At 61.3% G+C, this 461,373-nt stretch carries 366 protein-coding genes, 41 pseudogenes and 2 riboswitches (1 of these 409 only partly in view); of the genes and pseudogenes, 143 read left to right on the forward strand and 264 right to left on the reverse strand.

What is annotated here, in order from left to right; genetic code table 11:
• The 7 genes and pseudogenes from ACRHIG_RS19610 to ACRHIG_RS19640 form a co-directional block, all read right to left on the reverse strand.
• Positions 1-1,727, reverse strand: partial view of a type IV pili methyl-accepting chemotaxis transducer N-terminal domain-containing protein gene (locus ACRHIG_RS19610; RefSeq protein ID WP_489627576.1) — the 5' portion only. Its footprint begins 160 nt before the window's first position; the window shows 1,727 of its 1,887 coding nt (coding positions 1-1,727); it begins with the start codon at positions 1,725-1,727; its stop codon lies beyond the left edge, outside the window.
• A 175-nt stretch (positions 1,728-1,902) separates the two neighbouring features.
• Complete coding sequence (gene moaA / locus ACRHIG_RS19615) at positions 1,903-2,889, reverse strand: GTP 3',8-cyclase MoaA (protein WP_489627577.1); 987 nt, start codon at positions 2,887-2,889, stop codon at positions 1,903-1,905.
• A gap of 102 nt (positions 2,890-2,991) precedes the next feature.
• Positions 2,992-3,736, reverse strand: a pseudogene (locus tag ACRHIG_RS19620) (peptidylprolyl isomerase).
• 15 nt (positions 3,737-3,751) lie between these two features.
• Positions 3,752-4,437: pseudogene (gene narI / locus ACRHIG_RS19625) on the reverse strand (respiratory nitrate reductase subunit gamma).
• A 34-nt stretch (positions 4,438-4,471) separates the two neighbouring features.
• Positions 4,472-5,140: a nitrate reductase molybdenum cofactor assembly chaperone gene (gene narJ / locus ACRHIG_RS19630; RefSeq protein WP_489630835.1), complete on the reverse strand. Its 669-nt coding sequence runs from the start codon at positions 5,138-5,140 to the stop codon at positions 4,472-4,474.
• Between the two features lie 21 nt (positions 5,141-5,161).
• Positions 5,162-6,711: pseudogene (gene narH / locus ACRHIG_RS19635) on the reverse strand (nitrate reductase subunit beta).
• Positions 6,708-10,415: a nitrate reductase subunit alpha gene (locus tag ACRHIG_RS19640; protein WP_489627578.1), complete on the reverse strand. Its 3,708-nt coding sequence runs from the start codon at positions 10,413-10,415 to the stop codon at positions 6,708-6,710. The pseudogene narH and the gene ACRHIG_RS19640 overlap by 4 nt, the downstream one beginning before the upstream one ends.
• A 243-nt stretch (positions 10,416-10,658) precedes the next feature.
• On the opposite strand from ACRHIG_RS19640, the gene ACRHIG_RS19645 reads away from it, so the two are divergent.
• Positions 10,659-11,030, forward strand: a complete 372-nt coding sequence (locus ACRHIG_RS19645; RefSeq protein ID WP_489627579.1) for a ribonucleotide reductase subunit alpha — start codon at positions 10,659-10,661, stop codon at positions 11,028-11,030.
• Between the two features lie 115 nt (positions 11,031-11,145).
• Here the strand turns inward: ACRHIG_RS19645 and ACRHIG_RS19650 are convergent, their stop codons facing one another.
• From ACRHIG_RS19650 to ACRHIG_RS19660, 3 genes are read right to left on the reverse strand one after another with little or no spacing between them, the layout of a single operon-like run.
• Positions 11,146-11,838, reverse strand: a complete 693-nt coding sequence (locus tag ACRHIG_RS19650) for a carbonic anhydrase (protein WP_489627580.1) — start codon at positions 11,836-11,838, stop codon at positions 11,146-11,148.
• Between the two features lie 56 nt (positions 11,839-11,894).
• A complete protein-coding gene (locus ACRHIG_RS19655) occupies positions 11,895-13,280 on the reverse strand; it encodes a NarK family nitrate/nitrite MFS transporter (protein ID WP_489627581.1) in 1,386 nt (461 codons plus the stop codon).
• Positions 13,277-14,521: an MFS transporter gene (locus ACRHIG_RS19660; RefSeq protein WP_489630836.1), complete on the reverse strand. Its 1,245-nt coding sequence runs from the start codon at positions 14,519-14,521 to the stop codon at positions 13,277-13,279. Before ACRHIG_RS19660 ends, ACRHIG_RS19655 begins: the two co-directional genes overlap by 4 nt.
• 282 nt (positions 14,522-14,803) lie before the next feature.
• Between ACRHIG_RS19660 and ACRHIG_RS19665 the strand changes: the two genes are divergently transcribed.
• Positions 14,804-15,250, forward strand: a complete 447-nt coding sequence (locus ACRHIG_RS19665; RefSeq protein WP_489627582.1) for a GNAT family N-acetyltransferase — start codon at positions 14,804-14,806, stop codon at positions 15,248-15,250.
• Between the two features lie 85 nt (positions 15,251-15,335).
• Entirely contained in the window at positions 15,336-15,713 is a 378-nt protein-coding gene (locus ACRHIG_RS19670) for a SirB2 family protein (protein ID WP_475414850.1), read from the forward strand.
• 15 nt (positions 15,714-15,728) lie between these two features.
• Here ACRHIG_RS19670 and ACRHIG_RS19675 read toward each other — a convergent pair whose 3' ends face one another.
• The 3 genes from ACRHIG_RS19675 to ACRHIG_RS19685 all read right to left on the reverse strand — a co-directional run bounded on the left by ACRHIG_RS19675 (position 15,729) and on the right by ACRHIG_RS19685 (position 19,762).
• A complete protein-coding gene (locus tag ACRHIG_RS19675) occupies positions 15,729-18,191 on the reverse strand; it encodes a TonB-dependent siderophore receptor (RefSeq protein ID WP_489627583.1) in 2,463 nt (820 codons plus the stop codon).
• A gap of 84 nt (positions 18,192-18,275) precedes the next feature.
• Entirely contained in the window at positions 18,276-19,250 is a 975-nt protein-coding gene (locus ACRHIG_RS19680) for a FecR domain-containing protein (RefSeq protein ID WP_489630837.1), read from the reverse strand.
• Complete coding sequence (locus ACRHIG_RS19685; RefSeq protein ID WP_489627584.1) at positions 19,250-19,762, reverse strand: sigma-70 family RNA polymerase sigma factor; 513 nt, start codon at positions 19,760-19,762, stop codon at positions 19,250-19,252. The genes ACRHIG_RS19680 and ACRHIG_RS19685 overlap by 1 nt, the downstream gene beginning before the upstream one ends.
• 248 nt (positions 19,763-20,010) lie before the next feature.
• Between ACRHIG_RS19685 and ACRHIG_RS19690 the strand changes: the two genes are divergently transcribed.
• Positions 20,011-20,523 carry a hypothetical protein gene (locus tag ACRHIG_RS19690; RefSeq protein WP_489627585.1) on the forward strand — a complete coding sequence of 171 codons (513 nt, stop codon included), beginning with the start codon at positions 20,011-20,013 and terminating at the stop codon, positions 20,521-20,523.
• Positions 20,524-20,533: 10 nt separating this feature from the next.
• Here ACRHIG_RS19690 and ACRHIG_RS19695 read toward each other — a convergent pair whose 3' ends face one another.
• The 6 genes from ACRHIG_RS19695 to ACRHIG_RS19720 all read right to left on the reverse strand — a co-directional run bounded on the left by ACRHIG_RS19695 (position 20,534) and on the right by ACRHIG_RS19720 (position 33,610).
• On the reverse strand, positions 20,534-21,841 hold the full coding sequence (locus ACRHIG_RS19695) for a DUF3472 domain-containing protein (RefSeq protein ID WP_489627586.1): 1,308 nt from the start codon (positions 21,839-21,841) through the stop codon (positions 20,534-20,536).
• A 129-nt stretch (positions 21,842-21,970) separates the two neighbouring features.
• On the reverse strand, positions 21,971-23,362 hold the full coding sequence (locus tag ACRHIG_RS19700; RefSeq protein WP_489627587.1) for a Gfo/Idh/MocA family protein: 1,392 nt from the start codon (positions 23,360-23,362) through the stop codon (positions 21,971-21,973).
• Between the two features lie 66 nt (positions 23,363-23,428).
• Positions 23,429-26,470, reverse strand: coding sequence for a TonB-dependent receptor (locus tag ACRHIG_RS19705; protein ID WP_489627588.1), 3,042 nt, complete (start codon positions 26,468-26,470; stop codon positions 23,429-23,431).
• A gap of 488 nt (positions 26,471-26,958) precedes the next feature.
• Entirely contained in the window at positions 26,959-29,919 is a 2,961-nt protein-coding gene (locus tag ACRHIG_RS19710) for a TonB-dependent receptor plug domain-containing protein (RefSeq protein ID WP_489627589.1), read from the reverse strand.
• 98 nt (positions 29,920-30,017) lie between these two features.
• Positions 30,018-33,368 (reverse strand): TIM-barrel domain-containing protein, encoded by a 3,351-nt coding sequence (locus ACRHIG_RS19715; protein WP_489627590.1) that lies wholly within the window; start codon positions 33,366-33,368, stop codon positions 30,018-30,020.
• Between the two features lie 35 nt (positions 33,369-33,403).
• Entirely contained in the window at positions 33,404-33,610 is a 207-nt protein-coding gene (locus ACRHIG_RS19720) for a hypothetical protein (protein WP_489627591.1), read from the reverse strand.
• Positions 33,611-33,724: 114 nt separating this feature from the next.
• Between ACRHIG_RS19720 and ACRHIG_RS19725 the strand changes: the two genes are divergently transcribed.
• The 8 genes and pseudogenes from ACRHIG_RS19725 to ACRHIG_RS19760 all read left to right on the forward strand — a co-directional run bounded on the left by ACRHIG_RS19725 (position 33,725) and on the right by ACRHIG_RS19760 (position 43,832).
• The gene (locus ACRHIG_RS19725) at positions 33,725-34,873 is read left to right on the forward strand and encodes an AgaS family sugar isomerase (protein WP_489627592.1); all 1,149 of its coding nucleotides are present in this window, start codon (positions 33,725-33,727) and stop codon (positions 34,871-34,873) included.
• A complete protein-coding gene (locus ACRHIG_RS19730; RefSeq protein ID WP_489627593.1) occupies positions 34,860-35,813 on the forward strand; it encodes an ROK family protein in 954 nt (317 codons plus the stop codon). The genes ACRHIG_RS19725 and ACRHIG_RS19730 overlap by 14 nt, the downstream gene beginning before the upstream one ends.
• A pseudogene (locus ACRHIG_RS19735) lies at positions 35,813-37,155 on the forward strand (D-tagatose-bisphosphate aldolase, class II, non-catalytic subunit). The gene ACRHIG_RS19730 and the pseudogene ACRHIG_RS19735 overlap by 1 nt, the downstream one beginning before the upstream one ends.
• Before the next feature lie 35 nt (positions 37,156-37,190).
• Complete coding sequence (locus ACRHIG_RS19740) at positions 37,191-37,958, forward strand: DeoR family transcriptional regulator (protein ID WP_070223655.1); 768 nt, start codon at positions 37,191-37,193, stop codon at positions 37,956-37,958.
• A gap of 3 nt (positions 37,959-37,961) precedes the next feature.
• Complete coding sequence (nagA, locus tag ACRHIG_RS19745; RefSeq protein WP_489627594.1) at positions 37,962-39,056, forward strand: N-acetylglucosamine-6-phosphate deacetylase; 1,095 nt, start codon at positions 37,962-37,964, stop codon at positions 39,054-39,056.
• A gap of 38 nt (positions 39,057-39,094) precedes the next feature.
• Positions 39,095-40,888: an MFS transporter gene (locus ACRHIG_RS19750; RefSeq protein ID WP_489627595.1), complete on the forward strand. Its 1,794-nt coding sequence runs from the start codon at positions 39,095-39,097 to the stop codon at positions 40,886-40,888.
• 201 nt (positions 40,889-41,089) lie between these two features.
• The gene (gene bcaP / locus ACRHIG_RS19755) at positions 41,090-42,487 is read left to right on the forward strand and encodes a branched-chain amino acid transporter BcaP (RefSeq protein ID WP_475414836.1); all 1,398 of its coding nucleotides are present in this window, start codon (positions 41,090-41,092) and stop codon (positions 42,485-42,487) included.
• Between the two features lie 133 nt (positions 42,488-42,620).
• The gene (locus ACRHIG_RS19760) at positions 42,621-43,832 is read left to right on the forward strand and encodes a DUF445 domain-containing protein (protein ID WP_489627596.1); all 1,212 of its coding nucleotides are present in this window, start codon (positions 42,621-42,623) and stop codon (positions 43,830-43,832) included.
• 10 nt (positions 43,833-43,842) lie between these two features.
• On the opposite strand, the gene ACRHIG_RS19765 is transcribed toward ACRHIG_RS19760, so the two are convergent.
• Positions 43,843-44,088: a hypothetical protein gene (locus tag ACRHIG_RS19765; protein WP_475414834.1), complete on the reverse strand. Its 246-nt coding sequence runs from the start codon at positions 44,086-44,088 to the stop codon at positions 43,843-43,845.
• A 356-nt stretch (positions 44,089-44,444) separates the two neighbouring features.
• Here ACRHIG_RS19765 and ACRHIG_RS19770 point away from each other — a divergent pair, with 356 nt between their 5' ends.
• From ACRHIG_RS19770 to ACRHIG_RS19820, 11 genes and pseudogenes are all read left to right on the forward strand, one after another.
• Positions 44,445-45,347: a GGDEF domain-containing protein gene (locus ACRHIG_RS19770; RefSeq protein WP_489627597.1), complete on the forward strand. Its 903-nt coding sequence runs from the start codon at positions 44,445-44,447 to the stop codon at positions 45,345-45,347.
• Between the two features lie 60 nt (positions 45,348-45,407).
• Positions 45,408-45,911 (forward strand): chemotaxis protein CheW, encoded by a 504-nt coding sequence (locus ACRHIG_RS19775; RefSeq protein ID WP_475414832.1) that lies wholly within the window; start codon positions 45,408-45,410, stop codon positions 45,909-45,911.
• 51 nt (positions 45,912-45,962) lie between these two features.
• Positions 45,963-47,021 carry an HD domain-containing phosphohydrolase gene (locus ACRHIG_RS19780; protein WP_475414831.1) on the forward strand — a complete coding sequence of 353 codons (1,059 nt, stop codon included), beginning with the start codon at positions 45,963-45,965 and terminating at the stop codon, positions 47,019-47,021.
• A 14-nt stretch (positions 47,022-47,035) separates the two neighbouring features.
• Entirely contained in the window at positions 47,036-48,178 is a 1,143-nt protein-coding gene (locus ACRHIG_RS19785) for an FIST signal transduction protein (RefSeq protein WP_475414830.1), read from the forward strand.
• A gap of 449 nt (positions 48,179-48,627) precedes the next feature.
• Positions 48,628-48,699 (forward strand): annotated as a pseudogene (locus ACRHIG_RS19790) (hypothetical protein); the annotation flags it as partial.
• Between the two features lie 82 nt (positions 48,700-48,781).
• Positions 48,782-48,931, forward strand: a pseudogene (locus ACRHIG_RS19795) (PAS domain-containing protein); the annotation flags it as partial.
• A 24-nt stretch (positions 48,932-48,955) separates the two neighbouring features.
• Positions 48,956-51,691, forward strand: a complete 2,736-nt coding sequence (locus ACRHIG_RS19800) for a hybrid sensor histidine kinase/response regulator (RefSeq protein WP_489630838.1) — start codon at positions 48,956-48,958, stop codon at positions 51,689-51,691.
• Between the two features lie 62 nt (positions 51,692-51,753).
• Positions 51,754-53,559 carry a PHA/PHB synthase family protein gene (locus ACRHIG_RS19805; protein ID WP_489627598.1) on the forward strand — a complete coding sequence of 602 codons (1,806 nt, stop codon included), beginning with the start codon at positions 51,754-51,756 and terminating at the stop codon, positions 53,557-53,559.
• A 31-nt stretch (positions 53,560-53,590) separates the two neighbouring features.
• Positions 53,591-54,436: a universal stress protein gene (locus ACRHIG_RS19810; protein ID WP_475414827.1), complete on the forward strand. Its 846-nt coding sequence runs from the start codon at positions 53,591-53,593 to the stop codon at positions 54,434-54,436.
• A gap of 101 nt (positions 54,437-54,537) precedes the next feature.
• Positions 54,538-55,608 (forward strand): alpha/beta hydrolase, encoded by a 1,071-nt coding sequence (locus tag ACRHIG_RS19815; protein ID WP_489627599.1) that lies wholly within the window; start codon positions 54,538-54,540, stop codon positions 55,606-55,608.
• A gap of 92 nt (positions 55,609-55,700) precedes the next feature.
• Positions 55,701-56,398: pseudogene (locus ACRHIG_RS19820) on the forward strand (alpha/beta hydrolase).
• 225 nt (positions 56,399-56,623) lie between these two features.
• On the opposite strand, the gene corA reads toward ACRHIG_RS19820, so the two are convergent.
• The gene (gene corA, locus ACRHIG_RS19825) at positions 56,624-57,610 is read right to left on the reverse strand and encodes a magnesium/cobalt transporter CorA (RefSeq protein WP_489627600.1); all 987 of its coding nucleotides are present in this window, start codon (positions 57,608-57,610) and stop codon (positions 56,624-56,626) included.
• Between the two features lie 184 nt (positions 57,611-57,794).
• Here corA and ACRHIG_RS19830 point away from each other — a divergent pair, with 184 nt between their 5' ends.
• The 3 genes from ACRHIG_RS19830 to ACRHIG_RS19840 all read left to right on the forward strand — a co-directional run bounded on the left by ACRHIG_RS19830 (position 57,795) and on the right by ACRHIG_RS19840 (position 61,745).
• The gene (locus tag ACRHIG_RS19830) at positions 57,795-58,307 is read left to right on the forward strand and encodes a sigma-70 family RNA polymerase sigma factor (protein ID WP_475414823.1); all 513 of its coding nucleotides are present in this window, start codon (positions 57,795-57,797) and stop codon (positions 58,305-58,307) included.
• Position 58,308: 1 nt separating this feature from the next.
• The gene (locus ACRHIG_RS19835) at positions 58,309-59,265 is read left to right on the forward strand and encodes a FecR domain-containing protein (RefSeq protein WP_489627601.1); all 957 of its coding nucleotides are present in this window, start codon (positions 58,309-58,311) and stop codon (positions 59,263-59,265) included.
• Positions 59,266-59,327: 62 nt separating this feature from the next.
• Complete coding sequence (locus ACRHIG_RS19840; protein WP_489627602.1) at positions 59,328-61,745, forward strand: TonB-dependent siderophore receptor; 2,418 nt, start codon at positions 59,328-59,330, stop codon at positions 61,743-61,745.
• 73 nt (positions 61,746-61,818) lie between these two features.
• On the opposite strand, the gene ACRHIG_RS19845 is transcribed toward ACRHIG_RS19840, so the two are convergent.
• From ACRHIG_RS19845 to ACRHIG_RS19920, 16 genes are all read right to left on the reverse strand, one after another.
• Positions 61,819-62,364 (reverse strand): OmpA family protein, encoded by a 546-nt coding sequence (locus ACRHIG_RS19845; RefSeq protein ID WP_489627603.1) that lies wholly within the window; start codon positions 62,362-62,364, stop codon positions 61,819-61,821.
• Between the two features lie 364 nt (positions 62,365-62,728).
• A complete protein-coding gene (locus tag ACRHIG_RS19850) occupies positions 62,729-63,103 on the reverse strand; it encodes a hypothetical protein (RefSeq protein ID WP_489627604.1) in 375 nt (124 codons plus the stop codon).
• Between the two features lie 288 nt (positions 63,104-63,391).
• Positions 63,392-64,729, reverse strand: coding sequence for an ATP-binding protein (locus ACRHIG_RS19855; RefSeq protein ID WP_489627605.1), 1,338 nt, complete (start codon positions 64,727-64,729; stop codon positions 63,392-63,394).
• On the reverse strand, positions 64,624-65,907 hold the full coding sequence (locus ACRHIG_RS19860) for a HAMP domain-containing protein (protein WP_489627606.1): 1,284 nt from the start codon (positions 65,905-65,907) through the stop codon (positions 64,624-64,626). Before ACRHIG_RS19860 ends, ACRHIG_RS19855 begins: the two co-directional genes overlap by 106 nt.
• Before the next feature lie 10 nt (positions 65,908-65,917).
• On the reverse strand, positions 65,918-66,946 hold the full coding sequence (locus tag ACRHIG_RS19865) for an ABC transporter substrate-binding protein (protein ID WP_489627607.1): 1,029 nt from the start codon (positions 66,944-66,946) through the stop codon (positions 65,918-65,920).
• On the reverse strand, positions 66,943-68,580 hold the full coding sequence (locus ACRHIG_RS19870) for a response regulator (RefSeq protein ID WP_489627608.1): 1,638 nt from the start codon (positions 68,578-68,580) through the stop codon (positions 66,943-66,945). Before ACRHIG_RS19870 ends, ACRHIG_RS19865 begins: the two co-directional genes overlap by 4 nt.
• A 125-nt stretch (positions 68,581-68,705) precedes the next feature.
• Entirely contained in the window at positions 68,706-70,904 is a 2,199-nt protein-coding gene (gene paoC, locus ACRHIG_RS19875) for an aldehyde oxidoreductase molybdenum-binding subunit PaoC (protein ID WP_489627609.1), read from the reverse strand.
• 4 nt (positions 70,905-70,908) lie between these two features.
• Positions 70,909-71,868 carry an FAD binding domain-containing protein gene (locus ACRHIG_RS19880; protein ID WP_489627610.1) on the reverse strand — a complete coding sequence of 320 codons (960 nt, stop codon included), beginning with the start codon at positions 71,866-71,868 and terminating at the stop codon, positions 70,909-70,911.
• Positions 71,865-72,521 (reverse strand): aldehyde dehydrogenase iron-sulfur subunit PaoA, encoded by a 657-nt coding sequence (gene paoA, locus ACRHIG_RS19885; RefSeq protein WP_489627611.1) that lies wholly within the window; start codon positions 72,519-72,521, stop codon positions 71,865-71,867. The genes ACRHIG_RS19880 and paoA overlap by 4 nt, the downstream gene beginning before the upstream one ends.
• Positions 72,522-72,597: 76 nt before the next feature.
• Positions 72,598-73,320 (reverse strand): RNA polymerase sigma factor, encoded by a 723-nt coding sequence (locus ACRHIG_RS19890; RefSeq protein WP_489627612.1) that lies wholly within the window; start codon positions 73,318-73,320, stop codon positions 72,598-72,600.
• The gene (locus ACRHIG_RS19895; RefSeq protein WP_489627613.1) at positions 73,317-76,304 is read right to left on the reverse strand and encodes a filamentous hemagglutinin family protein; all 2,988 of its coding nucleotides are present in this window, start codon (positions 76,302-76,304) and stop codon (positions 73,317-73,319) included. The genes ACRHIG_RS19890 and ACRHIG_RS19895 overlap by 4 nt, the downstream gene beginning before the upstream one ends.
• 2 nt (positions 76,305-76,306) lie before the next feature.
• On the reverse strand, positions 76,307-85,954 hold the full coding sequence (locus ACRHIG_RS19900) for a two-partner secretion domain-containing protein (RefSeq protein ID WP_489627614.1): 9,648 nt from the start codon (positions 85,952-85,954) through the stop codon (positions 76,307-76,309).
• A 153-nt stretch (positions 85,955-86,107) separates the two neighbouring features.
• A complete protein-coding gene (locus ACRHIG_RS19905; protein WP_489627615.1) occupies positions 86,108-86,941 on the reverse strand; it encodes a FecR family protein in 834 nt (277 codons plus the stop codon).
• Entirely contained in the window at positions 86,866-87,087 is a 222-nt protein-coding gene (locus ACRHIG_RS19910) for a DUF4880 domain-containing protein (protein WP_489627616.1), read from the reverse strand. Before ACRHIG_RS19910 ends, ACRHIG_RS19905 begins: the two co-directional genes overlap by 76 nt.
• Positions 87,087-87,662 carry an RNA polymerase sigma factor gene (locus tag ACRHIG_RS19915; protein ID WP_230521842.1) on the reverse strand — a complete coding sequence of 192 codons (576 nt, stop codon included), beginning with the start codon at positions 87,660-87,662 and terminating at the stop codon, positions 87,087-87,089. Before ACRHIG_RS19915 ends, ACRHIG_RS19910 begins: the two co-directional genes overlap by 1 nt.
• On the reverse strand, positions 87,659-88,399 hold the full coding sequence (locus ACRHIG_RS19920; protein WP_489627617.1) for a hypothetical protein: 741 nt from the start codon (positions 88,397-88,399) through the stop codon (positions 87,659-87,661). Before ACRHIG_RS19920 ends, ACRHIG_RS19915 begins: the two co-directional genes overlap by 4 nt.
• A gap of 209 nt (positions 88,400-88,608) precedes the next feature.
• Here ACRHIG_RS19920 and ACRHIG_RS19925 point away from each other — a divergent pair.
• From ACRHIG_RS19925 to ACRHIG_RS19965, 9 genes and pseudogenes are all read left to right on the forward strand, one after another.
• Positions 88,609-89,624: pseudogene (locus tag ACRHIG_RS19925) on the forward strand (M14 family zinc carboxypeptidase).
• Positions 89,621-90,412, forward strand: coding sequence for an alpha/beta fold hydrolase (locus ACRHIG_RS19930; RefSeq protein ID WP_489627618.1), 792 nt, complete (start codon positions 89,621-89,623; stop codon positions 90,410-90,412). The pseudogene ACRHIG_RS19925 and the gene ACRHIG_RS19930 overlap by 4 nt, the downstream one beginning before the upstream one ends.
• Before the next feature lie 41 nt (positions 90,413-90,453).
• Positions 90,454-91,455 (forward strand): annotated as a pseudogene (locus tag ACRHIG_RS19935) (serine hydrolase domain-containing protein); the annotation flags it as partial.
• A 424-nt stretch (positions 91,456-91,879) separates the two neighbouring features.
• Complete coding sequence (locus tag ACRHIG_RS19940) at positions 91,880-92,191, forward strand: hypothetical protein (RefSeq protein ID WP_489627619.1); 312 nt, start codon at positions 91,880-91,882, stop codon at positions 92,189-92,191.
• Positions 92,134-93,303 carry a TonB-dependent receptor plug domain-containing protein gene (locus tag ACRHIG_RS19945; protein ID WP_489627620.1) on the forward strand — a complete coding sequence of 390 codons (1,170 nt, stop codon included), beginning with the start codon at positions 92,134-92,136 and terminating at the stop codon, positions 93,301-93,303. Before ACRHIG_RS19940 ends, ACRHIG_RS19945 begins: the two co-directional genes overlap by 58 nt.
• Before the next feature lie 41 nt (positions 93,304-93,344).
• Positions 93,345-94,475 carry a TonB-dependent receptor domain-containing protein gene (locus tag ACRHIG_RS19950; RefSeq protein ID WP_489630839.1) on the forward strand — a complete coding sequence of 377 codons (1,131 nt, stop codon included), beginning with the start codon at positions 93,345-93,347 and terminating at the stop codon, positions 94,473-94,475.
• Between the two features lie 240 nt (positions 94,476-94,715).
• Positions 94,716-96,707: a S9 family peptidase gene (locus tag ACRHIG_RS19955; RefSeq protein ID WP_489627621.1), complete on the forward strand. Its 1,992-nt coding sequence runs from the start codon at positions 94,716-94,718 to the stop codon at positions 96,705-96,707.
• 142 nt (positions 96,708-96,849) lie between these two features.
• On the forward strand, positions 96,850-97,779 hold the full coding sequence (locus ACRHIG_RS19960; RefSeq protein ID WP_489627622.1) for an EAL domain-containing protein: 930 nt from the start codon (positions 96,850-96,852) through the stop codon (positions 97,777-97,779).
• Positions 97,772-98,059 carry a hypothetical protein gene (locus tag ACRHIG_RS19965; RefSeq protein ID WP_489627623.1) on the forward strand — a complete coding sequence of 96 codons (288 nt, stop codon included), beginning with the start codon at positions 97,772-97,774 and terminating at the stop codon, positions 98,057-98,059. Before ACRHIG_RS19960 ends, ACRHIG_RS19965 begins: the two co-directional genes overlap by 8 nt.
• A gap of 238 nt (positions 98,060-98,297) precedes the next feature.
• Here ACRHIG_RS19965 and ACRHIG_RS19970 read toward each other — a convergent pair.
• The 12 genes and pseudogenes from ACRHIG_RS19970 to ACRHIG_RS20025 all read right to left on the reverse strand — a co-directional run.
• A pseudogene (locus ACRHIG_RS19970) lies at positions 98,298-98,858 on the reverse strand (IS1595 family transposase); the annotation flags it as partial.
• 213 nt (positions 98,859-99,071) lie between these two features.
• Positions 99,072-99,200, reverse strand: coding sequence for a hypothetical protein (locus tag ACRHIG_RS19975; RefSeq protein WP_489627624.1), 129 nt, complete (start codon positions 99,198-99,200; stop codon positions 99,072-99,074).
• The gene (locus ACRHIG_RS19980; protein WP_489627625.1) at positions 99,197-102,154 is read right to left on the reverse strand and encodes a fimbria/pilus outer membrane usher protein; all 2,958 of its coding nucleotides are present in this window, start codon (positions 102,152-102,154) and stop codon (positions 99,197-99,199) included. Before ACRHIG_RS19980 ends, ACRHIG_RS19975 begins: the two co-directional genes overlap by 4 nt.
• Before the next feature lie 121 nt (positions 102,155-102,275).
• On the reverse strand, positions 102,276-102,926 hold the full coding sequence (locus ACRHIG_RS19985) for a fimbrial biogenesis chaperone (RefSeq protein ID WP_489627626.1): 651 nt from the start codon (positions 102,924-102,926) through the stop codon (positions 102,276-102,278).
• A 73-nt stretch (positions 102,927-102,999) separates the two neighbouring features.
• A complete protein-coding gene (locus ACRHIG_RS19990; protein ID WP_489627627.1) occupies positions 103,000-103,581 on the reverse strand; it encodes a fimbrial protein in 582 nt (193 codons plus the stop codon).
• Between the two features lie 267 nt (positions 103,582-103,848).
• Positions 103,849-105,093, reverse strand: coding sequence for an MFS transporter (locus tag ACRHIG_RS19995; RefSeq protein ID WP_489627628.1), 1,245 nt, complete (start codon positions 105,091-105,093; stop codon positions 103,849-103,851).
• 20 nt (positions 105,094-105,113) lie between these two features.
• Positions 105,114-107,486, reverse strand: coding sequence for an ATP-binding protein (locus tag ACRHIG_RS20000; RefSeq protein ID WP_489627629.1), 2,373 nt, complete (start codon positions 107,484-107,486; stop codon positions 105,114-105,116).
• Complete coding sequence (locus ACRHIG_RS20005) at positions 107,483-108,151, reverse strand: response regulator transcription factor (protein ID WP_489627630.1); 669 nt, start codon at positions 108,149-108,151, stop codon at positions 107,483-107,485. The genes ACRHIG_RS20000 and ACRHIG_RS20005 overlap by 4 nt, the downstream gene beginning before the upstream one ends.
• A 191-nt stretch (positions 108,152-108,342) precedes the next feature.
• The gene (locus tag ACRHIG_RS20010; protein ID WP_489627631.1) at positions 108,343-109,635 is read right to left on the reverse strand and encodes an EAL domain-containing protein; all 1,293 of its coding nucleotides are present in this window, start codon (positions 109,633-109,635) and stop codon (positions 108,343-108,345) included.
• Between the two features lie 98 nt (positions 109,636-109,733).
• The gene (locus tag ACRHIG_RS20015; RefSeq protein ID WP_489627632.1) at positions 109,734-109,958 is read right to left on the reverse strand and encodes a hypothetical protein; all 225 of its coding nucleotides are present in this window, start codon (positions 109,956-109,958) and stop codon (positions 109,734-109,736) included.
• A gap of 303 nt (positions 109,959-110,261) precedes the next feature.
• On the reverse strand, positions 110,262-111,389 hold the full coding sequence (locus ACRHIG_RS20020) for a YbfB/YjiJ family MFS transporter (RefSeq protein WP_489627633.1): 1,128 nt from the start codon (positions 111,387-111,389) through the stop codon (positions 110,262-110,264).
• Complete coding sequence (locus ACRHIG_RS20025; RefSeq protein WP_489627634.1) at positions 111,386-112,261, reverse strand: LysR family transcriptional regulator; 876 nt, start codon at positions 112,259-112,261, stop codon at positions 111,386-111,388. The genes ACRHIG_RS20020 and ACRHIG_RS20025 overlap by 4 nt, the downstream gene beginning before the upstream one ends.
• Positions 112,262-112,348: 87 nt before the next feature.
• Here ACRHIG_RS20025 and ACRHIG_RS20030 point away from each other — a divergent pair.
• Positions 112,349-113,415, forward strand: a pseudogene (locus ACRHIG_RS20030) (NAD(P)H-dependent flavin oxidoreductase).
• A gap of 19 nt (positions 113,416-113,434) precedes the next feature.
• On the opposite strand, the gene ACRHIG_RS20035 reads toward ACRHIG_RS20030, so the two are convergent.
• From ACRHIG_RS20035 to ACRHIG_RS20055, 5 genes are all read right to left on the reverse strand, one after another.
• Entirely contained in the window at positions 113,435-113,854 is a 420-nt protein-coding gene (locus ACRHIG_RS20035; protein ID WP_489627635.1) for a hypothetical protein, read from the reverse strand.
• Positions 113,855-113,906: 52 nt separating this feature from the next.
• Positions 113,907-114,323 carry a hypothetical protein gene (locus ACRHIG_RS20040; RefSeq protein ID WP_489627636.1) on the reverse strand — a complete coding sequence of 139 codons (417 nt, stop codon included), beginning with the start codon at positions 114,321-114,323 and terminating at the stop codon, positions 113,907-113,909.
• A gap of 105 nt (positions 114,324-114,428) precedes the next feature.
• On the reverse strand, positions 114,429-115,229 hold the full coding sequence (locus ACRHIG_RS20045; protein WP_489627637.1) for a TOTE conflict system archaeo-eukaryotic primase domain-containing protein: 801 nt from the start codon (positions 115,227-115,229) through the stop codon (positions 114,429-114,431).
• A gap of 47 nt (positions 115,230-115,276) precedes the next feature.
• Positions 115,277-116,788 (reverse strand): MFS transporter, encoded by a 1,512-nt coding sequence (locus tag ACRHIG_RS20050; RefSeq protein WP_489627638.1) that lies wholly within the window; start codon positions 116,786-116,788, stop codon positions 115,277-115,279.
• 109 nt (positions 116,789-116,897) lie between these two features.
• A complete protein-coding gene (locus ACRHIG_RS20055) occupies positions 116,898-117,062 on the reverse strand; it encodes a hypothetical protein (RefSeq protein ID WP_489630912.1) in 165 nt (54 codons plus the stop codon).
• Here ACRHIG_RS20055 and ACRHIG_RS20060 point away from each other — a divergent pair.
• Positions 117,009-117,302, forward strand: a complete 294-nt coding sequence (locus ACRHIG_RS20060) for a helix-turn-helix domain-containing protein (RefSeq protein WP_489630840.1) — start codon at positions 117,009-117,011, stop codon at positions 117,300-117,302. The two genes, ACRHIG_RS20055 and ACRHIG_RS20060, sit on opposite strands and share 54 nt — an antisense overlap.
• On the forward strand, positions 117,233-117,790 hold the full coding sequence (locus ACRHIG_RS20065; RefSeq protein ID WP_489627639.1) for a LysR substrate-binding domain-containing protein: 558 nt from the start codon (positions 117,233-117,235) through the stop codon (positions 117,788-117,790). Before ACRHIG_RS20060 ends, ACRHIG_RS20065 begins: the two co-directional genes overlap by 70 nt.
• A gap of 103 nt (positions 117,791-117,893) precedes the next feature.
• On the opposite strand, the gene ACRHIG_RS20070 is transcribed toward ACRHIG_RS20065, so the two are convergent.
• Positions 117,894-119,018 (reverse strand): fimbrial protein, encoded by a 1,125-nt coding sequence (locus tag ACRHIG_RS20070; RefSeq protein ID WP_489627640.1) that lies wholly within the window; start codon positions 119,016-119,018, stop codon positions 117,894-117,896.
• 277 nt (positions 119,019-119,295) lie between these two features.
• Positions 119,296-120,684: an MFS transporter gene (locus tag ACRHIG_RS20075; protein WP_489627641.1), complete on the reverse strand. Its 1,389-nt coding sequence runs from the start codon at positions 120,682-120,684 to the stop codon at positions 119,296-119,298.
• Between the two features lie 89 nt (positions 120,685-120,773).
• Here ACRHIG_RS20075 and ACRHIG_RS20080 point away from each other — a divergent pair, with 89 nt between their 5' ends.
• Positions 120,774-121,676 (forward strand): LysR family transcriptional regulator, encoded by a 903-nt coding sequence (locus ACRHIG_RS20080; protein ID WP_489627642.1) that lies wholly within the window; start codon positions 120,774-120,776, stop codon positions 121,674-121,676.
• Positions 121,677-121,785: 109 nt separating this feature from the next.
• Positions 121,786-122,400, forward strand: a complete 615-nt coding sequence (gstA, locus tag ACRHIG_RS20085) for a glutathione transferase GstA (RefSeq protein ID WP_489627643.1) — start codon at positions 121,786-121,788, stop codon at positions 122,398-122,400.
• Here gstA and panB read toward each other — a convergent pair.
• From panB to ACRHIG_RS20100, 3 genes are read right to left on the reverse strand one after another with little or no spacing between them, the layout of a single operon-like run.
• Positions 122,397-123,233 (reverse strand): 3-methyl-2-oxobutanoate hydroxymethyltransferase, encoded by an 837-nt coding sequence (panB, locus tag ACRHIG_RS20090; RefSeq protein ID WP_489627644.1) that lies wholly within the window; start codon positions 123,231-123,233, stop codon positions 122,397-122,399. The genes gstA and panB overlap by 4 nt on opposite strands.
• A gap of 9 nt (positions 123,234-123,242) precedes the next feature.
• Positions 123,243-123,689, reverse strand: coding sequence for a PaaI family thioesterase (locus ACRHIG_RS20095; protein WP_489627645.1), 447 nt, complete (start codon positions 123,687-123,689; stop codon positions 123,243-123,245).
• 36 nt (positions 123,690-123,725) lie between these two features.
• Positions 123,726-123,851, reverse strand: a complete 126-nt coding sequence (locus tag ACRHIG_RS20100; RefSeq protein ID WP_489627646.1) for a hypothetical protein — start codon at positions 123,849-123,851, stop codon at positions 123,726-123,728.
• Positions 123,852-123,934: 83 nt separating this feature from the next.
• On the opposite strand from ACRHIG_RS20100, the gene ACRHIG_RS20105 reads away from it, so the two are divergent.
• Together ACRHIG_RS20105 and ACRHIG_RS20110 are read left to right on the forward strand one after the other, a co-directional pair.
• The gene (locus ACRHIG_RS20105) at positions 123,935-124,726 is read left to right on the forward strand and encodes an AraC family transcriptional regulator (protein WP_489627647.1); all 792 of its coding nucleotides are present in this window, start codon (positions 123,935-123,937) and stop codon (positions 124,724-124,726) included.
• A gap of 74 nt (positions 124,727-124,800) precedes the next feature.
• Complete coding sequence (locus ACRHIG_RS20110) at positions 124,801-125,907, forward strand: acyl-CoA dehydrogenase family protein (RefSeq protein WP_489627648.1); 1,107 nt, start codon at positions 124,801-124,803, stop codon at positions 125,905-125,907.
• A gap of 35 nt (positions 125,908-125,942) precedes the next feature.
• Here ACRHIG_RS20110 and ACRHIG_RS20115 read toward each other — a convergent pair whose 3' ends face one another.
• Positions 125,943-126,407, reverse strand: a complete 465-nt coding sequence (locus ACRHIG_RS20115; protein WP_489627649.1) for a (R)-mandelonitrile lyase — start codon at positions 126,405-126,407, stop codon at positions 125,943-125,945.
• Positions 126,408-126,666: 259 nt separating this feature from the next.
• Between ACRHIG_RS20115 and ACRHIG_RS20120 the strand changes: the two genes are divergently transcribed.
• From ACRHIG_RS20120 to ACRHIG_RS20130, 3 genes are all read left to right on the forward strand, one after another.
• Complete coding sequence (locus ACRHIG_RS20120) at positions 126,667-127,500, forward strand: HDOD domain-containing protein (RefSeq protein ID WP_489627650.1); 834 nt, start codon at positions 126,667-126,669, stop codon at positions 127,498-127,500.
• Between the two features lie 92 nt (positions 127,501-127,592).
• The gene (locus ACRHIG_RS20125; protein WP_489630841.1) at positions 127,593-128,024 is read left to right on the forward strand and encodes a hypothetical protein; all 432 of its coding nucleotides are present in this window, start codon (positions 127,593-127,595) and stop codon (positions 128,022-128,024) included.
• Positions 128,024-128,947, forward strand: a complete 924-nt coding sequence (locus ACRHIG_RS20130; protein ID WP_489630842.1) for a DUF2145 domain-containing protein — start codon at positions 128,024-128,026, stop codon at positions 128,945-128,947. The genes ACRHIG_RS20125 and ACRHIG_RS20130 overlap by 1 nt, the downstream gene beginning before the upstream one ends.
• Here ACRHIG_RS20130 and ACRHIG_RS20135 read toward each other — a convergent pair whose 3' ends face one another.
• From ACRHIG_RS20135 to ACRHIG_RS20160, 6 genes and pseudogenes are all read right to left on the reverse strand, one after another.
• Positions 128,948-129,553, reverse strand: a complete 606-nt coding sequence (locus ACRHIG_RS20135) for a flavin reductase family protein (RefSeq protein WP_475417614.1) — start codon at positions 129,551-129,553, stop codon at positions 128,948-128,950.
• A gap of 3 nt (positions 129,554-129,556) precedes the next feature.
• A pseudogene (locus ACRHIG_RS20140) lies at positions 129,557-129,862 on the reverse strand (GNAT family N-acetyltransferase); the annotation flags it as partial.
• 164 nt (positions 129,863-130,026) lie between these two features.
• Entirely contained in the window at positions 130,027-130,656 is a 630-nt protein-coding gene (locus tag ACRHIG_RS20145; protein WP_489627651.1) for a Rossmann-fold NAD(P)-binding domain-containing protein, read from the reverse strand.
• A gap of 45 nt (positions 130,657-130,701) precedes the next feature.
• Positions 130,702-131,982, reverse strand: coding sequence for an arsenic transporter (locus ACRHIG_RS20150; protein WP_489627652.1), 1,281 nt, complete (start codon positions 131,980-131,982; stop codon positions 130,702-130,704).
• A gap of 121 nt (positions 131,983-132,103) precedes the next feature.
• Entirely contained in the window at positions 132,104-133,510 is a 1,407-nt protein-coding gene (locus ACRHIG_RS20155; RefSeq protein ID WP_489627653.1) for a DUF4394 domain-containing protein, read from the reverse strand.
• The gene (locus ACRHIG_RS20160) at positions 133,438-133,758 is read right to left on the reverse strand and encodes a hypothetical protein (RefSeq protein WP_489627654.1); all 321 of its coding nucleotides are present in this window, start codon (positions 133,756-133,758) and stop codon (positions 133,438-133,440) included. Before ACRHIG_RS20160 ends, ACRHIG_RS20155 begins: the two co-directional genes overlap by 73 nt.
• Before the next feature lie 196 nt (positions 133,759-133,954).
• Here ACRHIG_RS20160 and ACRHIG_RS20165 point away from each other — a divergent pair, with 196 nt between their 5' ends.
• Positions 133,955-134,848: a 7(1) septoil knot domain-containing protein gene (locus ACRHIG_RS20165; protein ID WP_489627655.1), complete on the forward strand. Its 894-nt coding sequence runs from the start codon at positions 133,955-133,957 to the stop codon at positions 134,846-134,848.
• On the opposite strand, the gene ACRHIG_RS20170 is transcribed toward ACRHIG_RS20165, so the two are convergent.
• Complete coding sequence (locus ACRHIG_RS20170) at positions 134,838-135,596, reverse strand: IclR family transcriptional regulator (protein WP_489627656.1); 759 nt, start codon at positions 135,594-135,596, stop codon at positions 134,838-134,840. The two genes, ACRHIG_RS20165 and ACRHIG_RS20170, sit on opposite strands and share 11 nt — an antisense overlap.
• Before the next feature lie 145 nt (positions 135,597-135,741).
• Between ACRHIG_RS20170 and ACRHIG_RS20175 the strand changes: the two genes are divergently transcribed.
• Both ACRHIG_RS20175 and ACRHIG_RS20180 read left to right on the forward strand, forming a co-directional pair.
• Entirely contained in the window at positions 135,742-136,914 is a 1,173-nt protein-coding gene (locus tag ACRHIG_RS20175) for an MFS transporter (protein ID WP_489627657.1), read from the forward strand.
• Positions 136,915-136,918: 4 nt separating this feature from the next.
• Entirely contained in the window at positions 136,919-137,605 is a 687-nt protein-coding gene (locus ACRHIG_RS20180; protein ID WP_489627658.1) for a DAPG hydrolase family protein, read from the forward strand.
• Here ACRHIG_RS20180 and ACRHIG_RS20185 read toward each other — a convergent pair.
• From ACRHIG_RS20185 to ACRHIG_RS20195, 3 genes and pseudogenes are all read right to left on the reverse strand, one after another.
• Positions 137,526-138,961: pseudogene (locus tag ACRHIG_RS20185) on the reverse strand (efflux transporter outer membrane subunit). The gene ACRHIG_RS20180 and the pseudogene ACRHIG_RS20185 sit on opposite strands and share 80 nt — an antisense overlap.
• Before the next feature lie 22 nt (positions 138,962-138,983).
• Positions 138,984-142,130 (reverse strand): multidrug efflux RND transporter permease subunit, encoded by a 3,147-nt coding sequence (locus ACRHIG_RS20190; RefSeq protein ID WP_489627659.1) that lies wholly within the window; start codon positions 142,128-142,130, stop codon positions 138,984-138,986.
• A gap of 33 nt (positions 142,131-142,163) precedes the next feature.
• Entirely contained in the window at positions 142,164-143,330 is a 1,167-nt protein-coding gene (locus ACRHIG_RS20195) for an efflux RND transporter periplasmic adaptor subunit (protein ID WP_489627660.1), read from the reverse strand.
• Between the two features lie 133 nt (positions 143,331-143,463).
• On the opposite strand from ACRHIG_RS20195, the gene ACRHIG_RS20200 reads away from it, so the two are divergent.
• Positions 143,464-144,219 carry a response regulator gene (locus ACRHIG_RS20200; protein ID WP_489627661.1) on the forward strand — a complete coding sequence of 252 codons (756 nt, stop codon included), beginning with the start codon at positions 143,464-143,466 and terminating at the stop codon, positions 144,217-144,219.
• Positions 144,219-145,300, forward strand: a pseudogene (locus ACRHIG_RS20205) (ATP-binding protein). The gene ACRHIG_RS20200 and the pseudogene ACRHIG_RS20205 overlap by 1 nt, the downstream one beginning before the upstream one ends.
• On the opposite strand, the gene ACRHIG_RS20210 reads toward ACRHIG_RS20205, so the two are convergent.
• Both ACRHIG_RS20210 and ACRHIG_RS20215 read right to left on the reverse strand, forming a co-directional pair.
• Positions 145,297-145,527 (reverse strand): LysR substrate-binding domain-containing protein, encoded by a 231-nt coding sequence (locus ACRHIG_RS20210; RefSeq protein WP_489627662.1) that lies wholly within the window; start codon positions 145,525-145,527, stop codon positions 145,297-145,299. The pseudogene ACRHIG_RS20205 and the gene ACRHIG_RS20210 overlap by 4 nt on opposite strands.
• Positions 145,506-146,186: a LysR family transcriptional regulator gene (locus tag ACRHIG_RS20215; protein WP_489627663.1), complete on the reverse strand. Its 681-nt coding sequence runs from the start codon at positions 146,184-146,186 to the stop codon at positions 145,506-145,508. Before ACRHIG_RS20215 ends, ACRHIG_RS20210 begins: the two co-directional genes overlap by 22 nt.
• A gap of 112 nt (positions 146,187-146,298) precedes the next feature.
• On the opposite strand from ACRHIG_RS20215, the gene ACRHIG_RS20220 reads away from it, so the two are divergent.
• A complete protein-coding gene (locus ACRHIG_RS20220; protein ID WP_489627664.1) occupies positions 146,299-147,297 on the forward strand; it encodes an aldo/keto reductase in 999 nt (332 codons plus the stop codon).
• A gap of 121 nt (positions 147,298-147,418) precedes the next feature.
• Positions 147,419-148,056 (forward strand): annotated as a pseudogene (locus tag ACRHIG_RS20225) (NAD(P)H-dependent oxidoreductase).
• Positions 148,057-148,111: 55 nt separating this feature from the next.
• On the opposite strand, the gene ACRHIG_RS20230 reads toward ACRHIG_RS20225, so the two are convergent.
• Complete coding sequence (locus ACRHIG_RS20230) at positions 148,112-149,422, reverse strand: ATP-binding protein (RefSeq protein ID WP_489627665.1); 1,311 nt, start codon at positions 149,420-149,422, stop codon at positions 148,112-148,114.
• A complete protein-coding gene (locus ACRHIG_RS20235) occupies positions 149,416-150,081 on the reverse strand; it encodes a response regulator transcription factor (protein WP_070288051.1) in 666 nt (221 codons plus the stop codon). Before ACRHIG_RS20235 ends, ACRHIG_RS20230 begins: the two co-directional genes overlap by 7 nt.
• A 189-nt stretch (positions 150,082-150,270) precedes the next feature.
• Between ACRHIG_RS20235 and ACRHIG_RS20240 the strand changes: the two genes are divergently transcribed.
• The gene (locus ACRHIG_RS20240) at positions 150,271-152,136 is read left to right on the forward strand and encodes a LodA/GoxA family CTQ-dependent oxidase (RefSeq protein WP_489627666.1); all 1,866 of its coding nucleotides are present in this window, start codon (positions 150,271-150,273) and stop codon (positions 152,134-152,136) included.
• Positions 152,133-153,239, forward strand: coding sequence for a tryptophan 7-halogenase (locus ACRHIG_RS20245; protein ID WP_489627667.1), 1,107 nt, complete (start codon positions 152,133-152,135; stop codon positions 153,237-153,239). The genes ACRHIG_RS20240 and ACRHIG_RS20245 overlap by 4 nt, the downstream gene beginning before the upstream one ends.
• On the opposite strand, the gene ACRHIG_RS20250 is transcribed toward ACRHIG_RS20245, so the two are convergent.
• The 4 genes from ACRHIG_RS20250 to ACRHIG_RS20265 all read right to left on the reverse strand — a co-directional run bounded on the left by ACRHIG_RS20250 (position 153,226) and on the right by ACRHIG_RS20265 (position 155,695).
• Positions 153,226-153,858, reverse strand: a complete 633-nt coding sequence (locus ACRHIG_RS20250) for a hypothetical protein (protein WP_489627668.1) — start codon at positions 153,856-153,858, stop codon at positions 153,226-153,228. The genes ACRHIG_RS20245 and ACRHIG_RS20250 overlap by 14 nt on opposite strands.
• Positions 153,859-153,984: 126 nt before the next feature.
• Positions 153,985-154,647, reverse strand: a complete 663-nt coding sequence (locus ACRHIG_RS20255; RefSeq protein WP_489627669.1) for a DUF799 domain-containing protein — start codon at positions 154,645-154,647, stop codon at positions 153,985-153,987.
• Complete coding sequence (locus ACRHIG_RS20260) at positions 154,644-155,012, reverse strand: DUF4810 domain-containing protein (RefSeq protein WP_489627670.1); 369 nt, start codon at positions 155,010-155,012, stop codon at positions 154,644-154,646. Before ACRHIG_RS20260 ends, ACRHIG_RS20255 begins: the two co-directional genes overlap by 4 nt.
• Before the next feature lie 8 nt (positions 155,013-155,020).
• Positions 155,021-155,695 carry a CsgG/HfaB family protein gene (locus tag ACRHIG_RS20265; protein WP_071077629.1) on the reverse strand — a complete coding sequence of 225 codons (675 nt, stop codon included), beginning with the start codon at positions 155,693-155,695 and terminating at the stop codon, positions 155,021-155,023.
• Positions 155,696-155,995: 300 nt separating this feature from the next.
• Here ACRHIG_RS20265 and ACRHIG_RS20270 point away from each other — a divergent pair, with 300 nt between their 5' ends.
• A complete protein-coding gene (locus tag ACRHIG_RS20270; RefSeq protein ID WP_489627671.1) occupies positions 155,996-157,195 on the forward strand; it encodes a YbfB/YjiJ family MFS transporter in 1,200 nt (399 codons plus the stop codon).
• Between the two features lie 39 nt (positions 157,196-157,234).
• Positions 157,235-157,768, forward strand: coding sequence for an ankyrin repeat domain-containing protein (locus ACRHIG_RS20275; protein ID WP_489627672.1), 534 nt, complete (start codon positions 157,235-157,237; stop codon positions 157,766-157,768).
• Positions 157,769-158,271: 503 nt separating this feature from the next.
• On the opposite strand, the gene ACRHIG_RS20280 is transcribed toward ACRHIG_RS20275, so the two are convergent.
• The 11 genes and pseudogenes from ACRHIG_RS20280 to ACRHIG_RS20330 form a co-directional block, all read right to left on the reverse strand.
• Positions 158,272-158,985 carry a hypothetical protein gene (locus tag ACRHIG_RS20280; RefSeq protein ID WP_489627673.1) on the reverse strand — a complete coding sequence of 238 codons (714 nt, stop codon included), beginning with the start codon at positions 158,983-158,985 and terminating at the stop codon, positions 158,272-158,274.
• Positions 158,986-159,207: 222 nt separating this feature from the next.
• The gene (locus ACRHIG_RS20285) at positions 159,208-159,828 is read right to left on the reverse strand and encodes a hypothetical protein (protein ID WP_489627674.1); all 621 of its coding nucleotides are present in this window, start codon (positions 159,826-159,828) and stop codon (positions 159,208-159,210) included.
• Positions 159,829-160,014: 186 nt separating this feature from the next.
• On the reverse strand, positions 160,015-162,918 hold the full coding sequence (locus ACRHIG_RS20290) for a T6SS effector BTH_I2691 family protein (RefSeq protein ID WP_489627675.1): 2,904 nt from the start codon (positions 162,916-162,918) through the stop codon (positions 160,015-160,017).
• Positions 162,919-162,963: 45 nt separating this feature from the next.
• The gene (locus ACRHIG_RS20295) at positions 162,964-163,902 is read right to left on the reverse strand and encodes a DUF4123 domain-containing protein (RefSeq protein WP_489627676.1); all 939 of its coding nucleotides are present in this window, start codon (positions 163,900-163,902) and stop codon (positions 162,964-162,966) included.
• Entirely contained in the window at positions 163,889-165,646 is a 1,758-nt protein-coding gene (locus ACRHIG_RS20300; RefSeq protein WP_489630843.1) for a DUF2345 domain-containing protein, read from the reverse strand. Before ACRHIG_RS20300 ends, ACRHIG_RS20295 begins: the two co-directional genes overlap by 14 nt.
• Before the next feature lie 48 nt (positions 165,647-165,694).
• A pseudogene (locus ACRHIG_RS20305) lies at positions 165,695-166,703 on the reverse strand (type VI secretion system Vgr family protein); the annotation flags it as partial.
• Between the two features lie 123 nt (positions 166,704-166,826).
• On the reverse strand, positions 166,827-168,101 hold the full coding sequence (locus ACRHIG_RS20310) for a T6SS immunity protein Tli4 family protein (protein ID WP_489627677.1): 1,275 nt from the start codon (positions 168,099-168,101) through the stop codon (positions 166,827-166,829).
• A gap of 109 nt (positions 168,102-168,210) precedes the next feature.
• Positions 168,211-171,264 carry a phospholipase D-like domain-containing protein gene (locus ACRHIG_RS20315; protein WP_489627678.1) on the reverse strand — a complete coding sequence of 1,018 codons (3,054 nt, stop codon included), beginning with the start codon at positions 171,262-171,264 and terminating at the stop codon, positions 168,211-168,213.
• 55 nt (positions 171,265-171,319) lie between these two features.
• Positions 171,320-171,505, reverse strand: coding sequence for a hypothetical protein (locus ACRHIG_RS20320; RefSeq protein WP_489627679.1), 186 nt, complete (start codon positions 171,503-171,505; stop codon positions 171,320-171,322).
• A gap of 2 nt (positions 171,506-171,507) precedes the next feature.
• On the reverse strand, positions 171,508-174,615 hold the full coding sequence (locus tag ACRHIG_RS20325) for a type VI secretion system Vgr family protein (protein ID WP_489627680.1): 3,108 nt from the start codon (positions 174,613-174,615) through the stop codon (positions 171,508-171,510).
• On the reverse strand, positions 174,612-175,376 hold the full coding sequence (locus ACRHIG_RS20330; protein WP_475417722.1) for a hypothetical protein: 765 nt from the start codon (positions 175,374-175,376) through the stop codon (positions 174,612-174,614). The genes ACRHIG_RS20325 and ACRHIG_RS20330 overlap by 4 nt, the downstream gene beginning before the upstream one ends.
• Positions 175,377-175,591: 215 nt before the next feature.
• Here ACRHIG_RS20330 and ACRHIG_RS20335 point away from each other — a divergent pair, with 215 nt between their 5' ends.
• The 5 genes and pseudogenes from ACRHIG_RS20335 to tagF all read left to right on the forward strand — a co-directional run bounded on the left by ACRHIG_RS20335 (position 175,592) and on the right by tagF (position 183,117).
• Positions 175,592-176,437 carry a M15 family metallopeptidase gene (locus tag ACRHIG_RS20335; protein WP_489627681.1) on the forward strand — a complete coding sequence of 282 codons (846 nt, stop codon included), beginning with the start codon at positions 175,592-175,594 and terminating at the stop codon, positions 176,435-176,437.
• A 15-nt stretch (positions 176,438-176,452) separates the two neighbouring features.
• The gene (locus ACRHIG_RS20340) at positions 176,453-176,722 is read left to right on the forward strand and encodes a PAAR domain-containing protein (RefSeq protein ID WP_086148295.1); all 270 of its coding nucleotides are present in this window, start codon (positions 176,453-176,455) and stop codon (positions 176,720-176,722) included.
• 30 nt (positions 176,723-176,752) lie between these two features.
• Positions 176,753-178,189 (forward strand): hypothetical protein, encoded by a 1,437-nt coding sequence (locus ACRHIG_RS20345; RefSeq protein WP_489627682.1) that lies wholly within the window; start codon positions 176,753-176,755, stop codon positions 178,187-178,189.
• 46 nt (positions 178,190-178,235) lie between these two features.
• On the forward strand, positions 178,236-182,141 hold the full coding sequence (tssM, locus tag ACRHIG_RS20350) for a type VI secretion system membrane subunit TssM (RefSeq protein ID WP_489630844.1): 3,906 nt from the start codon (positions 178,236-178,238) through the stop codon (positions 182,139-182,141).
• Positions 182,138-183,117, forward strand: a pseudogene (gene tagF, locus ACRHIG_RS20355) (type VI secretion system-associated protein TagF). The gene tssM and the pseudogene tagF overlap by 4 nt, the downstream one beginning before the upstream one ends.
• A gap of 57 nt (positions 183,118-183,174) precedes the next feature.
• On the opposite strand, the gene ACRHIG_RS20360 reads toward tagF, so the two are convergent.
• On the reverse strand, positions 183,175-183,318 hold the full coding sequence (locus ACRHIG_RS20360; RefSeq protein ID WP_489630913.1) for a hypothetical protein: 144 nt from the start codon (positions 183,316-183,318) through the stop codon (positions 183,175-183,177).
• Here ACRHIG_RS20360 and ACRHIG_RS20365 point away from each other — a divergent pair.
• Both ACRHIG_RS20365 and tssA read left to right on the forward strand, forming a co-directional pair.
• The gene (locus ACRHIG_RS20365; RefSeq protein ID WP_489630845.1) at positions 183,248-183,964 is read left to right on the forward strand and encodes an OmpA family protein; all 717 of its coding nucleotides are present in this window, start codon (positions 183,248-183,250) and stop codon (positions 183,962-183,964) included. The two genes, ACRHIG_RS20360 and ACRHIG_RS20365, sit on opposite strands and share 71 nt — an antisense overlap.
• A 19-nt stretch (positions 183,965-183,983) precedes the next feature.
• Positions 183,984-185,030, forward strand: coding sequence for a type VI secretion system protein TssA (tssA, locus tag ACRHIG_RS20370; protein ID WP_489627683.1), 1,047 nt, complete (start codon positions 183,984-183,986; stop codon positions 185,028-185,030).
• A gap of 69 nt (positions 185,031-185,099) precedes the next feature.
• Here tssA and ACRHIG_RS20375 read toward each other — a convergent pair whose 3' ends face one another.
• From ACRHIG_RS20375 to ACRHIG_RS20440, 14 genes and pseudogenes are all read right to left on the reverse strand, one after another.
• Positions 185,100-187,247 carry a T6SS phospholipase effector Tle1-like catalytic domain-containing protein gene (locus ACRHIG_RS20375; protein WP_489627684.1) on the reverse strand — a complete coding sequence of 716 codons (2,148 nt, stop codon included), beginning with the start codon at positions 187,245-187,247 and terminating at the stop codon, positions 185,100-185,102.
• A gap of 34 nt (positions 187,248-187,281) precedes the next feature.
• Positions 187,282-187,776 (reverse strand): DUF3304 domain-containing protein, encoded by a 495-nt coding sequence (locus ACRHIG_RS20380; RefSeq protein WP_489627685.1) that lies wholly within the window; start codon positions 187,774-187,776, stop codon positions 187,282-187,284.
• A 56-nt stretch (positions 187,777-187,832) separates the two neighbouring features.
• Positions 187,833-188,243, reverse strand: coding sequence for a DUF3304 domain-containing protein (locus ACRHIG_RS20385; RefSeq protein WP_489627686.1), 411 nt, complete (start codon positions 188,241-188,243; stop codon positions 187,833-187,835).
• A gap of 208 nt (positions 188,244-188,451) precedes the next feature.
• The gene (locus ACRHIG_RS20390) at positions 188,452-188,985 is read right to left on the reverse strand and encodes a hypothetical protein (RefSeq protein ID WP_489627687.1); all 534 of its coding nucleotides are present in this window, start codon (positions 188,983-188,985) and stop codon (positions 188,452-188,454) included.
• Entirely contained in the window at positions 188,909-189,832 is a 924-nt protein-coding gene (locus tag ACRHIG_RS20395) for a DUF4123 domain-containing protein (RefSeq protein WP_489627688.1), read from the reverse strand. The genes ACRHIG_RS20390 and ACRHIG_RS20395 overlap by 77 nt, the downstream gene beginning before the upstream one ends.
• Positions 189,829-192,630, reverse strand: coding sequence for a type VI secretion system Vgr family protein (locus tag ACRHIG_RS20400; protein WP_489627689.1), 2,802 nt, complete (start codon positions 192,628-192,630; stop codon positions 189,829-189,831). The genes ACRHIG_RS20395 and ACRHIG_RS20400 overlap by 4 nt, the downstream gene beginning before the upstream one ends.
• Positions 192,631-192,795: 165 nt before the next feature.
• Positions 192,796-195,465, reverse strand: a pseudogene (gene tssH, locus ACRHIG_RS20405) (type VI secretion system ATPase TssH).
• 46 nt (positions 195,466-195,511) lie between these two features.
• Positions 195,512-196,605 (reverse strand): annotated as a pseudogene (gene tssG / locus ACRHIG_RS20410) (type VI secretion system baseplate subunit TssG).
• On the reverse strand, positions 196,569-198,413 hold the full coding sequence (gene tssF, locus ACRHIG_RS20415) for a type VI secretion system baseplate subunit TssF (protein WP_489627690.1): 1,845 nt from the start codon (positions 198,411-198,413) through the stop codon (positions 196,569-196,571). The pseudogene tssG and the gene tssF overlap by 37 nt, the downstream one beginning before the upstream one ends.
• A gap of 2 nt (positions 198,414-198,415) precedes the next feature.
• On the reverse strand, positions 198,416-198,904 hold the full coding sequence (gene tssE / locus ACRHIG_RS20420) for a type VI secretion system baseplate subunit TssE (RefSeq protein WP_489627691.1): 489 nt from the start codon (positions 198,902-198,904) through the stop codon (positions 198,416-198,418).
• Positions 198,905-199,049: 145 nt separating this feature from the next.
• Complete coding sequence (locus tag ACRHIG_RS20425) at positions 199,050-199,541, reverse strand: Hcp family type VI secretion system effector (RefSeq protein ID WP_230506832.1); 492 nt, start codon at positions 199,539-199,541, stop codon at positions 199,050-199,052.
• A gap of 29 nt (positions 199,542-199,570) precedes the next feature.
• Entirely contained in the window at positions 199,571-201,055 is a 1,485-nt protein-coding gene (gene tssC, locus ACRHIG_RS20430; RefSeq protein WP_475417285.1) for a type VI secretion system contractile sheath large subunit, read from the reverse strand.
• A gap of 4 nt (positions 201,056-201,059) precedes the next feature.
• Positions 201,060-201,539 carry a type VI secretion system contractile sheath small subunit gene (tssB, locus tag ACRHIG_RS20435; RefSeq protein WP_489630846.1) on the reverse strand — a complete coding sequence of 160 codons (480 nt, stop codon included), beginning with the start codon at positions 201,537-201,539 and terminating at the stop codon, positions 201,060-201,062.
• Positions 201,540-201,636: 97 nt separating this feature from the next.
• The gene (locus ACRHIG_RS20440) at positions 201,637-202,212 is read right to left on the reverse strand and encodes a tetratricopeptide repeat protein (protein WP_475417286.1); all 576 of its coding nucleotides are present in this window, start codon (positions 202,210-202,212) and stop codon (positions 201,637-201,639) included.
• Between the two features lie 355 nt (positions 202,213-202,567).
• On the opposite strand from ACRHIG_RS20440, the pseudogene tssK reads away from it, so the two are divergent.
• The 4 genes and pseudogenes from tssK to ACRHIG_RS20460 all read left to right on the forward strand — a co-directional run bounded on the left by tssK (position 202,568) and on the right by ACRHIG_RS20460 (position 208,986).
• Positions 202,568-203,913, forward strand: a pseudogene (tssK, locus tag ACRHIG_RS20445) (type VI secretion system baseplate subunit TssK).
• A gap of 9 nt (positions 203,914-203,922) precedes the next feature.
• Positions 203,923-204,702, forward strand: a complete 780-nt coding sequence (icmH, locus tag ACRHIG_RS20450) for a type IVB secretion system protein IcmH/DotU (protein ID WP_475417288.1) — start codon at positions 203,923-203,925, stop codon at positions 204,700-204,702.
• Positions 204,702-207,452 (forward strand): type VI secretion system Vgr family protein, encoded by a 2,751-nt coding sequence (locus ACRHIG_RS20455; RefSeq protein WP_489627692.1) that lies wholly within the window; start codon positions 204,702-204,704, stop codon positions 207,450-207,452. The genes icmH and ACRHIG_RS20455 overlap by 1 nt, the downstream gene beginning before the upstream one ends.
• Positions 207,453-208,548: 1,096 nt before the next feature.
• Positions 208,549-208,986 (forward strand): hypothetical protein, encoded by a 438-nt coding sequence (locus ACRHIG_RS20460; protein ID WP_475417290.1) that lies wholly within the window; start codon positions 208,549-208,551, stop codon positions 208,984-208,986.
• Positions 208,987-209,522: 536 nt separating this feature from the next.
• On the opposite strand, the gene ACRHIG_RS20465 is transcribed toward ACRHIG_RS20460, so the two are convergent.
• On the reverse strand, positions 209,523-209,909 hold the full coding sequence (locus tag ACRHIG_RS20465; RefSeq protein WP_489627693.1) for a hypothetical protein: 387 nt from the start codon (positions 209,907-209,909) through the stop codon (positions 209,523-209,525).
• A gap of 113 nt (positions 209,910-210,022) precedes the next feature.
• Between ACRHIG_RS20465 and ACRHIG_RS20470 the strand changes: the two genes are divergently transcribed.
• On the forward strand, positions 210,023-210,274 hold the full coding sequence (locus tag ACRHIG_RS20470) for a transposase (protein WP_489627694.1): 252 nt from the start codon (positions 210,023-210,025) through the stop codon (positions 210,272-210,274).
• A 370-nt stretch (positions 210,275-210,644) separates the two neighbouring features.
• Here ACRHIG_RS20470 and ACRHIG_RS20475 read toward each other — a convergent pair whose 3' ends face one another.
• From ACRHIG_RS20475 to ACRHIG_RS20635, 33 genes and pseudogenes are all read right to left on the reverse strand, one after another.
• Positions 210,645-211,388: an FHIPEP family type III secretion protein gene (locus ACRHIG_RS20475; protein ID WP_489630847.1), complete on the reverse strand. Its 744-nt coding sequence runs from the start codon at positions 211,386-211,388 to the stop codon at positions 210,645-210,647.
• Positions 211,307-212,608: an FHIPEP family type III secretion protein gene (locus ACRHIG_RS20480; protein ID WP_489627695.1), complete on the reverse strand. Its 1,302-nt coding sequence runs from the start codon at positions 212,606-212,608 to the stop codon at positions 211,307-211,309. The genes ACRHIG_RS20475 and ACRHIG_RS20480 overlap by 82 nt, the downstream gene beginning before the upstream one ends.
• Positions 212,608-213,693 carry an EscU/YscU/HrcU family type III secretion system export apparatus switch protein gene (locus ACRHIG_RS20485; RefSeq protein WP_489627696.1) on the reverse strand — a complete coding sequence of 362 codons (1,086 nt, stop codon included), beginning with the start codon at positions 213,691-213,693 and terminating at the stop codon, positions 212,608-212,610. Before ACRHIG_RS20485 ends, ACRHIG_RS20480 begins: the two co-directional genes overlap by 1 nt.
• The gene (locus ACRHIG_RS20490) at positions 213,694-214,458 is read right to left on the reverse strand and encodes a flagellar biosynthetic protein FliR (protein ID WP_489627697.1); all 765 of its coding nucleotides are present in this window, start codon (positions 214,456-214,458) and stop codon (positions 213,694-213,696) included.
• Between the two features lie 18 nt (positions 214,459-214,476).
• Positions 214,477-214,731 (reverse strand): flagellar biosynthetic protein FliQ, encoded by a 255-nt coding sequence (locus tag ACRHIG_RS20495; RefSeq protein ID WP_230492350.1) that lies wholly within the window; start codon positions 214,729-214,731, stop codon positions 214,477-214,479.
• An 8-nt stretch (positions 214,732-214,739) separates the two neighbouring features.
• Positions 214,740-215,687 carry a tetratricopeptide repeat protein gene (locus ACRHIG_RS20500; RefSeq protein ID WP_489627698.1) on the reverse strand — a complete coding sequence of 316 codons (948 nt, stop codon included), beginning with the start codon at positions 215,685-215,687 and terminating at the stop codon, positions 214,740-214,742.
• Positions 215,687-215,905, reverse strand: coding sequence for a hypothetical protein (locus ACRHIG_RS20505; protein ID WP_489627699.1), 219 nt, complete (start codon positions 215,903-215,905; stop codon positions 215,687-215,689). Before ACRHIG_RS20505 ends, ACRHIG_RS20500 begins: the two co-directional genes overlap by 1 nt.
• A 77-nt stretch (positions 215,906-215,982) precedes the next feature.
• Positions 215,983-216,357 carry a hypothetical protein gene (locus ACRHIG_RS20510; protein WP_489627700.1) on the reverse strand — a complete coding sequence of 125 codons (375 nt, stop codon included), beginning with the start codon at positions 216,355-216,357 and terminating at the stop codon, positions 215,983-215,985.
• Positions 216,358-216,396: 39 nt separating this feature from the next.
• Positions 216,397-216,963, reverse strand: a complete 567-nt coding sequence (locus ACRHIG_RS20515; RefSeq protein ID WP_489627701.1) for a tetratricopeptide repeat protein — start codon at positions 216,961-216,963, stop codon at positions 216,397-216,399.
• Positions 216,964-217,041: 78 nt separating this feature from the next.
• Entirely contained in the window at positions 217,042-217,797 is a 756-nt protein-coding gene (locus ACRHIG_RS20520) for a sigma-70 family RNA polymerase sigma factor (protein WP_489627702.1), read from the reverse strand.
• An 8-nt stretch (positions 217,798-217,805) separates the two neighbouring features.
• Positions 217,806-218,366 carry a flagellar type III secretion system pore protein FliP gene (gene fliP / locus ACRHIG_RS20525; protein WP_489627703.1) on the reverse strand — a complete coding sequence of 187 codons (561 nt, stop codon included), beginning with the start codon at positions 218,364-218,366 and terminating at the stop codon, positions 217,806-217,808.
• A gap of 210 nt (positions 218,367-218,576) precedes the next feature.
• A complete protein-coding gene (locus ACRHIG_RS20530; protein WP_489627704.1) occupies positions 218,577-218,921 on the reverse strand; it encodes a flagellar biosynthetic protein FliO in 345 nt (114 codons plus the stop codon).
• A gap of 36 nt (positions 218,922-218,957) precedes the next feature.
• Positions 218,958-219,254: a FliM/FliN family flagellar motor switch protein gene (locus tag ACRHIG_RS20535; RefSeq protein ID WP_489627705.1), complete on the reverse strand. Its 297-nt coding sequence runs from the start codon at positions 219,252-219,254 to the stop codon at positions 218,958-218,960.
• Between the two features lie 82 nt (positions 219,255-219,336).
• Positions 219,337-220,110: a FliM/FliN family flagellar motor switch protein gene (locus ACRHIG_RS20540; RefSeq protein ID WP_489630848.1), complete on the reverse strand. Its 774-nt coding sequence runs from the start codon at positions 220,108-220,110 to the stop codon at positions 219,337-219,339.
• Complete coding sequence (locus tag ACRHIG_RS20545; protein WP_489627706.1) at positions 220,110-221,300, reverse strand: flagellar hook protein FlgE; 1,191 nt, start codon at positions 221,298-221,300, stop codon at positions 220,110-220,112. The genes ACRHIG_RS20540 and ACRHIG_RS20545 overlap by 1 nt, the downstream gene beginning before the upstream one ends.
• Before the next feature lie 11 nt (positions 221,301-221,311).
• Positions 221,312-221,716, reverse strand: a complete 405-nt coding sequence (locus ACRHIG_RS20550) for a flagellar hook assembly protein FlgD (RefSeq protein WP_489627707.1) — start codon at positions 221,714-221,716, stop codon at positions 221,312-221,314.
• Positions 221,716-222,546, reverse strand: a complete 831-nt coding sequence (locus ACRHIG_RS20555; RefSeq protein WP_489627708.1) for a hypothetical protein — start codon at positions 222,544-222,546, stop codon at positions 221,716-221,718. Before ACRHIG_RS20555 ends, ACRHIG_RS20550 begins: the two co-directional genes overlap by 1 nt.
• Positions 222,530-223,006, reverse strand: coding sequence for a hypothetical protein (locus tag ACRHIG_RS20560; protein WP_489627709.1), 477 nt, complete (start codon positions 223,004-223,006; stop codon positions 222,530-222,532). Before ACRHIG_RS20560 ends, ACRHIG_RS20555 begins: the two co-directional genes overlap by 17 nt.
• Entirely contained in the window at positions 223,006-224,325 is a 1,320-nt protein-coding gene (locus tag ACRHIG_RS20565; RefSeq protein ID WP_489627710.1) for a FliI/YscN family ATPase, read from the reverse strand. Before ACRHIG_RS20565 ends, ACRHIG_RS20560 begins: the two co-directional genes overlap by 1 nt.
• Positions 224,322-225,083, reverse strand: coding sequence for a FliH/SctL family protein (locus ACRHIG_RS20570; RefSeq protein WP_489627711.1), 762 nt, complete (start codon positions 225,081-225,083; stop codon positions 224,322-224,324). Before ACRHIG_RS20570 ends, ACRHIG_RS20565 begins: the two co-directional genes overlap by 4 nt.
• Complete coding sequence (locus tag ACRHIG_RS20575; protein WP_489627712.1) at positions 225,071-225,589, reverse strand: hypothetical protein; 519 nt, start codon at positions 225,587-225,589, stop codon at positions 225,071-225,073. Before ACRHIG_RS20575 ends, ACRHIG_RS20570 begins: the two co-directional genes overlap by 13 nt.
• On the reverse strand, positions 225,586-226,314 hold the full coding sequence (locus ACRHIG_RS20580; RefSeq protein ID WP_489627713.1) for a flagellar M-ring protein FliF C-terminal domain-containing protein: 729 nt from the start codon (positions 226,312-226,314) through the stop codon (positions 225,586-225,588). The genes ACRHIG_RS20575 and ACRHIG_RS20580 overlap by 4 nt, the downstream gene beginning before the upstream one ends.
• Positions 226,311-227,033, reverse strand: coding sequence for a flagellar basal-body MS-ring/collar protein FliF (gene fliF, locus ACRHIG_RS20585; RefSeq protein ID WP_489627714.1), 723 nt, complete (start codon positions 227,031-227,033; stop codon positions 226,311-226,313). Before fliF ends, ACRHIG_RS20580 begins: the two co-directional genes overlap by 4 nt.
• Before the next feature lie 10 nt (positions 227,034-227,043).
• Positions 227,044-227,145 carry a flagellar hook-basal body complex protein FliE gene (gene fliE / locus ACRHIG_RS20590; protein ID WP_489630849.1) on the reverse strand — a complete coding sequence of 34 codons (102 nt, stop codon included), beginning with the start codon at positions 227,143-227,145 and terminating at the stop codon, positions 227,044-227,046.
• A complete protein-coding gene (locus ACRHIG_RS20595) occupies positions 227,145-227,336 on the reverse strand; it encodes a hypothetical protein (RefSeq protein WP_489627715.1) in 192 nt (63 codons plus the stop codon). The genes fliE and ACRHIG_RS20595 overlap by 1 nt, the downstream gene beginning before the upstream one ends.
• On the reverse strand, positions 227,336-227,554 hold the full coding sequence (locus ACRHIG_RS20600; RefSeq protein WP_489627716.1) for a flagellar basal body rod protein FlgC: 219 nt from the start codon (positions 227,552-227,554) through the stop codon (positions 227,336-227,338). The genes ACRHIG_RS20595 and ACRHIG_RS20600 overlap by 1 nt, the downstream gene beginning before the upstream one ends.
• Before the next feature lie 131 nt (positions 227,555-227,685).
• Positions 227,686-227,769 (reverse strand): annotated as a pseudogene (locus ACRHIG_RS20605) (hypothetical protein); the annotation flags it as partial.
• Positions 227,769-228,143, reverse strand: coding sequence for a flagellar basal body rod protein FlgB (locus ACRHIG_RS20610; RefSeq protein WP_489627717.1), 375 nt, complete (start codon positions 228,141-228,143; stop codon positions 227,769-227,771). The pseudogene ACRHIG_RS20605 and the gene ACRHIG_RS20610, both read right to left, overlap by 1 nt.
• A gap of 69 nt (positions 228,144-228,212) precedes the next feature.
• Positions 228,213-229,331: a flagellar basal body P-ring protein FlgI gene (locus tag ACRHIG_RS20615; RefSeq protein ID WP_489627718.1), complete on the reverse strand. Its 1,119-nt coding sequence runs from the start codon at positions 229,329-229,331 to the stop codon at positions 228,213-228,215.
• 2 nt (positions 229,332-229,333) lie between these two features.
• On the reverse strand, positions 229,334-229,906 hold the full coding sequence (locus tag ACRHIG_RS20620; protein ID WP_489627719.1) for a flagellar basal body L-ring protein FlgH: 573 nt from the start codon (positions 229,904-229,906) through the stop codon (positions 229,334-229,336).
• Between the two features lie 3 nt (positions 229,907-229,909).
• Positions 229,910-230,851: a flagellar basal body P-ring formation chaperone FlgA gene (flgA, locus tag ACRHIG_RS20625; protein ID WP_489627720.1), complete on the reverse strand. Its 942-nt coding sequence runs from the start codon at positions 230,849-230,851 to the stop codon at positions 229,910-229,912.
• A 42-nt stretch (positions 230,852-230,893) separates the two neighbouring features.
• Positions 230,894-231,673: a flagellar basal-body rod protein FlgG gene (gene flgG / locus ACRHIG_RS20630; RefSeq protein ID WP_489627721.1), complete on the reverse strand. Its 780-nt coding sequence runs from the start codon at positions 231,671-231,673 to the stop codon at positions 230,894-230,896.
• Positions 231,674-231,679: 6 nt separating this feature from the next.
• A complete protein-coding gene (locus ACRHIG_RS20635; protein WP_489627722.1) occupies positions 231,680-232,393 on the reverse strand; it encodes a flagellar hook-basal body protein in 714 nt (237 codons plus the stop codon).
• A gap of 642 nt (positions 232,394-233,035) precedes the next feature.
• Here ACRHIG_RS20635 and ACRHIG_RS20640 point away from each other — a divergent pair.
• Both ACRHIG_RS20640 and ACRHIG_RS20645 read left to right on the forward strand, forming a co-directional pair.
• Positions 233,036-234,002: pseudogene (locus ACRHIG_RS20640) on the forward strand (IS5 family transposase).
• A 102-nt stretch (positions 234,003-234,104) separates the two neighbouring features.
• The gene (locus ACRHIG_RS20645) at positions 234,105-234,257 is read left to right on the forward strand and encodes a winged helix-turn-helix transcriptional regulator (RefSeq protein WP_489627723.1); all 153 of its coding nucleotides are present in this window, start codon (positions 234,105-234,107) and stop codon (positions 234,255-234,257) included.
• A gap of 151 nt (positions 234,258-234,408) precedes the next feature.
• Here ACRHIG_RS20645 and ACRHIG_RS20650 read toward each other — a convergent pair whose 3' ends face one another.
• From ACRHIG_RS20650 to ACRHIG_RS20670, 5 genes are all read right to left on the reverse strand, one after another.
• Positions 234,409-234,861, reverse strand: a complete 453-nt coding sequence (locus ACRHIG_RS20650) for a hypothetical protein (RefSeq protein WP_489627724.1) — start codon at positions 234,859-234,861, stop codon at positions 234,409-234,411.
• Entirely contained in the window at positions 234,858-236,501 is a 1,644-nt protein-coding gene (locus tag ACRHIG_RS20655) for a hypothetical protein (protein ID WP_489627725.1), read from the reverse strand. Before ACRHIG_RS20655 ends, ACRHIG_RS20650 begins: the two co-directional genes overlap by 4 nt.
• Before the next feature lie 2 nt (positions 236,502-236,503).
• Positions 236,504-245,218 (reverse strand): LysM peptidoglycan-binding domain-containing protein, encoded by an 8,715-nt coding sequence (locus ACRHIG_RS20660; protein WP_489630850.1) that lies wholly within the window; start codon positions 245,216-245,218, stop codon positions 236,504-236,506.
• The gene (locus ACRHIG_RS20665; RefSeq protein ID WP_489627726.1) at positions 245,215-259,434 is read right to left on the reverse strand and encodes a hypothetical protein; all 14,220 of its coding nucleotides are present in this window, start codon (positions 259,432-259,434) and stop codon (positions 245,215-245,217) included. The genes ACRHIG_RS20660 and ACRHIG_RS20665 overlap by 4 nt, the downstream gene beginning before the upstream one ends.
• A gap of 340 nt (positions 259,435-259,774) precedes the next feature.
• Positions 259,775-260,131, reverse strand: coding sequence for a hypothetical protein (locus ACRHIG_RS20670; RefSeq protein WP_489627727.1), 357 nt, complete (start codon positions 260,129-260,131; stop codon positions 259,775-259,777).
• 221 nt (positions 260,132-260,352) lie between these two features.
• Between ACRHIG_RS20670 and ACRHIG_RS20675 the strand changes: the two genes are divergently transcribed.
• The 9 genes from ACRHIG_RS20675 (at position 260,353) to ACRHIG_RS20715 (ending at position 271,035) form a co-directional block, all read left to right on the forward strand.
• A complete protein-coding gene (locus ACRHIG_RS20675) occupies positions 260,353-261,255 on the forward strand; it encodes a hypothetical protein (RefSeq protein WP_489627728.1) in 903 nt (300 codons plus the stop codon).
• Positions 261,256-261,398: 143 nt separating this feature from the next.
• Positions 261,399-262,802 carry a recombination directionality factor gene (locus ACRHIG_RS20680; protein WP_489627729.1) on the forward strand — a complete coding sequence of 468 codons (1,404 nt, stop codon included), beginning with the start codon at positions 261,399-261,401 and terminating at the stop codon, positions 262,800-262,802.
• A 2-nt stretch (positions 262,803-262,804) separates the two neighbouring features.
• Positions 262,805-264,088 (forward strand): metallophosphoesterase family protein, encoded by a 1,284-nt coding sequence (locus tag ACRHIG_RS20685; RefSeq protein ID WP_489627730.1) that lies wholly within the window; start codon positions 262,805-262,807, stop codon positions 264,086-264,088.
• Positions 264,089-264,148: 60 nt separating this feature from the next.
• Positions 264,149-264,685, forward strand: coding sequence for a P-loop NTPase family protein (locus ACRHIG_RS20690; RefSeq protein WP_489627731.1), 537 nt, complete (start codon positions 264,149-264,151; stop codon positions 264,683-264,685).
• 23 nt (positions 264,686-264,708) lie between these two features.
• Positions 264,709-266,565: an SMC family protein gene (locus ACRHIG_RS20695; protein WP_489627732.1), complete on the forward strand. Its 1,857-nt coding sequence runs from the start codon at positions 264,709-264,711 to the stop codon at positions 266,563-266,565.
• 327 nt (positions 266,566-266,892) lie between these two features.
• The gene (locus ACRHIG_RS20700; protein WP_489627733.1) at positions 266,893-267,867 is read left to right on the forward strand and encodes a hypothetical protein; all 975 of its coding nucleotides are present in this window, start codon (positions 266,893-266,895) and stop codon (positions 267,865-267,867) included.
• A gap of 25 nt (positions 267,868-267,892) precedes the next feature.
• Positions 267,893-269,356 carry an esterase/lipase family protein gene (locus ACRHIG_RS20705; protein WP_489627734.1) on the forward strand — a complete coding sequence of 488 codons (1,464 nt, stop codon included), beginning with the start codon at positions 267,893-267,895 and terminating at the stop codon, positions 269,354-269,356.
• 12 nt (positions 269,357-269,368) lie between these two features.
• A complete protein-coding gene (locus ACRHIG_RS20710) occupies positions 269,369-270,829 on the forward strand; it encodes a choice-of-anchor X domain-containing protein (protein WP_489627735.1) in 1,461 nt (486 codons plus the stop codon).
• Between the two features lie 32 nt (positions 270,830-270,861).
• A complete protein-coding gene (locus tag ACRHIG_RS20715) occupies positions 270,862-271,035 on the forward strand; it encodes a dockerin type I domain-containing protein (RefSeq protein WP_489627736.1) in 174 nt (57 codons plus the stop codon).
• A gap of 161 nt (positions 271,036-271,196) precedes the next feature.
• On the opposite strand, the gene ACRHIG_RS20720 is transcribed toward ACRHIG_RS20715, so the two are convergent.
• Together ACRHIG_RS20720 and ACRHIG_RS20725 are read right to left on the reverse strand one after the other, a co-directional pair.
• A complete protein-coding gene (locus ACRHIG_RS20720; RefSeq protein WP_489627737.1) occupies positions 271,197-271,628 on the reverse strand; it encodes a hypothetical protein in 432 nt (143 codons plus the stop codon).
• On the reverse strand, positions 271,576-271,908 hold the full coding sequence (locus tag ACRHIG_RS20725) for a hypothetical protein (protein WP_489627738.1): 333 nt from the start codon (positions 271,906-271,908) through the stop codon (positions 271,576-271,578). Before ACRHIG_RS20725 ends, ACRHIG_RS20720 begins: the two co-directional genes overlap by 53 nt.
• Before the next feature lie 316 nt (positions 271,909-272,224).
• Between ACRHIG_RS20725 and ACRHIG_RS20730 the strand changes: the two genes are divergently transcribed.
• Positions 272,225-272,611 carry a hypothetical protein gene (locus ACRHIG_RS20730; protein ID WP_489627739.1) on the forward strand — a complete coding sequence of 129 codons (387 nt, stop codon included), beginning with the start codon at positions 272,225-272,227 and terminating at the stop codon, positions 272,609-272,611.
• 66 nt (positions 272,612-272,677) lie between these two features.
• On the opposite strand, the gene ACRHIG_RS20735 is transcribed toward ACRHIG_RS20730, so the two are convergent.
• The 4 genes from ACRHIG_RS20735 to ACRHIG_RS20750 all read right to left on the reverse strand — a co-directional run bounded on the left by ACRHIG_RS20735 (position 272,678) and on the right by ACRHIG_RS20750 (position 276,692).
• On the reverse strand, positions 272,678-273,265 hold the full coding sequence (locus ACRHIG_RS20735; RefSeq protein WP_489627740.1) for a hypothetical protein: 588 nt from the start codon (positions 273,263-273,265) through the stop codon (positions 272,678-272,680).
• Positions 273,266-274,579: 1,314 nt separating this feature from the next.
• A complete protein-coding gene (locus ACRHIG_RS20740) occupies positions 274,580-274,918 on the reverse strand; it encodes a hypothetical protein (protein ID WP_489627741.1) in 339 nt (112 codons plus the stop codon).
• The gene (locus ACRHIG_RS20745; protein WP_489627742.1) at positions 274,909-275,616 is read right to left on the reverse strand and encodes a restriction endonuclease; all 708 of its coding nucleotides are present in this window, start codon (positions 275,614-275,616) and stop codon (positions 274,909-274,911) included. The genes ACRHIG_RS20740 and ACRHIG_RS20745 overlap by 10 nt, the downstream gene beginning before the upstream one ends.
• The gene (locus ACRHIG_RS20750; RefSeq protein WP_489627743.1) at positions 275,613-276,692 is read right to left on the reverse strand and encodes an integrase domain-containing protein; all 1,080 of its coding nucleotides are present in this window, start codon (positions 276,690-276,692) and stop codon (positions 275,613-275,615) included. Before ACRHIG_RS20750 ends, ACRHIG_RS20745 begins: the two co-directional genes overlap by 4 nt.
• A 1,204-nt stretch (positions 276,693-277,896) precedes the next feature.
• On the opposite strand from ACRHIG_RS20750, the gene ACRHIG_RS20755 reads away from it, so the two are divergent.
• The 4 genes from ACRHIG_RS20755 (at position 277,897) to ACRHIG_RS20770 (ending at position 280,902) form a co-directional block, all read left to right on the forward strand.
• A complete protein-coding gene (locus tag ACRHIG_RS20755) occupies positions 277,897-278,949 on the forward strand; it encodes a PRTRC system protein D (RefSeq protein ID WP_489627744.1) in 1,053 nt (350 codons plus the stop codon).
• 3 nt (positions 278,950-278,952) lie between these two features.
• The gene (locus ACRHIG_RS20760; RefSeq protein WP_489627745.1) at positions 278,953-279,234 is read left to right on the forward strand and encodes a hypothetical protein; all 282 of its coding nucleotides are present in this window, start codon (positions 278,953-278,955) and stop codon (positions 279,232-279,234) included.
• Positions 279,235-279,817: 583 nt separating this feature from the next.
• A complete protein-coding gene (locus ACRHIG_RS20765) occupies positions 279,818-280,249 on the forward strand; it encodes a PD-(D/E)XK nuclease family protein (protein ID WP_489627746.1) in 432 nt (143 codons plus the stop codon).
• A 221-nt stretch (positions 280,250-280,470) separates the two neighbouring features.
• The gene (locus tag ACRHIG_RS20770) at positions 280,471-280,902 is read left to right on the forward strand and encodes a tetratricopeptide repeat protein (protein WP_489627747.1); all 432 of its coding nucleotides are present in this window, start codon (positions 280,471-280,473) and stop codon (positions 280,900-280,902) included.
• Between the two features lie 63 nt (positions 280,903-280,965).
• Here ACRHIG_RS20770 and ACRHIG_RS20775 read toward each other — a convergent pair whose 3' ends face one another.
• On the reverse strand, positions 280,966-281,124 hold the full coding sequence (locus tag ACRHIG_RS20775) for a hypothetical protein (protein WP_489630914.1): 159 nt from the start codon (positions 281,122-281,124) through the stop codon (positions 280,966-280,968).
• A gap of 18 nt (positions 281,125-281,142) precedes the next feature.
• On the opposite strand from ACRHIG_RS20775, the pseudogene ACRHIG_RS20780 reads away from it, so the two are divergent.
• Positions 281,143-281,244: pseudogene (locus ACRHIG_RS20780) on the forward strand (hypothetical protein); the annotation flags it as partial.
• An 80-nt stretch (positions 281,245-281,324) separates the two neighbouring features.
• On the opposite strand, the gene ACRHIG_RS20785 reads toward ACRHIG_RS20780, so the two are convergent.
• The 4 genes from ACRHIG_RS20785 to ACRHIG_RS20800 all read right to left on the reverse strand — a co-directional run bounded on the left by ACRHIG_RS20785 (position 281,325) and on the right by ACRHIG_RS20800 (position 284,008).
• Complete coding sequence (locus ACRHIG_RS20785) at positions 281,325-281,948, reverse strand: hypothetical protein (RefSeq protein ID WP_489630915.1); 624 nt, start codon at positions 281,946-281,948, stop codon at positions 281,325-281,327.
• Positions 281,949-282,008: 60 nt separating this feature from the next.
• A complete protein-coding gene (locus tag ACRHIG_RS20790) occupies positions 282,009-282,251 on the reverse strand; it encodes a hypothetical protein (RefSeq protein ID WP_489627748.1) in 243 nt (80 codons plus the stop codon).
• Between the two features lie 10 nt (positions 282,252-282,261).
• On the reverse strand, positions 282,262-283,185 hold the full coding sequence (locus tag ACRHIG_RS20795) for a hypothetical protein (protein WP_489627749.1): 924 nt from the start codon (positions 283,183-283,185) through the stop codon (positions 282,262-282,264).
• 112 nt (positions 283,186-283,297) lie between these two features.
• Positions 283,298-284,008, reverse strand: a complete 711-nt coding sequence (locus tag ACRHIG_RS20800; protein WP_489627750.1) for a PspA/IM30 family protein — start codon at positions 284,006-284,008, stop codon at positions 283,298-283,300.
• An 824-nt stretch (positions 284,009-284,832) separates the two neighbouring features.
• Here ACRHIG_RS20800 and imuA point away from each other — a divergent pair.
• From imuA to ACRHIG_RS20815, 3 genes and pseudogenes are all read left to right on the forward strand, one after another.
• Positions 284,833-285,576 (forward strand): translesion DNA synthesis-associated protein ImuA, encoded by a 744-nt coding sequence (gene imuA, locus ACRHIG_RS20805; protein WP_489627751.1) that lies wholly within the window; start codon positions 284,833-284,835, stop codon positions 285,574-285,576.
• A 16-nt stretch (positions 285,577-285,592) separates the two neighbouring features.
• A complete protein-coding gene (locus tag ACRHIG_RS20810) occupies positions 285,593-286,978 on the forward strand; it encodes a Y-family DNA polymerase (RefSeq protein WP_489627752.1) in 1,386 nt (461 codons plus the stop codon).
• A 2-nt stretch (positions 286,979-286,980) separates the two neighbouring features.
• A pseudogene (locus ACRHIG_RS20815) lies at positions 286,981-290,127 on the forward strand (error-prone DNA polymerase).
• Between the two features lie 217 nt (positions 290,128-290,344).
• On the opposite strand, the gene ACRHIG_RS20820 reads toward ACRHIG_RS20815, so the two are convergent.
• Positions 290,345-290,542, reverse strand: coding sequence for a DUF8462 domain-containing protein (locus tag ACRHIG_RS20820; protein WP_489630851.1), 198 nt, complete (start codon positions 290,540-290,542; stop codon positions 290,345-290,347).
• A 29-nt stretch (positions 290,543-290,571) separates the two neighbouring features.
• Complete coding sequence (locus tag ACRHIG_RS20825; RefSeq protein ID WP_489627753.1) at positions 290,572-291,519, reverse strand: ATP-binding protein; 948 nt, start codon at positions 291,517-291,519, stop codon at positions 290,572-290,574.
• A 477-nt stretch (positions 291,520-291,996) separates the two neighbouring features.
• On the opposite strand from ACRHIG_RS20825, the gene ACRHIG_RS20830 reads away from it, so the two are divergent.
• The 5 genes and pseudogenes from ACRHIG_RS20830 (at position 291,997) to ACRHIG_RS20850 (ending at position 296,728) form a co-directional block, all read left to right on the forward strand.
• On the forward strand, positions 291,997-293,655 hold the full coding sequence (locus ACRHIG_RS20830) for a glycoside hydrolase family 13 protein (RefSeq protein WP_489627754.1): 1,659 nt from the start codon (positions 291,997-291,999) through the stop codon (positions 293,653-293,655).
• Between the two features lie 19 nt (positions 293,656-293,674).
• Positions 293,675-293,851: pseudogene (locus ACRHIG_RS20835) on the forward strand (transposase); the annotation flags it as partial.
• 134 nt (positions 293,852-293,985) lie between these two features.
• The gene (locus ACRHIG_RS20840) at positions 293,986-294,333 is read left to right on the forward strand and encodes a hypothetical protein (RefSeq protein ID WP_139176070.1); all 348 of its coding nucleotides are present in this window, start codon (positions 293,986-293,988) and stop codon (positions 294,331-294,333) included.
• Positions 294,334-294,534: 201 nt separating this feature from the next.
• Positions 294,535-295,697 (forward strand): IS3 family transposase gene (locus ACRHIG_RS20845; RefSeq protein WP_489627755.1). Its coding sequence is split into 2 segments (ribosomal slippage): positions 294,535-294,790 and positions 294,790-295,697, totalling 1,164 coding nucleotides; the frame shifts between segments, so codons are not numbered across the junction.
• Positions 295,698-295,926: 229 nt separating this feature from the next.
• Positions 295,927-296,728: pseudogene (locus tag ACRHIG_RS20850) on the forward strand (IS5 family transposase).
• Positions 296,729-296,810: 82 nt separating this feature from the next.
• On the opposite strand, the gene ACRHIG_RS20855 reads toward ACRHIG_RS20850, so the two are convergent.
• From ACRHIG_RS20855 to ACRHIG_RS20875, 5 genes are all read right to left on the reverse strand, one after another.
• The gene (locus ACRHIG_RS20855; protein ID WP_489627756.1) at positions 296,811-297,527 is read right to left on the reverse strand and encodes an immunity 52 family protein; all 717 of its coding nucleotides are present in this window, start codon (positions 297,525-297,527) and stop codon (positions 296,811-296,813) included.
• A 19-nt stretch (positions 297,528-297,546) separates the two neighbouring features.
• A complete protein-coding gene (locus tag ACRHIG_RS20860) occupies positions 297,547-297,912 on the reverse strand; it encodes a Tox-REase-5 domain-containing protein (RefSeq protein ID WP_369123279.1) in 366 nt (121 codons plus the stop codon).
• 226 nt (positions 297,913-298,138) lie between these two features.
• Positions 298,139-298,480, reverse strand: coding sequence for a hypothetical protein (locus ACRHIG_RS20865; protein ID WP_489627757.1), 342 nt, complete (start codon positions 298,478-298,480; stop codon positions 298,139-298,141).
• A complete protein-coding gene (locus ACRHIG_RS20870; protein WP_489627758.1) occupies positions 298,467-298,970 on the reverse strand; it encodes a DUF4123 domain-containing protein in 504 nt (167 codons plus the stop codon). The genes ACRHIG_RS20865 and ACRHIG_RS20870 overlap by 14 nt, the downstream gene beginning before the upstream one ends.
• A gap of 2 nt (positions 298,971-298,972) precedes the next feature.
• On the reverse strand, positions 298,973-299,389 hold the full coding sequence (locus tag ACRHIG_RS20875) for a PAAR domain-containing protein (RefSeq protein WP_489627759.1): 417 nt from the start codon (positions 299,387-299,389) through the stop codon (positions 298,973-298,975).
• Between the two features lie 628 nt (positions 299,390-300,017).
• On the opposite strand from ACRHIG_RS20875, the gene ACRHIG_RS20880 reads away from it, so the two are divergent.
• From ACRHIG_RS20880 to ACRHIG_RS20900, 5 genes are all read left to right on the forward strand, one after another.
• Positions 300,018-300,368: a DUF2185 domain-containing protein gene (locus ACRHIG_RS20880; RefSeq protein ID WP_489627760.1), complete on the forward strand. Its 351-nt coding sequence runs from the start codon at positions 300,018-300,020 to the stop codon at positions 300,366-300,368.
• A 141-nt stretch (positions 300,369-300,509) separates the two neighbouring features.
• Positions 300,510-300,932 carry a hypothetical protein gene (locus tag ACRHIG_RS20885; RefSeq protein ID WP_489627761.1) on the forward strand — a complete coding sequence of 141 codons (423 nt, stop codon included), beginning with the start codon at positions 300,510-300,512 and terminating at the stop codon, positions 300,930-300,932.
• 99 nt (positions 300,933-301,031) lie between these two features.
• Positions 301,032-301,568, forward strand: a complete 537-nt coding sequence (locus ACRHIG_RS20890) for a hypothetical protein (RefSeq protein WP_489627762.1) — start codon at positions 301,032-301,034, stop codon at positions 301,566-301,568.
• A gap of 302 nt (positions 301,569-301,870) precedes the next feature.
• Positions 301,871-302,176 (forward strand): cyclic-phosphate processing receiver domain-containing protein, encoded by a 306-nt coding sequence (locus ACRHIG_RS20895; protein ID WP_489627763.1) that lies wholly within the window; start codon positions 301,871-301,873, stop codon positions 302,174-302,176.
• 58 nt (positions 302,177-302,234) lie between these two features.
• The gene (locus ACRHIG_RS20900) at positions 302,235-302,480 is read left to right on the forward strand and encodes a hypothetical protein (RefSeq protein WP_489627764.1); all 246 of its coding nucleotides are present in this window, start codon (positions 302,235-302,237) and stop codon (positions 302,478-302,480) included.
• A gap of 104 nt (positions 302,481-302,584) precedes the next feature.
• Here ACRHIG_RS20900 and ACRHIG_RS20905 read toward each other — a convergent pair.
• Positions 302,585-303,312: pseudogene (locus ACRHIG_RS20905) on the reverse strand (IS5 family transposase); the annotation flags it as partial.
• Between the two features lie 238 nt (positions 303,313-303,550).
• On the opposite strand from ACRHIG_RS20905, the gene ACRHIG_RS20910 reads away from it, so the two are divergent.
• From ACRHIG_RS20910 to ACRHIG_RS20930, 5 genes are all read left to right on the forward strand, one after another.
• Positions 303,551-303,910, forward strand: coding sequence for a helix-turn-helix domain-containing protein (locus ACRHIG_RS20910; RefSeq protein ID WP_489627765.1), 360 nt, complete (start codon positions 303,551-303,553; stop codon positions 303,908-303,910).
• 47 nt (positions 303,911-303,957) lie between these two features.
• Positions 303,958-304,287 (forward strand): hypothetical protein, encoded by a 330-nt coding sequence (locus ACRHIG_RS20915; RefSeq protein ID WP_489627766.1) that lies wholly within the window; start codon positions 303,958-303,960, stop codon positions 304,285-304,287.
• 222 nt (positions 304,288-304,509) lie between these two features.
• Entirely contained in the window at positions 304,510-305,289 is a 780-nt protein-coding gene (locus tag ACRHIG_RS20920; protein WP_489627767.1) for a HamA C-terminal domain-containing protein, read from the forward strand.
• Entirely contained in the window at positions 305,276-308,776 is a 3,501-nt protein-coding gene (locus ACRHIG_RS20925; protein WP_489627768.1) for a DEAD/DEAH box helicase, read from the forward strand. The genes ACRHIG_RS20920 and ACRHIG_RS20925 overlap by 14 nt, the downstream gene beginning before the upstream one ends.
• Before the next feature lie 191 nt (positions 308,777-308,967).
• Positions 308,968-309,201 (forward strand): competence protein CoiA family protein, encoded by a 234-nt coding sequence (locus ACRHIG_RS20930; protein WP_489627769.1) that lies wholly within the window; start codon positions 308,968-308,970, stop codon positions 309,199-309,201.
• Between the two features lie 220 nt (positions 309,202-309,421).
• Here ACRHIG_RS20930 and ACRHIG_RS20935 read toward each other — a convergent pair.
• A pseudogene (locus ACRHIG_RS20935) lies at positions 309,422-309,523 on the reverse strand (DUF2274 domain-containing protein); the annotation flags it as partial.
• 416 nt (positions 309,524-309,939) lie between these two features.
• Here ACRHIG_RS20935 and ACRHIG_RS20940 point away from each other — a divergent pair.
• The 3 genes from ACRHIG_RS20940 to ACRHIG_RS20950 all read left to right on the forward strand — a co-directional run bounded on the left by ACRHIG_RS20940 (position 309,940) and on the right by ACRHIG_RS20950 (position 310,935).
• Positions 309,940-310,239, forward strand: a complete 300-nt coding sequence (locus tag ACRHIG_RS20940) for a hypothetical protein (protein WP_139335855.1) — start codon at positions 309,940-309,942, stop codon at positions 310,237-310,239.
• Between the two features lie 79 nt (positions 310,240-310,318).
• Complete coding sequence (locus ACRHIG_RS20945; RefSeq protein ID WP_489627770.1) at positions 310,319-310,567, forward strand: hypothetical protein; 249 nt, start codon at positions 310,319-310,321, stop codon at positions 310,565-310,567.
• Positions 310,549-310,935, forward strand: a complete 387-nt coding sequence (locus ACRHIG_RS20950; RefSeq protein WP_489627771.1) for a hypothetical protein — start codon at positions 310,549-310,551, stop codon at positions 310,933-310,935. The genes ACRHIG_RS20945 and ACRHIG_RS20950 overlap by 19 nt, the downstream gene beginning before the upstream one ends.
• An 880-nt stretch (positions 310,936-311,815) precedes the next feature.
• Here the strand turns inward: ACRHIG_RS20950 and ACRHIG_RS20955 are convergent.
• From ACRHIG_RS20955 to ACRHIG_RS21000, 10 genes are all read right to left on the reverse strand, one after another.
• Positions 311,816-312,295: a hypothetical protein gene (locus tag ACRHIG_RS20955; RefSeq protein ID WP_489627772.1), complete on the reverse strand. Its 480-nt coding sequence runs from the start codon at positions 312,293-312,295 to the stop codon at positions 311,816-311,818.
• 238 nt (positions 312,296-312,533) lie between these two features.
• Positions 312,534-313,847 carry a trypsin-like serine protease gene (locus ACRHIG_RS20960; protein WP_489627773.1) on the reverse strand — a complete coding sequence of 438 codons (1,314 nt, stop codon included), beginning with the start codon at positions 313,845-313,847 and terminating at the stop codon, positions 312,534-312,536.
• A 71-nt stretch (positions 313,848-313,918) separates the two neighbouring features.
• Positions 313,919-315,478, reverse strand: a complete 1,560-nt coding sequence (locus tag ACRHIG_RS20965; RefSeq protein WP_489627774.1) for a hypothetical protein — start codon at positions 315,476-315,478, stop codon at positions 313,919-313,921.
• 265 nt (positions 315,479-315,743) lie between these two features.
• Positions 315,744-316,223, reverse strand: a complete 480-nt coding sequence (locus ACRHIG_RS20970; protein WP_489627775.1) for a hypothetical protein — start codon at positions 316,221-316,223, stop codon at positions 315,744-315,746.
• 255 nt (positions 316,224-316,478) lie between these two features.
• Positions 316,479-317,246 (reverse strand): hypothetical protein, encoded by a 768-nt coding sequence (locus ACRHIG_RS20975; protein WP_489627776.1) that lies wholly within the window; start codon positions 317,244-317,246, stop codon positions 316,479-316,481.
• 202 nt (positions 317,247-317,448) lie between these two features.
• Positions 317,449-319,218 (reverse strand): hypothetical protein, encoded by a 1,770-nt coding sequence (locus tag ACRHIG_RS20980; RefSeq protein ID WP_489627777.1) that lies wholly within the window; start codon positions 319,216-319,218, stop codon positions 317,449-317,451.
• A 238-nt stretch (positions 319,219-319,456) separates the two neighbouring features.
• On the reverse strand, positions 319,457-321,202 hold the full coding sequence (locus ACRHIG_RS20985) for a hypothetical protein (RefSeq protein ID WP_489627778.1): 1,746 nt from the start codon (positions 321,200-321,202) through the stop codon (positions 319,457-319,459).
• Between the two features lie 471 nt (positions 321,203-321,673).
• Positions 321,674-322,456: a hypothetical protein gene (locus ACRHIG_RS20990; RefSeq protein WP_139144080.1), complete on the reverse strand. Its 783-nt coding sequence runs from the start codon at positions 322,454-322,456 to the stop codon at positions 321,674-321,676.
• On the reverse strand, positions 322,453-322,698 hold the full coding sequence (locus ACRHIG_RS20995) for a hypothetical protein (protein WP_139335834.1): 246 nt from the start codon (positions 322,696-322,698) through the stop codon (positions 322,453-322,455). Before ACRHIG_RS20995 ends, ACRHIG_RS20990 begins: the two co-directional genes overlap by 4 nt.
• 611 nt (positions 322,699-323,309) lie before the next feature.
• The gene (locus ACRHIG_RS21000) at positions 323,310-324,266 is read right to left on the reverse strand and encodes a LysR family transcriptional regulator (protein WP_489627779.1); all 957 of its coding nucleotides are present in this window, start codon (positions 324,264-324,266) and stop codon (positions 323,310-323,312) included.
• A 42-nt stretch (positions 324,267-324,308) separates the two neighbouring features.
• Between ACRHIG_RS21000 and ACRHIG_RS21005 the strand changes: the two genes are divergently transcribed.
• The 6 genes from ACRHIG_RS21005 to ACRHIG_RS21030 all read left to right on the forward strand — a co-directional run bounded on the left by ACRHIG_RS21005 (position 324,309) and on the right by ACRHIG_RS21030 (position 328,417).
• Positions 324,309-325,157 carry an NAD(P)H-dependent oxidoreductase gene (locus ACRHIG_RS21005; protein ID WP_489627780.1) on the forward strand — a complete coding sequence of 283 codons (849 nt, stop codon included), beginning with the start codon at positions 324,309-324,311 and terminating at the stop codon, positions 325,155-325,157.
• Between the two features lie 385 nt (positions 325,158-325,542).
• A complete protein-coding gene (locus tag ACRHIG_RS21010) occupies positions 325,543-325,692 on the forward strand; it encodes a hypothetical protein (RefSeq protein WP_489627781.1) in 150 nt (49 codons plus the stop codon).
• 19 nt (positions 325,693-325,711) lie between these two features.
• Positions 325,712-325,888 carry a hypothetical protein gene (locus ACRHIG_RS21015; protein ID WP_489630852.1) on the forward strand — a complete coding sequence of 59 codons (177 nt, stop codon included), beginning with the start codon at positions 325,712-325,714 and terminating at the stop codon, positions 325,886-325,888.
• A 202-nt stretch (positions 325,889-326,090) separates the two neighbouring features.
• Positions 326,091-326,735 carry a DUF4238 domain-containing protein gene (locus ACRHIG_RS21020; protein ID WP_489627782.1) on the forward strand — a complete coding sequence of 215 codons (645 nt, stop codon included), beginning with the start codon at positions 326,091-326,093 and terminating at the stop codon, positions 326,733-326,735.
• A 663-nt stretch (positions 326,736-327,398) separates the two neighbouring features.
• Positions 327,399-328,175: a hypothetical protein gene (locus ACRHIG_RS21025; protein WP_489627783.1), complete on the forward strand. Its 777-nt coding sequence runs from the start codon at positions 327,399-327,401 to the stop codon at positions 328,173-328,175.
• Positions 328,172-328,417: a hypothetical protein gene (locus ACRHIG_RS21030; protein ID WP_070258283.1), complete on the forward strand. Its 246-nt coding sequence runs from the start codon at positions 328,172-328,174 to the stop codon at positions 328,415-328,417. Before ACRHIG_RS21025 ends, ACRHIG_RS21030 begins: the two co-directional genes overlap by 4 nt.
• A 707-nt stretch (positions 328,418-329,124) precedes the next feature.
• Here the strand turns inward: ACRHIG_RS21030 and ACRHIG_RS21035 are convergent.
• The 3 genes and pseudogenes from ACRHIG_RS21035 to ACRHIG_RS21045 all read right to left on the reverse strand — a co-directional run.
• Positions 329,125-329,439 carry a hypothetical protein gene (locus ACRHIG_RS21035; RefSeq protein WP_489627784.1) on the reverse strand — a complete coding sequence of 105 codons (315 nt, stop codon included), beginning with the start codon at positions 329,437-329,439 and terminating at the stop codon, positions 329,125-329,127.
• A gap of 472 nt (positions 329,440-329,911) precedes the next feature.
• Positions 329,912-330,184, reverse strand: coding sequence for a hypothetical protein (locus tag ACRHIG_RS21040; protein ID WP_489627785.1), 273 nt, complete (start codon positions 330,182-330,184; stop codon positions 329,912-329,914).
• Positions 330,177-331,724: pseudogene (locus ACRHIG_RS21045) on the reverse strand (AAA family ATPase); the annotation flags it as partial. The gene ACRHIG_RS21040 and the pseudogene ACRHIG_RS21045, both read right to left, overlap by 8 nt.
• An 847-nt stretch (positions 331,725-332,571) precedes the next feature.
• Between ACRHIG_RS21045 and ACRHIG_RS21050 the strand changes: the two are divergent.
• Complete coding sequence (locus ACRHIG_RS21050) at positions 332,572-332,793, forward strand: hypothetical protein (protein ID WP_489627786.1); 222 nt, start codon at positions 332,572-332,574, stop codon at positions 332,791-332,793.
• Here the strand turns inward: ACRHIG_RS21050 and ACRHIG_RS21055 are convergent.
• Positions 332,790-334,481 (reverse strand): hypothetical protein, encoded by a 1,692-nt coding sequence (locus ACRHIG_RS21055; RefSeq protein ID WP_489627787.1) that lies wholly within the window; start codon positions 334,479-334,481, stop codon positions 332,790-332,792. The genes ACRHIG_RS21050 and ACRHIG_RS21055 overlap by 4 nt on opposite strands.
• A 92-nt stretch (positions 334,482-334,573) precedes the next feature.
• Between ACRHIG_RS21055 and mblB the strand changes: the two genes are divergently transcribed.
• The 4 genes from mblB (at position 334,574) to ACRHIG_RS21075 (ending at position 339,340) form a co-directional block, all read left to right on the forward strand.
• A complete protein-coding gene (gene mblB, locus ACRHIG_RS21060; protein WP_489627788.1) occupies positions 334,574-335,830 on the forward strand; it encodes an anti-phage 6A-MBL system MBL-fold protein in 1,257 nt (418 codons plus the stop codon).
• Between the two features lie 81 nt (positions 335,831-335,911).
• Positions 335,912-338,143 carry an anti-phage 6A-MBL system cap2_3 protein gene (gene cap2-3 / locus ACRHIG_RS21065; RefSeq protein ID WP_489627789.1) on the forward strand — a complete coding sequence of 744 codons (2,232 nt, stop codon included), beginning with the start codon at positions 335,912-335,914 and terminating at the stop codon, positions 338,141-338,143.
• On the forward strand, positions 338,136-338,708 hold the full coding sequence (locus tag ACRHIG_RS21070; protein WP_489627790.1) for a patatin-like phospholipase family protein: 573 nt from the start codon (positions 338,136-338,138) through the stop codon (positions 338,706-338,708). Before cap2-3 ends, ACRHIG_RS21070 begins: the two co-directional genes overlap by 8 nt.
• On the forward strand, positions 338,705-339,340 hold the full coding sequence (locus ACRHIG_RS21075) for a hypothetical protein (RefSeq protein ID WP_489627791.1): 636 nt from the start codon (positions 338,705-338,707) through the stop codon (positions 339,338-339,340). The genes ACRHIG_RS21070 and ACRHIG_RS21075 overlap by 4 nt, the downstream gene beginning before the upstream one ends.
• A gap of 109 nt (positions 339,341-339,449) precedes the next feature.
• Here the strand turns inward: ACRHIG_RS21075 and ACRHIG_RS21080 are convergent, their stop codons facing one another.
• From ACRHIG_RS21080 to ACRHIG_RS21265, 38 genes and pseudogenes are all read right to left on the reverse strand, one after another.
• Positions 339,450-340,547: a hypothetical protein gene (locus ACRHIG_RS21080; protein ID WP_092715432.1), complete on the reverse strand. Its 1,098-nt coding sequence runs from the start codon at positions 340,545-340,547 to the stop codon at positions 339,450-339,452.
• Positions 340,547-342,415 carry a hypothetical protein gene (locus ACRHIG_RS21085; protein ID WP_489627792.1) on the reverse strand — a complete coding sequence of 623 codons (1,869 nt, stop codon included), beginning with the start codon at positions 342,413-342,415 and terminating at the stop codon, positions 340,547-340,549. The genes ACRHIG_RS21080 and ACRHIG_RS21085 overlap by 1 nt, the downstream gene beginning before the upstream one ends.
• Entirely contained in the window at positions 342,391-346,629 is a 4,239-nt protein-coding gene (locus ACRHIG_RS21090; RefSeq protein ID WP_489627793.1) for a hypothetical protein, read from the reverse strand. The genes ACRHIG_RS21085 and ACRHIG_RS21090 overlap by 25 nt, the downstream gene beginning before the upstream one ends.
• 409 nt (positions 346,630-347,038) lie before the next feature.
• A pseudogene (locus ACRHIG_RS21095) lies at positions 347,039-347,272 on the reverse strand (RNA-guided endonuclease InsQ/TnpB family protein); the annotation flags it as partial.
• Positions 347,273-347,289: 17 nt separating this feature from the next.
• Positions 347,290-348,530: pseudogene (locus tag ACRHIG_RS21100) on the reverse strand (RNA-guided endonuclease InsQ/TnpB family protein).
• 122 nt (positions 348,531-348,652) lie between these two features.
• Positions 348,653-349,651, reverse strand: a complete 999-nt coding sequence (locus ACRHIG_RS21105; RefSeq protein WP_489627794.1) for a S49 family peptidase — start codon at positions 349,649-349,651, stop codon at positions 348,653-348,655.
• A gap of 82 nt (positions 349,652-349,733) precedes the next feature.
• Entirely contained in the window at positions 349,734-350,258 is a 525-nt protein-coding gene (locus ACRHIG_RS21110; RefSeq protein WP_489627795.1) for a hypothetical protein, read from the reverse strand.
• Between the two features lie 449 nt (positions 350,259-350,707).
• Positions 350,708-353,572 carry a conjugal transfer protein TraG N-terminal domain-containing protein gene (locus ACRHIG_RS21115; protein WP_489627796.1) on the reverse strand — a complete coding sequence of 955 codons (2,865 nt, stop codon included), beginning with the start codon at positions 353,570-353,572 and terminating at the stop codon, positions 350,708-350,710.
• A gap of 37 nt (positions 353,573-353,609) precedes the next feature.
• Complete coding sequence (locus tag ACRHIG_RS21120) at positions 353,610-355,031, reverse strand: conjugal transfer protein TraH (RefSeq protein WP_489627797.1); 1,422 nt, start codon at positions 355,029-355,031, stop codon at positions 353,610-353,612.
• Positions 355,032-355,041: 10 nt separating this feature from the next.
• Positions 355,042-355,431 carry a conjugal transfer protein TraF gene (gene traF / locus ACRHIG_RS21125; protein WP_489630853.1) on the reverse strand — a complete coding sequence of 130 codons (390 nt, stop codon included), beginning with the start codon at positions 355,429-355,431 and terminating at the stop codon, positions 355,042-355,044.
• A gap of 10 nt (positions 355,432-355,441) precedes the next feature.
• A complete protein-coding gene (gene traF / locus ACRHIG_RS21130; protein WP_489627798.1) occupies positions 355,442-355,750 on the reverse strand; it encodes a conjugal transfer protein TraF in 309 nt (102 codons plus the stop codon).
• 143 nt (positions 355,751-355,893) lie between these two features.
• Complete coding sequence (locus tag ACRHIG_RS21135; RefSeq protein ID WP_489627799.1) at positions 355,894-356,307, reverse strand: hypothetical protein; 414 nt, start codon at positions 356,305-356,307, stop codon at positions 355,894-355,896.
• Positions 356,308-356,407: 100 nt separating this feature from the next.
• The gene (gene traN, locus ACRHIG_RS21140) at positions 356,408-357,613 is read right to left on the reverse strand and encodes a conjugal transfer protein TraN (protein ID WP_489627800.1); all 1,206 of its coding nucleotides are present in this window, start codon (positions 357,611-357,613) and stop codon (positions 356,408-356,410) included.
• Positions 357,614-357,615: 2 nt separating this feature from the next.
• The gene (gene trbC / locus ACRHIG_RS21145) at positions 357,616-358,329 is read right to left on the reverse strand and encodes a type-F conjugative transfer system pilin assembly protein TrbC (RefSeq protein WP_489627801.1); all 714 of its coding nucleotides are present in this window, start codon (positions 358,327-358,329) and stop codon (positions 357,616-357,618) included.
• A gap of 49 nt (positions 358,330-358,378) precedes the next feature.
• Positions 358,379-359,386, reverse strand: a complete 1,008-nt coding sequence (locus ACRHIG_RS21150; RefSeq protein WP_489627802.1) for a TraU family protein — start codon at positions 359,384-359,386, stop codon at positions 358,379-358,381.
• On the reverse strand, positions 359,383-360,075 hold the full coding sequence (traW, locus tag ACRHIG_RS21155; RefSeq protein WP_489627803.1) for a type-F conjugative transfer system protein TraW: 693 nt from the start codon (positions 360,073-360,075) through the stop codon (positions 359,383-359,385). The genes ACRHIG_RS21150 and traW overlap by 4 nt, the downstream gene beginning before the upstream one ends.
• A 14-nt stretch (positions 360,076-360,089) precedes the next feature.
• On the reverse strand, positions 360,090-360,614 hold the full coding sequence (traF, locus tag ACRHIG_RS21160; protein ID WP_489627804.1) for a conjugative transfer signal peptidase TraF: 525 nt from the start codon (positions 360,612-360,614) through the stop codon (positions 360,090-360,092).
• Positions 360,615-360,618: 4 nt separating this feature from the next.
• On the reverse strand, positions 360,619-360,954 hold the full coding sequence (locus ACRHIG_RS21165) for a hypothetical protein (RefSeq protein ID WP_489627805.1): 336 nt from the start codon (positions 360,952-360,954) through the stop codon (positions 360,619-360,621).
• A gap of 5 nt (positions 360,955-360,959) precedes the next feature.
• Positions 360,960-363,527, reverse strand: coding sequence for a type IV secretion system protein TraC (gene traC / locus ACRHIG_RS21170; RefSeq protein ID WP_489627806.1), 2,568 nt, complete (start codon positions 363,525-363,527; stop codon positions 360,960-360,962).
• Positions 363,528-363,553: 26 nt separating this feature from the next.
• The gene (locus tag ACRHIG_RS21175; protein ID WP_489627807.1) at positions 363,554-364,216 is read right to left on the reverse strand and encodes a TraV family lipoprotein; all 663 of its coding nucleotides are present in this window, start codon (positions 364,214-364,216) and stop codon (positions 363,554-363,556) included.
• 2 nt (positions 364,217-364,218) lie between these two features.
• Positions 364,219-364,779 carry a DsbC family protein gene (locus ACRHIG_RS21180; protein ID WP_489627808.1) on the reverse strand — a complete coding sequence of 187 codons (561 nt, stop codon included), beginning with the start codon at positions 364,777-364,779 and terminating at the stop codon, positions 364,219-364,221.
• A gap of 198 nt (positions 364,780-364,977) precedes the next feature.
• On the reverse strand, positions 364,978-366,360 hold the full coding sequence (locus ACRHIG_RS21185) for a TraB/VirB10 family protein (protein WP_489627809.1): 1,383 nt from the start codon (positions 366,358-366,360) through the stop codon (positions 364,978-364,980).
• Between the two features lie 6 nt (positions 366,361-366,366).
• Complete coding sequence (locus ACRHIG_RS21190) at positions 366,367-367,173, reverse strand: type-F conjugative transfer system secretin TraK (protein ID WP_489627810.1); 807 nt, start codon at positions 367,171-367,173, stop codon at positions 366,367-366,369.
• Entirely contained in the window at positions 367,124-367,726 is a 603-nt protein-coding gene (gene traE / locus ACRHIG_RS21195; protein ID WP_076572811.1) for a type IV conjugative transfer system protein TraE, read from the reverse strand. The genes ACRHIG_RS21190 and traE overlap by 50 nt, the downstream gene beginning before the upstream one ends.
• Positions 367,727-367,742: 16 nt before the next feature.
• Complete coding sequence (gene traL, locus ACRHIG_RS21200; protein WP_489630854.1) at positions 367,743-367,832, reverse strand: type IV conjugative transfer system protein TraL; 90 nt, start codon at positions 367,830-367,832, stop codon at positions 367,743-367,745.
• A pseudogene (traL, locus tag ACRHIG_RS21205) lies at positions 367,809-368,041 on the reverse strand (type IV conjugative transfer system protein TraL); the annotation flags it as partial. The pseudogene traL (ACRHIG_RS21205) and the gene traL (ACRHIG_RS21200), both read right to left, overlap by 24 nt.
• A 44-nt stretch (positions 368,042-368,085) precedes the next feature.
• Positions 368,086-368,466 (reverse strand): hypothetical protein, encoded by a 381-nt coding sequence (locus tag ACRHIG_RS21210; protein WP_489627811.1) that lies wholly within the window; start codon positions 368,464-368,466, stop codon positions 368,086-368,088.
• 171 nt (positions 368,467-368,637) lie between these two features.
• Entirely contained in the window at positions 368,638-369,285 is a 648-nt protein-coding gene (locus ACRHIG_RS21215) for an OmpA family protein (RefSeq protein ID WP_489630855.1), read from the reverse strand.
• A gap of 59 nt (positions 369,286-369,344) precedes the next feature.
• Complete coding sequence (locus tag ACRHIG_RS21220; RefSeq protein ID WP_489627812.1) at positions 369,345-369,905, reverse strand: transglycosylase SLT domain-containing protein; 561 nt, start codon at positions 369,903-369,905, stop codon at positions 369,345-369,347.
• A 153-nt stretch (positions 369,906-370,058) separates the two neighbouring features.
• Positions 370,059-370,565 (reverse strand): hypothetical protein, encoded by a 507-nt coding sequence (locus ACRHIG_RS21225; RefSeq protein WP_489627813.1) that lies wholly within the window; start codon positions 370,563-370,565, stop codon positions 370,059-370,061.
• A gap of 154 nt (positions 370,566-370,719) precedes the next feature.
• Positions 370,720-371,334, reverse strand: coding sequence for an IncC plasmid conjugative DNA transfer DtrJ family protein (locus tag ACRHIG_RS21230; protein WP_489627814.1), 615 nt, complete (start codon positions 371,332-371,334; stop codon positions 370,720-370,722).
• A complete protein-coding gene (gene traD, locus ACRHIG_RS21235) occupies positions 371,328-373,241 on the reverse strand; it encodes a conjugative transfer system coupling protein TraD (protein ID WP_489627815.1) in 1,914 nt (637 codons plus the stop codon). The genes ACRHIG_RS21230 and traD overlap by 7 nt, the downstream gene beginning before the upstream one ends.
• A 2-nt stretch (positions 373,242-373,243) precedes the next feature.
• Complete coding sequence (locus ACRHIG_RS21240) at positions 373,244-374,431, reverse strand: TraI domain-containing protein (protein ID WP_489627816.1); 1,188 nt, start codon at positions 374,429-374,431, stop codon at positions 373,244-373,246.
• Positions 374,428-375,057: a TraI domain-containing protein gene (locus ACRHIG_RS21245; protein ID WP_489627817.1), complete on the reverse strand. Its 630-nt coding sequence runs from the start codon at positions 375,055-375,057 to the stop codon at positions 374,428-374,430. Before ACRHIG_RS21245 ends, ACRHIG_RS21240 begins: the two co-directional genes overlap by 4 nt.
• Before the next feature lie 1,028 nt (positions 375,058-376,085).
• Positions 376,086-376,421, reverse strand: a complete 336-nt coding sequence (locus ACRHIG_RS21250; protein ID WP_422726847.1) for a hypothetical protein — start codon at positions 376,419-376,421, stop codon at positions 376,086-376,088.
• An 841-nt stretch (positions 376,422-377,262) separates the two neighbouring features.
• Entirely contained in the window at positions 377,263-377,580 is a 318-nt protein-coding gene (locus ACRHIG_RS21255; RefSeq protein WP_489627818.1) for a hypothetical protein, read from the reverse strand.
• Positions 377,581-377,796: 216 nt separating this feature from the next.
• The gene (locus tag ACRHIG_RS21260; protein WP_489627819.1) at positions 377,797-378,378 is read right to left on the reverse strand and encodes a FlhC family transcriptional regulator; all 582 of its coding nucleotides are present in this window, start codon (positions 378,376-378,378) and stop codon (positions 377,797-377,799) included.
• Between the two features lie 7 nt (positions 378,379-378,385).
• Positions 378,386-378,733 carry a flagellar transcriptional regulator FlhD gene (locus ACRHIG_RS21265; RefSeq protein ID WP_489627820.1) on the reverse strand — a complete coding sequence of 116 codons (348 nt, stop codon included), beginning with the start codon at positions 378,731-378,733 and terminating at the stop codon, positions 378,386-378,388.
• A gap of 388 nt (positions 378,734-379,121) precedes the next feature.
• Between ACRHIG_RS21265 and ACRHIG_RS21270 the strand changes: the two genes are divergently transcribed.
• Entirely contained in the window at positions 379,122-379,559 is a 438-nt protein-coding gene (locus ACRHIG_RS21270) for a hypothetical protein (protein ID WP_489627821.1), read from the forward strand.
• A complete protein-coding gene (locus tag ACRHIG_RS21275) occupies positions 379,537-379,776 on the forward strand; it encodes a hypothetical protein (RefSeq protein ID WP_489627822.1) in 240 nt (79 codons plus the stop codon). The genes ACRHIG_RS21270 and ACRHIG_RS21275 overlap by 23 nt, the downstream gene beginning before the upstream one ends.
• Positions 379,777-379,873: 97 nt before the next feature.
• On the opposite strand, the gene ACRHIG_RS21280 is transcribed toward ACRHIG_RS21275, so the two are convergent.
• The 4 genes from ACRHIG_RS21280 to ACRHIG_RS21295 all read right to left on the reverse strand — a co-directional run bounded on the left by ACRHIG_RS21280 (position 379,874) and on the right by ACRHIG_RS21295 (position 383,004).
• Positions 379,874-381,025, reverse strand: a complete 1,152-nt coding sequence (locus ACRHIG_RS21280) for a DUF932 domain-containing protein (RefSeq protein ID WP_489627823.1) — start codon at positions 381,023-381,025, stop codon at positions 379,874-379,876.
• 75 nt (positions 381,026-381,100) lie between these two features.
• On the reverse strand, positions 381,101-382,120 hold the full coding sequence (locus tag ACRHIG_RS21285; RefSeq protein ID WP_489627824.1) for a DUF7146 domain-containing protein: 1,020 nt from the start codon (positions 382,118-382,120) through the stop codon (positions 381,101-381,103).
• On the reverse strand, positions 382,098-382,472 hold the full coding sequence (locus tag ACRHIG_RS21290) for a hypothetical protein (protein WP_489627825.1): 375 nt from the start codon (positions 382,470-382,472) through the stop codon (positions 382,098-382,100). The genes ACRHIG_RS21285 and ACRHIG_RS21290 overlap by 23 nt, the downstream gene beginning before the upstream one ends.
• Positions 382,465-383,004, reverse strand: coding sequence for a hypothetical protein (locus ACRHIG_RS21295; protein ID WP_489627826.1), 540 nt, complete (start codon positions 383,002-383,004; stop codon positions 382,465-382,467). Before ACRHIG_RS21295 ends, ACRHIG_RS21290 begins: the two co-directional genes overlap by 8 nt.
• 664 nt (positions 383,005-383,668) lie before the next feature.
• Between ACRHIG_RS21295 and ACRHIG_RS21300 the strand changes: the two genes are divergently transcribed.
• The gene (locus ACRHIG_RS21300; protein ID WP_489627827.1) at positions 383,669-384,454 is read left to right on the forward strand and encodes a DUF1845 domain-containing protein; all 786 of its coding nucleotides are present in this window, start codon (positions 383,669-383,671) and stop codon (positions 384,452-384,454) included.
• Between the two features lie 808 nt (positions 384,455-385,262).
• On the forward strand, positions 385,263-385,664 hold the full coding sequence (locus ACRHIG_RS21305) for a helix-turn-helix transcriptional regulator (protein WP_489627828.1): 402 nt from the start codon (positions 385,263-385,265) through the stop codon (positions 385,662-385,664).
• 4 nt (positions 385,665-385,668) lie between these two features.
• On the opposite strand, the gene ACRHIG_RS21310 is transcribed toward ACRHIG_RS21305, so the two are convergent.
• From ACRHIG_RS21310 to ACRHIG_RS21330, 5 genes are all read right to left on the reverse strand, one after another.
• Positions 385,669-386,865 carry a tyrosine-type recombinase/integrase gene (locus tag ACRHIG_RS21310; protein ID WP_489627829.1) on the reverse strand — a complete coding sequence of 399 codons (1,197 nt, stop codon included), beginning with the start codon at positions 386,863-386,865 and terminating at the stop codon, positions 385,669-385,671.
• Between the two features lie 398 nt (positions 386,866-387,263).
• Positions 387,264-388,874: a glutamine-hydrolyzing GMP synthase gene (gene guaA, locus ACRHIG_RS21315; RefSeq protein ID WP_489627830.1), complete on the reverse strand. Its 1,611-nt coding sequence runs from the start codon at positions 388,872-388,874 to the stop codon at positions 387,264-387,266.
• A 175-nt stretch (positions 388,875-389,049) separates the two neighbouring features.
• On the reverse strand, positions 389,050-390,510 hold the full coding sequence (gene guaB / locus ACRHIG_RS21320; protein WP_475414226.1) for an IMP dehydrogenase: 1,461 nt from the start codon (positions 390,508-390,510) through the stop codon (positions 389,050-389,052).
• 129 nt (positions 390,511-390,639) lie between these two features.
• On the reverse strand, positions 390,640-390,936 hold the full coding sequence (locus ACRHIG_RS21325; protein WP_475414227.1) for an RnfH family protein: 297 nt from the start codon (positions 390,934-390,936) through the stop codon (positions 390,640-390,642).
• Positions 390,929-391,360: a type II toxin-antitoxin system RatA family toxin gene (locus tag ACRHIG_RS21330; RefSeq protein WP_035818194.1), complete on the reverse strand. Its 432-nt coding sequence runs from the start codon at positions 391,358-391,360 to the stop codon at positions 390,929-390,931. The genes ACRHIG_RS21325 and ACRHIG_RS21330 overlap by 8 nt, the downstream gene beginning before the upstream one ends.
• Positions 391,361-391,453: 93 nt before the next feature.
• On the opposite strand from ACRHIG_RS21330, the gene smpB reads away from it, so the two are divergent.
• A complete protein-coding gene (gene smpB / locus ACRHIG_RS21335; RefSeq protein ID WP_034784131.1) occupies positions 391,454-391,903 on the forward strand; it encodes an SsrA-binding protein SmpB in 450 nt (149 codons plus the stop codon).
• A 311-nt stretch (positions 391,904-392,214) separates the two neighbouring features.
• Here smpB and ACRHIG_RS21340 read toward each other — a convergent pair whose 3' ends face one another.
• The 6 genes and pseudogenes from ACRHIG_RS21340 to ppsA form a co-directional block, all read right to left on the reverse strand.
• Entirely contained in the window at positions 392,215-392,523 is a 309-nt protein-coding gene (locus ACRHIG_RS21340; protein WP_010397665.1) for an H-NS histone family protein, read from the reverse strand.
• Between the two features lie 329 nt (positions 392,524-392,852).
• Positions 392,853-393,035, reverse strand: coding sequence for a hypothetical protein (locus tag ACRHIG_RS21345; RefSeq protein WP_475414228.1), 183 nt, complete (start codon positions 393,033-393,035; stop codon positions 392,853-392,855).
• Between the two features lie 132 nt (positions 393,036-393,167).
• Positions 393,168-394,112, reverse strand: a complete 945-nt coding sequence (locus tag ACRHIG_RS21350; RefSeq protein WP_326458630.1) for an SPFH domain-containing protein — start codon at positions 394,110-394,112, stop codon at positions 393,168-393,170.
• 15 nt (positions 394,113-394,127) lie between these two features.
• A complete protein-coding gene (locus tag ACRHIG_RS21355; RefSeq protein WP_489627831.1) occupies positions 394,128-394,544 on the reverse strand; it encodes an NfeD family protein in 417 nt (138 codons plus the stop codon).
• A gap of 177 nt (positions 394,545-394,721) precedes the next feature.
• Positions 394,722-395,219 carry a Dps family protein gene (locus tag ACRHIG_RS21360; protein ID WP_070304020.1) on the reverse strand — a complete coding sequence of 166 codons (498 nt, stop codon included), beginning with the start codon at positions 395,217-395,219 and terminating at the stop codon, positions 394,722-394,724.
• A 147-nt stretch (positions 395,220-395,366) separates the two neighbouring features.
• Positions 395,367-397,798: pseudogene (ppsA, locus tag ACRHIG_RS21365) on the reverse strand (phosphoenolpyruvate synthase).
• Positions 397,799-397,950: 152 nt separating this feature from the next.
• Between ppsA and ppsR the strand changes: the two are divergent.
• A complete protein-coding gene (ppsR, locus tag ACRHIG_RS21370; protein ID WP_475414230.1) occupies positions 397,951-398,799 on the forward strand; it encodes a posphoenolpyruvate synthetase regulatory kinase/phosphorylase PpsR in 849 nt (282 codons plus the stop codon).
• A 112-nt stretch (positions 398,800-398,911) separates the two neighbouring features.
• Here the strand turns inward: ppsR and ACRHIG_RS21375 are convergent, their stop codons facing one another.
• From ACRHIG_RS21375 to rpsB, 18 genes and pseudogenes are all read right to left on the reverse strand, one after another.
• Complete coding sequence (locus ACRHIG_RS21375; protein WP_489627832.1) at positions 398,912-399,979, reverse strand: aminotransferase class V-fold PLP-dependent enzyme; 1,068 nt, start codon at positions 399,977-399,979, stop codon at positions 398,912-398,914.
• Positions 399,931-400,125 carry a hypothetical protein gene (locus tag ACRHIG_RS21380; RefSeq protein WP_489627833.1) on the reverse strand — a complete coding sequence of 65 codons (195 nt, stop codon included), beginning with the start codon at positions 400,123-400,125 and terminating at the stop codon, positions 399,931-399,933. Before ACRHIG_RS21380 ends, ACRHIG_RS21375 begins: the two co-directional genes overlap by 49 nt.
• A 22-nt stretch (positions 400,126-400,147) precedes the next feature.
• Positions 400,148-400,933, reverse strand: a complete 786-nt coding sequence (locus tag ACRHIG_RS21385; protein ID WP_475414232.1) for a TrmH family RNA methyltransferase — start codon at positions 400,931-400,933, stop codon at positions 400,148-400,150.
• Positions 400,930-401,568, reverse strand: coding sequence for a ribonuclease HII (gene rnhB / locus ACRHIG_RS21390; RefSeq protein ID WP_489627834.1), 639 nt, complete (start codon positions 401,566-401,568; stop codon positions 400,930-400,932). The genes ACRHIG_RS21385 and rnhB overlap by 4 nt, the downstream gene beginning before the upstream one ends.
• A gap of 44 nt (positions 401,569-401,612) precedes the next feature.
• A pseudogene (gene lpxB / locus ACRHIG_RS21395) lies at positions 401,613-402,796 on the reverse strand (lipid-A-disaccharide synthase).
• Positions 402,780-403,571: an acyl-ACP--UDP-N-acetylglucosamine O-acyltransferase gene (gene lpxA, locus ACRHIG_RS21400; protein WP_475414235.1), complete on the reverse strand. Its 792-nt coding sequence runs from the start codon at positions 403,569-403,571 to the stop codon at positions 402,780-402,782. The pseudogene lpxB and the gene lpxA overlap by 17 nt, the downstream one beginning before the upstream one ends.
• Positions 403,571-404,038: a 3-hydroxyacyl-ACP dehydratase FabZ gene (fabZ, locus tag ACRHIG_RS21405; RefSeq protein ID WP_489630856.1), complete on the reverse strand. Its 468-nt coding sequence runs from the start codon at positions 404,036-404,038 to the stop codon at positions 403,571-403,573. The genes lpxA and fabZ overlap by 1 nt, the downstream gene beginning before the upstream one ends.
• Positions 404,039-404,060: 22 nt before the next feature.
• Entirely contained in the window at positions 404,061-405,116 is a 1,056-nt protein-coding gene (lpxD, locus tag ACRHIG_RS21410) for a UDP-3-O-(3-hydroxymyristoyl)glucosamine N-acyltransferase (RefSeq protein WP_475414237.1), read from the reverse strand.
• 21 nt (positions 405,117-405,137) lie between these two features.
• Positions 405,138-405,656, reverse strand: coding sequence for an OmpH/Skp family outer membrane protein (locus ACRHIG_RS21415; RefSeq protein WP_046684967.1), 519 nt, complete (start codon positions 405,654-405,656; stop codon positions 405,138-405,140).
• A gap of 51 nt (positions 405,657-405,707) precedes the next feature.
• Positions 405,708-408,043: pseudogene (gene bamA / locus ACRHIG_RS21420) on the reverse strand (outer membrane protein assembly factor BamA).
• Between the two features lie 83 nt (positions 408,044-408,126).
• Positions 408,127-409,488, reverse strand: coding sequence for an RIP metalloprotease RseP (gene rseP / locus ACRHIG_RS21425; protein ID WP_489627835.1), 1,362 nt, complete (start codon positions 409,486-409,488; stop codon positions 408,127-408,129).
• A pseudogene (gene ispC / locus ACRHIG_RS21430) lies at positions 409,485-410,668 on the reverse strand (1-deoxy-D-xylulose-5-phosphate reductoisomerase). The gene rseP and the pseudogene ispC overlap by 4 nt, the downstream one beginning before the upstream one ends.
• A gap of 8 nt (positions 410,669-410,676) precedes the next feature.
• Complete coding sequence (locus tag ACRHIG_RS21435; RefSeq protein ID WP_475414241.1) at positions 410,677-411,510, reverse strand: phosphatidate cytidylyltransferase; 834 nt, start codon at positions 411,508-411,510, stop codon at positions 410,677-410,679.
• Positions 411,510-412,277, reverse strand: a complete 768-nt coding sequence (gene uppS, locus ACRHIG_RS21440) for a polyprenyl diphosphate synthase (RefSeq protein ID WP_475414242.1) — start codon at positions 412,275-412,277, stop codon at positions 411,510-411,512. Before uppS ends, ACRHIG_RS21435 begins: the two co-directional genes overlap by 1 nt.
• A gap of 99 nt (positions 412,278-412,376) precedes the next feature.
• Complete coding sequence (frr, locus tag ACRHIG_RS21445; RefSeq protein ID WP_092715571.1) at positions 412,377-412,937, reverse strand: ribosome recycling factor; 561 nt, start codon at positions 412,935-412,937, stop codon at positions 412,377-412,379.
• Between the two features lie 185 nt (positions 412,938-413,122).
• Positions 413,123-413,839 (reverse strand): UMP kinase, encoded by a 717-nt coding sequence (gene pyrH / locus ACRHIG_RS21450; RefSeq protein ID WP_034752258.1) that lies wholly within the window; start codon positions 413,837-413,839, stop codon positions 413,123-413,125.
• A gap of 147 nt (positions 413,840-413,986) precedes the next feature.
• Positions 413,987-414,898, reverse strand: a complete 912-nt coding sequence (gene tsf / locus ACRHIG_RS21455) for a translation elongation factor Ts (RefSeq protein ID WP_086137734.1) — start codon at positions 414,896-414,898, stop codon at positions 413,987-413,989.
• 156 nt (positions 414,899-415,054) lie between these two features.
• A complete protein-coding gene (gene rpsB / locus ACRHIG_RS21460) occupies positions 415,055-415,807 on the reverse strand; it encodes a 30S ribosomal protein S2 (RefSeq protein WP_086137733.1) in 753 nt (250 codons plus the stop codon).
• A 400-nt stretch (positions 415,808-416,207) separates the two neighbouring features.
• Between rpsB and map the strand changes: the two genes are divergently transcribed.
• The 4 genes and pseudogenes from map (at position 416,208) to ACRHIG_RS21480 (ending at position 421,323) form a co-directional block, all read left to right on the forward strand.
• Complete coding sequence (map, locus tag ACRHIG_RS21465) at positions 416,208-417,020, forward strand: type I methionyl aminopeptidase (RefSeq protein ID WP_326459945.1); 813 nt, start codon at positions 416,208-416,210, stop codon at positions 417,018-417,020.
• A gap of 36 nt (positions 417,021-417,056) precedes the next feature.
• A pseudogene (locus ACRHIG_RS21470) lies at positions 417,057-419,623 on the forward strand ([protein-PII] uridylyltransferase).
• Between the two features lie 41 nt (positions 419,624-419,664).
• Positions 419,665-420,414, forward strand: a complete 750-nt coding sequence (locus tag ACRHIG_RS21475; protein WP_289915539.1) for a pseudouridine synthase — start codon at positions 419,665-419,667, stop codon at positions 420,412-420,414.
• Positions 420,415-420,558: 144 nt separating this feature from the next.
• On the forward strand, positions 420,559-421,323 hold the full coding sequence (locus tag ACRHIG_RS21480; protein ID WP_475414244.1) for a flagellar brake protein: 765 nt from the start codon (positions 420,559-420,561) through the stop codon (positions 421,321-421,323).
• A 97-nt stretch (positions 421,324-421,420) separates the two neighbouring features.
• Here ACRHIG_RS21480 and def read toward each other — a convergent pair whose 3' ends face one another.
• From def to ACRHIG_RS21515, 7 genes are all read right to left on the reverse strand, one after another.
• Positions 421,421-421,957: a peptide deformylase gene (def, locus tag ACRHIG_RS21485; RefSeq protein ID WP_475414245.1), complete on the reverse strand. Its 537-nt coding sequence runs from the start codon at positions 421,955-421,957 to the stop codon at positions 421,421-421,423.
• Entirely contained in the window at positions 421,954-422,847 is an 894-nt protein-coding gene (gene galU / locus ACRHIG_RS21490; RefSeq protein ID WP_475414246.1) for a UTP--glucose-1-phosphate uridylyltransferase GalU, read from the reverse strand. The genes def and galU overlap by 4 nt, the downstream gene beginning before the upstream one ends.
• A gap of 25 nt (positions 422,848-422,872) precedes the next feature.
• Positions 422,873-425,224, reverse strand: a complete 2,352-nt coding sequence (gene ligA, locus ACRHIG_RS21495) for an NAD-dependent DNA ligase LigA (RefSeq protein ID WP_489627836.1) — start codon at positions 425,222-425,224, stop codon at positions 422,873-422,875.
• Between the two features lie 14 nt (positions 425,225-425,238).
• Positions 425,239-426,405 carry a cell division protein ZipA C-terminal FtsZ-binding domain-containing protein gene (locus tag ACRHIG_RS21500; RefSeq protein WP_489627837.1) on the reverse strand — a complete coding sequence of 389 codons (1,167 nt, stop codon included), beginning with the start codon at positions 426,403-426,405 and terminating at the stop codon, positions 425,239-425,241.
• Entirely contained in the window at positions 426,402-429,929 is a 3,528-nt protein-coding gene (gene smc / locus ACRHIG_RS21505; RefSeq protein ID WP_489627838.1) for a chromosome segregation protein SMC, read from the reverse strand. Before smc ends, ACRHIG_RS21500 begins: the two co-directional genes overlap by 4 nt.
• Positions 429,930-430,048: 119 nt before the next feature.
• Positions 430,049-430,747, reverse strand: a complete 699-nt coding sequence (locus tag ACRHIG_RS21510) for a phosphatase PAP2 family protein (RefSeq protein WP_489627839.1) — start codon at positions 430,745-430,747, stop codon at positions 430,049-430,051.
• Positions 430,748-430,909: 162 nt separating this feature from the next.
• Positions 430,910-431,482 carry an ATP-dependent Clp protease proteolytic subunit gene (locus tag ACRHIG_RS21515; RefSeq protein WP_489627840.1) on the reverse strand — a complete coding sequence of 191 codons (573 nt, stop codon included), beginning with the start codon at positions 431,480-431,482 and terminating at the stop codon, positions 430,910-430,912.
• A gap of 169 nt (positions 431,483-431,651) precedes the next feature.
• Positions 431,652-431,738: riboswitch (glycine riboswitch) on the forward strand.
• 28 nt (positions 431,739-431,766) lie between these two features.
• Positions 431,767-431,872, forward strand: a riboswitch (glycine riboswitch).
• Between the two features lie 74 nt (positions 431,873-431,946).
• Here ACRHIG_RS21515 and gcvT point away from each other — a divergent pair.
• The 3 genes from gcvT (at position 431,947) to gcvP (ending at position 436,537) form a co-directional block, all read left to right on the forward strand.
• Positions 431,947-433,068 carry a glycine cleavage system aminomethyltransferase GcvT gene (gene gcvT, locus ACRHIG_RS21520; protein ID WP_489627841.1) on the forward strand — a complete coding sequence of 374 codons (1,122 nt, stop codon included), beginning with the start codon at positions 431,947-431,949 and terminating at the stop codon, positions 433,066-433,068.
• Between the two features lie 69 nt (positions 433,069-433,137).
• Positions 433,138-433,518: a glycine cleavage system protein GcvH gene (gcvH, locus tag ACRHIG_RS21525; RefSeq protein WP_131378684.1), complete on the forward strand. Its 381-nt coding sequence runs from the start codon at positions 433,138-433,140 to the stop codon at positions 433,516-433,518.
• Positions 433,519-433,636: 118 nt separating this feature from the next.
• Complete coding sequence (gene gcvP / locus ACRHIG_RS21530; protein ID WP_489627842.1) at positions 433,637-436,537, forward strand: aminomethyl-transferring glycine dehydrogenase; 2,901 nt, start codon at positions 433,637-433,639, stop codon at positions 436,535-436,537.
• A gap of 218 nt (positions 436,538-436,755) precedes the next feature.
• Here gcvP and ACRHIG_RS21535 read toward each other — a convergent pair whose 3' ends face one another.
• Positions 436,756-436,914, reverse strand: coding sequence for a hypothetical protein (locus ACRHIG_RS21535; protein ID WP_489627843.1), 159 nt, complete (start codon positions 436,912-436,914; stop codon positions 436,756-436,758).
• Between the two features lie 145 nt (positions 436,915-437,059).
• On the opposite strand from ACRHIG_RS21535, the gene ACRHIG_RS21540 reads away from it, so the two are divergent.
• The 5 genes and pseudogenes from ACRHIG_RS21540 to ACRHIG_RS21560 all read left to right on the forward strand — a co-directional run bounded on the left by ACRHIG_RS21540 (position 437,060) and on the right by ACRHIG_RS21560 (position 442,865).
• Entirely contained in the window at positions 437,060-438,277 is a 1,218-nt protein-coding gene (locus ACRHIG_RS21540) for a Bcr/CflA family efflux MFS transporter (protein WP_489627844.1), read from the forward strand.
• A 25-nt stretch (positions 438,278-438,302) separates the two neighbouring features.
• On the forward strand, positions 438,303-438,818 hold the full coding sequence (locus ACRHIG_RS21545; RefSeq protein WP_489627845.1) for a TetR/AcrR family transcriptional regulator: 516 nt from the start codon (positions 438,303-438,305) through the stop codon (positions 438,816-438,818).
• Positions 438,819-439,285: 467 nt separating this feature from the next.
• A pseudogene (mgtA, locus tag ACRHIG_RS21550) lies at positions 439,286-441,969 on the forward strand (magnesium-translocating P-type ATPase).
• A gap of 36 nt (positions 441,970-442,005) precedes the next feature.
• On the forward strand, positions 442,006-442,347 hold the full coding sequence (locus ACRHIG_RS21555) for a hypothetical protein (RefSeq protein WP_489627846.1): 342 nt from the start codon (positions 442,006-442,008) through the stop codon (positions 442,345-442,347).
• Positions 442,344-442,865, forward strand: a complete 522-nt coding sequence (locus ACRHIG_RS21560; RefSeq protein WP_489627847.1) for a ribonuclease HI family protein — start codon at positions 442,344-442,346, stop codon at positions 442,863-442,865. The genes ACRHIG_RS21555 and ACRHIG_RS21560 overlap by 4 nt, the downstream gene beginning before the upstream one ends.
• Here the strand turns inward: ACRHIG_RS21560 and ACRHIG_RS21565 are convergent.
• From ACRHIG_RS21565 to ACRHIG_RS21575, 3 genes are all read right to left on the reverse strand, one after another.
• Positions 442,862-444,499, reverse strand: a complete 1,638-nt coding sequence (locus ACRHIG_RS21565; protein WP_489627848.1) for a methyl-accepting chemotaxis protein — start codon at positions 444,497-444,499, stop codon at positions 442,862-442,864. The two genes, ACRHIG_RS21560 and ACRHIG_RS21565, sit on opposite strands and share 4 nt — an antisense overlap.
• Before the next feature lie 81 nt (positions 444,500-444,580).
• Positions 444,581-446,209 (reverse strand): methyl-accepting chemotaxis protein, encoded by a 1,629-nt coding sequence (locus tag ACRHIG_RS21570; protein ID WP_475414262.1) that lies wholly within the window; start codon positions 446,207-446,209, stop codon positions 444,581-444,583.
• A 242-nt stretch (positions 446,210-446,451) separates the two neighbouring features.
• Positions 446,452-446,943 (reverse strand): chemotaxis protein CheW, encoded by a 492-nt coding sequence (locus tag ACRHIG_RS21575; protein WP_034752308.1) that lies wholly within the window; start codon positions 446,941-446,943, stop codon positions 446,452-446,454.
• A 328-nt stretch (positions 446,944-447,271) separates the two neighbouring features.
• Here ACRHIG_RS21575 and ACRHIG_RS21580 point away from each other — a divergent pair, with 328 nt between their 5' ends.
• From ACRHIG_RS21580 to ACRHIG_RS21595, 4 genes are all read left to right on the forward strand, one after another.
• On the forward strand, positions 447,272-447,922 hold the full coding sequence (locus tag ACRHIG_RS21580) for an HD domain-containing protein (protein ID WP_489627849.1): 651 nt from the start codon (positions 447,272-447,274) through the stop codon (positions 447,920-447,922).
• A 117-nt stretch (positions 447,923-448,039) separates the two neighbouring features.
• Positions 448,040-449,320, forward strand: a complete 1,281-nt coding sequence (locus tag ACRHIG_RS21585) for a TCR/Tet family MFS transporter (protein ID WP_489627850.1) — start codon at positions 448,040-448,042, stop codon at positions 449,318-449,320.
• A gap of 100 nt (positions 449,321-449,420) precedes the next feature.
• The gene (locus ACRHIG_RS21590) at positions 449,421-450,242 is read left to right on the forward strand and encodes a substrate-binding periplasmic protein (RefSeq protein WP_489627851.1); all 822 of its coding nucleotides are present in this window, start codon (positions 449,421-449,423) and stop codon (positions 450,240-450,242) included.
• A 7-nt stretch (positions 450,243-450,249) separates the two neighbouring features.
• Positions 450,250-451,107: an EamA family transporter gene (locus tag ACRHIG_RS21595; RefSeq protein WP_489627852.1), complete on the forward strand. Its 858-nt coding sequence runs from the start codon at positions 450,250-450,252 to the stop codon at positions 451,105-451,107.
• Here the strand turns inward: ACRHIG_RS21595 and ACRHIG_RS21600 are convergent.
• Positions 451,104-453,047, reverse strand: coding sequence for a CocE/NonD family hydrolase (locus ACRHIG_RS21600; RefSeq protein ID WP_489627853.1), 1,944 nt, complete (start codon positions 453,045-453,047; stop codon positions 451,104-451,106). The genes ACRHIG_RS21595 and ACRHIG_RS21600 overlap by 4 nt on opposite strands.
• Positions 453,048-453,363: 316 nt before the next feature.
• On the opposite strand from ACRHIG_RS21600, the pseudogene trpS reads away from it, so the two are divergent.
• From trpS to ACRHIG_RS21620, 4 genes and pseudogenes are all read left to right on the forward strand, one after another.
• Positions 453,364-454,439: pseudogene (gene trpS, locus ACRHIG_RS21605) on the forward strand (tryptophan--tRNA ligase).
• A 120-nt stretch (positions 454,440-454,559) separates the two neighbouring features.
• Positions 454,560-456,149 (forward strand): pyridoxal-dependent decarboxylase, encoded by a 1,590-nt coding sequence (locus tag ACRHIG_RS21610; RefSeq protein WP_489627854.1) that lies wholly within the window; start codon positions 454,560-454,562, stop codon positions 456,147-456,149.
• A 35-nt stretch (positions 456,150-456,184) separates the two neighbouring features.
• A pseudogene (locus ACRHIG_RS21615) lies at positions 456,185-457,425 on the forward strand (voltage-gated chloride channel family protein).
• Entirely contained in the window at positions 457,422-458,153 is a 732-nt protein-coding gene (locus ACRHIG_RS21620) for a class I SAM-dependent methyltransferase (protein WP_489627855.1), read from the forward strand. The pseudogene ACRHIG_RS21615 and the gene ACRHIG_RS21620 overlap by 4 nt, the downstream one beginning before the upstream one ends.
• Here ACRHIG_RS21620 and ACRHIG_RS21625 read toward each other — a convergent pair.
• The 4 genes and pseudogenes from ACRHIG_RS21625 to ACRHIG_RS21640 all read right to left on the reverse strand — a co-directional run bounded on the left by ACRHIG_RS21625 (position 458,150) and on the right by ACRHIG_RS21640 (position 461,265).
• On the reverse strand, positions 458,150-458,644 hold the full coding sequence (locus tag ACRHIG_RS21625) for an ADP-ribosylglycohydrolase family protein (RefSeq protein ID WP_489627856.1): 495 nt from the start codon (positions 458,642-458,644) through the stop codon (positions 458,150-458,152). The genes ACRHIG_RS21620 and ACRHIG_RS21625 overlap by 4 nt on opposite strands.
• A 56-nt stretch (positions 458,645-458,700) precedes the next feature.
• A pseudogene (locus tag ACRHIG_RS21630) lies at positions 458,701-459,649 on the reverse strand (cupin-like domain-containing protein).
• Between the two features lie 53 nt (positions 459,650-459,702).
• Positions 459,703-460,290 (reverse strand): chemotaxis protein CheB, encoded by a 588-nt coding sequence (locus ACRHIG_RS21635; RefSeq protein ID WP_489627857.1) that lies wholly within the window; start codon positions 460,288-460,290, stop codon positions 459,703-459,705.
• A 231-nt stretch (positions 460,291-460,521) separates the two neighbouring features.
• Entirely contained in the window at positions 460,522-461,265 is a 744-nt protein-coding gene (locus tag ACRHIG_RS21640) for a DNA-binding protein (protein WP_489627858.1), read from the reverse strand.
• Positions 461,266-461,373: the final 108 nt, after the last annotated feature.

A 461,373-nucleotide genomic window follows, 5' to 3' on the forward strand; every position in this document is an offset into this window, starting at 1 on the left:
TCGAAGCCGACGCCATTGTCGCTGATCGTCAGCGTAAAATCCTGGTGGTCAGCGAGGCGCACCTCGACGTGGCTGGCCTGCGCGTGCTTGCGGATGTTCGACAGCGCTTCCTGCACGATGAATAATAACTGCAATTGCTGCTCGCGGGGGAATGGCGCGCCGTCGACGTCGGCCAGCAGCTCGGCATCGATGCCCGTCTGGCGGCGGAATTTGTCGAGCGCCGCGCGCAGGGAGCCGATCAGGTCATCTTCCATCAGGCGGCTGCGGAAATTGGCCAGCAGTTCGCGCACGTCCTCGTAGCTTTCCTTCACGCCCGCGTGCAGGGCCGGCACGATGCCCGCCACCTCGTCGAAGCGCGCGTTGCGCACGGAGTCGTCGAGCATCTGCACCTGCAGGTTGAGGAAGTTGAGGCTTTGCGCGATGCTGTCGTGCAGGCCCTGCGCCACCAGGTTGCGCTCTTCGGAAATAGCCATTTCGCGCTCGCGCGCGGCCAGGCGCAGGTTTTCCAGCGCGATGCCCAGCAGCTGGCCCAGGGTTTCCAGCAAGGCCAGCTCGCGCGCGGAAAACACGCGCGCATGGCGGAAATGCAGGTTGAAAAAGCCCAGGTGCTGTTCGTGCGCATGGATGTGGAAGACGGAAACGGTGGCAAAACCCTCGCGGTGGCAGCGCAGCTCGTGCGCCTTGTCGATGCGGCGCATGTCGTGCACCTTCGCCACCTTCATCTCGACGGCCGTGCCGCACAGGCAGTCGCCCACCTTCAGGCAATGCTCGGACGCCACCAGTTCTTCGGACAGGCCCGTATGCACCACCATGTGCAGGTTGCCCCGCTCGGCGTCGAGCACGCGCACGGTGGAGCCGTCGGCCTCGAAATAATCGACGATGCGCTGCATGAAGCCGCCGCAGATGTCTTCCAGCGGTTGCGGGCGCTGCAAAAAGGCCGCGCTTTCGTACAGCAGCGCCAGCTCGCGGTTGCGGTATTCCAGCGTGGCCGTCTTGCTGCGCACGCCCTCTTCCAGGTTGCCGTACAGCGCCTGCAGACGGTCGGCCATCTGGTTGAAGCCGCTGGCCAGCTGGCCGAATTCGTCATTGCTTTCGACGGCCAGGCGCACGCTGAAATCGCGCTCCTTCATGCGCTGCATGCCCAGGCGCAGCCGCGTCACCGGCTCGATGATGAGCATGAACATCAGGTAAATCATGCTGACCGTGCCGATGACGGCCATGCCGACGAGGATCAGCTGCGAGGCGCGCAGCCAGAAAGTGCGCTGCTCGCTATCGTGCTCGATCAGGCGCACCAATTGATCGACCTGGCCGACGAAGGTATCGGCGTCATGCTCGAACTGGCGCGCGCGCGCGGCGGAATCGGCGGCCAGCGCGGCCGGGCGCAAGGCGCCGCGCCAGGCGGTGCCGATGCGCTCGAATTCGGATTTGATGGCCGTGCTGGGGGGCAGGAACAAGGGGCGCTGCGGGTCGCCGTGGCCAATCTTGGCCAGGGTCTCGTCGATCAGCAGCACCTGCTGGCGCGCCTGTTCGCGGGCGTCGCTGGCCAGCAGCAGGGTCAGGCGGTAAGTCTGCATGCGCAGCCGGCCCGTCTCGTTGATGGCGGCCGAACTGCCTTCGAGCTGCCACGACAGGAACAGGGTGCAGCCGATGGCGCTCAGGGCCAGCACCAGCATGAGCAGCAGCGCGCCGACGATCTTGGTCGACAGCTTCTGCCAGGAAGAAAACATCGCCTTCAATTTCATACTACCCCTAATAAATACCTGTTTGTGGCCCCTATGCAGTCAAGTCAGCGACATCACTCCACCCACAGGCAAAGATCCGGGGTCAGTCCCTGCGGATCGAAATACGGCCCACTGGGACGTATTTCCCCGGCGGGTCTGACCCCAGCAGTGACACATCCACTCAGCCGCCCGTCTGCGCCATGAACCGGATAATCTTGTCCGGCTGCGTATTGAAATCATGCTGCTGCGGCTTCAGTTCGATGGCGGCGCGGATCGCCGCTTCGATCTGCGCATCCGTGGCCCCGCCGCGCAACATGGGGCCAAACGCGAATTTTTCTTCCTGGCCCAGGCACAGGTACAGGGTACCATCGACGGACAGGCGCACGCGGTTGCAGGTGGCGCAAAAATGCTGCGACATGGGCGTGATGAAGCCGATGCTCGAGCGTCCGTCGGGGGTCGCCATATAGCGCGCCGGCCCGCCACCCAGTTCCATCGCCTGCGGCACCAGGCCGAAGCGGGCCGCCAGGCGTTCGCGCACGGGGCCCAGCGGCATGTAGCTGGCATTGCGGCCCGTGCTGCCCATCGGCATGGCTTCGATCAGGCGCAGGATGAACTGCTGCTCGATGCAAAACGCCGCCATGGCCTCGATCTGGCCGTCATTGACGCCCCGCATGGCCACCATATTGATCTTGATCGGATCGAAACCGGCCGCCTTGCCCGCCACCAGGCCATCGAGAATCGGCTGCAGGCTGTCGCGCCCCGTGATCTGCTGCATGCAGGCGCGGTCGAGCGAATCGAGGCTGACGTTGATGCGGTCCACGCCCGCCGCGCGCAAGGCCGCGGCATGCTTGCCCAGCTGGGTGGCGTTGGTCGACAGCGACAGGTCGTCCAGACCGGGCAGCGCGGACAGCCTTTGCGCCAGCTGCGGCAGGTTGCGCCGCAACAGGGGCTCGCCGCCCGTCAGGCGCACGCGGCGCGTGCCGAGACGCACAAAAATTCCCAGCAGGCGCTCGATCTCGTCGAACGTCAGCCAGTCCTTCGGCTCCTCGAAGCCGCGAAAACCCTTGGGCATGCAATAACCGCAGCGCAAATCGCAGCGGTCGGTGACGGACAGCCGCACATAATCGATCGAACGTCCAAAACGGTCCTGCAACTTGACGCTACCCATGACGCTACTCCTGATTCTTCCGTGATTGTAAAGGCTGGGGCACGATCTGGCTGTGCCCCAGAAGGCCTAGCGGCCTACGCCTTTTTAGCTACGCATTTCTACTTACTGAACCAGCGGACTGGCTGTGCCTTCCAGCTCGATGCCGGCGATGTCCGCGCGCCCCACCAGCAAGTGCAGGTACTGGTGCACGGCGCGCTGCCACGCCGCCCGCGCCAGCCGGTCGGCGATCTGCGCCTGCACGGCTTCGTAGGCGATGGCCTGGCCTTCGACCCGGCGCTGCACCTGCACGATGTGGTAGCCGAAGCGCGTTTCCAGCAAGTGGCCGGCCAGCGCGCCCTCTTCCAGGCGGAACACGAGGGCGTCGAATTCCGGCACGCTCTGGCCCGGCGACAGCTGGCCCAGGCTCCCACCCAGGGCGCCGGACGGGCAGTTCGAGTACTGCGCCGCCAGTTCGGCGAAGCGCTCGGGCGCCAGTTTCAGGGCGTCGAGCACGGCTTGCGCCGTCGTGCGCAGCAGCTCCAGGGCGCTTCCGGCGTCACCTGAAACAGGATGTGGCGCGCCTCGACCAGCGCGCCGCTGCGAAACAACTGCGGGCGCTGTGCATAAAGGTGCGGCAAGCCGCATCGTCGGCGGGCGGCACGCGCACTTCCTGCGCGAACAGCGCCTCGATGCGGTCGTCATCGCTGCCGCCCTGCACGCCGAGGCGTCCGGCCTCGTCCAGCAGCAGCCGGCGCAGCACCAGTTCATGCACGGCCTGTTTCAGCGGATTGCCGGCACCGTCGTGATGCGGCAATTCCTGCGCGATGTCGGCATCATCGATGTCGATGCCATTGACGGAGATTCCCATGATGTGACTCCTTTCTTAACGGCGGCGCACCAGTTGATAGGCGCGGCCAAGGTAAGCAACAGCGCCAAAGCCGCTCCACACATGCACCAGGCGGGTGAACGGGAAGATGACGAACAGCGACATGCCCATGAACAGGTGCAGCTTGAACACCAGCGGCGCATCGACGATGAAGCTGGCGGCGTCGCCGCGGAAGGTGACGATGTGCTGCGCCCAGTTCATCAGCAAGACCATCATGTGGCCATCCATATGCGAAGCCGACACAAAGATAGACGACAGGCCCAGCAGCAAGGTCAGCAGGATCCACAGCATCACCAGCTTGTCGCCGGCCGTGGTGACGGCGCGCAGTCGTGCATTGCCGAAGCGGCGCGTCAGCAGGATCAGGATGCCGGCCAGGCACAGGCCGCCCATCACGCCGCCGGCCGCCATGGCCACGCCCTGCTTCAGGCTATGCGACACGCCCAAGGTATCCCACACCCAGACCGGGGTGAGCAAGCCGGCCGCATGGCCGAACAGCAGGCCGATGATGCCGATGTGGAACAGGATATTGCCCAGGCGCAGGCTGCCGCGGTGCAGCAGCTGGCTGGAATCGGACTTCCACGTGTATTGCTCGCGGTCGAAACGGATCAGGCTGCCGAGAAAAAGATGGCCAGCGCGATGTATGGATAGATGCCATACACAAATTGATGCAAATAATTACTCATGATGTACTCTCCTCATGCGGGCGCAGTGGGCCAGTTAGGCGGCGCGCCGCGGCTGCGGGTGAAAATGCACGGGATGGACGCCGCCCGGGACCTGGCCCAGACCTTGGCCCGGACCTTGGCGCAGCAGCGGCTCGACGCCGTCCGCACCGGGACCGAAGGTTTCCAGCGCTTCGTCCATGTCGCGCACCGGCGGTTCGGCCAGCATTTCTGCCGCCACGGGGCTCAGGCGTTCGAGCACGGTGAAGACGGGCGCATACGGGCTGCCGTTGGCCGCCAGCTTGCGGCCGATGTGCGCCAGCACGTGGACGGCGTCGCCCAGCAGCGGCGCCGAGACTGCCTCGTCGAGCTGCGCCAAAAACTCCAGGAACAACGGCACGAAGTCGGGCAAGTCGTCGCCCACCATCTGCAGGCCGTGGCGCTTGTATTCCTCCATCAGGTCGACCATGGCCTGGCCCCGGTCGCGCGATTCGCCGTGAATATGCTCGAACAGGTGCAGCGAGTGCGAGGGATTGCGGTCGAAGGTGGCCACGTACTGCTGCTGCAGGTCGATCAGGCTGCTGCTTTCCAGGTGCGCCAGCAAGGGCCGCAACAGCGCGTGCTGCTGCGGCACGGCCGCCAGCGCGGCCTCCAGTTGCGGCAGGTGCGCGATCAGCTCGGGCTCCGGGTACAGCAGCAGGCGCGACAGGACTTGATAGTGATGCATAGCGTGTGTCATATCGTCTCCTTAGGCGCCAGGCGCCGTTTTGCGCGACTTCGGCATCTGCATGAAGATGGCCGAACCGTGTTTTTCTTGCCGAACAAGGTCGGCTCGCTGCTGCCGTCCGAGCAGCCGTTGCCGAAGCTGAAGCCGCACGAACCCTTCTCGTTGAAGCTGTCCTCGGCCATTTCCTTGTGGCTGCTGGGGATGACGAAGCGGTCTTCGTAATTGGCGATGGCCATGATGTGGTACATGTCCTCCACCTGCGCCTGGGTCAATCCCACCTGTTTCAGCACCGTGAGGTTCTCCACCTTCTCGACCGTCTTGCTGCGCATGTAGGCACGCATGGCCAGCATGCGGTCCAGCGCAGTGACGATGGGAGGCTGGTCGCCGGCCGTCAGCAGATTGGCCAGGTACTGCACGGGAATGCGCAGGCTTTGGGTGTCCGGCAGCATGCCGTTCACGCCCAGCTTGCCCGATTCGGCGGCCGCCTGGATCGGCGACAGGGGCGGCACGTACCACACCATCGGCAAGGTGCGGTATTCGGGATGCAGCGGGAACGCCACCTTCCACTCGACGGCCATCTTGTAGACGGGCGACTTGACGGCCGCATCGAGCCAAAGGTCCGGGATGCCCTGGCGGCGCGCCTCGGCGATGATGGCCGGGTCGTGCGGATCGAGGAACAGGTCCAATTGCGCCTGGTACAGGTCCTGCTCCTGCGGCACGGAGGCGGCAGCCTCGATCTTGTCGGCGTCGTACAGCAGCACGCCCAGGTAGCGGATGCGGCCCACGCACGTTTCCGAGCACACGGTAGGCTGGCCCGCCTCGATGCGGGGGAAGCAGAACGTGCACTTCTCCGCCTTGCCGGACGACCAATTGTAGTAAATCTTCTTGTACGGGCAACCGGAGATGCACATGCGCCAGCCGCGGCACTTGTCCTGGTCGATCAGCACGATGCCGTCGTCTTCGCGCTTGTACACGGAGCCGGACGGGCAAGACGCCACGCACGTCGGGTTGAGGCAATGCTCGCACAGGCGCGGCAAGTACATCATGAAGGTGTTTTCGAAGGTGCCGTACATCTCCTTCTGCATGTTGTCGAACAGCTTATCCTTGCTGCGCTGGGCAAACTCGCCGCCCAGGTCATCTTCCCAGTTCGGGCCCCACTCGATTTTCTCCATCTTTTTCCCCGTCAGCACGGAGATCGGACGGGCCGTCGGCGGCGTCTGCGACAGCGGCGCGCTTTGCAGGTGCTCGTAGTCGTAGGTGAACGGCTCGTAGTACTCGTCGATGGCGGGCAGGTTCGGGTTGGCGAAGATATTGGCCAGGATCTTCAAGCGGCTGCCCTGGCGCGGCTCGATCTTGCCAGCGTCCGTGCGGCGCCAGCCGCCATTCCACTTGTCCTGGTTTTCCCACTGCTTCGGATAGCCGATGCCGGGCTTGGTTTCCACGTTATTGAACCATGCGTACTCGACGCCGTCGCGGCTGGTCCACACGTTCTTGCAGGTGACGGAACAGGTGTGGCAGCCGATGCACTTGTCCAGGTTCAGCACCATGCCGATTTGCGCTCTGATTTTCATACCATGCTCCCGTCTTCTGTTTCCAATGGCCCTTCGAGCCAGTCGACCTTGTTCATCTTGCGCACCAATACGAATTCATCGCGGTTGGAGCCCACCGTGCCGTAGTAATTGAAGCCGTAGGCCAGCTGGGCGTAGCCGCCGATCATGTGCGTCGGCTTGGGCACGGCGCGCGTCACCGAGTTATGGATGCCGCCCCGCTTGCCCGTCATCTCCGCGCCGGGCACGTTGATGATCTTTTCCTGGGCGTGGTACATCATCGTCATGCCGGCCGGGATGCGCTGGCTGACGATGGCGCGCGCCGTCAGGCTGCCGTTCACGTTGAAGACCTCGATCCAGTCGTTGTCGACGATGCCGGCAGCTTGCGCGTCGGTCTCCGACAGCCACACGTGCGGTCCGCCGCGCGACAGGGTCAGCATGCGCAGGTTGTCCGAATACGTGGAGTGGATGCCCCATTTCTGGTGCGGCGTCAAAAAGTTCAGCGCCAGTTCCTTGTTGCCGTTCGGCTTGGTGCCCAGCAACGCTTCCGTCGTCTTCGTGTTGATGGCCGGCTTGTACACGCACAGTCCCTCGCCGAAGTCGCGCATCCACAGGTGATCCTGGTAGAACTGCTGGCGGCCCGTCAGGGTGCGCCATGGGATCAGTTCATGCACGTTGGTATAGCCGGCCGTGTAGCTGACTTCCTCGCTTTCCAGGCCCGACCAGGTGGGCGAGGAAATGATCTTGCGCGGCTGCGCCTGCACGTCGCGGAAACGGATGCTGTCATGCTCGCGCGGCAGCGCCAGATGCGTGTGCTCGCGTCCCGTGATGGCGGACAGCGCGGCCCAGGCCTTGACGGCCACGTGGCCATTCGTTTCCGGCGCCAGCGACAGGATCATCTCGGCCGCATCGATGGCCGTATCGAGGCGCGGCTGGCCCTTCGACACGCCTTCATCGAGCACCGTGCGGTTGATGCCGCGCAGGACCTCGACTTCATGGCCCGTCTTCCAGGAAATGCCCTTGCCGCCATTGCCGATGGTTTCCAGCAGCGGTCCGACCGAGGTGAACTTCTTGTAGACGTCGCGGTAATTGCGCTCGACCACCGTCATGTTCGGCATGGTCTTGCCGGGAATCGCATCGCATTCGCCGGCGCGCCAATCCTTGGGATCGAAGGGCTGGCCCAGTTCGCCCGGCGTGTCGTGCATCAGCGGCGTGAGGATGATGTCTTGCTGGGTGCCCAGCAGTTCGCCGCCGATTTCCGAGAATTTCTCGGCCAGCCCCTTGTAGATTTCCCAGTCCGACTTCGATTGCCACAGAGGCTGCACGGCTTCGGACAGCGGATGGATGAACGGATGCATGTCCGACGTATTCAGATCGTCCTTTTCGTACCAGGTGGCCGTCGGCAGCACCACGTCGCCGTACAGGCAGGTGGTCGACATGCGGAAGTCCAGCACCACCAGCAGATCGAGCTTGCCTTCGGCGGCCGGGCGCACTTTCACCTGCTTCGGCGTGATGCAGTCGTCTTCGTCGCTGAGCAAGCCGTTCTGCGTGCCCAGCAGGTATTTCAGGAAGTATTCGTGACCCTTGCCCGAGCTGCCCAGGATGTTCGAGCGCCAGACAAACATATTGCGCGGGAAGTTGGCCGGGTTGTCCGGATCGTCGCACGAAAACTGCAGCTGGCCCGCCTTGATCTGGTCGAGCGCATACGCGGCCGGCGCCTGCCCTGCCGCCTTGGCGGCCTTGGCCACTTCCAGCGGATTGGTCTGCAGCTGCGGCGCCGATGGCAGCCAGCCCATGCGCTCGGCCTTGGCGTTGTAATCGAGCAGGGTCAGGTCGCCCGTGCCGCCGGCCGCCGATGGCGAGGCGATGTCGCCCGTCTCCAGCTTCTCGTGGCGCCACTGGCTCGTGTGGGCATAGAAGAACGAGGTGCCGTTCATCTGGCGCATCGGGCGCACCCAGTCCTGGGCGAAGGCCAGAGGCGTCCAGCCCGTTTGCGGACGCAGTTTTTCCTGGCCCACGTAATGGGCCCAGCCGCCGCCGGACTGGCCGATACAGCCGCACATCATCAGCATGTTGATGATGCCGCGGTAGGTCATGTCCATGTGGTACCAGTGATTCAGGCCGGCGCCCACGATGACCATGCTCTTGCCGCGCGTCTGGTCCGCGTTTTCCGCGAACTGGCGCGCCACGGTGATGACGTCGGCGCGTTTCACGCCCGTGTGCTTTTCCTGCCACGCGGGGGTGTACGGCACGTCGTCGTCATAGCTTTCCGCCACGTTTTCGCCGCCCAGGCCACGGTCGATGCCGTAGTTGGCCAGGGTCAGGTCGAACACCGTGGTGACGAGGCCCGTCGTGCCGTCGGCCAGGCGGATGGTTTTCACCGGCACCTTGCGCAGCAGCATGTCGGACGCGTCCTTGCCGCCGAAGTAGGCAAAACCCACTTCCGTGACGGCGTCGCTGTCGTTGATCATGGAGAGCATCGGCACGATGGGCGCGCCGCTGCCGCCCGCCTTCTGTTCCAGGTTCCACTTGCCCGACTCGCCCCAGCGGAAGCCGATGGAGCCGGCCGGCGCCGTGATCGCACCCGTGGTTTCGTCGATGACGAGGGTTTTCCATTCCGGATTGTTGGTTTCGTCGAGGTTGTTGTCCAGGTGCGAAGCGCGCAGGAAGTAATCGGGCACCAGAGTGCCGTTATGCTCCTTGAGCAGCACCAGCATGGGGAAGTCCGTGTACTGGCGCGCATAGTCGCGGAAGTAGGCGCTCTGCCCTTCCGAGTGGAATTCCTTGAGGATGACGTGGCCCATGGCCAGCGCCAGCGCGGCGTCCGTGCCCTGTTTCGGCGCCAGCCAGATGTCGCCGAACTTCACCATTTCGCCGTAATCGGGCGAGATGGCCACGGTTTTCGTGCCCTTGTAGCGCACTTCCGTGTAGAAGTGGGCGTCGGGTGTGCGCGTCATCGGCACGTTCGAGCCCCACACCATCAGATAGGTCGAGTTGTACCAGTCGGCCGATTCCGGCACGTCCGTCTGCTCGCCCCACACTTGCGGGCTGGCCGGCGGCAAGTCGCAGTACCAGTCGTAGAAGCTCAGGGCCACGCCGCCGATCAGCGACAGGTAGCGCGTGCCGGAAGCATAGCTGACCATGGACATGGCGGGAATCGGCGAGAAGCCGACGATGCGGTCCGGGCCGTATTTCTTGATCGTCAGCGCGTTCGCGGCGGCGATGATTTCATTCGATTCTTCCCACGTGGCGCGCACGAAGCCGCCCAGGCCGCGGATGGATTTGTATTGCTGCGAGCGCACGGGGTCCTGGCTGATCCAGTCCCAGGCCGTGACGGGGTCCATGGTCTTGCGCGCTTCGCGCCACATTTCCATCAGGCGGCCCCGCACCATCGGGTATTTCACGCGCTGGGCCGAATACACGTACCAGGAATAGCTGGCGCCGCGCGGGCAGCCGCGCGGTTCGTGGTTGGGCAGGTCGGGGCGCGTGCGCGGGTAATCGGTTTGCTGGGTTTCCCAGGTGATCAGGCCATTCTTGACGTACACCTTCCAGCTGCACGAGCCGGTACAGTTCACGCCATGCGTGGAACGCACGATCTTGTCGTGCTGCCAGCGCTGGCGGTAGGCGTTTTCCCAGGTGCGGTCTTCATCGACCACGGTGCCATGGCCGTTCGAGAACGGCTCGGCGGGCTTGCTAAAAAATTTAAGACGGTCCAGAAAGTGACTCATGCTACCTCCACATTGCGCCGCCGGAGCGGCGCCAGGTCATAAAAACGCTGCAAGCCGGATGGCCCACGCGTCGATACAAACAGTCTATCGACGCGCCGTGCCCGGCGGTATTGGCAAGAAGTCGGTTTCCGGCACCAGGAATGCATAGGCGCGTAGTCACCCGGATAGTCACTCTTGCCTATGGGCGGCAAGGCGGCGCTGCGGTATACCTGTCGTCATCGTTCAACACAGAGAAAGAGCACCATGTCGATTACCGATTACGCCAGCCTGCTGCACAGCGCCCGCAACCAGGAGCAGCCGCAACGCCTGCTGTTCACCTTTACCCAGGCGCAGGCCCAGCCTGGCGGCCAGGGCAAGTCCCTCACGCCCGTGATGTGCGCCGACAAGCTGCCCGAGGAACTGGACAGCTTCGAAACATTGAAGGAGGAGTCGAAACAGATGCAGACGCACTGGGACGTGGTCTTCGTGGCGGGACTGGCGGGTCGCGAGGGCCAGCCGCCAGCCGCGCAGGAATGCGAAGCGCCCCTGCGCGCCATGGTGACGGCCATCGAGCAAGGCCGCATCGACAGCCTGCTGGCGTTTGACCGCAGCGGGGATTTATTGCGTTTTAGCTGAGGGAACTTGTCGGATTACGCCCTGCGGCCTCGGCGGCCCCGCCTAATCCGACCTGCCAGATGTAGGTCGGATTAGCGTAGCGTAATCCGACACATTGTTGGCGCCACGTTTCGGATTACCTGACCGCATCCGGCCAAGGGCGCTCATGCAGATGACGCGCCCGCTCGATCGGACAGACGAGCGGCAAAAACTGCTGCTGGCGCGCCGAATACGCCATCAGGGCCCCGCTGTCGATGTCGAAATACCAGCCATGCAGTTTCAACACCCCCTGCTCCACCCGGCGTTTCAGCCACGGATAGGTCAGCAGGTTGTCCAGCGACTGCAGGATGCTGGCCAGCTCGCACGCATGGTGCTGTTCGTCCGACGAGCGGTGCGCCAGCTCGCGCCGCACGCGCTGCGCCACCGGTTCGGCGATGCGCATCCACTGTCCCACGAAGTCCGTTTCCTGGCCTTCCGCGCGCGGCTGCGGTTCCAGCAGCGCGCGGATGCCGCCGCAGCGCGCATGGCCCAGCACGATGACCCTGGCCACTTCCAGCTTGCAGACGGCGAACTCGATGGCCGAACTGACGCCGGGCGGCGCGTCGGGCGTGCACGGCGGCACCAGGTTGGCGATATTGCGCACGACGAACATGTCGCCCGGGTCGCTGCCCGTCAGCAGCATGGGATCGACGCGAGAATCGCAGCAGCCGATCAGCAAGGTCGAGGGCCGCTGCCCGTCGCGCAGGCTGTCGTACAAGGTTTGCGGCTCGCTGAAATACTGCTGCTGAAACAGGCTGAAGCCGTTGACGAATTTTTCCAGTTCTTCCATGACATACTCTCATTTCCTCAACGTCTGGCAAGAACGACTTGCCAGACATTCCAACTTTAGCAAGGCATCGGCGCATTCTTGCGCGCATAGCACCACCAGGTGATCGCGATGCAGCTGACATAAAAGCCGATGAAGCACCACAGGGCCGCGTCGGGGCTGCCCGTCAGCGCGATCGAGGTGCCATAGCTTTTCGGGATGAAGAAGGCGCCGTAGGCCGCCACGGCCGACGTGAAGCCCAGCACGGCCGCGCCTTCCTTGTTGGCGTCGACGATGGCCTGCTCCTGCGCCGACTTGCCCTTGCCGGCGGCCGCGCGCTGGTGCTCCGTCAGGAAGATCACGGGAATCATGCGGAAGGTCGACGCATTGCCGATGCCCGTGCCGGCGAAAAGCAGCATGAACATCCAGAAGAAGCCACTAAAACTACCACCCACGCCGGCTTGCGGCATGAAGTACAGCACACCCAGCACGGCGCCTATCATCAAGAGGAACGACCACAGGGTGACGCGGGCGCCGCCCAGTTTATCGGAAATCACGCCGCCGGCGACACGCGCCAGGGCGCCGACCAACGGTCCCAGGAAGGCGTAATCGAGCGGGTTGACGTCGGGGAACTGGATCTTGATCAGCAGCGGAAACGCGGCCGAGTAACCGATGAAGGAGCCGAAGGTGCCCGTATACAGCCAGCACATGAGCCAGTTGTGCTTGCGCTTGAAGATCACGGCCTGTTCGGAAAACGAGGCCTTGGCCGATGCCAGGTCATTCATGCCGAACCAGGCCAGCAAGGTGGACAGCGCGATGAACGGCACCCAGATGAAGCCCGCGTTTTGCAGCCACATCTCCTTGCTCACGCCATTCTTGACCCAGGTGAGCGAATCGCCGCCCCAGGCGCCGAAGACGGCGAAGGTGATCACCAGCGGCACGACGAACTGCACCACCGATACGCCCAGGTTGCCCAGGCCCGCATTCATGCCCAGCGCGAAGCCCTTGCTGGCCTTCGGATAGAAAAAGCTGATGTTGGCCATCGACGAGGCGAAATTGCCGCCGCCGAAGCCGCACAGCAGCGCCAGGATCAGCATGGTCGGATAACCGGTGTTCACGTCCTGCACGGCCAGGCCGATGCCGATGGCGGGAATCAGCAGCGAACCCGTGGAAATGGCCGTCCAGCGGCGGCCGCCGAAGATCGGCACCATGAACGAGTAAAAGATGCGCAAGGTGGCGCCGGACAGGCCCGGCAAGGCCGTCAGCCAGAACAGCTGGTTGTTACTGTAGGTAAAACCGATGTTGGGCAGGTTGACCACCACCACGCTCCACACCATCCACACGGCGAACGCCAGCAGCAGCGCGGGGATCGAGATCCACAGATTGCGCGCGGCCGTGGCCTTGCCCGTGTTTTGCCAGAAACTGGGAATCTCAGGCTCCCAGGTATTGATCATATAGCGGCTCATGCTTTAACTCCTGCAGGTTGAGTAGTTGGTGCCGCGCGCAGCGGCTTGAACGAGAAATGCATCCAGACGAGGGAAACGCAGACGGTGCCGTACAGGAGCATGAAGGAGCTCGAACGCACGCCCGTGAAGTCCACCAGGGCGCCGAACATCACGGGCAGGATGAAGCCGCCCAGGCCGCCGGCCAGACCCACCACGCCCGAGACGGCGCCAATGTTGTCGGAAAAATCATCGCCGATGAACTTGAAGACGGATGCCTTGCCGACAGCCATGGCGATGCCGACGATGAACAGCAGCACGGTGAACCACAGCGGCGACAGACCGATATGGAAGGCCAGCGGCCCCGTGACGGTCTCGATCACCATCTGCGTTTGCGGATACGACAGCAGGAAGAAGCACACCCAGCACACCCACATCACGGCCCAGGTGACTTTCGCCGCACCGTATTTGTCGGAGATCCAGCCGCCCACCGCGCGCAGCACGCCGCCCGGCAGCGAGAAGCAGGCGGCCAGCAGCGCCGCGTGCTTCAAGTCAAAGCCATATTCGGCCACGTAGTACTTCGTCATCCACAGGGCCAGCGCCACGTAGCCGCCGAACACCACAGAGTAGTACTGGCAGTAGCGCCACACGCGCGGATCCTTCAGCACCTTCATCTGCGCCGAAAAACTTTCGCCCGATGGCGCCAGGTGCGATTTGTCCGTGTACGAAAACAGCCAGAAGATGATGGCCGTGGCCAGCATGGCCACCGCATACACCTTGGGCAGCATCTGCCAGCCGAAGGCGGCGACGATGCCGGGCGCGACGAACTTGGTCAGCGCGGAACCGGAGTTACCGGCGCCGAAGATGCCCATCGCCAGGCCGCGGCGCTCCTTCTCGTACCAGCGCGCCACGTACGGCGTGCCGACGGAAAACGAGCCGCCCGCCAGGCCCACGAACATGCCCAGCACGAGGAAATGCCAGTAGGCGGTGGCGTAGGAGATCAGGTAGATCGGCACCACGCTGGCCAGCATCAGCCAGAAGAAGACGCGGCGTCCGCCGTATTTGTCCGTCCAGATGCCCAATGGCACCCGCACGAGGGAGCCCGTCAGCACGGGCATGGCGGCCAGCAGGCCGAATTGCGTTTCAGTCAAACCCAGGCTGGTCTTGATGGGGATGCCCAGTACGGCAAACATCATCCAGACTGCAAAGCAGATGGTAAATGCAAAGGTACTGCTGATCAATACGGACGCCTGCTTGCGCCGCATGCCCGGTTCGACTGCCTTGTTACTACTGTTGTTCTTAGTGCCATCTAGGGTAGCCACGATGTTTCTCCATGAATGCACTGGCCGTCTGGCCAGCCGTCCCGACCAGCTTACGTGGCAGCGGCGAAAGGCACTATCGGCCACAGGGTGATTCCGGGAAGGCAATCTGGATAGCCGCATCGGCAAAAGTGACTAGATGGCGGGGTGCGCGCCTAGCCTGGATGGCGGGTGTTTTACAAACCGGCGCATTTTTGGCACACTCGGCGCCTGGAGAAAAGGAACGGCATGCAGAACAGGCACGAAACAGACGAGATCATCACCCGCGCGGCCCAGGCTGGCGATGTGGCAGCCATGCTGGCTTGCGACGCCTATGCCCAGGCGCACCCGGAGCGCGGCGAGGCAGTACGCGCCGCTGTCGGCCAGGGCCGCTGCCAGGTGACCATCCGGGCCGGTCAGGTGGCCGGCTATGTCCTCACGCACGGCGACTTCTTCGGCCACGATTTTGTCTCGCTGGTGGTGGTCGCGCCCGCGCACCAGCGCTGCGGCGTGGGACGGCGCCTGCTGGCGGCCGCCGCGGAAGCGTGCCAGACAGGGAAGCTATTCACCTCGACGAACCAGTCCAACGCCGCCGCGCAAGGGCTGTTCGCCGGCGCGGGTTTCGTGCGCAGCGGCCGGATCGACCATCTCGACGAGGGCGATCCGGAACTCGTCTACGTCAAATTCCTGCCTTAGGCCCGTCTCATCCCGACGGCGTATGGCGCAGGATGCCAAAGGCGGCTATGCTGGCGCCACCGTCAATCACCGTACAACATCACGCATGGATTATCTGAGCCTCAAGCATTTCCACATGGGCTGCGCCGCCGCCAGCGGCGCGCTGTTCCTCTTGCGCGGCGCCTGGATGCTGCGCGCCTCGCCCGCCTTGCAGCAGCGCTGGGTGAAAATCCTGCCGCACCTGATCGACACGGCCCTGCTGGCCAGCGCCATCGCCCTCGCCGTGTGGAGCGGACAGTCGCCGGGCAGCCAGCCCTGGCTGGCCGCCAAGCTGTGCGCGCTGGTGGCCTACATCGTGCTGGGCACCATCGCCCTGAAGCGGGGCAAGACGCCGGCCGTGCGCGGCGCCGCCTTCGCGCTCGCCGTGCTGGTCTTCGCCTACATCGTCGCCGTGGCCGTCACCAAGCAGGCCTGGCCGCTGTAGCACCAGGCAAGCGCATCAGAAGAGGTAGCGCAGGGTAACGCTGGCGTTGCGCGGCGCGCCCCAGTACCCCTGGTTGTACATGCCGAGCTGGCTGTAGTAATGTTTGTCGAACAGGTTGTTGACGTTCGCCTGCAAGGACAGCTGGCGCGACAGCGCGTATTTCGCCATCAGGCTGGCCACGGCATAGCCGCCCTGCTCCACGCGCTCGACACCGTTCGGTCCCGTGGCATCGCGGTAGGCGCCGCTCTGCCAGTTCACGCCGCCGCCCACGGACAAGGCGCGCCAGCCGCCTGGCAGCTGGTACGTGGAAGACACGCGCGCCAGGGTCTGCGGCACATAGCTGTTCAGACGCGCGCCCGTGTTGTCCTCGGCCGCCGCGTGCGACACGCTGGCCGAGACGTTCCAGCCCTGCGCCAGCTCGCCCGACACGTCCAGTTCCACGCCCTTGCTGGTGATGCCCGCTGCCGCGTAGTACGCCTGCGTCAGGGAGTTGCCGACAAAATGGCCCGTGTCTTCCTGCGCCAGCCCATCTTGCGCGATACGGAACACGGCCAGCGCCGCATTGAGCTTGCCGCCGAAATACTCGCCCTTCACGCCCGCTTCCACATTCCTGCCCTGCACGGGGTCGAGATAGCGGCCAAACCGGTCCTGATAGCCCTGCGGCTTGAAGATCTTGCTATAGCTGGTGTACAGCGCATGCTGCTGGTCGATATCCCATACCAGCCCCGCATACGGCGTGACGGCATGCTTGGCATACGCGTAGCCGCCGCCCCAGTCGTCGACGTGGTCAGCCTTGTAGCGGCTGTAGCGTGCGCCGACGATCAGCTTCAAGGGATCGGCCAGCGAAAAGCGTGCCGTGCCGTAGATGCCGCGCTGCTGCACCGTGTCGAGCAGCTTCCAGCGCGAGAAATTCGGGTCGTTCCAGTCCGGCTCCGGCGTCACGCCCTGCCACTGATGGAAATTGCCGTAGTCGACGCTGCCGCCGGCAATGCCGGGGTTGCTGGCGAACTGGTTGCTGCCCGAGACGCCGAACGCCAGGTCGTGCGTGCGGCCCAGCAGCTGCAGCGGCCCCTGTACATAGGCGTCGACGCTGTCCTGGCGACGCGTGCCCGAGTAAAAGCCGGCGTAGCCCGTCACGCCCTGGCCCGTGGCCTTGTCCGGCCAGGTATTGGCGAAGAGCTCGGCCGCCGAGTAATTGCCCCAGCCATGATTCAGCATGGCCGTCAGGTTCCAGCCCTTGCCCAGTTCCTGCTCCAGGCGCAGGAAGGCAGTCTGGCTGGTGCTGAACCAGCGGCTCCAGGTGGTGGCCGTGGTGGCGGAGCGGGACAAGGTGGCGCGCTCGCCATCCGCATACCACAGCGGCAGGCCGCCATACATGCCGCCGCGCGGGCGGTTGTCCTGGTATTCATAGCCGGCGATCAGCACGCTGCCGGGCGCCAGATCCGCCTCCACGGTGGCGTAGGCCATGGCCTTCTTGCCATGATACAGATTCACATACGATTCGCTGTCCTGGTAGCTGGCCACGACGCGGCCGCGCACCTTGCCATCGGCACTCAGGGGTGTGGACAGGTCCGCGCTGGCGCGCGCATTCCGCCAGGAACCCAGGCTCAGGGCCGCCGCGCCGGCCAGCTGCGTCGACGACGCGCGCTTGCGCACCAGGTTGATGGTAGCCGACGGTTCGCCCGCGCCCGTCAGCAGGCCCGTGGCGCCGCGCACGATCTCGACCCGGTCGTAGGCCGTCATGTCCAGCGTGCTGTCGCCCACATTGAACGCATTGTCGACCGTGGTGGGAATGCCGTCGTACTGGTAGCTGGCGATGGAAAAGCCGCGCGCGAAGAACGAAGTGCGGTCGCTGTCGTAGCGGTTGATGGCGATGCCAGCCGCGTTTTGCAGCACCTCTTCCACCGTTTGCAGGTTCTGGTCATCCATCTGCTGGCGCGTCACCACGCTGACGGCTTGCGGCGTTTCGCGCACGGACAAGCCCAGGCGCGTGGCCGAGCGCATGCTCTGCGTCGTATAGGCGCCGCTGCCTTCCGTCGCGCCGTTCACATCGGCGCGGGCGGTGACCTTCATCTCGGGCATGGTCTGGCCGCCCTCGGCCGCTGCCGCGTCGAGCACATAACCGCCATTTGCCTGCGGCACGGCGCGCAAGCCCGAGCCGGCGACGATGGCGCCCAGCGCTTCGGCCACGCTGTAGCTGCCCGCCAGGCCTGCGCTGCGCTTGCCCGCCAAGGCGGCGGCCTGGTAGGAAATCATGGTGCCCGTCTCCTGGCCGAAGCGCACCAGCACCTGTTCCAGGGAGCCGGCAGGTATCGCCAGCGCGATGCGCGCCGCATTCGCGGCCTGCGCGGCAGGAGCCAAGATGGAAGCGCCGCTGGCGGCGAGCAGCCACAGGGCCTGACTGACGGCCAGCGCCGCCACGCTGCGGCGGCAGGTACGGGAAGCGGAAGAAGCGTGAATAAAGGTTGTGCTGGGCATGCGGACTGTTTTCCTGAAAGTGAATGAAGGGTTCACTGGCTATGTCACGCGAAAATCGCAAACCCCTCACTTTTCAGAAAATATTCATGGATTCTTCCGGTGCGGCACCACGCTCACCCAGAAACGCGTGGTCTGGCGCACGTCGACGGGCAAGGTGCGCGTCAGCATGTCCAGCACTTGCGTGGTGTCGGCCAGCGGATAGATGCCCGAGACGCGCAAGTGGGCGATGGCCGGATCGCAAGCCAGACGCCCAGGGCGGTAGCGGGCCAGTTCGCCGATAAACTCCGCCAGCGGCATGTCGTGCGCCACCAGCATGCCGGCCGTCCAGGCATCCGCGCCGGCCGGCAAAGCTTGCACGGCGCCGATCTGCGCCGCCGTAAAGCTGGTTTGCTGGCCCGCCTGCAGCCTGCGCGCCGCATCGGGCGCCTGTTCCAGTTGAATGTCGACGGCACCGGCGAACACCCCCAGCTGCGTGCGGCCGCCTTCCACGCGCACGGCAAAGCGCGTGCCCACCGGTTGCAAGCGGCCTTGCGCCGTTTGCACGAAAAACGGCCGGCCGGCCGGATCGCGCGCCGTGCTGACCATGATCTCGCCTTTGACTACCGTCACCAGGCGCTGATCCGCGTCATAGCGCACATCGATGCTGGATGCCGTATTGAGCGCGATGCGCGTGCCGTCGTCCAGCACGACGTGGCGTAATTCTCCCGTGCCCGTGCGGTAGTCGGCGAGCCAGAAGCGCGCCTGTTCATCGCCGCCCGCCAGCCAGGCGCCGCCGCCCACGGCCAGCAGCGCGAGGAATTTCAACGACTGGCGGCGCGCCGCATTCGCCTGCGCATGGACCGGCTTGCGCGCCAGCGTACCGTGCGCCAGCGGCGCGGGCAAGGCACGCATGCGCGCCATGCAGCCTTCCACATGCTGCCAGGCTTGCTCGTGTTCCGGGTCGCTTTCGCGCCAGGCGCGCCAGGCCTGCTCCACTTCCGGCGTGGCGTCGCCGGCCTGCAGGCGCACCAGCCATTCCACCGCTTGCAGGCTGGCCGCTTCCGGCGTCAAGGCGCCCATCACGATGCCGGATGGGCAAAGAAACACTGGTGCATGGCTTTGACCAGGTAGCGCTGCACGGTGGCCAGCGAGACATTCAGTTCCAGCGCGATGGCCGCCTGCGGCATGCCATCGAGCTGCGACAGCAGGAACGCGCGGCGCACGGCAGGCGCCAGGCCGTCCAGGCGGCGGTCGATGTCGAACAGGGCTTCGAGCAGGATCGCCTGCGCCTCGGGATCGGGCGCGTGCTGCGCCGGCAGGCTGGCCAGCGTTTCCAGGTAGGCCGCCTCCAGGTCGCGGCGGCGGTACAGATTGCCCAGCACGCCCTTGGCTACCGTCGTCAAAAAGGCGCGAGGCTCGCGCGCGGCGATGGCCTCATCGCGATTGAGCAGGCGCATGAAGGTGTCGTGCGCCACGTCGGCCGCGTCAAAGGCGTTGCCCAGCTTGTGCCGCAGCCAGCCTTGCAGCCACCGGTGGTGTTCGTGATACAGGCTGCCCACCTCCTGGTGAGCGCCGGGTTGGGCAACCGACACGTCGCAACCTCCCTGATTCGTAAATAATAATGATTCGCATTCTATCTCCATGCCGTACCGCGGCGCAAGCGCCCTGCAAAGGCTTGTTTATCGCGCTTCTTTCCAAATTTCCTTGTCGATCGTATCCGGTGGCGTAGCCCGCATTGCAAATTCTGCAGAACGCGCCCGGCTAGGCGGCAATGATAGTATCGGCAACATCATCAACAAGCCGGCCACCCTGGCCATGCATCCCCCATTGAAAGGCGAACATGCTGCTATCCGAACTGCTGACCAAACTGAGCTGCGGTGACCTGGAAGGCGAGGAACTCGACGAGGCCGTCGTCGCCATCACCGCCGCGCCCTCCGCGCCACGCGACGAGTGGATCGACAGCGATGCGCAAGCCTACGCGGTCGCGATCCTCTCGCACCTGGGCGGCTATATGGCGTCGAGCGACAAGCTCGATGAGCTGCACGAACAGATACAGGACATGTTCGACGATTTCCCCGACTTCCCTTGCGCACTGCTCCAGGCAGGGCGCGGCAGCGCGCTGCCCTATTTCGAGTGGCTCGATACGGAACTGGCGCAGCGCGCCGTGGACGAAGGCGGCTATGAGCTGATCCAGATCGACGGCAACGGCAGCGACGAAATGGATGCGCTGGTGGTGTACCGGCGCGATACAGACGACATCATCCAGGCGGCTGCATTGATGGGCGTGACGATAGGCCGTCCGCTCACCTACTATCGCGGCATCGACGCGATGGCGGGCAAGCGGCCGGGCTAAGCAGCAAGGCCTATTGCATCGGCAAGGTGCTTACGTCGACGGCGGGCGCCTGGCCTGTCGCCGGACGCGTGAAGTTCTGGCTGGTCTTCACGACATCGGCAAAAAAGCCGCCGTTATGCAGGTAGAATTTGCCGTTTTCCAGCCCGCCCGCGTAATCCATGCGCTGCGCATTGGTGGCCGTGGCGTCGCCGGTGAACCTCCCCGCCGTCACTTCCGACCAGGTGCCGGCAACGTTCCTCGCCCACTGATTGCCGAACTGGACGCGGCGTTCCGTGTAGCCCAGGGTATCGATGAAATTCTCGAGGAAGGAATGCACGCCCGTCAAATACGTGGAAATCGCCGGCCGCTTCCAGGTGGCGATGTAGCGCCACTTGCCCGTCTCGGGCGCAAAGAACCAGGCCGAGTAATCGCTGCCGCCATTGCCGTCGGGCCGCGCGCGCGTGATGAAGCGGTACGTCGTGCCGGCCGCCCAGTTGTACGACAGATAGGTCTGGCCGCCCGTGCCCTCGCCGCCGAACGCATTATCGACCACGCCGGCGCCCTTGCTGACCAGGGTGGTTTTCGCGCCATTGTCGGCATCCCACACGGAGAACAGGATCCAGCGCTCGCTCGGCGATTTCACCTGGATGCCCATGTAGCCCTGGCCAAAGCCGTTGGCCATGAAGTAGGAGCCGATGGCGTCCTGCCCCTGGGGAATCGTCATCTCGTTATAGAAATACTCGGTATTGGCGGGCACCGTGTAGCCCATGTGCACGGACGGGCCGCGCCGCGACCAGTAGTAATTGGCGGGGTCGTTGGCGTAGGTGAGCGCGGCGCTGGCCGTCACCTTCAGCGCGGAGACGTCGCCGAACGTGTCCTTCACGCGCGACAGTCCCTGCAAGTCCACCTTCACATAGCCGGCCGCCGCCACGTTCACCGTGCCCACGGCATAGGTCTTGCGCGCCTTGCCGGCCAGCTTGACGTCGAACGGCGCGCCGTTGATCTTCACGCGGATGGTGCTGTTGCCGCCATCGGCCAGGCTGGCGTCGAGCGCCACCTGCACCGGGCCCGCCCCGGCCACGCGGAAGTAGGTGCTGGCGACGGCATCGGGATTGCTCCAGCCGGACAGGCCACGCTCGTTGATGACGGCGCCTTTGTCGCCGCTGGTGATGAAGGCGTTGCCGGCCAGTTCCACGATGGCGGACGTGGCCGGCGCGGTCACGCTGGCGGCCAGCAAGGCGGTGCCGCCCGTGCCGGTGGCGGTGGCGCCGCCGCAGGCCGCCAGCAGCATCGGCATGGCGGGAAGGAATGCAAAGAGCAATGAACTTCTGTGTTTCATCAACGTCTCCTGGTGTGGTACGGCTTGCGGCGGACGAGCAAGGGCCTGCGCGCCTGCGCCGCGGTTGAAAAACGGATGGGGAAAGAAAAACCCGCTACGGCGGCAGGCGCGGTAGCGGGCGGATGGTGCTTAGTACTTGCCGTCAAGGGCGAAGATCGGCTTGCGCGACTTCCACTGCCCGCCCGTGAAGTCCGGGAAGTCCAGGGTCTGGAAGTTGGCGGCGATCGACTGCTCGGACAGCGGCGTGATGGCGCTCCAGGTGACGGCATCGTAGATATCGATCGGCATCGGTGCGTTGGCCTTCAATGCTTCGACAAAGGCGTGGATGACGAAGAAGTCCATGCCGCCGTGGCCCGCGCCCTCGGCTTGCGCCGCGTACTTGCGCCAGACGGGATGCTCATACTTGTCCTGGTAAGCCTTGAAGTCGTCCCACTGGTGCGGCTTGCTGACGCCCTCGATATGGATGGCATTGTTCAGGTCCATCCACAGACCATCCGTGCCTTGCACGCGGAAGCCCAGCGAATACGGGCGCGGCAGGCTCGTATCGTGCTGCAGGATGATGGTTTCGCCGTTCTCGCACGCCAGGGTGGTGGTGACCACGTCGCCCAGCTTGAATTTCACTTTGGCGTTCGCATGCTGCGCGCCGCCCGGCTGCTTGACGATATAGTCGTGCAAGCCGCGCGCCTTGGTGGCGAAGGCGTTGATGCGCGTAAAACGGTTGCCGCGGTTGATGTTGGTGTACATGGCGCAGGGGCCGATGCCGTGGCTCGGATACAGTTCGCCGTTGCGCTCGACCGAGTGCTGCGTGCGCCAATGGGCTTCCGACCAGCCCTTCTCTCCGAATTCCACGCCGCCGCCATACGGCTTGGCCGGATTGCCGCTGTTGAATTTGACGGCGCGCAAATCATGCTGGTAGCCGCCCTGCAGATGCAGCAGTTCGCCGAACAGGCCCGCGCGCACCATCTGCAGCGCCGCCATCACGTCGCGGCGGTAGCACACGTTTTCCAGCAACATGTACGGCGTGCCCGTTTTCAGCTGGGTATTCAAGACGTCCCAGTGGTCTTGCAGGGTGATGCCGGCCACCACTTCGCAGCCGACGGCGATCTTCGCCTGCATGGCGGCGATCGCCATGGGCGCATGGAATTCCCATGGCGTGGCGATGATCACGCCATCGAGGCCGCCCGCGTCCAGCATGCGCTTGTAGGCTTTCTGGTCGCGGTCTTCGCCATAGGTGCGCGGCCGCAGCTTGCCGGCTTTGGCCACCTGACCCAGCGCGTGCTTCAGCATGATCGGTTCGATATCGCACAGGGCCACCACCTCCACGTCGTCGCGGCGCACCAGTTCGGCCAGCAGCACCTGGCCGCGCATGCCCGTGCCGATCAGGCCCAGGCGGACCTTGTCGCGGCCGGCGGCAGGTGCGGCATTGGCCTCGCCAGGCAGCAAGGCGCTGCCGGCCATGGCGCCACCGGCCAGCGCGGCGCTGGCGGACAGGAAATTGCGTCGATTGAATTGTGTCGTCATTGGTCTCTTCTCGCTTCCATTGGTAATGATCGTCGCTGGCCCGCCGCACGGCGGGCCGGCTGCAATTTAATAGGTGTATTCCGCCGTGAAGCGCACGGAACGCGGCGCCGTGCGGCCCGCCACCTGCAGATAGCTGCGGGCGATGGCGCCATGGTCTTCGCGCGTTTCGTTATAGCGGGTCACGGTCTGGCTGTTGAACACATTGAACACGTCCACTTTCAGGCTCAGGCCCTTGACGGCGCTGGGAGTATAGGCCAGATTCATGTCCAGCTGGGCTTGCCACGGCAGGCGGCCCTGGCTGCCGCGCGGCGCCGGCTTGCCATTGCAATAGAAGTAGGAATCGCCGTAGTCGTTCTCGAACTTCAGGTTGTCCGGCAGCGCGCCGATGCAGTTGCGCGGCGCGCCCGAGGTCAGCGACAGGTTGGCGCCGACCGTCACATCCGGGATCACCTGCATGAAGCCGTAGGCCTTGAACGCATGGCGGTGGTCGCCCGGCAGGTAGCCATAGGCGTTGTACATCAGTTCCTTGTGGTCGTCGCTGACCGTCAGACCAACGTCGCCGCCGCCGATGCTGTCCGTCTGGCCTTCCATATTGCCCTTCAGCGCAGACAGGGTGTAGGTCAGCTTGCCGTACCAGCCGTTCGTGTACGGGTGCTCGACGAACAGGTTCAGGGCGCGGTAGGTGCGCGATGGCAGCGGGTTGCCCCACTCGGCCGCCGAAATGTCCACGCGGCGCAAGCCCTTGCCGTCGTCGAAGTCCACCATCAGGCTGTTGTCGCGGCCCGGGTTGATGATGGCGCACTGGAAGCCGCCCCAGTTGCTCGTGTCGACGCTGTTGCGCGTGGCCCAGGCTTGCAGCGGACGCGCGTCGCACACGTCGTCGTTGGTGTCGTTCAGCTTGCGGTACAGGACGCTGGCGCCCACCACCAGCTTCTTGCTCAGGGCGCGTTCGAAACCGAGCGAGAATTCATCCTGGGACAGCGGCTTCAATCCGATGGCCGTCACTTCGCGCGCATCGCGGCTCTGGCCATACGCATTGTTGGCCGAATACGGCTTGCTGATCGCGTGCAGGCCCGTCGGCGCGCCCGTGACGGGATCGACGCCCGTGTAGGTGTACATCTCGCTGGTGGCCAGGAAGGGGCTGGCCATGTTGCTCGACAAATTCGATGGCACCGGCAGGTGGTAGCGGCCGCCGTTGGCGAAGAATTTCAGGGTGCCGTCGCCCAGGTAATCCCAGGTGGCGCCCACGCGCGGGGCGATCATGTTGCGCTGCGAGATGAAGGCCACGCCGTCGGTGCTGTAGTTGGTGAACTGTTCGCGGCGCAGGCCCAGGTCCAGCAACACCCGCTCCGTGACCTGGTAGTGATCCTGGATGTATTGCGCCGATTGCACGCTGGTGGGGCGCGCCAGGTTGGCGTTCAAGTCCTTGCTGACGTAGTAGCCCTGCGCGCCGTAGCCGCCGCCCTGGGCCGGCGTCTCAAACGCGCCGTTGATCGGGCGGTTCGGATCGGTCGCGCGCTGGTAGCTCCAGCGGTAGCCGCCGGCCAGGCTCAGGCCCACCTTCGATTCCACGTCGATGCGGTCGATGCCGCCGCGCAGCGAATGCTTGCCCAGCTTGTACTCCAGGTCCAGGCGCTTGGCTTTCTGGCGGTCTTCCGACGACGGGTCGACCAGGGTGCCCGTCACCGTCTGCGGATTGGCGTACGTCAGGCCCGGCACCTGGGTCGATGCGTTCGACGACGTCTGCGCCAGCAGCGGATTGTAGCCATTCGGCGTGCGCGTGTGCGAGGTGCGCGATTCGCCCATCATGGCCGTCACGGTCAGGTTGTCTGTCAGGTAGCCCGTGTACTTGAAGATGTCGATGTTGGCGCCCGGCGCGGCCGACGAGCCGCAGCAGTTGACCGTCGTCTCGCCCTTGCCTGCCTGTACGCCGTTGCTCGCATGCGTGGCGTAGCTGTAGCCATACGCCTGGCTGTCCGTCTTCGTGCGGTCATACAGCTTGGTATATTCGAAGTGATGGTCGTCCGTCAGGTTGAAATCGAGCTTGGCCGTCATGCGGTCCACCTTGCTCTGGCTGGTGCTCCAGCCGCGCGCCAGGGCCGTGCCCGAGTCGGCGGTGGCGGCGACGGCCTGGCTGTCGGTGCGCGTCTGTTCCAGCGCCACGAAGGCGAACAGCTTGTTCTTGATCAGCGGACCGCTGCCGTACAGGCCCACCACCTTGCTGGTGCTGCCGTTGTCGCGGTTCCAGTACAGCAGATTGCCGTCCGTCTTGGGATTGGCGCCCGTGTTCGGGTAATACGTGTTTTCCGGCTCGCCTTTCAGCGAACGGGGAATGATGGAGACCTTGCCGCCGAATTCGACCTTGTTGCCGCCGCTCTTGGTGGTGATGTTGATCACACCGCCCGTGGAACGGCCAAACTCGGAACCGTAGCCGCCCGACAGCACCTGCAGGTTCGAGATCGCGCCAAACGGCAGTTCCGACGCGCCCACCTGGGTCAGGATGTTGGTGATGGGGAAACCGTTGACGTAGAACGCGTTTTCCGACTGGCCCGAGCCGCCGATCGACGGCGCATTGCCGTACACGCTGTTGGTGCCGCGCGACACGCCCGGCGTCAGCTGCACGATGGAGGCCACGTCATTGCCGACCGGCAGCGCTTTGAGTTCCTTGGCGGTGAAGATCACGCCATTGTTCGTGTTCGACACGTCGATCGGATTGCGCGACGCCTTCACGACGACGGTCTGCTCCTGGCCCACGGGGCCGGCCGCGCTGGCCGGGCCGAAGTTCGCTTCGGCGCCTGCGCCGATCAGGGCTTCGACTTCCTGCGACGCTTCCACCGAACCGGCACGCAGCACGCGCACCGCATAGCGGCCCGGCGGCATGGAGTTGGCCACATAGCGGCCCGACGTATCGGGCGTCAGGCTGCGCTGCACGCCCGTCGCCAGGTTTTCCAGCACCACGGTGGCGCCGGCGGGCGCGCTTACTTCGCCGAAGATGGTGCTGGTGGCGTTCGACTGTGCCCAGGCCTGGCCTGGCACGCCTGCCGCCAGGGCGATCACGATCGCGGCGGCGCGGCTGATGTCGCGCAATTTGAGTCGGGTGGTATGCATGTGTCTCTCCGTCTATATCGAGGGTTATACGCGCCCTCCCCGCTCCAGGGCGAAGCCGGGGGATGCAATTCTTATGGTGAGCGTCGGAAGGGAGAGCCAGGCAGCCGTCCCTTCCGGGAAACCAGTCCGTTCGGCTGATTTTCGTTTTCTTGGGATTACTTTAAAAAGAAAAATAAGTATCGTCAACAAAAAGAAAGTTATAACGCAAATTTATTGCTAAACCAAGCAAATAAAGGCGTTTTTTCTTTCGATTCAATCAGCCGCGAGGCAGATAACTTTCGTTATCGTGGTGTGACAGATACACGCGCATGCAGACAGGTGACAGACAGCGGAGAATCCGTCCGATAATCCGGGAGAACAAGGCGAAAGAAGACAGGGCAATCATCTTTCGCTTACGTTTATCTTTCGTATTACGCATTTCGGAATATTGTTTTTTTCTTTTTATGACCATACCCCGGTCCGCTGGCAGACCGGGGCGGCATCAGCTGTTAAAAGAACTTGTAGCTGGCCGACAGGGCAAACTGGCGGCCGAACAGGTCCTGGCTATGGTTGTAGCCTTCCCAGCCGTTCGGGTCGTAGTACGGCTGCTTGTTGAACGCGTTCTTCACGTTCAGGCCGATGTCCAGGTGCTTGATCGGCTTCCAGCTGAAGGCCAGGTTGACCGTCGTGTACGACGGCGCGCCCTTGCACTGGCCGGCCGGCAGCGCCACCGAGGCGGCGGTGCAGTTTTCCGGCGTGTTGTCCTTGTCCCATGGACCATACGCCCAGCGCGTCTTGCCCGAATAGTTGATGAAGACGCTGCTGACGAAGTCGCGGTAGCTCCAGTCGGCGTTGACGGTGGCGCGGTAGCGCGGCGAATCGTAGTAGCCGACGGTATTGCCCTTGATGTCGCTGCCGTCCTCGCTGTCGTGGGTGTCGCGCTTGCGGATGGTGGCGGCGATGCCCGTGCTCAGCTTGCCCCAGTCGCCGAGCCCAAAGCGCGTGCGCGCATCGATGTCCACGCCATCCATCAGGGTGCGGCCGCGGTTCGAATACGAGTTGATCAAGCCGCCCAGGTTGCCCACGGAATACTTCGGCACGCCGCCCGCGCATACGCCCGCGTTGGCGGGATTGGCGCACATGGCCGCCACCGCCGCCATATTGCCCCGGTCCGTGTCCGTCAGGTCGTTGCGGATGGCGTTAGGCGCGCCGGCCAGGGTCGGGCCGTATTTGTCCACCAGTTCCGTAAACAGCTCGTTGAAGTCCTGGCGCACGATTTCGTCGCGGCGGTTGATGAACCAGTAATCGATGGAGATGCTCACGTCCTTGGCCGGTTGCAGCACCAGGCCCACGGTGGAAATCTTGGCCTTTTCCGGACGCAGGTTCTGGTTCGGCGGCGTCAGGCCGCCCACCGTCGTCGAGCAGTTCGAATTGAGCAGGCTCTTGCCCAGGTCCGCATCCGTCGCCACCCTGGACTTCATCAGGGCGCGCGCCATGGCATTCGTTTCATCGCAGCGCACCGTGTCGCGGATGCCGCCCACCTGGGCAAAGACGCCGCCCGAGCCCGATTCAGCCAGATTGGGCGCGCGGAAGCCTTCCGAATACGTCCCGCGCAGCATCAGGTCGGGCCGCGCGCGCCAGATCACGCCCAGCTTGGGCGCCAGGTTGGCGGAGAAATGCGGATATTTGTCCAGGCGCGCGGCCGCGTTGACTTCCAGGGTGTCGCTGAGCGGCACCACCACTTCGCCAAACACGGCCGCGATGGTGCGCTTGCCATCGAACCAGGAACCGCCCTGCTGCGTGATCAGGCCATTGGCCGCATCCGCGTTGCCGGGCGTAAGAAAACTCTCGCGCATGACGTTGGTGCCCACGGCGGCGCGCACTTCGCGCTCGCCCAGCTTGAATAAAGTGCCTTCCAGCTTCGCGTCCCACGTCATCAATTTGGTCCAGGATTCGATGGCGAAGGTCGGATAGGCGGCGCGCAGCAGCGCCGCGTTGGCTTCGCTGATTTCGCCGAACTTGTAGGCGGGATTGTCCGAGATATACGTGCGGCCGCTGACGGGATCTTTCGTGAACGGGCCGAACGCCTGCTTGAAGCCATTGATGTTCAGGTTGGCCGTCTGGAACAGGGTGGAATGGCTGCCCGCCACGCTGAGCGCCGTTTCGAAATCCCAGCCGCCGCCGATGCCGCCGCGCAGGCCGACGAGCGCGCGGTAGTTTTCATCGACGTTTTTCTGGCCGAAGTGGCCCTGCGCATCCTGCAGCAGGTAGTTCAAGCCGGCGGCGCCGCCCATCTTGGCCAGCATATCGGCATCGAGCTTGCCCTTCAGGTAGACGTTGTTCGGACTCAGGAAAGGCGTGGCGAAGGTGTTCAGGGTATTGCCCGTGTTGCGCGCGAACCAGTTGTTCGTGCTGCCGCTGTTGAAGCTGGACGGGCCATTCTCGCCGCGCATCTTGATGTGGGTGAAGGCTCCTTCCGCGAACGCTTCCATGTCGTTGCCCAGTTTCAGCCGGCCGCTCAGGTAGGCCGTGGCGCGCTCCGAGGTGGGGCCCGTGTCAAGCTGGTTGGGCAGCGCATTCCACACGCAGCGCGTGCCCGACGCTTCGGTGATGCTGGTGCTGCAGCCGGGCGCGGCGCGCTGCGTGCGGGCATTGTTGTTGGCCTTGTCGAAGACAAAGAAGGTCCCCGGATTCATCACGCCCGGTTCGCTGCCCACGCCCACGCGCATGTTCGGGATGAAATTGGGATTGTTCACATAGAAATACGAGGGACGCTTCTGCCAGGTGTCGGCCAGCGCGATGCGGTCGCGCTGGTAGACGTTGACGGAACCGTAGACGTTGTAGCCGTCGCTGGCCAGGTCGCCCACGCCATACAGCACGCTGGCCTGGCGTTCGCCGTACGCTTTCACGCTGGGCGAAAATTCGCCATTGGCGCGCGCTTCCAGGCCCTGATACGACTTCTTGGTGATCACGTTGATGACGCCGGCGACGGCATCGGAGCCATACACGGCCGACGCGCCATCCGTCAAAATCTCCATGCGCTCGATGGCGGCGGCGGGAATGGCGTCGATATTGACGAACATGGTCTGGAAGCCGGCCGGGGCGCCGTAGAACGACAGGCGGCGGCCATTGAGCAGCACCAGCGTGCCCTGCGCGCCCATGCCGCGCAAGTTCGCCTGCGAGCCGCCGTCGGAGCCGGTGAACATCGAACGGAAATCCTGCTGCGCAGGACGGGCGGCAGGCAGGTTGTCCAGCACCTGCAGCAAGGTGAGCGCGCCCATGTTTTCGATCTGCTTGGCGTTGATCACCTGCACGGGCGACGCCGTTTCCGCGTTGATGCGCTTCAGGCTGGAACCCGTCACTTCGACGCGCGCCAGTTTTTCCTCCTCCGCTGCCAGCGCCGTCGACGCCAGCGCAGTTGAGCCCAATCCTACCGCCACCATGGCGGCCATCAGTTTTTTCAAGTGCATTCCCATCTCCCTTTTATAAGTGATTTGTTTTCGTCAGGCTGCAAGAGCCCCTCCCCGGTCCGAAGAGGGGCTCGTTGTTAGTGAAATGATTGAAGTAGTTAGCGCGGCTTGACGGTCGCGCCTTCCGTGCCGGTCAGTACGGCGTTGGCCCAGTTGCCGCAGACCTGGGCCGGGTGGGCGCCGCGCGCGCCCAGGGTGCGCAAACTGAGCTGGCTCAGGCCGCGCACGTCGATTTCGGGCTTGACCACCCCGGGAGCCGTGACCAGGCCGCTGTCGTACAGCAGCCGCTCACCGCTCCAGACCTGGAATTGCAAGCCGCCCGCGCTGCGGCAGCTATCGTCCACGCCCAGGTCGGCGCGCAGCAGATTCCAGTTGCCCGTCAGCTGCAAGTCGATGCGGCTGGCAGGTCCCACGCCGAGGCCCTTGCGGAACCACAGCCCGTTCATGCGCATCTCGGCGGCCTTGCCGGCCGGCCGGTCTTTCGCGACAGTCTTCGGCAGCGCCAGGTCCGACAGATAGCGCTGCACCTCTTCTCCTTCGGCCACGCGGTGTTCGAGCACGCGGAATTCGGACAAGGTCACGGGCGCCACGTCGGTCGCCAGCGCCGCGTCGAACGCGCGTGCCACCGGCCCGGCCTGCGCCGCCGTCACCATCGGGTCGGTGGACGCCGCGCCGTCGCCTTCCGGATTTTGCGTGCTCATGACGCGGAAGCGCAGCAAACGCCCTGCCGTGGCGGGGAAATTGATCGTCTGCACGCCCTGTTCCAGCTTGAGGGTGCCCCGCTGCAGCGCCGCGCCCCAGTCGCCGTTGTTGTCGCCGACGTAGATTTCATAATCCCGCACCTGGCCATGCTTCCAGTGCTGGTCGTTGCGCGGCGCCAGTTCGATACCATCGACCAGGCGCCGTTCCGTAAAGCCGATCACCCATTCATGGGGACCGCTTTTCACGGACGGGCTGCGCACGGTGCGGAACCACGTCTCGGGCTTGCCGTCGAAGGCGTTTTCCAGCGGATAGCCGCTTTCTTCCGCCGGACGCGCCACCACCTGCATGGCGTCGGCCGGCAAGGCGCGGCCCGGCACGGGAGCGGCGGGGAAATCGGCATCGCTTCTCGCCACGGCCTGCGCACCGGCCACCTGCAAGGCCAGGGACTGGCGGATATCCTGCGCCGCCACTTTCACGTGCAAGGTGCCTTGCCTGTCTGCCGCGTCGAAATACCAGCCTTCGACCGCCTTGTCGTAGGCGGCACGATCGGCGGACGCCGCGAGCAGGCGTTCGCCCGCCCTGACGGCTGCCGGTCGCTGGCCCGCCAGCATGCGCAGCGCATAGCCGCGGCGCGCTTCCTGGCCCTGGTACTTGCCCTCAACGGCACCGATGTCGACCTGCACGTCGGCGCCCGTCTGGCGCATGCGGATGATTTGCTGGCTGAAGGCGCCGCCCTGGTACTGGCGCGTGTTGCCATCGTCTTCATACAAGGTGTACTGGGAATCGCCGTGCGGGTAGATATCGAGCGTCAGCTGGTCCTTCGGCTTCTGGCCGTCGTACAGCATTTCCGGATACATGGGCAGGATGGCGCCGGCGCGCACGAACACGGGCAGCTTGTCCAGGGTGACCTGGAGATCGAGGTCGCGCCCTTTCGCGTCCGCCGTGGCCTGGCGGCCATCCCAGTAGTCATACCACGTACCCTGCGGCAGATGGATGCCCTTGCGCCAGCCGCCGCTGACGGCCTGGCTGCGGTAGACGGGCGCCACCAGCACGTCGCGGCCCAGCAGGAATTGATACTTATACGCTTCCGTGTAGGCGGCCGGGTCTTGCGGATAATCCCACATCAGGCCCCGCACCAGCGGCGCGCCCGATTGCTCCGCTTCGCGCACCAGCGTGTACATGTACGGCGTCAAACGCATCTTGAGCTTCAGATAGCGGCGGTTGATGTCGCGGTACGGCTGCTCGAACCACCACGGATGCTTGCGCTCGGCCGCGGCCCAGCCGGACATGCCCATCAGGACGGGCGTAAAGCTTTTCCACTGCAAATCGCGCAGATAGGTTTCCGGGCTGCCGCCGAAGATGGCGTCGACGTCGCCCGAGGCATACGCCTGGCCGGAAAGACCTGAGCCGATCAGGGTCGGAATGTGCCAGCGGATGTAGTCCCAGCTGGCGCTCTGGTCGCCCGTCCACGCCACGGCGTAGCGCTGGATGCCGGCCCAGCCCATCACCGTCCATAAAAACGGGCGGCTGTCGGAGTTGTTCAGGATGCCGTCATAGGCGGACTTGTTCGCATCCATGGCAAATTGATATCCCTTGCCCGTCCACGCCACGTCCAGCTTTTGCACGCGGCTGCCCGCCTGCCCCACTTCCCAGGCGATCTTGTCGACGCCGTTTTCCGTCCACAGGCCCGTGCGGAAGCCATAGCCGGCCAGGCCCTTCACCGTTTCCGGCAAGTTCGTGTAGCCGCAGCCATAGCCGTCGTTGGGCAAAATCCAGCCGCCCGGCATGTCGTGGTCTCGGTACTGGCGCGCCACGTTTTCCACCACGTCCGGCGTCTTGCCCGTGGGGCCGTCGCTCCAGCCTTTCGGCACGGAGCCGGGCTTTTTCACGTTGTCGCCATCGTTGTAGCAATCGGCATCGCCGTATTCGAGCGCCCAGCGGGGCAGCATGCGCGCGCGGCCCGTCAAGTCCGTGTAGCGGGCGACGACGTCGCGCAAGTCCTTGCCGACGAAGAAATACGCATCGAAGCGCCCTTCCGCGTGCTGCAGCGAGATCTGTTCCTTGTCGCGCAAATCGTAATTGCCGTCGGACCAGGTATTGCGCAGCATGCCCCAGCCCCGTGAACTCATCAAAAATGGCGCGGGATTCGGCCGGTCGCCCTCTTCCCAGCCGCCCGAATACGACACGGGCACCTGCTTACCCTTGAATTCGAAGCGGCCATTCTGCTGGCCGCCGCCGAAGTAACGCTCGCCCGGCAAGCTCGACAGCACCTGCACGCCCTGCTTGTCGTCGAGCGACAGCGGCTGCACTTCGCGCCACAGCGGCACGGCGTCGCCCTTGCGGTACAAGGTAAAACGCAAGGGTTTGCGGTCGATGCGCAGACTCAGGGCTTCGGTGCGGATCACGATATGCTCCGGCTGTTCATCGATCTCATACGCCACCTGCGCGGCAGGCTGGCCCACGACGATGGGCGCGGCCTTGTCGCCGGGTCCCGTCAAGCCGCCCTTGCCGCCCGCCTGGATGCGCAGCACGTCCGCCTGCGGCAGGCTGATACGCAGCTGCATGCCCGTGTCGCTGCGCACATCCCAGCCCAGCGCCTCGCCCTTGGCCACGTCGGCAGCACGCACCGCACTCAAGCTTGTCAGATTGCCGATAGGCGCGGCCTGCAGGCCGGGGGCAGCCAGGGTGGCGAGGGCGGCGAGGACGCAGGCGGCAAGGGCGCGACGGGGAAGCGGGAGAGGTTTCATCTGCTGGCTTTCAGAATTGATTCAATGAAATTACTTTAAGAAGAAAAATAAATATCGTCAACAAAAAGAAAGTTAAAGCGGCAATTTATTAATAAAATGCCCAGGATTGGCGCGTTTTTCTTACGTTTCACCAAAATGTCACAAAACATACTTTCGTTATCGTCGCATTTCAGCGACAGGCGGCGGAAGGACTGGGTTTCATGCGGCACCGCAACACGAATGCGGTCCAGAAAAACACCCATACGACGCCATTATTTCGCAAGCCGCACAACAATTTACTTTCGTTTTACTTTCGTATTTGACTTTTCGAAATTTAGTATTTATGCTTTCTCCAACAAACACTTTACTGACCTCTCATGACTACCCTTCTTCAGCGTGACATTCAAACCTGGCGCGACATCGGCGGCCTGCACACGGCCGAGGAGATCGCCCACCAGCCGGCCATCTGGCGCGCGCTGGCCGGCATTTTGCGCAAGGAGCAAGCCGGCCTGGCCGCCTTCCTGGGCGATGCGCTGTCCAATCCCCTGCAGCGCGTGATCCTGACGGGCGCCGGCAGCTCGGCCTATGCGGGCGAAATCGTCGTCGACACCCTGAACGCCGCCTGGCCCGCGCAGATCCGCGCCATCGCCACCACCACCCTGCTGACGCACCATGAGCTGTACCTGGAAGCGGATGCACCCACCTTGCTCGTGTCGTTTGCCCGCAGCGGCGACAGCCCGGAAAGCCTGGCGGCCGTGGAACTGCTGCGCCAGGTCGTGCCCGGCGCGCGCTTCCTGAACATCACCTGCAACGCGGACGGCAAGCTGGCGCGCCAGGGCGCCAACGACGACCATACCTATAACCTGCTGATGCCGGAAGGCAGCTGCGACCGCGGCTTCGCCATGACCAGCAGCTTTAGCAGCATGCTGCTGGCGGCCCTGTCGGTGCTGGGCAAGGACGTCGACGTGGCGCGCCTCGAGACCCTGGCGCAGCTGGGCGAAGACGCCCTGCGCGACTGGTCGGCCCCCGTGGCGGAGCTGGGCTCGCAGCCGGTGCAGCGCGTGGTCTACCTGGGCAGCGGCCCGCTGGAAGCGCTGGCCAAGGAAGCGGCATTGAAAATCCTGGAGTTGACGGGCGGCCGCGTGATGGCGATGGCAAATACACCGCTCGGTTTCCGCCACGGCCCGAAATCGGCCGTCACCACGGAGTCCTTGGTGGTCCTGCTGCGCAGCAGCAAGCCCCTGGCGCGCCAGTATGAAGACGATCTACTGAAAGAACTGCAGCGCGACAGCGTGGCGCAGCGCTGCCTGACGGTGGGCATCGGCGGCGACTTATCTGCCAACTTGGCGGCCGACGCGCCGGCCTGGCCCGACGCCTGGCTGGCACCGCTGTGGCTGCTGATGGCGCAGCAATATGCGCTGCACCAGTCCGCGCTGCTGCAACTGCGCCCCGACAATCCATTCGCCGGCGGCATCGTCAACCGTGTCGTGCAGGGCGTCACCATCTATGGCCATGACCAATTCTAATTCCATCCAGGGCTTTCACGGCATCGACATCGGCGGCAGCAAGATGGAGCTGGTCGCCTTTGCCGACCGCGACGGCGCGCTGACCGAAACGTTCCGCGAGCGCGTGGCCACGCCGGGCGACGATTTCAGCGCCTTCGTGCAAGCGATCGTCGGCCTGGTGGCGCGCGGCGACGCGGCCCTGGGCACGACGGCGCCCGTCGGCATCGGCTTGCCCGGCGTGATCGACAGCGCCAGCGGGCGCCAGCTCAGCTCCAACGTGCCGGCCCTGAACGGCCGCCTGGTGGCGCAAACCCTGCAGCAAGCCTTGCAGCGCCCTGTCGCCATCGGCAACGATTGCCAGTGTTTCGCCCTGTCCGAGGCGCAGGGCGGCGCGGCCGACCATGCCGCCAGCATGTTCGGCGCCATCCTCGGCACGGGCGCCGGCGGCGGCTATTGCGTGGGCGGCCAGCTGCTGCGCGGCTTTAACGGCGTGGCCGGCGAATGGGGCCACTGGAGCCTGCCCGCCACCCTGCTGGCGCAGCATGGCCTGATCGATTACGCCTGCCCCTGCGGCAAGGCGGGCTGCCTGGAGCGCTACGTTTCCGGCCCCGCCATGCGCAAGCTCCACGCGCACTTTGGCGGCGACGGCGCCGAACCGCTGGCCATCGTGGCCCGCGCCAACATGGGCGACGCCGTGGCCGAACGCACGGTGGCCGTGCACCTCGACTTGCTGGGCCACGCCCTGGCCGGCCTGGTGCTGGCCTACGACCCGCACGTCATCGTGCTCGGCGGCGGCCTGTCCAAATTGCCGCACCTGTACGACAAGCTGCCGGCCGCCGTGAAGCGCCACCTGTTCCCCGGCGTGCACGTGCCGCCCATCCTGCCGCCCCGCTTTGGCGACGCCGGCGGCGCGCGCGGCGCGGCCCTTTTGATACGACAACATATAAAGGCGTCAACATGATGAAGCAAGCGGAAAACCCGAGTTTTACCCTGTCGCCCATCCAGCAAGTGATCAAGGCGCACCGCCGCGGCGAGCGCGTGGGCCTGTACGCCGTCTGCTGCAGCCACCCGAGCGTGCTGCGCGCCGCCATGCGCGTGGCCAGCGAGTACGACACCGTGCTGCTGGTCGAAGCGACATCGAACCAGGTCGACCAGTTCGGCGGCTACACGGGCATGACACCAAACGTTTTCCGCGACACCATGCTGGCAATGGCCCGGGAACAGGGTTTCCCCGCCAGCCGCCTGGTGCTGGGCGGCGACCACCTGGGTCCGAACGCCTGGCAGCACCTCGATGCGGCCACCGCCATGGACCACGCCGAAACGCTGATCGCCGCGTATGCGTCGGCCGGCTTCCATAAAATCCACCTCGATTGCAGCATGCGCTGTGCCGACGACCCCTTGCTGCTCGACGATGAAACCGTGGCCGCCCGTTCGGCGCGCCTGTGCATCGTCGCCGAAGCGGCGGCCGCCGCGGCCGGCTTCGCGCCCCCGTCTACGTGATCGGCACGGAAGTGCCGGTTCCCGGCGGCGAAGCATCGCTGGCGCAGGCCGGCGCCGTCACCAGCCCGCAAGCCGCGCGCCGCACGCTCGACGTGCACCGCCGCGCCTTCATGGAGAACGAGCTGCATGGCGCGTGGCGCCGCGTGATCGCCATGGTGGTGCAGCCGGGCGTCGATTTCGACCAGAGCAGCATCCAGCACTACGATGCGGATGCCGCCGCCGAACTGTCGGCCTTCGTGGCCGAGCAGCCCGGCCTCGTGTTCGAAGCCCACTCGACCGACTACCAGCGCGAATCCGCCCTGCACGCCATGGTGCGCGACCATTTCGCCATCCTGAAAGTGGGCCCAGCCGCCACCTTCGCCCTGCGCGAAGCGCTGTTCGCGCTGTGCCAGATCGAGGAAGAACTGTTGCCGGCGCACGCCACCTCGCAGCTGATGCAGGTGCTCGACGATGTGATGGTGTCCAAGCCGAAGAACTGGATCAAGCATTACCTGGGCACGCCGGAAGAACAGCGGCTGATGCGCCGCTACGGCTTGAGCGACCGTTGCCGCTATTACTGGGGCGAGCCGGAAGTGGCGGCCGCCGTCGGCAAGCTGCTGGCCAACCTCGATGCCGTGGCGATTCCGCTGCCGCTGCTGAGCCAGCATTTGCCGGAACAGTATCTGGCGGTGGTGCAGGGCAGCCTGCCAGCGCAGGCGCCGGCCCTGATCGAGCACAAGATCGGCAGCTTGCTGGCGCAATATGCGCGCGCCTGCAACCGCAATGCGGCAGTGGCCGTCATTGCCGAAGCGGCAATCTGTTAAGCTCGGTATTTTCATTTTTTACTGAGCCCGCCACCATGCGAAATACCAGCCAACGCCGTGAATCCATCCTCCAAATGCTTGCCCAGCAGGGCTCGGTGCAAGTGACCGATCTGGTGGAAAAGCTCGGCGTGTCCGCGGTCACCATCCGCAGCGACTTGAATGCGCTGGAAGCGCAAGGCATGGCCACGCGCAGCCACGGCGGCGCGACCCTGACGCGCACGCCGCCGCCCGAGCACACGATACGCCAGAAGGACGCCATCAACCACGAGCAGAAGGAGCGCATCGGCGCGTATGCGGCGCGGCTGGTGGAACCGGGCGACAACATCATCATCGACTCGGGCACCACCACCATCTCGCTGGCGCGCCATCTGCGCGATGCGACGGGCGTGACGGTGGCGACGAATGGCCTGAACATCGCCTGGGAACTGGCCGACGCGCCCGGCGTGGACCTGATCCTCACGGGAGGCCTGCTGCGCAAGCAGTCGCTGTCGATCCAGGGCAGCCAGGCCGAGACCTGTCTGCAAGCCTACAGCTTCGACAAGCTGTTCCTGGGCGTGGACGGCTTCGACCTGCAGTTCGGCGTCACCACCCACCACGAAGCGGAAGCAAGCCTGAACCACAAGATGGTGGAACGGGCCAAGAAAATCATCGTCCTCACGGACGCCTCCAAGTTCGGCCGCGTCAGCCTGCACCGCATCGTGCAGCTGGACCGCGTCGATACCGTCATCACCGATGCCAGCATCAGCCAGGAATACCGCGAAGGGCTGCACAAGCTGGGCATCGAACTTTTTATAGCGGAATAACACATGCTGAGCGGCAGAATCCTTACCCCATCTGGCTGGATCACGGGCACCATCACTTTTGACCAGCGTATCGTCCAGATACAGGAAGACCCTGCCGCCGACAGCGCGCTGACCATCCTGCCCGGCTTTATCGACCTGCACGTGCACGGCGCGGCCGGCGTCGACATCATGGAAGGCGCAAACGCGGGCGCCACCGTGGCGCAGGTGCATGCGCGCCACGGCACCACCGCCCTGCTGGGCACCACCCTGACGGCGAAAGAGCCATCGATCGTGCGCGCCCTGCAAGGCCTGGCCGGCGTCATCGCCGAGCGCCCCGCCAACGGCGCGCGCATGCTGGGCGTGCACCTGGAAGGACCGTTTTTGAACCTGCACCGCCTGGGCGCGCAGCCGCCCGACGTGGTGCAGGCGAGCCTGGCGCTGGTGCAGCGCTTTCACGCCATCGCCCCCATCAAGGTCTTGACCATGGCGCCGGAAATCCCCGGCCACCTGGAACTGATCCCGCAACTGGCGGCGATGGGCATCCGCGTGCAGATCGGCCACAGCGCCGGCACGTATGACGAAGGCGTGGCCGCGCTGCAAGCCGGCGTCTCCGGCTTCACCCACCTGTACAACGGCATGACGGGCATGACGCATTACGACCCCGGCATGGTGGGCGCGGCGCTGGCGCACGCGGAATACGCGGAAATCATCCCCGACCTGCAGCACGTGGCCAAGGGCGCCCTGCGCGCGGCCCTGCGCGCCATCCCGCGCCTGTACGGCGTGACGGACGCCACCTCGGCCACCGGCATGCCCGATGGCGAGTACGGCCTGGGCACGCAGCGCGTCTACAAATGCCTGGGCTGCGTGCGCCTGGCCACGGGCTCGCTGGCCGGCAGCGTGCTGACCATGGACCAGGCCCTGCGCAATTTCGTCGACCTGGGCCTGGACCTGGCCGACGCCTCGAACCGCCTGTCGCTGTACCCGGCCGACTACCTGGGCGTGTCCGACCGGGGCCGATTGGCGCCGGGCGCCTGGGCCGACATCGTCGTCCTCGATTCCACGCTACAGCCAGTGTCCGTCTTCGTCGAAGGCGCGGCCATCGATCTTTCCACCCGCTAGACCACTTCACCCACTTCAACCCCAGCCCCGGAGTTACCATGCACGACACGTCACACAAGGCCCCCGTGTGGGCCATGCGCTACCTGCTATTTATTGCCGGCATGGGGGGATTGCTGTACGGCATAGACATCGGCATCATCGCCGGCGCCCTGCCCTACCTGGAATCGACGGCCTCCGTGGCCTGGAAACTGACGGCCCAGCAGCTGAGCTTTATCGTCGCCGCCGTGCTCCTGGGTTCGGTCCTCTCGTCGCTGTTCGCCGGCGCCCTGGCCGATATCCTGGGCCGGCGCTGGGTGATGTTCCTGGCCGGCGCCCTATTCAGCGCCAGCATCCCGCTGATCGCCCTGGCCGACGGCTACACGCCGTTGCTGCTGGGCCGCCTGCTGCAAGGCATCAGCGGCGGCTTGATCGGCGTCGTCGTGCCCCTGTACCTGGCCGAATGCCTGCCCGCGCAGCAGCGTGGACGCGGCGCCGCCCTGTTCCAGCTGCTGCTGACCATCGGCCTGGTGGCGGCCGCCCTGATCGGCCTGCTGCAGGCGCAGACGGTGGAAACGGCCACGCAAGCGGCGCAAGCGTTGCCGGAAGCGGGCCGCATCGCCGCCATCTTCACGGCCAAGGACCACGCCTGGCGCAGCATCTTCTGGGTCTGCCTGACGCCGGGCCTCGTGTTTACCGTCGGCGCCCTGCTGCTGGCCGAATCGCCGCGCTGGCTGGCGCGCCGCGGCCGCGTCGAACAGGCGCGCCAGTCGCTGCTGCGCACGCGCCTGCCCGCCGCCGCCGACCTGGAACTGCGCGACATGCTCGATACGCCCGAGAACGCGGCCAAGGCCAGCGGCAACGCCAGGGCAAAAGACCCGCTCTTGAGCCGCCGCTACGTGCTGCCCTTCCTGCTCGCTTGCCTGATCCTCGCCTGCACGCAGGCGACGGGCATCAATTCCATCCTCGCCTATGTCGTCAATATCCTGAACCAGGCGGGCCTGTCGGGCGCCTCGGCCAACATGGCGGACGTGTTGCTGAAGGTGCTGAACGCCGTGATGACGGTGGTGGCCGTGCTGCTGGTGGACCGCAAGGGCCGCAAGTTCCTGCTGATGCTGGGCACGGGCGGCATCGTCGTCTCGCTGCTGGCGGCCGGCCTGCTGTTCCGCGGCGCCGAAGCGCACCTGGCCGACGTACGCCCCGCCATCGCCGCCCAGGTGCAGAACGACGGCCTGGCCGTGCGCCTCGATGCGGCCACCCTGACGGCCTTGGGCGCGGCCGCCGACGGCACGCCGCAGCAGCTGACCATCGCCTATGCCTACGGCCCGTTCACCAATGTGAAAAGCCTGCGCAGCGACGATCCCGTGCTGCGCCAGGTGACGATCGCCCGCGAAGACGCCGTGCAGGCCGACAGCGTGATCGGCGTGTTCTTCCGCAAGCTGCACCTCAATCCGTTCGCCGACCCGGCGGCCGGGCGCGAGGCGCCGCTGCGCATCGAGAAGGCCAGCCTGGGCCCCGTGCCCTCGTCCACGCACGGCTGGCTGGTGGCCGTCGCCATCTGCGTGTTCGTCTCCAGCTTTGCCGTGGGACCGGGCGTGTGCGTGTGGCTGGCCCTGTCCGAGCTGATGCCGACGCGCATCCGTTCGAACGGCATGAGCATCGCCCTGCTGGTGAACCAGTTTGTCTCGACGGTGATCGCCGCCATCTTCCTGCCCACCGTGGGCTTGCACGGTTATTCGACCCTGTTCTTCTTCGGCGCCGGCTGCACCGTGCTGTACTTCCTGGCGGCCGCGTTCTTGCTGCCGGAGACCAAAGGCAAGACCCTGGAAGAGATCGAGGCGCACTTTTCCAAGTAACCAACTGTAGCAGTCTCCTTTCCAGCCCCGGCCCACCATCCGGGGCTGTTTTTTTGCCTGTTTCGCAAGTTGACAAGACCGGCGCGCACTGCACCGTACGGTTTTCCTTCTGGAATCACGGGCGCGTGGGCTAGAATCTGGCTGCGTCGTGCTACTCACGAGGCGGCAATGGCGCCATGACAAAAACCACCAGGAGACACAGTGAGCTTATTTAGAACCAAGAATTTGGATGACATGATCGCCCACAGCAAGAAGCCGGGAGGACTGGCCAAGGTGCTGGGCCCCTTCGACCTTGTGCTCATGGGCATCGGCGCCATCGTCGGCACGGGCATTTTCGTGCTCACCGGCACGGGCGCGCTGACGGCCGGCCCCGCCCTGTCGCTGTCGTTTGTCGTGGCGGCCGTCGCCTGCTGCTTCGCCGCCCTGTGCTATGCGGAATTCGCCTCCACCGTGCCGGTGGCCGGCTCCATCTACACCTACAGCTATGCGACTTTGGGCGAGCTGGCCGCCTGGATGATAGGCTGGGACTTGCTGCTCGAATACGGCCTGGCCGCGGCGGCCGTCTCCGTCGGCTGGTCCGGCTACTTCCAGTCGCTGCTGTCGGGCTTTGGCATCACCCTGCCCGTGGCCCTGACGGCCGCGCCGGGCGCCCTGCCCGGCGTGACGACCTTCATCAACCTGCCCGCCCTCGTCATCATGCTGCTGCTGACGGCCATGCTGGGCTGGGGCGTGCGCGAATCGGCGCGCCTGAACAACATCATGGTGGCCATCAAGGTGGGCGTGGTGCTGCTGTTCATCATCTTCGGCGCGCGCCACGTGCAGCCGGCCAACTGGCAGCCCTACATGCCGTTCGGCTACCACGGCATGCTGAGCGCCGCCGCCCTCGTCTTCTTCGCCTTCATCGGCTTCGACGCCGTCACCTCGGCCGCCGAGGAAGTCAAGAAGCCGTCGCGCGACCTGCCTATCGGCATCATCGGCTCGCTGGCCGTGTGCGCCGTGTTGTACGTGGTGGTGTCGGCCATCATGACGGGCATCGTGCCGTATCAAAAATTCCTCGGCGTCGACCATCCCGTCTCGCTGGCCCTGCAGTATGCGGGCGAAAACTGGATCGCCGGCTTCGTCGACCTGGGTGCCATCCTCGGCATGACCACCGTGATCCTGGTGATGGCCTTCGGCCAGACGCGCATCATCTTCGCCATGTCGCGCGACGGCCTGCTGCCCAAGCGCTTGTCGACCGTGCACCCGCGCTTCCACACGCCGTTCTTCGCCACCTGGCTGGTGGGCATCGTCTTCGGCCTGATCGCCGCCGTGATCCCGCTCAACATCCTCGCCGAGCTGATCAACATTGGCACCCTGGCCGCTTTCACCATGGTCTCCGTCGCCGTGGTGGTGCTGCGCAAGAAGCGCCCGGACCTGCATCGCGCCTTCCGCTGCCCCGGCGTGCCCTTCGTGCCGGCGCTGGCCGTGATCCTGTGCGTGGGCCTGATGACTTTCCTCAGCTGGGTTACCTGGGTGGCCTTTTCCATCTGGCTGGTGATCGGCCTGGTCATCTATTTCGGCTACGCGCGCCGCCGTTCGCTGCTGCATCCGCAACAGTAATCGCGTCACTGCGCCATCGCAGTAAGATGGCGGTCTCGCAACCCCGCAGGCCGCCATCCATGCAACCTTCCCCGACCTCATCGCCCAGCTGGACCAGAGCACGGACCAGCTCAAGCGCGCGCGCCTGCGCGGCATGCAGTGGCTGGCCGCCGGCTTGCTGCTGCTCGCCGCGCTGGTGTTTGCCGTGGCCCGCTCGCAGCGGGGCGGCCACCCCGCCTGGGGCTATGTGGAGGCATTCGCCGAAGCATCGATGGTGGGCGCGATCGCCGACTGGTTCGCCGTCGTCGCCCTGTTCCGCCACCCGCTGGGCATCCCCCTGTGGCATACGGCCATCATCCCGAACAGCAAGGCCGACATCGGCCGCAGCCTGGGCGCCTTCGTGGAAAACCATTTCATCACCGAGCAAGGCATCGCCGAGCGCATCGCGCAAGCCGATCCCGCCGCGCGCCTGGGGGCCTGGCTGATGGACGAGGCCCACGCGCGGCAGCTGGGCATGGCCGGCGCCGGCGTGGCGAAACAGCTGCTGGCGATGGCCGACCACGACACGCTGGGCCGCCTGCTGCGCCAGCAGGCCAGCGGCTACCTGGCGCAATTGAACCTGTCGGACGTGGCGGCCGACTGCATCGATGCGCTGATCGCCGACGGCAAGCCGCAGCAGCTGCTGGACTTCATGCTCGACCGCAGCGCCGCCTACCTGGACGACGAACGCCACCACGCGGCCATCGGCGACTTCGTGCTGGGCGCCTTCCAGATCGAGAACGCGCTGGTGAAAAAGGCCGTGAAGGCGTATGAGCCGCGCATGATCGCCTCGCTGCAAAAATTCGCCCTCGCCGTGCGCATCGACCCCGGTCACCCGTTGCGCCAGCGCATCGCCGGCTGGATCGCCGACAGCGCGCTGCACCTGAAGGCCGACCCGCAGTGGCAAGCCACGGTGCGCCGCTACCAGTTGCAGCTGATCGCCAGCGACACGCTGCAAGCGATGCTCGGTGACGTCTGGAAGCATATCAGCGCGCGCCTGCTGGCCGACCTGCATGCGGATCAGCCCGTGCTGGCGCAAGTGGTCGCCGGCGTGGCGCGCAACACGGGCCTGGTACTGGGCAGGGACGAGCATGCGCGGGCATGGCTGAACGGCGCCATCGTCGCCGGCAGCGGTTCGCTGGTGCGCCGCTACCGGGGCGAGGTGGGCGCCTTCATCGCCGGCCGGCTGGATTTGTGGAGCAAGGAAGAAATGAGCGAACGCATCGAACTGGCCATCGGGCGCGACCTGCAATTCATCCGCATCAACGGCACCATCGTGGGCGGCCTGGCCGGCTTGCTGATCTACGCCGTGAGCCAGGCGCTGTAAGCGCCATCCATCAGCCGGGCACCCTGCCAGGCAGGCCCGCGCACGACACCACGCCGCACGCGGTGCTGAACAGTGCCGGCACGCCGGCGCGCCCCGCGCCGATGCAGGCCGCGGCCGGCACCACGGCAAACAGCAGCAGCAGGTAGCCGATCGCCTTCAGGCGCGGCACGGATGAACGGCGGACACCCGCGCCCGGCCCGTGCGGGTGGCCCTTGCCTGCCTCTTTGCTGCTCCTTGCCGACATCGTCGTATGCATGTCCATCTCCCGTATCGAGCCTAACTGGTCCGTCTTCACTGCATTTTGCTACATAAATTTACCAAATACAATAAATAAATGCACGGAAAAATGATTTTTTCTGTCCCAGGACAAGCCGCGCGATAGAAGAAGAACGGCCGCGCCGCAGGGAGACCGTGGCGAACTTCGGCTTCAGCGCCTTTCCTGCGTAGTGCTTGCGCGTGCAGAAAATCGACACAAATCATGAAAATCATAATATTCGTTGAAATCATTTTTATTTGGTGTATGATGAGCTCAAAGGAGAACGCAAGGCGATGCGGCAAGCCTGATTGCCGCGACCGCCCGGTATCTCCGCCTTCTTTGTAGGGGACAAGCACATGAACAAAACCCTGGCCTTGCGCCTGCTCGACGCCGCCGACGACGCCGCCGTCATCATCGATACGGGCTCGCGCATCCGCTATGCGAACGACGCCATGTATGCGCTGAGCGGCTATGCCGCAGGCAGCCTGCCGGGCCAGCAGATCGAGGCGCTGCTGCCCGACGCCGTGCGCGAGCAGCATGGCGCACGGATCGGCGCATACCTGGCCGGCCACAAGCAGTCCAGGGTGCTGGGCCACAAGCGCCATTTCGCCATTCGCCACCGCGATGGCACGATGCTGCCCATCGTGCTCAAGGCCATGGACCTGGGTACCCTGGACGACGAAAACTTCATGGGCGCCTTCTTCATCGACCAGCGCCGCGAACTCGCCCTGGAACAGCAGAATGCGGCCCGCTGGCAGCAATTGCAGCGCATCGCCCTCAGCGATCCCCTGACCCAGCTGTCGAACCGCCGCGCCTTCGAGACCGACGCCGTGCGCGCGGCCGCGCGCTCCAGGCGCTCGGGCCATCCGATGACCATCGGCATCGCCGACATCGATTTCTTCAAGCGGGTCAACGACCAGCATGGCCACGCGGCCGGCGACGCCGTGCTGCAAGTCGTGGCAGCGACGATCCAGTCCCAGGCGCGGGCATCCGACGTCGTCGCCCGCGTGGGCGGCGAGGAATTCGGCTTGCTGTTCCCCCATACGGACATGGCCACGGCGCGCCAGGTGGCCGAACGCATCCGCCTCGCCGTGGCCGACACATGCGTCGACTTCGAGCACGCGCCCATCACGGCGACGATCAGCATCGGCCTGGCGCCGCTGCCCCACGACGGCGACTGGAAAGCCGGCTTCATGCAAGCCGACGCCGCCCTGTACCAGGCCAAGAAGAATGGCCGCAACCGCGTCGAGCAGGCTTGAGCGCCGCCCGGCATCCCCCGCAGTTTCATGCATCACGCAACACCTGACAGGAGCAAGCACATGGAAACCATCACCACACATGCCGCGGCAGCGGGGCAACCGGCGCAAGCGGGCGCCCGGGAATTGCTGGTCTTTGGACTCGGCAAGGAGGAATATGCGATCGACATCGGCCTGGTGCAGGAAATCCGCGGCTACGGCGCCGTCACCCGCATCGCCAACGCGCCCGCCTTCCTGAAGGGTTTCATCCACCTGCGCGGCAGCATCGTGCCGCTGGTCGACCTGCGCATCGCGCTGGGCCAGGCAGAACCCGCCTACGACGCTTCGACCGTGGTCATCATCCTGATCTTCGCGCATGGCGCCACCGGCATCGTGGTCGACCGCGTGGCCGACGTGGTGCCGCTGGCGCCGGCGCAGATCAAGCCGCCGCCGCAGCTGCACGGCTCGGCCATGGCCGGCCATGTGACGGCCATCGGCGCCCTCGACGAACGCATGCTCATCGTGCTGGACATCGACAGCCTGCTGGCCGGCCTGGGCATGCACGCCACGGGCAGGCTGGCCGCCTGAGCCGGCCATCGCCGCCCCGCCCGCCACTGACCGCCATCCGCCGGAGATACCATGAGCATCCTGATCGTCGATGACAACGACACCAACCTGAGCCTGCTGTCGACCCTGGCGCGCAAGGCCAGCGCCATCGAGTCCGTCTGCATGAACGATCCCATCGATGCGCTGACCTGGTGCGAATCGAACGTGCCGGACCTGGTCTTGCTCGATTACCGGATGCCCAGCCTGTCGGGCAACGAATTCCTCAGCATTTTCCGCAAGATGGAGGGCATGGCCGACATCCCCATCGTCATGGTCACCACCGAAAACGACCGCGCCGTGCGCAAGCAGGCTTTTTCGCTGGGCGTGACGGAGTTTCTCACCAAGCCCGTCGACACCATCGAGTTCAGCCTGCGCGTGCGCAACCTGCTGGCCCTGCGCACGGCGCAGACCATGCTGGCCGACCGCGCCAAGCTGCTGGAACACGAGGTGGCCCAGGCCATCGCCAACGTCACGGCCAGGGAGATGGAGCTGGTCGCGCGCCTGGCGCGGGCGGCCGAATTCCGCGACCCCGAAACGGGCGCCCACATCATGCGCATGGCGCGCTACTCGGCGCTGATCGCCAGGGAGCTGGGCCTCGACGCGCAATGGCAGGACCTGCTGCTCAAGGCGGCGCCCATGCACGACGTGGGCAAGCTGGCCACGCCCGACCATATCCTGCTCAAGCCGGGACGGCTGGACCCCGATGAAATGGCCATCATGCGCCAGCATGCGAAGATCGGCGGCTATATCCTTGCCGGCAGCGACTCACCGCTGATCCGCCTGGCCGAGGAGATCGCCTGCGGCCACCACGAAAAATACGACGGCAGCGGCTATCCGGATGGCCTGGCGGGCGAACAGATACCGCTGCCGGCGCGCATCGTCGCCGTGGCCGACGTCTTCGACGCGCTCAGCTCCGAACGCCCGTACAAGCCGGCCTGGCCTTTGGCCCAGGCGCGCCAGTACCTGGAGCAAAACAGGGGCAGCCATTTCTGCCCGCTGTGCCTCGACGCCTTCCTGGGGGCCTGGGACGAGGTGCTCGCCATCCGCAACAGCCTGCCCGACCCTGTCCATCACGACGCCCACCCACTATAAGCGAGGAGCCTGCCATGCGCGTGCAACAACTGATCCTGAACAGCCATGCGGACTTCGATGCCGCCCTGGCGCCCCTGGCCGCCATGGCGCCCGACCTGGTGCTGGTCTTCGGCGCCTGCCCCTACTTTGCCACGCCCGGCCTGACGGCGGCGCTGCAGCGCCAGTTGCCGGGCGCCGTCGTCGCCGGCTGCTCCACGGCCGGCGAGATCGCCGGCAAGCGCGTCTACGACGACAGCTGCGTCATCACCGCCATTTGCTTTGCCCGCACCACGGTGGCGATTGCCGACGCCATCATCTGCGACATGGCGGACTCGCGCGATGCGGGCGAGCGCCTGGCGCAGGCCTTGCCGCAGGACGGCCTGGCGGCCGTCTTCATGCTGGGCACGGGCGTGGCCATCAACGGCAGCGCCCTGATCGCCGGGCTGCAGGCGAACCTGCCGCCCGGCGTGACGGTGTCGGGCGGGCTGGCGGCGGACGGCGGCGCCTTCCGCCAGACCTGGACCCTGGGCCCGCGCGGCGCGGCCGACAATACCATCGTCGCCGTCGGCCTGTACGGCGAACATATCCGCCTCGGCTACGGCAGCCATGCGGGCTGGGAAGCGTTCGGCCCCGCGCGCAAGGTGACGCGCTGCGTCGACAACGTGCTGTATGGCCTGGACGGCGCGCGGGCGCTGGACATCTACAAGCTGTACCTGGGCGACCATGCGCGCGGCCTGCCCGGCTCGGGGCTGCTGTTCCCGTTTGAAATGCTCTCGGCCGCGCATGAAAAAAGCAATGTCTTCCGCACCATCCTCGCCGTCGACGAGGAACAGGGTTCGCTGACCCTGGCCGGCGACATCCTCGCCGACGGCTACCTGAAATTGATGCATTCCAGTACCAACCGGCTGATCGACGGGGCCGAGACGGCCGCGCGCGGCGTCGTGCCCCATGCCGATGCGCAGGGCGACCAGCTGACCCTGCTGGTCAGCTGCGTGGGACGCAAGCTGGTGATGGGCGACCGGGTCGAGGAAGAGGTCGAAGCGGTGGCCGACCAGCTGGGCGGCGCAGCCTGCATCGCCGGTTTTTACTCGAACGGCGAAATCGGCATCGCCCAGCCGCACGGCGCGTGCCAGTTGCACAACCAGACGATGACCGTCACCGTCCTGAGCGAAGCATGAACCGCACCCTGGCACGCCAATTGAACCGCGTCTGCGGCATCGACTCGGAAAGCGCCTGCGCCGCCTTGCTGGAACAGGCGCAGGCACTGAGCGGGCAAGCGGGCACGCCGCCCGAACTGGCCGGTTTCCTGGCCGGCTTGCCGGCCCTGCTGCAGCGCATCGACGGCGCCTACGAACAGTCCGAACGCGACCTGGACTTGCGCTCGCGCAGCCTGGAACTGAGTTCGAATGAGCTGAGCCTGACGAATGACTTGCTGCGCACGGAACTGGCCAGCCGCAACCGCGTGATCCAGTCGCTGCGCGTGGCGGCCGTGCGCTTGCTCGACAACGACGATTCCGGCCTGCGCCTGCCGCAGGAAAGCGATATCGAGGGCCTGTCGGTGCTGCTGGCCGAGCTGGTGTCGCAGCAGGAACTGCGCCGCATCGAATTGCAGAACCAGCGCTTCGCGATGGACCAGCACGCCATTGTCAGCATCACCGACACGGCCGGCGTCATCATCTACGTCAACGACAAGTTCTGCGCCATCAGCGGCTTCGCGCGCGAAGAGCTGATCGGCCAGACGCACCGCCTGATCACTTCGCACACATGCGGACGCCTTCTTTGCGCAGATGTGGCAAACCATTACCGCCGGCCAGGTCTGGCACGGCGAAATCTGCAACCACGCCAAGGATGGCGGCCAATACTGGGTGGACGCCACCATCGTGCCCTTCCTCGATGCGGCCGGCAAGCCCTATCAGTACATCGCCATCCGCACGGAAATCAGCGACAGCAAGCGCATGGCCGAGACCATCGCGAAAAGCGAGCGCGAATACCGCAACGTCGTCAACAGCCTCAACGAGGTGGTCTTCCGCACGGATCTGCAGGGCGCCTGGACCTTCCTCAATCCCGCCTGGCACACCATCACGGGGTTTTCCATCGCCGGCAGCCTGGGCAAGAACGTGCTGCAATTCGTCGATGCGCGCGACCGCGAGCGCGCCGCCGACGGCCTGTCCCAGCTGCTGGGCGGCCAGGTGGACAGCATGCGCCATGAGGCGCGCTATGTCACCAGCGACGGCGACGTGCGCTGGATCGACGTGTGCGCGCGCGCCGAACGCGATGGCCAGGGGCGGCTGGCGGGCGTCACCGGCAGCCTGACCGACATCACGGAGCGGCGCCAGGCGGCGCGCGAGCTGCGGCACAACCTCAACTTCGTCGACGCGCTGATCGAGACCATCCCCATCCCGCTGTACCTGAAGGACGTGCAGGGCCGCTACCTGCGCGCCAACCGCGCCTTTTGCGCCTTCTTCCAGCTCGACCAGGCGCGCATCGCGGGCCTGACGGTGGCCGACATCCTGCCGCGGCAGGAGGCGCAGCAAGTGCTGCGGCACGACCTGGCGCTGCTGCAGGACCGGGGCAACCAGACGTACGAAGACCGGCTGACCGTCGGCACGCGCCAGGTCGATGTCCTGTTCAGCAAGGCGGCCCTGCTGAAGTCCGACGGCAGCCTGCACGGCCTGGTCGGCACCATCGTCGACATTTCCAGTCAAAAGGCGGCCGAGCGCGCCCTGCTGCTGGCCAAGGAAGTGGCCGAATCGGCCAGCCGCTCGAAGAGCGAATTCCTGGCCAACATGAGCCACGAAATCCGCACGCCGATGAACGGCATCCTGGGCATGACGGACCTGGTGCTCGATTCCGACCTCGATGGCCACCAGCGCAAGTACCTGGAAATCGTCAAGGCCTCGGCCGACGCCCTGCTGTGCATCATCAACGACATCCTCGATTTCTCGAAGATCGAGGCGGGCATGCTGACCCTGGAAAGCGTCCCCTTCGACCTGCGCCAGCTGCTGCAGGAAACCCTGCGCGCGCACGCCATGCGGGCGCAGGCCAGCGGCCTGGAACTGGTGCTCGACGTCGATCCCGCGCTGCCGCACACGCTGCTCGGCGACCCGGGCCGCCTGCGCCAGGTGCTGACCAACCTGGCCGGTAATGCCATCAAGTTCACGCCGCAAGGCGAGGTGGTCGTCAGCGCCCGGCTGCGCGCCAGCGGCGCCGGCATGGCCAGCCTGCGCCTGTGCGTGCGCGACACCGGCATCGGCATCGCCGCCGACATGCGGGAGGCCGTCTTCGACGCCTTCCAGCAGGAGGATGGTTCAACCACGCGGCGCTTCGGCGGCACGGGACTGGGCCTGTCGATCACGCGCCGCCTGGTGACGATGATGAAGGGCAGCATCGGCCTGTCGAGCGCACTGGGCAAGGGCAGCTGCTTCAGCGTGGACTTGGACCTGCCCATCGGCGAGCAGCAGCCCTTGCCGCCGCCCGGCGCCACGCTGGCGGGACGCGCCATCCTGCTGGTCGACGACAACCCCAGCAGCCTGACCATCCTGCGCCGGATCTTCGGGCACAGCGGCGCCATGGTCACCGCCTGCGAGTCCGGCGAGGCGGCGCTGGAGCACTGCCGCGGCGCCTTGCCGGCCGACTGCATCATCATGGACTACGCCATGCCCGGCATGAATGGCTTCGACACGGCAGCGGCGCTGGCCGCCCTGCCCCACTGGAGCCAGGTGCCCATCGTCATGCTGTCGTCCTGCGGCAGCCTGGGCGACGCGGCGCGCTGCCGTGAACTGGGCATCGGCGGCTACCTGCTCAAGCCCGCCAGCCCCGAGGAACTGCTGGCCACCACCACGAGCATGCTGGGCACGTGCCGCGGCATGCCCGGCGCGGCACCCGCCGCCATGCGCCACGCCGCGCGCGAAGGCATGCCCGGCCTGGACATCCTGCTGGTCGAGGACAATGCCATGAACCGCGAACTGGCCACCGTGCTGCTGTCGAATGCGGGCCACCGGGTCACGCATGCGGCGAACGGCCGCATCGCCCTCGATTGCCAGGCGGCCCGCCATTTCGACCTGATCCTGATGGACCTGCAGATGCCGGAAATGGGCGGTTTCGACGCCACCGCGCAGATACGCGCGCGCGAAGCGCAGGGCATGCCGAGAAGCGTCATCATCGCCATGACGGCCAGCGCCTTCGAGGGCGACCGCGAACGCTGCATCGCCGGCGGCATGGACGACTACCTGTCCAAGCCATTCCGCACGGCCGCCTTCCAGAGCCTCATCGAGCGGCATGTGCTGCAAATAGGCCAGCGGATGCCTGCGGCGGACAGCCTGCCCGGCTCCCGCTTCGACTACGCAGCAGCGCTGGCCCAGGCCGACGCCGACGTGATCGGCATCATCGGCGCATCGTTCCTGGCCGGCTTGCCGGCGCAGCTGGAGGCGCTGCGCGCGGCCCTGCAATCGGGCGACCGGCCCACCGTGAGCCGGCAGGCGCATACCCTGGCCGGCTTGCTGGCCAACTTCCGCGCCGCACCGGCCGTCGCCATCGCCGCCGCCATCGAGCGCGAAGCGGTCGAGGCGCCGCAGGACGCGTTGCTGGCGCGGCTCGATGCGCTGGACGAGCAATTGCGGCTGTTTGTGCAGGAAACGGGCGCGGCCATCCAGGCGGCAAGCCACATGCTGCACGCATCCGGGCAAACTTGATATAGATCATAATTTTTTGAACAAGCTCTTGCTATCCTGTAAAAAAATAACGGGAGCCCTGGATGAGCAAGACGCAGCCGAGCGAGACGCAGCACAAAGTGGAACATGAGCGCCTGGGCAGCGCCTGGCAAGGCGTGCCGGCGCACGACTATCCGGAAAGCGCGCCGGAAGGCGCCACCCTGGACCTGCTGCTGAACGCCTGGCTGGGCAAGTTCACGGGCGGCATTTCACCGGCTGCGCTGGGCAACGCCTATGCCGACTGGCTCAGCCATCTGGCGCTGGCGCCATCGAAGCAGCAAGCCTTGCTGCAGGAAGCGTGGAAAAAGATCGGCCGCTGGCAGCAGTACGCCGTGCAGGCTGCGCTGCCGGGTGCGCCCTCCGGGCCGCCGTGCATCGCGCCGCTGCCGCAGGACCGGCGCTTCGAGGACGCGGCCTGGCAGCGCTGGCCTTACAACCTGGTCTATCAGGGCTTCCTGTTGCAGCAGCAATGGTGGCACCGCGCCACCACGGGCGTGCGCGGCGTCGCGCCGCACCACGAGGATGTCGTCACATTCACCGTGCGCCAGTGGCTCGACATGCTGGCGCCGTCGAACTTCCTGCTGACCAATCCCGTGGTGCAGCAGGCCACCCTGGAAAGCGGCGGCGCCAACCTGGCGCGCGGCATGGCCCACGCGGCCGAGGACTGGCAGCGCGCCGCCATGGGCGCGCATGCGCCCGACCAGCGCACCTATCAGGTGGGCGTGAACGTGGCCGTCACGCCGGGCAAGGTGGTCTACCGCAACGACTTGATCGAATTGATCCAGTACGCCCCCGCGACCGCCAGGGTGCATGCCACGCCGCTGCTGTTCGTGCCTGCCTGGATCATGAAGTTCTATATTCTCGACCTGTCGCCGCACAATTCGCTGGTGCGCTACCTGGTGGAGCAAGGGCATACGGTGTTCATGATTTCCTGGAAAAACCCGCAGGAAGAAGACCGCGAGCTGTCGCTGGAAGACTACCGCCAGCTGGGCGTGATGGAGGCGCTCGACGCCATTGCCCGCCTCACGGGCGCGCCGCAGGTGCACGCGGCCGGCTACTGCCTGGGCGGCACCCTGCTGGCGATCGCCGCCGCCAGCATGGCGCGCGACGGCGATATGCGCCTGGCCAGCCTGACCATGCTCGCGTCGCAAGTGGACTTCAAGGAGCCGGGCGAACTGTCGCTGTTCATCGACGAGAGCCAGGTGAGTTTCCTGGAAGCGGCCATGTGGAAGCAGGGTTATCTCGATACCAAGCAGATGGCGGGCGCTTTCCAGCTGCTGCGCTCGAACGACCTGATCTGGTCGCGCCGCCTGCGCCACTACCTGCTGGGACTCGACGAGCAGGACAGCGACCTGATGGCCTGGAATGCGGACGCCACGCGCATGCCCTGCCGCATGCACTCGGAATACCTGCGCCGTCTGTTCCTGCACAACGACCTGGCCGAAGGGCGCTACCGCACGGCTGGCCGCCACATCGCCCTGCCCGACATCAAGGCGCCCATCTTCGCCGTCGGCACCCTGACGGACCACGTGGCGCCGTGGCGCTCCGTGTACAAGCTGCAGCTGCTGACCGACACGGACGTCACCTTCCTGCTCACCTCGGGCGGCCACAACGCGGGCGTGGTCTCGCCGCCGGGCCAGCCGCGCCGCAGCTACCAGCTGGCCACGCACCGCCACGACGCGCCCTACGTCGATGCGGACAGCTGGCAGCGCGACGTGCCGCACCACGATGGTTCGTGGTGGCCCGCCTGGCAAGCCTGGCTGGCCCGGCGCCCGGGCGAGCCGGTGGCGCCGCCGGCCATGGGACCCGCCCTGGGCGACGCGCCGGGCAGCTACGTGCTGCAGACCTGAGAACCGACAACCGACAACCGAGGAAAACACCATGCCCTACACTACCCTGCTGGTCCACGTCGACAATTCCCGCCACTGCGCCCAGCGCATCCGCCTGGCCGTGCGCCTGGCCGTCGCCGAGGGCGCGCACCTGATCGGTTCGGCCATGAGCGGCATTTCGCGCTATGCGTATGGCGGCGGCGTCAACGCGCTGCAGTTTGCGCCGGCGCAGATGCAGGCGCTGCGCACCCAGGCCAGCGAAGCCTTGCACGATTTCGAGCGCATCGCCCGCGAAGAAGGCCTGGGCACCTACGAAACGCGCTTCGTCGACGACGACGCGCAAGGCGCACTGCTGCTGCAGGCGCGCTATTGCGACTTGCTGATCCTGGGCCAGACGGATGCGCAGGACACGCCGTCGCGCGTCATCGCCGGCACGGCCGAATACCTGATGCTCCATTGCGGCCGGCCCGTGCTGATGGTGCCGCACGCGCCTTGCGCCGCGCCAGCGGCCATCGCGCAGCATCCGCTGCTGGCCTGGAACGGCAGCGCCGAAGCGCTGCGCGCCATCACCGATGCGCTGCCGCTGCTGCAAAGGGCGCGGCAGGTGACCCTGGCCGTCGTCAATTCGCACGCCCAGCCGGCCGCGCACGGCGAGCAGCCGGGCGCCGACCTGGCCCTGTACCTGGCGCGCCATGGCGTCAACGTCGAGGTGCTGCAGCACGACACGCCGCCGGGCCAGGACGTGGGCGCGGCCCTGCTGGCCATGGCGGCCCAGCGGCAGTGCGACCTGGTCGTGATGGGCTGCTACGGCCACATGCGCCTGCGCGAAGCGCTGCTGGGCGGCGTCACGCGCACGGTGCTGCAGGACATGACCTTGCCGGTGCTGGTGTCGCACTAGCGCCGCCGGGCGGGCCTTCAGCCTTCCTTCAGCGGCTCCTCATCCGCGCTTCATGCGCGGCGCCGATACTGCTCATGCCCCCAACCACACAGGAGTACAGCATGAGCAACACCCCCGACGCCGGCACGCATTGCCACGCCCGCCGCCGGCTGCTGCTGGGCACAGCCGCGTTGGCCGCCCTGGCCGCCTGCGGCGGCGGCAGCGTGCCGCACGGCGCCCGCGCGACGGACCGGCAGATCGCCGTCGCCCCCGGCGTCAGCCTGCATGTGCGCGACTGGCCACCGGCGCAAGGCGGTGCCGATGCCGATGCCGACGTGATCGTGCTGCTGGCCGGTCTGGGCGGCAACGCCTACGCGTTCGACAGCCTGGCGCCCGCGCTGGCGCGCCGCCACCGCGTGCTCGCCATCACCCGGCGCGGCTACGGTTCCTCCGGCAAGCCGCTGCCGGTGAATGACGCCAACGATATGACGTATGCGCCCGCCACCCTGGTGGCCGACCTGCTGGCCGTGCTCGACGCCCTGCACGTCGGGCGCATCATCCTGGCCGGCCATTCCGTCGCCGGCAACGAGGTGACGCTGTTCGCCGGCAGCCACCCGCAGCGCGTGCGGGGACTCGTCTATCTGGACACGACCTTCGATTATCTGGCCAGCGGCGGCTATGAGGAGCCTGAAGCCACGCCCTACGACGAACCGCCGCCTGGTCCGGACGACCTGGCATCGCTTGCCGCCTCGATCGCGTATGCCAGGCGGATCAACAAGCAATGGTGGCCGGCCCTGGAAGCGAACTGGCGCGACGCCCTGGAAGTGCTGCCCGGCGGCGCCGTGCGGCCGAATACCCCACCCGCCGTCGCCAGGGCCATGGACATGGCCGCGCACAATTTTTCGCCCGACTACCGCCGCGTGCGCGCGCCGGCCCTCGTCATCACCGTCGATCCCGGCACCTTGCGCAACCTGTTCCCATGGCTGTTGCAGGCCGACCCCGCCACCCAGGCCCGCGCGCAAGCGGTGCTGGACGATTTCCGCACGCTGCGCCTGGCCGACGGCGACCACCTGGCCGCCGCCCTGCCCGGCAGCAGCCACCTGCTCATCCACAACGGCTTCCACAGCGATTTCTTCATCGAATACGAAACGGCCGTGGCAGGCGCCATCGAAGCCATGCGCTGGGACAGATGACGCACCGCTGGCAAGGCAGGCGGGCGGGCGGAGAAGGTCTACAATGGATGTGCATCCCCCCACCATGTCCCTTTGCCACAAGGAGTATCCGCATGAGCCAGCCAGCCACCATCGTCCTCGTCCACGGTTTCTGGGGCGGCGCCGCCCACTGGAGCCGCGTCATCCTCGAATTGCGCCGCCAGGGCCACACGGCCATCCGCGCCGTCGAACTGCCGTTGACGTCGCTGGCCGACGACGCCGAGCGCACGCGCAAGATGGTGGCGCAGGTGAATGGCCCGGTATTGCTGGTGGGACACTCCTATGGCGGCGCCGTCATCAGCGTGGCCGGCAATGCGCCGAATGTGGCGGGCCTCGTGTACATCGCCGCCTTCGCCCCCGACGCCGGCGAAAGTCCGGGCAGCATCACGCAGGAACACCCGCCCCTGGGCGCGGCCAATCTGGAAGGCGACAGCGACGGCTATCTGTGGGTCAAGCCCGAGCAATACCATGACAGTTTTTGCCAGGACCTCGACGCGGAAGAAGGCGCCGTGCTGGGCGTGGTGCAGAAGGCGCCGCTGGCCGGCACCTTCGGCGACACCGTCAGCGACCCGGCCTGGAAGCATAAGCCCAGCTGGTACCAGATTTCCAGCGCCGACCGCATGATTTCCCCGTCAATCAGGAGCGCATGGCGGCGCGCCTGCAAGCGCGGAAGGTCATCACGCTCAACGCCAGCCATGCGTCGCTGGCCTCGCGTCCCGTGGAGGTGGCGGCGCTGATCCTGGAGGCGGCCAGCGCGCTGGCGCAGGCATAGGCGGCGCGGGCAAAAAAAGGCTCCTGAAAACCAGGAGCCTTGTGGCGTCGGACAGGCAAGGTGGTCCGCACCGGCGGCTCTGGGGTGCAGCGCCGGCCGGACCGCTGTCCACGCCAAGGAGGTTCAGCCACCTGCCGTCAAGCGCATTCACCGGGACAGTTTCATCGTAGCAGCTGATTGCGCGGCAAAACTCTCCAATATTTGCATGCCGGCCATCCGCCGCCGCTACAGCCAGCCTTCGCGCTTCAGGCGCCGGTGCAGCCAGCAGCAGCCGGCGATGATGACGACGATCACGGCCGGATAGCTGCCGCGCCACTTCAGCTCCGGCATGAATTCGAAGTTCATGCCGTACAGGCTGAAGACCATGGTGGGCACGGCCAGGATGGCGGCCCAGGCGGCCAGGCGCTTGACGACCTCGTTCTGGCGGATCGAAATTTGCCCCAGCGCCACCTGCATGGCTGAATTGACCAGCTCGCGCATCTGCCCCGCCGTGTGCGTGACCCGTTTGACGTGGTCGAGAATGTCGCGGTAATAGATACGGTTTTCCTTCGGCACGATATCGCCATGGAAACGGATCAGCTGCGTGCAGATGTCGTGCAGGGGGTTGACGGCCGCATCGAGTTTCAGCAGCTCCGTCTTGAGCTGGTAGAAATCCTGCAGCTTGTCTTCGTTCAGGCTGGGCTTGAACAGCTGCAGCTCATAGTGCTGGAAGCGGGCCTGCAAATGGTCGATGCAGGGCTGGTACTGGTCGACGATGAAGTCGATGATGGAATACAGCACGTAGCCGGGACCGCTGGCCAGTTTCTCGGGCACGCTTTCCTTGCGCTCGCGCAACTTCGCATAGCCGGCCGAGGGGCCGTGACGCACCGTGATGATGAAGCGGGGGCCGAGAAAGACGTGGGTTTCGCCGTAGGCGATGGCGTCGCCGTCCAGGGTGGCCGTGTGCACCACCATGAACAGGGTGTCGCCGTACTCTTCCAGCTTGGGCCGCTCGTGCGCGCCCTGCGCATCCTCGACGGCCAGTTCGTGCAGGCCGAAGGCCGCTTGCAGGGCCTGCATGGCCGTGGCGTCGGGGCTGGCCAGGCCGATCCAGACGAAACAATCGGCGTCGCCGAGAAAGTCGCCCACCTTGTCGATATGGAAATGGGCGATCTTCCTGCCGTCGCGATATGCTTCGCAATTGACGACGGCGGCGTGGGTACTGAGGTCCATGGTGATTTTCGGCTGATGGCGGCAATATCGGGCCGCCAGTATAGCGGAAATGACCTGACAGCCATGCCAACTGAGCCAGCGCATTGACATTCAGGCACGTCAATGTAAAATGAGAACCATTCGCATTTAAGAAGAGCCTGCATGCGCCAGCGGCACGGGACTTCCGCGCCAACTGGAGTGTGCCGTGACGTATGCCGTATCCCCTGCCGCCGATCCCTTAGCTCAGATATATGGCCAGCACCATCCCTGGCTGCTGCGCTGGCTGCGCGGCAAATTGTCCTGCACCGATCATGCGGCCGACCTGGCGCAGGATACCTTCGTCAAGCTGCTGGCCACGCCCGGCGAACGCGCCGCCACCCTGCGCGAACCGCGCGCCTACCTGACCACCGTGGCACGCCGCCTGCTGATCGACCACTACCGCCGCCAGTCGCTGGAACAGGCATGGCTGGCCACCCTGGCGCAGCTGCCCGCGCCCGCCGCGCCATCGGCGGAAGAACGCTTGCTGATCCTGGAAACCCTGCACCAGATCGATGCCATGCTCGACGGCCTGGGCGCGAAGGTGCGCACGGCCTTTTTGCTGTCGCAGCTCGAAGGCATGGCATATGCGGACATCGCCGCGCGCCTGCACGTGAGCGAGCGCACCGTCAAGCGCTACATGGTGCAGGCGTTCGAACAATGTATTTTGTTGCTGGCCTGACATGGGCACGGCTCTCGATGCGCGCGCCGCGCGCGAGGCGGCGCACTGGATGATGCGCCTGCAAGGCGGTGAACTCGACGCTGCGGCGCAGCAGGGCCTGGCCCGCTGGCGCGCCGCCCACCCCGACCATGAAACGGCCTGGCAGCGGGCCGAGCAAGTCTGCCGCACCTTCGGCATGCTGCCCCCGCCCCTGGCCATGCCCGTGCTCGACCGTCCATCCGGCGCGCCGCGCCGCGCCGCCCTGAAAACCCTGGCCCTGCTGATCGCCGCCGGGCCGGCGGGCTGGTCCATGCTGAAAGTGCCGCCGTGGCAGGCATGGACGGCGGACCTGCGCACGGCAACGGGCGAAATCCGCCATCTCGCCTTGCCCGATGGCAGCGCGCTGAGCCTGAACACGGCCAGCGCCGCCGACATCGCTTTCAGCGACGCGCTGCGCCTGCTCCAGCTGCGCGCCGGCGAACTGCACGTGGCGACCCGCCCCGATCCCCGCGGGCGTGCGTTCATCGTACGCACCAGCAACGGCAGCATCCGCGCCATCGGCACGCGTTTCACGGTGCGCCAGGAAGACAGCCTGTTCGGCGCGCGCAGCCACGTGGCCGTCTCGCAGGGCGCCGTCGAAGTGCGGCCCGCCGAAGGCCGCCCCCTCATCGTGCGGGCGGGCTGGCAAGCCAGCTTCGACGAGGCGGCCGCCAGCGCGCCACAGCCGCTGGCGCCGCATGCGTCCGCGTGGACCAGAGGATTGCTGTACGCGGACGATACGCCGCTGGCCGACGTGCTGGAGCAGCTGAGCCGCTACCGCCACGGCGTGGTGCGCTGCGACCCTGCCGTGGCGCGGCTGCGCGTGTCGGGCGTGTACCAATTACATGATACGGATCAACTATTATCACTATTGCAAGCATCACTGCCCATTCGCGTGCAGCGCCACAGCCGCTGGTGGATTTCCGTCGAACCCGCATAACTATTTTAAAAAATAATGTCCCTTTCGCGCATGTGCCCCGTCAATCCACACAGGACCAACACATGAACGAAGGGAAACAAGCAATGAAGCATTACCGCAACACCAGCATGACCCTGGCCCTGTTGGGCAGCCTGGCCTTGACGCCGCCCGCATTCGCCCAGCAGCATCAGCAGGCGCCCGCGCGCCACTACCAGGTGGCGCCCGGTCCCCTGGGCACCGCCCTGTCCGCGTTTGCGGCCGAGGCGGGCGTCAGCATTTCCGGCGCCGCCAGCCTGTACGCGGGCTTGCACAGCCGGGGCTTGAGCGGCAATTACCAGGTGGCCGACGGCTTCGCCCGCCTGCTCGATGGCAGCGGCCTCATTGCCGTCGACCAGGGCGGCGGCAACTACGCCGTGCGCAGGCTGCCGTCCGCCAGCGATGCAACCACCCTGCCCGGCATCGCCGTGCGCGCCACGGCCGAGCGCAGCACCAGCACGGAAGGGACGAATTCGTACACGACGCCGGCCACGGCCAGCGCCACCGGATTGGTGCTGTCCTTGCGCGAGACGCCGCAATCGGTCAGCGTCATCACGCGCCAGCGCATGGATGACCAGGACTTGCTGACGGTGCGCGACGTGCTGCGCAACACGCCCGGCATCGCCGTCAACCAGTTCGACACGGAACGCAGCACCTTTTCCGCGCGCGGTTTCGACGTCGACAATTTCCAGTACGACGGCGTGCCCACCACGTATAAGGTGCAGTATTCGGGCGGCGAATCGGAAATGGATTCGCTGATCTACGACCGCGTGGAAGTGACCCGGGGCGCCACGGGCTTGCTGACGGGCGCCGGCTACCCGTCCGCCTCGATCAATCTGGTGCGCAAGCGGGCCAGCGCCCGGCAGTTCGAGGGGCAATGGTCGCTGGCAGCAGGTTCCTGGAGCGATTACCGTGGCACCGTCGACTTGGCCGCGCCGCTGAACGCGGACGGCTCCGTGCGCGGCAGGATCGCCGGCGCCTGGCAGGACCGCAAGTCGTTTACGAATGGTTATTCCAACCAGCGCCAGCTCGTCTACGCCACCGCCGAGGCGGACCTGGCGCCCGGCACCGTGGCCACGCTGGGCGCCAGCTACCAGAAGAACGACCCGAAAGGCAGCAACTGGGGCGGTTTTCCCCTGTGGTACAGCGACGGCACGCGCACCGATTTCGACCGTTCCGTCACCACGGCGCCCCGCTGGGCCGCCTGGGCCACGGAGCAGACGAACGTGCACGCCACCTTGGAACACGCGCTGGGCCAGGGCTGGAAGGCGCAGGCGCAAGCCATGTACAGCAAGCACACGGAAGACACGCCGCTGCTGTTCCTGGCCGAGCGGCCCGACCGCATCACGGGCCTGGGCATGCTCGGCTACCCGAACCGCTACATCGGCGCGCGCGAGCAGAGCAGCGCCGACCTGAAGCTGTCGGGCCCGTTCTCCCTGGGCGGACGCGAACATGAAGTCATCGTGGGCGCCAATTACACGCTGCAGCACGCCGAGTTCAGCGTCAAGGAAGCGCTCGATCCCGAACCGATCGGCAATTTCCTCGCCTGGGATGGCAACTACCCGCAACCGGCCTGGGGCGAGCCCGTGCTGTCGGAAAAATACACGACCAAACAATATGGTGCCTACGGCGCGGCGCGCCTGAACCTGGCCGACAGCACCAAACTGATCCTCGGCGGGCGCCTGAGCCGCTGGGACAAGGATCGCATCGGCTTTGACGGCAGCGCCCGCTTTTCCTTTGCCAAGAGCAAATTCGTGCCCTACGCGGGCCTGGTGGTGGACCTGAACGACACGTATTCGGCGTATGCCAGCTACACGGACATCTTCCGCCCGCAGGAAAACCAGGACCGCGCGGGCGCCTGGCTGGACCCGCTGACGGGCCAGAGCATGGAAGTGGGCGTGAAGGGGGAACTGGCCGGCGGCCAGGCCAACGGCTCCATCGGCCTCTTCGAAATCAAACAGGACAAGCTGGCCCAGCCCGACGGCGCGCACCGGGTCCCCGGCACCACCACGCAAGCGTATTACGCGGCGCGCGGCGCCACCAGCCGCGGCATCGAGGGGGAATTGTCGGGCCGTCTGGCGCCGGGCTGGAACGTGACGGCGAGCGCCAGCCACTTCCGCGCCAAGGACCGCGACGGGCAAGACATCAACACCCTGTCGCCCCGCTCGACGGCGCGATTGTTCACCACCTGGAAGGTAAGACCCGACCTCACCGTGGGCGGCGGCGTCAACTGGCAAAGCAAGTTCTACTTTGACGACGACGGCCCGAACGGCAAGGAAAGAGTGACGCAGCAAGCCTACAGCACGGTGAGCCTGATGGCCACCTACCAGCTGTCGCGCCAGCTGACGGCACAGCTGAACGTGGAAAATGTACTCGACAAGAAGTACATCAACATCAACACCTATGCGCAAGGCACGTATGGCGCGCCGCGCAGCGTACGGGGAACCTTGACGTACCGGTTCTGATACAAGCTGTACCGATATAAAACGCCAGGCGAGCGGTGGCAACGGCTGAAAAATGCCGTTGCCGCAACTCGTCTTACTGCGTTCTTGCGTACATCACGCGCACCTCCACCCTGCGGTTCAAGGCATTGCACTGTTCCGTTTCATAGGAGGTGGTACTTGCCTCGACAGGGCATTTCACGCGCGGTTCCCGCGCACCCGCCCCTTCCGAGGCAAATGTCAGGTTCTTTCCCTCCAGCGTAGTTCTGAGCACATTGACAATCGCCTCTGCGCGCAACTCCGAAAGACGCTGGTTATCCACGCCTTTTCCTGCCAGGTTCCGGGCGAAAGGACGGGCATCGCTGTGACCGCGTACCAGAATGTCACGCGGCGTACCCGACGCCAGAATGGCTGAGGCAAGAGCCCGCAGACGCGGCTGTGCCGTTGGCAACAATTGATCGCTGCCAGTCTTGAACAGCAAGTCGTTGGAAAGGTCGAAACAGGGATTCAGCGCAGGCCGGCTCTTGATGATGCGCATCGTGGCCGCGTCCAGGCGCAGGGTGGCAACCCTGAGGATGGTCGGTTCGGGGCTGAAAATGCCGGCCTCCGGCTTCGTGCGTACACTGAACGTGACAAGCGACACGCCGCCAACGCCAGTCCACAAGACATCGGCATGATGTACCAGCAATCGCCCCCGGCGCCCCTGCGGCAGTCAAGGATGGGGCGGCCGACGACTTCCGTGACGCGCTCGATTTCACCGAGCTCGCTATCGGGTACTTCGATGCTCACGTCGGGAATACGCACACCCAATAGCTGGAAAGCCATATGCACCATATTCATGAACGGCCCGAAGAACAGCACGAGTACCAGCGGTGCCACGAACACTGCGGCAAGCTGCGCCAATCTGCGCTGCGGCTTCGGCCGCGCGCCTGTGACCGTGATGCCGCCTTGCGTGCCAGCCGTAACTAGCATCAGGGCGAGAAAACCGGCACAAAAAAAGATCGTGATCAATAACAGCAGTGAAGGTTGTACAAGGGCAAAGGCATAAAACAGGGACAGCAAAAAAAGAGAAGCGATAACAGGAAATAGCCAAGGCCGTGCAGCCCGGCAGGAACGACAAACAGGGTCGCCTGCGCATGGGCGGCGCGCCGCCTGGAAACCCGCACTTCCAGCAAAGAAAGTAGTTTGAGCAGCCACAGTGCAGACATGGCCCCGAACAACAAAAAGATGCAGTACAGAAAACCGAACATCAGTGCCACAAAGATAAAGAACACCACTTCGCCTGGCGTCAGGCCACTGGGGAAAAACTGAATGTCAAACAGATAGGTCAGCGTGACGATGGCGCCCGCCGCAACGGCCAGTTTATATGTCAAGGTCGTCACGAGATCGAGGATCGCTATTTTCTTGCTCAGCGAATCGCTGCTGTACGTCGGGACAGGTGCCGCTCCTGGCGGGGGTCTCGGTATGATCACAGTATCGCCCTAATTTAACGACAAGTCGTTTGACGCGCTTGGACAGACAACAGACATTCTCATCACGCCTTTGGCAAAGGCTGGAATGACGGGTCCATCCATGCAAGTCTAGTGAGTCGTCGCGCGGCTGTGCGGACATCGCAGTGAAGCTTGATACGGATTAAACAAGGATGATCGGGGTTGAACGACTCGGCGGCGCTACCCCGTCGAAATGACCTTGTTCAGGGCGCGCCGCAATTCCTTCAGCCGGGGCGGCTTGCCCAGCACGCAATTGACGTCTTCCGGATAATCGCTGTCGGCCGCCAGGCGCTGGCCCCAGCCCGTGAGCATGATGATGGGCGTGGCCGGCGAACGCTGGCGCACCGCGCTGGCCACCTTGCGCCCGTCCACGTGGGGCATGCCCAGGTCCGTGATGACCACGGCGAAATGTTCGCGCCGCTCGTATGCGGCCTGGAAGCAGTCGATGCCGGCCTGGCCGCCGTCGGCCGACACCACCTCGTGGCCATCGATTTCCAGGATGTCGCGCAGGGACTTGAGCACCATCGGGTCGTCGTCCACCACGAGGATGCGCAGGCGCGGCGGCACAAGGTAGGCCGTGTCGGGCGCTTCATTTTCCTCGTGCGCCGCGCAGGCGGGAAAATCCAGGCGTACCGCCGTGCCCTGCCCCGGCGCCGTGACGATGTCGATGCTGGCCCCGTGGCGCTCCATCATGCCGTACACCATGGCCAGGCCCAGGCCCGTGCCGCGCTCGCCCTTGGTGGTGAAAAACGGCTCCAGGCAGCGGCGGCGCGTATTCTCGTCCATGCCGATGCCCGTGTCGGCTACTTCTATCCGCACCTGCCGCGCCGCCTCGCCCGCCGCGCCGGCGCAGCTGGTGCGCACGCTCAGGGTGCCGCCTTCCGGCATGGCATCGACGGCGTTGAAGACCAGGTTCGTCAGCGCTTCGCGGATTTCGCCCGCACTGCCCGGCAGCATGGGCAAGCCGTCCGCCAGCTCCGTGCGCAGGGCGATGACGATGCCGCGCTGCTGCGGCATGTCGCTCCAGCGCGCGCGCGTCAGGTCCAGCACCTGCCGCACCACCAGGTTGGCGTCGATGGGTGCCAGGGCCACTTGCGGTTCGCGCTGGCGGTAGAATTCGCGCATGCGCGCCACAGTGGCGGCCACGTCGTCGATGGCGCGCTCGATTACTTCCAGGCAATGCCGGCCCTGCGCACTGAGATTGGTTTCCGTCTCCAGCAGCGATTCCGTGTACAGGGCCACGGGAGAAATGGCGTTATTGATATCGTGCGCGATGCCGCTGGCCATCTGCCCCAGCGCGCGCAGGCGCTCCTGCTGCATCACAGACTGCTGCGTCTGGCGTAAATCGTCGTACGCGCGCTGCAGCGCGCCGTAGAGCTGCGCCTGGTTGGCGGCCAGCGCCACATGTTCGCTCAGCTGGCTGAGGAATTCGCATTCGCCGCTGGTAAAGCTGTGCGCGGCGCGGCGCGCCACGATGAGGATGCCGAAGACCGTGCTTTCGGCCAGCAGGGGCGCCATGACGAGGGCCCGCAGCCCCCTTGCGCCAGCCGCTGCGGAAACGGAAACGCCACCCCGGCGATGTCGGCTTCATATACGAGTTTGCCGCGCACGCAGCTCGACAGGCCATTCTCGTCGATAGGGATGTGCGCCTGCTCGCCCATCATGAACGACAGCGCCAGCGCCTCGCTGCGCACGCCCACGCACGTCACCTGCAGCGCGTGTTCGGACGGCCGGTACAGGCAGATGCAGCTGAAATCGATGGGCAGCTGCTCTTCCAGGCTGCGCACCACCACCTGGAAGATGCTGCGCAAATCCTGCCGTTCGCCGATCGAGCGCGTGATCTGCTGCAACAGGTTCAGACGTTCGAGCTGTTCCTGCACCTTGCGCTCGGCCAGCTGGCGCTCGGCGATCTGCGTTTCCAGGGCGGCATTCGCGTGCGCCAGCGCGTCGCGCGAGACGGTGGTGCGGCGCAGCTTGTCCGTCATGCCGTCGAAGGCGCGCGCCAGGTCGCCGATTTCATTCCTGGTATGCACGCCGAGCGCAAAATCGAGCTTGCCGGCGCCGACGATGAGGGTGCCCTGACGCAGCTTTTCCAGCGGTCCCGTGACGCTGGTCATGGTGAAATAGATCAAGCCGGCCACCAGCGCGATGATCATGCCGCCAAACAGTATCACGGCCACGTTGGCCCGCCGCTGCGCATCCAGCACACCCTGCCGGCTCAATGCGGACAGCCGCATCGCATCGGCGATCATGCCCTGCACCTTGCCCATGATCTGGCCGGACAGGCGCGACTCCAGCTCACTCAGCACCTCGCGCCGCCGCGGGTCCTGCCCCAGCTCGCGGTGATTCGCGACAAACAGCTGGAACAAAGCGCCCACGCGGGCCAGGTCGCCCCGCAATTCGTGCAGCAACGTGCGCTCTTCGGCCGTGCCGAAGGCGGGCGTGGCCAGCAGGCCGGTGGACAGCGACTCGCTGCGCAGCTGCCACTGGGCCCGCGTGCGCGCGCCATGGTGCAGCGCATATTCGATCGACAGGTAGCGCAGCGACGTGACGGCTTGCAGGATATCGGCCGCCGCCTTGTTCTTCGCCAGTTCGCGCTGCATCGCCATGCTGGTGGAAAACAGCACGGCGACGATGATGGCCACGAGCGCCACGCAAAACAGCTCTGCCAGCTTGAAGCGCGTGACGATTTTCATGGTGGCCGTCTCAATGGATGACCGTTACGGCCGATGGCGCCACCGCTTCCAGGCCTTCCAGGTAGACGGCATCAAGGAAGTTCGGCATCTCGCCGTTCCCGGCCAGGCGGTTCCTGATGGCCCAGCGCGCCTCGTCTTCCAGCGCCAGCAGCAAGCCCTGGTCGAGCACGACGCCGAAGCGGTAACCGTGCCAGGCCGCCTGCAGGCGCGCCGCCTCGCTGGCCGACGCCCTGGCAAACAAGGCGCGCGCGGCATCGGGCTCGTCCCGGCAGAAGCGCGCGCCGGCGAGCAGCGCGCGCAGCACCTTGCGCACCGTCGCCGGGTGGCTGCGCACGTAATCGCCCGTGCCGGCCACGTTGAACAGACCCGCATACACATCCTCGCCGTAGAAGATGGCCGCCTTGCCCTCGAGGCCATGCGTCATGCCCGTCAGGAAAGGTTCCCAGCCGGCCGCCGCGTCCACCTCGCCCCGCGCCAGCGCACCCGCCAGCTGCTGCGGCGCGTAGTTGCGCACGGTGACTTCGCCGGGCAACAGCTTCTGGCGGTTCAAAAAGGCGTCCAGCGCGAATTGGCCCGACGTGCCCAGGGTCACGCCGATGCGCTTGCCCTTCAGGCTGGCGGGCGTGGACACGCCGCGGTCCAGGCGCCCCACGATGCCGTGGTCGCGCTCTGCCTCGAAGATGCTGGCGATGATGACGACGGACTGTTTCTGCAGGCTGGCCAGCACCACGGGGATGTCGGACACCGTGCCCAGGTCGGCCTTGCCCTGCAGCACGGCTTCCAGCGACGCCTTGCCCGACGAGTACGGCTGCAGCAGCGCATCGATGCCTTCGCGCGCAAAATGGCCCTGCGCGTGCGCGGCCAGCACGGGACAACTGCCCACGTATTCCCCATTCACGGCCAGGCGCAGCTTTTCCACCGGGCCGGGCGGCGGCGTGGGACGGGCGGCGAGCCGCCACACGGCGATGCCGGCCAGCGCCACCAGCAGCAGCGCGGCCGCCAGCCAGACCACCCGCCGCGCCGGCGCAGCGCCGCTCATGCGCTGCACGGCGCCGTGGCCGGCTCCAGCGCGCTGTTGATGGCCTCGGAAAACGCCACCACGTCGATCGGCTTGGTCAGATAGCGGTAGAAGCCCGCCGCCAGTCCCTGGCGCACGTCGCCCGGTCCCGCCACGGCCGTCAGGGCGATGACGGGAATATGCGCGGTGCGGGCATCGGCACGCAGCAGCTGCATGACTTGCGTGCCGCTGATGTCGGGCAGGTCGCTATCCATCAGTATCAGCTGCGGCAGGTGGCGGCGCGCCATGTCCAGGCCCGTCTGCCCGTCACCGGCCGACAGCAGGTCGAGATCGGGGCGATAATGGATCAGGCCCGCCACCAGCGTCACGTTCAGGGGATTGTCTTCCACGTACAGCAGCGTCTTGCGCTCCGGCAGGGGCATCGTTTCAGCGGGCCGGGCAATGGCGGACAGGCGCGGGCTCTCCTGCGGCGGTTGGCGTGCCGGACAACTGGCGATGTCGAGCCAGAAGGTGCTGCCGCGCCCGGGCGTGCTGGCCACGCCTATGGTCGCCTGCATGGCTTCGGCCAGGCGCTTGCTGACCGCCAGCCCCAGGCCCGTGCCCTCCTCGTCGCGCGCATCGCGTCCCAGGCGGTTGAAGGGCTGGAACAGCACCTCCAGCTGCGCGGCGCTCAGCCCGCCGCCCGTGTCGCGCACGGACAGGCGCAGCTGCCGTGCATCGACGGGCTGGCAATCGACGTGGATCTCGCCCTGTTCCCGGTTGTACTTGACGGCGTTCGACAGCAGATTGATCAGCACCTGCTTGAGGCGCGTGCGGTCGGCCAGTACGTGCATGCTGCCCGCCTCGACGAACGTCAAGGTGATGCCGCGCTTGCGCGCCAGCGGTTCCATCATTTGCCAGCATTCATGGTAGATGCCGGCCAGGCCCACGGACTCCATCGACAGCGACAGATTGCCCGACTCGATTTTGGCGATGTCGAGGATATCGTTGATCAAAGTCAGCAAATGCCGGCCCGCGCCGAAGATGTGCGAGGCAAAGGTTTTCTTTTCCTGCGCCGTCGAGGGGATGGAATCGGACGTCAGCATCTGCGAAAAACCCAGGATGGCGTTGAGCGGCGTGCGCAGTTCGTGGCTCATGCTGGCCAGGAAATTGGTCTTTTCCTGGTTCGCCCGCTCCGCCACCTCGCGGGCCAGCCGCAAATCCCGGTTCATGGCGTCAAGTTCGGCCGTGTGCTGGCGCAGCAGAAGTTCCAGGCGTGCATTGGCGATGCGCAGCTGGCGCGTTTCCAGCGCCCGCGCCAGTATCAGCAGGATGCCCGAGACCTTGAACGGCTTGACGACGTAATCGAGCGCGCCCGCCTGCATGGCTTGCACGGCCGAGGCGATCGTGCCTTCGCCCGTCATGACGATGCAGGCCAGGTCAGGATCGATCTGCCGCGCCGCTTCCACCACGGCGATGCCGTTCATGCCCGGCATCATCAGGTCGACCAGCAGCAGGTCGAACGATTCGACGGCCAGCAGGGCCAGCGCCGCTTCGCCCGAAGCAAGTCCCGTCGTGTCATACGTCTGGCCGCGCAAGGTGTCGCACAGCGCATGCATGTGCGCCTGCTCGTCATCGACGATCAGTATCCGCGGCGGCATTGATGAGCTGTTCATGCATTCTCCTGGCGGCATGGGCTTGCGGCGAGGAAACTTTCTCCGCAACATGCGTTCCGAGCATAGCACTTGAAAATTACCAAAAATACACGCTTTGTCACGCGCGCGGCCGCGCCAGGCCGAAGCTAGCTCATGGCGGGCAGCCCCCGCAGCAGCTTGTCCAGGGTGAGCGGATACTCGCGCACCCGCACCCCCGTCGCGTTGTAGACGGCGTTGGCGATGGCGGCCGCCACGCCGCAGATGCCCAGCTCGCCCACGCCCTTGGCCTTCATGGGCGAGGACATGGGGTCCGTTTCGTCGAGAAAAATGACGTCCTGGTGCGGGATGTCGGCGTGCACGGGCACTTCGTAGCCCGCCAGGTCGTGGTTGACGAAGAAGCCGCGCCGCCGGTCAACGACGAGTTCTTCCATCAGGGCCGCGCCCACGCCCATGGTCATGGCGCCGATCACCTGGCTGCGCGCCGCTTTCGGGTTCAGGATGCGGCCGGCCGCGCACACGGCTAGCATGCGGCGCACGCGCACTTCGCCCGTGTCGCCGTCCACGCCCACTTCCACGAAATGCGCGCCGAACGTCGATTGCTGGAATTTCTTGTCGAGGTCGCCGTATTCCATGCGGTCTTCGGCGACGACGTCGCCATGAAAGGCGGCGGCGGCGAGCGGCACGCTGCGCTCGCCCTGGCTCACCTGGCCGTCGGAAAAGCGCACCTCCTTTTCATCGAAGCCCAGCTTGCCGGCGATGGCCTGGCGCAGGCGCACGCAGGCCGCGTACACGCCGGCCGTGGCACTGTTGCCGCCCCACTGCCCGCCCGAACCGGCTGAAACGGGGAAATCCGAGTCGCCCAGGCGCACGACGACCCGGTTCAAGGTCACGCCCAGCATTTCCGCCGCCGTTTGCGCGATGATGGTATAGCTGCCCGTGCCGATATCCGTCATGTCCGTTTCCACGGTCACGATGCCCTTGCCGTCCAGGCGCACGCGGGCGGCGGACTGCATGACGAGGTTGTTGCGGAAGGCGGCCGCCACGCCCATGCCCACCAGCCAGCGGCCGTCGCGCCGCATGCCCGGCTGCGTTGCTCTCTCCTTCCAGCCGAATTCCACGGCGCCCGTGCGCAGGCAATCGATCAGGCGGCGCTGGGAAAACGGCCGCCCCGGCTTTTCCGGGTCTACCTTGGTGTCGTTCAGGATGCGCAAGACGATGGGGTCCATTTTCAATTTCTCCGCCAGCTCGTCCATGGCAATTTCCAGTGCCATCAGCCCCGGCGCCTCGCCCGGCGCGCGCATGGCGTTGCCTTCCGGCAAGTCGAGCACAGCCAGGCGCATGGCCGTCATGCGGTTGGCGCCCGCATACAGCAGCCGCGTCTGCATCACGGCCGTTTCCGGCTGGCCGCCCTTCAGGTCGCCGGACCACGATTCATGGCCGATGGCCGTGATCTTGCCGTCGCGCGTGGCGCCGAGGCGCAGGCGCTGGATGGTGGCGGGCCGGTGCGTCGTATTGTTGAACATCAGGGGCCGCGTCAGGGCCACCTTCACGGGACGCAGCGCCGCGCGCGCGCCCAGCGCCGCCAGCAAGGCTTCGGCGCGCACGAACAGCTTGCCGCCGAAACCGCCGCCGATATACGGCGAGACGATGCGCAGCTTGTCTTTCGGTATGCCTAAAGTGCGGGCCAGGTCGCCCCGGCTCCAGTCCACCATCTGGTTTGCCGTCCAGACCGTCAATTGATCTCCCTCCCAGGCGGCGATCGAGGCGTGCGGCTCCAGCATGGCGTGCGACTGGTCAGGCGTCGTGTAGGTCGCGTCCAGCCGCACGGGAGCATGGGCATAGGCGCCGGCGAAGTTGCCCGTCTTGCTGTCGGGCTTGCCATCCTTCGGCTTGGCGGCGCTGCCTTTGGCCTTGGCCAGGTCGAAGGCGCCCGGCTGCCCGACATACTTGACGTCGAGCAACTGCGCGGCCGAGCGCGCTTGCTCGAACGTTTCCGCCACCACCAGCGCGATGGCCTGGTGGTAATGCTCGATGTCCGGCCCGCCCAGCAGCTTCGCCGTGTTCATCTTGCCTTTGCCCAGCTTGCCCGCCGACTCCGCCGTCACCACGGCCAGCACGCCGGGCGCGCGGCGCGCGGCGCTGGTGTCGATGGACACGATGCGCCCCCTGGCGATGGCCGCGCCGACGACGTGGCCGTAGGCCGCGTGCGGCGCGGCCTTGTTCTGTTCATACGCGTACGGCGCCGTGCCCGTGGTTTTCAGGGGGCCGTCGATGCGGTCCGTGGGGCGGCCCACGACTTTCAGCTGGTCGATGGGATTGGTGGTCGCAGGTGTCGTGAATTTCATGGCCCTAGCCTTTCTTCGCTGGTGCTTGCGCCAGGACGGACGCCACGGTGCGCTGCGCCAGGATCAGCTTGAAGCCGTTATCGGCCGTGGGATGGGCGCCGGCCAGCAGGCGTTCGCTGACGGCGGTGGCGCCAGCGGGCATGGCCTGCTCGGCGGCGGCAAGCCGCCACGGTTGCGGCGCGACGCCGCCCATGGCCAGCCTGCCGGTGCCATCGGGCAAGATGATCGCCGCCACGGACACCAGCGCGAACGCATACGAGGCGCGGTCGCGCACCTTGCGGTAGACGTGCGTGCCGCCCACGGGCCGGGGCAAGGTGACGCTGGTGATCAATTCGCCCGGCTGCAGCACCGTTTCCAGCTGCGGCGTGCTGCCCGGCAAGCGGTAAAAATCGGCGATGGGGATGCTGCGCGTGCTGCCGTCGGCCCGCACGGTGTCGATGCCGGCGTCGAGCACGCGCATGGCCACGGCCATGTCGCTCGGGTGCGTGGCGATGCACGCCTCGCTGCCGCCCAGAATCGCCAGCGGCCGGCTGAAGCCGGCTATGGCCGAGCAGCCGCTGCCCGGCACGCGCTTGTTGCAGGCCTGGTTCATGTCATAGAAATACGGGCAGCGCGTGCGCTGCAGCAGGTTGCCGGCCGTCGTCGCCTTGTTGCGCAATTGCGCCGAGGCGCCGGCCAGCAGGGCGCGCGACAGCACGGCGTAGTCGCGCCGGACCGTGGCGTGCGCGGCCAGCGCCGTGTTGCGCACGAGGGCGCCGATGCGCAAGCCGCCATCCTTCGTCGTCTCCACCTTGTCCAGCGCGAGGCCATTGACGTCGATCAAATGCGCGGGCGTCTCGATCTCCAGCTTCATCAGATCGAGCAGATTCGTGCCGCCCGCGATGAAACGGGCGCCGGGCGTAGTCAAGGCGGCTGCCGCCGCTTCGGCCGGCGTGGCGGCCTTCTGGTAGCTGAACACTCTCATGCCGGCCTCCCCGCCACCTCGGTGATGGCTTCGATGATGTTGGAGTAGGCGCCGCAACGGCAGAGATTGCCGCTCATGCGTTCGCGCAATTCTTCCGGCGTCACCGAGGGGGCCGCGTTCAAGTCCGCGCTGACGTGGCTGGGGATGCCCTGGCGGATCTCGCCCAGCGCGGCGACGGCCGAACAGATCTGCCCCGGGGTGCAGTAGCCGCATTGATAACCGTCATGCGCGATGAAGGTGGCCTGCATCGGATGCAGTTTCTCCGGCGTGCCCAGCCCCTCGATGGTGGTGACTTTCGCGCCGTCATGCATCACGGCCAGGGTCAGACAGGCATTGATGCGCTGGCCGTCGAGCATGACGGTGCAGGCGCCGCACTGGCCGTGGTCGCAGCCCTTTTTGGTTCCCGTCAGGTGCAAATGTTCGCGCAAGGCGTCGAGCAAGGTGGTGCGCGTGTCGAGTTCCAGACTGTGGCGCCGGCCGTTGACGTCGAGGCTGACTTTCATCAGGACGGGCGGCGCCTGTCCGGATTGGGCCGCGCTATGGGCCGCTTCGGCTGCCCCCGTCACGCCGGGCACGGCCACTGCCGTGGCCGACAGCGCGCCGGCGATCAGCAAACCGCGCCTGCCGGCATTGATGTGATTACAATCTGTCATCTCGCGCTTCCTCCTGGCTGTGGACTGGCTGGGCGGGCGCATGCAGGCCCGAAGCAGCAGTCTGGCGGCCGGATGCCTAAGCGTCTGTACGCGAACGAACGTTCAGCCTCAAGCTGCGCCGGGTCGTGCCGACGCCGCCCTGCGCCGCGTAGCCCGTGTGGCGGGCGCAGTGGTCGAGCGCCTGGCGCAAGGCCGTATCGACGTTGCGCAAGGACATGTCGTGCCGCTCGGCCACTTCCTGGCGGGTCAGCTCGTCCACGCGCAGCGCTTCGAGCACTTGCCGGTGGCGCCGCGGCAGCAGCTCGACGGCTTGCGCCAGGCGGCGCACGTCGTCCTGCAGCTCGGCCAGGCGCTCCGGCCCGGCCGCCGTATCGGCGAGGAAATCGACCAGGCCGCCAGCGCCGTCGCCACCGCCCTCGTCCGCAAACAGCCAGGCACGGTTGCGCCGCAGGCCGTCAATGGCCGCATTGCACGCCACGCGAAACACATAGGCGACGGGGCTGTGCGCCAGCGCCGCGCCGTCACCGGCCGCCAGCGCGCCCAGGCGCAGCCAGGCGTCGTGCAGGCTGTCGCTGGCCAACTCGGCGCAACCGAGGTGGCGCGCCAGGCGCCGGTGCAGGGCCGCGTAATGGCCCTCCAGCACCGCCTGCAGCCGGGCGCCCTGCCCCGGCACCGGCGTCGGCACGGGCGCCACGTCGTTGGCCGCCTGCAGGCGGGGCCGGATGGCGGGCCGGTAAGGGGCCATCCCCGCCATGCGCAAGGGCAAGGCGTTGGCCATGCCAAGCATGCCGGCCATCATGGCGACAACCTGCTGCGTTCCTGCGCCGTCAGCTGGCGCGTGGCCGATTCCGGCAGCGGGCCCAGGCCCAGCACGCGCACGGCGCTGCGCGGGTTGTAGTCGGCCGCCTCGGTGCGCGCGCCCTCCTGCGGCGCCGCTTGCGCGCTGTCCGGCGGGGCGTCGTTGCCAAAACCCAGCACGCGCACCGTAAACACGGACGGCTGCGCGGCGCGCGTGGCGGCGCGCTCGCGCCGCACCACGTCCTGCGCGGCGGCCGTGGCCTGCGTGGCGGCCGCGCTGGCGTTCGTCATGGCGGCCACGTTGACGGACGCCACCGTCGGCATGCCCTTCGCTTCGCCCTTGACCTGGATGTTCGCCGCGTTCACCACCGTCAGCGCGGCCAGGTTGACGCTGCCCGAGACGCGGATGCCCGCCTCGCCCGCGTCGATGGTGCCCAGCGGCGCCAGCAGGTCGACGTCGCCGGCCGGCACTTCCGCGATCGGCGCCAGCGTGGCGATGCCGGCGCCCGTGCTCGGCACGTCGGACGACAGGGTCACGTTGCCCCAGTTGTCATACACGCGCTTGGGCGGCGTGTAGATGATGGTCGACTTCGAACCGCGGCCCGCGTTGATGTCGCCCTGCGACGACCAGCCGAGGATATCGCCGCCGAACGTCGTCATGACGCGGCTCTGGCCCAGCAGGATGCTGCCGTGCGAGAACAGCTCGATATTGCCGCCGCCCTTGGTGATGACGCCCGAGGTCGACGGCGGCGCCTCGCCCTCGATGCCGAACACCTGCTTGCCGCCCGGCGTCAGCAGCTGGATGCCGCCGCCGAAGTTGGTGTGCACGTAACCGCTGCGGGGGAAATAGTCCCAGCGCTGCTCGCCATCATTGCGCACCGCGTACAGGCCGCGATACATGACGATGTCGCCCGCATAATCGATGGCCTTGCCGCTGGCGTCCTTGGCCGGCGCCAGGGCCGCGATGGCGTTGCGGCTGCGCAGGAAGCTGCCGTAGCGGGCGCTGTCCGCATCGTTGAACTCGCGCCCGCCCGCCTTCAGCTCCGCGAAATACACGTCGCGGGCAAAGACGCGCTGCTGCGGCTCGGGCAAGGCCAGATAAAAGGCCTGCGCCTCGGCGGCCGTGCCCTTGAAAGCATAACGCTCGGCCAGCCAGGTGGCCAGTTCGCCCTCGTACGATTTCACCACCTTGCCGGCCTGGCCAGCCAGCGGCACGCCCGTCTGGGCCACGTTGGCCGGGTCCAGATACGGCTTGACGAAGCGCAGGTAGTCGAGACCGGCCGCGCCCACGCCCGCCTGCATGGCGATGCCGGCGCCCGGGCGTTTGTCTCCGGCGACGACGGGACCGAGGCTGACGACGCTGCCCTTGTCCTGCATCAATATGTTGCGTCCGGCGCTGATGTCGAGCGTGCCGGGGCCGGCCACGTTGAAGGAGCTGTTCAGGATATCGCGCCCGGCCGAAACCACGGAGACGTCAAACGCATTGTTGTGCACGAACAGGTTGCTGATATTCCTGAAGCTCATGTCGCTGTTGCTGGCGCTGCCGTTACTGGCTTCCAGCTGCGCCGTGCCGCTGCCGACGATATCGCGGCCCGCCTTCATCCACACGGGTTGGCCACCCTCATACCAGGTGATGCCCGCATGCCTGGCGTCATGAAACGCGAGGATACGCCCGCTGTTTACGCCCACCAGGTCGCCCGTGACGGCATAGATGCGGGCCGTCTGCGTGCCGCTGTTGGCGGGGCCGGCCGAGGAATCGGGACCGAAGGCAAACAGCGGGAAGTTCCATTTCGCCGCTGGCGTCCCCGTGCTCGAGACATTCGTGGCCAGGGGATTGGTCTCATTCGGCCGGATATCCCAGCCCGTGAAGCCTGGCTTGAACGGCGTCGCCATGCTGTCGGCGGCGGCGCCGGACTGGCTGACGGCAAAACCGCCCGCGTAGATGGAATCGCTGGCCAGCCATTGCAGCTGGGCATTGGGAGACGGCGCCAGCAGCAGCGGCGGGCCATACGCGGATGCAGCACCCCAATCCGTGATGGTCTTGCCGTAGTACAAGCTGCCATTTGCGGCCGCGGCCCGCACGATGGACGGATAGACGGTGGCCAGATCGGTATCCGTGCCGACGGACGCCGACAGCGGCGTCATGTTGCCGCCGGCGGAGTAGAGGTCGAGCGCCGTGCGCGGCGTCCACAGGCTGAACCAGCTGTAGCCGTAGCCCTGCTCACCGGCCGCGCCGGTGAACGGCGTGGCATTGAACGCGGTCACGCGGCCGGGATCGGCCACATCCTGCAGCACCAGGTCGCCCAGCGTCGCCACGCTGAACGTGGCGTCGCCTGGCACCAGGGTCATGCCGCCCCGGGCCGTGGCGCGCGTGGCGCGGAAGGCATCGTAGGCGCGCGTTTCCAGCGGCACGTGATCGGTGGAGCGCGTGCCGTATTCCAGTTCCACGCTGCCCAGCTGCGCGGCCGACGTTTCCGCATGGCCACGCAAGTCGACCAGCGCGCCGTTCAGGTGGTTGCCACCGGCCTTGCCGGCGGGATTCAGGGCGCCGCCCACGCGCAGCTCCAGGTCGCCGCCGCCCGTCTGCAGCAGGCTACCATCGGCCAGCACGCGTCCCGTGCCGCCCACGGCCAGCAGCAAACCCTGCGAACGCGGGTTGATGCTGCCGTTATACGAACTGCCCGTCAGCGGGGCCAGCGCGCCCGCGTCGCCCGCCACCTCGGCGCGCACATTGCCGCCGCCCAAGGTGCCGAAGCCTGTAAAGCCCAGCACGGTATCGGCCAGCGTACCGCGGCCCACATAGCTGCCGAAATTGATCCACCACGCTGTCGGCTGAGGCGCGCCGCCCATGGCCACGCCGCCGCTGCCCTGGCGCCACAGCCAATTGCCCACTGCCACCGAATCGGCCATACCATCCACGGGAACGGGACGCAGGTTGATGGAACTGGCCGCGTCGATCAGCGAGCCGCTCAGGTCGCCCGCCACCTTCAGCAGCAGATTGCCCCCTGCTCCGGATACCAGGCGCGGTAGATGCTGTCGGCGCCGCCGTCGACCAGGCGTTCATGCGCGCCGTCGGAGTTGCCCAGCACCTTGCCGTCGGCATTGCGCGCGCGCGGCAGGTTGTACGGGTCGCCGGCCGCCGTCGGCGCGGACGACATGCCGGCCGTGTACACGCCATACAGGCTGTCCATGCGCAGGCTGCCGCCGCTGACCAGGTCCAGGTCGCCCGTGCCCGTGCGCAGCACGCTGTAGCGCAGGCTGCTCGCCTTGTAGTCAAACGTGGGGTTCGACGTGCCGCACCAGGTGGGGTTTTCCTCGCAAATGGTCGGCCACTGCAGCGCCACAGGGTCGAGCAGGTCGCCCGCCTTGACGCTCGGGTCGGCGAACTCTTCCGCGCCTGCCTTGGTCCACACATAGGCCACCTTCAACACGCACATGCTCGGGTCGCCGGCGCAAAATTCCGCCACAGTCTGACCGAACTGGCTGATGAATTCCTCGGTGATGGGTTCGCCCGCCACGATGCCGACGATGCCTTCCCGCTCGCCCAGCTCCTGCGCTTCCTTGGTCCAGTACTGCACGCCCTTCGGCGGGATCAGGATGCCGTACATGCCGTAGTGGCTGTCGGCCAGGCGCAGGGTGCCGTGGCTTGGGTGCGCCTGCACGCCGCGCGTGTCGGCCCCGTCCAGGTCGGCGCCGGCCACCAGGCGCATGCCCCACGCTTGCGAGCCTTCGGCCAGCATGGGCGCGACGGCCCACAGCTTGCCCTGGCTGCCCGCCACGTCCGGACGCAGCTGGATTGAATCCACATTGGGCATCAGCTTGACGTCGGTGCCGGACGGGATCAGCGACCCCACGGCCAGCGCCAGGTTGCCATTCAGTGCAAACACCGAGCGTTCGCCCGCCACGCCAGGCAGTGGCACGCCCTTGGGCCAGGTCATGGCGCGCACCATCACCGATTGCTTCAGTACGCTGCCCGCATCGAGGCGCATGCCGGCTGTCAAGGTCTGCGCCGTGGCCAGCACGGTGCCGGCCGCGTGGACGATATTGCCGGCGCCGTCGCGCACGGCGGCCGCCAGCACCGTGCCGGCCGGCACGGTGACGGCCTGGTCCAGCGTCGCGGCCACGGGCAGGCGCGTGTCGGCGAGCAGATTGAAACCCTTGACGGGCAAGTCGTAGTTAAGCGCGATGCCTCCCGGGAACAAGGTGCCATCGGCCACGGTCACGCCCTTGCCCGGCACGATGACGTCGCTGCCGTTGATGTCGCGCCCCGGCAGCAAGATCCAGCCCTTGTCATCCTGGGTGGCGGGCGGCGGCGCGAAGCCGTCGTTGATGCTGCCATAGATGCTCAAATCGCCGCCGGCGCGCAGCAGCAGGCTGCCCACCTCGCCCGAACCGCGCACATTTGTTGCGTGAAAGCGCGGGTTCAGGCTGGCGTAGCGCATGCCCGACAGATCCAGGTCGCCCCGCACCACCAGGTCGCCGTCTGGCGTCTTGCTGACGATATCGACGCCGGGACGCAAATGCAACGCGTCGGCATACGCGGCCGTGGCCAGACCCGCCAGCTTGATGTTGCGCAAGTTCGTGTTGGCCAGCGCCGCATCGATGAAAGCCGTGCTGTCCGCATGCTTGCCGTCAAGATATGCCTGGTTGATCACTTGGTAGGGGCGACCGCTGGCCGACAGGTCCGTGGCGTAGGCCGCGTCGTCATAGCGCTGCATGGCGTTGACGGCGATCGATTTCGCGCCGCGTATCGTCAAACCGCCGCCGGCCGCAATGGCGACGTCGCCGAAGGTGGCCGCATCAAGATCCGTGCGAACGCCGCCGCTGCCCAGGCGCGGCGCGCTCAATTCCACGGTGCCGCGCGCGGCGCCGTCGTGTTCGCCCTTGCCCTTGCCGGCCACGGCCGTCGTGCCGTGGCGCACGTCGATCTGCGCACCGCCAGCCAGGTCGAGTACGCCTTCGCCCGCGTTCAGTTCCACCGTGGCCCGGTTCGGGCTGTCGATGATCTTGCCATAGCTGTCGACGCGCAAGACCGTGCCATGCGCATCGAGCACGGCATTGCCGGCCAAAGTCAATCCATGCTTGCCGGCCAGGCGGATGCTGCCCACGCGCTCGCCGCTGGCATCGACGGCGCCGGCAACGGACAGCTTGCCGTTGTCGAGGGCCACCTGTACCTCGCCCGCCTTGAGTTCATTGCCGATGGTCAAGTCGCCCTGCTTCAGCTGGAAACTGCGTCCGCCCGTCACGCCGCCTTCATTCAAACGCCCGTTCAGCAACGCAAACTGGCTGTCCGGCGTGCCGCCCGCGCCCAGCGTCTGCGCGCGCACGTCCACGCTGCCCTTCTTGTACGGGACCATGGTGCCGCCCGCGTCGTAGCTGCCGCTGGCGCCGCCCAGTAACTTGCCTTGCAAATCGACCATGCCGGCCGCGCCATCGAGGGCCACGGCCTTCAGGCTGCCGGCGCGGTTGTTCACGGCCGACACGTCGATCACGGCACCGCTAGCTGCGCGGATATCGCCGGCGCGGCTGTCCAGCGTCACGTCGCCGCCCCAGCTGTATTTGTCCACGTCGAAGAAGGTGGACTTGCGGCCCGCCATGTCGATGCGCGCGCCGTCGGCCACGGTGATGTCGCGCTGGGCGCTGATCGTCAACTTGCCGCTAGGCAACACCACGGCCGTCGCCACGCTCACGCTGTCGCCGTTCAAGGCCAGCTGGGCGCCCAGTCCATCGGTATTCTTGACGGGCGCGGCTGGCGCCGTACCGGCCGGGGCCGCTACCGTCAGCGCGCCGCCCGCCGTGTAGCTGTGGGCGGAACCGGCGTCGCCCGTCAGCAGCGGCGTGCTGATGTTGAGGTTGCCGCCGCTGTACTGGAAACCCTTGCCCGTTTCATACGCGCCCTGCGCCTGGTAGACGGACAGGCTGCCCTTGTGGTTGGCCGTCACCTGGCCCGACGCCTTCAGGTTGACGTTGCCAAAACCCAGCGCCAGGCGGTCGAACGAGGCGACGCCGGCCGGCTGCGTGAACGGGCCGAAGCCGAAATCGATGCGCTGCGCTTCCAGGTTCAGGGTGCCGCTGCCCGTGCCGGCGCCATGCGTGATGACATTGCCGACCGGCGACAGGGCGCCGCCCCAGATCAGGTTGGCCGTGCGGATGGTCGCCACGGTATCGGCGCCGCCCTGGCCATACATGGCCGGCGTGGTCAGCACCAGACGCTCCAGCGTGGATTTCCCCGTGCTCTTGTCATAGGTATCGAGCACCACGTCGCCATAGAAATTGACGCTGTCGGCCGCGCTCAGCATCAGCGCCTGCAGGGCCGGCGCGCCCGTGCCGGTATCGCCGCGCAGCAGGCGTTCCAGCACGCCCTGGTTCATGGTCAGGCCGCTGGAACGCGTGCCGTTGGCCTGGGCCGCCGCCAGCGCCTCGCCGCTGCCCATGTTGATGGCGCCCACGGCCAGGCTCAGGTTGCGCGTGCCGTAGCGGGCCGTGTCGTCCAGCGCGAAACTGCCGTTCGTCGACAGCAGCAAGGTGCCTTCCGAGTACAGGCTCGCTGTTCCTTGGTCGGTGCAGGCGTCGTCGCACACGCCGATGCGGATGCCGCCGCGCGCCGTGCCGCTGGCCGGCGCCACGTTGAGCAAGCCGTTCGAGGCCGCCAGCATGTGCACGTCCGCGCGGCCCTTCTTGTAGATGAAGCCGTCGTTGGCGTCATACGCGGCCTTGCCCTTGCCCAGGGTGCTGATGCCGGCACCGGCGGCGATATCGATCAAGCCATCGCCCAGCAGATAACTACTGGGGTCCTGGGCGACGAGGAACACCTCGGGCGCCGACAGGACGGCCCCCGCGCGCAGGTAGATGGCGCGGGCCGAGTTGGCGCCGAAGTTCACGTAGTTGCCAGCCTGGCCATATTCCACCGATGGTGCATTGCCCAGCATCATGCGGGCAGCGCCTATATTGTTCAGGCTGGAGGCGCGCACGCTGACCAGCCCGGCGCCGCTGGTGGCGGGCGCGCCGTCGGCGAGAATTTCAATATCGCCGTTGGCGGTATTGCTCGACATCAGTATCACGGTGCCGCCATAGCCGCCCTCGGCGGCGCCAAATTTACCGGTGCCCTTGAACTGGAAGGTGTCCAGGCCGCCGTCCTGGAGCAGGGTCAGCTTGAGCGTTTTCGCATCGGACGGCAGCAGCGCGCGGGGGATGCCCCGCGTTTGCGCATCGGCCAGCGCGAATGCGGCATAGCCGGTCTCGTTGTACTGGGAATAGCTGCGCAGGACTTTGGCCGGCGTGAGTATCAGCTGGCTGGCCAGCGGCGCGCGGATGTCCGTGCCGGCGATCGACAGGGTGCCCGGCGCGGTCCAGGAACCGTTGCGCAGCGGCTGCGCCAGCGTGCCGGCACCGCCCTGGCCCGCCAGGCCGTTCAGTTCCACGCGGAAAGCACCCGGCAGCAAGGCATAGGTCGACGGCATCAGGGTGTAGGTGCCGGCGGCCAGGCCAGGCACGCCGCTGCCCAGCGTCACCTGCCGGCCGATGGCCGGATCGGACGCCGCCTTTTCTCCGCCGGCGGGCGCCTGCCGCGCCTGCACGCCCGGCACGATGGCGTACACGGGATTCGTTGCCAGGCCCGGCAGGACAAAGCCGCCGTTCGTTCCCACCTGCGCCAGCGGATGGTAGCGCGCGTCGGTCGAGCCGCCGCGCCCGGCGATGAAGCCGGCGCCCGTCAGTTCGCCGCCGCCGGACAGGTCGAGCAGCGCGCCCGGCCGCACGTCCACGGCCGCGCCCGCCAATTCCACGCCGTTGCGCAGGCCGCCCTGCGCATTGATGCCGCCCACGCCCATCAAGGCGGCCGGCTTGCCGTTGACGTTCCAGGTCTGGCCATCGACGGTACCGCCATACGGCATGACGAGGCCGGCGCCGCTGACGGAGGTGATACTACTTGGCAACAAGTTAACGGTCAGGCTCCTGTCGTTGTCATAGCCGGCCGCGCCAACCGCCAGGCGCCCCAGCGGCGCGCGCACGACGCCGCCCTGCTCGATATGCGCGGCCGCCAGTTCCAGCGAGCCGAAGGCGGAATACGGCATGGCCGGCACATCAGCCGTGCTGCGAGTAATGTTCAGGCTGCGCGTAGGGTCATAGCCAAGCTTGCCGTCGACGATGCCATAGCCGGCGCGCACGGCGGCGCCGGCGCCCGTTTCCGGGTACAGCTGGGCCGCAGCGAGGGTCATGTCGCCCGGCGTGGACAGCACCGTCGTCGCCTGGTTGCCATCCCAGCCCAGCGGCGACAGCAGGAAGCGCAGGTCGCCGCGGCTCGTCAGGCGCACGTCGTCCGACCGAATGTCGACCAGGCCGCGCACGTCGATCAGGTCGCCAGCTATGCTGACCTGGCCGGCCATCGGCGACTGGCCCGCCGTGCCCGGCGTGACATAGTAGTCGCGTCCTGCCGGCTTGACGCTGGCCAGGCGCACGTACGGCGCCGCGATGCCGACCTTCGCGCCGGGCTTGCTGCCTGGCGCCAGCACGGGCGCGCCATACAGCTGGAAGCTTTGCTGCAGCGTCAGCGACACGTCGCCATCGAAGGAGGCGGCGCCCAGCAGGGCCAGGTTGCCGAAGCCGCCCGCCTCCACTTGCTCCACCGAGTAGCGGCCATGGCCGTACTGCAGCGCCTGCGGCCCGTCCTGCGCCGCATCCCGCGCATGCACGCCGTCGGCCAGGTCGCTGGCAACTTTGTGCTGCGTCAACGCCAACTGGCGCCCCTGCAGCACCTTGTCCGTCGCCAGCGTTTTCAGGTAGACGGGCGTGCCCGTGGCCACGGACAGGCTGCCGCCCGCCGCGCCCGCGCCGCCCGCCCGGGCCAGCAGCTGGCCATCGAGGTACAAACCGTTGTTCGACGCCAGCGCGATGCTGCCGCCCGCGCTGGCCACGTCGACGGCCGCGCCGTTCACGTCCAGCACCGCGTGCGCACCGGAAGCATCCAATACGGCGCCATCGCGCACGACGACGAACAGGCTGGCCGCCGACGTGCTGCCCTGCGCATGGTCGATCTCGCCGCCGACGACGATGCTGCCGCCATCGATCACCTTGCCATAGCGCCGGCCCTGCGCGTCCGTGGCAGTGACGGCGCGCGACGCGACGTCGAGCACGGCGTTTTCGCCTATCCAGATGGAACGGCCATGGCCGGCCGCCTCCACCGCTTCGGACACGTTCACGTCGACGCCCACGCCGCCGAGGCTGATCTTGCCGCCCCACGCGTTCAGGCGCCCGTCCACCGTCAGCTGGCCCACGCTGGCCAGCTTGATGGACTGGCCCGCATCGACGCTCACCACTGCGCCCTTGCCTATCAGCAATTCGGCGCCGGCCATGTCGGCCGCGCCGGACTGGATATCGCCCACCTGCAGGGCCAGGCTGGCGCCCTTGCGCTGGGTCAAGGTGCCCTTGAGCGCGTTTTCCGTGACCTGCTCCGGCGTCCACAGGGCCAGTTTTTCATTGTCCACTACGCGCAGCACGGGCATGCGCACGTCCACCTGCGTGCCGTCTGCGACCGTCAAGCCTTGCTTGCCGACCAGGCTGTAGCTGGAAAAACCCTGCTCAAAAAAGGCGCCGCCCAAGTGCAGGGCGCCGGCCCCGGGTTTTTCAATATCGCCAATGACGATCTTGTTCGCCTGCAATTCCAGCTTGCCGCCGCCTTGCACGCCATGGCCGCGCAGTTGCGCGCCCTCGCCCAGCACCAGGTCCGATTTCGTTCCATAGCTGGCCAGAGTCACGTTGCCGCCCTTGCCGCCCTGCTGTTTCGCCTGCGACAGAACGGCCGCGCCCGAGCCGGCGTCGATCAGGCTGCCGCTGCCGATGCGCACGTCGCCGTTCGCCCGCAGCGACACACTGCCGCCATTGATATACGGCAGACCGGCGGCGGCCAGCGGATCACGCAGCACGTTGCTGAGCAGACCACTGGTATCGAGCGTGACGCCATCGGCCAGCACCAGCTTGCCCACGGCCCCGCCCGGGTTGACGAACGTATCGTTCATGCCCAGCGCGCCGACCTGGTTCAGCACATTGCCGGCCATGATGCTGCCGCCATGGCTGCGCAGGCTGGCATTGATGGCCAGGTCCTTGCCGAACAGGGTGATGTTGCCGCCGTCGGCCACCTGCAGCGCGCTGTCGACGGTGATCGCGCCTTTCGCGGCGAGGCGGATGGCGCCCAGCCCTTGCTGATTCAGCAAGCCCGTGTCGAGCAGCAGCTGGCCCTGGCGCTCTGAAGCCAGCACGCCTGTCACGTCGAGGCCGGCGGCGATGCCGTCCTGCACGCGCGTCAGGCGCACCTCGTCCATGACGGCCGACAGCGCATGCTGCAGCACGCCCGTGCGCTTGTCGAACATGGGCTGGTACTGGCCGACGATCAGCTGCCCCCGCTGCGCCGCGGCCAGCTGCGACTGCTGGTAGCCGTCGAGCAGGGCCTGCGGCGCCTGGGTCTGGCGCTCGCCCTGGAAGACGTCGCCCGCGATGCCCCCTTCCAGCACGGCCGAACCGGTGGCGACCACCAGCTTGCCCGCGTCGCGGCCCACCGTGTAGCCGTTTTCCAGGCGCTGTTGCGCCGCGATCAATGGATTGGCGTAGAACGCGCTGGCATCCTTGCCCCAGCGCGCATGCTCTTCCTCGTAGCCCTTGTACACGCCCGCGTACGGCAAGTCGGCCGGCGCGCTGCCCGCCTCATGCAGCTTGCCGTCCGCGCCTTTCAGCCAGGTCTGGCGCAGCGCGCCCGTCTGCACGTCCAGGGTGCCGCCCGACAGGTTGATGCTGGACCCTGCCTGCGTGACGACGTCCTTGCCGCCGAAGGTCACCGTGCCGCCCTGCGCCATCCATTCGCTGACGGAATGGCCCTGCGTGCCCAGGTAGCCGGCCACTTCCAGCAAGCCGCCGGCCGTGTACCAGCGGTCGCTGTCGTAGCCGTTCGTGCCCTTCGGTACGAACACCAGCTTGCGGCGGTCGACCCAGATACTGCTGTTGAGCAAAGCCTTGCCGTCGCGGTTGACGGGCGCGTCGCGCTGCTCGTTGCCCTGCACGTTGATCTCGACATTGTTCGCCTCCATGGCCACCTTGACGCCCACGGCGCCGGAGACGTCGAGCTGGGCGCCGTCGCGCAGCAGGCTGCGGCTGGCGGCGTTGACGGCGATCTGGCCGCCCGTGGCCAGAGTCAGCGAGTCGCCCATGAATTCCACCGTGCCGGCGCTGCCGATCTCGATGCGCGACTGGTCGCGGCGGTCGTTGACGGCAACGATATTTTCCGTCGCCGTCACGGCCGGGCCGCGCATGGCGTCGCGCTGGCTGTCGAGCGCCGTCGTCTTGCCGTCGTCCTCGATGACGATGGCCGTGGTGGCGCCCCGTCCCACGGTGACGGCCGCGTCGCTGCCCAGGGCGTTCAGGTGGATGGTGCCGCGCGTGGCTGTCGTCGTCGTGGCCAGCACGACGCCTTCCTGGCGCACGTCGCGCCCGGCCAGGGTGACGTCGCCTTCGCGCGCCTGGATCAGGCCCGTGTTGACGACCTTGCCCGCCGTGCTGCCGGCCGCGAACTGCGGCGTGACTTCGCTGCCGCGCGTGGTCGACAGCGGATTGCCATCCGTGCCCACGCCTTTCTTAATGGTAAAACTGTCGCCGGCGGCCAGCAGGGCCTGACCCTTGGGCGTGGCGATCTCGCCTGCCTGGTGCACCTCCTTGCCCAGCAGCATCACGTAACCGCCGCCTTCCGTGCTGCCCTTGGGCGCATTGCTGGCAAGGCGCGCGCCCGCCTGCACCTGCACCTTGCCGCCCGCGTCCGTAAAAGTCGTGGCGCCGGCCGTGCCGGGGCTGTAGATGCCGTTTTTCTGGAATTGCGCGTCGCTGATGCGGGCCGCGGCCGCCACCAGGCTGCGCGTGTCGACCTGGCTCGTGCCGCTAAACACGATGCCGTTACGGTTGACCAGCAGCAGCGTGCCGTCGGCCTTGATCTGGCCCTGGATCTGGCTGGGACGCGATTGCGGATCGTTGACCCGGTTCAGCACGGCCCAGTCCTTCTGCTGCTGGAACGTCAATGTCGTATCCTTACCCACATTGAATGTTTCCCAGTTCAGGATGGCCTTGTCCGCCGTCTGCTGCACCACCACGGCCGTCTTGCCGTTCGCCACCGTCTGCACGGGCGATTGGGCATTGAGCCAGCCGGCGGTCAGGCTGTTGGTGTCGACCTGCAAGCCGCCCTGCGCCAGGCCGTTCGGCGCGCTGGCGCCGCCGGCGGCACTCTGGCGCGCCTGCGCCTGGGCCGCTTGCTGCGCGGCGATGGCGCGCGCGGCCAGGTTCAGGTTGTTGAGCGAACGCTGCAACTGCTGATTGGCCTGCTGTTGCTGGCCCTCGGGGCGGCTGCCCAGCGGCAGCGGCTGGCCATTCGGCAGGCGGCCCGAGCTGGCCGCCGTATTCTGGTTCGCCCCCTTGGCCGCGAACCAGCCGCCGCTGAACGCCTGCTGCGCCCGCGCCGGCGTGGTAAATGCGCCCGCCATCAGCATGGTGGTCAGTGCGTAAGCGAGCGGCGTGAGCCGCAAGCGGCTGCCCAGCGTGGAGGACCGCTGCGCGCCCGTGTCGACGGTCGGGACTGGGCGCTGGGCAGTGTGAAGCTTGGTCATGGCAATGGTTTCCTGGCTAGAGAGTAGGGAACGGAGCCTGGCGGTAGCGCAGGCGTCCATGCCTCCATGACGTAGCTGGGCGGCGGAAGGGATAATGTTTTTGAAAAAATATTTGGATTCGCCTGCCGCCGGGGCATCCGGCATCCGCTGAAATCAGCTCAGCAAGACGATGCCGCCTGGCAGGCTGGTCATTTGCGCGCCCGTCAAGTCGCGTATCATCGCCAGCGCGCCATCCATCTGGCGGATGGAAAAGCGCATGCGCACGAGGCGGCGGCCCAGTTCGGCATTGCGCAGCAGCACGCGGCCGGGCCGGTAGCGGTTGATTTCATCGACCACTTGGGACAGCGGCTTGCCGGCGAATGACAGCGCGCCCGTGCGCCAGGCGCTGGCCTCCTCGGCCGGCGCGGCCGTGGCCGCCTGCACGTCCCGCTCGTCGTAGACCAGCTGCTGCCCCGCATCGAGAGTCAGGCGCCGCTGTTGCCAGACCACCTCCACGGCGCCCGCCAGGCAGGTGACGCAGACGGCGTCGTCCGTGTGGCGCACATTGAAGCGGGCCGACTGCGCCAATAAACGCCCCGCGCCCGCCAGCACCGACACGGGCTGGCGCGCGCCGCTGGCGAGGATTTCCGCTTCGCCGCCCAGCAGTTCGATCGCTTCCGGCGCCCGCACATCGATGCGCGTCTGCGTATTCATCTGCACCGTCATCTGCCGCGACAGGGCCAGTTGCCGCTGTTCGCCCGTGCCCGTGCGGTAGTCGGCATTCAATTCCTGCAAGGATGGCCAGGCGCCCAGCGGCGGACGCAGGGCCAGCACGGCCACGCCGGCCGCCAGCGCGCCGCCGAGGAAGGCGCGCCGCCCGGGACGGAGGGGAAACGCCAGCACGTTCGCCTGCGGCGGCGCGGCGGCGCGGGTCAAGGCGGGGTCGAGCGCCTGCCACACCTGCCTGAGTTCGCGCCAGGCGCGCGCATGCGCGGGCTGCGCGCGCACCAGGCGCGCAAGGCGTCGGCGTCGGCCTGCGTGAAATCGTCGGCACGCAGGCGTGCCCACCAGGCGGCGGCTTCCCGGCCGATGGCAGTGTCGTCATGTTCAACTAGGTCGCGTGGATCGCGGTCGGGAGCGGTCATGGGATTCATCAATATTTACGGCGGCCCGACACATCGCTGCGCTGGGCCGCATCGGCGTCGGCCATGCACGTTTTACAGTGTTGCATGGCGGCCTGCAATTCTTTCTTCACCATCGCCACGGAAATGCCGAAGCGCTCGGCGATCTCCGCATTGAGCATGCCGTCGATGCGCGCCGCCGTCAGGATGGCGCGGCGGCGCGGCGACAGACCCGCCAAGGCCGCGTCGAGCGCCTGCACGTCGAGCCGCGCCGAGACGATGCGGGCCGGGTCGCTGATGTCGTCGCCGGCCTCGTCGGCCATGTGCATCAGCTCTTCGCGTTCGCGCTCGGTGACGATGATGCGGTCGCGGCGGTAGGCGTCGGTGGCGATATTGGCCGCCATGCGCAGCAAATAGGCGTCGGGATTGTGGACGGGCGCGGCGGCGGGACCCGGCGCCACCATCGCTTCGAGGCGCAGCCAGGTTTCCTGCAGCGCATCGGCCGCATGGTGCTTGCAGCCGACCACGCGCTCGAGGCGCCAGCGCAGCACGGCGTAGCGCGAACTGAGGTGGCGTTTGAGCTTGGTGCGCAGGTCGGGCATGCTCATGGCGCGGAAATTCCCTGCGCGCCGGCGGCGCAATCGGCTTCGCTGCCCGGCCCTTGCGGCAGCAGCAGGATGGAGACGGGCTGCGGCATCGACGGCAGCGGCGCCGCGCCCACGCGCATGCCCAGCACCACGCGCGCGATCGCCGTGTCGCGCGCGCGCAAGCCCGTGCTGTCGAGCAGGTGCACGCGGTCCACCACGCCGGCGCGGTTCAGATACAGCTGCAGCGCCAGGCGGTAGCCGCCGGGGCGCGTCTGCGCGGCGCGGCACAGCAATCCCAGCAGCACGTGCTGCAGGCGGCTGACATAGGCCAGATGATCGCCGCCGCCCTGCACGGCGCCCGGGATGTCGACGGCGGCCACGACGGCGGCAGGCGGCAGGTCCGCGGCGGCGGCTGAAGCCGCGGTCGGGGCATACACGATGACGGCTTGCGCGTCGGACAGGCGCGATTGCAGCCCCGTTCCTTCCAGCAAGACTTGCAGGGCCGCTCCGGCCGCATAGGGGCCGCGCACGGCGGCCGACTGGCGCCGCGCGTAGCGCTGGTCCATCAGCACGGCGATGCCCGTGCGGCGGCTGTACAGGTCGAGCGCATCGCCGAGGTGTTGCGCGGCGATATCGAACTGCAGCACGGCGCCGTCGGCCGGCTGCGCCCGCGCGGGCCCCACCGTGGCCAGGAAGCCCAGCAGCACCAGGCATCCGGCCAGCGCAAGCACATGGACGGATGCCGGGCTGCCTGTCATATCGCTCTCTTGTCGCTATCGTGTGAGGAGGGAAACAGGACGCAGGACGGTGTTTCAAATGAAGCATCCTTGCGTCAACTGCAACAGACTACACAGCAAACATGACGGCTTCGTGACATGCTTGTCACCAATAAATTTCGTCATGCGGGACGCCGGGAACAGGCTGGATTTCGGCTACACTGGCTGTCACTTTCCCTTTCAGACGCCTGATGATCGAAAAGAATCTGCCCGAGCTGGTCATGCTGAAGCGCCTCATCGACGAAGGCGGCAGCCACCTGGAAGTGGCCGCGCCCTGCAGCATCGCCATGGATGGGCGCGAATTTCCCGTGTATTCGATCGCCATGGGCAATCCCAGCCCCGACGTACCCGTGCTGGGCTTTTTCGGCGGCATCCACGGCCTCGAACGCATCGGCACGCAGGTACTGCTCTCTTTCCTGGAAAGCCTGGTCGCGCGCCTGCGCTGGGACGCCACCCTGCACCAGCAACTGGAAAGCATGCGCCTCGTCTTCATGCCGCTGGTCAATCCGGGCGGCATGTGGCAGGCGACGCGCTGCAATCCGCAGGGAGTGGACCTGATGCGCAACGCGCCGCTGAGCGCGCGCGAAAAAGTGCCCTTCATGCTGGGCGGCCAGCGCTACAGCCCCCGCCTGCCCTGGTACCGGGGCGCGGCGGACGGCCCGATGGAGCGGGAAAGCCAGGCCGTGTGCGATCTCGTCGAGCGCGAACTGCTGTCGCGCCAGTTCAGCATCGCCCTCGATTGCCATTCCGGCTTCGGCTTGCGCGACCGCATCTGGTTTCCGCACGCCCATACCAAGGTGCCGATCGAACACCTGGCCGAGATCGGCGCGCTGGAAGAACTGTTCAGCCAGAGCTACCCGAACCACAACTATGTGTTCGAGCCGCAAAGCCTGCAATACCGCACGCATGGCGACCTGTGGGACTATCTGTACCTGAACGGCACCAGCTACACGGGCCGCGTGTTCCTGCCGCTGACGCTGGAAATGGGCTCGTGGCTGTGGGTCAAGAAAACCCGCGCCAGCTGTTCAACCGGGTCAGCATCTTCAACCCCACGGCCGCGCACCGCCTGCAGCGGGTGCTGCGCCGGCACCTGGTGTGGTTCGATTTCCTCATGCGCGCCGCCAGCAGCCATGGCCGCTGGATGCCGGAGGGCTTGCTGCGCAAGGCGCAGCGCCGGCGCGCCCTGGCGCAATGGTACGAAGCATGACGCCGCCCACCTGGGTTTTATTGCGCGGGCTGATGCGCGAACAACGCCACTGGGGTACCTTTCCCGCCACGCTGGCGCGCACCCTGCCCGGCGCCCGCATCGTCACGCCCGACCTGCCCGGCAATGGCACGCGCCACGCGCAGGACAGCGCCACCCGCGTGGCCGCCATGGTGGAAAGCTGCCGCCAGGAACTGCTGGCGCGCGGCATCCCCGCGCCCTACCACTTGCTGGCCCTGTCCCTGGGCGGCATGGTGGCTGTCGAATGGGGTCACCGCTATCCGCAGGAAATCGCCCGCTGCGTGCTCATCAACACCAGCATGCGGCCGTTCAGTCCGTTTTACCGGCGCCTGCGCTGGCAAAACTATGGCACCCTGCTGCGCCAGCTGCTGGCCGGCGACCAGCGCAGCCAGGAAAGTCTGATCCTGCGCCTGACGAGCCGCCGGCATGCGGGCGGCAACCCCGCGCTGCTGGCCGACTGGCTCAGTTACCAGCAGGAATACCCGGTCAGCCGGCGCAATGCGCTGCGCCAACTGCTGTCGGCCGCCCGCTACCGCGCCCCGGCCAGCCGTCCGGCCATGCCCGTGCTGGTGATGGCCGGCGCGCAAGATCAATTGGTCGACCACCGCTGCTCGCAGCGCCTGGCGCGCGCCTGGCAAGCCGATTGCCTGATCCATGGCGAGGCCGGGCACGACTTGCCGCTCGACGAAGGCGAATGGGTGGCGCAGTCGGTGGCGCGCTGGCTCGGGGAAGAATTGACGGAGCAGGGCAGAACGGCACAATTATCATGAAGATAATAAGCAGGCATACAGAGCAACTAGCAGCGCTGGCGGAGGCCGGCGTGCAGGAGCGGATTTTCCCGGGCGCGGCCTGGGCCGTGGGCACCGTCGATCACGGCGTGGCGGGCGCGGCCGGGCGGCTCACGCCCGAGCCAGCCAGCGCCGCGATGCAGCTCGACACCCTGTTCGACATCGCGTCGCTGACCAAGATCGTCAGCGTCTGGGCGCTGACGGGCCGGCTGGTGAAGCAGGAACGCCTGGCCCTGGACAGCCGGCTGGCCGACCTGCTGCCCGGCACGCACGGCCATGCGCTGGCGCCCGTCACCATTTTCCAGCTGCTCACGCATACGGCCGGCTTGCCGCTGCGCGCCCGCCTGCGCGCCAGCTACGGCGAGGTGTACGACGACATCGTGCGCGGCGTGCTGCGCGAGCCGCTGGAAGGCATACCAGGCCAGGCTGTCGACTACACGGACCGCGCGGCCCTGATCCTCGGCCTGGTCATCGAACGGCTGCTGGGCATGCCGCTGGACCGTGCCCTGGAACAGCATGTGCTGCGGCCGCTGGGCATGGCCGCCACGGGCTACGGCCCGCTGGCGCCACGCTCCGGCCAGCTGGTCGCGCCGACCGAGTATTGCGAACAGGCGGGCGCCCACCTTGCCGGCGTGACGCATGATTTTTCGACGCGGCTGCTGGGCGGCGTATGCGGCATTTCCGGGCTGTTTTCCAACGTGCCCGACCTGCGGCGCTTCCTGCAGGCGATGCTGGCGCAGGAGCGGCATGGCGAGGTGTTCGATGCCGGCTGGGTGCGTGATTCGCTGACGGTGCAAACGGGTTCCCTGAACCCGTCACGCGGCCTGTTCTGGCACCCGGCGGCAGGCACGGAGCCGCACGATGACGTCTGGTGCCACCAGGGTTTCACCGGCACGGCCCTGTGGATCAGCCGCCGGCGCGGCCGCTATGCGGTGCTGCTGACGAACAAGTTGTACTACACGCGCGATTCCGCCCGGATCAACGCGCTGCGGCACGCTTTCATGCGCTGCGCCTTCGGGCTCTGAACCCGCGGCTGGCGCACGCGCAGGCGTCCGGCCGGATCGCCGGCCGAAATCCGCAGCAGTGCCTGAGCTCGCCCAACGGCACGCCCCTCCACCTTTCCTGACATCCCCTCATCCAGCGGTTTACTACCTTATCCGGCGCTCCAGCGGAGCCATGTTGTATTAAGAATTTAGCGATGTGCTTTAAGACCAGTCCTATTTTTCCGCCCTTTCCCGCTCGGTATATTTGAAGTCGCCCATTGGGAAAAATACAATATTTCCATGGGTACTCGCCGCCAACGTATCAAGCCATCCTGGTGCCATACCAGGCACCGGAATGGCCAGGCGGCGAGTCACGTTATTGGCTACCACAACAACGACTACCTATAACCAAAGAGGGTGCAATGTTACTCAACGAAAAAAACTCGTCGTACTGGTTCGACTGGCAATGGCGACAGCCGCCGGTTTCAGCATCGCGGGGCAGGTACAGGCGCAGCAAGCAGGTGCGGACGCTCCCGCCATCCAGGCGGACGCGACGGACGCGGCGGACAAAGCCCCCACGCAAAAAGTCTACGTCACAGGCTCGAACGTGCGGCGCATCGAACTCGAATCGGCCTCTCCCGTGCAGATCATCACGCGCGAGGAACTGACGCGCGGCGGCGCCACTTCCTCAACGAGGTGCTGCGCACGATTTCAGCAAATATGGGGGGCGTCAATGAAAACAAGACCAACGGTTTCACGGCCGGCGCCGCCGGCATGAACCTGCGCGGCATCGGCAGCCAGGCGACCTTGATGCTGATCAACGGACGTCGGCTGGCGGCGTATGCGCAACCGGAATTCCAGACCACCTTCGTCGACCTCAATTCCATCCCGGTCGGTGCCGTCGAGCGCATTGAAATCCTGAAGGATGGCGCCTCGGCGATCTATGGTTCCGAAGCGATGGCCGGTGTGATCAACATCATCCTGCGCAGCAGTTACGAAGGCCTGGAACTGAGCGGTTCGCTGGGTCAGTCCAGCCGCGGCGATGGCGAACAACAGCGCGCCACCATCAGCGTCGGCAAAGGCAGCCTGGTCAAGGACCACTTCAACGCCTATGCCACGCTTGACGTGCGTTCGCGCAAGGAAATGTATCTGCACAAGCGCGATGCCTATCTGGGCACGGATGATTTGCGCGCCTGGGGCTACAAGGACAACCGCACGCTGTACACCTACCCCGGCAACCTTTTCTGGACCGACAAGGCCACCGACCGCTATGTGATGCGCACCCTGGACAATCAATGTCCGGCGGACCGCCTGGTGCCGGCGTCGGGGATTCTGGAAAAGAATGCGTTGGGGCAAGCCTGCGTCTTCGACAATGCAAAGGATAGCACCGTCAACGCGGGCGGCAAGACGGACCGCATCGGCCTGACCAGCAGGGTTACCTGGCAGGCAAACGCCAGCACCACCGTATTCGGCGAATTCATGTTGAACCGGAACACCGCGACGGTCACTGGCATCCCGCACTGGTTCGCCGGGCAAAATGGCCAGCCGACCCTTAGCCTGCCCATTACCCACCCACAATACCCGAAAGAACTGATCGGCCCTGACGGCAAGACCCTGGCCGGCGGCAATGGCACGGTGCGCGTGCGTGCCTCGCTGCGCGATTTCCCTTCCCAGGGCATGAAGAATACGACCGATTTCAGCCGCTACCTGGCAGGCGTCAAAGGCGACTACAAGAACTGGGATTGGGAGACAGCCGTCCTTTTCACCGGCAGCAAAGTCCAATCACACAATAGCAGCGCCATTCTGACCGCCCCCTGGCCAAGGCCTATCACGAAGGCCGCTTTATCTTTGGCGGCGGCAGTGCCAACGAGGCGCTGTACCGCACAATAATAAGCAGCACCGACAGTACATTCAAGTCGTCCCTGGCACAAATCGACGCCAAGATTTCCGGTGAATTGTTCACGCTGCCCGCGGGCGCCGTGGGTGTGGCGCTGGGAACGGAATTCCGGCGCGAATCGCTGACCACCTCGCCCGATCCCCGCTCCATTGCCGGCGAACTCTTGCATCAAGCGCAGTCGCCTCCTGGCCTCTCGAACAGCCGCCATATCGCCTCCGTGTTTGCCGAAGCCACCATTCCTCTGGTGAAGAATCTGGAAGCGAGCCTGGCGGCAAGACACGACCGCTATTCCGACTATGGCAGCTCGACGACGCCAAAGCTGGGCTTGAAATGGTCGGTCACGCCCGCATTCATGCTGCGCGGTACGTATGCGGAAGGCTTCCGCGCGCCCACGCTGGTAGAAAATTCGACCGACATACGCAATGCCTATCTCACGTACAAGGATCCAGCCCGCTGCAATACCAATTTCAAGCTGGGCTGCAACAGCAACTTTGCGTATCGCAGCGGGGCCAACAAGGATCTCAAGCCGGAAACGGCGAAAAGCGTCACCCTCGGCATGGCCTGGGAACCCAGCAGCGCATTCCTGAGCACGCTCGATGTGTGGCAGATTAAACGCGATAGCGAAATTTCCACCTTGAGCCTGTCGAAAGTGCTGGATAACCCAGCGGGCTACGCCAACAATCCTGCCGTGGCCGTCGTGCGCGCGCCGCTCTCGTCAGCCGATCAATTGGCAGGCGCGACTGCGGGCGAAATCACCGCCGTTACCATGCTGCTGACCAATTTGGCAGTGACACAGGTCCGCGGCCTGGACTTGAAGATGGTGGGCAGGCTCAACCTCGGCGAATACGGCACCCTGCATCCGCAGCTGAACCTGAGCCATACCCATTCATACCAATATGCCGCATCGGTGAACGACAAGCCTAGTCAGCAGGCTGGTCTCGCAGGGCTTCCCACCGTGCAGGGCAATCTGGGCGTAGCCTGGAAAAAGCCGCCTACCAGCTATCGGCAGATGTGGATTTTACCGGCAAGATGTCGTCTTTTACAGACCGAAGCCAACCATGCAAACTGGCAACAGAAGGTTATCCCGCCTTATGCAAAGGCATTGCCTCGTTCACCGTCTTCAATCTGGGCGGCAGCTACTCCGGTTTCAAGAAAACCAAGCTGAGTCTTGCGGTGCGCAACGCCTTTGACCGGAAATCGCCATTCTATCCAAATGGTGGCTCTAACTTCATTTCCGGCTTGCATAGCGCAATGGGACGCTACGTCCAATTGACGGCCGATTACACCTTCAAGTAACGCAAGGGATCAAGGCGCGCCAGTTCTGGCGCGCCTTGTCTGCTGCAGGCGGCCTGGCTGGCCAGGCCGCCATACCCGATGTCACTGCACATTCTGACTGGAAAAATAAGTGAAATACACTCCCACTCTCACGCTACTCACCTTGCTGCTTGCCTGTGGCGGCATGCATACGAACTTCGCGCACGCCGACGAGACGATTCCCATTGCGGATTTTTTCAAGAAAAGCGAATTTAGCGGCAGCCCCCTTCTATCGCCCGACGGGCTGAATCTTGCCGTGCTCACGCCCCGCAACGGACGCTTCGTGCTGGCCATTATCAACCTCGAGACGCGCGCTTCCACTGTCGTGGCCTCCGATCCGGACTGGGATGTCACCAGTCCGCTGTGGGTGAACAACCAGCGCCTGGTGTTCAGTATCAGCAAGGGCAGCAGCGAAGTGATGGAAAAACAGACGGGCGGCGGCTTGTTCGCCGTCAACCGCGACGGCAGCGCTTTCCGCATTCTGGTAGCCAGCGTCAAGGACGCCATGAGCAGCGGCAAGCCCTACAAACCGGTACAGGTATTGAAGCGGGTTGGCGACGGCAGCAACGATCTGATTGTCTCCAATAACGAGCGCGGCCGCGGGGCCGACCTGGGCGCCAGCGACGTTTTTCGCATGGACACGACCACTGGCCGCAAGACCTTGTTGACATTTGATAATCCCGGCGCCGTCAGCGACTGGCTGCTCGATCATGACAACGTGATCCGGGTAGCCTCGGCCATGAGCGTGGAAGATGGCAGCAAGCGCATCAAGCAGACCGTGTATTACCGCGAAGACGACAAGGCGCCGTGGAAACCCATCTACCAAGCCTATGCCGCTGAAGGCAAAACCATGAATCCGCTGGGCTTCGACTTCGACAACAAGACCTTGTTTGTCGCTGGCCGCTTCAACGGCCGCGACAAGGCCGGCATCCATATCTGGGATTTCTCCGGTAATAAGGCCGGGGATTTGATTGCCGAGGATGCACTAGTCGATGTCAATGGCGGCTTGCTGTTCGACTTTGCGCGCAAGAAAATCATCGGCGTGCAGGTGGATGGCATGAAGCCGACGAAGCACTACTTCGATCCGGAATATGCACGCCTGCAGGCGTCGCTGAACGCCAGCTTGCCCAACGAAGAGGTCAAGTTCCAATGGCGTGGCGACCACGCGGTCGTCACCGCCACGGGTGTCAATAATACCGGCAAGGTGTATCTGTTCGACACCCGCAAGAAGACGCTGGAATCGCTGTACAGCATGCAGCCCATATTGGACGGCAAGAAACTCTCCGAGCAAAAGGTCATCTCCTACCAGGCACGCGACGGACTAAACATTCCCGCCTACCTCACCCTACCGCAGGGACGTCCTGCCAAGGCGTTGCCGCTGGTCGCCTACATCCATGGCGGACCGCATGCGCGCGACCATTTTCACTACGATCCCTTGACCCAAATGCTGGCCTCGCGCGGCTATGCCGTGCTGCAGCCGCAATTTCGCATGTCGACCGGTTTTGGCTGGAAACACCACACGGCGGGCTGGAAGCAATGGGGGCTGGCCATGCAGGACGATATCACGGATGGCATCGAGGAGCTGGTCAGGCAAGGCATCGTCGACCGCAAGCGCGTGTGCATCATCGGCGCCAGCTATGGCGGTTACGCCACCATGTACGGCCTGGTGAAAAACCCCGACCTGTACCAATGCGGCATCAACTGGGTCGGCGTCACCGACGTCAAGATGCTGTTTACCGTCAACTGGTCCGATATGTCCACCCCCTACATGGACGATCTTGGCGCCAAGATGCACGGCGATCCGAAGACCGACGACGCGTATTTCCAGAAGGCCTCCGCCATCGGCAATGCCGCCCGCATCAAGGCCCCCGTGCTGATGGCCTACGGCAGCGAAGACGTGCGCGTGCCGCTGATTCACGGCGAGAAAATGCGCGACCAGTTGCGCAAGCAGGGTAATACCGTCGAGTGGATGGTGATGACGGGCGAGGGCCATGGCTGGGTCAAGGAAAGCAACCGGATTCTCTGGGGCGAGACCGTATTCCGCTTCATCGACCGTTATATTGGCCCGGGAACGGCACGCTAGCCGGGCAAACTGGCCGGTCAGTCATGACGGCCAGCCTCGGCGGGGCGGCGCTGGCGCGGCGCCGCTTTTCAGAACAGTCCGATTCCCCGCTGAAATCGCCATCCCTATACTTCCTCCATCTTAATCCGCCGGAAAAACCGCCATGAGCGCCACCGTGTATGCCATTCCTTCCATCACGGTGCGTCAGCGCCTGCCCTTGTGCCTCAGCATGCCCGGCGCCGTGCAGCAGAAATGCCAACAGCATCCGCAAGCGCTCAAGCAATGTCCCCCGGCACGGCCCGGCGACGCCGACGTTGTCCATGCGATATGCTCCGGCGAGGGCCTGCGCGTGCTCTACCAGCCCCAGTATGACCTGCACAGCCGGCGCATCGTCAGCGCGGAAGCACTGCTGCGCTGGCAGCACCCACGGTACGGCGATGTACCGCCGGCGGTGCTGATTCCCATGGTCAACCGGCTCGGCCTGCATATGCAGCTATTCGACCGGGTCGTCAAGGAGGTCATCGATGTGCTGCGGCACCTGCGCCGTCAAGGTGCCGACGTGCCAGTTGCCGTCAACGCCTCGATCGATACCGTGTGCGCGCCCGGCATGGCAGATATGCTTGCCACAAGAATGTGGGATGCCTGCCTGCCGCCGCGGCTGCTGAAAGTCGAAGTCACCGAAGACCTGCCGGTACTCGATGAACTATGCCTGTCGGGCTGCCTCAACACGCTGCGGGCGAAGGGATTTCCCCTGTCGCTCGACGATTTCGGCGCCGGCTCCGCCACTTTCAACGTCCTGTTCAAGATGCCTTTCGACGAAGTCAAGATCGACGGCGCCTTTATTCGCGACATGGAAACCAATAGCCATTCGCATGCCATCGTCGCCACCCTCGTTTCCCTGGCACAGAAGCTCAATCTGAAACTGGTGGCCGAAGGCATCGAAAACGAATCCGTGCTGACGGCATTGCTGGGCATCGGCTGCCGCATCGGCCAGGGCTATGCGCTGGCGCGCCCGATGGAGCGCGAGGATTTTATTCAACATCAGCTTGCAAGACTGCCTGCAATGGCGATGAAGGCAACGCGACATGACTGATATGACCGGATTATTACCGCATGCCTTGGCCGCCGAGACCAGGGGCGGCGAGGCAGCCGTCCACACGAATGATGGCGCGGCGCTGGTCGAGCGGCTGCTCACGTACATGGGACTGCGCAACGACGCCTGCCTGGCGCGCGAGCTGGGCGTTCCGCCCTTCTCGATCAGCAAGCTGAGAAAAGGAAGCACTGCAGTCGATACCGACATGCTGATACGCATGCACGAGGCATCCGGCCTGGCCATCGGCGAACTGCGGGAACTTGCGAGGACCCGGCGCTGAGCCGTGGCCGGTCGCACTTTCACGCAAAAACGGCGCGCTCTCACTGGCGCGCCGTTTTTGTTTGAACCTGCCTGCATGGCGGTGTTGGCAATCCCCGCCCACCGGACGGCAGCACTACTGATCAATCAGTGCATACGTCGCCACCGCATTGGCGCGGCCAACTGCCACTTGCCCCCCGGTCGTTTTCCGATAGCGCGCTGCCTAGCTTGACTCCGTCGACAGTCGCGAAAAAAGATGGCTATGTCACCGTCAAATGTGGGAACTCGCCCAGTGTTGCCTTCAATAATGTTTCTGGGGAGCGGATGCGCCCGGCGTCCAGTATCCAGCGCCACCCCAGGTAATTCGGCAGATAACGGCTGGCCACGCCATGGAAGATGCGCAGCCAGCCGCGCAAGCGGCTGTGATACGCGTTGACGTTCTGCACGTGGGCGGCGCCCTGCACGCAGATGCCGGCACGCAAGTTGACGGCCTGGTGACTGATGCCCGCTTCACGCGCGAAGGCGCGATAGGCAGCGTGGCCGTCGGTCATCAGCAAGACGTCCTTGTCGATCACGGGTGGCAGGCAAGCATGCAGCTGCGCCTTGGTCAGCGCCCCTTTTCCCGCGACGAAATCGAGGGTTTGTCCCGTGCGGTCGCGCGGGGTGCACCCGCACGGCACGCAACGGTAGCGCTGCAGTCCGTGCGCATGACCGTGCCGGTGCGCATGGCTGCTGTTGCAGGCGGGACAGTGTAACCGCTGCCGGGCCACGCTTTCGATATGTACAGTCAGACAGCCGGGGCTGGGGAAGATTCCTTGAATTCCCCTATTTGTCGGGGACAGAGCCAAAAAGATAGGCTGCCCAATTCGCTCGCGCGCATGATCACGGCCCCCACAGACCCCGTCTTTACCAGCATAGGAGGCGATTTCCACATCGCATTGCAGCTGCAAGCCCTTGGCAGCCTGGTCAAAGTACTGGAAGTACAGCATTGAACCGTTTGGCAAGTCACGCGGCACCGCCAGGGTGCTGATCTGCTACGCCATCGTCCCCGTCAACCCCAGGTTTCCATTGATGGGCTTGCAGTTCGGCTCAGCTTGCGCCAGTTGCCGCGCCGCGCACAGCAGCAACCCTTCCATCAGGCCAGCTATTGTGTAGGGTTTCATGGTTTTCTCTTTTGCGCGACGTTCACGGCGGTGTCTTCCTGCCGGATGGCCACGGCGGCCAGTTGCAGGCCCTGCCGTGGCGCCCGCGCCGCCAGCGCTGCCGCCGGCACCTGCAGGTCGAGGCGCTGGACGGCAACCTCATGGCGCCAGCTGACGCCGGGTATCGACGCCAGCACCTGCTGGCAAGGCAGCAGCAACTGCTCCTTGAACAGGCGCACGCCATAGTGCTGCAAATCGACCGTACTCATGCAGGGCGACGGGCGTTGTTCTCCTGCCACCGGCATGAACGCGACCTCGCGCCGCTCCATCCGCTCGCCATTGAGGAAAATATCGACCGGGTAGGTGCCGCCAAGCAGTTCGGCGCCGCGTTCGTCGGCCGGTGCCGCCTTGGCATTGATAAGTTCAGGCACGCAGACGGCATCGGCTTGCCGCAGCTTGCCGCCCTCGCCTTGCAGCAGCGAGGCGGCAATGGGCATGCTGCAGCGTTCATGCGCCTTGCCGCCCCAGGAGATCGACAATTGGCGGCTGTTTTCCTGCAGGCGCGCGTACAGCTGGCCATCCTGGCCCACCATACCCACTGACTGGCCTTGCTCATCCTTGACGGTGGCGCCAAACGGCAGCACGTCGCCACCCGCCAGGCGCACATGGAACAGGATCGCGCGGCCGGTACTGGTGCCATACTTGAGGAACACCACGGCGCCGTCGCGCGGCGCCACCTGCTGGCTCGTTTCGCGCATCTCCACGTCCATCGACGAACCCGCGGGATCGATCGCCACTTCGTTCAATTCATACGGACGCAAATACGGCACCACCGCATTGCCGCTGGCGTCGAGCCTGAGTCCGGGATAACCGGCCACCTTGGCGCCGGCGGCGCCAGGCGCATGCACCACGGCCACGGTTTCTCCGCGGTGCGGCGACAGGGTCACGCCGCCAGGATGGGCCACCACGCTGCCGCTCATGTTGAACGAGGCGCTGGTATAGTCCTGGCCGCGCCCCAGCGAACCGCCGACAAACGCCCGCGCTCCCGTATACTGGCCGTTCACGGTGCCGCTGCTGGTGCCGCTGGCGCCATCGCGGCTGACCGAGGCGCCATAGCCATACTGGCGTTCTTCGCCGGCCGTGCCGCTGACGGTGGCCAGCTGGCTGTAGCGGCCATCGGCATTGCGCGACAGCTGGGCCGACATTTGCGGCACGTCCACGCTGGCGCTGCTGCCCAGCGGCATGCTCATGGAAAACAGCAAGCGGTTTTCCATGCCGCCGTACGACATCCTGCCGCGGTTGGCGCTGATGCCATAGCTGATGCGCCCCACCCGCTTGTTATAACTGAGCTGGTATTGCAAATCCTGCCCGGTCCGGTTCCAATAGTTTTGCGTATAACCACTGATGCTGAGGTTGCCCCATTCGCCCAGACTCTGGTCGGCCGTCAGCGACAGCCGGTTGCGAGGACGGTCCAGCATGCTGGAGGCATAGCCCTTTTTCTCGGCGTCGAGCACCTGCATGGCGTTGGCGAAATCCAGGTAGCCCCTGGTGGAAAAACGGTAGGCGGCCATCGAAAAATTACTGCCGGTGCTCAGGATATTCTTGTTGTACGACAGGCGCATGCTCTGGCCCTTGGCCTTGCTGGCGGCCAGGTCCGTCTGCGCATGGCTCACATCGACCGACATGGCGCCGATCGGCGTGGCAAACGCCATGCCGCCCAGCAGCGCCAGGTAGTCCGCGCCGGCTTGCGCGCCGCCGTAAGCGGTCATGCTGTTGTTCAAACCGTACTGCACAGTACCCTGCAGGAAACCTGCCTGCTCGCTCAAAAAATGATTGCGCGTCACGCCAGCCGTTGCGCCGAAACGCACCGTCCCCGGGCGCAGCAACTGCGTCACGGCCGCATATGGCACCACGAAGCGCTGCTCGCTGCCATCGGCTTCGGACACGGTCACGTTCAGGTCGCCGCCATAACCGGTAGCGTACAGGTCATCGATGACGAAGGCGCCCGGCGCCACCGTCGTTTCCAGCAAAATATTGCCCGCCTGGCGTATCGTCACGCGGGCACTGGTGCGGGCGATGCCGCGCACGACAGGCGCGTAGCCGCGCAGCGAGTTCGGCAACATGCGGTCATCGCTGGCCAATTGCACGCCGCGGAAGGACTGGGTATCGAAAATTTCGCCGCTGGTATTGGAATCGCCCAAGGTCAGCTGGCTTTTCAGCGAGGTAATATCGCGCCGCACATAGGTATCGAGCACCTGATAGCGGCTGCCGCCCGCTTGCTGCCAGCTCAGCGCCCCTTTGTGCCGCAGGCGCCAGGCGCCCAGATTGAAGCCACCGTCGAGGCCCAGGTAGGCCGAATTGAAAGCGGCATCGCCGCTCCTGCTGTGATTGCTGTTGAAATTGTAGCCCAGCATGCCAGACGTGACGCCGCTGTCCCACAGTTCCGGGCTGACATAGCCGCGCGCATCGCGCCGCAGCGAAATCTGCGGAATGCTGATGTCGACCTGCTGACTCTCGGGCACGAACCTGGCCGTCGCATTCTCGATCAGCTTGCCCAGCTCGGCACAGTTGCCCGCGTCCAGCAAAGTTATCGCTTCCGGCGACAGGCGCGCCATGTCGACGCCAAGCAATTCCAGCAGCTTGCGCGACACGCACACGACGGGATTGCTGCCGTCGTCATTGGCGTGAATCTGGATATCCTGGCGGTTTTTCAACTGGCCATTGAGGGCGATATCGGCACGGTAAGTACCAGGCAACACCGGATTGCCCTTTTGATACACGGCCAGATCCAGGCTGCGTGAGCCTTCGGGCAAAAACGCGCCATTGAAATCGACTTCATCGGCGCGGGCGGGCGGCATGGCCAGCACGCAAGAACCCACTGCCAGTGCCTTGACCACCGTGTGCGCAAGGGTATGGACGGCCAGGCGATTGCTGCGTTGCGGACGATAGCGGATCTGAAAGCGGGTATGGCTCATACCGTACCTCAAGGCGCGAGCCGTGCGGCCGGCGCCGACAGGACGCGCCGGGTCGGTACCTGGGTACCGTAATCATTGATCGCATTAAATTCCACTTGCGCGCCGGCGGCCGGCAAGGTCTTCAAGGTTGGCAGGGAAAACTGCTTTTTTCGCCCGGCGCGACCATCCCGTCTTCGCTGTCGTTGCGCTCGGCGCCCGCCACCAGGGTCAGGGCCACCAGGGAAACGTGGAAAGCGGATGGGTTGTAAGCTTCCAGGGCGTAACCTTGCCCATTAGCGGCGGAAACAACCCGCCATTGCACCTGTTCGATAGCCTCGTCAGGAGAGCCGGCCAGTCCCTCGTGGCGATAAAACACCTTGATGCGCGAACGGAACGCCATCTGCAGGGTATTCTCACCGGACTCCTTTACCTTGGGCGGAATTTCCAGCACGTTCAGCCAGAACACGGATTCCTTATTCGATGGCAAGGCAGCGCCGGTAAACATCAGGCGCAGGCTCTGGCCTTTGCCCGGATCGATGCGCGCCAGCGGCGGCGTCAGCACGAAGGGTGCTTTGGCGGTCGCCGGTGTCGAGGCGACATCGCCGCTGTCGAGCCACGCCTGCACCAGCGCCGGCTGGCCGCCGTCGTTAATGAGCTTGACGGTAATCTCTTTCTGCTTGGCCGGATATACCTGGCGCGTGCCGGTAATCACCACGCTGGCCATGGACGAAGAACAAAACAGCAAGGCCAGGCTCAACAAGAACGGACGTTGCAGTGAATAATGACGAGACATGCGCAGATTCCCCAATGAATGCCGCAAGCTCGCCCCGCCCTTCGGACGGTGACACGCTTGCGTGGTGGTGTGATTACTGATAATTGATCGAATACGTCACGGTGCCGATCACGGTGCCGGCGGTGGCTTCACCAGTGGCAATGTATTGCACGACATACGGCAAAACCGTGGAGCCAACGGCATTTTTCTGGATGTGGCTGGTGGTTTTTTCCTGGCTGTAATCGCCAGCCTTGATCTCCTTGTTGTTAGTGGCATCGATCAATTGCAGTTCAACATTCTTGGCGCCGCCTTTGCTGAACAGGTTGTTGGTCAGCGGATTGACGCCCGGGCCCGCTTCAAAATACGCGGCGGCCGTCGTCGAGCTGCCGGTACACGCACTCAACTGGATATTGAAACCGGTCTGGCCTGCAGTTTGCTTCACCGTTTTCAGCACGGCGGCCGAAACCTTCGGCAAGGTGACGACGGTGGCAGCCGAAGAAGCAAACTGTCCATTGACGGTGACGACGCAAGTCGAGTCAACCAGTTCGCCGGTGAAATTGATCGTGCCGTCGGAAGCGAAAGCGGATTGGGTTGCAGCGGCGGCCAGCAGAACGGCGAAGATACGGGCTTGGGATTTCATTGAAACTACTCCTGAAAGATAAAGGTAAATGCGCACCAGTTAATGTAGGAACGCGGCTGTTGATGCAGATTCGTACTGTACAGAGCCGCGATACTTGTCGATATGAGAATGGTCTTAAAAATCCGCGCCGCCGGATGCAGCGCGCTTTTGTGCGGATGCGCAACAACACGCGCCCATGCCAAGCTGGCCGGCGATCAGGCGTTGCGGCGCGACTGGAGCGAATGGAGAGGCGGTGCGGGGATGAAAGCTGTGGAGAGCGCCTGCAAGACGGCGCTTGCAGGCGAGGTGAAAGCTGCTGGCCGGTCAGCCGGGGCGCACCGCCAGATCGTCGGGCGTCAAGCATCTCTGCGCCAGCCAGACCAGAATAGCGGCCAGTATCAAAGGACAGACCAGCTGCAATAGAACCAACGCCGTCCAGCCGAATATCCCTTTCAAATGGGTGAAAAGAACATCCGTGACAGGAATGCCCAGGTTGAACGCGGCATAGAACAAGCCCACCGCCCGCATGGTCTGCATGGGCGCCACCGACTGGATCAGGGCCGTCAGGATATTGACATAGAACACCGCAGTCAGGCCCAGGCCCATCAGAAACACCAGAAGCATGAGGACACCCAAGGGCGTACGCCATCCCAAAAATATCAGGCCGCCGACAGCCGCCGTGGCAGGCAGCGTCAGCAACAGCGTTTTCATGGCGCCATAACGGTCCCCCAGCCACCCGCCCAGCGGCGACAGCAAGGTTGAAATCACGGCAATGCCCATCGCCATCTGTGCCGTCTTGATGGGCAATCCCAGTATCTCGCGCAGGTAGGCGCTGTAAAGGTAGTCAAAGTTGCTCGTACTCAATGGCAGGCAGATGGCGGCCAAAAACAGCAGCAGCGGGCCGCGGGACCAGACCGACCCCACCGGACTTCTGGCTTCAGGACGGATGAACCGGCGTCCGCCGGCGGTACTGACTTGCTGAAAGAGGTGCCATGTCAGGATATACAGAAGGATCAGGATGAGCATGCCGGCCAGGGCCGGCAACAGAGGCAGTTTCCCCTGCTCATTGAAGGCCTGGTGAATGGCGACGAGTTTGGTAGCGACTATATGACTGGCCACGGCAAGGCAGTTCATGAACCCCACCACCATCGCGCAATGGCGCGGAAAATGAGCGACCCCGATACTGACCCAGGCACATATATTCATGGTACATCCGATGCCGCCCAGCAAGCTCCAGCAGCACTGTTCAAAGGGCGAACGGGAAAACAGGCCCATTAACGCAGCCAACGCCAGCAGCAGGAATCCGGACAGCAAGGTTTTCTTGCGCGACAGGGTTGCCGGCAGAAGTGCCAGCACCAGCCCCGTCAAACCCATGCTGATGTAAAGGATCGCGGCGGCGATCGGCAAATTGCCGAGCGTTGCGGGCAGGCCGAATGGCAAGGGCTGGGATGCCAACGGCAGCGTCGTCGGATCCATGCCGGACAGCACCAGAAACAGCAAGGTGGTGGGCAACATCAACGCCAACATTCCCATTGCCTCTTTTTTATTCTTGTTGATACCTCGCGACATGATGCTCCTTTCGATTGAAATCAATGCTGGCCGCAGGTCCGCCATGCCGCCACGACATCCTGCAGCAGTCCGCCGCAACGCGCATCGGTCAGCGCTGCGGCGTCGCGCAACAGGCTCTCCAGTTTCCCTGCCGGCTGCGCCAGCTCTGCCCATTGCATGGCCAGCGCCGCGCCATGCAGGCGGTGCGCGGCGCGCAAGGCGGCATCCCGTTCCTGCATGACCATGGCCTGCAGCAGCTCGCCCATATCATTGGCGAACGCTGCGCGCACTTGCGGCATGCCAAATACCGCGACCGTCTCCAGCGGCGGCGCACGCAGCGCCAGCGTCACGTCGCACCAGAGTTCGACGATATCCTGCAGTTTCGCCAATCGGATCGGCTTGCTCAATATGCCATCCATGCCTGCCTCGAAGCAGCGTTCGGCATGCTCCTCGCCCGTCGAGGCGGAAATCGCGATGACGGGGCAGCGGGCCTGCTCCAGGTCCGCCTCGCGCCTGCGCCATTCGGCCGCCAGGCGGTAGCCGTCGATGTCAGGCAAGTCGCAGTCCATCAGTACCAGGTCATATTCGCGCAGGCTGAAGCACGCCAGTGCCCGGGCGCCATTCTCGGCAATGTCCGCATCGCAGCCGAGGCTGGCGAGCTGGGCCCGCAACACGGCCTGGTTGGCCGGCACATCCTCGACCACCAGAATGGACAGGCGCTGCGCCGCCATGCCGCCCACCGGGGCGTGCCGGGCAGCGACCGCCTCAACTGCCGGAGCAAGCCCGGACGCCAACTCCGCAGGCAAGGAAATCACCATGCGCGTGCCCCTGCCCATCTCGCTATCGATGGTGATCGTGCCCTGCATCAGATTCACCAGTTCGCGGCAAATGACCAGGCCCAGGCCGGTACCGCCCGAGCGCTTGTAGGTGCCCTCGACTTGCACGTACGGCCGGAACAGGGTCGCTTGCACAGCGGCCGCTATGCCGATGCCCGTGTCGGCAACGGCAATTTCCAGCCGCCTCTGCCCCTGCCCGTCTGCCGGCATGGCGATCTGAATCTCGACGCCGCCTGTCGCCGTAAATTTGATGGCGTTCGAGACCAGATTGTGCAGCACCTGCAGCAGCCTGGCCTCGTCCAGCATCAGCCGCGGCACGGCCTGGTGCGCCGTCACATCGAGCGTAATGCCCTTCTCGCGCGCCCGCAGCTGCTGCAGGGCCGCCACGTCGCTGGCCAGGGCCACGACATCGACGGCATCGAGGCTGAGCGCAAGCTGCCCCGCCTCCAGCCGCGAGACGTCGAGCACGTCGTCAAGCAAACGCAGCAGGATATTCCCGCCGTTGCTGGCCAGGTCGACAAAGTGGCGCTGTTCCGCATTGATGGGCGTATAGCGCAGCAATTCCACTGCCGCCAGCACGGCATTCATGGGCGAGCGGATTTCATGGCTCATCACGGCCAGGAACATGGCCGCCCGGCGTTCGTTGCGCAAGGCCCGCCGGTGCGCGCTGTAGGCCTGATACGCCAGACCCGCCAGGATCAGCAGCAAGGCGACAGCCAGGCCCACGTGTTCGCCGAAGTGATCCCAGGCGAACAGCGCGCCCGAGTGATTGTCCGCCGGCGCATCCAGCCAGTCCTGGCGCACCAGCCGGATCTGGGCCGGCGTCATCGCGGCCAGCGACTTGTTCACGATCGATTCCAGCAGGGGGTCGCTGTCGCGCAGCGCCATGCGCACGTCGGACGTCATTTCCACGGGAAGGTCCGTGAACTGCAGGTTGGCGCCTCCCTCGCGCACCAGGCCCGGCAATAACTGGGCCTTGCTGCCGATGGCGACGTCGGCGCCTCCCTTCGACAGCAGCGCCAGCGCCTGCCGCATGGTGGGGCTGATGACGATGCGCATGCCGTCGTGGCGCTGACGCAGGAAGGGGCCGAACAACTCCGCTTCCGCGGCCGGCAGCACCACTGTCTTGCCATCGAATGCGATGCCATCGGCAGCGGGTTCGTCCAATGCCCGCGTTGCGGCGATGGCCTGGGTCGAGAAGTAAGGCAGGCTGTAGCGAATGCCGGGCAGGGGCGGCGGCGTGCCGATGCTGCGCACCATGGCGACGATATCGGCGCGCCCCTCGCGCAGCGACGCCAGCGCGCTCTGCGTATCGGCCTGCGTCACGATCTCGAAGGCCAGGTCACTGTGCCGCCCGATGGCCTTCATGTATTCCGGACAGATGCCTGCCCCGACCCTGCCGCGCTGGATGGATTCGAACGGCGGCCGGTTCTGCGCCATGCCCAGCTTCAGCACAGGATGCGCGCGCACCCAGGCTTGCTCCGCGGCGCTGAGCGGATAGCTCCCCTCCTGTCCCTGCGCCGCCATGCAGCAGATGGCCAGCAGGAATGCAGCGATGCCGGCACGCCAGCGCCTCATGCTTCTCCTATGGTATGCCGGATCTTGAACAGTTCATTGTTCGAGGTGACGCCCAGCTTGCGGAAAGCAGTGGTCTTTTGCGAGCTGATGGTCTTGATGCTGCGCTTGAATTTTTCCGCGATTTCCGTCACCGTCATCCCCGCCAGATAACAACGGATCACTTCGCGCTCGCGCACCGACAGCGCCGCGCCCAGCAGCAGCGCGTCCGCGCCATCGTCGCCCTCGCGCGCATCGAAAGTGGTGGTGGCTTCCGCCACCCGGTAAGACATCTCGGCACTCAGGTACACGGCGCCCGCCGCCACCTTGTACAGCGCCTTCACCAGCTCCGCCATCTCCTCGCCCTTGCCGACGAAACCGCGGGCGCCCACGCGCAAGGCCAGCGCCACCGTGGCCGGTTCATGATGCGTGGACAACACGAGTATCGGGCAATCGGGGAATTTGGCGCGCAATGCGCGGATCAGCGACACGCCATCGAGTTCGTCCGGCCCCAGCGCGTAGTCGAGCAACAGGACGTCGGCCGGGGCCTGGAGCAGGCCCGCCATCAGTTCGCGGCTGGTGCTGTAAGCGCCCACGACGTCAATATCGGGTTCAGCCGTAAGGTGGGCGACGAGACCATGCCGTACTACCGCGTGATCATCGAGCAAGGCAATACGTAAGTGTTTCATAGGCAGAGGCTAAGAGCAGGCACTGCATGGGAAGGATTTCCTTTGATGAGATTACTCCTATTTGCGCCATTGACGCTATCCGAGATGCTATTTATCAACATAAGTGCCCTTGTGCAACAAAAATACCCCGATTCGCCATGCTACAGATACGTGCCCGAGAAAATTATCTTTATATTATCTTTACGGCGCTGTCACTCCTTGTTGCTGACGCTGTCGAAAAAGTCGCGCAGTTCCATGGGACGCGCCAATGCATAGCCTTGCCCCGTAGGACAGCCAAGGCAGGCCAGTGCCTCGATACATGACGCCTCTTCGATCCCTTCCGCCACGACTTTCAGATTCATCAGCCGCGCCAGGTGCACCGTCGCGGTAATCACGGCCTGGGCGGAAGCGCTCGTTTTCATGTCGCGCACAAACGCCCCGTCGATCTTGACCTCATCGAAAGACATTTTTGCCAAGAGATTCAGGGTCGATGCACCTTGTCCAAAATCATCGAGCGAAACGGGAAAGCCTTTCGCCCGCAGCGTATTGAGCGATGCAGACAGAAGCAATTCATCGGCGACCGGCAGATCGCCGGTCAGTTCAATTTTCAGCAAGTGCGGCGGCAGGCCCGCGCGCTGCATTTTCTCGGCCAGCCGCTGCGCCAGACCGGGCGTACACACGGTTTCGGCCGAGGCATTCAAGGCGATGGGCAGCGCCGCCTGGCGACTCTTGAGCACAAGCAATACGTCGATGATGCGCGTTTCGATAAAGCTGAACAGCAGCAGATGCAAGCCAAGGCGGTTGACCATCGGAATCAGTACGGACGGCGGCACTTCGCCCACGCCGGGATGACGCCAGCGCAGCAGCGCCTCTGCACCGATGATGCGCCGCGTGCGCAAATCAAATTGCGGCTGCAGCATCACGCGCAGGTTCTTTCCTGTCATCAACGCCTCGATCACATCTGCTTCGGTGGGAGCATCGGCGGGCGCAGAGCAGGATGCATGCCGGTTGTTCGACGGCGCCAGCAGCAAATCGCGCAAGGCCTCGGTGAATGCGGCCTTGCCGCCACCATACACCATCCCGACATTGATGCCGGCCCGGTGCGCCAGGCGTGCATGCGCCAGCAAGGCCGTCACCGGCAGGCCGCCAACGCGGCGGACTGCCGGTGACGGCCGTGGCGCAGGCAGCAGATTGACGGGCGACGGCTGGCCTACCCATAAAATACGTGGAAAACGCGGCATCGGAGCGGCCGCATCGAGCGTCTTCAGCAAACTGGGAAGCATCAGTCCACCGTGTACGACATCGGCGACGATCACGTCGATATCTCCTTCGCGCAGGAGCGCGGGCGCCATGTTCAAGGCTCGGACATTTTTCACATTGGCAATATCGATGGCATTCAGCATCGAATCCAGCCAGCGTGCGCCCTCCTTCTCCGAATCAGGCGTCAAGGTCAGCACGCGCAGGGAATGAAATTCGCTACGCATGAGGGAACTGATGGTTTTCACGGCATTTTTCCTAGGGTTAATTCATATGGAGAGACAAGGCTTGGGTCTGCTACCAGAGGAGCCGCCGCGCGCCAGGAGAATGGCGGGCGGCAAGCTTCCTATTTTCTTTCGCCCTCGTCGAGCATGCCGAAATTGGCGCGATGATCACCCATGCATGCCCGCAGTTCATGAATACTCAGCCCGCTCACCTCGTGCATGCGTATGAGTATGGCGGCGCTGACGGGCAATGCCCCATGCCGGATTTTGGAAAGGATGGGAGCCGACACCCGCAGCTCGCGCCCCAGGGCCGCATCATTCTTCAATCCCAGGAAATCGATGAGCACGTCGAGCAGGTCGGCGCTGCGAAAGCTGTGCGCTCCACTCCGGGGAGGTGATTGCGCAAGCCCGTCATGCGTGCCGAATGCTGCTGCGGATGCTGTTGTATTTGCTTTGTCATTACCGCTACTTTCAAATAAGGGAGATCAGGGACCGGGCTTGCCACGCGCATATTGGCTGGCGGGTCCGGTGGCTTATTGAAGTCTAGCAACGGAGTTTCTTGAGCGAAATCAGAACAGTCCTAAAATGATTCGAGAATATCAGGCCGGGGGACGCTGCTGAGATGCGTCAGCGAGCGGATTGAAAAAGATTTACAGGCGCAAGCTCGCGGCAATGGCCAGCAGCAGCGCGCCGGCGGCCGCCAGCAGCGAACTGTTGAAACTGTGCGACTGCGCATACAGGCTGCCAGCCAGCACCGGGCCGATGATCTGGCCCACGCCATACACCAGCGTCATGATGGCCGTCATGTTGGTCCCCGCCTTGACGGCGGCCCGCTGCGCGGCCGGCATGGCGATGGTCACCGTGCCGACGAACGTGCCGCCGACGAGGATGGCGCTGAGCAGGTAGCCGGCGGCCGAGGGCGCCAGCACGGGCAAGGCCACGCCCAGCGCCTGAAACAGCAAATTGAGCCGCAGCGCCTGGCGCGTGCCCAGGCGCCCGTGCAGCCGGTGCCACAGGAAGCACGAAGGCGCCGCACCGAGGCCGAACACGGCCCACACGTGGGCGGAATTGAGCCCGGGCAAGGCCGCGCCCACCAGCACGGGCAAATACGTGGCCGTAACGATGTAGCCGAGCCCTGCCAATCCGTAGATCAGCACCAGCGGCCACGGCGCCACGGGTGCCAGCGCCGGCGCGGCGGCTGGCGGCGCATCCGGGGTCGACTGGCCGCCGGCGGCAATCGCGGGCGCGGCCGCCAGCCCCGCCAGCACGGTGACGCCGGCCAGCAGCAACCACATGCCGGCGCTGCGCCAGCCCAGGTGCGAGGCCAGCACCAGCAATTCGGCCGACACGGCGATGCCGGCGCCCACGCCCGCGTACAGCAGCGGCGCGCCACGGCCATGCCCGCGCTGCACCAGCAGCCACAGCGAGGCGGCCACCATGGCCAGGGCACTGAAGACGCCCGCCGCGCCCCGCACCGCCACGAAGAGCCAGACGGGCATCGGCAAGGCCAGCACGCCCAGACACAGCGCCGTGCCGGCCACCGACCACAGGCACAGCCGGTGCGCGCCAGGCGCCCGCGCGCGCATGGCCAGGATGGCGCCCAGCAAATAGCCGGCATAGTTGGCCGAGGCGGCCAGACTGCCGTCGCGCAAGCTCAGAACGCCTTCCTCGACCATGTGCGGGTAGATGGCCGTGAAGGCGAAGCGACCAAAGCCCATGCCGATGGCGAGGATGGCCGACGCGGCGATGGCGGCGCGCAGCCTGGCCGCCCCGCTCACGGCGCCGCCTCGCCGAGCTGCGCCAGCAAGTGCTGAAAGGCGGGCACGTCAAATCCGACTCTCCACACGAGCACCGTGTCGGCTTGCCCAACCGACAGTGTTTTCAGCGTGGCCGGCGCATCCGCCAGCGCCAGCACGCTGGCCGGCAGCACGGTCACGCAGGCGCCGGCCGCCACGCAGGCGATCATGGTGTGATACGAACTCAGCTCCTGCACCCGCCACTGCGTGCTGCCGGCCACGCCCAGCACTTCTTCGGCGATGCCACGGTAGGTGCAGCCTTGCGGGAACGCCGCCAGCGAGCGCGTGCGCACATCCACGGCGCGGCGCGCCTGCGCTTCGCTGGCCGGCAACAGCAGACACAATTCCTCGCGCCACACGGCCGTCGACGCCAGGCCCAGCTCGGCCAAGGCGACGCCGCCGCCGAACGCTGGCGGCAAGGCGACAAAGGCGCAGTCGAGCAAGCCCGTGCGCACCTGCTCGATCAGGGGACGCGACGGCCCCGTGCTCAGCGCCAGGCGCGTGTCCGGATGGCGGGCGTGATACGCGGCCAGCAGCGCCGGCAAACGGCTGGCCGCCGTGCTTTCCATGCTGCCGACGCGCAAGGTGCCGCCCTCGCGCCCGCCCGTGACGACGTGCCTGGCCTCTTCTTCCAGCGCCAGCAAACGCTGCGCATACTCGAGAAAGCGTTCGCCCGCCGCCGTCAGGGCCATGCGTTTATTGGTGCGCACGAACAGTTCCGCGCCGATATCGGCTTCCAGCTGCTGGATGCGCGTGGTGACGCTGGACGGCGCGCGGCCCAGCCGCGCTGCGGCCTGGGTGACGCTCAGTTCACTCGCCACGGCACAGAAAATCGTCAGGGATTCCATGTCCATCATGTTCTCACTTTAAGAATTATCATGCTATTATATTCTCAAAATAAGAATTGAATGCGGCATCCTCAACTTGATGAAGGAAACATCATGACTTCAATCCAGCGCTTCCTCGACCGTCTCGGCTTGCAGCACCCCATCATCCAGGCGCCGATGGCGGGCGTCTCCACGCCGCGCATGGCGGCCGCCGTCTCAGGTGCGGGCGGCCTCGGTTCGCTGGCCATCGGCGCCGGCAGCGTGGCGCAGGCGCGCCAGATGATCGAGGAAACCCGCGCGCTGACGGACCGCCCCTTCAACGTGAATGTGTTCTGCCATGCGCCGGCGGTGCGCGATGCGCGGCGCGAAGCGGCCTGGCTGGCCCATCTGGCGCCCCTGTTCGCGGAGCTGGGCGCGGCCGTGCCTACGGAACTCGACGAGATCTACCAAACATTTCTCGGCAACGAGGCAGCGTTCGCCCTGTTGCTGGAACAGCGTCCCGCCGTCGTCAGCTTCCATTTCGGCTTGCCGGCGCAACAGCAGATCGCCGCCCTGCGCCAGGCCGGCGTCTACACGATGGCGACAGCTACCAATCTGCGCGAGGCGGCGCTGATCGAACAGGCCGGTATCGACGCCATCGTGGCGCAAGGCGTGGAAGCGGGCGGCCACCGGGGCGTGTTCGACCCGCAAGCGCCCGACGAGCGCCACAGCACCAGCGTGCTGCTGCGCCTGCTGGCGGGCCGCACTGCTCTCCCCTGATCGCCGCCGGCGGCATCATGGATGGACAAGGCATCCGCGCCGCGCTGGACCTGGGCGCCGCGGCGGCCCAGCTGGGCACGGCGTTCGTGCTGTGCCCGGAATCGTCGGCCAACGCGGGCTACCGCGCCAACCTGCAAGGCGCACGGGCCGCAAGCACGCGCCTGACCAGCGTCCTCTCGGGCCGCCTGGCGCGCGGCATGGTGAACCGCCTGATCGAATACGGCGAAGCGCCGGGCAGCCCGCCGCCGGCCGATTATCCCGTCGCCTACGATGCCGCCAAGCAATTGAACGCGGCGGCCAGCCGGCACGGCAACAGCGACTTCGCCGCGCAATGGGCTGGCCAAGGGGCGCCGCTGGCGCGGGAAATGGGGGCAGCGCAACTGATGGCCATGCTGGCGCGGGAGATGACAGCCACACCGTAAGCCGCACACCAGCTGCGTGTCATAGTTTGTATCGTCGCCAAAATACATAGAAAACCAGGCCACAGAGAAAGCCATGTGCTCCGAACCATAGGGCGGCTGCAGCGTACTCCATCCACGCTGACGCCATCACATGACTATGGTCAGACAACATAGGAAGAAGCTCGTGCCATTGCGTATTCGTCGTATCGCCGTGCACGGTTCGGGGACGCGCGATGAGCAGATAGGGAAGCATCGCGAGGACGGTAGCACAGCCGCTTAAACTGAAAAAATTGAGTTTTTCCGTCTTGTGTAGCGCATCAAAGCAGGGAATGCCGAACAAGAGTATTGCCAATCCAGAAACAAGCAGAACAGCTGCCGAGTAAAAGACAAAAAGTTCAAAGGCCGGCAATTCGCCTGCAGAGATCAAACAGAACGCAAGCAAGCCAGACAATGGTGGCAAGAACAATATGCAGCGTCTTCATCAATTAAGTATTTCAGTGGCTGGAATTGGCCTAATCAAAGACAAGTCGCTGGCCCAGCTCAAATGCATTGTCATGGCAATAAAATATTATAAGGGGCGTGTCGTGCGAATACACCATCGCATCGTCGCGCGAAGGGACAAAAATATCCGACCAATTTTCTATACAGAACACGCTGCTGCATGAGAAGCACGCGTCTTCTCCAAACACCACGACAAGCTGCTGCGCACCCGGCACGCGCGCGCGTAGCCATCGGGTCGCACTGGCCGCATCCGCTCCGAAGTCGAAGCGTTCGAGCGAACCCACGGTGCTGCCGTTCAAGCCGGGATGCGTCTTCGAGTCATAAAGGCCGACCAAATCATATGCACGGCGCGCACCATCGGCATCAAGCCAGACGATCTCCGCCGAATGATGTTTCAACTCCTCAAGCCGCCAATGCGTTGCGTTCAATATCTCTCGAAAACTACAATATTCATGGCCGTGCGTTCGGCGAGTGAAGGAAGCAGCCTGCAATGACGCCTGTCGCCAACGCAGGAACGCCAGCAGTGCGCCCCGCTACGGCAACCTGTGCCGGAACGTCGGCTCGATGTTGCGCGCATGCAGCCAGCGCACGATGTCTTCCAGGGTGGCGTCCTGCAGCAGCAAGCCTGGCGCGGTGGCGGAAAATGCAACAGGCGATGCGGCCACGGGAACGGTTGCGGGCGCAGCAGGCTCCGCCAGCCCCGCATGCCCCTGCAGCTTCGCCAGCGCCTGCGCGAACTGGGCCGGATTGATGCTGCGCAAGCTTTCCAGGAAACCCAGCTGGGCGGCGGGCGGCGGCGGCATGTCCAGGCCAGGCTCGTCGACGAAGGCGGCGCCCATGCTGGGGTGGATGAAGGCGGCCCACTTGCCGGACGGCTGCAGGCATGGCGGCAGCGCCGCCTGTTCCACGTAGGCGGGCGGCGCGGCGGCGAGGATATCCGTCGAGGCGGGCAAGAAGGTGGACCGCAGCAGCTGCGCGAACTGACGCGCCTGGGCGGCGGGCACGGGCGTGGCCAGTGACAGCCATAACTGAAACGCGGTGCCCGAGATGCTGACGGCGGGCGCCGGCAAGTCCAGCTCGTGCTGCAGCGCATTGGCGATCGTGCACAGCGCGCTCCAGTGCGCCTCGCCGCCGCCCTTGCCGCCAAATTCCAGCACCAGCGCGCGCGCCAGACCGTGCCCGCTCACCAGCCGCACGGCCACCGTCTGTTCGCCCGACAGGTGGCGCGCCAGCACGGCCGGCATCAAAGGCTGCATGCCGCCCTGCGCATCGACGTAGTGCTGCTGTTCCTCGAACAGGTACAGGCGGGTGAGTTCGGAAATCAGTTTATGCATGGGCGGCCTCGTAATGACGTTGGACAACACTTGCCAACGTGCCCAGATTATAGCCTCCCCGCACTTGACGCACCCTCCCGCCCGGCGCGAAACACCAGCCGGCTGGCCGCGGCGAACAGGCAGGCGGCGACGCCGCCGTACAGCATCACGGCGCCAAAGCCTTGTGCCAGCGCAAGCTGGGCCACGCCGGCCGGCAGCGCGCCGGCGCCCTTGCCTGCCGACAAATCCTCCGCCATGGCGCGCAAGGCGGCCGCGTCCAGTCCGCCAGGCAGATGGGGCCGCAAGGCGGACTGGATGGCGCCGACGAGGATAAAACCCATCAGCGCGATATTGATGGACAGGCTGACCATGCGCGCACTGATGTCGATGCTGGACGCCATGCCGGCCCGTTCGCCCGGCACGGCGCCCGTCGTCGTGTTGGTGACGGGCGTATTCGTCAGGCCCAGCCCCGTGCCGGCCAGCAGGCAGCCGGGCAGGATCGTCAGCCAGCTGGCGGCGTCCGCATGACTGCCCCACAGCATCAGCAGGAAACCTGCGCCGATGGCCAGCATGCCGGCAGGGATCACCAGGTCGGCGCGGTAGCGCAGCGCCAGCCGCTCGGCCAGCGGCGGCATGAGCAAGGTGGGCACCGTGTAGGCCAGCAGGGTCAGGCCCGTGCCCAGGCTGCTGTAGCCGAGGCCATGCTGCACGTACAGGGGCAGATAGATCATGAACGGCCAGAAACTGCAGTTCATGCCCGCCGAACCGAGCAAGGCGCCCGAGAAGCGGCGGATGCGGAAGACGGCAAAATCGACCATCGGTTCGGGCTGGCGCCGTTCGATGGCGGCAAACAGCACCAGGCTGACGAGCGCCACGGCCAGGCTGCCCACGGTGCGCGGGTCCGTGACACCCAGCGCCGGCCCCTGCGTGATGCACCAGGCCAGGCTGAACACGCCCAGCGACAGGGTCGCGATGCCCGCCACGTCCAGCTTGCACCGCTGCGGGTCACGCGATTCCGTCACGCCCAGGCCCGCCAGCAGCAGCGCGACGACGGCCAGCGGCCCGTGCGCGAGGAATACCCATTGCCAGCCAGATAGCGCGACGATGGCCGCGCCGATGATGGGGCCGAAGCCCAGGCCCAGGCCAAAGACGATGCCCCAGGCGCCAAACGCCCGGCCCCGCGCCGCGCCGGCCGGGAACTGCCGCGACAGCACGGCCACCTGGCAAATCAGCATGGCGCCGCCGGCCGCGCCCTGCATCGCGCGCGCGGCGATCAGCACGCCCGTGCTGCCGGCCCAGCCGCATGCGAGGGAACTGAGGCCGAACAGCGCCAGGCTGGCCAGCAGCAAGCGCTTGCGGCCATAGCGGTCGGCCAGGGTGCCCGTGGCCATCAGCACCGTGGTGCAAGCCAGGGTGTAAGCGTTCATGATCCATTGCAAGTCCTTGAAATCACCATGCAGCACCGTTTCCAGCGTGGGCAGGATGACGGGCACGCTGGAAATTTCCAGGCCAAACATGAGCGAGGCCAGGCAGACGGCGGCCAGGGTCAGTGCATTTTGTTGCGAAGTAGTCGGTAGCATTAGAGCCTTGATATCGGTAGTCATGGAGGGGCGCGTGCTGCCGGAGCACGGCAAGCGACCATTCTAGAAAGCCTCGACTCATGAGGGAAATGATAAAATTTTGTACAATTCATTCATTTCCATCATGAATCACGGGAGCCCCATCGACTTCGATACGGCCCTGCTGCGCGACTTTGTGGCGGTACAGGACACAGGCGGCTTTACGCGCGCCGCCGAACGGCTGCACCTGAGCCAGTCCGCCGTCAGCCACCAGATCCGCCGGCTGGAAGAGCAAGCGGGCACCGCATTGCTGGTACGCACGACGCGCCGCCTGCGCCTGACGGAAGACGGCGAGGATTTTTGCGCCACGCGCGGCAGATCCTGGCGGCCCAGGATGCCCTGTCGCGCCGCTTCCAGCGTTCCTCGATCGCCGGCGCCGTGCGCTTCGGCGTGCCGGAAAATTTCATGGGCGCGCGCCTGCCGGCCCTGTTGGCGCAGTTCGCGCACCTGTTTCCCGCCGTGCGCCTGGACGTGACGGTGGGCACTTATCTTGATTTGCAGAAACTGGTCGCGGCCGATGCGCTGGACCTGGCCGTCATCATGGCCCCGGCCGATAGCGGCGACGAGGCGGCCGTGCTGCGCCGCACGCGCTTCGTCTGGGCCGCGGCGCACGATTTCCGCCACGACGGCGCGCTGCCCCTGCCGCTGGCGTTTTCACCGGCGCCGTGCATGCACCGGCAAGTGGGCGTCGATGCCCTCGAGAGCGCAGGCCTCGACTGGCGCGTGGCGTTCACCTCGCCCAGCCAGCAGGGCTTGCGCGCCGCCGTGCTGGCGGGCTTGGCGATCACGGCCCTGCCGCAAGGCGACCTGGAAGCGGGCATGGTGGTCATCGATAAGCAGTTTGGCTTGCCCGCCCTGCCCGCTGCTCAGTTCCAGTTGCTCTGGCGTGCCGCCAGCAAGACGGCGGCGGCCGAAGCGTTCGGCCAGATGCTGCGCGAATGGTCGGCCGCGGCGCTGGCTTGACGCTGTGCGCCGTCCTGTTCTACCGGACGACGCCGGGGCGGCGCCAGCGTCATCTGCGCCGGCACGCCGTCAGCCGGCCCAGCCCCGGGCTTCCCGAACAACATTACTCATAGCTGATCGTGAACGTCGCCGACGCATTCGCCGGACCCGGCGTCACATTGGCCCCGGTCTGCAGGTAGCGCGCGCGCAGGGGGATGGTATAACTGCGGTCGCTGGCGCTCAGGGTCAGCCCGCTGCTTCGTTTGATAGCCAACGGCAGCGGCGTGCCGGCCGTGGTCGCCACCTGCACGCCTATGCCGCTGGCGGCGGGAGGACGGCCCGCAGGGCTGGGATCGAGGCCCAGCACGCCATTGGCCGGGCTGATCGCGGCGCCGGCTGGATCGATGCGGTACTGCAGGCTGTTATTGTCGCTGGTTCCGCTGCTACCCGTGCCTCTCGGCGAGTTGCCGCTTTGCGAGACCCAGCTGGCAGGAGTCTTGTTCACTGTGCCATGGAAGGCCGGGCAATTGTTCAAGGAAATGGAAAAATCCGTCCACCCAGTGGCGCTGTTGACCCCGGTCAATGCCTTGGGCCTGTGCGTGCCCATGGCCACCGCCACATCCGGCGTGCGGCAGGTGCGCGAGACAATCTGCAGACTGCCGGAGACGCCCATCTTGAAGCCCAGCACTCTCGCATCGCCGAAATTGCCGAACAGGCTGACGGTCGGCAGTGAGTCGCCCCGCAGCACGCCCGGTGCCACGTCGCCCAGCTTGATCAATATCAATTCAAAATTGGCAGGCCCATCAAAAGGAACAATGCAGCGATAGCCCGCTTCACAAGTGGTCGATACCTTGCCTGTCTGTCTGGGCAGCAGACCGCCCGTACTGTTGAAGGCAACCCCCAGTCCCGCAATGCTGGTTTGGTAGACTTTACCGGCATACATCCCGCTGGTCCAGTTGGCCTGGCCGGAACCTGCCTCAACCGTAAACTCGGTAAATTGTTGATACGGGGGATACAGGCACTCCGCTCTCACCGCCTGGCCGCCGGCCATGTTGAATGTCTGCCGATACACTTCGGTGCCCACCGGCACATCGCGCCCGACAGTGATCGCCGAGACCTGCAGCGGCATGGCGCCCACCGCCGGCTGGATTCCGTTCATGTAGGTGCAGGTGACCGCGAAGGCCGGGCTGGTCGCCGCCCACAGTAGCGCGGCGGCCAAGCCTGATTTGACCAAAGAGCCAATATTCATAACGGTACCTTTACGATGTTGATTGGTGCAACTTATTGAGAATGCATGAGGTACATCATGGAGTTGATGAGGGCGCCCGGAACTCTAGCAGCCATGGCAGCACGCCCGCAGGCGACCTGGCCGGTTTTCGCTTCCCGTCCGTTCCTGGAAGGCCCTTCCGTCGCCGCGCTCCTGTGTCATTGCGGGATGAAGTGTAAAACCTCCGCGGCACAAGCACTATAGGAGCACTCCGAAAAATGCGGCGGCCAAAGGGCCCGGACGGTTGCTGCTTGAACGGTCAGCCGCGCCCGCGGCATGACAGCACCAGCAGCAAGGCCAGCGCCAGCATGGCACTCGCGCTGCCCAGGGCAAGCGTCACGCGGTGCGCCAGCAGCGGCACGCCTGCCAGCTGGTGCGCGCCAACAGCCGAGATCGCCACAAGGACAGCCAGCCCCAGCGAACTGCCCAGCTGGTGCGCCACGTTGACGATGCCAGATGCCGCGCCCGCATCCCGCGCCGGCACGCCGGCCACGCCGGCCGCCGTCAGCGGACTGAGGGCCATGCCCTGCCCCGCGCCGATCAGCACCATCGGCAAGGCCACGCCCAGCCAATAGGCCGTGCCAAGGTCGACGCGGCTCAGCCATGCCATGCCCAGCAGGGTCAAGCCCAGGCCCATGGCCAGCAGGCGCGCATTGCCGAAGCGCCGCGTCAAGCGCGGCACGCACAGGGCCACGCCGAAGTTGACCAGGGTCATGGGCAGGAAGGCCAGGCCCGTCAACGATGGCGGATAGCCGAGCACCACTTGCAGGAATTGCGTGGTGAAAAAGAAGAAACCGATCATGGCGCCCAGGAACAGCACCCTGGCCCCGTACGCGGCATTGCGTTGCCTATCGGCAAAAAGACGCAGCGGCAGGATCGGTTGCGCGGCGCGCCGCTCGATGAATATGAAAGCAGCCAGCAGCAACATGCCCGCCGCCAGCGTACCTTGCGTCAGGAAGTCGCCCCAGCCGGCGCCGGCCGAGCGGATCAGGCCATACACGAGCGCCGTCATGCCGATGGTCGAGCTGGCGGCGCCGGCCACGTCGAACGAGCCCCGGCTGCGGTCGCTTTCCGAGATGTAACGGCGCGCAGCCGCCAGCATGGCCGCGCCAATGGGCAGGTTGAGGAAGAAACCGACTCGCCACGACAGCCATTCGGCCAACACGCCGCCCAGCACCAGGCCCACGCTGGCGGCGATGCCGGCCACGGCGCTGTACAGGGCGATGGCCCGTGTGCGTTCGCGCCCTTCCGCAAACGTGGTTTGCAGCAAGGCCAGGGTGGACGGCGCCAGGATGGCCGCGCCCACGCCCTGGATGGCGCGCGCGGCGATCAGCATGGCCGGCGACCGCGCCAGGCCGATGGCCAGCGACGCCACGGTGAACAGCGCCAGGCCCAGCTGCAGCATCCTGCGCCGGCCGAAAACGTCGCCGGCGCGCGCGGCCAGCAGCAGCAAGCCGCCAAACGTCAGGGTGTAGGCGCTTTGCACCCAGGCCAGGCCCGTGTCCGTAAAGCCCAGTTCCTGATGGATTTTCGGCAAGCCCGTCAACACGATGGACGTGTCGAGCACGATCATCACATAGCTGACGAGGATGATGGCGAGGATGGCCGCCTTGTGCGGCGCGGCGGGGATAGCGGGGAGATTTTTCATACCGCCACTGTATGCCTTCCCCATTACGATGAATAGATGCTAAAGTCCGCATGAACTTATTAGCCTCACTAATAAATGGAAAATCATACATGGCACAAACCAACTTCAACGATATCCTCGCCTTCGTGGCCGTGGCCCGCGCCGGCAGCTTTACCCGGGCGGCGGCCAAGCTGGGCGTGTCGCAGTCGGCGCTGAGCCAGACCGTGCGCGCGCTGGAAGAACGGCTCGGTCTGCGCCTGCTGGTGCGCACCACGCGCAGCGTCTCGCCCACGGATGCGGGTGAACAGCTGCTGCGCACGGTGGCGCCCCGCTTCGACGAAATCGAGGCGGAGCTGGCCCTGCTCAGCGAACGGCGCGACAAGCCTGCCGGCAACATCCGCATCAGCGCGGGAGAACATGCGGCGCTGACCATCCTGCAACCGGCCATCGCCCGCTTGCTGCCCGAATATCCCGACATCAATATCGAAGTCGTCGTCGACAATGGCATGACCGACATCGTCGCCGCGCGCTGCGACGCGGGCGTGCGCCTGGGCGAGCAAGTGGCCAGGGACATGATCGCCATGCCGATCGGCCCGGATTTCCGCATGGCCATCGTTGCCTCGCCCGCGTATTTCAGCCGCCATGCGCCGCCCGTCACGCCGCAGGACTTGATGGCGCACAACTGCATCAACATGCGCCTGCCCACCCTGGGCGGCCTGTTTGCCTGGGAATTTGCCAAGGATGGGCAGGAGCTGAAAGTACGCGTGGAAGGACAGATGATTGTCAACAACATGGCCATGCGGCTGCATTCGGCGCTCGATGGCCTGGGCCTGGCCTGCATGGCCGAAGATATCGTCCTGCCCTGCCTGGCCGATGGCCGCCTGGTCCGCGTGCTCGACGACTGGTGCCCCACGTATGCGGGCTACAAGCTGTATTACCCGAGCCGGCGCCACCCGTCGCCCGCGTTTACCCTGCTGCTCGACACCTTGCGCTATCCATCTCCGACCGTTTGAGCCAGCGCAAGCCGTGAGCGGACGCGGACGGCAAAGTGAACGAACACGCATTTACCGTGCGGCGGCGCAGGACTATAGTGGCTGCTTTCCCACCTGTTCAAGGATCGCCATGAAACTCTTTTATTCGCCGGGCGCCTGCTCGCAGGCACCGCACATCATCCTGCGCGAAACGGGGGCGGCCTTCACCCTCGTGAAGGTCGACCTGGGCCGGCACCGCACGCAGGAAGGCGGCAATTACTACGACCTCAACCCGAAAGGCCAGGTCCCGCTGCTGGCGCTCGACGATGGCACGACCTTGAGCGAAGGCCCCGTCATCGCCCAGTATCTGGCCGAGCGGGCCGGCAGGCAGGATTTATTGCCGCCCGTGGGCAACTTTGCCCGCTACAAGGTGCTGGAATGGCAGAACTACATCACGTCCGAACTGCACAAATCGTTCAGTCCCCTGTTCGATCCCCGCTTCGACGCCGCCACCAAGACCTTATTCATTGAGCAACTTGGCAAAAAATTCAAGTGGGTGGACAGCCGCCTGGAAGGCCGGCCCTATCTGACGGGCGACACCTTCACCGTGGCCGACGCCTATCTGTTCGTCGTCACGGGCTGGGCGCCGAACGTGGGTGTGGATTTGTCCGCGCTGGCGCATCTGCAAGCCTTCCTCGCAAGAGTGGCCCAGCGCGACAGCGTCAAGGCTGCTTGGGAAGCGGAAGGATTAGCCAAGGCGGCTTAAAAGCAGTGTTGCTGAGCAGGGAAAGACCGCTCCTTGACGGCGCTGACATAGGCCGTGAAGGCGCCGCCAATGCTGGCCTGCCCCGTCATGAAGTCGCGCACGAAGCGCGCCTTCTTGCCTGGAAACACGTTGAGCATATCGTGCATGACGAGTATCTGGCCTGAACAATCGGGACCGGCGCCGATGCCGATGGTGGGAATGGCCAGCAGCGCCGACACTTCCCGGCCCAGCGCGGCCGGTATGGCTTCGAGCAGCAATAGCGCGGCGCCAGCCGCCTGCAGGGCCAGCGCGTCGGCTTTCAAGACTGCCGCGCTTTCCGCCGTCTTGCCCTGCACCTTGAAACCGCCCAGCTGATGCACGGACTGCGGCGTCAAGCCCAGGTGGGCGAACACGGGGATGCCCCGCTCGGTGAGAAAGCGCACGGTATCGCACAGCCAGCCGCCGCCCTCCAGCTTGACCATGTGTGCACCCGCCTGCATCAACTGGACGGCGTTGGCATACGCCGCCTGCGGCGTGGCATAGCTGCCGAACGGCATGTCGGCCGCCAACACGGCCGTACGGTTGCCGCGCGCCACGCTCGCCGTGTGATAGGCGATGTCGGCCACGCTGACGGGCAAGGTCGTGCCCTGCCCCTGCACCACATTCCCCAGCGAATCGCCGACCAGCAGCAGCTCCACGCCGCAAGCATTCATCAGGGTGGCAAAACTGGCGTCATAACTAGTCAGTGCGGCAATTTTTTGCCCTGCATCGCGCATGGCTTGCAAGGCTGGCACCGTCAACGGCTTACTATGCGGCAAGTGTTCACTCTGGTCTGGGGCGGGCATAGTTTTCATTTCGTTAAGTTAAGTTTTCTCGGACTTGCCGTGCATCACCATGATGGTTTGCTGCATCAGCGCGCACAGGGTTTCCTGGCCATCCTTGACGGCAAACACTTCGGCTTGCGTAACGATCAGGGTGCGGCCGGGCCGCACCACCTTGCCGCGCGCAATCAGTTTCTCGCCATCGGCGGGCGCCAGCAAATTCATCTTGTATTCCACCGTCAGCACGGACGCGCCTTCCGGCACCATGGTCATGGCCGCGTAGCCGGCGGCCGAGTCCGCGATCATGCCCACCACCCCGCCATGCACGAAGCCGTGCTGCTGCTCGATACCGCTCCAGTGCGGCACGTGGATTTCCGTGCTGCCATGCGCCACCACGGGCAGGCTGGCCCGGATCAGGGTCATGGCGTTCTGCAAATCGAAACTGGCGCGGACTCGGTCGGCGAATTGCGGGTCAGGAAGTCGTGTCATGGTGAAATACTTTCTCAAGTGAACAGAAAAAAGAACTTATGGCACCACTCTACCCTGCTTCTTGCGCGCCGCGAACAACACGGTCAGGGTGCCGCAGGCACTGACCAGCACGATGCCGGCCAGCAGCACGCCGGACAGCGGCGTCAGGATTCCTTGTTGCATATCGGAGTCCTCATTATCAACGGTGCGGCTTTTCTTGATATAGTGAGAATCCGACACTCCCTCCTTCAATACAGCCAACCACAATGCCCGTGCCCACCACAAGACATCTGCTGCTGGCGCCCTACAGCGGCGCCCTGCCAGCCGCCATCTGCTTTCGCAGCGCCGCCATGCCGGCCGCAGGGATTTATCCCAGCCACAGCCACTCCTGGGGCGAGTTCGTGTATGCGCTCAGCGGCGTGGTGGAAGTGCTGGTGGCCGGAAAACACTACCTGGTGCCGCCCCAGTACGGCATCTGGCTGCCGCCCCGCGTGGCGCATACGGGGCAGAACCGCCATCCCGCCTTCCACAGTTCGCTGTATGTGAGCGAAGCACTGTGCCGGGAGCTGCCCGCCGCGCCGTGCGCGCTGGCCGTCACGCCCTTCGTGCGCGCCATGCACGAGCACTTGCGCAGCCATCCGCCCGGCTTGCCGCAGACGATTCATGAAGAGCGCCTCTTGTACGTATTGCTGGACCAGCTGGCGCGCGCCACGCCCGTGGGCAGCTATCTCCCCAGCTCGGATGACCCCATGCTGGGCAATGTGCTGGCCATGCTCGACAGCAACCCCGGCGACGACCGCCCGCTGGCCGCGCTGGCGCAGGCCGTCAACACCACGGAGCGTACGCTGATGCGCCGCTGCCAGCGCGACCTCGGCATGAGTTTTGCCCAATGGCGCGCGCGGTTGCGCGTGATCAAGGCCATGGCCATGCTGGAAACGGGCCAGACGGTGGAAAGCATCGCCTTCGACCTGGCATATGCCAGCTCCTCGGCCTTCATCACCATGTTCCGCAAGGTGACGGGCGAGACGCCGGACGAGTACCGGCGGCGCAGTACCTAGCCGAACGCGCCAGGCGCCCGCAATGACCCGCGCTGTGCGAAAATGCCCGCCTTCGCCATTGCCGGATTTTACTCATGCCGCACGCTGCCCTCGCTACCCTTGCCACCCTTTCCGGGCGCGACGCCCGGCGCATCGGGCGCCACGCCCAGGCGGCCGACGCCGCCCGCTTTCTGCATCCGGTGCAGCAGGCCTTGCTGCACCGGCGCGGCTGGCTGACGATGCTGGCGCCGCGCAGCGCGGGCGGCGCCGAGCTGCCCTTGCCGCAGGTGGTGCGCCTGGAAGAAGCCGTGGCCGCCGTCGACGGCAGCATGGGCTGGGTGCTGACCCTGTGCGCGGGCGCCGGCTGGTTCGCCGGCTTTCTGGCGCCAGGCATGGCGCGCGCCATCATCGGCACGCCGCGCGCCTGCCTGGGCGGCAGCGGCGCGGCCACCGGTTATGCGGAGGAGGAAGGCGACGGCTACCGCATCACGGGCAGCTGGGACTACGCCAGCGGCGCGCCGATGGCGACCCACTTCACCCTGAACGCCCGGCTGCAGCGCGCTGGCCAGCCCCTGCTCGACGAACAAGGCAAGCCGCGCATCCGCGCCTTCCTCGTGCCCGCCGCCCTGGTGCAGCTGGTACCCTCGTGGAACAGCATCGGCATGCGCGCCAGCGCCTCGCACAGCTACCGCATCGACGGCGCATGGGTCGGCAAGGAACACGGTTTTACCATCAGTCCGGAAGCCGCGACGGCCGACGGCCCCCTGTACCGCTACCCGTTCTATTCACTGGCGTATGTCACCCTGGCCGCCAACGTGGCCGGCATGGCCGCGCATTTCATGCGGCTGGCCGAAGAATGCATGCGCCACCGCCGCCATGCGCGCGCCGGCCTGCCGCTGCTGGAGGTGCCGGAGGTAATATCCATGCTGCAAGGAAAGAAAGACGCATTGATCGCCGCCCGCGCCCGCTTCTACGCCGTGCTGGACGACAGCTGGGCGCAGGTGGCCGCCGGCGCGACGCTGGGCGCGGACGCCATGCAGGCCGTGCAGGCCGGTTCGCTGGCTTTGGTGGCCGTGTGCCGCGCGGCCGTCGACGGTCTGTATCCGTATTGCGGCCTGTACGCGGCGCGCGAAGACAGCGCCATCAACCGCGTCTGGCGCGATTTCCATACGGCCAGCCAGCATGCGTTGCTGCTGCCGTAGCGTAAACGCGCCGCGCGGCAACGCCAGCCAGCGTCTTAGCGCGGATAACTGTCGTCCGTCACCTGCTCCAGCCAGCTGACCGCCGATCCGTCTTGCGCCTCGGCAATGGCGACATGCTGCATGGCAGACGTGGCCGTCGCACCATGCCAGTGCTTGACGCCGGGCGGTATCCACGCCACGTCGCCCGCGGCCAGCGCCTGCAGCGGGCCCTGCCAGTGCTGTACCCAGCCGTGGCCTTGCGTGACGATCAAGGTCTGGCCCAAGGGATGCGTATGCCAGGCCGTGCGGGCGCCGGGCGCGAAGGTGACGATGCCGCCGCCCACGCGAGCCGGAGACGGCCGCTGGAACATGGCGTCGACCTCGACCGTGCCCGTGAAGTAGCGGGCGTCGCCCGTGATGGTGGGCATGACGGCGGCGCGCGTGACGGTGACGGCGGCTGGCGCAGAAATGGCCCCGGCGGGCAGGCAAAGCGGCAAGAGTGCCGCGGCGTATCGATGCATGTCTGGTTTCCTTTCTTACCTGTATGATTTACCCCACGGGCAGCCGGGCAGCCGGCTGCGCCTGTCCTGGCAAGTCCAGCTTAACAGCGCTGGCCCGCGCTGATTAGCGGCGCAAAGCCACTAGCGCCTATAAGCTGGGCTGATGAATGGACCGATGCGCGGCCGATGCGCAACTTGTTTCGCAGGAAAGGCAGGCGGACGCCATGCCAGCCGCATTGCCTGATAATATGGAGACATCGCTACTTCCCTGCCCCCATCCATGCACGTCAACACGCTCAGCAGCCTGGCGCAACTTTTGGCCAGCGCCGAAACGGAAACCCTGGCCTTTCCCACCAGCATCAATACGGCCCTGCTCTTGCAAAAGGAACTGGCCAACCCGGATTGCCACTCAGCCGACATCAGCCGACTGCTGCTGTGCGAACCCACCTTGTCGGCGCGCGCCGTGGCGCTGGCCAATTCGGCCCTGTTCGCGCCCGGTCAGGCGCCCGCCATCACCAGCGTGCGCGCCGCCGTCGAACGGCTGGGCCACCGCAACCTGTATGCGCTGGCGACGGCGGCCGTCATCCGCCAGCTGAACGCGGGCATCCGCGACGAAGCCTTGCGCGCCCATGCCATCCAGCTGTGGGCGCACACCGTGCACGTGGCGGTGCTGGCGCATGCGCTGGCGGGCGCCGTCACGCACACGGATGCCGACACGGCGCTGTTCGCCGGCATCGTGCATGAAGTGGCAGGCTTCTATTTGCTGGCCCAGGCCGACAAGACCCCGGGCCTGTACGCCCAGCTGGAAACGCAGATGGCGTCCACGCTGGAAGTGATCGGCCGGGGACTGATGCGCCAGCTGGGCGTGCCGCAGCAGGTGGCCGACGCCGTCAACGCCTTGCCCGGCTCGACCATCATGCTGCCGCCCGAAGGCTTGCGCGACACCCTGCTGCTGGCCAAGGCGCTGGCGCCCGTGCCTTCGCCGCTGCCGCAGGCCGGCATCACCGTCAGCGCGCCGCTGCAAGCCTACCTGGAGCACGATCCCGTGCTGCAGGCGCTGCGCACGCAGCCGTCGGCCGAAGCGAAGGGCCTGATCGAGGTGCTCCTCAGCTGATGGCCGATCTGCTATGATGGCGCAGGCCGGGATGGACCCGGTCCGCTTTCATTGATGTCCACTGGAAAACTGCCTTGACTACCTCCTTACGCATGCTCGGCCTGGCCGCAGCTCTGACCATGGCGTGCAACGCCAACGCCGACAGCTTCGTTTCCTCGGCCTCCAGCGCCGGCTCCCAGTCGAGCGGCAGCATTTCCGATTCGCTCAACGGTTCGAGCAACAGCTCCTCGCGCGACAACAAGGTGGCCAATGGCCCCTACCGCATCATCGACGTGGCCGCCATGCCGGGCCGCGACGGCATGACGCGTTTGACCATGCAGGCCGACGCCACGGCGACGCCGCTGGTGTTGGACTTGCCGCAGGCGGCGCTCGACAAGCAGCAACTGGCGCAGGGCGACGTGGTGCATGCGCAAAACCGCGCCTACGGCATCGAATTCTCGCGCAACGACACGCGCGCCGCCTTCTTCCTCGTGCTGGCCGACGACTGGTACGGCGAAATGGCCACGCGTCCCGTCAGCCTTTGATCCGTTTTCGCCTGCACCGCCCGGCACTGCTGCTGGGCGTCTGCATCATCTTCAGCGCTGGCGCCGCGCAGGCAGGCACCTCGCTCGCCTCGTCGCGCTTTTGCGACCGCGCACAAGAACTCACGGCAACGGAACAGGATCGCCTGCTGCGCTTTGCCGCCGTCGTGCGCGAGGAACTGGCCGCCAGCGAAGGCAGCGTAGCCCTGATCAGCCGCTCCGGCCTGGACCTGGCCCGCTTCGGCATCCGCTATTCGCACGCGGCGCTGGCCTGGCGCCACGACAATGACAGCGGCTGGTCCGCGCGCCAGCTGTACTACGCCTGCGACGAAGGCCGCCCGCGCATCTTCGACCAGGGCACGGCCGGTTTCGCCATGGGCACGGCCAATCCTGCGCTCGGCTACATCTCGCTCGTGAAACTGCCGGCGGAAACCGTGCCGCCCCTGCGCCGCACCCTGCTCGACCCCGTGCGCGTGCAGGAGCTGCTGGCGGGCCGCTACAGCGCCAACGCCTACGCCTTCAATTTGAAATACCAGAACTGCAATCAGTGGGTGGTGGAAATGCTGGCCGCCGCCTGGGGCGAACTGGCCGCGGGCGGCGACTTGCGCGCGCGCGCCCAGGACTGGCTGCGCGCCGCGCCTTACAACCCCGCTCCTGTGGACGTGGGCGCCCGCTGGCTGATGCTGGGCTCGATCTTCGTGCCCCTGGTGCACATGGACGACCATCCGCCCGAAGCCATCGGCACCATGCGGCTGGCAGTCAGCCTGCCGGCCAGCCTGGAAGCGTTCGCGCGCCAGCGCCTGCCCGCCAGCGAGCGCGTGGAAATCTGCCACGACGGCAGGCAGGTGGTGGTGCACCGGGGCTGGGAACCGGTCGCCGACGGCTGCGTGCCCGGCCCGGACGACCGGGTCATCGCGCTCGACTGATTACATCTGCGCGTCGAGCGCCTCGCCGATCGCATAAAAACGCCCGCCGGCGATGTAGTGCAGGCTGCGCCACGATGCATCGGCCTCCTCGAAATGCCAGTGCCCGTCGCGGAACACGCGCGTGTCGGCCCAGGCCCCTACCACTTCGCCGATGAACAGGTCATACGCAGCCTGGTTGTGCGGCTCGGGCAGCAGGCGGCAGGCCAGCCAGGCGGAGCATCCGGCCACGAACGGCAAATCGCAACCATCCATATGAAACAGCTGCACGCCGGCGCGCGCCAGCTTGTCGGGCTGCGCATCGAGACTGTGCGTGCCCACCGCATGCGTCAGCCGCAGCTGCGCCGCCGTCGGCACCTGGATGACGAAGCTGCCGCTGCCCTCGACCAGCGCGCGCGTGCGCGTGGCCTTGTCCAGCACCACGGTGAGTTTCGGCGGCGCGAAATCGAGGGCGCAGGCCCAGGCGGCGGCCATCACGTTGTCCACGCCAGCATGGCGGGCCGAGACGAGGATGGACGGGCCATGGTTGAGCAGGCGGTAGGCTTTTTCCAGCGGCACGGGGGCGATATGGCGATGTTCAGGCCCCCTGCTTTTCAGGGACAGGAGCATGTCCCACTGGTCGATGCCGGGCCCGAAGCCATCCGGCGTCACCTTCACGGGCTCAAAGCCGAAGCGCGCATAAAACTGCTGCGTATGCTGGCTGGTATTCATGCTCACCTTGGCCACGCCAGGCATGGCGCGTATCGCGTCCAGGCGCGCCTGCGTCAGCGCGCGACCCAGTCCCTGGCCGTGCAGATCCTGCGCCACCATGCCCCAGCACAGGCTGGCAACAGTGCCGCCCGCCTCGATGGCATGGCCGCCGCAGGCGACGATGCGGCCGTCGCGCAGAATCACCAGATACGGATGCGTCGAGGTATCGAGCCAGGCGGCAAAGTCCGCGCGCTAGGACGGGTCGAAAAAGCGCGGCGTGTTGCCGTCGAACAGGGCCAGGCAGGCGTCGCGGTCGCCGGCCCGGTAAGGACGTACTGTTTGCATTTTCCGTACTCAAAAGAAGATGAACGCCGATTATACGGGGTGCGCGTTCAGGCCAGTTGCTCCGAGCTGACGACATGCACGCCCGGCGCGGCGGCCAGCGCCGCTTCCAGCAGCGCTTGCGCGATGCGCGGCGCGGGATTGATGCGCCAGCGCGCCGGCAGCATGGGCCCCAGCACGCGCAGCAGGCGCAAGGCGGCGCCCTCGCCCGCGCGCGCCTGCTCGCGCTCGCCGCCGATCAACCCGGGCCGCACGCAGGTGAGCGATCTAAAACCCAGCTGCTCCAAGTCGCGTTCCAGCTCGCCCTTGACGCGGTTATAGAAGATGCGCGAGGCGGCGTTGGCGCCGGCGGCGGAATTGAGCGCATACGCAGGCGTGCCGGCCGCCAGCGCCAGGCGCGCCACGGCCAGCGGATAGTCGTGGTCCACGCGCCGGAACGCCTGCCGCGTGCCCGCCAGCTTCATGGTCGTGCCCAGGGTGCAGATGACGGCGTCTGCCTGCCACCACGGCGCATCGGGCGGCAAGCGGTCGAAATCGACGACGGGCGCCTCGAGCTGGGGATGCGCCGGCAAGGGCTGGCGCACGGGCGCGACGACCTGGCTGACGCGCGCGTCACTCAGCGCCAGGCGCAGCACTTCACGGCCTACGAGGCCGGTGGCGCCGACGAGCAGTAGTTTCATGGCTTTCCCGTTCAAGTTGCTGTCAGCCACCACCATACACGGAACTCAGGACAGGCGCAGCGCCAGCGCCGCCAAGGTCACCAGCAGCACGGGCACGGTCAGCACGATGCCGACGCGGAAATAGTATCCCCACGAGATGTGGATATTCTTACTGTCGAGCACGTGCAGCCACAGCAAGGTGGCCAGGCTGCCGATGGGCGTGATCTTCGGGCCCAGGTCGCTGCCGATCACATTGGCGTAAATCATCGCCTCGCGCACGGCGCCCTGCGCCGTCGTCGGGTCGATGGCCAGCGCGCCCACCAGCACCGTCGGCAGGTTGTTCATCACGGACGACAGCAAGGCCGTCAGCACGCCCGTGCCCATGGCCGCGCCCCACACGCCGTACTGGGCACAGTGATTGAGGATGCCCGTCAGATAAGCCGTCAGGCCCGCGTTGCGCAAGCCGTACACGACCAGATACATGCCCAGCGAAAAGACGACGATTTGCCATGGCGCATGGCGCAGCACGTGGCGCGTGGAAATCACGTGGCCCTTGCCCGCCACGCCCAGCAGCAGCGCGGCGCCCACGGCGGCGATCAGGCTGATGGGCACGCCCAGGGCTTCTTGCGAGAAAAACCCTACCAGCAGCAGCGCCAGCACCAGCCAGCCGGCGCGGAAGGTCCCCATGTCGCGGATGGCGGCGCCCGGGCGCTTGAGTTGCGCCACGTCATAGTCGAGCGGAATATCCTGGCGGAAAAAGAGCAGCAAGGCCGCCAGGGTGGCAAGCACGGCGACGACGTTGACGGGCACCATCACGGACGCGTACTCGGCAAAGCCGATCTTGAAATAGTCGGCCGAGACGATATTCACCAGGTTCGACACCACCAGCGGCAGGCTGGCCGTGTCGGCAATGAAACCGGCCGCCATCACGTAGGCCAGGGTGGCTTTGGCGGAAAACTTCAGGGCCCGCAGCATGGCGATGACGATGGGCGTCAGGATCAGCGCAGCGCCGTCGTTGGCAAACACGGCGGACACCAGCGCGCCCAGCAAGACCAGCAGCACGAACAGTTTTGTCCCGCTGCCGCCGCCCCAGCGCGCCACGTGCAAGGCGGCCCACTCGAAGAAGCCGGCCGCGTCGAGCAGCAGGCTGATGATGATGACGGCAACAAAGGTGCCGGTGGCGTTCCACACGATATGCCAGACGACGGGGATGTCGCCCCAGTGGATCACGCCGGCCAGCAAGGCGACACCAGCGCCGATGACGGCGCTCCAGCCGATGCCCAGGCCGCGCGGCTGCCAGATGACGAGGATGAGTGTGGCGAGAAAGATGAGGAAAGCGGTCAGCATGCGGCGAGGGTCCCGTGCGGTGCGGCGTCGCGGGCACCATGCGCCGCAGCCTGTGAACGTCAACAATAATTCCATAATACTGGAATTATTGAATGAATGCAAAGGCCGCGGCGGGACTGCCTTATTTCAGCGCGATGGCGATATCGGTCAAGCCCACCGTCCCATTGCCGATGGCGGAGGCGGCCGGCGTGGCCGCGCCGCCGCTTGGCACCGCCGCGCCCGTCGCCAGGTCGATGCGGTACAGTGCGCTGGGGCCGCCGGCCGCCGTGCGCAGGGCCGCCAGAACCAGCCCGTTGGCGCCGCCCGCGATATCGAAGCCCACGTCGCCCGCCACGGCAACGCCGAGCGCGCTCGCCCCCACAGCGGCCAGGGTGCCGTCATTCGGCGGATTCTGCAGGGCGAGACTGGCACTGGCCGTGTCGATATCGAACAGCATGGTCGCCGCCGCGCCCGCGAAGCTGTTGGTATAGGCGGCGGCCGTCACGGCCGGCGCCGCGCCCGCCCGGTTGATGGCGCCATCGGTGGTGGTGGCGCCCGTGTCGGTATTGATGCGCAGGCTTTGCCCCGTGTTGCCGATCACGCGCAGGCGGTCGGCCACGGGGTTGAAATCGACGCCAAAGGCCGTGCCGGCGATGGCCGTGTACGGCGCGCTGGTATCGAGCGCGTCGGCCGCCAGCGTCGCCTTGACGGCGACGGCGCCCGTGGCCGGATCGATGGTGACGATGCGGGCCGCGGAGGAAATGCCGTACAGCAAGCCATCCTTGGGACGGATGTCAAAGCCCAGCAGGCGCTCGCCCGCCGCCAGGCCCGTGACGGCCACGTTGACGTCGAGCGTGTTCGGCGTGGCCGTCTTGAAGGTGACGATGCGGCCATCGTCCGTCAAGCCGTAGGCGACGGGCGCCGCCGGCGGCGTCAAGGCGATGCCGCGCAGCTCTTCCGTCACGCCGATGGCCGCCACCAGCGTCGCCGGTGCCGTGGCCGCCGCCAGGTTCACGGTGTAGAGATTGCGCGCGCCGGCCACCGTCATGACGGCGTAGCCCGTATTCGTGCGCGCATCGATGTCGAAGCCGGCCACGCTGGTGGCCGCCACGCCGAGCGGCACGGCGCCGGCCAGGGTGCCGTTGTTGGGCGGATTTTGCGTGTAAAGGGTGGCATTGGCCCCATCGATCACAAACAAAGTGGTGCCGGCCGTGCCCGCGAAACTGTTGGTATAGGCGGCGGCCGTGATGGCCGTATTGCCTGCGCCGCCGTTGATGTTGCCATCCGTGGTGGTGGCGCCCGTATCGGCATTGATGCGCAGGCTTTGCCCCGTGTTGCTGACGATGCGCAGGCGGTCGGCGACGGGATTGAAATCGACGCCAAAGGCCGTCCCGGCCAGCGCCGTATAGGGTGCCGTGGTGTCGGCCGCATCGGCCGCCAGGCTGGCTTTCACGGTGGCCACGCCCGTGCCGCCATTCAAGGTGTAGAGCCGGCCCGTGCTGCCGACGCCGTAGAGCTGGCCATCGGCGGGCCGGAAATCGATGCCCAACAGGTTTTCCCCGCCTGCAAGCCCGTCACGGCGACCGTGCTGCGGATGGTGGCCGGCGCGGCGCGGTCGAACGACAGCAGTTGATTGCCGGCCGTGAGCACAAACACATCGCCCGTGACGACGGGAGGCGGCGCTGGCGTGACGACGGCCTCATCGTGGTGGCCGCCGCCCCCGCAGGCGGACAAGGCGATGGCGACGGCGGAAGCGAGCAGCAGCCTGGAAAATGGCAAGGATGGCAGCGTGGACATGAGCGTGACTCCGGTAAGTGAGTGAAGGGACGTGCTGCCCAAGCCGCTGTGGCAGCGAGCGCACCCCGGTACTACCCGCCATGCGCGCATTTGGATGCAGCGGCGCAAAAAAGTGTTCACGCCGCCATTTTTACTTATCTTTAGGCAACTTAACCGGTGTATAGTCGCAGGCACGATGAGAACTGGGGTCAGGAAAGTGGCGCGCATCTATCAGACCAACAATATGGGCGAAGCCGACGTGCGGGTAGCCATCGTGCAGCGCGGCAATGCCGACCTGCTCGTGCACCGCGCGGCCAGCTGGGGCCTCGCGCATGGCGACGCGCAGTGGTTCATCACGCGCGAGCGCCAGGATGCCACGGCCAGCGTGTACTTCACCTCGCAAGGCTTTGCGCAGCTGACCATCTGTTTTGTCGACCAGGCCGGCGAGCAGGCTGGACCAGGCCACATCGACTCAAGGGCTGCCTCGCGCACGGAGGCGGCTGACACTCAAGCGGAGGAATGCGTCATGGATTTGATTTTGCTCGAACCCGGCAACGGGGAACTCGTGTTCGGCAAGATGCCGGTCGGCGGCATCGACAGCAGCGGCGGCAGCCTGATCGACAGCGCCTGGCGCGATAGCGGCGCGCTGCAGGACATGGGCCGCTGCATCGAACTCGTGTCATTACATCAGGGCATGAAGCAGCAGGTGACGACGGACGTCAGCAATGCGGCGCGCACGTCGGGGCGGCCCGTGATCACGGAATTTACCTGTGTCAAATATGTCGATGCGATCTCGGTGAAACTGTACGAACTGTGCCTGAGCGCCCAGCCGCTGGGCAGCGGCGCGGCCCAGCCGACCAAACTCTACATCGCCCGCAACTCGGGCGACAAGACGGTCAACATCATCACCATCGCGCTGCGCGACGCCCTGATCAGCGAAATCCAGCTGCAATCCCATCCCAACGACATGCCGACCGAACAGTTCAAGCTGAACTTTACGGAAATCCTCTGGAGCTACAGCGTGCAGCAGGCGGACGGCCAGCCAGCAGCCCAGCACACGACGGGCTGGAGCCTGGCGCGCAACCGCCCGATCGGCGCGTTTACGGCTTGACGCCGAGCACGGCTTCGACTTCCGCCTTGCACTGCAATAGCGCCGACAGCAGCAGTTCCCGCTGGGCGTGGAAACGCAGGGCCGGCACGCCCAGCGACAGCGCGTAGCGCTCGCTCGTGCCCGTGTCCAGGGCCACGCCGATGCCGCACACGCCCGGCGCATGCTCTTCCATATCGACGGCGTAGCCTTGCGCGCGCACCTGCGCCAGGTGCGGCAACAGTTGCGCAAGCGCCGCGATGGTCTGACCCGTGCGCGCTTCCAGGCGTTCGCCGAACAGCCGGCCCAACGCCTCGTCTGACAGACCCGCCAGCAGCGCCTTGCCATGCGCGGTGCAGTGGATCGGGTAGGCCGTTCCCACGGCCGAGACGACGCGCAGTTCATGGTCGGAACAATACTGGTCCACCGACACCGCATGCAGGCCGCGGTACACGCACACGTCCACCGTTTCGCGCGTGCGCCGGCCCAGCGCTTCCGCATGCGGCCGCAGGACCGCCACCACATCCGTATGCGCCGACGCCGCCAGGCGCGCGATGGCCGGCCCCAGCTTCACCCCGCCGGCGCCGGAACTGACCAGTTGCTGGGCTTCCAGCGCGGCGACGATGCGGTGCACCGTCGTGCGCGGCAAGTCCGCACCCTTGGCGATCTGCGCCAGGCTCAGGCCGCCCGCCTGGTTTTCCAGCGCGCGCAGCACCGCCGCCGCGCGCGCGATGACTTGCTTGCCGCTATTGCCTTCGTTTTCTTCACTCATCTCTTTACCCAATTGTGCATGACGATAGCTGCCGTGACGGCATTGACCGGCATTGACCGGCATTGTACATGGCCCTATAATTGTTCCATCATTCGGAACACTGTTCCGTTAAACGGTTTACCCAACCCAAACACCAGGGAGGCGCATGTCCAGCCGCAGTATATCGAAGACAGCAACGTGCACGCTCCTTTCCGTTGCCAGCCTGACCATCATGGTGGGATGCGTGCTGGTTCCGGGATTGCCGTCCATCGCCGCGCGCCTCGGGGTGGCCGACGCCGCCAGCTGGCTCGTCACGCTGCCCTCGCTGGGCGTGGTGCTGTCCGGCCCCTTCGCCGCCATGCTCATGCAGCGCCTGGGACTGCACCGCACCCTGCTGACGGGACTGTTCCTGTACGGCTTGCTGGGCATCTCGGGCATGTTCTTGCATGGCCACCTGGCCGTGTTCGCCAACCGTTTCCTGCTGGGCGTGCCGACGGCGCTGGTGATGGCCTCGGGCACGGGACTGATCTCGGCCCTGTTCAGCGGCCAGGCGCGGCTGCGCATGATCGCCAGGCAAGGCATGACGATCGAACTGGGCGGCGTGCTGTTCCTCGCACTGGGCGGCCTGCTGGCCACGGCGGGCTGGCGCTATCCCTTCCTGCTGTATCTGGCCTCGTGGGTGCTGCTGGCCTTCGCCTGGCGCTGCGTGCCGGCACCCGGGCCGGCCGGGGATGCCGGCATGGATGGCGCGCCGCCGGCGCCCGGCCCGTCACGCGCCCTGCTCCTCGTCCATGCGCTGGCGGCGCTCTCCATGACGGTGTTCTTTGCCGCCATCATCGTTTTACCGCTGCGCCTGCAGCAGCTGGGCTGGAGCGAGGACCGGGCTGGGTATCTGCTTTCCTTCGTGTCGCTGGTGGCCGTAGCGGCCGCCTGGCTGATGCCCCGGGCGGTCCGGCGCCTGCATGAACACGGCACCCTGGGCGCTGCCTTCGCCTGCTATGCGCTGGCGCACCTGCTGTTTGCGGGGGCCGCCGCGCTGCCCGCGCTGCTGGCCGGCGCCATGGCGCTGGGGATGGGCTTCGGCCTGTCCGTACCCCTGTGCACGCACATGACGGTCGAGCACAGCCACTTGCCCAGCCGCAACCGCAACCTCGCCTATCTCTCGATGGCCATCTTCGGCGGGCAATTTCTCTCTTCCTTCATGACGTATCTGCCCGGCAGCCACGCCACGATGTTTGCCGCCACGGCCGCACTGGCCCTGCTGGGCGCGGCCGTGGCGGCCGCCCTGCTGCTGCGCCGCCGCGCCGCGACTGTCTCCACCACCCGCACTGAAAGGTAAGACCATGGATCTCAACGACGTCCACGCCCTGCTGCACCCCGCTCCCCTGGCACTGGAAACGGGCTTCGAACGGCTGCCCAGCGGCGTGCTGCACGTGGCGTGCCGCACCGACTTGGCAAATTGCACTGGCGAGATGTTTGAATGGTGGTTCCGCTCGCGGCCCGACACGGAGCGCTACCTGATGTGGCACCCGGTCGACCACCTGGCCAGCGGCTGGGCCGAAGGCAGCGCCGGGACGCACATCGGCTCCATCCATCTGGCGGAAGAATTTTTCAGCGGCATGCCGGCCGAACAGCTGGCCATCCAGTTCCGCGATCCCCGTGAATTCTTCGAGGGACGACAATATGAGGTGGCGCGGACCGAGGGCCGCATTTCAGCCGCCGTGTGCGCCAGGGTGGGCATGAGCTATGCGCCGCCCCGCACGGCGGACGGCGCCGTCATCGGCGGGCGCCTGCTGCACATGGGCCGCGACACGGCCTGGGGCATGACCTTGCGCAGCCATTTCTACATGGGCCAGGACTTGCCGGACGCCGGCCACAGCCCGCAAGAGATCGCCGCCCTCTTCCCCGATGCATTCGCCCGCGCCCTGCTCATGCATTGCTACAACGAATTCACCTTCCTGGCGCAATTCCTGCGTTCCCACTACCAGGCGAAGCACCGCGACAGCGTGCCCGTGGCGCTGCCCTGGTAGACGGAGGTTCACTCCTCGAGGCCGCCCCCAGCGCCTTGTACAGCGCCACGGCCGACTTGAACTGGTCGCGCCGCGCGTCGAGCAGGGCTTGCTGGGCCGCATACGACTGGCGCTGCGCGTCGAGCAATTCCAGGCGGCTGTCCTGGCCCGCGTCGTAGCGCAGCTGCGACAGGCGCTGGCGCTGCCGCGACGCCGCCACCACGCGCTCCTGCGCGGCGATCTGCTGCGCAAACGTGGCGCTGCCGGCCAGGCCGTCGCGCACCTCGCGGAACGCCGCCTGGATCGCCTGTTCGTACTGCAGCACGGCCACGTCCTTGCGCAACCGCGACAGCTGCAATTCCGCGCGCAGCTGGCCGCCCTGGAACAGCGGCTGCGTCACTTGCGGCGCGAACGACCAGCTGCGCGCGCTGCCGCGGAACAGGTCGCCCAGTTCCGGGCTGGCAAAGCCCAGCGACGCCGTCAGCGACAAGCGGGGAAGAAGGCGGCGCGGGCGGCGCCGATTTCCGCATTCGCCGCCGCCAGCGCGTATTCAGCCTGCAAAATGTCGGGACGGCGCGCCAGCAAGTCCGACGGCAGGCCGGGCGGCAGCTGCGTCAGCACGGGCTGGCCGTCGAGCGGCCGGCCGGCGGGCAAGTCCGTTGGCAATGGCGCACCGAGCAGCAATTCCAGGTTGTTGCGCGAAAGTAGACTGGCTCGCTCCCGCGCCTGCACGTCCGCCTCCGCCGTGGCGGCCTGCCCTTCGGCTTGCGCCACGTCCAGGCCGCTGCCCTGCCGCGCGCCGTGCAGGCGCTGCGTCAGGAGCAGCGCCTGGCGCCAGTCAAGCAGCGTTTGCCGGGCCAGCGCCAGCTGTTCCTCGGCCAGGCGCTGCTCCAGGTAGGCGTCGGCCACGGCGCCGATCAGGGCCATATGCGCGGCGCGCTGGCCCTGCTGCGTCGCCAGATAGCGGGCAAACGCCGCGTCCGACAAGGAACGCAAGCGGCCGAACAGGTCGATCTCGAACGCGCTCATGGCGATGCCGGCCGTGAACTGATTCTGCGTCACCGCATCGGCGCCGCGCTGGCGCACGCCGCCCGCATTCGCGCCGATGGCCGGAGTGCGGCCCGCATCCTGGATCTGATACTGGGCCCGCACGGCTTCCACGTTGAGCGAGGCCACGCGCAAGTCGCGGTTGTTTTCCAGCGCGATATCGACCAGGCGCTGCAGGCGCGCATCGAGCAGCATCTGGCGCCAGCCCAGGTCGGCCGCGGTGTCGGCCGCGGCTGGCGCGGCAGATTCTGCATAGCTGGCCGGTATCGGCGCCGCCGGCTTGACCAGCGGCGGCGTCAGGGAACACGCCGACAAGGCCAGCGCGGCCAGGGGCGTGAGAAAAAGAAACGCATTACAACTCTCCTTCCACCGCCTTGACGGCGATGCGATCACTGCGTTTGTTGAAGTACGTGCCCATCTTGTCGACGGCGCCCAGCACCACGACAAAGAACACGGGCACGAAAAACACGGCCAGCACGGTGGCGGTAATCATGCCGCCGAACACGCCCGTGCCGATCGCGTGCTGCGTCTCGGCGCTGGCGCCCGTGGCCAGCATCAGCGGCACCACGCCCAGCGCGAACGCCAATGACGTCATCAAAATCGGGCGCAAGCGCAAGCGGGCCGCTTCCACCGTCGCCTCGACCAGCCCCTTGCCCTGCGCCTGCAGCTGGCGCGCATATTCGACGATCAGAATGGCGTTCTTTGCCGACAGGCCGATGATGGTGATCATGCCCACCTTGAAGAACACGTCGTTCGGCATGCCGCGCAACATCACGGCCAGCACGGCGCCCAATAAACCCAGCGGCACCACCAGCATCACGGAGACGGGAATCGACCAGCTTTCATACAGGGCCGCCAGCACGAGGAAGACCACCAGCATCGACAGCGCCATCAGCATGGGCGCCTGCGACGCCGATTCCTTCTCCTGCAGCGACTGGCCCGTCCACGCCAGCGCGAAGCCCGGCGGCAATTGCTTCACGAGGCGCTCCATTTCCAGCATGGCGTCGCCGCTGGACACTCCCGGCGCCGCGCTGCCGGAAATGCGCGCCGACGGGTAGCCCTGGTAACGCACCAGCTGCAGCGGCGATTCGCTCCACACGGGTCGCACGAGCTCGCCCAGGGCCACCATGCCGCCCGCGTTATTGCGGATGCGCAAGGCCAGCACGTCGTTCAACTGCATGCGCGACGGCGCATCGGCCTGGATGATCACCTGCTGCATGCGGCCCGCGTTCGGAAAATCGTTGACATAGGTCGAACCCATGGCCGCCGTCAGCATGTCGGCAATCGCAGTAAACGGCACGCCCAATGCTTCGGCCTTGGTGCGGTCGATATCGAGACGCACGCTGGCGCCCGGCGGCAAGCCGTCCGGATACACGCCCGCCACCTTGGCGCTTTGCGCGGCCAGGCCCAGCAGCTGGTTTTGCGCCGCCTGCAAGGCCGCGATGCCCTGGCTGGCGCGGTCTTGCAGGCGCAGCGAAAAGCCGGACGAGTTGCCCAGTTCATCGATGGCGGGCGGCATCAGGCTCATGATCACGCCTTCCTTCGCCTGCGACATGGCCTCCTGCGCCAGCGCCACTTCTTCCTGCGCCGTGGCGCCGTTGCGCTGTTTCCAGTCCTTCAGCATGGTGAACGCCAGGCCCGCGTTCGGACCCGCGCCGGAGAAGCTGAAGCCGAGGATCGACTGGTTCACCTCGATGCCAGGCCGCGAGGCCACGTGCTGTTCGTACAATTTGACGACATCGAGCGTGCGCTCCATGGTGGCGTCCGACGGCAGCTGGATCGAGGTAATGAAATAGCCCTGGTCTTCCTCGGGCAGGAAGGCCGACGGCAGCTGCATGAAGGCCACGCCCAGCGCCGCGACGATGGCGCAGTACAGCACCATCGAGCGGCCCGCGCGCTTGAGCATCGCCACCACGCCTTTTTCATAGCGCGCCGTCATGCGCTCAAAACAGCGGTCGAACCACAGGAAAAAGCCCTTTTTATCGTGGTCGTGCGGGCCGATCGGTTTCAACATCGTGGCGCACAGGGCCGGCGTCAGGCTCAAGGCCAGAAACGCCGAGAACAAAATCGACACGGCCATCGCCAGGGTGAACTGGCGGTAGATGGCGCCCACGGAACCGCTGGCCAGCGCCATCGGAATGAACACGGCCGTCAGCACCAGAGTGATGCCGACCACGGCACCCGTGATTTCGCGCATGGCTTTCGAGGTCGCTTCCTTCGGCGACAGGCCTTCCGTAGCCATCAGGCGCTCCACCGCTTCCACCACGACGATGGCGTCATCGACGATGATGCCGATGGCCAGCACCATGCCGAACATGGTCAGCACGTTGACGGAATAGCCGGCCAGCAGCATCACGGTAAACGTTCCCATCAGGGCGATCGGCGCGACGATGGCGGGAATCAGGGTGTAGCGTATCTTTTGCAGGAACAGATACATGACGAGGAACACCAGCACCATCGCTTCCAGCAGGGTGACGACGACCTTCTCGATCGAGATCTTCACGAACGGCGCCGTATCGAACGGCACCGAGTACTTGATCCCGGCCGGCATGGTGTGCGCCAGTTCGGCCATGCGCGCGCGCACGGCGGCCGCCGTCTGCACGGCGTTGGCACCGGGCGACAGCATGATGGCGGCACCCGACGCGGCTTGCCCGTTTTCGCGGATGCTGAAATTGAAGCTTTGCGCCCCCAGCGACACCTTCGCCACGTCGCCGATGGTCACTTTCGAGCCGTCCGCGTTCGCGCGCAGCACGATGGCGGCAAATTCGGCCGGGGTTTGCAACTGGCCCTGCACCGTCAGCGGAATCGTCACGCGCTGGCCGTGCACGGCGGGCGAATCGCCGAGGCGGCCCGGCGCGATCTGCGCACTCTGCTGCGCGATGGCGGCCGTCAGTTCGCCCATGGCGATGTTGTACGACACCAGCTTGGCGGGATCGACCCAGATGCGCATGGCCCGCTCGGAGCCGAACAGCTGCACCTTGCCCACGCCGGGAATGCGGCGCAGTTCTTCCGTCACGTTGCGCGCCAGGTAGTCGCCCAGCGCCACTTCATCGTGCTGGCCATTCTCGGAAATCAGGCTGACGATCATCAAAAAGCCCGACGACGCCGATTCCACCGTCAAGCCGTTCTGCCGCACGGCTTGCGGCAGGCGCGGCTCGATGGCCTTCAGGCGGTTCTGCACGTCCACCTGGGCCATTTCCGGGTCCGTGCCCGGCTGGAAGGTGACGGTGATCGAGGCCGACCCCGAGGTATCGGTGGACGACTCGAAATACAGCAGGTGCTTGACGCCCGACAGTTCGCGTTCAATCAGGCCCACCACGGAATCATTCATGGTTTGCGGCGTGGCGCCGGGGTAATTGGCGCTGATGCTGACGCTGGGCGGCGCCACGGAAGGAAAACGCGCAATCGGCAATTGCGGTATGGCGATCAGTCCGAAGAGGACGATGAAGACCGCCACCACCCACGCAAAGACGGGGCGGTTGATGAAAAATTGAGGCATGTCGTTAGGCTTTCATTGTATTCAAAGTGTGCATCAACGCGCCTTGGCGGCAGCCGCCGTGGCCACGACGGCCGGCTTCCACGGTTGCGGTGTGGCGGTGGCGCCCGGCTGCAGGCGTTCCTGGCCTTCGATGACGACGGTGTCGCCCGCCTTCAAGCCGCCGCTGACCACGTACTGGTGCTCGACCACGTCGCCCACGGCGATCGTTTTCAAGCTGGCTTTGTTCGTGCCGTCCAGCACCCAGGCCTGCGCCTGGCCGCCGCTGCTGCGCAACACGGCTTGCTGCGGCAGCAGCACGCCGTTGGGCTGCACGGCGCGGGCGATGCGGGCGCGCACGAACATGCCCGGCAAGAGCTGGCGCTGCGGATTGTCGACCAGCACGCGGATGACGGCGTCGCCCGTGCCCGCATCGACGCTGATGCCGGAGAACAGGATGCGACCCGTGACGGGATGCGGCTGGCCATCGGCACCTAAAATGGTCACGGGCAGCTTGTCCGCGCCGCCCTTGCTGTCCGAACCCGAGGCCCGCAGCGCGGCCAGCGCGGCGGCCGGCTGGCGCACGTCGACATACACTTTGTCGATCTGCTGGATGCGCGCCATCGGCGCAGCATCGGCCACGCCTACGAGCGCGCCTTCGGTCACCAGTTCGGAGCCGATGCGCCCGGCAATCGGCGCCTCGATGCTGGCAAAGGCCAGGTCCAGGCGGCGCCGGGCCAGGGTCGCGCGCGCCTGCGCCACGGTGGCCACGGCTTGCTCGCGCTGGGCCACGGCGTCGTCATATGCCTGGCGGCTGATGGCGTCCGCTTCCACCAGCGGCTTTAACCTGTCCGCCTGGCTGCTGGCGCGGTTGGCCGTGGCCACCGCGTGCTGCAGGGCGGCGGCGGCCGAATCGACGTCCGCCTGGAACGGCGCCGGGTTGAGCTGGAACAGCTTCTGCCCCGCCTGCACGTCGGCACCCTGCTCGAACTGGCGGCGCAGCACGATGCCGCCCACCTGCGGACGGATGTCGGCCGTGCGGAAGGCGGCCACCCGGCCCGGCAATTCGTCGCTGAGGACGACGGATGCCGCTTGCAGCTTGAGGACCGTCACGGCGGCGGGCGGCGCGGCCGCCTCGTCCGGCGCGGGTTTGGAACAGGCGGCAAGGCTGAGCAGTGCCGCGGCGATCAACATGTTTTTCTTGGTGAAGTGGCTCGGATGCATGGTCTTTCTCTATGGCAGATCCCAACCGGCGGTCCGGTCGACAGATAAGCGCAGCATAAAAGGCCAAGGTGGACATTTCGTCAAAGAAATGTGGAGATTCGATGGAGAGAAAGAAGAATGCTAGACTATTTGCATGAACTATCATCACAGCGCCAGCCAGCCCTCTTTTCTTGCCACCACGCCCCCTTCCGCCCTCGTCCTGATCGCCGAAGATGAACCGCAAATCGCCCGCATCCTCGCCGGTTATCTGGAGCGCGACGGCTACCGCACGGCCTTCGCCCTCGATGGCCAGGAAGCGCTGCAGCAGCACCTGGCGCTGGCGCCGGACCTGCTGCTGCTCGACGTGCAGATGCCCCGTGTCGACGGCTGGGGCGTGCTGGCCGAAGTGCGACGGCGCGGCGAAACGCCCGTCATCATGCTGACGGCGCGCGACCAGGATGCCGACAAACTGGCCGCCCTGCGCGTGGGCGCCGACGACTACATCATCAAGCCCTTCAACCCGGCCGAAGTGGTGGCCCGCGTGGCGGCCGTGCTGCGCCGCTCGCGCGTGCGCCACCACCCGGTCGGCGGCCAGCGCCTGCGCTGCGGCCCCATCGAGATCGACCAGGAAACGTACGTGGCCAGCGTGCTGCAGGATGGCATGGCCCAGCCTCTCATGCTCAGCCTGACCTTGACGGAATTTCGCCTGCTGGCGCACCTGGCGCGCACGCCGCGCCGCGTCTGCAGCCGCCTGGAATTGCTGGAGTCGTGCATGCCCGAGAGCAACTCGATGGAACGCACGGTGGACAGCCACGTCAGCAAGCTGCGCAAGAAGCTCGAGGAAGCGGGCGTAATGAACATGCCGGCCAGCCTGCGCGGCGTGGGCTACCGCCTGGAAAGCGAGTGCTGATGCGCTTCACTGGCCTGAACCGGCAGATCATCCTGTCGATGTCCGTGCTGATGGTGTGCAGCATCCTGATCATCTGGATCGGTTCCTGGACCTTCTTCGCCATCGCCTTCAAGATCGATCCCGGTATGCTGTCCGAGCCCGACGACTGGTCGCCCAGCACCGTCGAATGGCTGTGGATCTTTGCCATCACCATCTTCGGCCTGGGGCTGGCCGCCTTTTTCGCCATCAAGCTGGCCGCGCGCATCTTAAAACCGATCAATTCCGTGATGGACAGCGTGCGCCGCGTGGCCCACGGCGACCTGTCCGCGCGCGCCTTCGCGGGCGACCGCAGCCTGGGCGAGACGGCCATGCTGGTCGATGACTTCAACAGCATGGCCGAGCGCCTGCAGCGGGGGCCAAGGAAAGCGAAACGTGGAATGCGGCCATCGCGCACGAACTGCGCACGCCCGTGACCATTCTGCGCGGCACCTTGCAGGGCGTCGTCGATGGCGTCTTCAAGCCCGAGGAAGTGCCGTTTTCCAGCCTGCTGGCGCAGGTCGAGGACCTGGGCCGCCTGATCGAGGACTTGCGCACCCTGAGCCTGGCCGACAGCGGCCACATGCAGCTGCGCATGGCGTGGACGGACCTGACCCTGGAAATCGAGGAAGTGGGCCGCCTGCTGGCGCAGGAAATGGAAGCGGCCGGTTTTACGCTGCAATTGCACCTGTCCGACCATCCCGTCTGCTGCGACGCGGCCCGCATCCGGCAAATCGTGCTGGCCCTGCTCGACAACGCGCGCCGCTATGCGCATCCTGGCCTGCTGCGCGTGCGCACCCGGGTGCAGGCCGGCCAGTACTACCTGAGCGTCGAGGATGCGGGCCCCGGTATTTCAAAGGAACTGGCGCCGCACGTGTTCGAAGCCTTCCGCCGCGGCGACAGCGACGGCGGCGACCCGCATGCGGGCAGCGGCTTGGGCCTGGCCGTGGTCGAAGCCATCGCGCGCGCGCACGGCGGCAGCGCCGTCTGCACGCGCGGCAAGGCGGGCGGCAGCGTGTTTACCGTCAAGTGGCCGGTCGAGCACGGCGCGCCGCCGGCCGCCTAGGCAAGACCGTCGGCGCGGACCATGTCGACAAAGGCGCGCAGCACGGGCGGCATCTGCCGCCGGCTCGGGTAGTACAGGAAGTAACGGGGCGGCGGCAGCAGGCAGCGCTCCAGCACGCACGCCAGGCGCCCCGCCGCGATATCGGCGCGCGCATCGGCTTCGTACACATACGCCAGCCCCGCCCCGTCGCGGGCCGCGCGCAGCATCAGTTCATCGTCATCGAACACGAGCGGCCCGCCGACGGCGATGCTGACGGCTTCCCCTCCCGCCCGAACTCCCACGCATACTGGCGCCCGCTGGGAAAACGCCGGCCTATGCAGGCATGCGCCAGCAAGTCGCGCGGCGTGCCCGGTGCCCCATGCGCCGCCAGGTAGCCGGGCGACGCCACCACCACGAACGGCTGCGGCGCGCCCACGGGCACGGCGATCATGTCGGCCGCCACCTGTTCGCCGAAGCGGATGCCCGCGTCAAAACCGTCGCGCACGATATCGATCATGCCGTCATCGGTCACCACTTCGACCTGCACGCGCGGATAGCGGGCGACAAAACCGGCCAGCATGGGCGCCAGCAGCAGCCGGGCGGCGGGACGGGGCACGTTCAGGCGCAGCTTGCCTGCGGGCACATCCTGCAAGGCGCTCAAATCCTGTAAGGCATCGTCGATCTCGCGCATGGCCGGCGCCAGCCGCGCCAGCAGCTGCTGGCCCGCCTCGGTCGGCGTGACGCTGCGCGTGGTGCGGTTCAACAGGCGCACGCCCAGGCGCTCTTCCAGCGCCCGCAGCGCATGGCTGAGGGCGGAGGCGGACACGCCCCGCTCCAATGCCGCCTTGCGGAAGCTGCGCAGGCGGGCGACGGCGGCAAAGGCCGTCAATTCGTTGAGATCAGCCATTGTTGAGGAAAAAATTCATGAAAAAATTCAGCAATACATGCAGGATTAGCCATCTTATCGCATGCTGTTGCTTCATCCATACTCCTTGCATCTTTTTTGAAAGGAAATGACAATGGAACACAGAACACTGGGCCACTCCGGCTTGCGCGTCGCCCCCATCGGCCTGGGCTGCATGGGCATGAGCTTTGCCTATGGCGGCGCCGACGAGGCCGCCTCGCTGCGTGTGCTGCACCGCGCCGTGGAGCTGGGCGTGACCCTGATCGATACGGCGGAAGTGTACGGCCCCTACGCCAACGAGGAACTGGTGGGCCGCGCACTGAAGCAATTACGCGGCAAAGTCAGCGTGGCCACCAAGTTCGGCTTCAAAATTTTGCCTGAAGGAAAAGGCGTCGAGCGCATGGCGGGCGTGGACAGCCGCCCCGAACATATTCGCCAGGCCGTGGAAGCGTCGCTGTCCAGGCTCGGCATCGAGTGCATCGACTTGCTGTACCAGCACCGCGTGGACCCGGCCGTGCCCATCGAAGACGTCGTCGGCGCCATGGCCGAACTGGTACGGGCGGGCAAGGTGCGCCACCTGGGGCTGTCGGAAGTGTCGGCCGCCACCCTGCACCGCGCCCACGCCGTGCATCCGATTGCGGCCGTGCAGTCCGAATACTCGCTGTGGAGCCGCGACGTGGAAGCAGACGTGCTGCCCGCCTGCCGCGCGCTCGGCATCGGTTTCGTGCCCTACAGCCCGCTGGGCCGGGGCTTCCTGACGGGCCGGCTCGCATCCAGCGCCGCGCTGGCGCCAGACGACTACCGCCACAGCCTGCCCCGCTTCCAGCCGCCGGCGATGGCGGCCAACGCGCACATGGTTGCCGAACTGCAGCGCCTGGCGGCGGCGCGCGGCGCCACGGCCGCGCAACTGGCCCTGGCCTGGCTGCTGGCGCAAGGCACTGACATCGTGCCGATTCCCGGCGCCCGCAGCCTGGCCCACCTGGAAGAGAACGTCGCCGCCGCGCAACTCGAATTGAACGGCGCCGAGCTGGCCGCCATCGGCGCCGCCATCGCGCCCGCCAGCGTGCAAGGCGCGCGCTACCCGGAGGTTGAGCTTGCCATGGTTGGCCTGTAGACAACTGTGCTTGAGTGCGCTAGCTTGAGGTCGATAAGCAGTTTCTTTGCCCCTTTGCACTTGAAATGCCTGAATCCGCTATCATTTTCAATCTGAACTATTCATTATGAAAGGGATTTACATGTCCGATTTGCTCGAAACACTGCAATGGCGCTACGCCACCAAGAAGATGGACCCGTCGAAAACGGTGCCGCAAGACAAGGTCGAGCGCATCCTGGAAGCCGTGCGCCTGACGGCCAGCTCCAGCGGACTGCATCCTTACGAAGTGTTCGTCGTGACGAATCCGGCCCTGCGCGAGCAGATCAAGCCGCATGCGTGGAACCAGTCGCAAGTAACGGACGCCTCGCACCTGCTGGTGTTTGCCGCCTGGGACAATTACACGGCAGAACGCATCAACGCCCGCTTTGACCTGGTCAACACCGTGCGCGGCTTCAAGAATGAAGGCTGGGAAGCGTACCGCCAGCAGATCCTGGCCACGTATCCGCAGCGCGATGCGGAAACCAACTACCAGCACGCGGCGCGCCAGGCGTATATCGGCGTGGGCACGGCCCTGATCGCCGCGGCGCAGGAAAAGGTCGATTCGACGCCGATGGAAGGTTTTGACCCGGCCAAGGTCGACGAGATCCTGAAGCTGCGCGAAAAAGGCTTGCGCTCCGTCGTCATGCTGCCGCTGGGCTACCGCGCCGACGCAGGCGACTGGCTGGTGGACCTGAAAAAGTGCGCCCCGCGCGCGAGCAATTCATCACCGAGCTGGCGTAAGCGCGTCGAGCGTGACTGAAAAGCGGATGCCCTCGCCGGCATCCGCTTTTTTCGTTCAGGCCGCTTGCGGAAAGCGCACGGTCACCTGCAGGCCCCGCCCCGCCTCGCCTTCGGCCAGCGCGATATCGGCCTGGTGGTGCTCGGCGATGTGGCGCACGATGGACAGGCCCAGGCCGCAGCCCCAGGCGTCGTTGCCGTCGGGGCGGAAGAAGCGGTCGAACAGCCTTGCATGGTGCTGGCGCGGCACGCCGGGGCCGTTGTCGGAGACGCGCAGCAGGGGCCTGCCCTCTTCCAGCGCTGCCTGCAGATCGACCCTGCCGCCCTGCTGCGTGTAGCGCAAGGCGTTGTCAATCAGGTTATTCAGCAACACTTGCAAGCCATCGGGATCGGCCTGCACCAGCACCGGGCCCGGCGGCGTTTCCAGCACGCCCAGGTCGATCGCGCGGCTGTCGGCCAGCGCGCTGTGGTCGGCCACGGCCGCTTCCAGCAACTGTGCCAGGTCCACCGTGTGCAGCTGGCTGGCCGCCAGCGCCGTTTCATGGCGCGCCAGGCTCAATAGCTGGCGCACCAGGTGCGTGCTGCGGTCCAGCCGTTCATGCAGCCGCGCCAGCGCCACGCAGCGCTCTTCCTCGCTGCCGGCCCGCTCGGCCACCTGCAGCTGCAGTTTCAGCGCCGTCAGCGGCGAACGCAATTCATGCGCGGCATCGGCGACAAAGGTGCGCTGCGCCGTCAGCGCCGCCTCGAACTGCCCCATCAGGCTATTCAGCGCCAGCGCCACGGGCCGCAGTTCGGGCGGCATGTCGTCGGCCGCCAGCGGCGTCAGGGCGTCCGGCGAACGGCCCGCCACCGATTCGGCCAGCCGGTGCAGCGGCGCCAGCGCGCGCCCCACCACGACGACGATCAGCAGCGCCAGGATCAGCGCGAACACCAGCAGGGGCGCGCCCGCGCGCATGGTCATCTGCCAGGCCAGCTGGTCGCGCACGGCCTGCGCCTGCGCCACCTGCACGTAGCGGCCGCGCCGCGTCTCGCCGTACAGGCGCCAGTCCTCGCCATGCACCGTGACATCGGCAAAGCCGGCCAGCGCATAGCGCGGCAATGCCGGCTGGCCCTGCAGGACGGGCAATGGCTGGCCGTCCTCGTCCCACGCCTGCAGCACGAACGCTTCTTCCGGCTCCTGCGCGGCGGCCAGCCCCGTCTGCGGCTCGAACTCGTCGGGCAAGGCCACGGCCAGCTGGCGCAGCTGCAAGTCGGCCAGCTCATTGGTTTCCTCGAGCAGCGAGCGGAACAGCGAAATGCCGGCGCCCAGCACGCACAGCAAGGTGGCGGCCAGCAAACCGAGCAGCAATTGGCGGCGGATGGTCAGCAAGATGCCACCCGCATCTTGTAGCCCACGCCGCGCACGGTCTGGATGGCGTCCGCGCCCAGCTTCTTGCGCAGCTGGTAGACGTAGACGTCGACGGTATTGCTTTCCACTTCGCAATCCCAGCCGTACAGCTTTTCGCTCAGCTGGCGCTTCGACACCACCTTGCCCGGATGGTCGAGCAAGGCGCGCAGCACGGAAAACTCGCGCGGCGGCAGCTTGATCAGTTCGCCCTCGAACGTGACGTCGTGGCTGGCCAGGTCGAGGATCAACGCGCCATGCTCGATGACCGAGCGCGAACGGCTGACCCGGCGCCGCAGCAGCGCGCGGATGCGCGCCAGCAGCTCGTCGAGGTCGAACGGCTTGACCAGGTAATCGTCGGCGCCGCTGTCGAGTCCTTCCACGCGGGCCGGCGTACCGTCGCGCGCCGTGATGATCAGCACGGGCAACTCGGCGCCCCGCGCGCGCATGGCGCGCAGCACGTCCATGCCCTGTTTGCCGGGCAAGCCCAGGTCCAGCAGCATCAAATCGTAGGCGAAGCCGGCCAGCGCCAGCTCCGCATCGTGGCCATCGCGGACCCAGTCCACGGCATAGCACTCGCCGCGCAAGCCCTCGACCAGGCTTTCCCCGATCATCGGATCGTCTTCCACCAGCAGCACGCGCACCTGGACCTCTCGCAGTCTTGAAAATACCGCTATCTTAACGTGGCTGGGGAAGCTCGCCTGGCGCGCCGCCGCACGCCTTGTGTCGGGCGCCCATCGCACGAATTCACGAAGCGGTGACTATGTGCGCATTTGGCGCATTTTTTCTGCGGTATATTTTCCTTCCCTCCACGCCACCTGGAAAGGCATGCCATGTCCAGTTCCTCCCAAGATACCGTCATCGTCAAGGCGGCGATTTATCCGCCCATCGGCATTGCCCGCGTGGGCAACAGTCCCAGCGAATACTTTCTGGGACCGGAGGTGCCGGAACCGGCGGCGCGGCCGGCCGGGTATTACCGCGATGCGGCCGGCGCCATCAAGCGCCAGGCGGCCGGTTTTCGCATCTACGGCCTGAATGCCGCCGGCGTGGCGGTGGCCGAATTAAACTCCGGCAATGCCGACATCGAATGGGCCGTCACCCTGGCCAACACCAAGGCGGCGTGGTACCAGTTCCAGATCGCGCTCGATATTCCCGAGGCGAATGTCACCCAGCCCTCGTTCCTGCGCAACATGGCCGTCACCGACCGCGCGCAACTGTCCATCACGCCGGGCGAGCGCAAGATCAGCGGCAGCGAACAGCCGGCCGTGGCCTTCGACGGCGGCCGTTTCATGGGCACGCCCGTCTACCTGGGCGAGTTGCGCACGGACGCCATGGGGCGGCTGATCGTGCTGGGCGGCCATGGCAAGTCGGCGTCGTGGAATGGCGCGCGCGCCATCACCTTCGCCAACAACGAAGGCTGGCATGACGACACGGCCGACGGCCCCGTCTGCGCCACGGTGCGCTACCAGGGGCAGGCCCTGCCCGTCGACATGGCCTGGGTGGTCGTCGCGCCGCCCGACTACGCGCCGCAGCAAAAGTCGGTGCGCACCATGTGGGACTTGATGCGCGACCTGTTTGTTTCCACAGGAAAACTGGCAGCGCCAGCCGTGCCCTCGTTCCAGGACGACATCCGTCCCATTTTCGAGCGCCTGTCCAACCTGCAATGGGTGAATGCGGGCTTCGCGGCCGCCTTCGGCTGGGACGGCAGCACGCCGTTCAGCCGCGACGAATGGATGGCGCGCCTGGCCAGCCCGGCCGAAAGCCGCAGGGAGTGGCGCAACGTCATCTACAACCAGTTCCGCCAGTTCGAGCGCGACGCCTGGGCGCCATCGCCGTGGCCTTGGCTGTATGGCGATGCGATGGCCATCCCGCCGGCAGACACGCCGCGCCAGAACTGCGCGCTGAGCAATCTGCAATTGCGCTTCCTCAAGCAATGGGCCGCCGGCGAGTTCACGGCCGACTACGCGCCCGGCAAGACGCCGCCGCAAAGCCTGGCCGAGGTGGACGTGGCCCTGCAACCGGACACCCTGCTGCGCGCGGCCATGGAATTTTGCCTGGCAGACGCCTTCCACCCCGGCTGCGAAATGACCTGGCCCATGCGCCAGGCCAGCATGTACAGCGCGCCGTTCCGCCTGGCGCACCGGCCGCCGGGCTGGGTCGAGCCCGATTATGGCGCCGTCTTGACGCCGGACAATATCAGCAGCCCCTGCTCGGCACAGATCGCGGGCGGCGTGACGCGCTGGATGGCCGTGCCATGGCAAACGGACACGGCCAGCTGCCGCTCCGGCTACCAGTCCGACTACGATCCCTACGTGCCCACGTTCTGGCCCGCGCGCGTGCCGAACCAGGTGATGAGCAAGCTGGCCTACGATACGGTGATGAACCGCGAAGTTCCCGTCGACGACCGCCTGGCCGCCTTCGCCCGGCGTGCCGCGTGGATACGTCCGCTGGGCAACATCAGCTATGAAGAGCAGATCAACAACATGATCGCCGACCTGGCGCAAGTGGGTGTGGTCGAGGTGCGCCCCGGCCCCACGGACGTGAACGGCTTTCCCGCGTTCCTGCAGGTGGAGAACCTGCCGCCGCCCACAGCCGGCAAGCACCTGCTGCGCGCGGCGGCGGCCATGCCGGACGAGTTCGTCGACGTCGACTTGGAAGGCACGGAAAAAGCGCGCCATCTGCAGCGGCACCGCTTGTGACCTTGCTGCAGGCCGACGTGCTGATCGTCGGCGCCGGTCCGGCCGGCGCCACGGCCGCCCTGAACCTGGCGGGGCGGCACCGGGTCCTGCTGGTGGACCGGCTGGCCGCGCCGCTGGCGCGCATCGGCGAATCGCTGCCGCCGGCCGCCGCGCGCCTGCTGCGGGACATGGGCCTGCTTGACGCCTTCCTGCGCCAGGGCCACGCGCCCTACCACGGCAACCGCGCCTGGTGGAACGGCGCCTGGACGGAGCACCACTTCCTCAGCGATCCCGATGGCCACGGCTGGCATCTGGCGCGCGGCACCTTCGACCTGTGGCTGCGCGACGAGGCGCGCCAGCGCGGCGCCGCCTTGCTGGCCCCGGCCAGTGTCGACGCCATCACGCCGGAGGACGGCGGCTGGCGCGTGCGGCTGCAGACGCCGCACGGCCCCTGCGACGCGGCGGCGCGCATCGTCATCGACGCGACGGGACGGGGCGCCCGGCTGGCCCGCAGAATCGGGGCGCGGCGCCAGCGCGGCGACCGGCTGGTTTCAGTATGGCAATACGGGCATGACGGCACGCCGTCCGCTCGGGGCTTTGCCCACATCGAGGCTTGCGAAGACGGCTGGTGGTACAGCGCACCCCTGCCCGGCCAGCGCCGCGTGCTGGCCCTGCATACGGATGCGGACTTGCTGGCCAAAACCGGATTGCGCGATGCCGGCTGGCTGGAAGCGGCGGCGCGCCGGCTGCCGGCGACGCGGGAATTGCTGGAGCAGCAAGGCTATGCGGCCGATACGCCCACCCTGGCCACGCCCGCCCATACTGCCAGCCTGGACGCCGGTGCCGGCCCAGGCTGGTTCGCCGTCGGCGACGCCGCCCTGAGCTTCGATCCGCTGTCGTCGCAAGGCATCTTCAACGCCCTGTACACGGGCCTGGCCGCGGCCGAGGCCGCCGACCGCACGCTGCGGGGAGAACCGCAAGCCTGCCAACACTACAATGGGGAGCTGGCGGCCATCGGCGCGGCGTACGAACGCCACCTGGCGTACTGCTACGGCCAGGAAACGCGCTGGCCGTCGGCGCCGTTCTGGCGCCGGCGCGTCCCGGCGCGCCTCAGCTCCCGCTGAAGTCGAAGCGCCACAAGCCCTGCTTGCGGTTCAGAGTGACGTCCGCTTCCTTGACCGTCTCCGGCATCACGTACTGCGTCATGTCCGAGAAATTCTGCGCGATATAGGTTTGGCCCACCATCGGCGGCGAAGCCACCATGAAATAGAAGTTGGGCAGGTGCTCGAAGCTGACCGTCATGTTCGTATCGACCTGCGGCATGGTCACGACCGGCCTGTCGTTGACGTACCAGTTGCTGTCGAACTGGATGTAGGGATTGGTCTGGTTGATCACGCCGCACTGCTGCGGCGTCAGTCCGGTTTGCGCCAGGGATGCGGCGCCTGGCTGCAGCAACGGCGGCGTCATGCCGTTCGGGCTGACGGCCGGCAGCAGCTGCCCCGGCTGCACCGGCTTGCGCGCGGAGACGATTTTGCTGTCGTTGACGCCCAGGCTGGTCACGTCGGTCGAGATCTGCGCCGTGTAGTCGAACGATTCGGTAGTGCCGGGGGCGCCGGCCAGCACTTGCCAGGCGTGGATCTGGTAATTACGCTGCGGATTCTGCGGTTTCAGGAAGACCAGCACGCTCTTGCCCTGCAGCTCGTCCGCCGACACGTTGTAGTTGACCTTGAATTGAGTAGTCATCGCTTGCCCTTTGCTCTGGATCTGCCCGGACTCAGGAAAGACAGCGCCGGGGGGACGAGTCCGTGATTTCCCCCGGCGCCGGTCATTCAGTACAGCGGCACATGCCTTGCCGATGCGGCAGGACGCTTACTGCGCCAGGTAGCGCTCCGAACGGGGGCCGTACAGCAAGCCGTTCGGCACGCCGGCCGACAGCATGCGCGCATTCGCCGTGCCAGCCAGCGGATGGCTGGCGTCGGTGCTGGTGTTGATGATCTGCTTGACCGCCGCCGTCACCAGCATGCCGACCAGGCCGCCGCCACCGCTGTTATTGCCTTCATTGCTAGACGCGCTGGCCGCACCCTGCCACAGCAAGGCGCCCGTCTTCAGGTCGACCAGCTTGGCATCGACCGCCACCACCGTCACGCTGTCGATCACGGCGTAGGTGGTGCCGTACTTGGAGATCGTCACGTACAGGCCAGCATCGGCGCCAAAGATCTCGTTGAGCTTTTTCGCATCGACGCCGTGGATATCGGCCGCGTTCGTCAAGCCGTTCTGCTTGAATGTCTCGCCCACCACGGCCACCGGCAGCACGTAGTAGCCCGCTTCGGCCAGCGGATAGGTCACTTGCGCGTAGACGCTGTTGCCGGCATTGACTTCCGGCGAGTTGTTCAACGGCGGCAAGACCACGATGGAACGGGGCTTGGCGGCCTTGAAAGCCGTGTAGTCGTAGGCCGCCTGCTTGGTGGCGCAACCGACCATGAAGATGGCGGGACCCAGGCACAGGGCCATTTTCAACATGCGCGACATCATAATTTTTCGCCTTTTTTCATTTTACCCAACAGGAAGTCCATGTACGGCGCCGATTCCGGGAACAGCTTCTTCTCGTCCTCGAACTGCGCGGCGACCTGCTCCGGCTTGCCGGCGATCGAGTACAGCATGCCCAGGTGGGCATGGAAGCCCGGCGGCGCATGATTGCCCTTGGCAGCGATCACTTGCAGGTCTTTTTCCATGGCGGCGATCTGCTGCTCCGGGCTTTCGCCCTTCAGGTACTCGTACACTTGCGGCTGGTAGCCTTCCCATTGGTACAGGGTCTTCGATTGCGTGGCGCAACCGGTCAGGGCGGCACAGGCGAGCATGGCCAGCAGGGCTGCACCCTTGTTCATCATTGTTTTCATGGGATACCTTATTGTTTGCGCAATGCGCCCGCTTCGACGCCAGCCACCAGGCGCTCGACCGCTTCGCGCATGGCCAGATCCAGGACTTTGCCGTTGAGGGTGGCGTCATAGCTGGCGGTGCCGCCAAAGCCCAGCACTTCGCGGTTCGACAGGCTGTATTCGCCGGCGCCGCCGGCCGAGTACACGACTTCCGAGGTGGCGATATTGACGACGTTCAAGGTGACCTTGGCATACGCCACTTGTGTCTTGCCGCGGCCCATGATGCCGAACAATTGCTTGTCGCCCACTTCCTTGCGGCCGAATTCGGTCACGTCGCCCGTGACGACGAAGTCCGCGCCCTTGATGTTCTGGCCCTGCTTCTTGAATTCGGCTTCCTGCTTGAGCTCGGCCATGTTGTCGCGGTCGAGGACATTGAAGCGGTTGGACGTTTGCAGGTGCGCAATCAGAATCGTCTTCGACTGGCTGCCCAGGCGGTCGACGCCATCGGAAAAGATGCCGCGCATGAAGTTCGAGCGGTTGTCGAACTTGCCGACAGCGATCAGGGTGCGTGGACCGACGTAGGGTCGGGCCGCGCTGGCGACTGTGGGAACAGCCAGGGCTTGCGACGATTCGGAAGCGCAGCCAGCCAACGCCGCGCCAATCAGCGCTGCAATCAACAACGCGCCGGGTTTATTCTTGTTCATAGTGCCCTTAAGATATGGAGGATCAGGAGCAACTCGCAAAATTGAATTTTGGCAAGTTAATTTCCTAATTGCAATTATATGAGATTGCATGTCTCACAATTCTCTCCAAAAGTAACGATGATAAAGATTGCATTGTTGCCAGCAATGACAGGCGCGGCGCAGCTTGACTTCCCGGGTCCGATTCGCTAACTTAGCAGTAAAAAGCGTGTCGCCAGCGCCACTGTCCCGCACAGACCTTGCCCGCCGGCCTGCCCCACCCGGCGCCCACTCCACGCTCCCTCATAGACGGGTATCCAGGCCATGCCGACACACGATCGCTCCCCGTCCCATCCGCTGGCCACGGCGCTGGCGCTGTCGCTGGGCGCCGCCGTCGCCCTGGGCCTGTCGCGCTTTTCCTACGGTTTGCTGCTGCCGCCCATGCGTGACGACCTGGGCTGGTCCTACCTGCTGGCCGGGGCCATGAACACCTTCAATGCGCTCGGCTATTTTCTCGGCGCCCTGGCCACGCCGGCCCTGATGCGCCGCCTGGGCGTGTGGCGCCTGCTGATCGCCGGCTGCGTGCTGGCCAGCGTCTTCATGCTGCTGTCGGGCCTGGTCAGCGACACGGCTGCCCTGTTCCTGCAGCGCGTGTGCGCGGGCGTGGCCAGCGCCTTCATTTTCATCGCCGGCGGCGTCCTGGCGGCGCGGCTCGGTTCCATGCACAGCCAGCACGCGGGCTTCTACATCGGCCTGTATTACGGCGGCACGGGCTTCGGCATCGCCCTGTCGGCCCTGCTGGTGCCGGCCGCATTGGCCGCCGCACAGGACCACGGCGCCGCACATGCCTGGCAATGGCCATGGCTGGCCTTGGGCATCGCCTGCCTGGCCGCCACCGCCATCATGTCCCTGCCGGCCAAAGCGATCGGCGAAGCGCCGCGCGCCCTCGACACGCCACGGCGCTTCGCCTGGCGCGATTTCGCTCCCAGCCTGGCCGGCTATTTCATGTTTGGCGTCGGCTACATCGGCTACATGACCTTCGTCATCGCCCTGCTCAAGCAGCAAGGCATGAGCGCCACCTCGATCACCGTGTTCTACACGGCATTGGGGCTGGCGGTGGTGGCCTCGTCGCGCATCTGGGCGGGCATGCTCGACCGCTACCGGGGCGGCGAATCGCTGGCGATATTAAATGGCGTGCTGGGCGTGGTCACCATCCTGCCCGCGCTGACGAGCGCTGTGCCCGTCGTGTTCCTTTCCGGGCTGGTCTTCGGCGCCGTGTTCCTGTCGGTGGTGGCCTCGACCACGGCCCTGGTGCGGCATAACCTGCCGCAGCAATCGTGGACGGCCGGCATCAGCGCCTATACGACCGTGTTCGCGCTGGGCCAGATCGCCGGCCCCATCGTCGTCGGCTGGATCGCCGACGGCCCTGCGGGACTGGAGCGGGGCTTGATCGCCTCGGCCATCGCCCTCTTCATCGGCGCGGCGCTGGCTACGCGGCAAAAAGCGCTGGCGCCGGCCGCATAGTAGACTGCAAGCCTGGACCACATTCGCGGAAAGCACACGATGAACACCGAAGCACGAAAACGCCCGGCAACGATGGATGCCGAAACGCTGGAATTCATCCAGGGCCTGTTCGCCCTGGTGCGCGAAGGCGATACGCAGCAACTGGGCCCCATGCTTGCCCAGGGCGTGCCGGTCAACTTCCGCAACGAAAAAGGCGACAGCCTGATCATGCTGGCCAGCTACCATGGCCACCTGGAAACATCGCGCCTGCTGCTCGAAGCGGGCGCCGACGCCAACGTGCCCAACGACCAGGGCCAGACCCCGCTGGCCGGCGTGGCCTATAAAGGCTATCTGGACATCGCCGCGCTGCTGCTCCAGCACGGCGCCAGGGTGGACGGCGCCAGCCCGGACGGCAAGACCCCGTTGATGATGGCAGCCATGTTCAACCGCCTGGCCATCCTCGACCTGCTGCTGCGGCACGGCGCCCGCATCGATGCCGTGGACAGCCGCGGCATGACTGCCGTTTCACTGGCCAAGAGCATGAACGCGCAGGAGACTTTGACCCGGCTGGTCAGCCTGGGGCAAACCACGTAGCCGGCTTGGGAAGTTTCCAAGTCGCCACACGACATCGCCATCCTTGATCTTGTCAGCGTCTCTAAAAACACCACAGACTACTCTCCCGTTGACCCGGCCGGAAAAATTATACATATCTTCGCCATCGTAAAAACTCAGCATGGCTGCATTTGCCAACGCCCCTGGCATGCCATTGATGGCGGCAGCGACGCCACCTGCCAGATTTTTTTCCGCGAGGCAGTTTTGAATTTTACTGAGTAAATTGACACTTGTTGCAGCCACATGAAATTCTGTGATTTTTCCTTCCACAGTAAAAAAACTTCCTCGGAAGAAGCAAGTTTATTACTCTCTGCGGCCATCATACGCACCCTGACAATTACGACTGAATCTATTTTGATGTTTTCTGCGATTTTACTACGTAGACAAGGTGAGGATGCAGCTCTATTTGGCGTGAAACAATTCATTTCGGCTCAAAAATGCCATAAAACCTGCAAAAGGAAGTTGCAAATTTACCACCCAAATAATCAGGTGGATGCTATCTTGCACTTCGACTTGTGTTTTTTCAGCGCCAGTTCACAATTAGTCGCAAAAAATCTATTTCCATCACTCTCAAAAAAAGTAATTCCGCGACGCGCATCAAACATTTCCGGCCTTGGAAATCCATAAGCGACGAATATTTTCTCAGCATATATTGAATAGTCACGCATGGTCTTATATGTCCAATACTCGAAAGGGAAACAGAAAAGCGGAGGCATCAATAATATCGCACCACATGCCGCTATTAAATCCTCTTTTTTCTCAAACGATACATCGATAAACAAGAAAAATCCGGAAAACAAAACAAACCAAACAAATAGCGTCATGTTTCTTGCAAATCTCATGCAACTCCAGAAAAAGGCGCGTTCTCCGCAATAAACATTCAGAGGCATCAACAACAGGCTATCTTCAATGCGTAGCAAACTGTGTACGTGCAAGACGTCACCTCTCCTTGTCACGACCAATTTGACGATATCGCCATCTTTGATTTTGTCCGCATCGTCAAAAGTACCACACACGACTTCTCCATTTACCAGTCCGGCAAAGTTATGCATATCTTCGCCATCGTACAAACTTAGCATGGCTGAAGTTGCCAATGTTCCAGACATGCCATGGATGGCGGCGACGACGCCACCTGCCAGATTCTTTTCCGCAAGGCTGTTTTCAATTTTACTGAGTAAGCTTACGGTTGTTGCCGCCATATGAAATTCCGTGAGTATCCCTTCCACAGTAAAAAAACCTCTTCGGAACAAGTATGTACATTACTCTTTTCAACCGTCATGCGCGTCCTGATAAGGATGACTGAATTTTTTTATTTTCTGCGTTTTCATTACATTAAACAAGGTGAGGATGCGGCACTATTTTTCTCAAAACAATTCATTTTTGGATCAACAATATAAAATTTAAAATTTAATTGAAATTTATCAGGCAGATTGAATATTGTATTTCGACCTGTGCTTCCTCAAAGCCAAATCACAATTCACGCCACCATATACATAGCTTTGATCTTTATACATGGTAATGCCGCCGCGTATATCCAAATCATCCGGCTTTGGAAAACCATATGCAGTGAAAATCGCTGATGCATATTCTGAATAATAACGCATGGACTTGTAGGTCCAGTATTCAAATGGAAAAATGATCAGCAAAGGAAGCAGCAATATAATACTGCAGGCTATCAAGGGCTTTACCAGGTCATCCATGGAAATATCGACGCTGTAAAAAAACCCGCCAAACATCACGATCCAGATGAATAAGGTAAAACGCCAAGCGACCTTCATACAGGCCCTGAAAAATGCCCGCTCTCCGCAATAGGTATTCAATGGCATTAATAACAAACTATCGCAGATGCGCAGCAGACTGTGTACATGCAGTATCTCCCGCCGTTCAGTCACAACCAGCTTGACAACATCGCCATCCTTGAGCTTATTAGCATTATCAAAGACACCACACACCACTTTGCCGTTAACTAGTCCGGCAAAGTTGTATGCATCTTCACCATCATACAAACTCAACATGGCTGAATTGGCCAATGCACCATACATGCCGTTGACGGCAGCCGCAACTCCGCCAGCAAGGTTTTTTCCGCCACATTTTTCTCTATATCTTTGAGCAAATTGATGGTCGTCGCTGAAATATGCAGTTCCGTCAATATTCCTTCGACAGTAAATAAAATTTCATCGGAAAATCTGCTTGTATTTTTTCTTTGCTCATCAGCCTACCCCTGCGTTTTAGGATTGAATTGCCTTGAAGGCCTTTTGCAGTTCCATTAATTCCTTTTCAGCCGTGTCATAAGGTTTTTCGCTGAACCATCCCCTATTTTTCCTGTAACTACATGCTTGAAACCAATTCTCCAAGTCATCATCCATGATCCACACGCGATATCCGACTTCCACCACCGTCACCGCTACGCCAATCAAATTAAATCTGGCCAGTCTGATCAACCACAGAGTGCGGCCTGCCCCCAATCTGCCCGCCAATGTTGCTGATTCGGCAAAAAAATGCGTCATTCTGAGGGCGAGGACAGAATTACTCATCAGCGTAGAACTGGCAATCCGCCACAACAAGGGTGCCGCATAAGAAAAAGCTGCAATCATCCCCAATCCCGTATTAAACAAACCGATAATGGCGCGTCCCACATATATTCCAAAGAGAATCCAATTCACCCGTTCTTTGTTGTACTCATCGTAAGCGGAAAGCATATCCAAGCACGATGCAATCGCGCCAGCACTGGCACCTAACGTTCCGGCCGTCATTTTTAGGCCGCCACGTATGACGTCTGCCGCATTATTAATTCCGGCAATATTTTTGTAGGGTTCAATTTCCCTGATTGATTTTGCCACGGCATATACCAGATCGAAGGACATGCTACTCAGCGACAGGATAGATGCTGTAATTTCCGCCTTGATCCTTGGCGATTCCGTAAAATGCGTCAATTTCGTTGACAGCGAAATGCCTTCGATCGACATCAGAACAACGCCTAGCCTGGCGTGGCGGAAATTGTTGGTCGCAGGTCGTTTCCCCTTATCAAGTTCATCCAGCGTCAGCTTGATCTTGTTTTTGACTTTCAGCTGTTCATCCTGAATTAGCTTTTCTATGCTGCCCTCTACTTTTGCTGCATCTGCTTGGGCAATTCTGGTCGCTTCGGCCCGCGCCATGCGCGCAGCCTTTTTATCGATACCCTGTTCCAGCTTGTTTTTCTCGTTTTCTGTTTTAAGGGTGTCAGCATATTTTTTTGCCTTTTCCTGCAACTCTCCAACAAGCTTAGTTTTCAAGGGATTCATCAACTCCTCAAAGCCGATCTTTTCCGCCAGGTCGGTCAGCTTGGAGTACAGCAATGCACCGACGACGCTGGAAATCGCTTTATCAAGCCTGCTGCTGGTGCTGGATAAGGCTTGGGTCCACTCTGATATTCGCGCAAAGGCCATGCCTTCCGCGCTGCGATGATATTTAGACAAACTGTGTATTTTCGAACCGACCTTTGCCTCTTCCTGGCCGGTATGAATCTTGATAACGTCCTTATCTCGTAACCATTCATCCCAGGCGGAGTCGATCTTCTTGAAGGAGTCGACCAAGCCTTTGCATGCCTTCAGCCATGGTGCGCTCTGGACCTTTGAAATATCGCCAGACGCCTCGACCTGGTCTTTCGCATCTTGAAAAGTTTTCTTCGCTTCCTCATACAGCGACTTAAAATTGTAAAAATTTGTGCGCATATACAAATTTTTCCGCTCGATCGTCGTTACGTCCATCCACTTTCTAAGTAGCGGTAAATTTCCCTTGTAGGCAAACATACCAAACGTACACAGTGAATGCTCCAAGGTAAAGCAAAAGCCGCTACCCAGGTTCTGCTCATCATAGGTATCGAAGGCATCGACGAGTTCGGCGGATGTCACCCATTTGATATGGTCCGCATTTCTTTTCTTTGTTTCTACATCCGCCTTTTTTGACAGATTTTCCAGGGTTTTCTTGAACAGATCGATTTCATCGAGCGCAATCAATGACTCATATTTGCTGCTGAATTTTTCACGTTCATTCTGCTCACTGGTCGCCAATATTTGCTCGCGCCGCTTCTCGCGCGCAGCCTCGTTTTTTCTCATCCTGTCCTCGATGATCTCTGCCTCCTTGACACGATTTAACTTCCTGAGTATCGCCGCATTATCTTTGTCGATCGTCGGCATCCTGCTCGCATCCATTTCAGCAAGGCTCTTCTTCCTGATTTCGACGCCATATTTGATGGCGGATTCCTTGACATCCTCGATCGCGATCATCACCTCCAGTTTTCGCCGGTTGCTGACTTTTTCCTTGTCCTCACGATCGAGAAAATTTTCAAGCGGCTGCAGGGCGGCATTACGAAAATCATTCAATTCCTGCGTGATGCCGATCGGGTCAAACAGAACAAATGCTGCCGCCTTCGTCGCCACCATTTTCTCTTCCAGCTTCCCCATCCGCCCGCCCGGCGTCGCCAGTGGAAGATTTGCCATGCCTACATATGCATCGGAACTTCCCATGTAGAGCTGCTGCATGAGATTCTTCCCCAAGGGGCTCTTCCAGGCATTGTGATATTGCCTGGCGAGCACGGCTTCGGGAACATACTTGCCAAGCTCTTCAGGTTTCAGGCTGTGGGGCTGCTCGGTACTGCCTGCAGCCCATTCCTTCGGCAGGAAAACCTGCATCTGTCCCTTTTCAGCTTTGGCGTCGGCATTGGCCGCATACGCGTCCAGCCGCTCTCTCGTCATGGCAGTCGGCGTGAACAACAGATAAATTTTTTCGACAAACTCGATCTTGTCGATCGCGATCATGCTGGCGTTGATGCCGCAGGTGCTGCGGTCGCAAGAAAAATTCACGGCCGCCGATGGCGGCGAATCGACGAGAAATTTGGACAGGAAGGCGTCGTCGTCGGCAAAATAGCCTTCCCAATACAACAATCCCGACCGCTTGATCAGCACGTACAGGAAACCGGAGCGCAGCAGGCGCGGCGCATAGCCGGCGTTCTCCAGCGTGATGTGCTTGACCTTGTCGCCCAGCTTGCCGGGCAAGGCTGGTACATGATTCGCCGCGCCCTCACCCACCACTGCCGCATAACGCAAGGGCAAAATGAACAAGCCGTTTTTATCGCAAAATTTACAGTCTTTCATCGCTCTTCCTGTTGAGTGGGCGGCGCGCGTTCATCCTGCTGGGCATCAAGCCAGGAAATGAAGACGGGCATTTAATACTATGTCCAGCGGCAAGCCTTGCGTGGCGGCCATCCGCATCAGTTCCCCGAGGGCGGGATGCAAGGTGAATGCCTGGCCGTGTGCGACGGCGCGCCAGGCATAGGCGATCTGATCGTCCGCCTGCGCCAGGCCCGCATTTGCGCTGTCGACAAGATAGCGGTCGATCTGCGCATCGATGCCGGCGCCGATTGGCGTTTGCCTTGCGCGCAGGATGCGTACTACCAGGTTGATCTGCTCGATGCGGTCCATCGCCTGCGTGGTTGGCTCATCGATGCGCAGGGGAACGTCTTGTACTGCCGACACCAGCTGCGCATGGCCATGCCGGATCAGCTGCCCATCGCGATCGAGCTGGCACCAGGTCTCCACAGGACCGAGCAGATCGGCAAAACTGCTGTACCCCGGCGTGCCTGCCGCGATAGACGGCGGCAACAGTCTTGCCAGATGCGGCATGACGCGGGGGTCGAAATAGCGCAGGTAGACGGCTTCGCCGGACGGATAGCGCACATTCAGGCGCGCCAGCATGGCGCTGCGCAGGCGCTCCAGCGTCGCTTGGCTAAATAGCCAGGCGCAGATGCGGGGCACGGCACCCGCTTCGGCATGCTGCTCTTGCGCCAGCTTCAAGCTATGTTCGACCAGCGCATAGTGCTCGGGCAGCTTGTTTGACAACGCGAGCAGCATCGGGGCGCGCTGCAAGGCATCCTCGAAGATCGGGTCATCGAGCAGCACGCTGGCCGCGGGCGGCGACAGAGCCTCGATCGCCTCGCGCAAAGGATTGTCGATGAACTGGTCGATCAGGACGAAGGTCCTGTCATAGTCGCGGGCCACGTTGTAGAGCACTTCGTCGGCGCGCGCCGTCGATACCGCCGCCGGAGACGGTGCTGGCGATGGCGCTTTATCGTTTGACACTGGCCGCTCCCGCCTGCGTGGCATCGAGAAGCTTCAGTGCGCAGCCTTTTAATTGTCCTATCGGCAAGGCCAGCGGTACAGGACTGGCGCTCGCAGGACCCGTCAACTCCTTCATGCCAGCCTTGAATTCCATCTTGCCGGGGCCGTGAATCTCGATATTGCCGCCTTCGAGCTTGATGTAGGCGCCCTGCACCGTCAGCAGCACATGCTGCTTGCCGCTCACGTTGACGCTCTTGCTGACGCTGGCCACGGTCACGGCCTTGTCTGCGGTTAATTTTGTTTCATCGGACTGGCTCTGGGTGCTGACCTTGCCGCTGGCGGCGTGCAGGCGGATGCCCGTTTCCTGATTCGGTTTGTCGGCCTTGCTGGCCTTGCCGTAGGTAAACAGGCTGATGCCGGAACTGATCGCATAAAAATGGTTGCCTTGCGCGCCGAAGTTGATGTCCTGCCCGGCCGCGATGCTGCTGGTATTGCCGGCGGCAAGGAGCGCGTTGAGCGGCGTCGTGGCGGCGATGCCGGCCGGACTGGACAATTGCAGCTGCGGCGCGCCATAGGCCGTGGCCTGGCCATCGCCTGCGCCTTCCGCGCCCTTGAGCATTTCTATGCTGTGCGCCAATTGTTTCAGCGCCGGCAAGGTGCCGGGCGCCGCGTCGGCCTGCCCTTGCCCGCCGTCCAGCACGGCCTTGTGCTTTTGCGCCGTCTCGGCAAGCGATGTCAGCAGGGCCAGGCTCTGCTCGATCTGGGCCGCCGCCTCCTTGCTATCCATCTGCGTGCCGCTGGCGTTCGTGCGCCCGTCGGTCGACAACAGCAACCCCTGCCCCGCGCGCAGCGCGGCGCTGTGCTCGGTTTTCAGCTCGGCGCCGAAGCCGGCGGCGGCCAGCCGCTGGTTGTCCGTCTGATGGCGCAGGTGTCCCAGGTTCAGCTCGGCAGTACCCTGGTGCGCGCCGGCATGGCGCTGCAGGGCCACGCGCGGCTGGCCCGGGCTGTCGTCGAACACCAGCTGGCTGTACGCAGCACCGCCCTGCTGGCTGGCCTGCATGGCCTGGCTCTTGATGCCGGACAACGCGGCCGGGTGGGCATGCGCGCCCGCTTCGCCGGGAAACCAGGCTGGCGCGTTGCCGGTGGCCGGTCCGGCGCCATGCGCCACGCGGTTATTCTGGGCATCGGCCGTGCCCTGGCCGTTGTAGACGGCGCCGATGACGACAGGCCGGTCGATATTGCCCTCAAGAAAATCGATCAATACTTCCTGGCCGATGCGCGGCAGCGCATGGCCGCCCCAGTTGGCGCCCGCCACCGGCGCCATGGTCGAGGCCACGCGCACCCAGGTACCGGCGCTGTCGTCGCCCGGCGCGCCCGTATGCCCGCCGCCTTGCGGATGCTCGAGGCGGCTGTGGCTCATGACGCCGCGCTGCCAGTGAAATTGCACCTTGATGCGGTGGTCGCGGTCGGTGTGAATCACGGCGCCGGCCGGCCCCACCACGACGGCCGTCTGCTGGCCATGTACGGTCGGGCGCGGATGCAGCAAGCAGCCATGCTGGTCCTTGCCGCTGGCGCGATAGGGAATATTGCTGCGGATGGCGTCGATGCGGTTGCGGTACAGGGGCCGCTCGGCAATGGCGCCCTGCAGCGCGGACATGCGATGCAGGCTGCCGGCGTGCTCCTTGCGGATGGCCGCATCGAGCAGGCCCGTCTTGAGCGTTTGCAGGATCGACGACTGCAGATCCGCGCTCAGGTTGTTGTGCATCAAGTGGACCGTGCGCACGACCAGGAAAGTGCGCTCGGCGTCGCTGCCGGCCTGGTCGAACACCGGCTGTCCCTGCAGGACAAACGTGGTGCCCGGCGACAAGGTACGCACGGTACCGGCCGCCACGTGGATCTCCTTGCCCGCTTCCAGCGCCTGCAGCTGGTTGCACGCGATGCGCTGGCCCTGTTCGCGCGAGGCGTAGGCATAGGCGCCGGGCGCGTCGCGGCTGAGCAGCTCCACGCCCTGCGCCGGCCCCCGCTCCCGCCGCGCTGGCAACGCGCTGGTCGAGCGAGCGGTAATCCCAGCTGCCCATTTCGATGGCATTGGTCTGCTGGCGCAATTCGGTGCGCCAGCGGTCGATGCTGTCGACCTTCATGACGGCGCCTGGCTGCGTAAAATTGATGCCGCTCTGGGCATTGGGCTTGAATGCGCCGTTATGGTCAGCGATCACCAGGCAGTGGCTGCCCAGGCCGGGGCTGCCGGGATCGCCGCTGTGTTCATAGTAATAAAACAGGCCTTCCTCGTACATCAGCCGCTGGGCGTAGGCCCAGTCGCTTTCCTGATACTGGGTGCTCAGGCTGCGCTTCGGATATGCCGCGCGGTCGAGAATATCGAAACGCCAGGCCGGCGCCAGCTTGCCCTGCCCTTGGTAGGCGGCAAACAGCGCGTCGAGGATGTCGAATACCGTCATATCCTGGAACACGCGGCTGTCGCGGCCGTGGTCAAGAAAAGCGCTCCACGGTTCGATGGTCAGGTGATAGCGCGCCATGCCGCCGTTCGCCCCGGCCAGCTCGACACCCGTGATGTGGCCGTGGAACGGGCGCAGCGCGTCGGCGCTGGTGGAGGTCAGCAATTGCAGCAAGGCCGGCTGGCCGATCAGGGTGCGCAGCGAAATGCCCGCGTCGGTCGACAGGGCCGCGATCTGGAACACGAAGCCCGTGCTCAAGCCCTCCTCGCCGCGCACGCATTCGGCCAGCAGGCGGTCGGCGCCGAGGGGCGTGGTCAGCTGCAACAATCTGCTGGCTTGCGTGAAACTGGCGGGCAAGGACATCGACATCCGGAAACTCCATCACGCGGCTTCCCGCAAAAAAATTAGTAAATAAGCACTTTTATCAAGGCATTACACCCTAGAAATTTCGTTATAGCAAGAGTGATTCGATTGAAATCGGGACCGCATCCATCACTGCGCGCCCTGCAGACCGCGTAATTCCGGCATGGCCGGTTCGGTCGGCCGCAAATGCGTACTCTTCAACAAGGTTTCCAGGCGCGCGTAGCTGGTTTTGAACGGCGGCGGATTCTGCTTCAGTTCCGGCGCCTGCTCCATGCTGCGGCTGCCAAGTTCGATCAGAATGTAGGGCAGCACCGCCGTGCCCAGCCATCCCGCGTAACCGGTAAATACCGCATAGGTTTCAAACGGCGCGCTGCCCGGCCGGCTCACCTTCAGCGCTACGCCGCCCTGCTGCGCCGTCAGCGCGCCGATGCGGGCGCTACGGGGCGCGATGCGTTCGACGATGAAAGGCTGGGCTTCCTGTTCGCCGCGGCTGCCGAACTGGCCGATGCCGCCGGTGGCGGCCGCCTGGACCAGCGGCACTTTCAAGGCGCGCGGGTCGACGTTGCCGGTGCTGATCGTATACAGCACGCCCGGCGCATCCGGCCAGCGCAGCGACTGCTTGATGCTGCTGATGGTCTTGCCGTCGTCGGCGATGAAGCCATGCGGGATGCACACGCCCAGCTCTTTCGGCACCTCGCCGGCGGCGCGTGGGCGAAAGCTTTTCAGGAAGCGGGTAAAGCGCTGGCCGTGGAGCGCCACGCTGTCCTGGCCGCGTATTTCCTCCATGGATTCAAACACATAGACATAGTCGCCGCGTTTCAGGTGGCTGCGATAGATGGAATAGCGCGTCGGATTGATCGTTCCCGAACCTTCGCTGGTGCGGTAGCCTTCGCTGTCGGGCAGGCCGGAATCAAATGTCTGGTAGTTGCTTTGCAGTTCCTTGAGCTGCGCCTGCCGGCCTGTGACGGACTTCTGCGCCAGGTAGCTCGCCTGGCGGGTCCTCGCATCGGCGGGCTGGCCTTTCAATTCGGCCAGTTCTGCCTCATCGTCCCTGAGCAGCGCCCGCAGGCTGTCGATCCTGGGTTGCGGCAAGGCTTCCCGCAAGGCGGCCAGGTCTTCCTTGCTCAACGGACCCAGCACGCCGATGCGGACATTGCCGACCTGTATCTCATCACCCTGGTGAAATACCTGTTCGCTGAACGAGCGGTAAAAGATGCCCGTGTCGGACGCGTCCTTGTAGCGGGTCGGCCACTGTACCGGCGCATGCACGTCGAACACCAGCCGCCCCAGGCATTCGCGCGCCATGCCGGCCGGCGTCACGTACCCGGGCGCCGTCGCTTGCGCCAGCTCCTGCGCGGTGGGCTTGCGCGACGGCGCCGCCGGATCGGCCTGCTTGGCGGCCATGCCTTCGCCATGCGCGCCGGCACACAGCAGGAGAGCGGCGAGATGGCGTGCGGAAAAATGCGGAAGACCAACTATCGTCATGGGTATCACTCAAAAAATACAGCGTTCGTCAAGCCGAGCTTTCGCGCTGCCCGGCTGGCAGGCGCCTGCCTGATTCAACCTGGGCATAGGTTTCTTGCGGCAAGGAATGGTCGGCATCGTGCAGCGGTTTCTTCTCCTGATGGGCCAGCAGGGTCAGATTCATGCCTGAAATATTGTTTTCGCCCGCCGTCCAGGTGACCGGCAAGGCCACGATGAAACCCTGCACGCCCACGGGAGCCGATTCGGGCGCGCGCGATTGCGCCTCCCAGGAATGCGATTCATCGCGCAAGATATCGGCATCGCGCCAGAAACGCTCATGGAACGGCATGTAGTGCTGCAGGCTGCGCGTCCTGGCGTTCCACGTGGGCCAGATCGAACTGGGCTTGCCGCTTGGACGCGCCAGGAAGGCGAAGGCCTTGGCATACGCTTCCGCATTGGCCAGCGCCACCTTTTGGATCGCTTCCCAGGTGTCCGGGGCCGCCGGATGCAGCAGGTGCTTGATCAAGTCCTTGGCCGGGGTGGCGCCATCGGTCAGGCCAAAGATTTTCTTCCACAGGCGCACCCGCAAGTCATGCACGTTGACGCTGACCTTGTCGCTATCGACACCGTCGAGCGCGACGTCGGTCTGATGGTCATCCCTGACGACGACCGCCAGTTCCGAATCGCGTCCTCCCAGCTGGCTGCGGTCGTTGATATTGGCGCTGCCCAGGATCGCCACCCGGTCGTCGGCGATCAGCAGCTTGGAGTGCACATAGATCTGCTCCGTCACATGGCGCTTGCCCAGCGTTTCCCACGAGCGCAGATTGAGCAAGGTCAAATAGCTGGTCCACTTGTCGCCGGCCAATTCGGCAAGCCGGTCCGTCGCATAGCCCGCGACGGTTTTCTTGGCCTCGTCCGCATCCAGTTTCTTGCTCTTGCGCAGGTCCCGCACCAGGATGGCGCGCCTGATCCGGTTGACCAGGCTATCCTTGCCGAACACCAGCGACTGCATCGTCAGATGCAGCTGTGTCATGATGTTGAGGGTGTCGAGCGTGCCTTCCGGGTGTACCGGCAGCACCATGTACACATGGAAGGGCAAGCCATCGTTGATGGCGCGTTCGATGCGCTGGGACAATGCCAGTCCGATCGGATTCAGAATGCCCGGCTCCTCCTTGCCCATCATGCGGGTCGAGGTGATATCGGCGTAGTTGCTCATCACATTGAACAGATCGGCCATGAAATCGCTGCCGCCGCCGGCAATGTCGGCCTTGACATCGTCGATCTGCGACCAGACCAGCTTGTCGATCATCTGTGCCGGCGGCACGCCATAGACGCCGAGCTGCTTCGCATACTTTTCATAGGCCGGCGACTTGCTGATGTCGAGCAGGGCCGCCATCGGACCGGACAGCGGCCTGGTCTTGCTTTCATCGCTGCCATATTCAGACTGGAAAAACTGGCCCTCGATATACATGAATTTCTGCGCGCCGTTAATCGCCGTCAACATCGCCTTCAGACAATTGTTCTGCGGCCATGCCGGCCTGGCCGCCGGCTGCCCCTTGCGCGCATGCGCCGCCATTTCGTCCTTGAGCAAGGTCATCGGCGCGCTGCGCAGCACTTGCACCCAGGCGTCGCCCGGCTGCGCATGCGTATTCGGCGGCGGCGCGGCGGCGATGCGCTGCAAGACCAGCCTGGGCGTGCCGGACATGCCCAGCGCCTGGAACATCTTGACCAGCGCCGGCGGCACGCTGGCCTGGTACGATTTTTCATAGCGCTGGGCAATGCCATTCCAGCGCTCGATGAAATTGCGGCTCAAGTCGCTGACCGAGGGCCCGACGATCGCCGCATGCACATCGTGCCACGGCATGCGCGGCTGCGTGGCGGCGAAGGTCTTGGCCCCGGTCGGCATGATCTTGCGCAGTTTTTTCAGGTTTTCATAGCGCGTGGGGCGCGCGTCGGCCAGGGTCGACAGATAAGTGAGGACGCCGATCACGAACGTTTCGATCAGCCTGGCCGTGCCGCTGCGCAATTCGGGCGGCAGCTTGTTCAGCGAGCCCGCGTTCAGCCACGACATCAGCGCCGTGCCGCCGTCGATCACATGCGCGCTGCCCGTGGTGCGCACGCCATCGACCTTGTCGCGCAAGCCCTTGTCGAGCTGGCCGTAAGCCCAGCGCGACATATCCTGCGCGACGTCGATCGGTATGTCCTGCAGCTTGCCGATAAAATCGGGCATCAGGTCGATCGCCTTCCATTTCGCGGAAAGATTCTTCGTTACCCGGGCGATGCCATCCTTGGCGCCCTGCACCACGTCGAGCGCGACGGCGATCGGCGCGGCCGTGGCCGAGGTGGCAAACGCGGCCGCGCCACCGACTTTTCCGCCGATGCAGCCGGCCAGCAGTTCCGCGCGCGTCAGGTACGCCGTTTGCGCTTCATTGCTCATGGGCTCGATGGCCGGGATGCAGGTGTTGTAGACCTCATTGCCCTTGCGCGTGCCGTGGCTGAGGGCGAACTTGCCATTGTCGCGCCGGCCATAGGCAAGGTCGATGCCGCCGACAAACGCGCGTTCATCGTCGATCACCACCAGTTTCTGGTGATGCGAAAAGCCGATGCCCAGCATCCCTTCCATGTCGCTCTGGGCGATCGCCGGCAAGGCGAATGCCTTGGCGGGGCCGCCGACGCCGGCATTGAGCTGGAAGATGGCCAGCACGGTTTCGAAGTCGCCCGTGTCAACCCCGACCTTGGGCGAAAGCCACGGCATGACATACACTGTCGGCGCGGCGGGGCTGCTGATGGCCGTTTCCAGGCATTCGAACAGGGTCTTGCTCGCCGTCAGTTCCACATCGAAATTTACTTGCCAGCCTGTAATGAAAATCGATTTCTTGGCGCCTTCGATGGCCTTCGCCACGGCCGTGAAATACTCTTCGCCAGTCACATAGAACTCAACGCGGTTGCCCTTTTGTTGTTCGGAAAAGATACTGCCCCACTTTTGCTTGGGAAAATTGGGCAGCTCCTCGCCATCGTGCACGAAACAGCCGGGCGCCGAGGTCGCCGGCGCGCTCGGCGTACCGTCCTTGGCCGTCAGTTGGGAGATATTTTTATGTGTCATGACGCATGTCGCTGTCGATCGCCAAGGTGGCGTGCCGGGAATGAAATCGTCACCATCAGACTTTCACCTTCGGCAAGATGTTTTTCAGGGTAAGCGAGGCCAGCGCTTCTTTCGCATAGCGCGCCTGCGGCGCCGCGGCCGCCTCGAAGATGGTGCCGTAGCGCCCGGCGCTGAAGTCCGCCGCCTGCATCGCATGGAACAGCTTTTCCTTGTCGGTCCAGTCGGGCGATTCGGTTTCCACGTTCAGCCGCACGCTGTGGCCCGGATACACGATCCACGTATGGTCCGGATTGCTCGCATAGACGGCGGCGAGCTTTTTTCCTCTTCATCGCTGAGCTTGATGTTGCCGGATGCATCGGTCTTGCCCTGCGCGACGAGCTTGTCGCCGTCGATGAAATCCATGCCGTCGGGCTGCGCGCCATGGGTGATCTTCCACGGCGTGTGCGCCAGCGCATGGCCTTTCAGCCCTGGCGTGTCGGCCAGGCGCAGCATGAATTTCAAGGGCCGCAACGCCAGCTCGGAACGGGGCAAGCGCGGCAAGGGATAGCCAAGCCCTTGCGGCCCCAGAAAACTTTTCTTGCCCGCAAACACGGTCATCTTGCCCGGGCACTGGATCGTGATATTGCCGCCCTCGATGGTGATGTTGGCCCCGCCCGCCGTCGACAGGCGGATGCTTTTCGCCGCCGCCCAATCGATGTGCGCGTTGGCACTGACGACGTTGACCTCTTCGCGCGCCTGCACCTTGATCTCGTCGGACTGGGCCTGTACCTCGATCGGCTGGCTGGCCGCCACCAGCTGCATGCCCAGCTCGCCCTCGCCCGGCTTGACCACGCCGCCCAGCAGGCCGATCGCCTGGCCCGTGTGCAATCGCCATGTGCCGCCGCTGGTGAACTGCGTGTCGAGCCCGCTCATCAGGGACACCGTTTCGCCGTTGGCCAGCTGGATATCCTGGCCGGCCACCACGCCCAGCCCCGCCTTGGCCGCCACGGCGAGGATGGCGTCGCTGCTGTGCGGCAGCTTGTCGTCGGCCGGCGCAGTGGGCTTGCCGGCCGCGTCGCTTCGGGCGGCGGCCACGCTCTCGCGGCTCAGCATGCCCGAGGCGCTGGCGAGAAAAGCCGGCAACGGCGCGGCCTTGGCGTCGAGCGCGCTGCTGCCCGGCGCCGTCGCCCCCAGGTGTGCCGCATAGGCGACGCCCTGGTGCGTGACGGCCGCCTGGCTGAAGGTCTCGCCCAGCTTGGCCGCCTGCTTGAGCAGCGCCATGCCGGGCGCATTGTCGCCGGCCGGGTCGCGCGCGCCAGCATTGTGATTGATGACATAACTCGACACCAGCAGGCCGGCACCCGCCCGCACGGCGCCATACGCATCGGTGCGCAATTCGGCGCCGGCGCCGCGCAGGCTGCCGCGGTAATTGTCGGCGCCGTGGATCAGATGACCCAGGTTCAGTTCGCTGGCCGCGTGGCTGCTTTTCAGCTGGATACGGCCCTGCTGGTCGGTGTCGTCGAACAGCAGCTGGTTATAACCGGCCGCACTGCCCGCCTTGCCGAATTCCTTGCTGCGGATGCCCCATTGCGCGGCCGTATTGCGGTGGCCGGCGCTGGCGCCCGATGCGCCATGCCACAGCGGACTGTTGCCGCCCGCCACATTCCCCTGTGCCGACACGCCATGATCGTGCGCCGGCGCGAACACGCCGGCGTCGCCCGGGTCGCGCGCCGCGCCGCCCGGCGTCGGCACGCCGCCGCCCTCGCCCTGGCCGTTGTACAGGGCGCCGACGATGACGGGCCGGTCGATATCGTTTTCCAGGAACTGCACCAGCACTTCCTGGCCGATGCGCGGCAGGAACTGGCTGCCCATGCCGCCGCCGGCCGCGCGCTGCGCCACCCGCACCCAGCACGTCGCGCCCGTTTCCCGCTGCCAGTGAAAGCGGACGCGTACCCGGCCCAGCCTGTCGCAATGGATTTCCTCGGCGCCGCTGGCCACGTCATTGCCGTCGGCGCCGACGACGATGGCGCTCTGGCTGCCGAAGGCGGTCGGTTTCGGATGCTGGCGCAGCCCGTTTTCGCCCAGCACCGGGCGCCACGGCGTGGCCGATGGAATCGCTTCCAGATGATTGGCATAGCCGCTGGCCATGGCCTGGGCGATCACCTGCTCGACATGCTCGATGTGGCGCGGCCCCAGATTCAGCGTGCCCAGGCTTTCCTGCAGCAGTTCCGGAATCGGGCCGAACAGTTCGGCCAGTCCCTGCCTGGCCGGCGCCGGCAGGTTGTTGACGCCCACGCTGCACACGCGCAGCAGCGTGTAAGACGGCGCGTCGCCTGCCGCCTGCAGCGGGCCCTGCGTCAGGCTGAACCGCGTGCCGGCGCGCAAGGTCCGCACCGTCGAGCGGGCAATGCAGCGTTCGCGGCGCGCTTCGAGCGCCTGCATCCGCAACAGCGCGTAGCGGCTGGCCTGGGCGGCGTCGGCATAGTAATACTGGCCCGGCGTATCGTAGCTTTCCAGCAGCGGCGCACGCCGGCCGCCCACCGCCGTCCGGGTCGGCACGCTGGCCGCGACCGCACGCTTGGCCTTGTAGTCGTAACTGAGCACGGTGGCCAGCGCCGTGTTCAGCGAGCGCGCCGTGCTGAACGCCTGCATGGTGTCGCCCTGCTCGCCGGCGCGCGCGCCATGAAAGCGGATACCGCCGCCGGCCGCGCTGGAAGCGTCTTCCGGCACGGCGCTGTCGGCGCTGCTGTCGGCAAACAGCACCAGGCAATGACCGCCGCCCTGTTCCTCGAAGCGCCATGCAAGTCCTTCTTCGGTCAGCAGGCGGCTGACGAAATCGAGGTCCGATTCGCGGTACTGGCAGCAATAGCTGCGCGGCGCGGCGCCCTCCATGAACGGACGCGTTTCATCGCTCCAGCGCCACAGCGCCGCCGGCGCATACGGCTGGAACACGGACTCCACGACCTCGATCACGGTCTTGTCTTGCCAGACGCGGCTGTTACGCACCTGGCCCAGCCGCCACAGCCATGGCGTCAGACGCAGCCGGTAGCGCGCCAGGCCGCCCAGGCTGCCCAGCATGGCCGCTTCGCTGACATGGCCGCTGAAGCTGGCGCGGCTGCCATCAAACAGACTGACCTGCAGCGTGGCCCGCTTGCCCAGCATGGGCGCCAGCGCCAGCTGCGCGCTGGTCGACAATACGATGACATCGCGCGCGCCCGGCGTCTGCAATTGCTCGTCGCCGGCGAACGCTTCCACCAGCAGGGGCGCAGTCTCGTGCGCACTGTCGTCTTCAAACTTGAGCTCATACAAGCGCGTGATGCTGGAGAACGCGCTCAACGCGGCGCCCACCCGATCCAGCAGCGCTGCGCTCATCGCGCGCCTTTCGCCGCAGCCCTGGCCGCCTTGCATTGCGGTTTGCCGGTGCGGCCGGCGCAGGTTCTCTGGCGGCAGCTATCGGCCGCCGCCGGTTTCAATTTGCTGCATTGCTGCAACTGGGCTTGCAGGCTGGACGGCGCCTTGACGGGCGCCGTGCCCGCCTGGGAATGCGACACCAGCGCGGCCAGCAGGGCCACGTCGCTTTCCTGTTCCGGCGTGGCGGCGGGTTTGGCCGGATCGGCCGGCTTGAGCGCTTTGGCGGGCGGTTTCTGCTGCGGTGCGCGCGCCGGCCTGGGCGCGCTCTTCTGCGGACTTTCCAGCGCCTTGCTCAGCACATCCCTGGGGCGCGGCACGGGCGCAGGGACTGGCATGCCGGCGCCCAGCATTTCGCTCAAGCTCTGCTGCGGCAGCGCCTGCTGCTCCTCCTCGCGTATGCTGGCCGCGGCGGGGGCTGGAGCGGCGGCCACGGCCGGTGCTTCCGGCGCTGGCGCCGTGCCGGCCGGCGCCGGTTCGGCCTGCGCCGCCGTTTCGCGCTGTCCCAGCCAGGCGCCCGTGGCCAGCAGCAGCAAGGCGCCGGCCACCATGCCGCCCCAGACGGCCCAGCGGCCGGCGCGACGGCCGTCATGCGGCACGGGCGCGGGCCGACGGCCGCCTTCGAGGTGGTTCAGGATACGGCTACGGTCGGCCTCGGCCTGCTGCGCGGGCGTCAATAAGCTGGGCCGTGTCGATGGCCTTGGGCTGTCGTCATTGCTTCGCAAAATTTTAACTCCTGTCAATATTTACAATACCTTACGACAATAAAAAAAGCGTGACGCATGTTAGGAAATCAACAGTGCCGACCCGGCGCACAATTGAAACAAAGCCCCCGCAATTAGCAAGTTAGTAAGATATACTCCGAGGCAATATTAGCGCAAACGCTGGCACCGCGGCATTCAACTGCCCATGCATGGCGCCTTTTTCGAACGGAGCGGGCGTGTTTTTACTGGCGGTGGCACTCTATTTTTTACTCGCATGCCTGATCAGCTGGCTGGCGCTGTTTCCATCCGGCCGCGAACTGGTGCTGCGGGCGCTGGCGACGGCCGAGCAAGGTTTGACGGCGCGGCTCGATCGGCTGGCCCGGCGCAGGAACGCCGGCCTCGACACGCTGCGCCGTGGCGGCGCCAGCACGCTGCTCGGCAGCGCGGCATTCGTGCGCCGCCATTACCTGCTGTTCCTGGGCGGCGCGGCGGTGGTCTGCCTGCCGCCGGGGATCGCCTTGCTGGCAGGCAGCAAGAACATGCTGGGCGGCTATGAGGTCTCGACGCGCGAAATGAATACACAGGTGTCGGCCCTGCTGCAAGGCGAACAGCTGGTGCCGCCGGTAGACCTGCCGCCGCTGGTGTTCGCCACCGATGAAGTGCAGCAAATTCGGCCGATGCTGGTATCGGCCAGCCGCAACTGGACGCTGCTCAATGCCGAATACGCGCAAAGGCTGCTGCTGGTGTTCAAGATCATGAAGGAAAAACATGGCTACGACATGGCCATCCTGGAAGGCTACCGCAGTCCGGAGCGACAAAACATGCTGGCAGGCATGGGCAGCAATGTCACCAATGCGGCCGCATTCCAGAGCTGGCATCAGTATGGCCTGGCCGCCGATTGTGCCTTTTTGCGCGACGGCAAGCTGGTGATCTCGGAAAAGGATCCCTGGGCCATGCGCGGCTATCAGCTGTATGGCGAAGTGGCCGAATCGGTCGGCATGACCTGGGGCGGCCGCTGGAAAATGATGGATTTCGGCCACACCGAACTGCGCATGCCCGGTGTCATGAAAAAACAACGATGACTGGAAGGAGCACATATGGCTGGTCCCGTAATCAGATTGGGCGATAAAACATCGCATGGCGGCAGCGTCCTGGAGGCCTCGGCGATGACGGACAGCGGCGGCATCGGCATCGCGCGCGTTGGCGACAAGGTCTCGTGCCCGCTGCCAGGCCATGGCACCTGCCCCATCGTCAGCGGCGACGCCAGCTGGATCGTCGACGGCAAGCCGGTGGCACGCCACGGCGACAAGACCAGCTGCGGCGCGATGCTGATCGCCAGCCAGCAAGCCACCACGGATCAGCTATGACGTCCCGCCGCCACTGCAAGGGGTGCGCTGATGCGCCCGTGGCTGCGGCGCAGCCTGCTGATACTGGCCGTGTTCGCCTTGTGCTGGGGCGGCGCAATCTGGTACTGGCGCAGCAGCACGCGCATGCCGTCGACGGGCGACCTGGCCGGCACCATGCTGGCATTGCCGCTGGTGCTGCTCACCAGCTGGTGGCTGGGCAAGAAACTGCTGGCCAGGCTGGCCGCACCGGCAGCGGCGCCGGCCGATGCCGCCGATGGCGACGCCCACGCGGGCGCGAATGAAGCTGCGCCGCGTGCGCCGCTGCACCTGGCCGCCGCCGCCCTGCGCATGCCCGGTGGCGAGTCGGCGCCGGAACTGGCGGCCGCGCTGCTGGACAAGCAGCAGCGCCCCGAACTCGATCCCGAACTGACCGACGCGCAGGGCTACCCCGTGATGAGCGCCCGCGTGGCCGGCCTCGATGAACAGGGCCAGAAGGAACTGCTGGACGACTGGCTGCGGACGCGTCCGGCCGATACGGCGCAGGGTGCGGCGCCGCATTTCGATGCCGAACACTTGCGCGCACTGGCGCTGGGCGCTGGCGTATTGAACGAACTGATGCAGGAAGCGGCGATGCACGCGGCGCTCGACGGCGACAAGTCGGCGGAAACGGGCGCGCGTACCGCGCTGCCGACCCTGCAACTGCATCTGCTGTTGCCGTCCGATTGGGACAAGCCGCAGCGCGACACGGGTGCCGCCTGGCTGCACGCGCAAGCGGAACGGCAAGGCTGGCCGTCCGACAAGCTCAGCACACACTTGGCCGGTGACAGCGGACCGCTGGCGCTGATCGAACAGCTGGCCGCGCAAGCCGCCTTGCAGGAGCTGCCTTGCCTGGCCATCGTGCTCGCTTGCGCTTCCCATATCGGCGAACTGACCGTGCATGACTGGACCGCGCGCGAACTGCTGTTCAACACCGGCCAGCCGGGCGGCCAGATTCCCGGCGAAGGCGCGGCCGGCCTGTTGCTGGCCGACGCGGCCCAGGCGGCGGCGCTGCAGGTGGACACGCCGATCCTGCTGCATCAGGCCAGCATGGCCGTGCGCGGCAGGTCGGCGGACAGCCGCGGCCCTGGCGATGCCAGCTTGCTGTCCGAGCTGGGCGGCAAGGCGATGTCGGCGGCGGGTGTCGCCCCGGCCGCGATCATGCGGCTGTACGCCGATGCCGACCAGCGCTCGAGCCGCATGATCGAACTGATGAACAATGCCGGCACGCTGCTGCCCGATATCGATCTCAGCAGCGACGTACTGAGCGTGGCGGCCGCCTGCGGCCAGAGCGGCCAGGTGGCCACCTTGGCGGCGCTGGTGCTGGCGCGGCACGAAGCGGCCGGCAATGCCAGCCAGGTGCTCTGCCTGAGCAACCTCGACGCCTTCCACCGGGCCGCCGTGGTGGTGGGCCCGGAAGCCCTTGCCCCTGAATCCCTCGCCGCCACATGAGCCCTCCCTCCACCATGCCTATCAACCTCTCGCCCCTCATACTATGATGCAACGATTCTGGCATTCCATTACTACCCGTTTCAGCCTGTTCGCCATCGGTTTCGTGGCGTTGGCCGCGCTGCTGGCCAGTTGCGCCGTCATCTTTGAATGGCCGCTGGTGTGGATCGTGCCGCCGCTGGCGCTGGTCCTGCTGGTCGCCAGCGTGGTCTGGTGGCTGCAGCGCAAGCGCCGCCAGCGCGATGCCGCCCAGTTCGGCGGCATGCTGGAACAGCAGACGGCCGGCGCGGTGCCCAAGGCGGGCCCCACCCAGCGCGAGGAAACCGAAGCCATCCGCAAGCGCATGCTCGAGGCGATCGGCACCATCAAGACGTCCAAACTGGGCCAGCTGTCGGGCGACGCGGCCCTGTACGAGTTGCCCTGGTATATGATCATCGGCAATCCGGCGGCCGGCAAGAGCACGGCGATCGCCAATTCCGGCCTGCAGTTTCCTTTTGCCGACAGCAAGATCGTGCAAGGCATCGGCGGCACCCGCAATTGCGACTGGTTCTTCACCACCGACGGCATCCTGCTCGACACGGCGGGCCGCTATTCGGTCAACGACGAAGACCGCGCCGAATGGTTCGGCTTTCTGTCGCTGCTGAAAAAACACCGCAAGCGCGCGCCGATCAACGGCATCATCATCGCCGTCAGCATTGCCGAACTGACCGGCAGCCGGCCCGAATTCGCCATCAACCTGGCCAAGAACCTGCGCCAGCGGGTGCAGGAACTGACGGAAAAACTGGAAGTGCACGCGCCCGTCTACGTGGTGTTCACCAAGGCCGACCTGATTACCGGTTTCAACGAATTTTTCCAGGACACGGAACGCGGCGAACGCGACCGGGTATGGGGCGCCACCCTGCCCTACAACCAGACCAGTTCCAGACAGGACGTGCTGGAGCAGTTCGACCAGCGTTTCGACGAGCTGTATGACGGTTTGAAAGAGCTGAGCCTGGCCAGCATGGCGCTGCAGCAGAACGAACGCATGCCGCCGGGCGTATTCACCTTCCCGCTCGAATTCAGCGCGATCAAGGGTGCGCTGCGCGCCTTCATCGCCACCCTGTTCGAGGAAAACCCGTTCCAGTTCAAGCCCGTCATGCGCGGCTTCTATTTCACCAGCGCGCTGCAGGAAGGCGTGTCCGTATCTGCCTCGTCGGAACGCGTGGCGCAGCGCTTCGACTTGAAACTGCAGCCGCAGCAACACAACGCGGTGCAGGACCAGCATGGCTATTTCCTGCTCAATCTGTTCCGCAAGGTGATCTTCGCCGACAAGGAACTGGTCGCCCAGTACGCCAGTCCAGCCAAGACCCGCCTGCGCTACGCCACCTTCTTTGCCGCCACCGCGCTGGTGGGCCTGGCGCTGGCCGGCTGGAGCTGGTCCTACATGGCCAACCGCCAGCTGGTGGCCAATGTACAGGCCGACCTGGACCAGGCGATCAAGGTGCAGGACAAGCGGCTCGACCTGCAATCGCGCTTCGAAGCGCTGGAAATCCTGCAGGACCGGATCGAGCAGCTCGATTCCTACCGCAACAGCCGGCCCGTCTCGCTGGGCCTGGGGCTGTATCAGGGGGATCTGCTGGAGCGCAAACTGCGCGAGGAGTATTTCTCGGGCGTGCGTGAAGTGATGCTCAGCCCGGTCGCGCAATCGCTGGAAGCCTTCCTGGCCGAAGTCAACGCCGGCGCCAGCCGCTTGCAGCCGATGGCCAGCACGCCGCAGTCGGGCGCGGTATCGGCCGGCGCGGCAGCCACCCTGCCCGCGCCGGCCGGCACCCTGGCCACGCCCGTGGCCGCCACGCCGACGGCGGCCCTGGCCAGCGCCCCGGCCGCCGCGCCGCCCGCCACGGCCGCCGCCGTCAATTTGGGCGCGCAACAGTTCAAGGATGCCTCGCCGGCCAATGTAGAAGATGCGTATAACGCGCTGAAGACCTACCTGATGCTGAGCGACAAGTCACGCGCCGAAGCAAGCCACCTGAACGATCAGCTGACCCGCTTCTGGAGAGTCTGGCTCGACAGCAACCGCGGCAGCATGCCGCGCGAACAGATGATACGCAGTGCCGAACGCATGATTTCGTTTTACCTGACCCAGATCAACGACCCGTCCTGGCCGCAGATCGACAGCAAGCTGGCGCTGGTCGACCAGTCGCGCGACAGCCTGCGCCGCGTGGTGCGGGGCATGCCGGCGCGCGAACGCGTGTACGCCGACGTCAAGGCACGCGCCGCCACGCGCTTCGCCTCGATGACGGTGGCGCGCATCGTCGGCGAGCAGGACAAGGAACTGGTGCTGGGCAGCTACGCCATTCCCGGCACCTTCACGCGCGACGCATGGGAGCAATTCATCCAACAAGCGTTCCAGGAGGCGGCCAACCGCGAACTGCAAAGCGCCGACTGGGTGCTGAAAACGGCGTCGAAGGACGACCTGACGCTGGAAGGCAGCCCGGAGCAGATCCAGAAAGCGCTGGTCGAACTGTACAAGACGGACTACGCCAGGGAATGGCAGAAATTCATCCAGGGCGTCAGCATCCGCGAGTTGAACGGCTTCGACAATGCGGCGGCGGCCATGAACCGGCTCGGCGATCCGCAAACCTCGCCGATCAACAAGCTGATCGAAACGGTGTACAAGGAAACCTCGTGGGACAACCCGTCGCTGCTGGGCCAGGGCTTGCAGCGCGCCCAGCGCGGCGTGATGGGCTGGTTCAAGGAAACCATCCTGCGCCAGAAACCCTCCGGCATCAACGTCAACGTCAGCACGGGCGCGCCCGCCGCCGGCGCCTTGCCGATGGGACCGGTGGGCCGCGAGTTTTCCGGCGTGGCCCGCCTGGTGGTTACCAAGGACAAGGATGCTTCGCTGATGCGCGGCTACATGGAAGCGCTGTCCAAGCTGCGCGCCCGCTTCAACCAGATCAAGAACCAGGGCGATACGGGTCCCGGCGCCAAGCAATTCATGCAGCAGACGCTCGACGGCACCGGTTCGGAACTGGCCGATGCGCTCAAATACGTGGATGAACAGATGCTGACCGGCATGACCGACGGGCAAAAGCAGGCGATCCGGCCCCTGCTGGTGCGCCCGCTGATGCAGACGTTTGCCGTCATCATCAAGCCGACCGAGACGGAAATCAACAAGGTCTGGCTGGCGCAGGTGCTCGAACCGTTCCAGAAAACCCTGGCGCCCAAATATCCGTTCTCGCCCGCCTCCGGTAGCGAGGCCAGCAATGCCGACATCGGCCAGGTGTTCGGACCGGAAGGCAGCATCGCCAAGTTCTTCAATACCACCATCGGCCCGCTGGTGGTGCGCCGTGGCGACGCGCTCAGCGCCAAGACCTGGGCCAACATGGGCATCGGCCTGGCGCCGTCCGTGGTGGCCAGCTTCCCCGGCTGGATCGCGCCGCTCAGCGCCAACGGCGTGGCCACGGCGGCCGGCGCCGGCGAAGCGCAAACCCGTTTCGACCTGCAGGCGCTGGCCGCCAGCGGCGCCACCGAGTACACGATCGAGATCGATGGGCAAGCCCTGCGCTGGCGCGGCCAGCCGCAGCCGTGGATCCATATGGTCTGGCCGAATCCGCAAGGCACGCCCGGCGCGCGCATCAGCGCCATCACGCCGGAAGGCCGCACGATCGTGTTGCTCAACGAACCTGGCCATTTCGGCCTGAAGAAAATGATCGATTCGGCCAAGCGCAAGCGCAAGGATGGCGGCGTATTCGAACTGAGCTGGGAAAACAGCGGCGTGACCGTAGCGGCCAACCTGAAGATCGTCGCCACGCCGGCGCCAGCCGCCGCGCCGAGCACCGCCTCGGGCGCGGCGGGCTTCCGCGGCCTGAAGCTGCCGGAAAGCGTGGCCCAGAGCGTGCCGGCCGTCAATACTCCCGCACCGGCCGCCCCTGCCGGCGCCATCGCGGCCAATGCCGCCGTCGCGCCATGAGCCGCGCCACCGCCACCGCTATCGGCTACTTCGGCAAGCTGCCCAGCCGCGGCGACTTCGTCAAGGCCAGCGACAACCCGGCCCTGCTGAAGATCCTCGACGACTGGCTGGCGCAGGCGATGGACCTGCTCAGCGCCGACGCGCGCTGGAAGCTGACCTACGATGCGCTGCCGCCCATGCACTTCGCCTTTATCGGCCCGCGCCGCGGGCGCGCCATCGCCGGTCATATCGCCGCCAGCAGCGATGCCTCGTCGCGCCGCTTTCCCTTCCTGATGATGAGCACCATGGAAGTGGACCAGCCGGCCGCGTTTGTCGCCAACTGTCCGCTGGTGCTGTCGCGCCTGTGGAACCGCTTCGAGGCGCTCAGCAACGACATGCGCGGCCCCGATGCGGGCAACGCGCTGCAGGCGGCCACGCATGCCAGCATCGACGTCGACCTGCGCGCCGCCGCCTATGAAGCCGCGTTCAACGATTTTCTCGACATGCAGACCGTGGGGGAGCTCGACGCGCTGCTGGCGCCGACCGGTTTCACGGGCACGGTGCGGCAAGTGCTGCTGGCGCTGGGCCTGCTGCTGCAGCCGGTGATGGCCAGCAGTTCCAGCCGGCTGGAAAAAGCCTGGAACTGCCGCTGCCGGCCGACCCGCTGTACCGCAACATGGTGGCGGCGTTCTGGATGCACCTGATCACGCCGTTCCTGGCGCGCGCCGACTTCGAGCTGGCGCTGTTCATCACCCGCTTGCGCGGCCGCCAGACCTTGGTGCTGGGATTTTCCGGCGCCTCGGCGCAGACCCTGCATGTGCTGATGAATCCGCAAGCTGCGCTCGACCACCATATCGCGTTCGACGACCTGGACTGGGTCGAGGAACAGGTCGGCAGCGACTATGCGATCAAGAAAGTGTCGACCTATCTGGCGCAAGCCAACCTCTCGCTCAAATCGGCGCACGATTCCTTGCGCGCCGCCTTTATCGGAACCTGACCATGCGCGTATCCCGGATCGTTCTCCTCCTCGGCATGGCGCTGGCCGCCCTGCCCGCTACAGCGCAAGTGCCGGCAACGGCCGCGCCAGCGCCAGCGCCAGCGCCCGTACCCGCGCCAGCCCCCTATCGATACCCACGGCCGCCACGCCGCAGCCAGGCCAGGTGCTGGCCAGCGGCACGGTGCCCGACGAAGCGAGCAAGGCCGCCGTGCTGGCGCGCCTGCGCGAGCTGTACGGCGCTGACAAGGTGGTGGACCAGATCGCCGTCGGCCAGGTGGTGTTGCCCGCCAACTGGAATGCGTATGTGCAAAAGCTGCTGTCGCCCAACCTCAAGCAGATCAGCCGCGGCCAGCTGAAGATCGACGGCAGCGTCGTCAGCGTGCGCGGCGAAGTGGCCAACGAGGCGCAGCGGCAAAAGATCGCCAGCGATATCGCCACCAGCCTCAATCCCACCTACACCGTCAACAATGGACTGCGCGTGTCGGCCAGCGAGCAAGGCGTACTCGACACCACCCTGGCCAACCGCACCATCGAATTTGAAAGCGGAAAAACCATGTTGACGCCGTCTGGCCGCGCCATCCTCGATGAAATGGCGGCCGCCATGCAAAAGCTGGCCGGCCGCAAAGTGGAAATCATCGGCCATACCGACAACCAGGGTTTGCGCGCCAGCAACCAGAGCCTGAGCCAGGCGCGCGCCGAGGCCGTCAAATTCTACCTGTCGTCGAAGGGCATCCACGGCGAACTGCTGACGGCATCGGGCCAGGGCTCCGACCGGCCGATCGCCAGCAATGACACGGCGGACGGGCGCGCCCGCAACCGGCGCATTGAATTTCGCATGGCGCAATAACCATCCATCAGAGGACCACATGTTTTCAGCCGAACAGTTATTACTTCCGATCAGCAATGAACAACCGTCAGGCGTGGACCTGGCGTTTTCGCCCGAACTCGACGCCATCACTCTGGCGCGCAAGTTCGACGACCCCTCGCTCGACCAGGGCGAATGGGTCGCCGACCTCAAGGAAGCCGACTGGGACTTCGTCGTGCGCAGCTGCGCCGGACTGCTTGCCGGCAGCAGCAAGGACCTGCGCCTGGCCGTCTGGCTGACCGAAGCGGGCGCCAAGCGCCACCACCTGCGCGGCATGGCCGAAGGCTTGCTGGTGCTGGCCGGGCTGTGCGAAAAATTCTGGGACCGGGGCCTGTTCCCGGATGCGGAAGACGGCGACCAGGAGCAGCGCATCGGCAACCTGAGCTGGATACTCTCGCGCATCCCGGCGCTGCTGCGCGAGGTGCCCGTCACGGGCGGCCCGGGCGGCGCCTTTTCCACCATCGATTTCGAAACGGCGCGGCGCCAGGCCGCCCCGGGTGATTCCGCCAGACAGCATGAAGGCGTCAAGTTGTCCGATATGGAAGCGGCGCGGCGCAACAACTCGGCCGCCTTTTGCGCCAGCTTCGCCGTCGACGCGCAAGATTGCCTGGAAGCGCTGCGCAAGCTCGAACGAGTCGTCGACGCCCGGCTGGGGAACGACAGCCCGGCCTTCTCCACGGCGCGCGAAGCCGTCGAAGCGATGCTGCGCGTGATGCCCCCCAGTGCCGGTGTGGCGCCAGCCGTGCCTGCCATGGCGGCGAGCGGTGTGGCCATTGCAGAAAGCGCGATGGCGCCGCCCATGCCTGCGGTCCCGGCCGGCCCGCCCGGCGCCGTCACCACGCGCGCACAGGCGATCGAGCAACTGCGCGCCGTGGCGCAATTCTTCCGCCGCAGCGAGCCGCACAGCCCCGTCTCCTATTTTGCCGACAAGGCCGCCAATGCGGCCGACCAGGATTTGCACAGCTGGCTGCGCTCGGTGGTCAAGGACGCCGCTTCGCTGGCGCATATCGAAGAGTTGCTGGGCGTGCAGCCGCCCGAGAATGGCTGAAACCGCTGCTCACACCCTGGCGGCGCGACTGCCGCCGCCAGGATGTTCAAGTTTTTGCCTGGCTCAATCCTATTTCGCTTTTTCCCGCTCTTCCTCGCGCCAGCGCTTTTCCAGCTGCGCCTTCCACACGGCCTCTGCATTGGCATATTTCAAGATGACCTTTTTTCGGCCTGATAATAAAGCCGGGCTTCCTGGCTGGCTTGCTGCATGGCGTTTTTTGCGGTCTTGACTGCGCGGTCCAATTTTTTCCGCCTCGACCCCGGCATCATGCACGCCGTGACCGGCGCGGGTGGCGCCATCGACGATCATCCGGCTCGTTTCCCTGTACGTTGCCACCGCCTGCCGCTCCAGCCGTTTTTCGGCCTCGGCCACCGCCTTCGCGGTCGCGGCAACCTTTCTGCGCGCTGCCCGGTAAGTGCTGACGGTATAGCCATACAACTTCTGGAAGTAGGTCACGGCCGCGTCGCCTGCTGCCTTGACGGCCTTCAAAGATTCATTGGCGATATTCGACATGTTCGAATAATCATCGCTTTGCACGAAAACGTTGCGAAAGCGGCCATAGCCGCCGGTCAGCCATACCGGTTCGTGCTTGCCGAGGATGCGAAAGCCGGCGCGCGAATCGTGCACATAATCTTCAAACAGCGTGACGCAGGCAACCGGCGGTTGCGCGCCTTCCGTCATGATTTTCAAAAATCGCTCTTCCCAGTCGCTTAACGGGTCTTTCCCGTCTTCGACAAACAGCATGCCAGCCGGGCTGACGCGATGCAAGACACTCTTGGCACGTTCATTGAGCCACCCCGCCACGGTTGCGTTGGCCTTCTTTCGTTCGCGCCAGGAGCGCAGATATATCCCCAGATCGGTATCGGCCTCCAGCAGATCTTTCTTCCCCGGCTTATCCGACTCCTTGAAAAAGCGCTTGTTCTTCAATTGCGTTTTTCCCTGCGCGTGCAACATGCCGCGCCAGCGCAGATATTGTTTTGTATGCGCCTCGGTAAAGGTCTTCACGTCGGCGCCCTTGATGCCGTTATGCGTCAGCCAGTTGTTGTAGGAGGCGATCAGTCTTGGGTCGGTGGCAAAGGATTCCAGCAGCGCCTCTCGCTTTACCACTTTCATCTCGTTCAGGGTGCGCAAGGGCACACCGGCTTTCAGGGCGGCGAAATGCATGTCGATCAAGGGAATCTGCGACAGATGCGGCGACGGTCCCCAGCCCGGCATGGATCTGCCCTGCTCACCTGGGTAATAACCCCCACCTACATCGGAATGCATGCCGGGGTAGCCAACATTGCCACGCCCTGTCGCCGATTCCAGCGGAAAGCTGGCACGCTGTTCATGCAAAGCGATGAAATGCGTGCACTCTTCTACTACAGGGTGGATGCTCTGTGTTCCATTTCCCCAGGCCATGTGCCCGAAGGTGACCGGCGTTACATCCCCCACACCAACGGCGGCGACGGTATCAAAAATTCCCAGGAAGCCTATGCGTATGGGTACGCCTGCCAGCTCAAATGCGCCGGTTTCCCGTTCGAACACCTGATGCAGCCAGTGCGCACTGGCGCGCGCCTCGGCCGCGCCACGGGAAAAACCAAAGATGGATACATTGATTTGCTTGAGCTTGCGCTGATGACTTTTGACGACACGCGCCAGTTTTTCTTCAAGCGACGTCAACATTGTCCACCGCTGCACGCCTTCCAACCCAAGCAGCATTTGTGCACTCATCAAATTTACCAGCAGCCTTTGCTCGTCCGGATCAAGCAAGGGACCACCTGTCAAATAACTGTGCACTGAATTAAGTAAGGAGGTGATTCCCCAATTGATACGATCGGCACCCATGTAACCGAAGCCGCCACCCGCATTATCAGTCAAGGCCTCGACCGTATCGCCAATTTCCTTGAACGGCGTGCCGACACCAGGCATATATGCACGAAAGAATCCATTCTCTGGCTCATCAAGATGTGCATCCCATAGCCTGGCAACATTGCTATGCTTGTTTCGTTGCCGCTGAGTCAGGTTCCTGGGATTTGCTATCGAATCTTTCTGTCTCCAATCCTGGTTATTGCCACTCCCATCATAAAAAAGTCCGATATAAATTTGACCCTGACATTCTGTTTTATGAGGCGACCTGACGCAGGCCATCGCCTTTGCGCGCTGTGACGATTCTTTGGGAGTAAGGCTGCGTCGCCCATCCAGAGGGGCTTTACGCCCTGTATAGATAATAGACATTATTATAAAATCCCTTGAATTATTTCAATAAATTCTATTCCCATATGATCTTCAGAGGGATGCCTGGATGCAGTTCTGCCTCTTTGCCGGAAAGCGGATACTTTCGATGTCCGAGCAGGTATCTGGTAACAAAAACTTTGTAACTACCATCGTGAAGAAAATGAACGACAAACATGCTGGCATCGGCACGAGAATACTGCGGCACCAACACTGTTTTTTCTACGCGGATAGCCTTCCCATTTTTTACTGTATCCATGACTATCGTTGCCTTCATGCTTGGTTTCCATACTGCCGGTATTGAGAGACAGCAAGTTTGCCCCCCACCACCTTGTCCAGGGTCGAGGTAGCCAGCCTCTGCTGAAGAGCCATCTTCAAGTGTCACAATATAGCTTCCAACCCCGTGTTCGGTGTGGTTATAAGCAGTCAGACTCACGCTGATTTTCATTGATTCCTTGCTACAGGCCACATCTAAAAACAATAGAAAAACACATGAAAATAGGCAAGTAAATCGCTTTCCCAATAAATTCATTATAGCCCTCCCTGAATTGAAAATAAATTACCATAAAGAACAGTCATGTAAAAAATTTACTCCCATATTATTTCCAGTGGAACACCCAACTCCATTTCTGCTTCCTTGCCAGAAAGCGGATATTTTCGATGTCCCAGCAAATATTTTGTCACAAATACCTTATAACTTCCATCGTAAAGAAAATGGACGACAAATCTGTCGGCTTCGGAGGAATTGTAGCGAGGTATAGAGACTGTTTTCTCCACTCTGATCGGCTTACCATTTTTTAATATATGCATGGCAACAGTCGCATTCATGCCGGGTTTCCAGGTCGCCGGTATCGAGAGACAGCAAGTTTTCCCGCCACCACCTTGCCCTGGTGCCAAATAACCGGCCTCAGCTGAAGTGCCATCATCGAGTGTCACGCTATAGCTTCCAACACCATTTTCGGTATGGTTATACGCAGTCAGATTCACGACAATCTTCATTGATTCCTTGCCACAAACAATATTTTAAAATGATAGAAAAATACATAAAAAAACACAACCCAATTTCTTTCCAAATAAATTCATCATTGCCTTTCAGGAATTTAAATAAATACCGTTCGGAAATAGGCCCTTTATCATATGACTTCCTGAAATGCGCTGAATGAATAAATTTTTATATTCAAATTACATGAAATCAATTTCAAAAATATTATCCCTTGGGCTCATACGACTCCCACAACGGCGGCCCCGCTTCCCAAATGGTTTTCGGCAAGGCTTGCAGCGCGTCGTAAAAAGCATCAAGCGCTGCGGGTGGGTTTTTCATGAATGCAATAAACAAGGGCTGTTCCATGGCCTTGCCGGAGGTATATAGCGCCAGCAAGACGTACTGCGTTTGCCTGTCGAGGTCATCGATCCCGGCATCGAGCGCGCGCTGCTGGTATTTCGCCACAAAGGCGTTCAGCACGCGCGGTGGCGTGTCATTGGTTTCATCGGTGATCACGCGCCGCAGATGGCTGACCAGGTTGGCGGTGTCGGCCGGTTTCAGCTTGGCATGCTTGACCGCGCTGGACGCCTGCGGTGCGGCCTTGGCCGCTGTCTGCGCCGCGACGTTGCCGCCGGCAAACACCAAGGCCAAGCTCAGGCACAGTGCCAGCGCCGGCAACCGGTCAAGCCTCAATTTGTACGCCCCATAAAGGTGGGCCGGCTTCCCATACGTCGTCGGACAAGGCTTGCATGGCTTCATAGAAACTTTCGATAGAGGTGGGTGGGTTTTGCATGAGGGCAATGAAATCGGGGTGTTCGATGCCGGCGCCGGAGGTATACAGGGCCAGCAGCAGGTACTGCGTCTGGCGGTCCAGATCGTCGATGCCGGCGGCCAGCGCGCGCTGCTGGTAGCGGGCGACGAATTCATATAGCAGCCGTGGCGGGGTATCGTTGGTTTCGTCCGTGATCACCCGCCGTAAATGGCTGATCAGCGTATCGGCGTCGCCGGCATCGACCAGCATGCCGTATTGCGCATCGTCCAGGTGGATGAGCGGCGAGTCCATGAGCGCAGTGTCCGGCGCAGCGCCGGCAGTGTCGACGTCGAGCAGGACGGCAACGTCGCCAAAACGGTTGATGTACTGCAAGCTCAACATTCCAGCCACAAACTGCTCGCGCTGCAGCGGCTCCAGGCAGGCCAGCCAGAACGGCAGGATGCGCGTGTCATACCAGCGCAGCATCATCTGCTGCTCGTCGCTCAGGCCGACGGCGTGAAACTGGCGCAAATGCCGCGCCAGTTCGGGCAAGGGCCATGGACTTTCCAACCAGCTCAGGCAAGGCGCGCCATAACCGAGCTTTTCGGCCCAGTCGCAGACTTTTTCCAGCATGGCCGGCGCAAGGCCGGATAGCCGTATCAGCAGGGGCGCGATCTCCGGCAGGCTCGCTTCGTGGGTTTCCTCGAACAGCGACGCATACGGCACTTTCCAGCGCTGCAGCGTCAGGTGGCTGTTTTCGGCTTGCGCGCTGTCGAGCAGCAAATAAGGCTGGCGTTGCCGCTCGAGACTGGCCCGGACCCAGTCGTGCAATGCCGAGACGCTGTCGGGCTTCAACGCAGCACTCCCGCTGCGCCCTGTTGCATGGCGCTCAAAATGCAGTTTTTGCAGGTGCTCGATGGCAGCGGCGGCATCACATACGGCCCCCGCGTGGGCCCGATAAAACTCTTCCTGCCCGCATGCACCGTGATCTTGCCCGGGCACTGGATCGTGATATTGCCGCCCTCGATGGTGATATTCGCGCCGCCCGCCGTCGACAGGCGGATGCTTTTCGCCGCCGCCCAGTCGACATGCGCGTTGGCGCTGACGACATTGACCTCCTCACGCGCCTGCACTTTGATTTCGTCGGCCTGCGCCTGCACGTCGATAGATTGACTGGCGGCAATCATCTGCAGGCCGATATTGTTCTCGCCCGCCTTGACCACGCCGCCCAGCACGCCGATGGCCTGGCCCGCGTGCAGGCGCAGCTTGCCGCCGCTGGTCCATTGCGTGTCCTGCCCGCTCATCAGGGTGACGGTTTCGCCGCTGGTCAGTTGCATGTCCTGCCCCGCGACAACGCCCAGCCCGGCCCGGGCCGCGATCGCGATGATGGCGTCCTTTGTGTGCGGCAGCTGTTCATGCATGCCGGAAACGCTGGCCAGCAACGCTTTCAAGGGCGCCGCCTGGTCGTCGAGTTCGCTGGCATTCGGCGCGCTGGCGCCGACATGGCTGGCGTAGGCCACCGTCTGGTGCGTGGCGGCAGCCTGGCTGAACGTTTCGCCCAGCAGCACCGCCTGTTTCATCAGCGCGACGCCGCCGGCGTTGTCGCCGGCCGGATCGCGTTGCGCGGCCTCGTGCCGGAGCACATAGCTGCTCACAAGCAAGCCCGCCCTGGCGCGCAGCGCGCCATACGCATCGGTGCGCAGCTCGGCGCCGGCACCGCGCAGGCTGCCACGGTAATTGTCGGCGCCATGGATCAGGTGGCCCAGGTTCAGTTCGCTGGCCGCATGGCTGCTTTTCAGCTGGATGCGGCCCTGCTGGTCGGTGTCGTCGAACAGCAGCTGGTTGTAGCCGGCCGCGCTACCCGCCTTGCCGAATTCCTTGCTGCGGATGCCCCATTGCGCCGCTCCATTGCGGTGCGCCGCGCTGGCGCCCGCGGCGCCATGCCACAGCGGACTGTTGCCGCCGGCCACATTGCCCTGGCCCGCGATGGCGTGGTCGTGCGCCGGCTGGAACACGCCGGCGTCGTTGTGATCGCGCACCATGCCGCCCGGCGTGGGTAGCGTGCCGCCCTCGCCCTGGCCGTTGTACAGGGCGCCGACGATGACGGGCCGGTCGATATCGTTTTCCAGAAATTGCACCAGCACTTCCTGGCCGATGCGCGGCAGAAACTGGCTGCCCATGCCGCCGCCGGCGGCGCGCTGCGCCACCCGCACCCAGCACGTCGCGCCCGTCTCTTGCTGCCAGTGAAAGCGGATGCGCACCCGGCCCAGCCTGTCGCAGTAAATCTCATCGGCGCCGCTGGCCACGTCATGGCCGTCGGCGCCGACGACGATGGCGCTCTGGCTGCCCAGGGCCGTCGGCGTGGCGTGCTGGCGCGCCTCGTTGCCATCGTGCAGCGGACGCCATGGCGTGCCAGCATCGATCATGTCGATGCAGTTGGCGTAACCGCTGGCTTGCGCCTGGGCAATCGCGGCGGCGACATCGGGAAACCCTGCGCCCCACTGCGCCACGGTTTCCTCCAGCAATTCCGCTATCGGGCCGAACAGTTCCGCCAGTCCTTCCAGCGCCGGCAGCGGCAGGTTGTTGACGCCGATGCTGGCCACGCGCAGCACGACATACTCGGGCGCGGCACCGTCGGCTGGCGGCAATGGTCCCTGCGTCAGGGTAAAACGCGTGCCGGCGCGCAGGGTGCGCACGGTCGAACGGGCTTGCCACAGCTGGGCGCGCGCTTCGTGGGCCTGCATCCGCAGCTGCGCGTAGCGCTGCGCCTGGGCGGCGCTGGCATACCAGTACTGGCCCGGCGTATCATAGCTTTCCAGCAGCGGCGCGTTCTTGCCGCCAAGCACCATATTCGTCGGCACGCTGGCGGCGAGCGCCTGCTTGGCCTTGTAATCGTAGCTGAGCACGCTACTCAGCCCGACGTGCAGGCTGCGCCGCGCGCGCAAGGCCTGCACCGTGTCGCCCGGCTCGCCGACGCGCGCGCCATGAAAACGCAGCCCGCCGCCTTGCGCGCTGCTGGCGTCCTCTGGCGTGGCGCAAGCCTGGCTGCTGTCGGCAAAGACGAGCAAGGTCTGACCGTCAAACCGCCAGGCCAGCCCCTCTTCGGTCAGCAGGCGGCGCACGAAATCATAGTCCGATTCGCGGTACTGGCAGCAATAGCTGCGTTCGCCAGCGTCCTGCATGAATGAGGCGACCTCGTCGCTCCAGCGCCACAGCGCGTGCGGCGCATACGCCGACAATACCGCGTCGACGATGGCCGTCACGCTCTTGTCTTGCCAGACGCGGCTGTTACGGGTCTGCGTCAGCAGCCACAGCCACGGCGTGATGCGCAGCCGGTAGCGCGCCAGGCCGCCATTGCTGCCCAGCATGGCGGCGGCGCTGATGTAGCCGGAAAACGGCGTGCGCGTGCCGTCGGCCAGGCTGATCTGCAGGCTGGCGGGCTGGCCCAGCAGGGACGCCAGCGCGACATGGGCGCTGGTGGACAAGGCGATGATGTCGCGCGCGCCGACTTCCTGCAGCCCTTCGTCGGCGGCAAAGGCTTCGACCAGCAGGCTGTTGTTCTCGCCTTCACCGATGCTCAACTCGTACAACCGGGTGACGCTCGTGAAAACAGCCAGTGCGTCTGCAATCTTATCGGTTGAGGTGGATGACATGCGATTCCCGTTAGTCTGTTACCACATTTATATATTTGATAATTATTGTAGCTAGGAATGTATATCGCAGGAGCGCGATTGAAACCGGGTGTGCAGAGTGCTCCGTGCCGTCGCGGGCACATTGCGTCCGCCACCCCTCCTTTCCACGCACCATGGCTGCAGTGCTTACCTGATCGTGTACTTGAACTGCCCCTGCTTGTTGGCGCTGACCTTGATCTTCGTGATGGCGGCGCCTTCGGCCATTTTGGCCAGCACCGACTCGGCGATCTCGGGCAGCACGGTGCCGTTGAGGATATTGTCGACATTGCGTGCGCCCGAGTCGACTTCGGTGCAGCGCGCCAGAACGGCGTCGACCAGCGCTTCGTCGTGGCTGAATTCGGCCTTGTGATTGGCCGCGATGCGCTGGGCGATCTTGCCCAGTTTCAAGCCGATGATATTGACCAGCACATCGTCCGAGATCGGATAGAAGGGAATCACTTTCAATCGTCCCAGGAAAGCCGGCTTGAAGGTCTTCACCAGTTGCGGGCGGATCTTTTCCTCCAGCTGTTCCGGCGTCGGCAGGTCGGCCGCCGCCACGTTCAGGCAGGCCTGCATCAGGGTGCTCGAACCGACGTTCGAGGTCAGGATGATGATGGTGTTTTTAAAGTCGATCTCGCGTCCTTCGGCATCCTCCATCACGCCCTTGTCGAACACCTGAAAGAACAGTTCGAGCACGTCCGGGTGGGCTTTTTCCACTTCGTCGAGCAGCACCACGCTGTACGGGTTGCGCCGCACCGCCTCGGTCAGCACGCCCCCTCGCCGTAGCCGACATAGCCGGGCGGCGAGCCTTTCAGGCCCGACACGCTGTGCGCTTCCTGGTACTCGCTCATGTTGATGGTAATAAGCTTGCGTTCGCCGCCATACAGCACATCGGCCAGCGCCAGCGCCGTTTCCGTCTTGCCCGTGCCGGACGGGCCGACGAACAGGAACACGCCCTTCGGCTTGTTCGGGTCGTCCAGGTTGGCGCGCGAAGTGCGCACGCGCTGCGCCACCGCCTCGATCGCATGCGACTGGCCCAGCACGCGCTCTTCCAGCATATCCTTCAGTTTCAGCACCGTGCGGATTTCATCCTTGACCATTTTTCCCAGCGGGATGCCGGTCCAGCCAGCGATGATTTCCGCCACCACGTGGCCGTCGACCTGCACCGGCACCATCGGCGTCTCGCCCTGCAGCGCGCGCAAGTCCTTGAGCAAAGCCTGCAGGTCGCCGCCCTGGCTGGCGTCCGGTTTTTCGCCAGCACTTTCCAGGTCCTGGCGGGCCGCCCTGACCTTCCCGGTCAATGTCTTTTCGCTTTCCCAGCGCGCGGCCAGCACCGCATGCTCGCCAGCGGCGCTACTGCGCTGCGCGCGCAAGTCTTCCAGACGCACCGGGTGGTTCCCGCCGCTCTTTTCCTCGCGCTCGAGCGTCGCCACTTCGGCGTCAATGCGGTCGAGCTTCTTGACCAGGTTTTCCAGCAGGGCCGGCGTGGCGTTCTGGCCCAGCGCCACCTTGGCGCAGGCCGTATCGAGCACGCTGATGGCCTTGTCGGGCAACTGGCGGCCTGAGATGTACCGGTGCGACAGGCGTACCGCTTCGGTGATGGCTTCGTCGTAGATGCGCACATTGAAATGCTTTTCCATCAGCGGCGCCATGCCGCGCAACATGGCGCAGGCCAGTTCTTCGCTCGGCTCCTCGATCTTGACGACCTGGAAGCGGCGCGCCAGCGCGGCATCCTTTTCAAAATATTTCTTGTATTCGCCCCAGGTGGTGGCGGCAATCGTGCGCAGCTCGCCGCGCGCCAAGGCCGGCTTGAGCAGATTGGCCGCGTCGTTCTGGCCGGCCGTGCCGCCGGCGCCGATCATGGTGTGCGCTTCGTCGATGAACAGGATGATGGCGTGCGGGCTTCTCTTGACTTCGTCGATGACGTTTTTCAGGCGGTTCTCGAACTCGCCCTTGACGCTGGCGCCGGCCTGCAGCAGGCCCATGTCCAGCGTATGGATTTCGACGCCCTTCAGCACGGCGGGCACGTCGTCCTGCGCGATGCGCAGGGCCAGTCCTTCGACCACGGCCGTCTTGCCCACGCCCGCCTCGCCCGTCAGGATCGGGTTGTTCTGGCGCCGGCGCATCAGGATATCGATCGCCTGGCGGATCTCGGCATCGCGCCCGATCACGGGGTCGACCTTGCCGTCGCGCGCGCGCGCCGTCAGGTTGGTGGTGAACTGGTCCAGCGCCGGGGTCTTCGATGCGGCCGCGCGCCCTTCGAGTTCGCCGACGGGGTCTCCTCCTCCTCGCCGCCCTCCCCGCATCGCCATCGGCAGCCGTGGCACCGGCCGCCTCCTGCGAGCCTTGCGTGATCTTGTCGAGATTGTGCTTCAGGTCGTCGAGCTTGAATTTATTGAACAGCTTCGAACCGCGGTAAGCCAGTTGCGCCAGTTCCGGATCGGTCAGCAGCGCCTGCAGCAGATGGGCGCTGCGGATGCTGGCCTGGCGGCCGGCCTGCACATCGAGCGAGGCGATCAGCCAGGCGTTTTCAAACAGCTTCGGCAGCCTGGGCGAAAACACGGGGGTGCGCGCATTGCCGGTCTGCAGGCGCGCCACTTCGGCCTGCAGATCCGCTTCGAGCATGCTGACGCTGACGCCGCTGTGGCGGGCGATCAGCGCGAAGTCGCTGGCCGGCTGTTCCAGCAGGGCCAGGAACAGATGCTCCAGGTCGACCTCGTATTGTCCGAGGCCCACGCAAATGCCGGCGGCGCGGGTGGCGGCGATGCGGCTGGTGTCATTGAGCTTGCTGATCAGCGTCTTGAGGTTGATGCTCATGGGGCGAAGGTCCTTGTGTGGAAACGAATGAAAAAAGAAAGATGGCTCATGCCAGCGCATGCAGTTCGTAGCGCACGTCGCCGCGGTCCTGCGCGGCGCCGGCGGTGATCAGGAAACTGTCCCAGCCCAGCCGCCCGCCGCTGCGCGGCTGCGCCAGCGTGACGCCATGCACATCGTCGGCGCGCAGCACCAGCTGCACTTCGTATTCGAGGCACAGGCCGGTAAACAGGGTGAGCATTTTTTCCAGCGCGCGCGCCGCCGCCCCGCCCGGCAGGAAGGCGTCGAAATGCACGCGTGCCAGCGGGCCGACCACCAGCCGCATGCGCAAATCGCGCTGCCAGACGCGCGCGCCGACCAGCGCGGTCGAACCCAGCATGGCGTTCATGCCGCCCAGGCTGCTTTGCTGATCGCGCGGCACGTCGTACCAGCAGCCGACGAACTGGATCACCTTGATCGGCTGGCCGAAATACGCGGACAATACCTGCCCCATCGCCACCGCCGATGGCGGCCGGTGCCGCATGGCGGCGACAAAAATCCCACGGACTCGTCGAGCACGCCGTCGCCATCGTCGTACAGCCGCCGGCGCAGCGACTCATGGCCCAGTCCCGCCAGCGACAGCAGCAGCGGCAGGAACTTGTCCTTGCCATCGAGCTGGTACTTGAGCTCCAGGCGGTACTTGCGCCACGCTTCGTAGAACAGCGCCAGCGCGCGGTTGGAAAACGTGTCGAGAAAGGCGCGCGGTCCCTCGTCTTTTTCGTACAGCTGGTGCGCGGCGATGCGTTCCGTGTAATGGGCCGGCAGCGCGCCGGCCACGCCGAGAAAACCCATGAAGGCCGGCGTGATGCGGACGTATTTCAGTTCGGCGCGCCGCACGGCCTCGCCCAGCGCGCGCATGTCGCCCGCCAGCGCGCCCAGCTCGCGCGGTTCGGCCTGCACCGCTTCGAGCTGGCTGGGCGCGAAATTGAGCGACACCGAATTTTGAAAGCGCAGGAAATTGGCCACCGCCCCTTCGCGCGCCATGCCGTTGCGGGCCAGCCAGAGTTCGAGCAAGCGCACCGCCTGGAAGTACTGGAAGCGGTAAGGCTCGGCGAACAGGCGCTCGATTACACTAGGCTCAAATCGCCGCTGCGTGGTTTGCATCGCAACAACTCCTCTCCCGATTTTTTCGACAGCACCACCAGTTGCGTGAAACTGTTGGCATGCACGTACAGGCCGAGAAAACACTCGACGATATGGGCAAACGCATGGATGCCGCTGCCGACAAAAGCTTCTTCGTCGAGCGTCAGCCGCACTTCGATGCCGCGCACCAGGCAGGCGAAGGGATTGCCGGGCAGCCAGGCATTGGCCGCCTTGTGGTCGATCGCCGCGATACCGCTGATCTGCCGTTGCGAGGTCGCCGAACGGGGCAAGTCATACAGGGTCAGCATCTCCTGGAACGCTTCCAGGCCGCTGCCCGACAGCGACAGATGGTTCAGCGACAGGTGCGAGATCAGGCGCCAGTGCGCGCCGCGGCCCCGCTCGAAGCGGTGCGACTCGGTCGGTTTGCGCAGGAAACTGATGCTGCGCACGCTGGAGCCGCCTTCCAGGAACAGGTCGCCGCCGCGCAGGCCGTAGGTGAGTTGCGCCGGCAGGTCGCGGTTGGTACAGCTCAGCTCCAGGCTCAGGGTGTCCGTTTCAATCGCGGCCGGGTCGAAATCGATGTCGACGATGGAAATCTCGGTCTCGTAACCGGGACGTTTTTCGCTGATCGTGTCATCGCGCCGCATCACCCAGTAATGGCCGTCCCTGGCGGGCGTCTGGCCGTGGCGCAGCGAATAGAAAGGGCGAAATTCGGTGATCGACTCCCCTTGCGGCGTCTGGCGCACCAGCTTCACCGACTCGATTGCCTGCACCTCGAAGGCGTAGGCGCGGCGCGCATCGGCCAGCACCGGATAGCTGGCGGCCGTGTGCGTCAGCCGGATCGGCTCGCCGCGCTGGCGGAACAGGTTGACCACCGGCGTGCAGCCCAGCAGCAGGTTGTTCGTCGACATGGTGCCCAGCATGCGCGCCGTATTCGAATCGGTGCGCAGGCCGGCCAGGGCCAGGTGCAGCGTGATGCGCCGGCAGCCGGACGGCAGCGGCGCGCACAGCGCGGCCAGGTCGATGTCGAAGAAATTGAATTTTTCGGGAAAGCAGAAGTATTCGGTCAACAGCCGGTAAGCCGGATGCGAACGGGCGGAAAACGGGATCAGCGCATCGTCCTCGGCATAGCCGGCCGTGCTGACCGGGATCTGCGCCAGCGCGCTCCAGCGGCCGCTGTCATCGGCTTCCACATAGGCCTTGACCGTGCGCATGAACAGCGCGTCGCGCAGCGCCGCGCAAAACGACGGCTCGCCGTCGATGAACACGCGCAGCTTCGCCACGCCCAGCTGCGCCAGCGAAATCTGTTCGGCGGTCGCTTCGATGACGATGCTGACGCTGGAGGTGGCGTTTGGCGGCAGTGGCATCTGCTCGGGCGCATCGATGATGGCGGAAAATGCCGCATGCGTCAGCGCCAGCGGCGCCACAGTGACGGGATAGGCGGTGCGGAAGGTGCATGCGACGCCCTTGACGGGGCGCGTCGCCAGTTCGGTGCCGCGCGCAATCTCGGTGGCGGCCGTCAGCTGCGCCGCCGCGCCGCTGTAGTCGAGGCGCGCGATCGAACACGAAGGAAACGGCCGCAGGTAATGCGGATACAGCACCTCGAACAGCGCCTCGGTAAATTCCGGATAATCGTCATCGAGGCGTTTCGAGATGCGCGAATTGAGCAGCGCGAAGGACTGGATCATGCGCTCGATATGCGGGTCTTCGCAGACTTCGCCGCCGATCAGCAGCCGTCCCGCGATCTTCGGATAGCGCTCGGAAAACTCGCGCGAATAGCGGCGCAGGAAACCCAGCTCGCGTTCGTAATACGGTAACAAATCTTCCAAGTTCAGGCTCCTTGCGCCGCACGGCGCGCCTTGCTGATCGTGTAATGCAGGCTTGACGGCTGCAGGATGGCGTCGAAGTTGACGGGCTCCTGGGCCGAGTGCACCACCAACAGCGCGGTAATCGCAAAATTGAGGCGGTTGATCGAGCCTTCCTGGATTTCCAGCGAAGCGCGCACACTGCGCAGGCGCGGCTCATGGCGCGCGATGGCTTTTTCCAGGCACTGGCAGATGTACGCGCGGTCGTCGGAACTCGACAAGCTCAGGCCGGCGAAATCATTGAGGCCATAGGTGACGATCGAACGGCCGCATTCGGGAAATTTTTTCAGCAGCGCTTCCGGTATCACGGTGCGCGTGTTGAGCAGCGCCTCCAGGTCGCGCGCCACGGTGTCTTTCAAATCTTCCAGCGACAGGCGTGAGACGGTACTACTGGAAGCGCCCAGGACAGGCGTGTCCATCAGGCGGTCGAACAATCCCGGCGTAAAACCCTTCATCGGTATCCTGTGGTTGGCAGTAGGAAGGAACAAAGGGCGGCCTGCGGCGGCCCTTTGATTCGGCAGAGTCAGTCACGCAGGCACAAGCCGGAGTCGCCGCCGGCGGCTGGCCGGAACGGACTCATCCGGCAAGGGCCGTTGTCGGTCAAATCGTCTTGTTGGCCGACAGGTCCCAACCGCCGGAGGTATTGCCGCCGGAGCCACCGCCGACTTTTTGCTGCGTGTATTTCCACTTGACCTTGGAATACTTGATCGACAGGTTCTCGCCGAGGATGTCGCCAGGCGCGACGGATGGCGCCACGCTGCTGATCAGCACGTTTTCCAGTTCGATCTCGAAGTATTTGATGCGCTCGCCCTGGCCGTCAGCGCGCAGGAATTCGAACTTGGCTTTCGGGATCGTTTTACCGGATGAGCAATTTTGCAGCAGCAGCGGCGTGGCGAGGTCGGCCAGCTTGGCCACCACGATATCCTTGTGCTCGGTACGTTCGGCGGTATGCCCGCCGCCCGTCGAAGCGGTGGCGGACTTCGGCTGCAGCACTTCCCACTGAACCGACTTGCATTCGATCCAATCTTTATGGGAGGTGTCGGTGGATTCGCCTTTGATACCATCAATTTGCAAGTAAACGTCGATTGCCATGTCATTCCTTTCGGTTGTTGATGAAAAAATCAGGATTTGGTCGATTGCGGCAGCTCCGCGACCAAACGGAGTGAAACGGACAGCTCATCGAGCTGGAAATGGGGACGCAAGAAGGAAACGGCGCGGTAGACGCCCGGACGCCCCGGCACCTCCGACACCTGCACCGATGCTTCGCGCAGGGGGAACTGGGCCTTCTGCTCCTGGCTGGCGTTATCGTCGAGCAGCACGTACTGCATCAGCCAGCGGTTGAGGAACTCTTCGACGTTGGACGCGGCGGCAAAGCTGCCGATCTTGTCGCGCATCATCGCCTTCATGTAGTGGGCGATGCGCGAGACGGCAAAGATGTATTGCAGCTGCGACGACAGCACCGCATTGGCATTGGCCGAATCGGTGTTGTATTTCTTCGCCTTCTGCGCCGACTGCGCGCCGAAGAACGCCGCGTAATCCGTGTTCTTGCAATGCACCAGCGAAATGAAACCCAGGTCGCTCAATTCCTTTTCGCGCCGGTCGGTAATGGCGATCTCGGTCGGGCATTTCAGCGCCACCTCGCCCTCGTCCGTCTTGAAGGTATGGGTCGGCAAGTCTTCGACCAGGCCGCCGCCTTCCACGCCGCGGATCGCCGCGCACCAGCCGTAGTCGTCGAAGGCCGCCGTCAGCTTCGTGCCGAAGGCATAGGCGGCATTGCACCACAGGTATTTCTGGTGGTCGGTGCCGTCGACATCCTCGACGAAATTGAAGCCGTCGACGGTGGCGCCATCGGCCGGATTGAACGGCAGACGTCCCAGGAAGCGCGGCAGCGTGAGGCCGACGTAGCGCGCATCTTCCGATTCGCGGAACGACTTCCACTTCGCGTATTCGACTGTGTCGAAGACCTTGGCCAGGTCGCGTGGCTTGCCGAGGTCGGCATAGCTTTCGAGACCGAACAGCTCGGGCGATGCGGCCGAAATGAAGGGCGCGTGGGCTGCAGCGGCCACATGCGACATCTGTTCGAGGAAATACATGTCTTCCGGCTGGCGCGTGAATTCGAAGTCGCCCAGCAGCGCGCCGAACGGAGCGCCGCCGAAAGTGCCGAACTCTTCTTCATACACTTTCTTGAACATGGTCGACTGATCGAATTCCAGCGCGCTCTGGAAATCGCGCACCAGCTCGCGCTTGGTGGCGTTGAGCATCTTGATCTTCAGGTTGGTGCCGGTGGGCGTGTTGTCCACCATGTGATGCAGGCCGGTCCAGCTGCTTTCCAGCTTCTGGAATTCGGGCGCATGCATGATGGCGCTGAGCTGCCGCGAAATGAGCCTGTCCAGTTCGGCAACGCGCGCATCGATGGTGGCCGCCAGGTTATCCGACACCACGACGGTGCCTTCCATCACCTGGCTGACCAGTTCTGAAATCAGATCCTTGGCGCGTGCATGCTCGACGCTGGATTTGGCAACCTTGCTTTGTTCGACGATCTGGTCGAGCAAGCCGATATCGGTAGTCGCGGCGGCGCCGGAGGTGGGGGTCAATTGAGCGGACATGGGATCAGTCTTTCTTGGCGGTGGATTGCTGTTCCAGCTGGGCCAGCTTTTCGGTGCTGTTGAGCACGTCGTTGAGGATGTCTTCCAGTTTGTCGTTGCCGGCCAATTTGTTGCGCAGGTCGGCCAGCTTGGTGCGCGCTTCGAGCAGCCGTCGCAGCGGCGCCACCTGTTCCACCACCGCCTCGGGACGGAAGTCGTTGAGCGACTTGAAGCGCAGGTCCACCCGCAGCTGGCCGCCTTCATCGCTGAGCTCGTTCGACACGCCAAACGCGGCGCGCGGCTCGACCCCCTTGAGCACCTCGTCGAAATTGTCGCGGTCGATGCCGATGAACTTGCGGTCCTTCAGGCGTTTTTGCTCGACTTCGGAATTGCCGCCGAAGTCGCCCACGACGCCCATCACAAAGGGCAGCTCCTTGTTTTCAATCGCATCGCCGATTTCCACGTCATACGTCATCTGCACGCGTGGCGGCCGGACCTTTTGCAGGCGTTTTTGAACACTTTCTTTTTTGACATGACATCATTCCTTTACGAATAATCGACGGCATCGGCGATGCCCTGGTAACTGCTTTGCTGCCCCGGTTTTACTTCAATCCATCGAAGGGATTGGCGCTGCTTTCGGCCGCCTTGGCCTGCCCTTTGCGCGGCGGACGCACCGGCTTGTCGCGCGCCGGCGGCGCGGCCGGCGCCGGCACCAGCACGGTTTCGCCCAGGCTTTCGCGCAGCAGCTTGGCCAGATCCTGCGATTCGGTGCGCAGCGGGCCGGACAGGTTGTTCTGGCGGCTCAAGTCGGCCAGGGCGCGCGTCGACAAGCGCAGTCCGCTGATCGCAATGACGCTGTTGGCCAGCTTGTCGGCCGGGTCGCGCACCAGCACTTCCTGGGCATTGATGATGGCGTCGCCGTACTGGCCCGCCTCATAGCGGGTCTGCGCCATGCGGGCCCACGGATTTTTGTCGGCTGGAAATGCGTCAGCCGCTTGTTTCCACAAACCCATGGCCGCTTCGTTGTTGCCGGAACCTGCAGCCTGGGTCGCCTTTGCCATCAGTTCGTCGAGCGAAGGCGGCGGCGGCGTCTTGACGGCAGGAGTGGTGCTGCAGGCACTGAGCGTCAGTGCGCAGGCAAGCGCAGCAAGAAAATGGCAGGTGAATTGGCGAGACATGGTCTGATTTCCCTCAAAAAAAATGACGCGGTCATGAAAAAAGGTTGCAATTTATAGTTGCTAAATTTTTATTTTTGCGAGACTAACACGGATTTAATATTGACTCCGTTCAATAGAAAATACGCAAAATCTCACATTCCAATCATCCGCAAAGGCAGCATCCATGCAGAAAACGTACCGTACGCACCTTTCTTTCAGATAATGTTAATGTTGTTGCAGTTGCGAAAAAAGCACATAGTTTCTTGTTGTAAATATTGGATGATCGGCCGCGCCGGCAAGCCGGCGATCGCGCGTCAGGAGAGTCCGGAGCGGCAGCGTTCTCCGCGCTTTTATTCCTCAGGCAAAAGGGCAATCGATGAGCATTACTAGCAAATTGTTATGGGGTGAAGGCCTGTTTCTGCGTCCCCAGCACTTCCAGCAGCAAGACCGGTACCATGAGCACCGCCTGCACGAAAGCATCAAGGCGCTCCACCCCTACGCCTGGGGTGTCAACCACGTGCAGATCGACCGCGATGCGCTGAGCAATAACACCCTACGGCTGCTGGAACTGTCGCTGGTGTTCCAGGACGGCGAAATCTACAACGCGCCCGGCGCCGATGAGTTGCCCGACGCGCTGGACTTGAGCACGCTGCAGCAATCGCAGCAAACCGTCACGTTTTATGCCGCCCTGCCCGCCTTCAAGCATTTCGGCGGCAACTTTGCCGCGCTTGGCCAGCCCAACAGCGCGGCGCGCTACGGCCAGGCCAACCTGGAAACGCCCGACCTGTACACCCATGCAGCGCAGGCCGAACTGGCCTACCTGCAAAAATCGTTGCGCCTGGTGGCCGAATCGGAGCCGCGCGATTCGTATGTGAATTTCCCCTGCTGCGCCTGCGGCGCCTGTCGACCGGCGGCTTCGAGCCCGACCCGTCGTTCGTGCCGCCCAGCCTGTCGATCCGCAGCGCGCCGCTGCTGTTCCTGCAGCTGCGCCGCCTGATCGATGCGCTGCAGGCCAAGGTGAACGCCCTGTACGGCCACCACCGCGAGCCAAGCAAGAATGTGATCGAATTTCGTTCCGGCGACATGTCCTCGTTCTGGCTGCTGCACACGGCCAGTTCCGCGTTCGCCTCGCTCAGCCATTATTTCCATCATCCGGCGCTGCATCCGGAGCGCCTGTACGAAGCGCTGCTGGCGCTGGCCGGCGCGCTGATGACGTTCTCGAAGACCCATGCGCTGGCGGACCTGCCGGCCTACCAGCACGCCGATCCGGGACCATCGTTCGCGCGCCTGCACGCGATCATCCGCGAACTGCTCGACACGGTGATCTCCTCAAAGTATTTCGCCATCGCGCTGACCGAAGTCAAGCCGTCGTACCATCACGGCAAGCTCGATTCGGGCAAGATCGACGACAAGACCGCGTTTTACCTGGGCGTCTCGGCCGACATGCCGGGCGTGGAACTGGTGGACGTGGTGCCGCTGCGCTTCAAGATCGGCGCGCCGGACGACGTGGAAAAATTCGTGCTGTCGGCCCTGCCCGGCGTGCGCCTGCAGCACACGCCGCAGGTGCCGGCGGCCGTGCCGGTACGGCCCGATACGTATTACTTCACCATCGAAGCGAAGGGCCAGATGTACGACCGCATGTTGCAGGCCCAGTCGATTTCGATCTACGTTCCGTCCGGCATGCGGGACCTGAAACTTGAACTTGTCGCCATCACTTCCTGAAGATAAACGATGAATGCAAACGCCCCCTCCCTGATGTCCGGCGGCTCCGCCGCGTACGCATCGAGCGTACCGGCCGGCCCCGGCACAGAACATACGCTGAGCGACCTGATGTACGACGGTTTCTACGCGCTGTTCATGCTGAAGAACGGCAGCGGCCCGCAAGACAATGCCGACTTCATCAGAAAAATGACGCAGTTTCTCGACGAGTTCGGCAACGCGGCGAAAAAACATGGCGCCTCGGCCGATGATATCGATGCCGCCAAGTACGCATTTTGCGCGGCTGTCGACGAAATCATCCTGCGCTCGCCGTATGCCATCCGCGACGACTGGGCGCGCCGGCCGCTGCAGCTGGTGCTGTTCGGCGACCAGCTGGCCGGTGAAAACTTCTTCATCCGTCTCGAGGCGCTGCGCGCACGCGGCAGCGCCCACCTGCAGGCGCTGGAAGTGTTCCACATGTGCCTGCTGCTCGGCTTCCAGGGCCGGTACATCCTCGAAGGCTCGGAAAAACTCGCCTACCTGACGGCCCGCCTGGGCGACGAGATCGCCCAGATGAAGGGCAAGAAAGCCGGCTTCGCGCCGCATGCGGAACGCCCCGATCAGATCGCGCACAAGTTGCGCAACGACGTGCCGCTATGGGTGCTGTGCTCGGTATTCGCGCTGATCTGCGCACTGGGCTATCTGGGCCTGCGCACCATGCTTGCCAAGAACACGGAGCGCCAGATGAATGCCTACAGCGATATCGTCAAGCTGGCGCCGCGCACGGCCAACCTGACCATCACGTTGCCGTAATGAGCGGCCCGGCAACGACAGAAGCTGCCCTGGACGCGTTCGGCACAGGCTTGTCCCAGCATGCGCGGCTGATCACGCTGACCACGGCGCAGGCATCGAACCTGCCCGAATCGCTGATGGCCGAGCAGGTGACGGGCCGCGAGGCGGTCAATGAGCTGTTCCGTTTCGAAGTCGATGCCTTGAGCACGGCGGCGAGCCTGGACCTGGCCAGCTTTCTCGGCGAAGAAATCACGCTCAAGCTGCTGCAGCCAGACGGCGGCTGGCGCGCCTGGCACGGACTGTGCACCGACTGCGCCTTTGCCGGCGCCGACGGCGGCGTGGCGCGCTACCGGCTGCGCCTGGAACCTGCCCTGGCCTTGCTGGACCTGCGCCGCGACAGCTATATCTTCCAGGACAAGAACGCGCGCGACCTCATCACGGAACTGCTCGGCGACTATCCGCAGGTCCGCTTCGAATTCGATGTCAGCCAGGAACTGGCGCCGCGTCCGGTCTGGACGCAATACCGCGAAAGCGACCTGGCCTTCCTGGCGCGCGTGCTCGCCTTCGAAGGCCTGAGCTGGCGCTTCGAGCACGAGCAGGATGGCGCGGCGCGGCAGGACGCGCAGCAGGCCAAGCACAAGCTGGTGATTTTCGACAGCAAGGCCGTGGCGCCGGCGACGCCGGGCGCGGCCGGCCTGCGCTTTCACGGCATGCGCGCCAGCGATACCGATGACGCCATCGACAGCTTCAGCGCACGGCGCCAGGTGCGGCCCAACGCGGTCGGCATCAGCAGCTGGGACCCGCAGCAACTGGCGGCGCCGGCCGCCGAACACTGCTCCAGCCTGGCGGCCGGCGAATTGCCGCCCCTGCCGCTGTACGACGGCGCCGGCGAGCGGCGCCACGCCGACAGCACGGCGGCCGATCCGCACGGCCTGCGCATGCTGCAGGCGCTGGAGCTGGAGAACAAGCAATTCACGGGCGCTGGCGCGGTGCGGCGCATGGCGGCCGGCCATGCCTTCGACCTGCTGCAGCACGAGCATTATCCCGGTGGCGCCAACCAGTTCACCGTGCTGTGGGTCGAGCACCGGGCACGCAACAACCTGGGACCGGCCAGCGGCGCGCTGACGACGGTGCTGTCGAAACTGTCGACAATAGCCAGCCTGGGCGACGTCGCCAGCCTGCTCGATGGACAGCTCGAGGCCGGCACCTACCGCAACACCTTCGGCTGCGTGCGCACCAGCGTGGCCATCGTGCCGCGCGCCACCGCCGCACGCCAGGCCAGCAGCGCGCTGGGACCGCAGACGGCACTGGTGGTCGGCCTGCCCGACAGCGTGGCCACCACCGGACGCGACCATCAGGTACGCATCCAGTTCGCCTGGCAACGGGGCAGCGCCGCCAATCCGGGCGGCATGACGCACAACACGGATCAACAGGGCAACGCGCCCGGCAACGAAGCGTCAGGCACCTGGGTGCGCGTGGCCGAAGCGCTGGCCGGCCCGAACTGGGGCTCGCAGTTTACGCCGCGCATCGGCACCGAAGTCCTGGTCGATTTCATCGAAGGCGACATGGACCGCCCGCTGGTGGTGGCCCAGCTCTATACGGGCAACGACATGCCGCCGTACGCGGCCGGCGTCGATTCGGACGTCAACCACGCCGGCGTCATTTCTGGCATCCACAGCCATAATTTCGATGGCGGCGGCTATAACCAGTGGGTGATCGACGACACGCCGGGCCAGTTGCGCACCCGCCTGGCGACGAGCAGCGCGTCCACGCAGCTGAACCTCGGTTACCTGGTACAGCAAGGCGTGGGCACGGCCCAGCGCGGCAGCTACCGCGGCAGCGGCTTCGAACTGCGCACCGACGCCTGGGCCGTGCTGCGCGGCGGCGAAGGCGTGCTCATCTCTACTACCGCCCGCGCCCAGACGGGCGCGGGCATTGCCTCTACCCAGCTCGACACCACGGAAGCGTTGGCACAGCTGAAAGGCGCCGCCGAACTGAACAAGACGTTGGCCGAGGCCGCGCAACAGCAAACCGCCCTGTTCAGCCAGGATGCGAAACAGGCCCAGCTGGACCTGATCAAGCAGATCGACCCGCAGCAGGACGGCAAATACCAGGCCAGCGTGGGCGGGCAGGAAGCGCTGAAGGCCAGCGCAGGCGAGCGCAAGCTGGCCACCGACCAGCCGGTGGAAAAATTCGGCCAGCCCCTGGTCCTGATGGAAGCGCCCGCCAGCATCAACTGGGCCACGCCCGGCTCGACCGTCCTGTTTGCGGCGCAGCAGCTGCAATGGACCACGCAGTCGGACCTGCACATGACGGCAGGCCACACCTACTCATCCGTGGCGGCCGGTGCGCATGGGCTGTTTACCCACACCGGCGGCATCCAGGCCATCGCCGCCAACGGCCCGGTATCGCTGCAGGCGCATACGGGACAACTGGAGATCCTGGCCGACAAGGCCATTACCGTGATCTCGGTCAACGACAGCATCGATATCAAGGCCAACCAGAAGATCACGCTGCAGGCCGGCCAATCGTCGATCACCTTAGAGGGCGGCAATATCACGTTCACCTGCCCCGGCAACTTCACGGTCAAGGGGGCCAGCACGTCTTCAACGGCGGCGCCAGCGCGGCCGGCGTGCTGCCGGCACTGCCCGATACGCGCATCAAGCTGTTCGATGAAGGCTTTGTGCTGCGCGACCGCGACACGGGCGAACCGATGCCGCGCCAGCCCTACCGCATCAAGCGCGAAGATGGCAGCTATGAGAGCGGCATGACCGACGAAAAGGGCTTGACGCATGTGATTGCAGCGGCCGCCGCCGAGGCGCTGGTGATCGAGCTGCTGAAAACGATGGGCGGCCAGGGTTCGGCATCGGCATCGGCACCGGCACCCGCCCCCTCTTCAGCGCCGGCGCCGGTACCAGGTTCGCCAGGACAGCCGGCGGCCAAGGCAAACACCCCGCCGGAACCGAAATACAAGCCGGCAGGCGACTCCAGCACCACGCCGGTGGACAACAAGCGCCGCAAGGAAGTACTCGTCAAGCTGCCGGCCTGCTGGATCGAGGACTACGAAAAGGAAATCGCCGGTCCCTCGTATGGCCGCTATGCGCAGCCTTACCAGCACGACGGCACGCCACACAAATACAGGGACAAGATCTGGTTCAAGCTGTACATACCGGCAAAATCGGACGGTCCGGTGGTGGTGGAAGTGCGTTTCAAGGCCATCACGGTACTGGATGCCGCAGGCCAGGCGCTGGAAGAGAGCGACAAGGGCACGGAATCGGCGGCGCTGCGCGTCAAGCAGCGCGCCAACGTGGTGGCGCTGGCGCAGAAAAACGCGACGGCCGGCATCGAAGGCAACTGGAACAACAAGTTCCGGCTTGAAATCAATGATCCGCAATGCGGACAAAAAGTGTTGCCCGTGGTTTTCCGCGTCGTCTGGGTCGATGAAAATCAGCACTACACGCTGCAGATCCACAAGCGCTATGACCGCGAAAACGTGACCGGCGACGTCATGAACGTGTCGCTGGCGACGGCACTGACCACGTATGCGCATGAATTCGGGCATTGCGTCGGCATGCCCGACGAATACTCGTACACGGAGTTCGAAGAAACTGTACGCTATTTCAAGCCCGACGGCACGCTCGACGAGCCCATCGTTTGCCACGTCAACGGCACCTCGCCGGAAGACCTGACGCAATCGATCATGTCGTATGCGGAAGGCGCGCGGATACTGAAACGCCACGGCTGGAATATCGCGATTGAAGCGCAGGAATTACTGAGCAAAAAAATCGGCAGGAAGATACGATGCGATATTGTCTGACACTGCTTATCTATGCCATGCTGATGGCACTACCATTGAAAGCCAATAACATGACGAGCACTCACGCGCCCCTCTCCATTTCCCTGCAATGCCTGGGCAACGCTGGCTGCGTCTATCAGCGCAAGCCGATCGACATACTGGTCACCATCCGTAACGATGGCAGCCGCGATATCGGCTTTCCGCTCGACTACCTGCGCAAGTCGGGCCCGATCGTCAAATTCATCGATACCGATACGGGCGCCGTCACCTACGCCCGCCGCGGCCTGGCCAATCCGGCGCTGAAAACGCAATTCACCACGATTGCGCCAGGCGCCTCGGTTTCCATGGAAATCGATGTGCACCCCACCGACATTGAAACGTTTCGTATCGACAAAGTCGATATCAGCGTAGAGGTGATCTTGAAGGGCGACATACGCATCGATGGCGAAACCGAACTGCAGGACTACCAGGGCGGCGCGAAGATCCGCATCTTTGAAAAAGATGAGTAAGACCATGCTGGCGCGGATGGTGCGATAGAGCATACGCGTCGACCAGCAACTGCCGTCGCTACGGAAACGATCGCACCGTACGATCACTCGCTGGCCGGCCGCTACAGTTTTCCGGCCCCGCATAAAAAATCCCCTGAAAAATCAGGGGGATTAGCTGTTGCATTGACCCGGCATTACCTTACGGTGCTGCACGGGAGATTATTCCCACTCGATTGTCAATGAGGTGGCTAAGCGTTTGATTTTTCGGTTATTTCCAAACCATTCAGTTACCGATACCCTCAAAAATACCCTCAGCGGCTCTATCTTCATTGCCGGTTCGTCGCGGACGGAACGGAAGAGGAAATTCCGCTTGTTCAAACCGGTCACCAGATTTTCCTGGCCGATGACGCTTTCGTTTCGGCACATCAGCAATCGCAGCGCTCCGATATATTTAAGGATACGCCGATCTTGTGACTTTTTGAAATAGATGCGACGCCAATAATGCGTGCTTAAAAGAATGCCGGATCATGGCCGGCGTGCAAGGGGCTGATCCCTATTTATGGTCGGTGAAATCGCAGTACTACCGTGCGCTGCGAAACCATAGAGGTAGCCTTGGCGGCATATAAAACGCATTCGTGTCGCGCTGTCTCGCGTCCCTCTGGATCGCACCACCACAGGCCACCAAATGGCCCGTCAAACAGCTTTACAGCATTTCCGGCTCGGCCGAAGTCTTCAAGTTCTGGAAGCGAGAATTCGTCATCTTCCGCAATCAACAATATCTTGGGTTCTACACCAAGAGCTATGTCGGGACGATTGAATGAAATCCACGATGCAGCACTTTGAGCGTGCGCCATCGCAACCTCACATTGCGCAGCTATCAAAGTATCAAAACCATCTCGAATAAGCCCCTCTTTAAGAGACTGATGTTCACGTTGTACGTTCATTTTTTACATACTCCAATTTCGGTTACAGCGAAGATGGAACGCTCAGTGACGGTTTAAAAACTTCATAGCAACTTTCAGGTCAAAGCATCTTTGATGTTTTGGAGTGATTGACGATGTGGACGCAAGAGAATCGAAGCCGGCATCAGCAGGTGAGGACGGCACTCAAACGTGGCTATCCCACAGATGTGAAAGATGAAGAGTGGCGTCTGATCGCACCGCTGCTGCCAAGGCAAGCGAAGACGGAAAGACCTCGCAAGACAGATTTGCGCACGGTGATCAATGCGCTGCGTTACATGGTACGGTCCGGATGCGAGCGGCGCATGTGCCATCTAGATCGTAACGCAAAAGCGCCAAGCTGTCGTTAGCACAAAATAATGTCCACTATGACAAAAGGCGCCGGGTAATGGCATTGGTCGCACTTCTCAAATACCTGATGTAGACCCTCATTGCACTACATCAGGACATCGCGATGGAGTGCCGTGGCGGCACTTTCGGTAAAAGGTCCAGGATTAATTTCGCTCTCCCTCACATTCTGTTCTCGCCAATACCAGCGAACTGGTGATACGGTTTGCCGAGCCGTAGCAATGCCTGCGCAGCGTTGCACTAGTTAACGACAACAAGGACATGTTCAAGACTGTTGCCACAGCAACGCTGGCTACAAACTAACGGTGCCATATGCCTTTAAATTGACAGTATTGGGAATTTCCGCCATCGACAGAACCCGCAGATGTGGAATCACCCGCTCAGACAAAGCACGGACATGACGCCGCAAATCGGGGAGCACAACAGCACCGGCAACATATTTGCCTTCATCATGCGTTCGGACTGGGCTGCCAGACGCGTCAGCAGCTGTTCCGCATACTTGGGCTCCACCACCAGCGTACTACCCAATTCGGCGCCGCGGACGCTTTGCATCAGGTTCTGCTCGATGGCAGGATCTAGAGTCAGCACATTCAGTGCTGCCGTATCCCCAAGCAGCGATTGACAGATGGCAGATCCCAGCTTCTGACGCGCCAGCTCCGTTAAATAGTTCAGGTCTTTACTGTTTTTACCCATATCGATCAAGGTTTCCAGTATGCCTTCCAGATTACGGATCGAGACCTTTTCCCTAAGTAGGTTTTGCAACACTTTTTGGACGTCGCCAACCGACATGACGGTCGGAATCAGCTCTTCGACCATGCCCGGCTGCTGTTGCCGCACCCGTTGTAACAACCGTTCGGTTTCCGCGCGGGTCAACAACATGGCCGACTGCTGTTTCAACACCTCGCTTAAATGCGTGATGAACACGGTGCTGGCATCGACCAGCGTGTAGCGGGAAGCACGCGCAAATTCCTTCTCGCTATCCTCGATCCATACCGCGGCCAGGCCATATGTAGGCTCGCGAGTTTCGATCCCCTTCAGCGGCCGTGCTTCTCCCCCGAATGAATGGCCAGGGTACGATCGCTCATGATCTCGCCGCGTCCGGCAGGCACACCAAATACCTGCAGCTCATACGCATTGACCGATAAATGCGCAGCGGCGCGAAATCGCACGCGCGGCAACACCATGCCCGACTCCAGCGCATATTGCTTGCGTATTGCCGCGATGCGCTCCATGAAAACCGTTTTCTCGCCATCGACCAGCGGCGACAGACCCGCACCGACCAACACTTCAATCGGCTCCACTTTCAACATCTCGTAGGCATCCTGATCGTCCGCCTCTTTATGCTCCGACTTGTCCAGATCGACCTTGCCGGCATCACCTTGACCACGCTTATGCACCAGGATGGCGGCCAACAACAATACGGCAATAATGGACAGCACCGGCAGCACCGGAATACCAGGCAAGAAAATTAAAATACACAGTGCAGCGGCAACCACCAGCAACGTCTTCGGAAAAGAAGTCAGCTGCCGCAGCACTTCTGCACTCAGATTCCCATCGGAAGCAGAGCGGGTCACAATAATGCCGGTGCCAACTGCGATCACCAGCGCTGGCACCTGGGTCACGATACCGTCGCCGACCGTCAACAAGGTAAAGGTTTGCAATGCCTGGTCCCAGCGCATGCCCATTTGCATGACGCCAATCACCAGGCCGCCAATAATATTAATCAAGAGAATCACAATACCAGCGATCGCGTCCCCTTTGACGAATTTACTGGCGCCATCCATCGCCCCATAAAACCCAGTTTCCTTTTCCAGCGTTTTGCGCCGCCGCTTGGCCTCTTCCTGATCGATGAAACCCATGTTCAGGTCCGCATCGATACTCATTTGCTGGCCAGGCATGCTGTCTAGGGTAAAGCGCGCCGCCACTTCCGACACGCGCTGCGCGCCATTCGTCACGACGACATACTGCACTACCACCAAAATCAGGAAAACGATCAGTCCAATCACATAATTGCCGCCCACGACATAGGCGCCGATCGAGGCGATAACGCGGCCGGCATCAGCGTCGGACAGAATCAAGCGCGTCGCCGCCACATTGAGCGACAGACGGAACAGTGTGGCGATCAGTAGCAGCGAGGGGAAGGTGGAAAACTCCACGGGTCGGCTGATATAAAACGTCAGCAACAGGATCAGCAGAGCAAAACTGACGTTGGTCAAGATCAGGAAATCAAGCACAGTCGACGGTATTGGCACAAATAGTACCGTCAATATGCCCACCACCAGTAACACCATCACCAGGTCCGTGTTGCTGCTAAAAATACGACGTAAAGCCGACATCAAACTACCTTTCCAGAAGCACGCCTTGCATCGCGCATTGTATAAACCCAAATCATGATCTTGGCGATTTGCGGGTACAGTTTCTCAGGTACAAAACCCTCCTCGCCCACCTCCCGAAACAATATCCGCGCCAACATTTTGTTTTGCACTACAGGAATATTATGGCGCCCCGCCAGTTCCCGCATACGTCGCGCCATCTCTCCCGCCCCCTTGGCCACCACCTGTGGCGCGCTGGAGGTCCCATGCTGATAGCGCAAAGCCACTGCCAGCCGAGTCGGATTGGTGATCAAGACATCGGCCGACGGCACGTTCGCCAGTCCCTTGCTACGCTTCAATACTTCCTTGCGCAATTCGCGGATGCGCGCACGAATGCGTGGATCTCCCTCGCGATTCTTCGACTCATCCTTGACATCGCGTTTGCTCATGCGCATACGCTTGGCAAATTCCCAGCGGGTGAATCCAAAATCGACCAAACCAATGAACAGCAGCGTCAGCACCAGCTTGACCAGCAACGCTCCAATCAAGGCAATCAGCATGCGCGAGTAAGCCTTGGCATCCAGCGATGGCAACCCGATCAGGCCTGGGATGGCGTCGCGCACCAGGAAGTACGCTACCGTTCCAAGGATTGCCAACTTGATCAGGCTCTTGGCCGTCTCAAACAGGGTACGCATGGAAAATACGCGCTTCAGGCCAGTTGCCGGGTTGAGCCGGTTCAAATCCGGGATCAGGGGATGAAAACTGAATATCGGACCCGTCTGGAATAGACTGATCAGGACCGCCACGACAGCCAAGGTCAGGAACAACGTCCCCATGATGCTCAGCATATCTGTCAGTAACTGGCCAATCCAGGCAGCCATGCCATCAACACCCCAGTCCGCTTGATTGCCATGGGCCAGAATTTTTTGCTGCAGCAAACCTATACGTTGCCACGCATCCCAGCCGCTGCCATAGATCGTCACGACCACCGCCGCCAACATGGCCAGGGCATTCAGGTCATTACTGCGTGGAACGGACCCCTTCTTGCGCGCCTCATCGAGCTTGTGTGGGGTAGCCTGTTCCGATAAATCCGCATCTTGACTGGACATTTAGATCAGCACCTGTTCCCAATAAGTAAAAATTGAGCTATAGACGCGCCCCATGGCAGGCCCCATCGAACCAACGGTCAGAGCCAGCACCGCCACACCAGTAAAAATCTTCACAGGGACCCCAACCACGAAGACATTCATTTGCGGCAACACACGTGAGACCACTGCCAGCGCGGTCTCTGCCAGCAGCAAGCAAAAGATAACTGGGATGATCAGCGCCACGCCCAGAGAGAACATCACACCGAACTGGCGTATCACGGCGTCGAGCGCAAAACCGGCAAAGCCGCCTCCTGGCGCAGTGGTCTGTAAAGAAAACGCCAGTCCGCGCAGCAGCGCATGATGGCCATCCATGCCAAAAAACACAGCCACAGCAAGCAGGTTGAGCATGCTCGCAAACAAGGGGGCGCTGGTACGTGCCACGGGGTCATACACATTGCCGATACCGAAGCCGCTCTGAACATCCAATATCTTGCCAGCCAAAGAAAACGCGCCGAAGGCAGCGAAGACGCCAAACGCCAACGTGGCACCATTGGCCACCTCGGCCATGGCCGCGAGAGCCACCGGCCCCATCGCCAGTGGCGCGGTGGAAGGCCGTACATGTAGTCCGGCCACCAACATCACGCTCAACGCCAGCGTAAATAGCACGCGCACCGTCACCATACCGGTCAGGCTGGAGAAAATGGGCGTCATCACCAGCACGACACCGATCCGCAGCGCTGTGTAGAAGACGGCCATGAACCATGCCGGATCGATATCGACAACCATAAGACAAATCCGGATGTATTAAAAATAGGTGGGTATATTACTGATTAAAGTGACTGAAAAAGCAATCAGCCGCTTCAGCATCCACGGTCCGCACACCACCAGAACGACCACCGCAGCGATAATTTTGGGAATGAATGTGAGGGATGCTTCCTGCACCTGGGTCACCACTTGCACCACGCTGACCAGCAAACCGACTGCCAGCGTTACCGCCAGCAACGGTGCAGCAATCAACACGGCATTCCACAATACGTCGGCCAGCAGTTGCAGCGCCAAGTCCGGCCTCAACCGTCGCTCCTTGCGTTTTGTTGCACAACACCCTGCACCACTTTGCCCAAGTCATCATCAAACACACCCTTCTGGGACGAAAGCAATTTGAAAGCCAGCTGGCGGAATGCGAGAGGATCGACCGTATCTCCGGCCAGTATCATCTGCGCATAGCGGGCAGACAAACCGCGTGGATCCAGTCCCAGGGCCCGTTCGATGCTCTTTTCAGCCTGGTCCCGCTCACCCAGTTGCGCCTGGACCACAGCCAGTGCCCCGTGACTTTCGCCAAAATTGCGGTCCATTGCCAGTGCCTGTTCGAATACCTGCCGTGCACCCGCTAGGTCATGTTCGAACAACCGGCACCAGCCGAGCAAGTGCCAGCTGCCGATATGCGACGGTAGAAACTTGACCGCTTGTTCCAGCTGCGTCCGCGCCGCGCTCAGATCGTTAACGAGCAGGCTACTCATGCCAAGCCCGGCCCAGCTGCGCCCCTCCTGCGGATGACGTGCAATGACTTGTCCGAAACGCTCCACCGCGGCAGCTGTATCGAACCGTGCCAGTGCCATCGAGCCACGTACCATCAGTGCCTCGAGCGGCGGCATCGGATCTGCCAGAGCGGCCAGGCTCAGGCGCTCAGCCTGAGCCGCATCGCCGGCATCCATGTAGACCAGGCTCGCCACGGACAGGAAGCGGTGGTCGGTACTGCAATGCGATTCCTGCGCCGCGATCAACGCGACCGCCTCATCCATCCTGCCCGCATGATGCAGCGCACGCAACAGCAAGGTCACGGCCTCTGGCCATATGCCGGCGGCCAAGCCGAATGGCGCAAGTGCCTGGGCCGCATCGGCATAACGCGCCAGCCAAAAATAGCAATATGCCAGGTTATAGGCCAGATGCATGTCGGCATGAAGCGCGAGCAATGGAACAAACACGGTTGCAGCGTCGTCCCAGCGCTGCTGCGCCATCAGTACATTGCCGCGCAGCGACTGGAAAAAGCATCTCCCGGAAACAGCGCCAGCGCAGCGTCGGCATAGCCAGCGGCTGCCTCCAGGCGGCCCAATTCCAGGCATTGATCAATCACCGTCGCCAACAGGTTGCGGTTGACGGGATCCGATTTCAAATATTGTTCGGTGCGCTCAAGCCGGCTTACCGCTTCCGTCAGATTGCTTGGTTCTGGCTGCATAGGTGTCAAATCTCATTCAAAAACCAGGACCATCCTGGTCACACATCAAACATAGGGGCGCTTCATTGCGCCGCCCGCTACCCTCCGGCCAGCAAATGACCGATGGCGCTCTGTATCATTACTGCGCTGACGGCATCATTCTCCATGGCCGACTGGATATCATCGAGCACTTGATAAAACTTCGGATCGTGCGCCAATGCTTCGCCGAAATGCGCCAACAGCACAGCCTCTAGGAATACCCGGAATGCCTTGCGGCCACGCTGCGGGTCATCCTGTGCGATTTGCTTCACGCGCTGTTGAATCAGGCCGCTCAACTTATGCGCCGCGTAATCGTCCTCGGCCACTTTGCGGGGCGCGGTGCGTCCTTTGTGTTCCTGCACGGACGCAGCACCGCCCAGTTGCGTCTGGATCAGCGTGACGAGTTGCGTAACCGAAGCAATCGACGATGTCATGTCAGTCCATATCAAGTGAGATAATCATGCTGCGCATCGTCAATGGCTTTGATTACCGGTATAGGCGGACAGCAAAATACTGCGCTCCCCCTCACCAATTTCGGCCACTTTCGATGCTGCCGGTGGCGCAGCCGCGCGCAATATGGCGATCTCACCCAGGACTTTTTGCATATCACCATTGAGTGCAGGATTACTTTGATTCAGGCCAATACCCTGCCTTAACGAATCTTCTGCTTCAGCCAATTCCTCACGTATCAGGTATTGCAAGCCGCGCCCAAAGTGATGTAACGGATCCTGCGGACCCACTGCATCCAATCCAGCGAGTACTTCAGCAGCGCGCACGCTGTCATTTCCCGCCAGCCGCAGCAAGCCGAGTTGCAGCCGTGCCACGGACAGGGCCGGATCCAGGGCCAGTGCAGCTTCCATTTCGTCAATAGCCCTCGCATACATCTTAATTTGCGCATATTCGGCCCCCAGCATGTAGTGCGCGGCGGCGCTGCCATCGGGGCGCGATACGGCTTCTTTCAGATAGCCGATCGCGGCGCCCGAATCACCGGCAGCGCTGGCATTCAAGGCCAGTTGCAGCAATTCGGCTTGGTCAAGCATGGACAAGGTCGCACTAGTCATAATGAAATCCGATTCAAGTTTATTTTTTCACGTACAAGTAACAGGGCAATGTGGGCGCTAACAATATAAATCCAGGCCTTCGCGCTTTCGCAAGGCCTCGCGCAGATTTCCCAAGGCCTCCTTGTGTATTTGCGCCACCCGCCCGCGCGACACACCGAGTATCTGTGCAATTTCCTCAAAAGCAACTTGCTGCAAATAGTGATACGTAATCACTTGGCGCTGCTTACCCTGCAACTGGACAAGCGCCACTTGAATGCTCTCTTTTAACTGCATCAGTTCAATGCCGTGATACGTATTATCCTGATAATGGATACCAGTATCAGAATACATGCCAGTATCATCGAGCGCAAACCCCACAGCCAATCCGATCGCCATTTCGGCAAGCTGCGCAAACAACGCAGCAGGATCGGCAGGATATGGCGCGGTGCCGCGCAGTGTCTCAACGCGTTCGGCAACAATGCGTTTGCGCGCGACAATCTGCTCCTGCACCTCGCTGAACGAGCGCAGACCATCCAGTACCGCACCGTTGATGCGTTTTGCGGCAAAGGTTTCAAACTTGATGCCTCGCGCACTATCAAAGCGGTCGACCGCTTCCAACAGCCCAAGACGTGCGTACTGCACGTAGTCTGCAAACTCGGCATTGACATCATGGCGCCCTGCGTACAACTTGGCTGCCATGATGCGCGCAAAGCGCAGGTAATGCGCTACGATGCGGTTGCGCAGCTCACCATCGCGATTATCCTGGAACATACGCCACAACAGCGCCATGTCAGCATTGCTGGCGACCACCTCCGGTTGCAGGGCGCAGTCCACGCAGCGTCCTAGGAAAAAGTGCCCAACAACGCTCGCACGACCAGATTCCAGCCATCAATCAGTACGAACATCAGAATTTTGAGCGGCAGCGAGATCGAAGCAGGCGGCACCATCATCATGCCAAGTGACATGAGCGCGCTCGATACAATCAGGTCGATCAGCAGAAACGGCAAAAAAATCACAAAGCCGATCTGGAACGCCGAACGCAATTCCGACAGCATGAACGCCGGAATCAGCTGCACCATGCTGATATCGTCGATCACTTTGGGCGCCTCTGCCCTGGATAACTCGACCATCAACGCAAGATCTTGCTCACGCGTCTGGCGGACCATAAATTCGCGCAATGGCAATATGGCACGCCCGGCGGCGGTTTCGGTGCTGAGCGTGCCAGCGATGTACGGCTGCAGCGCCCTGGTATTAACCTCCTGCAAGGCTGGCGACATGGTGAAAAAGGTCAAAAACAGCGCCAGACTGATAATCACGGTATTGGGCGGCGTTTCCGGCATGCCCAGCGCGTGGCGCAACATGGACAGGACAATCACAATCCGGATAAACGAGGTCATCGACATCAGGATTGCTGGCGCCAGGCTCAGTACCGTCAGGCCAAGCAATATTTTGATTGCCGAAGAGACATCGGCCGGGGTGCCTCCCCTTCGGCCAAACGTACCTGCAAACCCGGTAGCGCAAGCGCCGGTTCCGCCACGCCACCAGCCCAGGCCGCCGCCATCCCGCCACAGACAGCGGCCAATAGGATGCCCAGCAAGGCGCACTGCCGCAACTCAAGGCGCATCGCTAGCCTCCTTGCCGCCTGGTGGAGCATCCACCACGATCGTATCGATACACGTGATGCCGTGCTCGCCTTGTGCCAGCAAATGCTGCTTTCCACCGAATTCGACCACGGAAATCAGCGAACGAGGGCCCAAACGGCGCGTTTCCAGTACACGCAACAGCGCCGGCGCACCCTTCGCCCGCATGCCCAGCTTCAGGCGCTTCCGAACCAACACCACCGCACCAATTGCCAGCAGCGAGACCAGCAACACTGCCATCCCACCCGAGCCAGCCAGGCTGGCTGCCTCGGCATCGCGTTTGAAGGGAATCGTCTGGGTCGCCAGCGCCGCCCCCATACCATGAGCAAGCCAGCGCTACGATGATGCCCCGTCTCATGCGTGAGCAACCTTTGCCAGTTCGCTGATGCGAACGCCAAAATGGTCATCCACCACCACAAGCTGGCCGCGCGCGACGATATTACCGTTCACGACAATATCGATCGGATAATCTGCCTTTCGATCCGTCTTCAGCACTGAAGCTTCCTTCAGCGCCATCAATTCGCCAACCGTGGTCTGGATTTCCCCGACCATGACGTTCAAGTTCACCTTGACGCTATCGAGCAATCCCAGGTTCCCGGCGAAAATGGCCGGCCCTGCCGGGGACGGCTCCTTGAATTCGGATAATTCCACGACCTGGGCTTGCGCTATGGCGGCGCCATTACTATTTGATGTACTACTCATTCCACTACTCCATGCTCAATCATGTACATTATTAATCACGCCGAACAACTTCAAGCGCTACTTTTTGGTCTGCAAGACCAAGGTATGCATCGAACAATGCGTCCCCTCCCGGCCCCATGACCGTCAGGGGCCTGTCAGCCAGCGTATCGAGCCGGATCACATCGCCGACCCCAAGCAACATCAGGCTGCCAAGCCCTACCTCGGCACGGCCTATTTCCAGCGGCAAACTCAAAGAGATGTTACGCAAGGCGTGCAGATAGTTCACGATGGCAAGCGGCGCCAGGCGTCCGGCAGCGTGGCCCATCTGCTGTGTGAAGCGCGCTACGGCCGTCTGGTTAATCATCACATACATACTTTGCTTGCCAAGACCAAGCCTTAACGCCACCACACCTGCCCCACGCAACCAGGCTGCTGCTGGCGGTGCCACTGGCGCACCGCCCTGCGCTATGCCACTCAACGACTCGAACAAGGCTTCGCTGGCCGCATCGGCAGCTTCGTCCGCCATCCCGGCTTGCGACGCTTGCAAAGGCTCGGCCACACCAAGTGGAAACATCGCGTGACGTAGCTGCAGGTTCCACTCAGGTGTGCAAGCGCACCACCAGGTCTCGTCACCGCGGCTGCGCGCGGCACGCCATGAGGCGTCGGGGCAGACAGCTTGCGCTTCCCAGGCGCGCTTGCAATCGAAGTCCATGTTGGATGTTGCTATGCCCCACGCAGCACACCACGCTTCTACCGCACGACGCAAAGGCCCGGCCACTGCGTCCAGCGCAGTATCAGATACCAGCAAATACGGGTGTACCTGCATCAACGACGTCCTTTCATGTCGAACAACTCCTGGATCATGTCATTTGCCGTACTGATCACGTGAGACGACGCCTGGTAGCCGCGCTGCATCAGGATCAAATTGCTGAATTCCTCGGCAAGATCAACGTTAGAGCCTTCACGGTGGCCCGGTGCGAGCTTGCCATAGGCATCGACGCCGGCATAACCGTACTGAACCGGGAGCTGCGCCGCTGCGGAAAATGCACCACCGCCAACCTGTACCAAGTCGCCCAAGGCATGAAAATTGGCCAACGCCAGACGCGGCCCCTTCGCCGTCTGGTTATTGGAATAACGAATCGATAGCGTGCCGTCGGCTCCTATTCCCTGCTCCGTCATGCTGCCCGCCAGGTAGCCATCCTGAGATACCAGGCTCAGGCTGCTCGGTGTCGGAAAGGAATTCACGTTGCTGGTAAAGTCGAGCTTGACGTCGAAGGCCGGCACGGTGGCTGAACTATATGCAAAGGTCACCACATCGAATCCAGGCAGCAGGAAACCGGAATTGAATTTCAGCTCGCCTGTGCCGACTGCCGTTCCTGTCGCGACATCGTTGACGGTGACTTTGAAATTTCCACCGCCCTGATCCTTGAAGATCAGATTGACGGTATGACTGGCTCCGGCAGCATCGATGATGTTCAATCCTGTCATCGTCGCATCAATGGCGGGTGTGGCAACAGTGCTGGTGAGGTTGCCGCTAATTTTGATCGTGCTCGTTGCCTTGGGTGGATTGCGCGCCAGTGTCCCAAGCTGAACGTCAGCGAGCTTGCCGCTACTGTCAAGGGCCTGGACATGGTCGCCACTGGTATTGACCAAGATATCCTGGGCATTGAACTGAAAATCGCCGGCGCGGGTATACAGCAATTGATCATCGCGGCGGATGACAAACATGCCATTTCCATCAATCATCACATCAAGTGGATTGCCCGTACCCTGATCAATCCCGCTCTTGAAGTTGATTTGTGCCCCCAAGGTATTCAAGCCGACACCGCGCGATCCGCCACCACTGCGGCCATTGGCGTGTGCGGCGTTGCTGCCCTTGTCGAACAAGTCGGAGAACTCTGGCTGTGACTTTTTGAAGCCCGGTGTATTGACATTGGCCAGGTTGTTCCCCACTACACGCAATCCTTGCGAATAGCCCAACAGGCCGGAAGTACCGATCAACAGCGTATCAAGCATGGTGTTTTCCTTTAACGGACATTCGTAAGTTGTGACAGCGTAATCTTGTCCTGGAAGGCCCCGGACGAGGTCTGCAGGGTCAGCAACGGCTGGCCGGAGGCGAAATCGAGTGCCGTCACCTTGCCGGTGACCACGCCGCCACCCTGATTGATATCCACTGTCTTGCCCAGCAGGCCAACCGATTGCAGCGACGACTGCACCGACAGCAGCTCATCAATCTTGGCGTTGAGCTGGCGGCTTTGCTCCAGCGATGCGAATTGCGCAATCTGCGCCACGAACTCCTGGTTATCGACCGGCTTGAGTGGATCCTGACTGTTCAGCTGCGCAGTCAGGATCTTCAGGAAATCCTGAATAGCGATATTGCTGGACTGGGCTGGCTGGTTCGCGCCTGCCGCAGAAATGGGATTAACGGCCATCAGAGTGCATCCTTATTTATGAGTGGGATTCCGGCGCTGCCGGTAGGCATGGGCTCGGCAACAAAGCAGTCAGCGCCTGCGCCGGCTTTCTGCTTGATGAGTATCTCTTTTCCATTCACAGTCAGCGCGATCATGCGTGTGCCGGTGCCATGCAGCTCGAGCAGCATGGCCTGCGCCACTAGCCGTTCCTGAACTGCACTGAGCGACGCATCACGTATCCATGCACGCACACCGCCGCTTTCCCGGTACAGATGCATTTGCCGCAATGCGTACTCTGGCGTGTCTTCCTGCCTCAGCTGCGTTAGCGGCATACTGGCCGTCTCCGGTATTTGCTCTGTGCACGAAATTGCAGCGGAGCCAGCGCTCAAGCCGGCCGACAGCGCCAAGGGCTGCGTGCGCACCACGCCGCCGCTGTCGCCATCGGAGGGCCCCATGACAGCCACTGTACGGCCTGGGGTATCGCTAGCAACCGTGCCAGGTATCGCGACGCGCGGCAATGCACCTGCCTCCGCAGCAACGGCTACGCCGTACACGGTATACCCGTTTGGCAATGCACCGGGCAAGGCAGGCGCTGGCAGCGTGTTGCCATTCAAACTCCCAGCATCAGCGCGCAACGGTAGCTGTGCGGCAGTCTGCTTGGCTGCCGGCTGCGGCGCCCGCTCTCCCTCTCCCGTATCGGCGGCCTGGCGCTGAGCATTTTTCTTCACGCCTTGCTCCAGCAGTGCCGTTTCCAGTTCAAACAGCCAGCGCTCCTGGTGGCCCTGCTGTTGCGCAAATGATTTGCGGGACGATGGCGCCTGGCCATCGAGCGCTTCAAGATTCACTGTCATATGCTCCTCCTGTCACGCGCGACATTCCCCATTGATCATCGGCGGCCTTGAAGTCAAGGCTGATTCGGCCTTGCAGGAATAGCAACTGCATTTTTTCCCGGTGCTCCTGTACTGCATCCAATGCCCGCTGCGCCAGGTTCAGGCGGTCCGTCAGTTCGTCGCGACGCTGCGTCAGAACGTTGAGCGCCTCTTGCGCGCGCCTGGCCTGCAGGCCGCAATCGTCGATATGGCGCGCCAACATGACAAACAGGTCCACCGATAACGGCCCTGCCGCGCCTTCGAGGCCGCCCCACTCCTGCATCGATGCCTGCTGACGTTGCAACAGCGTCTTCACCGAAGCATCTTGTGCGGCCCATGCCGCATTCATCTCGCCGAGCTCCGAGCGCAGGCGGTCGAGTTCCCATTGGCGCGTCAGCAGCATAGGCTGCAAGGCATACTGGAAGCGGCGGTTGCTGCCCATTACGTACCGCTCCCTGCCAAGAGTGCCGCCCGCAAGCGCACCAAGGCCTCAGCGCGTGTCGTCGACTCCTGTACCGGCTGGCGCAACACCTGAATAATCGCCGGATGCAAGGCGATGGCACGGTCGATCGCCACATTGCTGCCACTGCGGTAAGCCCCCATATCGACCATCTGCCGGTTACGCTGGTAAGTGGACAGCACTTCCACCACGGCCAGCATCAGGTCCTGATCTTCACGCCCCACCAGCTCCGAAGCCAGGCGGCTGGTGCTTTGCAAGACATCGATCGATGGAAAATGTCCTTCATGTGCGAGTTCGCGCGACAGCATGATATGGCCGTCCAGCGTGGCCCGCACGATGTCTGAAATGGGCTCGTTGAAATCATCGCCTTCCACCAGCACCGTATACAGGGCAGTGATGGCGCCACCGGAATCGGTTGTGCCGCAGCGCTCGCACAGGGCCGGAATGTCGGAAAAGACCGACGGCGTATATCCACGCGCGGTCGGCGGCTCACCCGCAGCAAGACCGATTTCACGCCGCGCCATGGCAAAACGGGTAATCGAGTCCATCATCAGCAGCACCTGCCGGCCTTCCTCACGAAAATGCTCGGCAATGGCGGTCGCGGCGTACGCGGCGCGGGTACGTACCAGCGCCGGCTGGTCAGACGTCGCCACCACCACGACACTGCGCTCCAGCCCCTTGGGGCCCAGCTGCTTTTCCACGAATTCGCGGACTTCACGCCCACGCTCTCCGATCAGCGCAATCACATTCACATCAGCCTGGACGTCGCGTGCCAGCATGCCCAGCAAGGTGCTCTTGCCAACGCCGCTGCCAGCAAAAATACCCATCCGCTGCCCCCGCCCCAGTGGCAGCATGGTATCGATGGCACGGACTCCCGTGTGCATCAAATCCTTGATGCGCGGCCGGCTCAGCGGATTGATCGGGGCGGCATGCAGACTGCGCGTTTTTTGCGACGCCAATGGCGCCCCACCGTCGATCGGTACGCCGAAAGCGTCAATAACGCGGCCCAGCAAGCTGGCTCCAACCGGAATACCAGGTGCCTGGCGCACGGCCTCGACGCGGCTGCCGGCGGCAATCCCGCGCAAGTCGCCATAGGGCATCAGGATGACACGTCCTGGACGCATGCCGACCACTTCGGCGAGCAGCTTGCCTGGCGTCTGAGCCAGACTCACTTCGCACACTTCACCGATGCTGACATCAGGTCCCTGCGCTTCGATACTTTGGCCGGAGATGCTCAGCACATGCCCTGAGCGGCAAGTCAACTCGGCATGATGTACGGCGTCCAGGTAAGCCTGCATCATGCCGTGCCGCCGTTCCTCACAGCCAGCAAAGCCTCGCCAAGGCGGGACAGCTGGGTTTCCAGACGTGCATCGAGCGTGCCTTTATCGCTGTCGACCATACAGCCGCCCATTTCCACCGCACTATCGGCCTGCAAGGTAATGCGCGCGTCGAGCGGTATGTCGTCGTCCTGCAGCGTAGCCAGGTCTTGCGGATGCATGCGTATACGCAATTGTTTGGCAGCATGTTCATCGCGCGCAATGGTGCGCACCATGTCCAGCAGCGTGTCCCGGCTTGCAGCAGTGGCGCCGACCATGCGGCACACTGCCGCATGGGCGATTTCCACCAGCATGTCTTCTGCCTGCCCGAGAACATGAGCGCGCGACGTTTCCACGGCGTCGGCCAGCGATGCCAGCACTTCGATTTTACGTGTCACCAGCGCCAACGCTTCGCGCTCGCCCTTTTCCATCCCCTGTGCCAGGCCCCGGCGCTCCGCGTCCTTCAGCACCGCAGCCGCGTCGTCATCGAGCTTCTTCTTGCTGAGCAACAATTGCGCTTTCTGTTCAGCCACTTCCTTGACCGCAGCATCAAATACCTGGCGCTCTTCAGCAGATACTGGAGGAAGAACTGTTGCCGGCGCAGGCACTACCGGCGAAGACAGGACATTTTTTGCAATCTGCGCAGCGAGTGGCACAGCCTGCGCCACCTCGACACGCTTTACCGCACCGCGCAACTGCCGCGGCACGGACGACACTGTCGCAGCGCGGATTATCGGGTCCATGATGTCACTTTGCGCAACAGCGACGCCAAAGGAGAGCTACGCCGCGCTTGCGGCTGCTGGCAAACCGCGACGTCAACACGTGCTAACACCGCATCGAACACGAAACGCTGGCGCGCCGGCGCATCGGGTAGCGGGTACGGACGTGCTGTGCGGATGCGTTCACGCTGTATCGTTGGAAACAGATCGAGCATCGCAGGTGCCCAGGGCCAATCCTGCAGCGCGAGGAACTGCGCCACCATGGATGCCGGTTCATGCTGGAAAATCGCAAACATGGTCTCGGGCGTGGCGGCAATGATACGGTCCAGCGAAGTAACCGCTGGCGGTGGAGCAACAGGTGTCGACAGCACCTCATCCGCATCCGCGCCATCGAACCCCAGCTCCTTCAACTCACGTAAATAGGCGGTCAAGGTGGCGCGGTCGGCCGCCGGCAGTTCGGCCAGGATCAGCCGTCGGTCGGCAGCACCGACAGCATGCAGCGCGATGGCCGCCTGGCGATAGCCGCTCACTTGCGTTCTCCATACAGGGTGCCGCCGGCAGGCGTGGCGATCCATTGCTTGACCTCGTTAAGCAGTTGCTGCCGGGCGGCGGGATCCAGCCGCTTTTCAGCGCGGCGGCGGTTGCGGCGCTTGAACAGCAGATACAGCGCGCATGCCACGGCCAGCGCAGCCAATATAGCCAGCAGCACGGCCGCTACCGGCCAGTGCGGCGCAGTGGCGGCATTCAATGGCGCAGTTTGCAGCGGCACATCGGCGGCTGGCGTGGCCACCGCCGGCGCACGTTCGGCGGCCAAGGCAAATTTATCCATCGAATACACCACCACAGCATCACCACGCTGACTGTTGAAGCCGATGGCCAGCGTGACGACTTCTTTCAGGTGCTCCAGCTGGGCATCACTCAATGGCTGCTTCACCAGCACCGCCACGGTCATGCGCTTGACGGTGCCACTGGCCGGCACCAGCTGTTCGACACGCCGTCCGACTTGGTAATCGGCCTCGCTGCTACTGCCGCCGGTACCCTGCCCTTTTTGTTCCGAGGTCGCCAGCGCGCTATTGGATTCACGGCTGGTCTGGCGGTCGCGCACCATCACGCCGGCAGGCTGGACGTCGGCTGCCAGCCCTTTGGCCGGCAAGACCTCCTCCGTCGTGATCTTGCTCTGGTCAAGGTTGAGCACCACGTCAACGCTGGCCACCGTTTCACCGGCGCCGAATGTACGGTCCAGTACCTGGGTCACTTTCTTGACCAGGTATTCTTCCGTGGTGCGCTTGGAATCGAGCTGCGAAGCGCCTTGTTCGCCCCCTCCGCCTGCGCGATGCGCGTCAGCGCCACGCCATGCTGATTCAGCACGGTGACATCATCGCTGACAATATCGGGCACGGATGCCGCAACCAGCCGCTGGATGCCTGCCACTTGTGCTGCGCCAAGCACACGGCCAGCCTTCATGGTCAGCGTCACCGAAGCCTTCGGCTTGGTGACGGCCTTCTTGAACAGTCCCTGTTCCGGCAGCGCCAGATGCACGCGGGCGGCCTGGATTTCTTCGATGGAGAGTATGGTGCGCGTCAGTTCACCCTGGATCGCGCGCAGATAATTCACCTTCTGCACAAACTCGGTCATGCCAAAATCGGCATTATTAAAAACTTCAAAACCTACCGCGCCATGCAAGGGCATTTCCTTGCCCATCAACTTGAGCCGGGTTTTATAGACGAGATCTTTCGGCACCAGGATGGTATTGCCGCCATCGGTCAGCTGATAGGGCGTTTTCATGCGATCGAGTTCGGCGGTCATCGCCGCCGCATCGGCCGGCGCCACGTCGGAAAACAGCACCTGATAATCGGCGCGGTATGCCCAGAACCCCAGGCTGATCACCAGGCCGGCGATCAGGACGATGCCGGCAATGATGCCGATGCGCGCCTGTACTGCCAGGCGTTGCCATGCTTGTACTAATGATGTCACCGTCTTGCTCCTATACCTGCATCCGCATTATTTCTTGATACGCGTCCAGCAAACGATTTCTCACCTGCGCCAATAACTGAAACGACAACTTGGCCTCCTCGAGATGGATCATCACCTCGTGCAGGCTCTGGGTTTCCCCGCTGCCAGCTTTTTTACGTCCGTATCAGCCAGCTCCAGGCTGGTGTTGACCGACTTGAGCTCTGCAGCAAACCACTGGCCGAAACCTGCGGCGGGAGGCTGCACGCTCACAGGCGCCACTCCGGGCTGGGCCAGCGCGGCTGCCGCTATCGATTCGATCACCACTACTGGCCTCCAATTTCAAGTGTGCGGGCGGCCATGGTCTTGGCTGCGTTCATGGCCACCACATTGGCTTCATACGCACGCAATGCCGTATTCAGGTTCACCATTTCGGCCGTATGATTGACGCCCGGATATGCCACGAAGCCTTTGGTATCAGCATAGGGATGACCCGGTTCGTACACCATGCGCGGCTGCACCGCTTGCGGTTCGACCGACGCCACCTGCACGCCCCCTGCCCGGCCGCATATAGCGCACCGAACTGCTGGCTGAACGCCATTGGCGCCTGTTGTGCCAGAACCTGCATCGGCCGGTACAGCTGCGCCACCGACGGTGCCGCATTGTGCATGTTGGCAATATTGGCTGCCGTCACGTCGAGCCGCAGTTTTTCAACCCGCATGCCACTGGCGCTGATCTGGAATGCCGCGTTATAGTCCATCAGCGTTTACCCTCATTGATCGCACTGCCCAGCAGCGCAAAGTGTTTGTTCAATGCCTTCAGCAAAGCTTGCTGATGCAAGGTGTTTTCCGATAATGCCGCCACTTCCATGTCGAGCGCCACCGGTTCGCCGTTCCCCGCCAGCTCAAACGCTGGCCGGAAATCACCGAGGCTTGCCAACGACGGTGGCGCACCGCCCATGGTGGTGTTACGGGTCAATTCGGCCAGGCGGCCTTCAAAACTGACTGCCAGACGCTGGTATCCGGGCGTATTCGCGTTGGCAATATTTTGTGCGATCGCTTGCTGGCGCATGCCTGCCGCGTCCAATGCCAGACTCAATAAACCAGTTGTGCTGCTATCGATAAGGGAAACCATGGAACCACGCTCCTGCTTCAATATTCATGACTACTGCCAAGGCCATCGACTGGCGCCAGCGCTCGCTTGTTATTGCACCACCAGCTCCGCATGCAGTGCGCCGGCAGCTTTGACGGCACGCAGGATCGAAATCATGTCGCGCGTATTCGTCTTCAGGCGCGCCAGCGACTGCACCAGGTCGGCCACCGTATTGCTGGTCGCCGCCACATAACCTGTTTCACCGCGTTCTTCCACATCAACCCGGCTATTGGCGACACGCACGCTGCGCACCCCGTCGCCAACGCGGCTTACCAGCAATGGCTGGGATACCGAATTGTCGGTGAGGATGGTCACCTTCAACTCACCGTGTGACACCACCACTTTGGAAATACGCACGTCGCCACCCGACACCACGGTACCGGTGCGCTCGTTGATCACTACCCTGGCGCGGCGGTCCGGCTCGACAGTGACATTTTCCAGAGCGGTCAGGAAGTCGGTGACGCGGCTGCGCCGTGCCTCGGGTATGCGCACCTCGATGCCTGCGGCATCCTGCGCCACCGCCAGGCCCATGCCCAGTGCGCTGTTGATGGCACTGGCGACCCGGGTGGCGGTCGTATAGTCCGGTTCGGCGAGGACAAAAGTGACGCTCTGGCCTGCATGGGTAACGTCGGCCGGCACGCCAACCTCGACGACGGCGCCGCCAGGCACCGAAGCGACAGTCGGATGGTTTTTTTGTACGACGTTGCCGTTCATATCGTATTTGTAGCCACCAACCGAGACAGGGCCTTGCGCCAGTGCATAAATACGCCCATCCGGCCCCTTCAACGGTGCCAGCATCAGTGCGCCACCGACCAGACTGCGCGCGTCGCCGATCGAGGTGATCGTCACGTCGAGCGTCTCGCCTGCGCGGGCGAATGGCGACAGCGTGGCAGTGACCATGACCGCGGCGACGTTGCGGCTTTGCACATCGTCGGCCACGATACTCATGTCGAAGCGCGACAGCATATTGGCGATCGACTGGCGCGTCGCCTTGTTGCGGCTGGAGTCTCCCGTGCCGGCCAGGCCGGTCACGATGCCATAACCGGTCAGCGCATTGTCGCGCCAGCCCGCCATCTTGCCGAGGTCCTTGATGCGTATCACTTCGGCCTGGCTCCAGCTGCTGCACAGCAACGCCGCCAGCAAGCCAGCACGCAATAGATGTTTGATCATGGTTACAATCCGAAGAAAGTCAGGAAACGCTGCCACCAGGCCGGGCGCTGGGAGTCGGCAAGGTCTCCCTGGCCGGCGTAGCTGATCTTCGCATCGGCGATGCGGGTCGACAAGACCACGTTCGCATCGGACACGTCCTGCGGGCGTATGCGGCCCTCCACCTTGATCGTCTGCTGCTCGTTATTCACATTCAATATTTGTTCACCGGCGACGATCAGATCGCCGCCAGCCAGCACTTCGCGCACGCTGACCGTAATTTGCGCCAGCACCCGTCCTTCGCGCGCCGTGCGGCCACGGCCGTCCATCTGATTATTGGCATTGATACCAGCGGCATATCCGCGGCCCGGACGCTGGATATCGAGACCCACGCCGGCGTCGCGCCCGGCGCTGGTATTGGCAGTGCTGGTGGCGCTGGCATTTTCATACACCATCACGGTAATCAGGTCGCCGGCCCGGCGCGGCCGCAAATCCGAGGTCAGCGACTGGTAGCTGCCAGGCTGATACAGGCTGTCCGCGTGCGCGCACGCCATGCCTGCCAGCATCGCCAAGTAGCCTACCATTTTCAAGTAACGCATTGCCTACCTTCCATCGATTCGCACCTGGCCCGGCGCAATGACTTTTGCACTGACCGCCTCGCTACTTTGCTGCAATTTGACTGGCACCATTTGTCCAAGCTGTCCATCGGCTTGCGCCACAGCCACAGTTTCCAGCAAAATTCCATGATTCCTGACCTCTACCGCCACCCTGTCGCCGCGCATGACCATGCCAGCCGGCGCTACTTGCCGCACTGTCAATACCTGTCCCTGTGCCAGCGCGCCCCGCAAACGCGGTGCGCCAGCCAGCGCCTCCGGCTTTATCGCCGCATCCGCCAGGCCAGCCACATCGCGCACGCCCAGCACCACGTCCTGCGCCGTCACCGTATCGCCCTCGGCCAGCGCGCGGCGCGCTACATATACCTCTTGCCGCGCCACGACCGCCAAGGTCACCACCACCGAGCGGTACAAGGCACCATCGACGAATACATCGACCCACACGGGCAGCCGTGCCCGCAAGGACTGGCGCTCGATGGCACGCGCCCGGTATTCCACCTGGCCTGATGGCAAGGCCAGCTCCGCCAGCGGCGTCGCCAGGCTCAGTTCCAGCGACGCATATTGGGGGCCGAACACTGCCGACACATGCCGGACCGCTTCGGCCAGTGGCAAGGCCGGGTCCAGCGCGCGGCTTTCCCGGCGTATCGTCACGCTACGCGCCCCTTGCCACTCAATGCGCTGCCCCAATGGAAACTGCTGCCCACGCAAAGCCACTTCCAGTTCGGCACGGCTGCGCCGGTCGACATGTCCAGCCAGAGGTGCGCTGCCTACCGGCAGTGCAGCAATTGCCTGTGTCAGCCGCGCGTCACCGGCATCGACCTTGGCAAGATCCGACAACGCCATGCGCGGGCCGCTCAGCAACACTTCGTCACGCAACTCAATTTTTACCGTCGAGGCATGGGCCGCGATACCCAGCACGGCAAGCGGCACGCATGCCAGCCAGCGGTGGATGCATCGCGCGGCAGCCATGGATTATTTCCGTAGGTTATTGCTCATGCCCAGCATTTCATCGGAAGCCTGGATCACTTTCACACTGCTTTCGTACGCACGTTGCGCCACCATCAGGTCGACCATTTCCTCGATCAGCTTGACATTCGACGACTCGACAAAACCTTGCGCTACGGTTCCCAGCCCATCGTCGCCCGGCTTACCGTAGATCGCATCGCCGGAACGTTCCGACGGTTTGTACAAGTTACCGCCCAGCGACAGCAGGCCAGTCGTGTCGGAAAACCGTGCCAACTCGATGCGCCCCGCCTCGCTTGTCTCGCCTTTGTCGCGGCTCACCATCACGCGGCCATCGGTGCTCAAGGTAACTTCCCTGGCATCGTTGCCCACATGGATCGCCGGCTTGAATACGTGGCCATCGGCAGTGGCCAGAAAGCCATCCTTATCGACCGACAATGTCCCGCCGCGGCTGTACGCAGGGGTGCCGTCGACGTCGACCACCTCGAAAAACCCTTCGCCCTTGATGGCGACATCCATGGCCGAGTCCGTCTTTTTCAAGTCGCCAGCAGTGAACACCTGGGACAGTGAAAAGATACCGACACCGCGTCCTTGCCACAGGTTCTGCCCAGCCTGCACATCATCGCCGCGCGCCGCGCGCGACACCTCGCGGCTGACCATATCTTCAAAACTGACGCGCCCTTTTTTAAAACCGGGCGTATTCACATTCGCCAGGTTATTGGCGATGGTGTCGACACTTTTTTGCTGCATGTGCATGCCGGTGGCGGCGATATAGAGCGAATCGTTCATGCTGCGTTAAAACTCCCCAAGCTTGCGTATCGTTTTTTCCAGCACATCGTCATAACCCTGCATGATTTTTTGCAGCGCTTCGAAATGACGCACGGTTTCCGTCAGGCGCACCATCTCCTGAGCGGAATTGACATTCGATGCTTCCTGAAATCCGGAGCGAACCTTACTGCTCATTTCGCGCTCAGCCAAATGCGCATTTCCCTGCACATACAAACCGCCACCGACCGGCACCAGTGCTTCCGGATTGGCGAAATGCACGAGCTTCAAACGCCCGGCAATACGCTCTCCCTGGCGCACATCGCCATTTGCATCGATTTTAAAAAGATCGGGAATAAGAATAATGTCGCCAGTGGCTCCAGCCAGCGGCAAATCGTGTGCGCCTACCAGGCGGCCATTCACATCGACGCGCAAGGCGCCCTGCCGCGTGTACTGCGGGCCAGAACGGCTTTCCACTTCAAAAAAGGCAGCGCCTTCTATCGCCACATCCTGCGCATTGGCGGTATAGCGCAAGGAACCGGCGGAAGGGTCGATCGTCAGGGAAGGCGGAAGAATAGATGGAGATGCAGCATCTTGTTCCAAGGCACCCTGCATATGCGCGGCAAACGCAGGACCGACCACCACCTGTTTTTTATAAGCAGGAGTGAGTACATTCGCCACGTTCTGGCTGATCGTTTCCAGCCTCTGCAAATCATGTTGCATGCCGTTGCCGGCGATAGCCATCAAGTCCATACATGCGCAATCAGAACCCGCGCACGAAGGCACGAAGAAAATTTGAGTAGACTGAAACAATATCATACCTGGCAACAAAATTGTTGCCGTGACGTACAATTTTATTTACTTGAATATATGAAATATTTTTCAAAAAAAGCAAAATTCAATGTACTTTTATCATTTTTATATACAACTTCAAAAAGTAAATCTCCACAAGCTTGCACGGAACAGCTGATCAATTCACTACGTCAGCGAGGATTTACGCTCTGAGCGATCAAACAACGCGTCAACGTACAGCATGTCAGCTGATTTGATGTGATATTGCGTGCCGCTGGGCGGCCAGGACTCACTATGCGATTCAGTGACAATATGGTGCAAACTGAATTAATCAGTGCCTCCTTGCGCCTAAAAGTTAGGTTATTCAAGCTTGTTGATTTGCCTGGAAATCTGACCTACTTCACCCCACAATTTGCAAACGACACTTACCCCACGTTTGAGACACAATCCTGGTCACGACATTGAGCTGGGAATTGGAGTGATCAACGTGGCATTACTACGGAAGTACTGATTTATTCATCTGGTACCGTTCCCTGCTGCGGTCCGACCTGACACAATAACGGTATCGCCACCGTCCGCCATCGACTATCGACCATGCAAAAGTGCTTTTCCGACCTTGAATATGCTGCCAAGAAGAAGCTGACGCGGCGCGACCGTTTCCTGGCCGAGATCGACAGTGTAACGCCTTGGAGCAAGTTGTATAAAGCCGTCGAGCCGCTCTATCCGAAGGTCGAAGGTACCGGCCGGCCACCGATCGGACTGGCGCGCATGCTGCGCATGTACGTGGCCCAACAATGCTTTGGTTTGTAGGAGGAAGGTATCGAAGACGCGATCTACGACAGCCAATCCATTCGTGCTTTCGTCGGCATCGACCTGGGCCGCGAATCGGCGCCGGACGCGACGTCCTTGTTGAAGTTCCGCCACCTGCTTGAAGCCAACGGGCTGACGCGCCAGATCTTCGACACGATCAACGCGCACTCGGCCTAGAAGGGTCTGGTGATGCGCGAAGGCACCATCATCGACGCCACGCTGATCGCCGCGCCACCGTCGACCAAGAACAAGGACGGCAAGCGCGATTCGGAAATGCACCAGTCATGGCACTTTGGCATGAAGGCCCACGTCGGCATCGACGCCGCTTCTGGCCTGGTGCATATGGTCATCGGCACGGCCGGCAATGTCGCCGATGTGACCCAGGCGCACGCGCTGCTGCACGGCGACGAGGCCGCCGCGCTTGGCGACGCCGGCTATCAGGACGTGGAAACACGGCCCGAGCACATCGGCAAGTCGGTGACATGGCGCGTGGCCATGAAACGTTCCAAACGCAAGGCGCTGCCCAAAAACAAACTGGGGCGCCTGACGGAAAAGTTGGAGCACCTGAAGGCCAGCGTGCGAGCAAAAGTCGAGCATCCGTTTCATGTCATCAAGAACCTGTTCCGTCATCGTAAGACGCGCTATCGCGGCTTGGCCAAGAACACTGCACAGCTTTTTACCTTGTTCGCCTTCCAACCTGGTACTGGCCAGAAGACGTTTTACGGTTACCGAATCCCGTAATCCGTCTTGACTGCAGAAAGACGCGCAGCATCGCGTTTAATTGAACGAAAAAGCGGGCTTGAATGGCAGACTGGTCGACCATTTGGCGCGCCAACTTCGGCAGAAAACCTGATTGATCAGCGCTTCCCTAGGAATTATTCGACGCTGGCGTATTCGAGGCCAGGTTCCATTTAGAGAAGTCGCCAGGCGTTTGGGTATCTCACGAAATACTGTCCGTCGCCATCTGCGCTCGGAAACCATAAAGCCTGTCTACCCCGAGCGGTGATCCAAGCGTGCCATCGATCAATACGCATTCCAGCTTTCAGCGATGCATAAGACCGAGGGACATAACCAAGTTTTCTTCTATGTCTCCCGAGCCACCTAATTGAGTCCCCAAAAGATGTCCCCACGTCTGATTTTCCCCAACAAATTCGCCGTTATGGAATTAGTGTTTCAAATTTCTCCCCCAGAATGCTTTCCGCACCTCTTTCTCGAATAATTTTCTGAAAATTCTTCCAACACTCAGATGCAGCGTGAAATTCCTTAACTGAAAATTGTTGTGGTTGTCCGTCATCAATCGAATAGTCCGAGATATTTTCATTTGAAATCGAAATGCCACCGCCTTTCGCATGTGGAGCAACCAACCAGGCATTGACGTCGTTCACTCCAAAATCCGCTAACAATGGATTGGCCGGAAAGTATTTTCCCACACTCACTTGGGCAAGCAAACTCTCAAATTCCTTGTCCGCTGGAGGAAACAAATGGCTCACAAAATCGCACAAAGTATCGGTTACCGCTCGATCAACTTGGCCATCCTCCTTTACCGCGTAGAGTAAAGGAATAATGGAGCCACTCGGCATTTTAAAAACTTCAGTAATAATTCTCATCATGGTGTGTACTCCGGAAAGCCGCGCCACAATGGCACATTTTTGGTTGGTGAATAGAATCGGAAGTCTACACCGCTGGAACTGCCCATCCAGTTCCCGTTGGGGAGTTGAGTCCGCCCTAAGAATGCTTGGCTCATTTCACCTTTAGCTTGCGCGAGAGACCAAGTATCCGGTGTTAAGCTGGAAAAACCATTGTTATTGGTCTTCAGATACCAATTGCCATCTGGCCCCTTCAAATTTATTTTTGCCCACATCGAACCATTCGCACCAACCGACTCGGTGCCAGGAACGATATCTACTAGTGGCGATGACGAAAAATGCCCTCCTTTCGCCTCTTTCAACCCACCAGCAGAATTGAGGCGAACGTCAGCCTCGATGTGAGCGAAATCCACTTGTCCCTTCGCTTGCTGGTACGCACTTCGTAGGTCAGTCGCCGGTGAGCCTGCTCGATTGTTCGCCGCCATCCGTTGGAGCGCGGACGCCTCGGATTCTACTAACGCGGTATTTGCCCCATTCAATGTAGGAACGCGCGTATCTTCAATTGCGTTCAAAACAATGCCTGTACGCTGAGCATATATGGTCAACCACTCACCCGCTTTCGGCGCCAGCCATTTTACGCTATTCATCCCTCCTTGATAGGCTACGCCCCCAGTAGTAGCTACCAACTTTCCAGCTCCGAAGGTGGCAACATTCTCCAAGCCGAACTTGTATAGTGATTCAGCTTGTTTGCCGTACGACATCTGCGAGAAATTCTGCATACCGTTGATGACGACAGTCGGCAAGTGATTCCACGTTTGCTGCAATCCATTGACTACAGCGGTGAGCGCCTGAGGATCATCATATAGCGAAACAATGCCACGGCCTGCAGCTTCCAAATTGTGTGCAGCGTCGCTCGTCAAACCGGCGACATGCCAAAAAGCCGCAATGGCAGGATGCGATGCCGATGCTTCATTGGCATTGTAGTAACGCTGATTAAAATTGCGCGACTGCTCAGTTGAGTTTAACGATACAGCGTCGCTACCGGGGAAGCGCTCCGCCAGATACTGTTCAGCAGATAAATATTTCCCTTGAACGTTAACTCGCAGCATGTAACCTGGATTTTCCTCCCGCCACTGATCCACGGTATCGCGCCATGAACCAGAACTATCGGATATTTTGTCAGAGGTATAGCCGGACAACCCCATTTTACTCAACCAATTTGTTTCACCAGCGAACAACTGTCGATCACTCAGTGTTGAGCCGTTTTTATAGACCTTTGGACCTTGTTCACTTTCTGACGCTGCGCTAGCCTGCGCCATCTGTCCTGTCACCTGCGCCCCCAGCCCAATCGCATTGCCCACCGTACTGGCGATCACATCCTGCATGATGCCCGGGAAGCTGTTGCGCAAGCTGCCGCCGCGCACCAGACCGCTGGCCATGCCCGCTGCCACGCCGGAGGCGGCGCCGCGCGCCATGGTCTTGCCGATATCGCTCCACAGGGCGGCATCCTTCGCGTCTTGCCCCAAGCCGTTTAGATTGGCCCAACCCTGCTCGCCATACTGTGCTTGCCCGATAGCATTGCCCACTTCGGCAAAAACACCACCGGCGATTGCTCCTGCCGCGACACCGCGCCAGTCAAAACTGTGCTGCAATCCCGTCGCCACCGCTACGCCTTGCGTGATCGTGTTGCTGATGCCCCCTGCACTGCGCCCTTGACGAATGCGCTGGTGCCAGGGCTGAACGTCGGCCCCATGCCCGTATTCATCACCCCAGCAGTCGCCGCCCCACCCAAGGCGCCCAAGGCAACCCCATTCCAATTGAAGCCATCCTGCGCGCCAATTGCCATGCCCACCGTCTGGCTGGCAATCGCCCCGAGGGCACCGGCAATCGCACCGGTTGCCACAGTCGCCGCCGTAGTCCCGGCACCTAACATCGCTCCTGCTACACCGGCTGCTGCTCCCATCGTCATATATGTCACGGCGACTGCCACGACTACCATGATCAGCTTGCCCATCACCCCGCAACCACCGCCGCCCTTGGACTGCTGTGGTGGAGGAGGCGGCATCGGTTCCGGCGGCAGCACCGGCATGGTGTCGCCGATGGCCTGGCCGGCGTTATACACCTTGAAGGTGCTGGCATTGTTGTGGAAGTTGCTGACCTTGTTCGGCACCGTCAGCACCTGCCCTTCGATCAGCGTGTCGCTGATCGTCAGGCCATTCGCGTCGGCCAGCAGATACCACAGGCTTTCATCACCCCAGACGGCGCGCGCAATCGAACCCAGTGTGTCGCCTTTGCGCACCGTATAGGCGCTCGCGGTGGCGCCCGGATAGGACGAATTGATCGGCTGGTAGTTCTGGTCGAAGTCAGCCGACGATACCGGCTTGGCATTACGGAAGCCGCCAGGCGTGGTCAGGCCGCGCTGCGCCAGCTCTTCCGCATACGAAATCGTCGACGGTCCTTCGCTGCTGACGTCGCCGATGGTATGGCCATTCATATAGTAGAAGCGGTGCGCCACCTCCAGGTTGCCATTGGCCTGTGTTTTGTTGCGGCGCAACACCTGGCCATACTGGTCGCTGACATAAGTCATCGTGCGGCTCGAAGCACTGCCGACCACGGCGCCCAAGCTGCCGGCTTCATACGCATTCATCCGCGTCAGATGACCATTGACGTCATACTGCAGGTCCGAGAAGCCGCTGGCCCAGCGCTTCGCTTCCGGATTGCCCGCATTGATCCCCTGGATCTGGACCTGGCTCTGCTTGGCCTCATCCCACCAGACATAGCTATACATGGTGTGCACGCCGGTATTGGTGACGCCTTCTGCATGCTGGAAGGTATGCGTGACCACACCCTGGTCCACACCCGTGTAGCTGCCATTGCCGACGTCCAGGCGGTAATCGAAATCGGTGACCGTGGTTTTCCACGTCGCCATATCGGTATAGCTCTCTTGCAAAATGCGATTGTCGTAATCGAAGGACGTGTTTTTCTGTGAAATCTTGGCGCCGTTCTTATATTCCATATAGACAGTTACCCGGCCCCGCAAATCATTTTCCCTTCGTGCACCTAGCACACCGTTGATCGTGACGTCTTCCAAATAGCCATCGCTGGTATAGCTGTAGCGCTCAACGGTGCCGTTGGCGGCCGTCGCCGTCAATCGTTGCCCAGCCAGGTCGTAACTGATCCTGGTGCCGGTGCTGCCAGTGCTGACCATGCCATTCGCCGAAACCCCCTTGGTGATCGTAAAACGGTTCATGCTGTCGTACTGGTACCAGTATTCCTGCACCGCCGGGGCACCATTGACCACCGTGTTGTAGGCACTTTTCACCTGACGCCGGTTACCGTTGGCGTCATAGCTATACGTAATGGTCGCTTCCGGATCGACGAACTTCACGACCCGGTTCAGTTCATCGTAGCTGATATCGGCCAGCTGATAGTAGGTACGCTGGCCATCTTTTTCCAGCTTCGCATACGCTTCGCGCGTGCGGTTGCCCTCCTTGTCGTATTCGAAATAGGACTCGACGTTCAGAACCCGGTCCGTGCTACGCTTCAGGTAGCCATTGGCATAGTATTCGAAGTCGATGTTCTGCCCGGCACTGGAGGTCTGGCGGATCAGGTGGGCGGCATGGTCGTAGCTGTAGATCACGTCGCGTTTCATGACATCGACATGGCCAACCAGATGGCCGAAATAGTCGTTGCTGTCGCTGGTGCTGCGCGCATCGCCTACCGTAGTGACCTTTTTCCAGCCGCCGACCACCAGACCGCCCGCTCCCAGCATGGCCGCGTCATAGGTATAGCTGTAGCGCACCTCGCGCTGCTCAAAGCTGAGTGTGCGCACCACCCTTCCTTCGGCATCGTAGTCGGTGCTTTCAGTTTGATTGTAGGCATTCGTATGGCTGATGCGGTTGCCCTGCGTATCGTAGGTGTACGTATCGACGTTCGGTATGCCGTTATTGAATCCAGGCGTACCCTCCACACGTCGCGGCCGAATCACCTCGATCAGACGCCCACCCTGGTCATAGCGGTTCTGCGTCACGCGCTGTAATTCGTCCGTCACCGTGCGCAGGTCGCCGAACACATCGTAGCCAGCCTTTTTCACGCCACCATCCGCATGGAATTCGCTGACGATGCGCCCCTCGCTGCCGTAGCCCGGCAGCAAGGTCTGGGTATTGAGGTTGCCATTCGCGTCGCGCACGCCGATCAGCTGATTGGAGGCATCGTAGTAATACAAGATCACCGGGTGGCCAGGCGCATTGGTGCCATTTTCCAATGCAATGGTGGTCATCGGCGCTTCTTTGCGCGTCAATTTACCCGCCGTGTTGTACGTCAAGGTGACCACGTTACTTCTGCCATCGGTCTCGCTGGCGATCTCGCCAAAGGCGTTATAGGCCTGCTGGCGGTGAATGGTCGCCTCACCGCTCTTCATGAACATTGTCCATTTGGTGAAACTGTAGCTGGTAGTGCGATCCGCCATGACCTCGACAACACCATCATAACTCGGCTTGCCATCCGTTACCGGCTGGCCAGCCACGTCAAGCAAGGTATAGCTGTATTCAAATTTATTGCTGCCGGACTGCGGGCGCAAGCCAGCGTCTTCTACTTTCCAGATGAACTTGTCGCCACTGCGTGGCAACACCACGCGCGTGTAGGCGCCTGTCGAGCCGAGACTGCGGTACTGCAATATCATCTGTGTTGCCGCTGGCACGGGTGGCGCGAAGGAAACGATGCTGGGCTGCGATAACAGCTTGTGCGTCGACTGTATTGGTTCTTTTCCCAACCCCACTACACCTTCTGCCGCGTTGACGCGCTGGCCGCTGGCGTCGAATGCCTCGTAACTATACTTAACCACATAACTGCTGGATAAGACATCGGGGGCCACATCGCTGGCATTCCAGATGAAGCTGTTTGCGCCATTGCGGTCCAGATTTTTACTTCGGGGAATACCATCGGGTCCTGTGTAAAACAGGCGCATACTGACTGCACTTGTTGGCTGATTGTAAAAAGTCACGCTGGCTGGCTTGGCATTGAATGCGGCCAGTGCGGAAACCTCGCCATACGGCGTAAAGGTTCCCTCGGTCCGACCTCCGCCTGGTGCGTTGACCTGCGTCCCCGTACCAGCTGGCCCTGTATACGTTTCAAACCAGTACGTGCAGGCGGGCAATCCTTCGATCGGCATTTTGAACCAGCCTGGAATACCAGGCTCCGCTTCCAACATCATCACCTGCCAAGCATCGGTTCCTTGGCCACGGTAATGGATGCGCATGGACTGCGCCTTGCCTTGTTCCGTGATATTGAGCCAAGCCGTATCGCCGGTTCCGTAAATCGAACTCACCTTGGTTTGAAATGCTTTACCTGTTCCGTAGATTGCCTGCGCTGTTTGCGCAAGCACGGAGTTTCCTTGCGTACTATTGTAAACACCAGATTCGGCATTTAATACCGTGCCATCCGCAGCCAAGGCAACGTATTGGTACTCATAACTACCCGAATCAGGCTCCCAAAAAGATACACCGCCCGCCGATGGAAAATATCCAGGCTGAAGCTGGAACCAACCGGCAATTGGCCCGCCTTGACTGTTGTGCGTTTGCTGCCCTTCATAGGTGGACCACGGCCCGTTCGAGCCAACTTGCCTGCGCATAAATACAAGCCGGCTAGTCGAAGTTGGTTGATTTCGAATATTAATCTGAACCCCAAAAGCACCTAAACCGCTACCCCGTCGTTCATAAGTGAACGGATCCAATCGAATGTGGGTAGGAGCAGACATATTAGTTGCAGCAAGCAGTATCAAGCTTGACGTGGCACCTTCTTGTACCTCTTGTAGTAGCTCAACACGGAAGTTAGAATAAAAGCCGGTAGGGAAAGGTTTAGGAGCATTCATTTCCCACCTAATTTCTGAAACATTCGGTTCAGAGATTGCATTTGGAATATCAACACCGTTAATTCGTATATGCAATTTGCCAGAGCCATTGGCTAACCCCGGAGGAATTGTAACAATAGAGCCCTCGGGAAGCTCATTAATATCGTCGCCTATACCCTTGTTAGTATGGCCTGTCCAGGCAATATTAAAGCCTACCGTTCCATACGAGCTATACCCAATACTGCCGGTCACCGTCGGCATAATCGTTGCCTTGTCGCTTGTTTCCCTGGTCGCCCCGACAGTCAAGCCTCCTGCCGTAAAGTTGACACCCAGCTCCTGCGTCAGGAACGGCTGATTCGTCACAAAATTATGCGCACTTTGCATCGTCGCCTGGTACGTATCGGTCAACTGGTTGCGCTGGTCATACTTGCTCAGGGTGACACTGATGCCGCCAGCCGCCTTGGCCGCCAGCACCACTGGATCTGTTGATTTTCCTTGTATTTCATTGATTGCCAGGATTTGCTCCAGCGTCATTGGGCGCAAATTCGCGCCTGACGACTGGATCAGGACGGTCGCATTGCCGTTCTGGTCATACTGGTACACCTTGGTCGACCCGTCGCCCGCATTCGTCTTCCAGCGCCGCCCCATGATGTCGTACTCGGCAAACTCCGCCGTACCACCATTGACACCCTTGAATACAATTTCGCCAAAGGCGTTATAGCGCACCTCGCGGCTGTCGCCCGCAAGCCAGCCTCCAGCACTGTTCACCGGGCCGGTCTGACGTCTGGTTTCGCGCCCCATCGCATCGTAGCCGATCAGGGTGCCGCTGATGCTGGCGGTGCCATCGGCTTTCTGGCCGTTCACCTGCACTTCCGTCACATTGCCGGCCGCGTCGTGGCCATAAACATAACTGCCTGCAATACCATCCGTCGATTTACCCGTCAGGATACCGGCAGCGTCATAGCTGAAGCGTGTGACGCGGTCCTCGGCGCGCTTCTTACCCAGCGCGGTCGAGGTGATGACGTTGCCGACGCCGTCATACACCGTGTCGGTGGTCGGGCGTACCCATTCCTGCTGGAAGTCCGTAAAACCAGCGCCTTCGGTCCGGGTCTGGCGGCCCAAGGCATCGTAGCGGGTATCGGTGACATCGCCGTTCGCCTCGGTTCTCTTGAGGATATTGCCCAGGCCATCATATTCGTAGGCCACTGCGGTTGTCCTGGTCTGGCTGCTCAGCCCTCCCTTCGTATCCAGGCTGAACACTTCCTGATTAAGCGTGCTCTGCGTCTTGACCCGGTTCATCCGGTCATATGTCGACACGGTGATGCGGTCCTCGGCGCTGGTGCCGCTGCTGGCCTTCAGGTCGTCGACGCTGCTTGCCGCATTCACCACCAGTTTGACCGGCTGGGCGTAACGGTACTCCTGCAGGATATTGCCGGCCGCATCGCGGGTCCATACCGTCAGGTAGTTCTTGCCATCGACTTGCGCAATCTTCGCACCAGCCGTGTTGTAGTACGACCAGGTCACCGTGCCGCGGCCGTCCTTCTCGGACACCACATTGCCCAGCGCATCGTAGGTGCGCTTGGTCTCAATCGCGACATTTTTGAAATCAAAGCTTCCCTGCTCATTGCGTTCGGCCATGGGGACGCTGAAAACCGGATCACCATTGAGCTCCTTCTGCTTGTCGCTATTGCCTACTCGCGTGCCGACCATGCGGTTGGCCTGATCGTAGTCGTAGTAGGTCTGGCGGCGCTCGGCCGCGTTGACCGGCTGCGGCGCACCATTGCCGGCAGGCGCGCTGACCGGCGTGTTGTACACCAATGCCGAGATCATGTTACCGGCGGCGTCATAGCGCCATTGCGACAGGGTACCTGCCGCGCTCAGTTCCATCTGCTTGCGGTCAGCCGCGTCGTAGTACCAGCGCGTCACCTTGTCATTACCATCCGTGTACGAGGTCTTGTTGCCGCGCTCGTCGTAGGTCCACGCCTGCTGCGGCGCGCCGCGCCGCTGCACGCCGCTGCTGTCGCGCAGCGTGATCTCGTCGCCGCGCTGGCTGACCAGGCGCCCGGCCAGGTCATAGCCGTACGTGGTGCGGCGCTGCGATGCCAAACCCTGCGCTTCGACTGAGGTAATGCGGTTGCCGAATGCATCATAGGTGTAGCTGTTGACGACCGGCTTCGACACGCCATTGGCATCGGGGGCATTGACCGGCAGCGTTTCCGTCAGCAGCGCGCCGCGGCCGTCATAGGTGTAGCGCGTGATGCCGCGCAGCTTGTTCTCATAACTGCTGCGGTTGCCCAGGGCATCATAGGTATAGCTCTCGGAAGCGCCCTCGGCATCGACAGAACGCAATAAACTGTCATTGCGGTCATATTCCAGGCGGGTAATGGCATCACCCGCCGCACTGGTGACCGTGGGCCGCGCGTCTGCCGACCACGTTCCGGTCAATACAGTTTTGTATTCCGTCACCGTTTGCGGTTTGCCCGACAAGGTATAGCTGGTGCCGACAGCATAACCGAGCGGATTGACCTGCAACACCAGCCGGTTTTGCAGGTCGTAATAGAAATACCCGGCATTGCCCTTCGGATCGATGACCTTGACGGCATTGCCAAAGACATCATAGCTGGTCCGTGTCACGGCCCAATTCGTGGCGTCCAGCGGCACCGAGGTCAGCGTCTTGCGGCCGGCCTGGTCAAACTCCTGCCGCGTCACATAGCCGCGTTCGTTGGTGATGCTGATGATATTGCCAAGGGCATCGTAGGCGTACTGGATGGTACCGGCGGCCGTGCTGCCGGCGGCGCGGGTCTGCTCCTGCAGACGTCCCGCAGCGTCGTATTTGCGGGTTTCGGCCACGTCCCTGGCGGCGTCCAGGCGCAATGCGCCCTGCACCACCGCCTCTTTCATGGCGCTGCCGCTGGCCGCCGGCACGGTCACGGCGTTGGCATAGCGGGCTACCCGGGTCACGTGGCCATTCGCGTCATACGTATTTTGCGTGACATAGCCCAGCGCATCGACGCTGTACAGCAACCGGTTGGCGCTATCGAACACGCGGTTGACGTGGCTCGCTGGCAGCGTATCGAGCGGCAGCAAGGCCAGGATGCGCGCCGTGTCGGGCACGCTGTTACGATCAAGCAACGCCGGCACCTGTGTCGCATACGCCGTGCTGCGCACCACGTTGCCCGCATTGTCATACATGCGCCGCGTCACGCCGCCCATGGCATCGACTGCATACACCTGGCGCCCCAGCGCATCATACGTAAAACTGCTGATGCGGTCCGCCGCGCTCTGCGCCACACCCGACAGCACGGCATTGTCCGCCACCGGCACCGCCAGCGCCGTCGCATACGCGATCTGGCGCGTCAGATTGCCGGCCTTGTCGTAACCATACTGCGTCACCGCACCTTGCGCATCGGCGCTGTAGGTCAGGCGGCCGGCGCCGTCGTAATTGCTGACCAGGCGCGCGTCGCGCGCCGGTTGAGAGAGCGTCGCCAGTTGCTGGGCCACGCTGGCCAGCGTCAGCGGCTGCGTGATATTGATGGCTGTGGCATACGCGATGCGCACGATGGCGTTGCCGCTGCCGTCGTAGCGCAGCTCTTGCACCGCTCCCACGCCATCAATGCTGTAGACAAGGCGGCCGGCCGCATCGAACAGCTGCTGCGTGACCACGTCGCGTCCGGCCGCGACGGCCGGCGCCGGCGTGGCGCCGCCCGCCAATGCAGCCAGGGCGGCCGCGTCGAGGCGATTCGCGTACGCCGTGCGCTTGACCGTCTTGCCATCGTACTCGGTACGTACTACTGCACCGCTGCCATCGACGCTCCAGCTCAGGCGGCCATCCTTATCATAGCGCCTGACCTGGCTCAGGTCGTGCGCCGTATCGCGCACCACCAGCGACAGGATCTGCTGCGTCGTCTCGTTGCCCGTCAGCCCGACGACTGGCTTGGCATAGCCGATGCTCTGCACCACATTGCCATTCTTGTCGTACAGCGTCTGCGTGACGCCGCCCTTGGCATCGACCACCAGGACCACGCGGTCGTTGGCGTCGTATAGGTAGCGCGTGACATTGCGATTCGGATCTTTCACCCACACGACGTTGCCCTTGGCATCGTAGCCCGTCAGCGTGCTCAGGTTCAGGCCCGCCGGATCGACATGCTGCTCCGTGCGCCGGCCCAGCTTGTCGTAGATATAGCTGGTGACCATGCCACCAGGACTGGTCACGCCCAGGACGCGCCCGGCATCATCGTATGCATATTGCGTCGTCAGGCGCAGGCCCTGTGGATCAGCAATTTGCTTGAACACTTTGCCGTTCAGGTCAAACTCGGTCTGCGTCACGGCGCCGGCAGGATCGGTGATCTGGATCTGCTGGCCCTTGGCATCGTACTGGTAGCTGGTACGCAGGTTCAAACCGTCTGGATCGACACGGCGCGTCAGGAGACGATTGGCCGCGTCGTACTCATAGCGCACTTTGCGTCCACCCGCATCCACACTTTCCGTCAGGCGGCCAGCGGCATCATAGCTATTCGTGCTATTGAGATTCAGGCTCCCTCGGCGGCCCTGGACGCATCCAGGTTGCCGTCCAGATCATAGTGATAGGTACTCGTTACACCTTGCGCATCGCGCAGCGCAATCTTGCGGCCCTGCGCATCCAAGCTGCTGACCGTCACCAGGCCCTCGGGCGTGGTCACCGTCACGGCGCGGTTAAATGCCGTATAGCTGTAGCGCGTCACTTGCCCCAGCCGGTCCGTCTGGGTCAGCACATTGCCGTAGGCATCGTAGCTGGTCAGTGTCGCCTGCTGCAGGCCATCGCGCGCCAATACCAGGCGACCATTGCGGTCATAGTCATAGCCGTGCGTGACCTGATTTGCGTCCACGCTTGCCGCCAGGCGGCCAAACGCGTCGTAGCGCGAGATGCTGGTCTGGTTCAGGCCGCCACGGTCGCGCACCTCGCCCGTCACTTGCCCGCGCCGGTCGTAACTGGTCTCGATCAGCAGCGCCACGCCGGTGGCGATCGGCGTCAACCGGCTGACCTGTTCGCCGAACGCATTGACGCCATACGTCGTCACCTTGCCCAGCGCATCGCCCGACGAGGCCAGCGCGCCGCTGGCAAAATAACTGTAGGAAGTGCGGCTATCTTTGGCGACATTGGCGATCGCCAGCACCGCATTCTTAAAGCCAGACGTTGCCATCCCGCCCTGCAAATTTGCCAGGGTGGCCGCATCGAGGCGCGTGCCGTAGGCAATGCTGGCCACCGTTTCGCCCAGCACGTTGTACACCGTTTCGCGTACTTCGCCCAAGGCATTGACGGCATGTGTCAGGCGCGCATCGGCGTCATACAGATACAGCGTCTTATTGCCGTTGGCATCGGTCTGCGCGGTGCGCAGCCCTGCCTTGTCGTAGGTATAACGCACGCCATATGCCTGCCAGACGGCCTCGACCTGGGCCGCGGACGGATTGCTGCCCAGGGCCGCCAAGGCCGCACTGCCCTTGCCCGCCAGTTGGCCGGTGAGGCGGCCCTGCAGGTCGTAACGGCTGGCCGCGCCGACGCCAGCACGGGTTTGACCGATGACATTGCCAACGTTGTCATAGGACAGCGTCGCAGTTTCTGTTGCGCCACCATCGAGGTAGCGCACGCTGGACGACAGGCGCCCATTGGCGTCATAGCTGAAACTTTCGCGCTGCAAGGCGCCAGGCTGCGTCAGCTGTCCAGCGACCATGCGGGCTCCCTGGCGCGTTTCCGCCAGGCGTGCAGCCGCGTCATACGTATAACTGGTGACATAACCTTCGCCATCAATGCGGGTATCAACCAGGCCACGGCCGTTGTAGCTCGTGGAGGTCACGATATCCTGCGCATGCGCCGCAGGCGTGGCCTGGGCCAGCGAACCATTCGCCAGCGCCGCCGCCGACACCTGGTTGGCATAGCGCAGCGTGCTCACCTGGCGCCCCGCACTGTCGTAGCGGTACTCCGTCATATAGCGTTCGCCATCGACCTCATAACGCAGCAGTCCATCCGCATCGTACTTGCGCCACGTAATACGGTCGTCGGCGGCAGCAGCCACCACGGCATTGCCTGTGACCGGATTGGCCGAAAACGCCGCCATGTTCAGCGGCGTGCTGCGGGCAATGGTCTGGACCAGCTTGGAGACGCCGTCGTACACATATTCGGTCACCGCACCGGCAGCGCCCACTGTCTTGACCAGCCGCCCGGCAGCGTCATACAGACGCCACTCGCCTTGATCCTTGGCACTGGCAGGCGGTAATACCCCTGCTTGTGCCAAGGTTGCCGCCAGCGGACTGCCATCGGCAGCCACCAGGCGCGCCAGGTTCGCGCCGCTCACCGCCTGCGCGTAACGCAACGTGCGGATCAGCCGGTGGTTTACGTCGTACAGGTACTGCGTCAGGGTGCCGCCAGCCGTGATGTCCGCTGCCTTGCGCCCTGCCTCGTCGTACAGCACATAGCTTCGCTGTCCCGTCGGCCCCGTCGTCATGCGCAGACGCCCATCGGCGTCGTAGGCATAACTGGTACGGCCCAGCTCTTCTCCAGCCAGGCCTGTCTGGATCACGTCTGTCAGTTCGCCCGCCTTGTTATACACCGAGGTGGTCGTCAAGCCATTGGCCAGTCTGACCGCCATGCGGCCGCCGGCCGCATCGTAGCTGTTGAGCGTGACATGGCCCAGTGGATCGGTCACCGACAGCAGACGGCCCAAACCGTCATACGTGTAACTGGTGACGGCACCGGCTGTATCAATGCTTTGCAGCAATTGGCCAGCCTGGTCGTACACATAGCGCTGCACCGTCTGCGTGGCGGCAATGCCCACGCCAGCAGCATCGACTGCGCCAGACGACAGCGTGCGGGCCAGCAGGCCGCGCGCATCGTATTCGTAATCGAGGCGCACCGTCTGCGATTTTTTCGGATAGTTCACCACCTGTGCGGCGATCTCCGCCTCGCTTGGGGCCACTGTCGACGCCAGTGCGCTATTGTCGAACAGATCCGCTGCGTATTGCACGCTAGCGATGCGCTCACCCTTGGCGTTATAGCGGTACTCGATCGTCCGTCCCACCGCGCTGATCTGGAAGCGCAGGTGGCCCGCAGCATCATAGACATAGCGCACCGTCTGCGCCCGGCCCGGCTGGCCAGGGCCGGTACCGTCCGGGTCGGCAATCTGGTACGTCGTTTCCGTCAATAGGAGGTTACGCACCGGATCATACGTGCGCGTAATCGTATTGCCCAGCGCGTCTCGCTGCAGGACCTGGTTGCCATTGGCGTCGTATTGCATCTCGATCACATTGCCGCGCGCGTCCACGCTGCGTATCAAATTGCCCTGCGTATCATACACGTACATGGTCTGCTGGCCCGCCGGCGTGGTCACGCCAGTCAGCTGGCCTTGCGCATCGTAGGCATACACGCTGACGGCACCCAGTGCATCGGTCACGCGCGTGGTGTTGACGGCAAGATCGTAGGCCAGCTGCGTGCGCCGACCCAGGCCATCGGTTACCGAGGCCACGCGCCACTCGCTGCCATATTGCTGGTACGTGAAGGACAACACCGTACCATCAGCCTGCGTCACGCTGGCGATGCGTTCACTGTTGCCATCGTAAGTATACCGAATCACAGCCACCTTGCCGTCAGCGATGCTGTTGTCCTCCGGCGTCAGATCCGTGGTGACCGAGGTCAGGCGGTGCTGCGCGTCATAGCCATAGCGCACCCGCGTCAGCACGGTCCCCGAGGCCAGCACGTCGCGCACCTGCGTCAGATCACCATTGCTGTAGTTGAACCAGGTCGCATCGCCGCTGGCGGTGACCACGCGCGACAGCAAGCCGCTGCCCGCATCATAGAAATAACTGAGCTGATTATTGCTGGTATCCGCGGACAGGATGATGCGGCCTTGCTGCGTCGCGTCATACACTTCGCGCATCTGGCCATCGCTCGCGGTCCAGGTCCAGCGCTGCGCCACCGCGTCATATGCCAGGGTGCGGTAGGCGCCGGCGCCATCGGTCGAAACATACATGCTACGTGCGCTGTCATATGTATATGCAGCCTGACTGCCATCAGCGGCCGTGCGCAGTACCGTGCTGCCAGCGCCGTTGACCACACCGATGATCCGGCCAACGGACTGGCTGACGCCAAAGGTCCAGTGCCGCGCCTGGCCGCCCTGCGCATTGTAGGCCCGGCCCAGGGCCAAGTCGATGCCGCGCGCGGCGATCACATCGTCGCGCTGGCGGAGCACCACATTGCCGTTCGACAGGTTCAGATAGCTGTCGCTGCTGTTGCCGCTGGTATCCACATATGGCGTACGGTTACCGTTTTGGTCATAGCCCCAGCGCTGCAGCGGCAAGGTCATGTGCCAGCCGCGGTCCTCGCGTACCGTCGGCACTGGCAAGCCATTGGCGAAATTGGTGACGATGTCCAGCGCCGGTGCTGGCTTGAGCGCGGCGATCACCGCCTGCAGCGCGGGCCGGTCGCCGACGCTGATGGCGGATGCATATTGGATGGTTTGTTCTACTTGACCGCTGGCATCATAGATATAACGCAGCACCTTGCCCGCCCCATCGATGACAAATGCGCGCTGATTATTGTCGCCATACACATAACGCTCGTTGATCGAACTCGTCACCAGCTTGATCAGCCGGCTAGCCTGATCGTAGCCATAGAGCGTGGTTTCGCCGTTGACGGTTCTCGACACCGTCGTGCCGCCATCGGCCTCATAGCTGGTCAGCGCGACATTGCCTTGCGCATCGGTGTGCGACACTCGCCGACCCAGTCCATCGTGGACACTACGCGTGCCATTACCGGAATAAATACTTTGCTGCAGTTTTCCAGCCTGGTCGTAAACGTAATCATAGGTCCACTGCGTCACCAGGCCAACGGCCGTGATTAACTGCGTCAGTTTGCCGGCGGCATCATAGGTGTAGGTATTGATCACCGGATGCGATACGCCCGCAGCATCTTGCCCAGTCGCCGACGACGTTTCGCGGATCAACAAGTCTCGATCATCATAGTCGCGCATGATCGACACGCCGTCCGGGTCGGTCGATCTGATCAGGCGGCCAGTCTTGTCGTATTCATAGGTACTTGTCTTGCCGTTGAACTGCTGCGACTCCGTCCTGCTGCCGTCCGCGGCATAAGTGACCAGCCTTACATTACCTTGTGCATCAGTTTGTGACGCAAGCCGGCCCAGTTCATCATAGATAGTGCGCGTACCATTCGCAGTGTAAATTCGTTGCTGCAACTTCCCATCCTGGTCGTACAGGAAGTCGTTGCTTTCCTGTGTCACCAGACCAACAGCCCTGATGTGCTGCGTTATCTTGCCGGCAGCATCATAAGTATACGTATTGATCACCGGATGCGATACGCCCGATGCATCTTTCCCGGTCGCCGACGACGCCTCGCGGATCAGCAAGCCGCGGTCATCATAGTCGCGCATGATCGACACGCCCTCCGGGTTGGTCGATCGGATCAGGTGGCCCGTCTTATCGTACTCATAGGTACTTGTCTTGCCGTTGAGCTGCTGCGACTCGATCTTGCTGCCATCCGCAGCGTAGGTGACCTGCGTGAGCTTACCGTCCAGGTCCCTCGATCGCATCAGGCGGCCAGCATTATCGTATTCATAGGTGGCCGTCTTGCCGTTGAACTGCTGCGACTCGATCTTGCTGCCATCCGCAGCGTAGGTGACCTGCGTGAGCTTACCTTGTGCATCAGTTTGTGACGCAAGCCGGCCCAGTTCATCATAGATAGTGCGCGTACCATTCGCAGTGTAAATTCGTTGCTGCAACTTCCCATCCTGGTCGTACAGGAAGTCGTTGCTTTCCTGTGTCACCAGACCAACAGCCCTGATGTGCTGCGTTATCTTGCCGGCAGCATCATAAGTATACGTATTGATCACCGGATGCGATACGCCCGATGCATCTTTCCCGGTCGCCGACGACGTCTCGCGGATCAGCAAGCCGCGGTCATCATAGTCGCGCATGATCGACACGCCCTCCGGGTTGGTCGATCGGATCAGGTGGCCCGTCTTATCGTACTCATAGGTACTTGTCTTGCCGTTGAGCTGCTGCGACTCGATCTTGCTGCCATCCGCAGCGTAGGTGACCTGCGTGAGCTTACCGTCCAGGTCCCTCGATCGCATCAGGCGGCCAGCATTATCGTATTCATAGGTGGCCGTCTTGCCGTTGAACTGCTGCGACTCGATCTTGCTGCCATCCGCAGCGTAGGTGACCTGCGTGAGCTTACCTTGTGCATCAGTTTGTGACGCAAGCCGGCCCAGTTCATCATAGATAGTGCGCGTACCATTCGCAGTGTAAATTCGTTGCTGCAACTTTCCATCCTGGTCGTACAGGAAGTCGTTGCTTTCCTGTGTCACCAGACCAACAGCCCTGATCTGCTGCGTTATCTTGCCGGCAGCATCATAAGTATACGTATTGATCACCGGATGCGATACGCCCGATGCATCTTTCCCGGTCGCCGACGACGTCTCGCGGATCAGCAAGCCGCGGTCATCATAGTCGCGCATGATCGACACGCCCTCCGGGTTGGTCGATCGGATCAGGTGGCCCGTCTTATCGTACTCATAGGTACTTGTCTTGCCGTTGAGCTGCTGCGACTCGATCTTGCTACCGTCCGCGGCATAGGTGACCTGCGTGAGCTTACCGTCTAGGTCCCCCGATCGCATTAGGCGGCCGGCCTTATCGTATTCATAGGTGGCCGTCTTGCCGTTGAACTGCTGCGACTCCGTCCTGCTGCCGTCCGCGGCATAGGTGACCTGCGTGAGCTTACCGTCCAGGTCCCTCGATCGCATTAGGCGGCCAGCATTATCGTATTCATAGGTGGCCGTCTTGCCGTTGAACTGCTGCGACTCCGTCCTGCTGCCGTCCGCGGCATAGGTGATCAGCCTTACATTACCTTGTGCATCGGTTTGTGACGCAAGCCGGCCCAGTTCATCATAGATAGTGCGCGCACCATTCGCAGTGTAAATTCGTTGCTGCAACTTTCCATCCTGGTCGTACAGGTAGTCGTTGCTTTCCTGTGTCACCAGACCAACAGCCCTGATCTGCTGCGTTATCTTGCCGGCAGCATCATAAGTATACGTATTGATCACCGGATGCGATACGCCCGATGCATCTTTCCCGGTCGCCGACGACGTCTCGCGGATCAGCAAGCCGCGGTCATCATAGTCGCGCATGATCGACACGCCCTCCGGGTTGGTCGATCGGATCAGGTGGCCCGTCTTATCGTACTCATAGGTACTTGTCTTGCCGTTGAGCTGCTGCGACTCGATCTTGCTACCGTCCGCGGCATAGGTGACCTGCGTGAGCTTACCGTCTAGGTCCCCCGATCGCATTAGGCGGCCGGCCTTATCGTATTCATAGGTGGCCGTCTTGCCGTTGAACTGCTGCGACTCCGTCCTGCTGCCGTCCGCGGCATAGGTGACCTGCGTGAGCTTACCGTCCAGGTCCCTCGATCGCATTAGGCGGCCAGCATTATCGTATTCATAGGTGGCCGTCTTGCCGTTGAACTGCTGCGACTCCGTCCTGCTGCCGTCCGCGGCATAGGTGATCAGCCTTACATTACCTTGTGCATCGGTTTGTGACGCAAGCCGGCCCAGTTCATCATAGATAGTGCGCGCACCATTCGCAGTGTAAATTCGTTGCTGCAACTTTCCATCCTGGTCGTACAGGTAGTCGTTGCTTTCCTGCGTCACCAAACCAACAGCCGTAATCTGCTGCTTTATCTTGCCGGCAGCATCGTAAGTATACGTATTGATCACCGGATGCGATACGCCCGATGAATCCTTCCCGGTCGCCGATGACGTCTCGCGGACCAGCAAGCCGCGGTCATCATAGTCGCGCATGATTGACACGCCGTCCGGGTCGGTCGATCGCATCAGGCGGCCAGTTCTATCGTACTCATAGATGGTGGACTTGCCATTGATCTGCCGCGCCTCGGTCCTGCCGCCATCTGCAGCGTAGGTAGTCAGTATTATATTGCCTACTGCATCAGTAGACGACACTGCGCGGCCCAAATGATCGTGAACTACACGCAGTCCATTGCCGACATAAGTGCGTTGCTGCAGTTTTCCGGCTTCGTCGTACACATAATCGTTAACTCCCTGCATCACCAGGCCAACATCCGTGATCAACTGCGTCAGCTTGCCGGCGGCATCGTAGGTGTACGTATTAATCACCGGATGCGATACGCCTGCTGCATCTTGCCCAGTCGCCGACGACGTTTCGCGGATCAACAAGCCTCGATCATCATAGTCGCGCATGATCGACACGCCATTCGGGTCGGTCGATCGGATCAGGCGGCCAGTCTTGTCGTACTCATATGTGATCGTCTCGCCCTTTATCTGCAAGGACACCCGCTTTCCGCCATCCGCGGCATAGGTAGTCAGTGTCACAATACCCTGTGCGTCAATCATCGAAAGCGGACGACCCTGTCCGTCATAGATGCTGCGCGTATCTTTACCGGCATACGTACGCTGCTGCAGATTGCCAGCCTGATCGTACACATACTCATTAATTTCCTGCGTCACCAGACCAACGGCCAGAATCGACTGCTTCAATCTACCTGCATCGTCGTAGCTATATGTATTGATCACCGGATGCGATACGCCCGCTGCATCTTGCCCGGTCGACGACGACGTCTCGCGGATCAACAAGCCACGCTCATCATACTCAACCGTTTGTACCACGCCATCTGGACTGGTCGAGCGCAGCAAATGGCCCGTTTTATCGTATTCATAGAAGGACGTCTTGCCATTGATCTGCCGAAACTCCGTTCTGAAGCCGTCCGCACCAAAAGTGGTCAGCATCACATTACCCTGCGCATCCGTATGCGACACAAGCCGGTTCAGCTCATCGAAGACGCTGCGCATACCATTGACGGAATAAGTGCGTTGCTGCAGCGTTCCATCCTTACCATACACATAGTCGTTGCTTTCCTGCGCTACCAGGCCCAGTGCCAGAATCTGCTGCGTGATCCTGCCTGCCTCGTCGTAGCTATGCGTATTAATCACCGGATGCAATGCGCCCGACGCATCCTTTCCGGTTGCCGACGACGTCTCACGAATCAACAAGCCGCGCGCATCATACTCGTACGTTTTCACCACGCCGTCCAATGCGGCCGAGCGCAGCAAGTGGCCCGTTTTATCGTACTCATAGGTGGTCGTCTGGCCATTGACCTGCCGCGACTCCGTCCTGCTGCCGTCCTCCGCATACGTGGTCAGCATCACGTTGCCTTGCGCATCGGTATGCGACACTGACCGGCCCAGTTCATCAAAGACACTGCGCGTACCATTCGCGGCATACGTTCGTTGCCGCAGCTTTCCAGCCTGGTCGTATACGTAGTCATTGGTTTCCTGCGTCACTAGGCCAACGGCCGTGATCAACTGCGTCAGTTTGCCGGCAGCATCGTAGGTGTACGTATTGATCACCGGATGCGATATTCCCGCTGCATCTTGCCCGGCCGCAGACGACGTCTCGCGGATCAGCAAGCCGCGTGCATTATATTCATACGACTTCACTACACCATCCGATGCGGCCAAGCGCAGCAAGTGGCCCGTTTTATCGTACTCATAGATGGTCGTCTTGCCATTGACCTGCCGCGACTCCGTCCTGCTACCGTCCTCCGCATAAGTGGTCAGCATCACGTTGCCTTGCGCATCGGTATGCGACACAGGCCGATCCAGCCCATCAAAGATGGCGCGCGTACCATTCGCAGCGTAAATGCGTTGCTGTAGCTTTCCAGCCTCGTCGTACACGTAGTCATTGCTTTCTTGCGCTAGCAGGCCCAGCGCCAGAATCTGCTGCGTCATCTTGCCAGCAACATCATAGCTGTAGGTATTGACAATTTGACGTAACGTACCAGCGGCGTCCTTGCCTGTCCCCGGGAGGGTCTGGCGAGTTATCCGGTCGTGTGCATCATATTCAGTAACGGTGGTTTTGCCATCAACCTGCCACGACTCAGTCTTGCTACCATCGGTCGTGTAGGTGACAAGTGACACATTGCCTTGTGCATCCGTATGCGATACCCGACGGCCCAGCCCATCGAAGACACTACGCGTACCATTACCTGCATAAGTGCGTTGCTGCAGTTTTCCAGCCTGGTCGTATACATAATCGTTGCTCTCCTGTGTGACTAGGCCAAGCCCCAAAATCTGCTGCGTCATCCTGCCAGCGGCGTCGTAGCTATACGTATTGATCACCGGATGCAATACGCCCGCTGCATCCTTTCCGGTTTCCGACGACGTTTCGCGAATCATCAAGCCGCGCGCGTCATACTCGTACGTTTTCACCACGCCCTCCGGGTCGACCAATCGCGTCAAGCGGTCAGCTTTATCGTACTCATAGGTGCTAGAGTGGCCATGAATCTCCCGCGCCTCTGTACGGCTGCCGTCCGCCGCGTAGGTGGCCAGTATGACATTGCCTTGCGCATCGGTATGCGATACACGCCGGTCCAGTCCATCGAAAATATCGCGCCGTCCATTACCAACATAAGTGCGTTGCTGGAGTTTTCCATCCTGGCCGTACACATAATCGTTGCTCTCCTGTGTGACCAGGCCAACGGCTTCAATCTTCTGCGTCAATCTGCCGGCAGTATCATAGCTGTACGTATTAACTACCCGATGCAATGCGCCAGACGCATCCGCCCCGGTTTCCAGCAATGTCTCGCGGATCAGCAAGCCGCGCGCATCATACACGCGCAGTGCCGATGTATCGTCCGGAATTGCCGGCTGAACCAGCTGACCGGATTGATCGTATTCATAGATAGTCGTCTTGCCGTCGACCTGTTTTGACACGATCTTGCCACCATCTACCCCATAGCTGGTCAGCGTGACATTGCCCTGGGCATCGGTCTCAGAAACTGGCCGGTCCACTCCATCGTAGATAGTCCGGCTACCATGCAATGTATAAATGCGATGCTGTAACTTGCCTGCTTCGTCATAGGCATAATCAGTACGCTCTTGCGCGACCAGGCCAAGGGCCAGCACCTTTTGCGTCATCCTGCCGGCGGCGTCGTAGCTATACGTATTGACCACCGGATGCAATGCGCCAGACGCATCTACCCCGGTCTTCGGCAGAGTTTCGCGCAGCAACCGCCCGCGCGCATCGTATTCGGACAGCGTGATCTCTCCGCTGACTTCCTTCGATATCGTCTTGCCGCCATCGGCCGCATAGGTGGTCAGCGTCACAACACCTTGTACATCAGTCAACGCCACGACACGCCCCAGTGCATCCGTGACGACGCGGGTACTGCTGCTGACAAAAGTCTGCAGCGTTACTTTTCCAGCCAGGTCATACTCATACTCCCGGCTCTCTTGTGCCTTCAGGCCCACTGACGTAATCTGTTGCGTCAGCCTGCCCGCAAAGTCATAGGTCAGCCGGTTGACAACGGGACGCAGGACGCCAGTGGCATCGAGTCCGGTACGCGGGTAGGTCATGCTAAATTGCAAGCCCCGAGCATCATACGTCGCGTCGGTGAACCGCCCCAAGGAATCAATCATCCGTACGCGGTCGCCAAACCCGTCGTACTCGTATTTCCTGGTGGAGATATTGCCGCTAAACATTTCCACCAGGCGACCAGCACGGTCATAAGCGGTTCTGCTTGTCACCGCGTTGCCTGTCGCAACGAACTCAGGTAATGCACCGACTGTTGCCGACGATAAAAGGGTAACGGCGATTTGATTTCTCACCACCTGTGTTTGATTGCCGGTATATGTAATACCAGTCGCACTTCCCTGCGCACTTACCTCAAGTACAAGCCGCTGCTGCTGATCAAAATAGTTATACCTAGACTTGCCTGCGCCATCGGTTACTTTCACGACATTGCCGAACGCATCGTAAGTATTCGTCTCCACGGTATCGATAGCAGAATCCGGCTGCAATGCGGCCTCGATCTGCGCCACCGTCCACGTCGTCGCTGAATTGAATGCACGTAATGGCAAAGCATAGCGCACCGACTGAATCACGTGGGCATCGGCATCTTTGGCAAGACGCGTTACGTAGCCCATCACGTCTATGCTGTATGACAATCTTTTTCCTGAGTCAACGACAGTCATGCTGACAATGTCACGCAGGGGATCCGGACGCAATTGAGATGCGACCTGGGCCAGCTCATAGATGGTGCTGCGATTGACGAGCGATGCCAGCTGGTTTGCGTAGAGCGCACTGCGTACCACATTCCCTGCGCCATCGTACCAATACTGGGTAACCGTACCGACCACATCGATCGCATACACTTTTTGACCGGCATCGTTATATACAAAGCTGCGTATCCTGTCACCTGCCCCTGCCGTCACAGCTAACAGATCGCCAGGGTTCCATGCCGAGCCTACCAAAGGCCTGGCATACGCAATCTGCTTTGCCAGATTTCCCCATTGGTCATACAGATACTGCGTCACGAAGCCATCCACGTCGGCAGTGTAAGCAAGGTGACCCGCCGCGTCATAACGATTGACCGTTCGGATATCGGCTGCCGCATCTTGCCGTGCCTGCAACTGCTGCGCTACTTCAGCCAAGGACAGCGGCTGGCCAAGGTCCACCGGATGGGCGTACACAGTGCGCACTAGGACATTGCCACGCTCATCGTAGCGTTGTTCTATCACTTTGCCACCAGCATCGATGCTGTAGATCACGTTCCCTGCATCGTCCAGCAGCTGATAACTCACAACGTCGCGCAAGGCATCGGCTTGGGGCGAAGGCAGCGAATCAGGCAACGCCACCAATGCCCCCAGCGCATCGGACGTCAGACGATTCGCATAAGCCGTCTGCTTGACAAGATTGCCGTCATATTGGATCTGAATCACCGCGCCAGCTTCATCTATGCGCCAAACAACACGGCCACTTTGGTCGTGAATCACTGGCCTATGCTGGGATGGGCTACTCGCCTGCTGTAAACGGCCGTCTGCATCATAGGAATAGTCAATTTGATCCAGTTCCTGGCCTGCTGCGTTACTGCGCATGACAGATAACGCGGCTCCCGTACGGTCGTACACCGAGGTCGTTAGTGCCGCGCTCGTCGAGCCCGCCACAACTTGCCGCCCGTCCGCATCGTAACTCGTCAAGGTAACGTTTCCTTGCGGGTCCATGCTCGAGAGCAGACGCCCATTGACATCGTAGGTGTAACGGGTGACCTGGCCAGTGCCGTCCATGCTTTGCAGCATGCGGCCACTTTGGTCATACACATAGCGCTGCTGCGTCTGCGTGGAGGGAACACCCAACCCGGCAGCATCAACCGCGCCATAACTTGTGGCGCGAATCAGCAGGCCCCGCACATCGTATGCATACTCCTCGCGCAGTGTGGCCGATTTGTCCGCAATGCCGTCTACCCAGGCGGCCAGCTGCGCCTCGCCCGGCACCGCCGTTGCAGAAAGTGTGCCGATGTCGTAGCCATTGCCCGCATACTGAATGCTGACGGCACGTTCGCCATTGGCGTTATAACGGTACTCCGCCACCCGCCCTTGTGGGGATATCTGGAAGCGCAGGCGCCCTACCGCGTCATAGACATAGTGCACAGTCTGCGCTTGGTCTGGTACGGCGCCATTTGGATCGGCAATCTGGGACGTCGTTTCCGTCAGCAACAGGTTGCGCACCGGGTCATAGGTCCGCGTGATGGTGTTGCCCAGCGCATCGCGCTGCAGAATCTGGTTCCCATTGGCGTCGTATTGCATTTCCAATGTGTTGCCGCGCGCGTCCGCGCTACGGATTACATTGCCCTGCTCGTCATAGACATAGGTATGCTGCGCAGCCGGTGTGGTCACGCCAGTGAGCTGGCCTTGCGCATCGTAGGCATACACGCTGACGGTACCGAGCGCATCGGTCACGCGTGTGGCATTATTGGCAAGGTCGTATGCCAGCTGCGTGCGCTGGCCCTGGCCGTCGGTCACCGAGGTCACGCGCCAGTCATTGCCGTACTGCTGATAGGTGAACGCCAGCGCCGTGCCATCGGTCTGCGTCACGCTGGCGATGCGTTCGCTGTCGCCGTCATAAGCATACATGGTGACCGTGGCATCGCCATCCGCAATGCTATTATCGTCCGGCGTCAGGTCGGTGCTCACCGAGGTCAGGCGATGCTGCGCATCATAGCCATAGCGCACCCGCGTCAGTGTTTCTCCACTCGCCAGCACATCGCGCACCTGCGTCAGATCGCCGCTGCTGTACTCGAACCAGCTCGTATCGCCGCTGGCCGTCACTACGCGCGCGAGCAATCCGCTATCTGCATCGTAGAAATAACTGAGCTGGTGACTGTTCTCGTCCGCAGACGATAGGATGCGGCCGTGCTGGGCGGCGTCGTACACTTCGCGCACCTTGCCATCGCCTGCGCTCCAGGTCCAGCGCTGCGCTGCTGCGTCATACTCCAGGGTATGGAAGGCGCCGGCGCCATCGGTCGACACATACACGCCACGCGCCTCGTCATAGCGATACAGTGCTTCGCTGCCATCTCCGGCAATACGTACCACTGTGCTGCCAGTGCCGTTGATCACACCCGTGACAGCGCTGATTTCGCGGCTCAGGCCAAATTTCCAGTGCTGGCCCATCGCTCCTTGAGCGTTATACGTGCGTGTCAAGGATAAATCGACACCGCGCGACGCGATAAAGTCATCCCGCTGTTGCATGACAATGTTGCCATTGGAAACATTCAGGTAGCCATTTTCCTGGCTCTTGCCGATACCGGCGGTACCAAACGCGCCTTGCTGCCCCAGCGTCGCCGACGAACCGCCCAACAAACCCAGAGTGTTACCGCTGACAATCGCTACCATCTGTTTCCCCTGTCGTTATGCCCGTCGCATGACGAGCACAATATTGATGTTTGGGGGGATTGTCCGAAGAGGAGCGACGACAAATCTGCCATCTGCCACTAGGCATACAACCTATTCGAGAGCAATCCACCGCTCTTGAACAAGGTATCCAGATAATTCAGCAATTGTTTAGGTGATTTTTGAATTATTTAAGGACTCAATCAATGTAAGGTAGAAAAATCAGAGCTTAAACAGGGTGCCCAGCAATACTGAAGTTGGTTTTTAGCGGATTCAGTGAGCAACACGCTAGATGTCTAGCTCCTCACAGGCGACAAACTCTAACGACATAATCATAGTCTCATTAACTTCCAACCCATATCCTGTAGCCAGATAAACAGCTAAATGCGTATACCTTCAAGCGAATGATGCTTCTCCAGCCAAGACTTGACCCACAAAGGTTGGCGCCCTCGACCGCTCCACTGCTGGTCTTGACTATCAGGGTTGCGATACAGAGCAGCCACTGCTTTCTTTCCCCCTTTGCTGCATTTTTTGGTACGCCGGCGATCAACTGCGTCAGCGGCACACCGACCCGTTGTGCAATCGCCAGCATTTCGGTACGGGCTTTTTCCAGCTCGCCTTTTTGTCGGGCCTTGATTTCTTGAACTGCTTGCGCTTCGAGCTTTTTTAACTCAGGCAATGATAATGATGAGATATCCATACGAACTCCTTGAAAGTACTACAAATTTTGGATGACGCCTGTATGTGACTTGAGCACGCATGCCAAGTGCAATTCATTCTAAAACATTTCGTTCGTGCTTTCGCAGTCTTCTTTCTCCTTGTACCATCGAAACACCTTGTTTAAAGGGGCCATTTCGACTGGAGCCATGCAACTGGCCCGGCAACAATCGTGGAAATCACCGTTGCCACGAAGGCCGAAGTATGGAACCACGATCCCCTTCTTTCGCATCGACCTGGCTTCTGGCCATGCTTCAGGGACAGACCTATGATGAGATCGCAGCGCGGTTCCGTGTAACCAAGTCGACGGTGTCCAAATCCGTCACCGATTTGGCGCGGGATCTACAGTCAGTCGTAGGTGTGATCGGCATCGACGAAGACAGTGCTCCCACCGCCCACGTGATACGAGCGCATGCAAAAGACTACCTGGAGGCGTTGGAACACTTCGTGCCGCTGGCGAAACAGGCCGCCACAACCTCACCGCCGATCATTACCCAGGCACACGTTGACCAGCTGGTGCTGCACACGGCACGGCATAGCCGCTGCAAACAGCGCGATATCGCCCTTCTCCTCATGCTTATCCATACCGGCGCACGTCCGAATGAGATCGCCAGATTGACCGTTGCCGATTACGTCGATGCGGCGGGCCAGCACCGCTCTCCTTCATGGCTGCCGGCAAGTGCCGCTTCGAATGGCATAGCACGCCCGCTTCTGCTTCGCGACGCAACAGTCCTGTACTGGCTCGACGCCTATTTGGCGTGGCGCCTGGCTGCTGGATTCGGTGTCAGCGATCGGAGCGAATACCGGGGACTCCAGGGCGAAAGTAGCCTGTTTCTCAGCCGGACCGGTGAGTCGTTTAGTTCGTCATCGACGAAAGCTGCTGCCGAAAAGGGGTTGCACGATGTCCTGCAGCGTATCTTCCGCTATGCCAATCTGCCTGGCCTGGGTGTGCTGTACGCGCGCCGCTCCGTCGCGCATCGCCTGCACGCCGACGGCTGCACACCCGAGGAGATCGCGTTTTATCTTGGGACACGCACCGGTGCCGTGCGACGCTTGCTGTCGACGAGTAGCCACAAGCCACCGCATCGAGACACCTCCGGCACTTGAATACGATCTGATCTTGCCATCGCTCGAACTACCTAGGTTCGCTCGCTCCGTAGCGAAGCGTCTGAGCAAGGATCACGGGGTTGACTCGCTACCGGCCAATGAGAGGATGGTTCATCGCTTATTTTTATGTGAAGGAGACCATCATGGATAAGGAAATCGTCAATCGCTCGCTTCCGCAAGGCGCTCCGCCAACGGTCCTTGGCGAACGGCCGGCCCGCATTCCCACGGGCGGCACGATTCGGGCCGGCATCAAAGTGCTGACCAAGGCGGCCGCGAACAATCCGCAAGCGAAGGCAATCTACGAGCAAGGGCTGGCCTCAAACTGTTCGTTTGAAGAGATCGGACAAAAGATTGCCGAGGCATTCCCGGACATCAAGACACCGCTGGTACCCAAAAATGTGGCCTGGTTCACCGTACGTCCGAATGACTTTCCCAATCCGGCCCTGGCAGCGCAGATTCTGGCGGCGTTTGGCGAAAATCGCGGCGACGGCGTCATCCGGCTATATCGTTTTCCAGTCATTTTCCCGGCCGACACCTGGCAATTGGTCATGCCACATGAACTGGCCGCCTGGGCGCGCAATGACAAGCGCTACTGGAGCGAATATGCGTCGGATGGCCATACGCGCTACTGCAAAATGTATGCCCCGGTTCGTTTTGATGAGCGCAGCCAACGCGTGGTGCGTACCTTCGGCGGGCGCCCAGTGCAACTACGGCCAGAAAACAATGGCGTCTGCGATCCAGAAAACTGTCCGGAATTTCAGAACCGGCAATGCAACCTGACCGGGAAATTCATTTTCTATATTCCGGGCATTGCCTCGATCGATGCTTTCGTCCTGCACACAAATAGTTTTTATGCCATGAGCCGCGCCATCGAGCGCTTTGAAACCATCTCCTTCATGCGCGGCGGCCGCCTGGCCGGTTTCCTCGATCAGCACCGCACGCCCTTCTATTTCAGTAAAAAGCTGCGCGATGTCTCGCATATCGATCCAAAAACCGGGCAATCCGTGCGCAGCGCACACTGGATCATCGAACTGGAAGCACCAATCGATGTCTCTTCCCTCCTGATCCAGCATGACGATGAAAGCGCTCTGCACCTGGCTGATCAGGCCGCCCATATCCTGCAGGGCAAAAACGAACAACAAGACGCGGCCTTAGCGTGTAGCGGTCCCGATGATGGATATGTCGTAACGCCGGAACAGGCTGCGGAGACCGGAGCATCTATACAGGAGCAGCCGGCCCCTGAATCCATGCAGTCTGCGTTACCTGCGCAGGACGCCCCATCTACCGACGATGAAGCGATCAGCACCCTGTTTGACCTGGCAGCGGCCTATGGTGTAGACCGGGATCGGTTTGGCCTCTTTGCTGACCGCCAATGGGGATCAGGCTGGAGGCGCAATGTAAATGGCCGCCAACGCGTGCTGGCGGAACTGGAACGCTATCAGAATGATCCGGAAGGCTTTTGTGACAAGGTCAACGCCCGCCTGCGCGCGTCGGACACGCCGTCATCCAGGCTGCGCGTGCCAACAGCGCCAGCCAAGGGAGAATAGTCATGCACATCGCTCATTTTTCCGATTTGCACTATGCAGTATCGACCTTGCCCGAGGTCGATAGGTGCTTCACCTATGCCGTAGACCAGGCAATCGCAAGACAGGCGGAAGTCGCCGTTATTACCGGCGACACCACCGATCATGCCCTGGATGCCCATTCGCCGGCGTTGATGGCGCTCGCGCGCCAGATCCGGCGCTTGGCCGATCATTGCCCGGTGCTGATGTTGCAGGGGACGTTTTCACACGAACCACCCGGTACGCTGGATCTATTTTCCCTGCTAGGGGGCCGTTATCCCATACACGTGGCCAACCGCCTGCAGCAGGTCATTCTCAACCGCCGGCGTGAATGGACGGCTTCCACACACTCGCGCTTCGATGCCAATGACTGGTGCGACTCGGACTGCGCTCTCCTCTGCTCGTGCGTTCCGACCATGAACAAGGCGAATTTGGCCGCCAGTGTCGGTGCGGAACAAGCCGGACAGGCCATGGGACACTATCTGACCGACCTCCTGGCCGGTTACGCGCCAGGCAATCTGCTGGCGCGCCAGCGGGGCATACCCACGATCGCACTCTCCCACGGTACCGTGATTGGCTGCATGACAGAACATGGGGTGCCGATGGCGGGAATGGACCATGAATTTACCGCAGGCGCGCTGTTTCAGGCACAGGCCAATGCGTTCATGCTGGGGCATATTCACCTGCATCAAGCGTGGGACCACAACGGACAGGTGATCGCCTACCCCGGCTCCATTGGACGCTTGCATTACGGCGAACAAGGCAATAAGGGTTTCCTGATGTGGGAAGTCACCGCGGACAGCGCTAGCTGCGAACTCGTCGCAACGCCGGTTCGCCGCATGCTGGAGCTGGCGTTTGCCGGGCCACCGGAGATGGATGCACTGCACCAATACGTCGCTAACCACCCCATCGAAGGCGCCTGGGTGCGTATACGCTGGCAGTGCCTTGAGGAGGAGCGCGCCACCATCGACCGAGAAGCGATCACGGCACTGTTTCGTGGCGCGGCAGGCATCAAGCTCGAAGGCCGCGTGATCCCGATCACCCGTGCCAGAGCGGAGGGAATAGCACGCTGCCATCAACTTGAAGAGCAAGTGCATGCGTGGGCACAGCAGGTCGATACGCCAGCAGCTCCCCTATTGGCGTGCCTGGCCCAGCTAGCTATCCACTCACCCGCCGACATTGCGATGGCTGCGCTGTCACCAGAAACAGTTGCTGGCGACGCTTGGACAAACCGATGCAATGCTTCGCGAAGCGGGGTTGAGCAGCCTTGAGGTGCGCATCCCCCGCTTCATACTCAAGATCAGAAGACACTTTGACCAGGAGAGATCATCATGCGCCCCCTTTCCCTCACCTTGACGGGCTTCATCGGCATTCGCGACGGGATGAACAGAGAAACATTGACGCTCAATTTCGAGCGCCTCACGGCCGGCGCCCAGCTAGTGGCCATCGTCGGCCCGAACGGACGAGGAAAAACCACTGTGTTAGACAATATGACGCCCTATGCGACGATGCCATCCAAGGCAGGTGCTGACGGCCTTGGTAGCTTTTCCTACTATGACGAGGTGTATTTGCCGGCCAACCGCAAGGAACTCCTCTGGGAAATGGGGGAACAGAGATACCGTACACAGATCATCATTCGACTCAACGGCAAACGCCGGAGCGAGGCCTACCTGCATCAGCTCCGCGCCGGCGCATGGCAGCCCGTGCAACTGCCGGACGGCACCGTGTCCGATGGCCGGATGGAATCCTACCAACGCTGCATCGAGGATATCATCGGACCAGCTACCACTTTTTTACTACGGCATTTTCAGCACAAAACAGGCGCCAACTGGCCCATTACCGCAACGCGGAAATCAAAGTACTATTGAGTGACCTGCTTGGACTGGAGCGCGTGCGTACCAAGGGTCTACAGGCTGCGGAGACAGCGAAACTGCTGCGCTGCGGGCTTTCCGGATTGCAGCAGGAGCGGCGCCTACTACTACAACAGATCAACGACAATCTCGAGGTATCACAGCAATTGAGCATGCCTGACGACGTGCTTGACACCCTACAACGCCGTAGGAAGGCAGCATTGGCAGAGCTGGATGAAGCCAAAAACTTCCTGGCAACACTCAAGGCGGAACAAGCCGTCGCTGCGACCTACGTGAACCAGCGCCAGCAGCTCAACCAAACACTGCAGGACCTGCGCGATCGGGTGCAAACACGCAATCAGCAAATCGACGAACGAGAACACGACCTCATCGCTGCAGGCCAGGCCATAATCCAACAGATCTTGCAGCGGCGGCACGAGCATGCGCAGGAATATCAAGCTGCAGTCAGCCGGCATGCGAACCTGCGGTTGCTCAACGCCGATCACCGACGCGTGACCCGCGCCGTTCACAGGCTGCCGATCCTGACACGCCTGCAGGAATACCGCAGCAATCATGCCGCAACCTGCCGTCAGTTGCATGATCGGCATATGGAAGCAGCCTCCCAGCGTGCACTCGCCATGCAAAATATCGATGCAATCAACAGGGAAATCGGTGAGGTGGTATGTCAAACCCGAGCATTGCACCAGCGTCTCTCGCTCACCGCCCTCGTTCCCTGCGCGGGAACCGCGCTACAAGGACAATGCCGGCTTCTCGAACACGCCCGCTCAGTCCGCCCCATCATTCCACAGTACGAGCGGTCCCTGCGCCGGTTGGAACACGCCCGGCGCCAGCAAACCGAGGTGCTGTTGCAACTGGACAAGCAAATCGCAGCAATGCCGGACACGGCAAAGCGCTTGGCGCGCGCACTACACCGCCTGGATAGAACTCGGGAAAGACGCTCAGCCAATCAGCAAGTCGCTGCGCGCACCAGCGAGATCGAGCAGGCACGGGACAGCATCGACGATGTGATCCGCCGGATTCACCTGCTCGCGCAGGCCGTCAACCATGAAACGGATACCGAAAAACAGGAAAAAGCACGCATCGACAAGGATCTGGCAGCCATTGCAGCTGAGCGCGCTCAGATCGCACAGGGTATTCGCATAGAACGTGAGCGTATTGAACAGCAACTCTCCGCTCTGCCTTTGCCGTTCAATCCGATTCGACTCGCACAGGCCGATCAGGAAATCGTTCATCGCACGGGTAGGCTGGCAGAGTGCGAAACACAACTGCACGAAGCGATCGGGCGCCAGCACCGCCTGACTGAGATTCAACGCCAGTTACTGGCCCAACGTCAAACGCTAGCATTGCTGGATGCCCGCATCGCTCATATTGAAGAGCAGACAGCAACCTGGTCTCTGTTCGCCACATGCATGGGGAACGATGGGGTCATCGCTTTGGCCATTGACGACGCGGGCCCCGCCCTGTCGATGCTCACGAACGATTTATTGATGGCGTGCTACGGGCCGCGCTTTACGGTATCCATTCGCACGCTGCTGGAGTCGGGCAAAGGGCAATCCAGGGAAGGATTTGACGTCATCGTGCACGACGCCAACACCGGCTTCGCCAAGAGCGCGTCCAAGATGAGCGGAGGCGAACGCGTCTGGATCAACGAATGCCTCACGCGCGCCATGGCCTTGTATCTGGCCCAGTCAAACAACCGGCGCAGCGAAACGCTCTTTTCGGACGAAGCAGATGGCGCCTTTGATACCGAACATAAACGCATGTTCCTTGCGATGAAGCGCCAGGTCATACAACTGGGTGGCTATCAACAAGAGTTTTTTATCTCACACACGCCAGAGCTGGCCGCATTGGCTGACGCCACCATCGATCTCATCTAGCCTGTTGCTTGCACATCAGGCACCATCACACCGCCCGGCAACCAGCCTGCCAGCGTGGTTTCATTTTCAAGAAAGACGGCATCTCACCGGCAGGCAATTCTTGTGCAACGCCTACGGCCAATCGCCGTCAACTCTCACGCCCGCTCGACTTCACTGCACCAGAATACGTCGGGAAATTTTACAGCTCGGCGTTTTATTCGTCTCACAACTATATAAACCGTTGATTAGTCGAGGAAAACTCGGGCGGCACGCAAATTGCTGAGTTCTGCTGTTGCCAGACGATGTCATGCGTTGTCGTCTCCTTTCCACTTCTCGGACGAGGTATCTGTGAAAAGTTTGCACATCCTGTCACGCCACATCGGGCATGGCCTGCTGCTCCTGGCATTGTCTGCGGGTATCCTCATCCCCGCGCCAGCTGCAGTCATCAATGTATCAACTACCAGCTCCCATGTCAGCGTCGGACAATCGTTCAACGTGCTGTTCGACGTACGAGGCCTCTCCAGTGCCCCCAATGACTCATTGAGTGGCTTTGACTTGGATATCGTCTTCGATCCGCTCACCGTGCGCTTGCTCAATGCCAGCTTCTTCGATCCCGCCAGTGGCACCAACCAGCTCGCATTCAGTGAAGCCGGGAGCTTCGGCTTTATTGGCCAAACCGCAATATCCGGCGGTGTCATTGACCTGTTCGGCATTTCTGGTAACAGTGCCGGGGTACTTGACGCCCGCCAGAACGATATTTTTCGCTTTGTAACCCTGACCTTCGAGACGCTGGCAAGCAGCCCAGGCACTTTCATCGGCGTCAATCTTGCCGATCCGGCGCTGCTGTTTACCGACAGCGGTGCCGGCGGGCTGCCCATTGCCTTCGATAACAGCAGCATTGGGATAGCGATCGGTCCCACGGCGGTTCCAGCACCATCCAGTTTTGCCCTCTGCATGGCTGGGATGATTGCCCTCCTGATAACAATGAGGCGCCGCCGTGTGGCCATCCTGCGGGCAGGCGGGATCAGCATCGCTCTGCTCACTTCGCTCGCCATGCCCGCACAGGCGCAGACCAGCACCAGCACCAGCACCAGCACCAGTACAACGCAACAACAAACGACACCGGTCAACCAGGAAGCCATCGATGGCGTCATCACGGCCATCCAAGGCCAGCGGCTCCAGGTACGCCTGAACAGTGGAAAATTAGTGTGGATGACAAGTACGACTTCCTTATCCTCTTCCCATGTCGGTAAGCGGCTCACTGGTATCGCTGTCCCTGCCGGCGATGGTCTCGTGCTCACCCAGGCCAGGTTCTTCAACTGAGCGATCTACTTCAACGGAGACAGCAATGCGATCCAACCTGACCATGTTAGTACTGAGTTTGTCGCTCGGGCTTTCCGGCCGTTCCGCGCTCGCTCAGAACAGCTCGCCATTCCCACCGCCAACGGAAACACTGGGTACCTATGTCGTCAATAGCGGTCCAGGACTTGATACCGGCTGCACCTTTCGGGGAGCGGGACCACTGCGCATCACCATTCCAGTGCCCAAGCTGATCAACGATCGGGAATTGAACGCCGATGGCACCTTGCGCGACCCGTCCCGATTGGTTGCCAACGGCGTGGTCTCGGCCCAGGCAATCATACGCTTTCCCGTGTACGACATTGATGACCAGGCCGCTCCCGGAGGCGGTATCGCACCGGAGGTTGACCGCGTGTCGTTCAATGCACGATTTAAAAAAGTACTGGCCGGATTTAATAATACCTGGACGGACGACACGATCTTTGTCCCGATCGAGGAGATCAGATTTGGGCAAAACAACACGCTGCAGATCGATATCGATACCGCGAACGCCGGTGGAGGAGAATACTGGTGCATGGCGGTCGACTGGGTATCGATCGAATTCGAAGCCACGCCCCCGTATATCCTGCAACACGGTATCAACGCCAATCTGACCACGTGGGATGAAGCCAGTGCAGCTGGTGTGCTCCGAGCACTCAATGAGCGCGGCGTGCTCTTTACGCGCTTCTCACTTGGCGCCGGCGCGGCAGGCAATGGCTCCGCCGCGGCCAACGCTATCGAACTGAACAATCTCATCACCACCTTTCTGGCACCATTGAAGGCAGATAAGGTCCATGTGATCGCCCACAGCAAAGGAGGACTGGATACACAAGCGCTGCAGGCACTTGGACCGGAATTTACCCTCGTTTCGTTGTCGACGTTATCCACTCCGCATTTAGGAAGCGTCGCGGCCGATCTATCCGTCGTTCAGAAGACCGCTGCAGATGAGAAACGCAATAGTGGCGCGGATCCGGATGGCTACGTTGCACAATACGTCGATACCTGGACCTTTGGCAAAGGACCTCAGTTTCCAGGCTTGTCCGACTTGACGACGTATGCCGCGACCGCCGCACTGAGTACCGGCCAGCGCGACAATATCCCCAACACCTACACCATTGGCGCCGACGCTGACCTCAATCATGACAATCTGTTGACATTCAATGAGTCGACGCCATTATTTCCCTATGAGCAGGTGCACTATGCAGCGATCCGCACCTGGCAAGTACTGCGTGACTTTACCTCTGCGCACATGACGTTATCCACCATCCCTGGCAAATACTGGGGTACCAGAACCGTACTGACCTATGTCGCGGTCGTCGCTCCGGCACCACAGCTCAATGACATTGTCGTCACGGAAGATTCCGCCAATCCCGGCTACGGCACGCCGGTGATCAACGTGGGCGCCAACCATTCCACCGTCAAGAGCGGCGCGAACATCGAGCGCATTCTAGACCTCACCATCCCGCTTAAATAACCTGGAGCTGCAATGAAGACGATCATACAAGCGTTGGTGCATGCAATGCGATGCGGGACAGGTACCTGGCACCTATGGGGGGTATCGTTCCTGCTTGCCGCAAGCATATCACTGTCGTATGCCCAGAATGTCCCGGTCGCACTCAATCTGCCCACCAGCGTAAGTGGCGATATCGTTCCCGGCATGACTGCGCTCGATTTGCCATTTGTCGTACAGGGCGCGGATGGTCTGGCGCTCGATGTCATCGTGCCTGTCAACGGTGCCAGAATGAGTCTGATCGCCCCCACCGGCGCCGCCGTACTGGTTCCCAATGATCCCCGCCTCACGTACCATCCTGGCAGCCAACTCACACCGCCCTTGCCCGGTGGCGTCTTCACCCTCTCCGAACTTCCCGCCCCGTCAAACGGCACATGGATTCTACGCCTGACATTCCCGGCCGCGCACAACAGAACCGTGGCCATGGCAACGGTGCGCGCCCGCTCGCGCTACCAAGTCGGCATCGCAATCGAACGTACGACCTTGCTGGCCGGCGAGGATGTCGCCATTGGCATGATCGTACTCGATAACGGCACACCAATCCGCGGTCTGCTCTCCTCGATCAGTGTTGGCCAGGGCACGCCGGGCCAAGCCATTGCCGCGCACGACAATGGACAGCAGCCTGACGGGCTCGCCGACGATGGGGTCTACACCATCGACTATACCTTTGCCACTGCCGGTACCTACGATATTCTTGGTTCAGTTGAAATCCAGACACCGGAAGGGCCGATACAGCGTACGGCAGTTTCGCAGGTTCGCGTCATCAATCCACTGCTCAGCGCGGGCAGCAGTGCCTTTAACGTCGTGCGTAGTGCTGGCAACTGCGTCAGCGGACTGCAAGTATTGCAAAATTTCAATGTGCTGGAAGCGGCCACGTATGCCACCTTAATACGGCTACGCGCGCCGAACGGCAAAACCATGGACATCCGTAAATCCAGACTGCTCCCACTGGGCGCCGCCAGCGTCACGGCGTTGTTCGATGCCAAGACGATTCGACAAACGCTGGCCAGCGACGGCCCGTACAGCGTCGCGCTGATTGAAAGCCTGCGGGTCGGCGCATCCGAATTGACCCTGGGTTTTCGCAAGCGCGATGCCGGGATGTTCAATGTCACGCTGGAAGATCTGTGTACGGAACCAATTGTCCTGCAACAGCAGCTAACCATGACACCAGTCATCGAGCAAGGCTACATTGCGTCGTTCGACGTCGCCTTCCCGATACAAGTGAGTTCTCCCGGCTTTTATCAGATCTCCTTCAAGGTTGTGGGACAACATGGAGAAGATATCGCCCTCTTCAATGCTTCGCGCTCGCTTGCAGCTGGCGTCAACACGGTTGTCGTCAACATTCGCTCCGAGAAATTCCTTGCCGTTGATGGGCCGTACCGGGCGATCTCGCTCGTCGTGGTAGGGGAGGCAATAGCGCGCGGCTCACGTCGATAGGAACCAGCGACACCTATTCCCGCTGGCAATTTTTGCCTAGTAAAAATGGCGATCTCAATAACGATGGCAGCATTGACGGTGCCGACATGGCATTGGTGACACAGTATCGGGGATTGCGGGCCGCTATTCCCGGCGATCGCAGGGATATCAACCACGACGGCATTATTGATATCAGGGATGCAAGGGCGCTCCAAACCTTGCGTTAATGGTGCACTTCTTCGTCTCTGGACATCGCGTCCTGCATGAAGGCGAGTCTGGACGATCAGGGACGATGAGCGACCTACCGCTCATCATCCCCAATACGTCTGCGTGCCCCCAGCGCTGCAGGTACATTGTATCAATGACTCACCATTGTCAGCATGGCCACTCAAGGCGCATACGCAAACCATGAGACAAGGCGCGCCACCCTACTTTTCCGCTCGCTCACTTTCAATTGACGCAAACGGGACCTCCAGCACATACCGTCCACGGTATTGGCACAATCGCATTTCCATCCACCGTGCGCACGGCATAACCGCATGTCGGCCGCCGTCCTGGCCAGACGGATTCCTTCCAGCCACAATTTCTGTAGCGACTCATTGAACAGGAACACCAGCGGCATTTCCTCTCGTCCGTCAAAGAAATCCTCGTAGCCCAAGTGTAGTGCGGCCTGAAATGCTTCCAGATACACTGGATCAAGGCTACCCGGGTGCCACCGGTCAGTTGCTTCCATGTATTGCCGCACCACGGCCATTCCGTGCACCTCATCAGTATCGTCCATCATCGCCTCCGTGACGTTCTGCCTCTTCGGCAGGATCATATTGACGCCTCCTTTGCAACTCCCTCAACTGCTCCACACTGTCGCTGATCGCTGCCTGCGCAAAACCCATCAACCAGGCGTCCCGCAGTCCGACTTCCTGGTTAAACAAGCGCGGCACCTGCTCATTGCCCCGCTTGTAGTCGTCATATCCCATCTCCTCGGCGCGATACAACATCACGCTCATCAAGTCGTGTCGCCGCCGTTCGTCGTAACGGATGTCAAGCGCACGGCGGTACTCGTGATAAATCAAACCAATGGTTATGTTGATGACTTCGTTCATGACAATACTCCTCAGTGCAAATGCCCGATCTCACCGCCAGTGGAACCTCCATGTACATAGCAAAGATCCTTTGCTGAACACAGATGCCCTGTCGTCAGGTCGCAAAAGCAAATGCACGTCCTGTTTGTTCGAATAAACTGCGCGCCGTCCCGGGTTACAACCCGCGTACCGGGAGGCAGCGCCTCTAACTGCTCGATGAGCGGGTCGACTTGTCCAGCTGCGCTGGCGCATGGTGTCCCACTCCTCTTCCAAGGTGAAAATTGATGTTTCATGATGACCTCCATGCTTGAGGGGATTGAAACGCCCTGGGCAATCGATGCCGGCACATGGCACGAGCCTGGACGAGGCCAGCCTTGTACAGGCTGGCAACTTGAAATCTGCTCGATGGATGACTATCCTGAGCAACACATATACGGAAAACGATCTGTGCTGGATGACGGATCTGATGAGGGCTGCAATCGGAGAAAATATGTTGCAACTTGGCGTACATATCCGCCTGACGTCGAGAGACGTCGAGCGTCTGCGCTACATCACCGGCTTCGAACCTGTCGGTATCAGAAGGCTCGCCGATCTCGACGCCTACGTCGAGCAATGCAAACAGCATTTACAGGGACGGGCTGACGAGACGCGGCTACTGCATAAGCTTATCGACGAGACGGTGGCATCGTGCCGCATGTCGGCCTGCTCAATACTTCACCGATAGCTGGCTTGCTAGGAATCCGCCCAGGCATCAGGCGGCTCCCAGAGATCACATCATCAGCAACAATGCTTATCCTTGAAGGGCGACCTCATCGCAGCGCTCCCAAATGCGATCGTGAATTAACGCCCCCTCCCCCAGCTCGCTTTGCCGAACGTCGAGATGCGCCGATATTGGCCTGTTGCCCAGCGTCAGCCGCTGCGTTGTCACGCAAGGGGTGAGCAATTTCTGACGGAGATACCCCTGGCCCGAATCCACCGGATTGGCATCCCCAGTGGTCAAGCTGCGTAGCTGAGCGCCAGCCTTTTCCTCGCGTTCCGGCAGACAGGCCAGGAAGATCGTTCCTGTCGACCTGCACAGCCTTGTAGCAAAGCCAAGAGGAGCACCGATCGCCATATGCATGACCCAACGGATCCCCGCTCCCATCCTTCGAAGGCGCACCTGACGCGCTTTTTCCCTTCGCAGCACATGTTTGCAGCGCAGGTACAGGCCACTATGCTGAAAGCGCAATTCACTGCTCTTTTCCAGATGCGCCACCAACTCGGCGGCAATCATCGGATCCGCCGCGTGCCGATAAAGGCTCGCCCAAACCCGTTCTTCTTCAACCTCGACCAAGGAGCGCCGCCGCTTTCCGGTCCTTACCTCTCCACCGTTTTGCATGATGTCCTCCACCAAAAACAAAAGGGAACGCCGGCATCCCATCGGATGCTGGTGCTCCCTCATCTACACACGCCTCGCTCCTTTAACAAGCAAACGAGACAATCTATTTAGCACTCCTCCTCATCTGGTAACGAATAACCACATGCGGGGCAATAAACGCTCCAATGTTGATTGATCGTGCCAGACTCGGCGCTTTCCCAGCTGTGATACCTGGCACGTTCATGCGAACATGCCGGGCACTCCGCCTCAAAGTGCTCATTGTCGAGTTCCATTCCGCCAGGCTCGACGCCCCTTCCAAATACCCTGGTTCCCATGTTGGTCTCCTCAGCAAGCGCCTTGTCTGGAATGTGAACCACTCCGGGCAAGGCACCGCATCAGCTGGGTTCGCCGCAACCAAAGCTTCGTCGCGATGTGAACAACACAGGCAAACAACGATCCTGTGCCCGACCTCAGGTACGGGAACCCACTGCCAGGATGACACTGAGTTGGCATCTGCGCGCGTGCAGAAGCGTGCGATATCCGAGAGTCGCCTGAGCTTGACCGGAGCAGTGCACACGCGACATGCACCTCCCCGCACACCTCACGTAACCCGGTGCCGCCGAGCAAAATGCAAAGCGGGTATGGCTGATCCTGTAGAAATTGTCGTTGGGACATGATTGCTCTCCAAAAAAGAAGGCACCATGGCCCCGCACGGGGACCGCGATGCCCCGCACACGAGAAGATATGCCTGGCTATCGTTAAAAACCGATAGGCAAGCGAAAGAAGGCCCACCATTCCTAAGAACAGGGGCCTAACCTGAGAAGTATCCAGTGAACTGTACTTCCTTGACGCAAACGATCCTCTGCTTGCGCAAATCAGCCTGGCAAGTGACCAGGCAAAGATCGGTTGCCGAAGCAACGTGTCGAAATCCTACTCGACGACTGAATGACGGGTGACGACCGCAACGCTCACCACGTGAGTGGCAAGATCCTGCCAGACATCCGCGATGGATGCGGCAGGAGCAATGTGAGAGCGATTCTCACAGAAAGCACTCTTATTTTTGCAGTAGTTATTGACGAATTCAAGCCGCACCAGGACGAAAGTTCACCGAAAATCGATAGTTCAAGGTTGCTCGATGCGTTCCCAGGCTGATCACCGATAGCGATCCGGACACAGTCATCGGCTGCAGTCACCCTTCGGCAACCGGATGCCTGTCAACCCGTTACTGCTGCGAAGAAGTTTGGAACGGTCGACTCACCTGCTGAAATACATCCGGGTCCGAAAAAATTATCTGCCTATAACAACCCGCTGCTTTGACGGGCACGTCGTTCATTCTCAAATCTGGCTTGTTTGCAGCAGTCTAAAGCGCTCATGCACCAATTGATTAAAACAGCGCATGAATTCTCCCCCATCGTCACAAGTCACGATCACATGCTTTTCCAGACGACCACATCGCGAGACGCGCCGCGTGTCAGCAATCACGCACGATGTGTGACTGAAATTGCAGATAACAAACGGCCGCCCCTCGACCGGCGCATCATAATAGGCTTGCGCCGCGAGACGGGCATCAGCCACCTCAATACCCTTGCTCCCGCTCTTCTCGATCACCGTGTAGGTGGATCCGGCCGTCCGGCATGCTCGTAACAACTGGCGGCTCTCCGCATTCAGTTCCATACCACCTCCCCCGCGCGCCTCCCCAATACCAGTTGTACCAAACTAGCTCCGCTGACTAGCACCACGTTGCTTCTGGCCAGATGGGGATACACGGCAGCACCGCTGCGCCCGGTATGCAGAAATAGTCCGGCCCCCACACCATGATGGCAAATGGCCTCGCCAAAGGCCGCCACGTGATGATGGTTCACATGGCCGCCATAGCGCTTCGACTGCACCGCACACCAGCCATGCCCCGGCAACCACACCTTGCCGTCAATCCCACCATCCCCGGAGTACCTCGGGTTGCGCAAGACAAATAGCCCGGCGTCTTCCAGGGCCGAGAGCACTACCTCTTCAAATACCAGCGGATCCACACTGCGCAAATAAGCCAGGCACCGTGCCGCGTACCCCTCCCCTGTGAACTGCCGCACCGCCCGTAACACCGCGCGCGATTGACCAATACGCCGGCGATGGTCAGGCAGCCGGCGCAGACGCACAGCATTGAACAACTGCGACGCACATCGAAACAGCATGCCGCTCACGCCGCGTGAACGGGCCAGAACGGCTTCATAGCGCTCGCGCGGCGCACGCGGCGCACGGGAGCCGCCAGGTTTTCCATCCTCGATTCGCTCTTCTTTACCATCACCGGCCACGGTGCGCTTGACCCACCGCGCACGCGGATGTCCTGACGACCAACGCTGCCAATGTCCCCGTTTCATGATGCCGCTCCCATTAAATCCACTTCATCATTGCGCCGGCCCACCGGCGATCCCAGATACGCGTTGCTGATCTGCCTCCGACAATGCCCCAGCTGCTCGGCCACCTGCCGATAGGCGTCCGCCATGACCTCACGATCGATCAACAGCTCGCCGCCCCGCACAGGCGGCTGCACCTGCGTGATATCAAAGTACAGATCACCGGCAAACTGGTGCCGCAAGCCATGCGGCGTAACGCCCAGGTCATTCTTGGTCAGCCCCACTGAACGCACCACATTCGAAAACAGGTCCAGCGACTGTTTCAAGGACAGTCCAGGATGGCCGATATGCCCCCAGTCCTGCCGGGCGAGACAGCGTGCGCGCGCCAGCGCTTGTCTCTGCTGGGCTGTGCGCACCGCGGCATAGCGCAGCCGGCCACCCTTCGTCCCACGCTTGATGCGCAAAAAACTAATATAGTGATCGGATCGAGGATGCTGGGCCGGCAAGGCATACGCCGGTACTTCAGCTGCGCGCGGGCAAAACATCACGGCCTCCTTGCGGCGCAGGCCAAAAGCGATCATCATCGCCAGCTGCCCTCCCACGTGGCTGTCAACCGCATCGACGGCGGCAATGACCTCTTCGACGGCAAGGCCATGGCTCTCCCACCCCTTGTCGATCAGCGCCCCATAGGACCGGCGTACCAGCGCCGGATCGCTCACATAGCTCTCGGCACTGCGCACCAGGCCCGGCTTGCCGATCCAGCTGGCGAAGACCCGGATAAAGCTCATTTGCTGCTGAATGTAGGCCGCGCTGCAGGGATACGCCCGGCGCGGTATGCTCATCGGCATGTCGAGCAACACATCTGCCGGTAACGGCTGCGCCGTCCAATACGCCATCAACGCGCGCACGTGCCGTTCCGCCAGGTTTTCAGGTACTGGCTTGAATCCCAATTTACGCAGTAACGCGAATATCCGGTACAAGCCCTGGCTGCGCGCCTGTCTGGTGCTATGCGAAATCCCCTTCCCTGCGCTGGCATGCTTTTCATTAAATGCGTCCAGCACCGCATCGAGCTGCTCCCTCCATTGTGTGTTGTGGGTCATGACTTCTCCCTCCCGATACTCAGGATTGTCGATTTGGCATGCTGCACTGTCCGGCGCGCATGCCCCCGGTGTGGCCTTCAACTGGCATCGGCGCCCGGCCTGCTGCGCCAACGAGGGAGATGTACTCTAGACATTCCAACGCGCTGTCCCTATCTCAGCGTCGATGGCGGATTTTCTGTTTGCCCGAAGGCGCGGTGTCTTAAAAATGCTCATGCGAATAACCAGCGAATTTCTCCTTCTGTGTTAGTCCCCGCGTCTTGCGCGAGCAGTGCGGCGCTTGCGCCACAAAGACATTTAGGTGCCCCGGCCACTCTCAATTGAACCAGGACCTTGCCCCTCTTCCCTCACGGTCATCCCATCAGCCCTACCACCAGGCCGCTTCGTGATTGCGCACTAACCAGGTTGATCGAAGCTTCTCCGGCAACGTCACAACAAGGCACCGCGATAGGCTCTTCGTACAGCAGGAAGATTGAATAGGTGATAAATCACTCTCCTGCGGTTCGCGGCCGCAGGCGATACATCGACACTACCAGGATCGTAAATTAGCGACGGAGCGCCGCAAGGCCCTCTCCGATTTGACAAGCGTCTCTTGACGAGAAATCACGCGCGAGCAGTTACCCCCGGCAGGGGCAGCCCGACCTACTTCTTCACTGACATACCACTCAACTCGACCGCAGGGCGCGGCCGACCAACTTCGCTTCGATAGACAGGTAACGACTGCAACGGCATACCACGCTTGCCAGCGCCACATTCGGAACGCGATGTCCCTGGAAGTGGGTCCAGACAGTCGTCACAGAATATGATCAGTTTTTTCGAATGTCAAGCCGATTTTCGGCGCTGAAAATTTGTGATTGAGGTCGAATTTATTTGGTAAGTGCTTCTGGCGAGGATTTCTCCCTATGAAGTACGCCGCGTCGTCATTCCTCTGATTGTAAATGGTATTGAACATCGGAACGGACTGAACCAGGTGCACAGATAAACAACCAACGTACGTCTGCGGTGCGGCACGATTCCAGCGCACATGCGATGCGTTCTCACGCCAGCAGATGCCAATATAGCTGCGCCGCAGCGCGACTCCATTCGTTCCCCAGCGCGTCTAAATTCGCACACACGACAAGTTCTGCCAAAAAAGCCGGGCATTTCCTATGGAGTACGTACCGCCCCGCTATTACTGTTGATTGCTTGCAGCAAACAGGAGGACGAAGTGGAACCCATCGTGCGAGCCGTGGACATTGGCCGGGGAAATACCAAATTCATTGCAGCGGTCAGTGCTGGTGACCTGCGCTGCGCGATGTTCCCGTCGCAGGCTCACCCATGTGAAACAGTCTATGAGCAGGAAACCTGGGGAGTGAAACGTCGGACCGTCTGCGTCCCGGTCGACGATCTGAACTATGAGGTCGGGCCAGACGCTCACCTCGCCTCCGACATCTTCAATGCCAATGTGCTGCAGCACGACAGCTACAGTGCAACGCCCGAATATCTGGCTTTGCTACTGGGTGCACTGCATTACATGCGTGTCGACCGGATCGATCTACTGGTACTTGGTCTGCCCGTGGCCACGTATAAGCTCAAGAAGCAAGTAGCGGCGCTGGAACGCCGCGTCACCGGTGAACACGTCCTGGCCGAAGGCAAAAAGATCACGGTCGCGCGCGTCAAGGCAATTGCACAGCCGTCCGGGGCCTTGATGTACTGCGGACTGACCCATGGACGCCTTGCTCAGATGCGCAAGGAACGGAATCTGATCATCGATCCGGGGCGGCGGACGTTTGACTGGCTGGTGACGCAAGGCATGCAGCAAATTGACAAGCGCAGCCATTCGGTACCGCGCGGCATGTTTGACGTGCTCCACTCGATCACCGAAGGTATCAGCCGAACCACAGGCTCTCACTACCGGGAATACGACGCGATCGATGTGGCGCTGCGAACGGGAAAAAAGCCGGTCATCTTTCAAAAGGAATACGACATTGCCCAGCACCTGCCGCTCGCGCAGAAGATCCCGGAGCAGGCTGTCGCCGAGATGCTGCACTACGTGGGCGACGCTGCCGACATCAACAATATTATTCTGGTCGGCGGTGGCGCCTTCTTCTATCGCAAAGCACTGAAAACCGCCTTCCCGCATCACGAGCTGCAGGAACTCAAGGATCCGATCTTTGCCAACGTCAAGGGTTTTCAGTTTGCCGGCACTGAGCTGGCCAAGCAGGCCGACGCGTCATCGGCTCGGACAGGTGGCACGGCGCCGCTAAACACGGCGACATAAACCATGGGCACACCTCTGACCATCCGCTTGAGTGTAGAACTGGAACGCGCGGACAACCCTCCCCTGTATGACGATCTCATCAAGTTCCCAAAGGGGCCGCGCCGCGTGAATCGGCTGCGCACACTGGCCTATGCGGGACTGGTAGTACAGCAATGCGGACAAACCGCATCGTCCATGGAGGCGCAGTGGCTCACTAGGCCAAGTAGTAAACCAAACACGCCGGGGCAGGATGCCGTTGTCGCCTTGGCATCGATGGAGCTTTTTGGCCCATCAAGAAGCGAATAGGAGTGAAACATGAAAAACGAAGAGCTACCTCGACTCAGTGCTAGCCAACTGGCTGAAATGGGGTATTGCGAACGCAAGATCGTCCTGGCCGACAGATTTGGCCCGCGCTGCTCGTCCGAGCGCGAGCAGGCACGAGCCTATGGAGAGCTTCAACACGTGACGTTCTTCATCGAAACATTGGACTTGGATGCCGCTTCACTAGCGCTCCCAAGCCTGCCGGAACGGGCGTTCATCAGGCCCAAGCAATTGGCTACACGCACTACCAGACTCCACAGGCGGCTGTACCAAATAATGCCGGCATGGCTATCGGCAGCGTACAAGATGCGCTTTCACATGGTGAGACCCGCTCGGAAGGTGTTTTTGATATTACGCGAACAACTGTGCTGGCCGCGACATCGACAAGCGCACAAGAGGCGCCAGGTGCCACTTCGCCTTGTCGCACGCACTCACGAAAAAAATGAGCACTTCCACAGTTCTATCGATCCTCTTGCATGTGGGTTGGGTGCTTCTGTTGCTCTGTATTGTACGTGGAGTGAGACGGCATGCCAGGTGTCGAACGCGCCCCAAGTGGTTCCCGGACGAATTGCGTTACGCCAGCCTGGCTTACGCAGAGCAAACTTTCTCACTCGATCACCCCATCAAACTCATCGCGCGTGTTGATCGGGCCTATCGCCACAAAGGAAGACTCACGTTGATGGAGTACAAAATCCGTCGTCTTGAGCGCGTGTTCATGTCGGACGTGATCGAACTCTCTGTCCAAAAGATGATTCTGGAATTGGTAAGCGGAGCCAAGGTGAATAATTATGGCTTTGTCGTTGTTCAGCACCCTGAGATACCTGAGCGTAGAGCCATGAAGGTTTTCTTACTCAACCACAAACAAATTACCGCGCTTTATCACCGCAGAATGGCTTTATTAAATCAAACGATTTCAGCCGACCACGCGGAATCGTCATCACAGTGTCGCCGATGTGAATTCATGAGAGAGTGCAAAACATATCCTGAAAGTACGCCGTAGGCCATATGGTGCTCAGAGAATACCCTCTGTGAATGCCTCACGTGTTGATGCTTTCACTGGACGGTCAGAGTTTCTTGCGAGCGATAATAAATGGGATGAACTGCGATTTACTGATATGGCGCATAAAGAAGATGCCTCAGCCTGACTTTCCCCAAGGGGTTCCGTATTATGAACTCGATGACATGAACCGCGCGCTTGAACACCAGCAAAAGGGAAACTGAATGGACTTACCTTCCAATGTAAGCAAGCAGATCGATTTGCTATCAGAAATGGGCAATGACCTGGCCGATCAAGGCGAATTCACCCAAGCAGCGGAGAGATGGAAGCAGGCCCTTGATCTGCTCCCTCCGCCGCAGGCTGACTGGGAAGCGTATACCTGGCTGAAGGCGTCGATCGGCGATGCGCTCTACCAACTTGTGGACTTTTCTGCGGCGCGCGAGGCATTGTTCGACGCGCTCAATGGTCCTGACGGCCAGGAGAACCCGTTTGTGCATTATCGCCTTGGACAGACGGAACTGGCCTTGAAAAACGAAGAGGCAGGCATTTCAGAGTTGCTCAAGGCGTACATGCTCGACGGTGAGGAAATCTTTACCGAGGAAGAGGATGGGCACATCTTTTTGCAGATACTTCGGGAAGCCGGGCTAACCAGTTAGCAAACATGGTGAATTGTGTCGGGGTGCCAAATGCGTAAAATTCTTATGATCGTCGTCGTCCTCCTACTCGCGAGTATCGCGGGATTGTTGGCGATGGACAGATACGACAAGCATGTGGAAAAACAAAGGCAAAAGGCGTTCAACGAGAAGTTTTTGAAATAGTAAAGCGGCACGACGCGGGATGTCGCCATGATCGGTGAACTTCCGCCAGATCAATTCCATGTTGTGGTTGAGAGTGACATGGATCGGGCGCGCCTGATGTGGCTCGTCAACCGTATTGGCGAGGCCAAGTTACGCAAGAGCGTTGCCAAGTGCCATGCTCGTTGCCCCGAATGCAAGCCCTTCGTCTCAATCCTCTCATCAAGGCATGGACATCGCTCAACCGGCGCCAGAAAACTGACAACACTCACTATGACTAGCTGTTACTTGCCGTCAAGGCGGTGCGTCTCGCGGAAAGCCATTTCGATCGCGGCCTTCAGTTCGGGGCTATGGCCGGGCAAATACGATGGCCAGGGCACGAAAGGCGTCGAGGACATGACGCCAAGCGAAATCGAAACGGGGCAGCGGTAGTCCGCTCCAGTGCTGGTCAGGCGCACCAGTACCATCTGCTCACACTGAACGTCTTTCACGCCGAGCGCGTCGGCAGCAGCCTTTCCGGAGCTGTTAGGATCGCTGAAAAATGTCATGTGGTCAACCGCTGTGCCGGCCATGTATCCCCCCAAGACCACAAACACCAGACTCAAGCCGGAGCTCCATCCTGATTTTGTTTTATCGCCGCCACTGCGATAAATCGAGTAAAACTGCCATCCGAAGGCGAACATGCTGAGAAGGCCGAATACAAGCGCGGCCATCGGTACCCAGTTACGCGCATCACCTGGCACGCCTCGGCTGTTAAGCGGAGAAAGGTAGACTGCGTCCAGAAAGGCCAGCATAAAACTGAAGAGGGCGAGCACGTGGAAGATGGGCTGGCGGCCGCTCATGAGCGTTCGGAACATCGCGATAATGTGGGCCCATCCAAGTAACGTAAGGGCGAATAGAAATGGCATGGTGGATTGATTGAGTATTGTGTCAAATCGCCGAGGGCAGTTGCGACTACGGCACCCCTCTCATGCTTTGGACCGTTTCTCCTTACGGAGGCGCTGCAACGCCGATTTGAAGCCCGTCATCGACAAGTCGAAACCCTGGTCATTCAGGGTCAGCAACACTTTTTCCAGAGTGACGCCTGATTGCAGCGTGGCCTCAACCACAGGGAGGATTTCACGCAGGCGCGCAGTATTCGACTTGCCTTCATTCGTTCTGCTCAATTCGGTTAATGCATCCACAATGTTTTGCGGTTGTGTAGGGTCCATCCAATTTCTCCTACTGATAGTTGCTATCAGGCTCGTTACCGCCGCAGCCTAAGCCGTCCCTTCCGGATACCGCGCCGCTGTCATCGCTCATGCGGCATCCAGCGTGGCCGTGGGTGAAATCGGCCTGTCGCACAGTCGCTGCGGCGGGGACAAGGCCGACCGGAGCGAGGCTAAGTCCACCGGCAACATGTTCACCGGACTGAGTGTATGGTCGTGAAACACAGTCGATACCATGCCGTCCAGTCCGGTCCGGCCGTTCCTGACTGAGGGTGGCTCCCGACTTAGCGCCATCGCGCCGCTCACTGCAACTGTTAACTACCTCGGCGCCAGGTGGCCATACAACTCGTGTGTCGGCGCCGTCGATGGCCATCTTCTCCACGTCGTTTTTGAAGCGCTTGAATTTTTTCAGCATCTCGTTGCCCAGCGGCACACCGTTGTGGGTATGCTCCAGCAGTTCCAACAGTTGATCCCTCGTAGCATCGAGGGTCTCGATGCGACTTGAACGGAGACGCTTCGCGACTTCGTGCACTGGACACGTGCCGACCCAGTACATGCGGTAGTGCTCGACAATGTCAAGGGCGTTGAGCACTTCACGCACCTGGCGGCGAGCCTTACGCGACAATGTACGTCGGTCGTGCGCCCGGTAAGCCATGTACGCAACGCCGGCAGCCGCTGCGATACTACAGGCCCCAAGGGCCAGGCCGCTCCGGTGGTTGCCCACCCACTCGATCAGCTGCGAGAACGGGCTGGGGCGAATGTCCTCTTGTTGAGCCAGTCGACCAAATATCAATCCGATAAACCCCCTCCCGAATACTGTTGACAACACTATCGGTACCGCGGCAAATAAGTTTTCGTCACTCGAACGGCCGGTCATAACGCGAAAAAACATGACACACATGTGCCCCAGGCCGACCAAGCATATGACGATGCTCAAGACGTCCAATATCTGCCATATCGCCGAACCAACCCCACCCATAGCGGATACAGCTAGCGGCTGGGCGATCACGGGATCCGTCACCAGCAGGAGCAGTGACAGGTATGAACGCCTACTCATGTTTATCTCCGACAATCTGCCCTGAGGAAGCCGGCTCTATCGTCAACAGGCCCAACTTGGCGGCCTTGGCGGCGACGGAATCGCGGCGGCGAATATCTGCAAGATGCCGTTCAGGATGGACGGCCGCGCGCGCACTCGCCATGTCGCTCAGGGCAGCAGCTGTCGCCTCCTGACGATCGACCTTGCGATCGAGCGCCTCGAAATCTACGCCGGGGTTCTGGCCGACATTGCCGATGGTGCGCGCCGCATTGGTTTTGGCCTTGGCAACCTTGCTGCGCGCTTCAAGCAGGGTGGCGGCCGTATCGCGCTGTTGCTTCTGCATGCGCAGCTCGGCAAGCTGTTGGTTCAGCACGGTGAGCGACGGTGCCAGGTCGTTGGCGTTCTTCTCATACGCCTGCGCGCGCTCCTCCGCCAGCACCTGGTTATTGATCGCACCCAGAGCCTCCTCGCGGCGGCCGTCGTTGGCCGCCGTGCGGGCAACTTCGTCCCACTTGTTTGCGTCCTTCAAGGCGGTTTGATGGTCCTTTCTCATCAGGCGCAATTCGGCATCGACGGCAGCTATGCTGTCCTCCGCCTTGCCGATCTGTTGCTCCAGTTCGCGCACGCCCTGACGCGCCATGCGTCCGACATCACTATTGTTATCGACGACATCATGCAGCACGCCGGTCAGTTGTATCCAGATTTTTTTCAGCAATCCAAACATGTCGATTCCCCCTAATAACGAGCATCTGTACTTCGCTATAGTTGCATCCAATGTGCATCCATAGCGAATCCATCGTGCATCCCACTATCTGCAAAGTCAATCCTCAATCCTGTAAAAACAATGCTCTTTGCGATGGATCAAGGCTCACTTTCTCGTGAGAAATCTAAGGACGTGAAACCGTAGCGGAAGGGAGATGAAAATGAGGGTGGAGCTTGCGACGCAGGCATGGCACGGTTGGCATCCGTGCGCCCAGATAGGGGATGGACCAGGCATGGAACGATGGTGAGCCTTTGAAAAGTAGTTTTATTGAGTATTTTCCTCAAACTGGGCACTGATTTCGAAACATACCTGCGGCAAATTCTCCGACCAGGCCAACAGCCAGGAGGTTGGCCTTGGCGACACTTACCGACTTTAGGAACGCTCCAAATATCCGGCCACTCATCTTGGGCTCAAACCCAGTTCTGTTATCCGCCCAGAACGATTTTCCGATTCAAAATTCGGGCTTTGGCCCTATAGGCGCATAACCACCAGAACTGCATTGATAGTCCCACCCACAGTGCTCAGAACAAACCAAAATGGTCAGGTTGTGTTCTCGAACATTCTTGTAGCGCGCCGCACCACACCGAGGGCACTTGCAGCTCGAACTGAAGTTTGCGCAGCAACAAATATGAAATGATGCTTCCCTATTTACTCTCTTGCACCATCGCAACTATTAGTTTCAATTCAAGAAATTCATGGACCTTGCAGTTTTTGACGTTCTCAGCCTATACTGTGTTTATGTACAGTAGTTTGAGACTAATCAATAACCTCGCTCGCCAGTCGCCATGCTTTCACCGCCCCTTCAACGCACCAGCACCACCGCATTGGCCAATAGCGCCCTGCTGCGTGACGTCTGGCGGGCAAGTGAACTGAGTCGAGGAACAAGCAGCACCGTCACTACCGGTCACAGCGCCTTGGATCGCGAGCTTCCGGGCAACGGTTGGCCGCAATCGACCTTCACGGAGTTGCTAGTTCAGCAAGCTGGTATCGGGGAAATGCACTTGTTACGGCCAGTGCTGGCGCAATTGTCGCAACAACGTCGGATCGCCCTGGTGCAGCCGCCGTACTTGCCCAACTCCGCCGCCTGCAAGTTCATGGACCTGAGCTGCGCGAACCTGCTCTGGATACGCGCCCCCAGCACCGCCGATGCGCTCTGGTCCACGGAGCAGATCCTGCGCAATGGCAGCTGCGGTGCGGTATTGCTGTGGCAGACGAATATCCGCGACGAAGCACTGCGGCGCCTCAATCTGGCGGCACAGACCACCGAGACGTTCTTCTGGCTGGTCCGGCCGATGAGCGCAGCGGCAGATGCGTCACCAGCGCCGTTGCGCCTGGCATTGCGCCCTGCCGCCGGTGGCATTTCCACTCACATTGTTAAACGGCGTGGCCCACATCATGAGGCGCCACTCTTTATCCCGCTGGCTGACATGCCGGCCCGTCAACGATTTTTGGACGATCAAAATGCGGTTCTGGTTCAGCGTACACCTCCCACTGTTGCCTCTCGAATGCCTCAGGCCGCGCTGGTGTGAGCCGGGGCCGTATGCGGTGGTCGACAAGGGCCGCATTATCACGGTCTCGCAACAAGCCTATGCCGAAGGCGTGCGTATCGGCATGCGCCCTGGCGGCGTGGCGGCTGTCTCGCCAGATACCGCCATCCTGGAGCGCAGCCTTGAGCGTGAACAGATCGCCAGCAATGCCATCGCGCTCGCCCTCCTCCAGTTCACCCCGGAAGTGACGCATGCCGGCGACTTCAGCCTGCTGCTCGACGTGACCGCCAGCTTGCGCCTATTTAACGGACGCGCCGCCATCAGCCGGCGCATTCGCGCTGCCCTGCAAGCGCTTGGGGTGACTTCACAACTCGGCACGGCGCCGACGGCCATGGGGGCCTGGCTGCTGTCGCGCTGGCAGCCCGCCAAACGCCAGATCATTCTGCGGCGCACCGTGCACATGCGCTCACTCGAGCGCCAGCTCGATCGCATGCCCTGCGCGTATCTGCCCGGCACGGCAAATCACCTGGAGTGGCTCACCGACATTGGTGCTGATCGTCTGGCGGCGCTACGGCGCCTGCCCCGCCCTGGCATTCAACGCAGGATGAACAAGCAAGTGCTCGATGAGCTCGACCGTGCCTATGGGCTCGCTCCTGAACTGTTTGCATGGATCGCCATCCCCGAGACCTTCTCTGCGCGCATCGAAACCTTTGACCGGATCGAACACGCTGATGCCCTGCTGGACGGCGCCACTGGCCTGCTGCAGCAATTTGTCGGCTGGCTGGTCGCGCGCCAGCAGGCGGTGAGCGTTTTTGTTCTGCTGCTGGAGCATGAGCGCGGCAAGACTGCGATCCCGCCCACGCCGATCGAGATCGGATTGGCGGAGCCGACCTGGCGCGATGAACACCTGATACGGCTGCTGAAAGAGCGCCTGGCGCGCACGGAACTGGTAGCCCCGGTCATCGCCCTGCGCCTGGAGGCGCGCCTGCTCACCGCAATGGCACCGCCGACACAAGACCTGTTTCCCGAGCCGGGCGGCAGTCCCGCCGATTATAAACGTCTGCTGGAATTACTCAGTGCCCGTCTTGGCAGCGACAACGTCCTCTCGCCTGTCGAACATCACGACCATCGGCCGGAGGAAAGCAATGCCTGGGCTGCCGCCACCGAAAAGCGCAAGGCGGTCAACGCCGAGGATGAGGCGTTTGAGCGCCCGTTCTGGCTGCTACCTAAACCCATCCCGCTGCTGCTGCGCGGCGAACGTCCCTTCTATGGTTCCCCACTAAAAATGCTCAAGGGGCCGGAACGCATTGAGGCCGGCTGGTGGAACGATCAAATCGCGGCCCGCGACTATTACATCGCGCAAGGAAGCGATGCCACCTGCTACTGGATCTACCTGGAGCGGATAGTCGACGGCCGCTGGTACCTGCACGGCATGTTCGGCTGATCATGGACAAACTGCCAGTTTCCACGCTGCCCGACTATGCCGAGCTGCAGTGCATGAGCCATTACTCCTTCCTGCACGGCGCCTCTCCGCCCGATCAATTGGTGGCGCGCGCGGCCCAGCTGGGCTACCAGGCCATCGCCGTGGCCGACGAGTGCTCCCTGGCAGGCGTGGTCAAGGCGCATGTGGCCGCGCGGGAGTGGAACATCCACCTGATCATTGGCAGCCAGATGAGAGTGACCCCGGAAGACGGCACGCCAGCTTTTATCGTACTGATCCTGGCCATGGACCGCGACGGCTACGGCAACCTGAGCGAGCTCATTACCGCTGCGCGCACACGCGCCGACAAGGGGAGTTACCTGGTGTGGCCGCGCGACATCGCCAACCCCACCGTGCCTCTCGCTCACTTAAAAGGGCTGCCGGGCTGCCAGCTCATCCTGTGCCCCAAATATAACGCCCCCTATGAAGAGATCGAGCGGCAAGCCGAATGGCTGGTGCGCAGCGCACCGGGCCGCGCGCGCGTCGCTTTGACGTTACACCACCGCGCACAGGATGACCGGCACCGCGCCATGGTCGAAGCCATCGGCGCCGAGTTCAGCCTGCCGGTGGTGGCCACGGGCGATGTTGTCATGCACCTGCGCTCGATGAAAATCATCCAGGACACCATGACTGCGATTCGTCTGAATACGCCGGTGGCGCAATGCGGCTATCAGCTGGCTTCGAATGCCGAAGCGCATCTGCGTTCGCGTTTACGGCTGGGTAACCTGTATCCGCGCGACGCCCTCGATGAAACCCTGCGCGTGGCCCAGCGCTGCACCTTCTCGCTTGATGAACTGCGCTATGAATATCCAGGCGAGATCGTGCCCGAGGGGCAGACCCCCGCCAACTACCTGCGCGAACAAGCCTATATTGGGGCGCACTGGCGCTACCCGCACGCCATTCCAGACAACGTGCAGGCACAGCTCGAGTATGAGCTGGATTTGATCGGCGACATGCAGTACGAACCGTATTTTTTGACGGTATTTGACATCGTGCGCTTTGCCCGCTCGCAAAAATCCTCTGCCAGGGGCGCGGATCGGCGGCGAATTCGGCTGTGTGCTACTGCCTCGGCATCACCGAAGTCGATCCCTCGCGCGGCACCCTGCTCTTCGAGCGCTTTATCTCACGCGAGCGCGATGAACCGCCCGACATCGACGTGGACTTCGAACACCAGCGGCGCGAGGAGGTGATTCAATACATCTATCGCAAGTACGGCCGCATGCGAGCAGCCCTGACTGCCGTCGTCATTTCCTACCGCCCGCGCAGTGTCCTGCGCGATGTAGGGCGCGCGCTGGGCGTGGATCTATCGGTGGTCGACAAGGTGGCCAAGGCCTCGCATAGCTGGGGCGGGCGGGCTGACCTGCAGCAGCGTCTTACCACCTGCGGACTCGATCCGCACTCCCCGATCGCCGAAAAATGGGCAGCAATTGCCGAGCGCCTGATGCGTTTTCCACGTCATCTTTCCCAGCATCCGGGCGGCTTCGTCATTTCGCGCGGCCCCCTCTCCCGCCTGGTACCGATTGAAAACGCCGCCATGCCCGAGCGCACCGTGATTCAATGGGATAAAGATGACATCGATGAACTGGGCCTTTTAAAAATCGACATTCTGGCGCTGGGCATGCTGTCGTGTATTGCCCGCGCCCTGGCCTTGATCTCGGAGCAGCGTGGCGAGCGTTTTGAACTGGGCGATATTCCCCATGAGGATACTGCCACGTACCAGATGATCTCTAAAGCGGACACCGTCGGCGTGTTTCAGATCGAATCGCGGGCGCAGATGTCGATGCTGCCGCGCATGCAGCCGCGCGAGTTCTATGACCTCGTCATCGAGGTGGCGATCATCCGGCCAGGGCCCATCCAAGGCGGCATGATCAATCCGTACCTGCGCCGGCGCCAGGGTCTGGAAGCAGTGACCTATCCAAGCCCGGAGATCGAGGCGGTGCTGCGGCGCACGCTCGGGGTGCCGATCTTCCAGGAGCAGGTCATGTCGATCGCCATGACGGCGGCGGGATTTACGGCAGGTGAAGCCGACCGCCTGCGCCGCGCCATGGCCGCCTGGAAAAGAAAAGGTGGCCTGGAACAGTTCGAAGATCAACTCATGAGCGGCATGGCCGAGCGAGGCTACAGCATCGAGTTTGCCTCGTCGATTGTTGGCCAGATACGCGGCTTTGCCGAATATGGTTTTCCGGAATCCCATGCGCACAGCTTTGCCCTGCTGGCCTATGCCAGCAGCTGGCTCAAGTGCCACCATCCCGCCGAGTTCCTGGCCGCCCTGCTCAACAGCCAACCCATGGGGTTTTATAGCCGTTCATCCCTGGTGCAGGACGCGCGCCGGCACGATGTCGAGGTAAGACCCGTCGATGTCTGCGCGAGCGGGTGGGACGCATCCCTGGAGCCGATGGCGGACGGCAGACTGGCGGTACGCCTTGGTTTAAATAATATCAACGGGATGGTGAAAGAGGCGGCCTGGCGCATTGAGGAAGCCCGCGCTGCAGCCCCTTCAAAAACACACGCGATGTTGCCATGCGCGCGCAACTCGATGCGGGGGATATGAAGGCGCTGGCGTCAGCCAACGCCCTGGTAGCGCTGACGGGCAACCGGCGCATGGCCATGTGGGATGCCGCGGCGAGCGTGCCGGAGCGGGATTTGATGCGTGCGACGACCATTGCCGAACCCGTGCTGGAGCTGGCGCCGCCCACGGAAGCCGATGACATCGTGGCGGACTACCGGCATGTCGGCCTGACACTGGGCCGTCATCCACTCGCTCTCCTGCGTGAACGGCTCAACAAGATGCGCTTTGTACCGTCGGATATCCTGAACACCTTCAGCGATGGCCAGCTGGCCAGGGGTGTGGCATTGTTACCGTGCGGCAGCGGCCGGAGACGGCCAAGGGGGTGATCTTCCTCACCCTGGAAGATGAGTTTGGCACCATCAACATCATTGTCTGGCCCACGCTGGTGGAAAAGCAGCGCGCCGAACTGATGAATGCCTCACTCTTGGGGGTGTACGGTATCTGGCAATCGAAGAGTGGCGTGCGCAACTTGATCGCCAAGCGGCTGGTCGATTGCTCGCATTTGCTCGGCCAGCTTGACACGAAGAGCAGGAACTTTCACTAACGAGTGTCCTTGCGCAATTAATGATGGCAACAAAGTGCGTACAGCAATCGTAGCGATTCAATCCGCATCCTCTGCCTGGGACAGTGAACAGCCCATTCAAAGCATATTTCCCGGCCACGGACACGTGCAGTTTGCCAACCGTTATCCCTGGCGGTCACGTCTTATACTGTGAAGCATGCGTGCAGGGATCTGGGCAGGCATGAGGACAAGGCTCCGGTCAGCCAAGATTGGCCAAATTGCGAGTGAGATAGTCATTAAACATCGGAACAGTGAATGCGATGTCTCCGTGAGATGGGCTGTAGATCATTCCTTTGCTTATTATCTGGGCACGGCGCGGCCCTAGGCTTTGCGAGGATTCACCGAGCGCGTCGGCCACATCTGAAGAGCGGTATGGCCCGTTCCCTAACCTTGCCATAGCGATGACATACTCGCGCTCTTTCGGAGTTAATCGATCGAAACGCACCTTAAAAAGCCTTCATCCAGACGCTTCAGGGTAGTTGCTTCTGCCTGTCTTGCGTCATGAAGGGTGATCGTATCCCCGACGGCAAGGTTCCAGGATTGGTGGCCCCATTCCTGTAAAAAGTAAGGGTAGCCTTTGGTTTTAAGGAATATTTCGGTTAGAGCCCCCTCATCAATCACTGCACCTTCTTCATTTACAGGTTGTCGGATGGCTGCCTTGGCATCGACTTCAGACAGGGCACCGACCTCTGGGAAGTGGAATAATCTCTCTGCATAGGATTTGGCTTCGCCAGATAATGCTGCTACTTGGGGTAATCCGGCACCGAAAAACAAGACGGGGAGCTCACTCTGATTGATCTTGTGGAGCGAAACGATGAGAGCTGCCAGATCCTTCTGGCTAAGGTACTGGAGCTCGTCAATGAGGAGCGTCCAAGCCTTTCCTGCGGCTTTTGCAGCTTCGCCAATACGTACGAACAACTCAGGAAGATCGTTCTCCAGGTCGCCACTGTCTGCTACTCCTACTTCGGGATCGACGGAGATTGACATGTCTCCGTATTCAAAATTGAACACAGCGGCAAAGGATCGTAGCGCACGCAGTGCCTCGTATGCTTTGCCTTTAGCATTGTCGATAAGAGAGAGCTTGCGTAGCACCTGATGTACGCGCGGCAAAAGCAATTCTCCTAGCGGCTTACTTTCCGGCGCTTCGATGCTGGAAGTTAGATGGCCGCGCTCGTTGGCCATGGTCTCAACAGCATTCAGAAGTACGGTTTTACCTACGCCACGAAGGCCCAGGAACACTTGAGATCGGCTAGGTCTTCCAAGCAGGGCTCGATCGATAGCCACGCGCGCATCATTGATAATCGCCTGTCGCCCTGCGAGTTCCGGTGGGCGGCTACCTGCGCCGGGTGCGAAAGGGTTTTTTACGGGGTCCATGCAAACCTCCATTGATAGGAAATTCTAGTAAAGTATAAGGTCTTCACGTTATACATGCTTATACTTTAGTAGATTTTGTTAGACTTCTATCCTTGTAGAAAGTTCCAGCGGGCTTCTTTTTTCATCGGTACGGATTAGCCTTTTCGGCCATAAGCGATGGCGAAGATGTTATATCCGACTGATGCAGCCGCAGCCGCAGCGAGCTTGTGTTGCAGGTTCACGTTTTGGAGGTTGATAGCGATGACGTCGTCAACGTCTACATGGTGAATCGCCACCGCTAGTTTAGCCAGTCCTGATCCATAGTTCTTGAAAGATGAAAAGCCGATGGGTCGTGTTGGGCCTGGGTGTCCTGCCAGGGTCGTGGTGTGCGATCTCGTCGCTGCCTAATCCAACGACGAGATCGGGTCTGCCCTCCCCTGGCGATCCCTTGGCACGTTGCAAGACAGTGCCGCCAATCCATAAGCGAGAAAGATAATCATGTTGGATAAGCAATGGTGGCATAACGCCGTCGTGTATCAGATCTACCCACGTAGTTTTCAAGACAGCAATCACGATGGGGTCGGTGATCTGGCCGGCATCATCGGCAGACTGGACTACCTGCAACATCTGGGAATCAACCTGATCTGGCTGTCGCCGGTGTACCGGTCGCCGATGGACGATAACGGCTATGACATCTCCGACTATCAGGATATCGCCGCTGAATTCGGCACATTGGCCGAGATGGAGCAGCTGATCGCAGAGGCGGCCAAGCGCGACATCCGTATCCTGATGGATCTTGTGGTCAACCACACCTCTGACGAGCATGCTTGGTTCGTCGAGGCGAAGAAATCCAAGGATAGCCCCTACCGTGACTACTACATCTGGCGCAATGCAGGCGCCGATGGCTCCCCGCCCGACCAGCAATGTTCGTATTTTGGCGGGAGTGCATGGGAATACGATGCCGCCAGCGGTGAATATTACTTCCATCTGTTCTCGAAACGACAACCGGACCTGAACTGGGAAAATCCCCGAGTACAGGAAGAGGTGCATCGCATGATGAACTGGTGGCTGGACAAGGGCATCGGCGGCTTCCGCATGGATGTGATCGATCTCATCGGCAAACAGGTCGACCAGCAGATTATCGCCAACGGCACACAACTGCACCCGCTGCTGCAGCAAATGCACCAAGCGACCCTGGCCGCACGCGATGTAGTCACGGTGGGCGAGACGTGGAGCGCCACCCCGGAGACCGCCAAGCTGTATTCCGACCCGGCGCGTCAGGAGCTATCGATGGTCTTCCAGTTTGAGCACATCACAATGACCCACGATGCCAAGGAGGGAAAATGGAAGCCGCGGCCGTTCGATCTGATCGAATTCAAGCAGATCATCAGTAAGTGGCAAACCAAGCTGGCCGATGCCGGCTGGAACTCGCTGTTCTGGAATAACCACGACCTGCCGCGCGCCGTATCTAAATACGGCGATCCCGGCCGCTATCGGGTCGAGTCGGCCAAGATGCTGGCCACCGCGCTACATTTTCTCAAGGGCACCCCTTACGTCTATCAAGGCGAGGAAATAGGCATGACCAATGTCCGTTTCGATTCCATCGAGGACTATCGCGACATCGAATCACTCAACCTCTACCACGAACGCATGGCCGCCGGCGTGTCACCGGAAACGATGATGGCCGGCATCCACGCCAACGGGCGGGACAATGCACGCACCCCAATGCAGTGGAACAGCACACACAACGCCGGCTTCAGTACTGGCACGCCATGGCTAAAGCTGAATCCAAACTACCCCGAGATCAACGTCGCGGCCGCGCTGGAACAACCCGATTCGGTCTTCTTCCACTACCAGAAGCTGATCGAACTGCGTAAGGACTGGGACGTCATGGTTTACGGACAATACCTGCCGTTGCTGGAGCAGCACCCGCAGGTATTCGCCTACCGGCGCAGCTTGGGAAGCCAACAGCTGGTTGTCGTCAACAACTTCTCCGGCGAACACGTCGAACTGGATCTGCCGGCGATGCTGCACGGCATTGCCGGGCAAGGCTTGATCAGCAACTATGCCAAGCGTGACAGCTTGACCGACCACCTCAGCCTGCAGCCATACGAATCGTTTGCGATCGCGTATGAGTGTGAGGCGGGGCGCGGGTAAAACGTTGCTGTGCAATCACATCGAGTCGCGCGATCGTCTGGGTAAATGGCGCTGGGTGGTCGAACGCACACTGGACTGGCTGCACCACTTCCGCCGATTACGCATCCGCTACGAACGCCGTGCCAATATCCACCGGGCGTTTCTCTCGCTTGCCTGCATACTCATCTGCTGGCGATATAGTCGGAGATTTTCTTAGGCCTTCTTAGTCTATCTTGTCTTGGCATCGATATTGGTTAATAAGACTGAACCGAGTAAGGTGTGGTATACAGCGGTGAGCCACATTCCAATTTTTTTATTTGGTAACTTGCCATCGTCGTAGTTTGGAGCAATATGAAGCATCCGTATCCACCGTATTCTGCCATTGAGCTTGCGCTGAACGAAGTTATTCTAGCTGCTCGCTTGAAAGGGGTGAGCTTCAAGAATACTGAATTGATTACTACGTCAGAGGAATGGGATAGAGAACTGGTGGTTTTATTTTTTTATCAAAATGACACTGATGTGCAATGGAATCAAGAAAACGGCATTAATGAATGGTTGCAGCGAAAATTCGTTCATGAACTGAATGCCACCAAAGTCCGCTATGGTTTTTCTGAATTTCCAGAGATCACCTTCATGTTTGACTCCGAAGAAAATGTTAAGCTGAATTTTCAAGGGGATTATTTTTTCCGGCTAAGGTAGCGTCTCGTGGCCATCGTTTAATTCGCAATCCAGTTGCTGACACTCATTTTGGAAGGGGTGAATTGCCACCCGTCGCTTAAACTCTTCTGATTCATAGTTCTTGAAAGATGAAAAAACGATGGGTCGTGTTGGGTCTGTGTAGTGGTTTAATGTACCCGGACACTGATTTAGGCGAGAATGCTCGCCATGGAGAGGTGTTTGATGAGCAAGCAAAGACGTACGTTTTCCCCTGAGTTCAAACAGCAGGCAGCATGCCTGGTACTGGATCAAGGATATAGCCATACGGAGGCAAGCCGGTCGGTGGGCATCGGCGAATCAGTGCTGCGCCGCTGGGTGCAGCAGCTTCAGTTGGAGCGGCATGGCATCACGCCACAGAGTAAGGCAATGACGCCTGATCAGCAGCGAATACAGGAACTCGAAGCACGCATTGAGCGTCTCGAGCGGGAGAAGTCCATTTTAAAAAAGGCTACCGCGCTCTTGATGTCGGAAGGGATAGAACGTACGAGGTAATCGATCAGATTTGTGGTGACGAATCAATCGAGTTGATCTGCGCGGTGTTCGACGTAGCACGGTCATGCCTGTATGCATATCGGGAGCGCACCCGGCACATTGATGTTGAGCGCATGGCATTGCGTAGCCGCGTGCACGAGCTGTTCGTCGAGAGTCGCAGTTCGGCGGGAAGCCGCAGTATCATGGGCATGATGCGTGAGGAAGGCACGGCAATTGGCCGCTTCAAAGTCAGTCGTTTGATGGAAGAGTTGGGGCTGGTCTGCAAACAACCTGGCAGCCATGCCTATAAGCAGGCTACGGTGGAGCGGGTCGATATTCCAAACCACCTCAATCGTGAATTCACAGTGGCGGCGCCAAATCAGGTCTGGTGCGGGGACATCACCTATGTCTGGGCGCAAGGCCGATGGTATTACTTGGCAGTGGTGTTGGATTTGTTCGCTCGCCGAGCGGTGGACTGGGCATTCTCGCTACGACCCGACGCTGACCTTGTTGTGCAAGCGCTGGAAATGGCTTACGAGCAGCGAGGTCGACCACAGGGCCTACTGTTGCATTCGGATCAAGGTAGCCAGTACGCCAGTCGAAAATTCCGTCAGCGCTTATGGCGCTATCGGATACGACAGAGCATGAGCCGGCGGGGAAATTGCTGGGATAACTCCCCGATGGAACGGCTGTTCCGCAGCTTCAAAACGGAATGGCTGCCGTCAACTGGTTACATGACGGCACAGGAAGCACAACGGGACATTAGCCATTACCTGATGCACCGGTATAACTGGATACGGCCACATCAGTTCAACCAGGGACTGGCACCGGCCGTCGCCGAAGAAAAACTTAACGTAGTGTCCGGGATGGGTTGACCACTACACTTCTTCACCATTGGGGGCAAGACATTATTCGCCATCGTGAACTAATGTCGATCGCCAAGGATGTACTAAAAGGTCTATGATCTTTTCTCGGAGAACCTTACTATGACAATTCATGAAGATTACTTGCATGATTTAGAGCGCCTAACAAAACGTCGTCCAGAGAAACAAACGGCCCCGAAGCTGGTCAAACCCACCTGACATTGTTTTCGGGAGCCGCGCCATGGCTAAAGCTCTTCTTCCTGACGACCTGTGGGCGCTGATTCAGCCATTGCTACCAGCATATCCTCCTTCCCCCAAAGGTGGGCGCCCTCGCATTGACGACCGCGCCGCTTTGACCGGCATCCTGTTCGTGCTCAAGACAGGCTTGCCTTGGGAATATCTTCCCCGTGAACTGGGCTGCGGCAGCGGCATGAGTTGCTGGCGGCGCCTGCATGCATGGCAACAGGCAGGTAGCTGGCAACGCATCCATGACACCATGCTGCAGCACTTGCGGGAATACGACCAGATTCAATGGGAACGCGCCAGTGTCGACTCGGCCAGCGTGCCATCCCCCTCGGCGGACAGCATACCGGCCCCAATCCCACCGACCGCGGCAAGCTCGGTTGCAAGCACCATCTGCTCGTCGATCAACGCGGTCTGCCTCTGGTGGCGAGCATATCAGGGGCTCAGGTACATGATTCCCGCATGCTGGTTTCCCTGCTTGAAGCCGTCCCTTCAGTAGCAGGTCTTGCTGGCCGTCCACGCAAACGTCCTGCCAAACTGCATGTCGACAAGGCCTATGCTTAGCGTGCCATCGGGCCTGGTTGCGCAGCCGTGGCATCGCTCCACGCATAGCCCGCTATGGCATCGAGTCGCGCGAACGCCTGGGTAAATGGCGCTGGGTGGTCGAACGCACACTGGGTTGGCTGCACCGCTTCCGCCGATTACGCATCCGCTACGAGCGCCGTGCCGATATCCACCAGGCATTCCTCTCGCTTGCCTGCATACTTATCTGCTGGAGATACATTCAGCGGTTTTGTTAGGCGTTCTTAACCTTGTTGTCGAACAGTGATTATCCCCTGCATGGCAGGATATTTTCGTACCATCGAAGTGAGTTATCCTTCGTCAAATATCGACATAACGAGGCAGCAAGTCCTGATCGACGAGACGAATTTCAATGGCATTAGCGATCTTGACGTGCTCAGGATTCTCATCATTGAAAGGCTCGTCGGTGACACTCACGATGATGGTGCCGATCTGTTTGTCTTTACCTTGCTCATCCATCGCCATCACGGGCACTAAAGCGCGTGCCTCTGGCACCTGTTGGACCGTGAGTATGCGCGGCAGGTACAACATCCAGCCAACACCGGGACGATCCTTGAAGACCTGTTTTTTAAAATACTGATTACGTGCAACCGTAATCAATACCGGCCGCAGGGACCTCGCGATAATGGACAGCATCTCTTTCACGCCATCAATACCAAGCCGTTTTGCGCCGACGCCTTGATCGCTGATTTCCAGACTCCTAGAGGGCCACTCACTGTCGCTGAACCCAAGCGCAATACTCGCGCCCTCGCCGTCTCCGAGTTCGCCATTCCAAGCACTGAGATATCGAAATTTCTCATCCTTAAACTCGGCCTCGAGTACGGCTTCGGCCGCAGTAGTAAGCTCTCCCGAGGCATCGAAAACAGGATACAGAAACGACTCTGCTTCTGTCTCTTTCGACAGAAACCAGTTCTTTCCAAACGCCTCAGTTTTTTGCAAGAAGCGGACAATCGTCGCGATTTTTTGGACGGAAGGTCGGAACGCAATGGATGTGTTCGCTGCATCGCGTTTGAACAAGGATTTTATTATCATAATATTATGGAGTGTAATAAGTGGTAATACCCAATGCACTTAGACTGGGCAGCATGTGTTCATACGCGAGTGGCGTTTGAAAGTACCAGCTAAGCGAGGCTGGAGGGTTATTTTTGACAATATTGGACTGAGCGGTGGCCTGTTTCAATACCATGTTCTGGAAGATACTTTTTTGAAAATCGTATCTAAGTTCACCGTTTTCCTTAAAAAACTGGTCATAATCCGCTTTTGCTTCCTGCAACAAGCACAGGCGGGATTGGAAGCCGTCAAAGTCCTTTCCTTCAAACACCCATTCCATGCCAATCAGGAAGCCAGTAATCCGGGCTTGGTAATCGCGTGCGGCTGGCGACATGCTGTGTGGAACAGCCATAAGCGTACCCTTGTCTGGCGGGCACCGACATCTTTCTTTGGTATCGCTTCGCGTCTCGGCACGCGCGAGGGGGTGACGCGGGCGTCTTTTGCCTCTTCTGCCTCTTTTTTGCGTTTGCGCAATGCCTCGTCCGTGATCACGGCACCTGCGGCGGCGACACCCAAGGCTAACAAAATTTTCTCCACGACTGCTGGTATCACCAATATCGGTAGCGCACCCATTATTACTAACCTTCCAGTTTTTTATCCATTACAGCGATCAGTTCGTCGAACCGCTGCTCCGGCGTGGCGCCGGGCTTGCGCAGGTAGGCATCGACCAGCGGGTCGTCATGGATCCCGGGCGCGTCGGCTGACAGGTACATCAGATGTACGATATGCGGCGTGGACCTGAAACCGATTCGAATGGCGTAGGTGTACGCCGCCAGCATGCGCTCGATCACGGTCGCCCGGCCTGGCTGGCTTGCCATGTCGGCACGCTTGGCCAAAAATTGGTCCGCCACTGCGATGACGAAATCGCTCATGTCGCCCGTCTGGACGGCACGCCATTGCTCCTCGCTAAACGTCAGCATCGCGCCTCCCTATGATTGCCCGCTTGCCGTCGAGCAGCAAGTGCCATTCGTGAATATGACCAAACATCGCCTCCCGCTGTGCCGGCTCAAGTATTTGTGCCAGCTTCACCAACACGCGCGGATCCCAAAAGCGAAGCAGCGCTGCGCGGCCGTCCGGTAGCCGTGTTTCCAAGTGTAATTGCAGCAGTTGCGCCAGGCCACCGAGGTCCTGTACGGCGAACAGCCAGGTAACAGAAGACGCCTCGTGCTCAAGTACGGCCAGATCCTCAACAAAGGAAGGCGTCGATCTCGCCACGTCGACCAACCACGGGCCAGCATGCGCAAGCGCCGCATCGGGTGTGCCGGTGAACAGCGAATGGCACGTCGCATCCTGCATCAGGCGTGCTTGGCGGCGTGTCTCATATTGAACACCGTCGACCAGTGCGTACAGGCACAACGCCGATTGATATTGTTGAAGTTGATTCAGGCGTTCTGTGACGTCGAGCAACATTGTTACTCCCGGATAACGGTGGTCGCGCCGGCGGCCGCCGCAGACATCAAGCATTCGAGGCAAATGCCGGAGTCGGTATTTGCGGCGATGTTGCCGGCGGTTTCCATCACGTCATTGTCGTCGACATCAGCCGGGTTGCCCACGCTGGACTGGTCCAACCAGATCGTCGTGATTTGGCCGGAAATCAGTTTTGCACCGCAAGCGGTCGAATCCATGTGACGCGCAAAACCGTTGCCACTGCCGTCTACCAGGTCGCTCGGCCCGGACGTGATGGGGAACGTGCCCTTGCATTTGGGGCATACCGTCATGTCGCCGACGCGCGCTATATTCTTGCCATTGATGTCACAGGTGAAATCGGCGCTGATAACCGTGCCGCCATGACTGGTCTTGTCGCCCATGACAATGAGAGGTCTGCTCAAATGATGCTCCTGAATAGGTGCTGCAACGCAATAAGTTGCATTTATAGCATATTTTCCAGATACGTCAGGTATGCACGATTCAAAATGAATAATAATAATTCGGTTGGATCGGAGCGCAATGAGCTTTTCTTTGTTCTAAATGCGAATTGGGACATTGATTCCGATGTAAAAGGTAGACTGAATCGCCACCAGTACCTTAGACTCACCTGATCCATAGTTCTTTAAAAATGAAAAAGCGATAGATCATGTAAGTGACCTGGGAATCCTGCCAAGCACCTGGTGCGCGATCTCGTAGCTGCCTGATCCAACGACGAGATCGGGTCTGGGTCTATCTCCCCTGCCCTGCAGAGACTCATGCCGCGCTCTAGCACAAGCTGCTTGAGCTTCGGTGAATTCCACCATGAACTCTTCCGGGGCTCCCCCCTGCAACATTAATCCCGGGGTTCGCGGGGCGCGGCGCAATCGATTCGGGTTCTCTTTCGCATCATTTCCACTCTGCAACGATGCATTTAAGTTAAAGTGTTGCGTTGAACGATTGAGTCCGCAGCCACTAGCGGTCATTGCGAATCAGAATGTTACCGCCAACGGCCGTTTGGCCGCAGTTGAACTTGGATGTTAGACGTTAGGTATGACGAAAATTTACTTCTTGCCGAAAGATCAGATTCAACCGCTAGTCTCTGGCTATGGTGCAGGCCTAGCAAGCGACATGGTCACTGTCGATGGTCTTCCGGTATGTTTCATGTATCGAGAAAGTCCTAGACACGACCACGATAGTGGATGGTGCTTCATGTCAGGGCAAGAAACTGATGAGTACGCAAACGACGTCGAAAATCTCGCGTATTACAATATGAATACGATCGTCAATTATGATCGTTCCATTATTCCTTTGCTAGACGCTCCGATCGGCTCGGCATTCGAACGAAAGTCCGGTGATGAGGATTTCGTGGAAATCTTAGACTGGAATTCTACCGAAGACTGAGCGAATTCGGCGCAGAATGCCTTGCTGCGTAAAGCAATGTCGGATTTCCATCCTCTGGACTTCAGCTAGCGGCCAGGAGCGGACCTTCGCCGACTGGCAGCTTCGGGCTGACGGCAAATTCATAATTATCGGGAGTTCTATATGGATGGCGAGCAGCTCGTAGAAAAGATTTTGCAGTCTCTCGTAGAGCTGGAGCAAGAGGGGGAACTCGTTCTCACAACCAACTCTGGTTCTAGCGTAGCGAGATACATTCTGGACTCGGCATTAAAACAACTAGTCACCAATTTTCGTGACTCGGACGCACCGATAGAATGCACGATGCCGCATCTGCTAGAGCAAACTATCGATGAGATAAAGAAACGGTTTGGGGTGCCGAGTCAGCGCGCTCGAGAGATTACAGGCTCCTATTACAACCGGTTACTTGCACGTCTAACAGTTGAGAAGATTGCTGAACTTTACTGGCACGATACCCCTAGCGAGATGGCGAAGCGTTCCTACTACCGCGTTGAATTGGACAGGGACGACAGCGAGTTTGAATACCTTGACTGGCGTCGTAAACACTGAGCTTTGCCTGCTATCATTTCATTTGTACGGCGGCTTTGGGGCGCAACCGGCCAACGACGGCAACCAGAAGCGGTCACTCGACGTATCCCTTGGAAACAAATGCAGATGGAAGTTAAATTTCTTAGTCTTGGCGAGCACAGTGAACATGGTCGCGTCCTTGTTGCTCGCGGCCCAACCTCAGAATCCAACATCGTTGCCAGTGTCTTGATCGCTCACCATAGTGCGCCGGTGACTCGCGTAAACATTCTTGCCAGCGCAGGGTACTCGTGCTTTCAGAGCACACGTTTCGCTGAGGGCATCGTTTACATCGGCTTTGGGCAATTCGTGTTCGTCGTTGATCTTTACCTTGGCGAAGTTCGTCGCCATCAGCTGGACGGTTACTTTGGCCATCTGTACGATTCGCGCGACCTTGAGAACCTAAATAGCCGCATCGCAGTGCTTGTAACTTCGGCATCTGAAGTTCTTGCTTTTGACCATACAGGAGGTCTGATCTGGGAGCAGTCGCCGCTTGGGATCGACGGTGTAGTCCTTCACGATGCGAGCGCGGGTCGGATTCGTGGTGATGGTGAATGGGACCCACCAGGCGGCTGGCGCCCATTTAGCCTAGCTCCAGAGTCAGGAGCAATACTTCAATGACCGGTATGGGGCGGTAGCGGACGGTGCCGTTGAACCGCTGCCAGTAGCTCAGCCTCTCCTGATCCTTGGTTCTTGAAAGATGAAAAAACGGTGGATCCGGTTAGGAGCCTGGATGTCCTGCTAGGCACCTGGTGTGCGATCTCGTAGCAGCCTAATCCAACGACGAGATCGGGTCTATGTCCCCTGCCCTGCAGAGACTCCTACCGCGCTCAATCCAAAGGTTGTCCGAGCTTCGGAGCATTCGCACAGGGTATTATTGGAAGGGAAGAAATATTCATCAAATTATCCAAGGGAACGAAGGAATGAAGGTTTATCTCGATGATGAGCGAAGTACGCCGGAGGGTTGGACCCGAGTATATTGGCCTGACGAGGCAGTAGCACTACTTGCCGCCGGCGAGGTTGCCGAGATTAGTCTTGACCATGATCTTGGAGATGACGAGCGCGGCACCGGCTATGACGTCATTCTGTGGATTGAGGAAGCGGTCGCGTTGCGCGGTTTTAGTCCTCCAATTATCTTCGTTCATTCGGCCAACAGCTCCGCACGTGAGAAGATGGAGGCAGGAATCGCTGCGATCCGCCGGTTGGTTATCGAGCGTCAAGTCAGTTGACGCCCAAGAGCAGACACTTGGTTTGCGTATGTGAAGCGCATTCTATAGGGGATATTTCATGACGGAAGTGCACATTATCCTGACTAGAAAAGAAGTACTGATTTCTAGGAAACTATATGCGTCTTGGCGCGAGATTCAAGATGAATATGATGACTACATGGCTTCACTTGGCCCTTGGGATACCGCTACTGCCAAATCGTGGCTGGAAGAAGAATACAGCGGTCTTTCACCTTCGGCACAGGACCAAATAGTAGCATTCCTGTGCAGCGAACAGGCAGTTCGCGCCTTGTCTTTCGTTGAATAACTAAACGATGATTTAACATCCGCGTAGGGGGCTGCCAACAGCGTCAAGCGGCCAGATGCAGACCGACGTACTACCCGGAATTTAGTGAGAAAGACTTAGAACGCCTAACAAAACCGCTGAATGCATCTCCAGCAGATGAGTATGCAGGCAAGCGAGAGGAATGCCTGATGGATATCGGCACGGCGCTCGTAGCGGATGCGTAATCGGCGGAAGCGGTGCAGCCAACCCAGTGTGCGTTCGACCACCCAGCGCCATTTACCCAGGCGTTCGCGCGACTCGATGCCATAGCGGGCAATGCGTGGTGCAATGCCTTTGCTACGTAGCCCGGCGCGATGGGCACGCGACGCATAGGCCTTGTCGGCGTGCAGTTTTGCCGGGCGTTTGCGCGGCCGTCCAGCCAGTCCTGATACGGATGGGACAGCTTCAAGCAATGGAATCAGCATGCGGGAATCATGTACCTGAGCCCCTGATATGCTCGCCACCAGAGGCAGACCGCGTTGATCGACGAGCAGATGGTGCTTGCAACCGAGCTTGCCGCGGTCGGTGGGTTTGGGGCCGGTATGCTGTCCGCCGAGGGGGATGGCACGCTGGCCGAGTCGACACTGGCGCGTTCCCATTGAATCTGGTCGTATTCCCGCAAGTGCTGCAGCATGGCGTCATGGATGCGTTGCCAGCTACCTGCCTGTTGCCATGCATGCAGGCGCCGCCAGCAACTCATGCCGCTGCCGCAGCCCAGTTCACGGGGAAGGTATTCCCAAGGCAAGCCTGTCTTGAGGACGAACAGGATGCCGGTCAAAGCGGCGCGATCGTCAATGCGAGGACGTCCGCTCTCGATAACTGCTGCGCACCTGCTTCCCCTCTCCGCAGGAACTTAGCCCCCACTAGGGCCATGACGTCGAACAAGGCCGACAGCAGCGTTTCGCCAACTGCGCGAGGTTCTGTGAGGTCTTCCAACAATCCCGACACCATGCCGCACAACAGTCTGCGAGCGATGTTGACATGCCACAGGAATTTCTAATATAGTTAATATTAGAAATAACATCTCGGAGCAAATCAAGATGCCAAGGCCTATGGCGCCCGTACCACTTCCGGTTTTACAGGCCAATGAGGTTCATCAGCAGTTCGGCGAGCTGGCGCAGCACCTGACTAACAACCCGGATGTCGTGCGTTTTTCTCTTCAGGTCGATAACCGAACCGGGATGGTGTCAACGAACGTGCAGCATCGGGATGGACGTGTCCAGCATAACGAATGGTTAGCAAGTGATGTAAGTCAGGCGACTCAACTTGCGCCTCACTTACTAACTATTGAAGATCGAAATAGCGCTGTGTTGTCGTTGCTCAACCAAGGGCTAACACAGACGGACGTAGCAAAGCGCATTGGTATTTCTCAGTCACGCGTGGCACAGATTAAGAAATTGTCTTCTGCCTAAATTCACCAAGCAAGGCCCCTTAGTGGGAGTTCAGAAGGAGTCCAAGCATGTCGAAATCTACTAACGTCGTGGGGAACGTCGCTGACGGTGCCGCCGATCTAATCGAAAAAGTCTCAAGCCCGGCATCGCGGGCAGGCTCTGCTGTTGAGCGCGCCGGTCGCATGCTCGAAGAGAACGTTGACCCCGAAGTCATCGCACTGCAAATGACAAAAAACAGCCCGAATGGGAAGCGATACACCGTTGCCAAAGTCTTGGCTTATGGCGATCTCTATGAGGACTCGAAGACCAAAGCCCCGCTTACTGCCAAGCAAACCCGCGCGATCATCAAAGATCAGCGCGCACAGCAGGAAGCTGACAGCGCCACCATGCTGGCCTAATCTCGCCCTTGTCCGTCACCTCCATCATCTGTGAGGTCGCCATCGTTACATCCTACGTCGGTTACAGTGAATAGTGATCGGATGCATACGGCGCGCCAACTCACGATGCTTTTTGGAAGTGCTCGTGGAGTGGATATTAGGTAATAGCAGTCGTCACGGTGTGCTCGCCGGTGCCCCATGACCGCTATCAGAACTGGAACTGATTGATCGGGGGGAAGTGCCGTGGGGCTATATGAGAAGTGGTGTGAGTCCACTAAAGAAAATGACAAGCGCAGGTATTATTGGACTTATGTCGAGAAGGTCGGCGGCCGTGACGATATCCGGGAGGATCTTGTTGAGACTATTCGCTCGCATTATGACCGGCTCGAACGCATCGCCGATGATGTAGGGCGGCTCGGATACAAGGTTGCTGCCAAGATCCTCAGCGAGGCAATGCCTCAGACAGCCACGGGGCGCTCTGGCGATCTTGGCGAAATCCTCGCGACTGAACTGGTGGAGGAAGAGATCGGTCTGCGGGTGCCGGTGCGCCGGCTCCGTTACAAGGACGGCCGTAACATGGCCATGCGCGGCGATGACTTCATCGGCGCGGGCTACGGCCAAGACAATAAGCTCTGGCTACTAAAGGGTGAGGCTAAAAGTAACCAAAAGCTTGGCAAAACCACAGTCACCGCCGCCCGCAAGGTCCTCGACCGCGACAATGGCCGCTGCACGCCGGACTCGCTGCTGTTTGTCGCCAATCGCCTGCTGGACAGCAACGACGCTGGCGATAACGCGCTGGGGCGCGATCTTCGCGACGAAGTGGGTCTTAAGTCCATGCGCGCCGGTCGCATCGACCACATGCTCTTCACCGTGTCGGGTAACGGCCCTCACGCTTCCCTGAAAGAGAACCTTGAAGCCACTGGAACCAACAGGGACCACTACGTCGTGAACATTCACGTCGAAGACCATCAGGATTTCATTGCGGCAATGTACCTGGAGGCGGAAGATCTTGGAGACAACTGAAGAATTAAGCGCCTTTCTTAAGGCCGCTACTGTTGACGGTATCCTCGGGCGCCTCCTCTATCGCGGTGCAGCTTGGTCGTTGATGCGCGAGGATGGCGTATTGCCGCAAAACGCTCCGCCACTTGGCGCAACCATCGAAACAGATCTTGCCGAGCACGGTTTTGCCCTGCTTCGAGGCGCAATGGCCCTGCGTGCTCGGGCTGGTGCTTCGGAACTCACTGGCAAGGCCTTTGAGCGCGCAGCCAACGCCTTCGAAGCCCTCGTGCGCAATGGCGACCCAGAGTCGCCTGATCGCGGATTCCGCCGCACCATTGCTGCTGCAGCCTACCATCTAGCAGGCTTCTCGGCCGTCGCCTATTCGATATTCAACGAGACCGAGGAAGACCTTAACGTCTCGCCAGGCGAAATAGCGATCCGACACCTGATACTGCGCGATCTCGACCAACTTCGCGGCTTCGTTCGCGACTGGTTGGATGACGGGGCTCACGGCGATGAGCAGATCGCGGCGGCGCTGCAGAGCGAAGACGCTGACGTCGACGAAGTACTGTCGACAATTCTCAATACGACGATCTGCCGTGCCTTGGCATTTTTCGACTTCGGGCTTGAGACGGGCGAGGTCGAGCCGATCGAAGCCGCACGAGTGCTGCTTACCACCGCTGTCGGGCTTGCCAACAACGCTGAGAACGTCCCGCTGTGGTGGATCTCGAACCTATGCCGTCATCTGATCGACGACCTGTGGCAACACTCGCTACACCAGAATTTACCGACTGAGCCGCCCGAGGGTGCAGAGGAAAAATATCCCGACCTGCGGCGGTTATTCATTTCCTCGCTTTACGTCCGCAAGACCTCGGAGGTGGAGCTATGGCCCTCGCAACGCGAAGCCGCCCAGCGCTCCACAGACGTCACGGACGATCTGGTCGTCGCCCTGCCGACCAGCGCGGGCAAAACACGGGTGGCAGAGATTGCCGCGTTAATGACCCTATCCTCCGCACGCCGGGTGCTGATCGTCACACCGCTGCGCGCTCTTTCGGCCCAGACCGAACGCTCTTTCAGGAAGACCTTCGCGCCACTAGGGTTCGGCGTCTCTTCTCTCTACGGCGCTAGCGGTCTTTCGGCCGGTGATGAAGACGCCCTCCGCACACGCGAGATCATCATTGCGACACCCGAAAAACTCGACTTCGCGCTGAGAAGCGACCAGTCGCTGATTGACGATGTCGGCCTGATCGTACTCGACGAAGGCCACATGATCGGTCCTAGTGAGCGCGAAATCCGCTATGAGACTCTCGTGCAGCGCCTGCTCCGGCGCGCGGATGCGGCAGAACGCCGAATAGTTTGCCTTTCCGCGATCCTGCCGAGCGGCGACGAACTCGACGACCTTACCGCCTGGATTCGCTCCGACGAACCCGGGGAGCCGGTGCGTTCCGACTGGCGCCCCACGCGCCAGAGATTCGGCGCGCTTACCTGGAGAGGCAAGGACGCGCTACTACGGCTCGATTTAGACGACGATGGCCCCTTCCTTGACAAATTCGTCGCGGAAAAAACAGCGCTCGGAAAGGAGAAGAAGCCCTATCCACGCAAGAACTCGCACCTCGCTCTGTTCGCGGCATGGGAGTTCGCGAGCCAGGGCAAGCGCACCTTGATCTTCTCTACCCAAGCAAACTGGGTAGAGAGCTACGGCAAACAAGTCGTGGACCTCTGCAAGCGCGGCTATCTGGACTCGTTGCTGGAAGACGAGGCTTCGATCGCCCGCGCCCTGGAAGTCGGCAAGGAATGGCTGGGCGAGGATCACCCAGCCGTGGCCAGCCTGAAGGTGGGCGTTGCCATTCATCACGGCCGACTGCCGAGCCCGTTCCTTCGGGAACTGGAACTGCTCCTATCCGAAGGAGCGCTAAAGGTCATTGTCGCTTCGCCGACGCTCTCGCAGGGCCTCAATCTCAACGCTGCCGTGCTGCTTGTGCCCGCGCTATATCGCGCCTCAGAAAAGATCAAAGGCGAGGAGTTCGCGAACGTGGCCGGCCGCGCCGGACGTGCATTCGTCGATGTCGAGGGGCTGATCGTCCATGTCATGTTCGACAAAATCAATTGGCGAAAGAAAGAATGGAGGGAACTGGTCGTCTCTGCCAAGGCCAGGACGCTTAAAAGCGGCCTTATCCAAATCGTTGCCGAAATCCTTGAGCGGCTATCGCGCGAGGGCGTCCTGGATCGAGATGACGCTTGGGAATATCTCGCCAACGCCCGCAAGGCTTGGAGGTCACCTGACGAAGAAGCAGAGGTGGCAGAACGACTGGCCGCCGCAGTGGAATACGACGCTATCTCCGACGATGAAGACGAGACGGACGACGAGGAGGAAACCATCGACGAGGAGCCACTGTCGCAGCTCGTCGAACGCCTCGACGCCACCGTATTCGGTCTGATCGAAGCCCTAGACGCTGATCGCGCCGATCTACCTAAGCTTCTGGACGAGGCGCTCAGGGGGTCGCTCTGGGCTCGCCAAATTGCTCGGGAGGACGAGGATGTCGCTCCACTGCACCGGAAGGTATTCGAAGCACGCGCTGGTCTCATCTGGAAAGCCACCACGGCCCCGACGCGACGCGGGCATTTCGCTATGGGAGTCGGACTCGAAGCTGGCCTCCTCATCGATGCTATGGCGGACGAGCTGGCCGAACTCATCGACCAGGCAGATAGTGCAGCGTTAAACGGCGACATCAACGAACTCGCCGATGCTCTCTGCGGACTCGGCGAGCGCTTGCTGTTCATGCGGCCCTTCATCCCCGACCAGGCGAACGCGCTGCCGCCGAACTGGAAAGCTATCCTACGTAGTTGGGTGTCCGGGGAAGAAGTCTCCAAGATTGGACCGCAGAACATGCGGGCGGTCGAAGATGCCTTCACCTATCGGCTAGTCTGGGCGCTAGAAGCCGTCCGCACCCGGCGCATGTCCTTCGGCTGGTCGCCGGATACGGTGGCGGGCGGTGCTGCGGCTACGGTCGAAACCGGTGTCCCGCAGTTCATGATGGCGATGCTGATCCGCGCAGGCCTACCGTCACGGCGCGCGGCAATGGCAGCCATCGAAGATGCTGAGCCAGTCTTCGTCACGCCCGCAGAAATGCGGGCCTGGCTTGAATCCGACGAGATTACTGCCAAAACCGACGCAGGCGACTGGCCAACACCCGAGACCTCCGCGTTATGGGCCCGCTTCCGAACCGAAGCTCTCAGCGGAAGCATCCAGAAATGGTCCGTCGAACGCTACAAGCGCCTGCTCGATACCGAGTCCTCCCCGCCCGCTGGCCTCTATCGAATCGTCACTGACGAAGGGGATGGCCGGACTTGGCTGGCAACCCCCGACTACCAGCGGATCGCCGTCTTCAAGAAGCCAGCGGTTGATCCCAAGCCCAGCCTATTCTCGGGACGCTTGCCGGGCAAAACCCGGCTCGTGGATGCCCTACGCGTCGGCCGCGGAAAGTTGCGCTGGCCGGCTGTCGATGCCTAAACGGGAACGGCCAAGATGCTCTATGCCTGGATCGATGACCAGAAGCGCGCACCTGCCGCGACTGTGGCGACGTGCTAACCGCCGTTATGCCTATCGAGAATGCGCCCAACTGGCGGCACAAGCCGGGCGACTGTGATCCCTAGACTGAGCCGGAAGGACCTTAGCACCTCGGTTGGAAAGAACACTTCGATATGTCCTTCCGCGAAGTCGCATTGCGCGACTCAGCGACCGGAGAACTGCACCGAGCTGACATCCTGGTCGGAAGCGGCACCCCGCGCACAACTGTGCTTGAGCTGCAGCATTCTTCGATCAGCGAGGATGAGCGAATCGCACGAGAAGCCTTTTATCGACGCGAGCATCGAATGTTTTGGTTGGTACACATACACAGCGAAAGCTCCTTTTTGCGAACTCATTTCAGCATGTAGCTCGACCTCAGCTCGCGCGTCATCAATCTCGACGGCAAGGAATTCGCCGTCATGCACTGGATGGGACCGAACAAGCAATTTATCGAGAAGTGGAAGCGTGCTGCAGCCCACGTCTTCTTCAATGCTGGCCCTTATATCTTCTACCTCGCTGGCCTTGCTGTGACCGCTCGCTTGGGAGGTCCATTCCGGTTTGAACATGCAGGCGTGGGCTTTGGCCTCGTCAAGAAGACTTCAACGGCACAGCTTTGGTCGCTCTCCCTTTTCCGAATCCCCGGTCCCCTGCCATGAACGCTTCCAGCATGTGCTGGATCAGCATCATCGCATTGAATCGCCACTCGTAGCTTAGACTCTCCTGATCCATAGTTTTGAAAAATGGAGAACCTATGGATCCGTTAGGGCGCTGGGTGTCCACCCCGGCACCTGGTGTGCGATCTCGTAGCAGCCTGATCCAACGACGAGATCGGGTCTGGGTCTATCTCCCCCTGCCCTGCAGAGACTCATGCCGCGCTCTAGCACAAGCTGCTTGAGCTTCGGTGGATTCCGCCATGAACTCTTCCGTGGCTAAACCTCGTGCAACGTTAATCCCTGCATTAGCGGGGGCGCGGCGCGATCGATTCGAGTTCTGTTTCGCATCATTTCCGCTCTGCAACGATGCATTTAAGTTAAAGTGTTGCGTTGATCGATTGAGTCCGCAGCCAAGAGCGGACCTTCAGTTATGGATGTGAAAGGGAAAGATAGATGGCAGTGCAAACGAAAACTCCTCAAGAGAAAAAGTGCCTCAGCTACGAGAAAGACCGCCGCAACACGTATGGTGAAAACAGCAAGGCCTCACGCAAAGGCATCCCGCTAGCTAAAGCACGAGCGAACCGTTCAGAGCGGCATGCGCAGAATCACGTTCTCGCGACAGCAGTTGGTGTTGAGAACAGCGACGCCATGGCTGCTGTTGAAAATCTTGTCCGGAGTACGGAACCTCGAGACTGGCGTAAGTTCCCGGACACTTCCCTGGGTGAAGTCTTGGACCGGAAAGCTAACAAGTAACAGTCGTCCGCTTCGGGGCGGGACCTGGCAACGACGGCAACCGGCCAATTTCAGACGTTCAGTATCGCCAAGGGATTCTATGCTGCAAAAGTATTTCGATGAGCTAAAGCGCGCCGACTGGACATCCAGTTCGCTCTTTGACGCGGAGACGGTGGTAGAGCAGAGCAAACTCTTTGCGTTTCACCCGACAGTACGAGAACTCCACGGCTACGTATTGGATGACGAAAACACAAGCAACCATCATTTTTTAATTACGGTCGAGCCATTGGCTGGAAGTGTTTTTTTCTTTCGCACGACGGCGATTCGCGAATGGTGTTTGAAAGCGTGACTGATTTCTTAGACTCCGTGCGTAAGGCTCAAGCCGAAGGGCTGTCTGTATCTGAGCTACATCCGCGTTTGAGCCCTGTCGCTAGGGACCAGGCGGCACTAGCGAATTTCATTCTCACGCTCCACCGTCAGGAATGCAATGACCTAATCGTCAGCCTTCTGCCTTCGCTGGACCTTAAAGATCTGCCGTTGCTTCAATTACTCGCCAATGACGCCGACTTCTTTCTGGGTGAGGCAGTTGCCATGGAAATCGAGAAGCGACCGTCAAGGGCGCTTCTGCCGATCGCCATCACATGTGCTGACCATGTTCATCCTCAAGTTTCAGTTGCTGGATCGCGCGCTTTGCGACGAATTAAGCAGCTTCTTTGAACGTCCGTAAAGGGGCAGAAGCGGACGGTACCGTTGAATCGCCGCCAGTAGCTTAGACTTTCCTGATCCATGGTTCTTGAAGGATGAAAAACCGATGAATCGTGTTGAGGCTTAGGTGTCCTGCGAAGCACCGGGTGCGCGACCTCGTAGCTGCCTGATCCAACGGCGAGATCGGGTCTGGCCTATCTATCTCCCCTGCCCAGCAAAAACTCCTACCGCGCTCTAGCAAAAGCAGGCCTTCCCTAGCCGCAACCGCCGGCGAAGGATGGTTTATCCGATCGGGACAGCAGAGCGCCTGCTTATACGCGCGATAGCGGCACAGTTGGCTACGATAAACTAGCCCGTCATCTGCATCGTGCGCCCTGCCAGATCGGGCATTTTGCGCGCTGGCGGTGGAGTTGCGATCACGGCTGACTGTAGTGGTCAACCCATCCCGGACACTACATTGAGTTTTTCTTCGGCGACGACGGGAGCCAATCCGTGATTGAACTGATGTGGCCATATCCAGTTATACCGGTGCATCAGGTAGATGTTTAGTTTCGCGCGATCATATTCGTCGTCGCAGCATGCCCCTGTTCCGTACCAGAGCCGTGTTCGGCGGTTTTCCACCGAGATCGTCCCACCGGTTGCAGCACATCGCATAAACTTCGGTCCATGAGCTCACGCATTCATCCCCAAGCCTGCCCCCCCCCGAACATCCGCTAGGAAATCAAGGACTCCGACCTGTCCGACCGCTAGGCCGCCAAGGATGCCGACAAGGCATATGCTTAGCGTGCCCATCGGGCCTGGTTGCGTAGCAGTGGCATAGCTACACGCCTAGCCTGCTATGGCATCGAGTCGCGCAATCGTCTTGTCGACCGCCAGCCAGGGTAGAAACGTCTCAGGTAAGTAACAGCCACCAGACACAGCCTGTGCGCTGCACGTAAAAGCACGCATTGACGAGATAGCGGCGGCTGTAATGCACGGGCGCGCCTCGCTGTCCCGGTGTACGCTCGAACAAATCGGCAACCAGCTCCCTTTCGGCATCTGTCCGGTTCGTGCTGTACGGACAGATGGACTCGCGCCGGCGGACTGCCGTATAGCCATACCGCTTGGCGCCCTCGGCTCGCACCGCGACAGTACGGCATACTGGCTTGAGCCGTACGACGCCTAACGCGCGTAGGGCTCGACGAATCGTTGCTGCGCACACGCGCAGACCGCAGCGGTGATGCAGTTCGTCGGCGATTTCCTGCAAGCTGGCCTGAGCGCGTTCCATCACGATATCGTGCAAAACTGCGATATGCTCCGGCTTCAACGTTGGCGGTCTGCCGCCGGCGCTGCTTGACGGTTCAGTGCCGTCGAGTGGATGTGTCGTTGCCATGGCATGTTCCTCCCACATCGAGATAGCATGCCACAACTTCGTTGTTGATTTTGTCTACACCCTCTTAGTCTCGCCAGGACGCTTGCACCGCTACGGAACTATCCCCCGTCAATCATCGCCTAACGCCACTCTTGGAGCGTTTCATGCGACTAGCTGCGTGCGTACCGCACTGACGACTACCCTGCCAAGCGACACCAAGTACCCGGTGCTGCGCGCGAACGTCGCGCCCTGACTGGGTTTAACAGCCTGCCCGGGATTTGGCGCACAGCCACTGCCGGACGGGCTTGCGGTCGAGGCGGGTAAAGTTTTGTATGCCGTCCACGCAGGCATCGCCAGAGCCGCCATCGCGTTCGAACACTGCGCTGGCGATGGCGACAAGTTCAAAGGGAGAGGCATTGCGTCCGTCGAGATTACCGAGAAAGACAGGCCCGCCCGAGTCGCCAAAGCAGATCCGTCCCTCCGGCTTGGGCGCGGCTTCCGAATGGGCAGTCAGCATGATACCGCTGCCATCAGTTTGCACAAGGTCCTTGCGCACGCCTATCTCGAGCAACATTTCGCCGATGGCTGCCTTGGCATTCGACCGGCCATATCCAGCCAGCGTAAGAGGTGGCGAGATGGGCGCGCTTGCCGGGATGGTCAGCGCATGCTGCGACGGCACCTCGCCTGTGCCAAGGGCAAGCAGGGCGACGTCGTTGCCGATGGCGATCTGGTGCCACATTGCCAGTTCCGACTTGGGAAAGGCGATGCCCTGCGTTTCACCGAACCAGGCCATTGCTGGCGCCACGGGACGATGCAGCATATTCCGACTCTCCCTGCCGTCATCGCGAACAAGCGTCTCCGTACCGCCCTGGAAGGGAAAGAACACGCCCAAATCGGCGAATGGGATACGCGCCTTCTTGTCCGCGCCCAGGAAGCAGTGGGTTGCCGTGAGGAACCAGTCTTTCGCGATCAAGGTGCCGGAACAGATGATCTTGTAAGGCTTGCTTGAAATATTGGCCAGCACGCCCACGCCGGCGAACGCCCTACGCGCCACCGTCTCCGTACTGCGGCCAGTATCCGGATAGAACTTGACGAGGCCTGTCGCGATGGGAGCCAGGCCCGGGCCATCGTCGGAAGTCTTGGGATTCATGATCTGGTAGATTTCATTGTTGCGGATATTGGCCTTGTCGAGCAGTGATAAAAGCAGCTCGATCGCCTTCATGTCGAGCGTGTCCTGTACGGCTTTCATCCGCAACTGCGATTTATCGACACCAGCAATGTCCTGGAGGATATCGTCAGGAATGCTGCTGCTGGCAAGGGCATGCAGTTCCAGGCGGGCGCGCAAGCGCTGTTCGAGCAACACCTTGCGTTCTAGTAGCAACCGGGCGCCGGCCGCTGGACGCTGCGTACCGAGCAGGGTGTCGGCATCGACATTGAATTTGTCGAGCACGCGCTTGTCCCCAACTTGCCCAATGGCCCTGCGCAACTGCTCATTTACGTTGTCCGCGGCCAAGCGCACCTCCAACCGCTTTGCCAGGCTGGCCTTGACGGCCTTCTGGGCGTCGGCGGGCATGGATTCTAGCTGCGGTGTTTGTGCGCCGGCACCGGCCGACAACACGCACGCTGCGAGAAAGGCGAACCTCCTCATGGCGCGTCAGCCTTGAGCTTTTCCAGCTCGCGACGCTGCTTCTCGAGTTCGATCTTCTTCTTGATCAAAGTGGTTTCCAGCTCGGCTGTATCGATTTGCTGCTGCAGCGGGTCTTTGCCGCCGGCCTTGGCCAGGTCGAGCGCGCGCTTCTTGTCGAGAACTTGAATCTGGGCATCGTACATGGCGATTTCCTCTGTCCGGTCCTTCTTGACCTTGTCGTCGGCCGCCTTTTCCTTGTCCAGCCTTGCCTTCTCGCGCAGGCCGACAATGTCCAGGTAGGTTTTTGACAGATTCTGGGTCGCGTTCATGCCCCGCTCGGCCGCCGCGGCCTGGGCGGCTAACTCCAGCGTGGCCAGCGCACCGTCGTCGGCGAAGGTCACTTTTAGGCTGTTCTTGTCAAACGGGCCGTTCGTCAGCGACAGGGCGGCTATAGTGCCAAACTGGGGAACGGAGATCCAGCGCTCGCCCGTGAAGTCATTGTGCATGCCATCGCCCTTGGATATGCCTAGCTGTGCCAGCACGGGCAAGCGGTATAGGATGCCGCCTGCCGGCGGCACCTTGTCCTGCGTCTTGGTGCGCATGCTGCCTGCCGCCGGATTGATGCAGACCTCGGCCGTGAAGGGCTGGTCGTTCTCGCCCATCAGCTTTTGCAGATTGGCCATTTCGTCGCGCTCGGCCTGAACGGCGGCACTGTCGGCAAACTGGCTGAAATAGCTCGCATAACCTAGCCTCGGGCTGGCGCACCTGGCCTCGAACGTGGGAACAAAGTTCACCTGTACCTGCGCCGTCAGAATCTTGAGCGTCTTGGCGATTTTTTCCTGTAGCGCCGGCGTGGCTAGTTCCTTGTCTTTCGCCGCCTCGGTCAGTTTGGCCAGCGCTGCCGTCTTGGTGTCGAAGTCGGTCTTCAATACGGCGGTGGCCGGCGCTGCCGCTAGCTTGGCCTTGGCCGCTTCCAGGTCTGTCTTGGCCTCGTCGAGGCTTTGGAACAAGGCCTGCAATTCCTTATCGTTGCGTTTGGCTGCCGGCAGGCCTGCGCGCGCCTCAGCGAGGCTGGTGAAGGTGCGCATAATGACCGCAGGACAGTCCTCGTCCTTGTCCTTGCTTTCCGAGGACACACCTACGCCCGGCACGCCGATCGACGCCTTCGCCAGGTTCAGCGCGATACCGCCAATCGCGCCCATGACTTCGGCGCTGCGGTCGTCCGCCGTCGTATTGATTGACTTAAACATGCCCGATGGGTGCATCTCGATATTGGCCGACGTGATTTTCAGCTTTGAATTGAGCTTGGTGTAGTCGAAGACATGCTGCTGTTCCCCGTCCGGCACGAACTTGTACTTGACCGCAGCTTCGGTGATGTCGTACGCGAACACGATTTTCTTTTTTATCAGCTTGCAGGAGGAGGGCACAAACGAGAGTGAGGCCTCGACCGCGGTGGCCGGCAAAGAATAGAGCACTCCGCTCGCAATCTTGTCATCGCCACTATCGACCTTGCTGGACTGGATGGTAGTGGTGCAGGAGGCGAGAGGAAAGGCAAGCAGGACAAGCAGCGCGCGCATGGGAGCTCCGTCAAATAGGTTGGTTTACCAAGTTGCCAACTTGACAGTCTATCGCTTGAAATTCCTTAGATACTCACCCATTATCACTGTTGTAAAAAAGCTCAGCTTGACCCGACTATTTGGCGGACAGCTCCCATCCATTCAGAGAAGCAAGAGTGCATCCGGGTCTGGTATGGAATCGCGTAGCTGATTTGCTGCTTCTGCCAATTCTTCCTCTAAGGAGATAATGCGCAGTTTGAGTGCGCCGTCATGACAATCTGACCGGTCATTGCGCTTCGTCTCCAGGCGGATTGACTGTTGGAGCGGCAATTGTGAAGCCGTGATGTTCGAGAACAGCCCTGCATACGGCGAGGAAGGCTGGCACATCCAAGTCGTGTTTGGCATCGTTGACGCGCCAGCCACAGATTTTGAAGTCAGCCGGGCCGAGGCCGTCGCCGACGTGGTCGACCGTTGGCAGCAGGGCGAAGTCGTGTTTGTAGGTCCGGCCGCCCTCTGCAGAGTCGGCGTTATCGTAGGTGCCTAATAAAGTCCAGTCGAGCGGCTCGCCGCTATAGGCGTCACACCCACTGCTTGCCCCCACTGCCGCGTGAATAGCGATCCGGTAAGCTTCGCCGATCGCGGTGGCATTGCCACGCTTGCGGTCGCGCTTTACATGGGCCTGCGCCTTGTGTACCAGCCAGCGCTGGTAGGCCGTTGGTTCGACGACGCCGACAAGGAAGGTGGGAAGCGCGTATTTTCTTGGCACGATATCTCCATCATGTTTCTTAAGGACATGATACTCGACTGCCCCGCATAAATATAATGCTGGTTCGGCAACAGGGTCCTAAGGACTGCGCGACCTTGGCCCAGTCCGACTATGCACCAGACCGGATCTGCCATGCATCAAAAAAATCCATTTTCGGAATCAAGGCTTACCTAAGGACTCGATGGCACCTCGTCTGTCGGCGTGGGTAGCCGCAGAGCCATTGGGCAGCACACATTTCGGACCAGATTTAGGACATCAGACCAACTTAAAACCACTCCAAGCCGCTGCCACGATGCCGACAACCGCGATAGCGACCCCAGCAGGGCGATTCCTTAGCCACGCACTGGCAATCCACCTGACGGGATGGCGCTCGGCAAAACGCAGTTCGCCGTAAAGCTCCTTGAAATCCCGAACTTGTATACGCGCTGTGACTGCCATTTCCTCTGCGTCCGAGAGCGCCGCGCGCAGATAGCGAGGTAGATCATGCTCGGTGATTGTTTGAGCCCAGGTCGTCACTTCCTTGAGGTTGCCTGCAAGGATGGAACGCGATACGCCAGCTGACTTGTCCTTGTCCGTAAAGTCAAATTCCAATCCAAACCTTTCATAGAATCGATTTCGTCGGATCCTGTTTTGCGGATCGCCAGCATCACCGGCCAATAGAGTCACTTCCCGCACGGGGGTATCAGGCCATTGTTTCGCCCATGCTACAATTTCATTCATCAAATAGGTCCCCAGCCGCCCTCCCCTCAACCGTGGCGGGTCTACTCTGACATATCCGCCCGTGCTCAGGCTCGAGGAGGTGATCGAAATACCGTCGAAACCCTTGTCGTAAAAGCCCAAGAATTCGCCATCCGGGATATCGGAAGCAGTTCCGGCGCTTAGATCCCAATAGAAAACGCTGATCTTGCCGCGATGGATTTCATTGGTGCGTGGATCCCGCTCCAGCTCCTCCTTCCTTTCGATAAGTATCCAGTCGACGCGCCCAGCATCTGTGGAGTCAGCGACGCGCTTGATCTCAAGCATGCGGACATCAGGCTTCCTGCGAGTTTGTCCATGGCCCTGGGGCCGAAATGATGAAGTGATCAAGGTTATTCCAAATAGGTTGTTTCCATCAACGACCGACCGCTAAAAATCGATCCTCGCGGTCGTGAGATTCAGTTTCAGTTGAAAGTTGACGCGGCCAGCCGCCACAAAGCTTCATCGCAAGCGGCTGCCTGTATCGGCTTTACCTCTTCAACTTGCTCTTTTCCGCCTCGACGTCCGCCCGCTCCGCACTTCGAGTCCAATCCTCTGAGATTGCTATCAGCATCGCTGATGTTCGGCGGTACTTCAGCGTCGCGTCCGCCCATGCTTTGTAACGCGTCGCAAGTTGGTACTCCTGCTCTCCGCCCTCGTTGATGCCCTTACTATATGCGCCACGCTTATTAAAGCACTCGATCATAAGTCCACTTTCGATCTGCACAGACGCCTCCGCTTCGATCACTTTGCATACTGCTGAAGGAGGCCAGAAGTGTTCGTCGACGTCTTGAGGAGCATAAGCCAGAACGAAACCAATCCGGTTATCCCCAATATCAACGAGATCCTTGGCTGCAGCCAGAACTCTTACAGTCTTCACCCAATCGGATAGCATATTCGCGTCGATCTTCCCGTCAAGCAAACCGGGCACAATCTTGAATTCCGAAAGCAAGTCGTACGATGTATTTGCCCGCGCCTTCGCCTCCTCAGTGAGAATTTGATCGGCGGGCGCGCTTTTGCCCCTGAAAACATGGGACAGCACATCGACGAACATCTCAGGGTCTGATGCCAACAAATCGTAGATGACCAATGGTTCTCGCTCTTGACGCAACAGTGGCAAGTAGGCGTATTCCGCATTGGCGATCTGCCTCTTTTCGACATCAGTGCGCGTTCGCAGTTCCTTCAATGCCAGCCCGATGTAATAGGGAAGCATGTTCCCCATGCGCTCGAATCCCTCGGCCGCCTGGCCAACACCCGAGGCAAGCATGTCCATCAGCAAGCCCGACGGTACGTCTTTACTTCTCCTCTGCATCCAGCCCAGTACTTCAATGTCCCGACCAACGCTTCGGTATTGGTCGATCGCAAACAGAAGATCGTCCACGGATCCTTCGATGGGCAACATGCTCAGGTGATGCCAATATTGTTCCCGCACCTCGCCGCCGAGGACTTCAACATAGGCCCAAGTCTCCCGAGTGCTTGGCCAACCTAGTAGGAGTTTGGCCTTTGCCGTGTTATCCGGGACTTGCGACAGAACACGATCCTGGAAGCGGTTCATCCATTGGTCGCCGAATCTGTTGAAACCATGTGTCGAGACGTAATATGAAAGGCTCGGTGGTGCGTTAGGGTCCAGAGCGCCCTCCATCAACTCGAACATTTGCTCGAGTGAACACGGAATCTGACCCAAGGTTTGGCCGAGAAGTTCCGGCAAATTAACCATCTTCGCGAGCTTCAGAATGCCAGGCACGCCGTCTCGCCCAAGCACGCGCTGGAGGACGTCCTTGCGCAAGTTTTGTGAGTCGTCGAGCGCTTCTGCACCCGGAATGTATTTGCCAACATGCGGCGTCCAGTCATCAAAAGCATGGCGGTCAGACACAAGAGGATCGGTAGGACGATGACGTTCGACCAGATCTTTCATAGCGGCAAGCTCCTCGCCTCTCAACGCCCAGTCAGAACCACCGAAGTATTCATTGCGCGTCGCCTCATCTTTGAGGGCATGCCAAATCGCATTGCCTTCGGCAACACTGTGTGCAACGAGATAGCTGTCGATGTGGGCGAGCACCTTCGCCCGATTTAACGGCTGTAATTTGCCGATCTTGTTGACAAAGGTTCCTAGACGGTCCTCGTCGTCGCCAGCTGCGGCAAGCGCTCGCTCGACGACCGCGGTTTCAAAGTCCCACACCAATCCGTAAGTAATCTCTTCGAGCTTTTCCGGCGCAAGGTCGCGTAGCTTTGGATGCTGGGTAGGAGTGGTCGAGTCCATACTTGAGGGTAGAAGCTTTTTAGCAGTTGCCACCCGACCTCGGGACATTCCGCCAAGACTGCATCAAGGCATGCGATGCGCTGAGGCTGCAATGCATATGTGTTGGGCGCCCACCCCAATAAAATGTCGCGCAGGCTGTTGATGGGTCGGTTGACGTGATTCGATTCCGGTTCCGGATCCAGTTGTCCAAGCTTGGCCAAGACCACTGCGGCACGGTTTAGATATCGGGGGTCCCAGGCTATAGTCTCCAACGCCCAAAGAAAACGTACATGTGGACTAGACGGGCCGAAAAAGTGCTTTTCCTCTGACTCAAAGATCTGTGCCAACTGCTCCGGGGCGCCCGCGAGCATAGACTCGAGGGCCTGCAAAAAGGGTTTGGGGCGGCCTCCGCGATCAACGCGGTCTGGTCGCCAAGGCGTACTATCGAATGGTGCAGTCTCCCCCATTCGGGCAACGCATTAATCACATCGTCGACGTACCTCTGCGGCGACTTACCCTTGACGTACAGGTCTGCCACCTCATGCATTGACGCGATGATCAGCAGTGTCAACGCAAGACCATCGCGTAACCATTGACTGTAGTCTGACGACGCAAGTCTAGCCTGATTGAATTTTTGCTCTCGAGACGGCTGTTCGGGCTGTGTGCCGAAGACCTTGATAATGGCATCGCGTAGCCGCGACAGGTCGTCATCGGTAAGCTGCCGGCCGTAGAAATAGAAGGCGTCCACCGGAGCGCGTACCTGCCACACCTCAGCCTCTCTGTCGACAGGGCGATCTGGCATGCCGAGCGTGGGCATTAGGATCCCCTCAAGCATGCCATAGGTGGCATAGCCGCCAAGCTCTTTGAGCACATCGCAGTCGGCGGGGACGTCGCTAGACCAACCACCGGCGAGAAGCGCTGGTTTAAGTGCAGTCGCATGCCCCACCCATACGGGATCGGCAACGGGCGCATTTTTGATGAGGCGTTTCAGGATAGTCAGGCTGCGTCCACAGCGATGCGCCAGCTCGTAGCCCTGCCCATGATCAAGCCCCATATCGATGAAGCCGGGCACCATGCCTGAAGCCGTCGGCCGTTTTAGCACGGGGCCGCGTCTGGCCTGTGCGCCCGTTGCAGCGGACAAGGTGGGGCAATTCTTGGAGAGCATTCCTGCTAGTGATTCGGCAGTGCCCGTAGCGATGAAGACCATATTGGATTTCATCGCTAAGAAGCGGGCGGCGGCATCGGTGCGAACGATCAACGTCCTGGACTCCAGCGATTCACGCACGCTAGGCTCCGCACGGCGGATCGCCGCAACCGCGAAAGCTATAACCTCCTCGGACGTCTCGGCGCCAAGCATGAAGGATTCGGGTTGCCCGAGAAGTTTGGCAATCAGCGCGTCGGCCTCCTGCTGTCTATCAGCGATGACAAGTTTCTCACTGAGCTGCGGCTTATACTGTGTACTGAATTCCTCCCAATACTCGTCGGTGCTCAAGGCATCGTGTTTCGGAGCTAACTTAAGGACATCACGAGCGTAACGAGCAGCAATGGCCGGATGATCGTCGAGCCAGTGGACCAACGACGAACCGTCAAGGTATCGGACATCCTTCCACTTCCCTTCGTTACGGCGCTCATCCTCCCATTCGGGGATCTTTTTAGCGGGCGTGTCCCAACATTCCAGATTGACTAGGACGAGCGTATTCTCGGCCATCTCGGCATCCGAGGTTTGGCCGGTCCGCTTGTTATAGTCGTTGTCGGCCTTCTTAGCACCTGGACCAGTACCAAATTCCCATTTGGATTTACCCTCTGGAACGAAGCCCTTCGCCACTTGGGTCTCTAGGTCTCCATCCCAGCCGCGCACCTGACTGGCCTCGCCATTTGGAAAGCGAAATCGCGATGCGTCGTTGATTGTCGCGCGGATCAGGTCTGACACCATGGCGGGAACCTTCTCGCGAGCGTTCAGGAGGCTAGCCCAGTTATCCAAGGCCCTTGTGTCGATCCATTGCATGCCGCTCTCTCTTTCCTTATGGCGCGTAGCGCCTTCGATACTAATTGAATAACGGGAGTTGAGAACTCTGAACTCACCTTGATGCGTCAGCCACTTATTTGATCGCGCAATCGTACACCGTCGAGGTTCTCTGCAACAGAGTCTTCTATGACTTGAATCGCAATCATTAGCTTAGGCCCTCTTGACTCATAGATTTAAAACGATGAAAAACCGATGAATCGTGTTTGGAGCCTGGGTGTCCTACCAGACTCCTGGCGCGCGATCTCCTAGCTGCCTGATCCAGCGACGAGATCGGGGCTGGCCTGTCTATCTCCCTGTCCTGCAGAGACTCATTCTTCGCTCAAACAATAGCTGGCCATCCCTCGCAGGAACGCACGACGAGGGATGGCATATCTCATCGAGTTAGCTGCAGAGCTCCTGCTTCTGAGCACCATAGCGGCAACAGTCGGCCAGCTGTAGCAGGCTGTGAAATTAGTCGCGGCATCGCGGATAGGAATCGCCATCGCTTGGGCCTGGTGGCATAAGTGTGTCGCGCTGGGCGACAATGACTGACAGTACAGCGTTGACAATGTATTTTTGTTCGAATATGGACCGATATATGTAGGCTACCGGCAAAGCATAATCTATTGCTGTGCTTGAGACGCCTTCTTTGAAATGCAGACTGGGAAATTTTCCTGCTTCGTTTAAGACGCGAGGTATGACAATGCAATAATCGTTCTTCAGTTTGAGGAGTTTACGTAAATCGGACATACTGATGAGCGGAGTAAGGATTTCTTCGGTCGGATCAATTTGATATTCCAACTTCCGGTTTTTTGGCACTGTGGAACTGTGCTTTATTGCGACGAATCGGGGAACTCTTGAGGGGCCTACGTGCATTTGGTCGGAAAATCCATATTCAACCTTAAGTGCGGGGAGTTTGCTTACATTGCTGAACGTGATGGTTAGAAATAGCTCAGGGTCTGATGTCCACTGTACGAAATTTGCAGATGCGACAATCAATTTCGTCGGATGTTCGGCGATCAGGAGTGCGTTCTGGTGCCGCTGTAAGGTGTTCAGTTTAGAAACGTCAGCCAGATTATAGACCGTATATTGCGTTTGCAAAATGTTTGTAGACCTATTGTCATTCTTAATTGTTACATCCCGGGCCTGGCCAAAAGCCATTCGGTTATTTCCGGAAACTGTAGTCGTATTAGCGCAAGAAGCGAGTCCACACCAGAATGCGATGGCCAGCGCAGCTATATTGTGACGAATCATTCACTTTCCTTTGGGCCATTACTTATCGTTACATCCCTGGCCTGCCCAATAGCCGTGCCGTTGTCCCCCGATATAAAATTTGTTGTAGTCGGCTTTCCAAAGTTAACAAAGATATAAGTAATCCCAAGAATAACCAAAGCTACGACAACGAGCACGGCAGTGCGTATCCCGGTGGCCCGAATTGAACGCCTGGTGACTTCAAGCGTATCCAAGCCACTGCCAGCGGGCTTGTTCTTTTTCATTTTTTAGCTCCCATCATATCCACACTTTCTATTGTTATAGTGATCGTCGTCTCCTCAACTTTGACGACGCTGCATGAATATACAGAATTCTTGAGTGATGAGTACGGTTTGACATAGATGATCCTTGGTTCTTGAAAGATGAAAAAACGGTGGATCTTGTTAGGAGCCTGGGTGTCCTGCTAGGCACCTGGTACGCGATCTCGTAGCTGCCTGACCCAACGACGAGATCGGGTCTGGCCTGTCTATCCCACCTACCCTGCAGAGGCTCATGCCGCACTCAAACAAGAGCAGATCTTCCCTCGCCATAATGGATGGCGAAGGATGGCATATCCGATCGAGGCAGCGGCAAAGTGCCCTCTTCTGAGCGCGCTAAGGGCAAAGTTGGCTACGACAGCCTGGCCCATAATCTGCTTGAAGTGGTCGATGAAGTCGAGGATTTTGCACGCTGGTAGTGGAGTGCTCATCACGTGACTCCCAGATTGCTCAATTGCGAGAACAGTATTTTGAGCATCTGAAGAGCGTCTGGCAAACTCGTAGCGATTCAAATATCGTGTGAACTGCGATCCACGCGAGGGCGAAAAATCATCTGAAAAACTATAACCCTTTTTAGATTACAGTTTGCCCATCAGATCAATGACAGCTTCGCGTACCCAGCGTTGTCCGCTGTGGTCATGGTTGCGCTCATGCCACAGCATGCTTACGGCGAAGCCCTGCACAGGGAAAGGACATCCGACCACCTTGAGCACTTCGCCGCAATTACGCACCAGTCGTTCCGGTACCAGGGCGACAAAGTCAGAGTGCGCGACGATTTCAGGTACGAGCAGGAACGACGCCGCTGAAAGCACAACATTACGCTTATAGCCTAGCGCTGCGAGTCCGTCGTCCACAGGCGTCGTGAAGTCGCCCCCACGCAGCGAGACGATAACGTGGTCCAGTCGTGCGAACTGTTCAACAGAAAGTCCTCGTCGCAGTCCGGGATGCCTATGTCTGCCGATGAGCACATAGTGCTCGTCAAACAGATGCCGGCTGCGTAAACTGACCGGAGCATGCTCGGGTGTCATCAGCGCCAGGTCCACTTCGCCGCTAGCCATCTGCACTTCCAACTGTAACGGATCAAGATGGCGCAAAGCAAATCGCACACCGGGCCCACGCTTTCGCAGCGCAACTACCAATGGCTGGATCACCGTCTTCTGCAGGTAGTCTGTACAAGCGATGGTAACGGTAAGTCGGGCCTTTATCGGATCGAAGTGGCGGTGTCCAGTCAATGTGGCGCGCACCTGATCTAACGCGTGGCGAAGCGGATCAAGCAGTTCGAGAGCCTTGGCAGTTGGCAGCATGCCACGTTGCACTGGTATCAGTAAAGGGTCATCGAACAGTTCGCGCAGGCGGCTCAATTGTGCGCTAACTGCTGGCTGGCTAAGGTACAGGCGCTCAGCCGCGCGGGTCACGTTTTGTTCAACCAAAAGGGTTTCCAGTGTGACCAGGAGATTGAGGTCCAAACGCTTTTTGCTATCCATGAAATGGATAGTAGCAGAAAATTTTTTGATTTCACAGATACCTTGAGGCAATGCAAACTGTCTCCACTCTCAATACTCTGTGAAAGCCACGCCATGCAGTCAACGAATAGAAAAATTCTTATCGTCCATGCTCATCCCGAACAGACATCCGTAACGTGTCAACTTGCCGAGATATCTGCCGAGGTACTGAAGGCTCAAGGCCACAAGGTAATGCAATCGGACCTATACGCCATGGGATGGAAGGCAGTGTTTGACGGCCAGGACTTTCCCAAACGAGTTAACCAGAAGCGCCTGTCTTTCATTGACGAATCTGGATACGCCTTTTCCAACGGTTGCCAGACTCCCGACGTCGAAGAAGAGCAGCGAAAGATCCTGGCGGCGGATGCGGTGATTCTGCTGTTCCCACTATGGTGGTTCAGCATGCCCGCAATCATGAAGGGGTGGATAGATCGCGTGTGGGCCTTTGGTTTGGCCTACGGCTACAAAGGGGCTGGCAATGCCTATCGTTACGGTGAGGGTGGCTTTGCCGGAAAGCGCGCACTGCTGGCGGTGTCAGTTGGTGGGCCGGCGGACGACTATTCTTCCCGTGGCATCAATGGGCCATTGGAGCAGCTGCTCTTTCCAATCACGCACGGCACTTTGTTCTTTCCCGGCATGCAGGTGCTACCCACATTCGCGGTATATGGGACTGCTCGAATCGATGGCAACGGCATTGCTGAAGCAACTATGGCCTGGCGCATCCGAGTGAAGCGACTGTTCGAGGACGTACCGATTGCTTTCCGTCAACAGAGCAGTGGCGACTATCCAGACCACCACGTGTTGGCTGACCACATCGCACCAACTCAGACTGGTTTGGCGGCTCACATCGCCGAGTCCTCGCGACCCGCCGCGTCCGAGGAATTCAGCGCCCCTGTCCCAACCGCCTTTGAAGGACTAAAGTAAAGACGAGTGCCATCCTCACGCATAGTACGGACGCCTCTGGCGACGCACTGGACAACCTTCCCGCGCCAAATGCCAATGACTGCTGACACAAATGGTGTTCAGCAATCAAGCAACGGTCCGGCGACCGGTTAAACTAAGCCACCTGCCGTGTGGTTTGCCGGCACAGGGGTAGTTGCCTGATTCAACGACGAGATTGGGTCTAGCCTGTCTATCTCCCCTGCCCTGCAGAGACTCCCACCGCGCACTAGCACAAGCAGGCCTTCCCTAGCCGCAACTGCCGGCGAAGTATGGTTTATCCGATCAAGGCAGCAGCAGTGCGCCTGCTTTTGCGCGCGATAGCGGCACAGTTGGCTACGATAAGCTAGCCCGTCACCCACTCGCTCTCTTGCTCGAGCGCATCAACAAGATGCGCTTTGTGCCGTCGGACATCCTGGACACCTTCAGCGATGCCCAGCTGGCCAGGGGCTACGACATCGTCACGGTAAGGCAGCGGCCGGAAACGGCCAAGGGGGATCTTCCTCACCCTGGAAGATGAATTTGGCACCATCAACATCATTGTCTGGCCCACGCTGGTGGAAAAGCAGCGGGCCGAACTGATGAATGCCTCACTCTTGGGGGTGTACGGCATCTCGCAATCGAAGAGTGGCGTGCGCAGCCTGATTGCCAAGCGGCTGGTCGATTGCTCACATCTGCTTGGACAGCTGGATACGAAGAGCCGGAATTTTCACTAACGAGTGCACCTTCGCAATTAATTATGGCAACAAAGTGCCTACAGCAATCGTGGCGATTCAAACCCCTCCAAAACATCAAAGATGCTTTGACCTGAAAGTTGCTATGAAGTTTTAAAACTATCACTAACACGCGCACGCTAAGCATATTAAAATGATGATCAGTGAGCCGAACTCTCCGACTTCAATTTAGGAATTTTACGAAATGTTTCCACACAATGGCTCAATTAATCATCACTACATTCCGCAGTTTTACCTAAAGGGCTTTTGTCGTGATGACGGTACGTTCGACGTTTACGACAAGAGAATTGGAAAATTCAAGAAGTCGCCACAGACCCCAGCGATTGTTTTCTTTGAACCTAAGCGAAACAATATCAAGTATCGTGGACAAACAACGGACATTATCGAACAACAATTTTCACGCATAGAGGCTTCCCTATCAGAGTTATTTAAGTTGATTCGGAACGGGGCGTCAATGAAAACTCTGCTAAATCCAGATGGCGTTCGCTTACTGAAGTTTCACATGGCTCTCCAGTTTTGGCGGCTGCCTCGGCTAGATCAATTTGCGAATGAATTCCTGAAATCGCGCACGATCGAGCAGGTCGCGCACATGTGTACGATTACTGTTCCACCATTATCTCCCAGTGAGATGTACAAGCTTCTACAAAGTGACGAGGGGTACCGAAAATTTGCAAAGGCATTTTTGCTTCCAATGACTACATTTGATTTAAATCGACCGATTCCAGACCATATGGAGTGGAAAATCCTTGAGGCAGCGCCTGAAAGTGGATGGTCAAATCATCTTTGCACGGATGCTCCTTTTATTTTTCTCAGCCAAATGACATCCTGACATTTTCAGCCCCATTTATCTTCCCGTTAACGAACTCGAAACTGCTTATCGGAGGGTATCGCTCGCGAGATTTCAGTTCCCTTGAGCCCATCATTTCGACGAAAATTTCGATACTCGCCTTCTTGCAGGCTAATCGATACATAGTTGGGTCGAATAAGGCATATTTGACCGAAGTAATCGGTTTAGCCGCGAACTATAAAGACTTGCCCGGGATTCTGCGCCTTCAAGGGGAAGTCCTAAGCGTGCTCGCAGAATGAACTTGAGATTCTCGTCATGCTGTTCGCCAACACCTTGGTCGGTCACATTGCAACAAAGCGTCTAGCCTTGTCCCCCTTAATCACCGACGGCGAAGAACTGCATATCTAAATGGGTCAGCAGCAGAGCGCCTGTTTCTGTGTGCTATGACGGCATAGTTGGCTACGATAAACTAGCCCGTCATCTGCTTCGTGCGCTCGGCCAGATCGGGGGCTTTGCGCGCTGGAGGTGGACTTGCGATCACGGCCGGCGGACGGTATTACGCTAAAACAGAAGCTTGCCACGGCCGCTTAACCTCTACCTTTAGCGCGCTCTAAGACTGGGGGATTACCGGTAGAGCCGCCCCCTGGCTTAATCGGGATTCCAATATATTGACTGGACGCCTGCCGATCTCAGTACAATGCCTCGATGAATGCGAACGATCCCTTCGACCGCGACAACTTGACCCCTGCAGAAACCCTTCTTGCCGGGCAGAAGATTGCCCGCGACTATTTTCAGGGCGAGCTGTATCAACGCGATGGCGTTTCCCGCCTCGAGGGAATCACTATCGATCAACTCGACGGCGCCAGGTTGGACCTCGACGAATCTGAGACCGGCAGGCTGTTCATGATCCCGGATGGCTCCATTGTATGGGCGCTCGAAGTAAGGGAGCACGGCGAGGCGCCTGCCGGCTTGGAGGTCGTGTCGAACAACCTCTTCATGGCCGAAGACGAGAAAACCAGTGTCATCGCCTACAGGGATGACGAGGGTGCATCCCTGCGCGTCGACGCGCTCTATATCCGCCGACTGATACTCGCCGTCGACGCGCCTGAACGCATGGCCACGGTTGCATTCGGCCTGATGGCTATCTCGGCTTACCGGCTAGGCTTTGGCCACATTTCGCTTTTCGCAGCTGGAAACGGACCGATCGATCCAGACGACCCGGACGGTTTCGTTGGATTCGCTGTGTGGCCGAAATTCGGGTTTGACGCGCCACTCGAACCTGCCGAACTAAACATGGCACCATCCGAGCCCCTGCGTGCTTGCCGGACTGTCCAGGAGGTTATTGCTGTGGACCAAGACTGGTGGAATGTACACGGCCGGGGCCGGGATATGCGCTTTGACTTGAGCGCCAACAGTCGAAGTTGGACGATTCTGCTAAACTACCTGTATCAATCACTCCCCCTGCCGGAGATTGAACCATGACCGCTTTGAAGAAAACGCCTCCCACCCAAAACAGTGCCTACAAATTGGCAGCGGCTGCTCGCCGCGCCAAGGTCGCTTCCATGCGTACTCCGATCATCGGTGAAGTCAAGCCATCCCAGGGCCGGATCCGGGTCACGCTGGGTGGCAAAGCCATCAGCCGGGCCGCCCGTTCGGGCGTGTTCGGACCGTCTTCGATCGAAATTCCAGAATTTTCCAGCGTCCGGAAGCCCAAGCCAGCATGATGAAGTGGCCAGTGGTCGCTTTTTTCGCGCGCGACACCCCTCCGGCAGTGCACAACCGTCATGCTCCAAGACGGCTAAGAATCCAAGGAAGCCAAATAGCGACGCTCGCTGCCGCGCAGACAACTCCTCCAAGGAGGAGCATCGTCTTCCCGAATAAGCTCAACAGATAGCCGATCCAGTACTTCTGTATACCAGCCAGGTAGGTCACTTCGTCCCTGGCGCTCCAGTTTTTTCGCTGTCATATTTTTAATATCCTCCGCTTGCGCCGTTTCGCCGGCTCACGTCCATTCTGGCGTCACAACACGATCCATGTGCAGTAGCATCGCTCGGACTTTAGTGTGCCAAAAGCCCGTTGGCGTGGTTGCACCGGGTTTCGTGCTCGCGATGTATGAATCGCCACCAGCAGCTTAGACTCTCCTGATCCATGGTTCTTGAAAGATGAAAAAAGATGGATCGTGTTAAGGCCTGGGCGTCCTGTTAGGCACCTGGTACGCATTCTCGTAGTTGCCTCATCTAACGACGAGATCGACTCTGGCCTGTCTATCGCCCCTGTCCTGCATAGACTCCCCCGCGCTCAAGATGGTTATATAAAATTGCAATAGTGGAAAAATTATTCAGAAAATTTAGAAATAAGATGAAAAGTCTGAATTGGAATTGAAAATTGGTACAAGATTTAGCTACACATGGAATTATTGACTAATTTACAACTAAAAGAGATGATTATTAAATACTTTATCTGCCATATCAAGGAATTTTAATATATCGCGCTTAGCTTTCCCGTGATACTCAGCAAGGATTTTCCTTGAGTCTAATGGAACATCTTTTAAGATCATTCGAACGCCCCAGCTCAATTCACGCGAATCATGTCTTTTTAGCCCACGGTACTCCCGTTCCAGTTCTAATAACTTATGGTCTGCAATATATCTTCCTGGCAATCCAAAATCCACAACCGCATTCATTTTCCCTGCAGCAGATTTTTCTTTTATTTCTACAATTCTCTTTCCAGAAATGTCAGTTGACAATTCAAATTGAAAGTATGAATCAAAGGAATCGCTATACGGATTAATGTGAGTGGCGAGATCAAACTGCTTTGCCCCTTTGTATCGAGAGTTACATATTCCACAGCAAGGAATCAGGTTAAATATTGAAGTGGAAAAATAGGGATGAGTCACTTTCGAAAAAAATGATCCAAGTCTAACAATGCCCTTTTGCTTACTTTTTGAGCACCTGGATCTACCGGCACAACCTTAATTGGAAGCTCTCCACAATATGGACAATAGGTCGTAGGCTGCGTAATTTTATCTAATAGGTCGATGCAAAATTTTGAGCTTCGGTATTTCGTATAGTTAAATATTTCCTCAGAAATCAATGCGCCAAATTTATTTTTCTTTCTACCCTTCACTCCATTGGTGCAAAATAAATTGGCCGGAGAATTTTTAATTATCTCTAATCGCATCAAATTTAACTCATCAGGGGCGGAAACGATAATCAGCTTTAAATTTTTTCATTATCACTCAAAAGAAAATCAAAGAATGCACATTGTTCCCCTGCAATCTTCGCACTCTTTCTCGCATATTTCTCCAGATATTCTTGATCTAAGTTCTTGGATTTTTCTCGATATTTCCTCACAACCGAAATTAGTGACTTTTCCGAATAAATCCCAGCGGTTTGTGGGTTTAAAGAATTCCAATAATTGTCGGCCTGAGTTTCGAGGTATTTCTGGGGATTAACCGTGGTATTGCTCAAATGTTCAAGAATTTTAATCACGATTAAATATTTCCTTAAGGCTATTAACATTCTTATTATTGTAAATTTCTTCGAATTTAAATTTAAATATTTTATCCCCAAGTATATTTAGAAAATCTTCGATGTATTCTTTTTCAATAGCTGTGTAGCTTTTATTGTCCAAGAGTTTCATGAAATCCCGAATTTTCAGAGATGAAAATAAACCACTGGTCATGCCTTCTAAGAATAAAGGACCTGCATATAAATCGTACAAGTTAGCACCAAAAGTCTCCAGCGAGTGGTTGAAATTTTGTGCATCAGATTCGCGATCACCCAGTATCGCGATATTTTGCCTTGGTAGATCAGATATGAGTAAAGGTGAATGGGATGTTAAAATTAATTGAATCTTTCGATTAGTAGCTATTGACAATATTGTGAGTAGGCGATATAAAAAATCAACCTGCCATTTCGGATGCAGATATAGATCTCCCTCATCAATTAAAAGGATTACGTTATCCTCAGCAACCTTATCCAAAGCGGAAGTAAGAGTTGAAAATAGATTGAGATATGCTTTTTGGCCTGAACTCAATCCAAGCCAATCTAAGTTGATAAATCTTATGAAGCTCATATTTGCAGCATAGCTTTGCAGAAAATTCCTGCTATACCCACTATATCTTATGATAAAACTTTGTTGCGACCTTTCTCGAATTGCATCGCTTGAATATTCCATGTCTAAGTCCGAACACATTGCTGGAAGATTCTCAATGAAATCAAATTGTTGCTTAAGCAGGATCCCGTCGGCAAGGCGTGGGTGTGAAAATATATCAAATTTCTCACTCTTAAAAATCCCAAACTTCATACATCTTTTTTTTAATTCACGTATTAATTCTGCCAGAACTTCCTCAGTCGAAGTAAATCTGTCCATGACGTAACCGACATCAAAGTCAAGATCAACTAAGTGATTCTCACCACGATCTGAAAATCTCACACTACCTAAGTAAGCATTTAAAAATCCAACATAGTATAAGTATTGGGACAACAGCGCAAATCTGGTCCTAGGTTGCAAATCTTTAGTTCGGCGACGGATAAATTTATGTAGTTCCGATAGATTTTTTGATGACAGAAGGTTTTGACGTATACCTGTAAATGTGTTGAATACGTTTACAGTGATATGAGCTGCGATCGGCTCTTCTATTTCCAATTCACTGAAATAAGGAGATTCAAGAAACGAAATTTGTTTTGAAAAATCCAAATCCCATCGAAGTGCTGAGCGAAGATTTTTTGAATTTTCAGAAAGATCGAAGACTTCTTTACTGAAATTATTACGCCTCTGATCATTGACATTGGAAAAAAATACGACGTCTAATGAGGATATATTGCCTCGGTGTTCTTCAAAATCTACGCACCTCGAAGTTGGAGGTGTCGGCGATGTAAAGTTGTAGTATCCGATATATCTTTTCTTGCCACTCTGCTTTGTTATGACAAAAAAATCCTGCAATATCGATGTTTTTGATCCTTTTAATGAATTGCAAATCAATTCCAATGCATTACTTTTTCCAGAGCCATTTTTTCCAATTAGGGCTACGACATCAGTTACGTTGTAGGGAAAAAATTTGCTGGTATTTTTTTTGTCCCTATTCGTTGAACAGAATTCTTTTCTTTGCTGTACTTAAACTGAACCGTGGATGAAAGATTCAATTCAAAATCTTTCAAATTTTTGTATTCTTTAACCCAAATGTATATTATTTCCATGAATTTCTTTCGTTGCTATTAAATTTTTATAAATATAAATTTCAGAGGTGTCGCAATTATAATATGTATGCATTGCCAACAGTCATTATTCCTGAATCGCGTCTAGTTTTTTCATGTTCTTGAAGCGAAGTCAACGACAGTTCCGCCTAGTGACGCAGACTGGACTCAGGTATATGATCCTGTTTCATGGGCGTGCTTTCCTGATTTTAGGTTCTACTTAGAGGGTGTAGACGAAATCAACGCTTAAAAGCGAGTCTGTTGAGTAGCATACGTGCTTCAGCCAACCACACCCAGGCTACCGAAACAGTGAATTTGCGGTCGTGATGCGTCACTCTGCGGCACCAGCGTTCCATCCACGCGTGTGTCCGTTCGGCGGCCCAACGCATGGGCAGGACCCTAAACCCGGCATGCGCAGCTGCAGCATCTTCAGGGGGTGTCTTGGGATCGTGCAGCGTTCGCTCGTCCCATTGGCCGGATGACTGAATCGCCATCAGTAGCTTAGGCTCCCCTGATCCATGGTTCTTGAAAGATGAAAACCGATGGATCATGTTGGACATGGGCGTCCTGCAAAGCACCAGGTGTGCGATCTCGTAGCGGCCTGATCCAACGACGAGATCGGGTCTGGCCTGTCTATGTCCCCTGCCCTGCAGAGACTCCTACCACGCTCTAACAAAAGCATGCCGGCGAAGGATGGTTTATCCGATCGAGGCAGCAGCAGAGCGCCTGCTTTTGCGCGCGATAGCGGCACAGTTGGCTACGATAGACTGGCCCGCCATCTGTTTCGTGCGCTCGGCCAGATCGGGGACTTTGCGCGCTGGCAGTTGAGTTGCGCTCATGGCCAGCGCGACATGGCACCAGACGGTGTCACGCCAAAACAGAAGCTTGCCATGGCCGCTTAACCTCCACTTTTAGAACGCTCTAAAAATGTGGTGGGGGGATTACCCCTTAACGGTATCGTAAATTTCCAATGTTTGCGCTCGTAAGATAGACCAGTGATTAATTGCCGCAGCCCAAGATTTTTGGCCTGTGCCCCCAAAGCCTCATCCAGCATGCGACGCACGTGGTCTGATGATGGCGTCGTGTCGGCGAGAAGCTCCAAACCACTGACATGACGCAATTCCGCCGCTAAAGTCATATTCAGTCCCACGCTCACAGGCTCATGCTGGACCCAGCCTAACGGCGTTTCAAGAGTGGCGCAAAATAATTCGAGGCTACAAGTACGCACGTCTCCATGCAGTTGATAGCTGAAAAATTGGGAGTCGAAGTAGATATGGCGCGGATCGATGGACAAGCGCGCATATTGATTGTCCAGTATCTGCACGAGTCTCAAATTACTCGTTTCCAGTTTCGCTCGAAGACTCTGTACGGCAGACATATCGTCGATTCGGACCCAGCCAAGCGGAAGCAATAACTTACTTCCTAGGCCGGCAGTAAATGGCAGCGATTTCGCATGCCAGGCCAGCGCCCACAACCACCCATGCTCCGTTTCTGTCAATTGCGCTGCATAGACTTTCAAGGGCTTGCCGCTACGACCGCTCGTCAGATTACCGTCAAGCGTAAGTGGGATATCCACCCCAACGTGGGGAGTGGAAAATAGATAAGGTTCATCGATCGCGAGCGGCAAAGCTGCCATTGCTTCCATTCCGGTACCAAAATGTTCAACTAACGCCGTAACAAAAGCGCGCTGCCCATCGAGATTACGCTCTACACCTAATTCGTCCGCAGTAAACCAAGCGAACAATTCTGGATAAAGCTGTAGCCTCTCAAAAAGTTTAACGACGCCGAGGGTATTTAGTCGCAGCGGGAAAAGACGAATTCGATATTCGGTATACGCGTGATGATTCCTAGCGCCTTCAACTCGGCAATAAGGCGGGACGTCGAGAGCTTCGCCGCACGTGTAATGATCTTGCTCCGACAGGCCCAGCTCTTCATGCAACTCACGAAACAGTGAGCGCTGAAGATATTGCATTGGCCAGTGAGTGGTCCCATAGGCGAAATCGTATTCCGCTTGCTGCGGCCGCGCTGCCAACGGGACATCGCTCAACTTGAAGCGACCACCCGGCAAGCCAAAGTATCCTTGCGCATCGGCACGTTTTTTATCTTCCCGTGCGTACAACAGAAACTTATCACCCACGCGAAGCACACCCCATGCGACATAGACGAAACGGATTGGTCTGGATTCCTGTGTTGGGTGATAGCGCAAGCGGCCAGTTTCAAGCCGGCGTAATAAGGCGCGTTGCTCATCAATATCGCTGTCACTGGCCTGCGTCCCCCAATAGCCAGGATCGACAATAGTATGCAGGTCAGTTGCCATAGTCTCAAGCAGGGAACGCGCTACTAACCATGCAGCGTAGGACTGGAATCGCCAAGTCCCTCTGGCAGCACTATCAAGATCAAGCATGGCAAGGGCACAGAACAACCGCTCGACAGTGGCTAAGGTGGCCTCTATCTCCCCCTGCGTAGCAATATCACCCAATCGGGCAGCCAAAGTGCTTCGATCCAAGTCCTGTCTTACATCATCTTCGGCCAACATCGGTGGCAATAAGTAGCCTATGCGCTTGAATAAGTTTCCGAGGTAAGCAGCCATGCCAACATTGCTCTAAATCAATAAAGCTCCGATATTACTCCTATAACAAATTTTTCGAAAGAACTACAGTTGCCTTCATCAGCTTCTACGGTTTGGAGACCAACCTGAAAGCAGACGCTGTGATTTTTTCAACAAAAATGCAACGAGTAATTTCTAAAACTACTGAGGACGAAGAGTCCATCTGTGAATGTTTACTGAAGGAAACAAATAACATGGCTCATAAAATTGTGTTCTACCCTGTCGGCAATGGCGATACTTGCCAGATCATTTTAGAGAACGGCAAACGCATTCTGATGGACTATCGCCATCGCAAAAAAACCGAAACGGGCGAAGGCCCAGAAATCAACCTCAAAGCCCACCTCAAAAAGGAGCTCAAAGACGCGGGACGTAATTCGTTCGATGTGGTGGCGTTCACCCACGGCGATTCCGACCATATCGAGAACAGCACTGAGTTTTTCGAGTTGACGCACGCCGCCAAATACCAGGGTGACGGAAGGGTTAAGATCGATACACTGTGGGTACCCGCTGCCTTGGTGCTTGAGAACGCGACCAACGATCAACAATCCGCGGAGTTCATCATCTGGCGGCAAGAGGCGCGCTACCGCCTGAAGCAAGGCACGGGCATCCGCGTCTTTTCGAAACCCGAGAAGCTGAAGGGCTGGCTGGAGGATAATGGGCTGACGCTCGAATCGCGGCGTCATCTCATAACCGATGCTGGCAAGATCGCACCGGACCTCTCCTTGGACGCAGACGGCGTTGAATTCTTCTGCCACTCACCCTTCATCAAGCACGTGGACGAGGGAGATGACCTCCGTAACGCGGCCTCGCTCATCTTCAATGTCCGCTTCCGTCAGGGCGAGAGCCACTACGATTTCCTGGCAGTTGGCGATTCGGAGTGGTGCGTGCTGGAGGACATTGTCAAGACCACGAAGGCCCATGGCAACATGGACAGACTCGCATGGGACCTGTACAACATCCCCCATCACTGCAGCTATCTGGCACTCAGCGATGTGAAGGGCACGTATGAGACGGTACCGAAACCGTACGTCGAAGATATCCTGTTGGCTGGGAAAGAAGGGAGCTACATCGTCAGTTCCAGCTGCCCTATCCTCGACACCAAAGAGGGCCGGGAGCAAATCCAGCCACCTCACATTCAGGCCAAGAAGTGCTATCAGCGCTATCTGGACAAGACGAATGGTGCCAAATTCCTTGTAACGATGGAGGAACCGAACGCTACCCGTCCACAGCCGCTGGAGTTCAAGGTCGAGGCGCAGGGGCTGTCGCTCGTGGGTGCTGCTGCGTCGGCTGCAGGCATCATCATCTCCAAACCGGCGCCGAGGGCTGGCTAAATGATCCGCTCATACCATGCACTCGGCCAAGTGCTATCGGGCCTGGCACCGGAGCAGCTGACACATGCCCAAAGCAGGCAGATGCTGGCCGCCTGCCATAGGCATCCGGCCTTCTCGGTCGTCGAATTGAGGAAAATCTCGAATCCATCCGACGTCAGCAAACCGGCTATCGACGGGATTGTAGTCGATTGCTGCGACGGCACGGTGCCTTCGAGGAACCTGATCGGCATCCACAATAAGGAGCGCCTGTTGCTGTTGCACGGGCCTGGCCTCTTGACGCCTCATGAGGTCAGGGCGCTACGCACCGGATTTCCGGCTACCGCGCACCAGAACAGCATTTTTAACGGCGAACCTACCTCACTGTGCCTCTATTTTGAGCCTTGGAGCGCGGTGGAGCGTACTTGGACCCCGGAAAAGCATCTACAACGTATCCTGTGGTGGCTGCGCGAGACCTCTGTCGGCACCCTCCATCGCACAGACCAACCACTGGAGCGCCTGTACTTTGTCTCCCCGTATCAAATTGTGCTTCCGGCCGACTTCAACGAGCGAGTGGCCCTGCGTACGGAGGTGCTTCACCTCGCGTGCGCGCGATCACGTGACAAGGGCACCATGTTACGCGGGGCGTTCGGCCCGCGGCCCGAGAAACACGCTGCCCGCGATGACTTCGGCATGGATATCTTGGTCGTCGCCGTTCCGCCGGCCCTCTCAACGCGGATCGAACGCTATCCGGCCGATTTATGTGCACTGCACGATCAACTGGTCGCGCGTGGCTCGACGCTTCTCGCCCCCCTACAGGAAGCCGCGAAGCAAGCGATGTCAGGTTCTGGCATGCCGATGCACGACCCGGCCGCTCAGCATACGTTGCTGCTGTTACAGATTCCCGTCACGCGAGCTGGCAGCCAAACGCCGGAGAGAGTCGACGTCTCCGGATTCGTCATACGCGGGGCCCCTCTCAGCCGACTCGGCCTTGATACCGGTGCGTTTTTCGACGGCCGGGACGGGAAAGCATACGTATCCAATACCCTTTCACTCTCACGGGATACTACCGCAGACGAGTCCCCAAAAGCATGGCGCGGTCTGCCAATTGAACCGATCGACGTCAAGGTCGCCTTCAGTGCCTCGGATGTGCACAGAGCATCTGGCGTGGACAATGCCGCCGGAGACTTCCGGGGTATTCTCGCAGGAGTAGGTGCGCTAGGTAGCAGCATGGCTGAAATCTGGAGCCGCGAAGCGTGGGGCCGCTGGACCTACGTCGACGATGATATCCTGCTACCACATAATCTTGTCCGCCACATCGGTAAGGATCTGCACATCGGCTGGGCGAAGGTTGATGTTGTCGCACAGATGGGAGAACTGAACTGGCCATCCAGCGTAAAACCCGAGGCGGTCTACGCCAATGCCACGGACAATGAGAACCCGGACGTACAACGCGCAGTTTGCGAAGCCCACCTGTTTGTCGATGCGACGACCACTCTCGAAGTGCCGCGCGACCTGTCCGATCGCGACGATATGCCACGAATGGTATCTACCTTCATAACCCCGTCAGGACGGAGTGGCGTATTACTATTCGAGGACGAAGCACGATCAGCGCGCCTGGCATGTCTGGAAGCACAATATTACCGCGGCTTGCTCAATTCCGACTGGGGTGCTACCCATTTGGCTGGTCATCAGGGCAGTTACTGGGTTGGTGCTGGCTGTCGAGATCTGTCCGGCGTGCTCGCCCATGAACTCGTCCAATTGCACGGAGCAACTCTAGCCAGACAGGTCCGACTACTGGCGACTCAGCCTGACTCGCAGATCCGGGTATGGACCGTAGACGAGGAAAGCGGCGCCGTTTCCGTCAATGTGGTTACAGTGGCCCCATCTGTGGAACGCAAAGTCGGCAAATGGCGGGTGGTGTGGGACGAGGAACTGGCGAGGAAAGTTCGCCACCTGCGCGACCAGTCACTGCCGAGCGAAACGGGTGGCGTGCTCCTTGGTTACGTGGACCAGAAGCGCAACGCAATCCACCTCGTCGACGTTCTACCGGCACCAATAGACAGCGACGCCAACAGAACCGGCTTCACCCGCGGGGCAACAGGACTACCCGAGGCCATTGCAGAGGCGGCCGGTCGAACCGCCAACATCGTAGGCTACCTCGGAGAGTGGCATTCGCACCCACAGCACGCATCGGCAACGCCAAGCGCCGCCGACCAGACGTTGCTCGCCTACCTCGCGGACACACTGTCATTAGACGGAGTACCCGCACTGATGCTTATCGTCGCAGACCGTGACATATCAATTACGATCAAGGAGGGTTGCACACATGACTGAAATGGCTGCAGAGCAGCGAGCTTTCAGCGTGGCGCTGTCGGGAGGCGGTGTGCGGGCGGCGGCGTTTCACTCCGGCGTGATGCGTTACTTGGCCGAGCAGGGACGACTGGGGGACGTCGTGCACATCTCGTCCGTATCTGGAGGGAGCCTGTTTGTCGGCATGGTTTTCTACCTGAGCGACTATTCTTGGCCCAGCTCGGAAGCATACATCTCTAAGGTACTCCCTCGCTTCCGGCAAATTCTAACCACAAAATCCCTGCAACGGTCGGCCCTGCGCCGCCTGATCATCAACCCGCTCAACTGGCGCTTCCTCCTATCACGGGCAAATGTCCTCGCGCAGGCGATCGAAGCGACTTGGGGCGTGAGTGGAGGCCTCGCTACGATCGACAATGCACCGTCCTGGTCTATCAACTGTACGACCGCCGAAACAGGACGCCGATTCAGGTTCAAGCGCATGACGATGGGTGATTATGAGCTTGGCTACGCCAGTGTCGAAAATTTTAGCCTAGCCAAGGCCATGGCCATTTCAGCCGCGTTCCCGGGGGCATTGGACCGCTTTCGGTGAAAACCAAAGATTTCCAATGGAGGAAGCGTCCCGGTGAATGGGGGCAAGGGCAGGAAAGTGCGGTACCGTTCGCACCGCCTTTCAAACGGCTGCATCTGTATGACGGCGGATTGTACGACAACCTCGGCATCGAACCGCTATTTGACATTGGCAGCCAGACAATCAAGCAGGACGAGACGTTGGACCGGCAGGCAAAGTTCCTACTCGTGTCCGATGCCGGCGCAGCGCTAGGACGAAAGTCGATCCTGCACCCGCTAAATCCATTTCGTTTTGAGCGTATCGTCGACATTGCTCTGGACCAAACTAGGTCGCTGCGTGTTCGTGCACTAATGAACGTTCTCCAGCGGGAGCCCAAATCTGGTGCCTACCTGGGTATCGGGGCTTCAGCCGGTAGAAGCATCCATCGATGCGCCACAGGCCGCGAATCGATTGCGGCACGGCTACAGGCCTACAGCTGGCTATCGGAGGCTGAAGCAAGGTTGGCAGCAGCGTACCGTACGACACTGTGCCGCCTGACGGAGCCAAGCTTCGACCTTATCGCCCGGCATGGCTACGAAACGGCCAAATGGAATCTGGAGCTGTTGGCGGGCTGGCCGACCCAGGCAACGGAACTGAGCGCCATCGCTGCCTGAATGAGATAGATGCTGGCGGCGAAAGCTAAGCTGGTTCAGCACACAGCTGTTCGTCGTGTAGCGTGAGGCTTAATTGTACGGCACTCTCTGCTCGGATTTCATGGGCAAATCACTGATAAAGTCTAGGATCCAAAGCGTCCCCGTCGCTCAGCAAGCCGAGGTGTGCGAGAATATTCCGGCAACGTGCGAGCCATTCGGCCCGATCCTTTGGTTCGCCGCGGATGCCACGGGTCTGCGCCACATAAGCTAAGGAGCCAATCTCAAGTTCTTCGAGCGATCGAACTTGGCGTTTGCTATCAATCCACAACGGGCAGGACACATGTCGCTCGAGGCTCCGGACCAGCTCTCTTCGCCGAATTTCGATTAACGGCAGCAATTCGGCAGCCTGCGCAGTCCACATTCGCCGCTGCAGCTCTTTCTCACCATCATTACCGTCGAGCAAAGTAAATGGATGTAGCATATCAACACCGTCGAAGTGATCTAAACCACCATTTTCCCAATTGCTTCCCAGCGTGCTATCGCCGCGGCCAAGAGCACAGCGCGCGGCTTGCAGTATAACTTCGATATCAAACACATCCCGTTCAGGCTGATTTATTAGATAGTCAGCGAGATCAATATCCCACAGCGCTAGCGCAGCAATTTGGCGCACGATGAGTTTGTGATGGCGGGCACGCTTGCGGATGCACCGCAGTCGCTGATCAACGTAAGTCAGCGTGTCCAGTTCACCGAATACTCCGCTCCAAATACAGGTAGTCAATGCCGCCCCCTCAGCCTGAAGACACTTTTGAGGCACACCTCGAACAAAAACCAACAAGACTGGACGCTCGTCAGAGGCCCGCTGACGACTCGCAACTTCGAAGTCGCGCAGAAACGTCCGCCAAGCGTCCCAACTTAACGCTGTCACACCCTCAATTACTATCAGTTGGCCAGCTCTCAACTGGCTACAGAGTTTCTCGGCATTCCAACCAACCCACTGCTCCGGCTCAAGGTAAAGTGTATCTGTAAGCCACCTGAGCGGATCCTCAGGTGAGTCGATCGTCACCCTTTCGGGCGACCAATGTGCATGCCTCAGCTGTTCAACGAATGCTTCCTCCAAATTCGGCTGAGCAAAGGTCGGCGTAGCGACCACAACGCTGATGCCGTCGCGCATTTGCTGCATGACACCATCGATAAAACCGGCGGGGCCTGGCAAGGTATACCACTTCATCAGGCGGCATCCCCAAACATGCGCTTAGCGAACGAATCCAGGGCCCAGGTCGCCCCTTGCTGGCGGACCACCAGCCCCAGTGGCTCAGCCCATCGAAGCGCGCGCTTGACGACATCACTCTTCAGGCCCCCATACTCGACAATGTCGTTCTCGCTGACGCCATCACCCAAACCTTGCAACGTCGTCAGCACAGCCTCGGCCTCTTCAATCCCGCCAGTTAGCCGGAGTCGATTGTTGAGCCGCCATTCGTAATCAGTCAGAAGCTTAGTCATTCGCTCCAAGTTATTTACAAAATCGAGTGTCTTCACGCGCGCTGCAGACTCGAGCAAACCGCCCCAGAAACCCGTCAGGGCCTCAAGACGATCAACGTTATCGGTCGGCAACTGTAGTTCCTCGAGCCATTTTCGAACGAATCCACGAGCCCATGGGAGCACCGACAACCACGGCTCGAACCACTCATCCTGTTCTCCGATAGTGGCTGCAAGAGCCCACAAACGATGAGGATCGGCGACGAACACCACCGAAACGAAACTAGTGGGCGACGTCAGCGCCTTTACTTTTGCCTGTGCCGCTTCCACCCATTCCGTATTCCATGGCACGGACGGTGGCACCAGCATCACAGTAATACCATCGGTGACACGTCTCTTAATTTCCTTGCCGAGCTCTTGTGCGAAGCTCTTCTGGTCTGCGGCCCCATCCAGCTGTATGAAAAGCCTGCTGTCTGCCATTCCAGGCTGGTCTAGCAGGCCTGGTAACAGGTTATCGATGCCTGACGCCTCACTGGCAGCCACGAGCGAAACCGAGCTACGCATCTGGACAACTTCGTCAAGCTGACGATAGGTCAGCGGATTGCGCGCAGGATTATCGACGCGCCCGCCGAGCGTTGGACGGAAAATCGTGGACTTGAATTCGATCCGCGGCTCACGTTCTGCCTGTAAGGTGTTCTCTATCTCCTGCTTACTTCCCAACAATAGCAATACGTTCGGATTACGCAGACTGAAGCACTCGGCTGTCTTAGCTTGGCTCAGCACCCCGAGTTGGACCATCTCCTCCAGCAGGGCCAGGAAATCCCGTTCGGAAGTCGTTGCAAACCCTTCGGGCCACCAGGAATTCGCGCAATCCTGCCAGATTGATCGCCAGTCAATACCCTTCACATGATCATAGCCGCGGGTGAGTGCCTCCAGGCCAATGGCATACGCAATCACCTCATAGCGCGCATCCAGTTGGAGGGTAAGCCGGAATTTGGAGCGGATGGCCTCGCGCAGCGGACGTCCGGAGAAGACCGATTCAATGTCCGTTTCTTGAATCTTAAAACGTGGGCCAGCAACATCGCGGCGTTTCAGCTTTGTTTCGCGCAGATGCCTAAGCAATTGAGTGCAATACAACTGGATCAGGCTCGGGTAATAATTAGTCTGGGCAAGCACACGCATGACGAGGCTCCGGTCATCAAACTCAAAGCCCGCAGCTTCGATCGGCCGAGTGATGAGTTCCTCCGCTGCCCGAATCTCGCGCTCATCCATTAAGGGACCGATCCGAACGGCCTCATTAAGGTGCCCCAGCGGTTGGTTCGAGGTACTTGCCGTCCTCAGAACATTATGCAGTCCGGCGAAAACGACCTTGAACCGTCGATCCGTCTCATCCATGAGCTGCTTCAATCGCCGGGTTTCAGCGTAAGTGCCTCCACAACGGGCATCCTGTTCAAAGAAATGGTCAGCCTCGTCGAGGAGCAGCAAGATCCGTCGCGCCGGTGCCATAGCCAAGAACCTCTTGATCGACGCGAGGAATGCATCAATGGAAGTCGGCTTAGCCGGATTGACGGGAGGCATATCCAAACCGGTGATGTTCAGCTCACGGAGCTTGTCGTACACAGAGAGCCACATGTCGATCGCGGGGCGGCGTTCACCAATCCCTTGCGCGAGTAGGTCGATCCACACCGCATAATGGTCGGCCGATGGATTGTGGAAGGTTTTTCGGCCCGCCGAAGCAAAGCGGTTTTACCCAGTTGCCGGCCGCCATAAATGAAATAGCAGCCCCCTTGGGCCTTGACCGCTTCAAGTTCAGCAACCCGCCCATAGAACATTTCCGGTGGAACAAAGCCGGCACTGGCGTCGTAGGGCTCGCTATAAGTAAAAGGTAAGGCGACGTCAAACCAAGTCGCGAGGCGCGATCCGCGCTGGGCAAGCAAGAACAGCAGGATCGACTCGTCGAGCAAAAGGAAGGAGCGCTGGCGATCCTTGGAGATGCGTGCGAGTTCGGGCCAGAATCGTGCCGGACTACGCGAAAGCACCAGCACAATAGTAGCGGTCTGTTGGCTGGTCTCTCCGATTCGCTGAAGCAAGTCCTCCGGCGTCAACCGATCAGTCAGGACGACCACGCGATATCGCCCCTGCGCGCGGGAGCCAAAATGGGGCACCGGGCACACTTCGCGGTCCACGATAGGCGTCACCTGGAGTGACCATGCTCCCCGCACCTGGTCGACCAATGGAGCCGTGAACCCCAGCGCATCAAGTATCTTGCGCAGGTTGTCACGCGACATACTTCGCTTGGCAACAGACAATGCCCATGCCCGGTAGACACTCTCAGCTTCCACTCGCGCCGGCTCATCCCCCTCCAGGTAGAAGGAAAGCGGCCCAACGGCACCGCCAGTGCGGATCAGTTTATCCACTTCCGATGCCTCCAGTCGCGCGAGCTGACTCAGCAATTCAGCCTGCTGCACCGGGAAAAACCTCCGGAACGAGTCTCTGCGCGAGTCGCGCTCGGGCCAAGGCTCCATATCTTGCCTTACCCGCTGCATCAACTCATTGAACGTATGGATATCCGAACGTGCTAGCGGTGCTGCTACCTGCCTAGCCACTTCGTCAGAGAGACTAGACTTTTCACGTTCAAACTCATCACAGGCATCCTGGATTCGATGAGCTTTTTGCTGTTCGATCTTGCTGGCTACAGCCTCGACTCGCGCCATGGCCTGATCGAAGCGATCAATATCGCGCTGGCTCAGTTCCACAGCGCTAAGTTCACCCTCGCACGCTGCGCGTTCGCCGTCGCTCAAGTAACCGTAAGCGAGACCGACTTCCGATGCGCGACGAGCTTCTTGGATTTTGCGCTGAAGGTCTCTCGCCCACGCGTCCCTGTACTTATCAATCGACTGCTTGCGGACACTGGCGTCTTCCTCGCCGGACAACTCTTTTAGCAATAACAACGCGCCGGCAAAATCTCCGGCTTCGACGTGGGCATCAAATGCTTCCGCCGCATTGCTAGGCGAAGCGATCCAAGCTTCCAAGGAATGTAACAGCTGCACGCCGTCAGCTTCGATACCCCACTCGTGCGAGACGAACATACCTGGCACAAGCAAAAGATCGCGCGTAAGCAGTTCCTTGGCTTGGATCTCTGCTGATGGCCCAGTGTCACTTTGCCTAAACATGTTCACAATGGCCTGAATTTCGGTGCGCAACACACGGCTGGCCGCGTCGACTTGACCCCACTGATCGCCATCCCAGCTTTCATTCAGTTCTGCACACGCTTGCTCGGCATGGGCATCAAAAGCTCCCTGTAGCTGGCGGACTAGGCCGCGCAACCGCCCTCCGGCATCTGAAAGCATGCTTTCCGCGCCCAGCCATTCCTTTGCTAACGTTACCGCCTCGCAGGTAAGAACCCACAAGTGCTCCAATGCACCCGCTTCAATGTCTTGGCCTCGGCGGCCCAACTGACGTCTATCGGTGTCTGTTACACGTTCCTGGAAAGCGTTGTAGTTCGCAAACTCCTCGATCGCTATCCGAATAGCATTGCGCTCTTCCGTGGCGCCACGCATCACCGGCGAAATCAGTTTGTGGATGGGTTCCCCAGGCTTCAACCAATGCAGCCAGACCTTGGATGCAGGCGCGTAACGAATCTTCTTATTTGGGGCACGTTCGAGTAGCCAATCTTCGGCATCTTTCTGAAGCATCGCCAGTTGCGCTTTTTGCGACGCGTCATCTGCCGCCGAACGAAGTACGGTGGGGCCAATCGCGAAACCTGTCAACGGCTCGCTCACTTCACCCACCAAGCGCACCAATCTCAGCAGCGCCGAGTAACGGCCATTCAGATGGCGGTAGCTGGCAATCACGGATGCTCCCATTGCCGGGGCTAAGATCATCGGCCTGAGGGTCGCAGCGATTAGAAGCAGATTAAGCGCGGTGTGCCAATTCGATGGCGCGTCTCCCGGCTCGAACCATGCCTGGTCGATTTCACCGAAGGCCTCGCCAATCGACATTGCTAATGGTCCGTCACCTGCGATAAGTCCAGGCGCCAGCGCCACGGAGCGCAGCAACGCTGGCGGTGCAACGCGGAGGTTCGGTGATGTGACATGCAGTGCATTGGCAAACTGATACGCAAGCGAAGGCATTCCCATTTTCAACAAGGACCAGATGGGGCGGCACTGCTCTCCGGCTGTGTTATTGAAATACATGTCGGACGCAGCCCCTCCGGCTTCGTCAATCCGTGCCAACTCGGCTGTTGAGACGACCGCATCAACTACCTCCACGATCTCAGTCTGCCGCTCTGGTCCTTTGTCGGTATGCTCTGTATCCGTCGGCAATTTGTCGCGCCCGCAGCCGTCAATTTGCGCTGAAGTGTTCGCTAGTGGCACGTCTGGCGATTCATACTCCCCGGGCCTTGTTTCCGCTGTATGATCGGCCTCATCGTGCCGACCAGCATTCGCCGAGTCTTCGACGCTTTGAATTAGTTCCTCGGCATCGGCGGCGTCTTGAACGTCACTTAAATGTGAATTCGGTAGTGCTATACCACCGCTTAACCGCGATGCCATCTCAGCGGCATAGTCGAGGTTTGGATCATAAGCCTCGCCGCGCGGCGAAGCCGACGCCAATACAAACAGCATCGCGTCAGGGTATTTGCGTTCCGCTCCGAGGAGTTCTTCCTTCGCCTGCAACTGCCGATTGGTCAAGTCGAACTTTCGGATAGCCGAAGCTGGCCGAGCCAATTCCGCGTCAATTGCCGCAAGGGCCTGTTTCGCGCTATCAACGCCCGCTTGGGCCAATCGCATTTCATTGATCGCAATGACAACCCGCTCCATGGCTAATTCCGCATCGTCGGCCAGCAGTAGGACTGCATCGTCCTCCTGCACCTCGGTCAGTGCCATATGCCAGCGGGCGATGATACTACTTAGGTCCTCTCTGGTTAGCCAAGGCAATTCGCCGCAGCTAGATGCCTCCTCTAATCGACCACACAATACGTCCAGCCGACGCTCAAGCATGCTGCTTGGAGGCTCCTGGTCCGGCACAGCATCCAACAATCTGGCTGCATCGCTGCCTAGCCCGATTAGCCTACCAAGCAGCATGCGCGACGGTGCAAGCTGCCACTCCCCGTGCAGCTGGGCTAGCTCCTCTCCGATCGTTGCCCACATAGATGATATGTCCAGGGGCAACTCGTCCACGGCACAATCTGCACCCGCTTCGTCGTCCAGCATCTTGGATTGGTGCGCGTCCGCCGCAGCCGGCGAATCTGCACGCAATCTGGACTCGCTCCTCAAATGGCCAAGTTCGTGCGTCAAGTCAGGACAAATCGACACCGATTCATCAATGAACCAGTGCGTCCATCCAATCGACGATAGGGAGAATATTGCGTGGCTGGCTCTAGTCCGTTGATCTGCGTCTAGCTCCGGCCAGCGCTGCAAATCTAGCTTCAAGCGTGGCCATAGCATGAACACACCGAGCGGCATCTGTTCCTTTTCCTGACGTGCCCAGAATCGCTCAAGCGCTTCGCGTATGCGATTCCACTCAGCACAGGATTCCAAGAGAACATCGTTTTCGAAAGAGAAATCCCGCCACTCTGGATCGTAAGCATCCAACAATTGAACGTCGATAGCACGCGCGTACAATTTCGGCCCGACACTTTCCCGGCGCATGATCTTTTTCACACTCAACCAAAAGCTAGTCCAGCGCCGATCAGCGCTAAGGAATACGGTCAAGATATTTCTGTCTGTTTTCGAGACGGACGCGGCAATGCCCTGATCAGCCAATGAAGAAACTTTTGGTTCAGACTGTATTTCGCGCTTGCGGTCACGATTCAGCCCTGCCTTGCGTTGCATGAGGGTGATAACAGTGACCGTGCCGCCCTCAACTTCAAGCAGTGACTTTGGAAGCCCTATTACCGACGAGTGTATGTACAGACCTTTGTCAACTTGCATTTAACTTTGAGCCAATAAATTGTTGAAATAGGCCTAGCCATACTCGCGTGCGAATACCCAGCAAACCCAGTGTTGTGTCAGATAGTTCCTACAAAGAATATCATTTTGCTCGGGTGAAAAATACACAGATTCTCACAAAACTAAAAGTTATATAAGCATGCCGAGGGCGTGGTTGATAAATTCCATGCGAATTACCACGAATTCACTAGACACTCACAAATCGCTTGAAATGAGGCTTTTGTAGGATCGCGAGCAGATTGTTGTTGAAGCGGTGACGTACGCGCCGTTCCCGTCCCGTCGCCCCCTAAGCCGGACACGTCTGGCCGGTGTGGTACGGTGGCGTGGCCAGTAACGTGCCACCGTCCCATTCCACCATGTAGGAGAGTTGCCGCCTGAATTCGTCCCAGCCCTGATCAAGGATCGCACGGTTCAGCCCCGAATTCTGGCGCACCTTCTTGCCTGGCTGTGAAACCGATCCCTTCGGCGATTTGGACATATTCCGTACCTGCAAATCCTCAATGCAAACAAGCGCGTGATGTTGGCTATTGACATCCTCCCCGCCTAAAGGACGGGGATTTCTACGGCGCGGCGCGATGAGTTGCGAAGCGCTTCGATGGGTTCCTGCTTCTTCGAGCGGCCTGACTGCGCCATCTCTCCACAGGCTAACAAGCGTTGCCCCCGCTCTAAAACATTTGCGGCTCCAACTACATCGGCGTGATTTGCGTAGCCGCAATTGACGCATAGGAATTTCGCCTGGGTCTGCCGATTGTCTTTTGATACGTGCCGGCAAGTCGGGCACGTCTGGCTAGTGTGGTGCGGCGGCACGGCAAGCAGCATGCCGCCACTCCATTGCATCTTGTAGTTCAGCTGCCGTCTAAACTCGCCCCATCCCTGGTCGAGAATGGCGCGGTTTAGCGTGGCTTTCTGACGCACCCTCTTGCCTGGCTGTGCAACCGATCCCTTTGACGATTTGGACATATTCCGTACCTGCAAATCCTCAATGCAGACGAGCGCGTGATTTCGGCAAATTGTCGTGGTAGTTTTTTGCAGGAAGTCTCTCCGGGCATTGGCGATGCGGGTGTGAATTTTCTGGACGCGCGTTTTCGCCTTTTTCCAGTTGGAACTAAATTTGACCTTTCGACTCATGCGGCGCTGGTAGCGTGCCAGGCGCTGCTGGTGTTTCTTGAAGCTGTTGAGCGGCGCGATGAAGCTGCCGTCGCTCAGGGTGGCAAAGCGGGCGATGCCAACGTCGATGCCGATCGCCATCGCCGCCGTGGGCACGGGACATTCGACCTCGCGGCGGGCCATGATCGATACGAACCACCTGCCGCACGAGCGGCTGACGGTAACATAACGCAACTCGCCGAGAACCTCGCGGCTGTTGCGGTAACGCAGCCACCCCATCTTGGATAGACAGATGCGATCATTTTCCTGGTCGAGCTTAAACTCCTTTGGATCTGGATAACGAAAGGAATCCCTGCTACCTTTGCGCTTGAATCTGGGGAAGTTGGCCCGTTTCTCGAAGAAATTCTTATATGCTCTATCCAGGTCTTTCAAAGCTTGTTGCAATACATGGCATGGCGCGGCTTTCAGCCACGGCGTTTGCGTACCATTGCGCCACCTGGTCAAGTGCTTCGCCATGGCCACGTAGCCGATGAATTTGTTGCCAGCTGCGTGATTTTCTTTTGCAGAGCTAAGGCTTTGTTGTACACGAACCGGCACGAGCCGGCGAAGCGCCGCATGGCGCGCTCCTGTTCGCCGGTTGGTCTCAACTCGAACCTGTAGGCTTGATATCTTTCCATGATTTTTCAAGCGTACTCCTGCAAAGGCAGTATCGGCCACAAGAAAGCTAACCAATTTGCGCCGTATTTTTGCTTGACATGGATTGCATACCGTACTGAATTGCACCTCCGCTCTCCCTCCTCTACCTGAGCTGAAACCTCTGCCTCGCGATGATGTCGTCGAGCGAAGAAATGAGCGAGGTTGAGATCAGGGCACCCATTTGGCCAAATCCGCCAGGGTGTGGTCCAAAGTTGAATGCAGTCCCCTCCTTTTGAGCATCCACGAAGTCATCCACCGTGCCGATGGCATCGATCAGGCCAATTTCCTTTGCCTCTAGCCCGCTCCAAATTTCCCCGCTGGCGTAGTCGACGTCGTGCCGCAGGACGCGGCCGCGCCGTTCCTCTAGTTCGCGCAAAAATGTGCGCCCGACCCTGTCCACCAAATCTTGCGCCTTGGCTTGCGCGTCCTGGCTAGGTGGTGTGAACGGATTCAAGAATGCCTTCAGGTGACCGGATGCATATACCTGCTGCGAGATCTCCAGGCGGTCCAGCGCACGCGACAGTTGCCATGGCGCGATGATGGCGCCGATCGATCCCACCAGACTGTATTTCCCGGCGATGATCTTGTCGGCGTGCAAGGCAATCATGTAGGCAGCAGATGCGCCGACGTTGCTGATCGCCGCCACTACCGGTTTCGGGTGCTTTTTCCTGAAAGAGTGAATCGCGTTTCCGATACGCTCGGCCTCGACCGGCGCACCACCGGGACTATCTATCGCCAGAACTATCTGCGTAACGTTGCTGGACTCAAACGCGCGCTTCAAGGCCGGCACGATCTTGTCTGCGGACGCGAGTGAGGTTGCAGCGATCTCGCCTTCGATGTGCACAATGCCTATGACCGGACTGAAGGGACCTATTTTAAACTGCAACATTTGCATGAAAAAGTACAAGCCGAGCAAGAGTGGCATGAGAACGAGCAACGACTTCAGCGTCAAGGTGAGGCGGCGCGCAAATTTTCGATCCCGTTCAAGCGCCAGGCGTTCTTCCCTGAATCCCGCCCGTTGTTCACGTATCTCGGCCAACATCAGTAGTGCGAGATTTGCGGCCTGCAGTTCAGCTTGACTCTTATGGTCTTTGTTTTCCATGGCGTTTCCTTGGGGGGCTAGGCGCGAGAAGTTAGCGACAACTGCCCCCCAACCCAGTACGACAGTTTCCCAGGTCATCTTGTCACCGCATGTTTTTTTCTTCTTCTCTCCGGTTTGGCTGTGCACTTCGCATCGGCGCACCGTCCGCGATCATGGCTTCCGTCGGTTTTGCTTTTTCCACTTCGGCTAATGCTGCGGTGGCTTCTTTGATCTTCGAGATCGGGCATTCCAGCATGAAAGCATGTGGGCGTTCTTGAGTAGCGGCAGATTCTCGTTTTACCGCAGAGGCGCTACATAGCTGAGCTGTAACGGCGCGAAAATATTGCTCGTCGAATTCTGTTCCATCCTCGGAGTGCAAAAGCAAAACCTGGCCATTTGTACACGCCTTTGTGACGAAGCGAAGGGCGAGCCGAGCATAAATTTCGCTCTCATCGCGCGTGCCGGCTGCAACGAAGGTCCTTTGCCCTAACCGACTCGTGGTCTTCGGCGCTAAATCGCAGACCGAGTCATCCGTCGGTTTTTTTGCGAAGGCTACAGCATGCGACGAAGTTGAAAAAAGACTTAAAGAAAGGAAAATCATAATTGATAAAAATTTCCAGCCATACATGATTTTAATGTCCTTCCGTAAAGTTATTCAGTCTGAATTTATATTTACATACTTGAAAAAAGAAAAAATATCACTATTATTTCCTTTCTTGGTCACCTGTTCGTGGAGGAAGTTCATGATTCATTTAAAGAAAGTATTGATGTGTGGAATCGTCGGATCGATCTTCGGTGGCGTTCTTGGATATGGCGAATCTACAACGGTAACAGCCATTTTTTCGATAATTGGTTTCATTTTTATTGTAATGCTATATGAATTGATTTACCTTGTACATTATATAATTACGAAATTTCACAAATGCAGTGGGGAAACCACATTGCACTCTCATGCTCATCGATACGATACCGATTTTTATGATGGAAATCTCATAAAAAATCCGTCATACAGAATCGATGAGCATGGCAATTCAAGTTTAGATGCTAGATGGTTATCTAGGGAGAATTAATGTGCGTCTATTTATTTAATAATTTATTCAAATTATCTTTCGCCTTTCTTTTTAGATATTGGAAATTTTTGGCAACGACATCGGGATCTTCAGTAACTTGTTCATTTGCATTTCCAAAAAGAGATTTATCTGTTGCAATGTGTCCTGATGGGTTTTCTTTAATGCCTGTAGATTTGTAAAAATCCTTCTTTGATTGATTTACTTCTCGGTCTAAAGCGTCGTATTTGTTAGAAATTTCCTTCTGCAATGGCGATGGGGATTCTTTGATTCTCACTTGTTCCTTTTCAACCCAGCTTTTTCCTTCTCGCTGTAAGCTTGTGCCGCTTGCATCGGCAACCTCCCCGCTGCCCCCTATTTTCCCGGAAGGTTTTTGATTCACCTTTAATTTGTTGTTTTTGTGAATTTTTATTAAATCCTGATTCAAAGACAGGTCGGATTTATCACGATGATAAATTTCTCGAACAGCTTTAAATGAATTCGGAAGATTAGATTTTGCGCTAGGAATAATCGGTGACTTCGCGATACTACCTAAATGCGAATCAAATAGTATTTGAGCGGAAGCGCTACTCTCGCCATGTGAGAGTAGCGCTTCAAACAAGTCGATGTTTTTAGGATTTTTTGCAAGATCGATGCTCATTAATTCACCGCGTTCAAATGCCCCGGAGACAGTTCTTGAATATTCTTCTTGTTCTCGAAGCGTTGCATCCGCTCTTTCAGATCTAGAAACAGAATTTGTCAATCTTGCAGCGATCTCTTGCCCATTTCTATGGTCCGATATTACCGAATTCAATAAGCTAGTATTTTTGGCAAGCATTTCTCCCCATTCCTTAAATTTTGTTACTTCTTCACTACTTAGTTTGTTTTTGATCTCTTTTAGTTGTTGGTCAATCGATGCGACGTAATCCTTGGCACCACGAGCAGATATACCGACGCTTCCGACTCCAGGTATGCCGGGCTTAAACTCAACAGCGCCGCCAAATGCGACGGTTGCTACTTGCTGCTCGGTGGCCCCAGTTGCTTTGGCCACATTCTCGGCCACTTGGCGGAGCTCGTTCGTACGTTGTCCAAAACCTTCTGTACTAGCCCTGTTTGTACCTTTAGACGCGTTTTGAATACCAGAGGTTCCTTGCGAATGTGTTAGCGCGTCCGACAGGACTGCGGCTTTATCATTGGTGGCTGCGATGGCCTCAGACTTTGCCGCGCTAGCGGACTTCCTAGCGGCTGCAACGTGCTGTTGCGTAATCTTGGCGTCGACGATCTTCGAAACAGGCCCCTCATTGGCAAATGCTTTTCCTGCCGTGATTCCAGACAGTTCACCACCTGTATACGTGTTCCCTGAAAAATCATTTTGCCGACTTCTGAAGAACGGTGACGAGCGGACAGGCGCCAAGGTCATCTGGTCCATGGCGACATTTCCCATAGATACGTTGCCTGTTGCCGCCGAATTGGTGGCAGTGGTCACATTGCCTTGCAACAGGCGCATGCCATCGACGAGCGCGGTGCCGAAGTTCTCCATGCGCTTGAGGGCAGCCCAGGCAATGAAGGGAATGCTGATGGTCATATAGCCGACGACGGCTTCGCCAGAAATGGCGCTGGAAAAAATGGTCGAGGAAGTAGTCAGCGACAGGGCGTTGACCCCGTTGCCTACGCTGGCCGCGGCGGCCAAATCGCGCATTGCATACATGGTCGCAGCGTAGTTGAGGATGGCATACAACGGCGGCCAAAGCTGGATCCAAATAAGCACAGACGCATAGTTCTTGAAGCCAGCCACGGTATCTTTGCCGTTAGCCAGCATAAGGAGCAGGATCAGCAGCGGGAACATGGCGTACGCCACCACTTCGACCACGTTGCGGATGACGGGCAGTGCTTGTTCAGCTATTTTTCCAGCATTGATCCACGCCGCATTGGTCTGAACCACCGCTTGCGCGCGGCCGACAGCCAGCAGCATCGTGGCCGGATCGTTGTCCTTTTGGCTAGCCAGAAGGCTGGTGTCGTTCACAGCATTGATGAGTGCGTTTTGGCGGATGATATCAGCAGCGGTGGCCGAGGCGTCTGCAATTTTTGCTTTCAGATAGGCTTGCTGTATCTGGTCCGCGATCAGCGCCGCTGCGACCGGTCCGGGTAGCGTCGGATTCATGCGGAATGCCAGTGTGCCCTGAATGCGCTGAACTTCGGCCGGCATTTTCGCCGATAGCTTTGTATATGCCTGAGGACAGGTGAGCACTTCCGAGGTACCGGCCGCATTCGTGACGCCGGTAAACCTGGCAGGATTGGGATCCCCCATGAGCGCCCAAACGTCACCAGAGGTCGCAAATGCTTCCGGTGACAGGTAGCCAGAGGCCAGATCGAACATCGTGCACTGGTGCAGAAAATTAATCAGATCGTTCCTGAAGTACGGACTTTGAAACACGACCTTGGACGTTTCGCGCACCAGCCGGCTGCCGAACATGAGTCCATTGTTCTGATAGCTCAGCTTATCCGGCATGCCGGCGGGCCCCGGAATCACCTGCATGGCTGTTTCTTCGAGTTCCGTCAGACTATTGCCGACCGTACTGGTCAGCGAAGCGAGCACCGCCAGGCCGAACGGGACGTTGTCGACGAATACTTCGGCCGAACCTCCCGTCTTGTCGACAATACCGACAGTGACCTTTGGCACTACGAGTACTGAAAATACCAGGACGACCGAGGCGAGCCACTTCCAGCCCACCATCTTTTCCGGGGCGAAGGCATAGCCTACCAGTGCGGCCACGAAGCCGCACACGGCGACGATGCCGAGAGCATTTCGGTAGGTGTTGGCGCCGACCATGGCGGCCACTGCATTCATCAGCCCGTACAAACTGTCCGAGTTCTGGTAAGCGAAAATTTCCCACATGACTATTTACCTCCTTCTTTTACTTCTCTACTTTTTATCAACGCAGATAGGCGGCCTGGCGTCCCAGCAGATCGAGTACCTGCTGCGGCATATTGGCGCGCATTTGCCGTGACAGTTGTTCCAGGTGGTTGGACACCACCGTGATAGAGCCTACTTTCTGGTAGACGAGGGCCTTTTCGCGGGACAGCTGGGCCAGCATGTCTTTGGCACGCAGCCGGATTTCTTGCGCTCTTATCTTTTGTTGGGCGTTTAACGTGAAATCCTTTTCGAGCGCCCCCATACCCAACCTGAGGTTCTTCTCGAGAAACATGTAGGCGTAATCCGCGGCAATCACATCCCGATAGGTGGCAATCAGCTGCTCATTGGCTGTGGCAGAAGGAAACGATGCGCCGATCGACAGCATGCGGTAGACAGGCTCACTGGTCTGGTTCACAAAACCGACCTCCGGCGACATGTTGGGAATCGGTGTGCGCGTCTCGATTTTGTAAGCGATAGAACGCATCAGTTTTTCAACCTTGGCGGTAAATGGCGTGTGGACGTAGGCGGGATCCACGGTAACCTGGTCACACGTTGTAAAATTGTTGCACCGCAACACTGTTTGGTGGACGTTCCCGCCGCCAGCGTCCGACTGGCCATAGAGCAGCTGGGAGATGGAAGTGAAGGTCGGAGCAATTGGGTTGTCGTCTCGTCCTTCCGGATAGAAAATAACGGTGCCGACCATGCTCATGACCATTTCCCGCTCTTTGTCGTCCAGGTAGTTGCCAGCGAGCTTGAGCGATTCCCAGGTGAGGTTGCCGACGAACGGCGCCTTGTTTTTGACGAGGGGATCGGAGGATTTACGCGCGGCATCCAGAATGGAGCCCTTGTCGGACTTGCAGCGAACGGCTGCGGCGGCATAGTCCGATTCGAGGCCCAGCGAGACGGCGATGTCCTCGCAGGCCTTGCTGGAACTGAACCCCGTGGCCTCAGCGGCCGACGAGACCAGGGATTTGGCGGTGTTGCAGGAATTGATTTGTGCATTCGTCATCATGGACTCGAGGTTTTTGGTCCACTTGGTGATACCGCCGAGCATCGGGGACACCGATTCGAGCGCGAGCTGAAACGCTACGCCTGGCAGCGCGGAGGTGACGTTCTTGAGCATATTCTTGAATTCTGCAGCCGAAATGTAGGAGAACGAGCCGCCGAAAAGATCGATGCCACCGCACCCGGCTTTGGCCGTCGGGTAGTCGATGGCCATGAGTTGATAGGTCTTGTTCGGCGCGCGCAGCATCAGGCTGCCGCCACTGTAGGTGTTGTAGACCTGGCCGCGGAAGGCACCCGGCGCCGAGTAGTTGCCGATGGCGCCGAGGTCGTTGAACATCTTGTTGACTTCGGCATTCAAGTCACCTGCCAAGGCCGGATGGGTGTACAGGGTACTGGTCGACAGGGATAGTGCGATGATGAGTTTGCGCATAGGCATGATGAGCTCCTTAACGAGATGAAAGTGTTTTTCCAAAAAGTGTTTCGACGGTCTCAACGGCGCGCGGCCGCAAGGCGTCGATCCGTTCCACCAGCTGGCCTTCCGACAGCACACCAAAACCGACCGGCATGATCTTGCCGGTGATGGGCTGAGCAAGGAACAGCGCCGGCACTTGCTTGACGTTGAGCGTGGCGGCGGTACCGTTGTCGGTGCGGGCATTGGTAAAACCCGGCACCGCGCCGCCATCCAGGCTGACCGGCAGCACCTGGATACGGTATTTCGTGGAAAACGCCCGCAATACCGGCCCATAGGCATGGCAGTAAGGGCAATCGCCACGGAAGAAGAACATCAGAATGTGGTCGCTCCCGATGTTGGCGAGGGCGGAATATCTCTCCTGCATCTGCACCTGTTCAAATACCTCCAGCGCCTGGGCATTGACGGGGCGGCCCTGCGTGGTGGGGGTCCAGGTCCGGATTGGCCCACGCCACTTTCTGCGACAGGTCGGCGAACAGCGAGGCATTCCTGACGATCTTCGATTCGAGCTCCATGTAGCGGCGCACATTGGCGACAGTCGGGTTCATGACGGCGACGGCCTTCACCTGTTCCAGCTGCACCTGTAAATCGCGCAGCGCCTTGACTTCAGGCGGTGGCTGCGGCGTGGTGGGTTTTGGTAGCGAGACTGGCGCAGGCGGTACTACTTCCTTCTGCGGTTCGTGCATTGCCGGGTCGTCATAAAAATGCCAGCCGCGCCGCACAGCGGCCTGCGCGCCAGCCGCGTGGCCTTGTGCAGGGACACTGGCGGGAACCTGGGCGTGTACGGCTCCGCATGCGAGCAGCACTGCCAGACAGTATTGGTACCTTCTCATGGCGATTTCTCCAGGCGCAGATTGGCGGGCGGCTGGCCATTGCGGCAGTAATTGATGCCGATATCGATCGTTTGCCTATTTGGTGCCTGCCCCGGTGCGAGCCTGACGCCTTCCTGCCAAAAGCGGACGTTGAGCCGGCGGCAACCGTCCTGGGCGTAGCGGACCAGTGTCGTGACCTCCATGAAGATCGCAGAGGAGGCAGAAAAGCGCTTGGTGATCGCGTCCGCCAGGTCTCCCGTCAGCATGCCGGCTGCACGGCCGTCTGGTGCATCGATGGCCGCCAACATCAGTACTTTCGGATCGTTCACCGCCACGCGTGGCGCGGCTTCCGGGGCCGCACTGGCTGCGGCGCCGAGCATGGCGGAGCAAAGGGCAAGAGAAACTTTGTACGTCGTGGTTCGATTCAACATTTCCCTCTCCCCAGATAACAGGCTGGCGCACGCTGGGCGGCAGCATCCTTGACTGCCGCCACGTTGGGCAGCGTGGGCACGATCGAGGCATAGAACTCGGTCAGATCGAGCTTGGCAAAGTCGATGCTTTGCAATTGATCCACGCTAAAGCCGGAACAGGCAGGATTTTTGGTGCTCCCCAGCCCATGCCGAGCTGCGCCCTCCCCTGTTCGTTGATCATCCTGGACAGGCGCGAGTTAAAACAGCATTTGGAGGTCGTGTGCTCGATGCACGACACGCATTTCCCTAATACCCGGATGCAGGAGCTGCACCAGGTACCAATCGTGTGACATAGCTGGGCGCCCTCCTTCATCGCCAGCTTGCCCTCGCCAGCGTTGCAAGACATCATCGAGACCGCGATGTACATCACCGCAGTCATCGCCAGGCTCCAGGGATTGAACGCGATCGCCAGGTGTTCGGTGGTGGCCAGCGTGATGGAACCTGCCGGCAGCGCCGTGCCATTGACGGCCACCGTCACGCCGAAGGTCGTGTAACTGCCGCTAAAACCGCCACTGGTCAGCAATGCCTTGGCGCCTTGCGTGATGAACTCGCGGTTGCCACTGTTCATCAGGATGTCGAATACCAGGCGCGAGCCGATGCCAAACAGGGACTGGTTAGTAAAGTGGGCCCCGGCGCCATCGGTATAGCAGCAGTTTTTGAGGAGCCGGTTGCGGCAGGTATTACCCTCGCCGTTAAACAAAGTCATGGTCTTCGGATCGAGATAGACGCCGGCCTCGCGCACTGCCTCCATGTAAGTCATGACCTGTGCAAAGTCGACGTCATTCGTATAGCTAGTATTGAAGCATTGCGTGCCAAGACAGAATGTCTTGGGTGCGCAGGTGGCGCCGGCGGGACAGCCGGTGGTGTACGCGGCCAGCGCCGTCTCGGCACTCAGGGGATCGCGGGCGATGGCTTGCGCGGCGGCGATAGCCGGATCGGTGGCCAGCACGGGCGGGCGCGGCGTATTGGCCGAGTTCAGGGCACCCACTTGCGCCGCGCAGGCCGGGTCGCCGGGCGTCAGGGCGCAGGCCGCCAGGTGGGTATTGGCATCGCTTTTGAGGTTACTCTTGCCGTGGTAGACGGTTTCGGGAGGCGTGAGCGTATAGCCGGGCACGTGGGCAGTGGCGCTCTGGGTGGTGACGCTGGCCCGGGCCGCCTGGTTGGCAGCCGTGGCGGCGGCCAGATCCTGGTTGACTTGCGCCAGGACAATGGCAGGCTGCATGCTGCTCAAGCAGCAGGCGGTCGTCAAGGCGATCAAACGGCGCATGGCTATTTCCTCATCTTCTCCAGGAAGCGGCCGGCGCTGTCGGCGAAGCGCGGTGCGCGTTGCTGGATGGTTTTGAGCGCGTACTCAAGCGAGACGTCGCCGGCGACGCGAACATAAGCATCCGGCGCGAAACAACTACCTGCCCCGCAGGCCTGGGCGGGTGCACCGGCCCGCAGTAAAACGAAGGTCGGCGCCTGGCGTACGATAAAACGGTCAAATGCCTGCGGATCGATTTGCCATGCCACCTTGCGCTCGCCCATGATTTTTTGGACATGCACCACGGTTTTGACCAGTGATCCGTCGTCCAGGCCCCGTAGTAACAGGGTCGCCTGCAGCTGCGCCGCTTGCATCGCCAGTTTATTCAGCGCGGCTTCCGGCATGGCGAAGGTCACAAAGACCAGCAGCCTGTCGCCATTCAACGCGGAGAGCGCGATTGGATTGGATACCGCTTCATAGCCTTTGGCAATGGCGCCCAGATCGACGGGTGGCGTTGGGCGAGGCTGCGGCAAGGCGTCGATCCGCATCCGTGGCGTAGTGGGAGTTGGCCCTGGCGGCGGGTCTTGCGGCATGGGATTGGCCCGTACCGCGCGGGCGATATCCTGCTCGGTGATGACCGGCTGCAGCTTTTTGGCGCGTTCGATGTCCGCGTCGGTGATCGTTGGTATCGCCTGCGCCGCCACGGCCTGGGCCAGGAACAGAGAACTTAGCCCTGCCATGGTACGCAGTGCAGCAGGCCTGGCGCCCGCAGAGGGCACTTGGATCGGATTAGTAGCCAACACAGCAGTTCCTTTTTCGAAATAACATAAACGCAAAATCTTCGCCCTTGACCGGGTATTCCTTCCCCGCTCCCCAGGCGATGGTGGTGCGACCAAAAGGCTGGCAGCATTTGCCCAGTTCCTTGTCAGTGGCCGGAATCGGATACGTCAGCTGGGATTTGTAGGCCGTCTTGTCCATTTCCGGCAGGAAGTACGGACCGCACAGCCCTTTCTGGCCATGCATGCCCCATGTCAGCAGTTCTCGGTGCATCTTGGCGGTGAGGCGCTGCATCATCAATTCGGCGGTGCGCACCCCGCCTACGTGGTAGGCCGCGTGGCCATCGAGGGGGAAAAGACCTCCCTGGCAACCGGCGCACCAGAACAATTCCGGGCGGCCGAATCCCGCCGTGGCGGCAACGCAGTCGGCAGCGCAGGCGGCGACGGCGCCCGGATTGGCAAAGAGCACCGTTTCCGGATTGATAATGAGCGTGAGTTCGTCATCACTCCATAGCGGATCGACCTCGGTCATGTACGCGACATCGAAGGAGCCGGCTTCCAGGCAGGGAAAATCAGCGACCGCCTTAAGCCAGTACATGACCGGATTAACGTAGTAATGCGCCTGGTAGAAGGCGTCCTGGGCGCCGCCTGCGTCCGTGGCCCGGGCGGCTTCCGGCGCAGGAATGCCGGGATTGAGATCGATGCCACCGAGGGACACCAGGCAGAACGGTTTGCGCACCACTTCCACGTGGCGCACGGGTTCCCAAAAGCCAATGGACAGGCCGATCAGCGGATTGACTTTGCACGAACAAATCGGACTGGACGGATTGGCGGTGTCTTCCTGGCCGCCCAGGTTGCCCAGGGTGACGCTGCCCAGGGAAATCGGCAGGATGCATGACCAGCAGATATCCGTGATCGGGTTCGGGAAGGCGCCAGTGCAGGTTCCGACCGGCGCCGCCTGGGCATGGCCTGCCCCGATCAGGAGGAGGATCAAGCCGATGGTGTGTTTTAGTAGGCTCATTTGGCCACCACGATTTCGTCGATGCGAAGGCGCATGCCTTCCTGGTAGACCAAGGCCGGGACGTGTTCGATGCCAAAGCGCCGTACTAGCCTGCCCTGCTGATCGAAGTAGATCCGCGTCTTCCACTGTTTCATCAGCTGCAAATACGAGCCGCCGACGAGTACCGGCTTGATCCGCGCGCCATCGCGCTGGAGCAGGCTGCGTGCCAACTTTGCCTGCATAGGATCGCGCGCGTCAAAAAACATCAGCTTTTTCGACATAGACGTAATCGCGAGCGGGTTGGTGCGGGTGCCTGCGGGGAATAGGACGTGACCCTGTGCATCGAGGATGTTCTTGTCGAGCACATAGGTGGGGTCAACATACAGCGTCCGCGCTTCCTTCGCCGGCGTCAAACCTGCCACCGGGGCCGGATTGGCCACGGCCGCCCTGCCCTTGGCGACCGCCTGTTCCTGCAACTTGTGAAGCTGGCCGCTCTTTTCCAGCGCGCGCAGGCGCTGGGCAATCATGTCGAGCAAGTTTTTCTCGGCAATCGGATATGTCGGCCCGATCGCGGCCAGTTCCTCGGCCTCTGCCAATGCTCCCATGAGGCCACTGGCCAGCAACAGGACGGACAAAATCCGGCTGGTCAGCCCACCGCATAGCAGGCAGTGAAAGCCCCGTGTCGTGGGTGCGGGTTCAGGTAATGGCATGATTTGCTTTTCCTTCAAAAGATCGGAATGACGACGCCCAGGACCGCGTCGGCGCGTACCAGGCCATTGATGCTGTAGCGTGAATCGAAGCTGTCCGGGCTGGTGCCTTGTGCATAAAAATACGAGGGTGGAATCACCGTCTCGGCGATGGGTTCGAGCCGGAGACGTTTGACGGTGGTATGCGTCTTGGCAATGCCGACCTCCTCACCATTGACGAAAACGTGGCGATCCCGGACGGTCACTTTATCGCCGGCCACGCCGCGCACGATCTTGAAGAACGGCTGGTGGTACAGGCCGGGGAAGATGCGGTACGCCGCCCCTTCGAATGCATAGATCACATAATCCCCGCGACGGATGCCGTTCGCCCGGTAGTCGACCACTGCGACCGTGTAAGGCAAGCTGGGGGTCACGTTAAACAGAATAGGCAAGCGCGGTGTGGCATCGATAAACAGACGCACATAGGCGAGTGTCCAGATCACGACCAGCACCAGGTACAAATACCAGCGTCTGCGCACATGCTGAAAAAAATCACGGGTCACAGCTTCACCTTTTTCTGAGCAATGGAGTGAGATCAAGCAGCGTTGCGCGGCTGCCGATCACCGCCGTTTTGTCGACCACCAGGCATGCGCACTCTTGCGGCAATTGCGCCAACGCGGCAGCAAAACTGGGAACGAATCGTTCTGCATCGGATATCGCCTGCCGCCGTTCCATGTCGGTACGGCTGGCCGCCACCACGTTGAGGTACTGTTCCTGTTTTGCATTGAAGACGTTCGCCGCGTCGACTACCCCGATGACCAGCATCGGCCGCAGCACCAGCCGGTCATAGGCCGCAATGCCGATCGCCACGAAGCAGGCCGATACGAAGATATTGATCAGCATGATCCTCATTGAAGTCCCCTATCTGCCAGTACCCGGGCGATGGCCTCGTCGATGGAGTAGCCTTGGGCGCGCAGGGCGTCGATCGGCTTGTTATCGGCGAGTTTGTTCGAGAACAGCAGCTGTGTGGCGTGATCAATGACCAGGCGTACGACGCCTTCGCCGATGGGCGACGAGACGTACATTTCCGCAAAGGCCCCCGCTTCCGTGCGCAGCGATTTGAGCAGCCGCTTTTTGGCCGCATCCATGACGAGGCGCTTGTTGCTTTCCAGGATGTCAATCGACTCCGGTTTTTGCCGCAGCAGGAAAACCCAGTCGGAGCAATTGAAAGCGGCCGTCATTTGCACCGAACCGTAATAATCATCGGCACCCTGCGTCGCGGTGCCCAGTGCACCGCCATACTTGCGCGCACGCCGGGCTGCTTCTTCCACCACGGCGGCCTTGACCGGGTCGTCCGCACCGATCTCTCCAAGCTGTTGCTTGAGTTCATCGATGATCAGGAGCTTCTTGCGATCACGGTTCAGGTACATCTCTCCGGTGATCTGGTACATCTGCAGGATATTGACGACGGCATGCAGATCTGGCTTGCGTTTGAGTTCTTCGTTTTCGATCACGACGAAGTCATTCGAGAAGTCGACGTTATTCTTGCCCTCGAAGAAGCGTTCGTACTGCCCGTCCTTCGAGTATGGATTGAGCATGATGGCAAGATCGCGGATGCGGTCATCGCCTTTAATTTCGAGTTCGGCAATACTGCCGGTCTTGAATTCGTCGCGCAAAGCGGTGATCGTCAGATCATTGCCGTACGACTTCCATAGCTTCAGGAGGACCGTTGAAATGGCCTTATATTGCACTTCTTGCAATTGCTGACTCATGGAGCACATCTTCGCCAGGGCGGGCATTAGCATATCGATGTCTTCGTGAATGTCATTGACCGCTGTAAACGGGTTCAAAATGATCTTCGAGCGGGGGCTGAACTCGACATGCGTGCCATTGGCTTTCTTGCACAGCTTCTCGAACGAGCGTCCCAGATCGAGCAGGCGCACCTGCGCACCGCCGGAACGGTACGACCAAGCGATTTCGTTGAGGGTGACAGATTTACCCGATCCTGGTGCCCCCACGACGGCAAAATTGGGGTTGCCCAGGTCATTGTCATACAGGTCCAGCGTCACGAGCTGGCCGCGGCGGCCGGCGAAGATGAGCGTTGGCGTGTCGGTTCCTCGCCATTCCGCCAGCAGGGGCGCGAGATGGATGGCGTTCGCCATGGATTTGCGCGTCACCCGCTTCATCTTCTTCATATCATTGTGGAATGCGGGTGTCAGGGTCATGGGCAAGCTCGCCAGCAGTGCCTGGCGGTGCATGTACACATCGGCATTGAGTTCAAAGCCGCTGGCACGCCAGATTGCCTTGGCCGCTTCTGCCGCCGCCGTCGCCTCGGCGGGCGGGCAGAAAATGGCCAGCTGGTGGTACATCGAGACGAGGTTGCCGCCGACATCCATCGCGTTGGCGACTGCATTCCAGTCTTCCTGCTTCTTCTGCACGTCCGGCATAATGGCGGCCATCTTGCTGCCCGCGTTCTGTGTCGCGCGGATATGGTTCGCAGTAATCAATGTCCGCGTCGTGTTCGTATCGAGGATGTGCACGCCCATGGTGAGCAGGAACGGTGCACGGTACTGCAGTGCCGGTTGCATGACGTGGCCGATGAGCGCACCCATCTGCCAGAGGGCGAAACGTTCTGGAAACGATTTAATGGAGAAGAAGCGTGCTTCCACGTGCTGCGGCTTGCCTGGCTTCGAAAACCGGATGCCTTCGTTGGTCGGCTCCTGGACGGTATCGAAGTCCACAATCTGATCCCGCAGTTCCCTTCCCTCATCGTAGTGAATCCATGGGATGAAACCATCTGTGAGCCGGTGCGGATTGGTGAACAGTGCGCACCAGTTGATTAACGCGGCCGCATCGCATTCTTTGCTGGGTATAGAGGCGGCGTCAAGGGTGCTTGCCATCGAGTCGCGCAAACCAATCGCCGCTTCGCGCTGGCCGATATCATCGGCGCGTCCATCCACCGTGACGCTCATCATCAGTCGAAAGTCGCGCAGCGTAAAATGAAATCCCTTGGTCAGGGATTTCTGGCTCCCGGCCAGCAGATGATGCACGCGTTGGCGTGCCAGCTGGCGGTACAGGTTGCTGTTCCGGGCCGGACGGCCCCACTGCTGCGAGTTTTCATACTGATCCTCGTCTTCCTTGCGCATGTTGGCATATTGGATCAGCGGGGCGCGGATGTCCGGCGAGCCAAACAGATGAAATTGCACACCCGTGTTCGCGGGACAGTTGGTGTACAGGCTTTGCAGCACCTCCACCATACGTTCGTCGGCGCCGGCCTGGGGCATGAGTTCCAGCATGAAGCCGAGCCGGTGATGGCGATTGATGAACAGGTGCTCGCTGTCGACATAGGGACCGTATGGTAGCCAGCTGGAAAACTGATCCTTGGAAAACGCCTCGCCTCGGCTTAATCCAAACAGATCCCAGAGGCTAGCGCGGATCCCTTCGCCATCGATTTCTGGCATGAAGAACTTGAGCATATTTGTCCTCTCTGAATGCAATATCGCTATTGGTTTGTTGCCGGCGCTGGAGACGGCGCGCCTTCTGGAACCGGCGTGACGGCCCCGACTGGAGGATCGGCAAGCGCTCCCGCTGGCAGCGAGGTTGGCCGTGTTTCGGCGCCGGAGTTGGCCTGTCCAGAGGGAGACGCAGTACCCGAAGATGACGCCTGCTGAGGTGCGGGCGGTTTCAGGGGAGCAAAGGCATCACGGATCTGCCGCTGCGCGTGGGCGATCTGCCACCGGCCAGAGTCTGTCTGCAGGTAGACAAAGGACTGATCGTGGAGATCATGGTCGCTGTCCTCCCACGGCTTGATCCAGAGCCGCATGACGCGCGGCGGCGAGCGCAGTGCGGCGGGTTCGAACGCAGGCAGTCCCTGCATGGAACTGCCGCTGGAGGCCGCTTTGGCCATCGTGTACATGCTGCGCGGGGCTGCAGGTGGCCTGCCCTTGGCAGCTGCCCCTTTGGCCGCCGCGCCGCCGTCCAATGTCAACGAGTTGTAGTAATTGCCGGATACGGAGTTGCACTGCACGCCTTCCGGCGCCTTGCAAGCATATTCGGACTTGCCGCCCAGGCCTGTCATGTCGCCGCACCCGGCCAGGATCGTCAGGCAAACCGCTGTGACGGACAGGTTTGTGGCACAGAATGAAATCGATGGATTCAGTTGCATGATTACTCCTTTGGGTTCTTGCTGGCTTGGTGGCGCGACGCGGCTTGCGCCAGATGGGCCTCGATCTCGCTGGCACTGATAAAACCGGTTTCCCGTGCGCCATCAGCAAAGAAGAGGGTCGGCGTGCCCTGTACGCCCAATTTGCTGGCCAGGGCCAGGTTGCGGTCGAGCGGATGGGCGCATTGGGCCGGTGCGCCCTGCCCGTCCAAGGTGCCGCTGACGGCGCTGCGCCAGGCAGCGATGCGGTCGGTAGCACACCAGATGCGCAGAGGTAAAACCTGGTCCTGGAACGGCACCATGAAGTTGTAGATGCGCAGGTTCGGGATTTTCACCAGTTCCGGTTCGAGCTGACGGCAATACGAGCAATGCGGATCGGTGAAGAGATAAAGGACGCGTTCGCCCTTGCCCTGCGTAGAGACGATCGCATCGGCCAACGGCAATTGGCGTACATCGATAGCCGCTGCCGTCGGCGCTGCCGGGTTGGCGGCATTGCTCCGCTGCTGCAGTTTCGGTGCGGTCATGTCGCGCATGGCGCGCAAATCGACCAGGCGGCCAAAAATCATGTAGTCAGGGCGGGTATCGGCGACAAAGCCGACGTTCTCTCCCATCCACACCTCGAAGACGTGGGGATCGGCGTCGCCGTGACAGTATCAAAGGCCGTGCCGGGATAGGATCGCCTCAGCGCGGCGAGCAGTGTGTCCTCGGCCGTACTGGCGTGGGCGACCAATGTAGCGGCGCAGGTGAGAGCGGCGAGGGCCAGTCTAGTCGGTATCATCATTGGGAACCTCCATCGTGCGCTCGGCAAGGCCGAGCTGATCCTGCCGGTCCGCGTCACTGCGTGACATGGGCCGCGCGGGAATACGCACGCCACGGGTCAGCACCACGTCCACTTTGCGGCCCGCATGTACCTCGATGACGGGAAACGTCTGTTCGGCCAGCCGGATGTAATAGTTGGCCAGGTTGTTGAGCGCGCTCCCCATGCCGTTGCCAATGCCGCGGCGGAATTGATCGCCGGTGCCGCCGGTTGTTGTCGACAGGGTGCCAAACGGCGAAGTCGTAAATGAGGTGTTGCCTTGTGCAAAACCCTGGCCGATGCCGCTGACGATCCCGGCGCGCAGGCTGTTGGCCAGCAGCTGCCCCTGTTTGGAGACGAGCGTGCCGCGCAGCCCCAGGTTGCCATCCTCCCCAAAGATGTTGCCCTCGATCTTGACCTCGACCACCGAGCGGTCGTAGCGGATGCAGGAGAGCACGTCAGTGCGCAGGTACGCGCGCTCGGAACTGATGTCGCCATAGCCGGAGGCAACCACAAAGCATTCCTTGACGTCCGCGTGGAACTGATTCGGCAGGATGGCGGCGGCTGAAATCTTGATGAGTGCCGGCAGCGGATTGCTTTGGGCCTGGCCGCCCGTCGGCGCATCGATCCCACCGAGCAGTTCTCCCGGCAGGACGCCGACTGGGAGAAAGTCGTCCAGCGTATTTACTGGTTTCACCACATTGGCCCCGGCCTCCTTGGCGGCCCCGGTGTTCCCGCTGGAGTCTGTCGCTGCGCCCAGGGAGACGCGAATCATGGGGGCGGGCGTCTCCGGTGGCTCGTTTGGCCGCAGTACGCCGGTGTTGCCACTGGCTACGTCGGTGGCGGGCGGTCCTGGCGGCACGTTGCCACCGAGTGGCGTGCCTGGAGGGTACTGCAACGGAGCCGGCGCCGGTGGCTGGGGAATGGGCGGCGTGACGGACGCGGGCGGCGCTGGTGGCGGCCCTTGTTCTGCCGTGGCGGCCGTTTTTGCTTCCAGATCCGCCAGGCGCTTGAGCAAGGCTGCTTCGACGGCCTTGCGATCACTGTTGATTTTGTCTTGCGCTTCCTTGTCACTGTCATATTGGGCCAGCTTCTTGCCGGCATTGCCGACCCATTGATCTTCTGGCGATATCTGGCCCGGCACCATCATGCTGGCACCATCCACATTGACGGTGGCGCGTTTGTCGGTCGACTTGGGAAGCTGCCGGGCGGGGCTGCCGGACTCGGAATAGGCCAGTACCGCCCACAGGACGCCAATGCAGGCTGTCACGATACTGGCGGCGGCCAGGTACTGCTGCTGCCTGGGCGTCAACCGTGCCGTGCAGGATTTCAATGTTTGCATGATGCGCATGGCGGCTCACTCCCCTGCCCTGATGACATAGACTCGCGTGCTTTCATTCGGACGCAAGTTGAGGTTGTCGATGGCGACGGCCAGGACATCGCCATCGTCGCGGTCAAATTCCTGTTCTGCGAGCACCAGCGGCGCACCGCTGATATTGCTCAGTGCATAGGTCTCGCCGATGAGGCCACGGCCTTCAAACTGGCGGATGAGCTTCATTTCCGCTTCCGCCCACAGCAGGCGCGCTTCGTCGCGCTCTTCCATCCGGACGTCGTCGGGCACCTGCTCGGAAGCCATGAACATCAGCATCGATTTCAGGGAGCGGATGAATGTGGCGGACCTCCCCGGCGCCGCCCCGCCGGCATTGGCTGCCTTGACCTGGCGTCTGGCCGACTTGTCTGAGATCACGATGGTGTCTGCAGGAACCTCCGCGCGGTTCAGGCGCAAGGTATAGGTGGCCGTGGCGGACGAAATAAACAGGTTGATCGGCTTGGCAGCAGTGCCCACCGGTTGAATATAGATTTCGCCTTTGGCCAGGTCGCAGGCAAGCGACAGCTGGCCGCCGGGATTGACGGCAGTAACGCCACCTGGCGCCACGGGCAGGCTGGCGTCAGTCGGTTTGGGAGCACAGTTGCTGCTCGAGTAAATGTTGCCAACGACGTCGATGATCTTGGCGCCCTCGATGCGGATGCGCGTGGGTTCATGTGCGGCGATGACCGCCTCGATGGTGGCGCCGTCCCTGACCTCTCTGGTCTGTACGGCCCAGGCGGGCAGCTCAACGAGCCCCAGCAGCAGCCACGCCAGTGGCAGTATCCGGTTTTCCATCTTTCAACTCCTTGAAATCTTTCAAATGCACGCGCGCGCCCCTGAAGGCGAAGTCCACGCGGTAGGTCTTGAGGTTGTCGGAGGTATTGGCCCCGTTTACCTGGGTTTTGAGATAGCCGGTCATCGTGACCGATTGCGTTTCTTCGTCAGGTACCAGTTGCTGCATCTGGAAGTACGTGCTCGCATTGAGTTTCTTCAGTCTTGCCGCCTCCAGATCCTGGCGGGTCTTGATGCTGCCGGCGTTCTCCGGCAGGCACCAGCTGAGCAGCATGTCCTTCTTCCATTCGATCGACTTCGGCGTGACGTCCAGCATCAGGTAGGCGATATAGCCGGACATCTGCACCAGGTAATCGTTGCTGGCCTTACCATCCTCGATCCAAAACGTTTTATTGATAGCCGGCGGAACAATGACAGTGCGTTCCGTGCCCGCGATGCGGACAATGATGGTCAACGCCAGCATCAGGCAAACGGAAAGGATGCCAATGGCCAGGCGCTGGTCAAATACGCGGCGCCGTAGTGCACCCAGGTCATCCTGATAGGTTTCCAGTTTCACGGTGCTCTCCTTGGTACTACCCGACCATCTTGCGGATATGCGAAGGCGGGGTCGCGCGCATGGACGTCAACGGGCTGACAGGCAGGTACCAGTACGCCCAGTGCAGGACAAAGGCCGGATGCTTGTCCGCTTTTTGCGGCTGAGCCAGCGCGACACGGCAACACCGGCGCAGACCGCGAGGAAAAATCCGAGTTTGCTGCTGGCCAGATAGCCGACAAAGATGGAAAGGAGGACCGGAAAGGCAACATCAAAGTCCCAGAGGCCAATCTTCCACTGGTCGTCTAGCCGCCGGGGAATATAGGTATCGGCTTGCATGGCGTCCTCCTTTCGTCGATGTGCAGCGTATCGGTTGGCCTGGTTCAGATCGTGGCGCCCATGATGGAGCCGCCGATGATCAGCCCAACCGCGCCGAAAATCGCCAGGCCGATGTAGAACAGCACCGGACTGAAATTACGTAGGGCGGTCAGCGAGATCAGGGCCACCACGAAGCCGATGAAGCCGACCAGTGCTTTCACGCCAGGGGCCAGTGCGGCCAATTGCGTCAGCGCCGACGTCAGCGGGCCGGTGATACCGGTGAACGCGACGAGGTCGATGGCGGTAGCGGGGATCGCAGCGAGCAGGCCCAGGGTGATCAGGGTCAGCAGTGCCAGGACCTTGGCCGCAGTGGAGACGCGCAGGCCAAGCGGCCGCTTGCCGTGTTGTTTGAAAGGGAGAACGGTGACGTATTGCAGGGTGTTCATGTGCATTCCAATCGTGATCGTGAAGAAAATTGCCTAAAACTGTCTGTGCGGGCGGCCAGGTGATGCGGCATGGCGGCGTAGGGGGACCACGGACGGGGCATTGCCACGCGATCTTGCCCGGCCGGCACGTGACCCGTGCCGAAGTCAGGTTGATCAGGTGAGTTGGGGTTCTCATCTCTGCACCTGCCGAGGTGCGTCGGCGGTGAGGCTGAGCTCTACCCTCCGGTTGTTCTGGCGGCCCGTTTCGGTCGCGTTGGCGGCGGCGTAACAGCAAGCGCCGCTGCTTTCCACCTCAAGCTGGACAGCAGGCACGCGTAGATGGCGGCGCAGATAGCGCTCGACCCTGGCCGCGCGCTGGCGGGCAATGGCATCGTTCAAGGCAGGCGTACCGATGTTGTCTGTTCTGCCAGCGATACGAATATGGGACGCTGGCTGTACCAGCGTGAGAAATTGCTGCAGAGCGTGTTGCGCCGTTCTATCCAGACGGGAAGATCCCGGCGCAAAGTACACCGCAAGTTCGGTGAGATCGGACAAATCATTGTCGTTCGCCGCACCAGTTCCCGCGGTTGTCCCAGCCAGTGTCTGTTGGGCGCTGGCTGCCGCGATCGTGGTTTGCGGCACCTCTTCAATGTGCGCATCCCGTCTTGCCAGCGTCTTGGGCGTACGCGTGGGGCAAGCTGGATCGATACACAGGCCGAAGCGTGCATGGCTACCGTAGTGAAGCTGGGTGATGTGAAGCAGGTGGGGCCCAGGCGTCGCTGCGCGGGAAGACAATCCTGCAGGCCGTGGCTGGGTAGGCACATTTTCGCAGGAGGCCATCAGCAAGCTTGCTGCAGCCATTCCTGTGGCGGCGAGTGTGGCATGAGCAATAGAGCGTCTCATGTCAGCCCCACTGCCACCAGCGCAGGCTGCGTTGGGGCGACCGATTCAGCTCGCGTGTTTTTCTGAGTCCGGTACTTGTCCCGCGGTGTAGCGCGGCGTATTGCCGGCAGCCTGGTATTGGTGAGAAAGCCGTATACGCGCCAGGCGTAGCGGGTGCGCGTAGCTTGGCATTGGGCCGCATCCAGTTTGGTACACGAGGCGTTGTATGCTCCGATCGCCTCCCAGGTATTGCCGTACCTTTGCAGCTTTTCCACGAGAATACGGGAGCCAGCATGAATGTTTTTGCAGGGCTCACGCAGGTCTTGCTCGGTCACCCCCAAATTGCGTAGGACCCGTGGATCAGAATTGACACCCATATAACCGATATCCACGGTACCGGTTTGGCGCAGATGGCGGCGATTGACTGCGTTCGGATCCAGTGACGATTCCGCTTGAGCAATCGCATAGAGCAGCGGTGCCGGCACATTGTGGCGAATGGCGGCTTGATCCCAGCAAGCCCAGGCAGAACCCGGACAAACAACGAGGATCGCGATGAAGCACGAAAGAGACCGTTCCATGGCAAAGAGCAGGCATGCCCCCGAAAGCGTTGATCCAACCGGCGCGCGCAGACGCCGGACCAATAAGGGTGTAGATCGGGTAAGCCTGGCATCAGCCTGGCAAGGTCACTTCGGGTCGCATATCCGTTTGCGGTATGCCTTACGATCTGTCCTTTATGGCAGGTGGGATACTGCTCGCTCGGCGATATTGCGGCGTGCCTGTTCAAATATTTTGCTTTGCGCCCCGTCTTCCAGCAGAGCCAGGGCGATGCACGCGGTCGTAAACTGTCCCAGATCGAATCGAGGATGGGGATGCCGATTCATTTCTGACTTCTGCAGCGCCAGCAACAATACATACTGGGCGCGCCAGATTTCCTCTTGTCGACGCGGCATGCGTTGGTCGCGCAACACCATCCGGGTATGCAAAAACGAAAAAATATGCTTGGCGGGTTCCGGCTGCGCAAACACTCTCGCAATACAAGCACTAATCAGATCGGGGTGCCGCAATTTTGGCGAACAATTGTGATGATGGTTGAACAGCTGATCGAGCTGATGAAATTCCTCCAGCCATACCAGCGTACCGACCGTTTCCTCACACCCCGTCGATGAGGCCGCAGAACGATGCGTAGCGGCCTTGTGAGCAGAGGATGAGGACGGCATCGAACGATATTCAGTATTCATGGCAACTCGAAATCAAAAGTGATTACGTAGACATCATGCTAGCGCATCGCAGAATCAATGTTTGTCCAAAAGATCGCGCTTTTTGTGGACTATTTGGATTAACCCAGTTTCCCTTCGATAGGTAGCGATGGCTGCAGGGCTGTGAATGGGACGCTCACGCATAGTGCACTGCCATTTGCCCGGCCAGCCACGCAACCACGAACAACATGGCAGGTAGCAGAAACGGGGACAATTGAACAGGCAGCACACACGCGACAGCCAGCAGACAAACTAGAAAAATCGCTATCCCCATCGCTGCCGCGAACCACTCCGGGTGCTGCCTGGCGAATTCCAGGCGTTTAATTCGCCGGCGCACCAAAGCGTCCACGATACAGGCTGTCATCAGCACCACGAACGTTGACCACCACTGTACAAGGCCGGCCAGTCGATACAGCGCCAGCATGATCAACGTATCGAGCGAGCGGAAATAGCTGCTCTGAAAAAGCTGCAGACGTACCCGCCCCAGGCTATTGGCGATGGGTTGTGCGACCGGATCCCCCTTCACCTCGTGGGTGGGAACCGATCCAGGTTCGATGGCCAATGCAGCTTGATACTCAAACAATCGGCTCAACACGCGGCGTGCATACGGACTCCCCCAGCAATCCGCACTGGCGATATGTTCTGCCCGAATCTGCGCGACAAATCGCTGCGGGGGAAAGGCTGACGGCAGGTACAGCACCAGAATCAGGAGCACGCTCAGCGAAACAATGGCCGTCAACCGAATCAGCATGTCTCCCCCTTTTCCTTCTCTTCAAGGCTAGCATCGTCCACGCCAGGGTTGATCAGCGTAAACCGTCCCTTGTACACGTGGCCGCCGGAAACTGAGGCGAAAAACTGCAAATTGGGCAGCTTACCCAGGATCGATGGCGGCACCAACTCGTTGACTTCCTCGCTCAACTGCGTTGAATCGACCGCCGTATAATCCGTGAAATGGCCATCTCTGGCCGTGTTATGCCCCACTTTCATGTTATGGATGGTGGTCTGCCCCAGTGTTTCATTGATGAACTCCTGAGTGGGCTGATCCTTTGTTCGGAAAGCGATGAGGTTATTTAAGTTCCCCAATGCCATGCGTGCCGCCTCCTGGCTGCCAAGGCGTTTTGCCAGGTCGGCAATCGTCTGCATCGCGGCCGTGGTATACAGCCCTCCTTCTGCCCCCTTGTTCAGTATTTCAATCAACGGCTGATTGATCACGTTCGACAGCTCATCCACAAACAGGGAAATGCGCCGCTCTCCTCCCAGGTTGTAGCGAATTCCTGAGCGGGCCGCTAGGTCGGCAAGCGCCATGGCGCCGATTGCCGTTGCAACGGAAGGATCTGGCAACGAATCCAGACACAGCAGCAGTACATGTCCCGCGCGCTCGATCTTTTCCAGATTCATGATCGGGCGCTGGTCATCGGCATCAAACGGATCCGGAGACAGGCTTTTCCCCAGGTCTCCGGATGTCAGCATGGACAATATCGGTAAGAGATTGGCGGTTATTTTTTGATAATGTTCGCGGTTATGCTGAAATACCCGGACTTGCGAACTGATCACCGGATCACGCCGAGCCTCATGGACGTGGTGATCGTAGTACGTCACATACGCCAACAGTTCATGACTCGCGGCCGGCGTCGGCGATTTAATCTGGCCTCGTCGTGCTTTATCCAGCAAGCGCACCATCTCAGGCGTGCTACGCCACTGCATGCCAAGGAGCTCTTCGTAAAAACGCTCGAGCGCCTGTTCCAGGATGGGTTCGACGCCACCTTCAATATATTGCTTCAGCTTTGCCAAATTCGGGCGCCTCTCCAGCTGCACCATCCCTTGTACGACCACATTCACCGCGTCCCAACCAAATGCGCTGAACGTTCCCGCTGTGTCCGGCGGCATGATCGACTGAATACGGGAAGCGACTTCGGTAGGTTTTTGCCAATTGAACGTGAAGTCGAGACGAACACCCGTTTCCGGAAAGGCCGGATGAAACCAAAGAAAGCTGTCTGGCTCGCGATACAGTTGACATGCCTTCATGACCAGTCGCTTGAGGCGGCGTGAATTTTTCGGATCAATAATAATGACGACGTCGCCACGTCGGATGGCTTGAAAAATCAACCAGCCAAGGCATACCCCTTTGCCCGACTGAGTAGTCCCGACCACCAAGGTTCCACCTTCAAAGTTCTGCAAGGGCCGCGCCAACAAGCGCTCTTCCGACTCGACACCATGAATCCAGGGTAGGCCGATCTCTGCGTCGGATTGTGGATTCGGCTGATATCCCAGAGCCCGTATGAGCCAGGGAGAAATGGTCATTGCGCGGTAGTCGATCTTGATCAACTCGTAGAGGCGCTGAGAGTGTAGCGGCAGCCAGATAAAGCCCAGCCCAAACACGACCTGTTCAGGATCGCCTGTCCATGTCACCAGCCGGGAAATTGACACCATTTCCATCGCGCGGCCAGACAACGCGGCACGAGTACGTACGATGCGCAAGGCTTGCCGGCAGCGGATCAACGCTATGAGTATTGAACAAAAGATGAGAAGAAAACCTGCACGTGGTGGCAAATGATCAGGTATCAGAAAGCAAAAAATGGCGGCGGCGAGCATCCATGCCAGAGCGGCAGCCGCCTCAACGGGGCCACGCCATGGCATTTCGTACTGTCGCAGCAACATGGTCAACCTGCGTTCGAATTGATTGGGGGCTCCCCTGCTCCATCCATGCCCTCGATGAATTGGCGTGCGATGACTATACCGGCCAACACCTTGCCATGTAAGTTGTGATGCTCAACAGGCTCGGATCCTGCTGGCCCTGTGACCAGCATGTTGGCATCGGCAAGTGCACGTAGCGCCATCTTCGCATCCGCCTGTCGCGCCGCGAAGACATCCAAGGGGACAAACAGGCCTGACGCCATGGGATAGCATGCCGGAGGCAAGCTCGTATCATTGAGAGTCTGCACGATCGCTTGCAGTATCTTGGCAACACCTGGATTCAATCGAATCGGTGCGCGTAACGAGTAGTTCCCGATTGCCGACTGAATTGGTTCAGTATGTTTGACCTTCTTTGCCTTTCCTTGGCGGCCATCTGTACGTGGTTCGATACCGGCACTCCCCGCAACTGCAGGGATGGGTGGGATGGTTGGCAGCGACAACTGACGATCACTAGCATCCGGAGGGGTCTCTGGCGCAGGGCACTCTTCCTGAGCCTGGGATGGTGTCGCCCTCGCCTGCCGCAGCTTGATATCACTCTCCGTGGTGCGCTCCTCCTCATGCGATCCACTGAGAGCAATGTTCATGTCCAGCGCCACTGGTGACGGGTGTAAGACAGCAAGGACACAACCTGGCGTCACCAACTTCAACGCCTCCAAGGGTTCGGGGGCACCTGGTGGCCGGATAGACCAAACACAGTCACATTCGTCTGAATTCCTTGGCAGGACGATCCCGGCATCGTTCAAAATTTCCATGGCATCTACTGGCGAGGCCGGCAAGCCATACAATCCCTCGTCTTGCAGCAAGGTGAGTACGTCGCTGATACCGTTCGGCCACACCAGAAACAAACCATCCCGCCCAAGCCACATGCGGGACCGATCCGAATTGGGCACCCATCCCTGATGAGACTGCACCAACTCGCGCATCGCGTTCAGGAGAAACCTCGCAAGGTAGGCTCTCGCCCGCGCCCTACCTGCCGGCGCATCAGCGTCGCGCAAGTCGCGGTGTATCACCAAAGTCGATGCTCGATTGACGAGATGATCAATGACATTATGATCTTGATACCTCACCTCACCACTGATCGCCGCAAACATATGGGCGACGATCGTCGAGCCGTCCTGGGTCAGGTAGGCCAACGTGTCGGTCGGCAGGATCATCGGTAGCGCGAACAACGACAGGGAGCGGCATTCCTGCCTGGCCTCCCCCATTTTACAAACAGACGGCCAACCTCGTGTTTGTGGATCCATTCCCCGAGGGATGTCAGGTATGGTTGCCACACGGTTCCATGCGCGTCACTCACGACAACAGTGTCTAACGCGCGGTAGAGGTATGCGCATAGGCCTGCGGCGAAGGTGCCGAAGCGCCAGCGTGGCTCCAACTGTCGACGAGTAGAAATCGTCGCTCTGCCAGCAAAAATCTGCGAATCGGTCGCTTGTAATGCAAAGAACGCCGTCTCCAGCCCCAGGCGTGCTAAACCTCCTGGGCGAGCAAAAAAACTGTCCTGCGTCGCAGGCAATACGTTCACGTAAGCGATGTACTTCCTGATGAGCGGAAGCATTTCCTTGGCAAAGGCATTCGCATCGCCGCCATAAGCCAATTTAATGCGCCCCAGGATATCCCGATTATCGTCCAAGATCGCATCGACACTACGGGGACGCATCCCGCCGTCACGCGTTTGAGCGGGTTGGGGCAGTGAACGTTGCGGACAGATGGGCGCGGCCTGCCGGCCGCGATCACATTGGTGATCGTGGCCAAGCCAACCCAGGTACTTGAGGATATTCACACCGGCCATAAGAATCACTCACTTGGCTAGGTGAGCATTATGGCTATGCAGATCGACTTACATCCAGGTGAAAGCCCGCCCTCCGCTGCGATCATTCATCGACACACGGCTCGATCACCGATTAACAAGCGCCTTGCTTTGACAATGCTAAATGTACAAGAAAGTGAGCCGCGATATTGGACCCGAGCATATCGGCCGGCACTACCGTAGCCAAAGGCGTACCCCTGCTGAAAGCACGTTCGCAATCCTGTCGCTGACTGCCGTGTACGTCCGCTTCCGCCCCGAAGCGGACGCATGCGTACCTCAGCTGCGAGATTGGCTTCGGCCGCTATCGAACGTTCTCGCGCAGCCAAGTTGCGAGCGAAGGCCACTCGACACGTTTTTCTTTTGGCGTGTAGGGATTGGCCTCCCAACAGACCATTGCCTCCCTATGATCACTGTCTTTGTGAACAAGCGCCCCAAAACTGTCTTTCCATCTGACCTCGAACGAGGCTCCGCAATCGATAATCTTCAAGTCTGGCAGATCTGAACAGTATTGCTCTAATCGCTCTTGCACCTTATGCATGGTAGTCCTCGATATCTGGAGCGCATAAGCGTTCGCTGGGTCCGCTTTTGGCCGAAGGCCGCCGTCAGCCCCACTGCAATTATTGGCATCGTAGCCATTCATCCCAAATTTGAGAAGCGAGGTCACGATAATCGGTTATCGGCCCGGCAGTCTCGCTGTCGAACCATCTACAAAATTCCTCGTGAACTATAAGTTGCACATCGGCTTCAGATTTGGCATGCCTCAGTCGGGGAATAATTGTCCCGACCTCTAGTTCGTATTCGTCTGTGTTCGTTTCAAAATTAATACCAATTGGGTCAGCCTCGAACAGTAGCTTTGATAGCACATCGAAGAGCTCACGATACTGTAGTCGAACAGCCTTTCTCTTCTCTATCTCGATGCTAACCATCAATACTATCCTGTTTTCCGGCTATAAAAATGACAGTCTGCTCCTGGCCGAATGCCGCCTAAATTTAGTGATGAATCATTGGCCCATCCACTGGATTTCAGGTGTTCTCACCTGCAGCGGCAACCAGTACTTCAGTGCATTTATTGCAGTCTCGACGGTCAATCCATCCACAAAAAACCCTCGATGCTCGTGTGCTTGTACCGTGGCTCGACCTTGTGCATCTACGTTAATTATAAAATTGCCATAGTCGATGCCGTCGCCGAGGCACGCGACAAAAAGGTCCGATTCAGGCTTCAGATTGACAATCGAGAACGTCAGAACATCATCCTCGCTAAGGGACCTGAACTCCAATTGAGTTGGCTTTTTCCCTAAGGTCTCGAACTCTACATAGTAATGTGCTGCTAATCGCATTGTGCTTTATCTTATAGTGGCTGAAGCTTAGTTCTGCCGAATGTCTGCTACTGGCCGGTTGCCGCCTAGCCGAAAACCTGTTTGTACCAATACATTTTCGGAGCAGCAAACCAACCTTCATTCCTGATATTTCTAAACTGAGCCAGCTGCTTCATGGGTATTTGATACCGAGAAAAAAGTGCTAGCAAGTCCCGTAAGGACGCTTGATTGAGATTCGATGACCTCATCACAAGAGTATCTTGCTCCCACCGAAGCGTGCCCGAAATTTGCATGCCCCACTCGAACAAATGTCGTTCGTCAAGTTGCGAGGCGAAGGTGATGCCAGAACAGTCAAGTCGAACCATCAATTCTTTCCATTCATTGCTCTGAGTGCTTTCCAATGGCTGCTTCTGGCCGGTTGCCGCCGTTCATGTGAGACAGCTTCCGCCCCGAAGCGGACAATTTCGATCTGGCCGATGCGGACCTTAGAGGCACGCAGGTGCCCACATACAGCCAGGTACAAATGAAACAATAAGGTACGCTAAGCAAGACCAAACGCTAACGGCCACAACCCAAAGCAGTTTCCTCACCAAAGAATAGGAAAAATAGCTTACGGTGAGAACTGCAGCACCCAGTGCCAGAAAGAGGGAAATTGGCTCAATAAATTCAGGGAAGGGCCACGGCAGCCGGTACTGCCAGTACATCAGCGCGATTTTGGAGACGGGGACACATCCTGCTGCGAAAGCAAGCGCCGGGACGCTCGCATATCGAGGGCGTACTTTAAAATTCATGCTATCCATAAATGCCCGCTGTTGGCCGTTAGCTGAACAAATATTCGTCGGCAAATGGAATCATGCCGGCTTCATGCCTTAGTCTGCCACTTGACATCTTTCGGGGATAATCCGAAAAATTGCACCAGCAGCGTAACTGCTGAATGGACATGGCAGGAGGCATCCACATATAGAGCTGTTAGTCCCGATGGGCTGTTGTCGTGCCTCATGATCAAAACCGTCCCCACTCCATCAATTTGTACATAGGCCCCCTCGAACCAGTCGAGGTCATCTTTATCTCTAAAGATGGTGGCATCAGTATCAACGATTAGCTCAACTGGAGTGCGCAGGGTAGCGATGATAGGTTTGCAGTCCCCACTCGGCCATACAAGGCCAGTCTGTTTACTCACTTGAGCCGCCCACCTATCAAAGAGAAAAATGAAATACCACAGGCAATACAAAGGCCCGCTTCTGGCCGATAGCGGACGATCTGAATAGCTCAGTGTACGATATTATTGCTTTAATGGCAAGCAAGGAGTTTGTTATGGGTTCAAGCCTGATGTTGGATCGCAATACAAAACTATCAGGGCATCACTACAAAGAACGCAGAAAAAACCATGCCATGACTAATTTTTCTCTACATTCAGGCGCAAGTCAGGGTTGCCGGCAAAGCTCGATTGAATACGGGAATCAGTGGCATACCGTTTAACGAGCTTGCAGAACACACATCCGGAGTGATCCGCCGAGGTATCCCCGAGTGCGATCAGATAGCGGCAGCGGCAACGCGGGCAGGTATGCAGCGCCAACTGCGATGAATGGTGGGTCCAAATGCCCTCTACGCTAGCGATCAGCTCGAAAGCTCGGTCAAACGAAATGCTGGACCGGCCAGTCCATCGCTCTCGATACATTTTATAGGCGTACACCATGGCCTTGCGTGCCGAGCATGCATGTTGCGTACGCAGGAAATGAAAAATAGTAGCGATCAGTGACGCCTCGGCACGTTGCACCACGGTCGCCATGTGGTACCAATCCTGCGAGCTAGGCCATCGACCGCCGGTGGCCGCCCGGTCATTGTAGAAATATTCCCGTAGCAGTGATGCACTCAATCCGGTCAAATAGGCGACGGTTTTCATGCGCGCGCCCTGTTCGACGCAGGATTTGGCAAGCTGCAGGGCCTGAATGTGTCGCTCAGCATGTTCGTACGCCATACGTCACCTATGCAACGCGCGCACGGGCCGCAGTGGCCTGGCTGGCACGCGATGGTCCGCGGGTTGCATCCGTATCCACAGCGCCGACCCGGCACAACGTCATGGCTAATACGGGCGGCGTTTCAAGGAGAGTTTTAAAATTACCTATCGGCTTAAACAAGCTTTCATGCGACATGCTAGCGGCAAGCTGCTGCAAGGAGTCCACGCTCATTGCGGCCAGCGTCTCGGCGGAGGCAGTGTCGAGGTGAAAAGTGCAGCAAGTGGCAAGGGGGTCTTGCTTCAGACCCACCTGGATAGTGAGTAAGTAATTTAAGTTGAGGTACTGCACGTCCGTGTATCGAATCGCGTCTTCCATGGTCCACCCCGCTTTGCCCCGCTACGGCGGGGCGTGGTCATTCATCCGGTTTCCGCTGTGCACATCTGCCACGTCGGTCAACGAATGGGCGAAGTCATGGGTAAGAGGACCGCGCGCGACGGCAATAGCACATTAAAAAAGACTACTCCGCAAAATTTCAAAGGTCAATAGCAACTGCTAATCGAATAAAAATATTTATATGCATTTTAGCAAAATTTTACTAGAGGAAATGCGATTCCCAGCCTAAAATCAAACTCTACCCGATAAAAATCTACTCGTAACAACTGCTACAAATAATCTACAAATAAATCAAAGTCTCTCACTTTACCCCTGCATGGAGACAAAAATCGTGACAATAAGCAATAACATCCCGCTTACCAGAGAGGCCGTGCGCGAACTGGACATTGATATCGTCCCTGGTGTGCGGCAACGCCTCATTGCAGAACTCGACAGGCGGGGAATACATCCTGGACAACGCGAGCACTTCCTGAGCCAGATTACCGGCCGAGCCCTGCAAACAGTGGCGCGGTGGATCGATGAAGAAAAACCAGGTCTCCCCGATCTCAAATCCCTCGCCATTGTCTGCCTTCAGTTCGACATGGATGCGAACTGGATCCTGGGATTGACATCGCATCGTCTCCCGTTCCCCAAGCAACAACTATCGCCACGGGTTCAGGAACAGATGTACGGTGATGAAGAGCCCACCTTTGACTGGATCGGTCACATGCTCGGGCAAACCGCATCGTTCACCGGCCCCAATCAAGTAGGAGTGATGAAAGGAGATGACATGGCTCCGCTCATCCATGATGGCGCCCCATTTTTTTGATGCGACGGTCCATGAGGTGGAGGTCAACGGAATCTATCTATTGGATTACCAAGGCAGGCGCCTTGTGCGACACATTGAAATCATCGTGGGAGAAGGCCTATTACTTCGTTGCGAAAACCAACGCTACAACTCAACTCTTGTGAAAATATCAAAAGCAATGCTTACCCTGAAAATTGTAGGACGTGTTAAAGCCGCCATTAATATCAATCGTTTTTGACGTATCAAGACTCGCATCATGTTTCATTGAGCGAAATTCCCCGGTAGCCAAGCTACCGGGGGAACCCAATCGTCGTGGTGTTAGATTTCATGCCACGCTACTTTGCTTCAGCGACCTCGCTCCACTCCTTAAGCGAAAATTCGAGCATTTTTCCACCAAACTCCTCAAATTCAGTGGCGCGATCATAAGCATCCACTTCTTGCGAGTAGCCTGTCACCGCATTGAGCAAGCCGTAGCCGTTCAGCTGCTGTTCCGCAATCAAATGGCGTAATACGCCGGCACGCTCCGCCTCGTTCATTACGAAGCGATTCGCTAGCACCTCCACAGATTTCACCGGATCGCCCGTCAATGCGATGCCCATGGTCTTGCGCATCTTCTCCGATATCAGTTGAAAGGTCGTCTCCGATACAGCGGTCTGCACCATGTCCCGCGCTTTCAAAAAGATCGCGCGATCTTCGGCCTCGACTGTGTCATCTTGCAGTACGACGTCATCACCACACTCCAGTAAACGCCCAGCATGGTTTTTTCGCATCGAGCGCTCACAAGCGATGAGCCCGTTGCTGCATTTCAGCCGATAAATCAACGGGTCCACGCGCAGCCGCCCCACCCCGATCTCCGAATTACTGACGACGACGCCGGCCTGCAATATGTCTCCTGGCACGACCTCATGCGTCACCTCGGCACTCACGACCTTCAAATACATCTTGGTTTCGGTCAGCTCCACCGACTCAAAACGGGCACCGGGCAGTTTAAGCAAGATCGGTAAAATGCTGTGGGCCAAATCGATGTTGTCGAGCCGACGGAAGCGCGACGACAAGAATGCCCTGGCCCGACCCGCCATGGTCCGCACCATATAGCTATCTGTGGCATTGATTCTGAGCCACGCATTGATGTTGTCATCGAGCAGTTGGGTATCAAACGAACGCATGCGCTTGAAGTACGGCAACGGTATATCCAGTTTCCTTGCCAGCTGCGCGCAGGCAAAATCGTTCATCAGGTATCGCTTCTTGCCATAGGGTTCATCAATGACGAGATTGCACTGCCCTGCCGCCGTCGTCTCGCTTACCAGCTTCGTCGCCGGCACGATCATGTCCTTCTTGAGCGCTGCCTGCCGCTCAAGTTCGATGACGAGTTGTTCCAAAGGACGTCCTGTTTTCATCACAACCTCCATGAAAAAAGCGGGCGATGCAGCTCCCTGGCGGGAGTGCATCCCCGCAGGGTCAAGCACGCGGAATTCACTGACTTCCACGTGGGCGCACTATTGCGCCAACATGCGGCGCCCAAACGGCCACCGCGCCACATCTACTGTTTTGCTCTCGGGACTTCACGCCGCATGACGCGCGCGGTGTGAAATCTTCAGTAACACCTCGGCCCAATCGGCGCCAGCCGACTTCGGCACAAACACCTCGGCCGATCTCCCTGTCCTTCCTGCATGAGATTTCAGGTAGCGACGCGCAAGGCTATAAGCCGCAGCCTGCCCATCAAAAAATGCATTCGCATCGTTGTCAGCATAAATTCGTAGGCGTTTGACTGTTTCCGGAATCCATAGCTTTTCCAGGTTCCCGGCACTCATCCCCGCCCACACTGGCTGATGCGAACGTTTCATGACCGCCAGCGCGGTCTCGATGCCTTCACACACAGCCAATTCGTCTGAGGATGGCGCCAGACGAATGGCAGCGCCACCTATGCCAGCACACAGCAGCTTCTTGACCGCGCATTCGCGGGCCTTCTCGCCATTGCTCAAATACGTGCGATGCAACGACACCGTGCGCCCGCTCTTGTCCTGTACGCAGGCCACCATGGCAGGGTACCGCCGAACCACAACGGCTTGACCAGTGAGCACATTGCGCTCGTAGTAACCCAACGCAGGATGCATGCGCAGCGTCGATGGGTACCGCTCCAGGTTGATGCCCCGGTTCCACAAATACCTGTCCACTGCATCTCCGGGTGTCACTGGCACTGTTTCGGCCAGAATCCTCCGAATCAGGCCATCCCGTTCTGTACGCGAGTCCTGTGGCAGCGAGATCGCCTCCCTCGGCGCAGTCATACCAAGATGGCCTTCTACCCTGCTCAGCGCGTCAACAGCACTAAGCCCCAAGCAGCCCATTAGCAATTTAAATCCGCCACCGGCGCCGCAGCCACGGCAAACATAATTGCCGTGGCCAAACTTGTCCGTGTATTGAAACCGGTCTGTGCCGCCGCAATCACCCAATGGGCACGGCTGATTGCGTTGATTGAGCACTTTCGCGTCCACGCCCAGCGCCAGCAGAATTTCCGTCCATCGCCCAAACGCGCGCTGCTTAACCTGCTGAAAACGCGCGTTAAATTCCTCGTTTCTGATCATGTTGACCTCCCCAGGTCAGGCCCCAAGAAAATTTGCCTTCGCACGGGTAGGCTACGCGGCGTGCGAACAGCCACCCGTGATCCATGGCAACGCCAACTTCCCCAGACAGCAGTTCGCTTACAGTAATGGACATCGCTCTCCTATCCGGACGGCCACGCTGTGGATCAACCTGAAAACCACCCGGCACTAAGGACAAGCGTATTGACCGCAGTTCTTGACCGAGGTAAAAAACACGACCTGCCTTCCCCACAACAATCTCGCTTTCCTTGATTCTGTAAATCAACTCGTCGATGTCCCGTACCCGACAGAAGCGAACGGAAGGGAATGCAGCGGTAATGAAGGCATCAAGCATGGCGCCCTCCCTTCGTATTTACCTGGCGTCCAGACTTACCGCCATGGCCACTCAAATATTCCTCACCGTCCTCTGCAATCAGCGATGCAAAAAGATCGGACTGATGGAGCTTGATCTGCTCATTCATCCATTGTGGATTTTTGAATAAGTTCTCGGAAATCCAGTCTGGCTTTGTCAGTACCGCTTGGCGGGCCCACTCGGGGTAGTCCTGCAGCGCAGTCATAAACCAACGGCACAACTGCGAACCAATCCAATCGCGCACCTCCTGCGCATCGATGGCGCCGATGAATGGCAGCTGCGACAACGGACTGCCGCTCACCACCTTCATGCAATTGACGAAGGAAAACGGCTGCCTATCACGAACCGGATCCGTAAACACCCAACGGACCAATTCAAATTTCTCATCCAGTGGCGTGCGCGGGTCGCTGAGCAAACTTACTTTGCGCAATAGCCACCAGTGCAATGCCACCAGCTCCTCTTCTGAAAATTCAATCGCGTCATCATTCGTTTCGCGCGCGGGTACCTTGCTCACAGGTGCGCGCGGCGCGGCGCGATGGAAGGAAGTGTCCCTATCCTGGGGGACGCGACAATAGTTGATCTGAGATCTGCTCATGATTGCCTCGCACAAGAAAAAGAGACGAGGCAAGTCCCTCCCGGGATGCATCGTCCCAAAGGGGGAAATAGATCATCCGGTTGCTGCGACGCACCGGAACTTCAATTGACTGGCTTGATACTGTCGGCTGATGCCGTTTCGGCGGGGATGCCAGCTACCGTCCTGAAAACGCATGCAAAGTGCTTTGACGTAACGGCGCGGTGCGCGTGGCGCGTCAAAACACTCTCGTTATTCAGGAACACGGACGTCACGCCTGGAAACAGGAGACGGTCCAATCGGTGCTGCGGCGCGCTGGGCGCAATTGATCAGGCTTGCCAGACGATGCAGGGCTAGCTGCTGCGATATAACTTTAGGTCGCCCTCCCCGGGCTGTCAACACAGGTTCGACGAAAAATGCTTCCGGCAAATCCACCGGCACCGGGATCACGCAGTGGCGTACGCATCCATACATGTATCGACGTACCCGAATGGCGAACACAGTACCCGCAAATACGCTTGCAAAGCTCCGCGCATTCCTCTTGAATCAACAGGATGGTGAGTACACCATGTTATGTAGCCCAATGGGCATTTTCGAGGACATCACCATGAACTACCCAGCTCCCACCCATTTAATCGTCACGCGTGATTATGGCGAAACCAACAGGAAGTTGCTGGCCAAAGAGGCCGCCGCCGATCTGACACGCGTCGAATCAGCGAGCCGCAAGGTCAATATCTCGCTCGCCAGTCCGGAAGGCAAGCGTTTGTACTTGCGCTGCTTCTACGTATCACAAGCGAATTTCCATTTTATTTCCGTCTTTGCCAGGATGAAATTACCAGCCGAGGATGTCGATCAAGTGGAGCAGGAATTGCGCACCATGCTTGACGCGCGCATTGCCCTTGCCAACCAGCGGATCGTCGCCTTCGAGAAACTATGCCATCAACATGGCATCCACGAACTGGCCAGCTACGACATCGAACCTCTCGCCCTCGAAGCAAAAGTCTTTTCCATGTTTGGCCGGCGTTTACTGGAATTGATCAGCAAAGTCGACCAGCTCATGCCCATGCTCGAAACCTTGTGCATTGACGAGGTGCTCTCGACAAGCCAGCTCATCACCGAAAAATCGCAGATCAAGAAAACCGTACGAGCGGTCACCGCTACCACGCGCGCGCTATCCCTCGGCCTGCTCAAACGCATCAATGCACTGCCAGCATCCGAGCGCAAGCCCACCGCACCGAGCAGCCTCCCCTCCCAGGGCGATGATTCAGCCACCTTTCCAGCGTTCACCGGAGTGACGCAACGAGCAGACCATCCGGCACCAAATCCGGCCCCTGAGCAGGTTTTAAGCACTCCAGTCGCCCCATTCAGCGAAGAGGTTCCGGCAAGTCCCTGACGAGCCTTACAAGCCTTCCTACCCGCATCCCGGATAGGAAGTCTATCCCCCAACCAACCGGCACGGAGGAAGCCATGTGCCTTAAGATGTTACTCTGCAGTGAAGCGCCTGCGGCACCGGCATGGTGCCTAGCAGCGATGGAAGTCGCATTTGGTCGGTCCTATCGGGTGGAGCCAAGAGGCGACAGCATGTTGGCTCTGGAGACGCCGCAACGACACAGCGGCATAGCAATCATGGTGATTGAGCAGGCAACCAGGTTCGACCCGCATGATGTCCGGCGCCTGATCGAATGGTGCCATGTCCACGACAAGGTGTTGTTGGCATGCGGAGTGTTAACGGAGGACGAGCGGGAATCCTACGGATTGAACCATTGCATCGAATTGGATGTCATTGCCACACATGCACCGCTCTGTATTCAATGGACTTCCTGCGCCGGCACGCTTCACCTTTTCGAAGAGATGTTCGTGCCAACGCTGAAAGCCGTCCAGCGCACTTCTCATCTCTATTGCTCCGGGCTACGATGCCAGCACCATCGCAGTAGAGACACAACAGGAACGCAGCGGACATGGACACCTCGCCAGGGTCCTGAGCGCAGGAAATGTCTCACAGGCCGTTCCCATGCCATCTCTTTTCCACAGGGTGACAATCCATCGGCCACACGCCACTAACAGCGGCCACCGCGCCTTCACGCAATTGCCGTGAAATACCACCGAAATATGCCGGTTTTCAACTTGATGCCCAGGATCAGCGCGGCCACCATGGAGCAGGATGATTCGTCATCCGTCATCGATCATGGAGACAGCTCATCATGAAATATATACCCCCTTCGAACCATTCGCCGTTTACCAACTTGATGCACCCTGCCATTGGCCTGCGAGCATTTGCCGGCAATCTCAAACGCCAGCGTCGGTCTAGCCCGAAAACCGGCCGCTCTCCTCGCGCAGTACGTGTCTTGACCGAGAGCGAACTCAATGTACCTGGCCGGGTTCTCATTAAACGCCGCCAGCTCTTACAAAAAGTGCCGCTATGCGAGCGCACTATCCTAAACCTTGAAAAAAGCGGGCAATTTCCCCGGCGTTTTACTATTACCTCGCGCCTAGTTGCCTGGGACCTCAACGAGGTGGATGCATGGATCGCCGAACAGCAGACGGCCGCACGTCTGCCTGGCGTGCCGCAGGCACACCCAGTGCCACGCAGCCCTTCCAGGTAACACCCTAATCTCTCTGCGTTGTCCAGGCGTCGATCATGTCTGCCCACTCCTGCAGCATGGTCCGGCGCTGAACCGCGTATTCAGCCTTGTTGTAGACGGCTCGCACGCCCCTCTGCTCGTGGGCGAGACATTTTTCGATCCAATCGGTGTTGTAGCCGGCTTCGTGCAGCAGGGTCGATGCTGTTCGCCGTAAATCGTGCGGCGAAAAATCGGCCAGTTGTTTCCCACAGTCTCGTGCCGTGGCACAGACTGACACCAGGATGCGATTGAGCGAAGCACCATTCATCGGCACATCAGGGTCATATCGCGATGGCAAAATGTAAGGGGACGTACCAGCACAGGTGCGTAGCGCGACGAACATATCGAGCGCCTGGCGTGACAGATAGACGTTGTGGGGGTTGCGACGCTTCATCCGCCTGGCCGGAATGGTCCATAGAGCATCGGTAAAATTCACCTCACTCCATGTTGCGTCCGTCAGTTCGGATTTGCGCACCATGGTGAGTAATAGTAATTTGCAAGCCAGACGCAAGGTCGGCGCGCACTGCACGTATTCGATATGTTCGTAGAACAGCGCGATCTCTTCGGCACCCAACGCGCGGTCGCGCGGCTCAAATACGGCAATGGATGAGGGAGCAACCAGATCCGCAGGGTTTTCAACCTTCTGTCCTCTTTGTTCTGCGTACTTAAAGACCAGTTTCACGATATCGCGCACATGCACGGCCGTCGCGGGGGCGCCACGTGCGAGGATGGCGTCGCATACGGAACGCAACTCGTTGTGCGTAATCTCATGCAACAGGAGACTGCCAAAGGGGCGTTTCAGATCGCGTTCGTACACCGAGCGCCGCATATCCCGCGTCGACTCCGCCATTTTGTACTTTAATAACCAACGTTCGGCCCACACACTAAAAGGCTCTCCATCGGCCAACTGATTGCGCAATTGGGCTTTGAGCCGCGACGGGGACTTGCCTTCCGATTGCGCTTTCTTGGCGTCCTGCAGGCGCTCCCTCGCGTCTTGCAAACTCAAGCCACCGGCGCCGTACCGTCCAAGCACCAAGGTTTCGTATCGGCCATTGACGCGGTAGTTATAGCGAAACGAGATCGTGCCACTGGGAAGGACCGTTGCATACATTCCATCACGATCCGGCACCTTGTAGGCTTTTTCAGCTGGTTTCAGATTTTTCAATTTTGTATCGGTCAGCATGGGCACCTCCCATTCATTCACAAGTCTGTACCGGCACCGGGCGCATTTCAAACAATCAATCACTGCGTACGAAAAAAGTGATATCCACTGCCACTCGCGAGGCCTAGATACCCTCGCCCCGACGAGCTTCCCCGGAACCTAAAATTAACTTTAAAATCAATGACTTGGCATAAAAAATACCCTCATTGATACCCTCGCGGTGGAAATGGACAGTAAGAACCAAATGTTAAATATTCCCCACGACAATTTGAGTCCCCTTAAAAATACCCACAAAAAAACGTGCTTGGCTCTGCCATGGGTTGCTTGCGTTTGCCAGACAAAATAAAAAAAGCCCCTGAAAAATCAGGGGCTTAGCTGTTGCATTGACCCGGCGTTACCTTACGGTGCCGGACGGGAGATTATTCCCACTCGATGGTCGCCGGCGGCTTGCCCGAAATATCGTAGACGACGCGGTTGATGCCGCGCACTTCATTGATGATGCGGTTCGACACCTTGCCCAGCAGGCTGTGCGGCAGGTGCGCCCAATGCGCCGTCATGAAGTCCTGCGTCTGCACGGCGCGCAGGGCCACCACGTATTCGTAGGTGCGGCCGTCGCCCATCACGCCCACCGATTTGACGGGCAGGAAGACGGCAAAAGCCTGGCTCGTCGCTTCGTACCAGTTGGTCGGCACGCTATCCTGGTCGAAGCCAGGCACCACCACCGGTTCATACGGCGTATTGCGCAGTTCTTCGATGAAGATGGCGTCGGCGCGGCGCAGCAGGTCGGCGTAGTCTTTCTTGACTTCGCCGAGGATGCGCACGCCCAGGCCCGGGCCCGGGAACGGGTGGCGGTAGACCATGTCATGCGGCAAGCCCAGGGCCACGCCCAGTTTGCGCACTTCGTCCTTGAACAGTTCGCGCAACGGTTCGAGCAGCTTGAGCTTCATGGTGTCCGGCAAGCCGCCCACGTTGTGGTGGCTCTTGATGGTCTGGCCCTTCTTGCCCTTGCCGGCCGATTCGATGACGTCCGGGTAGATCGTGCCTTGCGCCAGCCATTTGGCATTGACCAGCTTGCCGGATTCCACCTGGAAGACTTCGACGAATTCGCGGCCGATGATCTTGCGCTTCTGCTCGGGGTCGGTGACGCCGGCCAAGTGGCCCATGAACTGGTCTTCCGCATCGACGCGGATGACTTTCACGCCCAGGTTCTTGGCGAACATGTCCATCACCATCTTGCCTTCGTCCAGGCGCAGCAGGCCGTGGTCGACGAAGACGCAGGTCAGCTGGTCACCGATGGCGCGGTGGATCAGGGCAGCGGCCACGGACGAATCGACACCGCCGGACAAGCCCAGGATGACTTCATCGGTACCGACTTGCGCGCGGATCTTTTCCACCGCTTCGCTGATGTAGTCAGGCATGTTCCAGTCCGACTTGCAGCCGCAGATCTCATGCACGAAACGGCCGATCATGGCCTTGCCCTGCACCGTGTGCGTCACTTCCGGATGGAATTGCACGCCGTAGAACTGGCGCTCTTCATCGGCCATGGCGGCGATCGGGCAGCTTGGGGTGTTGCCCATCAGTTTGAAGCCTGGCGGCATTTCCAGCACCTTGTCGCCATGGCTCATCCACACTTTCAGCATGCCGTGGCCTTCGTCGGTGACAAAGTCGGCAATACCGTTGAGCAATTTGGTGTGGCTGCGGGCGCGCACTTCGGCGTAGCCGAATTCGCGTACCAGGCCGTTTTCCACCTTGCCGCCCAGCTGGGCCGCCATGGTTTGCATGCCGTAGCAGATGCCCAGCACGGGCACGCCCAGCTCGAACACGGCTTGCGGCGCGCGCGGCGAATCGCCGTCCAGCGTGGAGTTGTGGCTGCCCGACAGGATCACGCCGGCGGCGCCATAGTTGCGCACGAATTCGTCGCTGACGTCATACGGGAAGACTTCGGAAAACACGCCGGAATCGCGCACGCGGCGGGCGATCAACTGGGTGACTTGGGAACCGAAATCGAGAATGAGGATTTTAGAATGCATGATGGGGACTTTATCTGAGGTCATTACAAAACCGGCGCACTAGGCGCCGGTCTGGTCTGTCGCTACCACAATAGCGTAGCTGGAAAACTGTTCAGGGCAAGGCGCAGTGCCGAAGACAGTACGAATAGTACGGCGAGGCACTGGAACGCAGTCATGGACAGTTTCTCCAGTACGCTTACTCTGAACGGTAGTTAGGGGCTTCTTTGGTAATCTGCACATCATGGACATGCGACTCGCGCATGCCGGCCGAGGTGATTTCCACGAATTCTGCCTTTTCGCGCAGTTCGTCGATGGTGGCGCAACCGCAGTAACCCATCGATTGACGCACGCCGCCCACCAGCTGGAAGATGATCGCCAGCACGCTGCCCTTGTAGGCCACGCGGCCTTCGATACCTTCAGGCACGAACTTGTCGGCCTTCATGGTGGCATCCTGGAAATAGCGGTCGGCCGAACCATCGGACATCGCGCCCAGCGAACCCATGCCGCGGTACGATTTGTAGCTGCGGCCCTGGTACAGGATCACTTCGCCCGGTGCTTCTTCCGTACCGGCAAACATGGAACCCATCATGACGGTCGAGGCGCCGGCTGCCAGCGCTTTCGAGATATCGCCCGAGAAGCGGATGCCGCCGTCGGCGATACATGGCACGCCCGTGCCGGCCAAAGCTTCGGCAACGTTCGAGATGGCGGTGATTTGCGGCACGCCCACACCGGCGACGATACGCGTGGTGCAGATCGAACCAGGACCGATGCCGACCTTGACCGCATCGGCGCCGTATTCCACCAGCGCCTTGGCGGCGGCGGCGGTAGCGATGTTGCCGCCAATCACTTCCACTTGCGGGTACTTGGTCTTGATCCAGCGTACGCGATCGAGAATGCCTTGCGAGTGGCCGTGGGCCGTGTCGACCACCAGCACGTCGACGCCGGCGGCGACCAGCAGGTCGATGCGCTCTTCATCCTTGGCGCCCACGCCGACGGCAGCGCCGACCAGCAGTTTGCCCTGGCTGTCTTTCGACGCGAACGGGTGGGAAGTCGACTTCTGGATATCCTTGACGGTGATCAGGCCGCGCAGTTCAAACGCGTCGTTGACGACCAGCACGCGCTCGAGGCGGTGCTTGTTCATCAGGCGCTTGGCTTCGGCCGTATCGGCGTCTTCCTTGACGACCACCAGCTTTTCGCGCGGGGTCATCTTGGCGGAAGCTTCCGCGTCGAGTTCCTGCTCAAAGCGCAAATCGCGGTTGGTGATGATGCCGACGACTTCCTTGCCTTTGACGACAGGGAAACCGCTGATGCCGTATTGTTCCGTCAGGGCGATCACGTCGCGGATTTTCATGTCCGGCGGAATCGTGATCGGATCGCGCAGCACGCCAGCTTCGAAACGTTTTACGCGGGCCACTTCACGTGCCTGGTCCTTCGGATTCAAATTCTTGTGGATGATGCCGATGCCGCCTTCCTGGGCCATCGCGATCGCCAGACGGGCTTCCGTCACCGTATCCATGGCTGCGGACAGCAAGGGAATATTCAGGGTGATATTGCGGGTCAGGCGAGTTTTGAGGGACGTATCGGCGGGCAGAACGTTGGAGTAGGCTGGGACGAGCAGCACGTCATCGAATGTGAGTGCTTTTTGAAGTAGACGCATAGCATTTCCTATTGGCGCAAAAGCAGATTATACAGAAAAAAGCGCCCTCCGTCCTTGCAGCATAGAAAAGATATTTAAAAATGGCAAAAAAATGACCCTCGCCATGCAGCGGCCAGGCAAGCACCGCCCTCAGGCCTTGGCGGGCTTGCTGCCAGCGCGGCGCCGGCGCGCTTCTTTCGGGTCCGCCTGCAGGGGACGATACACCTCCACCCGGTCATGCTCGTGCAATACGGTATCCAAAGGCTTCTTCTTGCCATAGATGCCCACCATATTGATGGCCAGGTCGATGCCGGGGATGGCCTGCAGCAAGCCGCTCTGCGTCACCGCCTGTTCGATGGTGGTGCCGGCGGGCACCGTCAAGGTACGCAGGAAGCTGCTATCCGGCAAGGCGTAACAGACTTGCACCTGAATGCTGGCCTCAGCCATACACGGTCTCCGCGCGCTTGCAAAAGGAATCGACCATGCTGTTGGCGATCATGCCGAAGACGGGGCCAATGATCTGCTCCAGCACGCGGCTGGAAAATTCGTAGTGCAGGTCCAGTTCGATCTTGCAGGCATCTTCGCGCAGAGCCTTGAAGGTCCACACGCCGTCGAGGGTCTTGAAAGGACCGTCCACCAGCTTCATCTTGATGGAAGTCGGCGGCACGTTCTCGTTGGACGTGGTGAAGCTTTGACGCACGCCGTGGTAATGTATGCCCACGCTGGCGACAACCGTGTTCTCGCCCCGCTCGCGAATCTCGACCGCACCGCACCAGGGCAGGAATTTGGGATAATCCTCCACCGCCGCCACCAGCGCGAACATTTGTTCGGCGCTATAGCCGAGAAAAACTGATTTATGTACTACTGCCATTGAAGAACCATTTGCTATGATGTTGGATACATTTGATTTTATCGCGCTTGCGCGAGACAGTAGTTTAACCGACCCGCGCACATTTACCATCTCATGACCATAGCAGACAACAGAAAAGCCTTCCACGACTACTTTATCGAGGATCGCTACGAAGCGGGCATCGTACTGGAAGGCTGGGAAGTCAAAGCCATCCGCGACGCCCGCGTACAAATCAAGGAAGCCTACGTCGTCGTCCGCGGCGATGAACTCTTCCTGTTCGGCGCGCATATCAGCGCCCTGCCGACCGCCTCCACCCACATCCACCCGGAAGCGGTGCGCACGCGCAAGCTGCTGCTGCACCGCGCGGAAATGGATAAGCTGATCGGCAAGGTGGAACGCTCGGGCTACACCCTGGTGCCGCTCAACCTGCACTACAAAGGCGGCCGCGTGAAATGCGAAATCGGTCTGGCCAAAGGCAAGAAACAGCACGACAAGCGGGCGGCGGAACGCGACCGCGATGGCGCGCGCGAAGTACAGGCGGCAATGAAGTCGCACCGCCGCTGATCCGGCACTGCGCGCAGCATGCTGCGCCGATACCAGCAAGCCCGGCTATATGCCGGGTTTTATTTTGCCGATTGCCTGCGGCCAGCGGAAAAACTCAGCGCGAGGGGAATAAAACAGGGAAAGAAAGAGATATAGCGGGAGAAAGACTGGTATTGGCGAAAATACCGTGGAAATACGGCTATATGCATCAGCTTGGCCTGCCTGGCCCAAGACAACAGTAAAGTTCCGGATGCTTGCGTGCTGCCTGGTATTACCCCTGCACGACTCCACAGGACAAGCATCCGAATGAACGGTTTTTTACGCCTTCAGAATCAAACCTTCAGCAGATCACGCGACTTGCCCGAATCGGTCCACTCCTTGACCCATTTCGGTTGACGGCCACGGCCAGTCCATTGCTGCGTCGCGTCGTCCGGATTGCGATAGCGTACGGCAACCGTGCCGGTTTTAGCGCGGATGCCCGTACCAACCAGGTCTTTTACGGAAACGCCGACGCTCTGGGCAATCGCCAGGATTTGTTCGCGCGCCTTGGACAGATCGTCCTGTTCGCGTTTCTTCATTTGCTTCTTGATGTCGTCCTGCAAGGTGCGCAGTTCGGACAGGGATAAGCTGGACAGATCCATGATATTTCCTTGTGTGAGTTGAAAAATATAACTGAACAGTTAAATTCTATCCAATTGTAACGCGACTGAGGTGATTTTTTCTAAAGATTTGATTGTTTTTTACAATTCTTTTACCAAAAAACCGACTTCCCCGGCTTTCAAGCGATGTAAATCATCAATCAAGGAGGGAACAGCGCACATGAACCGTCTGCGCAAGTACCTCTACCCCTGCCTGGTGCGGTGGCGATGCAATACAGCGCCATCGGCCGCATTTATTCTGCAGTAATTTTTGTTTCATTGCAATTTATAGTAATTCTAAATAACAATTCAAAAATAGACATGGGCCAATACTATCGCCCATCGCCCATCGCATCAAACCCGATCCCGACATCCGCACCGGACATCGGCGCAATCATCACCATGCATGCGCGGCAGATTTTACGCCATTCAAAGAAATCAGCGCCGCACGACAGCACATAATCCCGAAAGTGCGCACAGCATAGCATGAAGAAAATATTTTCAGCGTTACGCATTCACCTGCAGATACTCCTTCCCGGCTGCTGCCAGATAATCATGGCGGCGCAAATGCAAACTGCCCGCTATACAGCGGGCAGTTTGGACAACAAACATGCTACGGATTTGCTATTCACCCAAGCGGCAGGCAATCAAGGAATGGCCACGCCGCTTTTCGGTTTCTGCGTTTTTACCACCTGCATCGCCGTAGCGATCAAACCGCTCATATCGCCCAGATTGGCCGGTACGATAATCGAGTTATTCGTTTTCGCCAATTGCGCGAAGGCGCCCACATACTGCTCGGCCACTTTCAGGTTGACGGCATCTTCACCGCCGGGCTCGCGGATGGCGGCGCCCACCTGGCGCAACGCTTCGGCGCTGGCCTGCGCCAGCGCGACGATGGCCGTGGCCTGGCCCTCGGCGCGGTTGATCGATGCCTGCTTCTCGCCTTCCGAACGGGCAATATTCGCTTCCCGCTCGCCGCTGGCGATATTGATCTGCTCCTGCTTGCGCCCTTCCGAGGCGGCAATCAGCGCGCGCTTTTCGCGCTCGGCCGTAATCTGCGCCTGCATCGCATGCAAAATTTCCTTGGGCGGCGTCAAATCCTTGATTTCATAGCGCAATACCTTGACGCCCCAATTCGCCGCCGATTCATCGATGGCATTCACGATGGCCGTATTGATATGGTCGCGCTCTTCAAATGTCTTGTCGAGTTCCATTTTACCGATCACCGAACGCAAGGTCGTTTGCGCCAGTTGCGTAATGGCGGCAATATAATTCGACGAGCCGTATGAAGCACGCATCGCATCGGTAATCTGGAAATACAGAATACCATCCACCTGCAATTGCGTATTGTCACGCGTAATGCACACCTGCGGCGGCACGTCGAGTGGAATCTCCTTAAGCACGTGCTTGTAAGCGATACGATCAACAAAAGGCACGACAATATTCAGGCCAGGCCCCAATACCGCATGGAACTTACCCAAACGTTCCACCACCCACGCATGCTGCTGCGGCACCACATTGACCGTCTTGAAGACAAATACCAACGCCAGCAATAACAAGATCAGCGACATGCTTCCGATACTTACTTCCATAATCTATTCTCCAGGTTATCCAACAATCAAACGGCTGCCACGCACGGCACGTATCGTGTAATGACCGGCCTGCGTATCGCTGCCGGGAATCAGTTCCACATCCCACAAGGCGCCGCGATACATGACGCGCGCCACGCCATCGACCCAATGCGCGACCGTCACGCTTTGGCCGATATCCAGATTCACATTCGGATCCTGCGCCGCATCGCGCCGCCCCGCCCTGCCAAAACGGCTGCGCCGCAATAACAGCGTAGCCGCCACGCCGACCACGGCGGCCGTCAAGGCCTGCCAACTGCCATTTCCGCCGGCCAGCGCCACCAATCCTCCGGCACTGATGCCGATGGCGATCATCAGCAGGTAAAACGTGCCCGTGAACAGCTCCAGGATCAATACCGCGCCAGCCGCTACAAACCAGCCTACCCATTCAGCCATGATGCCTCCATCTTTGTGAATCCAAAATAAAAAACCCCGCAGCCTATATAAGCGACGGGGTTTAATGCGCTGTACTGCCTGATATTATTCTTGCCAAACACCTATATACAAGCAGTCTAACGCAATTCCAGATGACGTCAATAGCCGGGGGCGAATTAGCGCCGCCAGACCAGCCAATTATTCCTCGAGCAGGCTGCGCAGCATCCACGCCGTCTTTTCATGCAGATCGAGGCGCTGCGTGATCAGGTCGGCCGTCGGCTGGTCATTGGCTTTTTCCAGCAGCGGGAACAGGCGGCGCGCCGTGCGCGCGGTCGCTTCCTGCGCCGCCACCAGGTGGCTGACCATGTCCAGGGCCGGCGGCACGCCGTCGATTTCCTTGATCGAAGCAAGCTTGACGAATTCCTTGTAGGTGCCGGGCGCCGGATAGCCGAGAGCGCGGATACGCTCGGCGATCAGGTCCAGCGCGGCCCACTGTTCCGTGTATTGCGTCATGAACATCAGGTGCAGGGTGTTGAACATCGGTCCCTTGACGTTCCAGTGAAAATTATGGGTCATCAGGTACAAGGTGTAGCTGTCGGCCAGCAGGCCGGACAGGCCTTCCGCAATCTTCGCGCGGTCCGCCTCGGAAATGCCGATGTCGATCTTTGCCACCTTGCTCGGTTTCTTGCTTGCCATGTGAACTCCCGTTTCAATGTATTGGTGGAATCATTTTAGCTGATCTGGCGCAAGCCCATCGGATACTCCCGTGCGCCCCATGGCAGGCATAAAAAAACCCGCTGCCGGGTCAGCGGCAGCGGGTTTTTCAGCGGACGGGAAAGACGCTTACGCTTTCAGCGCAGCGAGCTTTTGCCACGTATCGATCACCGAGTCGGGATTCAGGGACATCGACTCGATACCCTGCTCCATCAGCCAGACGGCGAAGTCCGGATGATCGGAAGGCCCCTGGCCGCAGATGCCGATGTACTTGCCGCGTGCCAGGCAAGCCTTGATGGCCAGGGCCAGCAGGGCTTTCACGGCAGGATCGCGCTCGTCGAAGTCGGCGGCCAGCAATTCCATGCCGGAATCGCGGTCCAGGCCCAGGGTCAGCTGGGTCAGGTCGTTCGAGCCGATCGAGAAGCCGTCGAAATGGTCGAGGAACTGGTCGGCCAGTATGGCGTTCGACGGTACTTCGCACATCATGATGACGCGCAAGTCGTTCTCGCCGCGCTTCAGGCCATTTTTCGCCAGCAGGTCGATGACTTTCTCGGCCTGGCCCAGGGTACGCACGAATGGCACCATGATTTCCACGTTCGTCAGGCCCATGTCGTTACGCACGCGCTTCATCGCTTCGCATTCCATGTTGAACGCTTCGGAGAAGTCTGCCGACAGGTAGCGCGCCGCGCCGCGGAAGCCCAGCATCGGGTTTTCCTCGTCCGGCTCGTAGCGCGAACCGCCGATCAGCTTCTTGTACTCGTTCGACTTGAAGTCGGACAGGCGCACGATGACTTTTTCGGCCAGAACGCGGCGGCGATGGTGGCGATGCCTTCGGCCAGCTTGTCGATATAGAACGCCTTCGGCGAAGCGTGGCCGCGCGCCACCGATTCCACGGCCTTTTTCAGGTCGGCATCGATGTTCGGGTATTCCAGGATCGCGCGCGGATGCACACCAATATTGTTATTGATGATGAATTCCAGACGCGCCAGGCCCACGCCCGCATTCGGCACGGACTGGAAGTCGAACGCCAGCTGCGGATTGCCCACGTTGAGCATGATCTTGGTATCGAGCTTCGGCAATTCGCCGCGCGACACTTCCGATACTTCCGTTTCCAGCAAGCCATCGTAGATCTTGCCTTCGTCGCCTTCGGAGCACACCACGGTGACAAAGGTGCCGTCTTTGAGCACGTCGGTCGCGTCGCCGCAGCCGACGACGGCCGGCACGCCGAGTTCACGGGCGATAATTGCTGCGTGGCAAGTACGGCCGCCACGGTTGGTGACGATGGCCGACGCGCGCTTCATGACCGGTTCCCAGTTCGGGTCCGTCATGTCGGCAACGAGCACGTCGCCTGGTTGCACGCGTTCCATGTCGGCCGGGTCGTGAATCACGCGCACGGGGCCGGCGCCGATCTTCTGGCCGATGGCGCGGCCCGACGTCAGCACGGTGCCGGTGCTCTTCAGCTTGAAGCGTTCCTGCACGTCGGTCGCCTTTTGCTGCGACTTGACGGTTTCAGGGCGTGCCTGCAGGATATACAGCTTGCCGTCGCGGCCATCCTTGCCCCACTCGATGTCCATCGGACGGCCGTAGTGGTTCTCGATGATGACGGCGTACTTTGCCAGCTCCACCACTTCGCTGTCGTTCAGCGAGTAGCGGTTGCGCATTTCCACTGGCACGTCGACGGTTTTCACGGAACGGCCGGCTTTCGCTTCGTTCGTGAATTCCATCTTCAGCAGCTTCGAGCCGATATTGCGGCGGATCACAGGCGACTTGCCCTTTTCCAGCATCGGCTTGTGCACATAGAATTCGTCGGGATTGACGGCGCCCTGCACCACGGTCTCGCCCAGGCCATAGCTGGAAGTGACGAAGACCACGTCCTTGAAGCCCGATTCCGTGTCGATGGTGAACATCACGCCGGCCGCGCCCAGGTCGGAACGCACCATGCGCTGTACGCCGGCCGACAAGGCCACTTCAGCGTGCGTAAAGCCCTTGTGCACGCGGTAGGAGATGGCGCGGTCGTTGTACAGCGAAGCGAACACCTGCTTCATGGCCTCGAGCACGTTGTCGATGCCGACCACGTTCAGGAAGGTTTCTTGCTGGCCAGCAAAAGACGCGTCCGGCAAGTCTTCGGCCGTGGCCGAGGAACGCACGGCAAACGACATTTCCGTGTCGGAATCGGCCACCAGCTTGGCGTAGAACTGATCGATTTCAGCGGCCAGGCGTGGCTGGAACGGGGTTTCGACGATCCATTGACGGATCTCGGCGCCGGCTTGCGCCAGCGCGCGCACGTCATCGATGTTCAGCCCTTCGAGGCGCTGGGCGATGCGTTCGGCCAGCGGCAAGCCGCCGTTGGCGCTATACGAGAGGAAGTCGCGGAATGCCTGCGCCGTGGTGGCAAAGCCACCGGGCACGCGCACGCCGGCTTCCGCCAGCTGGCTGATCATTTCGCCCAGGGAGGCGTTCTTGCCGCCGACGGATTCAACATCCGTCATGCGCAAATGCTCGAACGAGGCAACATACACCGCGTCCTTGTCTTTCTGCTGTTGCGATACTGCGTTGGTCATAATGACACCCTTACTGATGATAGAAATCTTTACGCGCGGCGCACAGACAGTCTTCTTGTTATTCTTGGCGTCGTGCAGCACAATCATACCGTTACAGCCATTTTACCTTGTGCGGCGCAAATTGACGACGCACAATCTCGATCCAAAGACCCATGACACAAGAACCACGCCCTCCTCTGCCCGCCGCGGCCCGCACCGTCTTCTTCGTTTCGGACGGCACCGGTATCACCGCCGAGACCTTCGGCCATTCGGTGCTGACGCAGTTCGATCTGCGCTTCCGCCAGATCCGCCTGCCCTTCATCGACACCATGGACAAGGCCTACGAGGCGGCGCGCAAGATCAACGAAGCCTTCGCCGCCGATGGCCAGCGCCCCATCATTTTCTCCACCCTCGTGAAGAACGACCTGTCGGCCGTGATCCGCAAGTCCAGCGGCATGCACATGGACCTGATCCAGACCTTCGTCGCCCCGCTGGAGCAGGAACTGGGCGTGATGTCGACCCATACCATCGGGCGTTCGCACAACATCGTCGACAGCGAGGAATACAAGAACCGCATCGAGGCGATCAACTATTCGCTGGCGCACGACGATGGCCAGTCGCACAAGAACCTGTCCTCGGCCGATGTCATTCTGGTGGGTGTTTCGCGCTCTGGCAAGACCCCGACCAGCCTGTATCTGGCCATGCAATACGGTATCAAGGCGGCCAATTATCCGCTGATTCCCGACGATTTCGAGCGCGACAAGCTGCCATCGGCCCTGCTGGAATTTAAGAATAAAATTTTCGGATTAAGCATTACGCCCGAACGTTTGTCGGAAATACGCAACGAAAGACGCGCAGGAAGCAAGTATGCGGCGATTGAAAACTGCCGCTACGAGGTCAACGAGGCGGAAAAGATGATGAAACGCGAAGGCATCCGCTGGCTCTCGTCGACCACCAAGTCGATCGAGGAGATCTCCACGACGATCCTGCAAGAGATCAAGCCGAACCGCCGCGAGTACTAGAGCGCCTGACCAAACCTGCTGCGCGTCGGTATAGGCGGCTTGCGATGCTCACCGTACTAGAAGTACGGTTGCGCTTCTCGGCCACCTCTCCCTTCCGCTCGCGACGGTTTTGTCAGGCGTTCGCCTCGCGGGACAGCACCGTCAGCGCCGCCACCAATTGGTCCAGTTCAGCGGTGGTGGTCGTGACGGCCACCGTGGCGCGCACGATGTCGGCATCGCCGACATTGCGCTGCACGGTGAATATGCCAAAGCGCTGCAGCAAGGCTTGCTGCAGATCGCGCGCGCTCATGCCGTCGACGGCGAAGGCGACCAGCGCCGTGCCACGCTTGGCATCGAGCGGCGACAATATGCGCACGCCAGGCAGCTGCGCGGCGCGGCTGACCCAGTAATTGCGCAGCCAGGCCAGGCGTTCCGTCTTGGCCGGCGTGCCGCCCAGGCGCGCATGGAAGTCCAAGGCGGCAGGCGCGGCCAGGATGGCGCCGATCGGCGGCATGCCCATGTGCAGGCGGCTGCGGATATCGTCAAGCGGATAATCGTCGTCGCCACAATGCGGCTCGATCTTGTGCAGCTGCGATGCACGGATATACACGACACCGAGTCCCGCCGGCGCCCCCAGCCATTTGTGCAGATTGAAACCGGCGAAATCGACGCCCATGGCTTGCACGTCCACGTCGAGCTGTCCCAGCGCATGGGCGCTGTCGAGCAGCACGTCGATGCCGTGTTCGCGCGCCAGCGCCATGATGGCCTGCAGCGGCAGTTGCTGGCCATTGGCCGGCGCCACCTGCGACAGCAGCAGCAATTTCGGCTTGACGGCCTGGCGCATGGCTTGCGCGTAACGGGCGATGATCTCGTCATCACCGATGGGCAAGCGCAAGGCGACTTGCGTGCTGGTGACGCCACGGCGCTGCGCCAGCCAGCGCATGGCCGTGCGCATGGCCGGATAGTCAAGATTACTCCACAGCACCGTATCGCCGGGCGCCAGTCCGTGGTATTGCGTGATCAGCACCTGCATCGACTCGGTGCCGCTGCGGGTCAGCAGGATCTCGTGCGGCTGCGCATGGATCAGCGCGGCGACGCGCTGGCGCAGAATATCCACATGCGTGCGCGTGAATTCTCCGCGCACGAAGGGACTTAGTTGCTCGTTCGTGTAGCGCACGGCCTGCTCGAAGGCCGCTTGCACGGGGCCGCCATGGCGCCGAAATAGCCATGCTCAAGGTTGACGATGGCGTCCGGCGGCGCGGGATACAACGCGGCGATCTGGCGCCACCAGGCCTCGTCGCGTGCGGCACCGTCGGCGAGCAAAGGGAAAACAGGATAATCAGGCATGGCTGGCCTCGGTGCGAAAGTGTCAGGACTGGCCCTGGCGCAGCTGTTCGAAGAAGCACACGGCGGCGCAGGCGGCCACGTTCAGTGATTCGATCTGCCCCAGGTGGGGAATGACCACCTGGTGCGTCGCCATCGACAGCAGGTCGTCGGCCACGCCCTGCCCTTCATGGCCGAACAGCCAGGCGACGGGCTGGCGCAGGTCGACGTCGTACAATCGCTGGGTGGCGTAGCCGCTGGTGGCGAGCGTCGCCACCTTGGCGTTCGATACGAGTGCCGCCAGGTCGACGTTTTCAAAGATGTCGAGCACGAAGTGCGCGCCCATGGCCGCGCGCAGCACCTTGGGCGACCAGCAGAAGGCCGTGCCGGCACTGCAGTACACTTGCGTGATGCCGGCGGCGGCCGCGCTGCGCAGGATGGAGCCCACGTTGCCCGGGTCTTGCAGGTTATCGAGCAGCACGGCCGACACGCTCAGGGGCTGCGTGACGGCCCGTTCCGGCGTCTCGATGAGGAACATCACGCCCACGCCGTGCTCGACCTGGCTCACCGCGTGGTACAGCGCGTCGGGCAAGCCCAGTACGTGCGCGCGCCGGCTTTCCAGCTGACCGACGATGTCCGCCACTTCGGGGTTCTGCAAGGCGCTTTCGCTGACGATGCACTGCTCCGGCATGCCGCGCAGCTGCAGGTACGACTGGCACAGGTGCACGCCGTCGAGCAGGGTGCGGCCCGACTTGCGGCGCGCCTGGGAACTGCCCGCCAGCTTCAATAAATCCTTGTATTGCGCATTGTCCCGCGAGGTAATCGTCTTCATGCGACCACCTCCTGCCCGCCAAACAGGGCGATGACGTTGCGCACGGGCGCGAACGAGCGGCGGTGCACGGGCGAGGCGCCGTGCAGGTGCAGGCGCTCCAGGTGCAATTTTGTGCCATAGCCCTTGTGCTGGTCGAAGCAGTACTCGGGATAGGCCGCATGCAGGTGCACCAGCGCCGCGTCGCGCGCCGTCTTGGCCAGGATCGAGGCGGCGGAAATCGAATCGACCTTGTCGTCGCCGCCGACGATCGCCATGCCGCGCACCGGCATCACGGGGCAGCGGTTGCCGTCGATCAGGGCCAGGGTCGGCACGGTCGCCAGGGCTTCGACGGCGCGGCGCATGGCCAGCATCGACGCCTGCAAGATGTTCAGGCGGTCGATTTCCTCTTCCGACGCTTCGGCGATGGCCCAGGCCAAAGCCTTGGCCTTGATCTGCGGCGCCAGCAGCTCGCGCCTGGCTTCGGTTAGTTTTTTCGAGTCGCGCAAGCCGTCGATCGGCTGGTTCGGGTCGAGGATCACGGCGGCGGCGAAGACGGGGCCGGCCAGCGGACCGCGCCCTGCCTCGTCGACGCCGCAGATGATTTCGTCGAGCGAGAATGGCAAGTCGTCAAACAGGCCAGGATAGATATTTTTCACGTTGAATCTTTGGTTGGTACTGCGGTTGAAGCGGTGATCGGGCGTTACTTGCGGTTGGCGGCGATGACCTGCATGACGGCGTTGGCGCTTTCGCGCGCGCTGTCGCGCAGCAGGCTGTGGTGCATGTCCGTAAAGCGCTGCACCAGGCGCAAACGGCCCGGCACGTCGCTCAGCTGCTGCCACATGGCGTCCGCCAGCGCTTGCGGGCTGGCCGCGTTTTGCAGCAGCTCGGGCACCAGGTAATCACGCGCCAGGATGTTCGGCAAACCAATCCACGGCTGGTAGCCCATGTGGCGCATGATTTCCCACGAGGCGCGCATCATCTTGTAGGCGATGACCATGGGCTTCTTGTACAGCGCCACTTCCAGCGATGCCGTGCCGGAGGCCACCAGCACCGCATCGGCGGCGCAGATGGCCGTGTGCGAGCCGCCATCGGTGAGCAGGATCTCGACGTCCTGCAAGCCCGCCTCACGGATCAGCTGCAAAAGTACTGGCGCTGCTTTTCGCCGGCCATGGGCGCGACGAAGCGCAGCGAACGGTCGCGCGCCAGCAGCAGCTTGCAGGCGCCGACAAACGCCGCCGTATTGTATTTGAGTTCGCCCATGCGGCTGCCCGGCATCAGGGTCACGACATTCGCGTCTTCCGGCAAGCCCAGGACACGGCGCGCGGCCGCTTCGTCGGGCTGCAGGGGGATCATCTCGGCCAGCGGATGGCCGACATAGGTGACGGGCACGCCCGCCTTGCGGTAGATCTCTTCCTCGAAGGGGAAGATCACCAGCATGTGCGAGACGGCCTTGATGATTTTCTTGATGCGCCCGCCGCGCCAGGCCCAGATCTGCGGCCCGATGTAGTGCACGGTGGGGATGCCGCCTTCCTTCAGCTGCTGCTCGAGTCCCAGGTTAAAGCCCGGGTAGTCGGCGCCGATGAAGACGGCGGGACGCTCGGCCAGCAGCTGGTCGCGCAGCGCGTTCTGGATGCCCTTGATTTCGCGGTAGCGGGGAATGATCTCGAACAGGCCGCGCACGGTCAGCTTGTCGAGCGGCCAATCGGACACAAAGCCCTGCCTGGCCATGTGCTCGCCGCCGATGCCGTGGAAACGGGCACCGGGCAGCTGCGGCACGAGGCCCGACAGCAACCGGCTGGCCAGCAGGTCGCCCGACACCTCGCCGGCGACGATGGCGACATTGGCGACACCGAGGCCGCTGGACTGGTCAGCGGACGATGCCACGCGACGCCACGCCCAAAAATTCGCGCATGGCGCGAATGTGTTCCGCCACCTCGGGCGACGCTGCCGCTTCTTCTTCGAACAGGGCCGCCTTGGATTCTTCCAGGGTCAGTCCGGAGCGGTAGATGAGCTTATACGCGGTGCGGATGCCGTTGATCTGTTCGCGCGTAAAACCGCGGCGTTTCAAACCCTCGATATTGACGCCGTGGGCCTGCGCCGGATTGCCGTTCAGGAGCACGAAAGGCGGCACGTCCTGCGTCAGGCTGGTGCTCATGCCGACAAAGGCGTGCGCGCCGATCTTGCAGAACTGGTGCACATTGGCGAAACCGCTCATGATGACCCAGTCGCCGATCTCCACGTGGCCCGCCAGCTGGGCGTTGTTCGAAAAGATCGTATTGTTGCCCACCAGGCAGTCGTGCGCCAGGTGCACATACGCCGAGATCCAGTTGTCGTTGCCCAGGCGCGTCACGCCGCCGCCCTGCACGGTGCCCGTGTTGAAGGTGCAGAATTCGCGGATGGTGTTGCGGTCGCCGATTTCCAGGCGCGTGGCCTCGCCCGCCCATTTTTTATCCTGCGGCTGCGCGCCGATGGAAGAAAACTGGAACAGGTGGTTGCCGCTGCCGATCGTCGTGTGGCCGTCGATGACCACATGCGGGCCCACCTTCGTGCCGGCACCGATGCGCACATGCGGACCGATGATGGTGTACGGACCCACCTCGACCGAGCTGTCGAGCTCGGCCTTCGGATCGATGACCGCCGTGGAGTGGATGGCCGCCATTACTGCCCCGCTGGCTGGCTCATAGACTGGCTCGCATCCTGCGCGCTGCGGATGGTGCACATCAGTTCCGCTTCCACCGCCAGCTTGCCGTCGACCGTACCGACCGCCTTGTATTTCCAGATGCCGCGCGAAACGCGCAGGATTTCCACGTCCATCTTCAGCTGGTCGCCCGGTTCGACTGGACGCTTGAAGCGCGCATTGTCGATGCCGACGAAATACACCACCGAATTTTCGTCCGGTTTCACGCCCATCGTCAGGAACGACAGCAGGGCCGCCGTCTGCGCCAGCGCTTCGATCATCAGCACGCCGGGCATGACCGGCTTGTGCGGGAAATGGCCCTGGAAGAACTCTTCGTTGACCGTCACGTTCTTGATGGCGGTGATGGTTTTGTTCGCTTCCCAGTCCAGCACGCGGTCAACCAGCAGCAACGGGTAGCGGTGCGGCAGCAGCGATTTGATGGCGAGGATGTCGAGGGTCTTTTTTCAGTAGTCATTTTTCGTCTTGCGTGGTCAGTGTTTTAATTGTTTTTTCAAGCGCGCGGATCTTCTCGCGCATGCTTGACAGGTTGCGCACGATGGCGGCGCTCTTTTCCCAGTCGGCGTTCTTGGCCAGCGGATAGAAACCCGTGTACTGGCCCGGCTCCGCGATCGAACGCGAGACCATGCTGCCCGAGCCCACGTGGACGCGGTCGGCAATGGTCAGGTGACCCAGCACCATGGCGGCGCCGCCGAAGGTGCAGTACTTGCCGATGATGGCGCTGCCGGCCACGCCGACGCAGCCGGCCATGGCCGTGTGCGCGCCGATATGGCAGTTGTGGCCGATCTGGATCTGGTTATCGAGCTTGACGCCATCTTCGATGATGGTGTCGGCCAGCGCGCCACGGTCGATGGTGGTGTTGGCGCCGATGTCGACATCGTCGCCGATCACCACCCTGCCCGTCTGCGGTATCTTGATATACACGCCGCCTTCGTTGGCAAAGCCGAATCCGTCGGTGCCGATCACGGCGCCCGAATGGACGATGCCGCGCTGGCCGATCACGCAGCGCGCGTGGAAGGTGACGTTGGCCAGCAATTGCGTGCCGGCGCCGATGACGGCGTCGCGCCCCACCACGCAGCCGGGGCCGATGACGCAGCCGGCGCCGATCACGGCGCCCGCTTCGATTACCGCGTGCACGCCGACGGAGGCGCTGGCGTCAACCTGCGCGCTGGCATCGACAAAGGCGCGCGGATGGATGCCGGCCGGCGCCTTGATCTCGTGCAGGGCGGCGAAATACTGCGCCGCGCGCGCGAAATACACATAGGGATTCGGGGTGACGATGCGCGCGCCGGCGTAGTCGCCGCCGATCAGCGCATCGTCCGCCGGCGTGAGTATCAGCGCCGCGGCGCCGCTCTGGGCCGCCTGTGCGCGGAATTTGCTATTGCTCAGAAAGCTGATGTGCGAAGCGCCGGCGTCGGCCAGCGGCGCGATCCCTGAAACTTCCAGATTGGGATCGCCCGCCAATTGTCCGCCGAAGCGTTCGACCAAGTCTCCTAGTCGAGTGCCCATCTATTTACCTCTATTCTAATGTTACTTGTCCAGCGCCTTCAAGACCTTGTCGGTAATGTCGATGCGCGGGCTGGCCCACAGGGCTTCCTGCAGCACGATGTCATATCCTTCGATATGCGCCATCTGCTGGATGATGGTGTTGGCTTTTTCCGCGATGGCGCTGCGCTCTTCGTTCGTGCGCTGGCTCAGGTCTTCGCGGAACTCGCGCTGGCGGCGCTGCAGTTCCTTGTCCAGCTCGAAAAATTCGCGCTGGCGCTTGGCGCGCTCCGCTTCGCTCAGGGTCGGCATGTCCTTTTCCAGGGCTTCGTTGGCCACCTTGAAACGGGCCGCCAGTTCCTGCACGGCTTTTTCGCGCGAGCGGAACTCTTCGGCCAGCTTGGCGCTGGCCAGCTTGGCCAGCCTCGATTCGTTATAAATACGTTCGCTGCTGATCCAGGCGATCTTCGACTCCTGAGCCTGCGCCTGCACCGGCAACAGCGAACTCCAGCACAATGCGATCACGGCAAGGGTCTTGGGCAGGGTAGCGGATGCGGTGTTCATGATACTCCATGGTCAAAAGGTAAAAGCTGTCGCCCCCGTTCAGATGGCCGGTTAGAAACCGGTGCCCATCTGGAACTGGAAGCGCTCCAGGCGGTCCGTCGGCTTGGCGTTCAGCGGTTTGGCATAGCTCAGCTTGAGCGGGCCCACGGGTGAAATCCAGCTGATGCCCAAGCCAGCAGAATAGCGCAATTGCGAGATCCGCATTTTTCGCCTTCCTGGTAGACCTGGCCGCCGTCAAGGAAACCGAACCAGCGCAAGCTGCGGTCATTGCCCGAACCGGGGAATGGCATCTGCAGTTCCGCGTTACCGATCAGGCGCGACGCGCCGCCCAAGGCATCGTTGGTGCTCGGTTCGACCGCGCCCAGCGAGGAACTCAGGTAGCCGCGCACCGAACCGATACCGCCGCCGTAGAAGTTCTTGAAGACGGGGTAGACGTGCTTGCCGATGCCGTGGCCGTAATCGAGCTCGCCCTTCAGCGCCAGGGTGACCTTGCTGAACAGCGGACGGAAATACTGGTGCTCATAGATGGCACGGAAGTATTTCTGGTCGCCGATCAGGTCGGCCTCCAGGTTGACGCGCTGGTAGCGGCCGATCGATGGCGTCAGGGCGCTGTCGCGGCTGTCGCGCTGCCATGCCGCCGTCAGCGGGATGGAATTCGTGGTGGCCGAACCGATACCGTCGGACGGGCCGCCATTGTCGATCACGTACTGCTTGAAGCGGATCGGGCTGGTGATGTCCGTTTCGATGCGCGAGCGCTCGGCGCCGATGCCGAAGAAGACAGTGTCGACTTCCGAGAACGGCACGCCGAAACTGACGCGGCCACCGGTCTGCTTGATCTTGTAGCTGCCGATGTTGAGCGCCGGCGGTTCCGTCGTCCGCAGGTAGACTTCGAAGCTGCGCGAAATGCCATCGTCCGTGTAGTACGGATTGGTTTGCGAAAACGCGATCGTGCGGCTGTAGTGGCTGGTATTGAGTTCGATGCCGACCGTGTTGCCGCTACCGGCGAAGTTGGCTTGCGAAATCGAGGCCGACAGGGTGAATTTTTCCGATTGCGAGAACGCGCCGCCGATCAGGAAGTTACCCGTTGGTTTTTCCACCACCGTCACGTTGACGTCGACCTGGTCGGTCGTGCCCTGCGCTTCCGGCGTGTCGATGGTCACGTCCTTGAAGTAGCCGAGGCGGTCGACGCGGTCGCGCGACAGCTTGATCTTGTTGCTGTCGTACCAGGACGATTCGAACTGGCGGAATTCGCGGCGGATGACTTCATCGCGCGTGGTGGTGTTGCCGGCGATATTCATGTGGCGCACGTAGACGCGCTTGCCCGGATCGATGAAGAAGGTGAAACCGACTTCGTGCTTTTCGCGGTTGATCTCGGGATTGGCGTTGACGTTGGCAAACGCGTAGCCGAACGTGGCCAGGCGGTCCTGGATACGCTTGTTCGTCGCCGTCAGGCGCGCGCCCGAGTAGATCTCGCCTTCGCGCATCAGGTTCAGCGCCTTGAGCTCTTCTTCGCGGCCGAACATCTCGCCTTCGAACTTGGTGCCGGCGATCTTGTACTTCTCGCCTTCGGTGATGTTGATCGTCAGGTAGATGTCTTTTTTATCGGGCGTGATCGACACCTGCGTCGAATCGACCTGCATCTCGATATAGCCGCGGTCCAGGTAGAAGGACTTGAGCGACTCGATGTCGCCCGTCAGCTTGGTCTTCGAATACTGGTCGGCCTTGGTGTACCAGCTGAACCAGCCGCCCGTGTTCAGGGCCAGCTGCTCGCGCAGTTCCTTGTCCGTGAAGGCCTTGTTGCCGACGATGTTGATCTGCTTGATGCGGGCCACGTCGCCCTCGTCGACGGCGAACACCACGTTGACGCGGTTGCGCTCGATCGGCGTGACGGTGGTGGTGATCTTCACGCCGTACAGGCCATGCGACAGGTACTGGCGCTTGAGTTCCTGTTCCGCGCGGTCGACGGACGCCTTGTCGAAAATCTTGGCTTCACCGACGCCGATTTCCTTCAGGGCCTTGACCAGCACGTCCTTCTCAAATTCCTTGGTACCGGTAAATGCCACGCTGGCGATGGCCGGACGTTCCTCGACCAGCACCACCAGCACGTCGCCATCGGCTTCCAGGCGCACATCCTTGAACATGCCCGTTGCATACAGGGCCTTGATGGCGGCAACGCTCTTCTCGTCGGAGAACGTTTCGCCGACCCGCACCGGCAGGTAGGCGAAGACGGTGCCCGCTTCAGTACGCTGGATCCCTTCGACCCGGATGTCCTTGACAGTAAATGGCTGGACGGCCAGCGCGTGGCCGGAACAGATGGCCATGACGGCGGCGCCGATCAGGCTGCGGCGAAAGGAAGGCAAGGCAAAACGAGCAGAATGTAATTTCATTGGGGTTATTCAATGGGTAAATCAATGGACAACATACACAAAAGATTGCTTGTGCGACTCACGCAATGGCATCAACCACCGCCCTAATTCAGCAATCGCAACACGTCATTAAAGACGGCAAGCACCATCAAGGTCAGCAACAAACCGATCCCCAGGCGCTGGGCAATCTCGCCTACGCGCTCCGGCAAGGGGCGTCCGGTCAAAACTTCCAGCGAATAATACAGCAAATGCCCGCCATCCAGAACAGGAATGGGTAGCAAATTCATCACGCCCAGACTGATACTGATGAAGGCGATGAAGCTCAGGTAGCTTACCAGGCCGATGCGCGCCGTCTGACCCGCGTAATCGGCGATGGTAATGGGTCCGGTCACATTCTTCAGCGACACCTGGCCCGTGATCATTTTGCCCAGCATTTTCAGGCTCATGACACTGGTATCCCAGACCTTGGCGGACGCCTTGCCAACGGCAGAGAACGGTCCCGATGCCACGGTGATCATATCCGGCACCTGTCCCAGCTTTGCCTGTATCTTACCAACTGTTACAGCTCCCTCTGCCCCGGCGCCCGGCACGGCGTCCGGCGTAATCGACAGGGTCAGGTCCTGGCCCTGGCGCAAGAGCTGCAATTGCAGGGTTCGGCCAGGCGCCTGGCTCAGGGTGGCGATGACGGCCGCCACGTCGTGCACGGGCTGTTCGTCGATGGCCAGGATCTGGTCGTTTTTCTGCAGGCCGGCGCGCGCGGCGGCGCCACCGGGCATGATTTCCATCAAGGTGGGCGCGGAACGGGCCATGGTCAGGCCCAGCTTGCCCAGCACGTCGCCTTCCAGGTCCGTTTCCGTCAGGCTGGCCGTCGGCAAGACCGCTTCCTGCTGGCCACGGTCGGGGCGGCGCACTTCGATGCGCGCCGGCAGCTTGTCGAGGGTGGCCTGGATCAGTTCCCAGCGCAGTTCGGACCAGCTGGCCACGGCCTTGCCATTCACCGACTCGACCATATCGCCGCTGCGCAAGCCGGCCGCATAGGCGGCCGTCTGTTCGGCCACGGGACCGAGCTTGCTCGACGGCTCTTCGATGCCATGCATGAACAGGCCCGCGTACAGCACGATGGCGACGAGGAAATTGGCCAGCGGGCCGGCGGCCACGATGGCGATGCGGCGCCACACGCTCTGGCGCGTGAATTCGCGGCGCAATTCGCTTTCCGGCAAGTCGCTGAGGTCTTGCGCACGGCTGTCGAGCATGCTGACATAACCGCCCAGCGGCAGCGCGGAAATCGCCCATTCCGTCTGGTCCTTGCCAAACTTGCGCGAATACACCACTTTTCCCATGCCGATCGAGAAACGCAGCACTTTCACGCCGCACCAGCGCGCCACCAAATAGTGGCCCAGCTCGTGCAGGGTGATCAGTGAACCGAGCGCGACGATAAAGGCCAGCAAGGTGGTGATGAGCGTCATGCAGCCAGCCTTTGCGCGATGTACGCGTGCGCGGCCGCTCTGGCCAGGCGGTCCTGCTCCATCACGGCTTCGATGCTCGAAGCGGCGCCGTGCGGCACCGTCTCGATCACATGGGCGATGACGCGGTCGATCTGGCGGAAGCCGATCTGTTCGTCAAGAAACGCTTGCACGGCCACTTCATTGGCCGCGTTGAGCAGGGCCGGCGCCGTGCCGCCCGCGCGCAAGGCGTCGAAGGCCAGCGCCAGGCAAGGGAAACGGCGGAAATCGGGACGTTCGAACTGCAGGGTAGCCACTTGCGCCAGGTCCAGCTGCGCTACGCCGGAAGCGATGCGCTGCGGATACGCCAGCGCATGGGCGATCGGCGTGCGCATGTCCGGATTGCCCAGCTGTGCCAGCACGGAACCGTCGATGTACGAGACCATCGAATGGATCACGCTTTGCGGATGGATCAGCACCTCGATCTGGTCGGCCGGGGCGCCGAACAGCCAGTGCGCCTCGATCACCTCCAGACCCTTGTTCATCATGGTGGCCGAATCGACGGAAATCTTGCGTCCCATGGCCCAGGTCGGATGCTTGCACGCCTGGTCCGGCGTCACGCTATCCAGCGTCTCGACGTCGCGCGTGAGGAAGGGGCCGCCGGAAGCCGTCAGCACGATTTTTGCCACGCCGGCGGCGCCAGGCGCGCGGCCATGGGCGTGCGGCATGCATTGGAAGATGGCGTTATGTTCGCTGTCGATCGGCAGCAGCACGGCGCCGTTATCGTGCACGGCGTCGATGAACAGCTGGCCGGACATGACCAGCGCTTCTTTATTGGCCAGCAATACTTTTTGCCAGCACGCGCTGCGGCCAGGGTGGGCGCCAAGCCGGCGGCGCCGACGATGGCCGCCATCACGCCCGTCACTTGCGGTGCGCTGGCGATGGCGCACAGGGCGTCCTCGCCGTACTCGACCTGCGTATCGACGCCCTGCCCGCGCAGCAAGCGCGTCAGTTCAAGGGCGGCATCCGCCGTGCCGACGACGGCGCGCCGGGGGCGGAATTGCAGACACTGGGCGGCCAGTTCGGCCACACGGCTGTGGGCGCTCAGCGCATACACGCTGTATTGCTCCGGATGACGCGCGAGCACGTCCAGGGTGGACACGCCGATCGAGCCGGTCGCGCCTAGAATGGTGATGTATTGCATGAGTTTCCTTAAAGCCAGCTGGCCACGAGGGCGGCAAATGGCAGGACCGGGATCAACGCGTCGATACGGTCGAGTACGCCGCCATGGCCAGGCAGCAGCTTGCTGCTGTCCTTGATGCCCGCGCGGCGCTTCAATTGGGATTCGAACAGGTCGCCGACGATGCTGGCGGCGACGAGCAATAGCAGCACCAGCAAGGCCAGCGGCCAGCCGCGGCGCAATTGCAGCTGCACGGCGAAGGTGTCTTGCAGCACCGGCAGCGATGGCGCGGCCACGATGGTGATGGCGGCGATGGCCAGCACGGCGATGCCGCCGCCGATGGCGCCTTCCCAGGATTTGCCTGGGGAAATACTCGGCGCCAGCTTGCGCTTGCCGAAAGCCTTGCCCGAGAAATAGGCGCCGATATCGGCGATCCACACGAGGGCCATGACGGAGAGCAGGTACAAGGGGCTATGCAGGAACAAGGCGATGATGGCGACGAAGCAGCCGACGATGGTCACCGGGTACACCAGGCTGAGCAAGGTATTGCCCAGGCCTTCGGTGGGCGGCAAGCCTGTCGCCAGCGAGGGCACGAAGCGGATCAGCCAGATGGCCACGCACAGGGCGAACCAGAAATTGAGCTGCGCCATGCCGTTACCGACAAAAAACGTATAGGCGAAGGCGGCGGTCCAGACGGCGGCGATCGGCAGCGCCTGGCGATTTTTGAAGATGCGGAAGCTTTCCCAGACGGCGGCGCCGAAGAACGCCGTGGCGATCACGGCGAAGGCGGGGAAATAATTCAGATACAGAACCGGCAGCAAGACCGCCAGAAGGACCAGGGCGGTGATTATCCGTGTTTTCAGCATCAGTTTGTCTTTTCAGTTAGTTGCGCGCTGGTACGGCCAAAGCGCCGTTCGCGCTGCTGGTAAGACGCGATTGCCGCGTCGAGGCACTCGTCATTGAAGTCGGGCCAGAAAGTCTCGGTAAAAAACAACTCAGTGTACGCCAGTTGCCACAGGAGGAAATTGGAAATGCGCTGCTCGCCGCCCGTGCGGATGAACAGGTCGGGCTCGGGCGCATAGGCCATGGCCAGGTGCGGCGCCAGTTGCTCTTCCGTGTAAGCGTGCCCGTCAGGCTGGCCCTTGACGGCAGCCTCGGCCGTCATTTTGTTGACTGCCTGCATGATGTCCCAGCGGCCGCCATAGTTGGCGCAAATCGTCACGGTCAGGCGCGTATTGCCCGCCGTCTTGCGCTCGGCGTCCGCCACCAGTTGCTGCAACTGGGCATTGAAGCGCGACATGTCGCCTACGACCTTCAGGCGGATATCGTTGGCGTGCATGCGTACGACCTCGCGTTCCAGCATCGTGACGAACAGGCGCATCAGCATCGACACCTCCTCTTCCGGGCGGCGCCAGTTTTCCGAGCTGAAGGCAAACAGCGTCAGATATTCGACGCCCCGGTCGAGGCAGGTCTCGACGACACGGCGCACGGTGTCCGCGCCCTTGACGTGGCCAGCCACGCGCGGCAGGAAGCGCTTGGTTGCCCAGCGACCATTGCCATCCATAATGATTGCCACATGGCGCGGCACCGTGCCCACCTCAGGTACTGCCGTTGTCGAACTCGAATAGATCATGAAAACACGAATACCAAAAATAAAAGATAACTATTATGCGCCAAATAGCACTGCCCGGAAAAGCCATGCTTTCCCGGGCAGCGTCAAAAGAACTGAAAACTAGACCGTCAGCACTTCTTTTTCTTTGTCGACAACCATCTTGTCGATGTCCGCAATAAACTTGTCCGTCAGCTTCTGCACTTCTTCCGACGAGCGGCGCTCATCGTCCTCGGAGCAGGCTTTTTCCTTGACCAGTTTCTTCAGCGACTCGTTCGCATCGCGGCGAATGTTACGCACGGCAATCTTCGCGTCTTCCGCTTCGCTCTTGACCAGCTTGACCATTTCCTTGCGGCGCTCTTCCGTCAGCGGCGGCGTCGGCACGCGGATCAGGTCGCCCTGTGCCGACGGGTTCAGACCCAGGTCGGCGTCACGGATGGCTTTTTCGATGGTGCTGGCCATCTTCTTTTCATACGGCTGCACGCCGATGGTGCGCGCGTCGATCAGGGTCACGTTGGCCACCTGGGTCAGCGCCGTCGGCGAACCGTAGTACTCGACCATCACGTGGTCCAGGATACCCGTATGGGCGCGGCCGGTACGCACTTTGGCCAGATCGGCCCGCAGTGTTTCCAGCGATTTCGTCATGCGTTCCTGGGCATTCTTTTTAACGTCAGCTAAGGACATTGCTGTACTCCTTGTCTTGATAATAATGAATATTGCTACTTCGCTTGCGATGAAAACACCAGCGCAGTCGGGAGTGCCGAAAACCGTTCAGGGCAAGGCGCGGCGCCGAAGACAGTACGAATGTACATAACGTGGCTCAGGCACTGCAACGCAGCCATGGACGGTTTCTCGGCGCTCCGCTTCCCTTATACGTGAACCAAGGTGCCTTCGTCTTCGCCCATGATGACACGCATCAGCGCACCTGGCTTGGTGATCGAAAACACTTTAATGGGCAGCTTCTGGTCGCGGCACAGGGCGAATGCGGTGGCATCCATCACTTGCAGGTGCTTGGCGATGGCGTCGTCGAACGTAATCGTGTGGAACAGGGTGGCGTTCGGATCCTTCTTCGGATCGGCCGTGTAGACGCCGTCGACCTTGGTGGCCTTCAGGACGATCTCGGCGCTGATCTCGGAACCGCGCAGGGCGGCTGCCGTGTCGGTGGTGAAGAACGGATTGCCGGTACCGGCGGCGAAGACGACCACTTTGCCTTCTTCCAGGTATTGCAGGGCTTTCGGGCGGACGTACGGCTCGACCACTTGTTCGATGCCGATGGCCGACATGACGCGCGCGGTGATACCGACATGGCGCATGGCATCGGCCAGGGCCAGTGCGTTCATCACGGTGGCGAGCATGCCCATGTAGTCGGCGGTGGCACGGTCCATGCCTTGCGCGCCAGGCGCGACGCCGCGGAAGATATTGCCGCCGCCAATCACGATTGCCAGTTCCACACCCAACTTCGCCACCTCGGCCACATCGGCCACCATGCGCTCGATCGTGGCGCGGTTGATGCCGTAGGGATCATCGCCCATCAGGGCTTCGCCGGACAACTTGAGGAGGACGCGCTTGTAGGCTGGTTTTGACATGAGCTGGGGCTCCATAAATGAGGTTATTCGAGTATGACATGGCGCAGCGCCTTGCAGCGCCGGATAGGCGGGAGGAAGCTGCCCATGCCGCCGCCCGGCACGACAGGTGCGGGCGGGCCAAAAAACGGGCCTCTCGGCCCGCTTTACTTACGCTCCCTGGGAGGCAGCCATCTGTGCTGCGACTTCTGCTGCGAAGTCGTCTTGCTTCTTCTCGATGCCCTCGCCTACCACGTACATGGCAAAACCTTTGACGCTGGTGTTAGCCGCCTTCAGCATTTGCTCAACCGACAGCTTGTCGTTTTTCACGAAAGCCTGGTTCAGCAGCGAAACTTCTTTCAGGAACTTCTGTACGGAACCTTCCAGGCGCTTGGCCAGGATTTCCGGCGATTGCGCTGGCTTGCCTTCGGCGGCCGCTTTGGCTGCGTCTTCTTCGGCTTTCAGTTGGGCAACCGAACGCTCTTTTTCGATCAGTTCCGCTGGCACTTCGTTCGACGACAGCGATACTGGCTTCATGGCAGCGATGTGCATGGCCACGTCTTTGCCCACTTGCTCATCGGCACCGTCGAATTCGACGATCACGCCAATGCGCGAACCGTGCAGGTACGAAGCCAGCTTGGCGCTGGTTTCGAAACGCTGGAAGCGGCGGATGGTCATGTTTTCGCCGATCTTGCCGATCAGGGCAGCGCGCACTTCGTCCAGGGTCTTGCCGTCGAGCGGCAGGGCCAGCAGGGCAGCGACGTCAGCCGGGTTGTGTTCCGCTACCAGACGGGCAGCGTTGTTGGCCAGTGCCAGGAAATCGTCGTTTTTCGCAACGAAGTCGGTTTCCGAGTTGACTTCGACCAGGGCGCCTACGCCGTTGGCGATGTAGGTTGCCACGACGCCTTCAGCGGTGATGCGCGCCGATGCTTTCGATGCCTTGCCGCCCAGCTTGACGCGCAGGATCTCTTCCGCACGCGCCATGTCGCCTTCGGCTTCGGTCAGTGCTTTTTTGCATTCCATCATTGGTGCGTCGGTTTTGCCGCGCAATTCGCCTACCATCGCTGCTGTAATCGCTGCCATGTGTTTCTCCTGATTCGGTGAGTCGATAGTCGCGGCCGGGCATGCATGCCTCGCCAGCGGTCACTATCGTTTTTTTGTTAAAAAAAGGGGAGCTGCTGCCACCCCTTTTCCCTTACTGCTGTGCTTACAAACGGCTATCCTGCGATAGCCTGGCCATTAAGCCTGTTCGTTTACTTCGACGAATTCGTCGCCAGCGGCTGCTTTAACCATTTCAACAACTTCGTTACCGGCAGCTGCACGGCCTTCGATGATTGCATCAGCAACACCGCGAGCGTACAACATGATGGCTTTCGAGGAGTCATCGTTACCTGGGATCACGAAGTTCACGCCTTCTGGGGAGTGGTTGGTATCGACAACGCCGATGACCGGGATACCCAGTTTAGCTGCTTCGGTGATCGCACCTTTGTGGTAGCCGACGTCGACGACGAAGATTGCGTCAGGAACGCCGCCCATGTCCTTGATGCCGCCGATCGATTTTTGCAGCTTGATCATTTCGCGGGAGAACATCAGCGCTTCTTTTTTCGACAGCTTCTCGATCGAACCGTCTTCGATCATCACTTCCATGTCCTTCAGACGCTTGATCGAGGTTTTGATCGTCTTGAAGTTGGTCAGCATGCCGCCCAACCAACGTTGATCAACGAAAGGCACGCCAGCGCGTTGTGCTTCAGCAGCGATGATTTCGCGAGCTTGACGCTTGGTGCCAACCATCAGGATGGTGCCACGGTTTGCAGCCAGTTGACGCACGTGCTTCATTGCGTCCTGGTACATCGCCATGGTTTTTTCCAGGTTGATGATGTGGATCTTGTTGCGATGGCCGAAGATGAACGGTGCCATTTTTGGATTCCAAAAACGGGTTTGGTGACCAAAGTGGACACCGGCTTCCAGCATTTCGCGCATTGTTACGGACATTATTAACTCCAGGGTTGGGTCTGGAATCCGATCAGTCACCATACAGGCACCCTTGTCGACCGGATTCGCGTGTTTATATAAATTAAAGACACTGTTTTGCTGCATTGCTTAAAAGAGAATTCAAGCAACCCGGGATTCTACACTGAAATGCCCGCAGCATCAAGTCCACGCCGCAAATCGCGCGCCCGATGGAAACAGCCAATGCACCACGATGGTGCAAGGCGTGGCGGCACCGCCTTTTCATCCATTTTCCACGCATAATTCCCTTCCCGGCCATAGGAAGGAGGCGGCGGATTCAGGGCGCCTCGTTTATAATTTCGGCATATTTGCAGACTTTTCCCCCTACAGCAGGAATCGTCTGTGCTTTTCACCTGAATTCTTGCAGATTGCGAATCACACCATGTCCACCATCCGTATCAATACCGCCGCCGACATCGAAGGCATGCGCGTTGCAGGCAAGCTCGGCGCCGAAGTACTCGACTACATCACGCCCTTCGTCAAGGTCGGCGTCACGACGGGCGAACTGGACCGCCTGTGCCATGAATACATGGTCAACGTGCAGGGCACCATCCCTGCCCCGCTGAACTACTGCCCGCCCGGCTACACGCCCTACCCGAAGGCCATCTGCACCTCCGTCAACGACGTCATCTGTCATGGCATTCCAGGCGACAAGGTCCTCAAGAGCGGCGACTCCGTCAACCTCGACATCACCGTCATCAAGGATGGCTACCACGGCGACAACAGCCGCATGTTCCTCGTCGGCACGCCGACCATCCTGGCCAAGCGCCTGTCGGAAATCACCTATGAGTGCATGTGGCTGGGAATCGACCAGATCAAGCCGGGCGCCCACCTGGGCGATATCGGCCACGCCATCCAGCAGCATGCGGAAAAGGCCGGCTACAGCGTGGTGCGCGAATTCTGCGGCCACGGCATCGGCAAGGTCTTCCATGAAGAACCGCAAGTATTGCATTACGGCAAACCTGGCACCCTCGAGCGCCTGGAAGCGGGCATGATTTTCACCGTCGAGCCGATGATCAATTCGGGCCGCCGCGAAATCCGCGAAATGAACGATGGCTGGACCATCAAGACCAAGGACCGCAGCCTGTCGGCGCAATGGGAACACACGGTGCTGGTGACGGAAACGGGCTACGAAGTGCTGACCGTCTCGCCCGGCATGCCGCCGCCGCCCGCCTTTATCGTCAATAAAGCCTGATCGATCAAACCCGACCCACCGCCACCCAGGGCCCAGATGAAAAAGCAAGTTCGGGAACAGCTGAAACAGCAACTGAAAGCCGACCGCCAGGTCGTCATCGCGGCCTTCCAGGCCGACGGCAAGCCTGAAAAACTGCTGCGCAGCCTGCGCCACAGCGTCGACGGCGTGCTGGCGCGCGCCTGGCAGGAAGCGGGCTTGCCGCCCGGCACGGCCCTGGTGGGCGTGGGCGGCTATGGCCGCGGCGAACTGTTTCCGTATTCCGACGTCGATCTGCTGATCCTGCTGCAACAGGCGCCCGATGCCGCCACGCAGGAAAAGCTCGAGGAACTGGTGCAGCTGCTGTGGGACCTGGGCCTGGAAATCGGCCACAGCATCCGCACGGTCGAGGAGTGCATGGTCGAATCGAAGGCCGACATCACCGTGCAGACGAGCCTGCTCGAAGCGCGCCTCGTGTGCGGCAACGCGGACCTGTTCGCGCAATTGCAGCAGCGCTATGATGCGGCCATGGACCCGCAGGCGTTTTTCCAGGCAAAAACGGCGGAAATGCGCCAGCGCCATGCCAAGTACGAGGACACGGCCTTCAGCCTGGAGCCGAATTGCAAGGAAAGCCCGGGCGGCTTGCGCGACCTGCAGGTCATCCTCTGGGTCGCCAAGGCGGCCGGCTTGGCGAACTCGTGGCGCACCCTGGCCACGGGCGGCCTGATCACCCTGACGGAAGCGCGCCAGCTGATGGAAAAGGAGCGCGCCTTCAAGGATATCCGCGTGCGCCTGCACCTGCATGCGGGACGGCGCGAAGACCGCCTCGTGTTCGACGTGCAGACGGCGATCGCGGAATCGCTGGGCCTGCAGGCGACGGGCAGCGGGCCGCACATGCGCCGCGCCAGCGAATTCCTCATGCAGCGCTATTACTGGGCCGCCAAGACGGTGACCCAGCTCAACACGATTTTGCTGCAAAACATCGAAGCGCGGCTGTTTCCGCAAGACGACGTGGCCGTGCCCATCAACGAACGTTTCAATGAAGTCAACAGCCTGATCGACATCAGCGCCGACAATACCTTCGAGCAACACCCGTCGGCCATGCTGGAAATCTTCGTCCTGATGACGGAGCGCCCGGCCCTGAAGGGCATGACGTCGCGCGCCACGCGGGCCCTGTGGCACGCGCGCTTCAAGATCGACGCCGCCTTCCGCCAGGATCCCGTCAACCGCGCCCTCTTCCTGCGCATCATGCAAGCCCCGGTCGGCATCATCCATGCGCTGCGGCGCATGAACGAGATGAGCATCCTGGGGCGTTACCTGCCGAACTTCCGCCGCATCGTGGGCCAGATGCAGCACGACCTGTTCCACGTGTACACGGTCGACCAGCACATTCTGATGGTGGTGCGCAACATGCGCCGCTTCACCATGAGCGAACACGCGCACGAATACCCGTTCTGCAGCCAGCTGATGGCCGATTTCTCGCAATCGTGGCTGCTATACGTGGCGGCCCTGTTCCACGACATCGCCAAGGGCGCGGCGGCGACCACTCGAAGCTGGGCGTGGCCGACGCCACCCAGTTCTGCCAGGACCACGGCCTGTCCGCCGAGGACACGGAACTGGTCGCCTTCTTGGTGGAAAATCACCTGACCATGTCGCAAGTGGCGCAAAAGCAGGACTTGTCCGACCCGGACGTCATCGCCGCCTTTGCGAAAGTGGTCAAGGACGAGCGCCACCTGACGGGCCTGTACCTGCTGACGGTGGCCGACATCCGCGGCACCAGCCCGAAAGTGTGGAATGCCTGGAAGGGCAAGCTGCTGGAAGACCTGTACAAGATCACCCTGCGCGTGCTGGGCGGCGAGCCGCACACGGCCGACCGCGAGCTCAAGAACCGTCAGCAGGAGGCGCTGGCCACCCTGCGCCTGTACGGCTTGCCGCCCGATGCGCATGTAAAGCTGTGGCAGCAGCTGGACGTGGCGTATTTCCTGCGCCACGACGCGTCCGACATCGCCTGGCAGACGCGCTCGCTGTACGACAAGCTCGACAGCAAGTTGCCGGTGGTAAAATGCCGGCTGGCGCCCATCGGCGAAGGCTTGCAGGTGGCCGTATATATTCCCGACCAGCCCGACCTGTTCGCGCGCATCTGCAGCTATTTCGACCGCAAGAATTTCAGCATCCTCGACGCGAAGATCCACACGACGAAAAATGGCTATGCGCTCGACACCTTCCTCGTCACCGAGCAGAACTTCGCCAAGAGCTACCGCGACATCATCAGCCTGATCGAGCATGAGCTGGGCGAGCTGCTGCAGTCGCAGACGCCGCTGCCGCCGCCGGGCAAGGGACGGCTGTCGCGCCTGTCGCGCACCTTCCCCTTCCAGCCGACGGTGGACTTGCGGCCCGATGAAAAGGGCCAGTACTACCTGCTGTCGGTGGCCGCCAACGACCGCACGGGCTTGCTGTATGCGATCGCCAACGTGCTGACCAAGTACCGCATCAACTTGCACACGGCCAAGATCATGACCCTGGGCGAGCGGGTCGAAGACGTCTTCCTCGTCGACGGCCCCGCGCTCAACAATGCCCGCAACCAGATATTGCTGGAAACCGATTTACTCGATGCGCTGAAAGTGTAAGCTTTCCGCGCATCGCCTACCCTTACTGAAACTGAAACAACATGACCGAAGAATTATTACGCTTGTCCAAACGCATGTCCGAACTGGGCCTGTGCTCGCGCCGCGAAGCCGATGAATGGATCGCCCGCGGCTGGGTCCGCGTGGATGGCAAGGTGGTGTCCGAGCTGGGCAGCAAGGTCTACCCGAGCCAGCGCGTCACCGTGGAACGCCAGGCGGCGGCCGAGCAGTCGAAGCGCGTCACCGTGCTGATCAACAAACCGGTAGGCTACGTCAGCGGCCAGGCCGAAGACGGCTACACGCCCGCCGTGGCCCTGATCAAGGCGGAAAACCGCTGGGCGGAAGACCGCAGCCCGGAACAGTTCCACCCGACCCAGCTGCGCAGCCTGGTGGCCGCCGGCCGCCTGGACATCGATTCCGTCGGCTTGCTGGTCCTGACGCAGGATGGACGCGTAGCCAAGCAGCTGATCGGCCACGATACCGACATCGACAAGGAATACCTGGTGCGCGTCAGCTACACCAAGGGCGGCACCCTGCCCGACAGCGAACTGAAAAGACTCAACCACGGCCTGTGGCTCGACGGCAAGCCGCTACTGCCGGCCAAGGTGCGCTGGCAAAATGAAGACCAGTTGAGCTTTACCTTACGCGAAGGCAAGAAACGCCAGATCCGCCGCATGTGCGAAGCCGTGGGCCTGAAAGTGCTGGGATTGAAACGCGTGCGCATCGGCAAGGTCAAGCTGGGCGACTTGCCGACGGGCCAATGGCGCTATCTGAGCGCGGACGAACAGTTTTAAGCGGCGACGTCAGGGCGGCAGGCCAGGATATATAAATAAGCAACAGGAATATAGTGATATAAAATTAATTATTGTGATTTACTTAGTAAATATTGCCTTAAACCTATACACTATTCCCCATTAGAATAAAAGAGATACGCTGTCGTGAACGATCCCATCCCCAATCCCCTGCGCAAAGGCGCGCCCAGCCTGGCTGACGTGGCCGAGCCGATGGCGCCCGGCACCAAGCCGCACCATATGAGCGATCCGTGGGATATCGGCGAAACCCTGTGCAGCCTGGCTGATAACGGCGATGCCATTTCCATCTACCCGACGGGCGGCGAAGACGTCATCCTGGCGCGCATCCTGTCCGTCGACGATGACTTGCCGCAATTCGTACTGGAACTCAATGAAGGCGCGACCCTGCCGCCAGGTGGCGCCACGTTTGTGTCGTGGGTGCAAAGCGCCAAACTGCAATTCACCATCAATGGCGAATGGCAAGCGTATCCCGAGCGGCCGAACGTCTACCTGACGAACTTCCCCAGCCATTGCCTGGTGCTGGAACGGCGTGAATCGGCGCGCCTGGAAACGCCGCTGGGCGTGTACTACCTGGCCGCCTTCGTGCTCGAGGGCCGTCCGTATGAATTGCAGCTGTATGATTTCTCGGCCGGCGGCATCGGCATGCGCGCCCATCCGCGCGACACGGTGGGCCTGTACGTGGGCCGCAAGCTGTCGCGCGTGCGCCTGGAACTGGGGCCGGACAAGGTCATGATCGCCGACCTGGAAATCCGCCTGTCGCGCACCTTCCGCTCCTTCCTGCTGGGCGAGCAGGTGCAGATCGGCTGCCGCTTCCTGAACCTGACGGATGCCATGCAGGATGAGCTGAAAACCTTGCTCGACAACCTGGGCAGCAGCCGCAAGGTGCGTTAGGTTCGCAGGTTTGCCCCAGGCATAAAAAATGGCCGCGCAGCTAATGCTGCGCGGCCATTTTTATACTTGATGATCACAGTCATGAGGCAGGTGCCGATCAATCGTCGTCGTTCGGGTCCAAATCCGGGAACATGACGTCAGTAAATCCGAACTGCGTGAAGTCGACGATACGCATCGGATACAGGATGCCGTGCAGATGGTCCACTTCATGCTGCACCACGCGGGCATGGAAGCCGTCGCAGTCGCGGCTGATGGGCTGGCCGAACTGGTCGACGCCCTCATAGTGCAGCTCGCTCCAGCGCGGCACGCTGCCGCGCAGGCCGGGCACGGACAGGCAGCCCTCGAAACCCTCTTCCTTGCGCTCCGACAAAGGCGTCAGCACGGGGTTGATCAACACGGTTTCCGGCACTTGCGGCGCGTCGGGATAGCGCAGGTTCTGCTTGAAGCCATAGATCACCAGCTGCAGGTTGACGCCGATCTGCGGCGCCGCCAGGCCCGCGCCATTAGCCGCATGCATGGTGTCGAACATGTCGGCGATCAAGGCACGCAATTCGGGCGTATCGAATTCACGTACGGGCTCGGCCATCCGCAGCAGGCGCGGATCGCCCATCTTCAGAATTTCACGTATCGTCATTTTGCTTCCAGTGCCGCTTGCAGTTCTTGCAGATAGGTGCGGAAGGCCGCCCCCGTTTCCGGATGTTTCATGCCCATCGCCGTCGTTGCTTTCAGATAACCCAGCTTGGAGCCGCAGTCATAGCGCTGCCCCTGATAGCGGTAAGCCAGCACGCGCTCTTCGCGCATCAGGGCGGCGATGCCGTCCGTCAACTGGATTTCGCCACCGGCGCCCGTGCCGATATTTTCCAGGTGGTTAAAGATGCGGCTGGTCAGCACATAACGTCCCACCACGGCCAGGGTCGATGGCGCCTCTTCGGGCGCGGGTTTTTCCACGATGGCCGAAACCAGCTCCAGATCGGGCTGATAATTCTTTGCCGACACGATACCGTACTGCTTGGTTTCCGCGCGCGGCACATCCTGCACCGCCAGCAGCGAGCAATTTTCATACTGGAAGACATCGGTCATCTGCGCCAGCACGGGGCGCACGCCCTCTTCCACATCCATGAAATCGTCGGCCAGCAAGACGGCAAACGGCTCGTCGCCGATCACGGGACGGGCGCACAGCACGGCATGCCCCAGGCCCAGCGGCGCCGACTGGCGGATGTAAATGCAATTGATGTGCTTGGGAATGACGTTTTGCACCATTTCCAGCAACTGGCGCTTGCCGGCCGCTTCCAGTTCCGACTCGAGCTCATAGGCCGTATCGAAATGGTCTTCGATGGCGCGCTTGTTGCGGCCCGTGATGAAAATCATTTCCGTGATGCCCGCCGCCACCGCTTCTTCCACTGCGTACTGGATCAAGGGCTTGTCGACGATGGGCAGCATTTCCTTCGGTTGCGCCTTGGTCGCAGGCAAGAAACGGCTGCCCAGGCCGGCGACGGGAAAGACTGCTTTTCTGATTTTTTTCATGGGTCTTCTGTAATGTTTTGAATAATTAGTCTTGCGCCAACAGGTTCAGCAAGCCAGCCTCGTCGAGTATGGCCACACCCAGTTCCTGTGCCTTGGCCAGCTTGCTGCCGGCGTCCGAGCCAGCCACGACGTAACTGGTTTTCTTCGACACTGAACCGCTGACCTTGCCACCGGCCGCCTCGATCAGCTCTGCTGCCTCGTCGCGGCTCATGTTGGGCAAGGTGCCCGTCAAAACGAAGGTCTTGCCGTCCAGCTTGCCGCCAGCGGCTGGCATTTCAGGCAATTGTGACAGTAATTCATTTCGCAGGGCGTCCAGTTGACCAAGCAGCTTGACATTACCCTCATCGGCCAGCCATTGCGCCAGCGCTTCGGCCACGGCGGCGGGCAAGCCCGCGTGGAAGCTGGCGCCCTGCGCCGCCAGACTGGCCAGGGTCACGCCCCGCTCGACCAATTGCTCGCTGCGCGGCTCCGTCAGCTTCGGGATGCCGATGGCGGCCAGCAAGGTGGTTTGTTCGAGCTGCGTGCGCAGCTTGGCGCTGGGCGCGTGTTCGCCCTGCGGCGTGACGCCCGCGTCCAGCAAAGCCTGCAACGCCTGCTGATTCTTTTCTTCGGCAAAGAAATCGGCAATCGATTCAGCCACGGTGCCGCCGATGTCGGGCAGCACGCGCAGCAAGGCGGCCGGCGCCTGCCGCACATAGGCCAGACTGCCCAGCCACTCGGCCAGGGTCTTCGCCGTCGATTCGCCCACGTGGCGGATGCCCAGGGCGAACAGGAAACGTTCGAGCGGCGGGCGCTTGCTGGCCTCGATGCCGGCCAGCAGGTTTTCCGCCCACTTGGTGGGAATCTTGCCTTGTTGCACTGTTTCCGGCGTGGAACCATCGCGTTCGTCGGCGCGCAGCTTCATTTCCAGCAGTTTTTCCAGCGTCAGGCTGTACAGGTCAGCCAGGCCATGCACGTATTCGAGTTCGACCAGGGTATCGATATAACGTTCCCCCAGCCCCTCGATATCCATCATGCGGCGGCCCGCGAAGTGACGGAACGCCTCCTTGCGCTGCGCCGAGCAGAACAGGCCGCCCGAGCAGCGGGCAATCGCCTCGCCCTCTTCGCGTACCACGTGCGAGCCGCAGACGGGACACGCTTCCAGCATCTTGAACGGCAGCGGCGCCGGTTCCGGACGCTTCTCCAGCACCACGGACAGCACTTCGGGAATCACGTCGCCGGCGCGCCGCACGACGACGGTATCGCCCACGCGCACATCCTTGCGCAGCACCTCGTCTTCATTGTGCAAGGTGGCGTTGGTCACCGTCACGCCGCCCACGGAGACGGGCGCCAGGCGCGCCACGGGCGTCATCGCGCCCGTGCGGCCCACCTGGATGTCGATGCCCAGCACCTGCGTCAGCGCTTCTTCGGCGGGAAACTTGTGCGCCAGCGCAAAACGCGGCGCGCGCGAGACAAAGCCCAGCTCCTGCTGGTCTTCCGTCGCGTTCACCTTGTAGACGACGCCGTCGATCTCATACGGCAATGCGGGGCGGCGCGCACCGATATCGGCGTAGTAGGCAAGCAATCCCCGCGCGCCCTGCACCACACGGCGCTCCTTCGACACGGGAATGCCCAAGGTCTCGTACCAGTCGAGCAAGGCAGAATGCGAGGCCGGCATGGCCACGCCATCGAGGGCGCCGATGCCGTAGGCATAGAAACGCAGCTTGCGCTGCGCCGTGATGCGCGAATCGAGCTGGCGCAGGCTGCCGGCCGCCGCATTGCGGGGGTTGGCGAATTCCTTGTGTCCCGCTTCGCGCTGGCGTTCGTTCAGGCGGGCAAAATCGCCCTTGAACATCATCACTTCGCCGCGCACGTCCAGCAGCGCCGGCACGTTCTTGCCATGCAAGCGCAGCGGGATGCCGGAAATGGTGCGGATATTTGCCGTCACGTCTTCGCCCGTGGCGCCATCGCCGCGCGTGGCCGCCTGCACGAACAGGCCGTGCTCATAGCGCAGGTTGATGGCCAGGCCGTCGAATTTCACTTCGGCCGCATACGCGACGTCCTGCGCATCGAGGCCCAGGCCTTCGCGCACGCGGCGGTCGAAATTGACGATGTCGTCATCGGTGAAACCATTGTTCAGCGACAGCATCGGCACCGTGTGCGTGACTTGCTCGAATTGCGGCAAGGGCGCCGCGCCCACGCGCAGGGTGGGCGAATCAGGTTGCAGCAAGTCAGGATGGGCCGCTTCCAGCGCCTGCAGTTCGACGAACAGCTTGTCGTACTCGGCGTCTGGGATGGTGGGATTGTCGAGCACGTGGTAGGCGTGCAGGTGCCGATTGAGTTCGGCCGTGAGTGCCAGGACCCGCGCTGCGGCGTCCTGGTTGATCGGATCAGTCATTGTTGCGGGATTCTTCAGCTAAATAAACGCAGGGCGCGGGTGGAACCGGCCGGAATGTCGGCCGCATCCATTTCCTGGTAAAACTCGTGCACCTGGCCGGCGATCTCGGCCAACGCCGCGTCCGACAGGGCCTGGTTGTAATCGTCGACGATGGTGGCGTCGAGGCGGCCCACCAGCGCCTTGGCGCAGGCGACCATGGCGCCGAAACCGTCGCGCGCGGGCGCCACGCAGGGCACGTCCAGCAGCAGTGTCAAACGGGGCGTCGTTTCCTCGGCCAGGGTGACATTCGTCGACAGCGAGAACAGATAGCTGCCGTCGCCGTCGGGCATGACGAAACGGCCGTCCGGACGCACGTCGAAGCCCTGCTTTTCCAGCGCGAACAGCAAGGTGGAAATGGCCCATGGCGCGCCATTCGTATGCAGGTTCACGCCCAGCTGGGCGTCGTGGCCGGCCACGAAACGATGCAGATTGCGCGCTTCGGCCATCACTTCCATCATATCGGGCACTTCCGGCTCGGCGCCGATCTCGTCGGCGACGCCGCGCAGGCGCGTGACCAGTTCCGAGTATTCGAGTTCATTCAGGGCCGTGCTGCGGCTGGCCAGCTGCACGCCGCCCTGCATCTTGGTATAGACACCGCCATGCGTGATCGGTTCCCAGTCGCCATTCACGTGTAAACCAATGAAATGGACGGGCTTGTTGCCCACCAGGCGCAGGGTTTGCAGCACGGGCAGGATCTTGTCGCCGCGCACGGGCGCTTCCAGCGACAGGGGCAGCAGGCAATCGATCAGCGGGTCGACCAGGCTGGTCGCCTGCTCGCTGGCGGCGCTGACTTCCTGCTGCAGCGGCGCGGCAGCGGCGGGAGGCGCTTCCACGCCGGCATCGCCGAGCGACGGTTCCGCATGCACGGGCGCGTCCGGAACGGCGCTAGCCGGCGGTGCGCCGAACGATGGTTCCGCCTTGGCGGCGGGCGCGGCATCAAAGCGCGGTTCCTGGCGCAGGACGGGTTCCGGGGCATCCACTGCCGGCGCATCGCCGTCGCGCATCAGCACGTCGTCGTGGTCGGTGGAAAAAGCCCGCTCCACGCTTTTCTTGGCCTTGTATTCCTGCCATTTGTTGTACGAGAAAACGCCGACGATAAAGACGCCGCCGGCGCCGAACAAGGTAATTTGAAGGTCTGTCATGCTGCTTGTGCCTCGGTTGCAAAATTTGCGGCGGACTCCATGTCCACCGCCACGATGCGCGATACGCCCTGCTCCTGCATCGTCACACCGATCAATTGATGGGCCATTTCCATCGCAATCTTGTTATGCGAAATGAAAAGGAATTGGGTCTGGTCGGACATGCGCTTGACCATGCGGCAGAAGCGTTCCGTGTTCGAATCGTCCAGCGGTGCATCGACTTCGTCGAGCAGGCAGAACGGCGCCGGATTCAGGCGGAACATGGAAAACACCAATGCGGTCGCGGTCAGCGCCTTCTCTCCACCGGACAACAGGTGGATGGTGGCATTTTTCTTGCCGGGAGGCTGCGCCATGACTTGTACACCGGAATCGAGAATCTCGTCGCCCGTCATGGTCAGCCTGGCCTGTCCCCCGCCGAACAGGATGGGGAACAGCTCGGAAAAGTGGTGGTTGACCTTGTCGAACGTGTCTTGCAGCAAGTCGCGCGTTTCCTTGTCGATCTTGTGGATCGCGTCTTCCAGCGTGTTGATCGCTTCCGTCAGGTCGGCATTCTGGGCGTCGAGGAAATTCTTGCGCTCGGAGGCCTGCGCCAGTTCATCGAGCGCGGCCAGGTTGACGGCGCCCAGGGACGTGATGGCGTTGGTCAGGCGCGTGACTTCGCCCTGCAGGTACGATGGGCGCATGTCCGGATGCAGTTTTTCCGTCAAGGCCGCCTCGTCTGCGCCCGACTCCAGCAGTTGCTGGGCGAATTGCTCCTGGTTCAGGCGCGCGGCCTGTTCCTTGAGCTGCATTTCCATGATCTTGTCGCGCTGCGGCTGCAGGCTGCGCTCCGATTGCGTGCGCGCATCTTCGGACAGGCGCAGCTGCTGCGTAATCTGGTCGAGTTCATGGCGCGCGTCGGCCAGCGCCTTCTCCTGCGTCGTGCGGCGCTCGAGCAAATCCTGCAAGCCGTCGGCGGCCGCGCCGCTTTCCAGGTTGGCCAGCTCCAGTTCGCCCGCCTGCAGGCTCGCCGTCACTTGCTGGGCCTGCGTACTGGCCGTGGCGATATTGCGGCGCAATTCCTCGATCTTCGCGCGGTGGGCTTTTTCCGCGTATTCCGTGTCCTTGGCAGCCCGCTCCAGGTCGCGCAAGGCTTCGCGCGCCTCGGCCAGACGCTGTTCCTTCTGCAGGAAGTCCGTATGGCCGTCTTCGTGTGCTTCCTGCAGGTTGCCCAGCTCCATGTCGAGCTGTTCGAATTTCTCTTCCGATTCGGCCTTGATCTGCTGCTGCTCCGCTTCCTGCGCGGCAATTTCCGCCAGGTCGGCGCCGATCTGCGTGCTGCGCTGGTTGAAACGCGCTTCCACTTCCGACAGTTTCACCACGTCCAGTTGCAGGGTATGCACGGAGGAAGTGAGCTGCTGTATGCGCAGGCGCAAGTCGGACAGGTTGCGCGTGAGCGTCGCCACGGCCGCGTCGGCCCGCACGGAACGGGCGCGCGCCTCTTCGGCCAGTAGTTGCTGCGCGCGCAGCTGCTTGCCGATATTGTCGATTTCCTGCTGGCGGCCCAGCATGCCTTCCTGCTCCGAATCGGCCGCATAGAAGCGCACGCTGGTGGCCGTGACCACGTGGCCCGCGCGCGTGACGAAATAGCCGCCCGGCGGCAATTTCGCCCGTTCGGCCAACGCCTCGGCCGCGTCTTCCACGGCGTAGGCGTTGTACAGCCAATCCTGCAGCAAGCCGCGCAAGCCGGGATCGTTGAGTTTCAGCAAGTTCAAAAACGGCTTCAGGCCTGGCACGTCCGGCAGCGGCAACGGCGCCACCGTCGATGGCGCATACAGGGCCAGCTTGGCCGGCGGCGCGTCCGCAAAGAAGGCCTTGGCCCAATCGATATTCGACAGTTGCAGGGCCGACGTACGCTCGCGCAAGATCGACTCCATGGCCGCTTCCCAGCCCGCTTCGATCTGCAGCTTTTGCCACAGACGGGGCAAGGTATCGAGTTCGTGCTTTTTCAGCCACGGCTGGACCTTGCCCTGCGTCTGCACCCGTTCCTGCAATTGTTTTAATGCGGAAAGACGCGCTTCCAGCTGGGCGTTGGCCGCCGTCTCGGCATTCACCTGTGCCTGCGCCTCGGCCCGTTCCTGTTCCAGTTTGGGCTGCTGCTCCAGCGCCTCTTCCAGATAGAAACCCTGCTCTTCCAGGGTTTGCTGCTTTTCTTCCAGCTGCAGTTTCAGGTTTTCCAGGTGGCTGCTGTCGGGCAAACTCAGGCTGTTCTTTTCCTGCTGCAGGCGCTCGCGGCGGCTCAAGAGGCTGGCCAGGATGTTCGAGGCGTTGCGCTGATGCGCCGATTCCAGTTCCAGCTGCTGCTGGGCCTGCATAATCCGCGCGCGCGATTCCGTGCTCTTGTTCTGGGCGGCGCGCCAGGCGGCATCCAGCTCGGGCAATTGCTCGCCCTTCTGCTCGGCCATCATTTGCGACTGTTCCACCTTCGCGGCCAGTTCCTCGAGATGGAATTCCGCCTCTTCGATCTGTTCCTGGTATTCGCCGCCCTGCTGCGTCCACTGGTCGCGCTGGGCCGTCAAGGTGGCCAGCTGGGCCTGCAGGCGGGCGCGCGATTCGATGACGAACTTGATCTGCGCTTCCAGGCTGCCGATTTCCGCATTCGTCTGGTACAGATGGCCTTGCGCCGTATGCAGGCGGTCGCCCACGGCAAAGTGCGCCTGGCGCATCTGCTCCAGGGTCAGCTCGACATTGCGCAGCTTGGCCGTCTGCTCTTCCAGGTCCGTCTGCGCCTGTTCCACTTCGCGGAAATAGCGCGTCTGCTCGTTTTGCGCCTCGTTCTTGCGCAGCAGCCACAACAGTTTCTGTTTTTCTTCCTGGTCCGCCTGCAAGGCGTGGAAACGCGTAGCCACGGCCGCCTGCGCTTCCAGCTTTTCCAGGTTGGCATTGAGTTCGCGCAAGATGTCTTCCACGCGCAGCAGGTTTTCGCGCGTGTCCTGCAAGCGGTTTTCCGTCTCGCGGCGGCGCTCCTTGTATTTGGAGACACCGGCCGCTTCCTCGAGGAAGACGCGCAATTCTTCGGGGCGCGATTCGATGATGCGCGAAATCATGCCCTGGCCGATGATGGCGTAGGCGCGCGGGCCGAGGCCCGTGCCGAGGAAGATGTCCTGGATGTCGCGCCGGCGCACGGGCTGGCCATTGATGTAATAGGTGGAGGTGCCGTCGCGCGTCAGGGTGCGCTTGACGGCGATCTCGGCGTACTGGCCCCACTGGCCGGACGCCTTGCCGTCGTTATTGTCGAACACGAGTTCCACGGAAGCGCGGCCGGCCGGCTTGCGGTGGGTCGAGCCGTTGAAGATGACGTCCTGCATCGATTCGCCGCGCAATTCCGACGCTTTCGACTCGCCCAGCACCCAGCGCACGGCGTCGATGATGTTCGACTTGCCGCAGCCATTCGGTCCGACCACGCCCACGAGCTGGCCTGGCACCTGAAAATTGGTGGGATCGACGAAAGACTTAAATCCCGACAACTTGATGGAAGAGAGACGCACGTGTTTTAGAGTTCCTGGCCTATGCTGGCGGTTGAATTATCGGCGAACCCGGTTCATATTCAGTTCAGATGCACCATTGCGACGGCAGCCTGGCCGCTCGCCGCAAAAAAAGTGGTTCATCATACCATTTCCTGATGCTTTTCTGGCCAAAAAACCGTAGCGCCAGGTGCCTGCTGGCAGCGGATCAGGGGCCGGGCGGCCATCCTGCGCCAGTTTCCAGTCCGCGCGGGAAAAACGCGCTCATGGCCGGACAGCACCATGGCCAGTTTTTGCAGCCATTGCTCGGTCGGCATGGGTTCGGCCTTGAAGCTCAGCACCACCATCAGCGCCAGGCTGGCCAGGGCCAGCGCATGGCTGACGGCGAAATTGACGGCGCCACGGGCATTCCACATGAAGCCCAGCGCCAACGCCAGGCCCAGCACGCAACCGCTGACGGCTTCCGACACGCTGTGCGCATGCACGGCCACGCGGGAAATGGCCACCAGCACGGCAAAAGCCACGCCGACGAGCACGCCGGCATGGCGCCAGCGCGGTTCGGCCCGCTGCAGCAGCACATACATAAGGACGGGAAACACGGCACCGGCGCGCATGGCGTGGCCGCTGAAACCCGTAAAGTCGAGCGTGCTGCTGCCCACGCCCCAGCTCATGAAGGCCAGCTTCGACAACACCACGAGGGCCAGACCGCCGCCGTACCACAGGCTCCAGCTGAGTACCAGACGCCACTGCCGCGACACGAGCAGCCACAGGGCGATCGCCACGCCAGCCGGCCCCATCACGGACATGTCGGCCGCAAAAGAAATCCCATTCCACCAAGTCATCGTGCCTACGCTTATTTCATGATCAGCGTGCACTATGCCACGACTGACCCTGCTTGCACCCGGGTTTTCATCAACTACGGGCAAGAATTACATTCCATTACAATTTCCACCTCGAAAATTGCCATAAGAAAATATTCTCGCGGATGCCCCACCGGCGGCGCGTCAGATATTCGTCAGGCGCTTGCCCTTGGGCGGCGCAAAGTCGCGGATCGATTCGACCATGCCCACTTCCAGCGCCTGGTCGGCCGTCAGGTGCAGGTCGGAATACGCATGCACCTGCCACTGCTCGTCCGTCAGGTTGACGTGGCCGCGCAGGATGCGCTCGGTGCGCATGTCGTCGGCGCGCAAGCCCTCGACGATGATGCTCAGCGCATCGGGGCGCGAACCAGGCGAGGCTGTCGCATGCGACTTGTGCACCATGAAGCGGGCCGTGTCGCTGGCATGGCGGTGCCGTCCCGACAAGAACAGGGTGACGGCGATGGACGCCACGGCGCCCGCGTTGTAGGTAATGATGTCGAGCGGCAACTTGCTGAGGAAGTTGTACAGACAGATGCCATCGCTGACGTAGCCGCCGTTGGACTGGATCAAAATGTGCGCGGTGGTGAGCTTGTCTTCCGTCATGTCGGCGGCGGCATTGAAGACGCGCCGCACCATGTCGCTGTTGACGTCTCCCGAGAGGGTAAAGTAACCGTGCTGCTCGGTGTTGTTTTGCGTCTCGCTTTGTGTAGTGTTCATGGCAGGCACCCGCAAGAAAGCCAGGATTTCATCATAGCGCATTCCCGCGCGGCCGGGCGCCCTTTTGCACCGGGCCAGCACCCCTCCCAGCCCCGCAAACCGGGACTTTTGCTGCAATTTGGCAACGTCTTTTCAGATTGACAGAAACACCCTGCTGGCATATATTCCTCCCACTTGATCGGGAGAGGGCAATCCAGCGTTGCCGCCGAAGGGGCACTACCCAAAAACTCTCAGGCAAAAGGACCGATCAGGCGGACTGAAGCTGTTGCTTTGGCGACACGTTTTAGCTCAACTCTGGAGAGCGGCCGCGGCACATGCCGGCGGCCCACCGAAGGGGCGCACGGGGCAAGCCCCCGTAATCTCTCAGGTACAAAGGACAGGGGGGTCAGTGATCACGCTGGAAAGCCGTGTTTGGCTATTCTATGTTTTGTTAACTTCCCCTTTACCTTCGTCCCGAGGAATCCATGACGCTCAAAGCGACCCCACTCAACAACGCCCACCGTGCCCTCGGCGCCCGCATGGTCGATTTCGGCGGCTGGGACATGCCTGTCAACTACGGCTCGCAAATCGAAGAGCACAACGCCGTGCGCGGCGACGCCGGCATGTTCGACGTGTCCCATATGTGCGTGGTCGATATCGAAGGCCCGAACGTGCGCGTCTTCCTGCGCGGCTTGCTGGCCAATAACGTCGACAAGCTGCAAGTGTCGGGCAAGGCGCTGTACTCGTGCATGCTCAATGCCGAAGGCACCGTCATCGATGACCTGATCGTCTACTTCTTCAACGAAAACTGGTTCCGCCTCGTCGTCAACGCGGGCACGGCTGAAAAAGACGTGGCGTGGATGCAGCAGCAAAACACCAATACCAACAGCGGCCTGACGATTACCGAGCGCCGCAATGCCAACAATCCGATGGCCCTGGTGGCCGTGCAAGGCCCGAACGCGCGCGCCAAGGTGTGGCAAGTGCTGCCGGAAACGCAAGCCGCGTCCGAAGCCATCAAGCCGTTCAACGTCGTCATCGTCAAGGATACGGCCTTCGGCGAAATCATGCTGGCGCGCACCGGCTACACGGGCGAAGACGGCTTTGAAATCGGCGTGGCCGCCACCCAGGTGGAAGCGCTGTGGAACGCCCTGGCTGCCGCAGGCGTCAAGCCGGCCGGCCTCGGTGCGCGCGACACCCTGCGCCTGGAAGCAGGCATGAATCTGTACGGCCAGGACATGGATGAAACCGTCAATCCGCTCGACGCGGGCCTGGCATGGACCATCGACCTGGTCAGCGAACGCGATTTCATCGGCAAGGCCGCCCTGCTGGCCAAGGGCCAGAACGCGCAATTCGTGGGTCTGATCCTGCGCGAAAAAGGCGGCGTGCTGCGCGCGCACCAGAAAGTCATCATCGCCGGCAGCGACGCCACGGGCGAAATCACCAGCGGCACCTTCAGCCCGACCATGCAGGAAGCCATTGCTCTCGCGCGCGTGCCGAACGGCGTGAACGTGGGCGACAGCGTGCACGTGGAAATCCGCGGCAAGCAGCTGGCCGCTTCCGTCGTCAAGCTGCCTTTCGTGCGTAACGGTAAAATCCTGGCTGCGTAAGCGATGAGAGCCGCCCGCAAGACCGTACAACCATAATCAATAACGAACACTTACCATCTGGAGCCACACATGAACATTCCTGCAGACCTGAAGTACACCGCTTCCCACGAATGGGTACGCCTTGAAGCCGACGGCACGATCACCGTCGGCATCACCGAGTACGCGCAGGACGCCCTGGGCGACATCGTCTTCGTCGAACTGCCAACCGTGGGCAATACCTACGGCGCCGGCGACGACGCCGCCGTGGTGGAATCGGTCAAGGCAGCGAGCGACATCTACGCGCCGATCGCCGGCGAAGTCGTGGCCGTCAACGACGACGTGGTCAACTCGCCTGAGTCGATCAATGCCGACGCCTACGCCAACTGGCTGTTCAAGATCAAGCCAGCCGACGTGTCGGCCCTGGACGGCTTGCTCGACGCTGCCGCCTATGGCGCCACCACCGGCGCGTAATCGCGTTTGATTCACGGGCCGCGTTTGCGGCCCGTTTGCATTTAATTTTGTAGCGATACCCCGCCGCCGCGCCCGCGCGCCGCATCCCGGTTTTTCAGTCTTTTTTGGCCTCTATATCATGACCCGCACCAGCCTGACCCAACTCGAAGCACGCGATGCCTTCATCGCCCGCCACATCGGCCCTTCTGCCACCGAACAGCAAGCCATGCTGGCGACCCTCGGCTATCCATCGCGCGCCGCGCTGATCGACGCCCTGGTACCGGCCAACATCCGCAACAAGGGCGCCCTGCCCCTGGGCGCGTACTCGCAGCCGATGCCGGAACAGGAAGCCCTGTCGCGCCTGAAAGCCATCGCCGGCAAGAACCAGGTGCTGAAATCCCTGATCGGCCAGGGTTACTACAACACGTTCACCCCTGGCGTCGTGTTGCGCAACATCTTTGAAAACCCGGCCTGGTACACGGCGTACACGCCTTACCAGCCAGAGATTTCGCAAGGCCGCCTGGAAGCGATTTTGAACTTCCAGCAAGTGATCACGGATTTGACCGGCATGGGCATCTCGAACGCCTCGATGCTGGACGAAGGCACGGCCGCCGCCGAGGCGATGACCCTGATCCAGCGCGTGGGCAAGTCGAAGTCAAACGTGCTGTACGTCGCCAATGACGTGCTGCCGCAAACGCTGGAAGTGGTGCAGACGCGCGCCCAGCCGATCGGCATCGAAGTGCGTACCTTCGACCCGGCGGAAATCGAGTCGCTGGACGCCTGCTTCGGCGTGCTGCTGCAATACCCTGGCGTCAACGGCTTAGTCCGCGACTACCGCGCCGGCGTGGAAAAACTGCACGCGAATGGCGCCATGGTCATCGTCGCGGCCGACCTGCTGGCCCTGACCATGCTGACGCCGCCGGGCGAATGGGGCGCCGACGTCGTCGTCGGCAACAGCCAGCGCTTCGGCGTGCCGCTCGGCTTCGGCGGCCCGCACGCAGGCTATCTGTCCACGCGCGATGAATTCAAGCGCAATATGTCGGGCCGCCTGGTGGGCGTGACCGTCGATGCGCAAGGCAACAAGGCCTACCGCCTGGCCCTGCAAACGCGCGAACAGCACATCCGCCGCGAAAAAGCGACGTCGAATATCTGCACGGCGCAAGTGCTGCTGGCCGTGATGGCCTCGATGTACGCCGTCTACCACGGCCCTGCCGGCCTGCTGCAGATCGCCCAGCGCGTGCACCGCTTTACGGGCGTGCTGGCGGCGAACCTGAAGACCCTCGGCTATGGCGTCGTCAACGCGAGCTATTTCGACACATTGACGATCAACGTCGCCGATGCGGCGCAGCTGCACGCGACGGCCATGCACCACGGCGTCAACCTGCGCAAGATCGACAACACCCATGTCGGCGTGTCGCTCGACGAAACCACCACGCGCGACGACATCGCGCTGCTGTGGAAGGTGTTCGCGCACGGCCTGGCCAACGCGCCTGCCGCGCCTGACCTGGACGCCGTCGAAGCAACTGTCACCAGCGCGCTGCCGGCGCAGCTGGCGCGCGAGAGCGCCTACCTGACGCACCCCGTCTTCAACAGCTACCACTCGGAACACGAAATGCTGCGCTACCTGCGCAGCCTGGCCGACAAGGACCTCGCGCTGGACCGCACCATGATCCCGCTCGGTTCGTGCACCATGAAGCTGAACGCGACGAGCGAAATGATTCCCGTCACCTGGCCCGAGTTCTCGAACATCCACCCGTTCGCGCCGGACGCGCAAACGGTGGGCTACCGCGAAATGATCGCGCAGCTGGAAGAAATGCTGTGCGCGCTGACGGGCTACGCGGCCGTCTCGCTGCAGCCGAACGCCGGCTCGCAGGGCGAATACGCGGGCCTGCTGGTGATCAAGGCCTACCACGAGTCGCGCGGCGAAGGCCACCGCAACATCTGTTTGATCCCGTCGTCGGCGCACGGCACCAACCCCGCATCGGCCAACATGGTCGGCATGCAGGTCGTCGTCACCAGCTGCGACGCCAACGGCAACGTGGACCTGGCCGACCTGAAAGCCAAGGCGGAAAAGCACAGCGCCAACCTGGCCTGCGTGATGGTCACCTACCCGTCCACCCACGGCGTGTTTGAAGAAGGCATCCAGGAACTGTGCGAGATCATCCACTCGCACGGCGGCCAGGTCTACATCGACGGCGCCAACATGAATGCACTGGTCGGCGTGGCCGCTCCCGGCTCGTTCGGCGGCGACGTGTCGCACCTGAACCTGCACAAGACCTTCTGCATCCCGCACGGCGGCGGCGGACCAGGCGTCGGTCCGATCGGCGTGGGCGCCCACCTGGCGAAATTCCTGCCGAACCAGCGTTCCTCGGGCTACCAGCGCGACGTGGCGGGCATCGGCGCCGTCAGCGCCGCGCCATTCGGCTCGGCCAGCATCCTGCCGATTTCGTGGATGTACATCGCAATGATGGGCGCGGAAGGCTTGACGGCCGCCACCGAGACGGCGATCCTGGCGGCGAACTACATCGCGCGCCGCCTGGCGCCGCACTACCCCGTGCTGTACTCGGGCCACGACGGCCTGGTCGCGCACGAGTGCATCCTGGACCTGCGCCCGATCACGGACGCCACCGGCATCAGCAACGAAGACGTGGCCAAGCGTTTGATGGACTTCGGCTTCCATGCGCCGACCATGAGCTTCCCCGTGCCGGGCACCCTGATGATCGAGCCGACGGAAAGCGAATCGAAAGTGGAGATCGACCGCTTCATCGACGCCATGATCGCCATCCGTGCGGAAATCGCCAAGGTCGCCAGCGGTGAATTCGACCACGACGACAACCCGTTGAAGAACGCGCCGCACACGGCACAGGTATTGATGTCGGACAGCTGGGAACGCAAGTACAGCCGTGAAATCGCGGCCTACCCCGTCGCTTCCCTGCGTCAGCGCAAATACTGGCCGCCGGTCGGCCGCGCCGACAACGTGTACGGCGACCGCAACCTGTTCTGCGGCTGCGCGCCGATCAGTTCCTACGAAGAGGAATGACGCCAGACCAAACCTACTGCGCGTCGCGCTTTGCGGCCGGCGATGCTCACCGTACTAGAGTACGGTTGCGCTTCTCGGCCACAAATCACTGACGCTCGCTACGGTTTTGTCAGGCGTCGAAACTCAGCAATCAAGAAATGAAATCCCGGCAAAAGCCGGGAGTATTAAATTAAAACAGAACGGCAGGCCGCAAGGTCTGCCGTTTTTTTGTGCGCGCTCTACAGCGCCAGCAAGACGGCGCCCGGCAGCCCTAGGGTAGTGCCGAGTATCGTCAGGCACACGACGTCGCGCCGCTCGCAGCGGCTGCGGTGCGAACTCCAGGCCGCAAACAGCAGCGCGACCGCCACGCCGCTGAGCGAAATTCCCACTTCCGTCATGCCGACTCTCCCCTCATAGTTTCTTCTCTCATCGTTCTCATCCTTTTCATTGATCGAGCAAACTACCTACCGGTAGGCAGTGAGTGTACAATAAAAAAGACGGCAGTGTCCATGCCCCGTTTTTTTGATAGATGAAGGAATCGCAATGCAGCAGCAAACCACTCTCCCCGCCGCCAGTCTCGGGCTGGCGGCTTCCCTGGCCCTGGTGGCCGTGCTCGGTCCGGCCGGCATCGACATGTACCTGGCCTCGATGCCGGCCATGGCGCGCGAGCTGCACACCTCGTATGCGAACGTGCAGCTGAGTTTGACTGTTTTCCTGCTGGCCCTGGGCGGCGGGCAGCTGCTGTGCGGGCCGCTGACGGACATGCTGGGCCGGCGCCGTCCATTGCTGGCCGGCATCGCCGTCTATATCGCTGCCGCCGTATGGGCGTCGCAGGCGGATCAATTGACCACCCTGCTGCTGGCGCGCACGGTGCAAGGCCTGGGTGCGGCGCTGACCCTGGTCGTGGTGATGAGCATGGTGCGCGACGTGGCCGATGGGGTCAAAGCGGCGCAGCTGTTCGCCCTCCTGATGACCATCGTGGGCCTGGCGCCCGTGCTGGCGCCCGCCGTGGGCGGCTTGCTCGACGCGCACTACGGTTGGCGTGCCGTGATGCTGGCCCTGGCCGCGCTGGGCGCCTTGACCCTGCTCAATAGCGCCTTGTTCCTGCCGGAAACCTTGCCGCCAGCACGCCGCATTGCGCCGCAAGGCATGCACCGCACGTATGCGCGCATCGCGCTCGACCGCGCCTTCCTGCTGCCCGCGCTGGCCCTGTCGGCCGCCTTCTTTTTCCTGTTTGCGTATATCGGCGGCGCCTCGCTCGTGTACCAGCGCGATTTCGGCCTGTCCGCCGGCAGCTTCGGCCTCGTGTTCGGCGCGACGGGCGTGGCCGTACTGCTCGGTGCCATGGCCAGTGGGCGCCTGGTAAGCCGCCATGGCGTGGCGCGCTTGAGCGTGGCGGGCAGCCTGGCCATGCTGGGCGGTGCGGCACTGGCCCTGCTCGGTGCCTGGGCCGGAGGGGGAATCATGGCCGTCGTCCCCGGCATGTTCGTGGCCCTGTTTGGCCTGGGCATGGCGGAAGCGGCGCTGATGGCCATGGCCATGGGCTCGCAGCAGCGCGCGCTCGGTTCCACGGCCGCCCTGCTGGGCGCCATCCAGATGAGCTTATCGTCGCTGGCCACGCCGCTGGCGGCCGGCCTGTCCGAACGGGGGCCGCTGCCCTGGCTGCTGTTCTTGACCGTGGCCGGCCTGCTGGTATCATGGCTGACCCTGGCCACTGCGCGCAGCCATCCGGCACACGCCACCAGCCTGGGAGCGCACTGACGCTTCACCCAACTACTACCCTCATATGAAGAAACGCTCGGCCTCGGCCGATAACATCTGCGCCGTCGCCGTCGTGCACTTTTCCGAACACGGCTACGACGCCTCCTCCCTCAACGACATCGCCGCGCAGGCGGGCATGCGCAAGGCCTCGCTGTACTCCCACTTCGCCGGCAAGGACGCCCTGTTTCTGGACGTGTTTGCCGACGCGCTGGCCGAAGAGCAAGCCTTCATGGACGCCTGCTTCACCGACGAGGCTACGCTGGCGGCACCGGGCGGCCAGCTGGCCGGTTCCCGGTACTGCGACCGCATGGCACAGCGCTATGCCGATTCGGCCCATCTGCGCTTTTTGCTGCGCACGGCGTATCTGCCGCCCGCCCCCTGCGCGTGGAAGTCGGCACGGGCTATGAAGCCTTGCTGGCGCAATTGCAGCGGCACTACGTGGCCAGCCTGGGGCGATTGGCGCCCGTCCTGCCGCCGCAACGCATCGACCTGTATGCGCAAGCCTATCTGGGCATCGTCGACAGCCTGCACGTGGAGCTGATCTACGCTGGCGGCGCCGCGCTGCAGCAGCGCCATGCGGCCCTGTGGCAGATATTGTCCGATTCGCTGGCGATGGCATGACAGCGGCCGATACAACAACCACATTACACTTTGGAAACCTAAGATTTCTTCAGTTGACACTCTTGCAGCACGTGCATAAGATGCCCCCATTATTCATTTACGGAGTCCCACGTGGGTACTTGTTCTAGTGACAGTAGCCGATCTTGTATCGGCGATTGCCTCGGCAGCTAAACAGCAAGCAACGCGGAATCCCGTTTCCTCCGTGCCTTGCTGAGCAAGGTGCGGTGTCTCGCGCGGCCAGTCCGGCTGCGCGCCTCTCCCTCCCTCTTTCCGATCGCGACCGGCTACTGACCCGGATTGCCCGCCAGCACGATTGTGTCCTGGCGGCACGCAAGTCTTGCCTGCGGCTGCGCCGCCCGTCAACACCTCGTCGTGAAAGGAAGAGCAATGAATCTCTTCACCCGCTTATTCGAATCGTTCCTGCGCAAGCGCCACACGGCTGGCAACTTCCGCCGCCGCGCCATGCCGCTGGAAAACAGCACGGCCCGGCCCGTACCCGACCACCTGGCGCGCCAGCTGCTGGCCGCCGCGCATGAAGACCTGGACAGCGCCCTGAACCGCCTGCACACGCGCCTGGAAGGCTTGCGCGATGCCGAGGCACAAGTCATCGGCGCGCAAACGGGGCCGAACGAGGTCGAGCATGAGAAACCGCTGGCCTGGTACCAGCACCTGTGGCTGTGCTACAAGAATCCGTTCAACCTGCTGCTCACCGTGCTGGCCATCGTGTCCTACCTGACGGAAGACCCGAAAGCGACCATCGTCATCGGCACCATGGTGATTTTGTCGACCCTGCTGCGTTTCGTGCAGGAAGGCCGCTCGAACCGGGCTGCCGAACGCCTGAAAGCCATGGTCAGCAATACCGCCACCGTGCTGCGCAATGGCCAGCAGGTCGAACTGCCGATCCGCCAACTGGTGCAGGGCGACATCATCGTGCTGTCGGCCGGCGACATGATCCCTGCCGATTGCCGGCTGCTGTCCGCCAAAGACCTGTTCGTCAGCCAGGCCGCCATGACGGGCGAATCCTTGCCGGTGGAAAAGATGGCCGAACTGGCCGATGCCCATGGCAAAGACCCGATGGAACTGGCCAATCTGCTGTTCATGGGCACGAATGTGATCTCGGGCGCGGCCACGGCGCTGGTCTTGGCCACCGGCAACCGCACCTATTTCGGCACCATCGCCACGCGCGTGACGGCCACCGAGCGCACGCCCACGGCGTTCGAGGCAGGCGTGAACAGCGTCAGCTGGCTCCTGATCCGCTTCGCCCTCGTGATGGCGCCGCTCGTGTTCCTGATCAATGGCTGGACCAAGGGCGACTGGATGGAAGCGTTTCTGTTTGCCCTGTCCGTGGCCGTGGGCCTGACGCCGGAAATGCTGCCCATGATCGTCACCAGCACCCTGGCCAAGGGCGCCGTGAAACTATCGAAAAAGAAGGTCGTCGTGAAGCGCCTGGATGCGATCCAGAACTTCGGCGCCATGGACGTGCTGTGCACGGACAAGACGGGCACCTTGACGCAGGACAAGATCGTGCTCGAGCGCCATACGGACGTGTTCGGCCAGCCGTCCGATGAAGTACTGCAATTTGCCTACCTGAACAGCCACTACCAGACGGGCCTGAAAAACCTGCTCGACCGCGCTGTGCTCGACCATGTGGAGTTGCAGACGGAAATGCAGCTGGCCCGCGATTACGTCAAGGTCGATGAAATCCCGTTTGATTTCGTGCGCCGCCGCATGTCCGTCGTCGTGTCTGAAAAGAATGACCACCATGAACTGATCTGCAAGGGCGCCGTCGAGGAAATCCTCGCCGCCTGCAGCCACCTGCGCCTCGGCGGCGTCAACATTCCGCTCGACGCCGCCCTGCTGGACAAGGTATTGGAAACCACGCATGGCCTCAATGCAGAAGGCTTGAGAGTGGTGGCCGTGGCCGTCAAGGAAGTGCCGCCGCATAAAACCGTGTACGGTGTGGCCGATGAAACGGCGCTGACCCTGATCGGTTATGTCGCCTTCCTCGATCCGCCGAAGGAATCGACGGCGCCCGCCCTGCGCGCGCTGGCGGAACATGGCGTCACCGTGAAAGTATTGACGGGGGACAACCACCTGGTGACGGCGAAGATCTGCCGCGAAGTGGGCCTGGCCGTGCATGGCGTGCTGCAAGGCCCGCAACTGGACGACATGGATGACGCCACCCTGGCCAGGGCGGCCGAGGACAACACGGTGTTTGCCAAGCTCAGCCCGCTGCACAAGGAGCGCCTCGTGCGCGCCCTGCGCGGCAATGGCCATATCGTCGGCTTCATGGGCGACGGCATCAACGACGCGCCCGCCCTGCGCGCGGCCGACATCGGCATTTCCGTCGATTCGGCCGTCGATATCGCCAAGGAAGCGGCCGACATCATCCTGCTGGAAAAAGCCTGATGGTGCTGGAGGAAGGCGTGCTGGAAGGCCGGCGCACCTTCAGCAACATGCTCAAATACATCCGCATGACGGCCAGCTCGAACTTCGGCAATGTGTTTTCCGTACTGGTGGCCAGCGCCTTTCTACCGTTCCTGCCCATGCTGCCGCTGCACTTGCTGGTGCAAAACCTGCTGTATGACGTGTCGCAGATCGCCATCCCGTTCGACAATGTCGACGCCGAACTGATCCAGCAACCGCTGAGCTGGAACCCGCGCGACATCGGCCGCTTCATGGTATTCTTCGGGCCCATCAGCTCGATCTTCGACATCAGCACGTTTATCCTGATGTGGCATGTGTTTGGCGCGAATACCCCGGAACAGCAGACCCTGTTCCAGTCCGGCTGGTTCGTCGTCGGCTTGCTGACGCAGACGCTGATCGTGCACCTGATCCGCACGCCCAAGCTGCCCTTCATCGACAGCATCGCGTCCGTGCCCCTGCTGGTGGCGACCACCGCCATCATGGCCGTGGGCGTGTTCCTGCCGATGGGGCCGCTGGCGACCTACTTCAAGCTGCAAGCCTTGCCACTGAGCTATTTCCCATGGCTGCTGGGCATCCTCGTCTGCTACACCGTGCTGACGACGTTCATGAAACGCGTGTATCTGCGCAAATTCGGCTGGCAATAGTATGATGAGCCGCTCTTTCCCCTACAAAAGGCACGCATGAGCGGCTCCTCCCTTTCCAAACGTCATCTCGCCCTGCTGCTGTCGGCCCTCGTCTTCCCCGGCAGCGGGCATTTTGTCTTGCAACGCAAGGCCCGTGGCTGCCTCTTCCTCGTGCCGGCCCTGGTCGCGCTGGCGATCGTATTGCGCCAGATCATGGCACGATTGGACCAGGTTATGGCAGAGATCGACAGCGGCGCCCTGCCCCTCGACGTGCAGCTGATCATGGAAAAAGTGGAGGCACTCTCCGCCAATGACGGCCCCGCCATGACGGTGGCCGTCTGTGTGCTGGTGGCGTGCTGGATAGGCAGCCTGATCGACACCTTGCTGATCAAGCCATGACGACGGAAGCAGCGGCGCGCAATGAACGCAAAAAACGCAAGGAAGCGAAGATGCAGGCGCGCCGCGCCCAGCTGGCGCTCAGCCGCCAGGACCATGGCGGCCCGCTGGCCTGGCGCGGCTGGTTCGACGGTTCCGCCCACCCGAACCCGGGCAAGCTGGGCATAGGCGCCCTGCTGCAGGGACCGAACGGCGAGCGCATCGAAGTGAGCGAGGCGGCCGGTTATGGCAGCAGCAGCGATGCGGAATATGCGGCCCTGACGGCCGTGCTGCAGGCGGCACTCGGCGTGCGCCCGCCGCCCGTGCAACTGCTGCTGTACGGCGACAGCCAGGTGGTGATCAATGACGTGCTGGGAACGACGCACGTGGGCGCCAAGGGGCTGGAAACGCAGAGGGCCACCGTCGTGGCCCTGCTGGAACAATTCACGGATGTAAGCTTGCGCTGGCTGCCGCGCCACCGCAATGGCGAGGCGGACCGGCTGTCGCAGCTGGCCATCGCCGGCTGGGTGGAGAAAGATTAAGCGGCGCGGCCGATCCGCAAGGCTTCTTGCGGCTCTTTCGCCACCGCACGTTGCTTGCCCTTCAAACCGCTGACACTCGCCTGCTGGGCATTGAGCTTGAACACGCTGACGACTTGCGCCAGGTTATGCGCCTGGTGCTGCATCGATTCGGCCGCCGCCGCCGACTCCTCCACCAGCGCCGCATTCTGTTGCGTCACGGCATCCATCTGGCCGATGGCGCGGTTGATCTCGTCGATGCCCACGCTTTGCTCGCTGCTCGCTGCCGTGATTTCCGTGATGATGTCGCTCACGCGCTGCACGCTGTCGACGATGTCGTTCATGGTCGAACCGGCTTGCGCCACCAGCATGCTGCCCGCGTTGACTTGCTCCACGGAAGCACCGATCAGCGTCTTGATCTCTTTCGCGGCGCTGGCCGAGCGCTGGGCCAGGTTGCGCACTTCGGACGCCACGACGGCAAAGCCGCGGCCCTGCTCGCCGGCACGGGCCGCTTCCACGGCCGCATTCAGGGCCAGGATGTTCGTCTGGAAGGCGATACCGTCGATGACGCTGATGATGTCGACGATCTTGTTCGACGACGCGTTGATCGATTCCATCGTGCCCACCACCTGCGCCACGACTTCGCCGCCCTTGACGGCCACTTGCGCGGCCGAGGCCGCCAGCTGGTTCGCCTGGCGCGCATTGTCCGCATTCTGTTTCACGGTGCTGGTCAGCTCTTCCATCGACGAGGCTGTTTCCTCCAGGGAACCGGCCTGCTCTTCCGTGCGGGAAGACAGGTCCTGGTTGCCGGCGGCAATCTGCGTCGACGAGGTCGCGATGCTGTCCGTGCCGCTGCGCACTTCGCCGACGATGTTGAGCAGGCTCGTGTTCATGTCCTTCAGGGCCAACAGCAGTTGCCCCGTTTCATCCTTGGCGCTGGCGTCGATCTGCGCCGTCAAATCGCCATCGGCCACCTTGCGGGCGATGTCCACGGCCGTGCGCAGGGGACGTACGATGCCCATCGTCAACAGCCAGGCGCAGACGACGCCAAAGCCCAGCGCCAGCACAGCCAGGGTCAGCAGCAAGTTGCGGCTGGTATTGGCGACGGTGTCGATCTCGCGCGCCGTCGTATCGATGCTGGCGCGCTGGTGCTGCAGCATGTCGTTGACCACTTTCAGGTATTTCGTCGAACCGGGCACGAAAATGCCCTGGAACGCCTGTTCCGCTTCCGCTTCATGTCCATCCGCCTTCAGCTTCGACACTTGCGCGCGTGAATCGAGGTAAACCTTGCGCTGTTCGCTCACCAGGCGGAACAGTTCCTTTTCTTCCGGGCTGGAAATCAAGGCTTCGATTTTCTTTTGCAGTTCGCCCGAGACGACGGACGACTGTTTCGCCTCTTCCGCAAAATACGCGCCCAAGGTCGTGTCGCTGCTGCGCGCGATGGCCGTGGTGCGGCGCACGCCGCTGTCGATCTTGGAATACCAGTCGGAAATATAGCGTTCCTTCGCCAGCGGCAGCTCCATCATGGTGCGCGTGGCCGTGGCCACGTCGTGCAAGCGCCACACGCTGATGCCCGTGATGAGCATGGAAAACAGCAAAATCACGGCAAAACCCAGGCCGAGGCGCACACCAATACTGACGTTTCTTAACAAATTCATGTGAATATCCTAAAAAAGCGGAACCAGACTATATAAAAGGGGGACAGCAGAAAGCGGCCGCACGGGGCGGCCACGACGGCATCAGCGTGTGCCGATGCGCAAGGCGGTTTGCGGTACGGCCGGGCGTTTCAGCGCGTGTGTTACACCGTTCGCACCGCTGTGGCCATGCAGTTTAAAGACGCTGACGACTTGCGCCAGGTTATGCGCCTGGTGCTGCATCGATTCGGCCGCCGCCGCCGACTCTTCCACCAGCGCCGCATTCTGCTGCGTCACGGCATCCATCTGGCCGATGGCGCGGTTGATCTCGTCGATGCCCACGCTTTGCTCGCTGCTCGCTGCCGTGATTTCCGTGATGATGTCGCTCACGCGCTGCACGCTGTCGACGATGTCGTTCATGGTCGAGCCGGCTTGCGCCACCAGCATGCTGCCCGCGTTGACTTGCTCCACGGAAGCACCGATCAGCGTCTTGATCTCTTTCGCGGCGCTGGCCGAGCGCTGGGCCAGGTTGCGCACTTCGGACGCCACGACGGCAAAGCCGCGGCCCTGCTCACCGGCACGGGCCGCTTCCACGGCCGCATTCAGGGCCAGGATGTTCGTCTGGAAGGCGATGCCGTCGATCACGCTGATGATGTCGACGATCTTGTTCGACGACGCGTTGATCGATTCCATCGTGCCCACCACCTGCGCCACGACTTCGCCGCCCTTGACGGCCACTTGCGCGGCCGAGGCCGCCAGCTGGTTCGCCTGGCGCGCATTGTCCGCATTCTGCTTCACGGTGCTGGTCAGCTCTTCCATCGACGAGGCTGTTTCCTCCAGGGAACCGGCCTGCTCTTCCGTGCGGGAAGACAGGTCCTGGTTGCCGGCGGCAATCTGCGTCGACGAGGTCGCGATGCTGTCCGTACCGCTGCGCACTTCGCCGACGATGTTGAGCAGGCTCGTGTTCATGTCCTTCAGGGCCAACAGCAGTTGCCCCGTTTCATCCTTGGCGCTGGCATCGATCTGCGCCGTCAAGTCGCCATCGGCCACCTTGCGGGCGATGTCCACGGCCGTGCGCAGGGGGCGCACGATGCCCATCGTCAAGACCCAGGCGCAGACGACGCCAAAAGCCAGCGCCAGCACGGCCAGCACCAGCATCAGGTTGCGGCTGGTATTGGCCACGGCGTCGATCTCGCGCGCCGTCGTGTCGATGCTGGCGCGCTGGTGTTCCAGCAATTCCTGCACCATCTTCTGGTACTTGGCGGCGGCCGGCACGAAGGTCTTTTCAAACACGTCATTGGCGGCATCGACCTGCGCTTCACCCTTGAGCTTGTAGACCTGGTCGCGCGAACCGATATATACCTTGCGCTGTTCCAGCAAGCCCGCGAACATGGCTTTTTCTTCCGGCTTGTCGATCAGCGCCTCGATCTTCTTTTGCAGTTCGGCCGAGCTGGCCGACGAGACTTTCGATTCTTCGGCGAAATAGCCACTGAGCGAAGTGTCGCTGCTGCGGGCAATGGCGATGGTGCGGCGTACGGCGCTGTCGATGCGGCCATACCAGTCGGAAATATAGCGTTCCTTCGCCAGCGGCTGCTCCATCATGACGCGCGTGGCGCTGGCCACGTCGTGCAGGCGCCAGACGCTGATGCCCGTAATGAGCATGGAAAACAGCAAAATCACGGCAAAACCGAGTCCGAGGCGGACACCGATGCTGACGTTGCGTAATACATTCATGTGACTATCCTAAAAAGCCCTGCCGTCAACCTGAGACAAGCTGACGATCTCGCTCATGGGCGGGCGCTGGCTGGCCGCTGTCGCGAATTGGCGTAAAAAGTGAAACGAAAGTGAAACTGGCGCACGGTTCGGCTGAACCGTGCGCCAGGAAAGGTGCTAGCGTGCACCTTGCAGAAAAAGCAAACAATGCTTGGGGTCAATTGTTTCCGACAAACTTGATCTAAATGACCTTCAGCAAGAACTTAGGCAGCAAGCTTCTCGATCAGGCCCATGTCGGCGCTGGACATCAGCTGGTCGATATCGACCAGGATCAGCATGCGTTCGTCGATGGTGCCCAGGCCGATCACATATTCCGTATTGATCGAACGGCCCATGTCAGGCGCCGGCTTGATCTGTTCCGGCATCAGGGTGGTGACATCGGAGACGCGGTCGACGACCATGCCGACGACGCGGTTGCCGATATTGAGGATGATGACGACGGTAAACTGGTCGTAGCTGGGCGTGCCCAGGTTGAACTTGATGCGCATGTCGACGATCGGCACGATGATGCCGCGCAGGTTGACCACGCCCTTGACGAACTCGGGCGCGTTGGCGATGCGGGTCGGCGTTTCATAGCTGCGGATTTCGCTGACTTTCTGGATGTCGATGCCATACTCTTCCTGGCCGAGGGTAAAGGCCAGGTATTCGGCAGCCTTGGCAACGGTGGCGCCAGTGTCGCTGGAATTGGTGTTCATGATGATCCTTTCGTTAACTCGCCTGGGGCGCAGACCAAGGCACGCTGCGCGCAACCTTGGACGTGACGCGCCATGCACGATGGAATGGCCGCCACTGCTATGTTTTTGCAAATACTTTCTCGCAATTAGCTTATGCTTCTAATTTCCGTGCGGCAATGTTACCCCATGTAAATTTTACATGCACTAAAAAAGAGCGGCCGTCTGATTTTGGCTTTTCAAAAATGCAATTTATGTGGCGAATACGGCACGCCGCAGCGTCACGCTCCCCGCCGCACGGGGCGGCGTTTTATGCCACACTGGCGGCCCCTGCTTTTTATGACTTTGAACCATGGATTCTTTGCTTTCTCAATGGCAGCCACGCCTGCTGGCGCTGGCCGCGGCCGGCCTGGGCGATGACGGCGCCCACGACATCAACCACCTGCACCGCGTCTGGCGCAACGCCAGCGTCCTGCTGCAGGAGCATGCGCAGGCCGACGCCCTCACCGTGATGGCCGCCTGCTATCTGCACGACCTCGTCAACCTGCCGAAAAACCACCCCGAGCGCCACCTGGCCTCGCGCCAGGCAGCCACCCTCGCTTGCCGCCAGCTGGCCGAACTGGACTTCCCGGCAGAAAAATTGGCTGGCGTGGCCCACGCCATCGAGACGCACAGTTTTTCCGCCAACTTGCCGCCGCACACGCTCGAAGCGCAGATCGTGCAGGATGCCGACCGCATCGACGCGCTGGGCGCCGTCGGACTGGCGCGCCTGTTCTATACGGCGGCGCGCATGGATAGCGCGCTGGCGCACGGCACGGATCCGCTGGCCCGGCATCGCGAACTCGACGACAAGGCGTATGCGCTCGACCATATCGTCACCAAGCTCGACAAGCTGCCCGGCAAGATGCAGACGGCGGCCGGCCGCGCGCTGGCTGAACGGCGCCTGGCCGTGCTGACGGATTTCCGCGCCGCCTTTGCCGACGAATGGGGAGTTGCGCTCTGACATGGGTGGCGATAGCCAGTCTGGTCCACGCTGTCTATAATGCAAGCCTCAGCTATTGCGCCGCGCCAGCAGAAAACTGCAGCGCGCTGGCGCTTTGCCAACGCGCCGAAAGCATGCATGTCCGATAAAACCAGCCCCGACGGCCATTCCCCGTCCAACGACGCGCCCGCGCGCGCCGGCAACCTCAATTTCATCCTCGTCTGCGTCTTCATCGACATGCTGGGCATCGGCCTGGTGGTACCCGTACTGCCCATCCTGATCGGCGACTTTGTCGACGGCAAGGATGCGCAGGCGTTCTGGTACGGCATCATGGCGGCCGTCTTCGGCTTGCTGCAGTTCATCTTCATGCCCATGCTGGGCGCCATCAGCGACCGCGTGGGACGCCGTCCCGTGCTGCTGTACTCGATGGCCGGCATGGGCATCAATTTCCTCGCCACGGGCTGGGCGCCGAACCTGGCTTGCCTGTTCATCGGCCGCATCATCGGCGGCGTCTCGTCGGCCAGCATGTCGGTCGCGTCCGCCTACGCCTCCGATATTTCCACCCACGATAACCGCGCCAAGAGCTTCGGCAAGATCGGCGCCGCCTTCGGTCTGGGCTTCATCTGCGGCCCCATGCTGGGCGGCCTGCTGGGCGAGATCAACCTGCGCCTGCCGTTTTACGTGGCGGCCGGCCTGTCAGCGGCCAATTTCATCTATGGCTATTTCTGCGTGCCCGAATCGCTGCGGCCCGGTCCCCGCGCGCCCTTTACTTTGGCGCGCATCAATCCGTTCGCCGCCCTGATAAAACTGGTGCGCCGCGTGGAGATCCGCGGCCTGGTGCTGGCCTTCGGCCTGATGACGTTTGCACAAATGATGCTCAACACCACCTGGGTGCTGTACACGCATTTCCGCTTCGACTGGACGCCGCGCCAGAACGGCATCGCCATGTTCTGCGTGGGCCTGTGCGCGGCCGTCGTGCAGGCGGGCTTGCTGGGCATCCTCATCAAGCGTTTCGGTGAAGTGCGTTTGTCCTTGCTGGGCATGGCGTCTGGCGCCCTCACCTACCTGCTGTACGGCCTGGCCACGCAAGGCTGGATGATGTATGCGTTGATCCTGTGCAACCTGCTGGCCTTTGCCGCCGGCCCAGCACTGCAAGGCATCATCTCGAAATCATCGAACGCCGGCGAACAGGGCGAACTGATGGGCTCCCTGCAATCGATCAGCAGCCTGGGCATCATCTTCATGCCTTTGCTCGGCAGCATGATCCTCGGCGAGGTGAGCCACTTGCCGCCGCAGGACTGGCGCATCGGCAGCACCTTCTATCTGTGCGCCATCATGCAAACCCTGGGCATCGTGGTGGCCTGGCGCTACTTCCAGGCGCAGCGCCAGGCAAGACTTGTGGTTTCCACCACAAAGTAGTCAGCGGGATAATATTGCATTTGAGAAATAGATCGGCGAGAATGGGATAATCAAGCGGACGTTGCCGACGCCCGCGATTCGATGGTGAGCAAGGATGGGTATGACTGACTTTTATTCCAGCGCCTGGCGCCGGACCATGGCCATGCTGGCGCTGGCGCTGCCGGCCCTGGCGGGCGCGCAATGCTCGCGCGACATCCAGGTGCCCGTCTCGGCCATCGGCGCCAGCGTGGTGGTCAATGGCGCCGCCATCGGCGGCATCTACCCCGACTTGCTGCGCAGCATGGGCGCCAAGCTCGGCTGTAATTTCATCTTCACGGCCGTGCCCCGCGCGCGCCTGGAGGCGATGTTCGAGGCGGGCAAGGCCGACATGCTGATACCCGCCAGCAGCACGCCGCGGCGCGACCAGCACGGCCTGTTCATCCCCCTGATGGGCAGCCGGCCTCTGCTGATCTCGCTGCAAGGCACGCGCACGCCCATCAACACCATGCAGGAACTGATCGAGCGGCGCGACTTGCGCGTGGCGCTCGTGCGCGGCTACGACTATGGCGTGTCCTACCAGGCGCTGGCCAAGGAGCTGAGCGGCCAGGGCCGCCTGTTCTACGAAGTCGACGCGCTGTCCGTGGCGCGCCTGATGCAAAGCGGCTTCATCGACGCCACCATCATGAGCCCCACCATCCTCGCCGGCGTGGCGCAAAACGATGCGCGCGTGTACGGCCTGGCCGACCGCCTGCGCCTGGAAGCCTTGCCGGAATTGCCGTGGGGCATGAGCGGCGTCTACCTGTCGCGCAAGTCGCTGACGGCGGATGACCAGGCGGCCCTGCGCGAACTGCTGGAAAAAGCCAGCCGCTCGGGCTCCCTGATGGAAAGCTTCCAGCGCCATCACCGCCAGGAACTGTTGTCGCAGAGCATACGCCCGCGCTAAGGCCTGCATGTCCGGTCTCGTCGTCGCCGTCGTCCTGTTTGCCGCCCTGCTGCATGCCAGCTGGAACGCCATCGTCAAGTCGGGCAAGGATACCTTTCTCACCACCGTGCTCGTCTCCGTGGGCGCGGCCCTGATCTCGCTGGCAATCCTGCCCTTCGTCGATGCTCCCGCGCCCGCCAGCTGGCCCTACTTGGCCGCCTCGGCCGTGGCGCAGCTCGCCTATTATTCTCTGCTGGCGGCCGCCTACCAGGCCGGCGACATGAGCCATGCCTACCCGCTGATGCGCGGCAGCGCGCCGCTGATCGTGGCGCTGGCCAGCTGGCCGCTGATCGGCGAGCGCCTGTCTTCCATGCAGATGGGCGCCATCGCCTGCATCTGCGCGGGCATCTTCGGCCTGTATGTTGCCGCGCGCCGGCCCGCCACGGCCATCGCCGCGAAAAACACGGGACGCGCCACCGCCTTTGCGCTGGGCAACGCCTGCGTCATCGCCAGCTATACCCTGATCGACGGCATCGGCGTGCGCCTGTCCGGCGCGCCGGCCGCCTACACCATGTGGATTTTTGTCTTGAACGGTACGGGACTGCTGCTATGGACGGTGCTGCGCCGCCGCGCCGGCCTGCTGGCCTATGCGCAAACCCAATGGCATCTGGCCGCCTTTGGCGGTTTCGGCACCCTGGCCTCGTATGGACTGGCCCTGTGGGCCATGACGCAGGCACCCGTGGCGGCCATCGCGGCCCTGCGCGAAACATCGATCCTGTTCGCCATCGCCATTGCGGCCCTGTTCCTGCGCGAAAAGATCAGCCCCCGCCGCTATGTGGCCATCGGCCTGATCGCGGCGGGCGCCATCCTCATGCGCATGGGCTAGCGGGCGTCGAGCGGCGCGATCGGCAACTCGATCGCGCTGGCCGCCCCTGCCGCGTGGTACACGCGCTGCGTCGCCTTTCTATAATGGCCTGGGTCGGCCAGGAAGATGTTAGGCACGTAGTTTTGCGGGTTGCGGTCGTACAGGGGGAACCAGCTCGACTGCACTTGCACGGCAATGCGGTGACCGGGCAGGAAGACGTGATTCGCGTTCGGCAAGGCGAAGCGGTAGCGCTCCACTTTGCCCGCCGGTATCGGCGTCGGGTGCTCGAAGCTGTCGCGGTAGCGCCCGCGGAAGATATCCATGGCCACGCCCAGCTGGTAGCCGCCCATGGCCGGCTGCGACGGCACTTCGTCCGGATACACGTCGATCAGTTTCACCACCCAGTCCGCATCCGTGCCGCTGGTGGCGGCGAACAGGTTGACCATCGGTGCGCCGGCGATGCGCACGGCCGTTTTCAACGGTTCCGAAACATAGCTGAGCACGTCCGTGCGGTCCGCATAGCCGCGCTGGTCGCTGACCAGCCATGGCTTCCACACGTCGGCATCGCTCAGGCGCACGGGACGGGGCACGAAAGGCACGGGCTTGGCCGGATCGGCCACGTATTCGTCGAACGCGCCTTCCGCCGCCTCCGCAGCGCCCGATGGCGCCGCAAAGCCCAGCCTGGAACCGTCCTGCAGGTAGATCGGCGTCAGCTTCGTGTCGCAGGTCTCGCAAGCCAGCGGCCACTGCTGCAGGCGCTGCCACTGGTTGGTGCCGCTCTGGTAGGACACGACGGGCGCCGTGTTCGCTTCCGGCGCGCCATCCTTCAGGTATTGATTGAGGAATGGCTGCATGACTTTTTCGCGGAACTGGCGTGCCGTATCGCCGTCAAACTTCAGGGCGCCCAGGCTGGAGCCTTCATAGTTGACGCCGCTATGGCGCCACGGGCCGATGGCCAGGTAATTGAGGTTGTTGTGCTTGTCGCGCCCTTCCATCGCCGTATAGGTGGCATAGGGGCCATAGATGTCTTCCTGGTCCCACTGCCCCACCACGTGCATGGTGGGCACGATCAGCGGACGCTTGGCGAGGATTTTATCGAGCGCCTGTTCCTGCCAGTAACTGTCGTAGGCCGGATGCTCGAACAGCTTTTTCGTGTAGGTCAGCTTGTCGATGCCGAATTTCTTCGCGAAATCACCGGCCGAGCCGATGCGCAGATACGCGTCGTAGTCGTCGTAGACGCCCAGCACGGGCGCCTCGCCGCTGCCGCGCACGCTCGTCTGCCACGCCAGATAAGACAGGCTCGGCATGCGGAAGGCGCCGTTATGGAACCAGTCGTCGCCGCGCCAGCCATCGACCATGGCGCTCATGGGAATGGCCACCTTCAGCGCCGGATGCGGGTCGACCAGGGCCATCAGTACCGTATGCCCTTCGTACGAGGAACCGAGCATGCCCACCTTGCCATTGCTTTCCGGTACATTTTTCACCAGCCAATCGATGGTGTCCCATGCATCGGTCACGTTATCGACCTTGGTATTGTTCAGCGGGCCGCGCACGGGGCGCGTCATCACGTAATCGCCTTCCGAGCCATGCTTGCCGCGCACGTCCTGGAACACGCGGATGTAGCCGTTTTCCACCAGGGTATCGTCGCCCTGCGGCAAGGTGGCCAGCATGCTGGCGCTGGTGGCGCGCTGCGCGCGGCGGGCCGCGTTGTACGGCGTGCGCGTGAGCATGATCGGCGCCCGCTTGGCGTCCTTCGGCACGACGATCACCGTGTACAGCTTGACGCCGTCGCGCATGGGGATCATCACCACGCGCTTGACGTAATCATTCATATCGGGCATCACCAGCCTGGCGCCGATATCGGGCGCCATCGGCGGCGTTTGCGCCAGCACGGGCGCGGCAAACAGGGAACTCATAACCAGGGCCAGGCCGGTGAGCCGGACGGGGGACGACACGCGCATACTGTTCTCCAATGATTCATGCCACGCAAAAGTGGCCGAACGGCAATAGTACCCGGAAAGCAAGTTCCGCAGTAGGCTAGCCTCTGACGCGGCGCAGCAGATATATGGGCACGCAACTTGACAGAACGCGCCCGAACTGCAACCATATCGCCATGAAATTTATCCCGTCACAACACGCCTGCTTGAATTGGTGGTCCCGCTCACTTTCGCGCGGCCACTCTATAGTGATGTGAATTTGATCCACGCCGCCTCGATCGGTGGCGTAACAGGCTCAGCCTGGATCATCCCCGATGCAGGCGGCTCAAAAGGAAACTTGATGAGCTTGCCTAACACCCCCGATACCCCCGACACCGACAACGCCCCGGCAGCACCGCTGTCCGCCGCCGCCATCGCGTCGCAATCCGTGATCCTGACAGGCGACCGCCCCACCGGCCCCCTGCACCTGGGCCACTACGTGGGCAGCCTGCGCGACCGCGTCGCCTACCAGAACAGCTACAAGCAATTCATCATGCTGGCCGACGCGCAGGCGCTGACGGACAATATGGACGACATCGACAAGGTGCACCGCAACGTCGTCGAAGTGGCGCTCGACTACCTGGCCGTCGGCATCGACCCGAGCAAGACCACGGTCTTCATCCAGTCGCAGATCCCGGAACTGGCCGAGCTGACCTTTTACTACCTGAACATCGTCACCGTGGCGCGCCTCGAGCGCAATCCCACCGTCAAGGAAGAAATCCGCCTGCGCGGCTTCGAGCGCGACATTCCGGCCGGTTTCCTGACCTACCCGGCCAGCCAGGCGGCCGACATCACGGCCTTCAAGGCGGGCGTGGTGCCCGTGGGCGAAGACCAGATCCCCATGATCGAGCAAACGAATGAAATCGTGCGCCGCTTCAACCGCATGTACAACCGTGAAGTGCTGATGGAATGCAAGGCGCTGGTGCCGGATATCGGCCGCCTGCCCGGCATCGACGGCAAGGCGAAGATGAGCAAGTCGCTGGGCAACACCATCAACCTGGGCGCGACCCCGGCCGAAATCACGGCCGCCGTGAAAAAGTCTACACCGACCCGCTGCACCTGCGCGTGGAAGACCCGGGTCACCTGGAAGGCAACATCGCGTTTACCTACCTGGACGCGTTCGATCCGGAAAAAGCGGCGCTGGCCGAAATGAAAGCCCATTACGTGCGCGGCGGCCTGGGCGACAGCATCGTCAAGAAGCGCCTGGACGTGGTCTTGCAGGAAATGCTGGCGCCGATCCGCGCCCGCCGCGAAGAGTTCGCAAAAGACAAGGGGCAGGTCATCCAGATGTTGAAAGAAGGCACTTTCAAGGCGCGCGAAGTGGCGGCCCGCACGGCCGATGAAGTCAAGTCGGCGCTGGGCCTGAATTACTTCTAATTACCATTTGCAAATAGCAAACTGATGCGCCCAGGCGGAGTCGGGTAAAATCCCGCTTCCGCCTGGGCGCAATTCGTTTGTCACCGTGGCACCAGCAATCCGTAGAAAAGACAACGCGCCATGACCGAGACCCCTATCGAACAGCTGCTGCGGCAGCATTTTTCCATCGATGCGCTGCAGCAGGCACCCGCGCCCTTGCAGCAGGCCCTGCGCATGCTGGGCGGCTGGCTGGCGGCCGAACGCGCCGAACCGTATCCGCACACGCCGTATGCGGAACTGCTGACGCAGCTGTCCGACATCAGCCCGCCCGCGCACGGCATGCCCGTGGCCGATTTCCTGCAGGAGCTGGACGCCACCGTGCTGGCCAATACGGCCCAGCTGAACCATCCGCAATACATCGGCCACATGACGCAGGCCTTGCCCTGGATCAGCGTGCTGGCCGAAGCGTTTACGGCCACCCTGAACCAGAACCAGGTCAAGATCGAGACGGCGTACGTGTCGACCCTGATCGAAAAGCAGATCCTGGGCTGGCTGCACCGCCAGGTGTACCAGCAGCCGGACGCCGTCTACGCGCAGGCCATGGCCGCCACCAGCGGCGCGCTGGGCAATGTCGTCAATGGCGGCACCATGGGCAACCTGACGGCGCTGGCCGTGGCACTGGAAAAACAATTGCCCGGCACGCGCAAACGCGGTCTGTTTGCCGCCATGCAAGAATCCGGCTACGCGGGACTGGCCGTGATCGGTTCGGCCCGCAGCCATTATTCCGTGAAAAAGGCGCTGGCGACCCTGGGCCTCGGCGAAAACGCCCTGCACCTGGTGGCCGTCGACCGCGACAACCGCATCGACGTCGCCGCGCTGGAAGCGACGATTGCCGACTTAAAGTCGCGCAAGATCAAGGTCGTCGCCATGATCGGCATCGCCGGCACGACGGAAACGGGCGCCATCGACCCGCTGGCCGCCATGGCGGCGATTGCCGCGCGGGAAAACATCTGGTTCCACGTGGATGCGGCCTGGGGCGGGGCCCTGCTGATTGCCGAACAGTACCGCGCCCTGTACGACGGCATCGCCCTGGCCGACTCCGTCGTCATCGACGGGCATAAATTGCTGTGGGTGCCGATGGCGCAAAGCATGGTGCTGTTCAAGGACAGCGCCAGCCTGAACCTGTTGAAGCACAACGCCAACTACATCCTGCGCGACAACTCGGGCGACCTGGGCCAGACGTCGCTGGAAGGCTCGCGCCGCTTCGATGCCTTGAAACTGTGGACCTCATTCAAGGTGCTGGGCGTGTCCGGCTACACGGCCCTGCTGCGGCAGGCGGCCACCTTGTCCGGCCAGTTGCAGGACTTGCTGGCAGACCAGCAGGATTTCGAACTCGTCACGCGCTCCGACACCTTCATTCTCACCTACCGCTACGTGCCCGCGCCCTTGCGCCAGCGCATGGAGACAATGCTGGCCGGCGGACAGGTTGAGGCGGCCACCGAGCTGAACAAGCAGCTGAACACCTTGAACGCCAAGCTGCAAAACCGCCAAAAGGCCGAAGGCCACAGCTTCGTGTCGCGCACGGTGCTCGAATCGACGCGCTACCCTGGCCCGACCAACGTGCTGCGCGTTGTCATGACGAATGTCAAGACACGCCCCCACCACCTGCGCGCCATCCTGGCCGAACAGCGGGCCATCGGCCAGGCGCTGGTGGCGGAACTGGGCCTGTAAGAAACACCCACCCATCACCCATGACTGGATGACCGATGCACCGCCTGAGCGCCCTCGCCGATCTGCTGCAGCATCTGTTGAAATGGCTGCTGCTGGCCTTTGTCGTGGCCGTCCTGGCCGGGTCGGCCTCGGCCGGCTTCCTGTTCGCCCTCGACTGGGCCACGCGTACGCGCCTGGCGCACACCTGGCTGATCTGGCTGCTGCCCATGGCGGGCTTTGCCGTCGGCTGGCTGTATCTGCGCTACGGCAGCAGTGTCGAGGGCGGTGCGAATCTGCTCATCGATGAAATCCACGATCCGAAAAAATCATCCCGCTGCGCATGGCGCCGCTGGTGCTGGGCGGCACCGTCATCTCGCATCTGTTCGGCGCCTCCGTCGGGCGCGAAGGCACGGCCGTGCAGATGGGCGGCGCGCTGGCCGACCAGCTCACGCGCATGTTTCGTCTGAACAATGAAGACCGCCGCATCATCCTGATGGCCGGCATCAGCGCCGGCTTTGCCTCCGTCTTCGGCACGCCGCTGGCGGGCGCCATCTTCGGCCTGGAAGTGCTGGCCATCGGCCGCCTGCGCTACGAAGCCATGCTGCCCTGCCTGGCTGCCGCCGTCATCGCCGACCAGGTGGGCTTGCTGTGGGGCGTCCAGCATACGCATTACGCCGTACCGCTGATTCCCGCCCTTTCAACCTGGACCTTGTGCGCCATGGTCATCGCGGGCGTGCTGTTCGGCATCACGGGCAAAGTATTCGCGCAAGCCACGCACGGCTTGAGCGGCTGGATGAAGCGCAAGATTGCCTATGCCCCGCTGCGCCCGCTGGCGGGCGGCGTCGCCGTCGCCGTCGCCGTGTGGCTACTGGGCACCGACAATTATATCGGCCTGGGCATCCCCACCATCGTCGACGCGCTCAAGGAACCGCTGCCCGCCTGGGATTTCCTCGGCAAGATGGCATTTACCATCGTCTCGCTGGGCACGGGATTCAAGGGCGGGGAAGTGACGCCATTGTTCTTCATCGGCGCCACCCTGGGCAATGCGCTGGGGCCGCTGCTGCACCAGCCCGTCACTCTGCTGGCCGCCATCGGCTTTGTCGCCGTCTTCGCGGGCGCCGCCAACACGCCGATCGCCTCGACCCTGATGGCCATGGAACTGTTCGGCGCCGAGATCGGCGTGTACGCGGCCATCGCCTGCGTCGTGGCCTACCTGTTTTCCGGCCACGCGGGCATTTACCGGGCGCAGCGGGGCGGCCATGCCAAACGCAGCGCCCGCAAGGAGCTTGAACCATGACCCAGAATATCTACGACAACGACGCCTTCTTCACGGCCTACAGCCAGCTGCCCCGCTCCATCGGCGGCCTCGGCAGCGCGCCCGAATGGCCGGCCATGCGCGCCCTGCTGCCCCAGTTGCAGGGAAAAAGCGTGCTCGACCTGGGCTGCGGCTATGGCTGGTTCTGCCGCTGGGCGGCAGAACAGGGCGCGGCGCGGGTGCTGGGCGTGGACGTGTCGGAAAAGATGCTGGCGCAGGCGAATGCCATGGGGACGCACGCGGCCGTCAGCTATGCGCGGCTGGACCTGGAACAACTGGCCTTGCCGCCCGCCGGCTACGACCTGATCTACAGCTCGCTGGCCTTGCACTACATCGCGGATTTCGCCACCTTGCTGGCCGCCATCCGCCACGGCTTGAAGCCCGGAGGCAAGCTGGTGTTTTCCATCGAGCACCCGATCTTCATGGCGCCGCGCCAGCCGGGCTGGCTGACGGATGGGCAAGGCCGAAAATGCTGGCCCGTCGACAGCTACCAGCAGCAGGGCCCGCGCGTGTCGGACTGGCTGGCGCCCGGCGTCATCAAACAGCACCGCACCCTGGGCACGACAATCAATGCACTGCTGCAAGCGGGTTTCCAGCTGGAGCATGTGGAAGAATGGGGGCCGAGCGACGAGCAGGTGGCGCAGCAGCCGGCCCTGGCGGAAGAGCGGGAACGGCCGATGCTGCTGCTGGTGGGCTGCAGCCTGCGCTAGTCCCGGGCCCGCTCGAACAATTTGCCCGCCAGTTCCTCGATATCGCCGCGCATGGCCAACGCTTCCAGCCATAGCGGCGGAATCGCCTGCGCGCCATAATACGCGCCGGCAAGCTGGCCGACGATGGCGCCGGTCGTATCGGCATCCTCCCCAAGTTGACTGCGCGCAATACCGCCGCTTCCAGCGATTCCACGCAATAGCCGCTGCCGCGTATCTGCTGCTCCGTCTTGGCGAGGAAACTGCCGCTGGCCAGCTCCACCAGCTTCGGTTCCGCAGGCCGGAACGCGATACGGTCCATCAGCGCGTCTTTCGCCGTGCCCGCCAGCGCGCCGCACAGCAAGGCGGCAAGCAGCTGGCAGCTTTCGACGGCTTCCGCCGCCGCGTGGATGGTGCGCGAACTGTTGGCAGCGCAGGCCCTGTTGTGTAAGGTTGGCTTGTGCAAAGTAGACACCATCATGGTTTTCCCTGGATTCCTGGCTGGCCACATTCATCCGGTTTCCACTGCCAGCACGGTGCGCCTGCCAGCACTGGCCATCGCGCCATAAGATCAGGCCTCGGTACGCCGCAGCGCCGCCCCGCCATGCAGGGCCAGCGGCATGGCCCTGGCCCAGCGGTTCGAGGACAGCGAAAACGTCAGTGCGCGCACCTGGTGATACCAGCCAGCGGGCACGTACAGCATGTCGCCCGGCTCGACGAGGCATTCGATCATGGCAGCCTGGCGCGCCAGGGGAAACGCTGGAAATCGGGCGCTTCCGGGTCGAAGGGCGAACCGAACAGGATGGCGTTCGCTTCGCTGGGATACAGGAAGGCATCGTGGTGCGGCGGCGACAGGAAGATACGCTTGCGTCCCCACACTTGCGCGAAGATATTGTCGTCGTAATCGCAATGCAGGGGCGTCACCGTGCCGGCCGGCCCCACCCAGAAGCGCGGCGGGCCCATCTTGTCGAAATACGTGGGCCAGTGGCACAGCCGGTTCAGTTCGCGCAATTCCAGGTTGCCCAGATACGGCGGCAACGCGTGCCCCCTTCTTCCACCAGGTCCAGATATTGCCCCATCGACATGTCCTGCATGGCGCGGTCGGCCGCGAACGCCGTGTTGATGTAGTCGCCCACCCGCGCACGCACGGGCACGTGGCTGAACTGCTCGCGCAAGACCTCTGGCCCCAATGCCGACAAGGGCCAGCGCCGCACCAGCCCGCGCATCAGGAAGGGCAAGCCCAGCGCGGCGCGCGCGCGGAAGGCGCCGGCATCCAGCATGGGCAGGCGCGGCACCTCGGCGATGGAGGGCAAACCGCGCGCCGCGCGCTTGATGGCCTCGCGCATGGCGTCGATGGACGTGACGCCACGCACCTGCGCATCCTTGTCTTCGCGCGCCTGCTTGCGCGCCAGGGCCGCTTCGGGCGAACTGAATTCTGCTGGCGGCCGGGGCGGCAGCGCGCGCGGTGCCGTGGAGGGCGGCAGACGCCCGGGGGCCGGTGAATTTTTCTCTACTGACATAAACCTTCTTTGCTATCGATGCCTTGCGCGGCAGGGGCCGGGCGTGCGCTATTTTAAGCGAATGCGGCCCGGCCGGTGCCGGCCAGCGCCAGCAGGACGGGAGCGATGCCGGCGGCGGGCAAACGCCAGTCCACGTCCACATGGGCCAGCGCGCTGTACGGCATCGATGGCGCTTGCGCCTCCCGTGGCTCCTGCACCAGCGCCTTGCCGCCACAGGCCTTGATGGCCCGCAAGCCCGCCGTGCCGTCGTCGAGGTAGCCGCTGAGGATCACGCCCACCACCGCCGGGCCGAAAGCGGCGGCCGCGCTGCGAAACAGCGGGTCGATGGCGGGACGCGTGTGATGTTCCATGGGACCCCGGGTCAGCTCGACCGTCGCCCGGCCAGCCAGCCTGGCGACGAGCATATGCCGGTCCGGCGGCGCCAGCAGGATGCAGCCGGCGCGCAAGGGTTCGCCCGTTACGGCAAAGCGCACGGGCAAGGCGGAGTTCTTGCCGAGGATGGCGGGCAGCACGCTCTTGCGCGCCCCCACGTGCATGACGGCCAGAATCGCCGCAGGGAAACTCGCCGGCAAGGCGGCAAAGATGGTGGACAGCGCATCCACGCCGCCCACGGAAGCACCGATGACGATCAGCGTTACCATGCCAAGCCTTTACGCCCACATCCAGCATGGATTCTGCGGCGCCTTGCATCACGATTCCGTGCGCCGTCTAACCCAGTATGTCACATCAGACACGCCCCCCACGACGCATCGACGCCTGGCAAAAGCGTCGCGAGCGGAAGGGAGAGGTGGCCGAGAAGCGCAACCGCACTGAAGTGCGGTGAGCATCGCAGGCTACCTATACCGACGCGCAGCAGCTTAGGCCAGGCGTCCTCAGACAGGGGTCTTGAAGATGGGATCGACGATAAACTGCTGCGCCTTGATGCGCAAGGTACGCTCCTCGTCCAGCTCGGCGCGCGTTTCGCCCAGCTCTTCGCGTTCCGCTTCCAGTTCCAGGCGCACGGCCGCCAGTTCCGTTTCCACGCGCGTCAGGCTTTCCAGCTTCAGCTGGGCCTGGATCAGTTCCGCGCGCGCCGCTTCGGCGGCCTCCTCCAGGCGGGGGATACCTTCGAGCTTGAATTGCGCCTTGGCCAGGTCCATGCGCGCCTGTTCGGCCGCCTCTTCCAGGCGCGGCAAGCCTTCCAGGCGCAGTTGCGCCTTGGCCAGGTCCGTGCGGGCCTGGTTCGCCACTTGCCGCTCGCGTTCGAGTTCCTCGCGCAAGGTTTCCAGTTCGCCCGCCTGCATGTCGAGCAACTCTTGCTGGCGCTCGTTTTCGCTGGCCAGGTCCATCAATTCCTGTTGATTGTCGTTCATCTCGGCTTCATGCGCGCTGTGGCTGGCGCTTAATTCCTGTCCTACATAATCGAGGATGGCTTGCTGCAGCACGGGCGACAGTTCGGCGGCGGCAGCGATCTGGCGCTGCGCACCCGCCTTGCGGCGCTGCAATAGCTTGCTGATGGTACCCAGGCAGGCGCCGTTGCCCAGCCGTTCGCGCAAGGCGCGCACCGTGATGGCCTGGCCTTCGCCCGCCATCGCTTCCATTGCCGCATTGATCTGTTCCGCGCTTACTTTTGCCATGTCGTCTGCTCTTGAATGTTGCCCAGGGCAATCTTGCCCAGGGGCATTATCTTATGTCAGCGGAGGCAAAGCGTAAAGTATTTCTCAATAGTAATTGCAATTGCACAA

This window comes from Janthinobacterium sp. C22, from assembly GCF_057919405.1.

Bases quoted from the DNA above. Each gene is read 5' to 3' on its own strand.
- moaA (WP_489627577.1), bottom strand. From the start codon at position 2,889: ATGGGTAGCGTCAAGTTGCAGGACCGTTTTGGACGTTCGATCGATTAT.
- narJ (WP_489630835.1), bottom strand. From the start codon at position 5,140: ATGCATCACTATCAAGTCCTGTCGCGCCTGCTGCTGTACCCGGAGCCC.
- ACRHIG_RS19640 (WP_489627578.1), bottom strand. From the start codon at position 10,415: ATGAGTCACTTTCTGGACCGTCTTAAATTTTTTAGCAAGCCCGCCGAG.
- ACRHIG_RS19645 (WP_489627579.1), top strand. From the start codon at position 10,659: ATGTCGATTACCGATTACGCCAGCCTGCTGCACAGCGCCCGCAACCAG.
- ACRHIG_RS19650 (WP_489627580.1), bottom strand. From the start codon at position 11,838: ATGGAAGAACTGGAAAAATTCGTCAACGGCTTCAGCCTGTTTCAGCAG.
- ACRHIG_RS19655 (WP_489627581.1), bottom strand. From the start codon at position 13,280: ATGAGCCGCTATATGATCAATACCTGGGAGCCTGAGATTCCCAGTTTC.
- ACRHIG_RS19660 (WP_489630836.1), bottom strand. From the start codon at position 14,521: ATGCGGCGCAAGCAGGCGTCCGTATTGATCAGCAGTACCTTTGCATTT.
- ACRHIG_RS19665 (WP_489627582.1), top strand. From the start codon at position 14,804: ATGCAGAACAGGCACGAAACAGACGAGATCATCACCCGCGCGGCCCAG.
- ACRHIG_RS19670 (WP_475414850.1), top strand. From the start codon at position 15,336: ATGGATTATCTGAGCCTCAAGCATTTCCACATGGGCTGCGCCGCCGCC.
- ACRHIG_RS19675 (WP_489627583.1), bottom strand. From the start codon at position 18,191: ATGCCCAGCACAACCTTTATTCACGCTTCTTCCGCTTCCCGTACCTGC.
- ACRHIG_RS19680 (WP_489630837.1), bottom strand. From the start codon at position 19,250: ATGGGCGCCTTGACGCCGGAAGCGGCCAGCCTGCAAGCGGTGGAATGG.
- ACRHIG_RS19690 (WP_489627585.1), top strand. From the start codon at position 20,011: ATGCTGCTATCCGAACTGCTGACCAAACTGAGCTGCGGTGACCTGGAA.
- ACRHIG_RS19695 (WP_489627586.1), bottom strand. From the start codon at position 21,841: ATGAAACACAGAAGTTCATTGCTCTTTGCATTCCTTCCCGCCATGCCG.
- ACRHIG_RS19700 (WP_489627587.1), bottom strand. From the start codon at position 23,362: ATGACGACACAATTCAATCGACGCAATTTCCTGTCCGCCAGCGCCGCG.
- ACRHIG_RS19705 (WP_489627588.1), bottom strand. From the start codon at position 26,470: ATGCATACCACCCGACTCAAATTGCGCGACATCAGCCGCGCCGCCGCG.
- ACRHIG_RS19710 (WP_489627589.1), bottom strand. From the start codon at position 29,919: ATGCACTTGAAAAAACTGATGGCCGCCATGGTGGCGGTAGGATTGGGC.
- ACRHIG_RS19715 (WP_489627590.1), bottom strand. From the start codon at position 33,368: ATGAAACCTCTCCCGCTTCCCCGTCGCGCCCTTGCCGCCTGCGTCCTC.
- ACRHIG_RS19720 (WP_489627591.1), bottom strand. From the start codon at position 33,610: ATGGGTGTTTTTCTGGACCGCATTCGTGTTGCGGTGCCGCATGAAACC.
- ACRHIG_RS19725 (WP_489627592.1), top strand. From the start codon at position 33,725: ATGACTACCCTTCTTCAGCGTGACATTCAAACCTGGCGCGACATCGGC.
- ACRHIG_RS19730 (WP_489627593.1), top strand. From the start codon at position 34,860: ATGACCAATTCTAATTCCATCCAGGGCTTTCACGGCATCGACATCGGC.
- ACRHIG_RS19740 (WP_070223655.1), top strand. From the start codon at position 37,191: ATGCGAAATACCAGCCAACGCCGTGAATCCATCCTCCAAATGCTTGCC.
- nagA (WP_489627594.1), top strand. From the start codon at position 37,962: ATGCTGAGCGGCAGAATCCTTACCCCATCTGGCTGGATCACGGGCACC.
- ACRHIG_RS19750 (WP_489627595.1), top strand. From the start codon at position 39,095: ATGCACGACACGTCACACAAGGCCCCCGTGTGGGCCATGCGCTACCTG.
- ACRHIG_RS19760 (WP_489627596.1), top strand. From the start codon at position 42,621: ATGCAGTGGCTGGCCGCCGGCTTGCTGCTGCTCGCCGCGCTGGTGTTT.
- ACRHIG_RS19765 (WP_475414834.1), bottom strand. From the start codon at position 44,088: ATGCATACGACGATGTCGGCAAGGAGCAGCAAAGAGGCAGGCAAGGGC.
- ACRHIG_RS19770 (WP_489627597.1), top strand. From the start codon at position 44,445: ATGAACAAAACCCTGGCCTTGCGCCTGCTCGACGCCGCCGACGACGCC.
- ACRHIG_RS19775 (WP_475414832.1), top strand. From the start codon at position 45,408: ATGGAAACCATCACCACACATGCCGCGGCAGCGGGGCAACCGGCGCAA.
- ACRHIG_RS19780 (WP_475414831.1), top strand. From the start codon at position 45,963: ATGAGCATCCTGATCGTCGATGACAACGACACCAACCTGAGCCTGCTG.
- ACRHIG_RS19785 (WP_475414830.1), top strand. From the start codon at position 47,036: ATGCGCGTGCAACAACTGATCCTGAACAGCCATGCGGACTTCGATGCC.
- ACRHIG_RS19800 (WP_489630838.1), top strand. From the start codon at position 48,956: ATGGCCGAGACCATCGCGAAAAGCGAGCGCGAATACCGCAACGTCGTC.
- ACRHIG_RS19805 (WP_489627598.1), top strand. From the start codon at position 51,754: ATGAGCAAGACGCAGCCGAGCGAGACGCAGCACAAAGTGGAACATGAG.
- ACRHIG_RS19810 (WP_475414827.1), top strand. From the start codon at position 53,591: ATGCCCTACACTACCCTGCTGGTCCACGTCGACAATTCCCGCCACTGC.
- ACRHIG_RS19815 (WP_489627599.1), top strand. From the start codon at position 54,538: ATGAGCAACACCCCCGACGCCGGCACGCATTGCCACGCCCGCCGCCGG.
- corA (WP_489627600.1), bottom strand. From the start codon at position 57,610: ATGGACCTCAGTACCCACGCCGCCGTCGTCAATTGCGAAGCATATCGC.
- ACRHIG_RS19835 (WP_489627601.1), top strand. From the start codon at position 58,309: ATGGGCACGGCTCTCGATGCGCGCGCCGCGCGCGAGGCGGCGCACTGG.
- ACRHIG_RS19840 (WP_489627602.1), top strand. From the start codon at position 59,328: ATGAACGAAGGGAAACAAGCAATGAAGCATTACCGCAACACCAGCATG.
- ACRHIG_RS19855 (WP_489627605.1), bottom strand. From the start codon at position 64,729: ATGGCGCCCCTGCTGGCCGAAAGCACGGTCTTCGGCATCCTCATCGTG.
- ACRHIG_RS19860 (WP_489627606.1), bottom strand. From the start codon at position 65,907: ATGAAAATCGTCACGCGCTTCAAGCTGGCAGAGCTGTTTTGCGTGGCG.
- ACRHIG_RS19865 (WP_489627607.1), bottom strand. From the start codon at position 66,946: ATGAGCGGCGCTGCGCCGGCGCGGCGGGTGGTCTGGCTGGCGGCCGCG.
- ACRHIG_RS19870 (WP_489627608.1), bottom strand. From the start codon at position 68,580: ATGAACAGCTCATCAATGCCGCCGCGGATACTGATCGTCGATGACGAG.
- paoC (WP_489627609.1), bottom strand. From the start codon at position 70,904: ATGAAATTCACGACACCTGCGACCACCAATCCCATCGACCAGCTGAAA.
- ACRHIG_RS19880 (WP_489627610.1), bottom strand. From the start codon at position 71,868: ATGAGAGTGTTCAGCTACCAGAAGGCCGCCACGCCGGCCGAAGCGGCG.
- paoA (WP_489627611.1), bottom strand. From the start codon at position 72,521: ATGACAGATTGTAATCACATCAATGCCGGCAGGCGCGGTTTGCTGATC.
- ACRHIG_RS19890 (WP_489627612.1), bottom strand. From the start codon at position 73,320: ATGATGGCCGGCATGCTTGGCATGGCCAACGCCTTGCCCTTGCGCATG.
- ACRHIG_RS19900 (WP_489627614.1), bottom strand. From the start codon at position 85,954: ATGACCAAGCTTCACACTGCCCAGCGCCCAGTCCCGACCGTCGACACG.
- ACRHIG_RS19910 (WP_489627616.1), bottom strand. From the start codon at position 87,087: ATGAATCCCATGACCGCTCCCGACCGCGATCCACGCGACCTAGTTGAA.
- ACRHIG_RS19915 (WP_230521842.1), bottom strand. From the start codon at position 87,662: ATGAGCATGCCCGACCTGCGCACCAAGCTCAAACGCCACCTCAGTTCG.
- ACRHIG_RS19920 (WP_489627617.1), bottom strand. From the start codon at position 88,399: ATGACAGGCAGCCCGGCATCCGTCCATGTGCTTGCGCTGGCCGGATGC.
- ACRHIG_RS19930 (WP_489627618.1), top strand. From the start codon at position 89,621: ATGACGCCGCCCACCTGGGTTTTATTGCGCGGGCTGATGCGCGAACAA.
- ACRHIG_RS19940 (WP_489627619.1), top strand. From the start codon at position 91,880: ATGGCGACAGCCGCCGGTTTCAGCATCGCGGGGCAGGTACAGGCGCAG.
- ACRHIG_RS19945 (WP_489627620.1), top strand. From the start codon at position 92,134: ATGGGGGGCGTCAATGAAAACAAGACCAACGGTTTCACGGCCGGCGCC.
- ACRHIG_RS19960 (WP_489627622.1), top strand. From the start codon at position 96,850: ATGAGCGCCACCGTGTATGCCATTCCTTCCATCACGGTGCGTCAGCGC.
- ACRHIG_RS19965 (WP_489627623.1), top strand. From the start codon at position 97,772: ATGACTGATATGACCGGATTATTACCGCATGCCTTGGCCGCCGAGACC.
- ACRHIG_RS19975 (WP_489627624.1), bottom strand. From the start codon at position 99,200: ATGAAACCCTACACAATAGCTGGCCTGATGGAAGGGTTGCTGCTGTGC.
- ACRHIG_RS19980 (WP_489627625.1), bottom strand. From the start codon at position 102,154: ATGAGCCATACCCGCTTTCAGATCCGCTATCGTCCGCAACGCAGCAAT.
- ACRHIG_RS19985 (WP_489627626.1), bottom strand. From the start codon at position 102,926: ATGTCTCGTCATTATTCACTGCAACGTCCGTTCTTGTTGAGCCTGGCC.
- ACRHIG_RS19995 (WP_489627628.1), bottom strand. From the start codon at position 105,093: ATGTCGCGAGGTATCAACAAGAATAAAAAAGAGGCAATGGGAATGTTG.
- ACRHIG_RS20000 (WP_489627629.1), bottom strand. From the start codon at position 107,486: ATGAGGCGCTGGCGTGCCGGCATCGCTGCATTCCTGCTGGCCATCTGC.
- ACRHIG_RS20005 (WP_489627630.1), bottom strand. From the start codon at position 108,151: ATGAAACACTTACGTATTGCCTTGCTCGATGATCACGCGGTAGTACGG.
- ACRHIG_RS20025 (WP_489627634.1), bottom strand. From the start codon at position 112,261: ATGGACATGGAATCCCTGACGATTTTCTGTGCCGTGGCGAGTGAACTG.
- ACRHIG_RS20045 (WP_489627637.1), bottom strand. From the start codon at position 115,229: ATGCATAAACTGATTTCCGAACTCACCCGCCTGTACCTGTTCGAGGAA.
- ACRHIG_RS20050 (WP_489627638.1), bottom strand. From the start codon at position 116,788: ATGCTACCGACTACTTCGCAACAAAATGCACTGACCCTGGCCGCCGTC.
- ACRHIG_RS20065 (WP_489627639.1), top strand. From the start codon at position 117,233: ATGGGCGCGCGCCTGCCGGCCCTGTTGGCGCAGTTCGCGCACCTGTTT.
- ACRHIG_RS20070 (WP_489627640.1), bottom strand. From the start codon at position 119,018: ATGAATATTGGCTCTTTGGTCAAATCAGGCTTGGCCGCCGCGCTACTG.
- ACRHIG_RS20075 (WP_489627641.1), bottom strand. From the start codon at position 120,684: ATGAAAAATCTCCCCGCTATCCCCGCCGCGCCGCACAAGGCGGCCATC.
- ACRHIG_RS20080 (WP_489627642.1), top strand. From the start codon at position 120,774: ATGGCACAAACCAACTTCAACGATATCCTCGCCTTCGTGGCCGTGGCC.
- gstA (WP_489627643.1), top strand. From the start codon at position 121,786: ATGAAACTCTTTTATTCGCCGGGCGCCTGCTCGCAGGCACCGCACATC.
- panB (WP_489627644.1), bottom strand. From the start codon at position 123,233: ATGAAAACTATGCCCGCCCCAGACCAGAGTGAACACTTGCCGCATAGT.
- ACRHIG_RS20095 (WP_489627645.1), bottom strand. From the start codon at position 123,689: ATGACACGACTTCCTGACCCGCAATTCGCCGACCGAGTCCGCGCCAGT.
- ACRHIG_RS20100 (WP_489627646.1), bottom strand. From the start codon at position 123,851: ATGCAACAAGGAATCCTGACGCCGCTGTCCGGCGTGCTGCTGGCCGGC.
- ACRHIG_RS20105 (WP_489627647.1), top strand. From the start codon at position 123,935: ATGCCCGTGCCCACCACAAGACATCTGCTGCTGGCGCCCTACAGCGGC.
- ACRHIG_RS20110 (WP_489627648.1), top strand. From the start codon at position 124,801: ATGCCGCACGCTGCCCTCGCTACCCTTGCCACCCTTTCCGGGCGCGAC.
- ACRHIG_RS20115 (WP_489627649.1), bottom strand. From the start codon at position 126,407: ATGCATCGATACGCCGCGGCACTCTTGCCGCTTTGCCTGCCCGCCGGG.
- ACRHIG_RS20120 (WP_489627650.1), top strand. From the start codon at position 126,667: ATGCACGTCAACACGCTCAGCAGCCTGGCGCAACTTTTGGCCAGCGCC.
- ACRHIG_RS20125 (WP_489630841.1), top strand. From the start codon at position 127,593: ATGCTCGGCCTGGCCGCAGCTCTGACCATGGCGTGCAACGCCAACGCC.
- ACRHIG_RS20135 (WP_475417614.1), bottom strand. From the start codon at position 129,553: ATGCTCCTGTCCCTGAAAAGCAGGGGGCCTGAACATCGCCATATCGCC.
- ACRHIG_RS20145 (WP_489627651.1), bottom strand. From the start codon at position 130,656: ATGAAACTACTGCTCGTCGGCGCCACCGGCCTCGTAGGCCGTGAAGTG.
- ACRHIG_RS20150 (WP_489627652.1), bottom strand. From the start codon at position 131,982: ATGCTGACCGCTTTCCTCATCTTTCTCGCCACACTCATCCTCGTCATC.
- ACRHIG_RS20160 (WP_489627654.1), bottom strand. From the start codon at position 133,758: ATGTCCACGCTGCCATCCTTGCCATTTTCCAGGCTGCTGCTCGCTTCC.
- ACRHIG_RS20170 (WP_489627656.1), bottom strand. From the start codon at position 135,596: ATGAGTGAAGAAAACGAAGGCAATAGCGGCAAGCAAGTCATCGCGCGC.
- ACRHIG_RS20175 (WP_489627657.1), top strand. From the start codon at position 135,742: ATGTCCAGCCGCAGTATATCGAAGACAGCAACGTGCACGCTCCTTTCC.
- ACRHIG_RS20180 (WP_489627658.1), top strand. From the start codon at position 136,919: ATGGATCTCAACGACGTCCACGCCCTGCTGCACCCCGCTCCCCTGGCA.
- ACRHIG_RS20190 (WP_489627659.1), bottom strand. From the start codon at position 142,130: ATGCCTCAATTTTTCATCAACCGCCCCGTCTTTGCGTGGGTGGTGGCG.
- ACRHIG_RS20195 (WP_489627660.1), bottom strand. From the start codon at position 143,330: ATGCATCCGAGCCACTTCACCAAGAAAAACATGTTGATCGCCGCGGCA.
- ACRHIG_RS20200 (WP_489627661.1), top strand. From the start codon at position 143,464: ATGAACTATCATCACAGCGCCAGCCAGCCCTCTTTTCTTGCCACCACG.
- ACRHIG_RS20215 (WP_489627663.1), bottom strand. From the start codon at position 146,186: ATGGCTGATCTCAACGAATTGACGGCCTTTGCCGCCGTCGCCCGCCTG.
- ACRHIG_RS20220 (WP_489627664.1), top strand. From the start codon at position 146,299: ATGGAACACAGAACACTGGGCCACTCCGGCTTGCGCGTCGCCCCCATC.
- ACRHIG_RS20240 (WP_489627666.1), top strand. From the start codon at position 150,271: ATGTCCAGTTCCTCCCAAGATACCGTCATCGTCAAGGCGGCGATTTAT.
- ACRHIG_RS20250 (WP_489627668.1), bottom strand. From the start codon at position 153,858: ATGACTACTCAATTCAAGGTCAACTACAACGTGTCGGCGGACGAGCTG.
- ACRHIG_RS20255 (WP_489627669.1), bottom strand. From the start codon at position 154,647: ATGATGTCGCGCATGTTGAAAATGGCCCTGTGCCTGGGTCCCGCCATC.
- ACRHIG_RS20260 (WP_489627670.1), bottom strand. From the start codon at position 155,012: ATGAAAACAATGATGAACAAGGGTGCAGCCCTGCTGGCCATGCTCGCC.
- ACRHIG_RS20265 (WP_071077629.1), bottom strand. From the start codon at position 155,695: ATGAACAAGAATAAACCCGGCGCGTTGTTGATTGCAGCGCTGATTGGC.
- ACRHIG_RS20270 (WP_489627671.1), top strand. From the start codon at position 155,996: ATGCCGACACACGATCGCTCCCCGTCCCATCCGCTGGCCACGGCGCTG.
- ACRHIG_RS20275 (WP_489627672.1), top strand. From the start codon at position 157,235: ATGAACACCGAAGCACGAAAACGCCCGGCAACGATGGATGCCGAAACG.
- ACRHIG_RS20280 (WP_489627673.1), bottom strand. From the start codon at position 158,985: ATGGCGGCAACAACCGTAAGCTTACTCAGTAAAATTGAAAACAGCCTT.
- ACRHIG_RS20285 (WP_489627674.1), bottom strand. From the start codon at position 159,828: ATGTATGGTGCATTGGCCAATTCAGCCATGTTGAGTTTGTATGATGGT.
- ACRHIG_RS20290 (WP_489627675.1), bottom strand. From the start codon at position 162,918: ATGAAAGACTGTAAATTTTGCGATAAAAACGGCTTGTTCATTTTGCCC.
- ACRHIG_RS20300 (WP_489630843.1), bottom strand. From the start codon at position 165,646: ATGCACAACAACCTGAGCGCGGATCTGCAGTCGTCGATCCTGCAAACG.
- ACRHIG_RS20310 (WP_489627677.1), bottom strand. From the start codon at position 168,101: ATGGCCGCCAAGCAGGCCGATCCGGCGGCGCCGTCGCGCAAGCCCACC.
- ACRHIG_RS20315 (WP_489627678.1), bottom strand. From the start codon at position 171,264: ATGACACATAAAAATATCTCCCAACTGACGGCCAAGGACGGTACGCCG.
- ACRHIG_RS20325 (WP_489627680.1), bottom strand. From the start codon at position 174,615: ATGAGCGCAGCGCTGCTGGATCGGGTGGGCGCCGCGTTGAGCGCGTTC.
- ACRHIG_RS20340 (WP_086148295.1), top strand. From the start codon at position 176,453: ATGGCTGGTCCCGTAATCAGATTGGGCGATAAAACATCGCATGGCGGC.
- ACRHIG_RS20345 (WP_489627682.1), top strand. From the start codon at position 176,753: ATGCGCCCGTGGCTGCGGCGCAGCCTGCTGATACTGGCCGTGTTCGCC.
- tssM (WP_489630844.1), top strand. From the start codon at position 178,236: ATGCAACGATTCTGGCATTCCATTACTACCCGTTTCAGCCTGTTCGCC.
- tssA (WP_489627683.1), top strand. From the start codon at position 183,984: ATGTTTTCAGCCGAACAGTTATTACTTCCGATCAGCAATGAACAACCG.
- ACRHIG_RS20375 (WP_489627684.1), bottom strand. From the start codon at position 187,247: ATGTCTATTATCTATACAGGGCGTAAAGCCCCTCTGGATGGGCGACGC.
- ACRHIG_RS20380 (WP_489627685.1), bottom strand. From the start codon at position 187,776: ATGAATTTATTGGGAAAGCGATTTACTTGCCTATTTTCATGTGTTTTT.
- ACRHIG_RS20385 (WP_489627686.1), bottom strand. From the start codon at position 188,243: ATGAAGATTGTCGTGAATCTGACTGCGTATAACCATACCGAAAATGGT.
- ACRHIG_RS20390 (WP_489627687.1), bottom strand. From the start codon at position 188,985: ATGAAGCCATGCAAGCCTTGTCCGACGACGTATGGGAAGCCGGCCCAC.
- ACRHIG_RS20400 (WP_489627689.1), bottom strand. From the start codon at position 192,630: ATGTCATCCACCTCAACCGATAAGATTGCAGACGCACTGGCTGTTTTC.
- tssE (WP_489627691.1), bottom strand. From the start codon at position 198,904: ATGAAGGGTTTTACGCCGGGATTGTTCGACCGCCTGATGGACACGCCT.
- ACRHIG_RS20425 (WP_230506832.1), bottom strand. From the start codon at position 199,541: ATGGCAATCGACGTTTACTTGCAAATTGATGGTATCAAAGGCGAATCC.
- tssC (WP_475417285.1), bottom strand. From the start codon at position 201,055: ATGTCCGCTCAATTGACCCCCACCTCCGGCGCCGCCGCGACTACCGAT.
- ACRHIG_RS20440 (WP_475417286.1), bottom strand. From the start codon at position 202,212: ATGTCTCGCCAATTCACCTGCCATTTTCTTGCTGCGCTTGCCTGCGCA.
- icmH (WP_475417288.1), top strand. From the start codon at position 203,923: ATGAATGCAAACGCCCCCTCCCTGATGTCCGGCGGCTCCGCCGCGTAC.
- ACRHIG_RS20455 (WP_489627692.1), top strand. From the start codon at position 204,702: ATGAGCGGCCCGGCAACGACAGAAGCTGCCCTGGACGCGTTCGGCACA.
- ACRHIG_RS20460 (WP_475417290.1), top strand. From the start codon at position 208,549: ATGACGAGCACTCACGCGCCCCTCTCCATTTCCCTGCAATGCCTGGGC.
- ACRHIG_RS20465 (WP_489627693.1), bottom strand. From the start codon at position 209,909: ATGAACGTACAACGTGAACATCAGTCTCTTAAAGAGGGGCTTATTCGA.
- ACRHIG_RS20470 (WP_489627694.1), top strand. From the start codon at position 210,023: ATGTGGACGCAAGAGAATCGAAGCCGGCATCAGCAGGTGAGGACGGCA.
- ACRHIG_RS20480 (WP_489627695.1), bottom strand. From the start codon at position 212,608: ATGTCGGCTTTACGTCGTATTTTTAGCAGCAACACGGACCTGGTGATG.
- ACRHIG_RS20485 (WP_489627696.1), bottom strand. From the start codon at position 213,693: ATGTCCAGTCAAGATGCGGATTTATCGGAACAGGCTACCCCACACAAG.
- ACRHIG_RS20490 (WP_489627697.1), bottom strand. From the start codon at position 214,458: ATGGTTGTCGATATCGATCCGGCATGGTTCATGGCCGTCTTCTACACA.
- ACRHIG_RS20500 (WP_489627698.1), bottom strand. From the start codon at position 215,687: ATGGCGCAGCAGCGCTGGGACGACGCTGCAACCGTGTTTGTTCCATTG.
- ACRHIG_RS20505 (WP_489627699.1), bottom strand. From the start codon at position 215,905: ATGCAGCCAGAACCAAGCAATCTGACGGAAGCGGTAAGCCGGCTTGAG.
- ACRHIG_RS20510 (WP_489627700.1), bottom strand. From the start codon at position 216,357: ATGACATCGTCGATTGCTTCGGTTACGCAACTCGTCACGCTGATCCAG.
- ACRHIG_RS20515 (WP_489627701.1), bottom strand. From the start codon at position 216,963: ATGCTTGACCAAGCCGAATTGCTGCAACTGGCCTTGAATGCCAGCGCT.
- fliP (WP_489627703.1), bottom strand. From the start codon at position 218,366: ATGTCGATGACCTCGTTTATCCGGATTGTGATTGTCCTGTCCATGTTG.
- ACRHIG_RS20530 (WP_489627704.1), bottom strand. From the start codon at position 218,921: ATGGGGGCGGCGCTGGCGACCCAGACGATTCCCTTCAAACGCGATGCC.
- ACRHIG_RS20540 (WP_489630848.1), bottom strand. From the start codon at position 220,110: ATGCAGGTACACCCGTATTTGCTGGTATCTGATACTGCGCTGGACGCA.
- ACRHIG_RS20545 (WP_489627706.1), bottom strand. From the start codon at position 221,300: ATGCTTGATACGCTGTTGATCGGTACTTCCGGCCTGTTGGGCTATTCG.
- ACRHIG_RS20550 (WP_489627707.1), bottom strand. From the start codon at position 221,716: ATGGCCGTTAATCCCATTTCTGCGGCAGGCGCGAACCAGCCAGCCCAG.
- ACRHIG_RS20555 (WP_489627708.1), bottom strand. From the start codon at position 222,546: ATGACAGTGAATCTTGAAGCGCTCGATGGCCAGGCGCCATCGTCCCGC.
- ACRHIG_RS20560 (WP_489627709.1), bottom strand. From the start codon at position 223,006: ATGGGCAGCAACCGCCGCTTCCAGTATGCCTTGCAGCCTATGCTGCTG.
- ACRHIG_RS20565 (WP_489627710.1), bottom strand. From the start codon at position 224,325: ATGATGCAGGCTTACCTGGACGCCGTACATCATGCCGAGTTGACTTGC.
- ACRHIG_RS20570 (WP_489627711.1), bottom strand. From the start codon at position 225,083: ATGGACCCGATAATCCGCGCTGCGACAGTGTCGTCCGTGCCGCGGCAG.
- fliE (WP_489630849.1), bottom strand. From the start codon at position 227,145: ATGATCCATCTCGAGGAGGCCAAGTTGTCGTTTCAGTTATTGGCGCAG.
- ACRHIG_RS20610 (WP_489627717.1), bottom strand. From the start codon at position 228,143: ATGGTTTCCCTTATCGATAGCAGCACAACTGGTTTATTGAGTCTGGCA.
- ACRHIG_RS20615 (WP_489627718.1), bottom strand. From the start codon at position 229,331: ATGATCAAACATCTATTGCGTGCTGGCTTGCTGGCGGCGTTGCTGTGC.
- ACRHIG_RS20620 (WP_489627719.1), bottom strand. From the start codon at position 229,906: ATGCGTTACTTGAAAATGGTAGGCTACTTGGCGATGCTGGCAGGCATG.
- flgG (WP_489627721.1), bottom strand. From the start codon at position 231,673: ATGAACGATTCGCTCTATATCGCCGCCACCGGCATGCACATGCAGCAA.
- ACRHIG_RS20635 (WP_489627722.1), bottom strand. From the start codon at position 232,393: ATGGCTATCGCCGGCAACGGCATGCAACATGATTTGCAGAGGCTGGAA.
- ACRHIG_RS20650 (WP_489627724.1), bottom strand. From the start codon at position 234,861: ATGATGAGAATTATTACTGAAGTTTTTAAAATGCCGAGTGGCTCCATT.
- ACRHIG_RS20665 (WP_489627726.1), bottom strand. From the start codon at position 259,434: ATGGTAGCGATTGTCAGCGGTAACACTCTGGGTTTGTTGGGCGGTTCG.
- ACRHIG_RS20670 (WP_489627727.1), bottom strand. From the start codon at position 260,131: ATGGATATCTCATCATTATCATTGCCTGAGTTAAAAAAGCTCGAAGCG.
- ACRHIG_RS20675 (WP_489627728.1), top strand. From the start codon at position 260,353: ATGGAACCACGATCCCCTTCTTTCGCATCGACCTGGCTTCTGGCCATG.
- ACRHIG_RS20680 (WP_489627729.1), top strand. From the start codon at position 261,399: ATGGATAAGGAAATCGTCAATCGCTCGCTTCCGCAAGGCGCTCCGCCA.
- ACRHIG_RS20685 (WP_489627730.1), top strand. From the start codon at position 262,805: ATGCACATCGCTCATTTTTCCGATTTGCACTATGCAGTATCGACCTTG.
- ACRHIG_RS20690 (WP_489627731.1), top strand. From the start codon at position 264,149: ATGCGCCCCCTTTCCCTCACCTTGACGGGCTTCATCGGCATTCGCGAC.
- ACRHIG_RS20705 (WP_489627734.1), top strand. From the start codon at position 267,893: ATGCGATCCAACCTGACCATGTTAGTACTGAGTTTGTCGCTCGGGCTT.
- ACRHIG_RS20710 (WP_489627735.1), top strand. From the start codon at position 269,369: ATGAAGACGATCATACAAGCGTTGGTGCATGCAATGCGATGCGGGACA.
- ACRHIG_RS20720 (WP_489627737.1), bottom strand. From the start codon at position 271,628: ATGATCCTGCCGAAGAGGCAGAACGTCACGGAGGCGATGATGGACGAT.
- ACRHIG_RS20725 (WP_489627738.1), bottom strand. From the start codon at position 271,908: ATGAACGAAGTCATCAACATAACCATTGGTTTGATTTATCACGAGTAC.
- ACRHIG_RS20730 (WP_489627739.1), top strand. From the start codon at position 272,225: ATGCCGGCACATGGCACGAGCCTGGACGAGGCCAGCCTTGTACAGGCT.
- ACRHIG_RS20735 (WP_489627740.1), bottom strand. From the start codon at position 273,265: ATGCAAAACGGTGGAGAGGTAAGGACCGGAAAGCGGCGGCGCTCCTTG.
- ACRHIG_RS20740 (WP_489627741.1), bottom strand. From the start codon at position 274,918: ATGGAACTGAATGCGGAGAGCCGCCAGTTGTTACGAGCATGCCGGACG.
- ACRHIG_RS20745 (WP_489627742.1), bottom strand. From the start codon at position 275,616: ATGAAACGGGGACATTGGCAGCGTTGGTCGTCAGGACATCCGCGTGCG.
- ACRHIG_RS20750 (WP_489627743.1), bottom strand. From the start codon at position 276,692: ATGACCCACAACACACAATGGAGGGAGCAGCTCGATGCGGTGCTGGAC.
- ACRHIG_RS20760 (WP_489627745.1), top strand. From the start codon at position 278,953: ATGGGCACACCTCTGACCATCCGCTTGAGTGTAGAACTGGAACGCGCG.
- ACRHIG_RS20770 (WP_489627747.1), top strand. From the start codon at position 280,471: ATGGACTTACCTTCCAATGTAAGCAAGCAGATCGATTTGCTATCAGAA.
- ACRHIG_RS20775 (WP_489630914.1), bottom strand. From the start codon at position 281,124: ATGGAATTGATCTGGCGGAAGTTCACCGATCATGGCGACATCCCGCGT.
- ACRHIG_RS20785 (WP_489630915.1), bottom strand. From the start codon at position 281,948: ATGCCATTTCTATTCGCCCTTACGTTACTTGGATGGGCCCACATTATC.
- ACRHIG_RS20790 (WP_489627748.1), bottom strand. From the start codon at position 282,251: ATGGACCCTACACAACCGCAAAACATTGTGGATGCATTAACCGAATTG.
- ACRHIG_RS20800 (WP_489627750.1), bottom strand. From the start codon at position 284,008: ATGTTTGGATTGCTGAAAAAAATCTGGATACAACTGACCGGCGTGCTG.
- imuA (WP_489627751.1), top strand. From the start codon at position 284,833: ATGCTTTCACCGCCCCTTCAACGCACCAGCACCACCGCATTGGCCAAT.
- ACRHIG_RS20820 (WP_489630851.1), bottom strand. From the start codon at position 290,542: ATGGCAAGGTTAGGGAACGGGCCATACCGCTCTTCAGATGTGGCCGAC.
- ACRHIG_RS20825 (WP_489627753.1), bottom strand. From the start codon at position 291,519: ATGGACCCCGTAAAAAACCCTTTCGCACCCGGCGCAGGTAGCCGCCCA.
- ACRHIG_RS20830 (WP_489627754.1), top strand. From the start codon at position 291,997: ATGTTGGATAAGCAATGGTGGCATAACGCCGTCGTGTATCAGATCTAC.
- ACRHIG_RS20840 (WP_139176070.1), top strand. From the start codon at position 293,986: ATGAAGCATCCGTATCCACCGTATTCTGCCATTGAGCTTGCGCTGAAC.
- ACRHIG_RS20860 (WP_369123279.1), bottom strand. From the start codon at position 297,912: ATGGCTGTTCCACACAGCATGTCGCCAGCCGCACGCGATTACCAAGCC.
- ACRHIG_RS20865 (WP_489627757.1), bottom strand. From the start codon at position 298,480: ATGCTGACGTTTAGCGAGGAGCAATGGCGTGCCGTCCAGACGGGCGAC.
- ACRHIG_RS20870 (WP_489627758.1), bottom strand. From the start codon at position 298,970: ATGTTGCTCGACGTCACAGAACGCCTGAATCAACTTCAACAATATCAA.
- ACRHIG_RS20880 (WP_489627760.1), top strand. From the start codon at position 300,018: ATGACGAAAATTTACTTCTTGCCGAAAGATCAGATTCAACCGCTAGTC.
- ACRHIG_RS20885 (WP_489627761.1), top strand. From the start codon at position 300,510: ATGGATGGCGAGCAGCTCGTAGAAAAGATTTTGCAGTCTCTCGTAGAG.
- ACRHIG_RS20890 (WP_489627762.1), top strand. From the start codon at position 301,032: ATGCAGATGGAAGTTAAATTTCTTAGTCTTGGCGAGCACAGTGAACAT.
- ACRHIG_RS20895 (WP_489627763.1), top strand. From the start codon at position 301,871: ATGAAGGTTTATCTCGATGATGAGCGAAGTACGCCGGAGGGTTGGACC.
- ACRHIG_RS20900 (WP_489627764.1), top strand. From the start codon at position 302,235: ATGACGGAAGTGCACATTATCCTGACTAGAAAAGAAGTACTGATTTCT.
- ACRHIG_RS20910 (WP_489627765.1), top strand. From the start codon at position 303,551: ATGGCGCCCGTACCACTTCCGGTTTTACAGGCCAATGAGGTTCATCAG.
- ACRHIG_RS20915 (WP_489627766.1), top strand. From the start codon at position 303,958: ATGTCGAAATCTACTAACGTCGTGGGGAACGTCGCTGACGGTGCCGCC.
- ACRHIG_RS20930 (WP_489627769.1), top strand. From the start codon at position 308,968: ATGTCCTTCCGCGAAGTCGCATTGCGCGACTCAGCGACCGGAGAACTG.
- ACRHIG_RS20940 (WP_139335855.1), top strand. From the start codon at position 309,940: ATGGCAGTGCAAACGAAAACTCCTCAAGAGAAAAAGTGCCTCAGCTAC.
- ACRHIG_RS20945 (WP_489627770.1), top strand. From the start codon at position 310,319: ATGCTGCAAAAGTATTTCGATGAGCTAAAGCGCGCCGACTGGACATCC.
- ACRHIG_RS20950 (WP_489627771.1), top strand. From the start codon at position 310,549: ATGGTGTTTGAAAGCGTGACTGATTTCTTAGACTCCGTGCGTAAGGCT.
- ACRHIG_RS20955 (WP_489627772.1), bottom strand. From the start codon at position 312,295: ATGGCAACGACACATCCACTCGACGGCACTGAACCGTCAAGCAGCGCC.
- ACRHIG_RS20960 (WP_489627773.1), bottom strand. From the start codon at position 313,847: ATGCCCGCCGACGCCCAGAAGGCCGTCAAGGCCAGCCTGGCAAAGCGG.
- ACRHIG_RS20965 (WP_489627774.1), bottom strand. From the start codon at position 315,478: ATGCGCGCGCTGCTTGTCCTGCTTGCCTTTCCTCTCGCCTCCTGCACC.
- ACRHIG_RS20975 (WP_489627776.1), bottom strand. From the start codon at position 317,246: ATGCTTGAGATCAAGCGCGTCGCTGACTCCACAGATGCTGGGCGCGTC.
- ACRHIG_RS20980 (WP_489627777.1), bottom strand. From the start codon at position 319,218: ATGGACTCGACCACTCCTACCCAGCATCCAAAGCTACGCGACCTTGCG.
- ACRHIG_RS20985 (WP_489627778.1), bottom strand. From the start codon at position 321,202: ATGCAATGGATCGACACAAGGGCCTTGGATAACTGGGCTAGCCTCCTG.
- ACRHIG_RS20990 (WP_139144080.1), bottom strand. From the start codon at position 322,456: ATGATTCGTCACAATATAGCTGCGCTGGCCATCGCATTCTGGTGTGGA.
- ACRHIG_RS20995 (WP_139335834.1), bottom strand. From the start codon at position 322,698: ATGAAAAAGAACAAGCCCGCTGGCAGTGGCTTGGATACGCTTGAAGTC.
- ACRHIG_RS21005 (WP_489627780.1), top strand. From the start codon at position 324,309: ATGCAGTCAACGAATAGAAAAATTCTTATCGTCCATGCTCATCCCGAA.
- ACRHIG_RS21020 (WP_489627782.1), top strand. From the start codon at position 326,091: ATGTTTCCACACAATGGCTCAATTAATCATCACTACATTCCGCAGTTT.
- ACRHIG_RS21025 (WP_489627783.1), top strand. From the start codon at position 327,399: ATGAATGCGAACGATCCCTTCGACCGCGACAACTTGACCCCTGCAGAA.
- ACRHIG_RS21030 (WP_070258283.1), top strand. From the start codon at position 328,172: ATGACCGCTTTGAAGAAAACGCCTCCCACCCAAAACAGTGCCTACAAA.
- ACRHIG_RS21050 (WP_489627786.1), top strand. From the start codon at position 332,572: ATGCCGGCGAAGGATGGTTTATCCGATCGAGGCAGCAGCAGAGCGCCT.
- ACRHIG_RS21055 (WP_489627787.1), bottom strand. From the start codon at position 334,481: ATGGCTGCTTACCTCGGAAACTTATTCAAGCGCATAGGCTACTTATTG.
- cap2-3 (WP_489627789.1), top strand. From the start codon at position 335,912: ATGCTGGCCGCCTGCCATAGGCATCCGGCCTTCTCGGTCGTCGAATTG.
- ACRHIG_RS21070 (WP_489627790.1), top strand. From the start codon at position 338,136: ATGACTGAAATGGCTGCAGAGCAGCGAGCTTTCAGCGTGGCGCTGTCG.
- ACRHIG_RS21080 (WP_092715432.1), bottom strand. From the start codon at position 340,547: ATGAAGTGGTATACCTTGCCAGGCCCCGCCGGTTTTATCGATGGTGTC.
- ACRHIG_RS21090 (WP_489627793.1), bottom strand. From the start codon at position 346,629: ATGCAACGCAAGGCAGGGCTGAATCGTGACCGCAAGCGCGAAATACAG.
- ACRHIG_RS21105 (WP_489627794.1), bottom strand. From the start codon at position 349,651: ATGGAAAACAAAGACCATAAGAGTCAAGCTGAACTGCAGGCCGCAAAT.
- ACRHIG_RS21110 (WP_489627795.1), bottom strand. From the start codon at position 350,258: ATGTATGGCTGGAAATTTTTATCAATTATGATTTTCCTTTCTTTAAGT.
- ACRHIG_RS21115 (WP_489627796.1), bottom strand. From the start codon at position 353,572: ATGTGGGAAATTTTCGCTTACCAGAACTCGGACAGTTTGTACGGGCTG.
- ACRHIG_RS21120 (WP_489627797.1), bottom strand. From the start codon at position 355,031: ATGCCTATGCGCAAACTCATCATCGCACTATCCCTGTCGACCAGTACC.
- traF (WP_489630853.1), bottom strand. From the start codon at position 355,431: ATGCAGGAGAGATATTCCGCCCTCGCCAACATCGGGAGCGACCACATT.
- traF (WP_489627798.1), bottom strand. From the start codon at position 355,750: ATGCACGAACCGCAGAAGGAAGTAGTACCGCCTGCGCCAGTCTCGCTA.
- ACRHIG_RS21135 (WP_489627799.1), bottom strand. From the start codon at position 356,307: ATGTTGAATCGAACCACGACGTACAAAGTTTCTCTTGCCCTTTGCTCC.
- traN (WP_489627800.1), bottom strand. From the start codon at position 357,613: ATGCGCCGTTTGATCGCCTTGACGACCGCCTGCTGCTTGAGCAGCATG.
- trbC (WP_489627801.1), bottom strand. From the start codon at position 358,329: ATGGCAGGGCTAAGTTCTCTGTTCCTGGCCCAGGCCGTGGCGGCGCAG.
- ACRHIG_RS21150 (WP_489627802.1), bottom strand. From the start codon at position 359,386: ATGAGCCTACTAAAACACACCATCGGCTTGATCCTCCTCCTGATCGGG.
- traW (WP_489627803.1), bottom strand. From the start codon at position 360,075: ATGCCATTACCTGAACCCGCACCCACGACACGGGGCTTTCACTGCCTG.
- ACRHIG_RS21165 (WP_489627805.1), bottom strand. From the start codon at position 360,954: ATGCTGATCAATATCTTCGTATCGGCCTGCTTCGTGGCGATCGGCATT.
- traC (WP_489627806.1), bottom strand. From the start codon at position 363,527: ATGCTCAAGTTCTTCATGCCAGAAATCGATGGCGAAGGGATCCGCGCT.
- ACRHIG_RS21175 (WP_489627807.1), bottom strand. From the start codon at position 364,216: ATGCAACTGAATCCATCGATTTCATTCTGTGCCACAAACCTGTCCGTC.
- ACRHIG_RS21180 (WP_489627808.1), bottom strand. From the start codon at position 364,779: ATGATTTTTGGCCGCCTGGTCGATTTGCGCGCCATGCGCGACATGACC.
- ACRHIG_RS21185 (WP_489627809.1), bottom strand. From the start codon at position 366,360: ATGCGCATCATGCAAACATTGAAATCCTGCACGGCACGGTTGACGCCC.
- ACRHIG_RS21190 (WP_489627810.1), bottom strand. From the start codon at position 367,173: ATGGAAAACCGGATACTGCCACTGGCGTGGCTGCTGCTGGGGCTCGTT.
- ACRHIG_RS21210 (WP_489627811.1), bottom strand. From the start codon at position 368,466: ATGAACACCCTGCAATACGTCACCGTTCTCCCTTTCAAACAACACGGC.
- ACRHIG_RS21215 (WP_489630855.1), bottom strand. From the start codon at position 369,285: ATGGCCTCCTGCGAAAATGTGCCTACCCAGCCACGGCCTGCAGGATTG.
- ACRHIG_RS21220 (WP_489627812.1), bottom strand. From the start codon at position 369,905: ATGGAACGGTCTCTTTCGTGCTTCATCGCGATCCTCGTTGTTTGTCCG.
- ACRHIG_RS21225 (WP_489627813.1), bottom strand. From the start codon at position 370,565: ATGAATACTGAATATCGTTCGATGCCGTCCTCATCCTCTGCTCACAAG.
- ACRHIG_RS21230 (WP_489627814.1), bottom strand. From the start codon at position 371,334: ATGCTGATTCGGTTGACGGCCATTGTTTCGCTGAGCGTGCTCCTGATT.
- traD (WP_489627815.1), bottom strand. From the start codon at position 373,241: ATGTTGCTGCGACAGTACGAAATGCCATGGCGTGGCCCCGTTGAGGCG.
- ACRHIG_RS21240 (WP_489627816.1), bottom strand. From the start codon at position 374,431: ATGATCCTGCCGACCGACACGTTGGCCTACCTGACCCAGGACGGCTCG.
- ACRHIG_RS21250 (WP_422726847.1), bottom strand. From the start codon at position 376,421: ATGCGATTAGCAGCACATTACTATGTAGAGTTCGAGACCTTAGGGAAA.
- ACRHIG_RS21260 (WP_489627819.1), bottom strand. From the start codon at position 378,378: ATGGCGTACGAACATGCTGAGCGACACATTCAGGCCCTGCAGCTTGCC.
- ACRHIG_RS21265 (WP_489627820.1), bottom strand. From the start codon at position 378,733: ATGGAAGACGCGATTCGATACACGGACGTGCAGTACCTCAACTTAAAT.
- ACRHIG_RS21275 (WP_489627822.1), top strand. From the start codon at position 379,537: ATGATGGCGCCCCATTTTTTTGATGCGACGGTCCATGAGGTGGAGGTC.
- ACRHIG_RS21285 (WP_489627824.1), bottom strand. From the start codon at position 382,120: ATGATCAGAAACGAGGAATTTAACGCGCGTTTTCAGCAGGTTAAGCAG.
- ACRHIG_RS21290 (WP_489627825.1), bottom strand. From the start codon at position 382,472: ATGCTTGATGCCTTCATTACCGCTGCATTCCCTTCCGTTCGCTTCTGT.
- ACRHIG_RS21300 (WP_489627827.1), top strand. From the start codon at position 383,669: ATGAACTACCCAGCTCCCACCCATTTAATCGTCACGCGTGATTATGGC.
- ACRHIG_RS21305 (WP_489627828.1), top strand. From the start codon at position 385,263: ATGAAATATATACCCCCTTCGAACCATTCGCCGTTTACCAACTTGATG.
- ACRHIG_RS21310 (WP_489627829.1), bottom strand. From the start codon at position 386,865: ATGCTGACCGATACAAAATTGAAAAATCTGAAACCAGCTGAAAAAGCC.
- guaA (WP_489627830.1), bottom strand. From the start codon at position 388,874: ATGCATTCTAAAATCCTCATTCTCGATTTCGGTTCCCAAGTCACCCAG.
- guaB (WP_475414226.1), bottom strand. From the start codon at position 390,510: ATGCGTCTACTTCAAAAAGCACTCACATTCGATGACGTGCTGCTCGTC.
- ACRHIG_RS21325 (WP_475414227.1), bottom strand. From the start codon at position 390,936: ATGGCTGAGGCCAGCATTCAGGTGCAAGTCTGTTACGCCTTGCCGGAT.
- ACRHIG_RS21330 (WP_035818194.1), bottom strand. From the start codon at position 391,360: ATGGCAGTAGTACATAAATCAGTTTTTCTCGGCTATAGCGCCGAACAA.
- smpB (WP_034784131.1), top strand. From the start codon at position 391,454: ATGACCATAGCAGACAACAGAAAAGCCTTCCACGACTACTTTATCGAG.
- ACRHIG_RS21340 (WP_010397665.1), bottom strand. From the start codon at position 392,523: ATGGATCTGTCCAGCTTATCCCTGTCCGAACTGCGCACCTTGCAGGAC.
- ACRHIG_RS21345 (WP_475414228.1), bottom strand. From the start codon at position 393,035: ATGCGTAACGCTGAAAATATTTTCTTCATGCTATGCTGTGCGCACTTT.
- ACRHIG_RS21350 (WP_326458630.1), bottom strand. From the start codon at position 394,112: ATGGAAGTAAGTATCGGAAGCATGTCGCTGATCTTGTTATTGCTGGCG.
- ACRHIG_RS21355 (WP_489627831.1), bottom strand. From the start codon at position 394,544: ATGGCTGAATGGGTAGGCTGGTTTGTAGCGGCTGGCGCGGTATTGATC.
- ACRHIG_RS21360 (WP_070304020.1), bottom strand. From the start codon at position 395,219: ATGGCAAGCAAGAAACCGAGCAAGGTGGCAAAGATCGACATCGGCATT.
- ppsR (WP_475414230.1), top strand. From the start codon at position 397,951: ATGACACAAGAACCACGCCCTCCTCTGCCCGCCGCGGCCCGCACCGTC.
- ACRHIG_RS21380 (WP_489627833.1), bottom strand. From the start codon at position 400,125: ATGCCTGATTATCCTGTTTTCCCTTTGCTCGCCGACGGTGCCGCACGC.
- ACRHIG_RS21385 (WP_475414232.1), bottom strand. From the start codon at position 400,933: ATGAAGACGATTACCTCGCGGGACAATGCGCAATACAAGGATTTATTG.
- lpxA (WP_475414235.1), bottom strand. From the start codon at position 403,571: ATGGCGGCCATCCACTCCACGGCGGTCATCGATCCGAAGGCCGAGCTC.
- lpxD (WP_475414237.1), bottom strand. From the start codon at position 405,116: ATGGGCACTCGACTAGGAGACTTGGTCGAACGCTTCGGCGGACAATTG.
- ACRHIG_RS21415 (WP_046684967.1), bottom strand. From the start codon at position 405,656: ATGAACACCGCATCCGCTACCCTGCCCAAGACCCTTGCCGTGATCGCA.
- rseP (WP_489627835.1), bottom strand. From the start codon at position 409,488: ATGACGCTCATCACCACCTTGCTGGCCTTTATCGTCGCGCTCGGTTCA.
- ACRHIG_RS21435 (WP_475414241.1), bottom strand. From the start codon at position 411,510: ATGCTGAAAACACGGATAATCACCGCCCTGGTCCTTCTGGCGGTCTTG.
- uppS (WP_475414242.1), bottom strand. From the start codon at position 412,277: ATGATCTATTCGAGTTCGACAACGGCAGTACCTGAGGTGGGCACGGTG.
- frr (WP_092715571.1), bottom strand. From the start codon at position 412,937: ATGTCCTTAGCTGACGTTAAAAAGAATGCCCAGGAACGCATGACGAAA.
- pyrH (WP_034752258.1), bottom strand. From the start codon at position 413,839: ATGTCAAAACCAGCCTACAAGCGCGTCCTCCTCAAGTTGTCCGGCGAA.
- tsf (WP_086137734.1), bottom strand. From the start codon at position 414,898: ATGGCAGCGATTACAGCAGCGATGGTAGGCGAATTGCGCGGCAAAACC.
- rpsB (WP_086137733.1), bottom strand. From the start codon at position 415,807: ATGTCCGTAACAATGCGCGAAATGCTGGAAGCCGGTGTCCACTTTGGT.
- map (WP_326459945.1), top strand. From the start codon at position 416,208: ATGTCCACCATCCGTATCAATACCGCCGCCGACATCGAAGGCATGCGC.
- ACRHIG_RS21475 (WP_289915539.1), top strand. From the start codon at position 419,665: ATGACCGAAGAATTATTACGCTTGTCCAAACGCATGTCCGAACTGGGC.
- def (WP_475414245.1), bottom strand. From the start codon at position 421,957: ATGACGATACGTGAAATTCTGAAGATGGGCGATCCGCGCCTGCTGCGG.
- galU (WP_475414246.1), bottom strand. From the start codon at position 422,847: ATGAAAAAAATCAGAAAAGCAGTCTTTCCCGTCGCCGGCCTGGGCAGC.
- ligA (WP_489627836.1), bottom strand. From the start codon at position 425,224: ATGACTGATCCGATCAACCAGGACGCCGCAGCGCGGGTCCTGGCACTC.
- ACRHIG_RS21500 (WP_489627837.1), bottom strand. From the start codon at position 426,405: ATGACAGACCTTCAAATTACCTTGTTCGGCGCCGGCGGCGTCTTTATC.
- ACRHIG_RS21510 (WP_489627839.1), bottom strand. From the start codon at position 430,747: ATGACTTGGTGGAATGGGATTTCTTTTGCGGCCGACATGTCCGTGATG.
- ACRHIG_RS21515 (WP_489627840.1), bottom strand. From the start codon at position 431,482: ATGAACACTACACAAAGCGAGACGCAAAACAACACCGAGCAGCACGGT.
- gcvT (WP_489627841.1), top strand. From the start codon at position 431,947: ATGACGCTCAAAGCGACCCCACTCAACAACGCCCACCGTGCCCTCGGC.
- gcvH (WP_131378684.1), top strand. From the start codon at position 433,138: ATGAACATTCCTGCAGACCTGAAGTACACCGCTTCCCACGAATGGGTA.
- gcvP (WP_489627842.1), top strand. From the start codon at position 433,637: ATGACCCGCACCAGCCTGACCCAACTCGAAGCACGCGATGCCTTCATC.
- ACRHIG_RS21535 (WP_489627843.1), bottom strand. From the start codon at position 436,914: ATGACGGAAGTGGGAATTTCGCTCAGCGGCGTGGCGGTCGCGCTGCTG.
- ACRHIG_RS21540 (WP_489627844.1), top strand. From the start codon at position 437,060: ATGCAGCAGCAAACCACTCTCCCCGCCGCCAGTCTCGGGCTGGCGGCT.
- ACRHIG_RS21545 (WP_489627845.1), top strand. From the start codon at position 438,303: ATGAAGAAACGCTCGGCCTCGGCCGATAACATCTGCGCCGTCGCCGTC.
- ACRHIG_RS21555 (WP_489627846.1), top strand. From the start codon at position 442,006: ATGAGCGGCTCCTCCCTTTCCAAACGTCATCTCGCCCTGCTGCTGTCG.
- ACRHIG_RS21560 (WP_489627847.1), top strand. From the start codon at position 442,344: ATGACGACGGAAGCAGCGGCGCGCAATGAACGCAAAAAACGCAAGGAA.
- ACRHIG_RS21565 (WP_489627848.1), bottom strand. From the start codon at position 444,499: ATGAATTTGTTAAGAAACGTCAGTATTGGTGTGCGCCTCGGCCTGGGT.
- ACRHIG_RS21570 (WP_475414262.1), bottom strand. From the start codon at position 446,209: ATGAATGTATTACGCAACGTCAGCATCGGTGTCCGCCTCGGACTCGGT.
- ACRHIG_RS21575 (WP_034752308.1), bottom strand. From the start codon at position 446,943: ATGAACACCAATTCCAGCGACACTGGCGCCACCGTTGCCAAGGCTGCC.
- ACRHIG_RS21580 (WP_489627849.1), top strand. From the start codon at position 447,272: ATGGATTCTTTGCTTTCTCAATGGCAGCCACGCCTGCTGGCGCTGGCC.
- ACRHIG_RS21585 (WP_489627850.1), top strand. From the start codon at position 448,040: ATGTCCGATAAAACCAGCCCCGACGGCCATTCCCCGTCCAACGACGCG.
- ACRHIG_RS21590 (WP_489627851.1), top strand. From the start codon at position 449,421: ATGACTGACTTTTATTCCAGCGCCTGGCGCCGGACCATGGCCATGCTG.
- ACRHIG_RS21595 (WP_489627852.1), top strand. From the start codon at position 450,250: ATGTCCGGTCTCGTCGTCGCCGTCGTCCTGTTTGCCGCCCTGCTGCAT.
- ACRHIG_RS21600 (WP_489627853.1), bottom strand. From the start codon at position 453,047: ATGCGCGTGTCGTCCCCCGTCCGGCTCACCGGCCTGGCCCTGGTTATG.
- ACRHIG_RS21610 (WP_489627854.1), top strand. From the start codon at position 454,560: ATGACCGAGACCCCTATCGAACAGCTGCTGCGGCAGCATTTTTCCATC.
- ACRHIG_RS21620 (WP_489627855.1), top strand. From the start codon at position 457,422: ATGACCCAGAATATCTACGACAACGACGCCTTCTTCACGGCCTACAGC.
- ACRHIG_RS21625 (WP_489627856.1), bottom strand. From the start codon at position 458,644: ATGAATGTGGCCAGCCAGGAATCCAGGGAAAACCATGATGGTGTCTAC.
- ACRHIG_RS21635 (WP_489627857.1), bottom strand. From the start codon at position 460,290: ATGGTAACGCTGATCGTCATCGGTGCTTCCGTGGGCGGCGTGGATGCG.
- ACRHIG_RS21640 (WP_489627858.1), bottom strand. From the start codon at position 461,265: ATGGCAAAAGTAAGCGCGGAACAGATCAATGCGGCAATGGAAGCGATG.